The 455,751-nt window shown below is 55.7% G+C and carries 434 protein-coding genes, 6 tRNA genes, 1 other RNA gene, 2 pseudogenes, 1 riboswitch and 1 other annotated feature (2 of these 445 cut by a window edge); of the genes and pseudogenes, 188 read left to right on the top strand and 255 right to left on the bottom strand.

Features of this window, described 5'->3' with window-relative positions; translation table 11 throughout:
* Positions 1-576: the 5' portion of a DNA-binding transcriptional activator PunR gene (punR, locus tag VPX56_RS09895; protein ID WP_131634453.1), read on the bottom strand. It extends 336 nt beyond the left edge of the window; 576 of the gene's 912 nt are visible here — the first part of the coding sequence; it begins with the start codon at positions 574-576; the stop codon falls past the left edge of the window.
* Between the two features lie 114 nt (positions 577-690).
* Between punR and punC the strand changes: the two genes are divergently transcribed.
* On the top strand, positions 691-1,881 hold the full coding sequence (gene punC, locus VPX56_RS09890) for a purine nucleoside transporter PunC (RefSeq protein WP_326471424.1): 1,191 nt from the start codon (positions 691-693) through the stop codon (positions 1,879-1,881).
* Between the two features lie 299 nt (positions 1,882-2,180).
* Positions 2,181-3,329: a cyclopropane fatty acyl phospholipid synthase gene (gene cfa, locus VPX56_RS09885; protein ID WP_131634451.1), complete on the top strand. Its 1,149-nt coding sequence runs from the start codon at positions 2,181-2,183 to the stop codon at positions 3,327-3,329.
* A gap of 31 nt (positions 3,330-3,360) precedes the next feature.
* On the opposite strand, the gene VPX56_RS09880 is transcribed toward cfa, so the two are convergent.
* Positions 3,361-4,002: a riboflavin synthase subunit alpha gene (locus VPX56_RS09880; RefSeq protein ID WP_131634450.1), complete on the bottom strand. Its 642-nt coding sequence runs from the start codon at positions 4,000-4,002 to the stop codon at positions 3,361-3,363.
* 224 nt (positions 4,003-4,226) lie between these two features.
* Between VPX56_RS09880 and mdtK the strand changes: the two genes are divergently transcribed.
* The 4 genes from mdtK (at position 4,227) to VPX56_RS09860 (ending at position 7,625) form a co-directional block, all read left to right on the top strand.
* Positions 4,227-5,600 (top strand): MdtK family multidrug efflux MATE transporter, encoded by a 1,374-nt coding sequence (gene mdtK, locus VPX56_RS09875; RefSeq protein WP_263609363.1) that lies wholly within the window; start codon positions 4,227-4,229, stop codon positions 5,598-5,600.
* A 153-nt stretch (positions 5,601-5,753) separates the two neighbouring features.
* A tRNA-Val gene (locus VPX56_RS09870) sits at positions 5,754-5,830 on the top strand.
* Between the two features lie 4 nt (positions 5,831-5,834).
* Positions 5,835-5,911 (top strand) — tRNA-Val (locus tag VPX56_RS09865).
* 118 nt (positions 5,912-6,029) lie between these two features.
* Complete coding sequence (locus VPX56_RS09860; RefSeq protein WP_326471418.1) at positions 6,030-7,625, top strand: FAD-NAD(P)-binding protein; 1,596 nt, start codon at positions 6,030-6,032, stop codon at positions 7,623-7,625.
* Between the two features lie 28 nt (positions 7,626-7,653).
* Here VPX56_RS09860 and VPX56_RS09855 read toward each other — a convergent pair whose 3' ends face one another.
* Both VPX56_RS09855 and VPX56_RS09850 read right to left on the bottom strand, forming a co-directional pair.
* On the bottom strand, positions 7,654-8,289 hold the full coding sequence (locus tag VPX56_RS09855) for a carbonic anhydrase (RefSeq protein ID WP_131634447.1): 636 nt from the start codon (positions 8,287-8,289) through the stop codon (positions 7,654-7,656).
* Positions 8,290-8,361: 72 nt separating this feature from the next.
* Positions 8,362-9,144: an MBL fold metallo-hydrolase gene (locus tag VPX56_RS09850; protein WP_326471416.1), complete on the bottom strand. Its 783-nt coding sequence runs from the start codon at positions 9,142-9,144 to the stop codon at positions 8,362-8,364.
* Between the two features lie 125 nt (positions 9,145-9,269).
* On the opposite strand from VPX56_RS09850, the gene VPX56_RS09845 reads away from it, so the two are divergent.
* Entirely contained in the window at positions 9,270-9,410 is a 141-nt protein-coding gene (locus VPX56_RS09845; protein WP_008500607.1) for a hypothetical protein, read from the top strand.
* A gap of 38 nt (positions 9,411-9,448) precedes the next feature.
* Here VPX56_RS09845 and VPX56_RS09840 read toward each other — a convergent pair whose 3' ends face one another.
* The 5 genes from VPX56_RS09840 to VPX56_RS09820 form a co-directional block, all read right to left on the bottom strand.
* The gene (locus VPX56_RS09840; RefSeq protein WP_326472013.1) at positions 9,449-9,928 is read right to left on the bottom strand and encodes a GlcG/HbpS family heme-binding protein; all 480 of its coding nucleotides are present in this window, start codon (positions 9,926-9,928) and stop codon (positions 9,449-9,451) included.
* A gap of 89 nt (positions 9,929-10,017) precedes the next feature.
* A complete protein-coding gene (locus VPX56_RS09835) occupies positions 10,018-10,629 on the bottom strand; it encodes a response regulator transcription factor (protein ID WP_326471414.1) in 612 nt (203 codons plus the stop codon).
* Positions 10,622-11,935 (bottom strand): sensor histidine kinase, encoded by a 1,314-nt coding sequence (locus VPX56_RS09830; RefSeq protein WP_263609359.1) that lies wholly within the window; start codon positions 11,933-11,935, stop codon positions 10,622-10,624. Before VPX56_RS09830 ends, VPX56_RS09835 begins: the two co-directional genes overlap by 8 nt.
* Before the next feature lie 92 nt (positions 11,936-12,027).
* Positions 12,028-13,434, bottom strand: a complete 1,407-nt coding sequence (locus VPX56_RS09825; RefSeq protein WP_326472011.1) for a DUF1996 domain-containing protein — start codon at positions 13,432-13,434, stop codon at positions 12,028-12,030.
* Between the two features lie 144 nt (positions 13,435-13,578).
* A complete protein-coding gene (locus VPX56_RS09820) occupies positions 13,579-13,746 on the bottom strand; it encodes a hypothetical protein (RefSeq protein ID WP_165500716.1) in 168 nt (55 codons plus the stop codon).
* Positions 13,747-13,990: 244 nt separating this feature from the next.
* Between VPX56_RS09820 and VPX56_RS09815 the strand changes: the two genes are divergently transcribed.
* The 4 genes from VPX56_RS09815 to VPX56_RS09800 are packed head-to-tail and all read left to right on the top strand — an operon-like array spanning position 13,991 to position 17,052.
* Positions 13,991-14,821, top strand: a complete 831-nt coding sequence (locus VPX56_RS09815) for an ABC transporter substrate-binding protein (protein WP_326471411.1) — start codon at positions 13,991-13,993, stop codon at positions 14,819-14,821.
* Between the two features lies 1 nt (position 14,822).
* A complete protein-coding gene (locus VPX56_RS09810; RefSeq protein ID WP_326471409.1) occupies positions 14,823-15,638 on the top strand; it encodes an amino acid ABC transporter ATP-binding protein in 816 nt (271 codons plus the stop codon).
* Positions 15,638-16,369 (top strand): amino acid ABC transporter permease, encoded by a 732-nt coding sequence (locus tag VPX56_RS09805; RefSeq protein ID WP_263609357.1) that lies wholly within the window; start codon positions 15,638-15,640, stop codon positions 16,367-16,369. The genes VPX56_RS09810 and VPX56_RS09805 overlap by 1 nt, the downstream gene beginning before the upstream one ends.
* On the top strand, positions 16,366-17,052 hold the full coding sequence (locus VPX56_RS09800; protein WP_131634441.1) for an amino acid ABC transporter permease: 687 nt from the start codon (positions 16,366-16,368) through the stop codon (positions 17,050-17,052). Before VPX56_RS09805 ends, VPX56_RS09800 begins: the two co-directional genes overlap by 4 nt.
* Here the strand turns inward: VPX56_RS09800 and fumD are convergent.
* The 4 genes from fumD to VPX56_RS09780 all read right to left on the bottom strand — a co-directional run bounded on the left by fumD (position 17,033) and on the right by VPX56_RS09780 (position 19,871).
* Entirely contained in the window at positions 17,033-17,242 is a 210-nt protein-coding gene (gene fumD / locus VPX56_RS09795) for a fumarate hydratase FumD (RefSeq protein WP_008500615.1), read from the bottom strand. The genes VPX56_RS09800 and fumD overlap by 20 nt on opposite strands.
* A 109-nt stretch (positions 17,243-17,351) precedes the next feature.
* A complete protein-coding gene (locus tag VPX56_RS09790) occupies positions 17,352-18,164 on the bottom strand; it encodes a MetQ/NlpA family ABC transporter substrate-binding protein (protein ID WP_010430254.1) in 813 nt (270 codons plus the stop codon).
* 23 nt (positions 18,165-18,187) lie between these two features.
* Positions 18,188-18,856 carry a methionine ABC transporter permease gene (locus VPX56_RS09785; RefSeq protein WP_028017271.1) on the bottom strand — a complete coding sequence of 223 codons (669 nt, stop codon included), beginning with the start codon at positions 18,854-18,856 and terminating at the stop codon, positions 18,188-18,190.
* Complete coding sequence (locus VPX56_RS09780) at positions 18,849-19,871, bottom strand: methionine ABC transporter ATP-binding protein (RefSeq protein WP_326471404.1); 1,023 nt, start codon at positions 19,869-19,871, stop codon at positions 18,849-18,851. Before VPX56_RS09780 ends, VPX56_RS09785 begins: the two co-directional genes overlap by 8 nt.
* Before the next feature lie 400 nt (positions 19,872-20,271).
* On the opposite strand from VPX56_RS09780, the gene VPX56_RS09775 reads away from it, so the two are divergent.
* The 5 genes from VPX56_RS09775 to lpp all read left to right on the top strand — a co-directional run bounded on the left by VPX56_RS09775 (position 20,272) and on the right by lpp (position 25,146).
* Complete coding sequence (locus tag VPX56_RS09775; RefSeq protein ID WP_326471402.1) at positions 20,272-21,642, top strand: cystathionine beta-synthase; 1,371 nt, start codon at positions 20,272-20,274, stop codon at positions 21,640-21,642.
* 11 nt (positions 21,643-21,653) lie between these two features.
* Entirely contained in the window at positions 21,654-22,799 is a 1,146-nt protein-coding gene (locus tag VPX56_RS09770; protein WP_326471400.1) for a trans-sulfuration enzyme family protein, read from the top strand.
* Between the two features lie 73 nt (positions 22,800-22,872).
* Entirely contained in the window at positions 22,873-23,169 is a 297-nt protein-coding gene (ynhH, locus tag VPX56_RS23060; RefSeq protein WP_427854509.1) for a protein YnhH, read from the top strand.
* Between the two features lie 7 nt (positions 23,170-23,176).
* Positions 23,177-24,598: a pyruvate kinase PykF gene (gene pykF / locus VPX56_RS09765; RefSeq protein ID WP_326471398.1), complete on the top strand. Its 1,422-nt coding sequence runs from the start codon at positions 23,177-23,179 to the stop codon at positions 24,596-24,598.
* Positions 24,599-24,909: 311 nt separating this feature from the next.
* Positions 24,910-25,146 carry a murein lipoprotein Lpp gene (lpp, locus tag VPX56_RS09760; protein WP_001082307.1) on the top strand — a complete coding sequence of 79 codons (237 nt, stop codon included), beginning with the start codon at positions 24,910-24,912 and terminating at the stop codon, positions 25,144-25,146.
* Positions 25,147-25,206: 60 nt separating this feature from the next.
* On the opposite strand, the gene ldtE is transcribed toward lpp, so the two are convergent.
* The 11 genes from ldtE to VPX56_RS09705 form a co-directional block, all read right to left on the bottom strand.
* Positions 25,207-26,220: a L,D-transpeptidase LdtE gene (ldtE, locus tag VPX56_RS09755; RefSeq protein WP_326471396.1), complete on the bottom strand. Its 1,014-nt coding sequence runs from the start codon at positions 26,218-26,220 to the stop codon at positions 25,207-25,209.
* A gap of 97 nt (positions 26,221-26,317) precedes the next feature.
* Positions 26,318-26,734 (bottom strand): cysteine desulfuration protein SufE, encoded by a 417-nt coding sequence (gene sufE, locus VPX56_RS09750; protein WP_263609340.1) that lies wholly within the window; start codon positions 26,732-26,734, stop codon positions 26,318-26,320.
* A gap of 14 nt (positions 26,735-26,748) precedes the next feature.
* Positions 26,749-27,969 (bottom strand): cysteine desulfurase SufS, encoded by a 1,221-nt coding sequence (gene sufS / locus VPX56_RS09745; RefSeq protein ID WP_326471394.1) that lies wholly within the window; start codon positions 27,967-27,969, stop codon positions 26,749-26,751.
* Complete coding sequence (gene sufD, locus VPX56_RS09740) at positions 27,966-29,234, bottom strand: Fe-S cluster assembly protein SufD (RefSeq protein WP_131634433.1); 1,269 nt, start codon at positions 29,232-29,234, stop codon at positions 27,966-27,968. The genes sufS and sufD overlap by 4 nt, the downstream gene beginning before the upstream one ends.
* Positions 29,209-29,955, bottom strand: a complete 747-nt coding sequence (sufC, locus tag VPX56_RS09735) for a Fe-S cluster assembly ATPase SufC (protein ID WP_131634432.1) — start codon at positions 29,953-29,955, stop codon at positions 29,209-29,211. Before sufC ends, sufD begins: the two co-directional genes overlap by 26 nt.
* A gap of 9 nt (positions 29,956-29,964) precedes the next feature.
* A complete protein-coding gene (sufB, locus tag VPX56_RS09730; RefSeq protein WP_131634431.1) occupies positions 29,965-31,455 on the bottom strand; it encodes a Fe-S cluster assembly protein SufB in 1,491 nt (496 codons plus the stop codon).
* An 8-nt stretch (positions 31,456-31,463) separates the two neighbouring features.
* Positions 31,464-31,832, bottom strand: a complete 369-nt coding sequence (gene sufA / locus VPX56_RS09725; RefSeq protein ID WP_131634430.1) for a Fe-S cluster assembly scaffold SufA — start codon at positions 31,830-31,832, stop codon at positions 31,464-31,466.
* Between the two features lie 513 nt (positions 31,833-32,345).
* Complete coding sequence (locus VPX56_RS09720; protein ID WP_131634429.1) at positions 32,346-32,852, bottom strand: YqhG/Tai3 family protein; 507 nt, start codon at positions 32,850-32,852, stop codon at positions 32,346-32,348.
* Entirely contained in the window at positions 32,852-33,220 is a 369-nt protein-coding gene (locus VPX56_RS09715) for a hypothetical protein (RefSeq protein ID WP_326471389.1), read from the bottom strand. Before VPX56_RS09715 ends, VPX56_RS09720 begins: the two co-directional genes overlap by 1 nt.
* 147 nt (positions 33,221-33,367) lie before the next feature.
* Positions 33,368-34,096: a MerR family transcriptional regulator gene (locus VPX56_RS09710; protein WP_131634427.1), complete on the bottom strand. Its 729-nt coding sequence runs from the start codon at positions 34,094-34,096 to the stop codon at positions 33,368-33,370.
* Positions 34,097-34,285: 189 nt separating this feature from the next.
* Positions 34,286-35,506, bottom strand: coding sequence for a diguanylate phosphodiesterase (locus VPX56_RS09705; RefSeq protein WP_131634426.1), 1,221 nt, complete (start codon positions 35,504-35,506; stop codon positions 34,286-34,288).
* 340 nt (positions 35,507-35,846) lie between these two features.
* Here VPX56_RS09705 and ycgZ point away from each other — a divergent pair, with 340 nt between their 5' ends.
* The 4 genes from ycgZ (at position 35,847) to fdhF (ending at position 39,061) form a co-directional block, all read left to right on the top strand.
* Positions 35,847-36,086, top strand: a complete 240-nt coding sequence (ycgZ, locus tag VPX56_RS09700; RefSeq protein WP_148418990.1) for a regulatory protein YcgZ — start codon at positions 35,847-35,849, stop codon at positions 36,084-36,086.
* A 3-nt stretch (positions 36,087-36,089) separates the two neighbouring features.
* Entirely contained in the window at positions 36,090-36,410 is a 321-nt protein-coding gene (locus VPX56_RS09695) for a hypothetical protein (RefSeq protein WP_263609333.1), read from the top strand.
* Between the two features lie 29 nt (positions 36,411-36,439).
* Positions 36,440-36,718 (top strand): biofilm development regulator YmgB/AriR family protein, encoded by a 279-nt coding sequence (locus VPX56_RS09690; protein WP_131634423.1) that lies wholly within the window; start codon positions 36,440-36,442, stop codon positions 36,716-36,718.
* 192 nt (positions 36,719-36,910) lie between these two features.
* Positions 36,911-39,061, top strand: a complete 2,151-nt coding sequence (gene fdhF, locus VPX56_RS09685) for a formate dehydrogenase subunit alpha (protein WP_326471379.1) — start codon at positions 36,911-36,913, stop codon at positions 39,059-39,061.
* On the opposite strand, the gene VPX56_RS09680 is transcribed toward fdhF, so the two are convergent.
* The 6 genes from VPX56_RS09680 to VPX56_RS09655 all read right to left on the bottom strand — a co-directional run bounded on the left by VPX56_RS09680 (position 39,038) and on the right by VPX56_RS09655 (position 45,136).
* Positions 39,038-39,649, bottom strand: coding sequence for a helix-turn-helix transcriptional regulator (locus tag VPX56_RS09680; RefSeq protein WP_326471377.1), 612 nt, complete (start codon positions 39,647-39,649; stop codon positions 39,038-39,040). The two genes, fdhF and VPX56_RS09680, sit on opposite strands and share 24 nt — an antisense overlap.
* Before the next feature lie 69 nt (positions 39,650-39,718).
* Positions 39,719-40,204 (bottom strand): fimbrial protein, encoded by a 486-nt coding sequence (locus VPX56_RS09675; RefSeq protein ID WP_396127619.1) that lies wholly within the window; start codon positions 40,202-40,204, stop codon positions 39,719-39,721.
* A gap of 35 nt (positions 40,205-40,239) precedes the next feature.
* Positions 40,240-41,250, bottom strand: coding sequence for a fimbrial protein (locus VPX56_RS09670; protein ID WP_326471373.1), 1,011 nt, complete (start codon positions 41,248-41,250; stop codon positions 40,240-40,242).
* Between the two features lie 37 nt (positions 41,251-41,287).
* Positions 41,288-43,819, bottom strand: a complete 2,532-nt coding sequence (locus VPX56_RS09665; RefSeq protein ID WP_326472009.1) for a fimbria/pilus outer membrane usher protein — start codon at positions 43,817-43,819, stop codon at positions 41,288-41,290.
* A 40-nt stretch (positions 43,820-43,859) separates the two neighbouring features.
* Positions 43,860-44,537, bottom strand: a complete 678-nt coding sequence (locus tag VPX56_RS09660) for a fimbrial biogenesis chaperone (protein ID WP_326471371.1) — start codon at positions 44,535-44,537, stop codon at positions 43,860-43,862.
* Between the two features lie 68 nt (positions 44,538-44,605).
* Positions 44,606-45,136, bottom strand: coding sequence for a fimbrial protein (locus VPX56_RS09655; protein ID WP_263609327.1), 531 nt, complete (start codon positions 45,134-45,136; stop codon positions 44,606-44,608).
* A 404-nt stretch (positions 45,137-45,540) separates the two neighbouring features.
* Here VPX56_RS09655 and VPX56_RS09650 point away from each other — a divergent pair, with 404 nt between their 5' ends.
* Positions 45,541-46,200: a winged helix-turn-helix transcriptional regulator gene (locus VPX56_RS09650; protein ID WP_131634417.1), complete on the top strand. Its 660-nt coding sequence runs from the start codon at positions 45,541-45,543 to the stop codon at positions 46,198-46,200.
* A gap of 67 nt (positions 46,201-46,267) precedes the next feature.
* Entirely contained in the window at positions 46,268-46,897 is a 630-nt protein-coding gene (locus VPX56_RS09645) for a helix-turn-helix domain-containing protein (protein WP_263609325.1), read from the top strand.
* A 46-nt stretch (positions 46,898-46,943) separates the two neighbouring features.
* Here VPX56_RS09645 and VPX56_RS09640 read toward each other — a convergent pair whose 3' ends face one another.
* The 3 genes from VPX56_RS09640 to ydiJ all read right to left on the bottom strand — a co-directional run bounded on the left by VPX56_RS09640 (position 46,944) and on the right by ydiJ (position 50,687).
* On the bottom strand, positions 46,944-47,138 hold the full coding sequence (locus VPX56_RS09640) for a YdiH family protein (RefSeq protein ID WP_131634415.1): 195 nt from the start codon (positions 47,136-47,138) through the stop codon (positions 46,944-46,946).
* An 85-nt stretch (positions 47,139-47,223) separates the two neighbouring features.
* Positions 47,224-47,634, bottom strand: a complete 411-nt coding sequence (gene menI, locus VPX56_RS09635; protein WP_131634414.1) for a 1,4-dihydroxy-2-naphthoyl-CoA hydrolase — start codon at positions 47,632-47,634, stop codon at positions 47,224-47,226.
* A complete protein-coding gene (gene ydiJ / locus VPX56_RS09630) occupies positions 47,631-50,687 on the bottom strand; it encodes a D-2-hydroxyglutarate dehydrogenase YdiJ (RefSeq protein ID WP_326471364.1) in 3,057 nt (1,018 codons plus the stop codon). Before ydiJ ends, menI begins: the two co-directional genes overlap by 4 nt.
* A 199-nt stretch (positions 50,688-50,886) precedes the next feature.
* Here ydiJ and ydiK point away from each other — a divergent pair, with 199 nt between their 5' ends.
* Positions 50,887-52,002, top strand: a complete 1,116-nt coding sequence (gene ydiK / locus VPX56_RS09625) for an AI-2E family transporter YdiK (RefSeq protein ID WP_263609323.1) — start codon at positions 50,887-50,889, stop codon at positions 52,000-52,002.
* 207 nt (positions 52,003-52,209) lie between these two features.
* Positions 52,210-52,317, top strand: an RNA gene (gene rprA / locus VPX56_RS09620) — antisense sRNA RprA.
* A 4-nt stretch (positions 52,318-52,321) separates the two neighbouring features.
* Here the strand turns inward: rprA and VPX56_RS09615 are convergent.
* The 3 genes from VPX56_RS09615 to ppsA form a co-directional block, all read right to left on the bottom strand.
* The gene (locus tag VPX56_RS09615) at positions 52,322-54,697 is read right to left on the bottom strand and encodes a glycoside hydrolase family 3 N-terminal domain-containing protein (protein ID WP_326471362.1); all 2,376 of its coding nucleotides are present in this window, start codon (positions 54,695-54,697) and stop codon (positions 52,322-52,324) included.
* 3 nt (positions 54,698-54,700) lie between these two features.
* Positions 54,701-56,101, bottom strand: a complete 1,401-nt coding sequence (locus VPX56_RS09610; protein WP_326471360.1) for an MFS transporter — start codon at positions 56,099-56,101, stop codon at positions 54,701-54,703.
* A gap of 232 nt (positions 56,102-56,333) precedes the next feature.
* Positions 56,334-58,712, bottom strand: coding sequence for a phosphoenolpyruvate synthase (ppsA, locus tag VPX56_RS09605; protein ID WP_326471358.1), 2,379 nt, complete (start codon positions 58,710-58,712; stop codon positions 56,334-56,336).
* A gap of 335 nt (positions 58,713-59,047) precedes the next feature.
* On the opposite strand from ppsA, the gene ppsR reads away from it, so the two are divergent.
* From ppsR to VPX56_RS09565, 8 genes are all read left to right on the top strand, one after another.
* Positions 59,048-59,881, top strand: a complete 834-nt coding sequence (gene ppsR / locus VPX56_RS09600; protein WP_131634408.1) for a posphoenolpyruvate synthetase regulatory kinase/phosphorylase PpsR — start codon at positions 59,048-59,050, stop codon at positions 59,879-59,881.
* A 152-nt stretch (positions 59,882-60,033) separates the two neighbouring features.
* Positions 60,034-61,080 (top strand): 3-deoxy-7-phosphoheptulonate synthase AroH, encoded by a 1,047-nt coding sequence (aroH, locus tag VPX56_RS09595; RefSeq protein ID WP_131634407.1) that lies wholly within the window; start codon positions 60,034-60,036, stop codon positions 61,078-61,080.
* A gap of 242 nt (positions 61,081-61,322) precedes the next feature.
* Positions 61,323-61,511 (top strand): hemin uptake protein HemP, encoded by a 189-nt coding sequence (gene hemP, locus VPX56_RS09590; RefSeq protein WP_131634406.1) that lies wholly within the window; start codon positions 61,323-61,325, stop codon positions 61,509-61,511.
* Between the two features lie 72 nt (positions 61,512-61,583).
* Positions 61,584-63,569, top strand: a complete 1,986-nt coding sequence (locus tag VPX56_RS09585; RefSeq protein WP_326471356.1) for a TonB-dependent hemoglobin/transferrin/lactoferrin family receptor — start codon at positions 61,584-61,586, stop codon at positions 63,567-63,569.
* A gap of 35 nt (positions 63,570-63,604) precedes the next feature.
* The gene (locus VPX56_RS09580; RefSeq protein WP_326471354.1) at positions 63,605-64,633 is read left to right on the top strand and encodes a hemin-degrading factor; all 1,029 of its coding nucleotides are present in this window, start codon (positions 63,605-63,607) and stop codon (positions 64,631-64,633) included.
* Complete coding sequence (locus tag VPX56_RS09575; protein WP_326471352.1) at positions 64,630-65,451, top strand: heme/hemin ABC transporter substrate-binding protein; 822 nt, start codon at positions 64,630-64,632, stop codon at positions 65,449-65,451. Before VPX56_RS09580 ends, VPX56_RS09575 begins: the two co-directional genes overlap by 4 nt.
* On the top strand, positions 65,451-66,443 hold the full coding sequence (locus tag VPX56_RS09570) for a FecCD family ABC transporter permease (RefSeq protein WP_263609315.1): 993 nt from the start codon (positions 65,451-65,453) through the stop codon (positions 66,441-66,443). Before VPX56_RS09575 ends, VPX56_RS09570 begins: the two co-directional genes overlap by 1 nt.
* Positions 66,436-67,215 carry a heme ABC transporter ATP-binding protein gene (locus VPX56_RS09565; protein ID WP_326471349.1) on the top strand — a complete coding sequence of 260 codons (780 nt, stop codon included), beginning with the start codon at positions 66,436-66,438 and terminating at the stop codon, positions 67,213-67,215. Before VPX56_RS09570 ends, VPX56_RS09565 begins: the two co-directional genes overlap by 8 nt.
* Here the strand turns inward: VPX56_RS09565 and selO are convergent.
* From selO to thrS, 14 genes are all read right to left on the bottom strand, one after another.
* A complete protein-coding gene (gene selO / locus VPX56_RS09560) occupies positions 67,212-68,654 on the bottom strand; it encodes a protein adenylyltransferase SelO (protein WP_326471347.1) in 1,443 nt (480 codons plus the stop codon). The genes VPX56_RS09565 and selO overlap by 4 nt on opposite strands.
* A gap of 64 nt (positions 68,655-68,718) precedes the next feature.
* Positions 68,719-69,429: an EAL domain-containing protein gene (locus tag VPX56_RS09555; RefSeq protein WP_326471345.1), complete on the bottom strand. Its 711-nt coding sequence runs from the start codon at positions 69,427-69,429 to the stop codon at positions 68,719-68,721.
* A gap of 294 nt (positions 69,430-69,723) precedes the next feature.
* A complete protein-coding gene (locus VPX56_RS09550; protein ID WP_131634398.1) occupies positions 69,724-70,188 on the bottom strand; it encodes a C40 family peptidase in 465 nt (154 codons plus the stop codon).
* Positions 70,189-70,262: 74 nt separating this feature from the next.
* The gene (gene btuD / locus VPX56_RS09545) at positions 70,263-71,018 is read right to left on the bottom strand and encodes a vitamin B12 ABC transporter ATP-binding protein BtuD (RefSeq protein WP_326471343.1); all 756 of its coding nucleotides are present in this window, start codon (positions 71,016-71,018) and stop codon (positions 70,263-70,265) included.
* Positions 71,018-71,569: a glutathione peroxidase gene (locus VPX56_RS09540; protein WP_131634396.1), complete on the bottom strand. Its 552-nt coding sequence runs from the start codon at positions 71,567-71,569 to the stop codon at positions 71,018-71,020. The genes btuD and VPX56_RS09540 overlap by 1 nt, the downstream gene beginning before the upstream one ends.
* Before the next feature lie 33 nt (positions 71,570-71,602).
* Positions 71,603-72,583 carry a vitamin B12 ABC transporter permease BtuC gene (gene btuC, locus VPX56_RS09535; protein WP_326471341.1) on the bottom strand — a complete coding sequence of 327 codons (981 nt, stop codon included), beginning with the start codon at positions 72,581-72,583 and terminating at the stop codon, positions 71,603-71,605.
* A gap of 104 nt (positions 72,584-72,687) precedes the next feature.
* Positions 72,688-72,987: an integration host factor subunit alpha gene (gene ihfA / locus VPX56_RS09530; protein WP_003857805.1), complete on the bottom strand. Its 300-nt coding sequence runs from the start codon at positions 72,985-72,987 to the stop codon at positions 72,688-72,690.
* 4 nt (positions 72,988-72,991) lie between these two features.
* Entirely contained in the window at positions 72,992-75,379 is a 2,388-nt protein-coding gene (pheT, locus tag VPX56_RS09525) for a phenylalanine--tRNA ligase subunit beta (RefSeq protein ID WP_326471339.1), read from the bottom strand.
* A 15-nt stretch (positions 75,380-75,394) separates the two neighbouring features.
* Complete coding sequence (pheS, locus tag VPX56_RS09520; protein WP_263609307.1) at positions 75,395-76,378, bottom strand: phenylalanine--tRNA ligase subunit alpha; 984 nt, start codon at positions 76,376-76,378, stop codon at positions 75,395-75,397.
* A 62-nt stretch (positions 76,379-76,440) separates the two neighbouring features.
* Positions 76,441-76,565 (bottom strand) — a sequence feature (Phe leader region).
* Positions 76,516-76,560: a pheST operon leader peptide PheM gene (gene pheM / locus VPX56_RS09515; protein ID WP_165500720.1), complete on the bottom strand. Its 45-nt coding sequence runs from the start codon at positions 76,558-76,560 to the stop codon at positions 76,516-76,518. Its footprint overlaps the feature before it by 45 nt.
* 117 nt (positions 76,566-76,682) lie before the next feature.
* The gene (gene rplT / locus VPX56_RS09510; protein WP_000124850.1) at positions 76,683-77,039 is read right to left on the bottom strand and encodes a 50S ribosomal protein L20; all 357 of its coding nucleotides are present in this window, start codon (positions 77,037-77,039) and stop codon (positions 76,683-76,685) included.
* 51 nt (positions 77,040-77,090) lie between these two features.
* The gene (rpmI, locus tag VPX56_RS09505; protein WP_003030583.1) at positions 77,091-77,288 is read right to left on the bottom strand and encodes a 50S ribosomal protein L35; all 198 of its coding nucleotides are present in this window, start codon (positions 77,286-77,288) and stop codon (positions 77,091-77,093) included.
* Between the two features lie 97 nt (positions 77,289-77,385).
* Positions 77,386-77,928 carry a translation initiation factor IF-3 gene (infC, locus tag VPX56_RS09500; RefSeq protein ID WP_014069901.1) on the bottom strand — a complete coding sequence of 181 codons (543 nt, stop codon included), beginning with the start codon at positions 77,926-77,928 and terminating at the stop codon, positions 77,386-77,388.
* 3 nt (positions 77,929-77,931) lie between these two features.
* Positions 77,932-79,860, bottom strand: a complete 1,929-nt coding sequence (gene thrS, locus VPX56_RS09495) for a threonine--tRNA ligase (protein ID WP_326471336.1) — start codon at positions 79,858-79,860, stop codon at positions 77,932-77,934.
* 323 nt (positions 79,861-80,183) lie between these two features.
* Here thrS and yncL point away from each other — a divergent pair, with 323 nt between their 5' ends.
* Both yncL and yniD read left to right on the top strand, forming a co-directional pair.
* The gene (yncL, locus tag VPX56_RS09490; RefSeq protein ID WP_155962773.1) at positions 80,184-80,276 is read left to right on the top strand and encodes a stress response membrane protein YncL; all 93 of its coding nucleotides are present in this window, start codon (positions 80,184-80,186) and stop codon (positions 80,274-80,276) included.
* A gap of 96 nt (positions 80,277-80,372) precedes the next feature.
* The gene (gene yniD / locus VPX56_RS09485; protein ID WP_008500658.1) at positions 80,373-80,480 is read left to right on the top strand and encodes a small membrane protein YniD; all 108 of its coding nucleotides are present in this window, start codon (positions 80,373-80,375) and stop codon (positions 80,478-80,480) included.
* A 162-nt stretch (positions 80,481-80,642) separates the two neighbouring features.
* Here yniD and VPX56_RS09480 read toward each other — a convergent pair whose 3' ends face one another.
* Together VPX56_RS09480 and VPX56_RS09475 are read right to left on the bottom strand one after the other, a co-directional pair.
* A complete protein-coding gene (locus VPX56_RS09480) occupies positions 80,643-80,876 on the bottom strand; it encodes a YdgH/BhsA/McbA family protein (RefSeq protein WP_263609497.1) in 234 nt (77 codons plus the stop codon).
* 265 nt (positions 80,877-81,141) lie between these two features.
* Entirely contained in the window at positions 81,142-81,900 is a 759-nt protein-coding gene (locus VPX56_RS09475; RefSeq protein WP_263609306.1) for a DUF481 domain-containing protein, read from the bottom strand.
* A 295-nt stretch (positions 81,901-82,195) separates the two neighbouring features.
* Between VPX56_RS09475 and pfkB the strand changes: the two genes are divergently transcribed.
* The 3 genes from pfkB to VPX56_RS09460 all read left to right on the top strand — a co-directional run bounded on the left by pfkB (position 82,196) and on the right by VPX56_RS09460 (position 84,488).
* Positions 82,196-83,128: a 6-phosphofructokinase II gene (gene pfkB / locus VPX56_RS09470; protein ID WP_326472004.1), complete on the top strand. Its 933-nt coding sequence runs from the start codon at positions 82,196-82,198 to the stop codon at positions 83,126-83,128.
* Positions 83,129-83,231: 103 nt separating this feature from the next.
* Positions 83,232-83,522, top strand: coding sequence for a type V toxin-antitoxin system endoribonuclease antitoxin GhoS (gene ghoS / locus VPX56_RS09465; protein ID WP_326471332.1), 291 nt, complete (start codon positions 83,232-83,234; stop codon positions 83,520-83,522).
* 105 nt (positions 83,523-83,627) lie between these two features.
* Entirely contained in the window at positions 83,628-84,488 is an 861-nt protein-coding gene (locus tag VPX56_RS09460) for a fructosamine kinase family protein (RefSeq protein ID WP_131634389.1), read from the top strand.
* 36 nt (positions 84,489-84,524) lie between these two features.
* Here VPX56_RS09460 and VPX56_RS09455 read toward each other — a convergent pair whose 3' ends face one another.
* Positions 84,525-85,061 carry a YniB family protein gene (locus tag VPX56_RS09455; RefSeq protein ID WP_131634388.1) on the bottom strand — a complete coding sequence of 179 codons (537 nt, stop codon included), beginning with the start codon at positions 85,059-85,061 and terminating at the stop codon, positions 84,525-84,527.
* A 148-nt stretch (positions 85,062-85,209) separates the two neighbouring features.
* Here VPX56_RS09455 and hxpB point away from each other — a divergent pair, with 148 nt between their 5' ends.
* The 5 genes from hxpB (at position 85,210) to VPX56_RS09430 (ending at position 90,415) form a co-directional block, all read left to right on the top strand.
* Positions 85,210-85,881, top strand: coding sequence for a hexitol phosphatase HxpB (gene hxpB, locus VPX56_RS09450; protein WP_131634387.1), 672 nt, complete (start codon positions 85,210-85,212; stop codon positions 85,879-85,881).
* 129 nt (positions 85,882-86,010) lie between these two features.
* Complete coding sequence (gene kduD, locus VPX56_RS09445) at positions 86,011-86,772, top strand: 2-dehydro-3-deoxy-D-gluconate 5-dehydrogenase KduD (RefSeq protein WP_263609304.1); 762 nt, start codon at positions 86,011-86,013, stop codon at positions 86,770-86,772.
* Between the two features lie 94 nt (positions 86,773-86,866).
* A complete protein-coding gene (locus tag VPX56_RS09440; protein ID WP_131634385.1) occupies positions 86,867-87,457 on the top strand; it encodes a metal-dependent hydrolase in 591 nt (196 codons plus the stop codon).
* 127 nt (positions 87,458-87,584) lie between these two features.
* Positions 87,585-88,976, top strand: coding sequence for an L-cystine transporter (locus VPX56_RS09435; protein WP_131634384.1), 1,392 nt, complete (start codon positions 87,585-87,587; stop codon positions 88,974-88,976).
* Positions 88,977-89,057: 81 nt separating this feature from the next.
* Positions 89,058-90,415, top strand: a protein-coding gene (locus VPX56_RS09430; RefSeq protein WP_326471326.1) for an IS3 family transposase whose coding sequence is annotated in 2 segments (ribosomal slippage) — positions 89,058-89,520 and positions 89,520-90,415 — 1,359 coding nt in all. Because the reading frame shifts where the segments join, the coding sequence is not laid out codon by codon here.
* A 52-nt stretch (positions 90,416-90,467) separates the two neighbouring features.
* Here the strand turns inward: VPX56_RS09430 and cedA are convergent.
* Positions 90,468-90,707: a cell division activator CedA gene (cedA, locus tag VPX56_RS09425; protein WP_207389451.1), complete on the bottom strand. Its 240-nt coding sequence runs from the start codon at positions 90,705-90,707 to the stop codon at positions 90,468-90,470.
* Positions 90,708-90,910: 203 nt separating this feature from the next.
* On the opposite strand from cedA, the gene katE reads away from it, so the two are divergent.
* The gene (gene katE, locus VPX56_RS09420) at positions 90,911-93,160 is read left to right on the top strand and encodes a catalase HPII (RefSeq protein ID WP_326471324.1); all 2,250 of its coding nucleotides are present in this window, start codon (positions 90,911-90,913) and stop codon (positions 93,158-93,160) included.
* A 90-nt stretch (positions 93,161-93,250) separates the two neighbouring features.
* Here the strand turns inward: katE and chbG are convergent, their stop codons facing one another.
* From chbG to osmE, 7 genes are all read right to left on the bottom strand, one after another.
* Positions 93,251-94,000, bottom strand: a complete 750-nt coding sequence (gene chbG / locus VPX56_RS09415) for a chitin disaccharide deacetylase (RefSeq protein ID WP_326471322.1) — start codon at positions 93,998-94,000, stop codon at positions 93,251-93,253.
* A gap of 11 nt (positions 94,001-94,011) precedes the next feature.
* Positions 94,012-95,367 (bottom strand): 6-phospho-beta-glucosidase, encoded by a 1,356-nt coding sequence (locus VPX56_RS09410; protein WP_131634380.1) that lies wholly within the window; start codon positions 95,365-95,367, stop codon positions 94,012-94,014.
* Between the two features lie 110 nt (positions 95,368-95,477).
* Entirely contained in the window at positions 95,478-96,296 is an 819-nt protein-coding gene (gene chbR / locus VPX56_RS09405) for a transcriptional regulator ChbR (protein ID WP_326471319.1), read from the bottom strand.
* A gap of 29 nt (positions 96,297-96,325) precedes the next feature.
* Positions 96,326-96,673 (bottom strand): PTS N,N'-diacetylchitobiose transporter subunit IIA, encoded by a 348-nt coding sequence (chbA, locus tag VPX56_RS09400; RefSeq protein ID WP_131634378.1) that lies wholly within the window; start codon positions 96,671-96,673, stop codon positions 96,326-96,328.
* Between the two features lie 46 nt (positions 96,674-96,719).
* The gene (gene chbC, locus VPX56_RS09395; protein ID WP_010430146.1) at positions 96,720-98,078 is read right to left on the bottom strand and encodes a PTS N,N'-diacetylchitobiose transporter subunit IIC; all 1,359 of its coding nucleotides are present in this window, start codon (positions 98,076-98,078) and stop codon (positions 96,720-96,722) included.
* Between the two features lie 80 nt (positions 98,079-98,158).
* Entirely contained in the window at positions 98,159-98,476 is a 318-nt protein-coding gene (chbB, locus tag VPX56_RS09390) for a PTS N,N'-diacetylchitobiose transporter subunit IIB (protein ID WP_032677965.1), read from the bottom strand.
* A 281-nt stretch (positions 98,477-98,757) separates the two neighbouring features.
* Positions 98,758-99,102, bottom strand: a complete 345-nt coding sequence (gene osmE, locus VPX56_RS09385) for an osmotically-inducible lipoprotein OsmE (RefSeq protein ID WP_010430142.1) — start codon at positions 99,100-99,102, stop codon at positions 98,758-98,760.
* Positions 99,103-99,333: 231 nt separating this feature from the next.
* Between osmE and nadE the strand changes: the two genes are divergently transcribed.
* Both nadE and cho read left to right on the top strand, forming a co-directional pair.
* Positions 99,334-100,158 carry an ammonia-dependent NAD(+) synthetase gene (gene nadE / locus VPX56_RS09380; protein ID WP_131634377.1) on the top strand — a complete coding sequence of 275 codons (825 nt, stop codon included), beginning with the start codon at positions 99,334-99,336 and terminating at the stop codon, positions 100,156-100,158.
* Positions 100,159-100,306: 148 nt separating this feature from the next.
* Positions 100,307-101,185 carry an excinuclease Cho gene (gene cho, locus VPX56_RS09375; protein ID WP_263609297.1) on the top strand — a complete coding sequence of 293 codons (879 nt, stop codon included), beginning with the start codon at positions 100,307-100,309 and terminating at the stop codon, positions 101,183-101,185.
* Here the strand turns inward: cho and ves are convergent.
* From ves to astC, 7 genes are all read right to left on the bottom strand, one after another.
* Positions 101,163-101,720: an environmental stress-induced protein Ves gene (gene ves, locus VPX56_RS09370; RefSeq protein WP_131634516.1), complete on the bottom strand. Its 558-nt coding sequence runs from the start codon at positions 101,718-101,720 to the stop codon at positions 101,163-101,165. The two genes, cho and ves, sit on opposite strands and share 23 nt — an antisense overlap.
* Before the next feature lie 296 nt (positions 101,721-102,016).
* Entirely contained in the window at positions 102,017-102,508 is a 492-nt protein-coding gene (gene spy / locus VPX56_RS09365) for an ATP-independent periplasmic protein-refolding chaperone Spy (protein WP_326471311.1), read from the bottom strand.
* A gap of 342 nt (positions 102,509-102,850) precedes the next feature.
* Positions 102,851-103,813, bottom strand: coding sequence for a succinylglutamate desuccinylase (astE, locus tag VPX56_RS09360; protein WP_326471309.1), 963 nt, complete (start codon positions 103,811-103,813; stop codon positions 102,851-102,853).
* A 9-nt stretch (positions 103,814-103,822) separates the two neighbouring features.
* Positions 103,823-105,148 (bottom strand): N-succinylarginine dihydrolase, encoded by a 1,326-nt coding sequence (gene astB, locus VPX56_RS09355; RefSeq protein ID WP_326471307.1) that lies wholly within the window; start codon positions 105,146-105,148, stop codon positions 103,823-103,825.
* Complete coding sequence (astD, locus tag VPX56_RS09350) at positions 105,135-106,622, bottom strand: succinylglutamate-semialdehyde dehydrogenase (RefSeq protein ID WP_326471305.1); 1,488 nt, start codon at positions 106,620-106,622, stop codon at positions 105,135-105,137. The genes astB and astD overlap by 14 nt, the downstream gene beginning before the upstream one ends.
* Positions 106,619-107,653 (bottom strand): arginine N-succinyltransferase, encoded by a 1,035-nt coding sequence (gene astA, locus VPX56_RS09345; RefSeq protein WP_263609293.1) that lies wholly within the window; start codon positions 107,651-107,653, stop codon positions 106,619-106,621. The genes astD and astA overlap by 4 nt, the downstream gene beginning before the upstream one ends.
* Positions 107,650-108,870, bottom strand: coding sequence for a succinylornithine/acetylornithine transaminase (astC, locus tag VPX56_RS09340; RefSeq protein WP_326471302.1), 1,221 nt, complete (start codon positions 108,868-108,870; stop codon positions 107,650-107,652). The genes astA and astC overlap by 4 nt, the downstream gene beginning before the upstream one ends.
* 433 nt (positions 108,871-109,303) lie before the next feature.
* On the opposite strand from astC, the gene xthA reads away from it, so the two are divergent.
* From xthA to VPX56_RS09310, 6 genes are all read left to right on the top strand, one after another.
* Positions 109,304-110,110 carry an exodeoxyribonuclease III gene (gene xthA, locus VPX56_RS09335; RefSeq protein WP_131634369.1) on the top strand — a complete coding sequence of 269 codons (807 nt, stop codon included), beginning with the start codon at positions 109,304-109,306 and terminating at the stop codon, positions 110,108-110,110.
* A gap of 6 nt (positions 110,111-110,116) precedes the next feature.
* Complete coding sequence (locus tag VPX56_RS09330; RefSeq protein WP_326471299.1) at positions 110,117-110,800, top strand: TVP38/TMEM64 family protein; 684 nt, start codon at positions 110,117-110,119, stop codon at positions 110,798-110,800.
* A 27-nt stretch (positions 110,801-110,827) separates the two neighbouring features.
* Positions 110,828-111,976 (top strand): ABC transporter substrate-binding protein, encoded by a 1,149-nt coding sequence (locus tag VPX56_RS09325; protein WP_407655131.1) that lies wholly within the window; start codon positions 110,828-110,830, stop codon positions 111,974-111,976.
* Positions 111,949-113,484 carry an ABC transporter permease family protein gene (locus VPX56_RS09320; protein ID WP_326471297.1) on the top strand — a complete coding sequence of 512 codons (1,536 nt, stop codon included), beginning with the start codon at positions 111,949-111,951 and terminating at the stop codon, positions 113,482-113,484. Before VPX56_RS09325 ends, VPX56_RS09320 begins: the two co-directional genes overlap by 28 nt.
* On the top strand, positions 113,484-114,104 hold the full coding sequence (locus VPX56_RS09315; RefSeq protein WP_326471295.1) for an ATP-binding cassette domain-containing protein: 621 nt from the start codon (positions 113,484-113,486) through the stop codon (positions 114,102-114,104). The genes VPX56_RS09320 and VPX56_RS09315 overlap by 1 nt, the downstream gene beginning before the upstream one ends.
* A gap of 73 nt (positions 114,105-114,177) precedes the next feature.
* Complete coding sequence (locus VPX56_RS09310; protein ID WP_326471294.1) at positions 114,178-115,485, top strand: sulfurtransferase; 1,308 nt, start codon at positions 114,178-114,180, stop codon at positions 115,483-115,485.
* Here the strand turns inward: VPX56_RS09310 and VPX56_RS09305 are convergent.
* Complete coding sequence (locus tag VPX56_RS09305; protein WP_326471292.1) at positions 115,482-116,099, bottom strand: CDP-alcohol phosphatidyltransferase family protein; 618 nt, start codon at positions 116,097-116,099, stop codon at positions 115,482-115,484. The genes VPX56_RS09310 and VPX56_RS09305 overlap by 4 nt on opposite strands.
* Positions 116,092-116,661: a carboxymuconolactone decarboxylase family protein gene (locus VPX56_RS09300; protein WP_326471290.1), complete on the bottom strand. Its 570-nt coding sequence runs from the start codon at positions 116,659-116,661 to the stop codon at positions 116,092-116,094. The genes VPX56_RS09305 and VPX56_RS09300 overlap by 8 nt, the downstream gene beginning before the upstream one ends.
* A gap of 75 nt (positions 116,662-116,736) precedes the next feature.
* Between VPX56_RS09300 and VPX56_RS09295 the strand changes: the two genes are divergently transcribed.
* Positions 116,737-117,153, top strand: a complete 417-nt coding sequence (locus tag VPX56_RS09295; RefSeq protein ID WP_131634361.1) for a pyrimidine (deoxy)nucleoside triphosphate diphosphatase — start codon at positions 116,737-116,739, stop codon at positions 117,151-117,153.
* On the opposite strand, the gene VPX56_RS09290 is transcribed toward VPX56_RS09295, so the two are convergent.
* Entirely contained in the window at positions 117,113-117,385 is a 273-nt protein-coding gene (locus tag VPX56_RS09290) for a YnjH family protein (protein WP_326471287.1), read from the bottom strand. The two genes, VPX56_RS09295 and VPX56_RS09290, sit on opposite strands and share 41 nt — an antisense overlap.
* 214 nt (positions 117,386-117,599) lie before the next feature.
* On the opposite strand from VPX56_RS09290, the gene gdhA reads away from it, so the two are divergent.
* On the top strand, positions 117,600-118,943 hold the full coding sequence (gdhA, locus tag VPX56_RS09285) for an NADP-specific glutamate dehydrogenase (RefSeq protein ID WP_131634359.1): 1,344 nt from the start codon (positions 117,600-117,602) through the stop codon (positions 118,941-118,943).
* Between the two features lie 116 nt (positions 118,944-119,059).
* Here gdhA and VPX56_RS09280 read toward each other — a convergent pair whose 3' ends face one another.
* The 3 genes from VPX56_RS09280 to VPX56_RS09270 form a co-directional block, all read right to left on the bottom strand.
* Complete coding sequence (locus VPX56_RS09280) at positions 119,060-120,973, bottom strand: DNA topoisomerase III (protein WP_326471285.1); 1,914 nt, start codon at positions 120,971-120,973, stop codon at positions 119,060-119,062.
* A 4-nt stretch (positions 120,974-120,977) separates the two neighbouring features.
* Positions 120,978-122,021, bottom strand: a complete 1,044-nt coding sequence (selD, locus tag VPX56_RS09275; protein WP_131634357.1) for a selenide, water dikinase SelD — start codon at positions 122,019-122,021, stop codon at positions 120,978-120,980.
* A 116-nt stretch (positions 122,022-122,137) separates the two neighbouring features.
* A complete protein-coding gene (locus tag VPX56_RS09270) occupies positions 122,138-122,689 on the bottom strand; it encodes an NAD(P)H nitroreductase (protein WP_326471282.1) in 552 nt (183 codons plus the stop codon).
* A gap of 166 nt (positions 122,690-122,855) precedes the next feature.
* Between VPX56_RS09270 and sppA the strand changes: the two genes are divergently transcribed.
* From sppA to VPX56_RS09250, 4 genes are all read left to right on the top strand, one after another.
* Complete coding sequence (sppA, locus tag VPX56_RS09265; protein ID WP_131634355.1) at positions 122,856-124,712, top strand: signal peptide peptidase SppA; 1,857 nt, start codon at positions 122,856-122,858, stop codon at positions 124,710-124,712.
* A 61-nt stretch (positions 124,713-124,773) separates the two neighbouring features.
* Positions 124,774-125,790, top strand: a complete 1,017-nt coding sequence (ansA, locus tag VPX56_RS09260) for an asparaginase (RefSeq protein ID WP_263609284.1) — start codon at positions 124,774-124,776, stop codon at positions 125,788-125,790.
* 9 nt (positions 125,791-125,799) lie between these two features.
* Positions 125,800-126,441, top strand: coding sequence for a bifunctional nicotinamidase/pyrazinamidase (pncA, locus tag VPX56_RS09255; RefSeq protein ID WP_326471279.1), 642 nt, complete (start codon positions 125,800-125,802; stop codon positions 126,439-126,441).
* 219 nt (positions 126,442-126,660) lie between these two features.
* A complete protein-coding gene (locus VPX56_RS09250; protein ID WP_326471277.1) occupies positions 126,661-127,917 on the top strand; it encodes a chitinase ChiD in 1,257 nt (418 codons plus the stop codon).
* A 60-nt stretch (positions 127,918-127,977) separates the two neighbouring features.
* On the opposite strand, the gene VPX56_RS09245 is transcribed toward VPX56_RS09250, so the two are convergent.
* Together VPX56_RS09245 and msrB are read right to left on the bottom strand one after the other, a co-directional pair.
* On the bottom strand, positions 127,978-128,256 hold the full coding sequence (locus tag VPX56_RS09245) for a YeaC family protein (RefSeq protein ID WP_131634351.1): 279 nt from the start codon (positions 128,254-128,256) through the stop codon (positions 127,978-127,980).
* Between the two features lie 41 nt (positions 128,257-128,297).
* Complete coding sequence (gene msrB, locus VPX56_RS09240) at positions 128,298-128,711, bottom strand: peptide-methionine (R)-S-oxide reductase MsrB (protein ID WP_131634350.1); 414 nt, start codon at positions 128,709-128,711, stop codon at positions 128,298-128,300.
* Between the two features lie 341 nt (positions 128,712-129,052).
* Here msrB and gapA point away from each other — a divergent pair, with 341 nt between their 5' ends.
* Both gapA and VPX56_RS09230 read left to right on the top strand, forming a co-directional pair.
* Complete coding sequence (gene gapA / locus VPX56_RS09235) at positions 129,053-130,048, top strand: glyceraldehyde-3-phosphate dehydrogenase (RefSeq protein WP_006174810.1); 996 nt, start codon at positions 129,053-129,055, stop codon at positions 130,046-130,048.
* Between the two features lie 74 nt (positions 130,049-130,122).
* Entirely contained in the window at positions 130,123-131,007 is an 885-nt protein-coding gene (locus VPX56_RS09230; protein ID WP_131634349.1) for a D-hexose-6-phosphate mutarotase, read from the top strand.
* A gap of 62 nt (positions 131,008-131,069) precedes the next feature.
* Here VPX56_RS09230 and VPX56_RS09225 read toward each other — a convergent pair whose 3' ends face one another.
* A complete protein-coding gene (locus VPX56_RS09225) occupies positions 131,070-131,924 on the bottom strand; it encodes an aldo/keto reductase (RefSeq protein WP_326471273.1) in 855 nt (284 codons plus the stop codon).
* Positions 131,925-132,014: 90 nt separating this feature from the next.
* The gene (locus VPX56_RS09220) at positions 132,015-132,761 is read right to left on the bottom strand and encodes a MipA/OmpV family protein (RefSeq protein ID WP_131634347.1); all 747 of its coding nucleotides are present in this window, start codon (positions 132,759-132,761) and stop codon (positions 132,015-132,017) included.
* Between the two features lie 432 nt (positions 132,762-133,193).
* On the opposite strand from VPX56_RS09220, the gene yeaG reads away from it, so the two are divergent.
* The 3 genes from yeaG (at position 133,194) to VPX56_RS09205 (ending at position 137,106) form a co-directional block, all read left to right on the top strand.
* Entirely contained in the window at positions 133,194-135,128 is a 1,935-nt protein-coding gene (gene yeaG, locus VPX56_RS09215; RefSeq protein ID WP_131634346.1) for a protein kinase YeaG, read from the top strand.
* A gap of 93 nt (positions 135,129-135,221) precedes the next feature.
* Positions 135,222-136,505 carry a YeaH/YhbH family protein gene (locus tag VPX56_RS09210; RefSeq protein ID WP_131634345.1) on the top strand — a complete coding sequence of 428 codons (1,284 nt, stop codon included), beginning with the start codon at positions 135,222-135,224 and terminating at the stop codon, positions 136,503-136,505.
* Between the two features lie 100 nt (positions 136,506-136,605).
* Positions 136,606-137,106, top strand: a complete 501-nt coding sequence (locus tag VPX56_RS09205) for a YbaK/prolyl-tRNA synthetase associated domain-containing protein (protein WP_326471268.1) — start codon at positions 136,606-136,608, stop codon at positions 137,104-137,106.
* A 20-nt stretch (positions 137,107-137,126) separates the two neighbouring features.
* Here VPX56_RS09205 and yoaI read toward each other — a convergent pair whose 3' ends face one another.
* On the bottom strand, positions 137,127-137,231 hold the full coding sequence (gene yoaI, locus VPX56_RS09200) for a small membrane protein YoaI (protein ID WP_263609278.1): 105 nt from the start codon (positions 137,229-137,231) through the stop codon (positions 137,127-137,129).
* Positions 137,232-137,516: 285 nt separating this feature from the next.
* On the opposite strand from yoaI, the gene VPX56_RS09195 reads away from it, so the two are divergent.
* The 3 genes from VPX56_RS09195 to VPX56_RS09185 all read left to right on the top strand — a co-directional run bounded on the left by VPX56_RS09195 (position 137,517) and on the right by VPX56_RS09185 (position 141,455).
* Entirely contained in the window at positions 137,517-138,848 is a 1,332-nt protein-coding gene (locus VPX56_RS09195) for a glycoside-pentoside-hexuronide (GPH):cation symporter (RefSeq protein ID WP_131634343.1), read from the top strand.
* Positions 138,849-138,864: 16 nt separating this feature from the next.
* The gene (locus VPX56_RS09190) at positions 138,865-140,901 is read left to right on the top strand and encodes a glycoside hydrolase family 31 protein (protein ID WP_131634342.1); all 2,037 of its coding nucleotides are present in this window, start codon (positions 138,865-138,867) and stop codon (positions 140,899-140,901) included.
* 107 nt (positions 140,902-141,008) lie between these two features.
* Positions 141,009-141,455 (top strand): DUF441 domain-containing protein, encoded by a 447-nt coding sequence (locus tag VPX56_RS09185; protein WP_131634341.1) that lies wholly within the window; start codon positions 141,009-141,011, stop codon positions 141,453-141,455.
* Here the strand turns inward: VPX56_RS09185 and VPX56_RS09180 are convergent.
* On the bottom strand, positions 141,439-142,230 hold the full coding sequence (locus tag VPX56_RS09180) for an AraC family transcriptional regulator (protein ID WP_326471264.1): 792 nt from the start codon (positions 142,228-142,230) through the stop codon (positions 141,439-141,441). The genes VPX56_RS09185 and VPX56_RS09180 overlap by 17 nt on opposite strands.
* 99 nt (positions 142,231-142,329) lie before the next feature.
* On the opposite strand from VPX56_RS09180, the gene VPX56_RS09175 reads away from it, so the two are divergent.
* A complete protein-coding gene (locus tag VPX56_RS09175; protein ID WP_326471262.1) occupies positions 142,330-143,517 on the top strand; it encodes a CynX/NimT family MFS transporter in 1,188 nt (395 codons plus the stop codon).
* Positions 143,518-143,549: 32 nt separating this feature from the next.
* Here the strand turns inward: VPX56_RS09175 and VPX56_RS09170 are convergent, their stop codons facing one another.
* Positions 143,550-144,257, bottom strand: a complete 708-nt coding sequence (locus VPX56_RS09170) for a CTP synthase C-terminal region-related (seleno)protein (protein ID WP_131634338.1) — start codon at positions 144,255-144,257, stop codon at positions 143,550-143,552.
* A gap of 103 nt (positions 144,258-144,360) precedes the next feature.
* Between VPX56_RS09170 and VPX56_RS09165 the strand changes: the two genes are divergently transcribed.
* Positions 144,361-144,705: a DUF488 domain-containing protein gene (locus tag VPX56_RS09165; RefSeq protein WP_131634337.1), complete on the top strand. Its 345-nt coding sequence runs from the start codon at positions 144,361-144,363 to the stop codon at positions 144,703-144,705.
* Here the strand turns inward: VPX56_RS09165 and VPX56_RS09160 are convergent, their stop codons facing one another.
* The gene (locus tag VPX56_RS09160; protein ID WP_326471258.1) at positions 144,706-145,011 is read right to left on the bottom strand and encodes a hypothetical protein; all 306 of its coding nucleotides are present in this window, start codon (positions 145,009-145,011) and stop codon (positions 144,706-144,708) included. It lies immediately after the preceding gene.
* A gap of 80 nt (positions 145,012-145,091) precedes the next feature.
* Positions 145,092-145,346 (bottom strand): putative hemolysin, encoded by a 255-nt coding sequence (locus tag VPX56_RS09155; RefSeq protein WP_131634515.1) that lies wholly within the window; start codon positions 145,344-145,346, stop codon positions 145,092-145,094.
* Positions 145,347-145,654: 308 nt separating this feature from the next.
* Between VPX56_RS09155 and VPX56_RS09150 the strand changes: the two genes are divergently transcribed.
* The 3 genes from VPX56_RS09150 to VPX56_RS23015 are packed head-to-tail and all read left to right on the top strand — an operon-like array spanning position 145,655 to position 146,902.
* The gene (locus VPX56_RS09150; RefSeq protein ID WP_326471998.1) at positions 145,655-146,683 is read left to right on the top strand and encodes a sensor domain-containing diguanylate cyclase; all 1,029 of its coding nucleotides are present in this window, start codon (positions 145,655-145,657) and stop codon (positions 146,681-146,683) included.
* Between the two features lie 45 nt (positions 146,684-146,728).
* Positions 146,729-146,827 carry a YoaK family small membrane protein gene (locus VPX56_RS09145; RefSeq protein ID WP_049003319.1) on the top strand — a complete coding sequence of 33 codons (99 nt, stop codon included), beginning with the start codon at positions 146,729-146,731 and terminating at the stop codon, positions 146,825-146,827.
* Positions 146,828-146,848: 21 nt separating this feature from the next.
* On the top strand, positions 146,849-146,902 hold the full coding sequence (locus tag VPX56_RS23015; protein ID WP_071890698.1) for a hypothetical protein: 54 nt from the start codon (positions 146,849-146,851) through the stop codon (positions 146,900-146,902).
* A gap of 52 nt (positions 146,903-146,954) precedes the next feature.
* Here the strand turns inward: VPX56_RS23015 and VPX56_RS09140 are convergent, their stop codons facing one another.
* Both VPX56_RS09140 and VPX56_RS09135 read right to left on the bottom strand, forming a co-directional pair.
* Complete coding sequence (locus VPX56_RS09140; RefSeq protein WP_006174788.1) at positions 146,955-147,203, bottom strand: GlsB/YeaQ/YmgE family stress response membrane protein; 249 nt, start codon at positions 147,201-147,203, stop codon at positions 146,955-146,957.
* Between the two features lie 280 nt (positions 147,204-147,483).
* Positions 147,484-149,010, bottom strand: a complete 1,527-nt coding sequence (locus VPX56_RS09135) for an EAL domain-containing protein (protein ID WP_326471255.1) — start codon at positions 149,008-149,010, stop codon at positions 147,484-147,486.
* A 214-nt stretch (positions 149,011-149,224) separates the two neighbouring features.
* Between VPX56_RS09135 and VPX56_RS09130 the strand changes: the two genes are divergently transcribed.
* Positions 149,225-150,748 (top strand): EAL domain-containing protein, encoded by a 1,524-nt coding sequence (locus VPX56_RS09130; protein WP_326471253.1) that lies wholly within the window; start codon positions 149,225-149,227, stop codon positions 150,746-150,748.
* Here the strand turns inward: VPX56_RS09130 and VPX56_RS09125 are convergent.
* Positions 150,717-150,962, bottom strand: coding sequence for a YmjA family protein (locus tag VPX56_RS09125; protein ID WP_326471251.1), 246 nt, complete (start codon positions 150,960-150,962; stop codon positions 150,717-150,719). The two genes, VPX56_RS09130 and VPX56_RS09125, sit on opposite strands and share 32 nt — an antisense overlap.
* An 800-nt stretch (positions 150,963-151,762) precedes the next feature.
* On the opposite strand from VPX56_RS09125, the gene VPX56_RS09120 reads away from it, so the two are divergent.
* A complete protein-coding gene (locus VPX56_RS09120) occupies positions 151,763-152,875 on the top strand; it encodes a colicin-like pore-forming protein (protein WP_263609270.1) in 1,113 nt (370 codons plus the stop codon).
* A gap of 552 nt (positions 152,876-153,427) precedes the next feature.
* A pseudogene (locus VPX56_RS09115) lies at positions 153,428-153,526 on the top strand (SOS response-associated peptidase); the annotation flags it as partial.
* Between the two features lie 188 nt (positions 153,527-153,714).
* Here the strand turns inward: VPX56_RS09115 and icd are convergent.
* The gene (gene icd, locus VPX56_RS09110) at positions 153,715-154,965 is read right to left on the bottom strand and encodes an NADP-dependent isocitrate dehydrogenase (protein ID WP_131634330.1); all 1,251 of its coding nucleotides are present in this window, start codon (positions 154,963-154,965) and stop codon (positions 153,715-153,717) included.
* Positions 154,966-155,373: 408 nt separating this feature from the next.
* On the opposite strand from icd, the gene VPX56_RS09105 reads away from it, so the two are divergent.
* The gene (locus VPX56_RS09105; protein ID WP_326471248.1) at positions 155,374-155,724 is read left to right on the top strand and encodes a hypothetical protein; all 351 of its coding nucleotides are present in this window, start codon (positions 155,374-155,376) and stop codon (positions 155,722-155,724) included.
* Between the two features lie 811 nt (positions 155,725-156,535).
* Here the strand turns inward: VPX56_RS09105 and VPX56_RS09100 are convergent.
* Complete coding sequence (locus VPX56_RS09100; RefSeq protein ID WP_326471246.1) at positions 156,536-156,919, bottom strand: hypothetical protein; 384 nt, start codon at positions 156,917-156,919, stop codon at positions 156,536-156,538.
* A gap of 221 nt (positions 156,920-157,140) precedes the next feature.
* On the opposite strand from VPX56_RS09100, the gene VPX56_RS09095 reads away from it, so the two are divergent.
* On the top strand, positions 157,141-158,076 hold the full coding sequence (locus VPX56_RS09095; protein ID WP_326471244.1) for a hypothetical protein: 936 nt from the start codon (positions 157,141-157,143) through the stop codon (positions 158,074-158,076).
* A 38-nt stretch (positions 158,077-158,114) separates the two neighbouring features.
* Here VPX56_RS09095 and VPX56_RS09090 read toward each other — a convergent pair whose 3' ends face one another.
* Positions 158,115-159,782, bottom strand: a complete 1,668-nt coding sequence (locus tag VPX56_RS09090; protein ID WP_326471242.1) for a recombinase family protein — start codon at positions 159,780-159,782, stop codon at positions 158,115-158,117.
* Positions 159,783-159,821: 39 nt separating this feature from the next.
* On the opposite strand from VPX56_RS09090, the gene rluE reads away from it, so the two are divergent.
* The 8 genes from rluE to VPX56_RS09050 all read left to right on the top strand — a co-directional run bounded on the left by rluE (position 159,822) and on the right by VPX56_RS09050 (position 167,627).
* Positions 159,822-160,472, top strand: coding sequence for a 23S rRNA pseudouridine(2457) synthase RluE (gene rluE, locus VPX56_RS09085; protein ID WP_326471240.1), 651 nt, complete (start codon positions 159,822-159,824; stop codon positions 160,470-160,472).
* A 9-nt stretch (positions 160,473-160,481) separates the two neighbouring features.
* Positions 160,482-160,955: an NUDIX hydrolase gene (locus VPX56_RS09080; RefSeq protein WP_326471238.1), complete on the top strand. Its 474-nt coding sequence runs from the start codon at positions 160,482-160,484 to the stop codon at positions 160,953-160,955.
* A 40-nt stretch (positions 160,956-160,995) separates the two neighbouring features.
* Positions 160,996-162,108, top strand: coding sequence for a tRNA 2-thiouridine(34) synthase MnmA (gene mnmA / locus VPX56_RS09075; RefSeq protein WP_263609267.1), 1,113 nt, complete (start codon positions 160,996-160,998; stop codon positions 162,106-162,108).
* A 27-nt stretch (positions 162,109-162,135) separates the two neighbouring features.
* Positions 162,136-162,765, top strand: a complete 630-nt coding sequence (gene hflD / locus VPX56_RS09070; protein WP_119934635.1) for a high frequency lysogenization protein HflD — start codon at positions 162,136-162,138, stop codon at positions 162,763-162,765.
* Between the two features lie 19 nt (positions 162,766-162,784).
* Positions 162,785-164,155 carry an adenylosuccinate lyase gene (gene purB, locus VPX56_RS09065; RefSeq protein WP_326471236.1) on the top strand — a complete coding sequence of 457 codons (1,371 nt, stop codon included), beginning with the start codon at positions 162,785-162,787 and terminating at the stop codon, positions 164,153-164,155.
* Positions 164,156-164,278: 123 nt separating this feature from the next.
* The gene (gene phoP / locus VPX56_RS09060; RefSeq protein ID WP_131634512.1) at positions 164,279-164,950 is read left to right on the top strand and encodes a two-component system response regulator PhoP; all 672 of its coding nucleotides are present in this window, start codon (positions 164,279-164,281) and stop codon (positions 164,948-164,950) included.
* Positions 164,951-166,414, top strand: a complete 1,464-nt coding sequence (phoQ, locus tag VPX56_RS09055) for a two-component system sensor histidine kinase PhoQ (protein ID WP_131634325.1) — start codon at positions 164,951-164,953, stop codon at positions 166,412-166,414.
* A 91-nt stretch (positions 166,415-166,505) separates the two neighbouring features.
* Positions 166,506-167,627 carry a ribosomal protein uL16 3-hydroxylase gene (locus VPX56_RS09050; protein WP_326471233.1) on the top strand — a complete coding sequence of 374 codons (1,122 nt, stop codon included), beginning with the start codon at positions 166,506-166,508 and terminating at the stop codon, positions 167,625-167,627.
* A gap of 85 nt (positions 167,628-167,712) precedes the next feature.
* Here VPX56_RS09050 and VPX56_RS09045 read toward each other — a convergent pair whose 3' ends face one another.
* Both VPX56_RS09045 and pepT read right to left on the bottom strand, forming a co-directional pair.
* Positions 167,713-168,204, bottom strand: a complete 492-nt coding sequence (locus VPX56_RS09045) for an REP-associated tyrosine transposase (RefSeq protein WP_131634323.1) — start codon at positions 168,202-168,204, stop codon at positions 167,713-167,715.
* 98 nt (positions 168,205-168,302) lie between these two features.
* On the bottom strand, positions 168,303-169,526 hold the full coding sequence (gene pepT, locus VPX56_RS09040; RefSeq protein ID WP_326471229.1) for a peptidase T: 1,224 nt from the start codon (positions 169,524-169,526) through the stop codon (positions 168,303-168,305).
* A 237-nt stretch (positions 169,527-169,763) separates the two neighbouring features.
* Between pepT and potA the strand changes: the two genes are divergently transcribed.
* From potA to potD, 4 genes are read left to right on the top strand one after another with little or no spacing between them, the layout of a single operon-like run.
* Positions 169,764-170,912, top strand: a complete 1,149-nt coding sequence (gene potA / locus VPX56_RS09035; RefSeq protein WP_326471994.1) for a spermidine/putrescine ABC transporter ATP-binding protein PotA — start codon at positions 169,764-169,766, stop codon at positions 170,910-170,912.
* Positions 170,896-171,753: a spermidine/putrescine ABC transporter permease PotB gene (gene potB / locus VPX56_RS09030; RefSeq protein ID WP_263609263.1), complete on the top strand. Its 858-nt coding sequence runs from the start codon at positions 170,896-170,898 to the stop codon at positions 171,751-171,753. Before potA ends, potB begins: the two co-directional genes overlap by 17 nt.
* The gene (gene potC / locus VPX56_RS09025; RefSeq protein WP_263609262.1) at positions 171,750-172,541 is read left to right on the top strand and encodes a spermidine/putrescine ABC transporter permease PotC; all 792 of its coding nucleotides are present in this window, start codon (positions 171,750-171,752) and stop codon (positions 172,539-172,541) included. The genes potB and potC overlap by 4 nt, the downstream gene beginning before the upstream one ends.
* Positions 172,538-173,572 (top strand): spermidine/putrescine ABC transporter substrate-binding protein PotD, encoded by a 1,035-nt coding sequence (gene potD, locus VPX56_RS09020; RefSeq protein WP_263609261.1) that lies wholly within the window; start codon positions 172,538-172,540, stop codon positions 173,570-173,572. The genes potC and potD overlap by 4 nt, the downstream gene beginning before the upstream one ends.
* A 38-nt stretch (positions 173,573-173,610) precedes the next feature.
* Here the strand turns inward: potD and VPX56_RS09015 are convergent, their stop codons facing one another.
* The 6 genes from VPX56_RS09015 to lolC form a co-directional block, all read right to left on the bottom strand.
* Complete coding sequence (locus VPX56_RS09015; RefSeq protein WP_326471225.1) at positions 173,611-174,840, bottom strand: EAL and HDOD domain-containing protein; 1,230 nt, start codon at positions 174,838-174,840, stop codon at positions 173,611-173,613.
* 215 nt (positions 174,841-175,055) lie between these two features.
* On the bottom strand, positions 175,056-175,877 hold the full coding sequence (gene cobB / locus VPX56_RS09010; RefSeq protein WP_131634316.1) for a Sir2 family NAD+-dependent deacetylase: 822 nt from the start codon (positions 175,875-175,877) through the stop codon (positions 175,056-175,058).
* Between the two features lie 15 nt (positions 175,878-175,892).
* A complete protein-coding gene (gene nagK, locus VPX56_RS09005; protein ID WP_131634315.1) occupies positions 175,893-176,804 on the bottom strand; it encodes an N-acetylglucosamine kinase in 912 nt (303 codons plus the stop codon).
* A 54-nt stretch (positions 176,805-176,858) separates the two neighbouring features.
* Positions 176,859-178,103, bottom strand: coding sequence for a lipoprotein-releasing ABC transporter permease subunit LolE (gene lolE / locus VPX56_RS09000; RefSeq protein ID WP_131634314.1), 1,245 nt, complete (start codon positions 178,101-178,103; stop codon positions 176,859-176,861).
* Positions 178,103-178,804, bottom strand: a complete 702-nt coding sequence (gene lolD / locus VPX56_RS08995) for a lipoprotein-releasing ABC transporter ATP-binding protein LolD (RefSeq protein WP_131634313.1) — start codon at positions 178,802-178,804, stop codon at positions 178,103-178,105. The genes lolE and lolD overlap by 1 nt, the downstream gene beginning before the upstream one ends.
* Positions 178,797-179,996 (bottom strand): lipoprotein-releasing ABC transporter permease subunit LolC, encoded by a 1,200-nt coding sequence (lolC, locus tag VPX56_RS08990; RefSeq protein WP_326471219.1) that lies wholly within the window; start codon positions 179,994-179,996, stop codon positions 178,797-178,799. The genes lolD and lolC overlap by 8 nt, the downstream gene beginning before the upstream one ends.
* A gap of 257 nt (positions 179,997-180,253) precedes the next feature.
* Between lolC and VPX56_RS08985 the strand changes: the two genes are divergently transcribed.
* From VPX56_RS08985 to ldtC, 3 genes are all read left to right on the top strand, one after another.
* On the top strand, positions 180,254-181,327 hold the full coding sequence (locus tag VPX56_RS08985; RefSeq protein ID WP_131634311.1) for an acyltransferase family protein: 1,074 nt from the start codon (positions 180,254-180,256) through the stop codon (positions 181,325-181,327).
* 148 nt (positions 181,328-181,475) lie between these two features.
* On the top strand, positions 181,476-184,922 hold the full coding sequence (gene mfd, locus VPX56_RS08980; protein WP_326471216.1) for a transcription-repair coupling factor: 3,447 nt from the start codon (positions 181,476-181,478) through the stop codon (positions 184,920-184,922).
* Between the two features lie 151 nt (positions 184,923-185,073).
* Positions 185,074-186,039 (top strand): L,D-transpeptidase LdtC, encoded by a 966-nt coding sequence (ldtC, locus tag VPX56_RS08975; protein ID WP_326471214.1) that lies wholly within the window; start codon positions 185,074-185,076, stop codon positions 186,037-186,039.
* Between the two features lie 80 nt (positions 186,040-186,119).
* On the opposite strand, the gene bhsA is transcribed toward ldtC, so the two are convergent.
* A complete protein-coding gene (gene bhsA, locus VPX56_RS08970; RefSeq protein ID WP_119934653.1) occupies positions 186,120-186,377 on the bottom strand; it encodes a multiple stress resistance protein BhsA in 258 nt (85 codons plus the stop codon).
* 244 nt (positions 186,378-186,621) lie between these two features.
* Between bhsA and comR the strand changes: the two genes are divergently transcribed.
* Together comR and VPX56_RS08960 are read left to right on the top strand one after the other, a co-directional pair.
* The gene (gene comR, locus VPX56_RS08965) at positions 186,622-187,257 is read left to right on the top strand and encodes a TetR family copper-responsive transcriptional repressor ComR (RefSeq protein ID WP_131634308.1); all 636 of its coding nucleotides are present in this window, start codon (positions 186,622-186,624) and stop codon (positions 187,255-187,257) included.
* Positions 187,258-187,430: 173 nt separating this feature from the next.
* On the top strand, positions 187,431-189,629 hold the full coding sequence (locus VPX56_RS08960; protein WP_326471210.1) for a TonB-dependent siderophore receptor: 2,199 nt from the start codon (positions 187,431-187,433) through the stop codon (positions 189,627-189,629).
* A 62-nt stretch (positions 189,630-189,691) separates the two neighbouring features.
* On the opposite strand, the gene VPX56_RS08955 is transcribed toward VPX56_RS08960, so the two are convergent.
* From VPX56_RS08955 to hinT, 8 genes are all read right to left on the bottom strand, one after another.
* Entirely contained in the window at positions 189,692-190,231 is a 540-nt protein-coding gene (locus VPX56_RS08955; protein WP_131634306.1) for a glycine zipper 2TM domain-containing protein, read from the bottom strand.
* A gap of 179 nt (positions 190,232-190,410) precedes the next feature.
* Positions 190,411-191,715 carry an NAD(P)/FAD-dependent oxidoreductase gene (locus VPX56_RS08950; protein WP_131634305.1) on the bottom strand — a complete coding sequence of 435 codons (1,305 nt, stop codon included), beginning with the start codon at positions 191,713-191,715 and terminating at the stop codon, positions 190,411-190,413.
* A gap of 238 nt (positions 191,716-191,953) precedes the next feature.
* Entirely contained in the window at positions 191,954-192,496 is a 543-nt protein-coding gene (gene ycfP / locus VPX56_RS08945) for an alpha/beta hydrolase YcfP (RefSeq protein WP_326471207.1), read from the bottom strand.
* Positions 192,497-192,528: 32 nt separating this feature from the next.
* On the bottom strand, positions 192,529-193,554 hold the full coding sequence (gene nagZ / locus VPX56_RS08940) for a beta-N-acetylhexosaminidase (protein WP_326471205.1): 1,026 nt from the start codon (positions 193,552-193,554) through the stop codon (positions 192,529-192,531).
* A gap of 11 nt (positions 193,555-193,565) precedes the next feature.
* Positions 193,566-194,390 carry a thiamine kinase gene (gene thiK / locus VPX56_RS08935; RefSeq protein ID WP_326471203.1) on the bottom strand — a complete coding sequence of 275 codons (825 nt, stop codon included), beginning with the start codon at positions 194,388-194,390 and terminating at the stop codon, positions 193,566-193,568.
* The gene (lpoB, locus tag VPX56_RS08930; RefSeq protein ID WP_131634301.1) at positions 194,371-195,018 is read right to left on the bottom strand and encodes a penicillin-binding protein activator LpoB; all 648 of its coding nucleotides are present in this window, start codon (positions 195,016-195,018) and stop codon (positions 194,371-194,373) included. Before lpoB ends, thiK begins: the two co-directional genes overlap by 20 nt.
* Positions 195,019-195,028: 10 nt before the next feature.
* Positions 195,029-195,403: a YcfL family putative periplasmic lipoprotein gene (locus VPX56_RS08925; protein WP_263609250.1), complete on the bottom strand. Its 375-nt coding sequence runs from the start codon at positions 195,401-195,403 to the stop codon at positions 195,029-195,031.
* Position 195,404: 1 nt separating this feature from the next.
* Positions 195,405-195,764 (bottom strand): purine nucleoside phosphoramidase, encoded by a 360-nt coding sequence (gene hinT, locus VPX56_RS08920; RefSeq protein WP_006809243.1) that lies wholly within the window; start codon positions 195,762-195,764, stop codon positions 195,405-195,407.
* Between the two features lie 352 nt (positions 195,765-196,116).
* On the opposite strand from hinT, the gene fhuE reads away from it, so the two are divergent.
* A complete protein-coding gene (gene fhuE / locus VPX56_RS08915) occupies positions 196,117-198,333 on the top strand; it encodes a ferric-rhodotorulic acid/ferric-coprogen receptor FhuE (RefSeq protein ID WP_326471199.1) in 2,217 nt (738 codons plus the stop codon).
* Positions 198,334-198,499: 166 nt separating this feature from the next.
* On the opposite strand, the gene ptsG is transcribed toward fhuE, so the two are convergent.
* The 14 genes from ptsG to yceD form a co-directional block, all read right to left on the bottom strand.
* Complete coding sequence (ptsG, locus tag VPX56_RS08910; RefSeq protein ID WP_131634298.1) at positions 198,500-199,933, bottom strand: PTS glucose transporter subunit IIBC; 1,434 nt, start codon at positions 199,931-199,933, stop codon at positions 198,500-198,502.
* Positions 199,934-200,231: 298 nt separating this feature from the next.
* Complete coding sequence (locus VPX56_RS08905) at positions 200,232-201,026, bottom strand: metal-dependent hydrolase (protein ID WP_131634297.1); 795 nt, start codon at positions 201,024-201,026, stop codon at positions 200,232-200,234.
* 10 nt (positions 201,027-201,036) lie between these two features.
* Positions 201,037-202,041 (bottom strand): DNA polymerase III subunit delta', encoded by a 1,005-nt coding sequence (gene holB, locus VPX56_RS08900; RefSeq protein ID WP_326471196.1) that lies wholly within the window; start codon positions 202,039-202,041, stop codon positions 201,037-201,039.
* Positions 202,038-202,679, bottom strand: a complete 642-nt coding sequence (tmk, locus tag VPX56_RS08895; RefSeq protein ID WP_131634295.1) for a dTMP kinase — start codon at positions 202,677-202,679, stop codon at positions 202,038-202,040. Before tmk ends, holB begins: the two co-directional genes overlap by 4 nt.
* Positions 202,669-203,691 carry a cell division protein YceG gene (yceG, locus tag VPX56_RS08890; protein ID WP_131634294.1) on the bottom strand — a complete coding sequence of 341 codons (1,023 nt, stop codon included), beginning with the start codon at positions 203,689-203,691 and terminating at the stop codon, positions 202,669-202,671. The genes tmk and yceG overlap by 11 nt, the downstream gene beginning before the upstream one ends.
* Before the next feature lie 2 nt (positions 203,692-203,693).
* Positions 203,694-204,503 carry an aminodeoxychorismate lyase gene (pabC, locus tag VPX56_RS08885; protein ID WP_326471194.1) on the bottom strand — a complete coding sequence of 270 codons (810 nt, stop codon included), beginning with the start codon at positions 204,501-204,503 and terminating at the stop codon, positions 203,694-203,696.
* Positions 204,504-204,622: 119 nt separating this feature from the next.
* Entirely contained in the window at positions 204,623-205,864 is a 1,242-nt protein-coding gene (gene fabF / locus VPX56_RS08880; protein WP_326471192.1) for a beta-ketoacyl-ACP synthase II, read from the bottom strand.
* Between the two features lie 91 nt (positions 205,865-205,955).
* Positions 205,956-206,192: an acyl carrier protein gene (gene acpP / locus VPX56_RS08875; protein WP_003857954.1), complete on the bottom strand. Its 237-nt coding sequence runs from the start codon at positions 206,190-206,192 to the stop codon at positions 205,956-205,958.
* Positions 206,193-206,346: 154 nt separating this feature from the next.
* Positions 206,347-207,081 (bottom strand): 3-oxoacyl-ACP reductase FabG, encoded by a 735-nt coding sequence (gene fabG / locus VPX56_RS08870; RefSeq protein WP_010429699.1) that lies wholly within the window; start codon positions 207,079-207,081, stop codon positions 206,347-206,349.
* A gap of 12 nt (positions 207,082-207,093) precedes the next feature.
* The gene (gene fabD, locus VPX56_RS08865) at positions 207,094-208,023 is read right to left on the bottom strand and encodes an ACP S-malonyltransferase (RefSeq protein WP_326471190.1); all 930 of its coding nucleotides are present in this window, start codon (positions 208,021-208,023) and stop codon (positions 207,094-207,096) included.
* Between the two features lie 15 nt (positions 208,024-208,038).
* Positions 208,039-208,992, bottom strand: a complete 954-nt coding sequence (locus tag VPX56_RS08860) for a beta-ketoacyl-ACP synthase III (RefSeq protein WP_131634290.1) — start codon at positions 208,990-208,992, stop codon at positions 208,039-208,041.
* 6 nt (positions 208,993-208,998) lie between these two features.
* A complete protein-coding gene (gene plsX / locus VPX56_RS08855; protein ID WP_326471187.1) occupies positions 208,999-210,033 on the bottom strand; it encodes a phosphate acyltransferase PlsX in 1,035 nt (344 codons plus the stop codon).
* Positions 210,034-210,112: 79 nt separating this feature from the next.
* The gene (gene rpmF, locus VPX56_RS08850) at positions 210,113-210,286 is read right to left on the bottom strand and encodes a 50S ribosomal protein L32 (RefSeq protein WP_003857964.1); all 174 of its coding nucleotides are present in this window, start codon (positions 210,284-210,286) and stop codon (positions 210,113-210,115) included.
* A gap of 16 nt (positions 210,287-210,302) precedes the next feature.
* Positions 210,303-210,824 (bottom strand): 23S rRNA accumulation protein YceD, encoded by a 522-nt coding sequence (gene yceD / locus VPX56_RS08845; protein ID WP_006174678.1) that lies wholly within the window; start codon positions 210,822-210,824, stop codon positions 210,303-210,305.
* A gap of 140 nt (positions 210,825-210,964) precedes the next feature.
* Here yceD and VPX56_RS08840 point away from each other — a divergent pair, with 140 nt between their 5' ends.
* Positions 210,965-211,549 carry a Maf family protein gene (locus tag VPX56_RS08840; RefSeq protein WP_263609243.1) on the top strand — a complete coding sequence of 195 codons (585 nt, stop codon included), beginning with the start codon at positions 210,965-210,967 and terminating at the stop codon, positions 211,547-211,549.
* A 95-nt stretch (positions 211,550-211,644) separates the two neighbouring features.
* On the opposite strand, the gene rluC is transcribed toward VPX56_RS08840, so the two are convergent.
* Positions 211,645-212,592: a 23S rRNA pseudouridine(955/2504/2580) synthase RluC gene (rluC, locus tag VPX56_RS08835; RefSeq protein ID WP_131634287.1), complete on the bottom strand. Its 948-nt coding sequence runs from the start codon at positions 212,590-212,592 to the stop codon at positions 211,645-211,647.
* Positions 212,593-213,164: 572 nt separating this feature from the next.
* Here rluC and rne point away from each other — a divergent pair.
* Positions 213,165-216,287, top strand: a complete 3,123-nt coding sequence (gene rne / locus VPX56_RS08830) for a ribonuclease E (protein ID WP_326471184.1) — start codon at positions 213,165-213,167, stop codon at positions 216,285-216,287.
* A gap of 41 nt (positions 216,288-216,328) precedes the next feature.
* On the opposite strand, the gene VPX56_RS08825 is transcribed toward rne, so the two are convergent.
* Positions 216,329-217,267 carry a LysR family transcriptional regulator gene (locus VPX56_RS08825; RefSeq protein WP_326471182.1) on the bottom strand — a complete coding sequence of 313 codons (939 nt, stop codon included), beginning with the start codon at positions 217,265-217,267 and terminating at the stop codon, positions 216,329-216,331.
* Positions 217,268-217,375: 108 nt separating this feature from the next.
* Between VPX56_RS08825 and VPX56_RS08820 the strand changes: the two genes are divergently transcribed.
* On the top strand, positions 217,376-218,590 hold the full coding sequence (locus VPX56_RS08820) for an MFS transporter (RefSeq protein WP_326471180.1): 1,215 nt from the start codon (positions 217,376-217,378) through the stop codon (positions 218,588-218,590).
* Positions 218,591-218,665: 75 nt separating this feature from the next.
* Here VPX56_RS08820 and flgL read toward each other — a convergent pair whose 3' ends face one another.
* The 11 genes from flgL to flgB all read right to left on the bottom strand — a co-directional run bounded on the left by flgL (position 218,666) and on the right by flgB (position 228,564).
* Positions 218,666-219,619, bottom strand: a complete 954-nt coding sequence (flgL, locus tag VPX56_RS08815) for a flagellar hook-associated protein FlgL (RefSeq protein WP_131634283.1) — start codon at positions 219,617-219,619, stop codon at positions 218,666-218,668.
* 16 nt (positions 219,620-219,635) lie between these two features.
* Positions 219,636-221,279, bottom strand: a complete 1,644-nt coding sequence (gene flgK, locus VPX56_RS08810) for a flagellar hook-associated protein FlgK (protein ID WP_326471177.1) — start codon at positions 221,277-221,279, stop codon at positions 219,636-219,638.
* A 75-nt stretch (positions 221,280-221,354) separates the two neighbouring features.
* Positions 221,355-222,308, bottom strand: coding sequence for a flagellar assembly peptidoglycan hydrolase FlgJ (flgJ, locus tag VPX56_RS08805; protein ID WP_326471175.1), 954 nt, complete (start codon positions 222,306-222,308; stop codon positions 221,355-221,357).
* Positions 222,308-223,405: a flagellar basal body P-ring protein FlgI gene (locus tag VPX56_RS08800; RefSeq protein ID WP_263609236.1), complete on the bottom strand. Its 1,098-nt coding sequence runs from the start codon at positions 223,403-223,405 to the stop codon at positions 222,308-222,310. The genes flgJ and VPX56_RS08800 overlap by 1 nt, the downstream gene beginning before the upstream one ends.
* 12 nt (positions 223,406-223,417) lie before the next feature.
* Positions 223,418-224,116, bottom strand: coding sequence for a flagellar basal body L-ring protein FlgH (gene flgH / locus VPX56_RS08795; RefSeq protein WP_263609235.1), 699 nt, complete (start codon positions 224,114-224,116; stop codon positions 223,418-223,420).
* Positions 224,117-224,173: 57 nt separating this feature from the next.
* Positions 224,174-224,956, bottom strand: coding sequence for a flagellar basal-body rod protein FlgG (gene flgG / locus VPX56_RS08790; RefSeq protein ID WP_008500810.1), 783 nt, complete (start codon positions 224,954-224,956; stop codon positions 224,174-224,176).
* A gap of 11 nt (positions 224,957-224,967) precedes the next feature.
* Positions 224,968-225,723, bottom strand: a complete 756-nt coding sequence (locus VPX56_RS08785) for a flagellar basal body rod protein FlgF (RefSeq protein WP_131634279.1) — start codon at positions 225,721-225,723, stop codon at positions 224,968-224,970.
* 20 nt (positions 225,724-225,743) lie between these two features.
* Positions 225,744-226,994 carry a flagellar hook protein FlgE gene (gene flgE / locus VPX56_RS08780; RefSeq protein ID WP_326471168.1) on the bottom strand — a complete coding sequence of 417 codons (1,251 nt, stop codon included), beginning with the start codon at positions 226,992-226,994 and terminating at the stop codon, positions 225,744-225,746.
* Positions 226,995-227,020: 26 nt separating this feature from the next.
* Entirely contained in the window at positions 227,021-227,728 is a 708-nt protein-coding gene (gene flgD / locus VPX56_RS08775; protein WP_131634277.1) for a flagellar hook assembly protein FlgD, read from the bottom strand.
* An 11-nt stretch (positions 227,729-227,739) separates the two neighbouring features.
* Entirely contained in the window at positions 227,740-228,144 is a 405-nt protein-coding gene (gene flgC, locus VPX56_RS08770) for a flagellar basal body rod protein FlgC (RefSeq protein ID WP_014069769.1), read from the bottom strand.
* A 3-nt stretch (positions 228,145-228,147) separates the two neighbouring features.
* The gene (flgB, locus tag VPX56_RS08765) at positions 228,148-228,564 is read right to left on the bottom strand and encodes a flagellar basal body rod protein FlgB (RefSeq protein ID WP_131634276.1); all 417 of its coding nucleotides are present in this window, start codon (positions 228,562-228,564) and stop codon (positions 228,148-228,150) included.
* 157 nt (positions 228,565-228,721) lie between these two features.
* On the opposite strand from flgB, the gene flgA reads away from it, so the two are divergent.
* From flgA to flgN, 3 genes are all read left to right on the top strand, one after another.
* The gene (flgA, locus tag VPX56_RS08760; protein WP_326471163.1) at positions 228,722-229,381 is read left to right on the top strand and encodes a flagellar basal body P-ring formation chaperone FlgA; all 660 of its coding nucleotides are present in this window, start codon (positions 228,722-228,724) and stop codon (positions 229,379-229,381) included.
* Positions 229,382-229,474: 93 nt separating this feature from the next.
* On the top strand, positions 229,475-229,768 hold the full coding sequence (flgM, locus tag VPX56_RS08755; RefSeq protein WP_131634274.1) for a flagellar biosynthesis anti-sigma factor FlgM: 294 nt from the start codon (positions 229,475-229,477) through the stop codon (positions 229,766-229,768).
* Between the two features lie 4 nt (positions 229,769-229,772).
* Positions 229,773-230,198 (top strand): flagella biosynthesis chaperone FlgN, encoded by a 426-nt coding sequence (flgN, locus tag VPX56_RS08750; RefSeq protein WP_131634273.1) that lies wholly within the window; start codon positions 229,773-229,775, stop codon positions 230,196-230,198.
* Between the two features lie 58 nt (positions 230,199-230,256).
* Here the strand turns inward: flgN and murJ are convergent, their stop codons facing one another.
* The 4 genes from murJ to rimJ form a co-directional block, all read right to left on the bottom strand.
* Positions 230,257-231,792: a murein biosynthesis integral membrane protein MurJ gene (murJ, locus tag VPX56_RS08745; RefSeq protein ID WP_263609233.1), complete on the bottom strand. Its 1,536-nt coding sequence runs from the start codon at positions 231,790-231,792 to the stop codon at positions 230,257-230,259.
* 129 nt (positions 231,793-231,921) lie between these two features.
* Entirely contained in the window at positions 231,922-232,845 is a 924-nt protein-coding gene (locus tag VPX56_RS08740; RefSeq protein WP_326471157.1) for a Gfo/Idh/MocA family protein, read from the bottom strand.
* A 2-nt stretch (positions 232,846-232,847) separates the two neighbouring features.
* Positions 232,848-233,498 (bottom strand): YceH family protein, encoded by a 651-nt coding sequence (locus tag VPX56_RS08735; RefSeq protein WP_326471155.1) that lies wholly within the window; start codon positions 233,496-233,498, stop codon positions 232,848-232,850.
* A gap of 9 nt (positions 233,499-233,507) precedes the next feature.
* The gene (rimJ, locus tag VPX56_RS08730; RefSeq protein WP_131634269.1) at positions 233,508-234,092 is read right to left on the bottom strand and encodes a ribosomal protein S5-alanine N-acetyltransferase; all 585 of its coding nucleotides are present in this window, start codon (positions 234,090-234,092) and stop codon (positions 233,508-233,510) included.
* A 238-nt stretch (positions 234,093-234,330) separates the two neighbouring features.
* Here rimJ and mdtH point away from each other — a divergent pair, with 238 nt between their 5' ends.
* From mdtH to VPX56_RS08685, 9 genes are all read left to right on the top strand, one after another.
* Positions 234,331-235,539 (top strand): multidrug efflux MFS transporter MdtH, encoded by a 1,209-nt coding sequence (mdtH, locus tag VPX56_RS08725; protein ID WP_131634268.1) that lies wholly within the window; start codon positions 234,331-234,333, stop codon positions 235,537-235,539.
* A gap of 122 nt (positions 235,540-235,661) precedes the next feature.
* The gene (locus VPX56_RS08720; protein ID WP_131634267.1) at positions 235,662-236,222 is read left to right on the top strand and encodes a lipoprotein; all 561 of its coding nucleotides are present in this window, start codon (positions 235,662-235,664) and stop codon (positions 236,220-236,222) included.
* Positions 236,223-236,347: 125 nt separating this feature from the next.
* On the top strand, positions 236,348-237,394 hold the full coding sequence (gene pyrC, locus VPX56_RS08715) for a dihydroorotase (protein ID WP_131634266.1): 1,047 nt from the start codon (positions 236,348-236,350) through the stop codon (positions 237,392-237,394).
* Between the two features lie 74 nt (positions 237,395-237,468).
* A complete protein-coding gene (gene dinI / locus VPX56_RS08710; protein WP_131634265.1) occupies positions 237,469-237,714 on the top strand; it encodes a DNA damage-inducible protein I in 246 nt (81 codons plus the stop codon).
* A gap of 270 nt (positions 237,715-237,984) precedes the next feature.
* Positions 237,985-238,239 carry a biofilm formation regulator BssS gene (gene bssS / locus VPX56_RS08705; protein WP_008500827.1) on the top strand — a complete coding sequence of 85 codons (255 nt, stop codon included), beginning with the start codon at positions 237,985-237,987 and terminating at the stop codon, positions 238,237-238,239.
* 116 nt (positions 238,240-238,355) lie between these two features.
* Complete coding sequence (gene solA, locus VPX56_RS08700) at positions 238,356-239,474, top strand: N-methyl-L-tryptophan oxidase (protein ID WP_263609231.1); 1,119 nt, start codon at positions 238,356-238,358, stop codon at positions 239,472-239,474.
* A gap of 59 nt (positions 239,475-239,533) precedes the next feature.
* Positions 239,534-239,647: a YceO family protein gene (locus VPX56_RS08695; RefSeq protein WP_131634263.1), complete on the top strand. Its 114-nt coding sequence runs from the start codon at positions 239,534-239,536 to the stop codon at positions 239,645-239,647.
* Positions 239,648-239,863: 216 nt separating this feature from the next.
* Complete coding sequence (locus VPX56_RS08690) at positions 239,864-240,430, top strand: cytochrome b (RefSeq protein WP_326471144.1); 567 nt, start codon at positions 239,864-239,866, stop codon at positions 240,428-240,430.
* Between the two features lies 1 nt (position 240,431).
* Complete coding sequence (locus VPX56_RS08685) at positions 240,432-241,010, top strand: YceI family protein (protein WP_263609229.1); 579 nt, start codon at positions 240,432-240,434, stop codon at positions 241,008-241,010.
* Positions 241,011-241,048: 38 nt separating this feature from the next.
* Here the strand turns inward: VPX56_RS08685 and trhO are convergent, their stop codons facing one another.
* Positions 241,049-242,098 (bottom strand): oxygen-dependent tRNA uridine(34) hydroxylase TrhO, encoded by a 1,050-nt coding sequence (trhO, locus tag VPX56_RS08680; protein ID WP_326471141.1) that lies wholly within the window; start codon positions 242,096-242,098, stop codon positions 241,049-241,051.
* A 219-nt stretch (positions 242,099-242,317) separates the two neighbouring features.
* On the opposite strand from trhO, the gene VPX56_RS08675 reads away from it, so the two are divergent.
* The 3 genes from VPX56_RS08675 to VPX56_RS08665 all read left to right on the top strand — a co-directional run bounded on the left by VPX56_RS08675 (position 242,318) and on the right by VPX56_RS08665 (position 245,074).
* Positions 242,318-243,244, top strand: a complete 927-nt coding sequence (locus VPX56_RS08675) for a Kdo(2)-lipid IV(A) acyltransferase (protein WP_131634259.1) — start codon at positions 242,318-242,320, stop codon at positions 243,242-243,244.
* 140 nt (positions 243,245-243,384) lie between these two features.
* A complete protein-coding gene (gene mdtG / locus VPX56_RS08670; protein WP_263609227.1) occupies positions 243,385-244,602 on the top strand; it encodes a multidrug efflux MFS transporter MdtG in 1,218 nt (405 codons plus the stop codon).
* 97 nt (positions 244,603-244,699) lie between these two features.
* On the top strand, positions 244,700-245,074 hold the full coding sequence (locus VPX56_RS08665) for a MysB family protein (RefSeq protein ID WP_131634257.1): 375 nt from the start codon (positions 244,700-244,702) through the stop codon (positions 245,072-245,074).
* Here the strand turns inward: VPX56_RS08665 and VPX56_RS08660 are convergent, their stop codons facing one another.
* The 3 genes from VPX56_RS08660 to mdoG all read right to left on the bottom strand — a co-directional run bounded on the left by VPX56_RS08660 (position 245,075) and on the right by mdoG (position 249,461).
* The gene (locus tag VPX56_RS08660; protein WP_326471137.1) at positions 245,075-245,302 is read right to left on the bottom strand and encodes a YceK/YidQ family lipoprotein; all 228 of its coding nucleotides are present in this window, start codon (positions 245,300-245,302) and stop codon (positions 245,075-245,077) included.
* A gap of 84 nt (positions 245,303-245,386) precedes the next feature.
* Positions 245,387-247,915: a glucans biosynthesis glucosyltransferase MdoH gene (mdoH, locus tag VPX56_RS08655; protein ID WP_326471135.1), complete on the bottom strand. Its 2,529-nt coding sequence runs from the start codon at positions 247,913-247,915 to the stop codon at positions 245,387-245,389.
* Positions 247,908-249,461, bottom strand: coding sequence for a glucans biosynthesis protein MdoG (gene mdoG / locus VPX56_RS08650; RefSeq protein WP_326471133.1), 1,554 nt, complete (start codon positions 249,459-249,461; stop codon positions 247,908-247,910). Before mdoG ends, mdoH begins: the two co-directional genes overlap by 8 nt.
* Before the next feature lie 255 nt (positions 249,462-249,716).
* On the opposite strand from mdoG, the gene mdoC reads away from it, so the two are divergent.
* Positions 249,717-250,856 carry a glucans biosynthesis protein MdoC gene (gene mdoC / locus VPX56_RS08645; RefSeq protein ID WP_326471131.1) on the top strand — a complete coding sequence of 380 codons (1,140 nt, stop codon included), beginning with the start codon at positions 249,717-249,719 and terminating at the stop codon, positions 250,854-250,856.
* A gap of 35 nt (positions 250,857-250,891) precedes the next feature.
* Here mdoC and ymdB read toward each other — a convergent pair whose 3' ends face one another.
* From ymdB to csgB, 5 genes are all read right to left on the bottom strand, one after another.
* On the bottom strand, positions 250,892-251,434 hold the full coding sequence (gene ymdB, locus VPX56_RS08640; RefSeq protein ID WP_326471129.1) for an O-acetyl-ADP-ribose deacetylase: 543 nt from the start codon (positions 251,432-251,434) through the stop codon (positions 250,892-250,894).
* A gap of 105 nt (positions 251,435-251,539) precedes the next feature.
* Entirely contained in the window at positions 251,540-251,860 is a 321-nt protein-coding gene (locus VPX56_RS08635; RefSeq protein WP_263609222.1) for a type 1 fimbrial protein, read from the bottom strand.
* 163 nt (positions 251,861-252,023) lie between these two features.
* Positions 252,024-252,356: a curli assembly chaperone CsgC gene (gene csgC / locus VPX56_RS08630; RefSeq protein WP_131634250.1), complete on the bottom strand. Its 333-nt coding sequence runs from the start codon at positions 252,354-252,356 to the stop codon at positions 252,024-252,026.
* A gap of 59 nt (positions 252,357-252,415) precedes the next feature.
* Positions 252,416-252,862 (bottom strand): curli major subunit CsgA, encoded by a 447-nt coding sequence (gene csgA, locus VPX56_RS08625; protein WP_326471125.1) that lies wholly within the window; start codon positions 252,860-252,862, stop codon positions 252,416-252,418.
* Positions 252,863-252,903: 41 nt separating this feature from the next.
* On the bottom strand, positions 252,904-253,359 hold the full coding sequence (gene csgB, locus VPX56_RS08620) for a curli minor subunit CsgB (protein WP_326471123.1): 456 nt from the start codon (positions 253,357-253,359) through the stop codon (positions 252,904-252,906).
* A 765-nt stretch (positions 253,360-254,124) separates the two neighbouring features.
* Here csgB and csgD point away from each other — a divergent pair.
* From csgD to csgG, 4 genes are read left to right on the top strand one after another with little or no spacing between them, the layout of a single operon-like run.
* Positions 254,125-254,775, top strand: a complete 651-nt coding sequence (gene csgD / locus VPX56_RS08615; protein WP_131634247.1) for a biofilm master transcriptional regulator CsgD — start codon at positions 254,125-254,127, stop codon at positions 254,773-254,775.
* A gap of 4 nt (positions 254,776-254,779) precedes the next feature.
* Entirely contained in the window at positions 254,780-255,169 is a 390-nt protein-coding gene (gene csgE / locus VPX56_RS08610; protein ID WP_326471121.1) for a curli production assembly/transport protein CsgE, read from the top strand.
* Between the two features lie 23 nt (positions 255,170-255,192).
* Positions 255,193-255,606 (top strand): curli production assembly/transport protein CsgF, encoded by a 414-nt coding sequence (gene csgF, locus VPX56_RS08605; protein ID WP_131634245.1) that lies wholly within the window; start codon positions 255,193-255,195, stop codon positions 255,604-255,606.
* Between the two features lie 26 nt (positions 255,607-255,632).
* Positions 255,633-256,466 (top strand): curli production assembly/transport protein CsgG, encoded by an 834-nt coding sequence (gene csgG / locus VPX56_RS08600; RefSeq protein WP_131634244.1) that lies wholly within the window; start codon positions 255,633-255,635, stop codon positions 256,464-256,466.
* Between the two features lie 43 nt (positions 256,467-256,509).
* On the opposite strand, the gene VPX56_RS08595 is transcribed toward csgG, so the two are convergent.
* The 4 genes from VPX56_RS08595 to ghrA all read right to left on the bottom strand — a co-directional run bounded on the left by VPX56_RS08595 (position 256,510) and on the right by ghrA (position 259,424).
* Positions 256,510-256,992, bottom strand: coding sequence for a DUF1097 domain-containing protein (locus tag VPX56_RS08595; protein ID WP_326471116.1), 483 nt, complete (start codon positions 256,990-256,992; stop codon positions 256,510-256,512).
* Between the two features lie 96 nt (positions 256,993-257,088).
* A complete protein-coding gene (locus VPX56_RS08590; RefSeq protein WP_326471114.1) occupies positions 257,089-257,643 on the bottom strand; it encodes a TorD/DmsD family molecular chaperone in 555 nt (184 codons plus the stop codon).
* Between the two features lie 20 nt (positions 257,644-257,663).
* Positions 257,664-258,401 (bottom strand): phosphatase, encoded by a 738-nt coding sequence (locus VPX56_RS08585; RefSeq protein ID WP_131634241.1) that lies wholly within the window; start codon positions 258,399-258,401, stop codon positions 257,664-257,666.
* A gap of 84 nt (positions 258,402-258,485) precedes the next feature.
* A complete protein-coding gene (ghrA, locus tag VPX56_RS08580; protein WP_326471111.1) occupies positions 258,486-259,424 on the bottom strand; it encodes a glyoxylate/hydroxypyruvate reductase GhrA in 939 nt (312 codons plus the stop codon).
* Positions 259,425-259,656: 232 nt separating this feature from the next.
* Here ghrA and VPX56_RS08575 point away from each other — a divergent pair.
* A tRNA-Ser gene (locus tag VPX56_RS08575) sits at positions 259,657-259,744 on the top strand.
* Positions 259,745-259,849: 105 nt separating this feature from the next.
* Here VPX56_RS08575 and VPX56_RS08570 read toward each other — a convergent pair.
* Complete coding sequence (locus tag VPX56_RS08570) at positions 259,850-260,755, bottom strand: LysR family transcriptional regulator (RefSeq protein ID WP_131636021.1); 906 nt, start codon at positions 260,753-260,755, stop codon at positions 259,850-259,852.
* 109 nt (positions 260,756-260,864) lie between these two features.
* Here VPX56_RS08570 and VPX56_RS08565 point away from each other — a divergent pair, with 109 nt between their 5' ends.
* The 3 genes from VPX56_RS08565 to VPX56_RS08555 all read left to right on the top strand — a co-directional run bounded on the left by VPX56_RS08565 (position 260,865) and on the right by VPX56_RS08555 (position 262,649).
* Positions 260,865-261,725: a pirin family protein gene (locus VPX56_RS08565; protein ID WP_326471109.1), complete on the top strand. Its 861-nt coding sequence runs from the start codon at positions 260,865-260,867 to the stop codon at positions 261,723-261,725.
* Between the two features lie 21 nt (positions 261,726-261,746).
* Positions 261,747-262,424, top strand: coding sequence for an isochorismatase family protein (locus tag VPX56_RS08560; protein WP_326471107.1), 678 nt, complete (start codon positions 261,747-261,749; stop codon positions 262,422-262,424).
* Between the two features lie 137 nt (positions 262,425-262,561).
* Positions 262,562-262,649: transfer RNA gene (locus tag VPX56_RS08555), tRNA-Ser, on the top strand.
* A gap of 74 nt (positions 262,650-262,723) precedes the next feature.
* Here VPX56_RS08555 and VPX56_RS08550 read toward each other — a convergent pair.
* Positions 262,724-262,921 carry a hypothetical protein gene (locus VPX56_RS08550; protein ID WP_131635474.1) on the bottom strand — a complete coding sequence of 66 codons (198 nt, stop codon included), beginning with the start codon at positions 262,919-262,921 and terminating at the stop codon, positions 262,724-262,726.
* Positions 262,922-263,180: 259 nt separating this feature from the next.
* Here VPX56_RS08550 and VPX56_RS08545 point away from each other — a divergent pair, with 259 nt between their 5' ends.
* The gene (locus VPX56_RS08545) at positions 263,181-263,870 is read left to right on the top strand and encodes a helix-turn-helix domain-containing protein (RefSeq protein WP_242673424.1); all 690 of its coding nucleotides are present in this window, start codon (positions 263,181-263,183) and stop codon (positions 263,868-263,870) included.
* Positions 263,871-263,906: 36 nt separating this feature from the next.
* On the opposite strand, the gene VPX56_RS08540 is transcribed toward VPX56_RS08545, so the two are convergent.
* From VPX56_RS08540 to efeU, 13 genes are all read right to left on the bottom strand, one after another.
* Positions 263,907-265,622: an O-antigen ligase family protein gene (locus tag VPX56_RS08540; RefSeq protein WP_326471103.1), complete on the bottom strand. Its 1,716-nt coding sequence runs from the start codon at positions 265,620-265,622 to the stop codon at positions 263,907-263,909.
* Positions 265,612-266,295 (bottom strand): fimbrial biogenesis chaperone, encoded by a 684-nt coding sequence (locus VPX56_RS08535; protein WP_326471101.1) that lies wholly within the window; start codon positions 266,293-266,295, stop codon positions 265,612-265,614. The genes VPX56_RS08540 and VPX56_RS08535 overlap by 11 nt, the downstream gene beginning before the upstream one ends.
* 14 nt (positions 266,296-266,309) lie before the next feature.
* Complete coding sequence (locus VPX56_RS08530) at positions 266,310-266,828, bottom strand: fimbrial protein (RefSeq protein WP_326471099.1); 519 nt, start codon at positions 266,826-266,828, stop codon at positions 266,310-266,312.
* Positions 266,825-267,355 carry a fimbrial protein gene (locus VPX56_RS08525; protein ID WP_263609209.1) on the bottom strand — a complete coding sequence of 177 codons (531 nt, stop codon included), beginning with the start codon at positions 267,353-267,355 and terminating at the stop codon, positions 266,825-266,827. The genes VPX56_RS08530 and VPX56_RS08525 overlap by 4 nt, the downstream gene beginning before the upstream one ends.
* Before the next feature lie 5 nt (positions 267,356-267,360).
* Entirely contained in the window at positions 267,361-267,894 is a 534-nt protein-coding gene (locus VPX56_RS08520) for a fimbrial protein (RefSeq protein WP_263609208.1), read from the bottom strand.
* 12 nt (positions 267,895-267,906) lie between these two features.
* A complete protein-coding gene (locus VPX56_RS08515; RefSeq protein ID WP_326471096.1) occupies positions 267,907-268,929 on the bottom strand; it encodes a fimbrial protein in 1,023 nt (340 codons plus the stop codon).
* Positions 268,930-268,953: 24 nt separating this feature from the next.
* Complete coding sequence (locus VPX56_RS08510; RefSeq protein WP_326471094.1) at positions 268,954-271,587, bottom strand: fimbrial biogenesis usher protein; 2,634 nt, start codon at positions 271,585-271,587, stop codon at positions 268,954-268,956.
* A 24-nt stretch (positions 271,588-271,611) separates the two neighbouring features.
* The gene (locus VPX56_RS08505) at positions 271,612-272,307 is read right to left on the bottom strand and encodes a fimbria/pilus periplasmic chaperone (RefSeq protein WP_456077554.1); all 696 of its coding nucleotides are present in this window, start codon (positions 272,305-272,307) and stop codon (positions 271,612-271,614) included.
* A 152-nt stretch (positions 272,308-272,459) separates the two neighbouring features.
* Positions 272,460-273,029: a fimbrial protein gene (locus VPX56_RS08500; protein ID WP_131635482.1), complete on the bottom strand. Its 570-nt coding sequence runs from the start codon at positions 273,027-273,029 to the stop codon at positions 272,460-272,462.
* Between the two features lie 483 nt (positions 273,030-273,512).
* Complete coding sequence (gene phoH / locus VPX56_RS08495; RefSeq protein WP_024908976.1) at positions 273,513-274,301, bottom strand: phosphate starvation-inducible protein PhoH; 789 nt, start codon at positions 274,299-274,301, stop codon at positions 273,513-273,515.
* 498 nt (positions 274,302-274,799) lie between these two features.
* On the bottom strand, positions 274,800-276,083 hold the full coding sequence (gene efeB / locus VPX56_RS08490; RefSeq protein ID WP_326471089.1) for an iron uptake transporter deferrochelatase/peroxidase subunit: 1,284 nt from the start codon (positions 276,081-276,083) through the stop codon (positions 274,800-274,802).
* A 5-nt stretch (positions 276,084-276,088) separates the two neighbouring features.
* On the bottom strand, positions 276,089-277,216 hold the full coding sequence (gene efeO / locus VPX56_RS08485) for an iron uptake system protein EfeO (protein WP_131635485.1): 1,128 nt from the start codon (positions 277,214-277,216) through the stop codon (positions 276,089-276,091).
* Between the two features lie 42 nt (positions 277,217-277,258).
* The gene (efeU, locus tag VPX56_RS08480; RefSeq protein ID WP_263609204.1) at positions 277,259-278,092 is read right to left on the bottom strand and encodes an iron uptake transporter permease EfeU; all 834 of its coding nucleotides are present in this window, start codon (positions 278,090-278,092) and stop codon (positions 277,259-277,261) included.
* 251 nt (positions 278,093-278,343) lie between these two features.
* On the opposite strand from efeU, the gene VPX56_RS08475 reads away from it, so the two are divergent.
* Positions 278,344-279,528 carry a NupC/NupG family nucleoside CNT transporter gene (locus tag VPX56_RS08475; RefSeq protein ID WP_263609203.1) on the top strand — a complete coding sequence of 395 codons (1,185 nt, stop codon included), beginning with the start codon at positions 278,344-278,346 and terminating at the stop codon, positions 279,526-279,528.
* Positions 279,529-279,609: 81 nt separating this feature from the next.
* Here the strand turns inward: VPX56_RS08475 and VPX56_RS08470 are convergent, their stop codons facing one another.
* Both VPX56_RS08470 and putP read right to left on the bottom strand, forming a co-directional pair.
* Positions 279,610-280,029 carry a DUF3574 domain-containing protein gene (locus VPX56_RS08470; protein ID WP_326471086.1) on the bottom strand — a complete coding sequence of 140 codons (420 nt, stop codon included), beginning with the start codon at positions 280,027-280,029 and terminating at the stop codon, positions 279,610-279,612.
* A gap of 115 nt (positions 280,030-280,144) precedes the next feature.
* The gene (gene putP, locus VPX56_RS08465) at positions 280,145-281,653 is read right to left on the bottom strand and encodes a sodium/proline symporter PutP (protein WP_326471084.1); all 1,509 of its coding nucleotides are present in this window, start codon (positions 281,651-281,653) and stop codon (positions 280,145-280,147) included.
* Between the two features lie 423 nt (positions 281,654-282,076).
* On the opposite strand from putP, the gene putA reads away from it, so the two are divergent.
* Positions 282,077-286,039 (top strand): trifunctional transcriptional regulator/proline dehydrogenase/L-glutamate gamma-semialdehyde dehydrogenase, encoded by a 3,963-nt coding sequence (putA, locus tag VPX56_RS08460; protein WP_326471082.1) that lies wholly within the window; start codon positions 282,077-282,079, stop codon positions 286,037-286,039.
* A 101-nt stretch (positions 286,040-286,140) separates the two neighbouring features.
* Positions 286,141-286,530 carry a lysozyme inhibitor LprI family protein gene (locus tag VPX56_RS08455; protein ID WP_326471991.1) on the top strand — a complete coding sequence of 130 codons (390 nt, stop codon included), beginning with the start codon at positions 286,141-286,143 and terminating at the stop codon, positions 286,528-286,530.
* Positions 286,531-286,600: 70 nt separating this feature from the next.
* Here the strand turns inward: VPX56_RS08455 and rutR are convergent, their stop codons facing one another.
* From rutR to VPX56_RS08440, 3 genes are all read right to left on the bottom strand, one after another.
* Complete coding sequence (gene rutR, locus VPX56_RS08450; protein WP_131635492.1) at positions 286,601-287,239, bottom strand: HTH-type transcriptional regulator RutR; 639 nt, start codon at positions 287,237-287,239, stop codon at positions 286,601-286,603.
* Positions 287,236-288,162 carry a DMT family transporter gene (locus VPX56_RS08445; protein ID WP_326471078.1) on the bottom strand — a complete coding sequence of 309 codons (927 nt, stop codon included), beginning with the start codon at positions 288,160-288,162 and terminating at the stop codon, positions 287,236-287,238. The genes rutR and VPX56_RS08445 overlap by 4 nt, the downstream gene beginning before the upstream one ends.
* Before the next feature lie 116 nt (positions 288,163-288,278).
* Positions 288,279-288,452, bottom strand: coding sequence for a con-10 family general stress protein (locus tag VPX56_RS08440; RefSeq protein WP_131635494.1), 174 nt, complete (start codon positions 288,450-288,452; stop codon positions 288,279-288,281).
* A 391-nt stretch (positions 288,453-288,843) separates the two neighbouring features.
* Here VPX56_RS08440 and wrbA point away from each other — a divergent pair, with 391 nt between their 5' ends.
* Together wrbA and VPX56_RS08430 are read left to right on the top strand one after the other, a co-directional pair.
* Positions 288,844-289,440: an NAD(P)H:quinone oxidoreductase gene (gene wrbA, locus VPX56_RS08435; protein WP_131635495.1), complete on the top strand. Its 597-nt coding sequence runs from the start codon at positions 288,844-288,846 to the stop codon at positions 289,438-289,440.
* Positions 289,441-289,460: 20 nt separating this feature from the next.
* Entirely contained in the window at positions 289,461-289,688 is a 228-nt protein-coding gene (locus tag VPX56_RS08430) for a YccJ family protein (RefSeq protein WP_131635496.1), read from the top strand.
* Positions 289,689-289,720: 32 nt separating this feature from the next.
* On the opposite strand, the gene agp is transcribed toward VPX56_RS08430, so the two are convergent.
* Complete coding sequence (gene agp / locus VPX56_RS08425) at positions 289,721-290,962, bottom strand: bifunctional glucose-1-phosphatase/inositol phosphatase (RefSeq protein ID WP_326471074.1); 1,242 nt, start codon at positions 290,960-290,962, stop codon at positions 289,721-289,723.
* A gap of 154 nt (positions 290,963-291,116) precedes the next feature.
* Here agp and VPX56_RS08420 point away from each other — a divergent pair, with 154 nt between their 5' ends.
* Positions 291,117-291,560: a winged helix-turn-helix transcriptional regulator gene (locus VPX56_RS08420; protein ID WP_131635498.1), complete on the top strand. Its 444-nt coding sequence runs from the start codon at positions 291,117-291,119 to the stop codon at positions 291,558-291,560.
* A gap of 126 nt (positions 291,561-291,686) precedes the next feature.
* Positions 291,687-292,481, top strand: a complete 795-nt coding sequence (locus VPX56_RS08415; RefSeq protein WP_131635499.1) for an SDR family NAD(P)-dependent oxidoreductase — start codon at positions 291,687-291,689, stop codon at positions 292,479-292,481.
* Position 292,482: 1 nt separating this feature from the next.
* On the opposite strand, the gene VPX56_RS08410 is transcribed toward VPX56_RS08415, so the two are convergent.
* Positions 292,483-292,842 (bottom strand): winged helix-turn-helix transcriptional regulator, encoded by a 360-nt coding sequence (locus VPX56_RS08410; RefSeq protein WP_042718861.1) that lies wholly within the window; start codon positions 292,840-292,842, stop codon positions 292,483-292,485.
* 100 nt (positions 292,843-292,942) lie between these two features.
* On the opposite strand from VPX56_RS08410, the gene VPX56_RS08405 reads away from it, so the two are divergent.
* A complete protein-coding gene (locus VPX56_RS08405; RefSeq protein WP_131635500.1) occupies positions 292,943-293,692 on the top strand; it encodes an SDR family oxidoreductase in 750 nt (249 codons plus the stop codon).
* 1 nt (position 293,693) lies between these two features.
* On the opposite strand, the gene VPX56_RS08400 is transcribed toward VPX56_RS08405, so the two are convergent.
* Positions 293,694-294,197 (bottom strand): DedA family protein, encoded by a 504-nt coding sequence (locus tag VPX56_RS08400; protein ID WP_326471069.1) that lies wholly within the window; start codon positions 294,195-294,197, stop codon positions 293,694-293,696.
* A 159-nt stretch (positions 294,198-294,356) separates the two neighbouring features.
* A riboswitch (M-box (ykoK) riboswitch) is annotated at positions 294,357-294,526 on the top strand.
* A gap of 60 nt (positions 294,527-294,586) precedes the next feature.
* Between VPX56_RS08400 and VPX56_RS08395 the strand changes: the two genes are divergently transcribed.
* On the top strand, positions 294,587-295,588 hold the full coding sequence (locus tag VPX56_RS08395; RefSeq protein ID WP_326471067.1) for a magnesium transporter: 1,002 nt from the start codon (positions 294,587-294,589) through the stop codon (positions 295,586-295,588).
* Positions 295,589-295,650: 62 nt separating this feature from the next.
* Here the strand turns inward: VPX56_RS08395 and VPX56_RS08390 are convergent.
* A tRNA-Ser gene (locus tag VPX56_RS08390) sits at positions 295,651-295,738 on the bottom strand.
* A gap of 158 nt (positions 295,739-295,896) precedes the next feature.
* Here VPX56_RS08390 and VPX56_RS08385 point away from each other — a divergent pair.
* Genes VPX56_RS08385 through VPX56_RS08375 form a run of 3 tightly spaced genes read left to right on the top strand, consistent with a single transcriptional unit; the run spans position 295,897 to position 298,693 of the window.
* Positions 295,897-296,910, top strand: coding sequence for an ABC transporter substrate-binding protein (locus VPX56_RS08385; RefSeq protein ID WP_326471065.1), 1,014 nt, complete (start codon positions 295,897-295,899; stop codon positions 296,908-296,910).
* Positions 296,907-297,938, top strand: a complete 1,032-nt coding sequence (locus VPX56_RS08380; protein ID WP_131635504.1) for a FecCD family ABC transporter permease — start codon at positions 296,907-296,909, stop codon at positions 297,936-297,938. Before VPX56_RS08385 ends, VPX56_RS08380 begins: the two co-directional genes overlap by 4 nt.
* A complete protein-coding gene (locus VPX56_RS08375) occupies positions 297,935-298,693 on the top strand; it encodes an ABC transporter ATP-binding protein (RefSeq protein WP_326471062.1) in 759 nt (252 codons plus the stop codon). Before VPX56_RS08380 ends, VPX56_RS08375 begins: the two co-directional genes overlap by 4 nt.
* 43 nt (positions 298,694-298,736) lie before the next feature.
* On the opposite strand, the gene VPX56_RS08370 is transcribed toward VPX56_RS08375, so the two are convergent.
* Both VPX56_RS08370 and VPX56_RS08365 read right to left on the bottom strand, forming a co-directional pair.
* A tRNA-Ser gene (locus tag VPX56_RS08370) sits at positions 298,737-298,824 on the bottom strand.
* A gap of 144 nt (positions 298,825-298,968) precedes the next feature.
* Positions 298,969-300,597 (bottom strand): ABC transporter substrate-binding protein, encoded by a 1,629-nt coding sequence (locus tag VPX56_RS08365; protein WP_326471060.1) that lies wholly within the window; start codon positions 300,595-300,597, stop codon positions 298,969-298,971.
* Positions 300,598-300,866: 269 nt separating this feature from the next.
* On the opposite strand from VPX56_RS08365, the gene yccA reads away from it, so the two are divergent.
* Positions 300,867-301,526 (top strand): FtsH protease modulator YccA, encoded by a 660-nt coding sequence (gene yccA / locus VPX56_RS08360; protein ID WP_131635507.1) that lies wholly within the window; start codon positions 300,867-300,869, stop codon positions 301,524-301,526.
* Between the two features lie 55 nt (positions 301,527-301,581).
* Here yccA and VPX56_RS08355 read toward each other — a convergent pair whose 3' ends face one another.
* Positions 301,582-302,058: a hypothetical protein gene (locus VPX56_RS08355; RefSeq protein ID WP_263609191.1), complete on the bottom strand. Its 477-nt coding sequence runs from the start codon at positions 302,056-302,058 to the stop codon at positions 301,582-301,584.
* On the bottom strand, positions 302,055-302,807 hold the full coding sequence (locus tag VPX56_RS08350) for a winged helix-turn-helix domain-containing protein (protein WP_131635509.1): 753 nt from the start codon (positions 302,805-302,807) through the stop codon (positions 302,055-302,057). The genes VPX56_RS08355 and VPX56_RS08350 overlap by 4 nt, the downstream gene beginning before the upstream one ends.
* Positions 302,808-303,115: 308 nt before the next feature.
* Between VPX56_RS08350 and VPX56_RS08345 the strand changes: the two genes are divergently transcribed.
* From VPX56_RS08345 to tusE, 6 genes are all read left to right on the top strand, one after another.
* Complete coding sequence (locus VPX56_RS08345) at positions 303,116-303,859, top strand: fimbrial protein (protein ID WP_131635510.1); 744 nt, start codon at positions 303,116-303,118, stop codon at positions 303,857-303,859.
* 77 nt (positions 303,860-303,936) lie between these two features.
* Complete coding sequence (locus tag VPX56_RS08340; protein ID WP_131635511.1) at positions 303,937-304,443, top strand: CS1 type fimbrial major subunit; 507 nt, start codon at positions 303,937-303,939, stop codon at positions 304,441-304,443.
* 71 nt (positions 304,444-304,514) lie between these two features.
* On the top strand, positions 304,515-307,232 hold the full coding sequence (locus VPX56_RS08335; protein ID WP_326471054.1) for a TcfC E-set like domain-containing protein: 2,718 nt from the start codon (positions 304,515-304,517) through the stop codon (positions 307,230-307,232).
* 1 nt (position 307,233) lies between these two features.
* Positions 307,234-308,391 (top strand): CfaE/CblD family pilus tip adhesin, encoded by a 1,158-nt coding sequence (locus VPX56_RS08330; protein WP_326471052.1) that lies wholly within the window; start codon positions 307,234-307,236, stop codon positions 308,389-308,391.
* A gap of 10 nt (positions 308,392-308,401) precedes the next feature.
* On the top strand, positions 308,402-308,953 hold the full coding sequence (locus tag VPX56_RS08325) for a LuxR C-terminal-related transcriptional regulator (protein ID WP_263609188.1): 552 nt from the start codon (positions 308,402-308,404) through the stop codon (positions 308,951-308,953).
* A gap of 68 nt (positions 308,954-309,021) precedes the next feature.
* Complete coding sequence (gene tusE, locus VPX56_RS08320) at positions 309,022-309,351, top strand: sulfurtransferase TusE (RefSeq protein WP_008499913.1); 330 nt, start codon at positions 309,022-309,024, stop codon at positions 309,349-309,351.
* Here the strand turns inward: tusE and yccX are convergent.
* The gene (gene yccX, locus VPX56_RS08315; protein WP_131635515.1) at positions 309,348-309,629 is read right to left on the bottom strand and encodes an acylphosphatase; all 282 of its coding nucleotides are present in this window, start codon (positions 309,627-309,629) and stop codon (positions 309,348-309,350) included. The genes tusE and yccX overlap by 4 nt on opposite strands.
* Positions 309,630-309,722: 93 nt before the next feature.
* On the opposite strand from yccX, the gene rlmI reads away from it, so the two are divergent.
* Both rlmI and hspQ read left to right on the top strand, forming a co-directional pair.
* Complete coding sequence (rlmI, locus tag VPX56_RS08310; RefSeq protein WP_131635516.1) at positions 309,723-310,913, top strand: 23S rRNA (cytosine(1962)-C(5))-methyltransferase RlmI; 1,191 nt, start codon at positions 309,723-309,725, stop codon at positions 310,911-310,913.
* 60 nt (positions 310,914-310,973) lie between these two features.
* Positions 310,974-311,291, top strand: coding sequence for a heat shock protein HspQ (gene hspQ / locus VPX56_RS08305; protein ID WP_010429359.1), 318 nt, complete (start codon positions 310,974-310,976; stop codon positions 311,289-311,291).
* Positions 311,292-311,324: 33 nt separating this feature from the next.
* Here the strand turns inward: hspQ and VPX56_RS08300 are convergent, their stop codons facing one another.
* Positions 311,325-311,738 carry a CoA-binding protein gene (locus VPX56_RS08300; RefSeq protein WP_263609187.1) on the bottom strand — a complete coding sequence of 138 codons (414 nt, stop codon included), beginning with the start codon at positions 311,736-311,738 and terminating at the stop codon, positions 311,325-311,327.
* A gap of 173 nt (positions 311,739-311,911) precedes the next feature.
* Here VPX56_RS08300 and csgI point away from each other — a divergent pair, with 173 nt between their 5' ends.
* Both csgI and mgsA read left to right on the top strand, forming a co-directional pair.
* On the top strand, positions 311,912-312,574 hold the full coding sequence (csgI, locus tag VPX56_RS08295; RefSeq protein ID WP_263609186.1) for a curli synthesis inhibitor: 663 nt from the start codon (positions 311,912-311,914) through the stop codon (positions 312,572-312,574).
* A gap of 80 nt (positions 312,575-312,654) precedes the next feature.
* Positions 312,655-313,113, top strand: a complete 459-nt coding sequence (gene mgsA, locus VPX56_RS08290; protein WP_326471045.1) for a methylglyoxal synthase — start codon at positions 312,655-312,657, stop codon at positions 313,111-313,113.
* 57 nt (positions 313,114-313,170) lie between these two features.
* Here mgsA and helD read toward each other — a convergent pair whose 3' ends face one another.
* On the bottom strand, positions 313,171-315,225 hold the full coding sequence (helD, locus tag VPX56_RS08285) for a DNA helicase IV (RefSeq protein WP_326471043.1): 2,055 nt from the start codon (positions 315,223-315,225) through the stop codon (positions 313,171-313,173).
* 123 nt (positions 315,226-315,348) lie between these two features.
* On the opposite strand from helD, the gene VPX56_RS08280 reads away from it, so the two are divergent.
* A complete protein-coding gene (locus VPX56_RS08280; RefSeq protein ID WP_326471041.1) occupies positions 315,349-315,795 on the top strand; it encodes a YccF domain-containing protein in 447 nt (148 codons plus the stop codon).
* 19 nt (positions 315,796-315,814) lie between these two features.
* A complete protein-coding gene (gene yccS, locus VPX56_RS08275; protein WP_326471039.1) occupies positions 315,815-317,977 on the top strand; it encodes a YccS family putative transporter in 2,163 nt (720 codons plus the stop codon).
* Here the strand turns inward: yccS and VPX56_RS08270 are convergent.
* Positions 317,934-318,560, bottom strand: a complete 627-nt coding sequence (locus tag VPX56_RS08270; RefSeq protein ID WP_131635523.1) for a TfoX/Sxy family DNA transformation protein — start codon at positions 318,558-318,560, stop codon at positions 317,934-317,936. The two genes, yccS and VPX56_RS08270, sit on opposite strands and share 44 nt — an antisense overlap.
* Before the next feature lie 217 nt (positions 318,561-318,777).
* On the opposite strand from VPX56_RS08270, the gene sulA reads away from it, so the two are divergent.
* Both sulA and ompA read left to right on the top strand, forming a co-directional pair.
* Positions 318,778-319,287 (top strand): SOS-induced cell division inhibitor SulA, encoded by a 510-nt coding sequence (sulA, locus tag VPX56_RS08265; protein ID WP_326471989.1) that lies wholly within the window; start codon positions 318,778-318,780, stop codon positions 319,285-319,287.
* A 355-nt stretch (positions 319,288-319,642) separates the two neighbouring features.
* Complete coding sequence (gene ompA / locus VPX56_RS08260; RefSeq protein WP_131635524.1) at positions 319,643-320,698, top strand: porin OmpA; 1,056 nt, start codon at positions 319,643-319,645, stop codon at positions 320,696-320,698.
* A gap of 64 nt (positions 320,699-320,762) precedes the next feature.
* Here ompA and matP read toward each other — a convergent pair whose 3' ends face one another.
* Positions 320,763-321,215 (bottom strand): macrodomain Ter protein MatP, encoded by a 453-nt coding sequence (gene matP, locus VPX56_RS08255; protein WP_131635525.1) that lies wholly within the window; start codon positions 321,213-321,215, stop codon positions 320,763-320,765.
* A 185-nt stretch (positions 321,216-321,400) separates the two neighbouring features.
* Here matP and VPX56_RS08250 point away from each other — a divergent pair, with 185 nt between their 5' ends.
* Positions 321,401-323,161: a Lon protease family protein gene (locus VPX56_RS08250; RefSeq protein ID WP_326471034.1), complete on the top strand. Its 1,761-nt coding sequence runs from the start codon at positions 321,401-321,403 to the stop codon at positions 323,159-323,161.
* A 68-nt stretch (positions 323,162-323,229) separates the two neighbouring features.
* Positions 323,230-323,748 carry a bifunctional 3-hydroxydecanoyl-ACP dehydratase/trans-2-decenoyl-ACP isomerase gene (gene fabA, locus VPX56_RS08245; protein WP_131635527.1) on the top strand — a complete coding sequence of 173 codons (519 nt, stop codon included), beginning with the start codon at positions 323,230-323,232 and terminating at the stop codon, positions 323,746-323,748.
* A gap of 70 nt (positions 323,749-323,818) precedes the next feature.
* Here the strand turns inward: fabA and rmf are convergent, their stop codons facing one another.
* From rmf to rlmKL, 6 genes are all read right to left on the bottom strand, one after another.
* Positions 323,819-323,986 carry a ribosome modulation factor gene (gene rmf / locus VPX56_RS08240; RefSeq protein ID WP_010429337.1) on the bottom strand — a complete coding sequence of 56 codons (168 nt, stop codon included), beginning with the start codon at positions 323,984-323,986 and terminating at the stop codon, positions 323,819-323,821.
* A gap of 254 nt (positions 323,987-324,240) precedes the next feature.
* A complete protein-coding gene (pqiC, locus tag VPX56_RS08235; protein ID WP_131635528.1) occupies positions 324,241-324,807 on the bottom strand; it encodes a membrane integrity-associated transporter subunit PqiC in 567 nt (188 codons plus the stop codon).
* Positions 324,804-326,444 carry an intermembrane transport protein PqiB gene (gene pqiB, locus VPX56_RS08230; RefSeq protein WP_131635529.1) on the bottom strand — a complete coding sequence of 547 codons (1,641 nt, stop codon included), beginning with the start codon at positions 326,442-326,444 and terminating at the stop codon, positions 324,804-324,806. The genes pqiC and pqiB overlap by 4 nt, the downstream gene beginning before the upstream one ends.
* 4 nt (positions 326,445-326,448) lie before the next feature.
* Positions 326,449-327,702, bottom strand: a complete 1,254-nt coding sequence (gene pqiA, locus VPX56_RS08225) for a membrane integrity-associated transporter subunit PqiA (RefSeq protein WP_131635530.1) — start codon at positions 327,700-327,702, stop codon at positions 326,449-326,451.
* A gap of 13 nt (positions 327,703-327,715) precedes the next feature.
* A complete protein-coding gene (locus tag VPX56_RS08220; RefSeq protein ID WP_326471026.1) occupies positions 327,716-329,623 on the bottom strand; it encodes an ABC transporter ATP-binding protein in 1,908 nt (635 codons plus the stop codon).
* A gap of 12 nt (positions 329,624-329,635) precedes the next feature.
* Positions 329,636-331,744: a bifunctional 23S rRNA (guanine(2069)-N(7))-methyltransferase RlmK/23S rRNA (guanine(2445)-N(2))-methyltransferase RlmL gene (rlmKL, locus tag VPX56_RS08215; RefSeq protein WP_263609179.1), complete on the bottom strand. Its 2,109-nt coding sequence runs from the start codon at positions 331,742-331,744 to the stop codon at positions 329,636-329,638.
* 99 nt (positions 331,745-331,843) lie between these two features.
* On the opposite strand from rlmKL, the gene VPX56_RS08210 reads away from it, so the two are divergent.
* Positions 331,844-332,953 (top strand): YcbX family protein, encoded by a 1,110-nt coding sequence (locus VPX56_RS08210; protein ID WP_326471024.1) that lies wholly within the window; start codon positions 331,844-331,846, stop codon positions 332,951-332,953.
* On the opposite strand, the gene zapC is transcribed toward VPX56_RS08210, so the two are convergent.
* Both zapC and pyrD read right to left on the bottom strand, forming a co-directional pair.
* Entirely contained in the window at positions 332,950-333,492 is a 543-nt protein-coding gene (gene zapC / locus VPX56_RS08205; RefSeq protein ID WP_263609177.1) for a cell division protein ZapC, read from the bottom strand. The two genes, VPX56_RS08210 and zapC, sit on opposite strands and share 4 nt — an antisense overlap.
* 166 nt (positions 333,493-333,658) lie before the next feature.
* Positions 333,659-334,669 carry a quinone-dependent dihydroorotate dehydrogenase gene (gene pyrD / locus VPX56_RS08200; RefSeq protein WP_326471021.1) on the bottom strand — a complete coding sequence of 337 codons (1,011 nt, stop codon included), beginning with the start codon at positions 334,667-334,669 and terminating at the stop codon, positions 333,659-333,661.
* A 249-nt stretch (positions 334,670-334,918) separates the two neighbouring features.
* Between pyrD and ssuE the strand changes: the two genes are divergently transcribed.
* The 5 genes from ssuE to ssuB are packed head-to-tail and all read left to right on the top strand — an operon-like array spanning position 334,919 to position 339,159.
* Positions 334,919-335,494 carry an NADPH-dependent FMN reductase gene (ssuE, locus tag VPX56_RS08195; protein ID WP_131635536.1) on the top strand — a complete coding sequence of 192 codons (576 nt, stop codon included), beginning with the start codon at positions 334,919-334,921 and terminating at the stop codon, positions 335,492-335,494.
* A complete protein-coding gene (locus VPX56_RS08190; RefSeq protein ID WP_131635537.1) occupies positions 335,487-336,449 on the top strand; it encodes a sulfonate ABC transporter substrate-binding protein in 963 nt (320 codons plus the stop codon). The genes ssuE and VPX56_RS08190 overlap by 8 nt, the downstream gene beginning before the upstream one ends.
* Positions 336,446-337,591 (top strand): FMNH2-dependent alkanesulfonate monooxygenase, encoded by a 1,146-nt coding sequence (ssuD, locus tag VPX56_RS08185; RefSeq protein ID WP_326471018.1) that lies wholly within the window; start codon positions 336,446-336,448, stop codon positions 337,589-337,591. The genes VPX56_RS08190 and ssuD overlap by 4 nt, the downstream gene beginning before the upstream one ends.
* Positions 337,592-337,600: 9 nt before the next feature.
* Positions 337,601-338,392, top strand: coding sequence for an aliphatic sulfonate ABC transporter permease SsuC (gene ssuC, locus VPX56_RS08180; protein WP_326471016.1), 792 nt, complete (start codon positions 337,601-337,603; stop codon positions 338,390-338,392).
* Positions 338,389-339,159, top strand: coding sequence for an aliphatic sulfonates ABC transporter ATP-binding protein (ssuB, locus tag VPX56_RS08175; protein ID WP_263609173.1), 771 nt, complete (start codon positions 338,389-338,391; stop codon positions 339,157-339,159). Before ssuC ends, ssuB begins: the two co-directional genes overlap by 4 nt.
* A gap of 51 nt (positions 339,160-339,210) precedes the next feature.
* On the opposite strand, the gene pepN is transcribed toward ssuB, so the two are convergent.
* A complete protein-coding gene (gene pepN, locus VPX56_RS08170) occupies positions 339,211-341,823 on the bottom strand; it encodes an aminopeptidase N (RefSeq protein WP_131635541.1) in 2,613 nt (870 codons plus the stop codon).
* Between the two features lie 254 nt (positions 341,824-342,077).
* Between pepN and pncB the strand changes: the two genes are divergently transcribed.
* From pncB to VPX56_RS08150, 4 genes are all read left to right on the top strand, one after another.
* A complete protein-coding gene (gene pncB, locus VPX56_RS08165; RefSeq protein WP_326471012.1) occupies positions 342,078-343,280 on the top strand; it encodes a nicotinate phosphoribosyltransferase in 1,203 nt (400 codons plus the stop codon).
* Between the two features lie 168 nt (positions 343,281-343,448).
* Positions 343,449-344,849 (top strand): asparagine--tRNA ligase, encoded by a 1,401-nt coding sequence (gene asnS / locus VPX56_RS08160; RefSeq protein ID WP_326471010.1) that lies wholly within the window; start codon positions 343,449-343,451, stop codon positions 344,847-344,849.
* Between the two features lie 605 nt (positions 344,850-345,454).
* Positions 345,455-346,534, top strand: a complete 1,080-nt coding sequence (locus VPX56_RS08155) for a porin (RefSeq protein ID WP_131635543.1) — start codon at positions 345,455-345,457, stop codon at positions 346,532-346,534.
* A gap of 184 nt (positions 346,535-346,718) precedes the next feature.
* Positions 346,719-347,909 carry an amino acid aminotransferase gene (locus VPX56_RS08150; RefSeq protein WP_047648166.1) on the top strand — a complete coding sequence of 397 codons (1,191 nt, stop codon included), beginning with the start codon at positions 346,719-346,721 and terminating at the stop codon, positions 347,907-347,909.
* A gap of 53 nt (positions 347,910-347,962) precedes the next feature.
* Here the strand turns inward: VPX56_RS08150 and VPX56_RS08145 are convergent, their stop codons facing one another.
* The 7 genes from VPX56_RS08145 to cmoM all read right to left on the bottom strand — a co-directional run bounded on the left by VPX56_RS08145 (position 347,963) and on the right by cmoM (position 358,600).
* On the bottom strand, positions 347,963-348,610 hold the full coding sequence (locus VPX56_RS08145) for an MBL fold metallo-hydrolase (RefSeq protein WP_326471007.1): 648 nt from the start codon (positions 348,608-348,610) through the stop codon (positions 347,963-347,965).
* Positions 348,611-348,630: 20 nt separating this feature from the next.
* A complete protein-coding gene (locus VPX56_RS08140; RefSeq protein WP_100165162.1) occupies positions 348,631-349,182 on the bottom strand; it encodes a peptidoglycan L,D-endopeptidase MepK in 552 nt (183 codons plus the stop codon).
* A gap of 175 nt (positions 349,183-349,357) precedes the next feature.
* Positions 349,358-351,181: a L,D-transpeptidase gene (gene ldtD / locus VPX56_RS08135; RefSeq protein ID WP_326471004.1), complete on the bottom strand. Its 1,824-nt coding sequence runs from the start codon at positions 351,179-351,181 to the stop codon at positions 349,358-349,360.
* Between the two features lie 180 nt (positions 351,182-351,361).
* Positions 351,362-355,810, bottom strand: coding sequence for a chromosome partition protein MukB (gene mukB / locus VPX56_RS08130; protein WP_326471002.1), 4,449 nt, complete (start codon positions 355,808-355,810; stop codon positions 351,362-351,364).
* Positions 355,810-356,514 (bottom strand): chromosome partition protein MukE, encoded by a 705-nt coding sequence (gene mukE / locus VPX56_RS08125; protein WP_131635548.1) that lies wholly within the window; start codon positions 356,512-356,514, stop codon positions 355,810-355,812. Before mukE ends, mukB begins: the two co-directional genes overlap by 1 nt.
* Positions 356,495-357,817 carry a chromosome partition protein MukF gene (mukF, locus tag VPX56_RS08120; protein WP_131635549.1) on the bottom strand — a complete coding sequence of 441 codons (1,323 nt, stop codon included), beginning with the start codon at positions 357,815-357,817 and terminating at the stop codon, positions 356,495-356,497. Before mukF ends, mukE begins: the two co-directional genes overlap by 20 nt.
* A 3-nt stretch (positions 357,818-357,820) precedes the next feature.
* Positions 357,821-358,600 (bottom strand): tRNA uridine 5-oxyacetic acid(34) methyltransferase CmoM, encoded by a 780-nt coding sequence (cmoM, locus tag VPX56_RS08115; RefSeq protein ID WP_131635550.1) that lies wholly within the window; start codon positions 358,598-358,600, stop codon positions 357,821-357,823.
* Positions 358,601-358,724: 124 nt separating this feature from the next.
* On the opposite strand from cmoM, the gene elyC reads away from it, so the two are divergent.
* Entirely contained in the window at positions 358,725-359,504 is a 780-nt protein-coding gene (elyC, locus tag VPX56_RS08110) for an envelope biogenesis factor ElyC (protein WP_131635551.1), read from the top strand.
* Here the strand turns inward: elyC and VPX56_RS08105 are convergent.
* The 13 genes from VPX56_RS08105 to VPX56_RS08045 form a co-directional block, all read right to left on the bottom strand.
* Positions 359,481-360,374, bottom strand: coding sequence for a YcbJ family phosphotransferase (locus tag VPX56_RS08105; RefSeq protein ID WP_131635552.1), 894 nt, complete (start codon positions 360,372-360,374; stop codon positions 359,481-359,483). The genes elyC and VPX56_RS08105 overlap by 24 nt on opposite strands.
* 145 nt (positions 360,375-360,519) lie before the next feature.
* The gene (gene kdsB / locus VPX56_RS08100; RefSeq protein ID WP_131635553.1) at positions 360,520-361,266 is read right to left on the bottom strand and encodes a 3-deoxy-manno-octulosonate cytidylyltransferase; all 747 of its coding nucleotides are present in this window, start codon (positions 361,264-361,266) and stop codon (positions 360,520-360,522) included.
* On the bottom strand, positions 361,263-361,445 hold the full coding sequence (gene ycaR, locus VPX56_RS08095) for a protein YcaR (RefSeq protein ID WP_006174474.1): 183 nt from the start codon (positions 361,443-361,445) through the stop codon (positions 361,263-361,265). Before ycaR ends, kdsB begins: the two co-directional genes overlap by 4 nt.
* A 45-nt stretch (positions 361,446-361,490) precedes the next feature.
* On the bottom strand, positions 361,491-362,720 hold the full coding sequence (locus VPX56_RS08090; protein WP_326470992.1) for a winged helix-turn-helix domain-containing protein: 1,230 nt from the start codon (positions 362,718-362,720) through the stop codon (positions 361,491-361,493).
* Positions 362,721-362,764: 44 nt separating this feature from the next.
* Complete coding sequence (gene lpxK, locus VPX56_RS08085) at positions 362,765-363,742, bottom strand: tetraacyldisaccharide 4'-kinase (protein ID WP_263609166.1); 978 nt, start codon at positions 363,740-363,742, stop codon at positions 362,765-362,767.
* Positions 363,739-365,487 (bottom strand): lipid A ABC transporter ATP-binding protein/permease MsbA, encoded by a 1,749-nt coding sequence (gene msbA, locus VPX56_RS08080; protein ID WP_131635556.1) that lies wholly within the window; start codon positions 365,485-365,487, stop codon positions 363,739-363,741. The genes lpxK and msbA overlap by 4 nt, the downstream gene beginning before the upstream one ends.
* A gap of 36 nt (positions 365,488-365,523) precedes the next feature.
* Positions 365,524-367,788: a ComEC family protein gene (locus VPX56_RS08075; RefSeq protein WP_326470990.1), complete on the bottom strand. Its 2,265-nt coding sequence runs from the start codon at positions 367,786-367,788 to the stop codon at positions 365,524-365,526.
* Between the two features lie 211 nt (positions 367,789-367,999).
* Positions 368,000-368,287, bottom strand: a complete 288-nt coding sequence (gene ihfB, locus VPX56_RS08070) for an integration host factor subunit beta (protein WP_014069584.1) — start codon at positions 368,285-368,287, stop codon at positions 368,000-368,002.
* Between the two features lie 170 nt (positions 368,288-368,457).
* Complete coding sequence (gene rpsA / locus VPX56_RS08065; protein ID WP_010429251.1) at positions 368,458-370,131, bottom strand: 30S ribosomal protein S1; 1,674 nt, start codon at positions 370,129-370,131, stop codon at positions 368,458-368,460.
* A 111-nt stretch (positions 370,132-370,242) separates the two neighbouring features.
* The gene (gene cmk / locus VPX56_RS08060) at positions 370,243-370,926 is read right to left on the bottom strand and encodes a (d)CMP kinase (RefSeq protein ID WP_119934853.1); all 684 of its coding nucleotides are present in this window, start codon (positions 370,924-370,926) and stop codon (positions 370,243-370,245) included.
* 185 nt (positions 370,927-371,111) lie between these two features.
* Positions 371,112-372,395 carry a 3-phosphoshikimate 1-carboxyvinyltransferase gene (gene aroA / locus VPX56_RS08055; protein WP_131635558.1) on the bottom strand — a complete coding sequence of 428 codons (1,284 nt, stop codon included), beginning with the start codon at positions 372,393-372,395 and terminating at the stop codon, positions 371,112-371,114.
* Positions 372,396-372,465: 70 nt separating this feature from the next.
* Positions 372,466-373,554, bottom strand: coding sequence for a 3-phosphoserine/phosphohydroxythreonine transaminase (serC, locus tag VPX56_RS08050; RefSeq protein ID WP_326470986.1), 1,089 nt, complete (start codon positions 373,552-373,554; stop codon positions 372,466-372,468).
* Positions 373,555-373,716: 162 nt separating this feature from the next.
* A complete protein-coding gene (locus VPX56_RS08045; RefSeq protein WP_131635560.1) occupies positions 373,717-374,409 on the bottom strand; it encodes a DUF421 domain-containing protein in 693 nt (230 codons plus the stop codon).
* Positions 374,410-374,536: 127 nt separating this feature from the next.
* Here VPX56_RS08045 and ycaO point away from each other — a divergent pair, with 127 nt between their 5' ends.
* The 4 genes from ycaO (at position 374,537) to pflA (ending at position 380,838) form a co-directional block, all read left to right on the top strand.
* Positions 374,537-376,297, top strand: a complete 1,761-nt coding sequence (gene ycaO / locus VPX56_RS08040; RefSeq protein WP_207389461.1) for a 30S ribosomal protein S12 methylthiotransferase accessory factor YcaO — start codon at positions 374,537-374,539, stop codon at positions 376,295-376,297.
* Positions 376,298-376,702: 405 nt separating this feature from the next.
* Positions 376,703-377,560 (top strand): formate transporter FocA, encoded by an 858-nt coding sequence (gene focA / locus VPX56_RS08035; RefSeq protein ID WP_263609161.1) that lies wholly within the window; start codon positions 376,703-376,705, stop codon positions 377,558-377,560.
* A gap of 51 nt (positions 377,561-377,611) precedes the next feature.
* Complete coding sequence (pflB, locus tag VPX56_RS08030; RefSeq protein WP_131635563.1) at positions 377,612-379,894, top strand: formate C-acetyltransferase; 2,283 nt, start codon at positions 377,612-377,614, stop codon at positions 379,892-379,894.
* Between the two features lie 203 nt (positions 379,895-380,097).
* Positions 380,098-380,838, top strand: coding sequence for a pyruvate formate lyase 1-activating protein (gene pflA, locus VPX56_RS08025; RefSeq protein ID WP_131635564.1), 741 nt, complete (start codon positions 380,098-380,100; stop codon positions 380,836-380,838).
* Positions 380,839-380,871: 33 nt separating this feature from the next.
* On the opposite strand, the gene VPX56_RS08020 is transcribed toward pflA, so the two are convergent.
* The 10 genes from VPX56_RS08020 to lrp form a co-directional block, all read right to left on the bottom strand.
* Positions 380,872-381,393 carry an anti-virulence regulator CigR family protein gene (locus VPX56_RS08020; protein WP_131635565.1) on the bottom strand — a complete coding sequence of 174 codons (522 nt, stop codon included), beginning with the start codon at positions 381,391-381,393 and terminating at the stop codon, positions 380,872-380,874.
* A 123-nt stretch (positions 381,394-381,516) separates the two neighbouring features.
* Positions 381,517-382,665 (bottom strand): MFS transporter, encoded by a 1,149-nt coding sequence (locus VPX56_RS08015; RefSeq protein WP_131635566.1) that lies wholly within the window; start codon positions 382,663-382,665, stop codon positions 381,517-381,519.
* 274 nt (positions 382,666-382,939) lie between these two features.
* Positions 382,940-383,803: a dimethyl sulfoxide reductase anchor subunit family protein gene (locus VPX56_RS08010; RefSeq protein ID WP_326470979.1), complete on the bottom strand. Its 864-nt coding sequence runs from the start codon at positions 383,801-383,803 to the stop codon at positions 382,940-382,942.
* Position 383,804: 1 nt separating this feature from the next.
* Entirely contained in the window at positions 383,805-384,422 is a 618-nt protein-coding gene (gene dmsB / locus VPX56_RS08005; RefSeq protein WP_089597769.1) for a dimethylsulfoxide reductase iron-sulfur subunit DmsB, read from the bottom strand.
* Between the two features lie 10 nt (positions 384,423-384,432).
* Positions 384,433-386,877, bottom strand: a complete 2,445-nt coding sequence (gene dmsA / locus VPX56_RS08000; RefSeq protein WP_326470977.1) for a dimethylsulfoxide reductase subunit A — start codon at positions 386,875-386,877, stop codon at positions 384,433-384,435.
* 211 nt (positions 386,878-387,088) lie between these two features.
* Complete coding sequence (gene serS, locus VPX56_RS07995; protein WP_010429208.1) at positions 387,089-388,381, bottom strand: serine--tRNA ligase; 1,293 nt, start codon at positions 388,379-388,381, stop codon at positions 387,089-387,091.
* Between the two features lie 92 nt (positions 388,382-388,473).
* The gene (gene rarA / locus VPX56_RS07990) at positions 388,474-389,817 is read right to left on the bottom strand and encodes a replication-associated recombination protein RarA (protein ID WP_131632822.1); all 1,344 of its coding nucleotides are present in this window, start codon (positions 389,815-389,817) and stop codon (positions 388,474-388,476) included.
* Between the two features lie 9 nt (positions 389,818-389,826).
* Positions 389,827-390,438, bottom strand: a complete 612-nt coding sequence (gene lolA, locus VPX56_RS07985) for an outer membrane lipoprotein periplasmic chaperone LolA (protein ID WP_131632823.1) — start codon at positions 390,436-390,438, stop codon at positions 389,827-389,829.
* Positions 390,439-390,566: 128 nt separating this feature from the next.
* A complete protein-coding gene (locus tag VPX56_RS07980; RefSeq protein ID WP_326470973.1) occupies positions 390,567-394,259 on the bottom strand; it encodes a DNA translocase FtsK 4TM domain-containing protein in 3,693 nt (1,230 codons plus the stop codon).
* A gap of 135 nt (positions 394,260-394,394) precedes the next feature.
* Positions 394,395-394,889 carry a leucine-responsive transcriptional regulator Lrp gene (gene lrp, locus VPX56_RS07975; protein WP_002439523.1) on the bottom strand — a complete coding sequence of 165 codons (495 nt, stop codon included), beginning with the start codon at positions 394,887-394,889 and terminating at the stop codon, positions 394,395-394,397.
* A gap of 545 nt (positions 394,890-395,434) precedes the next feature.
* Here lrp and trxB point away from each other — a divergent pair.
* The 5 genes from trxB (at position 395,435) to infA (ending at position 401,259) form a co-directional block, all read left to right on the top strand.
* Positions 395,435-396,403, top strand: coding sequence for a thioredoxin-disulfide reductase (gene trxB / locus VPX56_RS07970; protein WP_131632828.1), 969 nt, complete (start codon positions 395,435-395,437; stop codon positions 396,401-396,403).
* Positions 396,404-396,517: 114 nt separating this feature from the next.
* Positions 396,518-398,284, top strand: a complete 1,767-nt coding sequence (cydD, locus tag VPX56_RS07965) for a heme ABC transporter permease/ATP-binding protein CydD (RefSeq protein ID WP_326470970.1) — start codon at positions 396,518-396,520, stop codon at positions 398,282-398,284.
* A complete protein-coding gene (gene cydC, locus VPX56_RS07960; protein ID WP_326470968.1) occupies positions 398,284-400,005 on the top strand; it encodes a heme ABC transporter ATP-binding protein/permease CydC in 1,722 nt (573 codons plus the stop codon). Before cydD ends, cydC begins: the two co-directional genes overlap by 1 nt.
* 46 nt (positions 400,006-400,051) lie before the next feature.
* Entirely contained in the window at positions 400,052-400,756 is a 705-nt protein-coding gene (aat, locus tag VPX56_RS07955; RefSeq protein WP_131632832.1) for a leucyl/phenylalanyl-tRNA--protein transferase, read from the top strand.
* Between the two features lie 284 nt (positions 400,757-401,040).
* Entirely contained in the window at positions 401,041-401,259 is a 219-nt protein-coding gene (gene infA, locus VPX56_RS07950; protein ID WP_002211347.1) for a translation initiation factor IF-1, read from the top strand.
* Positions 401,260-401,330: 71 nt separating this feature from the next.
* Here the strand turns inward: infA and VPX56_RS07945 are convergent, their stop codons facing one another.
* The 3 genes from VPX56_RS07945 to clpS all read right to left on the bottom strand — a co-directional run bounded on the left by VPX56_RS07945 (position 401,331) and on the right by clpS (position 404,910).
* The gene (locus VPX56_RS07945; protein ID WP_326470966.1) at positions 401,331-401,780 is read right to left on the bottom strand and encodes a hypothetical protein; all 450 of its coding nucleotides are present in this window, start codon (positions 401,778-401,780) and stop codon (positions 401,331-401,333) included.
* A 502-nt stretch (positions 401,781-402,282) separates the two neighbouring features.
* Positions 402,283-404,562 (bottom strand): ATP-dependent Clp protease ATP-binding subunit ClpA, encoded by a 2,280-nt coding sequence (clpA, locus tag VPX56_RS07940; RefSeq protein WP_041910639.1) that lies wholly within the window; start codon positions 404,560-404,562, stop codon positions 402,283-402,285.
* A gap of 27 nt (positions 404,563-404,589) precedes the next feature.
* On the bottom strand, positions 404,590-404,910 hold the full coding sequence (gene clpS, locus VPX56_RS07935; protein ID WP_006174393.1) for an ATP-dependent Clp protease adapter ClpS: 321 nt from the start codon (positions 404,908-404,910) through the stop codon (positions 404,590-404,592).
* Between the two features lie 267 nt (positions 404,911-405,177).
* Between clpS and cspD the strand changes: the two genes are divergently transcribed.
* Entirely contained in the window at positions 405,178-405,399 is a 222-nt protein-coding gene (gene cspD / locus VPX56_RS07930; protein ID WP_006174390.1) for a cold shock-like protein CspD, read from the top strand.
* Positions 405,400-405,469: 70 nt separating this feature from the next.
* On the opposite strand, the gene macB is transcribed toward cspD, so the two are convergent.
* Both macB and macA read right to left on the bottom strand, forming a co-directional pair.
* Positions 405,470-407,410, bottom strand: coding sequence for a macrolide ABC transporter ATP-binding protein/permease MacB (macB, locus tag VPX56_RS07925; RefSeq protein ID WP_326470963.1), 1,941 nt, complete (start codon positions 407,408-407,410; stop codon positions 405,470-405,472).
* A complete protein-coding gene (gene macA / locus VPX56_RS07920) occupies positions 407,407-408,522 on the bottom strand; it encodes a macrolide transporter subunit MacA (protein ID WP_263609144.1) in 1,116 nt (371 codons plus the stop codon). The genes macB and macA overlap by 4 nt, the downstream gene beginning before the upstream one ends.
* Positions 408,523-408,681: 159 nt before the next feature.
* Between macA and VPX56_RS07915 the strand changes: the two genes are divergently transcribed.
* Positions 408,682-409,638, top strand: a complete 957-nt coding sequence (locus tag VPX56_RS07915) for a VirK/YbjX family protein (RefSeq protein ID WP_131632838.1) — start codon at positions 408,682-408,684, stop codon at positions 409,636-409,638.
* On the opposite strand, the gene VPX56_RS07910 is transcribed toward VPX56_RS07915, so the two are convergent.
* Positions 409,635-411,293, bottom strand: coding sequence for an ATP-dependent endonuclease (locus VPX56_RS07910; RefSeq protein ID WP_131632839.1), 1,659 nt, complete (start codon positions 411,291-411,293; stop codon positions 409,635-409,637). The genes VPX56_RS07915 and VPX56_RS07910 overlap by 4 nt on opposite strands.
* A gap of 291 nt (positions 411,294-411,584) precedes the next feature.
* Here VPX56_RS07910 and aqpZ point away from each other — a divergent pair, with 291 nt between their 5' ends.
* The 4 genes from aqpZ to hcr all read left to right on the top strand — a co-directional run bounded on the left by aqpZ (position 411,585) and on the right by hcr (position 416,132).
* Entirely contained in the window at positions 411,585-412,280 is a 696-nt protein-coding gene (gene aqpZ, locus VPX56_RS07905; protein ID WP_131632840.1) for an aquaporin Z, read from the top strand.
* 176 nt (positions 412,281-412,456) lie between these two features.
* On the top strand, positions 412,457-413,356 hold the full coding sequence (locus VPX56_RS07900; protein ID WP_326470958.1) for a LysO family transporter: 900 nt from the start codon (positions 412,457-412,459) through the stop codon (positions 413,354-413,356).
* 144 nt (positions 413,357-413,500) lie between these two features.
* The gene (gene hcp, locus VPX56_RS07895) at positions 413,501-415,153 is read left to right on the top strand and encodes a hydroxylamine reductase (protein ID WP_326470956.1); all 1,653 of its coding nucleotides are present in this window, start codon (positions 413,501-413,503) and stop codon (positions 415,151-415,153) included.
* A gap of 10 nt (positions 415,154-415,163) precedes the next feature.
* Complete coding sequence (gene hcr / locus VPX56_RS07890; RefSeq protein ID WP_326470954.1) at positions 415,164-416,132, top strand: NADH oxidoreductase; 969 nt, start codon at positions 415,164-415,166, stop codon at positions 416,130-416,132.
* A 115-nt stretch (positions 416,133-416,247) separates the two neighbouring features.
* Here hcr and VPX56_RS07885 read toward each other — a convergent pair whose 3' ends face one another.
* Entirely contained in the window at positions 416,248-416,682 is a 435-nt protein-coding gene (locus tag VPX56_RS07885) for a DoxX family protein (RefSeq protein WP_119934886.1), read from the bottom strand.
* A 152-nt stretch (positions 416,683-416,834) separates the two neighbouring features.
* On the opposite strand from VPX56_RS07885, the gene poxB reads away from it, so the two are divergent.
* The 4 genes from poxB to VPX56_RS07865 all read left to right on the top strand — a co-directional run bounded on the left by poxB (position 416,835) and on the right by VPX56_RS07865 (position 422,268).
* Positions 416,835-418,553, top strand: coding sequence for a ubiquinone-dependent pyruvate dehydrogenase (gene poxB, locus VPX56_RS07880; protein WP_326470952.1), 1,719 nt, complete (start codon positions 416,835-416,837; stop codon positions 418,551-418,553).
* 160 nt (positions 418,554-418,713) lie between these two features.
* A complete protein-coding gene (ltaE, locus tag VPX56_RS07875; protein ID WP_326470951.1) occupies positions 418,714-419,715 on the top strand; it encodes a low-specificity L-threonine aldolase in 1,002 nt (333 codons plus the stop codon).
* A 10-nt stretch (positions 419,716-419,725) separates the two neighbouring features.
* Entirely contained in the window at positions 419,726-421,162 is a 1,437-nt protein-coding gene (locus tag VPX56_RS07870; protein ID WP_326470949.1) for an SDR family oxidoreductase, read from the top strand.
* 92 nt (positions 421,163-421,254) lie between these two features.
* Positions 421,255-422,268, top strand: coding sequence for an NAD-dependent epimerase/dehydratase family protein (locus VPX56_RS07865; protein ID WP_131632848.1), 1,014 nt, complete (start codon positions 421,255-421,257; stop codon positions 422,266-422,268).
* 120 nt (positions 422,269-422,388) lie between these two features.
* On the opposite strand, the gene VPX56_RS07860 is transcribed toward VPX56_RS07865, so the two are convergent.
* The 15 genes from VPX56_RS07860 to gspC all read right to left on the bottom strand — a co-directional run bounded on the left by VPX56_RS07860 (position 422,389) and on the right by gspC (position 438,585).
* Positions 422,389-424,203 carry a glycoside hydrolase family 19 protein gene (locus tag VPX56_RS07860; protein WP_326470947.1) on the bottom strand — a complete coding sequence of 605 codons (1,815 nt, stop codon included), beginning with the start codon at positions 424,201-424,203 and terminating at the stop codon, positions 422,389-422,391.
* 134 nt (positions 424,204-424,337) lie between these two features.
* Positions 424,338-424,778 carry a type III secretion system invasion protein IagB gene (iagB, locus tag VPX56_RS07855; RefSeq protein ID WP_263609136.1) on the bottom strand — a complete coding sequence of 147 codons (441 nt, stop codon included), beginning with the start codon at positions 424,776-424,778 and terminating at the stop codon, positions 424,338-424,340.
* 109 nt (positions 424,779-424,887) lie between these two features.
* Positions 424,888-427,593: a glycosyl hydrolase family 18 protein gene (locus VPX56_RS07850; RefSeq protein WP_326470945.1), complete on the bottom strand. Its 2,706-nt coding sequence runs from the start codon at positions 427,591-427,593 to the stop codon at positions 424,888-424,890.
* A 256-nt stretch (positions 427,594-427,849) separates the two neighbouring features.
* On the bottom strand, positions 427,850-428,647 hold the full coding sequence (locus VPX56_RS07845) for a prepilin peptidase (protein WP_326470943.1): 798 nt from the start codon (positions 428,645-428,647) through the stop codon (positions 427,850-427,852).
* Positions 428,644-429,129, bottom strand: coding sequence for a type II secretion system protein M (locus VPX56_RS07840; protein ID WP_263609133.1), 486 nt, complete (start codon positions 429,127-429,129; stop codon positions 428,644-428,646). The genes VPX56_RS07845 and VPX56_RS07840 overlap by 4 nt, the downstream gene beginning before the upstream one ends.
* The gene (gene gspL, locus VPX56_RS07835; RefSeq protein ID WP_326470941.1) at positions 429,126-430,259 is read right to left on the bottom strand and encodes a type II secretion system protein GspL; all 1,134 of its coding nucleotides are present in this window, start codon (positions 430,257-430,259) and stop codon (positions 429,126-429,128) included. The genes VPX56_RS07840 and gspL overlap by 4 nt, the downstream gene beginning before the upstream one ends.
* A 15-nt stretch (positions 430,260-430,274) precedes the next feature.
* Positions 430,275-431,285 (bottom strand): type II secretion system minor pseudopilin GspK, encoded by a 1,011-nt coding sequence (gspK, locus tag VPX56_RS07830; protein WP_326470939.1) that lies wholly within the window; start codon positions 431,283-431,285, stop codon positions 430,275-430,277.
* Positions 431,282-431,905, bottom strand: a complete 624-nt coding sequence (gene gspJ / locus VPX56_RS07825) for a type II secretion system minor pseudopilin GspJ (protein WP_326470937.1) — start codon at positions 431,903-431,905, stop codon at positions 431,282-431,284. Before gspJ ends, gspK begins: the two co-directional genes overlap by 4 nt.
* Positions 431,902-432,282 carry a type II secretion system minor pseudopilin GspI gene (gene gspI, locus VPX56_RS07820; RefSeq protein ID WP_326470935.1) on the bottom strand — a complete coding sequence of 127 codons (381 nt, stop codon included), beginning with the start codon at positions 432,280-432,282 and terminating at the stop codon, positions 431,902-431,904. Before gspI ends, gspJ begins: the two co-directional genes overlap by 4 nt.
* Positions 432,275-432,760 carry a type II secretion system minor pseudopilin GspH gene (gene gspH, locus VPX56_RS07815; protein WP_326470934.1) on the bottom strand — a complete coding sequence of 162 codons (486 nt, stop codon included), beginning with the start codon at positions 432,758-432,760 and terminating at the stop codon, positions 432,275-432,277. The genes gspI and gspH overlap by 8 nt, the downstream gene beginning before the upstream one ends.
* Positions 432,760-433,209: a type II secretion system major pseudopilin GspG gene (gene gspG / locus VPX56_RS07810; RefSeq protein WP_326470932.1), complete on the bottom strand. Its 450-nt coding sequence runs from the start codon at positions 433,207-433,209 to the stop codon at positions 432,760-432,762. The genes gspH and gspG overlap by 1 nt, the downstream gene beginning before the upstream one ends.
* A gap of 3 nt (positions 433,210-433,212) precedes the next feature.
* Positions 433,213-434,421 carry a type II secretion system inner membrane protein GspF gene (gene gspF, locus VPX56_RS07805; protein ID WP_326470930.1) on the bottom strand — a complete coding sequence of 403 codons (1,209 nt, stop codon included), beginning with the start codon at positions 434,419-434,421 and terminating at the stop codon, positions 433,213-433,215.
* Positions 434,421-435,899: a type II secretion system ATPase GspE gene (gene gspE, locus VPX56_RS07800; RefSeq protein ID WP_263609126.1), complete on the bottom strand. Its 1,479-nt coding sequence runs from the start codon at positions 435,897-435,899 to the stop codon at positions 434,421-434,423. The genes gspF and gspE overlap by 1 nt, the downstream gene beginning before the upstream one ends.
* A gap of 15 nt (positions 435,900-435,914) precedes the next feature.
* Positions 435,915-437,840, bottom strand: coding sequence for a type II secretion system secretin GspD (gene gspD / locus VPX56_RS07795; protein ID WP_263609125.1), 1,926 nt, complete (start codon positions 437,838-437,840; stop codon positions 435,915-435,917).
* A 13-nt stretch (positions 437,841-437,853) separates the two neighbouring features.
* A complete protein-coding gene (gene gspC / locus VPX56_RS07790; protein WP_131632863.1) occupies positions 437,854-438,585 on the bottom strand; it encodes a type II secretion system protein GspC in 732 nt (243 codons plus the stop codon).
* Between the two features lie 300 nt (positions 438,586-438,885).
* Here gspC and VPX56_RS07785 point away from each other — a divergent pair, with 300 nt between their 5' ends.
* Together VPX56_RS07785 and VPX56_RS07780 are read left to right on the top strand one after the other, a co-directional pair.
* Positions 438,886-440,451, top strand: coding sequence for an ExeA family protein (locus tag VPX56_RS07785; RefSeq protein ID WP_326470924.1), 1,566 nt, complete (start codon positions 438,886-438,888; stop codon positions 440,449-440,451).
* Positions 440,451-441,083, top strand: a complete 633-nt coding sequence (locus VPX56_RS07780; protein ID WP_326470922.1) for a hypothetical protein — start codon at positions 440,451-440,453, stop codon at positions 441,081-441,083. Before VPX56_RS07785 ends, VPX56_RS07780 begins: the two co-directional genes overlap by 1 nt.
* Here the strand turns inward: VPX56_RS07780 and VPX56_RS07775 are convergent, their stop codons facing one another.
* From VPX56_RS07775 to VPX56_RS07765, 3 genes and pseudogenes are all read right to left on the bottom strand, one after another.
* Positions 441,084-441,707 carry a helix-turn-helix domain-containing protein gene (locus VPX56_RS07775; protein ID WP_263609121.1) on the bottom strand — a complete coding sequence of 208 codons (624 nt, stop codon included), beginning with the start codon at positions 441,705-441,707 and terminating at the stop codon, positions 441,084-441,086.
* A 268-nt stretch (positions 441,708-441,975) separates the two neighbouring features.
* Entirely contained in the window at positions 441,976-442,806 is an 831-nt protein-coding gene (locus VPX56_RS07770; protein WP_326470919.1) for an N-acetylmuramoyl-L-alanine amidase, read from the bottom strand.
* Positions 442,803-443,125 (bottom strand): annotated as a pseudogene (locus VPX56_RS07765) (heavy metal-binding domain-containing protein). Before VPX56_RS07765 ends, VPX56_RS07770 begins: the two are co-directional and overlap by 4 nt.
* A gap of 97 nt (positions 443,126-443,222) precedes the next feature.
* On the opposite strand from VPX56_RS07765, the gene VPX56_RS07760 reads away from it, so the two are divergent.
* From VPX56_RS07760 to artJ, 6 genes are all read left to right on the top strand, one after another.
* Complete coding sequence (locus tag VPX56_RS07760; protein ID WP_326470917.1) at positions 443,223-443,741, top strand: lipoprotein; 519 nt, start codon at positions 443,223-443,225, stop codon at positions 443,739-443,741.
* Positions 443,742-443,967: 226 nt separating this feature from the next.
* A complete protein-coding gene (gene artP, locus VPX56_RS07755; protein ID WP_263609118.1) occupies positions 443,968-444,696 on the top strand; it encodes an arginine ABC transporter ATP-binding protein ArtP in 729 nt (242 codons plus the stop codon).
* Positions 444,697-444,715: 19 nt separating this feature from the next.
* Positions 444,716-445,447 carry an arginine ABC transporter substrate-binding protein ArtI gene (gene artI, locus VPX56_RS07750; RefSeq protein ID WP_125914173.1) on the top strand — a complete coding sequence of 244 codons (732 nt, stop codon included), beginning with the start codon at positions 444,716-444,718 and terminating at the stop codon, positions 445,445-445,447.
* Between the two features lie 6 nt (positions 445,448-445,453).
* The gene (gene artQ / locus VPX56_RS07745; RefSeq protein WP_326470910.1) at positions 445,454-446,170 is read left to right on the top strand and encodes an arginine ABC transporter permease ArtQ; all 717 of its coding nucleotides are present in this window, start codon (positions 445,454-445,456) and stop codon (positions 446,168-446,170) included.
* Entirely contained in the window at positions 446,170-446,838 is a 669-nt protein-coding gene (artM, locus tag VPX56_RS07740) for an arginine ABC transporter permease ArtM (RefSeq protein WP_006174318.1), read from the top strand. Before artQ ends, artM begins: the two co-directional genes overlap by 1 nt.
* A 177-nt stretch (positions 446,839-447,015) precedes the next feature.
* A complete protein-coding gene (artJ, locus tag VPX56_RS07735) occupies positions 447,016-447,747 on the top strand; it encodes an arginine ABC transporter substrate-binding protein ArtJ (protein ID WP_326470907.1) in 732 nt (243 codons plus the stop codon).
* 87 nt (positions 447,748-447,834) lie between these two features.
* Here artJ and VPX56_RS07730 read toward each other — a convergent pair whose 3' ends face one another.
* The 8 genes from VPX56_RS07730 to potF all read right to left on the bottom strand — a co-directional run.
* Positions 447,835-449,304: a sensor histidine kinase gene (locus tag VPX56_RS07730; protein WP_326470905.1), complete on the bottom strand. Its 1,470-nt coding sequence runs from the start codon at positions 449,302-449,304 to the stop codon at positions 447,835-447,837.
* A complete protein-coding gene (locus VPX56_RS07725) occupies positions 449,288-449,995 on the bottom strand; it encodes a response regulator transcription factor (protein WP_326470903.1) in 708 nt (235 codons plus the stop codon). Before VPX56_RS07725 ends, VPX56_RS07730 begins: the two co-directional genes overlap by 17 nt.
* 174 nt (positions 449,996-450,169) lie before the next feature.
* Positions 450,170-451,300, bottom strand: coding sequence for a 23S rRNA (uracil(747)-C(5))-methyltransferase RlmC (gene rlmC / locus VPX56_RS07720; RefSeq protein WP_326470901.1), 1,131 nt, complete (start codon positions 451,298-451,300; stop codon positions 450,170-450,172).
* A gap of 40 nt (positions 451,301-451,340) precedes the next feature.
* Complete coding sequence (locus tag VPX56_RS07715; RefSeq protein WP_326470899.1) at positions 451,341-451,814, bottom strand: YbjO family protein; 474 nt, start codon at positions 451,812-451,814, stop codon at positions 451,341-451,343.
* Between the two features lie 65 nt (positions 451,815-451,879).
* Positions 451,880-452,725, bottom strand: coding sequence for a putrescine ABC transporter permease PotI (gene potI / locus VPX56_RS07710; RefSeq protein WP_326470897.1), 846 nt, complete (start codon positions 452,723-452,725; stop codon positions 451,880-451,882).
* On the bottom strand, positions 452,722-453,675 hold the full coding sequence (gene potH / locus VPX56_RS07705; RefSeq protein WP_263611147.1) for a putrescine ABC transporter permease PotH: 954 nt from the start codon (positions 453,673-453,675) through the stop codon (positions 452,722-452,724). The genes potI and potH overlap by 4 nt, the downstream gene beginning before the upstream one ends.
* Before the next feature lie 9 nt (positions 453,676-453,684).
* A complete protein-coding gene (potG, locus tag VPX56_RS07700) occupies positions 453,685-454,818 on the bottom strand; it encodes a putrescine ABC transporter ATP-binding subunit PotG (protein WP_131632878.1) in 1,134 nt (377 codons plus the stop codon).
* 100 nt (positions 454,819-454,918) lie between these two features.
* Positions 454,919-455,751: the 3' portion of a spermidine/putrescine ABC transporter substrate-binding protein PotF gene (potF, locus tag VPX56_RS07695; RefSeq protein WP_131632879.1), read on the bottom strand. The gene runs 280 nt beyond the window's last position; 833 of the gene's 1,113 nt are visible here — the last part of the coding sequence; the start codon falls outside the window, past its right edge — the gene reads right to left on this strand; the stop codon is at positions 454,919-454,921.

Raw genomic sequence — 455,751 nt, 5'->3', positions numbered from 1 at the left:
GCTGCGCAGCGTGTCGTCGCTCAGCGGCCCTTCCATCGCCGCCAGCGGATGATGGCTCGCCACCACGCAGTTCCAGCTCAGCATGCCCATATCACGAAACGCATAGCGTCCGCCCACGGGGATCGCCTGCGTTGCGCCAATCGCCATCTCTGCCCTGCCGTCTGCCAGCGCGTCCCAGACGCCGTTGAACACCTCCTGCGACACGCGCAGCTCGACGTCCGAAAAATGGCGATAGAAATCAACAACCATCTGCCGCGTACGTTCGGGTTTGACGATGTTATCCACGGCGATTGAAAGATGCCCCCGCCAGCCATTGGCAATCTGCTGGCACTGTTCGCGGGTGATCTGCATTTTTTTGATAACAGACCGCCCTTCTTTCAAAAACCACGCGCCGGCTGGCGTTAACTCAACGTCCCGATGCCGTCGTTCAAACAGGGGAACCGCCAGCCACTCCTCCAGCTGACGCACGGTGTAGCTGATGGCCGAAGGGACGCGGTGTAGCTCCTGCGCCGCGCCGGTAAAGCTGCCGTTGCGCGCAACGGCATCCACCACTTCAAGAGAATAATCTGACCACATTTTCTGCCTGCAAAAAATTTGAATGCACTTTCCAAATATTAGCGTTTCACAAGCCGCTTTGCACTCCCTACACTCTGCGCCAACGTACACCTGCCTCCTCAGGAGAAAAAAAGAATGCAACCCAGGAAAGGATTTTTAGTCTGGCTCGGCGGCCTCAGCGTGCTGGGCTTTTTGGCGACCGATATGTATCTGCCCGCGTTCGCCGCGATGCAGGAAGATTTACAAACCCCTGCTGCCGCCATCAGTGCCAGCCTGAGCCTGTTCCTTGCCGGCTTTGCCTTCGCGCAGCTGCTGTGGGGCCCCCTCTCCGACCGCTTTGGTCGTAAACCGGTACTGCTGCTCGGCCTGGCTATTTTTGCTCTGGGCTGTGTAGGGATGCTGTGGGTACGCGATGCGACCTGGCTGCTGGTGCTGCGCTTCGTGCAGGCCGTCGGCGTGTGCGCCGCCGCCGTGACCTGGCAGGCGCTGGTGACCGATTACTATCCTGCATCGCGCACCAACCGGATCTTCGCCACCATCATGCCGCTGGTGGGCCTGTCGCCTGCCCTCGCCCCGCTGCTGGGCAGCTGGATACTGGCACACTTCGACTGGCAGGCGATTTTCGCCACCCTGTTTGCCATCACTCTGGTGTTGATGCTGCCTGCGTTCTTCCTTAAGCCTGCGCATAAGAAGGAGATGCACCCAGAAGCGAAGCCAATCACCTTTACCTCCCTACTGCGTACCCAGGCGTATCGCGGCAACGTGCTGATTTACGCCGCCTGCTCCGCAAGCTTCTTCGCCTGGCTGACCGGTTCGCCGTTCATACTGCACGATATGGGCTACAGCCCGGCGGCCATCGGCCTGAGCTATGTGCCGCAAACCATCGCGTTTCTGGTAGGCGGTTACGGCTGCCGCGCGGCGCTGCAGAAGTGGGAAGGCCAGCAGATGCTGCCGTGGTTGCTGGTCCTGTACGCGTTCAGCGTAATCGGAACCTGGGCGGTGGGCTTTATTCCGGGCGCAGGCCTGGCGGAAATTTTGATTCCATTCTGCGTAATGGCGATCGCTAACGGCGCTATTTATCCTGTCGTTGTGGCTCAGGCCCTGCGTCCGTTCCCTCAGGCAACGGGCCGTGCGGCTGCGCTGCAAAATACGCTCCAGCTGGGTCTGTGCTTCCTGGCAAGCCTCGTGGTATCCGCCCTCATTGCCACGCCGCTGCTGACCACAACCAGCGTGATGCTTGTGACGGTTGCCCTGGCAGGCCTGGGATACCGCATGCAATCCTCCGCCCCGAGCGCGGAGAGGCAGACGGAAACCTCGCACGCATAATCGCGCGGGGGATTATGTTGCATTTCAGTGATTAGGTTGCTAACAATTTTCTATTGAATCACCAAATTTTGAGGCCTATACTAAATTTGGTTCGATTAAATACGATAAATATTAAGTGTTAACGGGAGCCGGAGTGCTCCCGTTTTACCATGGAAGGCTTTTCGGCAAGGGTTATCTCCCTTCCTCTGTTCTACGTCGGATATTAGCCTCGCGGGCATTTACCGTGAGATTTCTCACAAACCAAAAAAAGCGTCTACGCTGTTTGAAGGTTCTGATCACAGCAAGGTGATGGAGAAGCTATGAGTTCATCGTGTATAGAAGAAGTCAGCGTTCCGGACGATAACTGGTCCCGGATCGTCAGTGAACTGTTAGGTCGAGCAGGCATCACTATTAACGGATCATCACCATCCGATCCGCAGGTCAAACATCCCGACTTTTTTAAACGCGTGTTGCAGGAGGGATCTTTAGGGCTGGGCGAAAGCTATATGGATGGCTGGTGGGACTGCGAACGGCTGGATATCTTTTTCGCCAGCGTTTTGCGTGCGGGTCTCGAAAATCAACTTCCTCGTCATTTCAAAGATACGCTGCGCGTGGCCTCCGCCCGCCTGTTCAACCTGCAAAGTAAGAAGCGGGCATGGATTGTCGGCAAAGAGCACTACGACCTTGGCAACGATCTGTTCAGCCGCATGCTGGACCCCTTCATGCAATATTCCTGCGGCTACTGGAAAAAAGCCACCACCCTTGAAGAGGCACAGCAGGATAAACTGCGCCTGATCTGCGAGAAACTCCAGCTACAGCCGGGCATGCGCGTGCTGGACATTGGCTGCGGCTGGGGCGGCCTGGCCTATTTTATGGCGAAACACTACGGCGCCAGCGTTGTGGGCGTAACCATTTCAGCCGAACAGCAAAAAATGGCGCAGGCGCGCTGCGAGGGTCTGGACGTCGACATTCGTCTGCAGGATTACCGCGACCTGAACGAGCAGTTCGATCGCATCGTGTCGGTGGGGATGTTTGAGCACGTGGGGCCGAAGAATTACAAGACTTACTTCCAGGTGGCCGATCGTAACCTGAAGCCTGACGGCATTTTCCTGCTGCACACCATTGGTTCCAAACGTACCGACAACAACGTAGACCCGTGGATCAACAAATACATCTTTCCGAATGGCTGTTTACCGTCCGTTCGCCAGATTGCCAACGCCAGTGAACCTCACTTCATCGTGGAAGACTGGCATAACTTTGGGGCGGATTACGACACCACGCTCATGGCATGGCACTCACGTTTTCAGGAGGCCTGGCCCGAGATTGCGGACAACTATTCCGAACGATTCAAACGGATGTTTAGCTACTATCTGAATGCCTGCGCGGGCGCGTTCCGCGCGCGCGATATTCAGCTCTGGCAGGTTGTTTTTAGCCGCGGGATTGAACATGGCCTGCGGGTTGCTCGCTAAAAAACTAACCCCGGATATCCGGGGTTAGTTATTATTCTTCCTCAACCGCTTTTATTATTGCAGCCTCTTTCGCTGCCAGCACGCGCTCGACGGTATCCACCACCGCCTGTGTTTGCGGATCAATTTCAATATTTACGCGATGCCCCAGTTTTTTCGCCCCCAGCGTGGTGCGCTGAAGCGTCTCCGGAATTAAATGCACGCAGAAACGCGTTGGCGTAACTTCCCCAACGGTCAGGCTAATCCCATCAATACCAATAAATCCTTTATACAGGATGTATTTCATTAATGCCGGATCCTGAACCTTAAACCAGATTTGACGGTTATTTTCAGAGGTCACGATTTTCGCAACTTCAGCGGTGGTCATAATGTGGCCCGACATCAGATGTCCGCCGATCTCATCGCTGAATTTGGCCGCGCGCTCAACGTTGACGGTGTCTCCGACCGCCAGCTCGCCCAGGTTCGTGATGCGCAACGTTTCCTTCATTAAATCAAAGCCGATCTGATTGCCGTTAATCTCTGTCACCGTCAGGCAGCAGCCGTTATGCGCAATCGAGGCCCCGGTTTCGATACCGTCGAGCATATAGTCGGGCAGCTCAACCACATGGGTGCGGAAATTGGGTTTTTCATCAATTGACACCACCTTGGCGGTGCCTTGCACAATACCAGTGAACATGCTTACAACTCCTGTTTTTTCCGGACGGTGGCGACACCGTTTAATCCCATCACAATAACAGTTGGAAAAACAGGTTGCCAGCGGAGCGCATTTTCTGGCGATTTTTTCACTAGATAATTAGTTAAACCCCGCTACAATAGCTGGCACCCCTCTGCTTTTTCTTCTTGCTGCCAGTTTGGCGGCTTTTTTAGTCTCTCAAATAACAACAAAATATAGGTGTTCACGTGCAGAAGTACATGAATGAAGCGCGCCAGCTATTGGCACTGGCTATACCAGTGATCGTCGCGCAGGTGGCCCAAACCGCAATGGGATTTGTGGATACGGTCATGGCGGGTGGCTACAGCGCCACCGACATGGCAGCCGTCGCCATCGGAACCTCCATCTGGCTGCCAGCTATTCTCTTCGGGCACGGCCTGCTGCTGGCGCTGACGCCGGTTATTGCACAGCTAAACGGTTCAGGACGACGCGAGCGTATCGCGCACCAGGTCCGTCAGGGCTTCTGGCTTGCAGGCTTTGTCTCTTTGCTGATTATGGTCGTGCTCTGGAACGCCGGGCATATCATCCGCGCCATGCATAACATCGATCCCGCGCTGGCGGACAAGGCCGTGGGCTATCTGCGCGCCCTGCTTTGGGGAGCGCCTGGCTATCTTTTCTTCCAGGTTGCGCGTAACCAGTGCGAAGGTCTGGCCAAAACCAAGCCCGGCATGGTGATGGGGTTTATCGGTCTGTTGGTCAATATTCCGGTGAACTACATCTTTATCTATGGTCACTTTGGGATGCCGGAGCTGGGCGGCGTAGGCTGCGGCGTGGCAACGGCGGCGGTTTACTGGGTGATGTTCTTCAGCATGATCACCTTCGTTAAGCGCGCCCGCTCAATGCGCGATATTCGGAACGAAAACCGGTTCAGCACGCCGGACTGGAGCATCATGAAGCGTCTGGTGCAGCTAGGGCTGCCTATCGCACTGGCGCTGTTCTTTGAGGTGACGCTGTTTGCCGTTGTGGCCCTGCTGGTTTCGCCGCTCGGGATTATCGACGTGGCAGGCCACCAGATTGCGCTAAACTTCAGCTCCCTGATGTTCGTTCTGCCGATGTCGCTGGCAGCAGCCGTGACGATCCGCGTGGGCTTCCGCCTGGGGCAGGGATCTACGCTTGATGCGCAAACGGCTGCGCGCACGGGTTTAGGCGTTGGCGTGTGCATGGCCGCCTGCACCGCGCTCTTTACCGTCGCGCTGCGCGAGCAAATTGCCCTCCTTTATAATGACAATCCGGAGGTGGTTATCCTGGCGTCGCACCTGATGCTGCTGGCCGCCATTTATCAGATCTCTGACTCCATCCAGGTGATCGGCAGCGGCGTGCTGCGCGGGTATAAAGATACGCGTTCGATCTTCTTTATCACCTTCATCGCCTACTGGGTGCTGGGCCTGCCGACGGGTTACGTGCTGGCGCTCACCGACCTGGTGGTCGATCGTATGGGGCCAGCCGGATTCTGGATGGGCTTTATCATCGGCCTGACCTCGGCGGCCATTATGATGATGCTGCGCATGCGCTACCTGCAGCGCCAGCCATCGACGGTGATTTTGCAGCGCGCCGCACGTTAAATATGCAGTAGCCGCCAGCTGGCGGCTACTTTCTCTTCACTTTGCGCGGTAATGAAGCAATCGCGTGAAATCAGAGAGAAAAATGCATTTTGCCTCTTGCCTGTTCGAGGCTCTGCCGCTAATATTCGTCCCCGTTGTCACCGACAACACGTTGCGTTCATAGCTCAGTTGGTTAGAGCACCACCTTGACATGGTGGGGGTCGTTGGTTCGAGTCCAATTGAACGCACCATTCTGCGTCCGTAGCTCAGTTGGTTAGAGCACCACCTTGACATGGTGGGGGTCGGTGGTTCGAGTCCACTCGGACGCACCATTTCAGTCCTGAAATGGTGCAAATCCTCTCTCAGTATCCTGAATAATCTCAATATCCTGATTTCCTGGCGTTTCACCTGCTACGCTTTTCTCATGGAAAAAAAACAGGAAGTCTGTCGATGAAGAAGATAGCGATTATCGGCTCCGGCCCCACAGGGATTTACACCTTTTATTCACTACTGAAAAACCGCACCCCTCTCGCCGTCTCGGTATTTGAAAAAGCAGAAGACGCCGGCGTGGGTATGCCCTATAGCGACGATGATAACTCTCGTCTGATGCTGGCGAATATCGCCAGTATTGAAATTCCGCCTTTATTCATGACCTACCTCGACTGGCTGAAAGGCCGGAGTGACGCCCATCTGGCGCGCTTCAAGGTGGATAAAGCCAGCCTGCACGACCGACAATTTTTACCACGAATTTTGCTGGGCGAATACTTTCGCGACAGCTTTCTGACCGTTGTCAAAGAGGCCAAAAAGCGGGGGTTTCAGGTCACAACCCACGAGTCTGCGGAAGTCACCGATATTGATGCCGCCGAAAACGGCGTAACGCTTTCCGTTAACGGTGCCCCGCACCCCGAGCGGTTTGATCTTGCCATTGTCGCCACGGGGCACGTCTGGCCGGACGAAGAGGAAGCCACGCGAACCTTCTTCCCAAGCCCCTGGTCCGGGCTGATGAGTGCCCGCATTCCCGCCTGTCGCGTTGGAATAATGGGAACCTCCCTAAGCGGGCTGGACGCCGCAATGGCGGTGGTTATGCAGCATGGGGATTTTACAGACGGCAAGTTCATTCTCGATAAAGGCAGCGAAGGCTTAAGCATTGTGCTGATGTCCCGGACGGGCATTCTGCCGGAGGCCGATTTCTACTGCCCCATTCCTTACGAGCCGCTCTCGGTTTTGACCGAGACCGTGGTTGAAAACGAGATAGCAAAAGGCGCTGATGGCCTGCTTGACCGCATATTTGCCCTGATCGTTAAGGAGCTGGAGCTGTCCGACCCGGCCTGGTGCAAGAAGGTATCGCTACATACGCTGACCGCAGACAGCATCCGCGACGCATGGTTTGAGGAGCGCAAACAGCACGGGCCCTTTACCTGGGCCGAAGAGAACCTCAGGGAGGTTGAGCGTAACAAGCGCGAGCGCCGCACCGTGGCCTGGCGCTATACCGTCCTTCGGCTCCATGAGGTGATTTCCGGGATCGTTCCTGTTCTCAACGAACGCGACAGGGAGCGGTTCAAAACGGGGCTGGAGCGCGTGTTTATTGATAACTATGCCGCCATTCCGCCGCAGTCTATACGCCGATTACTTGCGCTTCGCGAAGCCGGTATCATCAGCGTGGCGGCACTCGGCGACGACTACGATCTGGATATCGGCAGCGCTCAAACCGTGATTACCAGCAATGAGCAAACCTGGCGCTTCGACGTGTTCATTGATGCGCGCGGACAAAAACCGCTCAAAACGAAGGATCTGCCCTTCCCTACGCTGCGCAGGCAGCTGATGGAAACGGGAGAGGATTTACCCGATCTGGGAGAGGATTACACCTTAAAGGCCCCCGATGAACTGCGTGGGCGCGTCGCGTTCGGCGCGATACCCTGGCTGATGCACGATCAACCCTTCGTTCAGGGGCTGGAAGAGTGCGCCGTAAGGGGGGAAGCGATGGCCAAAGCGGCGGAGAAACCCGCCTCCCGGTCGCGCAGAAAACTGCCCTTCGTGGAGGACTGACGGGGCCTCCGTGCCCCGCCGGGTCTGATTATTCGAAGAATACGTCAGGATTTTCAGACAGTGAAATGAAGGTTTTCGTCTCTTTATCCAGCGCGCGAATGTCGCCGCTTTCAATGTCATACACCCAACCGTGCAGGCGGATCGCGTTGTTGCGCAGGCCAACCGCAACGGACGGATGGGTTTTGATGTTGCTCAGCTGCGCAAACACGTTTTCCTGGACCATCGCGTTCACTTTGTCGATTGGCCGATCCCAGGTTTTCTTCTCAACCACGGCCTTCGCCGCATCGGAGTAGCGCAGCCAGTGGGAAACCGCGGGCATCGGCTCAAGGTTGGCGTTGTCGGCAATTGCCTTCATCGCGCCGCAGTTGGAGTGGCCGCAGATGACGATGTCGGTCACGCCCAGCGCCACCACCGCGTACTCAATCGTCGCCGAAACGCCGCCGGGCTCTGGCCCGAACGGTGGCACAATGTTACCAGCATTTCGAATGACAAAGAGCTGTCCCGGCTCTTGCTGGGTTACCAGCTCTGGCACGAGACGGCTGTCGGAGCAGGAGATGAACAACGCTTTGGGATTCTGGCTGGACGCTAAACTGCGGAAGAGCTCTTTACGTTGCGGGAAAATCTCTTTTTGAAAGCTGAGAAAACCTTCAATGATATGTTGCATAGCAATTTCTCTTTTATCTGTTTTAGTTTAGGCATGATCAAGATCACGCTCCTGAAGTTTACCCACCGTACTTTACCCGAGACAAGCAATATATTTCTGGCCCGACCGCTGCACAACGTCATCGGCGTTGCTCAGGATGTTCTGCCCTTCAAATGCGCCGTACAGGCGTGAAAATCTCATGCCCCGCAGGCAGCCGGTCATCCGTTCAATTTCACTGGCCGGCAGCGGAAGCATATTAGGATAGCTCCACATAAACGAAACGGCATTTTTACCCGGCGTGACCTGCAGGATATCGCCCGCCAGCAGCGCGCCCTCCCCCTCCTGCCAGTGTAGTACCGTTCCACCCGCAAAGTGTCCGCCAAGACGCAGGAGCGTCACCGCCGGCGCGAGCTCCAGCGAATCTCCCTCCCAGAAGCGTATTGCCGGGCTGTCGCGCATCACCCACTCCCGATCGCTGGCATGAAGGTAAACCGGCGCGTCAAACGCCTTCGCCCAGTCCTGCATCGTGCTGTAGTAGTGCGGGTGAGAAATCGCGATCGCGCGAATGCCGCCCAGCGCAGCCACCAGCGACTGGGTTGCCGGATCGAGATTGGGAATGCAGTCCCACAGGATATTGCCCTGCGGGGTTCGCAGGAGTAGCGTACGCTGGTTAATGGCAAACGAGGGAACCGTTTTGATGCTCAGCAGCTGCGGCTCAAGCTGTTGCCATTTATTGACGTGCGTGGCGGTGAGGGCGTCAAAATCAATCCACGCCTGGCCGGTGATAGGCACATACTGACGATCGTCTTCACAAACCGGGCACGCTTCTGGCCGCTTCGCATACGAGGTACCGCAGGTTTTACAGAGTGTAATCATGAGCTCTCCTCAGCAATTAAGCACTGAGTATGGCAGGGATTATCCTTATGTGCTGCGAGGTGCATTGCGCGGTTTTTTTGGCTTATACTGTCCCAGTATCACAAACTGAATAACGCAGGTAACACATGGAAATTGATCTCGATAACCTGGTCTTTAACGGACTGGATGAAGCGGAAGAGCGTAACGCGGAACGTCTGGACGATGCGGACAAAAAAGCGCAGGCGATTATCGCCGATGACGACTGCGGCGATGCCTGCAAGATCTGATTACGAAGCACCGGGCATCCCGGTGCTTTTTTTATGACCTATTTTTTCAACCCGTCAATGGCCGCCCGAGCGCAGGCTTCATCAAGATTGCCGCCCGGCGCTCCGCCAATACCAATCGCCCCGATAACCTCGTCGCCCTCTTTCACCGGCAGGCCACCGGCCAGCAGCAGGAAGCCCGGCACGTCACGCATATTCTGCGCCCCCGCGTTGCCCTGCGCCGCTTCCATCACCTTGCCTGATGCATTTTTTGTACTGAGCGCGGTATATGCCTTCATTTCACTGGCTTTTACCGTATGCGGACCGGCGTTATCCGTTCGCTGCACCGCTTTAACGACGCCCGCCCGGTCAACCACCGTCACCGTGACCTGATAATGTTTAGCCATGCATGACTGAATGGCGGAGGTAGCCAGGGCATTTGCCTGCGCCAGAGAGAGCGTTTTCTGGCTCAGCGCGTCGGCCTGCGCATTCAGCGTTACGCCGCCTGCGACCAGCGCCGCAGCCATCATTAATTTTTTCATCATATATCCTCGAGAAGGGGGAGACATCCCGAGGTTACCGTGATGCGCAACGACAGGTAATTCGGTTGACTACGCAATCGTCCAGGTAGTTATACGGATTGCAATTTATCGTATTCGCGTATCGCCTGAACCAGGCTGCTGACGCCAAGCTTTGAAAATGCCGCAGCGCGATGGGCTTCCACCGTTCTCGGCGACAGGTTGAGCTTCGCCGCCACCTCTTTGTTGCTCAAGCCTTCCATCAGCACGGTCAGCACCTCGTGCTCCCGGGCGGTGAGCTGTTCAAAACGCGCCGTTACTCGCGACGTTTCCTGCCAGGCAACGAACCGTCGCTGGCTCTCCTCAAAGGCCAGCCCCACCGTTTCGATCAGTTTGTCAGCATCCAGCGGCTTGGTGAAAAACTCGAACACGCCGCTACGAAATGCCCGGCGGCAGGCGTCGACGGTACCGTGCCCGGTCATGATGATGACGGGGAGCATCGGCCACCGCCATTTCCCCTCTTCGAGCCACGTCAGCCCGCCCTTGCCCGGCATACGCATATCCAGCAGCAGGCAGCCGACTATCCCCGTGCTCTCACCCTTCGCGGTTACGAAGGCCTCAATGCTTTCAAACGCCTTCACCTCCCAGCCCATCCCCGAGAGTAAAAAAATCATCGATTCTCTGATAGATTCATCGTCATCAATCAGCCAGATCGTATTAACCATGCGGCGCCTCCCTTCCGTTTGCCAGTTGAAGAACAATTTGCGCCCCGCCCTCCGGAGCATTCCCCAGGGTTATCGACCCGTTCATGCGCGTCATCAGCGACTCGATTAAGGTCATGCCGAGGCCAATCCCCGCCTTACGTCCGCTGTAAAACGGCATAAACGCGTGCTGGAGCGCCTCCTGGCTAAAACCGGGGCCGCCGTCGGTAACCGTAATGCTGACGCCATCGTCACTCTTTTGGCTTTCAATCCGAATCCAGCCCTTAGCGCACGTCTGCTGCGACTGAATCGCGTTGCTGAGCAGGTTATGCAGCACCTGCTCAAGCCATAGCCTGTCGGCCAGTACGGTGCTCGCCCCGGCGGCAAAAGCATGGCTAACAGCAATATGTTCGGCTTTGCGCTCATGCTCCAGCAAATTCACCACGTGCTGCCAGCACTGCGCCAGATCGGTTTCGCGCAGCGTCACTTTCTCCTGCACGACGTGTTCGCGGAAACGGGTGAGTAACGCGCCGATACGCTGCGTTTGCGTCAGCGCTGCCGCCAAAGCCTGCGATACCGCCTGCGGATTGTCCTGCTGAAGCTGGCGCTGTGCCCCCTGCACCCAGGTCTGTGCGGCGGTGAGCGGCTGGTTGATTTCGTGCACAATCCCTGCCGTGATTTCGCCGAGCGTGTTGAGCCGGGCGTGCTGATAATAAAGGGCGCGCTGTTCCGCCTCTTTGCGCGCTTGACGCTGCCACAGCGCCGCGCTGGCCACGGCGATTGCCACCGCCCATCCCAGAAAGAGTAGCGGGAAGCTAAGCCAGGCAACGCCGAGCCAATCGGGTTTTGCATCCGCCGTCAGCGTGAAGGGTTGAGTATGCTGGGGGAAGGAACGCTGCCAGTACCAGAAGTCTGCTGCGGATTTCTCCTCGCGGCTGCCCGTCAGCAGAAGGCTCAAGTGCGCGAAACGATGAGGAGGCGCGAGCAGCGGCGTCAGGTCGATAAGGACGCGGATTTGCCGCCAGGGGTTATACAGCCAGTACTGCAGGTCGCGGTAGGGTTCAACCCGCGCGGCATCCAGCGCGCGCCCGCTCGTTTTCTCAAGCATCAGAATATGCGGGAATTTTTTGCGCAGGGCAGAGAGATCTTCGTCGCCGTTCAGCAAAGGAAGCACGGACTCATTTTGCGTCAGAACGGCGCTAATACCCGAGTAAAGCGCCGAAAATTCGCGGTCGCGCTCCCAAAACTGGCGACGAATATTCTCGGCGTACAGCAATGCACCGCTCGCCAGGCAGACCATCGCCCAGATCGCGACGCTGCGCCTAATCATTTTTTTGATGCTCATGTCGTTAACGGGGGCAGTCATTCGGGCTGTCGACATTACCAGCTAACGACGATGAGGACAAAATAACGCGCGTGTTATCAGATCTCTGGCGTCTTTTTAAATCCGGTCAGCATCAGGATCAGGCTTTGAGGCGAAGCTGAGGTCTCAAATTGATAATGGTTTCCCTGACGATCGCCGCCGATATACCATGAAATCTCGGTTTTACCTTCCGCCAGCGCCCTGCGAACGGCTTTGTCCACGTCCACCATGCGGTACTCCCGGGAGTGGTTCAGATACAGCACGGCATCCGATTTATAATTGCACGCCGGGCGGGTAGCCCAGCTGACCGTCGCGGGGTTCCAGTCGCTGCGGGCCGGATAGAAGAAGATTTGATCGGCACCGTTAGTTTCTACCTTACCGCCGTAGAGGCGTACGCGATATTTAAACAGAGAAGGATCCTGCCCTGCCGGTAACGGCGGGATTTTAAACTTCACCAGCGAGAGGGTTTCACTGTTTTTGCTACGGCCTCCGTTCTGCCAGTTATCCTGCACCAGCAACACCTGCGGCTGCGGCTGAGCGTGGTCAGGCTCCAGGCTGCTTAGCCAGACGTTCGCCTGCGCTTTCGAGTAACCGTAAGGCACGGTCGTGCCGCAGTCTATCCCCCGGTTCATGCACAGGTCGGTCATAAAGCGCGCCGCATCGTCGGTCCAGCCGTTCATAAAGTCAGCATGCGCGGTGTAGAGGCTTCCCCAGCGCTCTTCGCGTTCGTCCCCATGCATAATGGGATCGAGCGAAAGCTGGGCTTTGGCGGTATCCAGCGACGAGACCGTCGGGAGCACGTAGGCGATATTCATGTTCACCGTTGGGATTTTCACCGGAAACGCCGTCGGGCATTGCCCATGGGTATCGTATGCCGCGTTGGTCATGCCGTGAGCGGGCTTGAGGTTCACGCCGTCCCAGCAGTTGGGGAACTGGATCCCGATATTAAACTGCACGGCATCTCCCGCCTTACGTAACCTGCAAATTTCACCCGTTTTGGTGGTGTAACCTTTGCCGTTGGCACATAAGAAGGAGATGTGCGGGTTAGGCGCGGTGCCGTGGTGATCGCCCGCCAGCAGCGATAGCCCCGCCGGGAACGGCTGCAGCGGCCAGGTTTCCACGTTCGAAGCCTGATAATAGGTTTTTTGATACGCCGGTTTTACGACGGTGCCGTCAGGCAGCCGCAGCGAAGGCGCCCAGTATGCCGAGCTGTCCGCTTTGTTATCACAGGTGGTGTCTTCAAGCTTGCGCAGGCTTTCACGGCCTGAACCCGCATCGGTGTGCGCGTTGCCGAAGAAGTCATGCAGCATGGCCTCGTTGGGCATGCCGAACATCATAATGGCGTCATCGCCAAGGGTGTGGGAATAGCCGCAGACAACATGCGCCTGAGGCGCGGCATAGGCCGCATGCAGTACAAAAAATAGCGCGGGGGTCGAAAGTGCCGTTGCTAACGTGGTCCGTTTCATCATTTTCTCCATGAGTGAAAGGACACATTGGTAACAAAAGCAGGTTGGTTAACCGAATGAATTGCAGCGTACTTTTCCGTTTATCGTCACTTTACATACGTAACGCACAGCTCATTCCAGTAAATTTTGCGCGTGAGGCGCAGCTCAGCGTGACGTTTTATCATGGAACCACTCCGGGTCGATGTTGGCAACGTCCACGCCGTAAAGGCTGGCGACAGGCAGGACAGACTCAAGAACACGTTGCGCGCTGTTCTCCGCGTTGACCTGCCGGGTCGCAAAAAACCGCCGTAACGTGCTGATCCATTTTTTCATCGTCTTTACCCTCTTCGCTTCACCTGTCCTCAGTAAAGCACCCAACGTATCCGTCTGGAAATATCAATATCGACTGTTGATGTGCAGGATCTGCAAATAGCTGCCCCTGTCATTAACCTGTTGGTAACACCTTGTTCACTAATGCTTTTTCTCTCATAGCAAAGAACGATTTGGTATTTGTCGATAGGGTTTGCTTATGGGAGCGTAACGGGACACAACAAAAATGACGGGATGACCTATTACTATGGCAGCAGACAAAAAATCGTATCAAAAGCTGGCGCTGGCGCTGGGCTTACTGGCAGCAGGCGGCATGCTTTCGACGATGGTCCAGGCGGACCAGCTGGCGGATATTAAGGCCGCGGGCGTGGTTAAAGTCGCCACCTTCGACGCCAACCCGCCGTTTGGCTCCGTTGACGCAAAAACGCATGACATTGTGGGCTATGACGTCGACTTTGCCAGGGCGCTGGCAAAAGCGCTCGGCGTGAAGCTGGAGCTGGTTGCGACCAATCCGGCCAACCGCATCCCGCTGCTGCAGTCCGGCAAAGCGGATCTGATCGTGGCCGATATCACCATTACGCCGGAGCGTGCCCAGGTGATTGATTTTTCCACTCCCTATTTCGTGACCGGGCAGCAGTTTCTGGTACCGGCGAAATCCCCCGACAGGCTGGATGAGTACAGCCGTGCGCGCATAGGCGCGGTAAAAGGAACAACGGGCGAACAGGCGCTGCACCAGCGTTTCCCGCAGTCTCGCGTGCTCTCCTATGACGACATCCCGCTGGCGCTGACGGCGCTGCGCAACGGCAACGTCCAGGCCATCACCCAGGACAGCACCATTCTGGCCGGCCTGCTGGCGCAGGCCCCGGATAAGGCGAACTTTAAAATCCTGCCCGATCTGCTCAGCAAGGAAGAGATCGGCGTTGGGGTGAAAAAAGGCGAAACGGCGCTGCTGAAGGTCGTGAACGATGAGCTGGTTAATCTCGAGAAGAACGGCCAGGCGGCAAAAATCTACGATGTCTGGTTCGGCCCAAACACGCCCGCTCCACAGCCTCGCGCCTTTACAATAGAAGCCCAGTAATATGCTCTCAGGTTTATTTTCACACTCCGCGGCCGGTGCCGCGGATTTTTCACATCTGGAACAGGCCAGCGTCGCGTTTCGTGACGTCGTAAAACGCTACGGCGACCATGAGGTATTAAAAGGCATTAACCTCAGCATTGCGCCTGGCGAAGTGGTGGCGATCCTCGGCCCGTCCGGTTCAGGGAAATCAACGTTGATCCGCCTGATCAACCAGCTTGAAACCCTCAGTGACGGCGACATTCTGATCGATAACAAACCCACCGCCCGGCTTGCCACTGCGGCACTGCGCCAGCTCCGCAGCCGCGTCGGCTTTGTGTTCCAGCAGTTCAACCTTTACGCCCACCTCACCGCCAGCCAGAACATCACCCTGGCGCTGGAGCATGTGCACGGCTGGAAGCCGCTGCCCGCGCAGGAGCGCGCGCTGGCGCTGCTGGAGAAGGTCGGGATGCTGGAAAAAGCCCATCATTTTCCCGCGCAGCTTTCCGGCGGCCAGCAGCAGCGCGTGGCGATTGCCCGCGCGCTGGCCTCGTCGCCGCAGATCATTCTCTTCGATGAGCCAACGTCAGCCCTCGACCCTGAGATGATTGGTGAAGTACTGTTTGTGATGAAGGCCCTCGCCCACAGCGGGATCACCATGATTGTGGTGACGCACGAGATGCAGTTTGCCCGGGAGATTGCTGACCGGATCGTCTTTATCGACGGCGGGCACATTCTCGAAACCGCCCCGCCTGCGCAATTTTTCAATCAACCGTCGCATCCGCGCGCGCAGCGATTCCTGCAAAAAGTGCTCGACCCGCTTCACCAGGAGCAGCCGTAATGCCCGCGCTCGACTGGCAGGGGGTGCTGACCGGGCAGCCCCTGCAGTGGATAGTATCCGGCTTCATCACCACCCTGTGGGTTACGCTCGCGGGGATAATGCTCGCCAGCCTGCTGGCGCTGCTGTTTCTGCTCCTGCGCCTCTCCGCAGGACGGTTCGGGCATGCCGTCGTCAGCGGCTGGGTTTCGCTGTTTCGCAATACGCCGCTGCTGGTACAGCTCCTGTTCTGGTACTTCGCCGCCTGGAACGGGCTGCCGCTCGGGTTTCGGGACGTCGTGAATGCCGATCACGCATGGTCGATTTTGCCCGGCGACGTCTGGTGGTTCACGCCGGAATTTTTATGTTCTGCCTGGGGTTTAGGGGTGTTCACTTCGGCCTTTTTGATTGAAGAGGTGGCGTCCGGGCTACGCTCGGTGCCCGCCGGACAGCAGGAAGCGGCGCTGGCTCAGGGGTTTTCCACATGGCGACGCTTTCGCTACATCCTTCTGCCGCAAGGGCTGGCCAATGCCTGGCAGCCCGTCGTCGGGCAGTACCTTAACCTGATGAAGCTCTCCTCGCTCGCCAGCGGCATTGGTTTTGCCGAACTCACCTATCAGGTGCGGCAGATCGAAAGCTACAACGCGCACGCGCTCGAGGCCTTTACCGTAGGCACCGCCCTGTACCTGCTTACCGGCGTGGTGCTTGGAATGCTATTGGCGCGCTTCGGCCCCCACGCAGGGAAGAACATATGATTGCCGGACTGCATGTGATTACTGAAAACCTGGACTACCTGCTGTGGGGACGCATGGCAAGCGGTGAGCCTGGCGGGGTATTGCTCTCGTTGATGATGGCGGCAGGTGCGGCGCTGCTGGCCCTGCCCGGCGGGTTTGCCCTTGCCTGCCTGGCATGGCGATATCCAGGACTCGTGCGCAGAGCGCTGTTTCTGTGGGCAGAGTTGATACGCGGCATTCCGCTCATCTTCGTGATTTTCTGGATGTGGTATCTGCTGCCGCTGATAACGGGCGGCGATCTGCCGGGTGCCCTTACCGTGACGCTGGCGCTGGCCTGGTTTACGGCGGCGTCGGTGATGCACACCGTGCTCGCCGGGCTAAACGCCTTGCCCAGAGGCCAGTACGAAGCGGCACTGACGCAAGGGTTCAGCACCGGGCAAACCCTGTGGCGCGTGCTGCTGCCGCAGGTGATGCGCAATATTCTGCCGTCACTGGTGGGGATTTTTATTAGCCTGCTGAAGGATACGTCGCTGGCGTTTATCGTGAACGTGCCGGAACTGACGACGGTGGCGGGTCAGGTGAACAACCGGGTGCAAATTTACCCGGCGGCCATTTTTATCTTTACGGGCGTGGTCTACTACCTGCTCTGCTGCTCGCTGGAGCAGCTGGCGAAACGCCTGCGGTTCAGCCAGCCAGCGCCTTAACCACCGTTTCCATCGCTTCGGTTGTCAACTCACTGCGCTTAACGCGCTGGTTCGCCAGCGCGGTACGCAGCACGCCGGCAATCACAATATGCTTTGGCTCCTGCCCTAAATCACGCATTTCGAGTACGACCTTGCCGACGACCCGGCACATCTCCTGGTACAGCGCCTCGTCTTTCGTCACATTGCCCATTGCCTTCACTCCATTGCCCTAAAGCATTCAGCTTAAATGATTCATCGGCCGGATACAAAAAAGAAGCCCGGCGAGAGACTCACCGGGCTTCGTCTGTTAAATCAATTAATTAGTTGTTTACAGGGATCACCGCGCCTTTGTATTTGGTGCGGATCCAGTCCTGAATCTCTTTAGAATGCAGCACGTTCACCAGCGCAACGATATCTTTTTTCTTCTCGTCACCGCGGTGCACGGTAATGATGTTGGCGTACGGGTTGTTTTCACCGCTTTCTACCGCAATCGGATCGTGAACCGGGTCCAGACCGGCATCAATCGCGTAGTTGGCGTTGATCACCACCGCAGCGCCTTCGTCGTTGTTGTACATCTGCGGCAGCAGAGAGGCCTCCACATTAGGCGTGAACTGCAGCTTTTTCGGGTTTTCAACGATATCGCTGATGCGCGCGGTCACTTTGTCGATGCCCGGCTTCAGCTTGATGACGCCCTCTTTTTCAAAGATGGAGAGAATACGGCCCTCTTCGGAAACGGCGTCACGCATGATGATCTTGCCGCCTTCCGGCAGATCCTTCAGCGACTTGTATTTTTTGGAGTAGATGCCGATAGGCTCAATGTGGATCGCACCGGCGCTGACAAAATCGTAGTCCTTGTCGCCCGCATGATCTTTCAGCACGCTGTTCAGGTAAGGGATGTGCTGGAAGTAGTTGGCGTCAATGTCACGGCCTGCCAGCGCGGTGTTGGGCAGAATGTAGTCCTGGAACGGTTTGATCTCCAGATCGATACCCTGCTTCGCCAGAATCGGCTTCGCCTGCTCCAGAATTTCGGCATGAGGCGTGTTGGACGCGCCTACGGTCAGCGTGTCGGCCCAGGAGGCAAAGCTCAGGGCGCTCAGGGTTGCGGCGGCGATCAGCGTCAGTGTCTTTTTCATGATGTGGTTCCTGTGTGTATTTATTAGCGTTTATCTAACAGTGAAGTAATGACATCGCCGCAGAACTGGATAATGAAAACGATGATTAAAATGGTCACCGTTGCCACCAGCGTGACGTCACCATGGTTGCGCTGGAATCCTTCCAGATAAGCCAGATTTCCCAAACCGCCGGCGCCAATCACCCCCGCCATTGCGCTGTAGCTCACCAGCGCAATCAGCGTCACCGTAATACCTGAAACCAGTGCAGGTGATGATTCCGGCAGTAAAACCCGAAACACGAGCGTGCTCAGTCGTGCGCCCATCGAGCGCGTTGCCTCAATAACCCCTTTGTCCACTTCACGCAGGGCGATTTCCACCAGGCGTGCGTAGAACGGTGCTGCGCCCACAATCAGCGCTGGCAGAGCCGCGTTTGCCCCGAGGATGGTCCCCACGATGGTTTTCGTGAACGGGATCAGCAATACGATCAAGATGATGAACGGAATGGAGCGGAACACGTTCACCACAATCGAAATGACGCTGTAGACCGTTCGGTTGTGGAACAGGCCGCCGCGCGCGGTCAAAAACAGCGCCAGGCCGAGCACAATCCCAAGAACGAACGTCGCTACGCCGGAGAGCGCGGTCATGTACAGCGTCTCGAGCGTCGCCGCCCAGAGCTGATCCCACTTGAGATGCGGAAAGAGATTCTCAGCCATGTTTAATCACCTCGCCTTCAATATCGCTTTGCTGCAGGTCGGCGAGGATATTGTTCAGTTGTTCATCGGATGCCACGACGTGCACCCAGAGCTGCCCAAAAACGCCGTGGGCGGTTTGCGTCATCTTCCCGTGCAGGATGTTAAACGGCAGGCCGTAGCGCAGCGTTAGCTCTCCGACAATCGGCCTGTGCGTGCTGTGTCCGGTAAAGGTCAGCTTGATCACCGCGCCTTCCAGCTCGGTTGCCAGCTCGGTATTAAAGGTTTCGTCTTCGGCGTACTGGCTCACCTGACGAACAAACTGTTGCGTAATGGGCTGCTGCGGATGGGTAAAGACGCTCAGCACGTCGCCCTCTTCCACCACTTTGCCATTTTCCATCACCGCCACGCGGTCGCAGATTTTGCGCACCACGTGCATCTCGTGGGTGATCAGCACGATGGTGAGCTTGAACCGGCGGTTAATGTCCAGGAGCAGATCGAGGATCTGATCGGTGGTCTGCGGGTCAAGCGCGGACGTGGCTTCGTCGCAGAGCAGCACGTCCGGGTTATTCGCCAGCGCGCGCGCAATGCCGACGCGCTGTTTTTGCCCGCCGCTCAACTGGGACGGGTAGGCATTCTCACGCCCCGTCAGGCCAACCAGCTCCACCAGCTCGGCGACGCGGGCCTGAATTTTGGCCTTTGGCACGCCCGCGATCTGCATCGAGAACGCGATGTTCTCGTTGACCGTGCGCGACCACAGCAGGTTGAAGTGTTGAAACACCATGCTGATTTTCAGGCGCGCCTGACGTAAGGCTTCGCCCTTAGCGGCAGAAATATTCTGCCCGTTGATGGTTACGCTGCCGGTACTCGGTTTTTCCAGACCGTTCAGCAGGCGGATAAGCGTACTTTTCCCGGCGCCGCTGTAACCGATAATCCCGTAAATCTGTCCCTGTGCTATCGTCAAATTGACGTTATCAACGGCTGTGAGCGCCACCTTTCCGTTGTCAAAAACCTTAGAAATATTGCTCAGTACAATCATTCTTATTCGTTATCCGTTCCGCACATGGCGGTTTAGCAGTATGGATGTCCAAATGAGTGTAAACAGGCGTTATCAGGTTTTAAATGAACAAAAAAGAATTTGTTATAACTTTCGGAAATAAACAGCGGATTGAGCGGGTGGGGAGCATTTAGACCAATTTCAGCAATGATTATCTGCCGGATGCATATCTTCCGGTAGATGGCCGCGAAAAACGGTCATTTTTGCAGCATTTCATGCCGATATAGCCATCCTCACATCCAGACAACTTTACGTCTCGCTGTCCTTACATCTGAAAACAGGCTGAATATTCCATTCTGTTCTAAAAGGCAGTGAAACGTTCTTTATTGAGAAATTTTCATGGTCCTATCATCCGGTCATGACCTCACCAAAGGAAATGACCATGACGATCTATCACTCCGTCACCGAACTGATTGGCCGCACGCCGCTTATCCAGCTGCATAAACTGAATACCGGCCCCTGCTCCTTGTTTCTGAAGCTGGAAAACCAAAATCCCGGCGGCTCGATTAAGGATCGCGTTGCGCTGTCGATGATTAATGAAGCCGAGCGCAAGGGCCTGTTGCAGCCGGGCGGCACGATTATTGAGGCAACCGCGGGGAATACCGGTCTCGGCCTGGCGCTGATCGCCGCCCAGAAAGGCTACTCGCTGATCCTGGTGGTGCCGGACAAAATGAGCCGCGAGAAAATTTTCCACCTGCGCGCGCTGGGTGCCCAGGTGGTGCTGACCCGCTCCGACGTGAATAAGGGGCATCCGGCCTATTACCAGGACTACGCTCAGCGCCTGGCCAACGAGCTGCCCGGCGCGTTTTACATCGACCAGTTCAATAATGAGGCCAACCCGCTGGCGCACAGCACCACGACGGCACCGGAACTGTACGAGCAGCTTGACGGCCATATCGACGCCATCGTGGTGGGGGTGGGTTCAGGCGGTACGCTGGGCGGCCTGCAGGCGTGGTTCGCCGAGCACTCACCGCATACCGAATTCGTCCTTGCCGATCCGGCGGGCTCCGTGCTGGCCGATCAGGTTGAGACCGGGCAGTACCGGGAGGCCGGTTCCTGGCTGGTGGAAGGGATTGGCGAAGACTTCATTCCGCCGCTGGCGCACATCGAAGGGGTGAATCGCGCCTGGCGTATCACCGACCGCGAAGCCTTCACCACCGCGCGCGATCTGCTAAAAACGGAAGGCATTCTGGCGGGCTCCTCCAGCGGTACGCTGCTGGCGGCGGCGCTGAAGTACTGCCAGGCGCAGACCACGCCGAAACGCGTTGTCACCTTTGCCTGCGACAGCGGTAACAAGTATCTCTCAAAGATGTTTAACGACGACTGGATGCGCCAGCAGGGGCTGATTACGCGCCCGCAGGCGGGCGATCTCTCCGACTACATTGCCCTGCGCCACGATGAAGGCGCCACCGTCACCGCCGCCCCGGACGACACGCTTTCCACCGTGCTGGCGCGCATGCGCCTGTACGACATTTCCCAGCTGCCGGTGCTGGATAACGGCAAGGTCGTTGGCATCGTTGACGAATGGGATCTGCTGCGCCACATCGGCGGCGACGGCGATCGCTTCTCGCGTCCGGTAACGGCGGCCATGACGCGTCAGGTGGAGTTCCTTGATAAACGGGCACCGGAAAGCGCCCTGAACGCCATCTTCGACCGCGGCCTGGTGGCCGTGATTAATGACAATGACCGTTTTCTCGGTCTGATTACGCGCAGCGACATCCTCACCGCCTGGCGCAACCGTCTACAGCAATAAAGGAATAGATGATGAAAAACCTGGCTACCCTGAGCGTACACAGCGGCGAGTTCAACGACCAGCACGGCGCGGTGATGCCGCCGATATACGCCACCTCGACGTTTGCGCAACCCTCGCCGGGGGAACTTACCGGCTACGAGTATTCCCGCAGCGGCAACCCCACCCGCCACGCGTTGGAAACGGCGATTGCCGAGCTGGAGGGCGGCACGCGCGGCTACGCCTTTGCCTCCGGCCTGGCGGCCATCTCCACCGTGCTCGAGCTGCTGGATAAAGACAGCCATATTGTCGCCATTGATGACGTTTACGGCGGGACGTACCGCCTGATTGAAAACGTGCGCAAGCGCAGCACCGGCCTGCAGGTAAGCTGGGTTAAACCGGACGATTTAGCCGGGCTGGAGGCCGCCATACGCCCGGATACGCGTATGGTCTGGGTGGAAACGCCAACCAACCCGCTGCTGAAGCTGGCGGATCTGGCGGCAATTGCCGACATTGCCCGTCGTCATCACGTCATCAGCGTGGCGGACAATACCTTCGCCTCGCCGGTCATTCACCGTCCTCTGGCGTCGGGATTTGATATCGTCGTGCACTCCGCCACCAAATACCTGAACGGCCATTCCGACGTGGTGGCCGGGCTGGCGGTTGTCGGGGATAACAAGGAACTGGCGGATAAGCTGGGCTATCTGCAAAACGCCGTCGGCGGCGTGCTCGATCCCTTCAGCAGCTTCCTGACCCTGCGCGGGATCCGCACCCTTGCCCTGCGCATGGAAAAGCACAGCGCTAACGCGCTGGAGATTGCGCAATGGCTTGAACAGCATCCTCTGGTCGAAAAGGTTTTCTATCCCGGCCTGGAATCGCATCCGCAATATCAGCTTGCCCGCACGCAGATGGCGCTGCCCGGCGGCATGATTTCTGTCGTGGTCAAGGGTGATGCGCAACGCGCCACCGAGGTGATCCGCAACCTCAAGCTGTTCACCCTCGCAGAAAGCCTGGGCGGCGTGGAGAGCCTGGTGAGCCAGCCCTACAGCATGACCCACGCATCTATTCCGCTTGAGCAACGGCTGGCAAACGGCATTGTACCGCAGCTGATCCGCCTGTCCGTGGGCATCGAAGACGCAAAAGACCTGATCGCCGACCTTAGCCAGGCGCTGCAAAAATAGGCAAAACGCGGCAGGTCACTCCCCTGCCGCCATAAGTTGTCATTATGCCTTAACGCCTTGATAACAATATTATGTGAAACTGCACAGATTATTTCTGAAACACCGTTTCCATTTTCCTTTTATCTTAAAATCAGCGTATAATGCGCGCCAAATCCCTGGTGAATGGTTTCAGCGCTTGGAATACAAAAAACAACGTACAACTTCTCCACTCCTTCGTTGGGCTGTCACTCAGGCACACTTTCTTCTGCACGCTCATTTGATGTCTCCTATCCTTAGTGCGTGTCATATACTCTTTTGCAACACAGGTTTGACTCCGCGGCACTGCGCCCCTGGAGCGAGATTTCCATATCCTTCCCAACTTAAAGACTAAGACTGTCATGAAAAAGACGAAAATTGTTTGTACTATCGGCCCGAAAACCGAATCTGAAGAGATGCTGACCAAAATGCTGGACGCTGGCATGAACGTGATGCGTCTGAACTTCTCCCACGGCGACTATGCTGAGCACGGTCAACGTATCCAGAACTTGCGCAACGTGATGAGCAAGACCGGTAAGAAAGCAGCGATCCTGCTGGACACCAAAGGTCCTGAAATCCGCACCATCAAGCTGGAAGGCGGCAACGACGTTTCCCTGAAAGCGGGTCAGACCTTTACCTTCACCACCGACAAGTCTGTTGTGGGCAACAACGAAATCGTTGCCGTGACTTACGAAGGCTTCACCAGCGATCTCGCCGTTGGCAACACCGTTCTGGTGGATGACGGCCTGATCGGTATGGAAGTTACCGCTATCGAAGGCAAAAATGTTATTTGTAAAGTGCTGAACAACGGCGACCTGGGCGAGAACAAAGGCGTTAACCTGCCGGGCGTTTCCATCGCACTGCCGGCGCTGGCTGAAAAAGACAAACAAGACCTGATCTTCGGCTGCGAGCAGGGTGTTGATTTCGTTGCGGCATCCTTCATCCGTAAACGTTCTGACGTCGTTGAAATCCGTGAGCACCTGAAAGCACACGGCGGCGAAAACATCCAGATCATCTCCAAAATTGAAAACCAGGAAGGCCTGAACAACTTCGACGAAATCCTCGAAGCGTCTGACGGCATCATGGTTGCGCGTGGCGACCTGGGCGTTGAAATCCCGGTTGAAGAAGTGATCTTCGCGCAGAAGATGATGATCGAGAAATGCGTTCGCGCGCGTAAAGTGGTTATCACTGCAACGCAGATGCTGGACTCCATGATCAAAAACCCACGCCCGACCCGCGCAGAAGCAGGCGACGTGGCTAACGCCATCCTCGACGGTACCGATGCCGTGATGCTGTCCGGCGAATCCGCAAAAGGTAAATACCCGCTGGAAGCCGTTTCTATCATGGCGACCATCTGTGAGCGTACCGACCGCGTGATGACCAGCCGTCTGGACTACAACAACGACAGCCGCAAGCTGCGCATCACCGAAGCCGTGTGCCGCGGTGCGGTAGAAACTGCTGAGAAACTGGAAGCACCGCTGATCGTGGTTGCCACTCAGGGCGGTAAATCTGCGCGCGCTATCCGTAAATACTTCCCGGATGCCACCATCCTGGCGCTGACCACCAACGAAACCACTGCCCGTCAGCTGGTGCTGAGCAAAGGCGTGGTTCCACACCTGGTGAAAGAGATCGCGTCTACCGATGATTTCTACCGTCTGGGTAAAGAAGTTGCCCTGCAGCTCGTTGACCAGGGTCTGGCACAGAAAGGTGACGTTGTGGTGATGGTTTCAGGTGCACTGGTACCAGCCGGTACAACCAATACCGCATCTGTTCACGTGCTGTAATAATTCCCGAACGAATTAATTTTTGATAAAAAGCGTCCTGCGGGGCGCTTTTTTTATTCCCGGCATTAGCCAAATCTATTCAAAAAGCAAATCGGGTTTTTCTATTTAATCGCGATTTATCTAAGATGAATCCGATGAAAAATGCCTTTTTTAACATAGCTTTTTCGACAAAAATGCCGAATTCGTTGTTTCTTTGAGCGAACGATCAAAAATAGGCGTATTCCCATCAAAAAAATATTCTCAACCTAAAAAAGTTTGTGTAATACTTGTAACGCTACATGGAGATTAACTCAATCTAGAGGGTATTAATAATGAATCGTACTAAACTGGTACTGGGCGCGGTAATCCTGGGTTCTACTCTGCTGGCAGGTTGCTCCAGCAACGCTAAAATCGATCAGCTGTCTTCTGACGTTCAGACTCTGAACGCTAAAGTTGACCAGCTGAGCAACGACGTGAACGCAATGCGTTCCGACGTTCAGGCTGCTAAAGACGACGCAGCTCGCGCTAACCAGCGTCTGGACAACCAGGCTACTAAATACCGTAAGTAATAGTACCTGTTAATAAAATGGCGCACATTGTGCGCCATTTTTTTTGCCTGTCGTAAACCGCTACTGCGTCACCTTCTCCCCTTCATCTTCAGCTACCGCGGCTGACGCCCTACTGTTCTGTACCGACAACACGCTATTGCTGGCTGATGGGCCGCTACCGGCCGATACCGCAACCGGGATCCCCGCGCGACGCGATAAGGCTTTTTCAATGAGCGCTTTATCGCTGCCCGCCTGAGACACAAAGGTCGCAAAGTCAGCGGAATGGGTTATTGGCGAGATTTGCGGGTTTTCGCCTTCAACCTGCGCCAGCGGACGATGGACTTCGATATAACGTTTACCGTCCGGCTCGGTGGCGTATTTCACCGGCTCGTTGATAATCTGCACCCGCGTCCCCACGCGCACCTGTTCAAACAGGGCTTTGATATCCGGCGCGTTCATGCGCATACAGCCCGAGCTGACCCGCAGGCCCACGCTGTCCGGTGCACTCGTCCCGTGAATAAGATATTCCCCATTACCGATGCCTAAACGCAGTGCAAAGCGCCCTAACGGGTTATTGGGCCCTGCGGGTACTACTGGCGGTAATTTTATTCCCTGCTCCAGCGAGCGGGCTCTGATGCCCGCTGTCGGCGTCCAGGTAGGATTGGGGATTTTCTGACTCACGCGCGTGGTGCTGACCGGCGTTTCCAGCCCAAGCTGCCCGATACCGAGCGGGAACACCTGAACGATATTCTCCCCGGGCGGGAAATAGTACAGCCGTAGCTCCGCCAGATTGACCACGATGCCTTCACGCGGCGTGTCCGGCAGCAGCATTTGTGAAGGGATGGTAATGACGGTACCCGGCGCAGGGTTGACCGGTGCAATAGTATTATTGGTTTCAAGGATAAGCTGCGCTGCAGTATTAAACCGCCGGGCGATGGCCTGCAGCTTATTGTCGCCTTCCTGGATCGTGTAGGTCTGATTTTGCCCAATCAGGCGGCTGCCTGCGGGCGGCAAGGGATAATCTACCGCTCTGGCCGAATTAAGAGCACCGAGCGAACCAAGGAGTAATAGAGTTATTAGAGACGCGCGCTTCATGCTGAGATTCCTTATTCACTGACAGAACGCCAGAAAGCTGAAAAACCAGCGAGGCGGGAACCACCTCGCGAAACAGAATGAATGCTGTCCTGTAAGTCTAGCTAATGATTGCGGCTTTAGCGCGAATGCCGCGAATCATCGCTTCCAGCCCCTGCGACCGGGAGGGAGTGAGGTGTTGGGTCAGCGCCATTTTTTCAAACCACGGGCGAACGTCAAACGCGACGATATCCTGCGCCGACATCTGGTGATAGAGAATAAACACGACAGCGATAAGCCCTTTTACAATGGCGGCATCGCTGTCGCCCTGCAGCTCAATCACGCCGTCTTGTCCCTGCTCCATCACAATCCACACCTGGCTCTGGCAGCCCTGAATAATATTCTCCGGGCTGTGCGCCTCTTCGCTGAGAGGCGGCAGGCGTTGCCCCAGCTCAATAATGTAGAGGTATTTTTCTTCCCAGTTTGCGCAACGCCCAAAGTTGCGCAGCAGTTTGTCTCTGTCCGGCAGTTCTGCCATCGTGTGCCTCTCCGTTAGCCCAGCAGCTGGTGAATACGCTTCAGTCCCGCCACCAGCCGATCGACCTCTTCCGTTGTGTTGTACATCACCAGCGACGCGCGGCACATTGCCGGCACCTGGTAAAACGCCATTAGCGGCATCGCGCAATGGTGGCCCGTACGCACGGCGACGCCGTAGTTATCCAGGAAACTGCCCACGTCATAGGCGTGGTGTTTGCCCAGATTGAAGGCAATAACGCCCTGCCTCTCGGCCGGACCGTAGAGCGTCAGATCCGGCACGCCGGCAAGCGCCTGCAGCGCATAGCGCATCAGCTGCTGCTCGTACGCCTGAATGGCATCCAGCCCAATGGACGTGACATATGAAATTGCCGCGCCCAGCCCGATGATACCGCCGGTATTGGGCGTGCCAGCTTCGAAGCGCCACGGCGCGCGCGCGTAGGTTGTCCCTTCCGACAGGCTGACGGTGGCAATCATCGAACCGCCCCCTTCCCACGGCGGCATTGCCTGCAGGATATCTTCCTTCACATACAGAACGCCAATCCCGGTCGGCCCGTACAGCTTGTGGCCAGAGAAAACGTAAAAATCACAGTCCAGCGCCTGGACGTCAACCGCGTGGTGCATCACCGCCTGAGCGCCATCAATCAGCACCTTCGCGCCCGCCCGGTGCGCCTTCTCGATAATCTCCGCTACCGGGTTTTTCGTGCCCAGCACGTTAGAGACGTGCGTCACCGCCACCAGGCGCGTCTGCGCATCCAGCAGGGCGTCCAGCTGCTCGAGCTGCAGGGTTCCGTCTACATTTAGCGGGATCACCCGCAGCTGGGCACCCACGCGCTCACAGAGCATCTGCCACGGCACGATATTGGCATGGTGCTCCATCTGGGTGATGACGATGTTATCGCCCGCGCGAACCTGCGCGTTGCCCCAGCTGTTCGCGACCAGGTTGATCCCTTCGGTGGTACCGCGCACGAACACCAGCTCTTCCGGCGAGCGAGCATTCAGGAAAGCGGCCACCTGCGTGCGCACGTTCTCCATACGCTGGGTCGCCTCGGCGCTCAATGTATGAATACCGCGATGCACGGCGGCGTAGCCGTGGCGATAGAATTCTGCCTCGGCGTCCACCACCTGATTCGGTTTCTGAGCGCTGGCAGCGCTGTCGAGATAGGCCAGCGGCAGACCGTTCACCTCACGGGTCAGAACCGGAAAATCTGCCCGTACGTTCTCTACGGGAAAACTCATGCTTCGCCTCCAAGACGCTGGCCTATGCGCGCCAGCACCTGCTGTTTTAATACGCCATCGTGCAGCGCTTCCGTCAGCTCGGCGGCAAACGCGTAGATAATCATCTTCTGCGCCGCCTGCCGATCGATGCCGCGGGAGCGCAGGTAGAACATCTGTTCGTCATCGATCCGCCCAACCGTTGCGCCGTGGCTGCACTTCACGTCATCGGCATAGATTTCCAGCTGCGGTTTTGTGTCCACCTCAGCCAGACGCCCTAACAAAAGATTGTTGTTGGTCATCTGCCCGTCGGTTTTGATCGCGTGCTGGGCCACGTTTATCAGGCCGTTAAACACCGCACGGCCTTTATCGCTGACGATGGTTTTGTGCAGCTGACGGCTGTTGCAGTAGCCTTTGTTGTGTTCAAGCCAGGTGCGGGTATCGCACACTTCCGATTTCACCGGCATCGCCAGGCTGTTGATGCGAAGCGTGGTGTTTTCGCCGTTAAGCTGGGTGCTGGTGTTGTGACGCAGCACCGCGCCGCCGAGCAGGAAGCTGTGGCTAAAGGCCGCCGCATCCTGCCCAAGCAAAATATCGTTATGGGCGAAGTGGTGGCTGACCGGATTCTCAAACGCCAGCTTGATATGGTGAAGCTGGGCATTGGCGGCCACGTTCATCGTCAGGCGCGCCCCGGTAAAGTGACGGGTCTCGTTGAGGCTGACGTAATGCTCCAGCACCGTCGCTTCCGCGCCTTCTGCCAGCTCAAGGTGATGACGATAGTGCGCCGTGTTGATCTCATCCCCGTCCAGCCCCTGGGTGATGTGCATCAGCAGCAGCGGTTTTGCGGGGCGCTGATTACGCTTCACGCGGATATGGGTCACGGACCGCGCCAGGCTTTCGGTAAGGTGAAGAAACACGTCTGGCTGGACTGCCGTAGTCAACCCCTGGCGCTCGTCGTTAACGGCGATCTCAAACCCGCTCTCCTGAGCGTCGTCGCTCAGCTCCGGGCGGTACGCACCGTCAACGAACACCAGACGCACTGCGTCGACGGTCAGCGCCAGGGCGTCACGCTGGCTTTGGCCAATCATCGCCGTGCGGGTAACAAATTCGCCGTTCAGCAGGCCGTCAAGCGGCGTATATTTCCAGTTCTCGTGCTTGCGCGTTGGCAACCCCAGGCGCAGCACCTGCTGAAGATGCTGCTGAGCCTGTTCAGACCGGTTTTCACCCTGCGCTTCAAACAGACGATGCCACTGCTGGAGCGCATTACTGCTGTTCGGTAAGCCAGCCATAACCCTGCTCCTCCAGTTGTTTAACCAGCGTAAAATCGCCGGATTTCACAATACGCCCCTGGTAAAGCACGTGGACGTAGTCCGGCTTGATGTAGTCCAGAATACGCTGGTAGTGCGTCACGATAATGAACGAGCGCTTGCCGTCGCGCAGGGCGTTCACCCCGTCGGCGACAATTTTCAGGGCGTCGATATCCAGCCCGGAGTCAGTCTCATCGAGAATGCACAGCTCGGGCTCAAGCACCGCCATCTGCAGAATATCGTTACGCTTTTTCTCGCCGCCAGAGAAGCCGACGTTAACGGAGCGGGTCAGCAGATCTTCCGGCATTTTCAGCAGCTTGATCTTCTCTTCCATCAGGTCCTGGAAGTCGAAGCGGTCCAGCGCGTCCAGGCCGCGGTACTTCCGCACCGCGTTCAGCGCCGTCTGCAGGAAGAACTGGTTGCTGACGCCCGGGATTTCCACCGGATACTGGAAGGCCATGAAGATGCCCTCTCCGGCGCGATCTTCCGGCGACATGTCCAGCAGGTCTTTGCCGTTAAACTCGACCGTGCCGCTCGTCACTTCATAATCTTCACGTCCTGCCAGCGTCGCCGAAAGCGTACTTTTCCCGGAGCCGTTTGGCCCCATGATGGCGTGAACTTCACCCGGCTTGACCTCAAAATTGAGACCGCGCAGGATCTCTTTGTCTTCCACGCTAACCTGTAAATCTTTAATACTTAACATGTACTTTCCTTAACCGACGCTGTGTTCAAGACTAATGGCGAGGAGTTTTTGTGCTTCAACGGCGAATTCCAGCGGCAGCTCAGAGAACACGTCCTTACAGAAGCCGTTCACAATCATTGAAATGGCATCTTCTTCGCTGATCCCGCGCTGCAGGCAGTAGAAGAGCTGGTCTTCACCGATGCGCGACGTGGTCGCCTCGTGCTCAAGCTGGGCGCTGTTGTTGCGGCATTCCACATACGGGAAGGTGTGCGCGCCGCAGTCAGCGCCTATCAGCATGGAGTCACACTGGGTGAAGTTACGCGCGTTGGTCGCCGTCGGCATGATTTTCACCAGCCCGCGGTAGCTGTTCTGGCTATGCCCGGCTGAGATCCCTTTCGAGATGATGGTCGATTTGGTGTTTTTACCGATGTGGATCATCTTGGTGCCGGTATCGGCCTGCTGATGTCCGCTGGTCAGCGCCACCGAGTAAAACTCGCCGATGGAGTTATCCCCGCGCAGAATGCAGCTCGGGTATTTCCAGGTGATGGCGGAGCCGGTCTCGGACTGCGTCCAGGACATCTTGCTGTTTTCGCCTTCGCACAGCGCGCGCTTGGTGACGAAGTTCAGGATGCCGCCGGTATTACCATCGCCCGGGAACCAGTTCTGCACGGTGGAGTATTTTACTTCAGCATCCTTGTGAATGATGACCTCCACCACCGCCGCGTGCAGCTGATAGCTGTCGCGTACCGGAGCGGAACAGCCCTCGATATAGCTGACGTAGCTGCCTTCATCGGCCACCAGAATGGTGCGTTCAAACTGGCCGGTTTTTTCCGCGTTGATGCGGAAATAGGTCGACAGCTCCATTGGACAGCGCACGCCTTTGGGCACGTAGATAAAGGTTCCGTCGGACGCCACCGCCGCGTTGAGCGCCGCAAAGAAGTTATCGTTGCTCGGTACGACGGTGCCGATGTACTTTTTCACCAGTTCCGGGTGGTCGTGGATGGCTTCACCGAAGGAGCAGAAAATGATCCCCTGCTCCGCCAGCTTCTCGCGGTACGTTGTTGCCACCGAGACGGAGTCAAAAATGGCGTCAACCGCCACCTCTTTCCCCTCTCGTACGGGCACGCCAAGCTGGTTAAAGGCCTCTTCAACCTCTTTGCTCAGGAAGCTGTTGTCGGCTCCGGTTTGCTGCACCGCGCCGGGCTGCGAGGCGCAGGTGTCGTCACAGCTGCCGCAGGACGGCGCGGAGTAGTAGCTGTAATCCTGATAGTTCAGCTTGTCATAGTGCGCCTTCAGCCAGTGCGGCTCGTCCATTTCGAGCCAGGCGCGGAAAGCGCTCAGGCGAAATTCGAGCATCCACTCTGGCTCGTTGCGTTTAGCCGAGATGGCGCGCACGACATCTTCGTTGATGCCTTTGGCCAGCTCGTCGGTCTGCAGCTGCGTGAAGAACCCTTCTTTGTAATTAAGGTGTCCGCCGCCCCAGGTATTTACATCACTCGTTGCTTCAGTATTACGAGACATAGTACCGCCTATACCCCAAAGCTTTCGCCGCAGCCGCATTCGTTCTGGGCTTTCGGGTTATGAAATTTGAATAATTGATTTAAGCCTTCACGCACGTAGTCCACTTCAGTGCCGTCGATGAAGGGCATCGCCTGAAGCGCGACGTACAGCTTTGCGCCGTCGGTTTCAAAGACCAGATCGTCTTTTGCGGGCTCTGTAACCGTATCCAGCACGTAGCCAAAACCCGCACAGCCGGTTTGCTTCACGCCCAGACGCACGCCAAGGAGATCGGGGTTTTTCGCTACCAGCTCGTGGATATGCGCCGCAGCCGATGGCGTGAGCGTGAGGCCGCGCCAGGCGAAATCGGCCGGATTGAAGGTTTCTGAATGTAATTCCATAGGTCCACCTCGTGTAATAAGCCTCAGGGGCATAACACCATGTTAGTGATAACGATTATCACTTCAACCCCTTGCGAGCAGGGGCTTTAGGCTAAACCGCCCTTTTTGGCTGCTTTTACTAAGCATAGACCCTGTCAGAAGATGCGGGCGGGATGGACGTAATTGTTCAATGCATTGATAAATAATGGATTTTGTTAACTTAATCGGCGTGATAAGTAGAAAGGTAAAATATGCATCGGAAATGCCTATTTTTGAGATAGATTTTTGACTTTCTGCGAAATCAGGCAAGTACTGTTAAATCAGCAGGTTAGTTTTTACGGGTGCGGATAATACCGGACAAAAGCACCACCAGCCATGATTGCAATAATGAGGAATGCTTCTGACGGGTTCGCGTATAGCATCGCCAGCACTTCAGGCAGTCAGCGTTTGTTCAGAAAAAAGCCTGCGGGATGGCGGACACAGAGAGAATGAAAAACCCCGGTATGTAAAACCGGGGTTGATGCTGACTACGATTTAAAGTCCGCTTTCTGCTGCGGCCTTTGCCTGGGCAACTGCCCCGGCACTAAATATTGGATGCTCGTGATTGTTCGTGACGTCACGAACGCGATAGATTTTCCATGCATCATCTTCCCGACGAAGAAATACTTCAAGGTGTATGCTTCTCCCGCCGCCAGTTCCCTCAGTTACCTGGACGACTTCACCGTTTAAAAATGGCCTTCCGTCTTCCACGCGTAATGCAGGTATCCATTGGCGAGAGTAATCCTGGGTATACGTAAAATAGTCAGACTCAATTAACTCTTGTTCAGAGATTTCCTGTATGGCGCAGATGCGAGCAACAGTATCAGCAGAAACATATTTACGCAGTTCGTCGGCAGGATAAATCCTGGCTTCATCGCTGCCGAATGCGGAAAGATAGGATCTATAAAATGATTCGGTAACGTCTTGCGCACTCCGATCTCGATTGGCAGCCGAACTACATCCCACCAACAAAATAACGAATGATAAAAATACTCTTTTCATCAATGCATCCTGTAAATTTTAAAGGATGGTTGCATTTTGCGGTACCCAGGCCCCGGATACATGCTTTTTTGAACAAAGTCGGAAATCCAACGCGTGCCGTCATACATGGTCATGTGACCTATGCCATTTCCACCGGGGTAAGGCTGTATCACAGCCACATCGCCAGAAATTAACGTTGAACCGGGCGGCAGTTCACTGAATCCTGCACGCAATAACTCCGCCCCATAATCTTTTGCGTAATCTGTGTTAGATACTTTAACCCCCCCAGCCAGGATGGCCAGGCGGGTAAACTTAGCGCATTCACTATGCGAGTGCCCCAGGGCGTGCGATCTGAGATACGAAATAGCAACGTCTTTATTCCAACTCATTCTTAGTTCCTTTAAGTAAGTAAGAATGAAATTATCACGTTAACCCTTTATTTATTGTGGATAAAAAATGCCTATTCTTTAGAGAGATTTTGCGCAGGTTAATCGAGGAGGAGTAAAAACAAAAAAGGCCCTCACGGACCCCTTAAATCAATGGTGGAATGAAACCGAGAACCCCTGTTCGCGCCAGTGGTCAAGCTGTTCCTGCTGACGAGGCGAAGGCGGCTGTCCCGTCCAGACAAAGATATTTTGCCCAGGGAAGAGTTCTGGTCGAGGTGAATCGATAGGTTCAGCCAAAACGTCAATATGCCAGCCTTTATGGGCAAGGCGCGCAGCCTCGAGCCACAGATGGGTGCGGTCATCACACTCCCAGCCAATCAGCAGCGCATCTTTGCCGGCCTTTTTGCGTGATTCCGCAAGGCTGGCAATGGCAAACTCAATCAGCACGCCGTCAAGCAGGCTCGCCATATGACGCACCGTGTTTTGGTCCTGATTCATTCGCTGACGAACGGGAGTGATAATATTATCGATAAGCGCATCCATCGAATGATCGCGACGAAACTCACCTATTTTGGCACGCAGCCTCGCCGGGCTGGCGTAACGCAGAACCGTTAACATCTCTTCCTGGAACGTTGCCCAGTTGCCCTGGGTCATCACTTCCTTGTTTTCCAGCAAGGCTTTTACTTTTCCGACCGAGACGCCGCTTTTCATCAGGCGCTTGATCTCTTCAATCCGCAGGATATCCTCGTCGTCAAACTGACGATGACCCCCTTCGCTGCGTTGCGGCTTCAACAATCCATAACGGCGCTGCCAGGCACGCAGCGTAACGGGGTTGATACCGCATCGTTCGGCCACTTCGCCGATACTGTAATAGGCCATTAACTCCCTCACGCTCAATACTTCCATACCCAACCAAACCAACCTTATCAGATTGTACAAACCATTTGTATAACTAACGCCTCGTTCTGAGACAAGGGGATGGTGGATAAAACCATCCACTCGTTAATACATTGTTGTATAAATTTGACCGTTCGTACAGATACCCCGGAAGGATAACGTACAACTTAGTCAAAATCCGAACTTTTTCTCAGGCCAGGCAATGGCAGGAATACCGCCCAGCCGAGGGCTGGCAAATAGGTTGCCCTGAAACTGCGAAATACCCGCCGACTCGAGCCACATCCACTCTTCAGGCTTCTCTACGCCCACGGCGCAGAACTGAATTTCAAGCGACGCGCAGCATTTGATGATCGCCTGAACGATCGCCTGCCGTGGGCCGCTCTTGTGGACATCGGCAATCAGATCGCGATTAATCTTAATTCTGTCCGGCTGGAACTGCGCCAGCAGCTGCAGCCCGGCAAAACCCGCCCCGAAGTGGTCGATCGTCACGCTGATGCCCGCGCTTTTTAACTGTCGTACGGAGTGGGTGAACTCGTCGAAGCGCGAAATGGCTTCGCTTTCCGTAAACTCCACCACGATCTGCTCCGGCACAAAGCCATTCGCTTCGATGGCGGTCAGCAAAAAGTCCGCTGCATTTGGCACGTTTACGATCGTCATCGGCAGCAGGTTGAGCGAGAGCGTTTGCTCCTGCAGGCCAAGCGCGCTGGCCATCGAGAGCGCAATCTGTTTGCTTTTCAAATCCGCTGTATACACATCTTCACGCGGCAGAGCGTCAAAATAGGCGGCAGGCGATTCGCCGGAACGGGTGCGAATAAGCGCTTCCCAGGAGACAACCTGCTGCATGAAGGGATCGACAATAGGCTGGAAAGCAAAACTGCAGTCCGCCCCTTTCGCAACCACTTCCGGCTGTAAGGACAGCGGCGTCTCCTCAGGGATAAAGTCCCAGGAATTTGCCTCAGGCAGCTCAAAATAGTTCGCTTTTTCTGTCGCTTCGACAAAGGTACGGAAAAACTGCAAAGCCCGATCGTTATAGGTCAGCTGATACTTTGTCGTGCCCTTATCCAGCACCTGCTGCAGCACTTCGTCTCTGTCGTACTTACGCAGATCGAACAGCTCCATTCCCACGTTGCCGAAGCGGCGGTTAGGACCATGATCGCTCAATAATTCCACCACATTGTGATGGCGCGTATCGCGGCAAATATTCTGATAGATTGCCGTTACGTCTTCCAGCGGTCCTTCGAGCAGTTGAAAGAAATGTGTGCCGTTAAAAAGCAGGATCCCCGTGACATTGGAATGCCGATTTTTACTGTTTGCAGCAGCTACCATTTCTTCCAGCGCTTTCACTGGAACGTCCTCGCAGATATGACTGCGGTAAATGATGGTCGTTAGCATGCTATTCCTGGGGGTTAATAGGATAAGCCACGATTTTTCGTGGGTAGACTTCTTTTATAGCACATTAATTACCTAACAAATAATTTACATCTCAACAAGTTACCGCAGGTTGGTATGTTTAGGACTGGCGTGTACAACTCTTTATCGCAACCCACTGTTGTACAATATATCCTGTAACGATACCGTAAAACAATACAACTTTAACGCAATGAAAAATAACAATATTATAAAATATATCCAAATAATTCTAAAAATCTGTACATTTTGCATGTACAGATTTAAAAAAAGTGTATACCTTAAATGTAACGTTACTGATTACGGATTTTTACAGGAGCGAAACATGCACCAGAACGGTTATGTCGCAGATTCAGCAGCAGCTATCGCGCAGTACTTCGAAAAAGCCGCGCTTCCTACTCAGCAGGAGACGCTGGGCCAGGTGGTTGTTGAAATTCTTAGCGACGGGCGAAACCTCAATCGCAAATCGCTCTGCACCAAACTCTTAAGTCGACTCGAAAAGGCCGATGGCCCCGAAGAGGAACAGCATTATCACATGCTGCTTGGCCTGCTCTTTGAACGGTAACGTATGAACAGCAGTGACGCAGACCGACTGATCGACCAGCTAATCGGTGAAGCCGTTCTTTCATTACTGAAAGAGCGCGGGCCTGTTACTACCGATGGTCTTGTTCAGCGTCTGCGTAGCATGAAAGCGCATGAAACGGATCCCCTGCGGCGGGAGACACTTGCGATGGTGATTGCCGAAATTGGATCAAGCACCATCGACTTTAAACGTCACAGAACCGCACAAGGACGAAACGTAAGAGAGGGATCTCTTAAACATAACAGAGACAATGTAGTGCCTTTATTTGGAAATGGAAAACCGTCCGACCCCAAGAAAATACATTGACTACAACCTTACAGCTACGGTGAGAACAAATGAGACAAAATATTCAGCTTCAACCCGAATACCATTCCGCTTTCCTGGATAGTGCGTTATCGGAATATTTTCGCCATGCTGGCGAGCGATTTGCTGAAGAGTCCGCTGTTTTTTCTACTGCAGTACGCTGTGTCCTTGCCTCGGAAGGACATTTAACCAATAAGGCCATCATTCTGTGGCTGATCCAGACGCTGGAAGTGACGGACGATGTGGTAAAGGCCGACGTTATCCGCAAAACCTTAGAGATTGTCGTGGGCTATACGATGGACGATCTTTAACGTTTCGTCTTTCACCGTCTGCTACGTGTCATCGTCACTTCTGACGACCCTTCTGACGATGACACGCTCTCCCCTCCTGTTACGCCCCGCGAAACCTGAAAAGTCAATGTGGCATAGATCCTGCTTAGTACCGTTTACGGGACTGGGCTATCCAGTTATTTATTGCTTCATTTCTTAACAGGTCTGTTATTGATGAAAAAAATCGCCACCGTCTGCCCCTACTGTGGAGCGGGCTGCAAACTTAATCTCATCGTGGAAAATAACCGTATTATCCGTGCCGAAGCGGCAAACGGCGTGACCAATCAGGGTACGTTATGTCTGAAAGGATTTTACGGTTGGGACTTCCTTAACGATACTCGCCTGCTGACTCCCCGCCTGACGCAACCGATGATCCGCTACAGCAAAGGAGAGGCATTGACTCCCGTCACCTGGGAAGAGGCTATCCGCTATACCGCCCAGAAACTTAAAAGCATTAAGGAACAGTTTGGCCCGCGGTCAATCATGACGACGGGCTCCTCCAGGGGCACGGGGAATGAAACTAACTTTGTGATGCAGAAGTTTGCCCGCGCGGTGCTCAACACCAACAACGTCGACTGCTGCGCCCGCGTCTGTCATGGCCCTTCCGTGGCGGGTTTACAGGAAACGCTGGGCAACGGTGCGATGAGCAATTCAATCAACGACATCGAAAACTCAAAATGCCTGCTGGTGTTCGGCTATAACTGCGCCGATTCGCACCCTATCGTCGCCCGCCGCGTGCTGAAAGCCCGTGAAAACGGCGCAAAGATCATCGTCTGCGATCCGCGCCGCATTGAGACGGCACGCATTGCCGACCAGCATCTGCAGCTCAACAACGGCAGCAATATGGCGCTGGTGAACGCGTTTGGCTACGTGTTGCTTGACGAGGAGTTGTACGACAAAAATTATGTTGCTCGCTTTACGGAAGGGCTTGAAGCCTATCGCCAGACGGTTAAAGACTACGCCCCTGAAAACGTCGAACATCTGACGGGTATTCCGGCGCGCGACGTGCGCCAGGCGATGCGTACCTTTGCTGCCGCACCGTCCGCCACGGTGATGTGGGGCATGGGCGTCACGCAGTTTGGTCAGGCGGTGGATGTAGTGAAAGGCTTGTCCAGCCTGGCCTTACTGACCGGCAACCTCGGCCGCCCGGCGGTGGGCGTTGGCCCGGTCCGCGGCCAGAACAACGTTCAGGGCGCGTGCGACATGGGCGTGTTGCCAAACATGTTTCCCGGCTATCAGGAAGTTACCGACCTGGCGGTCAGGCAAAAATTTGCCGATGCCTGGAAGATAGACGTTAGCAAAATGGACGATCGCGTCGGCACGCGCATCACCGAGGTCCCGCACCTCGCGCTTGAGGGTAAAATTAAAGCGTATTACATCATGGGGGAAGATCCGCTGCAGACGGAGGCCGATCTGGGCCTGGTTCGTCGCGGGTTTGAGGCGCTCGATTTCGTGGTGGTTCAGGACATCTTTATGACCAAAACGGCAGAGGTGGCGGACGTTCTGCTCCCCGCCACGTCATGGGGGGAACACGGCGGCGTCTTTACCTGCGCCGATCGCGGCTTCCAGCGTTTTGGCAAGGCTATCGAAGCCAGCGGCAACGTGAAGCGCGACTGGGAAATCATTTGCCTGCTGGCTGCCGAAATGGGCTATCCGATGCATTACGATTCTGACCAGCAGATCTGGGATGAGATGCGCGAGCTGTGTCCGCTTTTTTACGGCGTGACCTACGAAAAGATGGGCGAGATGGGCCACGTTCAGTGGCCGTGTCCGACGCTCGATCACCCCGGCACGCCGTACCTGTACAAAGACAATCAGTTCGACACCCCGACGGGCAAAGGCCAGCTGTTTGCCGCCGCCTGGCGCGCGCCGGCTGAAACGCCGGATGAGGAATATCCGCTGGTGCTGTGTACCGTCCGCGAGGTCGGCCACTACTCCTGTCGTTCAATGACCGGCAACTGTGCCGCGCTGCAAAGCCTGGCCGACGAGCCGGGACGCGTTCAGATGAACCCTGCCGACGCGGATAAGCTGGCCATTGCCGACGGTCAGCTGGTGTGGGTGCGGTCACGCAGGGGCAAGGTCATTACCCGGGCCAGCATCAGCGAGCGTATTAACGCTGGGGCCGTCTATATGACCTATCAATGGTGGATCGGCGCCTGCAACGAGCTGACGCAGGATAACCTTGACCCTGTATCCAAAACGCCGGAAACGAAGTACTGCGCGGTGCAGCTGGAGGCGATTGAGGATCAGCGCTGGGCGGAGGATTTTGCGGCGTCAGCCTATCAGACGATGAAGACGCGGTTAATCAGCGCGGTAAACGTTTAAGGCAGAGGCTCGCAGTGCGAGCCTCTTTGCATTGGCTACCTTGTTAAGCAGCGATACCAGTTCATAGTCGCTGCGCAGCCTGAACTTATTCATAATTATATATTTATGCGTAAATACGGTTTTATCACTGACGCTTAATTCATCGGCTATTTTGGCGACCGACAGCCCTCGATAAAAACCAAGGATAATGCGGGCCTGCTGAGGCGATAATTTATTCTGCTGGCAGTCGATGCACGACATCAGCGATCCTGAGTCACTCTGAACAATGCCTCTCTGCCAGGCGTGCGTAAGAGCCTCGGTAAACTCAGAAAGCGTCGCTCGACGCGAAATGAAAATAACGTCCTGAAAGCAATCCGGCAGCGCATTCACCAGGGTAAGGTCTTCAACAAGCCCAATCACGAACCCTTTTTTTCGTTCCTGTAGCTCAGGAAAACAGGTCAGATACTCTCCCGCACAGAGGGAGAGAACGATAACGTCAGCCGCTCTTACGCCTTTGGCGGTAAAACAAGAGTCAAAACACAGGTCTTGTTTTGTTAATTGTGACAACGTATCCGTAAACAGTTTCGTAAGCCCAAACTGTAAAAACATATTGGACTCATTGATAAGTATATTCACCATTCATCGCGCCCTTACGCTGGCAAAGTAACGCCGGAACGTTCAGTTGTACTGTAGAGTAAGAACCACGACGGCACGAATAGTGCCCGGCGTTGCGCCGCCGGTAACCGATTTAACCCAGGCCTCCATCGCCATGGTTGCCGTTCTGTCTGCAGCAATATTTTGTGTGATGCGGGTTCCCGTTCCCTTAAGTGCACCGCTTCCTGCCTCCTTCATGGCAATCGCCACGTTTGTCGCAGTGCCGCTATTCATGTAGTAATCCGCCCCGGCGACCGGATCGGGTGTGCCAGCGAATGACGCCGTTACGCTCCGGGTGCCTGACGGGCAACGGGTAAATAACAGGTTGAAAGACACCGGATCGGACGCCGATCCCGGCGTCGCCATATTAGTGGACTGAATGTTGCCGAGATCAATATTGAGGTTTGAATTTCCGCCATTGAAAATACAGGGTGATGCCACAACGCGCCCTGTAATATTAACATCAACATTATCACTCGCGGCTCCGGATAATGAGAATATGATGGTCATCAAGAAAATAAATATTTTTATATTCATCGTCGCCCCTATTGATAGGTTAAGTTAAGCGTTGCGGAAGCGTTCGCGATGCCGGTAGATACAGAGGTATTCGTCTGATAATAACGTGCGGTCAGAGGAAACATTTCGACGCCACCGGATGACTGTTTCAGCACAATATTCGTGTTTAAACTGAGAGGCGCATTATTATAAAGTAGCTGAACGCCTAACCCGCTTGCCACCCCCACGCTCCCCCGATCGGTTAAGGCCAATACGCTGGTATCACTGACGTCGGGATCTTGCACTCCCGTTAATGTCAGATTGATATTTGCACCCGCGTCACAGTCCAGAATAAGGCTCTGCGTCTTTTGGGGCACCTGAGTAGCGGGTCCAACATTGCTTCCGAATGCACTCTCAGCAATATCTCCCATTTGAAATAAAATATTTGACGTTTTAACCGCACAGGCAACCTGGGTAACGGAGCCCGTTCCCGCATTGATCGGAATTTCTCCTGCCAGTTCCCCGCCGCGATACTGTTCGGTGTAGGCAATAAAAGAGGCTAACTGTCCAGTCAGTGAACCCGACGTAATATTTCCGGTTTTCCAAAGCTGGATAACGGGCTGGAAATTACTGATATCAAGATCGTCTGGGTTGGAGCTCCAGCTGAACGTGAGCAAATTACCGCCGTCCATATAGCTCACGCCGGAGAAGCTGGAACTACCTGCCGTGCTGTTTTCATTATATCCAAATGAAATACCTACTCCCGCCAGGTTGGTATTATAGACTCTGCGCCCACTTGATGACGTAAACGCATAGGTCAGAACGGCGCTTTTCATCCCGGCGGTTGAGCCTTCATTGCCCGTCGCCTTACACGTAAAGGCATGCGCCATCGCCCCATAGATTTCGTTACTGATCGCCTGGCCGACGGCTACATCGCGCTGAACAACTATATCGCCATAGTTAACGGTAAAGGGTGAACCGATAAAACTAAAGGTACAGGCATAACTCAACTTAGGGAATAAACACAAAAACACCCACAGTTTATTTTTAATAAATAACATATTCTTACCCGTATTCATAATGCATCGATAATTTTCATCAGCGGCACTGTAGATTTGAGAGAACAATATCCTGCTGTTGCTCTTCCTTGCTGACTAAATACCTTACGCGACAAGTTTGTTCTGTCTTATCTTTCCACTGCACGCTGACCTCTACATTAGGGTCTAATCCCGTTAAGTAGACCTGACCATTATCTCCAACAATTGATTCGCTATTATTCACACCTGTGGCATTGGCTATCGCGCCAAAAGGAACACGTTTACCGTTCTGCTGTGTCAGGGTAATTAGCATACGGATCCCCATACTTGTCTTGTAATCTGCCCGAACGATAGCCCCTCGCGTAGGGATAACCGTTTTTATGGTCTGGTTCAGCTCAACATGTGTTGGTACCGTCTCGGTCATCAATGAAACATCATTTTTTCGATAAGGCATAAGATTTTGGCCAACGGCATAGCCACGGTAATCGGTCGTCACCCCACTCATATTCGTCACTCCAACGTCAGGCGCGCCGCGGGTATTAATGAGCACATTCGTTTCACCCAGAGGTTGTGCCAACGTGACGCCTTCTGAATGCGCAACGATTCCTCCCTGAAATCCATAATTTAGGCGTTCACTGTTTCGGTCGTAGCCGTAACCGGCCGTCATTTCGCCATACTTGCCTTTGTAGGTTCCGTTTATATTACCGGTATCCCCGGCGGAATTTGTGCCATATCCCTGTTGGATATTCCAGCTCAATGCGTTATTCGCTAGCGCCATGCCATTCAGACCAACATTGTGCGTGGTTCCGTTATTCTTGCTGGCATTCATGCCGTAGTTAGCCCACGTCTGCGGCAAAAATCTGTCCAGGGGGATGCTGACGGTAAAGGCCAGAAGCCGATCTTCGTCGTACCGTTTCTGGCTGTCATGTGAACCGGCGCTGGCGTTTTTACCGTATGTCCAGGTCAGCCCGTAGCTGATATTTCGCCAGTAATTGTTATACCCAAGGCTGTATGACGACATCGACCGGCCGGAATTCCAGTAGTCTTCCCGTGCTGCACTCAGCGTTAGCGATCCAAAACCGCTGCCCAGCGCCTGGCTCATCGTCAGCTCTGCCCGATTTCGACGCCGGTCCTGAAGCGCGCTGCTGTCACCGTATGAATCCAGCACCTCCTGCATGCCGTAATAACCGCTGGTGGAGTAGCGATAGCCGGCAATCGCAAAGTGGGTGCCTGTTTCGACAACGTTTTTACTGTACCGGGCACGCCACGACTGCCCGCTGGATTTCTCAACTCCTTGCGGCGTTGACCAGCCCTGCGTCACGTCTGCGGACAGGGCGCCCAAACCGCCCATATTTTTGCCGACACCCATTGCGAACGACTGGTATTTACTGAATCCCTGCAGGCCGCCGTAAAGGGTTATACCGTACGGCAAGCCGTAAATTCCCGCGATCTGCCCAAAAGGCGTCTTTTCAACACGGTGGTTATAGGACCGGTATTGCCCGCCGGTAAAGGCATACTTGACCCGTCCTTCCCGCTGCAAAACCGGTAACGATGCATAGGGTATCGTGAAGCGCTGTTCGCTCCCGTCGGCTTCCTTAACGGTGACATCCAGATCGCCTGCCCCTCCCGTGGGGTACATATCCGTAATCTCGAAAGCACCAGGCGCCACATAGGTCTGGTAGATCTGATATCCGTTTTGTCGGACAACCACCTGAGCATTGGTTCGGGCAATACCGCGCACCACCGGGGCATAGCCTTTCAAGGAGTCAGGCAGCATGTCGTCATCGGAAGCGAGCTGTCCGCCGCGAAAGGGCATACTGTCGAACACGTCGGCAGGCGCCGAGCTGTCGCCTAAGGTGAGCTGTGCTTTCAGGGGGATAACGGCGCGTTGCGCATAGGTATAAACCGTATCCCACGCGTTCTGACCGGCATCATCACGCGACCAGGTGGTGTAGTTGCGCAGCCGCCACGGTCCGATATTGATCCCGGGCCGCAGGTTGGCATACCGGCTGTCGCTGTTAGCGGCTTGCCCCCCTTTGCTCCACGCGTTCGCGCCGCTCAGGCTGTAGTTCAGCATCGCGGCGGCGATCCCCTCATCCCATAACTCGGGTGAAACATATCCCCGGGCAGGAAGATCAATTGCCGCCTGTGGAATGCCGATCAGCAGTCGCTGCGCGCCAAACTGAAATTCAGTGCTGGCCTGCGGGATGGCCTGCAGGTTTGCGCAGGGAGGATCTCCACGCGCCAGGTCGGGAAAAAGCGCGGTTTTGACTCCCCATTTTTTGAGCTGCGCTACGCTCAGGCAGGGCTGCAGGCTTCCCGCCTCGTCTTCCCCTTTTGCGGAGGTAAACTCGATATCAGTTGTCTCCATGAGCTGGTCGTCAAGGATGATGTCAACGTGGTATTTCCCCGGTGCCTGAGATCCCATTTCGAACGCAGATAAATCAGCTTTACCTGCGCCAGGATTGTCCAGCTCAACCAGTTCGGCATTAAACACATCACGCGCATTCACTGCATGCGTTGTGTTCACCAGCGCCAGGGCGATATATATCCCCAGACGCGCGGGCTGCATCTTATTATTTATCGTTGCCATCATCGTAAACCTGACTCAATAAAAGAGGCCGCTTGCAAAATTACAGGCTGGCCTGATGCGCGACGCCGGGGCTGCCATAGTCGTTAATCACCTTGAACGTGATCTGATTGCTATTAACTCCTGCGGGCAGTGCGAATACCGCTACCGCGCCGGGTGCGACCCAGGTAACATTCTCCAGCTGTTTAGCCCCCACGCTTATTTCATTAAAGTTAATGACGTAAGGCGATGGATTGGTGACCTGGAGTTTATTCCCGCTACGCGACCAGGTTAATTTATCCGCCTGCTCTTCAGGCGTAGAGCCTTTCAGGCTGTCTGGCCGGTAGATGAGCTTAATGCGGGTTTTAACGGCAATTTGTAGTGCGTTAGCCTGCTTTGATGCTGAGGGTATGGCTTTAATATTCAGCCAGAAAAGGCTTTCCTTACTCTGCGGCAAAGCACCCATAATCAAAATACGCTCGATATTTTGCTGACCGGCATCCAGACGGTATAAAGGTGGCGTAACAATAAATGGGGCTTTATTAGCATTACCCTCCGGCATATCAACCCATGACTGGATTAAATATGGGGTCGCATCTGCGTTATTGACGCCGATAGACGCCTCTTTTTTGGCACCATCGAAGATGACGCGCGTGCCGCCAATAATGACGCCGGCGCAGGCATTCGTCAGCGACGCTGTGAGAGCCGCGGCAATCAGCAAGGTTTTGCTAATAAAATTCATTTCATACCTCAAAAACAGGGGGCAGCGAATGCCCCCCTTCAGCGCGGGCAGGCGCGAGCGCTGATTACTTAGTTATAAACAACGGAGAAGTTAGCAACAGAGTTAGCAGGACCGGCAGTCACCGATGACGCCGTTGAAATATACTGAGCATAAAAATTCAGCGTATTGTCAGCCGTGCTGCTCAAGGCATAGCTGTAGCTGTTACTTCCGTGCAGCGGCAGGTCTGCCTTATCTGCGGTCATCAGGTTGATGGCAACGCCGGTAGCCGCACCTGCGACGGACGTATCGATAGCCAGCAGGCTGGCGTTGGTGAGGTCAGGCGTACCGTCAAAGCGTACTTTGGCATTCGTCACCGTCACCGGGCAGTTTTTCAGCACGATGTCGAACTTCGTTGCCGCCGTTCTTGCGCCTGTTGTTGGAAATTCTGTTTTATTGTAATCGCCCAATACCACAACCTGGTTCTGGGAGGCCACGTCCACGTCACAGGCAGTATCCAGAATATTGCCGTTAAAATTAACGGTTCCTGCCGCGGCAAAAGCATTGCCCGTCATTAGCGCAGAAGCGGTTGCGACCAAAGCAACGATAATGTTCTTTTTCATTTTCCTGTTTCCTCTATCACTTTATTTATTATTGAAATTCACGTAGCAGATAAACCATAAAAGAATGCGCGATGATTCTTTTATTCACGGTTCACTAAATTAAAGGTCCTACTGGCTGATTAAAATTTATATAATCATTTTATTGAACACAACCTGTTTCATGGTCTAGCTGTAGACTCAAATTTAACGTAGATGCAACAAACCGCACCCTTCTTTTTATTCACGACCTCCATGAGTCTATTTTTAGACCTGAATACCAACAACCCTTAATTCAATGAGTTATATAAAAAAAGAGGATAAGTCTACTTTTAGACCTGCCCGGAACATTCCCTGAGTCATTCATTTTCAAGATAATTCAGCCAGAAGATCAAAAAATGATCATGTACGCAGGAGTGAGGTATCACATGAATACGCGTCTAACCGCCCCCCTTAACAATAATGACTCTTCGGTGCTTGAATTAAAGCCTTTTCCGCATATTGAAGCACTGATGAAAGACGTACTCCCTGCTGCAGACAGAATGATTATCAGTCGCGGGGAAGCCGTGCATTATTATAAGGATGATATACGCCAGTGTTTTTTACTTTTACAAGGTAGCGTGGCGTTACATCGCCGTGGCGATGGTATTGTATTAAACTCAGAATCAGCTCCTTTTATTCTTGGCGTTAGCAGTCAATTTTCTACGGAGCATCTGTATGTCCGGGCGCTGGAAACCTCAGAAATCGCCAGGGTTTCACTGGATCGTTTCAATCAGATTGTCTCGCAACAGGATCTCTGGGAGCATTTTTCAAAGCTGCTGATTTACACCGCTTCCCGGGTATATGAGCATTGTGCGCAGATATCGCAGATGTCAGCCTACGACATCATCCGTTTTCAACTGGTTGAGCTAATGCAGGAGCCGGAGGCGATTCGGCAAAATATTACGGCGGCGGCCTATATCAAAAGCCGAACCTATCTTTCACGCAGCGGCATTATGCGGATTCTGGCCGAACTGCGGACCGGAAAGTACATCACCATGGAACGTGGCGTCCTGCTTGATATCCACCATCTGCCACGAAAGTACTGACAGCAAACGTGCCTGCGGCGAGGAGTAACGCTATAATTAGACAGGTCATTATCAATGGTTAGCGGCTATGTCCCCTTCAGAAAAAACTCACCGTGGTTCTCCCTACGCACAAGAGCTAATTCAACACCTACAGCCTTATTGCACAACGCGCAAAATGGGCCGTGGCGAACAGCTGGATCTCCAGGTTAACGGTCAGGGTTTCTGCTATTTGATCCTGGAAGGGACCATCGCTGTTTATCGCCGCAGCGACAATATGATGCTTTCAACGGCGCGCAGCCCCGCCCTGTTTGGCCTGGCGAACCTGACGGATATTTACTTTAACGACTACCTGAAGACGGTAAGCCCATGCGTGATCGGCGTGCTTACCACCGCGCAGGTGGGGGAAATTATTAAAGAGAAAGCGCTGTGGGGCCTTCTCTCGAACCAGCTGATGTTTGTTTATAATCGGCTCTACCACAACGTGATGCCTCAGGGTGCCCCCACGGCGTATGAGATGATCCGCCAGCAGCTTATAAAGCTAATGGAGGAAGACAACGCTTACAGAGAGAGCGTGACGGCGGAACGTTACATCCGTGATAAAACCCAGCTTTCCCGCAGCGGCGTCATGCGCATTCTGGCTGATTTAAAAACGGGGGGATTTATTGAAATGGAAGAAGGTCGGCTAATGAAGATCCACAAACTCCCTGCCAAATACTGAATTCGAAAGACAAAAAAGGCCGCAGTCGCGGCCTTTTTACCCACACTCAATGGACGTGAACGCCCAACCGCCAGGCAAAGTAGATCTCTTCTTTTAGTTCGTTGGAAGAGAGCGCCAGCAAATCTGCAAATTCCAGCTCAAGCTGTTTCAGCTTTTTCAGGTACTGCGCCGGAGACAGGTTGCTCTTATCGCGACGTATATATTCAATTGCCAGCTGCGTTGGGGTTATTTCAGTATCCATGATGTCCTCGCTTATGTACAAAACCTGACCAGTATATCACAGAAGACTGGCTAGATTTTGACCAAAGGCAAAACTTCTGGAAACTTTACACCACCGCTGTCGTCAGCCTGGACGAACAGCATAGGCGATCCTGCTCGTCGAGAATATCGATCTGCCACACCTGATGGCGGCTTCCGGCGTGAAGCGCGCGGCAAATGCCGCGCACGCGCCCGCTGCGCACCGAGCGAATGTGGTTGGCGTTAACTTCCAGGCCCACTACCTTGTGCTCTCCTTCGGTGCATAAATAGCCCGCCACCGAACCCAGCGTTTCAGCCAGCACGACGGAGGCCCCGCCGTGCAGTAAACCAAACGGCTGATGGGTACGGCCATCGACGGGCATTGTCGCTTCCAGCTCGTTCTCGCCAATGCGGGTAAATTGAATATCCAGCAGACCTACCATGTTCCCTTCGCCCATGGCATTTAGCGCCTGAAGCGTCACTGCACGTTTCCAGATCATCCGATAATCTCCAGTAAAGCCTGTAATGGGTGGCGTACGCCGTTACCTTCCACGCGCTTCACCTGGCTGCGGCAGGAATAGCCGGTTGCCAGACAGCGGCTGCGCGGCAGGCGCTGCATCGCCTGGTGCCACGACAGCTCGTATATGCCAAGCGAGCTGGCGTGGTTTTTGACCTCATGTCCGTAGGTTCCCGCCATACCGCAGCAGCCCACGCTGACGCTCTCAAGCTTCGCGCCGAAGCGAGCGAAAATCGCCGCCCACTGCGCAGGCGCGCCCGGCAGCGCCGTCACCTCGGTACAATGGCCAAACAGATACCACGGCTCGCCGCTGACGTCCCGGGAGGCCGTGTCCTGCAGCGCAGCAGGCAGCCACTCGTGCACCAGCATGACGTGGAAATCGCCGCGTTTGTCGCCCAGCGTTTGCTTGTACTCATCGCGATAGCACAGCACCAGCGCCGGATCGACGCCGACCATCGGTATCCCAAGCTGCGCCACGCGATTCAGGAAGTCAGACGTTTTCTGCGCGGTTTTCGCAAAGCGGTTCAGGAACCCTTTAATGTGCTGGGCCTTACCATTGGGTGAAAACGGCAGCACCACCGGCTGATAATCCAGCTTTTCCGCCAGACGGACAAAATCGGCCACCACCTGCGCGTCGTAGTAGCTGGTGAACGGGTCCTGTACCACCAGCACCACCTTCGCCTTTTGCTCAGGGCTTAACGCCTCAAGCTGCTCCAGCGTCATGTTCGCAGAGCGATGCCCCACCAGCTGGCGCTGCAGAGACGGCACCGACAGCAGCGGAAGGTCCACCATGCCGATATGTTTTTCGGAAAGTTTGCGCACCAGCGGCTGGTTGATAAAGAAGTTAAAAGTCTTCGGCGCGCGCGCCATCAGCGGGGCGTAGCTTTCCACCGTCGCCACCAGATGGTCGCGCATCGGGCGCAGATAGCGCGTGTGGTAGAGCTGCAGGAAGCGCGAGCGGAATTCCGGCACGTCGATTTTGATCGGACACTGCGTCGAACAGGCCTTGCAGGCCAGGCAGCCGGACATCGCCTCCTTCACTTCGTGCGAGAAATCGTATTCGCCTTTGTTCGCGTGCCAGCTGTTGCGGGTGCGTTCGATAAGCGAGCGCAGGCTGGCGCGTTTTTCCGGCAGTTCCTGCTCGAGCTTCAGCGGATCGACTCCGCGATCGGCGAGCAGGCGCAGCCATTCGCGCACCAGCGTGGCGCGCCCTTTTGGCGAGTGGATACGGTTGCTGGTGATTTTCATCGACGGGCACATCGGGCTTTTCACGTCGAAGTTGAAGCACAGGCCGTTGCCGTTACACTCCATCGCGCCGCGCCAGGAGGAGCGTACCGCGATCGGGATTTGCCTGTCGTAGGTGCCGCGCTTGACGGCGTCGACCTGCAGCATCGGCGCATCGACGCCCTCAGGCGGGCAAATTTTACCCGGGTTGAGGCGGTTGTCCGGGTCGAAGGCCGCTTTAATCTTGCGCAACTCGCCGAAAAGCTGCTCGCCGAAGAACGCCGGGCTGTACTCCGCGCGGAACCCTTTCCCGTGCTCTCCCCACAGCAGGCCGCCATATTTCGCCGTCAGGGCCACCACGTCGTCGGAGATCTCCTTCATCAGGATCTCCTGCTGCGGGTCGCACATGTCCAGCGCGGGGCGCACGTGCAGCACCCCGGCATCGACGTGCCCAAACATGCCGTAGCTCAGGCCGTGGCCGTCCAGCAGCGCGCGAAACTCAACGATGTAGTCGGCAAGGTGTTCCGGCGGCACGCAGGTATCCTCGGCAAACGGAATCGGCTTCGCCGCCCCCTTCGCGTTGCCGAGCAGTCCTACCGCTTTTTTACGCATCGCGTAGATACGCTCAATGCCGGATAGATCGTTACACAGCTGCCAGCCAATGACGCCGCCCTCGCTCTGCGCGATGAGTTCGTCCAGGCGCTGGCAGAGCGCGGTCACCTGGCTTTCGATCAGCGCCTCATCATCCCCGGCAAATTCCACGATGTTGAGGCCAAGCATCTCTTTATCCGGCACGTCGGTAATCAGCTCGCTCACGGAGTGCCAGACGATATCTTCCCGCGCCAGATTGAGCACCTTAGAGTCGACGGTTTCCACCGACAGCGCCCGCGCCTCCACCATAAACGGGGCATTGCGAAGCGCGGAATCGAAGGAGTTGTACTTTACGTTCACCAGACGGCGCACTTTCGGCAGCCGGGTGATATCCAGACGGGCTTCGGTGATAAACGCCAGCGTCCCTTCAGAGCCGGTCAGCACGCGGGTTAAATCAAATCGAGAAAGATCGTCGTTAAAGACGTGGCGCAGATCGTAGCCGGTCAGGAAGCGGTTTAGCTTAGGGAATTTGTCCAGGATCAGCTGGCGGTTGTCGCGACAGCGTTCCAGCACCGTGCGGTAAATTCTCCCGCTTGTCGTGCTCTCTTTGCCCAGCGTTTCGGCCAGCTCGACCGGCATCGGCTGGGTATCCAGAATATCGCCCCCCAGCAGTACGGCACGCACGCCCATGACGTGATCGGAGGTTTTGCCGTAGACCAGCGACCCCTGCCCGGAGGCATCGGTGTTGATCATTCCACCAATCGTGGCGCGGTTGCTGGTGGACAGCTCCGGGGCAAAGAAATAGCCGTAAGGCTTTAGGTATTGGTTAAGCTGATCCTTAATCACGCCCGCTTCAACCCGCACCCACCCCTCTTCAGGGTTAATCTCAATGATGCGGTTCATGTAGCGAGACATATCGATGATGATGCCCTGGTTCAGCGCCTGCCCGTTGGTTCCGGTGCCGCCGCCGCGCGGGGTAAAGATCAGTGAAGCAAAGCGCTCCTGCGAGGCCAGACGGGCAATCAGCGCCACGTCCGCCGTTGAGCGAGGGAAAACGACGGCATCGGGAAGAAGCTGGTAGATACTGTTATCGGTCGCCATCGTCAGCCTGTCGGCATAGTTCGTGGCGGTATCACCTGTAAAACCCTGTTGCTCCAGTGCTTGCAAAAAATTAAGCACCAGCTGGACGACGCCGGGTGCCTGAGAAATCTGTGGGATCATTACTGTCGACCCTAATTAGAGTAATGTGAAATCGTTTGCGTTGTGTCTGGAAAGTTTTATCACATTTTTTTCTTATGTGCTTCGTAGAATTACGGGCAAAATCCGCCTGTCAAAAATCGCTGAAATCACCAATGATTAGAGGAAAGCGGTTTACGTTATCGTCGGCCATGCTGGCGTTCATTTAAGGAAAGTTTCATTTATGGTCAATCTTCGTCAGCCCAGGGATGTTGCGCAAATTTTGCTGTCGGTGCTGTTTTTAGCACTGATGATTATTGCGTGTCTGTGGATTGTTCAACCTTTCGTGCTCGGCTTTGCGTGGGCCGCTACCGTGGTCGTTGCAACCTGGCCTCTGTTATTACGCCTGCAGAAATTGCTGTTTGGCCGTCGCGGCCTGGCCGTGCTGGTCATGACGCTGCTGCTGTTCCTGCTGTTTATCATTCCGATTGCCCTGCTGGTGAACAGCCTTGTCGACTCCAGCGGCCCGGTGATCCGCGCCGTGACCAGCGGGGAAATGACGCTGCCTGATCTCGCTTGGCTGAACAGCATTCCGCTGGTTGGTGAAAAACTCTACAGCGGCTGGCATAGCCTGCTGGAGATGGGCGGCAGCGCATTGATGGCGAAAGTGCGTCCGTATATCGGCACCACCACCACCTGGTTTGTCGGACAGGCGGCGCATATTGGCCGCTTTATGATGCACTGCGCGCTGATGCTGGTCTTTAGCGCCCTGCTGTACTGGCGCGGTGAGCAGGTCGCTTTAGGGGTTCGTCATTTTGCGACCCGTCTGGCGGGCAAGCGCGGCGACGCGGCGGTGCTGCTGGCTGCGCAAGCGGTGCGCGCGGTTGCGCTTGGCGTAGTGGTTACCGCGCTTGTGCAGGCGGTGCTGGGCGGTATCGGTCTGGCGATTTCCGGCGTGCCTTATGCGACCGTCTTTACCGTGGTGATGCTGATGACCTGTCTTGCCCAGCTGGGGCCGCTGCTGGTGCTGGTTCCCTGCATCATCTGGCTCTATTGGACGGGCGATACCACCTGGGGCACCGTGCTGCTGGTGTGGAGCTGCGTGGTCGGCACGATGGATAACGTGATTCGCCCCATCCTCATCCGCATGGGCGCCGATCTGCCGCTGATTCTGATTTTATCCGGCGTTATCGGCGGGCTGATTGCCTTTGGGATGATCGGCCTGTTTATTGGCCCGGTCCTGCTCGCGGTGACATGGCGTCTCTTCTCGGCCTGGGTGCATGAAGTGCCGCCGCCGGGAACCGATCCGGACGTAATTCTGAGCGAGCTTGAAGAGCTGGAAGACAAGAACAAGCAGTGATGTCTGTGCCGGGTGGCGCTGCGCTTACCCGGCCTACATGATTTCGCACAATACTTAAATGTTGCTAACGTATTTATTCATTACTCACTGGTCAGACCCGCCATTTCAGCAGTAAGTCCGCTGCTAACCTCAATCAATCTTTACGTCTCTTTAACTATTGAGACGAATCTGATCGACGCTAAAAGCCGACATGCCTACTATTAGGACACGGTTATAAATCAACACCTTGATTTATAAGCATGGAAATCCCCTGAGTGAAACAACGAATTGCTGTGTGTAGTCTTTGCCCATCTCCCACGATGGGCTTTTTTTTGTGCTTTTATCCGCGCGTCACGTCACAGCGACTCATCATCTTCCACTCACCCGGTAATACCCGCGTTTCCCCGGCCACCGTCACCGTCAGCACGTCGCGTATATCCGCCGACGATGCGCCAACCTGCAGCTCAAACTCGCCCGGCTCCACAATGCGTTTCCCGTCGCGACGGGTAAAGTTGAGCATATCCACCGGCAGCGTAAAGGTGAGCGTTGCGGTTTCACCCGGCGAGAGCGTGACGCGCTGGAAGGCCTTCAGCTCCTGAAGCGGCCGCACCTGCGTGGCGACCTTATCCCTGACGTAAACCTGCACCACCTCGCTGCCGCTGCGTTCACCGGTATTGGTGATATTCACACTCAGCGTCACCTCGCCGTCGATCGGCACGCTGGATGCCACCACTTTCGCCGCCCCCCAGCTAAACGTCGTCCAGCCGAGACCAAAACCGAACGGATAGCGCGCGCCGAAATGGAACGCAAACGGCGTGCCGCCGCTTTTGAGCTTGTGGTTATAGTAGAACGGCATTGCGCCCGCGCTCTTGGGCACGCTGACCACCAGCCTGCCCTGCGGCTCGGCGCGTCCGGTGAGCACATCGGCAATCGCCCAGCCTCCTTCCTGCCCCGGCGCCCAGGCCATCATCAGCGCGGCGACTTTATCTTCCAGACCCTGAAGGTTATAAGGGCGCCCGCCCGTCATCACCACGATTACCGGCTTGCCGGTTGCCACCAGCGCCTCCAGCAGCTGCTGCTGCACGCCCGGCAGGTTCAGGGAATCGGTATCGGACCCCTCCCCTACGGTACCGCTCTGGAACAGCCCGGCAAGATCGCCCACGCAGGCGACGACCACGTCACTCTCCTGCGCCGCGTTTACGGCCTCGGGTATGAGCGCGGTGCTTTGTGAAACCGGCGACTGCTGCATGGGCTTACCGCCGCTGTCGCCCGGGAAGACCGGCGCACCGGCCATCCGCTTTTCGATAATGTGGCAGCCTTTGGCGTAACGCACCTGCGATGCGCCAAGATAGTGCTCCAGCGCCGCGCGCGGGGTCGTCACCTGCGAGGTCTCCTCCACCATATCGCTGATGATCAGGTGCACCGGGAAGCTGTAGCCGCTCAGCAAGGCAAGCGGATCGTCAGCCGTCGGGCCGACCACCGCCACGCGCGGTTTGCCGCCCAGGGGTAAAATGCCGTTGTTTTCCAGCAGAGTGAGGGATTTCGTCGCTACCTCCCGCGCGACCTGGCGGGTCATGGCGTTTTGCAGATCGATACCGTTTTCATCCGCGTACGGCTTTTCAAACAGCCCCAGACGGAATTTTTCGGTCAGCACGCGCGCCACGATCTCATCCACTTTCGCCATCGACATCAGCCCGCGATCTACCGCTTCCGCCAGATGTCGCGCGCAGTCATCTTTCGGCAGCTCAACGTCCAGCCCGGCGTTGAAGGCCAGCGCGGCAGATTCCGCCGCATCGTGAGATATGCCATGGTGCTGATGCAGCAGGCTGACGCCGCCGTAATCCGCCACGACGATCCCGTCGAAGCCCCACTGCTCGCGCAGGACGGTGGTCAGCAGGAAGCTGTCGCTGTGCCCCGGCTGATTATCAATATCGTGGTAGGCCGGCATCACCGAACCGGCGTTGGCCAGCTTCACCGCCATCTCGAACGGCAGCAGGAAGGTGTCGTTCAGTTCGCTAAACCCGAGGTGCACCGGCGCGTGGTTGCGCGCCCCTTCGCTGAACGAGTGCCCCACGTAATGCTTGAGGGTCGCCAGCAGATCGCGTTTCTCGCCCTGTAAGCCTTTCACGTAGGCGGTCGCCATCACGCCAACCAGCCAGGGATCTTCCCCGAAGGTCTCTTCGGTACGCCCCCAGCGCACGTCGCGGGAAACGTCCAGCACCGGCGCCAGCCCCTGCTGGCAGCCCACGGATCGCGCCTCTGTGCCGATCTGCTCTGCCGCGCGCTGCACCAGTTCCGGGTCCCAGGTCGAGCCGTAGTTGAGCGATGACGGGAACAGCGTGGCGTCTTTGCACAGCAGCCCCACCAGGCACTCCTCATGGAACAGCGCCGGAATGCCGAGCCGCGTCTCTTCCATCATCATGCGCTGCAGGCGGTTGGCCGCGCGCACGCCGGTTCTGGCATCGACAATATGGGTGCCCAGCGGACGGGTGATTTGCCCGACGCCCAGCCTCAGCCGCTCGCTGAGCGCCGCCTGCTCGCTCACGCCCGCAAATTCATCGCTCAAATCGCTGCGCTCGCGATGGTTGCCGTTTTCATCGAGGATCAGCCAGTAGGCGTGCATCTGGGCAAACTTCTCTTCCGGGGTCATACGCGCCAGCAGATCGGCGACGCGCTCGTGTACCGGACGTCCCGCGTCCTTATAGATAGCCGTCATGTTTTACTCCTGTATTGCGGAAGGGGTTGCCGGGCTGAGCTGCCCCGCCTCGGGGCGCACGTCGCGCTTGCCCGCGAGTTCCCGGGCGATGGCATCCACCAGCCGACTGTTGAGTTTGTAGATGGAAAGCAGCGCCACCATGCAGAGGAAAAGCGCACAGGGGATAAGCGTAAAGAGCGCATTGATGGTCGAGAGCACGTGCGGTGCCTGCGCTGCCTGCCCGGGCGCGTAATCCACCGTTCCCAGCACCCAGCCGACAACGGCCCCGCCCAGCGCCAGGCCAAACTTGATGGCAAACAGGGCGGTCGAGAAGACCAGACCGTCAAGACGGCGGCCGCTGCGATGCTCTTCATAATCGACCACATCGGAGAACATGGTCCACTGGAGCGGCGTAGTGAGGTTTTGAATAAAGCTAAAAACGATGTTGAGGCCGAATATCAGCCACACCTGCGAAGGAGGAATGAAAAATATCAGCGCGCCGAAAATAACAAAGGAAATAATCGTCCACTGATAGGCGCGCACGCGGTCAAATTTGCCGAGCAGGCGTTCTGATAATAATGCCCCACTCAGGGATGCCACCATGCCTGAAACAATAAAGGCAAAAACCAGCTCCGGGCGCAGCAGCACATAGTTGACGTAATACATGGTTGCAGAGCCACGCGTCACCACGGCGGTTAACAGCAAAATATTAAACAGGAACACAATTCGCCACTGGCTGTTTCCGGCCAGCAGTTTTAAATCGGTGAGCATGGAGCCGGAGGTGTCATTACGCGGAGAATAACGCTCGCGGGTCATAAAGAAGCAGCAGAAGAATAAAACAATGCCCAGCAGCCCCATCAGGCTCATGGCATAGAAGTAGCCTTTCTGCACGTTTCCCTGCCCCAGATGCGACACCAGCGGCAGGGCAATCACCGTCACGATCAATCCGCCGATGAACGACAGGCCAAAGCGCCAGGACTGCAGCGAGTGGCGCTCGCGCGGGTCCAGGGTCAGCGCGCCAGGCATGGCGCAGTAAGGCACGTTAATTGCGGAGTAAATCAGGCTTAAGATGGCGTAGGTCACGCAGGCATAGACGATTTTCGCCGTCGGCCCGACGTCCGGTACGTAGAAGGTAATCAGGCAGCTTACGCCAAACGGAATGGCGAACCACAGCAGCCAGGGGCGGAAACGGCCGTGACGCGTCTGGGTGCGATCCACCAGCGCGCCGATACAGGGATCAACAAAGGCATCCACCACGCGCACCACTAAAAACATGGTGCCCATGATCGCTGCCGGTAAGCCAAACACGTCCGTATAGAAATAGGCGAGAAATAACGTTGCCGTTTGCCAGACCAGCGCGCTGGCCATATCGCCTAAGCCATAGCCTATTTTATCTTTGGTACGCAAAACAGAGGAGAGTGTCATTTGTTATTTGCCTTTTTATCAGGTTAAAACGTATTTCAACCAGTCGCACATCATGTAGGGTAATGCGCGGTAAGGCTCAAGTATTAGCAACGGTTTGCGCGCTAACAATTGTCTAAATTAACAGACAAATTATGATATTTGGTTTTTTGCTTTATTTGTGATGAGGAGCATATTCGCAGGGAAATAAAAAAGGCGAGGAATAATTCCTCGCCTTTTTACTGAGTATTCGCGGTTACTTATTCAGTTCCGCCAGGCTCAGCCAGGTTTGCACCACGGTGTCCGGGTTCAGGGAGAGGCTGTCAATTCCCTCCTCCATCAGCCAGGCCGCAAAGTCCTCATGGTCGGATGGACCCTGACCGCAGATCCCGACGTATTTGCCCTGCTTTTTCGCCGCGCGGATGGACATCGACAGCAGCGCTTTTACCGCCTCGTTGCGCTCATCGAACAGCTCAGAGACCACGCCGGAGTCGCGGTCCAGGCCCAGCGCCAGCTGCGTCATGTCGTTAGAGCCGATGGAGAAGCCGTCGAAGTGTTCCAGGAACTGGTCGGCAAGCAGTGCGTTGGATGGGATCTCACACATCATGATGATCTTCAGCCCGTTCTCGCCGCGCTTAAGCCCCTGACGCGCCAGCTCGTCTACCACCGCTTTTGCCTGGTCCACGGTACGGACAAACGGGATCATGATCTCCACGTTGGTCAGCCCCATGTCGTTGCGCACGCGTTTCACCGCGTCGCACTCCAGCGCGAAGCAGTCGCGGAAGCTTTCAGACACGTAGCGTCCCGCCCCGCGGAAGCCCAGCATCGGGTTCTCTTCCTCCGGCTCGTAGCGCTCGCCGCCCACCAGGTTGGCGTATTCGTTGGACTTAAAGTCCGACAGACGCACAATGACGCGTTTCGGGTAGAAGGCTGCGCCGAGGGTGGCGATCCCTTCGGTCAGGCGGCCCACGTAGAACTCTCTTGGCGAGTCGTAGCCCTTCATCATCTCGCGGATTTCGTTTTGCAGCTTCGCGTCCTGGTCGTCAAACTCCAGCAGCGCGCGCGGGTGAACGCCAATCATGCGGTTGATGATGAATTCCAGACGCGCCAGGCCAACGCCCTCGTTCGGCAGGCAGGCGAAGTCAAACGCGCGGTCCGGGTTACCGACGTTCATCATGATCTTCAGCGGCAGGTCCGGCATGGTGTCCACGCTGGAGCTTTTCACGCTGAAGTCGAGGATATCGGCATACACGTAGCCGGTATCGCCTTCCGCACAGGAGACGGTCACGTTCTGTCCGTCCTTCATGCGCTCGGTGGCGTCGCCGCAGCCGACTACCGCCGGGATCCCCAGCTCGCGGGCAATGATCGCCGCGTGACAGGTACGGCCGCCGCGGTTGGTGACGATGGCCGCCGCTTTCTTCATGATCGGCTCCCAGTCCGGGTCGGTCATGTCGGTCACCAGCACGTCGCCGGGCTCAATGCGGTTCATCTCGCTGATGTCGTGGATCACTTTCACCGGACCGGCACCGATGCGGTGGCCGATGGCGCGGCCTTCCGCCACGATTTTGCCCTGCGCGTGCAGCGTATAGCGCTCCATCACCTGACCGCGAGAGCGCACGGTTTCCGGGCGCGCCTGCACGATAAACAGCTTGCCGGTGTTCCCGTCTTTCGCCCATTCGATATCCATCGGACGGCCGTAGTGTTTTTCAATCTGCACCGCCTGCTTCGCCAGCTCTTCGACCTCGGCGTCGGTCAGGGAGAAGCGGTCGCGCTGCTCCTGCGGCACATCTTCAATCTTAACCTGCTTGCCATGCTCCTGGGTCGGGGCATAGATCATGCGGATTTTTTTCGAGCCCATGGTGCGGCGCACCACCGACGGACGGCCAGCGGCCAGCGTCGGCTTGTGGACGTAGAATTCGTCAGGGTTTACCGCACCCTGCACCACCATCTCACCCAGGCCCCACGCGGAGGTGATAAACACCACCTGGTCGAAGCCGGATTCGGTATCAATGGAGAACATCACGCCGGATGAGCCCACGTCCGAGCGCACCATGCGCTGCACGCCCGCCGACAGCGCCACGCCGCGATGGTCGTAGGCCTGGTGCACGCGATAGGAGATGGCGCGGTCGTTAAACAGGGAAGCAAACACGTGCTTCACCGCCACCAGCACGGCATCGTAGCCCTGAACGTTCAGGAAGGTTTCCTGCTGCCCGGCAAACGAGGCGTCCGGCATGTCCTCTGCGGTCGCAGAGGAACGCACGGCAAAGGAGGCCTGCGCGTCGTCAGCGGAGAGCTGGTTGTACGCGTCGTGAATGGCTTTTTCCAGTTCCGGCTGGAAAGGTGTGTCGATAATCCACTGGCGGATTTGCGACCCGGCTTTGGCAAGCTCGGTAACGTCATCAATATCCGTTTTATCCAGCAGGTCGTAAATGCGCTGGTTCACGCCGCTCTGGTCTAAAAACAGGTTAAAAGCATCGGCGGTGGTGGCAAACCCGTTCGGTACGGAGACACCCATACCGGACAGATTTGTAATCATTTCACCCAGGGAGGCATTTTTGCCCCCAACTCTGTCTACATCATTCATGCCGAGTTGGTTATACCAAAGCACCAGCGGTGACGAGCCATTGTTGGACATCGAAACAATCCTTTTGTGATATTTGATCGGAGTAAGAAACACCTGACTACGTATTTATACTGGCATATTTACTTCCGCTAAAAAAACGGTGAATCGTGTAAGCAATTTAAATTTTCAACTTTTCGGACACTTTCCCTACAATCGCTAACCCGATGATTCCTATAGATTCCATCAAAAACCACAGAAATAAAGCCGCTATTTGAAAAATGAAATCCACTTTTCAGTAAAATTAAAAACAGCATTTCATTTTAAATTAGGACAAGTTCTTTGCTGTGGTTTTTACTTTTTTAATTTATGCTTTCAGACAATTAGGTATGATATTCAGGATGGTTAAAATGGATAATGCTGTCGATCGCCACGTTTTTTATATTTCTGATGGGACGGCGATTACCGCCGAGGTGCTGGGCCACGCGGTGATGTCGCAATTCCCCGTGTCGATTAACAGCATCACGCTTCCGTTTGTCGAAAACGAGAGCCGTGCCAAAGCGGTGAAGGACCAGATTGACGCCATTTACCAGCAGACCGGCATTCGTCCACTCGTGTTCTACTCCATCGTTATTCCCGAAATTCGCAACATTATTCTGCAAAGTGAAGGCTTCTGTCAGGATATCGTGCAGGCGCTGGTGGCCCCGCTGCAGAGCGAACTGAAGCTGGACCCGACCCCGATCGCCCACCGTACCCACGGGCTGAATCCCGGTAACCTGATCAAATACGATGCGCGGATCGCCGCCATTGATTACACACTCGCCCACGATGACGGTATCTCGATGCGCAACCTTGACCAGGCGCAGGTCATTTTGCTCGGCGTGTCGCGCTGCGGTAAAACCCCGACCAGCCTCTACCTGGCGATGCAGTTTGGCATCCGGGCGGCAAACTACCCCTTCATTGCCGACGATATGGATAACCTGGTTCTGCCCGCTGCCCTTAAGCCGCTGCAGCATAAGCTTTTCGGCCTGACCATCAACCCTGAACGCCTGGCCGCGATCCGCGAAGAACGCCGCGAGAACAGCCGCTACGCCTCCATGCGCCAGTGCCGAATGGAAGTTTCAGAAGTCGAGGCCCTGTACCGTAAAAACCAGATCCCCTGGCTGAACAGCACTAACTATTCGGTAGAAGAAATCGCCACCAAAATCCTCGACATTATGGGACTGAATCGTCGCATGTACTAATATGCTAGTACATTAATTCAGTTTCGGTTATCATCAGCAGCATCATCGGGGCAACGTTGCCCCGAACTTGAAATCAGCAGGGATTGGTTTAAGGTGATGCCCATCACTTCCCGGTAGTCTGCCGATGAAGCAAAAAATTTCTGAGACATTCCATGAATAAAACCGACGAACTCCGCACAGCCCGCATTGACAGCCTGGTGACCCCGGCTGAACTGGCGCAGCGGCATCCCGTTTCCGCAGGCGTTGCGGAACACGTGACGGCCTCCCGCCGTCGTATTGAAAAAATCCTTAACGGTGAAGACAAGCGTCTTCTTGTGGTGATTGGCCCGTGCTCTATCCACGATCTGGATGCGGCAATGGACTATGCAAAACGCCTCCAGGGGATGCGTGAAAAGTATCAGGATCGCCTTGAGATCGTGATGCGTACCTACTTTGAGAAGCCGCGCACCGTGGTGGGCTGGAAGGGGCTGATTTCCGATCCTGACCTCAACGGCAGCTATCGGGTGAACCACGGTATTGAGCTGGCGCGCAAGCTGCTGCTGCAGGTGAACGAGCTGGGCGTGCCGACCGCGACCGAGTTTCTCGATATGGTGACCGGACAGTTTATCGCCGACCTGATCGGCTGGGGCGCGATTGGCGCACGTACCACGGAAAGCCAGATCCACCGCGAGATGGCCTCCGCCCTCTCCTGCCCGGTTGGATTCAAAAACGGCACCGACGGCAACACCCGCATCGCGGTTGACGCGATCCGCGCGTCCCGCGCCAGCCATATGTTCCTCTCCCCGGATAAAACCGGCCAGATGACCATCTACCAGACCAGCGGCAACCCGTACGGACATATCATTATGCGCGGCGGCAAAAAGCCGAACTATCATGCGGATGATATTGCCGCAGCCTGCGAAACGCTGGCCGAGTTCGACCTGCCGGAACATCTGGTGGTGGATTTCAGCCACGGCAACTGCCAGAAACAGCATCGCCGCCAGCTGGACGTGTGCGATGAAATCTGCCAGCAGATCCGCAGCGGATCGACCGCCGTCGCGGGGATTATGGCGGAAAGCTTTATCAAGGAAGGCACGCAGAAAATCGTTGCCGGCCAGCCGTTGGTGTACGGCCAGTCGATCACCGACCCGTGCCTGAGCTGGGAAGACAGCGAGCTGCTGCTGGAGAAGCTGGCCGCTGCGGTTGATACGCGATTCTGATGTTATTGTCGGGTGGCGCTGCGCTTACCCGACCTACGATTCATGCCCTTCTCCCCTCCCCGTGAGGGAGAGTCGTGCCCTTCTCCCTCTCCCTGTGGGAGAGGGTCGGGGTGAGGGCAGCAGGCCGCACTTCCCCCACAAATTTGATCCCGTCACCCTTTTTTCACAAAAGTGCTTGCCGTCAATTTGCAGTTTATTGATAATGATTATCATTGTTACATTGATTGTTATTTATAAACATTATGTCACCGACGGATAACAGCGCGGCAACGCCAGCAAAAACACACACAGCGCCTTCCCCTGCTCACACCGATCGCCGCATCGACAGCAAGAGCCTGCTGGGCGACGAGGGGCGGGTCATTATCGAGCATGACGGCCAGCACTATCTGCTGCGCCAGACAAATGCCGGAAAACTGATCCTCACAAAATAAACCTAAACATTCGCCAGCCACCCAGGTGTTCCCCAGGCAGCCAGCGCTTTCGATTCTTAATGGAGAGTTGCTATGCCACACCCGCATTCCGCGTCTTTACGCCCGTCACTTCTGGCGCTGGCGATTGTCAGTACGCTACCCGGCGTCGCGTTTGCTTCCGCAGATGATATTACCGTGACCGCCACGGGCAACGCCCGCAGCGCCTTTGAAGCCCCGATGATGGTGAGCGTTATCGATGCCACCGCCCCGGAAAACCAGACCGCCAGCTCGGCCGCCGACCTGCTGCGTAAAGTGCCGGGCCTGACGCTGGATGGAACAGGCCGCACCAACGGTCAGGACGTTAACCTGCGCGGTTACGACCGCCGCGGCGTGCTGGTACTGGTCGACGGCGTACGTCAGGGAACCGACACCGGGCACCTCAACAGCACCTTCCTCGACCCGGCGCTGATCAAACGTATCGAAGTGGTGCGCGGGCCGTCCGCCCTGCTCTACGGCAGCGGCGCGCTCGGCGGCGTGATCGCTTACGACACTGCCGATGCAAAAGACCTGCTGGAGCCGGGCAAAAACAACGGCTACCGGGTATTTGGTACCGGCGCAACGGGCGATCGCAGCATCGGTATGGGCGCCAGCGCCTTTGGCCGTACCGATACCCTGGACGGCGTTGTCTCCTGGTCCAGCCGGGATCGCGGGGATATCCGCCAGAGCGACGGAGCCAGCGCGCCTAACGACGAATCCATCAACAATATGCTGGCAAAGGGCAGCTGGAAGCTCGATCCGGCCCAGACGCTGAGCGGCTCCCTGCGCTACTACAATAACGACGCGCAGGAACCGAAAAATCCGCAAACCACGGACGCGTCCGACAGCAGCAACCCGATGACCGACCGCTCCACCATTCAGCGCGACGCGCAGCTCGGCTATAAAATTGCGCCCGAGGGGAACGACTGGCTGAACGCCGATGCGAAAGTCTACTGGTCCGAAGCGCGCATTAACGCCCAGAACGTTGGCGGCAGCGGTGAGTTTCGCAAGCAGACGACCAAAGGCGGCAAGGTTGAGAACCGCACCCGCCTGTTTAGCGACTCCTTTGCGTCACACCTTCTGACCTACGGCGGCGAATACTACCGTCAGGAACAAAGCCCGAGCGGTATGACCACCGGCTTCCCGGACGCAAAAATCGACTTCAGCTCCGGCTGGCTGCAGGATGAAATCACCCTGCGCGATCTGCCCGTCACGCTCCTCGGCGGCACGCGCTACGATAACTATCGCGGCAGCAGCGACGGCTACGACGATGTGGATGCCGATAAATGGTCCTCTCGCGCCGGATTAACCGTCAGCCCAACCGACTGGCTGATGCTGTTCGGCTCCTACGCGCAGGCCTTCCGCGCGCCGACGATGGGCGAAATGTACAACGACGCGAAACACTTCTCCATCGGCAGCTTCTACACTAACTACTGGGTACCAAACCCGAACCTGCGTCCGGAAACCAACGAAACCCAGGAGTACGGCTTTGGCCTGCGCTTTGACGATCTGATGCTCGCCAACGACGCGCTGGAATTCAAGGCCAGCTACTTTGATACCAAAGCCAAAGACTACATCTCTACCACCGTCGATTTTGCGGCGGCAACCACCATGTCCTATAACGTCCCGAACGCCAAAATCTGGGGCTGGGACGTGATGGCGAAATACTCTGCCGACCTCTTCAACCTTGACGTGGCCTATAACCGCACGCGTGGAAAAGATACGGACACCGGCGAGTATATCTCGAGCATTAACCCGGACACCGTGACCAGCAAGCTGGACATTCCGGTAGCGCAAAGCGGCTTCTCCGTGGGCTGGATCGGCACCTTTGCCGATCGTTCAACGCACATTAGCAGCAGCTACAGCAAGCAGCCGGGCTACGCGGTCAATGACTTCTACGTCAGCTATAAAGGCCAGGAGCAGCTCAAGGGAGTGACCACCACGCTGGTGCTGGGCAACGCCTTCGATAAAGAGTACTGGTCACCGCAGGGCATTCCGCAGGATGGCCGTAACGGTAAGATTTTTGTGAGTTATCAATGGTAATTCCCTACGGGGCAACTATTCAAAAGGATCGGACAATGAATCACTACACACGCTGGCTTGAGCTAAAAGAAGAAAACCCGGGTAAGTACGCGCGTGACATAGCAGGCGTAATGAACATCAGCGAAGCGGAATTGACCTTTGCGCGCGTGGGTCACGACGCGTGGCGTCTGCACGGCGAAATTCGCGACATCCTGAGCGCGCTGGAAGCCGTAGGTGAAACCAAATGCATCTGTCGGAACGAATACGCCGTTCACGAACAGGTAGGCACCTTTGCCAATCAGCACCTCAACGGCCACGCGGGGCTGGTGCTGAACCCGCGCGGGCTGGATCTGCGCCTGTTCCTTAACCAGTGGGCGAGCGTGTTCCACATCAGCGAAACTACCGCACGCGGCGAGCGCCAGAGCATTCAGTTCTTCGACCGCCAGGGCGATGCGATCCTGAAAGTTTACACGACCGACAATACCGACGTGTCCGCCTGGGGCGATGTCCTGACGCGCTTTATCTTTGCCGATAACCCGCCGCTGGCACTGCAGGCAGCAGAAGCGCCGGCTCACGCCGAACATGCCGATGCAGGTACCGTGGATAAAGAGTGGCGCGCCATGACCGACGTGCATCAGTTCTTTAGCCTGTTGAAGCGCCACAGCCTGAGCCGCCAGCAGGCGTTCCGTCTGGTGGGTGACGACCTCGCCTGCAAAGTTGAGAACGGCGCGCTGGGGCAGCTGCTGGAAACGGCGCGCCGGGACGGCAACGAAATCATGGTCTTCGTGGGCAACCGCGGCTGCGTGCAGATCTTCACCGGCGCGGTGGAAAAACTGGTGCCGATGAAAGGCTGGCTGAACATCTTCAACACACACTTCACCCTGCACCTGCTTGAAGAAACTATCGCCGAAAGCTGGGTGACGCGTAAGCCGACCGCAGACGGTCACGTCACCAGCCTGGAGCTGTTTGCCGCCGACGGTACGCAAATCGCCCAGCTGTATGGTCAACGTACCGAAGGTGAACCGGAACAGGCCCGGTGGCGCAGCCAGATCGACGCGCTCACCGCAAAAGGGCTGGCCGCATGAAAAGATGGATTGCCCTGCTAAGCGCCCTGCCGCTGGTGGCATTTGCCGCCGCGCAGGAGAAGATAGTCGCCCTCGGCGGTGACGTCACGGAGATTGTTTACGCCCTCGGCGCGCAGTCTTCTCTGGTGGCACGGGACAGCACCAGCACGTGGCCGCAGGCGGCGAACGCGCTGCCCGACGTGGGGTATTTGCGCCAGCTGAATGCGGAAGGCATTTTATCCGTACGCCCCACGCTGGTGCTGGCGAGCGCTCAGGCGCAGCCTTCTCTGGCGCTCAGGCAGGTTGAGCAAAGCCATGTCAGGGTGGTTACCGTACCCGGCAGTAACGACCTGAACGTGATTGACGAGAAGGTCCGGGCGATAGCCGAAGCAACGCACCGCCAGGCGCAGGGGGAACGCCTGCGCAAAACGCTGCGTGAGGAGCTGGCCGCACTGCCCGCTTCGACGCTGAACAAGCGGGTGCTGTTTATCCTTAACCACGGCGGGATGACCGCGATGGCCGCCGGACAGCAGACCGGCGCGGATGCCGCTATCCGTGCGGCAGGGCTACAGAACGCCATGCAGGGCTTTACCCGCTATCAGCCGCTTTCGCAGGAAGGCGTGATTGCCAGCCAGCCCAACCTGGTGGTGATTTCGCAGGACGGCGTGAAGGCGCTGGGTGGCGAGGATAATCTCTGGAAGCTGCCAGGTCTGGCGCAAACCCCGGCCGGGCGGAACAGGCAGGTGCTGGAGATTGACGATATGGCGCTGCTGGGCTTTAGCGTGCGAACGCCGAAGGCCATCCAGCAGCTGCGCGCCAAAGCGGAGCTGCTGCCCTGATGACCCGGCGCGTCACCCTTTCCCTGTGGGTGCTGGCCGCCCTGCTCACCGTGATGACGTTAACAGCGACCGGTTTTGGCGCGCTGCGCCTGCCGGTCAGCCTGCTCTGGCGCCACGACGATGAGGCGCTGCGCCAGATCTGGTTGACTATTCGCCTGCCCCGCGTGCTGCTGGCGCTGGTTATCGGCGGTTCCCTGGCGCTGGCCGGGTGCGTGATGCAGGGGCTGTTTCGCAACCCGCTTGCCGACCCGGGCCTGCTCGGGATCAGCAGCGGTGCGGCGCTGGCCGTTGCCTTCTGGGTCGTCATCCCGCTCTCTCTCCCTGCCCTGGTCATGCTCTACGCGCCCATGCTTGCGGCGTTTCTCGGCGCGCTGGCGGCTACCGTGGTCATTTTCCTGCTCAGCCAGCAGCGTGACGGTTCGCTGTCGCGCCTGCTGCTGGTGGGGATAGCCATTAACGCCCTCTGCGGTGCGGCGGTGGGCGTGCTTTCCTGGGTCAGTAACGACGCCCAGCTGCGTCAGCTTTCCCTCTGGGGTATGGGGAGCCTCGGACAGGCGCAGTGGTCTACGCTGCTGGCCGTCGCCTCGCTGATGGTGCCAACCGTCCTGGTTATCTGGCGTCTTGCCAGCACGCTGAATTTGCTGCAGCTGGGCGAGGAGGAGGCGCACTACCTCGGCGTGAACGTGGGGGCCGTGCAGCGTATCTTGCTGTTGTGCAGTGCTTTGCTGGTCGCCGCTGCGGTGGCCGTCAGCGGCGTTATCGGGTTCGTTGGCCTCGTGGTGCCGCACCTGATGCGCATGTGGCTGGGCGCCGATCATCGCGCCACGATCCCCGGCTCCGTTCTGGCCGGTGCCTTCCTGCTGCTGGTGGCCGATACGGTGGCGCGTACGCTGGTTGCGCCTGCGGAAATGCCCGTGGGCCTGCTGACCAGCATTCTCGGCGCGCCGTGGTTCCTGTGGCTTATCTTTCGTCGTGGAGGGCAGCATGGCTGAAGGCTATAGTGCGGAAAATATCGTTTTTCATGCGGGCCAGCGCGCCATTATCCGCGACGTCTCCCTGTCGCTGTCTCAGGGTGAGCTGGTGGCGCTGATTGGTCCCAACGGTGCCGGAAAATCCACCTTACTGCGGCTGCTCACCGGCTATCTCAAGCCCGTTCGCGGACGATGCCTCCTGGGGCAGATGCCCCTTGATGCATGGGACCCGGTAACGCTCTCGCGCACGCGCGCGGTGATGCGCCAGAGCACGCAGCTTGGGTTTGACTGGCCGGTGGAGGCGGTTATCGGTATGGGACGGGCCCCCTGGACGCGTAGCCCGGAAGCGTCCGTGATTAAGGACGTGATGCACATCACCGGCTGCCTGCCGCTGGCCGGCAGATCCTTTGCGGCGCTTTCCGGTGGCGAACAGCAGCGCGTCCAGCTTGCCCGCGCGCTGGCGCAGCTCTGGTTTGAGGGTGCGCCTCGCGGGTGGCTGTTTTTGGACGAACCGACCTCCGCGCTGGATCTTTACCACCAGCAGCACCTGCTGCGGCTGTTAAAAACGCTGACCGGGCAGGGAAAACTGCACGTCTGCGCGGTGCTCCACGACCTCAACCTGGCGGCGCTGTGGGCAGATCGTATCTTGCTCTTGCACGACGGCAGGATGGTATCCCAGGGTACGCCGGAGCAGGTTCTGCAGGCCGACGCGCTGGCGCGCTGGTATGGCGCTCAGGTGCACGTCGGCAGCCATCCGGTACACGCTGCGCCGCAGGTTTTTCTTGCCCCCTAGCTTGAACAGCTCACCTCCAGCCGCTTGCCCCAGTCAGGCGGGCGGCTGACATAGTCATCGTCCCGATCGGCAAACGGCGTGCGTAATGCCGCGTGCAGCCGGTGCAGTTCGTCATACTCGCCCCGTTCAGCCTGCTCAATCGCACGCTGTGCCAGCCAGTTGCGTAATACCATTGCGGGGTTTGCCGCCTTCATTTTCGCCTGGCGAATGGCGTCATCGACCTGCTCGTGCTGCAGTCGCGTGCGATAGGCCGCAAACCACTCGTCAAAGCCCTGTCGATCGATAAACTCGTCGCGCAGCGGCGACGCGGCGCTGTGCTGCTCGGCCAGGCTCAGCATCCGGAAGGTGCGCGTGTAGTCGCTGCCTTCCCGCGCCATCAGCGAGAACAGCGCGTTAAGCAGCTCATTATCGCCCTTCTCCTGGGTCAGCAGCCCAAGTTTATTACGCATCAGCGCGCCATACTCGCGCAGCAGGACCTCCTGATAGCCGTCGAGCGCGTCGTTAAGGCCCTCTACGTCAATAAAAGGTGACAGGCTTTGCGCAAGGCGCTGAAGGTTCCACAGGCCAACGGCAGGCTGGTTATCGAAGCTGTATCGCCCCTGGTAATCCGAATGGTTACAGATATAGCCCGGCTGGTAATCGTCCAGGAAGCCGTACGGGCCGTAGTCGAAGGTCAGACCCAGAATAGACATGTTGTCGGTGTTCATGACGCCGTGGGCGAATCCGACGGTCTGCCAGCGGGCAATGGTGGCGGCGGTTCTGGCGACAACGTCGCGGAACCAGAGAATGTACCTATCGCCCTCATCCTGCAGGTGCGGCCAGTGGCGGCGTATCGCATAGTCAGCAAGCTGACGCACCCTCTCCGGCTCGCGGCGATAGTAAAAGTGCTCAAAATGCCCGAAGCGCAGATGGCTTTGCGCAACGCGTATCAGCATCGCGCCCGTTTCCATCGTTTCGCGGGCAACCGGCGTATCGCTGGTCACAATCGACAGCGCGCGCGTGGTGGGGATCCCCAGGGCGTGCATCGCTTCAGACGCCAGGCATTCGCGGATCGTTGAACGGAGCACCGCGCGACCATCGCCCATGCGTGAATACGGCGTCAGACCAGCCCCTTTAAGATGCCAGTCACGCGTTTCGCCGTTGGGGAGCTGCTGCTCGCCGAGCAGGATACCGCGGCCATCGCCCAACTGCCCTGCCCAGACGCCAAACTGGTGTCCGCTGTAGACCTGCGCAAGAGGCTGCATGCCTGGAAGGAGGGTTTCGCCTCCCCAGACGCCCGCGCCCTCCGAAGGATGGAACAACGCGTCAGGGATCGCCAGCTCGTCCGCCAGCGGTGCGTTGTGCCAGATGAGACGGGAATTTTGTAGTGGTGTTGGCTTGAGTGCAGTGTAAAAACCAGGCAACTCGTCGTGCCAGTGAGCGGTAAAAGACAGGGTCATAGGTCCTCCTGCTTTTAGTGTAGAGGGTTTACCCGATCTTAAACACGGGCGAAGACAAGGGTTATCACTGAACCAGGGTAGTGACCTGCTCGGCCGAGACAACCGGCCAGAGCGTTCCCTGCATGGCGCCAAAGTTAAAAGGCAGCACGTGCTGCAATATGCCGTGGTCATCGATTCCGGAAACCATCACCGACTGGCAGTGCGGCGTTATTTGCCACAGGATTGCCCGCATGAAGGGTTCGAAAGAAAGTTCAGCGGCCCGCTGCTGGATAAAGCCTCTATCAAGTATGACGCGTTTAAATAAACCGTCATAAATCGCTTTCAACGATGCAGCACCCGCGCCAAAGTTGGCCAGCACCAGCGGGAAATGGATTGCCATTCTCGCCAGCTGCAAATCGTCCTTTCCGTTATTTAAACCTGGATAGTTCTCATTAACAGTAAACTCAAGGAACGGGTAGCGGTCGAGTAATGAAACAGCTTTCTCGTCTGATAATAAAAACTCAACAATGACAGGTGAAATATTGATCCACGCAATTAACTGATGCTGAATAAAGAACAGTTTGCAGGAATCAAGCAATTGCAGTTTTTCGTTAAACAGCGCCAGCTCTTCAGCCGGTGTCATTCGCGGGATAACCAGTTCAGTGGGGATCCTTACAGCCGTGCCAACGCCAGAAAAATTCGCTATAACTTCCAAACCTTTAAGCTCACCAGCACTATTACGTGCAGGCTGAAGCATAAGTTCAGACTGGTAAGCATTATCTAGCGTTATAATCATTGCACTCGGCTCGCTTTAAAGATGAGAGAGAACATCCTGGAGCAATTGCAGGCACAATTCCACTGTATTGATTTTAATAAGATTAATTTCATTCTTTCCGTATTAATTTTCAGATTTATCCCTGAATCTAAATTAATCTTATCCTGGTTATTGAATAATAGCCAGTTTTAGATAAATCAGACACATATAGACATAACTCATTCGCCAAAAATTTAACTTTAATCATCTTTATTCCGAAAAAACGGCATGGTTTATTCGTCACCATGCCGTCGCAAGAGATTTTTCAGAGGCGAACTATATACGTCGGGCCTGCCAGAAATTTTTACGCCAGTAAACATTATCCAGCGAAGATCGCATCACCCCACGGCTGGTCGAGGCATGTATAAACTGGTTATCCGTATCATAAATGCCGACGTGGAGACCGCTTTCGCCGGAGCCCGTTTTGAAAAAGACCAGGTCACCGGGCAGTAAATCATCTTTGTCGATCTCGGTGCCAATTTCTGCCTGCCTGCGCGTCTCGCGAGGAAGCTGTAAATCAAACTTATCGCGAAACGTCATGAGGACAAAACCGGAGCAATCCACACCGCCGCGGCTCATGCCGCCATAGCGATACGGCGTTCCGCGCCAGTTGCTGAGCTGATCGTTCAGGCTCGCAATGACGGTTATCGAATCCGAAAGCCGCGCGTTAGGCGGCGGCGCACGATGGCTACTGCATCCCGCAAGAAATAGCGTTGCCGCCAGGAGAAACCAGAATCGCATTTTCAGACGAATCCTCTGCTTTTATTGTTCTTTTCGTAATTTAGCGTGCAATTGTGCTCGCAGGCAAGAAACGCTTAGTCCACTAGCGTAGAGATCAGCATCTTATGCCCCTCAATATCCAGCCTGCGGAAGGACATTTTGTAGGCGCGGGCCAGATTTTGCGGCGTGAGGACATCGTCGCGCGCGCCGCTGGCAATCAGCTTTCCGCGCGCCAGAAGCCAGACCTCGTGCGCATGGCGCAGCGTATGATTCAGGTCGTGGCTGCTCATCACCACCGCAATCCCGCGATGCGCCAGCGAGCTTAACAAGGCATCAAGTGCCGCCTGCTGGGCGACATCCAGACCGCTCATCGGTTCATCCAGAAGCAGCAGGCGCCCGTGCGGATTGCCTGCCGGATGGATCTGAAGAATGACCGCCGCCAGGCGCACGCGCTGCCATTCACCGCCGGAGAGCTGGCCGGCGGGTCGGGAGAGCTTGTCTTCCAGACCCAACGCGGCGGCCACGTCCTTAAGCAGCACCGCGTCTTTTTTATCGTGAAGATGCAGCGTCAGGTAGTGCCAGACGGGCATCGCAAAAGGCGGCACCTGCTGTTGCACCAAATAACCGCGCCGGTGTGCCAGCGATACGGGTGACCAGTCGGTAAGGGCGTGATCCAACAAAACAACCTCCCCCTGCCCGGCTGTCAGCCCCGCCATGCGGGCAAGCAGCGTACTTTTCCCCGCACCATTTGGCCCTACAAGATGCACTATTTCGCCGGGGCCAATCGCACCCGTTACCGGCTCAAGACGCCCCTTCTCGGCGACGTCCGTGAGCTGCATCAGCACGGTCATTATTTCGCCAGCGCCAGCTTGATTGACTCCATAACGATTGGATCTTCAGGAGTCATATCCGGCGAAAAACGCTGGACGACCTGCCCGTCACGCCCAATCAGGAATTTTTCAAAGTTCCACAAAATATCGTCCGGATAGAGCGGAGCACGTCCTTTGCTCGCCATGCGCTCGTAGAAGCCGCTCCCTTCTGGCGCAACGGCGGTAGGCGCGGCGGCAACGAGTTTCGCATACAGCGGATGGCGATCGTCGCCATTAACGTCGATTTTGCTGAACATCGGGAACGTCACGCCGTAGGTGGTGCTGCAGAACGTTTTGATCTCTTCGTCACTGCCCGGCTCCTGGCCCAGGAACTGGTTGCACGGGAAGCCCAGCACGGTAAAACCGTCTTTTTCCCACGCCTTCTGGATGTTCTCCAGCTGCTCGTACTGCGGCGTCAGGCCACATTTCGACGCCACGTTCACGATGAGCAGCACGTTGCCCTTATAGCCTTCCAGCGTGGTCTTCTCGCCGTCAATGGTGGTCACTTCGGTATTCAGAATATCGGTCTGCATAGCATTCCCTCAGGTTGTCTTACGGGTAGTGAGTTAACGTCCAGCTTTTAAGAGTAGCCAGATAAATACCGGTGCGCCCAGCGTAGCGGTTACTACACCGATGGGCAATTCGGCCGCCGTCAGGGCCAGCCTGGCGATGATATCGGCAACCAGCAGCGTTGCCGCCCCGGCAACCGCCGAGGCAGGAAGTAAGAATCGATGGTCGGTGATGCCGCACAAGCGCAGCATATGGGGAATAACCAGCCCGATAAAGCCAATTGCCCCCGCCAGCGCGACGCTCACGCCGACCATCCAGCCGATGGCGACCACCAGCAGATTGCGCCAGAAGCCTATCGGCATACCGAGCTGACGGGCGGACATTTCGCCGAGCGCGAGAATGTTTAGCGGATGTGACTGGCAGGACGCCCACAGGATAACGGGTATCAGGAGCAGCATCAGCCAACCCTGCCGCCAGTCAACGCCGCCAAAGCCGCCCATCATCCAGTACATGAGCTGGCGCAAATCGAACGACGTGGAAAAATACACCGCCCAGGTCATGAGCGCGCTACAGATGATCCCCAGCGCGACCCCGGCAAGCAACAGCCGGCTGGTCGATAGATGTCGTCTGGCGAAGCGGAGTAAAATCACGGTTATCAGCAGCGCGCCGACGATGGCGCTGAGGCTTATACCCCAGGCAGAAAGCTCGCCGCCACCCAGCATGACCGCCGCGATTAACCCCACGCCAGCGCCGTTCGATACGCCCAGCAGCCCAGGCTCCGCCAGCGGGTTTTCGAACAGCGCCTGCATAATCGTTCCGCACAGCGCCAGTGCGGCACCGACCAGGATCACCGCCAGCGTGCGCGGCAGACGAATTTGCCAGACGAAAAGCTGACCTTCTGGGCCAAACCAGCTTTCCGGCCCCAGCCATCTGTCCCCTGCGCACAGGCTGAGGGCCGTGGCGACAATGAGCAGCAGCACCAGCAGAAGCAGGCGGCGACTATCGGACTGACGTTGGCGATGGGCGAAATCAAGCATGGACAGGATTTTAATTATCGGGAGATGTAATTGATTTTACGGTGGGTTTGGCGATTAGCGCAAAGAAAAAAGGCCGCGTTAGCGGCCTTTTTGGTTAGTTCGTATTACTCTGCTTTGGGCGTTGCGTTTTCGACACGGCTTTTTAACTTCTGGCCGGGTCTGAAGGTCACCACGCGGCGGGCTGTAATGGGAATATCTTCCCCCGTCTTCGGGTTACGGCCCGGACGTTGGTTTTTGTCTCGCAAATCAAAATTGCCAAAGCCGGAGAGTTTTACCTGCTCACCATTTTCCAGAGCACGACGGATCTCTTCGAAAAATAGCTCTACCAGCTCTTTGGCATCCCGTTTGCTAAGCCCAAGCTTATCAAACAGATATTCTGACATTTCAGCTTTTGTAAGCGCCATAGGTTCAATCCCTCAATGATGCCTGGAATCGCTCTTTTAATGCCTCTACACATTTGGCGACGGTAGCGGCAATCTCCTCTTCTTCGAGTGTACGGCTGGTATCCTGAAGGATAAGGCTAATAGCGAGGCTCTTGAAACCTTCTGCTACGCCCTTGCCGCGGTACACGTCAAATAAGTTTACGCCAACTACCTGATTTACGCCAACTTTCTTACATTCGGCCAAAATATCTGCTGCGGGAACGTTTTCTGCGACCACAACTGCGATATCGCGGCGGTTCGCCGGGAAGCGCGATACATCCTGCGCCTGAGGAATGACGCGGTCTGCAACGGAATTCCACTCCAGCTCGAACACAATGGTACGACCATTCAGATCCAGCTTACGCTCCAGTTCCGGGTGTACAACACCAATGAAACCAACGCGTTTGCCGTCTAAATAAATGGCCGCACTCTGGCCCGGATGCAGGGCTGGAATAGCTTCAGCGCAGAATTCAATTTCAGACAGTTTACCGGTCAGATCCAGAATCGCTTCCAGATCGCCCTTCATATCGTAGAAATCAACCGTGCCTTTTGCCAGATCCCAGTGCTCTTCGTAGCGGTTGCCGCTGATAGCACCGGCCAGCATGAGATCCTGACGGATGCCTAAATTCGCCTGAGTATCCGGTACAAAGCGCAAACCGCTTTCGAAAATGCGCACGCGGTTCTGCTGACGGTTCTGGTTGTAGACGATGGTGCCCAGCAGGCCCGTCCACAGAGACAGACGCATCGCAGACATTTCGCTGGAGATTGGGCTTGGCAGGATCAACGCCTCCTGGCCCGGGTGGATCAGCTGCTGCAGCTTAGGATCGACGAAGCTATAGGTGATCACTTCCTGATAGCCTTTGTCGTTGAGCATGGTTTTCACGCGCTTAAGGGACAGGTCGGCTTCACGGTGGGTGCCCATCACCAGACCTGCCTGCACAGGCTCGTCTGGAATGTTGTTGTAGCCGTACACGCGTGCCACTTCTTCCACCAGATCTTCTTCGATCTCCATGTCGAAACGCCAGGATGGCGCAACGGCCTTCCACTCGTCCTGGCCTTCGGTCACTTCGCAGCCCAGACGGCGCAGAATGTCTGTCACTTGTGCATCGGCAACGTGATGACCAATCAGGCGATCCAGCTTGCTGCGGCGCAGGGTAATGGTAGCGCGCTTAGGCAGCGTGGCTTCGTTGGTCACGTCGATAACCGGGCCGGCTTCGCCGCCGCAGATGTCGATCAGCAGGCGCGTTGCGCGCTCCATTGCCTTGTACTGCAGCGCCGGGTCAACGCCGCGCTCGTAGCGGTGGGATGCGTCGGTGTGCAGGCCGTGACGACGCGCGCGGCCGGTGATGGAGAGCGGGCTGAAGAACGCGCATTCCAGCAGGACGTTTTGCGTTTCATCGTTCACGCCAGAGTGTTCGCCACCGAAGATGCCGCCCATTGCCAACGCTTTGCCGTGGTCGGCGATCACCAGCGTGTCGGCGTTCAGCTTCGCTTCGCTGCCGTCCAGCAGAACCAGGGTTTCGCCCTCTTTCGCCATGCGCACAACGATGCCGCCGTCGATACGATCTTTATCGAACGCGTGCATTGGCTGGCCCAGCTCGAGAAGGACGTAGTTGGTCACGTCAACCACGGCATCGATAGAGCGGATACCGCAGCGGCGCAGCTTCTCTTTCATCCACAGCGGCGTTGGCGCCTTAACGTTAATACCTTTCACCACGCGGCCCAGGTAGCGCGGGCAAGCGTCAGCGGCGTCCACCTGGATTGGCAGCGTGTCGCTGATGGTAGCGGCAACCGGGGCAATCTCCGGCGCGTTCAGTTCGGTCTGGTTCAGCACGGCCACGTCGCGCGCCACGCCGATGATACCCAGGCAGTCGGCGCGGTTTGGCGTCACGCTGATTTCGATGGTGTTGTCATCAAGCTTCAGGTATTCGCGAATATCGGTCCCGATTGGTGCATCCAGCGGCAGCTCAATGATGCCGTTGTGGTCGTCGGAAATACCCAGCTCGGAGAAGGAGCACAGCATGCCCTCAGACGGCTCGCCGCGCAGCTTCGCCGCTTTAATTTTGAAATCGCCCGGCAGCACTGCACCGACGGTCGCCACGGCTACCTTCAGCCCCTGACGGCAGTTTGGCGCGCCGCAGACGATGTCCAGCAGGCGGTCGCCGCCCACGTTCACTTTTGTTACGCGCAGTTTGTCGGCGTTCGGGTGCTGACCGCACTCAACCACTTCGCCTACAACTACGCCGGTGAAAGCACCGGAAACCGGCTCAACGCCATCAACTTCCAGACCCGCCATGGTGATCTGGTTGGAAAGCGCGTCGCTGTCCAGCGTGGTGTTCACCCATTCGCGTAACCACAGTTCACTGAATTTCATTGTTCTGTCCTGCCCTTATTTAAACTGTTTGAGGAAACGCAGATCGTTTTCGAAGAAAGCGCGTAAATCGGTGACGCCGTAGCGCAGCATGGTCAGACGCTCCATGCCCATACCGAAGGCAAAGCCGGAGTAAACTTCCGGATCGATACCCACGTTGCGCAGCACGTTTGGATGCACCATGCCGCAGCCCAGCACTTCCAGCCATTTGCCGTTTTTACCCATCACGTCAACTTCTGCAGACGGTTCGGTGAACGGGAAGTAGGATGGACGGAAACGAACCTGCAGATCTTCCTCAAAGAAGTTGTTCAGGAAGTCGTGCAGCGTGCCCTTCAGGTTGGTAAAGCTGATGTTTTTGTCAACAATCAGGCCTTCCATCTGGTGGAACATTGGGGTGTGCGTCTGGTCGTAGTCGTTACGATACACGCGGCCCGGTGCGATAATGCGGATTGGCGGTTCCTGATCCTTCATCGTGCGGATCTGAACGCCGGAGGTCTGGGTACGCAGCAGACGCGTAGCGTCGAACCAGAAAGTGTCGTGGTCAGCGCGTGCCGGGTGATGGCCAGGAATGTTCAGGGCATCGAAGTTATGATAGTCATCTTCGATTTCCGGGCCGGTCGCCACGGTAAAGCCGAGCTCACCGAAGAAACTTTCGATGCGGTCAATGGTGCGGGTAACCGGGTGCAGGCCGCCGTTCTCAATACGACGACCCGGCAGAGAAACGTCAATCGTTTCCTGTGCCAGACGGGCATTCAGCACCGCGCTTTCGAGCTCGGCCTTACGCGCGTTCAGCGCCTGCTGTACCTGCTCTTTGGCTTCGTTAATTACCGCGCCCGCTGCCGGGCGTTCTTCTGGCGGCAGCTCACGCAGGGTAGTCATTTGAAGGGTCAGGTGCCCTTTCTTGCCCAGATATTCGACGCGGACATTGTCTAACGCGGCAACATCTGAGGCCTGGTTAATGGCGGCCGTTGCACTGGCAACCAGCTCTGCGAGATGTGACATGGTTTTCCTCATTATGTCGGTGCAGACACCGATTTGGTGGACTTATTCTCTCGAATTTAGACACAAAAAAAGCCTCCATCGGGAGGCTTAATTGGCGCTGTTTTTCGTTTCATCTTTCACGCGCTAGCCTCCTGAATTCAGGTGCTAAAGTAAAAGAAGAAGCGGAAAATAGCAGCAGTCATGCTTGCGTTACCTTGTGTGGTAAAAACCGTTAAGACCTTATTGAAAAGCCTGGACGGGTAAATGTCAATCTTATGATAGCGTTAAATGAAAAGAGGAGGCAAAGCCCCCTCTTTCAACTGGCTTATGCCAGTGCTGCTTTCGCTTTTTCGACCAGAGCGGTGAACGCTACTTTGTCGAATACTGCGATGTCAGCCAGGATCTTACGGTCGATTTCAACAGAGGCTTTTTTCAGGCCGTTGATGAATTTGCTGTAAGAAATACCGTTCTGACGTGCTGCTGCGTTGATACGCGCAATCCACAGTTGACGGAACTGACGCTTACGTTGACGACGGTCACGGTAAGCATACTGACCTGCTTTGATAACAGCCTGGAAGGCAACGCGGTAAACGCGTGAACGCGCACCGTAGTAGCCTTTAGCTTGTTTCAAAATTTTCTTGTGACGTGCACGTGCAATTACACCACGTTTTACGCGAGCCATATGTGCTCTCCTGTATCTATATTCTTAGTAAAAAAATTAAACGTTAACGGCTTATGCGTACGGCAGGCACGCGATAACCAGACCCAGATCGCCTTTAGAAACGAGGCCTTTTGGACGCAGGTGACGTTTACGCTTAGTAGATTTTTTGGTCAGAATATGACGCAGGTTTGCGTGCTTACGCTTAAATCCACCACCACCGGTTTTTTTGAAGCGCTTAGCAGCACCGCGTACGGTCTTAATTTTTGGCATCTTAATAACTTCCACTTCGCATTGTTAAATAAACGAAACATAGGCGAACAAAACCTATGAAACCCGAAGGCTCCACAGATTTTGCTGCTTGAAGGCCTTACTGTTTCTTCTTAGGAGCGAGCACCATGATCATCTGGCGGCCTTCGATCTTCGTAGGGAAGGATTCGACTACTGCCAGTTCACTCAGATCGTCACGGACGCGGTTAAGCACTTCCATACCGATCTGTTGGTGGGCCATCTCACGACCGCGGAAACGCAGTGTGATCTTGGCCTTATCGCCATCTTCCAGAAAGCGAATCAGGCTGCGGAGTTTTACCTGATAATCGCCATCGTCGGTACCAGGACGGAATTTGATTTCCTTAACCTGGATAACTTTTTGCTTCTTCTTCTGTTCCTTAGAAGACTTACTCTTTTCATAAAGGAACTTGCCGTAGTCCATGATACGACAAACTGGCGGTTCGGCGTTAGGGCTGATTTCAACTAAATCTACTCCAGCTTCTTCAGCTTTTTCGATCGCTTCTCTCAGACTCACAATCCCCAGTGGTTCGCCTTCCAGATCTGTTAAGCGAACTTCCTGGGCGCGAATCTCGCCATTGATACGATTCGGACGTGCCGTTTGAACTCGTTTTCCGCCTTTAATACCTTATTCCTCCAGTTGTTGAAGACTGCGGCTGCGAATCTCTTGTTGCAGCTTCTCAATCACTTCACTTACGTCCAGGCTCCCCAGGTCTTTACCACGGCGGGTGCGAACGGCAACTTTGCCTGCTTCCACCTCTTTATCACCACAGACCAACATATACGGGACACGACGTAAAGTGTGCTCGCGGATTTTAAAGCCAATCTTCTCATTTCTCAAGTCTGCTTTTACGCGAATGCCCGCATTTTGTAGTTTCTGCGTCAATTCTTTAACGTAATCCGCCTGAGAATCGGTAATGTTCATCACCACGACCTGCACTGGCGCAAGCCAGCTTGGGAAGAAGCCAGCGAACTCTTCGGTCAGGATGCCGATGAAGCGCTCCAGAGAACCGAGAATCGCACGGTGAATCATAACCGGTACCTGACGCTCGTTGTCTTCGCCAACATAAGAGGCGCTTAAACGCTGCGGCAGGGAGAAGTCCAGCTGTACAGTACCGCACTGCCATGCGCGATCGAGGCAGTCATACAGGGTAAATTCAATTTTCGGACCGTAGAATGCGCCCTCGCCCAGCTGATATTCGAACGGAATGCCGTTCTCTTCCAGCGCCACGGCGAGATCCGCTTCTGCGCGATCCCAGGTCTCATCGCTACCGATACGTTTTTCCGGACGCGTTGAGAGTTTGACAACGATCTTCTCGAAGCCAAAGGTGCTGTACATATCGTAGACCATACGAATACAGGCGTTAACTTCATCACGTACCTGATCTTCAGTACAGAAGATATGCGCATCATCCTGAGTAAAGCCACGAACGCGCATCAGACCGTGCAGCGCACCTGATGGCTCGTTACGGTGGCAGCTACCGAACTCCGCCATACGCAGCGGCAGGTCGCGGTAGGATTTCAGACCCTGGTTGAAGATCTGAACGTGGCCCGGGCAGTTCATTGGCTTGATGCAGTATTCACGGTTCTCGGACGAGGTGGTGAACATCGCATCTTTGTAGTTGTCCCAGTGGCCGGTTTTTTCCCACAGCACACGGTCCATCATGAACGGGCCTTTCACTTCCTGATACTGGTACTCTTTCAGCTTGGAGCGTACGAAGGTTTCCAGTTCACGGAAGATGGTCCAGCCGTCGTTATGCCAGAACACCATACCCGGCGCTTCTTCCTGCATGTGGTACAGGTCAAGCTGTTTACCGATTTTACGGTGGTCACGCTTCGCCGCCTCTTCCAGGCGCTGCAGGTAAGCATTCAGGGCTTTCTTATCAGCCCATGCGGTACCATAGATACGCTGCAACATCTTGTTGTTGCTGTCGCCACGCCAGTAGGCGCCCGCGATCTTCATCAGCTTGAAGTGATGACAGAAGCGCATGTTCGGCACGTGCGGCCCACGGCACATGTCGACGTATTCTTCATGATGGTACAAGCCTGGCTTGTCATCATGGGAAATGTTTTCGTCAAGAATAGAGACTTTATAGCTCTCGCCGCGCTTCACGAAGGTTTCACGCGCTTCGTGCCAGCTGACTTTCTTCTTGATGACGTCATAGTTGGTTTCGGCGAGCTCGTGCATACGTTTTTCGAGCGCGTCGATATCTTCCTGGGTCAGGGTATGGTCGAGATCGACGTCGTAGTAGAAACCGTTGTCGATAACCGGGCCGATCGCCATTTTGGTGTTTGGCCACAGCTGCTTGATAGCATGACCTAACAGGTGCGCACAGGAGTGACGAATGATCTCAAGACCGTCTTCGTCCTTCGCGGTGACGATCGCGAGCGTTGCGTCGCTTTCAATCAGATCGGACGCATCAACCAGTTCGCCGTTTACACGGCCAGCGATGGTCGCTTTCGCGAGTCCAGGACCGATATCCAGGGCAACATCCATTGGGCTTACAGCGTGGTCGAAATGGCGCTGGCTGCCATCAGGAAGAGTAATAACAGGCATTTTATATCCTTATTTGCAGTGATGCCCCACACATAAGAGCATATACAAAGAAAATAATCGTGATTAAACAGTAGATTACGACACCATCTGACCAACAATCGTCAAATTGGCTCGTCATCCTTCACCCACCGAAATCAGACAAAGGCGCATTTACGGCAAGCCTTGCAATGTTAACACTAACAAAAGGGAGAATGCACCCTCTGCGACCAGAATGATGTATTGGCACTTTTGTATGAATTTTCAGAGACGCAACTCCCCTGTGCTCGCATTCATCCGATGCTGGGCTACCCTTGAACAGGTCCTTAAACCCAAAGGTGCATACCATGAACGTATCCAGCCGCACGGTCGTGATCTTGAACATATTTTCAGCCACCGGTTTATTGCTGATCCTTGCCGAAAGGTTCCACTGGTTCTGACCTGAACCGCATTGTGGCATAACCCGATCTTTCTGAGAGGGGCATAACATCGCCCTTTTTGATAAACTGTCTGTATCAACTGACAAGGATTAGGTTATGCCAACAAAACGATTTGCCGTTAAACACTGGAAAATGGTATTGGTGCTGATTGCTATCTGTGGCGCAATGCTGCTGTTGCGGTGGGCTGCAATGATTTGGGGTTAAACGGCGAGATGTATTAAACCATGACCTTTTGCCTGTAAATAATATACGGGCTAAAAAACGTTAAATATCTTTGCATCCCTACGACCGAAAAAACCGGTACATCAAAATCCGGTTTTATGACGGTTGGTTGAGTGACTCAATCACAACGCGATAATAAACCTGTCAGGACCATTCCCCAGCCACCAGCTTATGGACATCGAAGGCATCATTCATTGACTGTCCGGTTGACTGCGAGCCCGGCGCAATATTTGATCCAGCCTCAACGTCTGAGGCGTGGGTAATGCCGGTTTGAGCGGTAGTGTTACTGGCAGGTTGTGTCGCTTCGTCAGCAGCAAAAACGCCAAAAGAAAGTGCGGAAAGCACCATTGCTGCTGCAGCTGTTTTGATTGTTTTCATCATCGTTATTCTCTTACTGAATTAATGCAGAACGACTTAAGGCGAAATTATGCCTGTGTTAAGAGTGTAGATCCAGATCACATTTTTGCCCAGCCGGTTTATTTATCAATTTGTGTGAAATAACGTATTTGTGTATCGCGAAGGGGAATTATGAAGAAATTAAGGAGATAGGATTGGACCATTTAATTTAAAACAGTGTTCACTTAAAAATAGCACAGTTCCGGAAAATAAAAAACGGGCCGATATTATTATCGGCCCGCCAGCATTACATTTTATACCCTAAGGAAATCGTGGTTCTGCGGTCGGTATGATCCGGCGCAGTCTCTGGCGGTGAGGAGTTCCAGGTCACGTTATACGCCACTTTCAAACCAAAGTGTTCATTGATAGCCACGTTAAGCGCCGTTTCGGAGTTAAGCGTTGTATCGTCGGCGCCAAACACGGAAACGCCCTGCGTGAATTTGGTGTTATCGGTCATCTGCCAGGCGTAAGTACCGGAGGCATAGCCGAGCGCCTGCGTTTTAGTGTCGCCGTTGGTGAACTCGTCATAACGAACGCCCGGACCGAATTCAAAACGGAAGCTGTGAACAGGTCCGTTCAGGAATTGACGACCGTAACCGGCGGTGAAGACATCGCGCTCACGATAGCCGTTGTAACGATCGGTAAGCCAGCTGGCCTGACCAAACAGGTAGTCATAATCCGTCATGTTGTAACGGCTACGTCCGCCTACTGCATATTTCTCTGAAGAACGTTCGTCGTTAGCGGAGGTGTTGCTGGCATTCCCCCACAGTGACCAGGCGGTAGTGTTTCCGTACCAGGTCAGCGTGGTGTCTGCGGTCAGGGAAGAGCTTTTCGTATTACCGGATTGTGCCAGGTAGCCTGCGTTAAGGTTACCTTCAAACGGTTTTTGCGCGGCGCTTGGATCGTCCATGACAGTAAAAACGGAATCATCGGCGGTTGCGTTCAGTGACGCAAACACACCACCCGCCAGCATCAGTGCAGCAGGAACTGTCTTCAAAAGCTTCATTTTATTAAGGAGTCCATACAACAAAAAAAGAGACCATCACGGTCTCGGAAACTTTCTTGAGGATCAATGACAAGGCGTCCAGAGAAAGGTAACAAATTATAAAAAGGCGCTAATAACATAGCAATGATTTCTTATTTCATTTTTTGAATAAGAACGATCCCAAAACGACTTTTATTTTATATGAAGCACATCGATTCTTTGTCAGTATTCATATTTAAAATCATACTGTTATTTACATTGCCTTCCTGCCAATCGGTGCCAGACTTAAAGCAACCCATGCTAAAAGGAGGTAATGATGGTTCCTATCTATACCCTAACGCTCTCTCCTTCACTCGATTCCGCGACCCAGACGCCCCAGATTTACCCGGAAGGTAAACTGCGGTGCAGCGCCCCGGTGTTTGAACCCGGCGGCGGGGGTATCAACGTAGCGCGAGCCATTACCCACCTGGGTGGCAAAGCGACGGCCATCTTCCCGGCAGGCGGCGCAACCGGTGAGCACCTGGTGTCTCTTCTGATTGACGAGCAGGTCGCGGTGCAGACGGTCGATGCCCAGGACTGGACGCGACAAAACCTGCACGTCCACGTAGGGTCCAGCGGCGAGCAGTACCGCTTTGTCATGCCCGGGGCAAAACTGAGCGACGATGAATTTCGCCAGCTGGAAGAGAAAGTCCTGACAATCGAAAGCGGTGCAATTCTTGTGATAAGCGGCAGCCTGCCGCCCGGCGTAAGCACGGAAAAATTGACCGCGCTGATACGGGCAGTGCAGCAGCGCGGCATCCGCTGCATTATCGACAGCTCCGGCGAAGCGCTCCATGCCGCCCTGGCACCGGGCAATCTTGAGCTGGTAAAACCTAACCAGAAAGAGCTGAGCGCGTTAGTCAACCGGGAACTCACCCAGCCTGATGACGTGCGTACCGCCGCCCAGGAGCTGGTGCGCAGCGGCAAGGCGCATCGCGTGGTGGTCTCTCTTGGTCCGCAGGGGGCGCTGGCGGTGGATGCCACCGATTCGGTTCAGGTGGTTCCCCCACCGATGAAAAGCCAAAGTACCGTGGGTGCAGGTGACAGTATGGTTGGCGCAATGGCGCTTAAGCTGGCGCAGGGCGCGTCGCTGCTTGAAATGGCGCGCTACGGCGTAGCGGCAGGCAGCGCGGCAACCATCAATCAGGGAACTCGACTGTGTTCACTCGCAGACACGCGTAAAATTGTCGATTATCTCTCCCGCAGCTAATGCCCTCTCCCCTTCTCAAGGAAGGGGAATTACCCTTCATGGTCGCCAAACGCAAACTATCGACTATGCTAAGAAAACTTTCATGATAACAACGAGGTGAATTATGAGCAGTGGTGACCTCACCCGCTACGTCGTAACCGTCAGCATTCATGAAGCGTCGTTGACCGAGCTCAATGAGCTGAATAACGCCTTTACCCGGGCAAATTTCCTGCTCACGCTCACTGACGATGACGGCCATATCCACGATCTGGGAACCATGACCTTTGGCCTGATTAGCGCCATCAGTAAAGAAGAAGTTCGCGCTCTTGCAGCCAGCCTGGTTGAAGGCGTGACCGACAAGCGTAGTGAAATCGATATAGACACCTGGGAAAGCTGGCAGAAAAAAGAACAATAAGTGCCCTGCATGAATTAAAACCGCTCAGGTGTGCGTTAGTTCGTATTTTTTTACCGCAATTATGCGCTAACTTTATGATCTGGCAGACAACATGGGAGAGATATCATGTGGCAGGCTATCAGTCATCTTTTAAGTGAGCAGCTGGGCGAAGGTGAAATTGAACTGCGTAACGAACTGCCAGGCGGAGAAATCCACGCCGCGTGGCATTTACGCTACGCTGGTCGCGATCTTTTCGTTAAATGCGATGAACGGGAATTACTACCCATCTTCACCGCCGAAGCCGACCAGCTGGAATTGCTGTCACGCAGCAAAACGGTCACCGTGCCCGAGGTTTGGGCAGTGGGTACCGATCGGGACTACAGCTTTCTGGTCATGGAATACCTACCCGCCCGTCCTCTGGATGCCCATAACGCGTTTATTCTCGGGCAGCAGCTCGCGCATTTGCACCAGTGGAGCGATCAGCCACAGTTTGGTTTAGATTTCGATAACGATCTGTCGACTACTCCGCAGCCCAATACCTGGCAGCGCCGCTGGTCGACGTTTTTCTCTGAACAACGTATTGGCTGGCAGCTGGAGCTGGCTGCCGAGAAAGGCCTGCAGTTTGGCAATATCGATGCGATTGTTGAACATGTTCAGCGGCGTCTAAGCTCGCATCAGCCTCAGCCTTCGCTGCTGCACGGCGACCTATGGTCCGACAACTGCGCGCTGGGGCCAAACGGCCCTTACATCTTTGACCCGGCCTGTTACTGGGGCGACAGAGAATGCGATCTTGCGATGCTGCCCCTGCACCCTGAACAGCTGCCGCAGATTTACGACGGCTATCAGTCGGTCTCACCCCTGCCGGCGGATTTCCTTGAACGCCAGCCGTTGTATCAGCTCTACACGCTGATTAACCGGGCCATCCTGTTTGGCGGCAATCATCTGGTCCAGGCTCAACGCGCGCTCGATCGCATTCTTGCGGCGTAACGGCGAAACGGGTGGCGGCTTGTCACCCGTTTCTCATCACAGAAAACCCAGCAGTGAAAAGAAGAAATATCCGGCGACAATGATGATAATCGGCAGGATATACAGCGGGAATATCTGCAGGAAAATGGTATGGCGAGGAACCACAATGCGGGATTCAATCTGCTCCCGGGTCAACCCTTCCGCCCCTTTGGCCTTCTCAAGAATCAGCTGATCCTCAACCCCCTCGCGCAGGAAGCGCGTCTGGCGGCTCATGCGCGCCCCGGACGCCTGCAGCGCCATCGCAATAAAGATCAGCGCATAAATCACCCAAAAGCCAATATTCATCTGCTGATGGAAGTCCGGCGTGGGTGAGTTGAACCAGAAAAAATTCAGGAAGGGTGTGTTAAAACGCATCATCTCGATCATGACATGTGCAAAATCAAGCATTACCGCATTGATACCCGGCTGCTTTTCGCTGTGATCGTACATAAATTTGAGCACAGAAATCAGCGTAGAAATGATGGCTGGAATAAAAATCACCCAACCGGCAATACGTTTCAAGACTGCAATGCGTCCAGCTTGTTGATACGTCATCAGTTCCCCTTCGAATAGACGCGTTATTTGTGCCTAAGTCTACCTGCTGCTCATGATTTTCGCCCGATCTTTGAAGACAATATGCTAAATTGCAGTCAGTGCTTAGCACTTATCGTCTGTCGTACACCTTAGATAAGGAGACGTTGTGATGTCGACACCGCGCCAGATACTTGCCGCTATTTTTGACATGGATGGATTGCTGATCGATTCCGAACCGCTATGGGATCGCGCCGAACTGGACGTCATGGCCAGCCTGGGCGTGGATATCAGCCGCCGTAATGAGCTTCCGGATACGCTTGGCCTGCGTATCGATATGGTCGTAGAGCTGTGGTATGCCCACCAGCCCTGGGTCGGCCCGGACCGCGATGAAGTGACCGCGCGTATTATCAACCGCGCCATTTCACTGGTTGAAGAGAACAAGCCGCTGCTGCCCGGCGTACGCGAGGCTATCGCCCTGTGTAAAGCGCAAGGCTTAAAAGTCGGGCTCGCCTCCGCCTCACCGCTGCATATGCTGGAAAAAGTGCTGACCATGTTCGATCTGCGCGAGAGCTTCGACGCGCTGGCCTCGGCGGAAAAGCTGCCGTACAGCAAGCCGCACCCGCAGGTTTATATGGACTGCGCGGCCAGGCTGGGTCTCGATCCGCTCACCTGCGTGGCGCTGGAAGATTCCGTTAACGGCATGGTGGCCTCTAAGGCCGCACGCATGCGCTCCATTGTTGTCCCTGCCGAAGAGGGTCGTGACGATCCCCGTTTCGCGCTGGCGGACGTGAAGCTGACGTCACTGTCTGCCCTGACGGCAGAGCATCTTCGCGGCGAATAATCTTCCCCTCAGGCAGCCTCCCGCTGCCTGGCTTTAAAAATAAAACATCATTTCAATTTATTTGCTTTTATGAAGTTCGCCTCCTATCCTTAGCGTCAGAATGACAATAACCCTACTTCTGAGGCGCGTATGATACTGGATGCTTTCACTCTTTCAGGAAAAGTGGCCGTCGTTACCGGCTGTGATACCGGACTGGGGCAAGGAATGGCCGTGGCGCTGGCACAGGCCGGGTGCGATATCGTTGGCGTAAACCGCAAGGTGCCTGAAGAAACGGCGCGCCGCGTCACCGCGCTCGGAAGGCGATTTATGGCGATTCGCGCCGATCTCGGTCTGCAGGATAGCCTTCAGAGCGTCGTGGACAGCGCTGTTGCCGAAATGGGCCGTATTGATATTCTGGTGAATAACGCCGGAACCATCCGTCGGGAGGATGCTCTGACGTTCAGCGAAAAAGACTGGGATGACGTCGTTAACCTGAACCTCAAGTCGGTCTTTTTTCTTTCGCAGGCGGTAGCGAAACAGTTTATTCGTCAGGGTCGGGGCGGCAAAATTATCAATATTGCCTCAATGCTCTCTTTTCAGGGCGGCATCCGCGTGCCCTCTTACACGGCGTCCAAAAGCGGCGTTTTGGGCATCACCCGCCTGCTGGCAAACGAGTGGGCGACGCACGGCATCAACGTCAATGCCATCGCGCCGGGTTACATGGCGACAAATAATACCCAGCAGCTGCGCGATGACGAGCAGCGCAGCCAGGAGATCCTTGACCGTATTCCCGCCGGGCGCTGGGGTCTGCCGGAAGATTTGCAGGGTCCGATTGTATTTTTGGCCTCTCAGGCGTCGGACTATGTCAATGGTCATACGCTCGCCGTAGACGGCGGCTGGCTGGCGCGCTAGCGCCGCGCTGTGACAAAGAGTTACACCGTCACCTCTTCCGTGCACTGTATAAAAACCCTATACTGTATGAATCGACAGTTTTGTGGGTTTAATCATGACGGCGGAAGGTCACCTGCTTTTTTCCATTGCCTGTGCAGTGTTTGCTAAAAACGCTGAGCTGACCCCTGTGCTGGCGCAGGGGGATTGGTGGCATATTGTCCCCTCCGCCGTACTGACCTGCCTGCTTCCCGATATCGATCACCCCAAGTCGTTTCTGGGGCAGCGGCTGAAGTGGATATCTAAACCTATCGCACGGGCGTTTGGGCATCGCGGATTTACCCATAGCCTGCTGGCCGTCTTTGGCCTGCTCACGCTTTTCTATTTGAAAGTGCCTGAAAGCTGGATAGTCCCGGCCGATGCCATTCAGGGAATGGTGCTCGGCTATTTGAGCCATATCCTGGCCGATATGCTGACGCCTGCGGGCGTGCCGCTGCTGTGGCCCTGCCGCTGGCGCTTTCGCTTCCCTATTCTTGCCCCGCAAAAAGGCAACCAGCTGGAGCGCGTATTGTGTATGGCGCTTTTCGCCTATGCCGTCTGGATGCCGCAGACATTGCCCGAAAACAGTGCAGTGCGCTGGTCATCGCAGATGATAAATTCGCTGCAGTTTCAGTTTAATCGTTTTATTAATCACCAGATTGAGCAGTAAACCGACAAAATCATTCCGTTTGTCATAAACCATTCCATTTGGATATAAGCGCGACATCACACTTCTGCTAATCTTGCGCCAACAGGATCGGTAAAAACCGACCGTATAATAAATCAGGAGAACGGGGATGAATTTTCCACTCATCGCGAACATTGTCGTGTTCGTCGTATTGCTATTGCTTCTCGCGCAGGCGCGCCACAAACAGTGGAGCCTGGCGAAAAAAGTACTCGTCGGTCTGGGAATGGGTGTTGTATTTGGTCTGGCATTGCAGGCTATTTACGGCTCAGATAACCCGGTCCTGAAAGACTCTATTCAGTGGTTTAATATCGTCGGTAACGGCTATGTTCAGCTTCTGCAGATGATCGTTATGCCGCTGGTGTTTGCCTCTATTCTGAGCGCCGTCGCCCGTCTGCATAATGCGACCCAGCTGGGTAAAATCAGCTTCCTGACCATCGGGACCCTGCTGTTCACCACGCTGATTGCGGCGCTGGTGGGCGTGCTGGTAACCAACCTGTTTGGCCTGACCGCCGAAGGTCTGGTTCAGGGGACCGCTGAAACGGCGCGTCTCACCGCGATTCAGACCAACTACGTGGGTAAACTTGCTGACCTGACCGTTCCGCAGATGGTTCTGTCCTTCATTCCGAAGAATCCGTTTGCTGACCTGACCGGTGCAAGCCCAACCTCCATCATCAGCGTAGTGATCTTCGCGGCCTTCCTGGGCGTAGCCGCGCTGAAGCTGCTGAAAGACGACGCGCCGAAAGGTGAACGCGTTCTCACCGCTATCGATACCCTGCAGAGCTGGGTAATGAAGCTGGTCCGTCTGGTGATGCAGCTGACGCCATACGGCGTGCTGGCGCTGATGACCAAAGTGGTTGCCGGTTCTAACCTGCAGGACATCATTAAGCTGGGTAGCTTCGTGATTGCCTCTTACCTGGGCCTGGGCATTATGTTTGTGGTGCACGGTATCCTGCTGGGCGTGAACGGCGTGAGCCCGCTGAAATACTTCCGCAAGGTATGGCCGGTGCTGACCTTCGCGTTCACCAGCCGTTCCAGCGCAGCCTCCATTCCGCTGAACGTGGAAGCGCAGACCCGCCGCCTGGGCGTGCCGGAGTCTATCGCCAGCTTCTCTGCCTCCTTTGGTGCCACCATTGGTCAGAACGGCTGTGCGGGCCTCTATCCGGCGATGCTGGCGGTGATGGTTGCGCCAACCGTGGGGATTAACCCGCTCGATCCGGTCTGGATTGCAACGCTGGTGGGCATTGTGACCATCAGTTCCGCAGGCGTTGCGGGTGTTGGCGGTGGCGCGACCTTCGCTGCGCTGATTGTCCTGCCCGCTCTGGGCCTGCCGGTAACGCTGGTTGCGCTGCTGATCTCCGTTGAGCCGCTGATCGACATGGGGCGTACCGCGCTGAACGTGAGCGGTTCCATGACGGCCGGTACGCTGACCAGCCAGTGGCTGAAGCAGACCGACAAAGCCATTCTGGAAGGTGAAGACGATGCCGAGCTGGCGCATCGTTAATCACTGTTGAAATAAAAAAACCGCCTGAGTGAAGTGAACCCCGAAAGTTGGACATCCAACGATTAGGGGTTTTGCGTTTCAATGGGCAGAAAAAAATATTCATCTGAATTCAAGCAACAAGTTGTTCTCCACTATCTGAACAGTGGTGACGGTGCAAAGAAAACGGCCAGGCTGTTCGGCGTCGATCACGGAGCGGTCAGACGCTGGACTGAACACTGGAAAGTGAACGGGGTGAACGGTTTTTCCATTCCTACCAGAGCTTACTCTGCTGAGTTCAAAGAGTCTGTTGTGCTCTGGATGCAGCAACACAACAAGTCATCCCGGAAAGCTGCGGCGGAGTTTTGCATCGCAACCGCTTATACTGTCAGCAAGTGGGAGCGCCTTTACCGTGAAGGCGGTGTTATTGCCTTACAAGATAAACCCAGAGGGCGTCCGGTGAAGTCTGGTAAGAACGAAACGTCAGATAAAAAACTTAAAAATTCCCCTCCAGCGTTTCAGAGCGTTGAAGAAGAGCTTGAATACTTGAGGGCGGAAAATGCCTACCTAAAAAAGCTTCAGGCCTTGATTCGGGAAAAGCAGAAGACAAAGCAAAAATAATTACCGAATTGAGGCAAAACCATAACCTGAGGATGCTGCTTCATATAGCAGGATTGCCTCGCAGCACTTACTACTGGCACGTTAGGGCGGAGGACAGTGGAGAGCGCTATGAGGGCGAACAGCAAAGAATAGCCGCACTGTTTCATTATCATAAAGGACGATATGGTTACCGCCGCATTACCCTGGCGTTGCGCAATGAAGGCTACGGCATAAATCATAAAACAGTACGAAAACTGATGCGTAAGATGGGGCTGGCCTCATGCCTGAGAAGCAAGAAGTATCAGTCATACAAAGGTACCTACGGTAAAATCGCACCAAACATCCTGTCTCGTAATTTTAAGGCCAGCAGTCCAAACCAGAAATGGGTTACAGACGTGACCGAGTTCAACGTAAAAGGAACAAAGCTATATTTGTCACCAGTACTGGATCTGTATAACAGCGAGATAATAGCCTGGCATATGACGACGCATCCGGGAATGAACCTGGTCGACAACATGCTCAGCAAGGCCATACAGCGGCTAAAGCCAGATGAAAGACCGATACTGCACTCTGATCAGGGCTGGCAATATCAGATGGCACGGTATCAGGAAAAGCTTAAGGTTAAAGGTATAGAGCAAAGCATGTCGCGCAAAGGAAACTGTCAGGACAATGCAGTGATAGAAAACTTTTTTGGTCTGTTGAAGACAGAATGTTGGTACCACGAAGAGTATGAAAATACGGACCATCTACGAAAAGTAGTGGAAGAGTACATCCATTATTACAACAACGAACGAATCAAGCTAAAACTAAACGGCCTGAGTCCAGTACAATACCGAACTCAGGCTATGTCAGCCGCCAGTTAAGAAAGTGTCCAATATATGGGGTTCACTTCATGAGGCGGTTTTTTTATGGCTGTTATTCTTCGACTTCTTCATCCTGGCGGATCTGCGCCGCCCACCGCTGCGCGGATTCCGGCACCGTAAAGGTAGGCGAGCGGCGGAAGTGTTCGCCCATCAGTACAAAAGCCACGTATTTACCCCGTAGCTGCCAGACGTCGCGAAAACCATCCACTTTCAGGGCATGGTCAGGCGGCGCGGGCTCAACGCGGGGCACATAGCTAATAACCTGGCGGTTTTGTTGACGAAGAGGTTTCATAAGCGACTGGTTCACTAAAGCAAATTCTTGAAGCAGGAAAATTCTATGATAGCCGATCCTGCCCTCAAACGTCGCGCTCTGCATGCGTCGGATAGCTCCATTCGTTAAGCGTGTTATGTGAAAACTCTTAGTTAACGAGCCATCTCCCGACATTGTTCTATCCTTAATAGGGTTTTTAGCAATGAATCAAGGAGAATCGTGCAATGTCGAACAAAGATAAAACACATCAATCACCCATTCATGGCACTGAAGAATCGCAACCGGGAATGGACTCACTCGCTCCTGCTGACGGGTCTCATCAGCCATCACCGGGCCCATCCGCTCCTGGGGAACAACCTACCGCGCCGGGGAGCGTTAAATCACCCGATGCGGGGAACGAAAAGTTAAAATCTCTCGACCCTCACCGTAAAGGCGGAGAAGGCCATGCGCTGACCACCAATCAGGGGGTACGCATTGCCGATGACCAGAATTCACTGCGCGCCGGCACGCGCGGCCCCACCCTGCTGGAAGACTTTATCCTGCGGGAGAAAATCACCCATTTTGACCATGAGCGCATTCCGGAGCGTATCGTGCACGCCCGCGGTTCCGCCGCGCACGGCTACTTCCAGCCCTACAAAAGCCTGAAAGCGATCACCAAAGCCGATTTCCTTTCCGATCCGGATAAGGTCACGCCGGTATTCGTGCGCTTCTCTACCGTACAGGGCGGCGCGGGTTCCGCCGACACGGTGCGCGATATCCGTGGCTTCGCGACCAAGTTTTACACCGACGAGGGGATTTTCGATCTGGTGGGGAATAACACCCCGGTCTTCTTTATTCAGGATGCGCATAAATTCCCTGACTTTGTCCATGCGGTAAAACCGGAGCCTCACTGGGCCGTACCGCAGGGCCAAAGCGCGCACGACACCTTCTGGGACTACGTGTCGCTCCAGCCGGAAACGCTGCACAACGTGATGTGGGCGATGTCCGACCGCGGCATTCCGCGCAGCTACCGCACCATGGAGGGCTTTGGTATTCACACCTTCCGCCTGATTAACGCCGAGGGCAAAGCAACCTTCGTGCGCTTCCACTGGAAGCCGGTGGCGGGTAAAGCCTCGCTGGTATGGGATGAAGCCCAGAAGCTAACCGGGCGCGATCCGGACTTCCACCGCCGCGAGCTGTGGGAATCCATCGAAGCCGGGGATTTTCCTGAGTACGAGCTTGGGCTACAGCTGATCCCGGAGGAGGACGAGTTCAAGTTCGACTTCGATCTGCTCGATCCGACCAAACTCATTCCTGAGGAGCTGGTGCCGGTTCAGCTGGTCGGCAAAATGGTGCTCAACCGCAACCCGGATAACTTCTTTGCCGAGAACGAACAGGTCGCGTTCCATCCAGGCCACATCGTTCCCGGTCTGGACTTCACCAACGATCCGCTTTTGCAGGGCCGTCTGTTCTCCTACACCGATACGCAGATCAGCCGCCTCGGTGGACCAAACTTCCACGAAATCCCGATTAACCGCCCTACCTGCCCGTACCACAACTTCCAGCGCGACGGGATGCATCGTCAGGATATCGACACCAACCCGGCAAACTACGAGCCCAACTCAATCAATGACAACTGGCCTCGCGAGACGCCGCCTTCGCCGAAGCGCGGCGGATTTGAATCGTATCAGGAACGCGTTGAAGGCACCAAAATTCGCGAGCGCAGCCCGTCGTTTGATGAATATTACGCCCATCCTCGCCTCTTCTGGAACAGCCAGACCCCGATTGAACAACAGCACATCATCGGCGGCTTTAGCTTCGAGCTAAGCAAAGTGGTGCGGACCTATATCCGTGAGCGCGTTGTCGACCAGCTGGCGTATATCGATATCCAGCTTGCGCAGAGCGTTGCTGATAACCTCGGCATCACGCTGACCGACGAACAGCGCAATGCGGCCCCGCCGAAGGATGTTAACGGGCTGAAGAAGGACCCATCCCTGAGCCTGTACGCGGTTCCGGGCGGCTCAATTAAGGGCCGCGTGGTCGCGATCCTGCTGAACGATAAAACCCGCGCCAGCGACGTGCTGGGCATTATGCAGGCGCTGAAAACCCAGGGCGTGCACGCGAAGCTCCTTTATTCTCGCATGGGCGAAGTCACAGCTGACGATGGTTCGGTACTGCCTGTTGCCGCCACCTTTGCCGGAGCGCCATCGCTGACCGTGGATGCGGTGATTGTGCCGTGCGGGGATATCGACAGCCTGCTGAACAACGGTGACGCCGTCTATTATCTGCTGGAAGCCTATAAGCACCTGAAGCCTATTGCCCTGGCAGGCGACGCGCGACAGTTTAAGGCGCAGCTGAAGGTAGCCGATCAGGGTGAGGACGGTATTGTTGAAGGTGACAACGTTGACGATGCCTTTATGACGAAGCTGTTTGATTTACTCGCCGCGCACCGCGTGTGGTCGCGCAGCAGTAAGATCGATCGGATACCGGCGTAAAATAATGCCCGGTGGCGGCTTCGCCTTACCGGGCCTACAAAATCTGCGGAAACGTAGGCCGGGTAAGGCGAAGCCGCCACCCGGCACCTCTTACAGATCCCCAAACGTCCCCAACCGATACCCGCGCTCGGCAATCGCATACTTGAGCGACGCCGACGTCAGCACCTCCAGCTCGGCCAGACGCGGCCAGCAGTAGGCACTTTTCCGCACGATGTTATCGACAAACGCCGGGTGCGCCATCACTTCGAGTGACGTTTCACCACGCGCGGCGGAATCATCAAGCACCTTCAGGAACAGCGCTTCGTCGATTTCGTCGCCGTAAAACGCGCTGCTGAACCCTTCGGTTGACTTCACCGCGCAGTCCGGCAGTCCGCGCACCTCAGGATCCACTCGCATCGCCACCCCTTTACGCTTTGCAAATTCCGCGACAATCGGGAAAATCGCCGGGATCATATGCACATGGTGATGGCTGTCGATATGCGTAGGCTCACGACCAAAAACATCCACGAAGCGGTTGAACTGACAGTCCAGCTCGCGGGCAATCTCGTCGAGCGGCAGCGCGTCCTGCTCTGCCTGTTCCCAAATCCATTTTCCCAGCTGGCCGTCGCGCGTCAGGCCGGGCATTGAGGAAAGCGGTGCACCAAGCGTGAGCACAAAGTGCATCCCCACGCCCAGCGCAGGCACTTCCTGGCTCAATTGCGCGGCATGTTCAATGGCTTCACCGTTAATCAGTGCCGTTGTTGACGTCACCACGCCCCGACGGCAGGCTTCAATGATGCCGTAGTTCTGCCCCTTCGACAGGCCAAAATCATCGGCATTTACGATCAGCAGGTTTTCCATCGCGCGTCCTCTTAATGCTGTTTGAACTTCAGCGTCTCAACCGTTGCGGCAAAATTCGGCAGCCACTTTTCGTGCGCCAGAATCATCTCGCTCGCCAGCCGTTCTGCATCACGATCGGAATGCACCAGCGGGCTGAGGTTCAGGGCGAGAAGCACGTCATTCAGCTCGCCGCTCAGCGCCGCGTTGCTTGCCGCCACTTCAAAGCCTTTGATGGTGTGGATCAGGCCCATCACTTTGTCATCAAAGTGCGTAATGCGCGGGTGCGGTTTTGCGCCATCGCGGCCCAGAATGCAGGTCATCTCAACGGCCCAGTCCGCCGGAATATTGTCGATGTGCCCGTGATGCGGCACGTTGACGTAGTGCTCGGCCTGCTTGTCGTTGTAAATAGCGTTAATCACTTCGCACGCCGCGTCCGAATAGTACGCCCCGCCGCGCTGCTCCAGCTCTTTTGGTTTGACGTTCAGGTTTGGATCTTTATACAAATCAAAGAGCTGTTTTTCAACCTTCTGCACCACCTGCGCGCGCGCGCCGCCCTTATAGTACTCGCCCATTTCAATCGCCAGCATCTCTTTCTGCTTGAAGTAGTAGAGCAGATACGAGCATGGCAGCAGGTTCAGGGAGCGGATCAGCCCTTCACTGAACGGCAGGTCAAAGATATTTTTCACCGACGCAGCGGTCAGGCGGCCAGACGCAACGCCGTCGAGCAGCTCGTCAAAGCGCGATTTACCGTTCACAATCACATCTTTGATAAATACCATGTGGTTGAGGCCGAACAGGTCGATGGAGAGTTCGTCGTTATCCTTCAGCTCCAGCACGTCGCGGATAAACATCTTCATGCCGATCGGAATATTGCATACCCCGATGAAGCGTTTAAAACCGGTATGACGGTAAACCGCCTCGGTGACCATCCCCGCCGGGTTGGTGAAGTTAATCACCCACGCGTTCGGGCAAATCTCCTCCACGTCCTTGATGATGTCAAAAATGACCGGAATGGTACGCAGACCTTTAAACAGGCCGCCCGCGCCGTTGGTTTCCTGGCCCAGATAGCCGTGGCTCAGCGGAATACGCTCGTCGAGTTCACGCGCCTTCAGCTGGCCAACGCGCAGCTGCGTGGTGACGAAATCGGCATCCTTCAGCGCCAGGCGGCGATCCAGCGTTTTGTGCACGGTTAACGGCACGCCGGCTTTTGCAACCATACGCTGGCAAAGATCGAAGATAATATTCAGCTTCTCCTGGCCTTCCTCCACGTCCACCAGCCATAGTTCGCTGACCGGCAATTCATGATAACGTTTCAGAAAACCTTCCAGTAATTCCGGGGTATAGCTGCTGCCGCCGCCAATGGTTACGACTTTTAATTTCTGTTGCATAAATATCTCCCTTAGCGTATCAGGTTAACCGCCTGCAAAGTGTAGCGTTCTCTTCCCGCTATTTGGGCAAGCAATTACGTCAATATTTGTGGCGGGTCATCCGCCGAAAGTTAATTAATTACCGTTAAATTCTTCCGGTAACTGCTCGGTGTGAATGAGGTAAATTTCTTAAAGGTCTTAATAAACAGGCTGGGGCTGCTGTAACCCGACTCGTAAGCAATATCCGTTACAGAGTAGTTCGTAATTTCCAGCTGTTTTTTAGCAAAGTTAATGCGGATCTCATTAATAATTTGCACAGGCGTTTTACGGTAATAGCGTTGAGTCGCGCGGGTGAGATATTCCTGTGATTTACCGGAGAGTGCCACCATATTTTCCAGCGCATTATCGCTGAACTGGCATTTGTCATGCATCATTTCAACGGTACCGCGCAGCCATTGAGGAATATCGTCGCTCACCTGCTGCTCTTCGCGATGATGGCGAAGGCGGTTCATCACGTAGAACGTCACGGTTTCAATAAATTCATCGAATTCATTATCGCGAAAGTTAAGCGAGGCAATCACCGTTTCGATCCAGGTCATAAACTCGTTTTTGACGCGATACACCTGAGACGCCACAAAGCAGAACGGTACCAGCGGCAGGTAGTGCTTCTCAAAGAAGCGTTTACTGACGCCAACGTTAAGAATGCGCGTGGCGCCAAATTCGTAAAAGCTCTGGTGATAGGACCCCATCGGCAGGAAGACAAAATCACCGCGCTCCAGCAGGACGCGCTTGCCGTTAATCTCCTGGTAGTAGCGGCCGGTCAGAACAATCGTGAACTCGTAGTAGTCATGCTGGTGCAGACCGCTGGCGCTCTCCGTCTTGTTGTAAATAACCACGTGAAAATTTTTGCCATTAAACAGCTGCTGCTCAAGTGCGGTTTTAATTTCCATCGTGCTGACCTCCTGCTGCTGAATCTGAGTTACTGCATTTTCTCGTGAAGCTCGATAAGCTCTGCCACCAGCTCGCGTGCCAGCATCGAGGTCATCAGGTGATCCTGGGCATGCACCAGCACCAGGCTAACCTTCATCTTCCCTTCCCCCTGGTCACCTTCAATCAGCTTAGTCTGTACCAGGTGCGCTTCGTTCAGCGCGGTGCGGGACTGATCCATCATGGTTTTCGCAGCGGCGAAATCGCCCTGCTTGGCCTGCTTCAGCGCGGCATAGGCCAAGCTGCGGGCCTGTCCGGAGTTGATGATAAGCCCCATCACCACCTCTTCCAGGTCGTTCTCTTCCGTCTCTTCTGCGACGATACTGTCCAAATCTAACATCTTTACGCTCCTTTTGGCCGGCGCGGGCTGCCCCGCGCCGTGCAATTTAGAATTTCAGTGCGAGGGCGATATCCTCTTCGCTCTCTTCTTCATCGATAACCGTTGCCGCTTTGTTCGCAATCGCCACGAACGGCATGTAGAGCAGCGTTGCAATCCCGAGGTTGAATATCGCCAGCAGGAAGGCGGCTACGCTACCGTTGGTGTTAAAGAACGCCCCCAGACCGGCCGGCATTGTCCAGGGTGCAATGTTAGTCACCGGCGGAATAATGCCCAGGTAGTACGCGGTCAGGGTAATCGCCGCCAGCAGCGGCTGAACCAGGATGAATGGAATGAACATGACCGGGTTCATGATGATTGGCAGACCAAACAGAATCGGTTCGTTAATCTGGAAGATACCCGACGGCAGCGCCAGCTTCGCCACCTGACGGTGGTCAGCGCGACGAGAAACAATAAAGACCGCGATGATCAGACCCAGCGTCGCCCCGGTACCGCCCAGGAAGATATAGGAGTCAAGCATCGGCTTCGCCCACACATGGAAGGTTTTACCGGCTGCCAGCGCCGCATCAACGGAGCCATACTGCTGGTAGAGCGCAACGTTTTCCAGTGCCCACGGGGTCATGATACCGCTGTCCAGCGCCGCCAGTGCCAGTGAACCATGCACGCCGAAGAACCACAGCAGGGAGGTAAAGATGACATACGCCCACCCGACCACGCCACCCATCGACGCCAGCGGCGTAGAGATGGAGTCCATGATGATCTGGTGGAAGTTAGTACCCCAGTGAGAGAGCGCCCAGGCAATAATCCCCATGATGGAAAGAATTATGAAGCCTGGAATCAACGCGGAAAATGAACGAGAAACGGACGCCGGTACGCTATCCGGCAGGCGGATAACCCAGTTGCGACGAATAATAAAGGTAAACATTTCAGCAACCACTAACCCGATAACAATACCAGAAATAATGTTTGCTCCACCCAACCAGTTGGCGCCGACAGCATACGCTTCACCGACGCTATAAGGCGTCACGGTCATAAAAGCGGCCACGGATAATAATCCCGCAGCCAGCGGGTCCACTTTACGTTCTTCTGCCAGCGCCATCCCGATAAAGAAAGGCGCCATCAGCGACATAATACCCAACGTTCCGTTGTATACATTGCCGCCGATGGCTTTAAGACCGTTAAGAGTTTCAATAGTGGAAGCGTCTAACCGAATTCCTAATGAATAAAAGAAGGAACCTTCACCAAAGCTCAGAAAAACGTTGTTAATTAAAACGAACATTGCCCCGGCCAGCGTTAACGGCATTAATTTAATAAAGCCGTTTTTGATGGCATTAACGTGAGGCTGCTTTCCTATTTTAACAGCAAAAGGAAGGAGTACCTTTTCAAGTGAAGCGATGACTTTACTCATAGGAAAATACCCTTAAAAGCCGCAACTCAGGTTACGGCGTATTGTGTGTGAAATAACTCTTTGACGGGAAAAATAAAAAATTAATTAGCAGCTTTTTTAATTGCTGCGACAGCAGCTTTCAATACACCTAAACCATCGATCTTGCCGTACAGCGCCGAGTCGATCACTTCGACCGGTTTATTCGGTAACAGACGTTGAATTTCTGGCAACATGTAAGCGATCTGCGGCCCCAACAATACGACATCGGCCGTCTGGCCCTTTTCGCCCGCCAGCGTCTCAGGAAACGCTTCAATCACCACAGGGACTTCATACTTTTCGGCCTGCGCACGCATCTTGGAAACCAACAGTGAGGTTGACATGCCCGCAGAACAGAACAGATAAATATGTTTCTTTTCCATAGTAACTTCCCTCTTGTATGACCACCCGCCGTCGCGCTATCACTCGACTTGCTATCCCGGCTGACGGGCAGTTTGCTTAACATTGTTTGTCGTTGAAGTGAGTATACGCAATGGTACAAGGAGGGGATAATTCTGAACAGACACAAATTGTCTCTCATTGACCTGGCTTGTTGACTACCTTCACATTTCGGGCAAATAATTCGCGCAAAGAAATAAGATTCAGGCAGGCATAAAAAAACCGGCGCTCGGGCCGGTTTTTTCATCTGCTCAGGCAAGCACGGTTACTGTGCCTTAGGTGCCTGTGGATCGGTATCGTACTCGGCACAGGTCTGGTAGCCGGAGTTGATCACGTGTCCCGTGTCATCCAGTGCCACAAAGTAAGTCTCTGCCTTACCATCACGTTGACCCAGGATATAGGTCTGGCAGGTGCCTTTGGCATGAATCATGGTCACTTCGGAAGAAGGTTTACCGGCAATCGCAGCAACCTGCGAACGGGTCATGCCTTTCTTGACGTCTTTAACCACTGGCTGTGTGAACTGATCCTTGGTGCGATCGTAAGCCGTACACCCTGCCAGCATAGTCAGTACCGCCGCTGCGCTTAAAATTCCTGCTACGTTCTTGTTCATATTCCGTCCTCTTGTTTATCAGCGTGTTATCTAAGCATGGGATAAAAAATACTATTGTTCAACTTTGCGAGTTCCGCCAGACGAATTTCGGAAAATTCTAATAAAACAACGATAAGCTGCTTTATTGGCGTAAATAAGCGCACACGAAACTGTGATCCTTGTCGTTTTCCCCCCAACGGGTTAGTTTTAAGAGATGACACGTTTTGTTTGATTCTGCATATGGAGGGCGTAATGGCTCTGCAACACGAGATTATTCAGGCGCTGGGCGCGAAGCCCGCGATAGACGCAAATGAAGAGATCCGCCGAAGCGTTGATTTTCTAAAATCCTACCTAAAAACAAATCCTTTCCTTAAGACGCTGGTGCTGGGCATCAGCGGCGGTCAGGATTCCACGCTGGCCGGCAAGCTTAGCCAGATGGCTATTACCGAATTACGTGACGAGACCGGCGACGCCGCGCTGCAGTTTATCGCCGTGCGCCTACCTTACGGCGTGCAGGCGGATGAACAGGATTGCCAGGACGCCATCGCCTTTATCCAGCCTGACCGCGTGCTTACCGTCAATATTAAAGGTGCGGTTCTGGCGAGCGAACAGGCCCTGCGCGAAGCCGGTATTGAACTGAGCGATTTCGTCCGTGGCAATGAAAAAGCGCGCGAGCGCATGAAGGCGCAGTACAGCATTGCCGGGATGACCAAGGGCGTGGTGGTGGGTACCGATCATGCAGCTGAGGCCCTCACCGGATTTTTCACCAAATATGGCGACGGTGGCACCGACATTAACCCCCTGTTCCGCCTGAATAAGCGCCAGGGGAAACAGCTTCTGGCGGCGCTGGGTTGCCCGGAGCATCTCTATAAGAAAGCGCCGACCGCCGATCTTGAAGACGATCGCCCTTCCCTGCCGGATGAAGCCGCGCTGGGCGTCACCTACGAGAATATCGATGATTATCTGGAAGGCAAACAGCTGGATGAGGGTACCGCCAAAATTATCGAAGGCTGGTATCTGAAAACCGAGCACAAGCGCCACACGCCCATTACGGTGTTTGACGATTTTTGGAAATAAACGCATCTCCACAAATTTATGCGAGCAGTGGACAATCCCCTCTCCCCTATGGGGAGAGGGTTAGGGTGAGGGGCAGCCGCCACCCGGCTCTTTTTTAACCAACGCACACCTGCTACACTGTATGCCTGAACAGTACATGGAGCACTATGTGAGCAGGCGTCAATCCGCCCCGCGTCTGGAGTTTGAAGCGGCGGCCATTTATGAATATCCCGAACATCTTCGCCCCTGGCTTGAAGCTCTGCCTAAGCAGCCTGGCGTCTACTTCTTTCACGGCGAGAGCGACACCATGCCGCTCTATATTGGCAAAAGCGTCAATATCCGCAGCCGGGTGTTATCCCACCTGCGAACCCCTGACGAAGCGGCCATGCTGCGCCAGTCCCGGCGAATCACCTGGATTCAGACCGCGGGCGAGCTGGGCGCGCTGCTGCTGGAAGCCCGGCTGATCAAAGAACAGCAGCCGCTGTTCAATAAGCGCTTACGCCGTAACCGCCAGCTCTGCTCGCTGCAGATTAACGCCGGTAAGCCTCAGGTGGTCTACGCGCGCGAAGTCGATTTTTCTCGTGAACCCAATCTGTACGGCCTGTTTGCCAACAAGCGCGCCGCGCTGCAGACGTTACAAACGCTGGCTGACGAATTACAGCTTTGCTATACCCTGCTGGGGCTTGAGGCCACAACGCGCGGACGCGCCTGTTTCCGCTCGGCGCTGAAGCGCTGCGCCGGAGCATGCTGCGGGAAAGAGAGTATCGACGCGCACCATGCGCGACTTCTGGCCGGGCTTGCCTCCATCAGCGTTAACTGCTGGCCGTGGGAAAGCGCCGTGGCGCTGAAAGAGAGCAGAGAGGGTATGACGCACTATCATATTATTCATAACTGGCTCTGGCTGGGGGCAGTTGATCGCATAGACGATGCCGCCAGCCTGCTTCGCGCACCCGCCGGATTCGATCAGGACGGCTATAAAATACTCTGTAAGCCTCTGTTGACCGGCGAGTACGAAATCATTCCACTCAGTGACCCGGCAGCCACTTAATTTCGCCAAATAGCAGGGTACCCACGCTTTCCAGCAAGCGAAGGGTGTGGGTTCCCTCTTCCCAGCAGGCTCCCTGATCGGCCGTCAGCAGTTTTTCACCGAGCTGCCACGCGCCGCTCAGGACGTAAACCACGCCGCCGCGCGAGCCAAAGGTGGTAAAGGTTCGATCCGCCACCCGAACCTTTGCCTGACAGTGCTCGCGTCGGGTCATCACGTTGAAATCCATCGACATTTTTCCATCGGTAAGCAGCGCTTTTACCGGCACTTCGCCAGTAAAACTGTAAGGCTGATGGTGCTTCAGGGTATGGCAAAACGTTTTACCCGCATCCAGCGTCACCTCGCCCCCTTCCAGCAGCGTAATCACCCGGTCTACGCCCGGGAAAGACGAGAATTCACCGTTGCTGGCGATGGAAGCAATACTGGCGCGCCAGGAAAAATCGCGCGTCGCCGGAGGAAAACAACAAATTTCGCGCGTCTCGCCAGCGCCGTTGCGCCAGAGGCTGACCGGCATTTTACGGATATCAAAGAACTCCATCATCACTCCTGAAGGGCGCAACAGGCGCCAGAGCAACGGGATCGCACCGCTGCAGTCTCGATTGTTATGGTTAGGTAATCTCAGACGTATTATCGGCAGCAGAACGGGCAGGCCTTAGCAGGGCGTTGAAAAAAATATAACCGCCTGACTCTGCTAAACATTCTCTGAAGCGACCACAGGAGAATACCGCGCTGGCGGCGGCATACAAGGGGGGATGAAAGAAAAACCGCCGGTCCTGTCCACAGCGTTTTCGCTTATGTGAACAGGATCCCGGCGGTCTTAAGAGCGTGAACCGATTATTCGGCTGGTGCTGGCATTTTACCTTCCGGCGCCGGACGTTCTGTCAGACGCTTCTCAAAATTGGCATTAAACTGTTTTTTCTGTTCAGGGGTCAGAATGTTGTAGATCTTATTCTGGGTTTCCATGCGGGCCAGCATACCGGCTTTGTGCTGCTCGGCCATTTTGTCGATCTGCGCTTCAGCCTTCGCTTTATCGAAGCTGTCGCTGGCGATGATGTCATGCATCGCGCGGCGTTCTTCCAGCGGTGGACGCTTCATCTGGTCGCGTTGGCTTTTCATGATGTCGCGAACCTGCTGCTTCTGCGCGTCGGTGAGGTTCAGGTCTTTGAACATCATGTCGTGATGCATACCCGGCTTGCCTTTATGATGCATCATCATTTTGCCTTCAGCAGGTGCGGCAGTCGTGGTTGCGGTATCTGCGGCGAACGCCATGCCGGTAGCGCCCAGAGCCAGGGTAGAAGCAACAAACAGTGCAGTTAATTTACGCATAATGTATTTCCTTACTTTCAGTTATTCTTCGGCGCTATGCCGTGTTGACGATATTAACTTTACGGGGTTTATCGTCAATTAGTCAGAGCAACGGTAAAACAATGAAAGTGTAAAAAACACATTTTCGCCAAATGTGAAGAAATTAAGGAAAAAACGTGGAGAGTTGAAACAAGAATATACAACAAGATGATTTTAAAGAGATTATGAAGAAGTATAACCAGGTGGCGTTTAATAATAAAGCAGTTAACCAGGAATATTCTGCAAAAGAAGCGTAACCGCGCTAATCGCTAAGAAAATAATTTACCGGCATCCCCTCTCAGGTGTCGAAAGGGGATGCTGTCATCACATTTTTTCCAGCATCAGCCCCGCCCGCAGGCCAAATGCCACCGTCGGGTTAGGGAAAAGAACATATTCCGTGGTTTTCTGCACCTCGTAACGCTCCTCCCCATCTTCCGCCAGCAATACCCCCTGACGAAACGGCGTGAAGTTTAGCGTGTGCGCTGCCATGTGTAGGCGAAACGCATCGCTGCGTCGCGTGATCTGCTGCACAACCCGATAACGCTCGACGGCCCCATGGGCGTAGTCTGGGGTCGTGCCCGCCAGCAGGGCTCGAAGCGCAGCGTGCGTCGGCGCAAAGCGCGCGAGATCGTTCTGTCCGAACGGCAGCGCTTTTCCCAGCTCCAGCGTGCAGGCTAATGCCCCAAAATATTCACAGGTAAAATGGGTAAACGTGCCGCCGGGCGCCTGATGAAATACCAGCGCCTCCAGCCCCGCATCGCCGAGCCAGGTCAGAAAATCTTCGTCCCACGGCTGATTACGCTGCGGCAGCACGCCGAAGCGCACGTGGTAAGAGGCGCGGATCGCCGTATGCAGATCCAGATGCCAGCGGCTTTTACCCGCGGCATCAAAAAACGTTTCCACCGCGCTTTCCAGCCACCGCGCCCGCGCCGTTTCCTCACATTCCGGGAACTGCGCCCAGCGACCGCCGAACATTCGGTTAATGTCGCTCGTCAGGTAGCGTTTGTTCTGCGCCAGCGCGGGCGGATTCCCCAGCACCACCAGCACCCTGCAACGCAGTGCAATATCCCCGTGATACAGCGCCCGCAGCAGCAGGTCGACAATTTCCACGGGGGCCGTTTCGTTGCCGTGAATGCCGGTAGAGAGCAGGAGCGACATCCCGGTTGCCGTAAACGGCGTCAGCTCCAGTACGCCGCGCCCCAGCCACCGCCAGTGGAACGAGGGGCCGTCGCCCTCGCGCTGTTCAGGGGCGTTATCCGCCAGCGTCAGCGCCAGTAAATTTTCCATTTTCTCTCCTTAGCGCTGGAACGGATAAACCGATCCCAGCTGCAGGATCGTGCTTAACGCATCCAGCGCCTCACGGCCTTCACGCAGCAGCAGCGGGTCAACCAGATCGGCCTGGGTTAACCGGTCGCGATAGTAGCGCTCTACCCAGTCGTTCAGGGCGTTAAACAGCGCGTCGTTCATCATCACCGCAGGGTTCACCGCCTGCATTTCGTCCTGCGTCAATACCACCCGCAAACGCAAGCACGCCGGGCCGCCGCCGTTCGCCATGCTTTCGCGCAGGTCGAAGACGCGCAGCTCATCAATCGGGTTATCGGCCTGCACCAGCTCGCTCAGATAGCGCCATACGCCCTCATGATTGCGCGACTCCTGAGGCAACACCAGCATCATGCTGCCGTCGTCGCGGCTCAGCAGCTGGCTGTTAAACAGATACGTTTCTACCGCATCCTGCACGCTCACCGCCTGCGTGGGGACCTGAATCGGCATAAAGCCGGGTACGCGTTCGTGGAGCGTGGCGAGCAACCTCTCCTGATGGGCAAACGCCTGCTCATGGCAGAAAAGCACCTGACGATTAGACACCGCAATGACGTCGTTATGAAACACGCCCTGGTCGATCACCTGCGGATTCTGCTGGGCAAATATCAGCTGCGACGGGTTGACCTGGTTCAGACGCGCCACGGCCTGGCTGGCGGCCAGCGTCTGACGCGCAGGGTAGCGCGCGGGCGCAGATTGGCCGCCCTCTTCGCGCCCGTAGATGAACAGCTGCACGGCGGGATCGCCGTAGTCGCCGCCCAGGCGGTTATGGTTAGCCGCGCCTTCATCGCCAAACATCGCCACCTGCGGCAGCGCCTGATGCACGTCGAAGTGCGCGTCATTTTTAAAAATGGCGCGCAGGACGCGCTCCGTGGTTTCGGCTTCGGTGGCGCGGTGGAATTTGTTGTTCAGGTTCGCGACGGTCAGATGGACCTTGCCATCCAGCGTATCCGCTGACGGCGCGACGGTTGCCGCGTTTGCTACCCACATCGAGGAGGCGGAACTGGACGCCGAAAGCAGGTGCGGCGTCTGCGTACCCGCTTTTTCCACCACCTGCTCATCCGTACCGCTAAAACCGAGCTGGCGCAGCACGGCGACGTTCGGGCGCTCCTGCGGCGGGATCACCGCCTGCGGGAAGCCGGCATCCGACAGCGCCTTCATTTTCAGCAGCCCCTGCTTTGCCGCCAGCTTCGGGTTCGAGACCTGAAAGCGGTGCTTCGTCGAGGCTTCATTACCAAACGACAGACCGGCGTAGTGGTGCGTCAGCCCCACCAGCCCGTCAAAGTTAACCTCACGCGCTTTCATGGGCGTCTCCCCTGGTAAAATCCAGCCCCGGATTGAGCGTTTCCGGCAGCGTCAGCGCCGGGGTTTCCAGGCTCGCCATCGGCCACGCGCAGTAATCTGCCGCATACCACGCGCTGGCGCGGTGGTTCCCCGATGCGCCCACGCCGCCGAACGGCGCGGTGCTCGCCGCGCCGGTCAGCGGTTTATTCCAGTTCACAATCCCGGCGCGCGCTTCCAGCAGGAGTTGCTCAAACTTCTCGCGATGAGGCGAAATCAGCCCGCTCGACAGGCCGTAGCGGGTGTTATTCGCCATCGCAATAGCCGCATCAAAATCGTCGTAGCGCCAGACGCACAGCAGCGGGCCGAAGACCTCTTCATCCGGCACGTTGCCTGCCGCGCTCATTTCAATAATGCCCGGCGTCAACAGCGACGTACCCGCCTGCACCTGCTTTGGCTCCAGCAGGGTTTTCGCCCCGCGCGCAACGTGCTCCTGCCAGGCCTTCAGCACGTTCAGCGCCGCCTGCTCGGAGATCAGTCCGCCGATAAACGGCTGCGGATCGGCATCCCATTTTGCCGGTACCAGCCGCGCGCTCACCTCTAACAGACGCTTCAGGAACGCATCCCCCTGTGCGCCGCGCTTCACCAGCAGGCGGCGGGCGCAGGTGCAGCGCTGTCCGGCGGTAATAAAGGCCGACTGAATGGTCAGATGCACGGCGGCGTCGATATCATCAGGATCTTCCACAATCAGCGGATTGTTGCCGCCCATTTCGAGCGCCAGGATTTTTTCCGGCTGCCCCGCCAGCTGGCGATGCAGCTGGTAGCCCGTACCGGCGCTGCCGGTAAACAGCAGGCCGTCGATATCGTTCAGCGCGCTCAGCGCCTGCCCGGTTTCACGACCGCCTTGCACCAGGTTCAGCACGCCCGGCGGCAGGCCCGCCTGCTCCCAGAGTTTTACCACCGCTTCACCCGTGAGAGGCGTTAGCTCGCTCGGTTTGAAAATAACGGTATTCCCCGCCAGCAGCGCGGGCACAATGTGCCCATTCGGCAGGTGGCCGGGGAAGTTATACGGGCCAAACACCGCCAGCACGCCGTGCGGACGGTGGCGCAGCGTCGCCGCGCCGTCCGGCATCTCGGTCAGCTGTTCCCCGGTGCGGGTATGGTAGGCCTTCACCGAAATGGCGATTTTATTGATCATCGCCGTGACTTCGGTGGTGGCTTCCCAGCGCGGCTTGCTGGTTTCGGAGGCAATGATGCGCGTGAGCTCAGCTTTATTCGCCTCCAGCAGTCCGGCAAATTTTTCGACAATCGCCTGGCGAGCGGAGAACGGCTGTTTCGCCCAGGCAGGAAACGCGCGGCGAGCGGCATGGCAGGCCTGCTCGACCTGTCCGGCGCTGGCGTCACTTCCCTTCCAGAGCACCTCTTTACCCACCGGATTGGTTTTTACCCGCGGCTCGCCTTCGCCCGTAACCCAGTCACCGTTAATCCATAAAGTCATGCTGTTTTCTCCTCGGGGCAGAGTCGCACCAGGCGAACCGTGTCGCCGGCGTTACATTTCAGGGCATCCAGCTGCGCCGCGGTCAGGACCAGGCGCTCGCATTTTGGGTTGGTCCGCACCAGCATGGCGCGGAAATTGTCATAATGTTCGTTAGAGACCAGGCACGCTGGCCACTCGCCCGGCGCGGGCTGTCCTTCAGACACGCTCACCAGACGGCTCTTGCGGATGGCGCGCACGCGGTCAATGTCACACTCAAGCGTTGGGCCGCCGTCAAAAATGTCGACGTAGTTACGGTAGCGGAAACCTTCTTTCTCCAGCACCGCGCGGGCGGGCGCAGTTTGTGGATGGACTTCGCCAATTACCGCCTGCGCTTCCGGGGTGAGGAAATGGGTATAGATAGGATGTTTCGGCATCAGCTCGGCGATAAAGGCTTTTTGTCCGGTACCGCAGAGATAGTCCGCCCGGCTGAACTCCATGGAGAAGAAGCGCTCGCCCAGGCTTTCCCAGAACGGGGAGTAACCCGTCTCATCGATCACGCCGCGCATCTCGGCAACGACTTTTTCATTAAAGCGGTCGCGGAAGGCGGCCATAAACATAAAGCGCGATTTGGAGAGCAGATAGCCGTTGCCCTCCTTGCGCCACGCCGGGTCGAGGAACAGCGTGCACAGCTCGCTGGCGCCGGTATGGTCGTTACAGAGAAAAAGGGTTGGCAGCGCGTTATAGACGTTTAGCTCTTTCGAGGCGTGAACCATGGTGCCGACGCGGTAGTTGTACCACGGGTCGTTCAGCCCTACGGCCACTTCAATGGCGCAGATCCCGGCCACGGTGCCGGTATCAGTCTCTTCCAGCACGAACACGTATCCCTGCTCGCTTTTTGGCAACGTCCCCTGCCAGGTCTGCAGGGCGCGCTCAATGCGCGCCGACAGCGTGGTTTCATCGGCAGGAAGCGAGGTCAGCCCGCCTCCCGTCTTTCCGGCAAGCTGCATGAGCCCGGCGAGATCGCCGCGCTCAACGGGACGGATAACCATCATGATGACACCCCGGACTTCACCTGTTCGCAGGCCAGCGCAAAACGGTCTAATCCGGTTCTGACCTCTTCTTCGCTCACGATCAGCGCAGGGGCAAAACGCACCACGTTGGCACCGGCAATCAGCACCATCACGCCCATTTTTGCGGCTTCCTGTGAAATAAGTTTAGCTTTTCCGGCAAACTCAGGCGCCAGCTCGCAGCCAATTAACAGCCCAAGACCGCGGATCTCTTTGAACAGCCCCGTCTTGCCGTTAATGGCGTTCAGGCGCTCAACAAACCAGTCGTGGCGCTGCTTCACGCCGTTCAGGACTTCCGGCGTATTGATGATGTCGAGCACCTGCCCGGCCACGGCGGAGGCCAGCGGGTTGCCGCCGTAGGTGGTGCCGTGGGTGCCCACGGTCATCACGCTGGCGAATTTATCCGTGGTCAGCATCGCCCCAATCGGGAAGCCGCCGCCCAGCGCTTTAGCGGTCGACAGCACGTCCGGCGTCACGCCGTAGTGCATGTAGGCGTACAGCTCGCCGGTGCGGCCCACGCCGGTCTGCACTTCATCGAAAATCAGCACCGCATCATGGCGATCGCACAGATCGCGCAGCCCCTGCAGGAAGGCTTTTTGTGCCGGAAGCACGCCGCCCTCGCCCTGCATCGGCTCAACGATCACCGCGCAGGTGGTGTCATTAATCAGCTCGCTGGCGGACTGCAAATCGTTATAGATGGCATGGCGGATATCCGGCGGCAGCGGGGCGAAATCCTGCGAGTAGGAAGGCTGACCGCCCGCGCTCACGGTAAACAGCGTGCGCCCGTGGAAGGCGTTTTTGAACGCCACGATGCCGCTCTTGTGCGTGCCAAATTTATCGTGCGCATATTTGCGCGCCAGCTTCAGCGCCGCTTCGTTGGCTTCCGCCCCCGAGTTACAGAAAAAGACCTTTTCGGCAAACGTCGCGTCGATCAGTTTTTTGGCCAGACGCAGCGCCGGTTCGTTGGTATAGCCGTTGCCGGTATGCCAGAACTTCGCCGCCTGGTCATTCAGCGCCTGACGCAGCGCCGGGTTAGCGTGCCCCAGCGCGTTAACCGCAATCCCGCCCGCAAAGTCGATATACTCTTTGCCCTGCTGATCCCACAGGCGCGAGCCTTCACCACGAACCGGAATAAAAGCCGCAGGTGCGTAAACCGGCATCATCCATTCATCGAAATTTTCACGCGTAATTGACAGAGACATAGCGACCTCATCCGGTAAATAAAAGGTTGTTTAAATGTTAAATAATTGAGTGTTTGCACTGTGAATGTAGATTGCACGCTTCGTGCCAGCCAGCGATAAAAATGCATAAAAGGGGATGGGCGACAGAATATCAACAGGTTACGATATGGAGTTATTCACTTTTATTGCATAAAAAGTGAATATTTTTACGGTAAGCGGCGCTTTGCCGCATGAAAATCAGAAAGACTATGCACAGGCCAAATATAATTCTGGAATTGTGATCGCTCGCGAAATTTATCGGTCGTTTACGCCCCATCCGGGGGCGATGCGCGTCAGAATGGTGCAAATATTGCACCAACGGCATTATCTGTCGCAGTAATTGGATGAAGCGGATAACAGACGGGATAATTTCTGCTACCATCCTTGCACTATTCACCTTGCATTGGCAGCGACTATGAAATTTGTCTCTTTTAATATCAACGGCCTGCGTGCCCGCCCTCACCAGCTTGAAGCGATTGTTGAGCAACATCAGCCCGATGTGATTGGCCTGCAGGAGACAAAGGTTCACGACGACATGTTCCCTCTCGAAGAGGTGGCAAAGCTCGGTTACAACGTCTTTTACCACGGTCAGAAAGGTCACTATGGCGTTGCGCTGCTGACCAAAGAGACGCCGGTGTCGGTTCGTCGCGGTTTTCCGGGCGATGATGAAGAGGCCCAGCGCCGCATCATCATGGCCGAGATCCCTTCTCCGCTGGGCAATATCACCGTGATCAACGGGTATTTTCCACAGGGTGAAAGCCGCGACCATCCAACCAAATTCCCGGCTAAAGCGAAGTTTTATCAGGATCTGCAGAACTACCTGACAACGGAATTGAAGAAAGAGAACCCGGTGCTGATCATGGGCGACGTGAACATCAGCCCGACCGATCTGGATATCGGCATTGGTGAAGACAGCCGCAAACGCTGGCTGCGCACCGGGAAATGTTCCTTCCTGCCGGAAGAGCGCGAGTGGATGCAGCGCCTGCTGGACTGGGGCCTGGTGGATACCTTCCGTAGCGCGAACCCTGAAACGCAGGATCGCTTCTCGTGGTTTGACTACCGTTCAAAAGGCTTTGACGACAACCGCGGCCTGCGCATCGACCTGCTGCTGGCAAGCGCGCCGCTGGCAGAACGCTGCGTCGAAACCGGGATCGACTACGCTATTCGCAGTATGGAAAAGCCGTCCGACCACGCGCCGGTGTGGGCTAAATTCAAGCTGTAATTCCGCGTGAACATAAAAAAAATACTCTTCCTGTGCGCCCTTCTGGGCGCATTTTTACTGGCATTCACGCTATTGCCACCGGGCACGCTCTCGCTGGAGGCGGTAAAAACGCATCATCTGGCGTTAATGACGCATGTCGAACAACATCCACTGCAAAGCCTGATTCTCTATTTTGCGCTCTACGTCGTGGTTTCTGCGCTCTCAATCCCCGGGGCCGCGATCCTCACCCTGCTCGGCGGCGCGCTCTTCAGCCTGTGGCAGGGCATAATCGTTGTCTCTTTCGCCTCTACGCTTGGCGCGACGCTGGCGATGCTCGCCAGCCGTTATCTGCTGCGCGACTGGGTACAGCAGCGCTTTTTATCGCAGATGAATACCGTTAACGTCGGCATGGCGCGCGACGGTGCAGGCTATCTTTTTGCCCTTCGCCTGATGCCCGCGTTTCCGTTTTTCCTGGTGAATCTCCTGATGGGGCTGACGCGCATTCGGGTCCGCCGCTACTGGTGGGTGAGCCAGATCGCCATGTTACCCGCAACGGTTATCTTTCTGAACGCCGGGCGGGAGCTGGGAAACCTGACGTCGCTGCGTGATATTTTGTCGCCGGGAATGCTATTCGCCTTTACACTGTTGGGGTTATTACCTCTGGTCATTCGCTGGCTGCTTTCCCGTTTTATCCCTTCTTCCTATAAGTGAGGCATTATGCGCCGTGTGCGTTTTTGCATGTTTCTGACAGCTTTGCTGGTGGCAACTCCGGCATTTTCAGCAGACAGCTGGCAATCCATTCAGCAAGAGGCCAAAGGCCAGACCGTGTGGTTTAACGCCTGGGGCGGCGATCGGGCCGTCAATAGCTACCTCGACTGGGTTAGCGGCGAGGTGAAAACGCACTACGCCATCAATCTCAGGATCGTTCACCTGGCGGATGCCGCAGATGCCGTTAAGCGCATCCAGACAGAACATGCTGCCGGGAAAACCCAGAACGGTTCGGTCGATCTTTTATGGGTGAATGGCGAAAATTTCCGTACCCTGAAGGCGTCGAACCTGCTGCAAACCGGCTGGGCGCAGGCGCTGCCCAACTGGCGATACGTCGATACGCGTAAGCCGGTCACGGAAGATTTCGCTATCCCGACCGAGGGTGCAGAATCCCCGTGGGGCGGCGCTCAGCTGACCTTCATCGCCCGCGAAACCAGCATGCCGACGCCGCCTGCCGATCCGCAGGCGCTGTTGGCTTACGCCCGGCAGCATCCCGGCAAGGTGAGCTACCCGCGTCCGCCTGATTTTACCGGGACAGCATTCCTGGAGCAGCTGCTTATCACGCTCACTATTCAGCCGGCTGCGCTAAAAAAAGCGCCCGATGAAAGCTTCGGGCAGGTGACCGGGCCGCTGTGGGCCTATCTGGACGCGCTGCATCCCCTGCTGTGGCGAGAAGGCAAAGACTTTCCACCGTCACCCGCCCGGATGGATGCCCTGCTTACCGGCGGAAGCCTGAACCTGTCCCTGACGTTTAACCCCTCCCACACGCGGCAGAAGGTCGCCAGCGGTGAGCTGCCCGCCGATAGCTACAGCTTTGGCTTTCAGGACGGGATGATAGGCAACGTGCATTTCGTCGCCATTCCGGCCAATGCCAGCGCCAGCGCGGGGGCGAAGGTGGTCGCCAATTTCCTGCTTTCGCCGCAGGCGCAGATCCGCAAGGCCGACCCTGCCGTCTGGGGCGATCCGAGCGTCATCGACGCCCGCCCCCTGCCCGCAGATGAGGCGAAAGCGCTACTCGCCCATACGCCCGCCGGGCTACCGGCCATTCTTCCTGAACCCCACGCCGCATGGGTTAACGCACTGGAGCAGGAATGGCTTCGCCGCTACGGCACCCGCTGAGCTGGCTCATAGCCATAGCGATAGCGGCCATCTATCTGCCGCTTTTCCCTGCGGGCGTCATGCTGGTGGCGCCGGCGTTTTCGCTGGCGAACTGGCAGTCCCTGTTTGACGATCCGCAGCTGCCGCAGGCGCTCGCCGCTACGCTGGTCTCCACGCTGATTGCAACGCTGGGCGCGCTGGTGATTGCCCTGGGCTGCGTCGCCGCGCTCTGGCCAGGCGAACGGTGGCGTCGCCTGCATACCCATCTCCCCTGGCTGCTGGCCGTTCCCCACGTCGCGTTTGCCACCAGCGCGCTGCTGATGTTTGCCGAGGGCGGCGTGCTTTATCAGATCTGCTCTTTCTGCTCGCCCCAGCTCGATCGCTACGGCATCGGGCTCGGGTTGACGCTTGCCGTCAAGGAGAGCGCCTTCGTGCTGTGGGCCATTTACGCCGCGCTGCCCGAAACGCGGCTGGGGCAACAGAACGTGGTATTACAAACCCTGGGCTACGGTCGCCTGCAGCGGCTGTGCTGGCTGATGCTGCCTACCGTTGCCCCTGCACTGGGCGCGGTGATGCTGGCGGTACTCGCCTGGTCACTGTCGGTTGTGGATGTATCCCTCATTCTTGGGCCGGGAAATCCCCCGACGCTGGCGGTGCTGGCGTGGCAATGGCTCAGCCAGGGCGATGCGCAGCAGCAGGCAAAGGGGATGTTGCTGTGCCTTCTCTTGCTTCTGCTGCTGGCCCTGCTCGCCGCGCTGGGCTACGGCGCGTGGCGCCTCTGGCGGCGCACGTTACCCAATCTTTCCGGCATCCGTCGTTGCTCAACCGTCGCGATCCCGGAAAAGTCGCTCTCCTGGCTGCTGCCCGGATGCGGGATAATGTGTGCAGTCATTCTGCTTTTCCTGGCGCGACGGGCGTCTTTCGCGTACGACCTTGTGACCACCAGCCTCGCGCTGGGCCTGCTTTCCAGCCTGCTGGCGCTTGGGCTGATCTTCGTCTGGCTGGAGTGGGGGCCACCGCGCGGCGCGCTGTGGGTCTGGCTGCCGCTCGCCCTTCCCGCGCTGCCGCTGGTCTCCGGGCAATATACCGTCGCCTTAGCGCTTGGCATTGACGGGCAGTTTATCGCCGTCCTCTGGAGCCACCTGCTGTGGGTGTTTCCCTGGATGCTGCTGATCGTGCAGCCGGCCTGGCGCAGGCTCGATCCGCGCCTTATCCTTACCGCCAGAACGCTCGGGTGGCGACGCGCTAAGCGGTTCTGGCTGCTGAAATGCCCCCTGCTTGTGCGCCCGGCCCTGCTGGCCTTTGCCACCGGTTTTTCGGTGAGCATGGCGCAGTACATGCCCACGCTCTGGCTCGGCGCAGGACGTTTCGCCACCCTCACGACGGAGGCCGTTGCATTGAGCAGCGGCGGCAGCGTTCCCGTACTCGCTAACCGGGCGCTGGGGCTGCTGCTGATCGCCGGGTTCATATATGCCGTCGCCGCGCTGCTCTCCCGGCTCGCGGGCCGTTATCGACGAGGATTACGTTAATGCTGGAAGTGAAAAACCTGACCATTACGCCACTCTTTCACGGGGTGAACTTTAGCGTTCAGGAAGGGCAGATCGTTACCCTGACGGGCCCCTCCGGCAGCGGAAAATCAACGCTTTTCACCTGGATGGTGGGGGCACTTTCCGCAGACTTTCAGGCACAGGGCGAACTGTGGCTGGACAACCGGCGCTGCGATACGCTCCCGGTAGAAAAGCGCGGGATCGGCATCCTCTTTCAGGACGCCCTGCTGTTCGATCACTTCAGCGTCGGGCAAAACCTGATGCTCGCGCTCCCTTCGCGCGTAAGCGGGCGCGCCCGCCGGGAAACCGTTGAGCAGGCGCTACGCTCTGCCGGGCTTGAAAACCACTATGGCGGCGATCCTGCTACGCTTTCGGGGGGAGAACGCGCCAGGGTAAGCCTGCTGCGCGCCCTGCTTGCCGAACCGCAGGCGCTACTGCTTGATGAACCGTTCAGCCGTCTCGATAAAACGCTTCGCGCCTCGTTTCGGACGTGGGTGTTTGACGTCATCCGTGCACGCAATATTCCAGCAGTGTTGGTCACGCATGACGAGGAGGATATTCCGCCCGGCGGCGAGGTGATTGCGGTTTCTCGCTGGCAATAATGTGCTAACGCAATGTTTTCCGTTCCAGGAGAGACGACAATGCCCCCCTCTTTAACTGACGTCAGGTTTTTCGATGAAACGTGTTTCTCAACTGACCGCGCTGGCCCTGCTTTGCGGCCTCGCCTCATTTTCCTCTCTGGCGGCTGATATGCCCCATACCCTTACGCTGGCTCAGCTGCAAGCGCAACAGGGCGCTGCGATCGACACCCGTATCAGCGCCTATTACAACGGCTGGCCGCTAGCGCCCGGCGGAACCTCCGGGCATGAACCTGCCGCGCTGAACCTCTACGCCAGCTGGCTTAGCGCAATGAGCGACGAACAGATCTCTGGCTGGGCGAAGCAGCACCGGCTGACGCCGTCCTCAGCGCTCGCCCTGTATGGTAACGATGCAGACAACCGGGCGGTAAAAAACCGTCTGGAGAAAGCCGGATTCTCTCGTGTCTCGCTTCTCAGCGATGCCCTGCAGGCTCCGGACCGTTTGCAGCGGCTGGCGCATTTTGAACAGCTGGTCTATCCGCAGTGGATCTCCCGGCTGCAGCAGGGCAAGCCGGTAACCGCCGCGCCTGTGGGCGACTGGAAGGTCATTGAAGCCGCCTGGGGCGCGCCGAAGTTTTACCTGCTCAGCCATATTCCGGGCGCAGGCTATATCGACACCAACGAGGTCGAGAGCGAGCCGCTGTGGAACAAAGTTTCTGACAACAAGCTGAAGGCGCTGATGGCGAAGCACGGTATCCGCCACGATACCACCGTCATTCTGTACGGTCGCGACGTCTACGCCGCAGCGCGCGTGGCGCAGATTATGCTCTACGCGGGCGTGAAGGATGTCCGCATTCTCGACGGCGGCTGGAAAGCATGGTCCGACGCAAACCTGCCGGTCGAGCGCGGGATGCCAGCAGACGTGAAGCCTGCGCCTGATTTCGGCGCACCGATCCCCGGACAGCCGCAGCTGATGGTCGATATGGAGCAGGCGCGCGGCATGCTTCACCGCAAGGATGCTTCGCTGGTCAGCATCCGCTCGTGGCCGGAGTTTATCGGTGAAACCAGCGGCTACAGCTACATCAAGCCGAAAGGCGAAATTGCCGGAGCGCGCTGGGGCCACGCGGGCAGCGACGCCACGCACATGGAAGATTTCCATAACCCGGACGGCACCATGCGCAGCGCCGACGATATTGCCGCCATGTGGAAGACCTGGCACATTCTGCCGGAGCAGCACGTGGCGTTTTACTGCGGGACCGGCTGGCGCGCGTCAGAAACCTTTATGTACGCACGCGCCATGGGCTGGCAGAACGTCGCGGTCTATGACGGCGGCTGGTACGAATGGAGCAGCCACCCGCAGAACCCGGTATCCACCGGCGAACGCGGGCCCGAAAGTTCTCTCTAAGGGGTGAGCGACCTCAGCGTCACGTAACCGCTCCATATGCGCGTTGTGGTGGTCAGCCAGCACAGCGCGCCAAACGCCCACGCAAGCAGCGCGAAGTGCGCCGGAAACAGGCAGCACAGCACAAACAGCGCGATGGTCTCCGTTCCCTCCGTTAACCCGCCGATGTAGTAAAAGGACTTGTGCGCATAGCCGGGGTTATCGATGTTATGCTTCGCCGCCAGCGCCGCAAAGGCCAGAAAGCTGCTGCCGGTGCCGATAAACGCAAACAGCAGCCAGGCCGCGGCCAGCGCATTCTCTGCGGGTGCCGCCAGGGCAAAGCCAAACGGCACCAGGGCGTAGAACAGAAAGTCGAGCGCGATATCGAGAAAGCCCCCCGCGTCAGTCAGGCCTCTGCGCCGTGCGAGCGCGCCGTCCAGACCATCCAGCAGGCGGTTCAGGACAATCGCAATCAGCGCCGCCGGATACCAGCCCAGCGCCAGAAACGGCAGCGCAAGCACGCCGATAGCAAACCCGGTGAGGGTCAGTCCATCCGGCGAAATGCCGGGTTTATCCAGCACGGATGCCAGGCGGTTAAGGGCGGGCTTTAGGCGCGGGTGCAGGTGACGATCAAGCATGGGGTTTCTCTTTAAACGTGGCGCAAAGCCCCTGCGCGGGAATATCGAGCGCGGCGTTAAAGCGCGCGGAGAGATTCTGAAACGCAATCAGGGCCGTCATTTCGGTAATGGCGTTATCGGTAAAGTGGCGTTTGAGCCGTGCTTTTATGTCGTCATCCACCTGCGGCGGCGTGGCGGTGACCGCCTCGGCAAACGCCAGCGCGGCGCGTTCTTCATCGCTGAACAGCGTGCTCTGGTGCCAGCCGCTGACGGCCTGGACCTTATCCAGCGTTCCCGAGCGCTCGGCCAGCCGCAGGCTGTTGGCATCGATACAGAATGCGCAGTGGCACAGCTGCGAGACACGCGTCATCAGCAGCGAGCGCAACGCGGGGCTGAGGCGCGCCTGACGACGCTCCAGAAAGCCCACAAACAGCGCCACCAGCCAGAACAGACGCGGCATGCGCCCCCACCAGCGCGTAGGGTTAAGCACCGCGCCGAAGCGTTTTTTCTGCATAGCGGCAATCGGTTTTAGGCTGGACGGAAGGGTTTCGATGGGGTTAACCCAGGTGGATGTCTCTTTCACCTGATTCTCCTGATGGCTGGACTCTTTGAAAGGGCACGATACTATGTCTTTTTTTGCTATCAAGTATTGACGACCATGCTGAAAACACTCGATGTCGTTGCCGCCATCATCGAAAAAGACGACAACATCTTACTGGCACAGCGCCCTGCCCATGCCGATCAGCCCGGCATGTGGGAATTTGCGGGCGGGAAAGTCGAAGCCGGAGAAACCCAGCCCGAGGCCCTTATCCGCGAACTGCGTGAAGAGTTGGGTATTGAGGCGCAGCCCGCGCAATACGTCGCGAGCCACCAGCGCGAGGTGTCGCAGCGGTTAATCAACCTGCACGCCTGGCACGTTCCCGCGTTTAGCGGAAAACTGACGGCGCACTACCACAGCGCGCTGGTATGGTGTACGCCGGAAGAGGCGTTCGCCTACGACCTGGCCCCGGCGGATATTCCGCTGCTTGAAGCCTTTATTCTTTTACGCGACGCCAGACCAGCGGGTTCGTGCTGATGGTGCGTTCATCGCGCTGGCACTGGAGTAACACGCCGTCCGCTTTTACCACGGTCCCCTCCGAATAGTTCTGATCCTGATAGATGCAGCACTGGTTACAGGGCTGCGCGCGCTGGCCGCTGGAGCTAAACACCTCCGGCGGCACGTTCACTTCCACGTCCGGACGAATGCGATCGGCCTGAGCGCCTGCGGTAAACATCAAACATAACGCGGTCATCACGTAGCGGTTCATAGACTTATCTTCCTGTTGTGTCCTGATACTGACTATAACGGTAATCCAGGCCAGAACCTTTAATTTATCTCGTCATCGTTTTTTGTTATGACGCAACCCGGCTCATTAATTTCCCTTTCGCCCTGCATTTCTGCTTGCCTCGCAAAGCGGTGCGGGTGGTATAGTCAAAAAAACAACACAAAACATCTACGCATGATAAGAGGTTCTTACATCTATGGATCAGACACGCTCTCTGGAAAGTTTCCTTGCCCACGTTCAGCAGCGCGACCCGCACCAAAGCGAGTTTGCCCAGGCCGTACGTGAAGTCATGACCACCCTGTGGCCTTTCCTTGAAGAAAATCCGCGCTATCGTCAAATGTCCCTGCTTGAGCGTCTGGTTGAACCCGAGCGCGTCATCCAGTTCCGCGTGGCGTGGGTAGACGATCGCAACCAGGTGCAGGTCAACCGCGCGTGGCGCGTGCAGTTCAACTCTGCCATCGGCCCGTTTAAGGGCGGGATGCGTTTCCACCCCTCCGTAAACCTGTCGATCCTGAAATTCCTCGGCTTTGAGCAGACGTTCAAAAACGCCCTCACCACGCTGCCAATGGGCGGTGGCAAAGGCGGCAGCGATTTCGATCCAAAAGGCAAAAGCGAAGGCGAAGTGATGCGTTTCTGCCAGGCGCTGGTCACCGAACTGTATCGCCACCTCGGTCCGGACACCGATGTGCCTGCCGGTGATATCGGCGTGGGCGGTCGCGAAGTGGGCTTTATGGCCGGGATGATGAAAAAGCTCTCCAACAACAGCGCCTGCGTCTTTACCGGCAAAGGGCTGTCGTTTGGCGGGAGCCTGATCCGTCCGGAAGCCACCGGATACGGCCTGGTCTACTTTACCGAAGCGATGCTCAAGCGCCATGGTCTGAGCTTTGAGGGGATGCGCGTGGCGGTTTCCGGCTCCGGCAACGTGGCGCAGTACGCCATCGAAAAAGCGATGCAGTTTGGCGCCCGCGTGGTCACCGCCTCTGACTCCAGCGGCACCGTGGTGGATGAAGCCGGCTTTACGGCAGAAAAACTGGCGCGCCTGTGCGAAATCAAAGCCAGCCGCGACGGCCGCGTGGCGGATTACGCCCGCGAGTTTGGCCTGACCTATCTGGAAGGCAAACAGCCGTGGGCGGTGCCGGTGGACATTGCCCTGCCGTGTGCGACCCAGAACGAACTGGACGTGGAAGCCGCCCGCACGCTTATTGCCAACGGCGTGAAGGCGGTGGCGGAAGGGGCAAACATGCCAACCACCATTGAAGCGACCGACCTCTTCCTGGAGGCGGGCGTGCTGTTTGCGCCGGGTAAAGCGGCAAACGCAGGCGGCGTGGCAACCTCAGGCCTTGAGATGGCGCAAAACGCCGCGCGTATGGGCTGGAAGGCCGAGAAGGTGGATGCGCGTCTGCACCACATCATGCTGGATATTCATCATGCCTGCGTGGAGTACGGCGGTGAAGCGTCGCAGACCAACTACGTGCGCGGCGCGAATATCGCCGGGTTCGTGAAGGTAGCGGATGCGATGATTGGGCAGGGTGTGATTTAAGGTTTCGCTGCATTCTCGCCCCTGTAGGCCCGGTAAGCGTTAGCGCCACCGGGCTTTTTTCAGGCCGCAGCGCTGCTTTTCGCCGGGTGGCGGCTGCGCCTTACCCGGCCTACGGTTTAAGAGGCTGCCGCGCTCTTTCTCTTTTTAAAGGGTTTCTTCGCACCGCCACCGGGTGCAACCATCCCTCTGAACGTTTTCACCGGCGTGCTGCGCGCCTGATCGATCAGCTGGTAAAGCGTCCCGACCAGCGGCTGCATAAAGTCCTGGTAACGGCACTGCTTCTCGCTTATCTGCGTCAGTATCGACTCCCAGTGCGCGGTCATGTCAGGCCTGGCGGCCAGCTCCGGCAAGGAGTGAATTAACGCGCGCCCCGGATCGGTTGAGTGAATATAGCGCCCTTTTTTCTCCAGGAAACCGCGCTTGAACAGCAGCTCGATAATGCCTGCACGCGTCGCCTCGGTGCCCAGACCGTCGGTTGCACGGAGGATCTTCTTCAGATCTTTATCCTGCACAAAGCGGGCGATCCCGGTCATCGCCGAGAGCAGCGTCGCGTCGGTAAAGTGCCGCGGCGGCTGGGTCTGACGTTCCACCACCTCGCCCTTTTCGCACAGCAGCTCGTCGTCTTTGGCGACGACGGGCAGCGGCGTGCCGTCGTTCTCCTCGTCGCGCTCTTTATTGCCCAGCAGCGTGCGCCAGCCCGCTTCCGCAAGAAAACGCGCTTTGGCGACAAACTTGCCCTTGGCTATCTCAAGCTCAATGACGCATTTACGGAACACCGCATCGGGGCAGAACTGCATCAGGTACTGGCGGGCAACCAGGTTATAGACCTTCGCTTCGTTGTCGGTCAGGTTGACGCTGCTGGCGCGCGCCGTCGGGATAATCGCATGGTGGGCATCCACCTTTTTATCGTCCCAGCAGCGGTTATGGGTATCGGGATTAATCACCGACTGCGGCAGCAGATCCGGCGCGTGTACGCCGATGGCGTTCATCACCGAGTGGCGTCCGGCAAAGTGCTCTTCCGGCAGATAGCGGCTGTCAGAGCGCGGATAGGTGATGAGCTTATGGGTTTCATACAGCTTCTGGCAGATGTCCAGCACGTTCTGCGCGCTTAATCCAAACTTTTTGGCCGCCTCAATCTGCAGAGCAGAAAGCGAAAACGGCAGCGGCGCGGGTTCTGATTCCCGCTTATCGTTATAGCTGGTGACGATCGCGGGCTGGCCGGTAATGCGGTTCACGACGTGATCGGCAAGCGGACGATGAAGCAGCCGCCCCTCTTCATCCTGATAGGATTCACAGGCGTCGCTCGGCTGCCAGACGGCGGTAAAGCGCTCGTCTTTTGGCGTGACGATGTGCGCCTTCACTTCGAAGAAATCTTTGGCAACGAAGTTTTCAATCTCTTCGTCGCGACGCACCACCAGCCCCAGCACCGGCGTCTGCACGCGCCCCACTGAAAGTACGCCCTGATAGCCCGCGTTGCGCCCAAGAATGGTGTAGGCGCGGGTCATGTTGATGCCGTACAGCCAGTCGGCGCGGGCGCGGGCTAAAGCCGAGACGCACAGCGGAATAAACTCGCTGTTGGCGCGCAGGCGCGAAATCGCCCGCTCGACGGCCTGCGGGTTGAGGTCGTTGATCAGGCAGCGCTGCACCTGCTGGCGCTTTTCCGGCGCCAGCTCAAGATAGTCCAGCACCTCGTCCACCAGCAGCTGTCCTTCCCTGTCCGGGTCACCCGCGTGAACGATTTCGGCAGCCTCATGGAGGAAGCGCTTGATCACGTTGAGCTGTTTGGTAACCGAAGGACGGGGCTGCAGGCGCCATTTTTCCGGCACGATGGGCAGATCGTTCAGGTTCCAGCGGGCGTAGCGGCTGTCGTAGACGTCCGGCTGCGCCTGCTCAAGCAGATGACCTATGCACCAGGTGACCACCTGCCCGTTGCCGCATTCGATAAAGCCGTCGCCTTTGCGGTGCGGCTTAGGCAGCACGTCGGCGATGGCACGGGCCAGGCTCGGCTTTTCGGCAATAAACAACCGCATCGAATTAACGGATCTCAATCATCGGTCGGCCGCCGCGCGCGGTCACCAGCTCGCCGATGGCCGTCAGGGTAATACCAAACTCGGCGGCGGTCGCCTGAACCTCGGCTTCGGATTCCGGCGTGACCGCCAGCAGCAGGCCGCCGGACGTTTGCGGATCGCACAGCAGGTTGCGCCACTCCTCAGGCATTTCGCCCATCAGGTGACCGTAGCTGGCAAAGTTGCGCTGGGTGCCGCCCGGCACCGCGCCCTGGGCAATGTAGTCCTCAACGCCCGGCAGCTTCGGCACGTCCTGATACCAGACCTGCGCCTGCACGCCCGCGCCCTGACACACTTCACTCAGGTGGCCCAGCAGACCAAAACCGGTGACGTCGGTCATTGCCTTCACGCCGTCGATATTGGCGAATGCCGCACCGGCGAGGTTCATCTGGCACATCACTTCCGTTGCCAGGCCTTTGTGCTCAGGTTTCAGCAGGGATTTTTTCTCGGCGGTTGTCAGCACGCCAATACCCAGCGGCTTGGTAAGGAACAATTTGCAGCCGGCCTGCGCGGTGCTGTTGCGCTTCACGCGCTCGGTAGGCACCACGCCCGTCACCGCCAGGCCAAAAATAGGCTCTGGCGCATCAATGGAGTGACCGCCGGCCAGGGCAATACCCGCCTGCTGGCAGGCAAAGCGCCCGCCTTCAATGACGTCGCGGGCAATTTCCGGCGGGATGGTGTTGATCGGCCAGCCCAGAATCGCGATCGCCATGATCGGCTTACCGCCCATCGCGAAGATATCGCTGATGGCGTTAGTGGCCGCAATGCGCCCAAAGTCGAACGGGTTGTCGACAATCGGCATAAAGAAGTCGGTGGTGCTGATAATGCTGGTGCCGTTACCTAAGTCATAAACCGCCGCATCGTCACGCGTTTCGTTACCGACAAGCAGGTTCGGGTCGACAAACTTCGCCTGTTCGCTGTGCAGGATGGTTTCCAGCACCTTCGGGGAAATTTTACAACCGCAACCGGCTCCGTGGCTGTACTGCGTTAAACGAATGGTTTGCTCGCTCATGGACGTCTCCTGTCATCTCAATCGCGCTATGGTAGCGCTCATTCCATAAAGAGGTAAGTATGACTGTCTGAATTCTGCGGCGGATGCTCAGAATCCAGACAGTTTAGCGTGCGTTATCAGAAACGGCTGACGAAAGGCGTGGTATCCGGCACGCTGATGGTGCTGGAAGCTTTGAGCTGCGGCGTGCCGAGATAGAGGAACCCAACGATTTTATCGTGCTCGCCGCAGGATAAACCGTCGCGTACCGCCGGGCTGTCGGTCAGCGGGCCGGTGCGCCAGATGCCGTTGAATCCCTGCGCGACGGCGGCCATCTGCATCGCCATTACCGCGCAGCCTGCGGACATCTCCTGCTCCCAGACCGGCACTTTATGGTCGGGCTGGCATTTTGCGACGACGGCGATAATCATCGGCGCGCGGAACGGCGCGTTACGCGCTTTCTCAATGCCTTTCTCATCCTGACCGGCCGCAACGGAGCCCTGCTCCAGCAGCGCGCTAAAGCGCTCGCGGCCTTCCCCTTCAATAATAAAGAAGTGCCACGGCTGAAGCGTGCCGTGATCCGGCGCACGCAGACCGGCACGCAGAATGTTTTCCAGCTGCTCGCCCGCAGGTGCCGGTTCAGCCAGACGTGAAGCGCTACGACGGTTAACAAGCAGTTCGAGTGCGTCCATTGATTAACTCCAGTCTTGAAATTTACTCACAAAATTAACACGACAGCAGATTTTGTTACAGCGCGGCAGGCGATTCCTGCTGACAAGTGGCGGTTGGGTCATTACGATAAGCCAACATTACCGTCCGTGGCGGCGGAAACAGTCATTTTCTGGTTAGGGAGAATACATGCGAACCCTTTGGCGAATCTTTGCCGGTTTCTTTAAATGGACGTGGCGACTGCTCAACTTCGTCCGCAACCTGGTGATGAACATCTTCTTCATCTTCCTGGTGCTGGTATGCGTTGGCGTATGGATGCACATCAGCAACGCCAATCAGTCTCAGCATTCGACCCGCGGGGCGCTGCTGCTCGACATCACCGGCGTCATTGTTGATAAGCCCTCCACCAGCAATCGTCTGGGCGTGATTGGCCGCCAGCTGTTTGGCGCAACGTCCGATCGCCTGCAGGAAAACTCCCTGTTCGATATTGTCGATAGCATTCGTCAGGCGAAAGACGATCGCAACATTACCGGTATCGTGTTGGATCTGAAAGACTTTGCCGGCGGCGATCAGCCGTCAATGCAGTACATCGGTAAAGCGCTGCGCGAGTTCCGCGACAGCGGCAAGCCGGTAATTGCCGTGGGCGACAGCTACAGCCAGGGGCAATATTATCTGGCGAGCTTCGCGAATAAGATCTGGCTTTCACCGCAGGGCACCGTCGATTTACATGGCTTTGCGACGAACGGCCTGTACTACAAATCTCTGCTCGACAAGCTGAAGGTGAGCACCCACGTCTTCCGCGTCGGCACCTATAAATCCGCCGTTGAGCCGTTTATCCGTGACGATATGTCCCCTGCCGCCCGTGAGGCGGACAGCCGCTGGATTGGCGAACTGTGGCAGAACTATCTGGGCACCGTTGCGGCCAATCGTCAAATTACGGCTGAACAGGTCTTCCCGGGCGCGCGCGGCGTGCTGGACGGCCTGCGTAAGGTTGACGGCGACACGGCGAAATATGCCCTTGATAACAAGCTGGTCGATGCCCTGGGCACCAGCGCGGATATCGAGAAATCGCTGACCAAACAGTTTGGCTGGAGCAAAGAGGATAAAAACTACAGCGCCATCAGCATGTACGACTACACGACGAAAAAACCGGACGACAGCGGAAATAGCGTAGCGGTGGTCTTTGCCAACGGCGCCATCATGGACGGCCAGGAAACGCCGGGTAACGTGGGCGGCGATACGACCGCATCGCAGATCCGCGATGCGCGCCTGGATCCAAAAGTGAAAGCCATTGTTCTGCGCGTAAACAGCCCTGGCGGAAGCGTTAGCGCCTCCGAAGTGATCCGCGCTGAACTGGCAGCAGCCCGCGCCGCCGGCAAGCCGGTTGTGGTGTCGATGGGCGGTATGGCCGCATCGGGCGGGTATTGGATCTCCACGCCAGCGAACTACATTGTGGCCAGCCCAAGCACGCTCACCGGCTCGATTGGCATCTTTGGCGTCATCAACACCGTCGAAAACAGCCTGGACTCCCTGGGCGTGCATACTGACGGCGTGGCCACCTCGCCGCTGGCAGACGTGTCGATCACCAAATCACTGCCGCCGGAAGTGTCGGAGATGATGCAGCTCAGCATTGAGAACGGCTACAAGCGCTTTATCAACCTGGTTGCTGACTCGCGTAAAAAGACGCCTCAGCAAATCGATGAGATTGCTCAGGGCCACGTCTGGACCGGGCAGGATGCGAAAAGCAATGGCCTGGTGGACAGCCTGGGTGACTTTGACGACGCGGTGAAGAAGGCGGCCGAGCTGGCTAAGCTTAAGCAGTGGCACGTTGAGTATTATCAGGACGAGCCGTCGTTCTTTGATATGGTCATGGACAGCATGTCCGGCTCCGTCCGCGCGATGCTGCCGGAGGCGATGCAGGCTTATCTACCTGCACCGGTCGCTACCGCCGCAAAAGCAATGAAAGCCGAGAGCGACAAGCTGGCCACCTTTAACGATCCGCAAAGCCGTTACGCATTTTGCCTGACCTGCGCTAACGTCCGTTAAAAACCGTCCCCTCTTCCCGCAAGAGGGGATTTTTTCTTTTGAAGAACAAGAACTCACTACCATGCAGAAGAAATCGATTTATGTAGCCTACACCGGCGGTACTATCGGTATGCAGCGCTCTGAGAATGGCTATATTCCCGTCTCCGGCCACCTGCAGCGTCAGCTGGCGCTGATGCCTGAATTCCACCGTCCGGAAATGCCCGACTTTACGATCCACGAGTACGACCCGCTGATGGACTCCTCCGACATGACGCCGGAAGACTGGCAGCATATTGCGGATGACATCAAAGCCAATTACGACAAATACGACGGTTTCGTGATCCTGCACGGTACCGACACCATGGCGTTTACCGCCTCGGCCCTCTCCTTCATGCTGGAGAATTTGAGCAAGCCCGTTATCGTCACCGGCTCGCAGATCCCGCTGGCGGAGCTGCGCTCCGACGGGCAAATCAACCTGCTCAACTCCCTGTACGTGGCGGCCAACTACCCGATCAGCGAAGTGTCGCTGTTCTTCAACAACCGTCTGTATCGCGGCAACCGCACCACTAAAGCCCATGCCGACGGTTTTGACGCCTTCGCGTCCCCTAACCTGCAGCCGCTGCTGGAGGCCGGTATTCACATCCGTCGTCTGGGCACGCCGCCTGCGCCGAACACCGCCGGCGAGCTGATTGTGCATCCGATCACCCCGCAGCCGATTGGCGTGGTCACGATTTATCCAGGCATCTCCGCCGACGTGGTGCGCAACTTCCTGCGCCAGCCGGTGAAGGCGCTGATTTTACGCTCCTACGGCGTCGGCAATGCGCCGCAGAACGGCGAGTTCCTGAAGGAGCTTCAGGAAGCGAGCGACCGCGGGATCGTCGTGGTTAACCTGACGCAGTGTATGTCCGGCAAGGTTAATATGGGCGGCTATGCTACCGGCAATGCCCTGGCGCACGCGGGAGTGATCAGCGGCTTTGATATGACCGTTGAAGCGACGCTGACTAAACTTCACTATTTACTGAGTCAGGATCTGGACATTCAGTCCATTCGCCGCGCGATGATGCAAAACCTGCGCGGCGAACTGACCCCGGACGAATAAGGAGCTCTCATGAAGCAACGCGCCCTGTTATTGGTCGATTTGCAAAATGATTTCTGCGCGGGCGGCGCGCTGGCCGTCGCGGAAGGCGACAGTACCGTAGACGTGGCGAATACGCTGATCGACTGGTGTAAAGCCCGCGGCGAGGCGGTTGTCGCCAGCCAGGACTGGCATCCGGCCAACCACGGCAGCTTTGCCAGCCAGCACAACGTCGACCCTTTCACTCAGGGGGATCTCGACGGGCTGGCGCAAACCTTCTGGCCCGATCACTGCGTCCAGCAGACGGAAGGCGCGGAGCTGCATCCGCTGCTGAACCAAAAGGCTATCGACGCGGTGTTTCACAAGGGTGAAAACCCGGCAATAGACAGCTATAGCGCGTTTTTCGATAACGGGCATCGGCAGAAAACAGCGCTGGACGAATGGTTACGCCACCATGAAATTACCGAGCTGCTTGTGCTGGGCCTGGCGACGGATTACTGCGTGAAGTTTACCGTACTCGATGCCCTCCAGTTGGGTTACGCCGTGAGCGTCATTACCGACGGGTGTCGCGGCGTGAACATTCAGCCGCAGGACAGCGCGCAGGCGTTTATGGACATGGCCGCCGAGGGTGCGACGCTGTATACCCTCGAAGACTGGCTTGAGACGCAGGCGTAAGCCTTTTTAGCCGGGTGGCGGCTGCGCCTTACCCGGCGTACCCTTCCCCGTAGGCCGGGTAAGGCGCAGCCGCCACCCGGCAATCCTCCCCTCGGATCACCCATAAAGTGAACTCCTTCGCATCTCAAGCGAAGCGGCAATGCTATTCTCTTCAGGCTGTTTTTTCGCCACGCTTTTTCTGTGGCGTGGTCACTTTTATTAAGTCAAAGAGGAACGTGTATGAAACGTTTGCCATTACTGGCAGCATTGCCGCTGCTTTGCGCTTCACTTGCCTCCGCCAGTACCCTGATGTCCGTGGGCTACTTCAACGGGGGTGGCGATGTCACCGCCGGTCCGGGCGGAGACATTAACAAACTCGACGTCCGCCAGATCACCCACCTGAACTACTCGTTTGGCCTTGTCTATAACGATGAGAAAGACGAAACCAACGCCGCGCTGAAAGATCCGGCAAAGCTGCATCAAATCTGGCTGTCGCCAAAAGTCGCGTCCGACCTCGCGTTAATTCCTGTCCTGCGTAAACAGAACCCGAACCTCAAGGTGCTGCTTTCCGTTGGCGGCTGGGGAGCGCGCGGTTTCTCTGGCGCAGCAGCAACGAAGGAGTCGCGTGCGGTGTTTATCCGCTCAGCGCAGGAAATTGTCGATAAATATGGCCTGGACGGAATCGACCTCGACTGGGAGTTCCCGGTGAACGGCGCGTGGGGGCTGGTCGCCAGCACGCATGCCGATCGGGATAACTTCACCGCCCTGCTCAAAGAGCTGCGCGACGCCTTCGGACATAAGAAGCTGGTCACCATTGCCGTGGGCGCGAATGCGGAAAGTCCGAAAAGCTGGGTAGACGTGAAGGCGATCGCCCCGCTGCTCGACTATATCAACCTGATGACCTACGACATGGCGTACGGAACGCAGTACTTCAACGCCAACCTGTATGACTCCAGCGCCTGGCCAACGGTGGCCGTTGCCGATAAATACAGCGTCGATTTTGTGGTGAATAACTATCTTGCTGCCGGCCTGAAGCCAGAGCAGATGAACCTCGGGATGGGTTTCTATGGCCGCGTGCCGAAGCGTTCCGTGGAGCCGGGCATTGACTGGACAAAACCGGATGCGCAGAAAAACCCGGTAACGCAACCCTACTTCGGCCCGCAGGAGATCGGTTTGTTCAAGTCGCTCGGGTATGACCTGACCAAAGATACGTACGTGAAGTACAACGATATCGTCAAAAAGCTGCTGAACGATCCGCAGAAGCGCTTTACCGAGCACTGGGACGACCAGGCGAAAGTGCCGTGGCTTTCGGTGAAGTCCGCCGACGGCAAAGCGCTGTTCGCCATTTCGTATGAGAATCCACGCTCAATCGCGATTAAGGCGGATTACATCAAGGAGAAAGGACTTGCTGGCGCGATGTTCTGGGAGTACGGGGCTGATGACAACAATAAGTTAGCGAAACAGCTGGCGGAGTCACTCGGGATCCCGCATAAGTAGTAAGATAATCAAGCCCTCTCCCCCTGGGAGAGGGTTGGGTGAGGGCATCAACCCGCACCGTTATTGCATTTTCATCGTCGCAATCGGCTTTGGCGTAATGCCAAACTCTTCCTTCAGCTCGCGCTTGCTCTTCATCACCATCTGCCCCTGGGTGTCGATCGTCATGTGCTGTGCGTCAGTGTTGTTGCGCGCCTGCCATAACATGACCAGCTGCAGGCTGTTCTCTTTTTGCTCGGGCGTCAACGCAACGCCATCGGGCCATTTTCCCAGCTCAACGGCCGTCACCAGACGCTGGTAAACCTCCGGCGTCATGCCCGCAATCATGTCATCAATATTCATGATATCTCCCTTTCAAAGGAATAATTTGCTGAATCGTTTTTTCAACCTTTGGTCTGGTCGCCGTTTTCATCGTCGGTGAAGCTCATGGAGGCTGAATTTACGCAGAAACGCTCGCCGGTAGGCTGCGGGCCGTCCGGGAACACGTGGCCGAGGTGTGCATCACAGTTTCCGCAACGGATTTCGGTACGCACCATGCCGTGCGACGAGTCGGTCAGATAACGGATCGCGTCATCGCTAACCGGCTCATAAAAGCTCGGCCAGCCGCAGCCAGAATCGTATTTTGTCTGCGAATTAAACAGTGGCGCATCGCACACCAGGCAATGGTAGACACCGTCTCGCTTGTTATGCAGCAAACGCCCGGTAAATGGCGGTTCCGTACCGTGATTCTGCGTCACGTAAAACTGCATTTCTGAAAGGTTTTTTTTCAAATCATCGGGGTTACGTTGGTTCGACATATGCTTACATCTCGCTGTAGAAACAGACATCTTTTAACCCGGATTCTAACAAAACATTAACACCCTTGCGTACACTTTTGTTCTAAACTTATGTGTCGCGAAAAGGCGGTCAGGCAATTGTGATCTATTTCACACTTTTATCCTGAGAGGCCTTTAAAATTCCGGGCGCAGCCCCCATGTGGTTGCTAGCTCAAAGGGAAAGTGAGGCGAGTCAGTCGCACAAACGTTAGTCACAGGATTGATTTGTCGCAATGATTGACACGATTCCGCTTGACGCTGCGTAAGGTTTTTGTAATTTTACAGGCAACCTTTTATTCACTAACAAATAGCTGGTGGAATATATGACTATCAAAGTAGGTATCAACGGTTTTGGCCGTATCGGCCGTATTGTTTTCCGTGCTGCTCAGGAACGTTCTGACATCGAAATCGTTGGTATCAACGATCTCCTGGACGCTGAATACATGGCGTACATGCTGAAGTACGACTCAACTCACGGTCGTTTCAACGGCACCGTTGAAGTGAAAGACGGCCACCTGGTTGTTAACGGCAAAACCATCCGCGTTACTGCTGAAAAAGACCCAGCTAACCTGAAATGGAACGAAATCGGTGTTGACGTTGTTGCTGAAGCAACCGGTATCTTCCTGACCGACGAAACCGCGCGTAAACACATCACCGCGGGTGCGAAAAAAGTTGTTCTGACTGGTCCATCCAAAGACAACACCCCAATGTTCGTTCGTGGTGCTAACTTCGAAACTTACGCTGGCCAGGATATCGTTTCTAACGCATCCTGCACCACCAACTGCCTGGCACCACTGGCTAAAGTTATCAACGACAACTTCGGTATCGTTGAAGGCCTGATGACCACCGTTCACGCAACTACCGCTACTCAGAAAACCGTTGATGGCCCGTCTCACAAAGACTGGCGCGGCGGCCGTGGCGCAGCTCAGAACATCATCCCATCTTCTACCGGTGCTGCTAAAGCTGTAGGTAAAGTACTGCCAGAACTGAATGGCAAACTGACGGGTATGGCGTTCCGCGTTCCAACTCCTAACGTGTCCGTTGTTGACCTGACCGTTCGTCTGGAAAAAGCTGCTTCTTATGAAGAAATTAAGAAAGCAATCAAAGCTGCTTCCGAAGGCGCAATGAAAGGCGTTCTGGGCTACACCGAAGACGACGTTGTTTCTACCGACTTCAACGGCGAAGTGTGCACTTCCGTGTTCGATGCTAAAGCTGGTATCGCGCTGAACGACAACTTCGTTAAACTGGTTTCCTGGTACGACAACGAAACCGGCTACTCTAACAAAGTACTGGACCTGATCGCTCACATCTCCAAATAAGTTGAGATGAGAACCTGATCCAAAAAGGCGACTTCGGTCGCCTTTTTTATTGCTTCAAGACAGAGGATTGCTTAATGATTAATAAAATTTTTGCACTTCCGGTAGTCGAACAACTTACCCCTGTGCTCTCCCGCCGCCAGATTGATGGCGCTGACGTTATTGTCGTTGACCACCCGCGCGTAAAAGCCTCCGTGGCCCTGAACGGTGCCCATCTGCTCTCCTGGAAACCAGAAGGCGAAGAAGAAGGCCTGTGGCTGAGCAATGCGACCTCGTTCAAAAAAGGGGCCGCGATTCGTGGGGGCGTACCGATCTGCTGGCCATGGTTCGGCCCGGCAGCACAGCAGGGTCTGCCCGCGCACGGTTTTGCCCGTAACCAGCAGTGGACGCTGAAAGCCCATAACGAAGATGAAAGCGGCGCAGTGCTGACCTTTGAGCTGCAGGCGAACGATGAAACCCGCGCCCTGTGGCCGCACGATTTCACGCTGTACGCCCGCTTCAAGCTGGGCAAAACCTGCGAGATCGAACTGGAAGCACACGGTGATTTTGAAACCTCTTCCGCCCTGCACACCTATTTCAACGTCGGTGACATTAACGCAGTTAAAGTGAGCGGCCTTGGCGATACCTTTATCGACAAAGTGGATAACGCCAAAGAAGGAAAACTGAGCGACGGCGTTCAGACGTTCCCTGACCGTACCGACCGCGTGTATCTGCATCCGGAAGCCTGCAGCGTGATCCACGACGGCGCCCTGAACCGCGGCATTGAGGTGGTTCATCACCATCACAGCAACGTTGTGGGATGGAACCCAGGCCCGGCGCTTTCTGTCAGCATGGCAGACGTCCCTGACGACGGTTATAAAACGTTTGTCTGCGTGGAAACCGCGTGCGTGACTGAACTACAGAAAACGAGTGAAGAGAAACCGTCTCGCCTGGGGCAGACGATTAAGATTGTGAAGCGCTAAGAGAAAAGCGCCCCTCACTCTGGCCCTCTCCCCACAGGGGAGAGGGGATAGTCGGTGCAGGCTTAAACAACGTCTAAAGGCGTTTTAACGGCGGGTACTGGGAAGGCATTATCTAAAAGGCGTAACTCTTCGCCGGTCAGCGTGATATCTAGCGCTCCCGCATTCGCTTTGACGTGTTCAATGGATGCCGCCTTCGGGATGGCCATCACGCCCTGATGACGTATCACCCACGCCAGCAGGATTTGCGCGGCGGTTGCGTTATGGTTACGGGCAATCTCGTTGACGACCGGGTGATTCATCAACCCTGTTCGCAAGCGTCCGGCCTGGGCCAGCGGGCAGTATGCCATCACCGGAACATCGTGCTGCTGACACCAGGGCAGCAGATCGTATTCAATGCCGCGCGATGCAAGGTGATACAGCACCTGATTGGTCGCACAGGCAGAGCCGCCCTCCTCACGCCACAGCGCCTGCATGTCGTCGACGTCAAGATTCGACACGCCCCAGCGGCCAATTTTGCCCTGCTGCTGAAGTTTGTTCATCAGGTCGATGGTTTCATCGAGCGCAAAATTGCCCCGCCAGTGCAGCAGGTAGAGGTCGATACGATCGGTCCCCAGACGTCGCAGGCTGGCTTCACACGCGGCCTGTCCTTTCTGGCCGCCCGCATTCCACGGGTACACTTTGGACACCAGAAACACCTTGTCGCGCTGGCCTTTTATCGCCTCACCGACCACCTCTTCCGCCCCGCCTTCAGCATACATTTCAGCGGTATCAATCAGCGTCAGCCCAAGATCGATGCCCGCCCGCAGTGCATCGACCTCTGTTTTACGCAGGCTCGCCTTTTCGCCCATATACCAGGTGCCCTGCCCAATCGCGGGGATTGAACGGCTGCCGGAAAATGCCACGGTTTTTACGCTCATATCACTCTCCTGTTTAGTTGCACCACGCTAAAGCAAACGGGGCGCAAGCGCCCCGTTATCATGCACAGATTGCACTGTAATAATGCACAATCAGAATTTGTAGGTGACACCCACTGAGAAGATCCCAGCCCAGGACTTATCGACCATCGGGCTATCTTTAACTTCATCGCTCAGACGGGAGTAACGGCCGGTGCCGTAAACGTTCCAGTCACCGAGGAAGTTATAGCTTGCGGTCAGCTCCAGGTACGGGTCCCAGCCATCGTCTGCGCTATAGCTTTTCAGACCACTGCGGCGAGACTCATTTTTAGACACGCCATAGTAGTAGTCGTTGTAATTTTCGCTGCTGTACTGCACGCCAATACCCGGCGTCAGGGTCAGCGCGCCGTTGGTGTAACGGTAGAGCCAGGCCAGATCCCAGATGAAGCCGTTGCTGTTATCCAGCGTATCGCCCGCCAGCGCGGTGCGCAGGAAGCCGTACTGCGTGTTATGAACGTAAGAGAGACCCGCCATCATCGAGCTCTTACGTTTGTCGAGCTGGCGCAGCGCGTGGCTGTCGCTGTCACCCGGCTTGAAGTGCGTCGGATCGTAATACGCCATGATCGAAAGCTTGTCAGCCGTGTCGTTCCACAGATAGTAGCCGCCGCCTAAACCGCGGAACCAGAAGTTATCGCCTTCATAGGTGACAACGGGAACGGGATACACATCGCGGTCATACTGCTTATACGGGCTGTTAATGACACCCGCGCCCGCGCCAACAGTCCACTGACCTTCCGCCTGCGCGGTGCTTACTGCGGTAGCGGCAAGGATGCCCAATGCCAGAAGTTTGAGTTTGGTCACAATCCATTCTTTCCTGTAGTCAAATAATCAGCGGGTGAAGTGTAACCGCCATTCCCGAACATCCCAAAACTTTTTGCCCACTAATGAGTTTGATTAACCCGTTATTTTTCACTTTTCAGATGACAACCCGCTTTCATTTATGTGACCAGAGAATGAAAACTCCGGTTTGGCCTTATAACAAGGGTGGAAATTTTTGGATGAGTTATTGATATGTCATTGAAATTGGATTTTATCGACATGCAAGTTTTGCAAATGCCATCTACGCTTTAATTTAAGAAGAGGTTTTGCTGAACACCCTGCGGTTCTTAGCCTTCGACCTGGCACACAGGTTGCTGCTCTGGCAGTGAGGTGCGAGAAATTCTCTTCCGGGAGCCTCCACTACTCATACGAACGGCTCTTATCCTGTGCTAAAAAACGAAAGGACGGCATGCCATGAATATATTCGATCACTATCGCCAGCGCTATGAAGCTGCCAAGGACGAAGAGTTCACACTGCAGGAGTTTCTTACCATTTGTCGGCAAGATCGCAGTGCCTATGCCAATGCGGCAGAACGGCTATTGATGGCTATCGGTGAACCAAACATGGTTGACACTGCCCTGGAGCCTCGGCTTTCCCGTCTCTTTTCGAATCGGGTAGTTGCCCGATATCCGGCGTTTGAAGAGTTTTATGGCATGGAAGATGCCATCGAACAGATTGTCTCGTATCTGAAACACGCTGCCCAGGGTCTGGAAGAGAAGAAGCAGATCCTCTATTTACTGGGCCCCGTCGGCGGCGGTAAATCGTCGCTTGCCGAACGCCTGAAAGCATTGATGCAGCGCGTGCCTATTTACGTGCTGAGCGCCAACGGCGAGCGCAGCCCGGTGAACGACCACCCGCTGTGCCTGTTTAATCCGCAAGAGGATGCGCAGATTCTGGATAAAGAGTTTGGCATTCCGCACCGCTACCTCGGCACCATTATGTCGCCGTGGGCGGCAAAACGACTGCACGAGTTCGGCGGGGATATCACCAAATTCCGCGTCGTTAAAGTGTGGCCGTCGATTCTGGAGCAGATCGCCATCGCCAAAACGGAACCGGGCGACGAGAACAACCAGGATATTTCGGCCCTGGTCGGTAAGGTCGATATCCGCAAGCTGGAACACCACGCGCAAAACGACCCGGATGCCTACGGCTATTCCGGTGCGCTGTGCCGCGCAAACCAGGGGGTGATGGAATTCGTGGAGATGTTCAAAGCACCGATCAAAGTGCTGCATCCCCTGCTAACCGCCACCCAGGAAGGAAACTACAACGGCACGGAAGGCATTTCTGCCCTGCCGTTTAACGGCATTATCCTTGCCCACTCTAACGAATCAGAATGGGTGACCTTCCGCAATAACAAGAACAATGAGGCGTTCCTTGACCGCGTATACATCGTCAAAGTGCCTTATTGCCTGCGGATCTCCGAAGAGATCAAAATCTACGAGAAGCTGCTTAACCACAGCGAGCTGGTGCATGCCCCTTGCGCCCCCGGCACCCTGGAAACGCTGTCACGCTTCTCCATTCTGTCGCGCCTGAAAGAGCCGGAAAACTCCAGCATCTACTCAAAAATGCGCGTCTATGATGGCGAAAGCCTGAAGGATACCGACCCGAAAGCCAAGTCATACCAGGAATACCGCGACTACGCCGGCGTCGACGAAGGGATGAACGGTCTTTCAACGCGCTTCGCGTTCAAGATCCTCTCCCGCGTCTTTAACTTCGACCATGCGGAAGTGGCGGCCAACCCGGTTCATCTGTTCTACGTGCTGGAGCAGCAAATCGAACGTGAGCAGTTCCCGCAGGAGCTGGCCGAGCGCTACCTGGAGTTCCTCAAAGGCTACCTGATCCCGAAATACGCCGAATTCATTGGCAAAGAGATCCAGACCGCCTATCTGGAATCCTATTCCGAATACGGGCAGAACATCTTCGACCGCTACGTGACCTATGCCGACTTCTGGATCCAGGATCAGGAGTACCGCGACCCGGATACCGGCCAGCTGTTTGACCGTGAATCCCTGAACGCGGAGCTGGAGAAAATTGAGAAGCCTGCCGGGATCAGCAACCCGAAAGACTTCCGTAATGAGATTGTGAACTTCGTCCTGCGCGCCCGCGCGCACAACAACGGACGCAATCCAAACTGGACCAGCTACGAAAAACTGCGCACCGTTATTGAGAAGAAAATGTTCTCCAATACCGAAGAGCTGTTGCCGGTGATTTCGTTTAACGCCAAAACCTCAACCGACGAGCAGAAAAAGCACGACGATTTTGTCGACCGTATGATGGAGAAAGGCTATACCCGCAAGCAGGTTCGCCTGCTCTGCGAATGGTATCTGCGCGTGCGTAAATCGTCTTAAAACAAGTGCCCGGTGGCGCTTGCGCTTACCGGGCCTACAAAATGTCCGGCACTTTCGGACGCTGCAAGTTGGCAAATGCAGTACGGGGGATATATGACCTGGTTTATTGACCGGCGTCTTAACGGCAAAAACAAGAGCACGGTAAACCGCCAGCGCTTCTTGCGCCGTTATAAATCGCAAATTAAACAGTCGATCTCCGAGGCCATCAACAAACGCTCGGTGACCGACGTCGACAGCGGCGAGTCTGTCTCCATCCCTACCGATGACATCAGCGAACCGATGTTCCATCAGGGGCGAGGCGGCCTGCGCCATCGCGTTCATCCAGGCAATGACCACTTTGTGCAGAACGACAGAATCGAGCGCCCGCAGGGTGGCGGCGGCGGTTCGGGAAGCGGTCAGGGCCAGGCCAGCCAGGACGGCGAAGGCCAGGATGAGTTTGTCTTCCAGATTTCCAAAGATGAATATCTCGATCTGCTCTTCGAGGATTTGGCCCTGCCGAATCTGAAAAAGAACCAGCATCGGCAGCTCAACGAATATAAAACCCATCGCGCGGGCTATACCGCCAACGGCGTGCCCGCCAACATCAGCGTCGTGCGTTCGCTGCAGAATTCCCTGGCGCGGCGCACGGCGATGACGGCAGGTAAACGGCGCGAGCTTCGCGAGCTGGAAACCAGCCTCAAGGTTGTGGAAAACAGCGAACCGGCGCAGCTGCTTGAAGAGGAGCGCCTGCGTAAAGAGATCGCTGAGCTACGGGCGAAGATCGACCGGGTGCCGTTTATCGACACCTTCGACCTGCGCTACAAGAACTATGAAAAACGCCCGGAACCTTCCAGCCAGGCGGTCATGTTCTGCCTGATGGACGTCTCCGGCTCGATGGATCAGGCCACCAAGGATATGGCGAAGCGTTTTTATATCCTGCTTTATCTGTTCCTGAGCAGAACCTATAAGAACGTCGAGGTGGTGTATATCCGCCACCACACCCAGGCCAAGGAGGTCGATGAACATGAGTTCTTCTACTCGCAGGAAACCGGTGGGACCATCGTCTCCAGCGCCCTCAAGCTGATGGATGAAGTGGTGAAAGAGCGTTACGACCCCGCGCAGTGGAACATCTATGCCGCGCAGGCGTCGGACGGTGATAACTGGGCAGACGACTCCCCGCTGTGTCACGAAATCCTGGCGAAGAAAATTCTGCCGGTGGTGCGTTACTACAGCTATATCGAAATTACCCGCCGGGCGCACCAGACGCTATGGCGCGAATATGAGCATCTGCAGTCCATGTTCGATAACTTTGCGATGCAGCATATCCGCGATCAGGACGATATCTATCCGGTATTCCGGGAGCTGTTCCACAAGCAGTCCAGCACCAGCAGCGCATAACCCAACGGCCAGCGGATTCGCTGGCCGTTTTCTTTCTGCCCTTCTCTCCCCGTGATAATGTAGAGCGTTATGTACTGGCATTTAACAGGGGAAAAACGCGATGTCTGAACAGGTTAGTGGGACAGCTACGCACGCTCGGCTGATTACGTTACTCACCGAACAGGGCGCCCGGTTTCGCGTGATGGAGCATGACGCAGTGGGGAAATGCGAAGCGGTAAGCGAAATTCGCGGCACCGCTCTGGGGCAAGGGGCGAAAGCGCTGGTCTGCAAAGTGAAGGGAAACGGAGTAAAAAAACATGTTCTGGCGATCCTCGCCGCCGACCTTCAGGCCGACCTGAGCCGGCTGGCCAGCCACTTCGGTGGGTTAAAAGCCTCTCTCGCCAGCCCGGCTGAAGTCGACGCCCTCACGGCCTGCGTGTTTGGCGCTATCCCGCCCTTTAGCTTCCACCCTGATTTAGCGCTGGTCGCCGACCCGCTGCTGTTCGAGCGTTTCGACGAGATCGCATTCAACGCCGGCCTGCTTGAGAAATCCGTCATTATGGATACTCAGGATTACCTGCGTATCGCCCGGCCTGAGCTGTTGACGTTTCACAGAGCGTAACCGAGACGGCTGGCGTTCTGTCAGCCGTTTCTTTCAAGTAAGAGAACCGACGCGACCAGAATAATTGCGATGGTCAAAAACGTTGAGGAGATAATCAGCGTTTCAACAAACATGTGATCGTTCATGATATCGCTCCTTGTGCCTCGTATATCCCTTTTTATCCCTTAATAATGACGGTGAGATGACAGCAGCGGGTCAGCCAAATGAATATTAGCGCGCTGAAACGATTCGCGACAAATAACCCCGCGAGTGCAAGATAATTAGCATTCTCAGTAAATTGTTACCGGTATCACGAAAAGCAGTTTCCATAAGCCTGTTGGCAGATCTCGTAATTGTGAACGCCCGTGAGGTGGTTAAACATGTTTAACAGAGCATCTCAACAACACACCTTAACGGGCAAGGCGATAACAATGACCGAGACGATTACCCGCAAAGAAAAAATCAGCTACGGATTAGGGGATATGGCCAGCCATATTGGGCTGGATAACGTGATCATTTTCCTGACATTTTATTATACGGACGTCGTTGGGCTACCGGCAGCCTTTGTGGGAACCATGTTCCTGCTGGCGCGCACGGCGGATGCTATTATCGACCCGGCAATGGGCTATATTGCAGACCGAACCCGCACCCGCTGGGGGAAGTTCCGCCCGTGGATGCTGTGGCTGGCGCTGCCCTTTGGGGCAAGCTGCCTGCTTACCTATGCCGTGCCGGAATCTCTGGATCTGCACGGTAAAATGATCTTCGCTACCGTTAGCTATACCCTGATGATGCTGATGTACACGGCCATTAATATTCCCTATTGCTCAATGGGCGCGGTGATCACGCCTGACAATGACGCACGCATTTCCCTGCAGTCATATCGTTTTTTCCTCGCCACCTTAGGAGGCGCACTCTCGACCTTCTTTATGATGCCGCTGGCGGAATTTTTAGGGGGCGACGATAAATTAATGGGTTACCGCTGGGCAATGGCCATTATGGCAACCGTTGCGGTGATTATGTTCTGGATCTGTTTTGCCAATACCCGCGAGCGAATTAATGCTCCTGCTACCCATAATAATTACCTTTCAGAACTGAAGGATTTATTGCGAAACGATCAGTGGCGCGTTGTCGCCGTGCTGGTATTAACCAATATCGGCTTTGGGGTTATTCGCCTCGGCGCGATGATGTATTTCGTCACCTATTATCTCGGCAGCGCAAGCTATTTTATGTGGATGCTGGGGGCGCATATTTTGGGGAAAGCGGCTGGCAGCGCCCTGGCAAAACGTCTAACCCAGAATTACAGCAAAGTGCAGATGTTTGGCTACTGCTCCGTCATTGCGGGCGTGCTGAGCATCGCGCTGTTCTTTGCGCCTAAATCGGTATTCATCCTCGTCCCGCTAACCTTTATCGTCTCAACGCTCTACCAGGCGACCACCACGCTCATGTGGGTAATGATGGCGGACGTTGCCGACTACGGAGAATACAAGCAGGGCAAACGCATGGACGGCGTGATTTTCTCTACCTTCCTCGCCGTACTGAAGCTGGGAATGGCCATCAGCGGCGCGATCGTGGGCTGGACGCTGGGCTTTAGCGGCTATGTCCCCAACGCGCCAGAACAGACCTCCACGGCGATGTACTGCATTATCGCCCTCTTTACCATCGTGCCCGGCGTGCTGTCGCTTTGCGCTTTCGCCACGCTGCGCTGGTACAAGCTTGACGACAGCACGATGAAATCGATCCAACTCGCCAAACACACGGTTTAAAAAGGACGCGTTATCCATGAGTGAACTGATTCAACATTCCAACAGTATCGAATGGCGTTTTGAACGTCAGATCCTGCGCATCGAACCCTGGGGAGAAAACAGTCTGCGCGTCCGGGCGACCTGCTCCCCGGAATTCAGCGATGCGGAGCATGCGCTACTCCCTGCCGACCCCTGCCACGCCGAAATTACGGCAGAAGCGGAAAGCCTGACGCTGCGTAACGGCAACATCACCGCGACGCTGAACCTCAAAGGACAGCTGGCCTTCTATAACCAGCGCGGCGAACTGCTGCTGGAAGAGATGTGGCGACAGCGCTCTACCGTCGGGATCGGCGCCAGCGAAAAGAGCCAGGATAAATACGTCAGCGCTCTCAAGCTGGATGGTCGCGAATTTAAGCCGCTGGCAGGGGGTAAATATCAGCTCACCGTCCGGTTTGAATCTCGCCCGGATGAACGTATCTACGGCATGGGGCAATACCAGCAGCCCTGGCTGGATTTGAAAGGCTGTACGCTTGAGCTGGCGCAGCGCAACTCTCAGGCCAGCGTCCCCTTTATGCAGTCCAGCCTTGGCTATGGTTTGCTGTGGAATAATCCGGCCATTGGCGAAGCCAGCTTTGCCAAAAACCAGACGGAATGGCGCGCCCGCGTGACGGGTGAGATGGACTACTGGATCACCGCAGCCGATAGCGTGGTGGACATCACCCGCCAGTACGTGAAAGCCACCGGCACCCCGCCGCAGGCGCCGGACTTTATCAGCGGGCTGTGGCAGTGCAAGCTGCGCTATCGCACGCAGGAAGAGGTGTTAGAGGTCGCGCGTGAATACCGCCGCCGCAATCTGCCGCTCTCGGTGATGGTCATCGACTTCTTCCACTGGCCGAATCAGGGCACCTGGTGCTTTGACCCCGTCGACTGGCCCGATCCGAAAGCGATGGTCGACGAGCTGCGCGAGCTGGGCATCGCGCTGATGGTCTCCGTCTGGCCTACGGTGGAAGCGCGCAGCCCGCTCTACCCGCTGATGAAGGCCAAAGGCTGGCTGGTCAGCAGCGAACGCGGCGTACAGGTGAACCTCGACTTTATGGGCAACACCACCTTCTTCGACGCCACCCACCCGCAGGCGCGGCAGTTCGTCTGGGACACGGTGAAGAAAAACTATTATGACCTGGGGATAAAGCTGTTCTGGCTCGACGAGGCGGAGCCCGAATACCGCGCCTATGATTTCGATAACTATCGCTATCACGCTGGCCCGGTGCTGGAGGTCGGCAACCGCTACCCGCGCGATTTTGCACAGGGGTTTTACGATGGCCTCCAGGCCAACGGTGAGACGGACATCGTAAACCTGGTGCGCTGCGCCTGGGCGGGCAGCCAGCGCTACGGCGTGCTGGCCTGGTCAGGCGACGTTCACTCCTCGTTCCACGCGTTTCGTAACCAGCTCGCCGCCGGGCTGAATATGGGGCTGGCGGGTATTCCGTGGTGGACCACCGATATCGGCGGTTTCCAGGGCGGCAACGTTGAGGATCCGGCATTCCACGAGCTGCTGATCCGCTGGTTCCAGTGGGCGGTGTTTACCCCCGTACTGCGCATGCACGGCTACCGCGAACCGCAGATCCAGCCGCCGGAGCGCTACCGGGACGGTATTCCGCAGTGCAACAGCGGCTCGCCGAATGAGCTGTGGAGCTACGGGGAAGAGAACTTTGCCATCATGCAGCGCTGGCTCGCCGTGCGCGAAACGCTGCGTCCCTATATTGATGCCCTGTACGAAAACGCCCATCGGAACGGCGATCCGCTAATGCGTCCGCTGTTCTGGCACTACCCGAATGAAGCGCAAAGCTGGGAAACGGAGGATCAGTATCTGTTCGGCCAGGACCTGCTGGTTGCGCCGGTAATGCATGCAGGCCAGCGTGAACGTCAGGTTTGGCTGCCAGCCGGAAATCGCTGGGTTGCCCTGAACGGTGAACGCTATGCGGGCGGCGAGCGGATCGCGGTGCAGGCAGCGCTTGATACCATTCCGGTATTCATTCGTGAAGGCAGTCCGCTGGTGCAGCAGCTGGTAAGCTAAATTCAGGCAAGCGCCCAAAAAATAGAGGAATTTTTGATAAAAGCCTGTTTGCTCTCGCGTTTGCGCGTAAAGTAAGCAGGCTTACTATTTTTGGCAAGGATCTCCTCATGTTCGACCCGACTCTGCTTATCCTTCTGGCGCTGGCCGCGCTCGGCTTTGTGAGCCACAACACCACCGTTGCTATTTCAATTCTGGTGTTGATCATCGTGCGTGTGACCCCGCTCAACGCCTTCTTCCCGTGGATAGAAAAACAGGGCCTCACCATCGGGATTATCATCCTGACCATCGGCGTGATGGCCCCCATCGCCAGCGGGACGCTACCCGCCTCGACCCTCCTGCACTCCTTCGTGAACTGGAAATCACTGATCGCTATCGCGGTAGGCGTATTTGTATCGTGGCTGGGCGGCCGGGGCGTCACGCTGATGAGCAGCCAGCCCTCGCTGGTGGCCGGCCTGCTGGTAGGAACCGTGCTCGGCGTAGCGCTGTTTCGCGGAGTGCCGGTTGGCCCGCTTATCGCTGCCGGGCTGGTGTCGCTGTTTATTGGGAAGTCGTAGTCAGGCTGGCGATATAGCGCGCTGGCGTTTGCCCCAAGCCCTTCTTAAACATGGTGATAAATGCGGTGGTCGAGTCATAACCCAGTGACTGCGCCACCTGCTGCACCGACTTCCCGCTAATCAATAGCTGCAGGGCCACAATAAGCTGCAGCTGATGCCGCCAGCGGCGAAAATTTAATCCGGTCTCTTTCACCACCAGCCGCGCCAGGTTGCGCTCGCTCATGGCAAAATGGCTCGCCCACTGCGCCAGGGTCTGCCAGGCGGCGGGCTCCTTCGCCATGGTCTCGCTCATCAGCCGAATTTTGGGATGAGGTGAAACGGGTAGCTGCAGATGTTCCTGAGGCTGTAAAGGCAGCTCGTCAAACAGCACGCCGACAAGCCGCGCGGTGGCGGGTTCATTCAGCTGCATGCGCGATTTTTCTGCCAGAGATAAAATCAGCTCGCGTACCAGCGGCGATATTTTCAGCGTGCAGCAGCGTTCGGGCAAACCCAGCGCGCCAGGTTCAATAAACAAAAAGCACAGCTGCGCGCCCGGCGTGGCCTTGTTGCTGTGCGGCATCTGCCCCGGGATCCACACCGCATACTGCGGTGGCACCATCAGCATGGCGTTTTCCACTTCGCAGGTGATTGCCCCGCCCAGCGCCAGGATCAGCTGGCCCTTGCGGTGCTGATGCTCCGGAATATGCTGCTCTTCCGCCACCACGCGGATGCGGAATGCCACCGCCGCATCGCGCTGGCTGTCGGGATCGTAACCTTCCAGCCCTAGACCAATCATTAAGTTGTCCGATATTAGCGATAAACTGTCATTTTAGCTTGATTTCAACGGCCGTGAAAATCGGTATGGTGTGCGCTCGCTTGAACGTAAGAGAAAATAATGACTACTGCTATTCGACCTTCAGGGAAACAGGGTGCATTGCTGATCGCGGGCATCCTGATGATTGCCACGACGCTTCGCGTGACCTTTACCGGTGCCGCCCCGCTGCTCGACACGATCCGACATGACTATGGGTTAACGACCGCGCAAACCGGCATGCTCACCACGCTGCCGCTGCTGGCCTTCGCGCTCATCTCACCGCTTGCCGCCGGGGTTGCCCGGCGCATTGGCATGGAGCGCAGCCTGCTTATTGCCCTGCTGCTGATCTGCGCCGGCATCGGCGTGCGCTCCCTCCCCTCAGCAACGTGGCTGTTTATCGGTACTGCGGTAATCGGGTGCGGAATTGCGCTGGGTAACGTGCTGTTGCCCGGGCTTATCAAACGGGATTTTCCGGGCCAGGTCGCCAGGCTCACCGGCGCGTATTCCCTGACGATGGGCGCGTCCGCCGCGCTAGGGTCGGCGATGATTGTTCCTCTGGCGCTGGGGGATGCCGGCTGGCACGGCGCGCTGCTGATGCTGATGGTCTTTCCGCTGGCGGCATTGCTGCTGTGGCTGCCACAGTGGCGTCAGGCGCCTGCCGCGACGGTGACGGGCGCCGGTGCGTTACACAATCGTGCCATCTGGCGCTCTGCGCTTGCCTGGCAGGTCACGCTCTTTCTGGGCATTAACTCCCTGATTTACTATGTCGTTATCGGCTGGCTTCCCGCCATACTGCTCAGTCACGGCTACAGCGAAACGCAGGCGGGTTCGATGCACGGGCTCCTTCAGCTTGCCACGGCCGTCCCCGGGCTTGCCGTTCCGCTGATCCTGCATCGACTGAAAGATCAGCGCGGCATCGCCGGGTTTGTGGCACTGATGTGTGCGGTAAGTGCGGCTGGCTTCTGGTTTGCACCTGATATGGCTGTGGTATGGACGTTGGTGTTTGGCTTCGGTTCCGGCGCAACGATGATCCTCGGCCTGACGTTTATCGGCCTGCGCGCCAGCTCAGCCCATCAGGCTGCCGCCCTGTCCGGCATGGCACAATCGATTGGCTATCTGCTTGCCGCCTGTGGGCCCCCGCTGATGGGCAAAATTCACGACGTGGTGGGAGACTGGCGGATTCCACTCTTAGCCTGCGCGCTGGCGTCGATGTTCATGGCCGTCTGCGGCGTACTTGCCGGGCGTGACCGGGAGATCGCGCCCCGCTAACCACCATGGCAGACCCGCAGGTCTGCCTTTTTTTATTCGCGCGCCGCGCGCAGCATCGCCTGCACCAGCACCACCGGACGCCCCTGCAGCGCAGCACGCTCATGCTGGAACAGCGTGATCACAAAGAAAGGATGCGTGATCAGCTCGGCGGCACGGATTTCTCCCCCATCGTCCCAGCCCGTCACGCGCAAATCGCCCGCTTCAAGCTCCAGGGCAAATTCTGGCGATACGCCATAATTGCAGTGATAGCCCTCCTCAATTTCCAGCCTGCCATAGGCTTTGGCAATGAGGGTATTATTGCGCAGCTCGATCGCGTCGGTTTTTTCCACCAGCGAGCAGCTCAGCGGAGCAATGACCATCGTCCCTTCGGTATCGGTTTCAGCATGCGCGGCATCCCGCCAGCCCAGCACATTTCGCGCGTACTCAATTAATGCATGCTGGAACCCGCCGCAGGTTCCCAGGAAGGGAACGCTGTTTTCACGCGCATAGCGTGCGGCGATAAAGGCCGCTTCACTGTTTTTATAGGGACTGGCAGGAACCAGCCAGATGGCATCGTAACCCACCAGGTCTTCGGGACTGGTCAGTTCCGTGGTGGCAAGCCAGTCGTAGTCTGCGGTGAGATCCAGTACGGCTGCGGCGTCGTCGATAGCCAAAGGGATCGCCTGATGCGCAATCACATCGGGATTGTAATCGCCAACCAGGGCAATGCGCAGCGTCGTTTTAGCCGGGAGGTGTTCCATGAAGGGTTCCTTATGCCAGAATATTATCAGGTAACATAAGGAACCTCAGACTACCGATCTTTTGTAATTATCACAATACTTTAAATTGGGGGGTAAAAAGCGAATGATTCAGTGTAAACGAGTCTACGAAGAGGCAGAAAAGGAGGACGGCTATCGGGTGCTGGTGGACAGACTCTGGCCTCGCGGCGTAAAAAAAACCGACCTCGCCTGTGATGAATGGTGCAAAACGCTTACACCGTCGAACGCGCTGCGCAAGGCCTTTCATAGCGACACGCTCGACTTTGAACATTTCGGCAAGGCGTATCGGGAAGAGCTGGCACAACATCAGGACGAAGGTTTGCGGCTTGCGGCACTGGCAAAAAAACAGACCGTCACGCTACTCTATGGCGCGAAAAACACGGAGCAAAACCACGCCCTGGTGTTAGCTAACTGGCTGCGCGATCTGTAATCAGCCGAGCATCAGTTCATCGAGCGTCTGGGATGCTTCATCTGGCGTCAGCGGCAGCAGATGTTCCGGACGGACAAAGGCAAAGCCGTGCTGATTATCGACGGCGTAAACGTCCCCGGTCACCAGCCATAGCGCACGATCGGCGGTTGCCGGTAGCTGCGTGACGACCCCATTAACCGGGTTAACAAACTGCATCCCAGGCTGGCACAGGCCAAACAGCTCGACAGATTTTCCGATGTTACGACGGCCGGCCGTCGTACGGGCACCCACGATAATGGCCAGGCTGCCCGGTTTTAACTGAAACATACTTCTCTCGCGGTAAAAGGTGCCAGAAACTGGCTAAGAATAATCCTAAAGAGAAGTGTATCGCAGTCAACCTCCCGTTGTCACCTGGCAGGTTGAGGGTGGTCGCGACGGTAGAGTTCCCATTCGTCGATCGTTTCCCCGCCCGGTAATTTGCACTCGGTGCGTACGCCCTGCGGGCTTTGAATCGGGATCTGCTGCCCCCCTTTTTCCAGGCAGTACACGGAAGCGGGGTTAGCCATGCCGATGGCGTGAGGCGGCTTAGGCGCATCCGGCGGTGTCGTCTTTGCGGTACAGGCGGCGAGGGGTAACGCCAGCGCCAGAAGTAAATATCTCATCATGTTGATCCTTTTGAACTCTTCAAAATCATAAGGGTAACGACTCGTCGTGGTTTTCTCCATGATTTCTCCATCTTAACTGCACTTTTCAACACTATAGTTCGGCTGTTCTCGATATGACCAGAGAACATCATTCCGTAATCAAGATGTCTTTGCCCCGCGCTCAACAACGGGGCTTTTTTTCTCCCCTGCATTCCTCTGCAGAATATATTAAATTTTTTATATTCATGTTTTACTATGGCTGAAGCCGAAAATTTCAGCACAACATACAGATGCAGACGTCTTCTGTATGGGAGTCCACCTACGTCATGTCGGATATTATCCTTGCCCGAGTTTCAGAAACTCTCGCCACCGAGCAATCTCTCGAAAGCCTCGTTCGTCAACTCCTGGAAATGCTGGAGATAGTGACCGAGATGGAGTCGACCTACCTCACGAAGGTCGATATTAATGCGCGATTGCAGCATATCCTCTATGCGCGCAACAGCAAGCAGATGCAGATCCCTGAAGGGCTGAGCGTGCCCTGGGGAGACACGCTCTGTAAGCGCGCTATTGATAGCAATACCTTTTACAGTAGCGAGGCCTCAGAGCGCTGGGCGGATTGCGACGCGGCAAAAGCGCTTGGCATCACCACGTACATGAGTATTCCGATTCATCTTGCAGATGGCTCCCTTTACGGCACCCTGTGCGCCACCAGCACGGAAAAGAAGCAGCTTAGCGAACGCGGTGAGCAGGTCCTTAAACTGTTTGCCGGGCTGATCGCCCAGTACATTCAGAAAGAGTCCTTGGTCGCCCAGCTTCGGGAAGCGAACGCCGCGCTCATCTCGCACTCTTATACCGATGCGCTTACGGGCTTGCCTAACCGCCGGGCGATTTTCGAGGATCTCACCACCCTCTTTTCGCTTGCACGCCACCTCAAACGCAACGCGATGATTGCCTTTATCGACCTTGATGATTTTAAACTTATCAATGACCGCTACGGACATGAGGCTGGCGACCAGTTTCTGATTCAAGTCGGTCAACGGTTGAGCGTTGAAAAGACGCAGGACGATATTATTGGCCGCCTGGGTGGGGACGAGTTTATGGTCGCCTGCCTGAGTAAAAGCGGCGACGAGGGTAAAGAGGCGCAGTTAAACCTGCTGAAAACACGGCTCAGCGCCTGTATCGCCGGCGACTACTGGCTGGGTGACGTCCATATTGTTTACCCGGGCGCAAGCCTCGGCGTGATCGAAGTTGACCCTTCCACCACCGATGCGGACGGCGCGCTACGCTCTGCTGACGTTGCGATGTATCAGGATAAAAAGGGAAAAAGCAAAACACGCTTTGTCACGATGGATTAACCCCGTACACTCTACGGCATAAAGTGAACCGAAACAGGTGATGGCATGAGAATAGGAATCCTCTTTCCGGTCGTTATTTTTATAACGGCGGTGGTATTTTTGACATGGTTTTTTGTCGGCGGTTACGCAGCGCCGGGGGCATAAGTGAGAAAAACAACCATTATTATGCTGATTGTCGCCATCGTAGCCGTTGCCGGTACACAGTTCGGCTGGTGGTAAACGGGCAGTAAAAAGGCCGCCATCCGGCAGCCTTTTTCAACACTTATCAGTTTTAGCTTTTGATTTTTCTGTAGATAAACAGAACAACCAGCGCACCGATGACCGCGACGGCAAAGCTGCCAAAGTTGAAACCATCAACTTTGCCAAAGCCGAACAGCGTACTGATCCAACCACCGACGACCGCGCCGATAATCCCCAGTATAACGGTGACGATAAACCCACCGCCATCTTTGCCCGGCATAATCCACTTCGCCAGGATACCCGCAATCAGCCCAAAGATAATCCAGGATAAAATTCCCATAACTTTCCTCTCTGTATGGTTTTTGTCATTAAATCAACGACACAGAAAAGGATAGCACAGGTTCCAGAAAAGGAAATTTGTGATAAGCATCACACTGCCCGTCTGATGATTTATTAATCACAAAAAAATCACGGCCCACATGAAACGTGGGGTTGCATATTTTGTTGAGAAAGATTATCTTTCTCAACACTGAATAGTTGAGCAAAACACTCAGGTATTCAGTACGACATTGCTCACATTGCTTCCAGTATTTCTTGCCCACTTTTCAGTGGGCTTTTTTTTACCCCTGCACCACCCTCATCTCCCGGGGTTTGGACAACAGCACCTTGATGAAATCGACGTAAGAGACGGGTTTGCCAAAATAGTAGCCCTGCAGCAGGGTTATCTCATTGCGGTTGAGGTAATCCAGCTGCTCTTTCGTTTCAACGCCCTCAGCGACAATGCGTAACGAGAGTTTCTTAGCCAGCTCAATGACGCAGTCCAGCAGGATCGTTGAGTCTTTTTCCCCTGAAACCCTGTTCACAAAGCTTTTATCGATTTTGATGTAATCGATAGCGAGCGCATTCAGGCAGGATAGTCCGGAATAGCCGGTACCAAAATCATCCAGCGCAATCACAAAGCCGGCCTTATGTAACGCATTAAGATTTTCCACCAGATGAGGATTATCAATCAACGGCTCGCGCTCGGTGACTTCCAGAACCAGCTTGACCTTTTTGCCCCCGAAACCTTCCTCAAACACGCTGCAGTCCGCGATAAAAGACGGCGCATTGATATGCCTGGCGCTTATGTTTACCCCAATGTGGAATCCCTCCGGCAGCTTGGGCAAAAGCGGTTGAAGCTGGTTAACCACTTTTGCCATGAGTCCGGTAGTTAATGGAATAATTAAGCCACTGCGTTCTGCAATCGGGATAAACACGTCCGGTGGAATGAAGCCAGATTTGGGGTGCTTCCACCTCGCCAGCACTTCGACACCGTACAGCCCACCGGTATCCCCATTCACTATCGGCTGATAATACGGAACGATTTGCCCGTTCATAATGGCCTTGCGCAGGTCGTCTTCAAAAGAGGTGTTTTTCCCCCGGTAACGGCGGATGAGCACCCCGACCGCCACTGACAGAACAAGGATAAGGAGCATCAGGCTCCACCCTTGCTGCAGCAGGCGCGGCAGGCTGAAAAAGGCGGGAGGCTGCCAGGCCATGCTGAACGGAAAGTAGCGTGACGGCATCATCAACAGTGAGGATTGAGCAGCAGGAGCCCCGGTAATCAGCCCGTTGCGCTGAATCATCCGCCCGCCGACAGCCAAAGCCAGGGCAGTTTCATCCGGCACGCCGGCGAGAACATCGTGAAGATGCGCATCGCTAATGCTGACAATGACCCGTCCTTCCGGGATCGGCATCTGAAAAATCAACACCGGCAGACCGTTCACCGTCAGGCTTCCCGGTAAAAGCATCAGCCGTTCATGGGGGAGACGTTCAGGGTGGACGAGCAGCAGTCCATTCCCCGGCAGAGAAGTGCACACAATTGAATCGTTCTGCTGGATCATGATGGCGCGCAAATGCGGTTTTAATGCAGCTTCGGTGCCTAAATCCAGCTGTCCGGCACGGGTACACCCTAGCGCCGCAACCTCCTGCGCCGTTTTTGCTGCGCTCACCGCTTCAACGAGCATGTTATCAATTTTTCGACTGCTGATGCTGGCAGCATCTGCGCTACTCCGGGTCGCCATATGCCACAGCTGCCAGTTGAGAATAAGCATGCCGGCTAAAAAAAGAATAATGGCGCTTGCCAGGGGAATTATTACGTTGCGCACGATTTTTCCTTAAGAGAAAAAACAAGCGGTTATGACTTGTTGAATTAGACGTTAAAGCTAATTCAGCGCCGCACACTTTACTCTTAAGAGCGTAGTTAAGGTTAATCTTAAATCACTGATACTTTTGTATTAGGCAGCGTTATTGTCAGGCTTGTTCCCTGCCCTGCCTGTGTTAAGATTCTTGAAAACAGGGACCTGACGGGACAACAGGAAAATGAAAAAGATCATTACCGTTGCGATCATTTCAACGCTTCTGGTCATCCTGTCTCTGTTTGCGGTCAATGCGGTGATTACCGGGCAGCAAAAGAATAAGCAGCGTGAGATATCCCATACGCTGCTGCATTACTCGGAGGACTTATCTCAGAGCGTGGCGCTGGCCCTGAAAAGCATTACTACTCAGGGATGCGACAAACGCAGCCTGGATAACTACAGAAAAAGTAAGCTGGAAAGCGCCTATTTTGGCGATGTTGGCTATATCGAAAAAGGAAAAATCGCCTGTACGGCGTTTTGGGGAAAGCTGGCAACTCCCGTCGCTTTGCCTTCCGGGCTGCATCAAACCGAGAATGGTTTTACCCTCGCACAGTTTTCTCAAAGGGATTTTTTTACAGGCAACGCCGCAATTTACAATAGCGTGATTATTTTCACCTCTCGCAATGCCTATGACAAATTCACGCCGGTCACGGCCAGTTACTCGCTCACTTCGACAACAAAAGACTTCGGCAGAACATTTTTCTCCGTCTCACCAGACTTAGAGCAGCGGAGCTGGCTGCAGTCGTCCTTATTCACGCTTACCGTGACGCAGTGCAGCACCCGATGGGATTTGTGCGTTACGGTGAAACATCACGATTCGGGACTGGCATCATTATCTGCCGTCGTATTTATTCTTCTTTGTGCGTTCTTATATTTTATCTGGATTTCCCTGTCGCTCTTTTCCGTTCGGCTCTATGAAGATCGTTTTTCTCTGGAGAGAAAGCTGGTCAGCGCGGTGAAGCACAATACCATAAGCGCGAACTACCAGCCCATTATTCGGGTGCAGGATAAAAAAATCGTGGGTATAGAAGTGCTGTCGCGCTGGCGCGACAATAATCATATGAATGTCTCCCCTGAGCTTTTTATTCCGCTGATAAAAAAAATTGGGCTCTACACTATTTACTATTCCAATATGATTCACAAAGCCCTTTCAGAAATAGGCTCGCTTGCCAGCCAATATCAGCTGGTCATTTCCATCAATGTTGGCAGAACAGAGATTGAAGATGGCCGTTTCATGAGCGTGCTGCGCCGCGCGTGTACGCTCAATAACCTACCCTTATCGCTGATTAAGATCGAGCTGTCGGAAAATGCCGTCTCCAGTGCGGGCATACTCGAAGGGTTCTGCGAAGAGTTAAAAATGGCAGGCGTCAAAATATCCATCGATGATTTTGGCGTGCAAAACTCCAACCTCGCCAGGCTGTCACACCTTCAGTACGACGAGATCAAAATCGACAAGTCGCTGGTGGATGGGATCAGCGAAGATTATAAGCAGAATATCTTTGCTATCTTTAGCGACGCCCTCTCCCGTCTGAACAAAACGCTCGTGTTTGAGGGCGTGGAGAGTGCGGCGCAGTTCAACTTTATTGCTGAACGCTATCCAGACGCGCTGATCCAGGGCTGGTTCTTTTCAAAATCGTTGACCCGAAGCGAACTGGCGGAAGTCCTCGCGGACAACGTTACTCGTTGCCCCACTGATTCAGGAAGTTAGCAACATCGTCAACGCGGTGCGCCTGGATACCCGCTTCCTTAGCCATCTCCAGCTGTGCCTCCTCACTGATTTCCTCATTGTTGCTCAAGCGGGTAATCAGCAGCTGAAAATAGTGCGCCAGCGGATCGCGCTCTGGCTCGCCTACCGGCCGTTCGGTTTCAGAAGCATACTCATCAACGATGTCATAAAATTTTAGCGGGATGGCGTTATTCATGGTGTGTCTCTCGTCTGACGTTCTAATAATGAAGCACGTAGTATATAGAATGGCATAAAAAAACGGGAACCCTTCGGCTCCTGTTCTCGTCTTACACAGCAGGTGGATGACCTATTCGCAATAATCGCGTCGTCAAACTCTCAGCATCTCAGCAACTTAGCTGCCTTCCATACCTTTGACGTCCAGTTCTGCGACTTCAAACCATTCCAGATGGCGCAGCGGTATTTCCTGGTACAGCCATTACTCGCTGATTTTTGTGTAAAAAAATACAAATCTTGCGTTCAATTTTCACCTCATCGCATTATCACTACCACATTGATTAAGTTGAGATATCTTTTGGATTTTGATCACCATTTTCCGCTATAAGCATAAACATTCCTATTGTAAAATAGGCTAGTTCACAGGGGATGAAATCATGGGTATTATCTATATATCATTCACTTAGCATTTTCACGCCATCAATCTTTTTTTTATTTATCGTCAATAGAATCATTTAGGAATTTAGACATTTTGTAATAGCGAAAGGTTATCTTCAATAAAATTGAATTAGAGACTGAAGTTTTTATTACCAATGAATCCCACTATCCCTAAGGGATTTTCACAAGGAAAATAATATCCCCCCGCAGACAAGCACCTATTAATTTTAGTAGTTAGTTAATAATAGACGTTGACTAAAAAAATAGGCGAGTGTAAATTCAACACAGCTGTATATACATACAGCATCATTGCAATTTTTATTCTTCCCCAAAAAGACAATTAAATTTATTTTTAAAATTTCAAATAATTAGAGGGATATAGTTATGGCGTGGACGGGTTTTGGTGGTTCCTGGAATGATGGTGTTCATTCAGGTGGAGATGACTCCGGCAGCATTGGCGGTGGTGGTATCAAATTAGACGGAAAAGGTAACCCGACAGGCACCCGGGCACCTTCAGCATCCGATATTGCGGCTCAATTTAATAGTTTTGGCGGTACTCAGATTAGTCCCTCACAAGTATCTAACATTCGCAGTGATGGCGACGGAGGCTTTCAGGCAAATATCGCTGGTGAGAATCATGGCGTGAGTGTAAACGGATCTAATCTTAATTCGAATGTATCAAGTGGTTTCACCGGCGTTTCGACACCTGCCAGCAATGGTGGGAAAGGTGTAGATGGAGGTGTCAGTAACTGGAATGATGCTGCAAGTTTGGTTAGGAAAGGAACCATTCCATCAAACTTCAAACTGCAAGACGGTAAAATTGGTATCATGACGCCAGTTTACCGTGAAAGCGGTGTAGGCCACGGAACACAAATTGAGGTGTTCACTGGAAAGTATAAATTTGTTGAAGTGCCATCACTGACCAAGGCTTATAACGAAGGCGTAAAAGAGCGTGGTGAGTATGCCGCCGCTGTCAAAATGACGGCTGATTTTTATAAGGAAGTTGGGGCGAAGTATGGTGCACAGCAAGCTGCTATAGCCAAAGAATTGGCGGCGGCAGCTAAAGGGAATGCAATGATGGATGTAAACAAAGCTATTGCTGCGTTTACAAAAAACCAAGCTATCCTGGATGCTAATTTAACAGTGTCCAACCGGACAGCTATTGCTAATGCTTTGGCAGCGACCAACCGAGCTCAAGTTGCAAGTAATTTGAAAATGTTTGGTAAGACATTTGGAATTGTCGGTATTACGATGGATGTTTATGACCTGACTAACTCTCTTGTAAATGCAATCAAAACTGGCGATTGGCGTTCATTTTTCGTAAAAGCAGGTTCAATGATCCTGGCTCATGATGCAGGGATTGTGGCAGCCTGGGCGTTTAGTATTATCCTTGGCACTCCACTCGGTATTTTAGGTTACATCGTAGTTATGACTGCAGTTTCTGCTTTAGTAAATGAAAGCCTGGTAAATAAAACTATAGCTTTACTTTCTAAGTAATATTACACGGCCACTATTTTGTGGCCATTCTTTTTAAAACAAGAATTATAAACATAATTATGCATATGGGTATTGACATAAAGAAAACAAACATATAATACATTGCATATATGCCATTCTTCATGGGCGTTTCTGTATAAAAACCTTTCGTCCAATACTCTTTACTATAATATCTACGAGAAAAATTTTCTAAAAAACCCTTAGCCACTGGGAAAGTAAAGACACTTATAAAACCTATTACAAGAAACAATCTTGCCAATGGATTATCAAAATCGCCCCGTAATACAAATACAAGAACGAGGTACACTAAAAGGCCCCAGTGAATATTTTTCGCGTAATACTTCATGCTCACATCCCATCTCAAAATTCATATTATCCGTTAGTAATAGCCTATCTCGTAACGCGGATATTGCGAAAAATAGTTTGATGTATTATCAGCCATTATACGCGATTTTACTAGTGATAGTAAAATCGCGTGCTGAGTCTTAATTAATGCGCACGGCATCTCACCCTGCCCGATACTTTCTGTCATGGCTTTGACTGGAGGTTTATCTGTGTGGACGTTTTGCACAAGCCCAAACCCGTGAAGAGTATCTAACATACCTAGCCAGTGAAGCCGAGCGCGAAATAGCATATGACCCGGAATCAATTTGTGTTTTTGAACCTGATTATTGAAATAATCAGCTGCATGAGTTTAGTTCTTAAGCAAAGCTTGAAGAGAGAAACATCGTAACCCTCTGTTATTAAAAATTTTTGATAAATTTTTAATAACCATTCAGGAGGTAATAATAAAAACGGGAACCCACTGGCTCCCGTTCTTGTTTAACCCAACTCGTGGATTACATATTCGCGATAATCGCGTCGCCAAACTCTGAGCATTTCAGCAGCTTAGCGCCTTCCATCAGACGTTCGAAGTCATAGGTGACGGTTTTCGCGTTAATCGCGCCTTCCATACCTTTAACGATCAGGTCTGCGGCTTCGAACCATTCCATATGACGCAGCATCATCTCTGCGGACAGGATGATAGAGCCCGGGTTCACTTTGTCCTGGCCCGCATATTTAGGCGCAGTGCCGTGGGTCGCTTCGAACAGGGCGCACTCGTCACCGATGTTCGCGCCCGGAGCGATACCGATACCGCCAACCTGCGCTGCCAGGGCGTCAGAGATGTAGTCACCGTTCAGGTTCATACAGGCGATCACGTCATATTCAGCAGGACGCAGCAGGATCTGCTGCAGGAACGCATCGGCGATCACATCTTTAATGACGATCTCTTTGCCGGTGTTCGGGTTCTTAATCTTCTGCCACGGGCCGCCGTCGATCAGCTCGCCGCCGAACTCTTCGGTCGCCAGCTGGTAGCCCCAGTCTTTGAACGCGCCTTCGGTGAACTTCATGATGTTGCCTTTGTGAACCAGGGTCACAGAGTCGCGATCGTTGGTGATAGCGTATTCGATGGCCGCACGCACCAGACGCTTGGTTCCGTCTTCGGAGCATGGCTTAATGCCGATACCACAATGCTCAGGGAAGCGAATCTTCTTCACGCCCATCTCTTCGCGCAGGAATTTAATCACTTTTTCTGCGTCAGCAGAGTCCGCTTTCCATTCGATACCCGCGTAGATGTCTTCTGAGTTTTCGCGGAAGATAACCATGTCGGTCAGTTCAGGGTGCTTAACCGGGCTTGGAGTACCCTGGTAGTAACGCACCGGGCGCAGGCACACGTACAGATCCAGTTCCTGACGAAGGGCTACGTTCAGGGAACGAATGCCGCCGCCAACTGGCGTGGTCAGCGGGCCTTTAATAGCTACGCGGTAATCGCGGATCAGGTCCAGCGTTTCAGCTGGCAGCCAAACGTCCTGGCCATAAACTTGAGTAGATTTTTCACCGGTGTAAATTTCCATCCAGGAAATTTTACGCTCGCCTTTGTAGGCTTTCTCAACAGCGGCATCAACCACTTTCAGCATTGCCGGGGTAACGTCTACACCGATACCGTCGCCTTCAATGAACGGGATAATCGGGTTGTGAGGAACGTTAATCTTGCCGTTTTGCAGGGTGATCTTTTTACCTTCCGCCGGAACAACTACTTTGCTTTCCATTAACCTCTCCTTCGAGCGCTTCTGGTTGTTACTGATCTTATGTTAATAAATTGTAATGAGCCTTTCGATACTACCTGATTGTCTGCCGCCATGAAAGGTCTTCGTTATTAGGCTATAATGCGGCAATTGATAACGCCTGAAAATACCATGAAGAAAACTTCTTTTAGATGAATCATAGTATTTTGTGCATTTTTCAAGAATCCAATCTGACATCAATTAGTTATACCAGATTCCACACAACAAAAAACCCTGCCAGAGTTAACTAACAGGGTAAATTTTGGTCAAAGTTTGACATCCCTCGATTCAGCAACTAACCATTCTCTCGCACGTTTGGGAAAGTTATCAAAAGTCATGGATGCGCTACGCTGCAACGAGTAATTTATGTCATCGCTTCCTTCTGAGGTTCACATGAAACGCTTTTCCCTGATTGCTCTGGTTCTACTTACTGGTACTGCTTCTGCTGCAACAGAAGGAATCAACTTCAAGTATCAGAAACACTATTCATGTACGTGGCTGTTCACAGGCACACCACAGCAAGCCCCTGACCTTTACACAGCGGTAAATGCTAACTCTGGTGCAATGTCACTACAGCGTCAAGGAGCAGAGGTGTACTACGCTAAGAAAATCACTGAGGATATTTGGGAAGAAATCAATCCTACGCCTGGTCAGGATGCAGAAGATATACGTATCAGAACTGATGGCGTGTTAGATACCTATCAAGGCAATATGAAAATCAGTTCCTGTATCGAAGTGGAGTGACATCAAATGGTGAGTATCATCAAGACTACTGGCAACACCTCTACTGGTTTGCACATGGTTCAGAGAAGCGGGAACAAGTTTAAATTTCGGTGTTGCGTAGACTCCATCAAGCGCCTTGTGTCTGTACCCGTTAAACCTGAACACATGCACTTCTTTACCACCCGTAAAGATGGAGTGTTTCACTCAGACCTGTACGATAGACCGGAACAGTGTGCAGACGAGTTGATTCAGTTCATCTTCAAATGTACTGGAATTAAATGCAGTAGCGAATGAAATGAAAAAAACCTGTCACCAGTATCTCTACCAGTGGGACAGGGTTACGTTTAGCTGAAAAACATTATGAAGTGTGCTCTGACTATCAACCATACCTGATTGCACAGCATCTGGAAAATTACCCAATCCAGAGCGCTCGTCTGTAGAAACATGTTCCAGAGGTTGTGGAAGGTCAACAATAGAAAAGCTAAGTATTCTGCATTCATTGCTATCCAAGATGCGCCTCCAGAATGTAACGCTTGTCAAACGGGTCATAGTGAATCGTCATGGTCTGGAGTTTGTCAGGCATACTGTCAGCAGCTTCAATGAACTTGCACAGAACACCCTTCCCCCTTCCCTGTAGTGACCATTTCAGACTGTGCTTATGCAGCACGTAGCAGGTCACTGGATGTTGCTTGATGAAGTAACTCAACATATGTGCAAAGTAACTTTTCTCAGTGTCATTAAGGGAGTTGTCTTTATCGTCAATTAACAGTTTTACTGTTGCTTGAGTTTCTGGAGAGCAGTATGAATTGTGTCATCCAGAGTAATACAGCAATTATCCATTCAGTTTGTCTCTCCTGATTACCAGATATTCACCGTGGGATGTATGAGGCAACTGGTCACGATAATCAAACTCGGAGAATACTTCGTACTCCTGACAGTCAATTTCCACAATGCCAGCCTCAGACCATGTACGGTCATCCCCTGTGATTAGTTTCGCGTCTGTAAAAAGGATTCTCGTATCAGCCAGCGTTACACCATTTGGTAAAACCTGCTGAGCGTTATTCTTCACAGAACCCTTGATATACGGTTGAGCGTTACCCTTGATTTTGACCGTAACAACGTTGGTATCAGATACCCAATCGCCGTCTTCGTTGTAGTGACCAGCCTTTGCAGATTTACGCTTCACCGTCAGTGTTTGTTTTTTGAGTAGTCGCATTAGTTACACCGCCACACACTCAAGTTCAGTTGTCCAATCGCCTTGACGGTAGCTCAACTGATTTCTGATGGAATTGATACGGTAATCCCCTGCAAGGTCTCCAATGTCGTTCAGGCGCACAAAGTCACCTAACATCAAGCGATCATCGAGCAACACCGTTACAGCCAAACGGGGAAAGGTGAGGTATCATTTCGGCAAATGACATTGTAGAGGTTCGTTCCATGAGTCCTGATGCAATACTACTCGCTAAAGCAATTGTTTCACTCCAGCCGTCACCCGATTATTTGAAGGATTATGTCTTCCCAATAGCATTGGCTTTCTTCTCTGCCCTGCTTGGTGGCATGTCTGCTATCTACATCAACCACAAGCAGGAATTGAAGAACATTACGAAAAGCAATTTTGTTGCAGCCAATGAGACATTCGTTAAGGCGCATGAATGCCTGAACAACCTGGTGGCGATAAAAGCCAATTATAATCACATTGATTTTGACGAACCTCTTTATCGTGCCTTTGCCTATCCAACAATGCTTGTCAAAAAGGATGAGGTGGCATTCAATGCCAGTACGCTTTATTTCATCAGAACGATTCCAACAGCCAATAAACCATTCTTTGTTAAGTTAATATGGGATATAAAACACCGACTGTTCAAAATTAAAGTACAGTCACCACCAACTGATGAACTTATGTATTCATGGCGTAATGTTGTGAGAGTAAGTTCTATGTTCAACAACTACAATCAGATTATGGAATTTCTGGTAGTGAGAAATGGATTGAGTGAAATTGCTAAAGAAAAGGTAAGAACACTTGACCTGTCTGACTTTCAAACCTTTGCAGAATTACCAAAGATACTTGGTCAACAATTATGTGGTGGATTTGTAGACGTAACTGAGCAAGCTATTGCATTGACTGACCATGTGATTATTGAGTTGCATAACTTCTTACTTGAGTTTCCTGCTATTGCCACAAGTAATATCGAGTTAAGTCGAATTAGAGAATGGGGTGGATTACCAACTTATAGTAATAATCAACCGAAATTTCTTAAAACTATACAACCCCTAGCAAAACCAAACTTTGAAAGACTAGCGGTATATGTTGGTATTCCTGTGGATGAAGCCATTCAAAGATATACATACAAAGACTGGAAAAAACCTGAATAATAAAATGTCTGGAGCAATCACTCTCCAGACTTTCATTATTACTCGTCAGTGTTCGGATAATCTGGTTCTACTTCGGGGAACTCCCTGTCATCCATAAATTCCCCACTGGACGGAGCAAGGTTGTAAACTGTAGGCATTGCATCATCTAAACCAAGTATTCTCTCAACATCAGTAATACCTGTGTTTTCTTTGGCAGTGATAACTAACCTCGAACCATCCACATCACCGTAAAGGGGGAAGTTCATCAGTGCATTTCCATTGACCAGTTTGATATGAACTTTATCGAAGAGTGAATCCAGTACGATACGCTCAATATTACGACTGATGACCAGTTGCATTTTCAACCTGTCGCTATAGTCATCATAATTCAAATCTGGAAGTGTATTCTCAGTTCGAACTTCCATCTTGCGACGAACTACCACGAGTTGTCTCTCGTACTCTTCCTTTTCGTTGGCACGTTTGGAGATACGCTCGTTGATACTCTTACGACGAGGTTTATCTTCACGAGGGATTTCTTCTAGGTCATCATAGTAACCTTCGAGGATATTCGTCAGATGGTCAATTTTCGCCTGTAACACTGCAACGGGGTTTTCCTCTGTCCTGACATCCATAGATTTCAGCAGCGGGAACATTCTTGTAATCAGACTCTGTTCAAAGTCGTAGCGTGGTAACGATGGAGCATCACAGTCTTTATCATGATGACCGATACACCGTATTCTTCCCCAATATCCAGGTTTCGCACCATTTAGAAAAACATTACCTTTGCAGTAGCGACACTTTACGAGACCTTTAAACAGGAATACTGTCTCAGGATATTGCTTCTTCTCACGACTACGTACAGCAGGAACATTCAGGTCATTGACGGCATAGAACAGGTCTTTGGTAATCGCTGAGGGGAAGTAGTCTTCTATCTCTTTGTATTTGTCGTTCACTTTGGATGCAGGGAGCACACCGATAACTGAACGACTGTGTAGCAGAGTCCTGATTGAATTTGGTAGCCAACGTTGAGCACCTTTACGCTCATTGAGAACGGGTTCACCTCTGTTAGTCATAGTCTCTGCAATACCCTGATATGTGCGACCAGCAAGGCGCATTTCGAAGATTTCCTTCACCAGTTTCTGCTTTGCGGGGTCAATCTGCATCTTCCCTTTTTGGTCAAGGTAAATCCAGCCTGGTAGATTTCTTGTCACCAACTTCTTACCAAGTTTGGCAAGTTCATAGTTGCGCTCCTTGGAACTGGAGACACGTTCAGATTTGATGTCTGACTCTTCCCTACCACGTTCAGCTACTGCGATGATTTGCATAGCACCAATAAATGTTTTCAAGTCTGAACGCTGGATAACCTGACGGTCAAGAATGCTGTGTACAACACAACCAGTAGAGGTCAATCGACGTAGGATTGCTGTTGCTTCCTCATGCCCTTGTCTGGAAAGTCTGTCTATGGATTCGAGGATAATTGGTGTCCCTTCTGGATAACCACCAGCTTCAACTTCCTCAATCAATCGACCTAACGCACCTGCAAGTAAGTTTTCACCCGTCCAACCTGACAACCCCTTATCCGTGTAGAATTTGACCTCATACACTTTACCGTGATGAGTTTTCTGGTCTTCTACCCATTTATTAATTAGGCTTTTCTGACGATGAATGGTGGAACCTGCACCTTGAAGTTTTGACGAGTAACGCATGTACCCGATAGCAACACACATAGCTTTGAATCTCTCGAATCGCCTTATTGAGGGCATTATATGAGCAATGCCCGTAAATACTATAATGATTCTAAGACACCTTTTAGAAAACACCGGGTTGAGCGATTCAGCTCGCGACAAGCCGCCAAAAAGCCGCAAGAAACCCAGCCAACGCGGGTGATTCTGTTCAATAAACCCTACGATGTTTTGCCGCAGTTCACCGACGAGGCCGGGCGCAGCACGCTGAAGGACTACATCCCCGTTCAGGGCGTCTACGCCGCCGGGCGACTGGACCGCGACAGCGAAGGGCTGCTGGTCTTAACCAACGATGGTGCGTTACAGGCAAAACTCACCCAGCCGGGCAAACGCACCGGGAAAATCTATTTCGTGCAGGTGGAAGGCGAGCCGGACGACGAAACCCTGGCAAAACTCCGCGCCGGGGTCACCTTAAACGACGGTCCAACCCTGCCGGCAGGTATTGAACGCGTGAATGAGCCGGAGTGGCTGTGGCCGCGCAATCCGCCGATTCGCGAACGCAAATCCATTCCGACAAGCTGGCTTAAAATCACCCTTTATGAAGGCCGTAACCGCCAGGTTCGCCGCATGACCGCCCACGTGGGCTTCCCTACCCTGCGCCTGATCCGCTATGCCATGGGCAACTACACGCTGGATTTGCTGGCAAACGGCGAATGGCGCGACGTTGCCCCTTAAGGAGAGAGTATGTTTAAACCTCACGTCACCGTCGCCTGCGTGGTTCACGCGCAGGGCAAATTTCTGGTTGTTGAAGAGAGCATCAACGGTAAGGCGCTGTGGAACCAGCCCGCCGGACATCTTGAAGCCAACGAAACGCTGCTGCAGGCCGCAAAGCGCGAGCTCTGGGAAGAGACGGGGATCCACGCTGAACCGCAGCAATTTATTCGCATGCACCAGTGGATTGCCCCTGACCAGACCCCTTTCCTGCGCTTCCTTTTTGCCGTTGAGCTTAGCGATACGTGCGCCACTGAGCCCCATGATGACGATATCGACCGCTGTCTGTGGGTCACTGCAGACGAGATCCTGAACGCGCCAAACCTGCGCTCGCCGCTGGTTGCGGAAAGCATTCGCTGCTGGCAGTCAGGCACACGCCTGCCGCTTGACGTCATCGGCGAATTTAACTGGCCTTTTACAGAGGGTGCCAATGGTGGGGGGGCGTGATAGAATACGCCGCCTTGAAGTTCAATGTCGTGAGTATTCCATGTCAGATAACAGCCAGAAAAAAGTGATCGTCGGCATGTCCGGCGGTGTCGATTCCTCCGTTTCCGCCTACCTGTTGCAACAGCAGGGCTATAAGGTGGAGGGCCTGTTCATGAAGAACTGGGAGGAAGACGATGGCGAGGAATACTGCACTGCCGCTGCGGATCTCGCCGATGCGCAGGCCGTGTGCGACAAGCTCGGCATTGAACTGCACACCGTTAACTTTGCCGCAGAATACTGGGACAACGTCTTTGAACTCTTCCTCGAAGAGTACAAAGCGGGCCGCACGCCAAACCCGGATATCCTGTGCAACAAAGAGATTAAATTCAAAGCCTTCCTGGAATTCGCTGCGGAAGATTTGGGCGCAGACTACATTGCGACCGGTCACTACGTGCGTCGCGCAGACGTGAATGGCAAAAGCCAGCTGCTGCGCGGTCTGGACGGCAACAAAGATCAGAGCTATTTCCTCTATACGCTGAGCCACGAACAGATTGCCCAAAGCCTGTTCCCGGTCGGCGAGCTGGAAAAACCGGAAGTGCGAAAAATCGCCGAAGAGCTGGACCTGATCACCGCGAAGAAAAAAGACTCTACCGGCATCTGCTTCATCGGCGAGCGTAAATTCCGCGAATTCCTCGGACGCTACCTGCCTGCGCAGCCGGGCAAAATTGTGACCGTCGATGGTGAAGAGATTGGCCAGCATCAGGGCCTGATGTACCACACCCTCGGCCAGCGTAAAGGTCTGGGTATCGGCGGTACGAAAGAAGGTAGCGAAGATCCATGGTACGTTGTCGACAAAGATGTCGAAAACAATATCCTGATTGTCGCGCAGGGCCACGACCACCCGCGTCTGATGTCCATTGGGCTTATCGCACAGCAGCTGCACTGGGTCGACCGCGAACCGTTGAAGGGCACGCTGCGCTGCACGGTTAAAACGCGCTATCGTCAGACCGACATCCCCTGCACCGTCACCGCGCTGGATGACGACCGCATTGACGTGCGTTTTGACGAGCCGGTTTCTGCCGTCACGCCAGGCCAGTCTGCCGTCTTCTACAGCGGCGAAATCTGCCTGGGCGGTGGGATCATTGAACAGCGCCTGCCGCTGCCCGCTGTTTAACCCGATTGCACACATAAAGGAGACCGTGTGGCGAAGAACTATTACGACATCACCCTGGCACTGGCCGGAATTTGCCAGTCTGCCCGTCTGGTGCAACAGCTTGCGCATCAGGGTCATTGCGACGCTGACGCCCTGCACGTTTCGCTCAACAGCGTGATCGATCTTAACCCAGGCTCCACGCTGGGCGTTTTCGGCGGCAGTGAAACCAATCTTCGCCTCGGTCTTGAAACCTTACTCGGCGTCCTCAACGCCAGCAACCGTCAGGGGTTGAATGCGGAACTGACCCGCTACACCCTCAGCCTGATGGTGCTGGAACGTAAGCTGAACGGCGCGAAAGGCGCGATGGACACGCTCGGGGATCGCATTGCCGGCCTGCAGCGCCAGCTGGATCACTTCGATCTGCAGTCCGAAACGCTGCTGAGCGCGATGGCCGGTATTTATGTCGACGTGATTAGCCCGTTAGGGCCACGCATTCAGGTCACCGGTTCCCCTGCCGTATTGCAAAGCCCGCAGGTTCAGGCGAAGGTTCGCGCCTCGCTGCTGGCGGGCATTCGCGCCGCCGTGCTGTGGCACCAGGTTGGCGGTGGCCGCCTGCAGTTAATGTTTTCTCGTAATCGCCTGACGACTCAGGCAAAACAAATTCTTGCTCATTGTTAACCTCCCGGAGTTGCCAATTATGGAATTATCCTCACTGACCGCCGTATCCCCTGTCGATGGACGCTACGGCGATAAAGTCAGCGCGCTGCGCGTGATCTTCAGCGAATATGGTCTGCTGAAGTTCCGTGTTCAGGTTGAAGTACGCTGGCTGCAAAAGCTGGCTGCCCAGACAGCAATCAAGGAAGTTCCTGCTTTGGATGCAAAAGCAAACGATTACCTTGATAAAATCGTTGCTGACTTTAACGAAGAAGATGCCGCCCGCATCAAGACCATTGAACGCACCACCAACCACGACGTGAAGGCGGTTGAATACTTCCTTAAAGAGAAAGTGGAAAGCGTTCCTGCCCTGCACGCGGTGTCTGAATTCATTCACTTTGCCTGCACGTCTGAGGACATCAACAACCTGTCTCACGCCCTGATGCTCTCCACCGCGCGTAAAGACGTTGTTCTGCCTTACTGGCGTAAAATCATTGATGCGGTGAAAGCCCTGTCAGTGGAATACCGCGACATTCCGCTGCTGTCCCGTACCCACGGCCAGCCGGCCACCCCGTCCACCATGGGTAAAGAGATGGCGAACGTGGCGTACCGTATGGAGCGCCAGTTCCGTCAGTTAGAGCAGGTTGAGATCCTCGGCAAAATCAACGGTGCCGTGGGTAACTACAACGCCCACATTGCCGCCTACCCGGAAGTGGACTGGCACCAGTTCAGCGAAGAGTTCGTGACCTCGCTGGGCATTCAGTGGAACCCGTACACCACTCAGATCGAGCCGCACGACTACATCGCAGAGCTGTTTGATTGCATCGCGCGCTTTAACACCATCCTGATCGACTTCGACCGTGACGTGTGGGGTTACATCGCCCTGAACCATTTCAAGCAGAAAACCATCGCCGGTGAGATTGGTTCTTCTACTATGCCGCACAAGGTAAACCCAATCGACTTCGAAAACTCCGAAGGCAACCTGGGCCTGGCGAACGCCCTGCTGCAGCATATGGCGAGCAAACTGCCGGTTTCCCGCTGGCAGCGCGACCTGACGGACTCCACCGTGCTGCGCAACCTTGGCGTGGGCATTGGCTATGCGCTGATCGCGTATCAATCGACCCTGAAAGGCGTGAGCAAGCTGGAAGTAAACCGCGACCGTCTGCTGGACGAGCTGGATCACAACTGGGAAGTGCTGGCCGAGCCTATTCAGACCGTCATGCGTCGTTACGGCATCGAAAAGCCGTACGAGAAACTGAAGGAGCTGACTCGCGGCAAGCGCGTTGACGCCGAAGGCATGAAGCAGTTTATCGACAGCCTGGAACTGCCAGAAGATGAGAAAACGCGCCTGAAGGCCATGACGCCCGCCAACTACATTGGCCGTGCCGTTACCATGGTCGACGAGCTGAAGTAACGCCCCTCCCCCCTTTCCGCCCGGAAAGGGGGCTGCTTTTCCCCCGGTTTACTCAATGTTTATCCCCACAACAACATAATCAGCGTTAAACTATTCATACAATTATTTCTGGGAGAAAAGATGATGCGCGTTTTGGTTGTTGAGGATAACGCATTGCTACGCCATCACCTGAAGGTTCAGCTTCAGGAGATGGGACATCAGGTGGACGATGCTGAAGACGCAAAAGAAGCCGATTATTATCTCAATGAACACTTACCTGATATCGCCATCGTTGATTTAGGATTACCTGATGAAGACGGTCTGTCGCTGATTCGCCGCTGGCGCAGCCATGACGTCTCGCTCCCGGTACTGGTGTTAACCGCCCGTGAAGGCTGGCAGGATAAGGTGGAAGTCCTCAGCGCGGGTGCGGATGATTACGTCACCAAGCCGTTTCATATTGAAGAGGTCGCCGCGCGCATGCAGGCATTGCTGCGCCGCAACAGCGGTCTTGCCTCCCAGGTTATCTCCATCCCGCCTTTCCAGGTGGACCTCTCGCGCCGTGAATTCTCCATCAATGATGAGGTGATCAAGCTGACCGCCTTCGAATACACCATCATGGAAACCCTGATCCGTAATAACGGCAAAGTGGTGAGTAAAGACTCCCTGATGCTCCAGCTCTATCCGGATGCTGAACTGCGGGAGAGCCACACCATTGACGTGCTGATGGGGCGTTTACGTAAAAAAATCCAGGCGCAGTACCCGCAGGATGTGATCACGACCGTGCGTGGTCAGGGCTACCTGTTCGAACTGCGCTAAATGAAAGGGATTTTGCGCCATATCCTGCCCCTGTCTCTGCGGGTTCGTTTTTTACTGGCGACAGCTGCCGTCGTGCTGGTGCTGTCGCTTTCTTACGGCATGGTGGCGCTGGTCGGCTATAGCGTCAGTTTTGACAAAACGACCTTTCGCCTGCTGCGCGGTGAAAGCAACCTGTTTTACACCCTGGCGAAATGGGAAAATAACCATATCACCGTCGATTTGCCGGACAATCTGAACCAGCAAAGCCCGACGCTGGCGCTCATTTACGATGAAAAAGGGAAACTGCTCTGGGCACAACGTGACGTTCCGTGGCTGGTTAAGAGCATTCGTCCTGAATGGCTAAAGACCAACGGTTTCCATGAAATTGAGGCCGATCTTAATACCACCAGCTCGCTGCTGCGTGAGGATCGCTCCCTGCAGCAAAAGCTGAATGAAATCCGCGCCGATGATGCCGAAACGGAGATGACGCACTCCGTTGCGATCAACCTCTACCCGGCGACGATGGGTATGCCGCAGCTGACCATCGTGGTGGTCGATACCATTCCGGTAGAGCTTAAACGCTCTTATATGGTCTGGAGCTGGTTCGTTTACGTTCTGGCCGCCAATTTGCTGCTGGTGATCCCGCTGCTGTGGATCGCGGCATGGTGGAGCTTGCGCCCGATTGAATCTCTGGCAAAAGAGGTTCGCGAGCTGGAAGAACATCACCGGGAAAAACTCAATCCGGACACGACGCGTGAACTGACCAGCCTGGTACGTAACCTCAACCGCCTGCTAAAAAGCGAACGCGAGCGTTACGATAAATATCGCACCACCCTTACCGATCTCACCCATAGTCTTAAAACGCCGCTCGCCGTGATGCAAAGTACCCTGCGCTCAATGCGCAGCTCAAAACTTAGCGTCGACGATGCCGAGCCTGTAATGCTCGAGCAGATCAGCCGTATCTCGCAGCAAATTGGCTACTATCTGCACCGGGCCAGCATGCGTAGCGGCAGCGCGCTCATGAGCAGGGAACTGCATCCTGTCGCGCCCTTGCTGGATAACCTGACCTCCGCGCTCAACAAGGTCTATCAGCGCAAAGGGGTCAACATCAGCCTTGATATCTCGCCTGAAATCAGCTTTGTAGGCGAGAAAAATGATTTCATGGAAGTGATGGGCAACCTGCTCGATAACGCCTGTAAATACTGCCTGGAATTCGTGGAGGTTTCCGCGCGGGTGACGGATAACGAGCTGCATATTATCGTCGAGGACGATGGACCCGGCATTCCACGCAATAAGCGTGAGGTTGTATTTGACCGCGGCCAGCGTGCCGATACGCTGCGCCCCGGTCAGGGCGTTGGCTTATCGGTGGCACTTGAAATTGTCGAGCAGTACGACGGCAAAATTGAGACGGAAGAAAGCCTGCTGGGCGGTGCCAGAATGGAGGTGATTTTTGGTCGACAGCAGCCCACATCGAACGAGAGTTAACCCGATATGTGAAAAATGCGCGGATCTCGCACCCAGGCTCCTGCGCTTCCGTTATAATCCGACTCAATAAGAGCCTGCGGAATAATATAATATGGAATATCACTTAGCACTTAACTGGCCCGAGTTTATTGAACGTTACTGGCAGAAACGCCCGGTGGTTCTTAAACGCGGGTTCAGCAATTTTGTCGACCCTATCTCACCTGACGAACTGGCCGGTCTGGCCATGGAAAACGAAGTGGACAGCCGCCTGGTAAGCCACCAGGACGGGAAATGGCAGGTCAGCCACGGTCCATTCGAAAGCTACGATCACCTGGGCGAAAACAACTGGTCGTTACTGGTGCAGGCGGTCAATAACTGGCATGAACCCACTGCCGCCCTGATGCGTCCTTTCCGCGCCCTGCCGGACTGGCGCATGGACGATCTGATGATCTCCTTCTCCGTGCCGGGCGGAGGCGTTGGCCCCCATCTCGATCAGTACGACGTGTTTATCATTCAGGGGACGGGCCGCCGTCGCTGGCGCGTCGGTGAGAAAGTGCCGATGAAGCAGCACTGCCCGCATCCCGATCTGCTTCAGGTCGATCCGTTTGAAGGCATTATCGACGAGGAGCTGGAGCCGGGCGATATTCTCTATATCCCGCCAGGATTCCCGCACGAAGGTTACTCCCTGGAAAATTCCCTGAACTATTCGGTCGGATTCCGCGCGCCGAGCGGGCGCGAGATGATCAGCGGCTTCGCAGACTACGTTCTGCAGCGCGAGCTGGGCAGCTACCGCTATAGCGATCCGGATGTGCCATCGCGCGAACATCCCGCCGACATTCTGCCGGAGGAGCTGGATAAGCTGCGCGGCATGATGCTGGACCTGATCAACGAGCCTGGGCACTTTAAACAGTGGTTTGGTGAGTTTGTCAGCCAGTCACGTCACGAGCTGGACGTTGCGCCGCCGGAGCCGCCGTACCAGGCAGACGAGATTTACGATGCGCTGCAGCAGGGTGACAAACTGGTTCGCCTCGGCGGCCTGCGCGTACTGCGCATTGGTGAAGACGTTTTCGTTAACGGCGAGAAGCTGGACTCACCGCACCGCCCTGCGCTCGACGCCATCGCCGGTCATATGGTATTGACTGCCGATATCTTTGGCGACGCGCTGGAAGACCCGTCTTTCCTTGCGATGCTGGCCGCGCTGGTGAACAGCGGGTATTGGTTCTTTGAGGACTGAGTCGCCTTAACGCCCGGTGGCGCTACGCTTACCGGGCCTACGATCCGTATGTAGGCCCGGTAAGGCGTAGCCGCCACCCGGCTTTTTACTTCCGCTCCCCCGCCGCAAAATCCTCGATCTCTCCGGCCCAATCCTCCGGATATAACCCTTCCCGTACGTCCCGATGAAACGTTGAATACGGCCAGTCGCTAACCTTACTGACGTAGCCATGCTTTAGCGGATTGATGTAGACGTAATCCATATGGCGACGGTAGTCCTCTTCGTTACGGATGGTGTGTTCCCAGAATCGCGGCTGCCATATGTAGCGCATGTCGATGTTACGACTAAACGTTTTTTTGATATCCCGCCAGCGGGCCGAAAAATCACTGTCGCCGTCCGGTAGGGTCCAGATGCAGTGCATATGTTCGGGCAGGATAACCCAGGCATTAATGGTAAAAGGTTTTGAGCGTTTAACCATTGAGGTGGCAGCACGCAGGCTATCAATGTGACGGGTAAGCAAATCGCTTTGGCGGTTTTGCAGATTAACGGTGAAAAACCAGGTTCCACCCGGGACGTAATGGCGACGGTAGTTTGACATAGCGCTCCTTGCCTTTCTGCCCGGTGGCGCTTCGCTTACCGGGCCTACAATCCGAACGTAGGCCGGGTAAGGCGCAGCCGCCACCCGGCTTAAAGCGGCTACCGCTTCGCGGTCAACTCCGCTATCCGCACAATCACCTTCACCGCTTTTTCCATCCCTTCCAGGGTCACGAACTCATGCTTGCCGTGGTAGTTGTAACCGCCGGTAAACAGGTTTGGGCAAGGTAAGCCCATGAACGACAGCTGCGAACCGTCGGTACCGCCGCGAATCGGTTTCATCAGCGGTTCGATATCGCAGTCGCGCATCGCCTGCTGGGCGATGTCGAGGATATGCGGATGCGCCATCACCTTGTCGCGCATGTTGTAGTAGCTGTCTTCGATGATCAGCTCAATGTAGCAATCCGGGTGCAGCCCCTTGCCGACCTTCTTGGCAATCTCCATCATCTTGCGTTTGCGCGCTTCAAAGTTTTTGCGGTCAAAATCGCGGACGATGTAGTGCATCTGCGCGCTGTCAACGGTGCCCTTAATGCTGGTCAGGTGATAGAAACCTTCATAGCCTTCCGTCTGCTCCGGGCTCTCTTCAGCCGGTACTTCGGCGTGAATGCGCGAAGCCAGCGAAAGGGCGTTGACCATCACGCCCTTTGCAGAGCCGGGATGAACGTTATTGCCGACGATTTTGATCGTGACAGAGGCTGCGTTAAAGTTTTCAAACTCCAGCTCCCCCACGCCGCCGCCGTCGACGGTGTAGGCCCACTGCGCGTTAAAGGCCTCAACGTCAAAGTGCTTCGCACCTTTGCCCACCTCTTCATCCGGCGTGAAGGCGACGCGAATATCACCGTGCGGAATGTTTTTGCCTCTGAGCACCGCCAGCGCCGTCATGATCTCCGCGACGCCCGCCTTGTCATCCGCACCCAGCAGCGTTTTACCGTCGGTGGTGATCAGCGTCTGCCCCAGCAGCTGGTGCAGCACCGGGAACATCACCGGCGACAGCACTTCATCGCCAATCCCCAGCGCAATGTCGCCGCCGCGGTAGTTTTCCACAATCTGCGGATTCACATGTTTTCCGCTAAAATCCGGAGAGGTGTCAACATGGGAGATGAAGCCAATCGCCGGGATATCCCCGCTAACGTTGGCTGGCAGCGTTCCCATCACAGTGCCTTTATCGCTTAACGTGACGTTGACCAGCCCCATGGCCTCAAGCTGCTCTTTGAGCAGATTTAATAACTTCCACTGGCCTTCAGTGCTTGGCACCTGTCGGACACCCGGCTTAGATTGGGTATCCAGCGAAACGTACTGTAAAAAACGCTCAAGTAATTTATCCATGCAGTCACCCTCACTTTTTGTGACAACATTATCAATAAGCATCAAAACGCAAATATTGCGTCAGGTCACTTTTATCCCGCAAACGAGAACTTTTTTCGTTTATGTCATCGTGTGTTTATAAATGTAGCTTATGAATCAGTGACAAGGATTGGCGATTGAAAGGTATTGCCGTAGAATGTCCGCCCTCATTACGAGTCACCAAGGTGGTTACACACAAACCCCGCTTCAGTCTGCTGCCTGAGGCGTCTATATGGGACAGCGCGAAAATTGAATACACAACCCCGTTCACGTTCACCGCTGGTGCAACTGGAACGAATTCGTAAAAGTTTTGATGGTAAAGACGTTATTTCCGACCTCAGTCTGACCATCAATGACGGTGAGTTCCTCACGCTGCTTGGCCCTTCTGGCTGCGGCAAGACAACCGTACTGCGCCTTATCGCCGGGCTTGAGAGCGTCGATAACGGCCACATCCACCTTGAACATCAGGACATAACTCAGGTTCCTGCCGAAGATCGTCACGTTAATACCGTTTTCCAGAGCTATGCCCTCTTCCCGCACATGACCGTGTTTGAGAACGTGGCGTTTGGGCTGCGGATGCAAAAAACGCCTGCGGCCGAAATTCCGTCGCGCGTCACCGAAGCCCTGCGCATGGTGCAGCTGGAAGAGTTTGCCCAGCGCAAGCCGCACCAGCTCTCCGGCGGCCAGCAGCAGCGCGTCGCCATTGCGCGCGCCGTCGTGAACAAGCCGCGGTTACTTTTGCTGGACGAATCCCTCTCCGCGCTGGACTACAAGCTGCGCAAGCAGATGCAGAACGAGCTTAAGGCGCTGCAGCGTAAGCTCGGCATTACCTTTGTCTTTGTGACCCACGATCAGGAAGAGGCGCTGACCATGTCCGATCGGATCGTTGTGATGCGCGACGGTAAAATCGAGCAGGACGGCACTCCGCGCGAAATCTATGAAGAGCCGAAGAACCTGTTTGTCGCCAGCTTCATCGGCGAGATCAATATCTTCAACGCCACGGTCATCGAGCGTTTGGACGAGCAGCGCGTGCTCGCTAACGTTGAGGGCCGGGAATGCCCTATTACCGTTAACTTCCCGGCTGAAAAGGGACAGCGGCTTAACGTCCTGCTGCGCCCGGAAGATCTGCGCGTCGATGAAATCCACGGCAGCGCCGAGGCTGAAGGGCTTATCGGCTATATCCGCGAACGTAACTATAAAGGCATGACGCTGGAATCGGTGGTTGAGCTGGAAAACGGCAAAATGGTAATGGTCAGCGAGTTCTTCAACGAGGACGACCCGGACTTTGACCACTCCCTCGACCAGAAAATGGTTATCAACTGGGTAGAAAGCTGGGAGGTTGTGCTGGCTGATGAAGAACACAAGTAAATTCCAGAATGTGGTGATCGCCACGATCGTCGGTTGGCTTGTGCTGTTCGTCTTTCTCCCCAACCTGATGATCGTTGCCACCAGCTTCCTGACCCGCGACGACGCTAGCTTTGTTTCGCTGGTCTTTACGCTGGACAACTACGCGCGCCTGCTCGATCCGCTCTATTTCGACGTGCTGATGCACTCGCTCAATATGGCGCTGATCGCCACCGTCGCCTGCCTGGTGCTGGGGTATCCCTTCGCATGGTTTCTGGCGCGTCTCCCGAAAAAGGTGCGCCCGCTGCTGCTGTTTTTGCTGATTGTTCCCTTCTGGACGAACTCATTAATCCGCATCTACGGGCTAAAGATTTTCCTCAGCACCAAAGGGTATTTGAACGAGTTTCTGCTGTGGCTTGGCGTGATTGATACGCCGATCCGCATCATGTTCACCCCGAGCGCGGTAATTATTGGTCTGGTCTATATCCTGCTGCCGTTTATGGTGATGCCGCTCTACTCCAGCATCGAGAAGCTCGATAAACCGCTGCTCGAAGCAGCAAAAGATCTGGGTGCCAGCAAGCTGCAGACCTTTATCCGCATCATTATTCCGCTGACCATGCCCGGTATTATCGCCGGCTGTCTGCTGGTGATGCTGCCAGCGATGGGGCTGTTCTACGTAGCGGACCTGATGGGCGGCGCGAAAAACCTGCTGATCGGTAACGTGATCAAAAGCCAGTTCCTCAACATCCGCGACTGGCCGTTTGGCTCGGCCACCAGCATTACGCTCACGGTGGTGATGGGGCTCATGCTGCTGGTCTACTGGCGCGCTTCTCGCCTGCTCAACAAGAAGGTGGAACTCGAATGATCGGTCGACTGCTTCGCGGCGGTTTCATGACCGCCATTTACGCCTATCTCTATATCCCGATCGTTATCTTGATCGTGAACTCGTTTAACAGCTCGCGCTTTGGGATCGGCTGGCAAGGGTTTACCACCAACTGGTACAGCCTGCTGATGAACAACGACAGCCTGCTGCAGGCCGCCCAGCACTCGCTGACGATGGCGATCTTCTCCGCCACCTTCGCCACGCTGATTGGCTCACTCACCGCCGTCGCGCTGTACCGCTATCGGTTTCGCGGTAAGCCGTTCGTCAGCGGAATGCTGTTTGTGGTGATGATGTCGCCGGATATCGTCATGGCGATTTCGCTGCTGGTGCTGTTTATGCTGCTGGGCGTCCAGCTTGGCTTTTGGTCGCTGCTGTTTTCCCATATCACCTTTTGCCTGCCGTTTGTGGTGGTGACCGTCTTCGCGCGTCTGAAAGGGTTTGACGTGCGCATGCTCGAGGCGGCAAAAGATCTGGGTGCCAGCGAAATGACCATCCTGCGTAAAATCATCCTGCCGCTGGCGATGCCTGCCGTCGCCGCCGGATGGCTGCTCAGCTTTACGCTGTCGATGGATGACGTGGTGGTCTCTTCCTTCGTGACCGGCCCAAGCTATGAAATTCTGCCGTTGAAAATCTATTCGATGGTAAAAGTCGGCGTGTCGCCCGAGGTGAACGCGCTGGCGACCATTCTGCTGGTGTTTTCGCTGATTCTGGTGATCGCCAGCCAGGTTATTGCTCGTGATAAAACAAAATCTCAGGGGACAATGAAATGAAAAAAATGCTCGCCGCTGCGGCACTGGTGCTCGGCATGGGTGCCGCGCACGCTGATGACGGTAAAACGCTCTACTTCTACAACTGGACCGAGTACGTGCCGCCGGGCCTGCTGGAACAGTTCACCAAAGAGACGGGCATCAAGGTTATCTATTCCACCTACGAGTCGAATGAAACCATGTACGCCAAGCTTAAAACCTACAAAGACGGCGCGTACGATCTGGTGGTCCCCTCAACCTATTTCGTCGACAAGATGCGTAAAGAGGGCATGATCCAGAAGATCGATAAAACGAAGCTCACCAACTTCGGCAACCTCGACCCGGAAATGCTCAACAAGCCGTTCGATCCGAACAACGACTACTCCATCCCGTATATCTGGGGGGCGACGGCGATTGGCGTCAACAGCGATGCGCTTGATCCTAAAACGGTGACCAGCTGGGCCGATTTGTGGAAACCAGAATACAAAAGCAGCCTGCTGATGACCGACGACGCGCGCGAAGTGTTCCAGGTCGCGCTGCGCAAGCTGGGCTATTCCGGCAACACCACCGACCCGAAAGAGATTGAAGCGGCCTACAGCGAGCTGAAAAAGCTGATGCCTAACGTGGCGGCGTTCAATTCCGATAACCCGGCAAATCCTTATATGGAAGGTGAAGTCAATCTGGGGATGGTGTGGAACGGTTCGGCGTACGTTGCGCGTCAGGCCGGTACGCCGCTTGAGGTGGTATGGCCGAAAGAAGGCGGTATCTTCTGGATGGACAGCCTCGCGATCCCGGCCAATGCGAAGAACGTTGAGGGCGCGATGAAGCTGATTAACTTCCTGCTGCGCCCTGACGTGGCGAAGCAGGTAGCAGAAACCATCGGCTACCCCACGCCAAACCTCGCGGCGCGTAAGCTGCTGAGCCCGGAAGTCGCGAACGATAAATCGCTCTATCCCGATGCCGAAACCATCAGCAAAGGCGAATGGCAGAACGACGTCGGCGACGCGAGCCGCCTCTATGAAGAGTATTATCAGAAGCTAAAAGCGGGCCGCTAAGCCCCCGCGTCCTCACGCCGCTTTGGCGTGAGGACGCGTCAACTCACCGCATTCTCTCCTGCCCAGATCGTTGCCATTCGCATCGCTTCGACAACGTCCTCCTCGGACAGGTGTAGAGCCTGACCCATTCTGAGCGCCTCATCCCAGTTCTGCTGTTCATAGTAGCGGCACAGCGTAACGATATCGGCTAACACTCCCTCCTGGTGACACAGCGCATTACTCACGCTCTGCGGTACCGCAATTTGCTTCATCAGCTCAACCATCGGCAAATCCAGGAGAGTATCAAGCAGCGAGAACAAACCGCAGATAAAAGCATTTTCAGCCAGCAGCGGCTTATCCATCTTCTGCGCAATCAGCTCGCAGAATTTACCCCGCATCATGCTCAAGGGATACAGCTCGTTCACGGTATCATTGCCCGCGCAGGCCAGAACCACCACCGCCACAAATCTGCGGATCTGATTCTCACCGAGATACATAAGCACTTCGCTCAGGGTTAGCTTACTGAAGTTGATGCTGCCGCCATATTTAAACGCGGTATGCTTCATATAGCGCATGATTTTATAGGACAAGGTGAGATCGGTTTTTATCAACGACTCGATGATCCTGAAATCGGGTTTATTGCGCCCCACCTCCATCTGCAGGCGGAAAATCGCAAGCTGGTTCTGCGACAGCCGTTTATATTTTATTACCTCGGGCCGACAAAAGAAGTAACCCTGAAAAAGAGTAAAACCTGCATCGCGATATATTTTAAATTCCTCTTTAGTCTCAACTTTTTCAGCGAGATACTGAACGTGAGCGGTCTGAGCTTTACGCGATTGCAGATAACCTTGAATTTGCGCCAGGGTATTATTTTGTACATCGAATTTCAGTATCGAAATATAGGGTAAAAAAACATCCCACTCCGGTGCAAGGGTAAAATCATCCAGCGCGAAGCGATATCCGCGAGCGCTCATCTCTTTAACCGCCTGCAGAAGCTCGGCGCCGGGAACCGCATCCTCAAGGATCTCAATCACGACGCTGTCTTTGTCCAGCGCTTCACCGCTCCCGTCGATTACCATTCGTGAAGGAAAGTTGATAAACGAGGTGTGTGTTCCCGCAATACGCTGAGACGGAACGCATAAAAACTGGTCCGATATCATCCGGGAGGTGGCGTATTCTGCCGACACATCGGGAAAGCGGTTCGTCATTCCATCTCTGAAAAGCAGCTCATATGCAACCGTATTCATGTCCGTGTTAAAAATGGGCTGTCGCGCGATAAATGCATACATTCCCCATCCTCCTTATCGATTCTTTATGGCGTAGCATCCTCTTTTTTCTGAGTGATAACGAGCATTATTGAAATCTATTTTGAATTCATCCACAAAACAAAAAGTATCCACACTAATTAACCGGATTCCGGTCAGGGAAATTTAATTTAAATAAACGATTTGCGTGTGGAAATAAAAAAGCACTCCGTAAGAGTGCTTTTTTTAAGGGAAAGCCGCTATAGTCCTTTCAACAGCTTATCAACGAATTCGGGTACCACCGTACTTGCCAGACCATAGTGCTTTTCTTCGAACTCGCTGCCCACCTGGCTCGGCTCAAGGTTAAGCTCCACGGTGTGCGCACCCTGCAGTTTGGCCTCGTGGACAAATCCCGCCGCCGGATAGACGTGTCCTGACGTGCCGATGGCGATAAACACGTCCGCCATTGCCAGCGCGCTGTAGATCTCATCCATGCCCAGCGGCATTTCGCCGAACCACACCACGTGCGGGCGTAAACGCGCAGGAAACTGGCAGCAGTGGCATTTGTCTTCCGGCAGCACGTCCTCTTTCCAGTCCAGCACCTGACCGCTCCAGGCGCAGCGCACCTTGAGCAGTTCACCGTGCATGTGGATGATGTTCTTGTTGCCGGCCCGCTCGTGCAGGTTGTCGATATTCTGCGTGACCAGAAGGAAACGATCGCCCAGCGCCTCTTCCAGCTTTGCCAGCGCCAGATGCGCCGCGTTAGGCGCAATCTCAGGCTGCTGAAGCTGGCGACGGCGGGCATTATAGAATTCCTGCACCAGGTCCGGGTCACGGGCGAAACCTTCCGGCGTCGCCACATCCTCAACGCGGTGCTCCTCCCAAAGCCCGTCCGCCGCGCGGAAGGTTCGAATTCCTGACTCGGCGGAGATCCCCGCCCCGGTCAACACCACGACTCTGGGTTTATCCATCGCTTCTGGCATCATTCTGTCTCTGAAAAAGATCCGCTGGCGCAAGCGCTCACGCAGGCGGCGTTTATTTTTGCGAAAACGGCTGAGTCGACCCTGGCGACGCGACAGCATAGTAACCTCGTAAGACTAATCGGTAAGATGAAGGAATGCGGCTCCGCGCATGCCTCCCGCGTCCCCGTGCCGCGCGCGTTCGATACGCGGCACGCGGGCGACCGGCAGTAAATGTCGGGGCAATCGCCCGGACAACCGTTCCGTAATCGCGGTAAAGTTTGACAGCCCGCCGCCAAGCACCAGCAGATCCGGATCGACGATGGTCAGGATAGTGCCCAGACACACCGCCAGCAGATCCAGATAGCGCTCAACGTGCTCGCGCGCCTGTTCATCCCCTTGTTCCCACAGGGTGATGATCTGGGGGGCCTCAAGTTTCTGATGATAGAAGTGTTCGTAAAGCCATGCAAACCCACGTCCTGAGAGATAATTCTCGATGCAGCCGTGTTGGCCGCAGCCGCAGCGGGTAAGCGGGAAATCACGCCCCACCACCTCCAGCGCATCCACCGGCAGGCGGATATGCCCGAATTCCCCGGTGATATAGCTGCGACCGGTTATCGGTTTACCGTTAATGACAATCCCTCCGCCGACTCCCGTGCCGAGGATCAGCCCCATGACCAGCGGGTACTGGCGAAACTCATCGTCCCAGGCCTCGGAGAGAGCGAAACAGTTGGCATCGTTATCTAAACGCACGTCGCGTTCAAGGAGGGCAGAGAGATCGGCGCGCAGCGGTTTGCCGCTGGCGGCAGGCACGTTGGCAGCGTACAGCGTGCCGTCATCGGTTTCGGGCATACCCGGGATCCCAATGCCGACGCTGCCTTTGACACCAAAGCGTTCATCCGCCTGCGCCACCAGCGCGGCGATAGTGGTTAAAAACGCGTCGTAGCTTTCGCGCGGCGTGGGAACGCGGGTTTCCCACTGCAGTTTGAGATCGTTATCAAACGCGCCGAGCGCAATTTTGGTGCCGCCAATATCAAATCCGTAATACATAACGCATTCCTCTTTCTGACATAGCGGCCCCGGGACCGCTACGCCATGACGTAATTACTGGCCACTTAGTACCCTCGCCGGATCAATTCGGCTTGCGCGACGCGCCGGATACCAGCTTGCCAGCAGACTCAGTAAAAGTGCTGTAACCAGCACGTAAAAGACGTCCAGCCAGTGCAGTTCAGACGGCAGGAAGTCAATAAAATAGATATCGCCCGACAGGAACTGATGGCCGATAAGCTTTTCAATCCCGTTGATAATTGGCGTCAGCTGGAGTGAAACCACCACGCCGATCGCCACGCCGCAGAGGCTGCCGAACAGCCCCGCCAGCAGACCGTACCAGACGAAAATGGCGCGAATAAGACCGTCTTTCGCCCCGAGGGTACGCAGCACGGCGATATCGCCGCTCTTGTCCTTGACCGCCATCACCAGCGTTGAAACGATATTAAAGCACGCGACACCAATCACCAGCACCATCGCCAGGTACATAATGGCGCGGATCATCTGGATATCACGGTACATATACCCGTAAGTGCCGATCCAGCTTTTGATGTAGACATAGTTATTGGTCACGCCGCCCGCATCGCGCACCAGCTTATTGGCGTTAAAGACGTCGTTCACCTTAATGGCAATACCCGTCACGCTATCGCCCATGTCGAGGTACTGTCGCGCATCTTCCATCGGCACCATCGCAAAGCTGTGGTCAAGCTGGCCGCTCAGCTGCAGGATGCCGGTGACGTGCAGGCGCACGCGCTTAGGCTGCTGCAGCTTGTGGTCGGCGCTGGCGTTCGGGATCATGATCGACACCCAGTCGCCCTGCTTCACCTTAAGGGCATCGGCAACGCCTTTACCCATGATGATCTGCTGCTCGCCGGCCTTAAAGTTGGCCCATGCGCCGTTCTGCACATAGTTTGGCAGCGCGCTAAGACGCGCCTCCTGAGCGGGATTGACCCCTTTCACCTGAATGGCACGCAGGTTAACGCCGCTCTCCACCAGCCCGGTAAAGTTGATGTAGGGTGCAGCGGCTACAATGCCCGGCACTTTTTCCATTTTGGACAGGGCATCGCTCCAGTTGGCCCACGGCTGGTTAACCGGTTCGATTTCACCGTGCGGCACTACCGCAAGAATGCGGTTGTTCAGCTCACGCTCAAAGCCGTTCATGGCGCTAAGGCCCACGATCAGCACCGCCACGCCCAGCGCGATACCCACGGTGGAGATCACGGAGATAAGCGAGACCATGCCGCCGCGACGTCGACCGCGGCTAAAGCGTAACCCGATGAGTAACGATAACGGTGAAGCCATTACTCTGCCCCCATCAGGGTCAGTTCCGCGTTCAAATGACCGTCGCGCATCTCAAGCTGGCGACCCATCCGTTTTGCCAGCTGCAGATCGTGGGTCACCACCAGAAACGCGGTGCCCTGCGAGGCGTTCAGTTCACCTAAAAGCTGGAAAATACTGTCCGCATTGCGCGCGTCCAGGTTACCGGTAGGTTCATCCGCCAGCACCAGACGCGGATTATTCACCAGCGCACGGGCAATCGCCACACGCTGGCGCTCGCCGCCGGAAAGCTCTGAGGGACGGTGGTTCCCACGGTGGCCCAGCCCAACCGCCTTCAGCATGTCGGTCGCGCGGGCGTTAATTTCAGCCGGTTTCTTTTTGCCGATCAGCAGCGGCATCGCCACGTTTTCCAGCGCCGTGAAGTCCGGCAGCAGATGGTGGAACTGGTAGATAAAGCCCAGCTCGCGGTTACGCAGTTCGGCTTTTGCCGCAGAGGACATCTTGCTCATCGGCTGACCGGAGAAAATCACGTCACCTTCGGTCGGCGTATCAAGGCCGCCCAGCAGGTGCAGCAGCGTGCTTTTACCGGAGCCCGAGCTGCCGACAATCGCCATCATCTCGCCTTCACCCACGCTAAAGCTCACATTGTGCAGCACGTCGGTCTGCACATTGCCTTCCTGATAGCGTTTGGACAGGTTGTCGCATTGCAACAGGATCTTATTCATAACGTAAAGCCTCTGCGGGTTGAGTGGCGGCGGCGCGCCAGGAAGGATAAAGCGTAGACAGCAGCGCAATGGCCATCGCGGCCAGCGCAATCCCGACCACCTGCAGCGGCTCAATGGCGACCGGCAGCGCCGCGCCGTCAAGCAGTGCACCGATAATCGGCATTAAGTTGTTGAGCTGGCTGGCAAGCAGCGCCCCCAGCACGGCGCCGAGCAGCGCCCCGATGATCCCGGCGCTGGCGCCCTGAACCATAAACACCGCCATAATCTGGCGCGGCGTCAGCCCCTGGGTTTGCAGAATGGCGACTTCGCCCTGCTTTTCCATCACCATCAGGCCAAGGGAGGTAATGATGTTAAACGCGGCAACCGCCACGATCAGGCTCAGCAGCAGCCCCATCATGTTCTTTTCCATGCGCACGGCCTGGAAAAGCTCGCCTTTGCGGTCGCGCCAGTCCTGCCATTTAGTGCCGTCCGGCAGTTTTTGCTGGCTGAGGGTATCGACCTTCAGCGGCGCGTCGAGCCACAGTCGCCAGCCGGTGATGTTCCCCGCCGGGTAGCGCATCAGGCGCGAGGCGTCCTGAATGTTGACCAGCATCTGGTAGCCATCGACTTCGCTGTTGGCGGCAAAGGTGCCAATCACGTTAAACAGACGCTGGCTCGGCAGACGGCCCATCGGCGTAAACTGGCTGGCAGACGGCACCATTACACGCAGCTGGTCGCCACGGTTGACGCCAAGCTGCCCGGCAAGCTGCTCGCCGAGGATCACGTTGTATTTGCCAGGCTCGAGGTCCGTCTGTTTGACGTTCACCAGGTACGGCGTCAGCGGGTCATTTTGCGCCGGGTCAATCCCCAGCATCACGCCGACCGCCACGCTCCGCGCGCTTTGCAGCACCACGTCACCCGTGGTTAACGGCGCAACGCGCGTGATGCCCTGCAACTTCGCCGCGCTTTCCGGCAGCTGTTGCGGGTTAACGGAACCGTTGTTCGATGAGAGAACGGCCTGCGGCATCAGCCCCAGGATGTTGTTTTGCAGCTCGCGTTCGAAGCCGTTCATGACGGAAAGCACCGTCACCAGTGCCATCACGCCAAGCGTAATGCCAATAGTCGAAAGCCAGGAGACAAAGCGACCGAAGCGGTCCGCGGCGCGCCCACGCATGTAACGTAAGCCTATGAAAAGTGCGACAGGTTGGTACATGAAATCCGTCTGGTTGCTGATAGCAGACCCACGAGTATATAAGCGAATCCGCTAAGCGTAAATGACTGAAACCGTAAGCTTTGGTAATCATTTTTCCGAAAAAATCAGATAAATCAGGATACTACTCGTCAATCGCCACTCAATCAGCCTCCACCTTTTCCGAAAAGCGTCCTGATACAGACTGTTACCCGTTACATCGGGGCTGGGTTTTACAACAATTGCTCCTTCGTTTATGGCAAAACAGGTCTTCGTAACCGATGAAACAAAAAGCATTATGGATTAACCAGATAAAAGGGCTGTGCATCTGCCTGGTGGTGATTTACCACTCGGTGATCACCTTTTATCCTCATCTGGACGGGCTGCAGCACCCGCTGTCCGGGCTGCTCGCCAAATGCTGGGTCTATTTTAATCTCTATCTCGCCCCGTTCCGCATGCCGGTATTCTTCTTTATCTCTGGCTATCTTATCCGTCGTTACATTGACGAGGTGGACTGGCGCACCAGCCTCGACAAACGGATCTGGAGCATCGTCTGGGTGCTGGCGCTGTGGGGCATCTTACAGTGGCAGGCCCTGAGCCACCTGAACGCCTGGCTTGCGCCGGAGCGTGAACTGGCAACCTCGTCAAATGCCGCCTATGCCGATTCAATAACCGGCTTTCTCCGCGGCATGCTTACCGCCAGCACCAGCCTGTGGTATCTCTACGCGCTGGTGGTCTATTTCACGCTGTGTAAACTGCTGAGCCGCTGGAAGCTGCCGATGCTGGGTATTCTGGCGTTAGCCAGCGTGGCGATTAACTTCCTTCCGCTGCCGTGGTGGGGCATGAACAGCGTGGTGCGCAATATGATCTACTACAGCATGGGCGCCTGGTACGGGGCACAGCTGATGACGTGGATGAAGGGGCTGGTCATGCGCCGCGTCTGGCTGCCGACGCTCGCGTTTGGCGCGGTGTCCGTGGTGCTGTGGTTTGCGAATGTTCCTCTCCTGCTCTCCCTGCTGTCGATAGTGCTGATCATGAAGCTCTTCTACAGCCTCGAGCAGCGTTATGCCGTGCATCCCAGCAACCTGCTCAACGTGGTGGGGTCAAATACGATTGCGATTTATACCACCCACCGCATCTTAATCGAGGCGTTTAGCCTGATCCTGATCGGTGAAATGAACGCCGCGTACTGGCCGGTCTGGGCAGAGTTAACGCTGATTCTGGTCTATCCATTTGTCAGCCTGCTTGTCTGCACGCTGGTGGGCCTGGGCGCGCGTAAGCTCTCTACCGCGCTGTTTGGCGATCTCTTTTTCTCGCCGCCAACGCGCCTCTCCGCGGCTCCGGCTACCCGCTAATCCCCTCCCTGCCCCCTTTCGGGGGCAAAATCTCTCCCCGTGCGGTTACGATTTGCTAATGCAAAACGATCGCGGATAATAAAGGCATTGCGTATCAGAGATATGCCCCAATACTGTAGGTATATCCATAAGAGAATCTGACATAGCCATGCCTGAACACTATCGTTATTCCTTGCCTGTGAAAGCGGGCGATCAGCGCCAGCTGGGCGAACTCACGGGCGCAGCCTGCGCCACGCTGGTGGCAGAAATTGCCGAGCGCCATCCGGGCCCGGTCGTACTGGTTGCGCCGGACATGCAAAATGCCCTGCGCCTGCACGATGAAATTCGCCAGTTCACCGATAGCCTGGTGTTCAGCCTGGCCGACTGGGAAACGCTGCCGTACGACAGCTTCTCCCCGCATCAGGAGATTATCTCCTCGCGCCTGTCGACGCTGTATCAGCTTCCAACCATGCAGCGCGGCGTGCTGATTGTGCCGGTCAACACGCTGATGCAGCGCGTGTGTCCGCACAGCTATCTGCACGGCCATGCCCTGGTGATGAAAAAAGGCCAGCGTTTGTCCCGTGACGCCCTGCGCGCGCAGCTGGACAGCGCCGGCTATCGTCACGTCGATCAGGTTATGGAGCACGGCGAATACGCCACGCGCGGCGCGCTTCTCGATCTCTATCCGATGGGCAGCGACCAGCCGTATCGCCTGGATTTCTTCGATGATGAAATCGACAGCCTGCGGGTGTTTGACGCCGACACCCAGCGCACGCTGGAGGAAGTTGACTCCATCAATTTACTGCCCGCGCATGAATTCCCGACGGACAAAACCGCCATTGAGCTGTTCCGCAGCCAGTGGCGCGATAAATTCGACGTCAAGCGCGATGCTGAACATATCTATCAGCAGGTCAGCAAAGGCACGCTTCCTGCCGGGATCGAATACTGGCAGCCGCTGTTCTTTAACGAGCCGCTGCCCGCCCTGTTTAGCTACTTCCCGGCCAATACGCTGATTGTGAATACGGGGGATATCGACGCCAGCGCCAGCCGCTTTGAAAGCGAAACACGCGCCCGCTTTGAGAACCGGGGCGTTGACCCGATGCGCCCGCTGCTGCCGCCGGAAACGCTGTGGCTGCGCACCGACGAGCTGAACGCGGAGCTGAAGCGCTGGCCGCGCATGCAGCTCAAAACCGACTCGCTGGCCGATAAAGCCGCCAATACCAACCTGGCCTTCCAGACGCTGCCCGACCTGGCCGTACAGGCGCAGCAAAAATCCCCGCTGGATAATTTGCGCAAGTTCCTGGAGTCCTTTACCGGACCGGTTGTGTTCTCCGTCGAGAGCGAAGGCCGCCGTGAAGCGTTGGGTGAACTGCTGGGGCGCATCAAAATCGCGCCGAAGCGTATTCTGCGCCTGAGCGAGGCCAGCGGTAACGGCCGCTATCTGATGATCGGTGCCGCCGAGCACGGGTTTATCGATACGATCAATAACATCGCCCTGATCTGCGAGAGCGACCTGCTGGGCGAGCGCGTCGCGCGCCGTCGTCAGGACAGCCGCCGCACCATTAACCCGGACACGCTGATCCGCAACCTGGCCGAACTGCACCCGGGCCAGCCGATCGTACACCTCGAGCACGGCGTCGGGCGCTATCAGGGGATGACCACTCTGGAAGCGGGCGGCATCAAAGGCGAATACCTGATGCTCACCTACGCCAACGACGCGAAACTCTACGTGCCGGTGTCATCCCTGCACCTGATCAGCCGGTATGCGGGCGGTGCAGAAGATAATGCCCCGCTGCACAAGCTGGGCGGCGACGCCTGGGCGCGCGCGCGTCAGAAGGCGGCGGAAAAAGTGCGCGACGTGGCGGCGGAACTGCTGGACATCTACGCCCAGCGCGCGGCGAAAGAGGGCTTCGCCTTTAAGCACGACAAAGAACAGTATCAGCTGTTCTGCGATAGCTTCCCGTTTGAAACCACGCCGGATCAGGCTCAGGCCATCAATGCCGTCCTGAGCGACATGTGCCAGCCGCTGGCGATGGACCGATTAGTGTGCGGTGACGTGGGCTTCGGTAAAACCGAAGTGGCGATGCGCGCCGCCTTCCTGGCTGTGGAGAATAACAAGCAGGTGGCAGTGCTGGTCCCGACCACCCTGCTTGCCCAGCAGCACTTCGACAACTTCCGCGACCGCTTCGCCAACTGGCCGGTGCGCATCGAGATGCTCTCGCGTTTCCGCAGCGCCAAAGAGCAGACGCAGATTCTGGAGCAGGCCACTGACGGCAAAATCGACATTCTGATCGGCACCCACAAGCTGCTGCAAAGCGACGTGAAGTGGAAGGATCTGGGGCTGCTGATCGTCGACGAAGAGCACCGCTTCGGCGTGCGCCATAAAGAGCGTATCAAAGCCATGCGCGCCGACGTCGATATCCTTACCCTGACCGCTACGCCAATTCCGCGTACGCTGAACATGGCGATGAGCGGCATGCGCGATCTGTCGATTATCGCCACGCCGCCTGCCCGCCGTCTGGCGGTGAAAACCTTCGTCCGCGAGTATGACAATCTGGTGGTGCGCGAGGCGATCCTGCGCGAAGTGCTGCGCGGTGGCCAGGTGTATTACCTCTACAACGACGTAGAAAATATCCAGAAAGCAGCAGACAGGCTGGCGGAGCTGGTGCCGGAAGCGCGGATCGCCATCGGTCACGGACAGATGCGCGAGCGCGAGCTGGAGCGGGTGATGAACGACTTCCACCACCAGCGCTTTAACGTGCTGGTGTGTACCACCATCATCGAAACCGGTATCGACATTCCGACCGCGAACACCATCATTATCGAACGCGCGGATCATTTTGGTCTGGCGCAGCTTCATCAGCTTCGCGGCCGCGTCGGACGTTCGCACCATCAGGCCTACGCCTGGCTGCTGACCCCGCATCCGAAAGCGATGACCACCGACGCACAAAAGCGTCTGGAAGCGATCGCCTCGCTGGAAGATCTCGGTGCGGGCTTTGCGTTAGCGACCCACGATCTCGAGATCCGCGGCGCCGGAGAGCTGCTGGGCGAAGACCAGAGCGGCTCGATGGAAACCATCGGCTTCTCGCTGTACATGGAGCTTTTGGAAAACGCCGTCGATGCCCTGAAAGCGGGGCGCGAGCCGTCGCTGGAAGATCTCACCAGCCAGCAGACGGAGGTGGAGCTGCGCATGCCTTCCCTGCTGCCGGATGATTTCATTCCTGACGTGAATACTCGCCTGTCGTTCTACAAGCGTATCGCCAGTGCGAAAAAGGAAAATGAGCTGGAAGAGATCAAGGTGGAGCTGATCGACCGCTTCGGGCTGCTGCCGGATGCGGCGAGAAATCTGCTGGATATCGCCCGGCTGCGGCAACAGGCGCAGAAGCTGGGTATTCGCAAGCTTGAGGGGAACGAAAAAGGCGGCACGATCGAGTTTGCAGAGAAAAACCACGTCGACCCGATGTGGCTGATTGGCCTGCTGCAAAAACAACCTCAGCATTTCCGCCTGGACGGCCCAACGCGCCTGAAGTTCACTCAGGAGCTGGCGGAGCGCAAGACCCGTATGGACTGGGTGCGGAACTTTATGCGCCAGCTTGAAGAAAACGCGATCGCGTAATCCTCCTTCACCCCCGCTAGCGTCATGCTACCGGGGGTGACAATTTACAAAGTCTTTGCATTTCACCCGATCTTCCCGACACGTACATTCACCATAATTATCATTAACGCCTTATAAAACAATAACCTTAATATTTATATGGATTATGGTGATGATGACCTCTTCGCGTTTTACTCGCTGGATAACCCTCTTTGCGCTGGCTGCCACCGTCGCGATGGCGCTTCCGGCTCATGCAAATACCTGGCCGCTTCCGCCTGCCGGCAGCAACGTCGTCGGACAAAATCGTTTTCATGTGGTTGAAAACAACGGTGGTTCACTGGAAGCGATTGCAAAGAAATATAACGTTGGGTTCCTGGCCTTGCTGCAGGCCAATCCCGGCGTTGATCCGTATGTCCCGCGCGCGGGTAGCGTACTGACCATTCCGCTGCAGACCATTTTGCCCGCCGCGCCGCGCGAAGGGATCGTCATTAACCTCGCAGAACTGCGCCTTTATTACTATCCGCCAGGCAAGAACGAAGTCACCGTCTACCCTATCGGTATTGGTCAACTGGGCGGCGACACGCTCACGCCGACGATGGTAACGACGGTATCCGATAAGCGTGCCAACCCAACATGGACACCAACGGCCAACATACGCGCGCGTTATAAAGCGCAGGGTATTGACCTCCCGGCAGTGGTGCCGGCAGGGCCCGATAACCCGATGGGGCACCACGCGATCCGCCTTGCCGCTTACGGTGGCGTTTATCTTCTGCACGGAACCAATGCGGATTTCGGGATCGGGATGCGCGTCAGCTCTGGCTGTATTCGCCTGCGCGATGACGATATTAAAACGCTCTACAAGGTGATTACCCCGGGCACGAAGGTGAATATCATCAACACGCCAATCAAGGTATCTGAAGAGCCGGGCGGCGTACGCCTGGTCGAGATCCATCAGCCGTTATCGAAAAACATCGGTGACGATCCGCAAACCCTGCCGATTAACCTGAATGCGGCCATGGTGAACTTCAAAACGCACGCCGCAACCGATGGCGCGGTGATGGAACGCGCGATGGAAGCGCGCTCCGGTATGCCGACGGATGTCACCAGGCACCACGATATTGCCCAACAGTCGATGTAAGAGACAACGAAAAACGCCCTGCATGTGCAGGGCGTTTTTTATTGCAGTGGCATTAAACGTAGCGGAGGGTTTCGTTACGTTTATTTGTAGATGACGGCAGTACCGTGCAGGGTGTTCGGACCGGTCACTGAGGTGATGCGGAACGATTTGGCACCCATAGCTTCAGCTTTCTGAGCCAGCTGGTCTTCCAGTGAGCCCAGGTTAGTGCCTGCGCTTGCAGAGATGGTACCCACTTTATGCTGGTCAACCGGCGTAGATTGCACTTCTACAGCGGCAAAGCTTGCGAATGACATTGAACTCAGTACAGCGGCAGCGATCAGGGTTTTTACGTTTTTCATGATTTTTACCTTTAGGCAGATGAATTTGGGGTCGCAAGTTATTTACTTAACGATCGATAGGTAAATGATAGATGTGATCCAGGTCACACGTCAACATATTTTTATAACGACCGTTAATTTAATTTTAATTTCGTTAATTTTCATAACCATAGGATTAATTTATTTTTAAGAAAACAGCGCTGGTTACGAATGTGGTTTATTTTTATAATGGTCATTCACTAAACCAACAGAGGACCAACGGCAAATGACAACCGACGTCACGAGTTGCGCGAAGAAAAGCCGTGGCCGACCAAAAGTGTTCGACAGGGATGCAGCGCTTGATAAGGCCATGACACTCTTCTGGCAACATGGGTATGAAGCGACCTCGCTCTCCGATCTGGTGGAAGCCACCGGAGCCAAAGCGCCGACGCTGTATGCAGAATTTACGAATAAAGAGGGGCTGTTCAGGGCAGTACTGGACCGGTACATTTCGCGCTTTGCGGCGAAACACGAAGCCCAGCTCTTCTGTGAAGAAAAAAGCGTCGAGCAGGCGCTGCAGGATTATTTCTGCGCCGTCGCCACCTGCTTTACCAGCAAAGATACACCCGCGGGCTGTTTTATGATTAACACCTCCGCCACCCTTGCGGCCTCCTCTAAAGAGATCGCTAATACGGTGAAATCACGCCACGCCATGCAGGAAGAGACGCTGAGCACGTTCCTGGCGCAGCGCCAGCAGCGCGGCGAAATTCCGGCGCACTGCCGTCCGCAGGAGCTGGCGCAATACCTGAGCTGTATTTTGCAGGGTATGTCGATCAGCGCTCGTGAAGGCGCATCGCTGGAGAAATTGCAAAGCATTACCCGGACCACGCTGCGCCTGTGGCCCGAGCTTCTCAAAATCTAATCCTCAGGGCGGCTTGCCGCCCTTTTTGCTTCTTCCCTACTGAGTTTTCGCAACCCCTAATTTCTCTCAGGTTGATAATGCTTTTTATTATCGGCAGTATTCGCATTTGCATATTTTTGTTTGCTTTTCTACGACCTGCCAATAAAAGAGCGAATGCTCAATAAGGAATGATGATGAAAAAGAGCCTCTGGGTGCTCAATCCGGTATTGCTGGCTATGGCAATGCCGCTTTACGCTGAACAAACCACTGAAGAAAACCTGGTCGTCAGCGCTAACCGCAGCCACCGCACCGTGGCGGAGATGGCGCAAACCACGTGGGTGATTGAACGTCAGGAAATTGAACAACAGGTTCAGGGCGGCAAAGAGTTCAAGGACATTCTTGGGCAATTGATCCCGGGGATGGACGTCAGCAGCCAGGGGCGAACTAACTACGGCATGAATATGCGCGGCCGCGCGATCGTCGTGCTGGTGGATGGCGTACGCCTTAACTCCTCGAGAACCGACAGCCGCCAGCTCGATTCCATCGATCCCTTTAACATCGATCATATTGAAGTCATTTCCGGTTCAACAGCCCTCTACGGCGGCGGCAGTACGGGCGGGCTGATCAATATCGTGACTAAAAAAGGGCAGCCAGAGACGCAGGTCGATCTGGAGCTGGGGGGCAAAACCGGCTTTAACAACGGTAACGATCGTGACGAACGCGTTGCCGCAGCCGTCAGCGGCGGAAATGACCACGCCTCGGGACGCCTGTCCGTGGCCTATCAGCGTTTTGGCGGATGGTACGACGGTAACGGCGATGCCCTCACCTTCGACAATACCCAGACAGGGTTACAGCACTCCGATCGTCTGGACGTGATGGGAACCGGTACGATCGAGATCGACGAGACGCGCCAGCTTCAGGTCGTGACCCAATACTATAAAAGCCAGGGCGACGATGATTACGGGCTTTACCTGGATAAAAACATGAGCGCGGTGCTTGGGAACGGAACGGCGCGCACCCGCAGCGGGTTCAGCTCCGACCGCATTCCGGGCACCGAGCGCCACCTGATCAGCCTGCAGTATTCAGACTCTGATTTCTGGGGGCAGGAGCTGGTCGGGCAAATTTACTATCGCGACGAATCCCTGCGCTTTTACCCCTTCCCGACCGTCGATCAAAAGAAAAAAACCATCACCAGCTTCTCGGCCTCGGAGCAAAACACCGATCAGTACGGCGCAAAGCTGACGCTGAACAGCACGCCGCTGGACGGCTGGCAGATGACCTGGGGGCTTGATGCCGACCACGAAACCTTTAATTCCAACCAGATGTTCTTTGACCTGGCGAACTCAGTGCCGTCAGGCGGGATGAACAACGCGTCCAAATACACAACGGGCCGTTACCCGGGCTACAGCATCACCAACGTTGCGCCATTCCTGCAAAACAGCTACGACATCAATGATGTTTTCACCCTGAGCGGCGGCGTTCGCTATCAGTGGACCGAAAATCGGGTTGATGATTTTGTTGCTTATTCACAGCAGCAGGCAATCGCTAACGGAACGGCCAGGTCGGCAGACGCCATCCCGGGTGGCAAAACCGATTACGACAACCTGCTGTTTAACGCCGGGATCCTTGCGCATATCACGGAGCAGCAGCAGGTCTGGTTTAATTTCTCACAGGGCGTTGAGCTGCCGGACCCGGGCAAATACTACGGCAACGGTTCCTATGCAAAACCGGATGCCCAGGGTCACTTGGCGTTAATCAAGAGCGTGAATCCTGGCGACGCGCAGCTCGAAGGTATCAAGGTGGATTCCTACGAGCTGGGCTGGCGCTTTACCGGGAATAACCTGCGCACCCAGATTGCGGCCTACTACTCCCTCTCTGACAAGTCTATCGACATCAACCGCGCCGATATGACTATCGACGTTAACCCGCAGGAACGGCGGATCTATGGCGTGGAAGGCGCGGTGGATTACTTTATTCCTGATAGCGTATGGAGCGTTGGCGGTAACGTTAACGTGCTGAAATCGGAGATTAAGACCAACGGCTCGTGGGAAAAATGGGACGTGACGCAGGCGTCGCCGTCGAAGGCGACGGCCTACGTCGGCTGGGCGCCCGAGCCGTGGACCCTGCGTCTGCAAACTCAGCAGACCTTCGATCTGAGCGACGCGGCAGGAAACAAAATTGACGGTTACAACACCGTTGATTTCCTGAGCAGCTATCAGCTGCCGCTGGGCAAACTGTCGTTCAGCATCGAAAACCTGCTGGATAAACAGTACACCACCGTGTGGGGGCAGCGCGCGCCGCTGTTGTATAGCCCAAACTACGGCAACGCAGCGTTATATGAGTATAAAGGCCGGGGCCGCACCTTTGGTCTGAACTACGCGCTGACGTTCTAAGCGGCAAAAAAAAAGCTCCTCAGCCTGAGCGCTTGAGGAGCTAAGTTCAGAGAACCGCTTTTTTACACTTTATTGTTCAGTATCAGCTGACCGTTGCTGTCCAGCGGGATCTGGGTGCCCGGGTCTTTGTCCATGCGGATTTTGCCCTGCTGGTCGCCAATTTTGTAGGTTACGTCGTAACCCAGCATTTTTTCCGACTTGTCATAGACGGTTTTGCAGCGCTGCTGAGTGGTAGTGTAGGTGTCGTTATCCTGCATCGCGCCCTGCACCTGGTTACCGGCATAGCCGCCGCCCAGCGCGCCGACCACGGTCGCAACGTCTTTACCCCGGCCGCCCCCAAACTGATGGCCAATGACGCCACCGGCTACCGCACCCAGTACAGAACCGGCAATGCGGTTTTCATCCTGAACCGGACGACGGTGCGTCACCGCAACGTTGCGGCACTCCTGACGCGGCGTTTTAACACTTTCTTTAATCGGGGTTGCGGACACAACCTGCGCATACTGCGGGCCACGATCAAGTACGTTGAGACTGGCAACGGCAGCCACACCTAACGCAGCAGCGACGCCAATCCCTATACCCGCCAACATTGATTTATTCACGGGACTTCCTCCTTTGTTGCTATTGGTAACAATTTTGCAATGAAGGACGGTGTTCGCCAATCAGATAAAGGATCAAAACGGAGGGGGGATTTGTATTTAAGAGAACTCTTAAGCACTCAATGGGCGATGTGCAGCACGATATGCTAAAAACCCCTCCGGAAGCCCGGAGGGGGAGAGGATTAATGCAGCTTCAGGCGCGGGCGGATAACGCGGTTGATGCGGCCAACCAGCATCATCAGGCCGGTTTTAAAGTAGCCGTGCAGCGCAATCTGGTGCATACGGTATAGTGAGATGTACACGAAGCGAGCGATGCGCCCTTCCACCATCATCGATCCGCGCATCAGGTTGCCCATCAGGCTACCGACGGTGGAGAAGTTAGAGAGCGACACCAGCGAGCCGTGATCTTTATAGACGTACGCCTTCATCGGTTTGCCTTTGCTCTGCGCCAGAATGTTGTGCAGCACGAGGCTTGCCATCTGGTGCGCCGCCTGCGCTCGCGGAGGCACAAATCCGCCTTCCGGACGCGCGCAGGACGCGCAGTCGCCGATGGCGTAAATGTCCGGATCGCGCGTGGTTTGCAGCGTCGGCTCGGTCACCAGCTGGTTGATACGGTTCGTTTCCAGGCCACCGATATCCTTCATGAAGTCAGGTGCCTTAATACCCGCCGCCCAGACCATCAGGTCTGCTTCGATGTACTCACCATCTTTGGTATGCAGGCCACCGGCATCCGCGCTGGTCACCATGGTTTGCGTCAGAACACGTACGCCCAGTTTGGTCAGCTCGCTGTGGGCTGCGCCAGAGATACGCGGCGGCAGTGCAGGCAGAATACGCTCGCCCGCTTCCACCAGCGTCACGTTCAGCGCGTCGTTGGTTAAGCCCTTGTAACCGTAGCTGTGCAGCTGTTTTACCGCGTTGTGCAGCTCGGCAGACAGCTCCACGCCCGTCGCGCCACCGCCGACAATGGCAATGTTCACCTTGCCGTTCGCGCCCATGTTACTGGTGTACTTCAGGAACAGGTTCAGCATTTCCTGATGGAAACGACGCGCCTGGTGCGGGTTATCCAGGAAGATGCAATGCTCTTTCACACCCGGCGTGTTGAAGTCGTTAGAGGTACTGCCCAGCGCCATCACCAGCGTGTCATACGGCAGCTTGCGTTCAGGCACCAGCAGCTCGCCTTTTTCGTCACGCAGCTCGGCCAGGGTAATGGTTTTGCTTTCACGGTTGATGTCCACCACGGAACCCAGCTGGAACTGGAAATGGTGATTGCGCGCGTGCGCCAGATAGCTCAGCGCATCCACGCCTTCATCCAGAGATCCGGTCGCCACTTCGTGCAGCAGCGGCTTCCACAGGTGGCTGTGGTTACGATCCACCAGCGTAATTTTGGCTTTCTTACCGCGACCGAGCTTCTTGCCCAGCTGTGTCGCCAGCTCCAGCCCGCCAGCACCACCGCCTACAATCACTATCTTTTTCAATGGCGTAGTCAACGTGACCCCCTCAAATTATTAACCAATTGTTAATTAAAAGTTATAAAAATAACCCTTAATTAACAACAGGTTACAGCACTGAAACCATTCAGGTGAATTGAGAATAACACGTCAGGCGCATTGGTCATACCAAAATTGATATGCATCAAGTTTTGATGGCTTAAAAGTAGACAATTCTGGACAAAAAGAAAGCCCGGCTCGCTTACGCGGCCGGGCTTGTACATTTTCAGTGCGGATCTTAGCCCAGCGTTTTAAAGGCCTTAATGCGCTGCAGATGCGGGGAGATGTTCTTGAACTTGTGGCTCTGCTCTTCGTCCCAGACAATTTCATAATAGTGGTGCAACAGTTCCGCGGCGCGGGTGCTGCTGAGCGCTTCGTCATTGCGGGAAAGGATCACCAGACAACGGTCGCGGTTCTTTTCCCGGAAGTTGCTCACGCATTTTGTGGCAATATCGGCATACTCTTCCGGGCGGTCGATTTTGCCCTCCATGTTCTCATTCGGGAACAGGTTCGGGTTGAAAATCACCTGGCGCATATCGCATAAAAAACCGATACGCTCAGCCCAGTATCCCCCCAGACCGACGCCGCAAATCAGCGGACGATCGTCGACGTTGAGCTGCAGCATCTTGTCCACTTCTTTGAGCAAATGCTGCATATCATGCTTCGGATGGCGCGTGCTGTAGCTTATCAGCCGTACATCCGGATCGATGAACTGCAGCTTTAACACCTTCTCATGATTACCTGGGCTGTTTGAGTCAAAACCGTGTAAATAGATGATCATTGTCTTCTCACCACGCTACGCCTTCCGGGGGTTTACAGGCTGGCCTTGTATGCCTGCCAGCGCTCATTCAGTGCTTCAAGCTGGGCGTTGATCGTCTTCCAGCGCGCCGAGTCCATCAGCTCCTGACGGCTAAATGAACCTTTATGATACAATTGTGTAACACGCTCTGCATTGATCGGCGACAGGTTATCCAGCACGCTGACCGCACCTTTACGATTATTGCAGACGAGGATCATATCGCAACCCGCATCCAGCGACGCCTGGCCGCGCTCCGCGTAGCTGCCCATAATCGCCGCCCCTTCCATCGACAGATCGTCAGAGAAAATAACGCCGTTGAACCCAAGCTCCTGGCGCAGCACCGTCTTCAGCCAGTGCGGAGAGCCGCTGGCCGGACGCGGGTCCACGTCGCTATAGATGACGTGCGCCGGCATGATGGCATCCAGCTTGTTATCGGTTATCAGCGAGCGGAACACGGACATATCTTTAGCGCGGATCTCTGCCTCAGGGCGCGGGTCGCGCGGCGTCTCTTTGTGCGAATCGGCCGTTACGGCGCCATGTCCCGGGAAGTGTTTGCCGGTGGTTTTCATGCCTGCATCGTGCATACCGTCAATAAAGCGGGTCGCCATCGCCAGCGCAATGCGCGGATCGTCGTGGTAAGAGCGCTCGCCAATCGCGGCGCTGATATGCCCCACGTCCAGAACCGGCGCAAAGCTGATGTCGATATCCATGGCGATCATCTCGCTCGCCATCAGCCAGCCGGCATCCTGCGCCAGCCTGCCGCCCTCTTCCGTACCCAGCAGCGCCGCAAAGGATTGTGCTGCTGGCAGCCGCGTAAAGCCTTCGCGGAAGCGCTGAACGCGTCCGCCTTCCTGATCGACGGCAACCACCAGACGGTTGCGCGACGCTGCGCGGATCTGGCGAACCAGTTCGCGCAGCTGCTCCGGATCGTGATAGTTGCGGGTAAACAGAATCAGTCCGCCTACCAGCGGGTGCGCCAGAATGTCACGCTCCTCCGCATCCAGCTCAAACCCTTCGACATCCAACATGACTGGACCCACACGAACCTCTCTTATCCTTTGATGTGTAACTGACGCCAGGCGTTATCTGCCAGCGCAATAAAGTGTTTGTCTTTAGACTGCGCAAAGCGCATTTCAAACCAGCCCGCCATCAGCATCAGCACCCACGGCTGCCAGCGTCTGACCTGACGCGCCAGCATGGCGGGATCCATCTGCGATCGGCGGGCATAGTCCACAACCAGCTGCTCGCGCGAGGCTTCATCCGGTACCCAGACCGCAGCCAGCTCCAATGCCGCATCGCCATCGCCGGCATATTCCCAGTCGATCAGCCTGACGCCCGTTGGCGTATGAACAATATTCCCGGCATGAACATCCATATGCAGCGGCAAGAGCCGCAACGGCTGCGGCTCTCCCCGTTTGCGCAGCCGCTTAAGCTGAGCAAGCCAGAGGGGCGTTCGCCTGTCCGGTGAGGCATGCTGCCAGTACTGTTCCAGAAGTGGAAGGAGCCTAACTCGCCATCCCAGGCGCGGCTGGCGGTGCAGATGATACAGGATTGTCGCGAGGGTTGGCGTGTCCGGCAGCGCGCTTTTGACCTCGCCCGCAAGATACTCCACGGCCATCCAGCCCTTCATAAAGAAGCGCGGTTTCGGCACGACATCCGACGGCAGACGTTTGAGAGCGCGATACTGACGGCGGAAGTGGGAAGCGGGCGCGCTGAGATCGTGATTCTGGCGCAGCACCAGACGGCGCTCGCCCTGCGCGATAATGCAGCTCGCGCCGCCAAGCCCGACGTGGGCTTGGGGCGCGAAAAGGCGATACTGAGGAAAATAGCGCGTCAGGATCTCGTCGCGCGTGCAGTTATTGTTGCGTAACGGCACCTTTACCCGACCAGATAATTTCGCCCGTCTGAACCAGCATCAGCTGCATCTGCAGCGCTGGCGTATTTACGTTCCCGGTGGCGTTAGAGTACAGCACGTACTGTGCGCCAACGTTACGGGCGATACCGATCGCCTTGCTGCGCGAACCGAGGCTGTCCTGCGGGGACAGGCCGAGCTGCTGTTTGGCGACCGCCAGCTGCTGGGTCGAAACCAGCGTGAATTTACCGTTGTTTGCCAGCGCATTGCGCAGCGTATCCGTCGCTTCACCGGCGTTCAGGGAGCCGTTAGTGCGGTTATTAACGCTGTCCACCAGCAGGACGCTACCCGCCGTTACGCCCTGCGCCTGCAGCATTTTGCCCACCATCGGCTGCATTGCGCCGTTCCAGTCGTAATGACGCACGCGTGGTGCTGGCTGAGACGTCTGGTCCGGATGTTCAATCGGGCCAGGCTGTGCCGGAATGGACGGTACGGACGGCACGGTTGGCTGCGGCTGCGTTGGCTGCGTCGGCTGTTCCGTCCCCGGCTTAGCCTGATCCACAGGTGCAGGTTCTTCCGTGCGCGTCACGCACCCAGCAAGGAACAGTGCAAAAGCTGTCACGAGCGCATAGCGGCTCATATTTTTAATCAAGGTTCACCCCTTAGAGATAAAGATAAAGTCTTACCTTATGCGCACCCAGATAGTTGGCGCTGCCATAGAGCGTTACCGATTTTCCAGCCGGAACGGTGACGCTGCGCGGCGCTTCAAGCGGGTGCATTTCAAGACCTCTTACGTCGTACCAGTAGAAACGATAGTGCACCGTCACGGGTTCGTGTCTTTCGTTAAAGAGCGTAGAGGAGGCAGAAGACTCGATTTCACTGATGGTCAATGCGGGTTGTTCCGCCGTAATACCCGCAGCCAGCACGGAGGATTCCATTACCAGCGTTTGTTCATCACTGACCGGGATCGCCGGACGTGCGCTGCACCCAACGATCGTCATTGTTACTATCAGCGCCGCAATACGCCCTTTAAGCATGTTAAAGACCTTTATGTGCCAGCATCGGTCCCAGAGGACGTCCGCCCAGCAGATGCATGTGAATATGATAAACTTCCTGGCCGCCGTGGCGATTGCAGTTCATGATCAGCCGGTAACCGTCTTCAGCAATGCCTTCCTGCTCGGCAATTTTCGCGGCCACTGTCAGCATACGGCCTAACGCCACTTCATGCTCAGTTTTTACGTCATTCACGGTCGGAATCAGAATATTGGGGATAATAAGGATATGCGTCGGTGCCTGCGGGGAAATGTCCCGGAAGGCCGTCACCAGTTCATCCTGATAAACAATATCCGACGGGATTTCGCGGCGAATAATTTTACTGAAAATGGTTTCTTCAGCCATGACCTTTTCCTTTTTTGATTAATCTGGCGTGGTGCGTCCGCTATTAGCACACATTGTCTTTATTACCGTGTGACATAACTCAAGAGTATGAGCGAGATTCTCCTGTCCTTTCAACCTTCTCCCACGATTTCTTTCCTGTTTGCCCAGTAGCTGGCTGGAGAGTGACCGCTCCCGCAACAGATTTCCCTGAAACAATATTTCAGTTCCGCCTGACACATCTGTTTACAGCGATAATCACAATGCGTATATTTCGCATTTGCATTTTCATGCGCATTTTTAACATAGAAAACGACCTCAGCCCGTGCTAGCGGGACTGATGCATATAACCTTCACCATTATTAAGGGTTTGATGATGTCTTTCATTAATCACACCAGGGATGGGCAACGTCAGCCTGTCGCAACGCCTTCGTTGCTGGCAGCCTGTATTGCTATGGCATTGACGCCAACCGTAAGTTTCGCCGCCACCGCTGACGAAGATACCGTGGTGGTTGATGGCGGTTTTGATAACGCTCAGGATCCTTCCACTGGACAGGATCAAGACTACAGCGTCAAAACCACCACCACCGGGACCAAGCTGTTACTCGTTCCACGCGATATCCCGCAGTCTGTTAGTGTGATTAGCCAGCAACGTATGCAGGACCAGGAGCTGAACACCATTGGGCAGGTTCTGGATAACACGACTGGCGTGAGCGCATCCCGCATCGATACCAGCCGTACAAACTATTATGCACGCGGCTTCTTCATCAGTAACTTTGCCTATGAGGATATGCCGACGTTCCTGGATAACCGCTGGAACTTTGGTGATACGGCGGGCGATACCGCAATCTTCGATAAGATCGAAGTGGTTCGAGGCGCTGCAGGCTTAATGAGCGGTACGGGGAACCCTTCTGCTTACGTCAACATGGTGCGCAAACACGCCGACAGCAAAGCATTCAAGGGCTCGGTATCCGCCACCTACGGCAGCTGGGATAAACAGCGCTATGTGCTGGATCTCCAGGCTCCGCTCACCGAATCAGGCAACGTGCGCGGTCGCGTCATCACGGGCTATGAGGATAAAGACTCCTGGGTTGAGCGTAATCACTACCGTAAGAAGTTTGTGTACGGCGTTGTCGATGCCGATCTGACTGACTCTACAACGCTTTCTGTGGGCTATGACTATCAGGAAAGCGAAGAGGATAGCCCTACCTGGGGCGGTTTCCCTTCGATGTTTAGCGACGGCAGTAAAACAGATTTCCGCCGCGGCTTTAACACCGCCGCCGACTGGACGTACTCGAACCAGGACTCCACTAAGGTCTTTGCCAACCTGACGCAGCGTTTTGACAACGGCTGGGAGGCAAAGGTTAACGCCATGCATGCCGAAACCAATTTCGACAGCAAGCTGATGTACATTGATGGTTATCCGGACAAAGCAACCGGCCTGTACGATGCTTCCCTCTTCCAGGGCGCATGGGGCGGATGGAACCGCGGCGAACGCAAGCAGGACTCCGTAGACGCATTCGTTCGTGGTGGATACGATCTGCTGGGTCGCCAGCATGAGCTGATGTTGGGCGGGAGCTACAGCCGTCAGCGTAATAGCTATGACAACTCCTATCCTGTCAATGATAACTACGGTTTGATGGATGTCGGCAGCATTTACGACTACAACGGTAAGCTGGCGAATCCAACCTGGTCGGATTTTGCGCTTTACCAGCGCGACGTTATTCGTCAAAAATCCGCGTATGCCGCAACCCGCCTCTCTCTTGCTGACCCACTGCATTTGATTCTGGGCGCGCGTTACACCGAATGGAGCGCAAAATACAACCTTGAGCGCAAGCCGGATGAGATCCGTAACGCGAAATTCCACGACGTCACCCCTTATGCGGGGCTGATTTATGATATCGACGATACCTGGTCCGTCTACACCAGCTACACCTCCATCTTCCAGCCTAGCGGCCAGCGGGATGTGAACAGCAAGTTCATCGATCCCACGACCGGCAAAAGCTACGAAGCGGGTGTGAAAGGCGACTGGTTTAACACCCGCCTCACCGCAACAGTGTCGGTATTCCGTATCGAACAAGACAACGTGGCTGTTTCAACAGGCACGACTATTCCTGGCTCCGGCGGTCAAACGGCGTATAAATCCATTGATGGTACCGTGAGTAAAGGTATTGAGTTCGAGCTGAACGGCGCGCTGACCGACAACTGGCAGTTAACCTTCGGCGGGAGCCGCTACATTGCTGAAGATGAAGACGGTAACGCGGTGAACCCACAGCAGGCGCGTACTTCACTTAAACTGTTTACGCGCTATCAGCTGCCGATGCTGCCGGAACTGGCGGTTGGCGGCGGCGCTCGCTGGCAGAATAAAACCTGGTATGATTTTGAAACGCCGGGGCCTCAGGGCGTTAAGCAGATCGCTCAGGATGGGTATACCGTTGTCGACCTGTTTGCGCGTTACCAGGTTACCAAAAACTTTTCGGTGCAGGGCAACCTGAACAACGTCTTCGACAAAGAGTACTATGACTATCTGGGAACCTACGGCGTTTATGGCGCACCGCGTAACTTCTCCGTGAGCGGAACCTATAGTTTCTAAGCTGTCCGTTGTAACAAAAGGAGCCGAAGGGCTCCTTTTTTTTGTGCGCGCTTTTTGCCGGGTGGCGGCTACGCCTGACCCGGCCTACAAATGTCGTCCGGATCTCTGAACCGCACCCAATAAAAAAGGCAGCCATTCGGCTGCCTCAGTCTCCCCACATCACAACTTAGTTGTTGCGGATGTACTCATCCATTTCGGTTTTCAGGTTATCGGATTTAGTCCCGAAGATTGCCTGAACACCAGAACCTGCAACAACGACGCCCGCTGCGCCCAGCTTTTTCAGCCCAGGCTGGTCAACTTTTGCGACGTCAGCAACGCTCACACGCAGACGAGTGATACACGCGTCCAGGTTAGTGATGTTGTCTTTACCGCCGAAGGCTGCGATCAGCGCTGGAGCCATTTCGCTGGTTGCGCCAGCTTTGCTGTCTTCAGACGCATCTTCACGACCTGGGGTTTTCAGGTCCAATGCTTTGATCAGCACGCGGAAGATGGTGTAGTACGCAACCGCGTAGCACGCACCCACGATTGGGAACAGCCACAGCTTGCTGCTGTTACCAGACAGCACGATAAAGTCGATCAGGCCGTGAGAGAAGGACGTACCGTCACGCATACCCAGCAGGATACAGATTGGGAACGCCAGGCCAGCCAGTACCGCGTGAATGATGTACAGGATCGGCGCAACGAACATGAAGGAGAACTCGATCGGCTCGGTGATACCGGTCAGGAACGAGGTCAGCGCTGCGGAGATCATGATACCGCCCACTTTTGCACGGTTCTCTGGTTTAGCAGAGTGCCAGATTGCAATCGCAGCGGCTGGCAGACCGTACATTTTGAACAGGAAGCCACCAGACAGTTTGCCTGCAGTTGGGTCGCCTGCCATGTAACGTGGGATATCGCCGTGGAATACCTGACCTGCTGCGTTGGTGAATTCACCAATCTGCATCTGGAAAGGAACGTTCCAGATGTGGTGCAGACCAAATGGTACCAGGCAACGCTCGATGAAGCCGTAGATACCGAACGCCACAACCGGGTTCTGGTAAGCAGCCCACTGAGAGAAGGTCTGGATGGCGGAACCGATTGGTGGCCAGATGAAGGACAGGATCACGCCAGTGAAAATCGCTGCCAGACCAGAGATGATCGGAACGAAACGCTTGCCCGCGAAGAAGCCCAGATACTCAGGCAGCTTGATGCGATAGAAGCGGTTAAACATATACGCGGCAATCGCACCGGAGATAATACCGCCGAGAACACCGGTATCGGCCAGGTGTTTTGCAGCGATCTCTTCAGCCGGTAAATGCAGAACCAGCGGCGCAACCACAGCCATGGTTTTCACCATAATGCCGTAGGCAACAACAGCGGCCAGTGCAGATACACCGTCGTTATTGGTGAAGCCCAGAGCAACACCGATAGCGAAGATCAGCGGCATGTTAGCAAAAACAGAACCGCCTGCTTCGGCCATCACGTGGGAAACTACGGCTGGCAGCCAGCTGAAGTTAGCAGAACCGACGCCCAGCAGGATACCTGCGATAGGCAGTACGGATACTGGCAGCATCAGCGATTTACCGACCTTTTGCAGGTTAGCAAATGCATTCTTAAACATAATTGAGAGTGCTCCTGAGTATTTGTGCTTTTTTTACGCTTTTCACGCATTGGCTCGGGGGGAGTACCGCGCCGTGGACAGGACATCTAAGCGCCCTTTATTTATTACACAGAGTAAAATAAATCACTCCAGGTTTGTTTGACGGCTATCACGTTTCAGCTTAAGACGGCCGAAAAACTTTCAGTAATTTACAAAAAGGATGTCTGGATGTGTCTAAAAACACCATCACCGCCCCAAATGAGGCGGTGAACTTTACTCGCTTTGCTTATTAATTACGAGCCTAAAAAAAACAGGTGTATCAGACAGATTGCAGGCGGGCGGGGTCGATGTGGAACAGATTTGCGAAGTTTTCCGTCGTGATGTGGGCCAGCTCATCGATGCTGACGCCTTTCAGAACGGCCATATACTCTGCAACATCTCTCGTCATGGCTGGCTGGTTCTCTTTACCGCGATGCGGTACCGGCGCCAGGTACGGCGAGTCGGTTTCCACCAGGATACGATCGAGCGGAACATAGCGCGCTGCATCACGCAGCTGTTCTGCATTACGAAACGTCACGATCCCCGAAAACGAGATATAAAAGCCCAAATCAAGCAGCTTGCCCGCGGTTTCTCTGTCTTCTGTGAAACAGTGTAGTACGCCACCGCAATCCGTCACCTTTTCTTCCTGCAGGATCGCCAGCGTATCCGCGCGGGCGTCACGGGTATGCACGATAACCGGCTTGTTCAGCTCGCGGCCAATACGGATATGGTTGCGGAAGGACTCCTGCTGGCGGGGTTTCGTTTCCGGCGTGTAAAAATAGTCCAGCCCGGTTTCACCCATTGCGACCACGCCCTCTTCCGCCGCCAGGCGGCGTAAGTCTTCAACGTCGTAGGCTTCATCCTGATTCAGCGGATGGACGCCGCAGGAGAACGCCACGTTATCGCGCTCGCCCACCAGGTCACGCATGGCACGATAGCCCGGCAGCGTGGTCGCCACGGCCAGGCAAAATTTCACATCGCGGGCGGCGGCTTTCGCCAGCACATCGTCCACGTTTTTATGCAGGGATTGATAATCCAGGCCATCAAGATGGCAGTGTGAGTCGACTAAAAACATAATGTCTCTCTCAGAGGTGGGAAACGGGCGGTATTACGCCGGGTTGCAGATAGTGTTCAATACTCAGCAGCCGATCGGTCAGCACAAGCTCGCGGTTAAGCCCCGTCACGCTCAAGAGCTGTTCGCGGCTATGGCAAACCTCATGAAGGATTGCGCGCAGGGAAGTACCTGACAGGCGGTTCGCCAGCGTATTCACCAGGGGCCAAACGTCAGGGTTGCTCAGCAGCGTGGCTCCCTGCTGCAACTTAAGCGAATCCAGCAAAAGTGCGGCCAGCCAGTGCAGACGCTCTGCGGCCTGGTCGCTGTTCAGCGCAGGCAGCACACTCAGCCAGTCACCGCTGTCCAGTGCAGTTTCAACAGCCCGACAGAGCGCCTCGCGCTGCGACCAGACGTCTTTCTGCAGCAAAGCCAGCGCCGCAGCCGGTGCACCGCTGCTCAGGCGCAGCGCAGCCAGCATGGCTTCTTGTGACGCCGTCACTTCACGTGAAAGCCAGGTCAGGGACCAGGCTTCCTGAGGTGCGGCAAGGTGGTGAAGACGGCAGCGACTGCGCAGCGTCGCGAGTAATCGTCCGGGCTCACGGCATGACAGGAAGAACCACGTCTTTTCCGGCGGCTCCTCCAGCGTTTTCAGCAGCGCGTTGGCCGCCGCCTCGGTCAGTATGGCCGCATCTTTCAGCCACACCACTTTTGCACCGCCCAGCCGCGCGTGTTCATATAATTTCTCGCTGACTTCACGCACGGCGTCAATCCCGAGCGTGCTTTTACCCTTTTCAGGCTCCAGCGTGTAGTAGTCAGGATGCGTACCCGCCTGCATCAGCTGGCAGCCGCGACATTTACCGCAGCTTTTGTGCCCTTCCGGCTGCTGGCACATCAGGAAGCGGGTGATGGCGTAAATCAACGCATCATCACCCATTCCCGGCAGCGTCTGAATCAGTAACGCATGATGCCCCCGCCCGGCCTGATAGCTGCCGATCAGCTGTTCAAAATGCGGGCGCAACCATGGATACCATTTCATGCCTGCTGCTCCTCTACCCACTGCATGACGGTACGCTGAATATCCCGCGTAACGTCTTCCAGGGATTGCGTCGCATCGATGGTGCGAATGGAGCGGTCCTTACCGGCAAGTTCAAGATAGCGTGCTCGTGTACGATTGAAGAAGTCGAAAGACTCTTGCTCAATGCGGTCCAGCTCGCCGCGCGCGCGGGCGCGTTTCAAACCGACTTCTGGCGTCACGTCCAGATAGAGCGTCAGATCGGGACGAAAATCGCCGAGAACGGCATCACGCAGCGTGGCCAGCATGGTCTGGTCAATACCACGGCCCCCACCCTGATAGGCCTGGGTCGACAAATCATGACGATCGCCAATCACCCATTTGCCTTCCGCCAGGGCCGGTTTGATAACCGTCTCAACCAGCTGCACGCGCGCCGCGTAAAACATCAGCACTTCTGCCTTGTCAGTGATAACTTCGTCGCCAACGGATTTAATATCCAGCACCAGGCTGCGCAGCTTTTCCGCCAGCTGAGTACCGCCCGGCTCGCGGGTGAAAACCATCTCCGCGACGCCAAGCGTTTTAAGGGTATCGACCACCACGTTGCGGGCGGTGGTCTTACCCGCCCCTTCAAGTCCCTCAATGACAATGTATTTACTGCGCATTTTTTTCCTTAAGTGCCTTCAGATAGTCCTGAACAGAGCGATTGTGGCTGGCAAGGTTGGTGTTAAAGGTATGTCCCCCTTTTCCATCCGCCACAAAATAGAGATACGGTGTTTTAGCCGGATGCGCGGCGGCGTTGAGCGACGCTTCGCTCGGCGTGGCGATCGGGCCCGGCGGTAAACCGCTAATCACGTAGGTATTATACGCCGTTGGCGTCTCCAGATCTTTTCTGGATATCTTGCCGCTGTAGCTCTCGCCCATGCCGTAGATAACGGTCGGGTCGGTCTGCAGCCGCATACCGATGCGCAGGCGGTTGATAAACACCGAGGCGACCCGATCGCGCTCTGCCGCAACCGCCGTCTCTTTTTCGATGATGGAAGCCATCGTCACAAACTGGTTTTGATCGTTATACGGCAGGCCGTCAGCGCGCCCTTTCCATGCAGACTCCACCGCCGCAACCATCTTTTTGTGCGCACGCTTCAGGATAGCGACATCCGTTGTGCCTGCGGTGTACATCCAGGTATCCGGCCAGAACCAGCCCTCCACCCACTCGGGATGCTCGAACTTCAGCACCTCAGCCACCGTCTGATAGCTATCATCTTTCAGCGTGTGCTTGATATACGGCGCGTCGCGCAGCTGTTTGAGGTAATCGCTCAGGCGCATGCCTTCAACAAAGCGCAGCGGAAACTGTGCTTCTTTACCGCTTTCCAGCAGCTGCAGCATCTCCCTCACCGTCATACCCGGGGTGAAGCGATACGTACCGGCTTTGAAGTGAGAAAGCTCGGGTTCAATGCGCAGTAGCCACTGGAATACGCGTGGACGATTGATAATCTTGTCCCCGTAAAGCTGCTCGCCCAGCGCCATCCGCCCGGTGCCGGCTTTAAGGGTAAAAATCGTCTCGTCTTTAATCAGGATTTTACTGTCCGCCAGCTGGCGAACCTTCCACATTCCTGCTCCGCCAGCAATAACCAGCACGACGATGAGAAGGAGGACAAAGCGCAACATTTTCTTCATGACTATAGAGTGTGCTCACATATCGGGGCCAAAAACTGAAACAGCTCACGCGAAGACCAGCAGCATTGGCCATACGCACGAACGGGAACAACGGGCATCAGCGCGTTGCAGATGATAACTTCATCAGCGGCCAGCAGCGCGTCTTCCCCTGCGCTAACTTCGACAACGCGAAAACCAGAGTGTGCCAGATGCCGTAAACAAAACTGGCGCATAATACCGTCCACCCCAGCCTGCTTCAGGGAAGGCGTGAATACGTCACGGCCCTTCCGCCAGAGTAAATTAGCCGCACAGCATTCCGTAATGCACCCTTCGCTGTCAAGAACCAGCGCCTCATCGGCGTCCGTCTGTTCAAGATGAGTACGGATCAGTATCTGTTCCAGCCGGTTAAGGTGCTTTATGCCGGCAAGCATCGGATTACGCCCCAGACGGACGGGACTGAGGGTCAGGACCGTGCCCTCTTCACGCCAGCGCTCATAGTGGGCAGGATACGCGGACACGGTCAGTATGCGCGTAGGATGCACGCAGCTGGCCCCGCTGTAGCCGCGACCACCGCTGCCGCGGCTGATAATCGCCTTGAGAACACCGCTGCGCTTTCCTGAAGCCAGCTGTCTCATTTCGCGCCGCAGCGCGTCCCAGTCCGTATAGGGGATCATTAACCTTTCACAGGCCGTTTGCAGGCGAAGGATATGCGCGTCGAGCAGACAGATATCGCCGTTAAGAATGCGTGCCGTCGTAAAGCAACCATCACCAAACTGAGTCGCCCTGTCGCTGGCAGGAAGAGAATCTTGCTCACGACCATTGATCAAAAACATGGTGGCTCCTTCTACGTGGAGGATCAGTCTGGCAGGATGTCCTGAACCGGACAAGAAGATTACACTTAATAAAAAAGGCCCGACAAGCGGACCTTTTTTTCGTCAGGGGCTAACCGGACTCAGACCTTTTTGAAGATCAGCGAGCCGTTAGTGCCACCAAAGCCGAAGGAGTTACACAGGGTGTACTCCATAACGCTAACCTGACGCGCTTCGTGCGGTACGAAGTCCAGATCGCAACCTTCATCCGGGTTATCCAGGTTGATGGTTGGCGGAACGGCCTGATCGCGCAGCGCAAGGATGGAGTAGATTGACTCTACAGCCCCCGCCGCACCTAACAGGTGACCGGTCATGGATTTCGTTGAGCTGACCATCACGCGGCTGGCAGATTCGCCGAAGATAGACTTAACAGCCTGAGCTTCTGCTTTATCGCCCGCAGGGGTAGAAGTACCGTGCGCGTTAACGTAGCCAATCTGTGCAGGGGTAATACCCGCATCACGAATCGCGTTTTCCATTGCCAGCGCAGCGCCTGCGCCGTTCTCTGGAGGTGACGTCATGTGGTAAGCATCGCTGCTCATACCGAAACCAACGATTTCAGCATAAATTTTCGCACCGCGCTTTTTCGCATGTTCGTACTCTTCAAGTACGATCATACCCGCACCGTCGCCGAGCACGAAGCCATCACGATCTTTATCCCACGGACGGCTTGCCGCCTGAGGGTTATCGTTACGGGTAGACAGCGCACGCGCCGCACCAAAACCGCCCACACCCAGCGGGGTACTGGCTTTTTCAGCACCGCCAGCAACCATAGCATCTGCATCGCCGTACGCAATGATACGCGCGGCCTGGCCGATGTTATGCACGCCAGACGTACATGCGGTAGCGATAGAAATGCTTGGCCCACGCAGACCGAACATAATGGTCAGGTGTCCTGCCACCATGTTCACAATCGTGGACGGAACGAAGAACGGGCTGATCTTACGCGGGCCACCATTCATCAGAGACGTATGGTTTTCCTCGATCAGGCCAAGACCGCCAATCCCGGAGCCGATAGCGGCACCGATACGGGTTGCGTTCTCTTCCGTAATGACAAGGCCAGAATCCTGCATGGCCTGTACGCCAGCGACAATTCCATATTGAATGAAGGCATCCATCTTGCGCTGTTCTTTGCGCGAGATGATCTCTTCACAGTTAAAATCCTTTACTAAGCCAGCAAATTTCGTTGCATAGGCGCTAGTATCGAAATGGTCGATTAGGCTGATGCCGCTCTGACCGGCAAGGAGAGCTTTCCAGGTGGACTCTACGGTATTGCCGACAGGAGACAACATGCCAAGTCCGGTCACAACTACACGACGCTTAGACACGCTTGTCCTCCAGGGAGGGATAAAAAAAGAGATTCGTGGGACTAAAAAAGATAAAACTCAGGCGGTCGAATGACCGCCTGGAGATGTTCACTTACGCCTGGTGACCGTTGATGTAATCAATGGCAGCCTGAACGGTGGTGATTTTCTCAGCTTCTTCGTCCGGAATCTCAGTATCAAACTCTTCTTCCAGAGCCATTACCAGCTCAACGGTGTCAAGAGAATCTGCGCCCAGGTCTTCAACGAAGGAAGCGGAGTTCACAACTTCTTCCTGCTTAACGCCCAGCTGTTCGCCGATAATTTTCTTAACGCGTTCTTCGATAGTGCTCATACTCTTAAATTTCCTATCAAAACTCGCTTTCGCGATGGTTTTCGTAGTGTATAAAATGTTGAAAAATTTGCAACTAAATCCCGGCAGGTCTTACCACGATTTTACGTTATTTTGAGGCCATTTGCCCTAATAACGCAAATATTTTCGATCGTGATTAAACCATGTACATCCCGCCGTTGACGTGGAGGGTTTCACCAGTGATGTAACCCGCTTCGTCAGAGGCTAAAAATGCAACCGCACTGGCGATTTCTTTAGGGTCGCCAAGACGACCCGCTGGAACTGCCGCCAGTGTACCCGCACGCTGATCATCAGTCAGCGCACGCGTCATGTCCGTTTCAATAAAGCCCGGAGCAACAACGTTTACAGTAATACCGCGAGACGCAACTTCACGCGCCAGCGACTTACTGAAACCGATCAGACCTGCTTTCGCCGCAGCGTAGTTAGCCTGACCAGCATTTCCCATGGTACCAACCACAGAACCAACAGTGATAATACGACCATGACGCTTTTTCATCATAGCGCGCATTACCGCTTTTGACAGACGGAATACAGATGACAGGTTGGTTTCGATAATATCGTTCCACTCATCATCTTTCATTCGCATCAGCAGGTTGTCGCGTGTGATACCGGCATTATTTACCAGAATATCCACTTCGCCAAACTCTGCGCGAATATTTTCCAGAACAGATTCGATAGATGCAGGTTCGGTCACATTCAGCACCAGACCTTTACCGTTCGCACCCAGATACTCGCTAATGGCCTGAGCGCCATTCTCGCTGGTTGCTGTACCAATCACCTTCGCGCCGCGCGCAACCAGTGTTTCAGCAATGGCACGCCCGATACCGCGGCTTGCGCCAGTGACCAGCGCGATTTTTCCTTCAAAACTCATGGTATTCCTCTTTTATTGCGCGAGTGCCGCTGACAGTGCTTCCGGCTCGTTAATCGCCGAGGCAGTCAGGGTGTCAACAATACGTTTTGTCAGACCGGTGAGGACCTTACCAGGACCGACTTCATACAGATGCTCTACGCCCTGTGACGCCATAAACTCAACGGTTTTGGTCCACTGTACCGGGCTGTAAAGCTGGCGAACCAGCGCATTACGGATAGCTTCCGGCGCGGTTTCGCATTTCACATCGACGTTATTCACAACGGAAATCGTCGGTGCGTTAAACGTAATTTTTTCCAGCTCAGCCGCCAGTTTGTCGGCAGCAGGCTTCATCAGCGCACAGTGAGAAGGTACGCTCACCGGCAGCGGCAGCGCGCGTTTGGCGCCCGCGGCTTTACAGGCTGCGCCTGCACGTTCAACCGCCTCTTTATGACCAGCAATAACCACCTGGCCCGGGGAGTTGAAGTTTACCGGCGAAACCACCTGCCCTTCAGCAGATTCTTCACACGCTTTTGCAATGGCGGCATCATCCAGGCCGATAATGGCCGACATGCCACCGGTGCCTTCCGGTACCGCTTCCTGCATGAATTTACCGCGCAGTTCAACCAGACGTACGGCATCAGCAAAGGCAATGACGCCTGCACAGACCAGGGCAGAGTATTCGCCCAGGCTGTGACCGGCGAGCAGGGCTGGAGCTTTACCGCCCTGCTGCTGCCATGCGCGCCACAGCGCAACGGATGCGGTCAGCAGCGCTGGCTGAGTCTGCCAGGTTTTATTCAGCTCTTCTGCCGGACCCTGTTGCGTTAACGCCCACAGATCATAACCCAGCGCATCGGAAGCTTCACGGAAAGTCTCTTCAATTACCGGATAGTTTGCTGCCATTTCAGACAACATCCCAACGGTTTGAGAGCCCTGTCCCGGGAACACAAAAGCAAATTGCGTCATCTTTTAATCCTTATCCTAGAAACGAACCAGCGCGGAACCCCAGGTGAAACCGCCACCGAAGGCTTCAAGCAGGACCAGCTGGCCCCGTTTGATTCGTCCATCGCGTACCGCTTCATCAAACGCGCACGGTACCGACGCCGCAGAGGTGTTGCCATGACGATCCAGCGTCACCACAACGTTATCCATCGACATGCCCAGCTTTTTGGCCGTTGCGCTGATAATGCGCAGGTTCGCCTGATGCGGCACCAGCCAGTCAAGCGCGGTGCGCTCAAGATTATTCGCGGCCAGCGTCTCGTCGACAATGTGGGCAAGCTCAGTCACCGCCACCTTGAACACCTCGTTCCCTGCCATGGTCAGGTAAATCGAGTTATCCGGATTCACGCGATCGGCGTTAGGCAGCGTCAGCAGTTCGCCATAGCTACCGTCGGCATGCAGATGCGTGGAGATGATGCCCGGCTCTTCGGACTGCCCCAGCAGTACCGCACCCGCACCATCACCAAAAATAATGATCGTCCCACGATCGGTTGGATCGCAGGTACGCGCCAGCACGTCGGCACCGATCACCAGGGCATACTTCACGGCACCTGATTTAACATACTGATCGGCAACGCTCAGTGCATAGGTGAAACCGGCACACGCTGCAGCCACGTCAAACGCCGGGCAGCCTTTAATACCGAGCATGTTTTGCACCTGGCACGCCGCGCTTGGGAAAGCGTGCGTAGCAGACGTCGTGGCAACCACGATCAGACCGATGTCTTCTTTATTAATGCCCGCCATGTCGATAGCACGCTGTGCGGCTTCGTAACCCATGGTGGACACGGTTTCGTCTGGCGCGGCGATACGACGTTCACGGATACCTGTGCGCGTGACAATCCACTCGTCAGACGTATCTACCATTTTTTCCAGATCGGCGTTGGTTCGCACTTGTTTTGGCAGGTAGCTGCCGGTACCTAAAATCTTCGTATACATGTACGCTCAGTCACTTTTAGCTAATACAGATCCCAGGCGAGCGGCAATCCGCTGAGGGACTTGTCGCTGCACCGCCTGCACTGCCTGTTCTATCGCGACGGAAAAGGCTCGCTGATTGGCGGCACCATGACTCTTAATCACGATGCCGCGCAATCCTAACAGACAGGCGCCATTATACTGGTCGGGGTTGAGGTGACTGAATCGCCGCGTCAGGCTTTTTTGTAACCAACGCTTCAATAAAATCAGCCACCAGGCACTTTTTTTGCCCTCTCCCTGCGATTTAAGCAAAGAAAGGAACATACGCACGACCCCTTCCATGGTCTTCAACGTTACGTTTCCGGTGAAGCCATCACACACTAATACATCCGTTTTGCCCGTCAGCAACTCATTGGCTTCGAGATAACCAATATAGTTGATGGAGGGAACCTGTTTGAGCAATTCGGCAGCGTTACGAATGCTGTCCAGGCCTTTTGTCTCTTCTTCACCAATGTTCAGTAACGCAACGCGCGGATTAGGTATCCCGACCACGTCTTCTGCCAGCACCGAGCCCATCACGGCAAACTGAGCCAGCATTGTACTATCACAATCAACGTTAGCACCGAGATCCAGCACCACCGTTTTGCCTTTCTGCTGATGCGGTAATACCGTCACCAGCGCCGGGCGCTCAATGCCATCGATTGGCTTGAGCAATAATTTCGACAGCCCCATCAGCGCGCCGGTATTCCCCGCGCTAACGCAAGCCTGCGCTCGCCCTTCTTTCACCAGCTCCAGCGCGATTCGCATAGAGCTGCCGCGGCTATTGCGTATAGCCTGCGATGGCCGGGCATCACTGGCAATAACTGACTGCGCAGGAATAATCTGCAGACGTGAACGTTGTTCGAAGTCAGCTTTTGCAAGTAATGGCGTGATTGTGTCGGGATTGCCGACTAAAAGAAGTGTGAGTTGCGAATTAGAATTCAGTGCCTGCAATGCTGCAGGCACTGTCACGGAAGGGCCAAAATCTCCCCCCATGACATCTAACGCCAGGGTTAGACGTGTCAAGGTATCGTCACTGCCTGGTTTGGTGTTTCCCCAGTTGCCTGGGGAAATCCTCACTAAGCTTCATCACGCTTGCGCGTGATTACTTAGTGATTACCTTGCGGCCACGGTAGAAACCGTCAGCAGTGATGTGGTGACGCAGGTGTTTCTCACCAGAAGTCTTGTCTACAGACAGGCTGGTAACTGCGGTCAGCGCGTCATGGGAACGACGCATGCCACGTTTGGAACGGGTTGGTTTATTCTGTTGTACGGCCATGGACCTTACTCCTCAATTACTTACGCTTTAAGCTGGCTAATACGGCAAATGGGTTTGGTTTTTGCGCTTCATCAGGCAATTCCCCAAAGACCATGTCCGCCTCGGACACTTCACAGTGTTCAGAATCATGCACCGGAACCACTGGCAAGGTGAGGATGATTTCATCTTCAACCAGAGCCAGAAGATCGATTTCACCGAATTCGTTAACCTCAATCGGCTCATACGCTTCCGGGAGTGCTTCAGCCTGTTCGTCAGAACGAACCGGACTGAAACAATACGTTGTGTGAACATGCTGTACAAACGGTTTCCCGCAACGCTGACACTCGAGCGTTACCGTCACCTTTGCATCACCGGTTAAAACGGCGAGGCGCTGGTTGTCGATAGCGAACGACATGGAGCATTCTACATCACTGTCCACACTGACTACGGATTCGGCAATACGCTCGGCCTGATCGGAAGAATAGATTCCTTCATAATCGAGGCGTTTTTGAGCCGTACGAACCGGATCAAGAGTCAGGGGTAATTTTACCTTTTGCATAGGGCGCGCATATTAACTTTGTAACGTCATAGAGTCAAAGAAAAAGGCAACCAGAGCTGCCTTTTGCCAATTATTCGCACACATTGCGGCCTGTAGTTTAAAATGGCTGGCATCGATACGCTATATCTGGTGATAAAAATATGCCAAATCTTGTTCTCGCCTCCACGTCACCCTACCGCCGAATGCTGCTGGAAAAACTTGGGTTCCCGTTTGAGTGCGCCGCTCCTGACGTAGATGAGACGCCTCAGCCCGGTGAATCACCGCGCCATCTGGTGACCCGCCTTGCGCAGGAGAAAGCGCAGTCGCTGGCCGCACGTTATCCTGCCCATTTGATTATAGGCTCCGATCAGGTTTGCGTACTCGACGGCGAAATTACCGGCAAGCCTCATACAGAGGAGAACGCCTGCCAACAGCTTTTGCGGGCGCGAGGCACTATCGTAACCTTCTATACTGGCCTGGCGCTCTATAACTCCGCCACCGGCCATCTGCAAACCGAATGCGAGCCGTTCGACGTACACTTCCGCCACCTCAGCGAGCAAGAGATTATGGACTACGTGCGCCGGGAGCGCCCGCTGAACTGTGCGGGGAGCTTTAAAAGTGAAGGATTGGGGATTGCGCTGTTCGACAAGCTGGACGGTCGCGATCCGAATACGCTGGTCGGATTGCCGCTGATTGCGCTTTGTCAGATGTTGAGGCGTGAGGAGTGTAATCCGCTGACGATGTGATCCCTGCGGCCTGATGCCCTCACCCCGGCCCTCTCCCACAGGGAGAGGGAGCAAACATTAAAAACGGCAACATTCGTTGCCGTTTTACGTTTACCCTAGCCGCGCAGAACCTTCAGGCAGCGTTTCAGTTGCTCATCCAGCGGCGCTTCGATACGGATAGTTTCGCCCGTATTTGGATGGGTAAACTTCAGCGCAGCCGCATGCAGGAACAGACGCGACAGCCCCGTGCCCGCTAATTGTTTATCAAACTCGCGATCGCCGTAGCGGTCATCAAACGCAATAGGATGGCCCGCAAACTGCGTATGCACGCGGATCTGGTGGGTTCGGCCTGTGACGGGACTGCAGCGCACCAGCGTGGCAAACTCATACCGCTCTTCAACTTTAAAGCGCGTCTCGGACGGCTTCCCTTCCTGATTGACGCGCACGATGCGCTCGCCGCTTTGCAAAATATTTTTCAGCAAGGGTGCCTGCACCACCTTAACGTGGGACTGCCACTGACCGCGAACCAGCGCCAGGTAATCTTTCTGCATCCCTTTTTCGCGCAGCTGCTCGTGCAGCGAACGCAGCGCGGAACGTTTCTTCGCCACCAGCAGCACGCCGGACGTGTCGCGGTCAAGACGATGCACCAGCTCAAGGAAACGCGCTTCCGGGCGCAGCGCCCGCAGCCCTTCAATCACCCCAAAGCTCAGTCCGCTTCCGCCGTGGACTGCCGTACCGGACGGTTTGTTAAGCACGAGGATGTAATCATCCTCATAAAGGATAACGTCACTCAGCGCTGCCACTTTTTGCAGCTTAGGCGAAACCACTTCTTCTTCACGCTCGGCCACGCGAACCGGCGGGATACGCACTTCATCACCGGCTTCGAGTTTATACTCTGGCTTCACGCGTTTTTTGTTAACCCGCACCTCGCCCTTGCGCAGGATGCGATAAATCATACTCTTCGGCACGCCCTTCAGTTGGGTGCGCAAGAAGTTATCGATACGTTGCCCCGCGTAGTCATCCGCGATAGCAACCATTTTTACGGCTGGAGTCTCTGTTTTCATGGTTGGCGATTCTAAATATCGTCAGGCATTAGCGCCACTCATTTTTCTATGCTTATATTTACTTTTATCCGGCCTGTCCCCCCGTTTCGCGCAATCGATTTGGTGGTTATTAAACCAATCGCCACGTTGAAGTGAAGAAACTGTGAGTAACCGGGTGATAATTGGTAAAAGTCATCTTGCTATAACCCGGCTAGCAATGGAATAATGAATCCGTTTTCCGCGCTAAATCCGGGTTTTGTAAGGATGTCGACGGAATGACCAATTTTGTCTGACCGATCATCCACGCAGCAATGGCGTAAGACGTATTGATCTTTCAGGCAGTTAGCGGGCTGCGGGTTGCAGTACTTCCCGGTATAAGGATTGTTCTCTGGAGAGTTTTCCCAGGCAATTCCCCTGATAATTGCGCTGTGTTTCCGTATGAAATACAGGCAACCGACACTCTGCGCCTCTTAAGCGGGCGACAACCGTGAGGTTGGCGACGTGAATAGACACGAGGCCATCGGTTCATACCCCGGAAAGCGTCACCTTGCCCGCAGCTTTGTCGTCAATGTAAGAATAACGAGTAAGTTACGATGAAAAGAATGTTAATCAACGCAACTCAGCAAGAAGAGTTGCGTGTCGCCCTTGTGGATGGGCAGCGCCTGTACGATCTGGATATCGAAAGTCCTGGACACGAACAGAAAAAAGCGAACATTTACAAAGGCAAAATCACCCGCATTGAACCAAGCCTTGAAGCTGCATTTGTCGATTACGGTGCTGAGCGTCACGGTTTCCTCCCTCTGAAAGAAATCGCCCGCGAATATTTCCCTGCAAACTACAACGCTCATGGCCGTCCGAACATCAAAGATGTTCTGCGCGAAGGTCAGGAAGTTATTGTTCAGATTGATAAAGAAGAGCGTGGCAACAAAGGTGCCGCACTGACCACCTTTATCAGCCTGGCGGGGAGCTATCTGGTTCTGATGCCAAACAACCCGCGTGCGGGTGGTATTTCTCGCCGCATCGAAGGTGATGACCGTACCGAGCTGAAAGAAGCGCTGGCAAGCCTTGAGCTGCCGGACGGCATGGGGCTTATCGTTCGTACCGCAGGCGTAGGCAAATCTGCCGAAGCGCTGCAGTGGGATCTGAGCTTCCGCCTGAAGCACTGGGAAGCCATCCAAAAAGCAGCCGAGAGCCGCCCTGCACCGTTCCTGATCCACCAGGAAAGCAACGTTATCGTGCGTGCCTTCCGCGACTATCTGCGTCAGGACATCGGTGAAATTTTGATTGATAACCCGAAAGTGCTTGAGCTGGCTCGCCAGCACATCGCCGCGCTGGGTCGTCCGGATTTCACCAGCAAAATTAAACTGTACACCGGTGAAATCCCGCTGTTCAGCCACTATCAGATCGAATCCCAGATTGAGTCCGCCTTCCAGCGTGAAGTGCGCCTGCCGTCCGGCGGTTCTATCGTTATCGATACTACCGAAGCGCTGACCGCTATCGACATCAACTCCGCGCGTGCAACTCGCGGTGGCGATATCGAAGAGACGGCCTTCAACACCAACCTCGAAGCCGCTGATGAAATCGCCCGCCAGCTCCGCCTGCGCGACCTGGGTGGTCTGATCGTTATCGACTTCATCGACATGACCCCTGTTCGCCACCAGCGTGCGGTTGAAAACCGCCTGCGCGAAGCGGTGCGTCAGGACCGTGCGCGTATCCAGATCAGCCACATTTCACGTTTTGGCCTGCTGGAGATGTCCCGTCAGCGTCTGAGTCCGTCACTGGGCGAGTCCAGCCACCACGTCTGCCCGCGCTGTTCCGGTACGGGTACCGTGCGTGATAACGAATCGCTGTCCCTCTCCATTCTGCGCCTGATTGAAGAAGAAGCGCTGAAAGAGAACACCAAAGAAGTACACGCGATCGTTCCTGTGCCCGTGGCCTCTTACCTGCTGAACGAAAAACGTGCAGCGGTCAGTGCAATCGAAGCGCGTCAGGGCGGCGTTCGCTGCATCATCGTGCCAAACGACCAGATGCAAACGCCGCACTACCACGTGCTCCGCGTGCGTAAGGGTGAAGAGACCTCTACGCTCAGCTATCTGCTGCCGAAGCTGCATGAAGAAGAGATGGCCCTGCCGTCCGATGAAGAGCCTGCCGAGCGTAAACTGCCTGAGCAGCCTGCACTAGCGACCTTCATCATGCCGGAAGCGCCGCCTGAAGCCGTACTGGAAAAACCAGCCGCTAAGCCTGCTGCACAAAAAGCTGCACCGGAAGCAGCCAAAGCGCAGCCAGAACAGCCGGGCCTGCTGAGCCGTCTCTTCGGCGCGCTGAAGAAGATGTTTGCAGGTGCAGAGGTTCAGCCGGAGCAACCTAAAGAAGCACCGAAAGAAGCGAAGCCTGAGCGTCAGCAGGATCGTCGTAAACGTCAAAACAACCGTCGCGATCGCAATGACCGCAACGATCGCAGCGACCGTAACGAGCGCCGCGATAACCGTTCTGACAACAACGAAGGCCGCGAGCAGCGCGAAGACAACCGTCGCAACCGTCGCGAGAAACAGCAGCAGAATGTTGAAGATCGTGAAATTCGCCAACCGGCGGGCGACGAGTCCGAGAAGAGCAAACAGCGCGACGAGCAGCAGCCGCGCCGCGAGCGCAATCGCCGTCGCAACGACGATAAGCGTCAGGCGCAGCAGGAAGTTAAAAACCTGAACCGCGAAGCGCCTGTTGAACAGCAGGAAGCTGAGCAGGAAGAACGTACTCAGGTTATGCCGCGTCGTAAGCCGCGCCAGCTGGCTCAGAAAGTGCGCTTTGCCTCCGAGTCAACGGAAGAAACCGCAGTTGTTGCTGAACAAGCAGCGGAAACCGCGCCGAACACCCAGCTGGCTAAAGTGGACCTGCCGGCCGTGGTAGAAAGCAACGTTGAGCAGGATGAAAACGGTGAAGGCCGTGATAACGCAGGAATGCCGCGTCGTTCACGCCGCTCTCCACGTCATCTGCGCGTCAGCGGACAGCGTCGTCGTCGTTACCGTGACGAGCGTTACCCGACCCAGTCGCCAATGCCATTAGCCATCGCGTGCGCGTCGCCTGAAATGGCATCCGGTAAAGTCTGGATCCGTTATCCTGTTGCGCGTCCGGAGCAGATTGTTGAAGAACAGGCTGTCACCGAAGAGTTGATTGCACCAGCCGCACCGGTTGAAGAAGCGATCGCTGCAACCGCCACCGTGGTTGAACCTCAGGCTGTTGAAGCTGAAGCACCGCAGGCTGTTGAAGTGGAAACCACCCATCCGGAAGTGATTGCCGCGCCGGTTGATGCCGCACCGCAGCTTATCGCCGAAGAAGATGCCGCGGTAGCCAAAGAGGTCGCAGAGGAAGTGGAGCCTGCAGCTCCGGTGGAAGAAACCGCTGAAGCCGTGGTCGAAACCGTTGCTGAAGAAGTGATTCCGGACGTTGCCATCGAGGTTGAACCTGTTCGCGAAGCCGAAGAGGTGAAGGCGCCAGAGGTTAAACCTGAGCCGGTTGTTGCTGCACCAGCATCTGAACCTGCACACGTTGCGACTGCGCCAATGACTCGCGCACCTGCGCCTGAATATGTGCCAGAAGCGCCGCGTCACAGCGACTGGGTTCGCCCTGAGTTCAACTTTGACGGCAAAGGCTCTGCCGGTGGCCACAGTGCAACGCACCAGGCTACCGCGCCAGCCACCCGTCCTCAGTCCGTTGAGTAACGCTCACTGAGACGTACAAGCCGACCTTCGGGTCGGCTTTTTTATGCCTGCTGCACGGGTTTTCGCATCCCGGTCAACTCCGGCATGATCTGGCGCATCATATCCAGAAAGCGACGCAGGCGCGCCGGGTAGTAGCGAGACCAGGGATAAACCAGATGCACCGGCAGCGCCGCGGGCTGCCACTCCGGCAGTAAATGCACCAGGCGCCCTTCCCGAATATCGTCCTGTACCGTCCAGCTGGATACCACCGCCACGCCCAGCCCGGTGAGTGCGGTATTTCGTGCGACATACAAGCTGTCCGTGCTGAGGCGCGGCGTGATGGCAATACGCGCGGTTGAGGCCGTACCGTCGTGAGAAAGCTCGACATGGTGCTGGTAGAAGGAGCTGATGGCCACCCAGGGAAGCAGCTGTAAATCCTCCGGCATCATAACAGGCGGAAAGCGGGCCAGCAGCGCCGGGGAGGCCACCACGGAGCGCGGGACTTCGGCCAACAACACCGACACGGTTGCCGGATCGACTTCCGCCCCCACCCTTATTGCGCAGTCAAGGTTGTCGCCAAGAAAGTCAGCCGAACGATCGTTGAGCATCCACTCCACGGATAGCAGCGGATAGCGCTGCAAAAATTCGGTTAAGGGTTTCAGGAGCTGATCCTGACCAAACGCGTGCGGCGCACGCACGCGCAGCACCCCAACCGGCTCATCCTCCGCGTGCCCGACCTCATCCTCAAGCGCCAGCCAGCTGTCAATTACCCGCCGGGCATGCTGGTAGCATCGCTCCCCGTCGTCCGTCAGCCGGGTCGTGTGGGTGGTACGCAGCAGCAAACGCACCCCCAGCAGGGTTTCCAGCGACTGCAGGCGCCGGCTCACCGTCGCCTGGGTCGTCGAAAGCTGTCGCGCAGCCGCAGAGAGCGATCCCGCCTCAACGATGCGAACGAAGGTTCGCATGAGTTCAACTCTGTCTATACGTTCAGTTCGCTTCATTATTTTTTTGCTTATACGTTCAACGTATAAGCGTTTTACCACCAGGCCTTCTACCGCCGCAAGCTGTACTGATAAAAAATAGCGCTACACAACGAATGAGGAATCTCTATGAACACAACATCTGCTCACCGCGCCGTAAGCCGCTGGGTGATTTTTATGCTGGCAATGGGGGCTGGTTTTAGCGTGGCCTCAATCTACTATGCGCAACCGCTGTTGCCGCTGATGGGCGCAGACCTTCATCTGAGTATTGAAGGCATGGGGCTGGTTCCCACCCTCACTCAGGCAGGCTATGCGTTAGGTATTCTCTTCCTGCTTCCGCTTGGCGACCGCCACGACCGCAGAACGCTGATCCTGATAAAAAGCGCGGCGCTGGCGCTGTTCCTGCTGGGCTGCAGCCTGACCGGGCAGCTACATTCGCTGCTGTTAACCAGCCTGCTGATCGGGATGGCGGCCACCATGGCACAGGATATCGTGCCCGCCGCCGCCATCCTTGCTCCTGAAGGCAAACAGGGAAAAACCGTGGGCACGGTGATGACGGGTCTGCTGCTCGGGATACTGCTGTCGAGAACCGTCAGCGGCGTGGTCGGCGAAGCCTTTGGCTGGCGCGTTATGTATCAGCTGGCCGCCGCGAGCATTGCGTTTGTCGGCGTGGTGATGTGGGCCGTTCTTCCCCGCTTTGCCGTTCATTCCGCGCTAGGCTATCCGGCGCTGATGCGCTCAATGGAGCACCTGTGGCGTCGTTACCCGGCACTGCGTCGCGCCGCGATGGCACAGGGCTTTCTCTCGATTGCCTTTAGCGCCTTCTGGTCTACGCTTGCGGTCATGCTGCTGGAGCGCTATCACCTTGGCAGTGCCGTCGCGGGCGGTTTTGGTATCGCGGGTGCCGCAGGCGCGCTGGCTGCCCCGCTGGCAGGGGGTCTTGCCGACAAGCTGGGCGCAGGGAAAGTCACCCAGCTTGGCGCACTGCTTGTCACAATCTCGTTTGCGCTAATGTTCCTGATGCCTGCGCTGGGTATCCACGGACAGCTTATTCTGATTGCAATATCCGCCGTCGGTTTCGACCTTGGCCTGCAGTCAAGCCTGGTGGCACATCAGAATCTGGTCTATAGCCTTGAACCGCAGGCGCGCGGTCGTCTGAACGCCCTGCTGTTTACGGTTGTATTTATCGGCATGGCACTGGGCTCGGCCCTGGGAAGCAAGATATACACCCTGGCGGGCTGGCCTGGCGTGGTCGCGCTGGCGACGGCATGCGGTGCGATTGCGCTTGCGATCCGTCTGGTTGAAAGCGCCCGCGTCAGCGCGGCATCCGCAAACGCCGCCTAAAAAAATGCCCAATCCATCAGGATTGGGCAGGCAAAACACGCCCAGTTTCAGAACGTGTTCTAAGAGGTCAGGATGTTACTTATTCATCTGGAACAGAGACATGCCCTGCATATCGCTGAACGCTTTATAAGACGCCTGCAGGGCCGCCTGCTGCATGGAGTAAGAAGAGATAACCGAGTTCCAGTCAACGTCCACCAGGTCACTCATCTGCTGAGTCTGCCCCAGCGCGCGGTCATCACCCAGCGAATCCAGCTTGCCCAGCTCATCCAGCTTGATACCCAGATCGGCGCGTACGGTCAGCACGTTGTTCAGCGAGTTGCTCAGGCCACGGTTGGCTTTATCGATCGCAGCGGTAAACTCATCGGCTTTGGTCTGGTCACCTTCTACGGGCGTGTTCAGCGCAGCAATCGCGCTGTCCAGAATCTTAAACAGGTTCGTTTCCGGCGCACTGCCGTCCGGCTCTGGTTTTGCATTGCTGGTAAAGGTATCGAAAACCTGGGTGCCCGTATGGCTGATTTGCATGGTACGCGCGGCGTCAACCTGCTGGCTGATTGCCTTATCCCCGCCGTTATAGGCCCCGGTAGTCTGGTCAAAGGCCGCGGCCTCGGTTTTGTAACCCGCAAAGATATAACGACCATTACCATCGGTACTGTTCGCAAGGTTCATCAGCTGATCGCGAATACCCTGCAGGTTAGTAGCCAGCGAGGCGCGGTCATCGTCACTCAGGGTGCCGTTGCCCGCATTCACAATCTTTTCCTGAGCGGACTGAATCGCGGTTGTCACCTGGGACAGCACGTTCTCTTCCAGCGACACCTTGGTCGTGGCGAAGGAACGCGCCAGCGCATACTGGCTGTTTTGGGTCTGCGCCTGCGACAGCACAACGGCCTGCGAGGCGGCAATCGGGTCATCAGATGGACGGTTTACGCGCTTACCGGTAGACATCTGCTCGCCATAGCTGAGCCAGAGGCTTTGGGAGTTTGTCACTCCGCGCATGCTCTGCTCATACATCATTTGAGTACTAATACGCATTTTCTATGCCTCAGCCTTAGCGAATGTTGATCAATGCATCAAACAGCGTGCTCGCCGTTTGCAGCACCTGCGCGTTTGCCAGGTAATACTGCTGATAACGCTGCAGGTTGCCGTACTCTTCGTCCAGGTTAACCCCGGAAATCGACTGCTGCTGTTTGGTCAGCTGCGTCACCACGTTGTCTTTGGTTTCGCTGCTGGTTTTCAGCGACGCCGTGGTGCTCCCCACCGTACTGACCAGCGCAGCATAGGCGTCGTTAACGGTTTTATTGCCGCCCACCAGCTTGGCGTTCTGCAGATCCAACAGCTTTTGACCGTTGGTATTATCGCTTTCGCCGCTGTCGCTGGCGGAAGCCATTGCCAGCTTAGACTCATCGCTGATCGCAACGTCCATATTCATGATGACGTCGTTCACCGGCTTCACGATGAAGCTGTCTTTTTTGTCTGCATTACCGCTGATGTTAACGTTCAGGCCGTCAAACGACAGGTTACCCGTTGTGGCATCCGGCGTGGCCGTAAAGCTGGTGTTGTCAGACAGGCGGGTGATCGTCCAGTCGGTACCGTTGTACTCAACCTTATAGTTTGTCGCCTGTACCTTGGTGCTGTCCGTCATGGTCGCCGTCACGGAGGCAGTGCCGGTATTTTTGGTGTTGCTCAGCACCGACGGAGAACCAAAATCAAACAGTTTGCCGCCCTTGACGCCGTTCGCATCAAAGCCGGCCTGATGCTGGGTATTCATGGCATCAGCGAACGCCAGCGCCATCTGGTTAAGGGAGTTGCGCGCCTGATCCAGGTCCTTCGCGCGGAAGGTTAACAGCCCACCCAGCGAACCGGTGGTAATCAGCTTTTCCGGGATCTCGACGTTGCCGGACGCCGTATCAACATAGGCAATCGTCGTACGCGAAGGGTCTGCGCTGGACTTCACCGCCGCCAGCTGGCTGGCAGTGCTGCCCTGCACCAGGGAGTATCCGTTGGCGATAGAGATGTTATAGGTGCCGCTGTCCTGGACGGTCACGTCCACGCCGACAATCTTGTTCAGCTCGCTCACCAGCTGGTCGCGCTGGTCGAGCAGTTCGTTTGGTGATGAGCCCGCGCCCACGCCGGTCAGACGGGAAATCTGATCGTTGAGGTTAGCAATCTGCTTCGCGTAGTTATTGATCTGATCGACGCTGGTGGAAATCGCCGTATTGACCTGCACATCCTGATCGCGAAGGTATTGATCGTTAGTTTTAAACTGGTTTACCAGCCCATCCGCTTTGCCGATCACCGTCTGACGCGCAGCCGGATCTTCCGCGTTGCTCACCAGCGTTTGCAGACTTTTAAAGAAATCCTGCAGGTTGGTCGCGAGCGAGTTGGTGGTGTCAGAAAGCACATCGTCAATCTTTGACATCTGCTGATAGCGCGTGGTCAGCCCGCTGCTCTGCGTCTGCGCCGCGCGCAGCTGATTGGTAATGAATGCATCGTATTCACGCTGCACGCCGGAGACATACACCCCGTTACCCACCCAGCCACCGCCGGTCAGCGTGCTGTTAGCGGCGCCAAGAACGGTGTTTTGACGGGTATAACCTGCCACGTTATAGCTTGAAATATTATTACTTACGGTATTGAGTGCCGCCTGTGCAGCACTGAGGCCACTCATGGCGCTGTTAATCAAACTGGACATGGGGGTTCCTTTTATACTTTCAGACACGAGTCCTGATGAAGGTTATCGGCAGCCTCCACCGGGACTTGAGAACTTTCAGAACAGATTTTCGATATCTGTGCTATAGGCTTTGCTGACCTTCTCACCCATCGATTTCAGCTGCTGGATCATGCTGGTGAGCTTGCGCGCATAGTTCGGATCGGTGGCGTAGCCGGCATTCTGCAGCGCCTGAGCGCCCTGCTCCGGCGTGGCCGCCTGGGTCACGGCGGTATAGCGCGGATTGCGGCTCAACAGCCCGACATAGTCCGACAGCGCTTCAAGATACGAGCTGTAGACGCGGAACCTGGCTTTGACCTTCACCGCCGCACCGTTTTCATATTCGGTGGTGGTGATCTCCGTCGTCGGCCCTTTCCAGCTGGCGCTGGCCTTCACGCCAAAGATGTTAAAGCTCGGGTCGCCGTTTTCCCTGCGGATCTGCCGCTGGCCCCAGCCCGATTCAAGCGCGGCCTGCGCCAGGATCAGGTGATGCGGCACGCCGCTCTGCTCGCTGGCGAGACGCGCGGGCAGAGAGAGCTGCGCCAGGAAGTCTTTGCTGTCGCCAGAGAGCGGTTCGTCGCTGGTCGCTGCCGGTTTTGGCATCGCCTTACGCACCATCTGCGTCAGCGCCTGGTTCTGATAGCTGGTCACCGTTTCCAGGTCAAACTTCATCGGCACCTGCTGCTGCGCGTCCTCAGGTGGGATCCCCTGCGCGGCTTCGGTCTGTTTAACAATCATGTCAGCCAGACCAAGTCCTTTACCGGCGGTCATCTGCTGCGCAATCTGCTGGTCGTACATGCTGGTGTAAAGACGCGTAGAATCGCTGCTGAACATCCCGTCCTTCGGCAGGGTTTCGCGCATGCTTTTCAACATCATCTGCACAAACATCCCTTCCACCTGGCGGGCGACCGGGCGGATGTTCGCCGCCGGATCTTTTCCCGCTTTGGTTTTCAGCTCGTTCAGCGACTGGGCGTCCCACGCCGCGCCGGTCAGCAGCTTGCTATCGGTCAGCATTAGATAATTTCCAGTTTGGCGCGCAGGCATCCGGCGCTTTGCATCGATTGCAGGATGGACATCAGATCCATCGGCGTTGCGCCCAGCGCATTCAGGGCACGCACCACGCTGTTCAGGTTGGCGCTGGAGCGAACGCTTTGCAGCGAGCCACCGCTCTGGCGTAGATCAATCTGCGTTTGCGGCGTCACCACCGTCTGGCCGCCGCCAAACGGCGTGTCCGGCTGGCTAACGTTGGCGGAGCGGTTGACCGTAACGGAGAGGTTACCCTGCGCCACGGCGCAGCTGTCCAGCGACACTTCGCGGTTCATCACCACCGAGCCGGTGCGCGAGTTGATGATCACTTTGGCATCCTGAAGCGGAACGTTGACTTCCATGTTCTGGATATCCGCCAGCATGCGCACCTGGTTGCTGCTGCCCGTGGAGGTTCTGATCTGCACCGTGCGCGCATCCAGCGCGGTTGCGCTGCCGTAGCCGCGGCTGCGGTTGATGGTGTCGGCAATCTGCTGCGCCATCGTGAAGTCTTCGTTATTCAGCTGCAGGTTAATGGTGTTACCCGAGCCGAACTGGGTTGGCAGTTCCCGCTCGATAATTGCCCCGTTGGTGATACGCCCGCCGTTCAGCTGGTTCACCTGCACGCTGCTTCCGCCTGCAGATGCGCCCGCGCCGCCGACCAGGATGTTGCCCTGCGCCAGGGCGTAAACCTGGCTGTCGACGCCTTTCAGCGGGGTCATCAGCAGCGTACCGCCGCGCAGGCTTTTGGCGTTACCCATGGAGGAAACCACCACGTCGATGGTTTGCCCCTGGCGCGCAAATGCCGGGAAGGAGGCCGTAACCATCACCGCCGCCACGTTTTTCAGCTGCATGTTGGTGCCCGTTGGGACGGTAATGCCGAGCTGGGAGAGCATGTTGTTCAGGCTCTGGGTGGTAAATGGCGTCTGGGTCGTCTGGTCGCCCGTGCCGTCCAGCCCCACCACCAGGCCGTAGCCAATCAGGGAGTTTTCACGTACGCCCTGTACGCTGGTGAGATCGCGGATGCGGTCAGCCTGGGCAACGGTTGCCACTAGGGACAACGCCACGGCGAAGAGAAATTTAAGCATGGGTCACCTCGCTTACATCGGCGATAGGTTAAGGAAGAAGCGCTGCAGCCAGCCCATATTTTGCGCCTCATTGATGTAGCCGTTACCGACGTACTCGATGCGCGCATCCGCCACCTGGGTGGACGGTACGGTGTTGGTGCCGCTGATGGTGCGAGGGTTAACCACACCGGAGAAGCGAATGAACTCAGTGCCTTGGTTAATGGCGATCTGCTTTTCACCCACCACGTGCAGGTTGCCGTTAACCAGAACCTGGTCAACCGTGACCGTCAGCGTACCGCTGAAGGTGTTGCTGGCGTTCGCGCCGCCTTTACCGTTAAAGGTGTTGCCGCCAGAGGCATCCACATCCGCACGCGCATTGCCGAACAGGCCCTGCAGATAGCGTGGAACGGTGTCGAAGCCGAAATTGGTTTTGCCGTCGCGGCTGGCGTTCGCCGACGAGCTCTTGCTCGCACTGACGTTTTCCTGCAGCACAATGGTCAGCGTATCGCCGACGTTACGCGGGCGGCGGTCTTCAAACAGCGGCTGATAACCGTAGTTAATCGGCTGTGCGGTCTGGAAAATGGAGCCGTTCACCACGGGCGCGGGGCCGGGAACGGGCTGGGCGGTAGTCGCACCCTCGACCAATGGTTTAGACGGGATCCAGGCACATCCGCTGAGGGTGACGGCCAGAACAGTCAGTACTGGATAACGAAACGCCGCGTTTTTTTGCATTGCCTTCATCTTCGAAAACAGGGAGCCGGTGCGGGGGTTACCGCACCGGGCTACACCTTAGAGTTGCGTCAGTTTCTGCAGCATCTGGTCGGTCGTCGACACTGCTTTACTGTTAATTTCATACGCGCGCTGAACCTGGATCATGTTTACCAGCTCTTCCGCCACGTTAACGTTAGAGGTTTCGACATAACCCTGATAGAGCAGACCCGCACCGTTGAGGCCCGGCGTACTCTCATTTGGCGTACCGGAGGATTGCGTTTCGGTGTACAGGTTCTCACCAATGCTTTCCAGACCGGTATCGTTCATGAAGGTGGTCAGGTTCAGCTGCCCAACCTGAACGGGCGCGGCCTGCCCCTGCTGGGTCACGCTGACTACACCGTCACGGCCAATGGTAATGCTCAGGGCATTGGCAGGAATGGTGATCGCAGGCTGAACCTGGAAGCCGCCCGCCGTCACCAGCTGGCCGTTCTGATCCACCTGGAAAGAGCCATCGCGAGTATAGGCAGAGGTGCCGTCAGGCAGCTGCACCTGGAAGAAGCCCTGCCCTTTGATGGCGACGTCTTTGCTGTTGTTGGTCTGAGACAGGTTGCCCTGGCTGTGCAGACGTTCAGTTGCCACCGGACGTACGCCGGTACCAATCTGCAGGCCGGACGGCAGCGTCGTTTGCTCGGAAGACTGAGCGCCCGGCTGGCGAATGGTTTGATAAAGCAAATCTTCGAAAACGGCACGCTGACGCTTGAAACCATTGGTGCTGACGTTTGCCAGGTTGTTGGCAATAACGTCCATATTGGTTTGCTGCGCGTCCAGGCCGGTTTTCGCGATCCATAAAGAACTGATCATAAGGAGTCCTGTTAACTCATAGCCAGAAGTTGGTTAGCCTTGCTCGCGTTTTCATCCACGCTGCTGATAATCTTCATCTGCATTTCAAAACGGCGGGCGCTGGCAATCATGTCGGTCATGGCTTCCACCGGCTTGACGTTACTGCCTTCAAGAACGCCCGACATTACGCGAATGCTCGGATCGGCCTGCAGCGTGGCGCCACGGGTGGCCTGCGCCGCCTGGGTCAGACGGAACATGCCGTCGTCGCCGCGCTGCACCTCTTTGCCTTCCGCTTTAACCAGCTTCAGACGCCCGACGGGTGCGACGGTATTGGCCGGATCGCCGGGGTTCAATGCCGAGATCGTTCCGTCCGCCGCGATGGTCAGCTCAGATCCTTCAGGCACCGTGAGCGGGCCCGCTTCGCCCATCACCGGATGCCCCTGAATCGTCAGCTGTCCGGTCGCGCTCACCTGGATGCTGCCGTTACGGGTATAGCCTTCGCTACCGTCTGCCGTTTGCACCGCCAGCCAGCCGTCCTGCTGCAGGGCAACGTCCAGCGGGCGAGAGGTGTAATCCATCTGGCCTGGCGTCATGTCTGCACCCGGCGTAGAGGCCGTCACCAGCGTACGCGTTGGCAGCGAAAGCCCTTCTACCGGCACCGCACGCAGCGCGTTAAGCTGCGCGCGGAAGCCCGGCGTAGAGGCGTTTGCCAGGTTGCTGGCCGTAACCGCCTGCTGATTGAGCGTCTGACTTGCGGCGCCCATCGCTGTATATATTGCGTGATCCATTGCGCTTTCCCGTCAGCCGCTTAACGCAGGTTAACCAGCGTGTTGAGGATCTGATCCTGGGTTTTGATGGTCTGCGCGTTCGACTGGTAGTTACGTTGCGCGACGATCATGTTCACCAGCTCTTTACTCAGATCAACGTTGGACGCTTCCAGCGCGCCGTTGGTCAGCGTGCCGAAGTTACCGGTGCCCGCCGTGCCCAGCAGCGCAACGCCTGAGGACTGCGTGGCAGACCAGACGTTATTGCCTTCTGACTGCAGGCCTTCGTTGTTGGCGAAGTTCGCCATGACGATCTGGCCCAGCACCTGAGTCTGTTCGTTGGAGTAGTTACCCACAACCGTACCGTCGTCGTTGATCTGGTAGCTCACCAGGTCACCCGGCTTGTAGCCGTTCTGGGTAGTACCGACCACGTTATTGGTGCCGGTGTTCTGCTGCATGGAGTTCTGGAAGTTCAGGTTGAAAGTCGCCGGATCTGCACCGCTGACGGAACCCGTGGTGATATCAATAGACGGCGTGGTGTTCGGCGTCGAGCTCAGCGCACCGCCAGCACCGTAGTTGTACACGCCTTCCAGGTTACCGTTGCTGTCAAAGCTCATCTGCGCAGCTTTGGTTGCCGCAGAGCCCGCCACGCTGCCATCCTGGGTGTAGAGATCCCACTTGTTGTCCGCTGTTTTCACGTAGTAGACGTACATGTTATGGGCGTTACCCTGGGTGTCGAAGACGGTCACGGTCCCTTTTTTATTATAGGTATCCGGGTTGGTCGCATCGAACGCACCGGTCTGCTTATCATCCGTCGAGTTGAGGTTGATCTGCTGCGTTGCCGTGGTGGTTGCTTTCGCGCCCATCAGGGTGTTCGGGATGGTGATCGCCTGAGGGTTCGCGCCGGTCTGTACCGTTGGCGGCGTGCCCGCCACCGGATAACCGGTCAGCTGCAGGCCCTGCATGTTCACCAGGGTACGGTTTTCATCCAGCTTGAATTGGCCGTTACGGCTGTAGAACACGGAGCCGTTGGAATCGACCATGCGGAAGAAACCGTTCTGGCTGATGGCAACGTCCAGACCACGACCGGTGTTGGTGGTGGTACCGTCGGTAAAGTCCTGAGTGATGCCCGCAACCTTAACGCCCAGGCCCACTTTGGAACCGGCAAACATGTCTGCAAAAGACGCAGAGCCGGATTTAAAACCATAGGTCGCGGAGTTGGCGATGTTGTTGCCAATGACGTCCAGGTTGGTGGCCGCAGCATTCAGGCCGCTGACCGCTTGAGAAAAGGCCATGACTTACTCCTGATAAGTGTAAAGGCTTAGATAATCTGCCGAACTTCGTCGAGTGTGGTGGTACCGGAAGTACCCAAATCCAGTTTGCTGCCGTCGCTGCTTTTAATCACGCCCTGCACCAGGCCAAACTGCAGCGGTTGCGCCACCAGCTGCGTGGTGCCGTTGCTGGCGCTGATCGCAACCTTGTAGGAACCGTTCGGCGCCGTGGTGCCGTCGGTCATGCTGCCATCCCAGGTAAAGGTATGAACGCCCGCGCTCAGCCCACCGATATCGATGGTGCGCACGACCGCACCGGTGGAATCGGTGATCGTCGCGGTCACTTTATCCGCCGCCTGCTGCAGCTCAACGCCAAACGGCGTTGTTGAGGTGGTGGTCGTGCCGTCGGTGGTACTGCTGCCGGCAAGAACGGTGGTACCTGGGATCATCACGCCGTGACCAATCAGGTTGGCGGCCTGCAGAGACTGGCTGCTGTCGATTTGGCCGGAGACGGAGCCCAGGGTGGTATTGAGCTTCTCGATGCCGCTCACGGTGCTGATCTGCGCAAGCTGCGTGGTCAGCTCGTTGTTTTGCATCGGGTTGGTGGGGTCCTGGTTCTTCAACTGCGCCACCAGCAGTGTGAGGAAGCTGCTTTGCAGGTCGTTAGCGCTGCTGCCCGTCAGGGAGCTGGAGCCCGTCGAACTTGTGCCGGATACGCCCGAGCTGGTCGTATCATTCATATTCACGGCGATGGACATGCGTGTCTCCTTTACTGGCCGAGAGTGAGGGTTTTGAGCATCATGCTCTTCACGGTATTAAGCACTTCGACGTTGGCCTGGTAGCTCCGTGAAGCCGACATGGAGTTCACCATCTCGCCCACCACGTCCACGTTAGGCATCTTGACGTAACCACTGGCATCCGCGAGGGGGTTACCGGGTTCATACACCAGCTTGTCTGGCGCCTGGCTCTCTACCACGTCAGAGACTTTCACGCCGCCCGTCGCCGCGCCCGGCGCAGCATCGACCTGAAAGACCACCTGTTTCGCGCGATACGGCTGTCCGTCTGGCCCGGTCACGCTGTCGGCGTTGGCCAGGTTACTGGCGGCCACGTTCAGACGTTTGGACTGTGCGGTTAGCGCCGAACCGGCAATATCAAAAATATTCAGCAAAGCCATCGATTAGTTGCCCCCCTGAAGGACGCTCATCATGCCTTTAATTTGTCCACCCAGCAGGGTCAGCCCCGTCTGGTACTGCAGGCTGTTATCGGCAAATTGTGTACGCTCCCGATCCATGTCAACGGTGTTACCGTCAAGCGATGGCTGGTCGGGAATGCGGTAAAGCAGGTCGGTCGTTGGGGCGGTCATCGCCTGTGCGGGAATATGGCGTGAGGACGTCAGTGCAAGTGCGACACCCGTTCCTTCGGCACGTCCACGCTCCATCACTTTTTTAAGTTCACTGGAAAAATCAATATCGCGCGCCTGAAACCCGGGGGTATCCGCGTTAGCGATATTGGCAGCTAAAATCTCCTGCCGCTGGGCGCGCAAATTGAGCGCTTCCTGCTGAAAACGTAGCGCGGCGTCGAGTTTATCGAGCATGTCTCCTCCGCTGATGGGAAAATTTCAGTTCACAGCTTAAATCTCATGCCGTCTCCCTTATCGACGGAATAAGCGCAAAATGCGTCGCTATTTATTCCGTTGATGCAAAACCACTGCAGGTAAAATCCTCTCAATTCTGAAAACGGTGGAACCTGCGATGCGGACGTTGAAAAGTGGCCTGGCGGCAACCCTCTTACTGTTAAGTCCCCTGGTTGAGGCGGAAAATTTACAGGATCGGCTAACGACCTTTTTTGCTCAGCAGCTGGCAGGATTTAGCGATGACGTCAGCGTGACCGTGCGCACGCCGCCTAACCTGTATCCGTCCTGCGAGCAGCCATCGTTCAACGTGACGGGCACGACAAAGCTATGGGGCAACGTGAACGTGCTCGCGCGCTGCGCCAATGAAAAACGCTATTTGCAGGTTGTGGTTCAGGCGACGGGCAATTATGTTGTCGCGGCCGTCCCTATCGCGCGCGGCACCCTGCTGCAGGCCAACAGCGTCACGCTGAAGCGTGGACGTCTTGACCAGCTTCCGCCGAGGACAATGCTTGATATTAATCAGGCGCAGGAGGCCGTAAGCCTGCGCGATGTGGCGCCAGGCCAGCCGATACAGCTCACGATGCTTCGTCAGGCATGGCGCGTAAAAGCAGGACAGCAGGTGATGGTGGTGGCCAACGGTGACGGCTTTAGTATTAACAGTGAAGGGAAGGCGTTAAATAACGCCGCCGTGGCGCAAAATGCCCGAGTCAGAATGTCCTCAGGCCAGGTGGTGAGCGGGACGGTCGATTCTGATGGGAATATTCTGATTAACCTATAATCTTTTTAAAGATTTCGTGACGGCTGCCGATAAATATTCAACTAATGATGATGTCAGGCGCAAACGCCGCGAACCCTCGATGAGGACAATAATATGAGCATTGATCGTACATCAGCCCTGAAGCCGGTAAGCACTGTACAACCTCGCGAAACGAATGACGCTACGCCGCAGAAAACGCGTCTGGAAAAACCGACCACCGCGAACAGCACCAGCGTCACCCTGAGCGATGCCCAGGCAAAACTGATGCAGCCGGGAAGCGGCGATATCAACATGGAACGTGTTGAACAGCTGAAGACGGCTATTCGTAACGGTGAGCTGAAAATGGATACCAGCAAAATCGCTGACGCGCTGATTCAGGACGCGCAGAGTTTCTTACAGAGTAACTAACGGTATGAGTCGACTGTCAGAAATACTGGATCAAATGACGGTTGTTCTGAACGACCTGAAAACCGTAATGGATGCGGAACAGCAGCACCTGTCTTCCGGTCAGGTTAACGGCAGCGCGCTGCAACGCATTACTGAAGACAAAAGTTCGCTTCTGGCAACGCTGGACTATCTGGAGCAGCAGCGTCGCGCTGAGCAAGATCCCAAGCGCAGCGCAAATGATGAGATTGTTGAACGCTGGCAGACGATTACAGAAAAAACCCAGCACCTGCGCGATCTCAACCAGCACAACGGCTGGCTTCTTGAAGGTCAGATAGTGCGTAACCAGCAGGCGCTTGAGGTTTTAAAACCGCATAAAGAAACGGGACTGTACGGGGCGGATGGTCAGACCGCCACGGCGCGCGTGACCGGCGGGAAAAAGATTTCGATTTGACGCCTCTGCGTCACATCATGCAGCGGGGAGCACCTCAGGGTGGACTCCCCTTTTGTGTTTATGCCGTGCGGCGGGCAAACTCTTTCACCTTAAAGCCCAGCACCGCGAGCGTCGCAAAGTAAGCGACGATCCCAACCACGACCACGGCCATCAGGCGCATCAGGCGGTAAGGCATCGTGCCCTGCGACCACTCTGGCATTACGTGCATCATCCCGAGCAGTGCCGCCGACATCACCAGCACGGCAACAATCAGTCGCAGCAGAAAACGCGCCCAGCCCGGCTGCGGGGTGAAGATATCCTGCTTGCGCAGCTGCCAGTACAGCAGGCCGGCGTTCAGGCAGGCCGCCAGACCAATCGATAGCGACAGACCGGCATGCTTGAGCGGGCCAATAAACGCGAGGTTCATCAGCTGCGTCATGATCAGGGTCACAATGGCGATCTTAACCGGCGTCTTGATATCCTGGCGGGAGTAAAAGCCCGGAGCCAGCACTTTAACCACAATCAATCCCATCAGGCCGACAGAATAGGCGACAAGCGCGCGCTGGGTCATCGCTGCGTCAAAGGCGGTGAATTTACCATACTGGAACAGGGATACCGTCAGCGGCTTCGCCAGAATGCCCAGGGCAACCGCGCTTGGCAGCGCCAGCAGAAAGCACAGGCGTAATCCCCAGTCCATCAGGCGGCAATATTCATCATGATTCCCGCTGGCGAAGCTTTTCGACAGCGACGGCAAAAGAATGGTGCCCAGCGCCACGCCCAGCACTCCAGACGGGAACTCCATCAGGCGATCGGCATAGTACATCCAGGAAACCGATCCGGAGACCAGGAAGGAGGCGAAAATGGTATTAATAATCAGTGAAATCTGGCTCACGGAGACGCCGAGGATCGCCGGCCCCATCTGCTTGATCACCCGCATCGCCCCCGCATCGCGGAAGTTGATCCGCGGCAGCACCAGCATGCCGATTTTCTTCAGGTGCGGCAGCTGGTAGGCGAGCTGCAGAACGCCGCCCACGGTTACCGCCCACGCCAGGGCCAGAATCGGCGGATTAAAATACGGCGCGGCAAACAACGCAAAACCGAGCATGCTGACGTTAAGAAACGTCGGCGCAAACGCCGGCACGGAGAAGCGGTTCCAGGTATTCAGGATCGCGCCCACCAGCGAGGCGAGCGAGATCAGCAGAATATAAGGAAAGGTAATGCGCAGCAGCTGCGAGGTGAGCGCAAATTTGTCTGCCGTATCGGCAAATCCGGGCGCCGTCACCATAATCACCCACGGCGCGGCCAGCATCCCAATCACGGTGACCACCGCCAGGGCCAGCGTCAGCAGGCCGGAGACATAAGCGACAAATACGCGCGTCGCATCCTCGCCCTGCTTGCTTTTATATTCCGCCAGAATCGGCACAAACGCCTGAGAAAATGCGCCTTCCGCAAATATGCGGCGCAGCAGGTTCGGCAGTTTGAATGCCACGAAAAAGGCGTCCGTTGCCATCCCTGCGCCAAAGACCCTTGCCACCACCGCATCGCGCGCAAAGCCCAGCACGCGGGAAAACATGGTCATCGAGCTGACGGCTGCCAGCGATTTTAATAAGTTCATTAACGTGAATTTCCACAACCCTACGGATATGTAGGCCGGATAAGCGCAAGCGCCACCCGGCATAGCCAACAAGCGGCGCTTAGTCTAACCGGATTTCAACGAATTACTATCCGCAGATGTTACAGCGGGTTATTCGCTCATGGCATCGCGCCAGAGTTTTTCCACAATGCGCTGCGCCATAATCGCCTGTTCGCCGGCGGTTTCAGGAACCGTCTGATTTTGTACGCAGTCAATAAAATGACGGGCGCAACCGGCAAAACCGCGCTGCTCCAGCGTGCTCTGCCAGCCGGGCACCGGCAGCGCAACCACGCCGTTACCCTTCTCCTCCCGCCATTCGCGCATATCGATGATGTCATAAAGCGCACCGTCGGTAACGGCCTGGACAGATTCGCGCTGACTGCCCGCGCGGCGATGCATGCTGGTAGTCACCTGCAGATGCTCGACGGCAAAGTGATGTTCGGCATAGACCATCTCACCTTCGTCATTCGTCCGCAGGATACCGCTTTGCAGCTGAGCGTTTCCGTTGGTCAGCCACAGCGCGGTGTCCACCACGTGCAGGTAATCGTCCAGCAGCGTAAAGCGCAAATCGTTTGGCCCAATGCTGTCCGTACGGTGTTTATCCATACGCAGCGAAGCAATGTTGGCGGACTGCGCTTTGAGCTGCTGATAAAGCGGGGCAAATCGTCGGTTGAAGCCCACCATCAGCGTCAGGTTTTTACGTGCCGCCAGCTCAATCAGGCGCTCGGCGTCCTGAAGGTTTTCGGCAAGGGGTTTATCCACGCAGACGTGAACGCCCGCGTTCAACAGCTCGCTCACGACCTGGTAGTGCGTTGCGGTTGAGGTATGAACAAACACCGCATCGCAGTCGCGCGCTAGATCCAACAGCGAGCTGGCATAGGGTATCCGCCAGCTTTCGCAGATGCGCTCGGCTTTTTCGCGCGAGGGTGACCATGCGCCCCGCAGGGTCCAGTCCGTCGCAGCCCCTAATACGGGCAGCCAGGCCTTCTGCGCAATGCCGCCCAGCCCCACCACGCCTACACGTAATTTTTTCAACGTTACTCTCCCAGATGTGCCAGCAATGCATCCAGGCGCTGCTTCAGCCCGGCCACCTCTTCCTCCAGCGCCTCCACGCGCGCCGCCAGGCCTTCATTGTTCGCGGAGGAATCGGATTCGATCGCGACGGGTGACGTATCAACGTCACCGCTAAACAGGTGCATATAGCGGCTTTCCCGCTTGCCCGGCTCGCGCGCCAGCCGCACCACGTACGGGCCATCCTCACGCGTAGCCAGCCCGTCAAGCGTCTGCTCAACCTCCTGCATATCGCTAAATTCATGCATGCGGGACGCGCGCGTCCGCAGCTCGCCCGGGGTTTGCGCCCCGCGCAGCAGCAGCGTGGTAATCAACGCCACTTCCGCACCGCTCAGCTTGAGGTCGCCAAACTCGGAGTTACAAAAGCGCTGTTCGTATTTGGTGACGCGATTGCCGAAGCCGCTGACGGTGCGCAGATAGTGGCGCTTGACCAGCGCATCCAGCACGTCCTGAACCTCATGCTCGCTAAGGTTCATCACCGGCTCGCGGTTGGTCTTTTGGTTACAGGCCATCGTCACCGCGTTGACAGAGAGCGGGTACTGCTCTGGCGTCGTGACCTGTTTTTCCAGCAAGCACCCGATAACGCGCGCTTCCGTACCGTCTAACTGATATTTCATCTTTGCTCCTTAACGACCAGCGGTCCAGTCCGGGGTGGTTAATGCCGTGAGGACGTGATCGCGCCACTCGCCGTCAATTAACAGGTAGTCTTTGGCATATCCCTCTTTCTCGAACCCTAATCGTGCCAGCAGATCCCCGCTGCGATTATTATGCGGCATGTAGTTCGCCATAATGCGATGGATATGCTGCGTGCGCTGCATATAGCGGATGGCCGCCGTCAGCGCCTCAAACATCAGCCCCTGCCCTTGCCATTTTTGGCCGATGGAGTAGCCGAGGTAGCAGGCGTGGAACGATCCGCGCACCACGTTAGAAAAATTGGCGATGCCGACAATCTCTTTTTCGTCCGGGTCCAGGAGCGCAAAATAGAATGCGCTGCCTTGTTTATGAAATTCCGCGATCATCCCCAGGCGCGCCTGCCAGCCTGACGGGTAGCAATGGCTCTCGTCACGAACGGGTTCCCAGGGTTTTAAAAACTGGCGATTCTCGGCGTAATAATCCGCCAGACGCCAGGCATCACGCTCGTGCACCAGACGAACGACCAGCCTGTCCGTTATCAGACGCACTTTTGGCACGTTACTGCGATAGCCAAACATCGATACCACTCCTTCCCGTTACTTCTGTTCTACCCGATTAGCTTTACTATACCTGCGCCCGTGCCGTCTGTGAAAACAGTGACATACCATTTTGACCTCATTTCACATTTTTCGATGAGAACTCTCAATCAAAGCCCTCTTTTGATAAAAAAATATTGTCACGGGGAGGGGTGGGAAAACGCGCGGCGACACCGCAGAATGTTAGCGTGCTCACCTTCTTATTTTCCCTGGAGGGAAAATGTCCCGCGTATCACAGGCCAGGAGCCTGGGTAAATATTTCCTGCTAGTCGATAACATGCTGGTCGTGCTCGGCTTCTTTGTCGTGTTTCCGCTTATCTCGATTCGCTTTGTCGATCAGATGGGCTGGGCTGCCCTGATGGTGGGTATTGCGCTGGGGCTACGCCAGTTTGTCCAGCAGGGGCTGGGCGTCTTTGGCGGGGCCATTGCTGACCGGTTTGGCGCTAAGCCGATGATCGTCACCGGCATGCTGTTGCGTGCGGCAGGGTTTGCCACGATGGCGGTCGCCCATGAGCCCTGGCTGCTCTGGTTCTCCTGTTTCCTCTCCGGGATTGGCGGCACGCTCTTCGATCCACCGCGCACCGCGCTGGTGGTGAAATTAATTCGCCCCCAGCACCGGGGTCGCTTCTTCTCAATTCTGATGATGCAGGACAGCGCCGGCGCGGTGATTGGCGCCCTGCTGGGAAGCTGGCTGCTGCAGTATGACTTCCGCCTGGTCTGCGCGACCGGCGCCGTGCTCTTTATGCTGTGCGCGCTGTTTAACGGCCTGTATCTGCCAGCCTGGAAACTGTCGACGGTCAAAGCGCCGGTGCGCGAAGGTCTGGGCCGCGTGCTGCGCGACAGGCGATTTGTCACCTATGTGCTGACCCTGACGGGCTACTACATGCTGGCCGTCCAGGTCATGCTGATGCTGCCCATCATGGTTAACGACATCGCGGGCACGCCTGCCGCCGTTAAATGGATGTACGCCATCGAAGCCTCTCTTTCCCTGACGCTGCTCTATCCGATTGCCCGCTGGAGCGAACGGCGCTTTCGCCTGGAGCATCGCCTGATGGCCGGACTTCTGCTGATGACGCTGAGCATGATGCCTATCGGCCTGGTCAATTCGCTGCAGCAGCTGTTCATGCTGATTTGCACCTTCTATATCGGTTCAATTATTGCCGAGCCGGCACGTGAAACGCTGAGTGCCTCGCTGGCGGACGCCCGCGCTCGCGGCAGCTACATGGGCTTCAGCCGGCTGGGGCTGGCCCTGGGCGGCGCGCTGGGCTATACCGGCGGCGGCTGGCTGTTCGATGCCGGTAAAGCGCTAAGCCAGCCGGAACTCCCGTGGATGATGCTCGGCGCGGTGGGCTTTATCACGCTCGTCGCCCTGTGGTGGCAGTTCAGTTCGAAACGCCTGTCGAGCGGTATGCTCGAACCCGGCGCGTAGCCCTTCCCTCTGGCGGAACGCTTTTCCGCCTTCAATATCAGTTTTTTCTGCTGGTTTATGCGAATTCACGCTGACATACTGGCGCATCAGGACAGATGCGCCGATTTTCGTTGAGGAACACTATGAAAAAGATTGTCATTGCCGCGGCATTTATTGTCAGCGGCCTGCTGGTTGGCTGTAATCAGCTTACGCAATACACCGTCAGTGAACAGGAAATTAATCAGGCGCTGGAAAAACATAACAACTTTTCTAAAGACATCGGCGTGCCGGGCCTTGCCGACGCGCACATCGTCCTCAGCAATCTTGCCAGCCAGATTGGTCGCGAAGAGCCAAATAAAGTGACCCTTTCCGGGGATGCCCGTCTGGATATGACGTCGTTGTTCGGCAACCAAAAAGCGGACATTAAGCTTAAGCTGAAAGCGCTGCCCGTCTTCAACAAAGAGAAAGGGGCTATTTTCCTCCAGGAAATGGAGATCGTCGATGCGGTCGTGACGCCGGATAAAATGAAGCCGGTACTGCAGACCCTGATGCCCTACCTGAATCAGTCCCTGCGCAATTACTTCAACCAGCAGCCTGCCTACGTCCTGAGCGAGGACAAGAGCAAGGGTGAAGCGCTCGCGAAGAAATATGCAAAAGGGATAGAGGTGAAGCCGGGAGAAATTATCATTCCCTTCACCGAGTAACCTCAAGGGCGCACGGGCGCCCTTTTTTTTACAGAAATGTGTGCAAACGAAAACGTTTCCGCTTATGATTTGTGTCCGGCAAAAACAGCCATCTTATGACTGATCTCTCTCAAGCCGGAGCTTCCATGACTGCACAATCCCAGGTTCTTAAAATCCGCCGCCCCGACGACTGGCATATCCATCTGCGTGATGGCGATATGCTCAAAACCGTCGTGCCCTACACCAGCGAAATTTATGGCCGCGCGATTGTTATGCCAAACCTGGTTCCGCCAGTCACCACCGTCGATGCGGCTATCGCCTACCGCCAGCGTATCCTTGATGCCGTTCCGGCCGGGCATGATTTTACCCCGCTGATGACCTGCTATCTGACCGACTCGCTCGACCCGAACGAGGTGGAGCGCGGATTTAACGAAGGCGTGTTTACCGCAGCCAAGCTCTATCCGGCCAATGCCACCACAAACTCCAGCCACGGCGTCACCAGCATTGATGCCATCATGCCGGTTCTGGAACGCATGCAAAAGCTGGGTATGCCGCTGCTGGTTCACGGCGAAGTCACGCACGCCGAGATTGACATCTTCGATCGTGAGGCCCGTTTTATCGAAACCGTGATGGAGCCTTTACGCCAGCGCCTGCCCGCGCTGAAGGTGGTGTTTGAACATATCACCACCAAAGATGCCGCTGAATACGTCCGCGACGGTAACGAGCTGATCGCCGCGACCATCACGCCTCAGCACCTGATGTTTAACCGCAACCACATGCTGGTGGGCGGCGTTCGCCCTCACCTGTATTGCCTGCCAATCCTCAAGCGCAATATACACCAGCAGGCCCTTCGCGAGCTGGTTGCCAGCGGTTTCTCTCGCGCGTTCCTGGGCACCGACTCCGCCCCGCACGCGCGTCATCGTAAAGAAGCAAGCTGCGGCTGCGCAGGGTGCTTCAACGCCCCGACCGCGCTTGCCAGCTACGCGACCGTGTTTGAAGAGATGGATGCGCTGCAGCACTTCGAGGGCTTCTGCTCCCTTAACGGCCCGCGCTTCTATGGGCTGCCGGTGAATGACGGCTTCATTGAGCTGGAGCGTAAAGAGAGTCAGGTCGTGGAATCCATTCCGCTGACCGATGATACGCTGATCCCCTTCCTGGCTGGTGAAACCGTACGCTGGACGGTAAAACGCTAAATAATCAACGCCCCTTGTTGCCAATTTGACAGATTGCCTGTATATATAAACAGTATATTACACAGGGGGCATTTATGCGTATTGAAGTCACCGTAGCCAAAACAACCGTATTACCTGCCGGCGCACTCGATGCGCTGGCGGGTGAGTTATCCCGTCGTATCCATAATACCTTTCCGCAGAACGACAGCGCCGTCACCGTGCGCTACGCCACGGCAAACAACCTCTCCGTCATCGGCGGAGCGAAAGAAGACAAAGACCGCATCAGCGAAATCCTGCAGGAAACCTGGGAAAGCGCCGACGACTGGTTCATAACAGATTAAATTTGCTCCCTCATTGTGTTTTTTGCCGGGTCGCCCCGGCTTTTTTTGATCCCGCCAGCCATAAGTTCAAATTATTTCAGCATCTTCTTAGAAAATCGTGAACAAGACGGTGTTTTATTGTTCTAATTATCCTAAAAGACAGAAAAATGTGTTGCTAGCTGTTTATTTTTCCCTTAGGAACCCTTATTACTTGTATACTGAAGATGCTTTCAGAAAAACATGCATTGAACCTCAAGCCGTTGTCTTCTAACACGCATTAAGGGGGTTATAATGGAAAAGAATAGCGAAGTCATCCAGACCCACCCGCTGGTCGGCTGGGATATCAGTACCGTAGATAGCTACGATGCGCTGATGCTGCGTTTGCACTACCAGACCCCAAATCAACTCAACCGTGAGGAAGCGGAAGTTGGACAGACGCTGTGGCTTACGACAGACGTCGCTCGTCAGTTTATTTCTATTTTAGAAGCAGGCATCGCAAAAATAGAATCTGGCGACTATCAGGAAAATGAGTATAAACGGCATTAATCTCATGCCCATTTTTCACTCAACAGGCACCCCCGGGGTGCCTTATTTATTTCTCCCTTGTATCTCCCCCGGTTGTTAATTACTCTGCTAACAAAGCGTGAGTGTGAGAGATACAGATGAAATACGATTTAATCATTATTGGCAGCGGCTCAGTAGGTTCTGCCGCCGGTTATTATGCGACACAAGCAGGTCTGAAGGTCCTGATGATTGATGCCCACCTGCCACCGCATTCGGAAGGCAGTCACCACGGTGATACCAGACTGATTCGTCATGCCTACGGTGAGGGTGAACGCTATGTTCCGCTGGTACTGCGCGCGCAGACGCTATGGGATGAACTGGCGAAACTGACCGAAGAGCGTATTTTCGAGCGTACGGGCGTTATCAACCTTGGCCCGTCCACCTCTGAGTTCCTCGCCAACGTCGAACATAGCGCAAAAGCGTTTAACCTCGACGTGGAGCGCCTTGACGCTTCGGCCATCATGAAACGCTGGCCGGAAATTACCGTTCCGCAGGATTATATCGGCCTGTTTGAAGCCAACTCCGGCGTGCTCCACTGCGAAACCGCCATCAAAACCTGGATCGATCTTGCCGCAAAAGCGGGCTGCGCGCAGCTTTTTAACTGCGCGGTGGACGCCATTACGCATGATGCTGACGGCGTGACGGTCACTACGCAGGACGGGGACTACTCTGCATCTCGTCTCCTGATTAGCGCGGGAACCTGGGTCACCCGACTCGTGCCTAACCTGCCCGTGCAGCCCGTACGTAAGGTATTCTCCTGGTTTCAGTCAGACGGCCGTTACAGCAGCCAAAACAAATTCCCGGCGTTTACCGGCGAACTGCCCAACGGCGACCAATTTTACGGTTTCCCTTCCGAGAAGGACGCGCTGAAGATCGGCAAACACAACGGCGGGCAGATCGTCTCTTCACCTGAAGAGCGCAAACCCTTCGGCGACTACCCTCAGGATGGTTCCGAAGCATTCTCTTTCCTGCGCAATATTCTGCCAGGCGTAGGGGGCTTGCTCTACGGCGCGGCCTGTACGTATGACAATACGCCGGATGAAGACTTTATTATCGATACCCTGCCCGGGCATGACAATACGCTGCTCATCACCGGCCTGAGCGGTCACGGCTTCAAGTTTGCCTCCGTTCTGGGTGAAATTGCCGCACAGTTTGCTCAGGGTGTTGAACCGCAGTTTGATCTGACTCCCTTCTCCCTCGCCCGTTTTAACGGATAATCCTTTCCTGGCTCCGGACGGTCCGGGGCCATTTTCTTCGCACATGATAATGGAGCGTTATGCGCAGGATCGTTGGCTTTCTCATCAATAATATTCGTGAGCATTTTATGCTCTATATTTTATTGTGGGCGCTACTGGCAATCATTGACTTTATATACATTGTATTTTATTGAAAGCGAAAGCTGACAGTTTTTGACATTACTTTAATTTGATTTAATCGCGCCAACGTCTGAATTTACCTCTTCCTCGAAGCTGCTGAATTACCTGCCCGGATCCTTTTCAAATTCGCTGAAATAAATAAAATAAAAATCATTATCTATTTATTTCAGTTGCAATATTGTTTCTCCCCGTTCATTTTGACTGTTCTAATATTGAGAATGGTAATCTTTATGCAATTGCGAAACTCTCCCCATCGATACGGAATAATATCCATAGGCTTGCACTGGATATTTGCGCTTGCCGTATATGGAATGTTCGGGCTTGGGCTTTGGATGGTGACGCTCAGCTATTATGATGGCTGGTATCATCAGGCACCCGAGTTGCATAAAAGCATTGGCGTCCTGCTAATGATGGGCCTGGTTTTCCGCGTATTGTGGCGACGAATTTCCCCGCCGCCTGGCGCGCCACGCAATCACGGCAAACTTACGCGCCTGAGTGCCGTTGCCGCCCATGTCGTGCTCTATGTTCTTCTCTTCGCCATTCTGATTAGCGGCTACCTTATTTCAACCGCAGACGGCAAGCCCGTAAGCGTCTTTGGCCTTTTCGACGTTCCGGCAACCTTCGCCGATGCAGGTTCCCAGGCAGACGCTGCGGGCGTTGTTCATCTCTGGCTGGCATGGTGCGTTGTGATCCTGTCAGTGCTGCACGGCCTCGCCGCCCTCAAACACCATTTCATCGATAAAGACGATACGCTAAAGCGCATGCTTGGCCGTTCGTCAGTTGACTCTGGAGCATAAAATGAAAAAACACCTGTTAGGGATCGCATTAGGTTCACTGCTTTTCACCGCCGGTTCAGCCGTGGCTGCTGATTATAAAATTGATAAAGAAGGACAGCATGCCTTCGTCAATTTCCGTATTCAGCATCTGGGATATAGCTGGTTGTACGGTACCTTTAAAGACTTCGACGGGACATTCAGCTTCGACGAGAAAGACCCGGCAGCCGATAAGGTGAACGTGACCATTAATACCAACAGCGTTGACACCAATCACGCAGAACGCGATAAACATTTGCGCAGCGCAGAGTTCCTGAATGTGGCGAAATTCCCGCAGGCTACATTTACGTCCACCGGCGTGAAAAAAGAGGGCGACAAGCTGGATATTACCGGCAACCTGACCCTTAACGGCGTCACGAAACCCGTCACCCTTGACGCTAAATTAATCGGTCAGGGTGACGATCCGTGGGGAGGCAAGCGGGCTGGCTTTGAAGCCACGGGTAAAATTCATCTGAAAGATTTTAATATCACGACGGATTTAGGTCCGGCATCCCAGGATGTCGAGTTGGTTATTTCCGTGGAAGGGGTTCAGCAGAAGTCGTAATTAACACGCCCGGCAGAATTAACTGCCGGGCGTTGTCTTTACTCGGGGTCAGGAATGCCCAGTTTGGTATTCAGTCGGCCACGGGATTTATTAAAAATCTTATTCCCGTTTTCACGCCCCGCGCGGCGGCGGCGCTGCTCTTCTTCAGGCAGTACGCTCTCCTCGCTGCACAACTCGCTGCAGCAGCCGTTAAACTTCTCAGCGCACGCCGGGCACTGGATAAAGAGCAGATGGCAACCGTCATTCTTGCAGTTGGTATGGGTATCGCACAGCGCACCGCACTGGTGGCAATGCGAGATGATGTCGTCTGAAATACGCTCGCCCATGCGCTCATCAAAGACAAAGTTTTTACCGATAAAGCGCACCGGTAAACCTTGCTCACGCGCACGTCGCGCGTACTCGATAATGCCGCCTTCGATGTGCCAAACCTTGTTGAAACCGTTATGTTTCATCCACGCGCTGGCCTTCTCGCAGCGGATACCGCCGGTGCAGTACATAACGATTTTTTTATCTTTATGTTCCTGCATCATCTCAACGGCTTTTGGCAACTGCTCGCGGAAGGTATCGGCCGGGATTTCCATCGCGTTCTCAAAATGCCCCACTTCATACTCGTAGTGGTTGCGCATGTCGATGAACACGGCGTCCGGATCGTCCAGCATCGCGTTCACCTCAGCGGCTTTCAGATACTCACCGACATCGGCAGCGTTAAAGCTCGGGTCGTCAATACCATCCGCCACGATGCGCTCGCGCACTTTCATGCGCAGTACCCAGAACGATTTCCCGTCATCATCCAGGGCAACGTTCAGCCGCACGCCGTTCAGCGCCGGATCGAAGCCGTAAAGGGTATCGCGGAAGTCGCTGACTTTGCTTTCAGGAACGCTAATCTGCGCATTGATGCCTTCATGCGCCAGGTAGACGCGCCCGAAAACATTCAGCGAGGTGAATGCCTGGTAGAGGGCATCGCGGGTCGCCTGCGGATCGTGGATAGTAAAATATTTGTAGAACGAGATGGTCGTGCGCGGTTCGGTTTCGGCCAACATGCGCGCCTTCAACATCTCATTCGATACGCGGTTGTGTAACACTGGCATGGTGTACAAGTCCTGCAATCGTGAGAGAAATAAAATCGGTCGGCATCATATAGCAAACAAAGTTAATTTACATCCACACAATTTACGCTACATTTCACACGGTCTGATTTATCAGGATTAACATGTGCTGCATTCGTGCACATTTCGAAGTGAGACATTTTGGCTCTGCCTCAAAAAATGAGACAATGCCCAAACAGGACGTCAGAACACAGGAAAGACATGACCCAGTTACCGAAATTTACTGCCTCTCTCTTGCATCCCCGCTATTGGATAACCTGGACAGGCATTGGATTCTTATGGCTTCTTGTACAACTCCCTTACCCTGTCATATTCCGCCTGGGTAAAGGTTTAGGCCATATCGCGCAAAAGTTGATGAAACGTCGCGCCAGAATTTCTTACCGCAACCTTGAGCTGTGCTTCCCGCAGATGAGCGAAGCGGAACGTCATGAAATGGTCACGAAGAATTTCGAATCCGTAGGCATGGGGCTGATGGAAACCGGGATGGCCTGGTTCTGGTCAGACAAACGCATGGCGCGCTGGACCGAAGTAGCCGGAACCGGCATGGAGCCCGTGCATACGCTTCAGGCGAATCAAACCGGCGTATTGCTGATTGGCGTACACTTTCTGACCCTGGAGATTGGCGCACGCATGTTTGGCATGCAGGCGCCGGGTATTGGCGTCTACAGGCCGAATGACAATCCCGTGATCGACTTAATCCAGACCAACGGCCGCATGCGCTCGAACAAAAGCATGATCGACCGTAAGGACCTGAAGGGCATGATCCGCGCCCTCAAATCCGGTGAAGTGGTATGGTATGCCCCCGATCACGACTACGGCCCGCAGGCGAGCGTGTTTGTTCCCTTCTTTGCGGTTGACGAGGCGGCAACCACCTCCGGTACCTGGATGCTGGCGCGAATGTCCAAAGCCGCCATTGTTCCGTTCGTCCCGCGCCGCAAGCCGGATGGTTCAGGCTATCAGCTGATCATGCTTGAACCGGAGCTTACCCCGCCGCTGGATGATGCTGAAACCACCGCGCGCTGGATGAACGGCATTGTCGAAAAGTGCATTATGCTCGCCCCTGAGCAGTACATGTGGCTGCACCGTCGTTTTAAGACCCGCCCTGAAGGCGTGCCGTCTCGTTACTGATCCCCATGCGGCCTGCTGGCCGCATGCTCTTTTAGCTTTAAAAGCTCCCCCTCATTGCGGCAATCATAACCCAGGCGCATAATTAGCAGGCTTATTACTCCATCATTCATGGTGCCCTGCACCTCGTTATGCGGATAGTTATGTCACCCTCAGATGCCCCCATAAACTGGAAACGCAACCTCGCGGTTGCCTGGCTCGGCTGTTTTCTCACGGGCGCGGCGTTTAGCCTGGTCATGCCTTTTCTGCCTCTCTACGTTGAACAGCTGGGCGTGACGGGCCACAGCTCGCTTAACATGTGGTCTGGCCTGGTGTTCAGCATCACCTTTTTGTTCTCGGCGATTGCTTCCCCCTTCTGGGGCGGCCTTGCCGACCGAAAAGGACGCAAAATTATGCTGCTGCGCTCGGCGCTGGGGATGGCCATCATTATGGCGTTGATGGGGGTGGCGCAGAACGTCTGGCAGTTCCTGATATTACGCGCGCTGCTGGGTCTGCTGGGTGGATTTATCCCCAACGCCAATGCCCTGATCGCCACGCAAATCCCGCGACATAAAAGCGGCTGGGCGCTCGGTACCTTATCAACCGGCGGCGTGAGCGGCGCGCTGCTGGGGCCGCTGGCCGGCGGATTACTGGCTGATACCTATGGCTTACGGCCTGTCTTTTTCATCACTGCCAGCGTCTTATTTCTTTGCTTTATCGTCACGCTGCTTTGTATCCGTGAAAACTTTATCCCGGTGCCTAAGAAAGAGATGCTTCACGCCCGGGACGTGCTGAGCTCGCTGAAGAACCCCAGGCTGGTGCTGAGCCTGTTTATCACGACGATGATCATTCAGGTTGCGACCGGTTCCATCGCGCCAATTTTGACGCTGTACGTGCGCGATCTGGCTGGCAACGTCAGCAATATCGCGTTTATCAGCGGGCTCATTGCCTCCGTGCCCGGCGTGGCGGCGCTCCTCAGCGCACCACGGCTGGGGAAACTGGGCGACCGCGTTGGCCCGGAAAAAATCCTGATTTGCGCCCTGGTGATTTCCGTTATCCTGCTTGTTCCGATGTCGATGGTGCAAACGCCGTGGCAGCTTGGGCTGCTGCGCTTCTTGCTCGGGGCGGCTGACGGCGCGTTATTACCGGCTGTCCAGACGCTGCTGGTTTATAATTCAACCAACCAAATCGCCGGACGTATCTTTAGCTACAACCAGTCATTCCGTGATATCGGCAACGTTACCGGGCCGTTGGTTGGGGCGGCCGTTTCCGCCAGCTTCGGTTTCCGCGCCGTATTTATCGTCACCGCTGGCGTCGTCCTGTTTAATGCCCTCTATTCGTGGTTCAGCTTATCCCGGGCGTTACGTCCCGTACCTGAATAAGACAAATCTACCATCGCTTATTTTCATCTTCATACTTGCAGAATCTGATATTCAGCTATTCTTTCCCTGAAACCATCAGGAAAACAGGGAGACACCAATGACCATGTACGCCACGCTGGAAGAAGCGATTGACGCTGCTCGCGAAGAGTTCCTTGCCAATAATCCCGGCATTGAGGAAGAAGACGCAAACGTACAGCAGCTGAATATCCAAAAATACGTCCTGCAGGACGGGGATATCATGTGGCAGGCCGAATTCTTTGCTGACGATGGTGAAGAAGGCGAATGTTTGCCGATGGTGAGCGGTGAAGGCGCGCAGGCCGTCTTCGACGGCGACTATGACGAAATTGAGCTTCGCCAGGAGTGGATGGAGGAAAATACCCTCCATGAATGGGATGAGGGTGAATTTCAGCTCGAGCCGCCGCTGGACACGGAAGAAGGCCAAACCGCGGCGGATGAGTGGGATGAGCGTTAATTACTCATAGGGTCCGTGCCTGGCATCGATGGGAAGCAGTAACGTATCGAATATGAGCGAGAACGGCAGATCGAGCACGGTAAGGTAGCGCCATGCCGAGTCGCGTACGTCCCATTTCACGCCCGGGTAATACTGATTGCCGTGCCCCTGCCCCGGTATCGTGCGGCTGATAATACTGCCGCAGCCGCTGAGCAGGCATGCCATCAGGACAACGATGACTATTCTCATCTGTAACCTCTAAAAAAATACCGGCCTCACAGCCGGTATTTTATTTGGCGGGCGGCGCTTCGCACGCGCGCCCTGCTTAACAACTTACTTCGCCTTCAGCGCCAGCGGATTGAGCTTCAGCTCTTTGTAGTAGTTCACCCAGGAAGAATACCTCTCCGGCGCGGACCACACGCGATAGTGAAGACGCGCCATCGTTACCGGGTCGCTCAACAGCACCAGTCGACGGTCGCGGTTCAGTTTTTCCGGCGTCTCGTTCAGCGCCTGCTCAACGTGACGGTCGCGGGCAATCTCCAGCACATGGCTGGCGCGGTGACGCGCGGTCGCCATTGCCGTTGCCAGGGCGTTGAACGACGGGTTAAACACCGCGTGCATGAAACCGTCGGCCAGAGAACGCTCGCGGTTCTGCTGCAGGTAGTTGTCGGTATCGACCAGAACCTGCGGCGGTGAATACTCTTCCGGGATCAGGAACAGCTTCCAGCGCTTGGTACGCAGACCCACCGTTGAACGGCTGGAGATCACCGAGACAAACGGTGACAGGATCAGCGAGAAGACAATCGGCGCAAGCCAGAACAGGAAGCGCAGATCCAGCCAGGCCATCCCTGCAGCCCACACCAGACCCAGCAGCAGCTGCGAGCCATGGCGCATAAAGGCTTCTCCCCACGGCGTGGAGTCATCGTCACGCTGCGGCGAGTTCCAGACCACTTCCCAGCCCAGGAATGCGCTGACCACAAACACCGTGTGGAACAGCATACGCACGGGCGCCAGCAGGACCGAGAACAGCACTTCCAGCAGGAGGGAGATCGTCACGCGGAAGAATCCACCGTACTCTTTCGAACCTTTGCACCAGATCAGAATGATGCTGAGCAGCTTAGGCAGGAAAAGCAGCACCATCGTCGAGGCAAACAGCATAATCGCCAGCTCAGGACGCCACTGCGGCCACACCGGGAACAGCTGACGCGGCTGCAGGAAGTACTGCGGTTCCGTCAGGGCGTGTACCACCTGCAATGCGGTAGACAGCGCAAGGAACATAAACCACAGCGGTGCAGAGAGATAGGACATCACGCCCGTCAGGAATACCGCCCGGTGAACCGGGTGCATCCCTTTAACCAGGAACAGGCGGAAGTTCATCAGGTTACCGTGGCACCAGCGGCGGTCACGCTTAAGCTCGTCCAGCAGGTTCGGCGGCAGTTCTTCGTATGAGCCAGGCAGGTCGTAAGCAATCCAGACGCCCCAACCCGCACGACGCATCAGCGCCGCTTCCACGAAGTCATGCGACAGAATCGAACCGGCAAAGGACCCTTCGCCCGGCAGCGGCGCCAGCGCACAGTGCTCAATGAACGGCTTCACGCGGATAATCGCGTTGTGGCCCCAGTAGTGAGACTCACCCAGCTGCCAGAAGTGCAGGCCCGCTGTGAACAGCGGCCCGTAAACGCGAGTCGCAAACTGCTGGCAGCGTGCGTACAGCGTGTCCATACCGGACGCTTTTGGCGAGGACTGAATGATACCCGCATTCGGGTTTGCTTCCATCAGGCGGACCAGGCCGCTCAGACAGTCACCGCTCATGACGGAGTCGGCGTCCAGCACCACCATGTAGCTGTACTGGTTGCCCCAGCGACGGCAGAAGTCATCGATGTTGCCGCTTTTACGCTTCACACGACGGCGGCGACGGCGATAGAAAATCTGCCCTTCGCCCTGCACTTCCGCAATCAGCTCCATCCAGGCCTTTTGCTCGGCAACGCAGATATCCGGATTGTAGCTGTCGCTCAGGATGTAGACGTCGAAATGCGCTGCGTTCCCGGTGGCCTTTACGGACTCCCAGGTGGCGCGCAGCCCCGCAAATACGCGGTCAACGTCTTCGTTACAGATAGGCATGATCAGCGCGGTACGATGCTCAGGATTCAGGGGTTCATCCCCGACCGTTGACGCTGAAATGCTGTATTTGTCACGGCCCATTAACAGCTGCAGGAAGCCCATCAGCGCGGTCCAGAAACCGGCGGAAACCCAGCAGAAGAGAACGGCGAACAGCAGAAGAATGCCGCTTTGCAGAATGTAGGGCAGAAGCTGCATGAAGGAGACCCAGATATCCTGGCCAATCATGTCAGCAGGGTTGATCAGCGCCCAGCCCTGGTAGGGAAGAATGCTCTTCATGTACCAGGTGGCGACCACCGTTTGCGCCAGCGTCAGCAGCAACAGGATATAGCGACGGATGGTCCCAACGGTACGCCATTTCTGTTCGGAGGCCTGCTCTTCTTTGGTCAGGCGCGACAGGTAGCGCGGGGTAACATCACGCCCGCGCAGGCGATCCCAGAAGCGACCCACCGGGTTGGTGCGCCACGGATCGGGGAACATTGAGGAACGCGTCGCCTTCGGCATCGCCTGCAGCTGGTCGCGTCCTTCGTCGTCTTTAATCAACTGTCCTTCCGCAAGCGAATCCGGCCAGGCACGCTCCAGACGAGTCTTAACCGACCCCAGCGGCGTGTCATCATCACGGGTAAACTGACGATGCTCACCATCCAGCGCGGTTTGCACCGCGCGGATGTCGCTCTTTGGCAGTGCCGCTTTCTCAATATCCGTCAGCGGCATGGCATCAATATATTCAGATATATTATTCATTGGCAGGTAGCTGATAGCTCCAGGTTTCGCTCAGCGGCTGATCGTTGCTGACCAGCGCGGCGCGCATTTCAGTGGTCTGTTTTGGATCTTTCACCTTCACGCGCAGGGTCAAACGCCACCCTTTCGTTACCGGGTTATAACGCACGGCATTCTCAACGATCTCACCGTTATCACCAATGCTGGCCTGCGCGGTCACTGCGGTATCCGGAGACAGTTTTTTCATGTCCTGACCCGCAAAGTCCACCACAAATGCCACCGTACCGTCAGGCTGACGGATAAGGTTTGACTGCTTCACATCGCCCGTAGAGCGGCGAGTCTGCATAACGTACGCGTTATCCGGCGCATGCAGTTTGTCTTCGTCGCGGCTGAAGGTAATGGCATATTTGAAGTTCATCTCTTTACCGGCTTCCGGAAGCTGATCCGGGGTCCAGTAAGCGACGATGTTATCGTTGGTTTCGTCATTGGTTGGAATTTCAACCAGCTCGACTTTCCCTTTACCCCAGTCACCTTTCGGGGTTACCCAGGCGCTTGGACGCTGATCGTAACGGTCGTCCAGGTCTTCAAAGCGAGAGAACTGACGGCCACGCTGCAGCAGACCAAAGCCCTGCGGATTTTCCATCGCGAAGCTGCTCACCGCGAGGTGTTTCGGGTTATTCAGCGGACGCCAGATCCACTCGCCGTTACCGGCATGGATAGAGAGACCGTTAGAGTCATGCAGCTCCGGGCGGAAGTTGGTCGCCGGAGACGGCTGGTTCGGCCCGAACAGGAACATACTGGTCAGCGGTGCAACGCCCAGCTTGCCCACTTTATCGCGCAGGTAAACTTTGGACTGCACGTCAACGACGGTGTCGCGTCCCGGCATGATCACGAAGCGGTATGCGCCCGTTGCACGAGGGGAGTCCAGCAGCGCATAGATTGTCAGACGTTTATCCGTTGGTTTTGGACGCTCGATCCAGAACTCGCGGAAACGTGGGAATTCTTCACCTGATGGCAGCGCGGTATCAATAGCCAGACCACGCGCCGAAAGCCCGTATACCTGCCCCGCACCGATCACGCGGAAGTAGCTGGCACCGAGCATGCTGACGATTTCGTCGTTTTTATCTTTGCTGTTGATTGGGTAAAGCACCTTGAAGCCGGCGAAGCCCAGGTCTTTAACCGTATCTTTGTCGTGCTGCACATCGCCAAAATTGAAATAATCCGGGCTGTACTTAATCTTACGTACCGCGGTTGCCGTCACTTCGTTGATGGCAACAGGCGTATCGAAGTACATCCCCTGATGGTAAAATTCAAGCTTGAACGGGGTTTTAATAGTGTTCCAGTACGCTTTATCGTGATTGAACTGGATCTGCTGATAGTCCGCATACTTCATGTCGCGGAAAACGGAGGGCAGGTTACTTTTTGGCGCTTCATAGCTCTTGCCAGCCATCGATTTTGCCTTTTTTGCGACATCGTCGATGTTAAAGGCCAGTGCCGATGAGGTATACAGTGACAACACAACTGCAACACCCAACCAACGCATTTTCATCATCTGTGGTTTATGTTTCATAATAAGTAAGCACTTCCCCCTTTGTGTGCTTATATCGATCCGATCCATTTTAATGGAAACTCAGGCAATCCGACAACATTATCACTGCTTTGTTCAGCTCGCTGGCTCATGGATTAAGCAAATGAAAGAAACCGCTTTTCACTTTGCGTGCTTATCCTGGAGACAGGGTGTCGGTCTTGGTGTAGGGTTGGCGTCGAATGTAACCATTATGAGTCTTAGGGATAAGACGAAAAGTCTGAGAATGCACAACGTTATATGAGCACAACACCTACCGAACGTGAATATTTCCTCGACTCGATCCGGGCATGGCTGATGCTGTTGGGGATCCCCTTCCACATTTCCTTGATCTACTCCAGCCACACCTGGCATGTAAACAGTCCTGAACCTTCATGGTGGCTTACGCTGTTTAATGACTTTATCCACGCCTTCCGTATGCAGGTGTTTTTTGTCATTTCAGGATATTTCTCCTACATGCTGTTTTTGCGCTACCCGATCAAGCGCTGGTGGAAGGTGCGCGTCGAGCGCGTCGGCATTCCGATGCTGACCGCTATTCCTCTGTTAACGCTGCCGCAGTTCATCATGCTGCAGTACGTTAAGGGCAAAGCGGAAAACTGGCCGAACCTCTCGCTCTATGAAAAGTACAACACCCTGGTGTGGGAGCTGGTGTCGCACCTCTGGTTCCTGCTGGTTCTGGTTGTGCTTACGACGGTAAGCCTGGTCATCTTCAGCCGACTGCGCCGCCACCTGAGCAGCAAGGCCGACGCCTTCTTTGCCAACATTACGCTGGGCAAACTGTCCGTACTCTTTTTGCTGTTGGGCATCCTGTATGCGGCCGTAAGACGCACCTTATTTATCGTGTATCCGCCGATTTTAAGCGACGGTCTGTTTAACTTTGTCGTGATGCAGTCGCTGTTCTACATCCCCTTCTTCTTAATTGGGGCGCTGGCGTTTGTTTATCCTAAGCTGAAGTCCCTGTTTACCACGCCGTCACCGTGGTGCACCGCGGGTGCCGCCGCTGCCTTTGCGGCCTATCTCCTGAATCAACGCTATGGCAGCGGCGACGCCTGGATGTACGAGACGGAGAGCGTTATCACGATGCTGCTCGGCCTGTGGATGGTCAATGTGGTGTTTGCGCTGGGCCATCGCCTGCTGAACTTTAAATCCAGCCGGGTGACCTATTTTGTCAACGCCTCGCTGTTTATTTATCTGGTGCATCACCCGCTGACGCTGTTCTTCGGGGCCTACATTACGCCGCACATCGCGTCCAATACGCTGGGCTTCTTCACCGGGCTGGTGTTTGTGATTGGGATTGCCGTTGTGCTCTATGAGATCCATCTGCGGGTCCCGCTGCTGCGCTTCCTCTTCTCCGGGAAACCGCAGGCCAAAGCCTCATAACGAAAACGGCGCACCGGGTGCGCCGTTTTTGCCTCTCAGAACTCTAGCTCCTGCCTGCGCGTTGCCAGCAGCTGCTGATAAATATGCGTGGTTTCCTCATCGAAACAGACGAAGAAAACCTTCTCAGGCATCGGCTTAAGGGATAAATAGCGGTAAACGGTGTCAATAGCGATCGCTGCCGCCGCCGCTTTGGGATAACCGTAAACCCCTGTGCTGATGGCCGGAAAAGCCATCGTTTTATAGCCGTTGTCGGCGGCAAGGCGCAGACAGTTACGGTAGGCGTCTTCCAGAATTCTCGCCTCGTGCCGATCGCCACCGTGCCATACCGGCCCGACGGCATGTATCACCGCTTTTGCAGGAAGATCGCCTGCGAGGGTAATAACGGCATGCCCGGGTGGACATTCCCCCTGCTGCTGGCGCACCGTTTTACAGGCCTCCAGCAGCTGCGGCCCTGCAGCGCGGTGAATAGCGCCGTCCACTCCGCCCCCGCCCATCAGCGAAGAATTTGCAGCATTGACGATCACGTCGACGCGCTGCGTCGTTATATCGCCGTGAACAACCTCAATTTGCGGTATCATACTACCCCTCTCCTGCCCGCCATTTTCTTAAGTGTATCGCAGAGGAGAGGATGAAAAAAAACTATCGGATGAAAACCTCTCCCGCCGGGCGGCGGAAGAGACGGGTTATCGATACTGAATTTGTACAACGGCGAGCGTTTTTTCTGGATTAAGATATTTCATGCTGAGGCTGGCGATATTGTCGCTGGTCGTTTTACCGTTCAGCGCCTCCTCATAGCTGACCGTCCGTGTTTGCATCCGGTTATTCTGTGGGCATGACACGGAAAACTGTTGCTGCTGCGGCGTAATTTCACACGGGTCTGCAACGATAGCGCCGCGGAAATGAATCACGCCGCCGTTAACAACGGTGGCAGAAAACGCGGGGGTAATAAAAGCAGATACGATCAGGCCGAGGCCTGAAACAAGTTGAGCGGTATATTTGGTCATCTGGCGTACTCCTCAATAAGGATCGTCCTTGAGGGGTGAAGCGCTTTATTATCACAAACGTCATACCAGGCGGCTGAAAGCAGATTTTTTCAGTTCCTGATACCAGCTTAGTAACAACCCTTCACTCTCGCCATATCCATCAACATATTGATTTTATGAATGTTTAAAGCGCAGAATCGGGTGGTGACCATTGCTGAGATAAATGAAGCGATTTTCCATCAGATACGGTGACGGTAATTTTCACCCTATCCCCTGCGCCAATATTTAAACTCAACCTCGTCAAATCAATCGTCTGATTAGCGGGTATAGAAAAGCTATTTTGCTGTTGCGACGTACTTTGCCCGCCCTGCCCCTGCCGGACAGAAAGGATCTGAACCTGGCACTCGCACGATTCCGTTAATATCACCTGAGGAATAATGGTGGTCATATTGCCCTGGTGCGATGTCTGAAAGGTTATCTGGCTTGAGAGCGCAGCAAGCAGTAATAGCGTGTTCATGATTCCCCCGAAAAAAAACAGGGCATAGGCCCTGTTTTTTATGCAGCGTAGATGTGGAATTAGTACTGGTGCGCCTGAGCGTGGTTACCAAAACCAATCTGCTGAACGTTAACGGTCGAGCCGGATGCGGTCTGGTCAACAGCGGCACCGTTGCCACCGCCGTACTGGCTGACGTTCATGGTGGAGTGATTACCGTTCCACTGATCGAGTGTAGCACTGTTACCAAAGCCGTTTTGGGTCAGGGAAATGGTGCTGTCGTCAGAACCTTGTCCAACATCTGCCCCGTTAACGCCACCCGTCTGGCTAATTGACAGCGTTGAATTTCTTGCATCCGACTGCAAGGCGACAGCTGAGTTACCGCCACCATTCTGGTAAATATCCAGCGTTGATTTTGGACCGCCGCTATTACCCGGGCCATGACCCCAGCCACCTTGGTTAATAAGACCCGCCATAGCACTACCAGAAACTACGATTGCTGCAAGCGCTGCCACTTTGATAAATTTCATGGTAAACCCCCATCGGATTGATTAACGTCGCCGCGAAATAGCTAGCGTTGAATAACGCGAATGGCCATTTGCGACTGTTTTTGCACTACAACTGCGGTTTTCTGCGTACCGTACTGCGTAATATTTGCTCTATTACCCGACCCGTGCTGGATAATTTTCGCACTATTACCATATCCATCCTGCGTGATACTCGCATCGTTCGCGACGCCGCTCTGAGCGATATACGCATAGTTATAAGTCCCTGATTGATCAACTCTCGCTCTGTTGCCACCCCCATCCTGGGTAACAATGGACAGTAATTTTGCCCCGCCCTGACGAACCTGAGCGTCATTATTTACGCCCTGCTGACCAATAATGGCTGCCTGATTTAACGAGGAGCGACTTAATTCATTAACCGCGAAGTTATATTCAGCATTGGCTAAATCTGAATTCGCCGCGGCTACAAACCCAGGCACACCCAGTAATGTAAACATCATAAATAACGATGTGTTTTTCATGTTGTCACCCTGGACCTGGCTATATATCACCAACATACCTTTGCTACTGTGACTTCGTGTTAAAACGACTCATTTGTTGTTAATGCGTCGTTACGGTGAAGAGTATGTCTGGCGAAACATTTTTAATATCTCACCCGCGCGGGTTATTTTTGTTTTTAATATCACCTCAAAGTATTAATTCCTGCCAAAAACCACTGTGATCAGTTCAGCTTAGTTTTTTAAACAATATTTATTCTTGCCCTATTGTTCAAATGCGGAGCGGCGTGCACAGCCTGATTTACGCACTTACCAGGGCGACGCCTGGGTGACATTTCTCTCAGGCCGTGACATCAACCGTGTTTTCTTAAGATGGCTTGACGCGCGGTCGCGTACTTAGTCATTTCCAGCGACTCATACCACATCATCAATTAAATAAAATTAAATATATCGTTAGCTATCAATCTTCTATAATTATTTGTATGATTTTTAAAATCTGTGCAGGGTTATTAACCTGTACAACTTTCCTATCAAAACACAGCATTTCAAATCTCTGTTTTTAACAAATTAATATTGATTTTTACATTTGGTTACATGATTAACACTTGCTTTAAAATTCGTAATAGCTAGATTGAAATCAGATGTACGAAATTTGTTTTATATTTACCTCCCTGTGGAGGTTATGGTCTGATTCTACACACAGCAGTGCAACATCTGTCAGTACTTCTGGTGCCCTCTTTCTTATTCAGAGGGCAGCTGTCAGGTGTTAAAAAAAAGTGGGGTTTCATCATGTTTAATGAAGTCCATAGTTTACATGGTCATACATTACTGTTGATCACAAAGCCTTCTTTACAAGCGACCGCTTTATTACAGCATTTAAAGCAAACGTTATCCTTGAACGGGAAATTGCATAATATTCAACGTTCTTTTGATGATATTGCTGCTGGCAGCATTATTTTGCTGGATATGATGGAAGCGGATAAAAAGCTCATCCATTACTGGCAAGACAATTTAAGCAGGAAAAACAATAATATCCGCGTGCTATTATTGAACACACCTGATGAGTATCCTTTCAGAGACATCGAAAGCTGGCCGCATATCAATGGCGTATTTTACGTCACTGAAGAAGAAGATCGGGTGGTAGAAGGCCTGCAGGGCATATTGCGTGGAGAGTGCTATTTCTCGCAAAAGCTTGCCAGCTATCTCATCACGCACTCCGGAAATTATCGCTACAACAGCTCTGAGTCCGCGCTGCTGACGCATCGTGAGAAAGAGATCCTGAACAAGTTGCGCATTGGCGCCTCAAATATTGAAATCGCCCGTTCGTTATTTATCAGCGAAAATACCGTTAAGACGCATCTCTATAATCTTTTCAAGAAGATAGCTGTTAAAAACCGAACTCAGGCAGTTTCATGGGCAAACGATAACCTCAGGCGTTAATCACATGAAACGCACGTTGAGTTGGATTGCCGCAGCGGGCATTCTGCTCGCCGCAGGGAATGTTCAGGCCGTCGAGGTCGAAGTTCCCGGATTGTTAACAGACCATACCGTTTCATCTATCGGGCACAGTTTTTATCGCGCCTTCAGTGATAAATGGGACAGTACATATACTGGAAATTTAACAATCAACGAACGGCCCAGTGCACGATGGGGAAGTTGGATAACAATAACGGCAAATTCAGACGTTATATATCAAACGTTTTTATTCCCTACAAAATTGGACTTCGAAAAAAATGTGGACCAGGCACTGGCACTAACTGAAGACGCTATTAATCGCCTGCAAATAGATAAAGCGCTATTAAGCACCAGCGATTTAGCAAAAGACGAGTTCTAGCGACCCTATATCCGGAGGCTGTCATGCGTATTGCATATGCAGTTGTTTCGTTAATGCTTATAACACCCATAAGCTGGGCCGGAAATATGACGTTCCAGTTCCGCAACCCTAACTTTGGTGGCAATCCCAACAACGGCGCGTTCATGCTGAACGAAGCCCAGGCCCAAAACTCCTATAAAGACCCCAGCTATAAGGACTTTAGCGTCGACACCCCATCAGCGCTGGACAACTTCACCCAGGCCATCCAGTCGCAGATTTTGGGCGGACTGCTGACCAATATAAATACCGGCAAACCTGGCCGAATGGTGACCAACGACTTTATTGTCGATATCGCCAATAAGGATGGGCAGCTCCAGCTGAATGTTACCGATCGTAAAACCGGAAAAACATCGACGATTCAGGTTTCCGGCCTACAAAGTAACTCGACAGATTTCTAAACAACCTCGAAATAAGGACAACGATCATGCAGCGCTTCCTGATATTAGTTGCAGTGTGCTTATTGAGCGGTTGTTTAACTGCTCCACCTAAAGAAGCTGCAAAACCAACCTTAATGCCTCGGGCCCAAAGCTACCGTGATTTAACGCATTTACCTGCGCCTACGGGTAAAATATTTGTCTCGGTTTATAATATTCAGGATGAAACGGGGCAATTTAAACCGTATCCGGCGAGTAACTTCTCAACGGCTGTGCCGCAAAGCGCTACCGCTATGTTGGTTACCGCACTCAAGGATTCACGGTGGTTTATCCCTCTCGAGCGTCAGGGACTTCAAAACCTGTTGAATGAACGTAAAATTATTCGTGCCGCCCAGGAAAATGGTACCGTCGCGAACAATAACCGAATGCCATTGCAATCCCTTGCCGCCGCCAACGTGATGATTGAAGGCTCGATCATCGGTTACGAAAGCAATGTGAAATCAGGGGGCGTCGGGGCGCGTTATTTCGGTATCGGGGCCGATACGCAGTACCAGCTTGACCAAATTGCCGTTAACCTGCGCGTTGTTAACGTCAGCACGGGGGAAGTCCTCTCTTCCGTTAACACCAGCAAAACCATTCTGTCTTATGAAGTACAGGCCGGGGTTTTCCGCTTTATCGACTATCAGCGTTTACTGGAAGGCGAAATTGGGTATACCTCTAATGAACCGGTCATGATGTGCCTGATGTCCGCCATCGAGACCGGCGTTATCTTCCTGATTAACGACGGTATTGACCGTGGGCTTTGGGATCTGCAGAACAAATCTGAATCACAAAACCCGGTACTGGTGAAATACCGCGATATGTCAGTTCCTCCGGAATCCTGATTGGACGCGCATAAAAAAGGCGAGATAACAATCTCGCCTTTTTTTATTCACTCACCGCAGGAATGTTTTGCGCCTTCTCCCGCCGCGCCGCCAGCCAGAGGCCGCTGTTCTTCATGGCATAGCCGAACAGTAAGCCGAGCATCAGGGAAGGGATCACCAGCCGCCAGTCCCCCTGCCCTGCAAAGGTTGCGCACGCCCCCATGAAGGTTCCCGGCACAAACGAGAGCAGCAGGTGCTTCGCCTGGATGCACATTAAAAAGGCGACCACGCCCGTCATGACGTAACTCAGAATCTCAAGGTGCGGCGCCAGCGCGCTGCCCTTCACGATCACCAGCGCCCAGATAACGCCGCTCATCAGCGTACAGCCGGAGATAAACAGCCCTTTCACCCCACCCTGCGGGCAGGCAAAGTAGGCCGTGCAGCCGAGGAACCCGGCCCAGCTCAGTAAGCCAAGAGACACCGCCACCCATCCCCAAAGTCCGGAGAGGATGCCCGTGGTGAGTGCAATGCAAAGTAATATGTTCATGGTGCGCATCTTAGCAGATGCGCATCCCATAAATGCGATCGGAAGCACACTATATGCAAGTTGAAATGTATCGTTGCAGAAGATTTGTGATCTAAATCACTCTTCATTCTCTTCTTCAAGCTCATCCCACATTGCAGCTACGGCATCGCGGGTAAGAGGCGCCAGCGTTCTCCAGAACGGCGAGGCCGCATGGGCTTCCACTTTACCAAGGAAGGTGCCGACCCACGGCAGCAGATAGGTTTCGAACAGGGTTTCGATGGCTTCGTTTTCATCGTCCCCTGCGTTATCTTCAATCCAGGACGCCGCCAGCAGCAGCTTGCCGATATGATCGGCAGGCGTATCGGTCAACGGCATACCGCGCTCGGAAAGGAAGGCGCGCACTTCTGCTTCCGTTGCGCCTTCCTGCCAGGCAGAGCGGAATGGCGAGACACGGCACTCTTCACCCACGAAAAGCGCGTTGTAATCCGTTGAAATTTGCTGCATATCGCAGCTTTTTTGCAAGCGTTCCAGCAAATCATCCTGTTCCAGCGGCCAGTTCTGCGCCAGCTTCCCTTCACGAATTAACGTAAAGAGCGGAACCAGCAGCGGGTCTTGCGGCTGGCGGTAATACAGCGTACCCAGCACGCGACAAAGGATGGAGAATTCATTCATTTTTTTATTCCATTACACAATTAGAGATCGGCAAATTCGTCAATCGGTTCCATTCCGCGCGATTCCAGGAAATCGAGCATGCGACGCGGCGTAACGTTCAGGATCTTATCTTCCGGGAACCCTACATCGTTCAGTACCTTCAGGCACTCGGTAAAATCACCCAGCGTAAACGCGGTATGCGAATCGGAGCCCAGGGCCACCATGCCCCCGGCATCACGCACGGCCGCGGCCACTTCGCGACAGTTGGCTTCACTGCCCTTGCGCGAGTGTACAAATGAGGAGTTGTTAATTTCCAGCGCCACGCGATGTTTCGCTGCCGCCCGGGCAACGGCCTGAATATCAATCGGATACTTAGGATTACCCGGATGGCTGATAATATGTACGTTACCGCTGGCAATGGTCGCAATCATCGCCGCGGTGTTGGTTTCTTTATCCTGCGGCGCAAAGACCGGCTCATGGAAACCTGCCAGGATGAGGTCTAACGAGGTCAGCATCGGACCGGTGCAGTCGATTTCACCGTCGATATTTTTGATATTCGCTTCGATGCCGCGCAGTATCCCGATGCCGTCCACCAGACGTGGCCAGATACGCATATTCACAAAATGCCAGTAGTGCGGCGCATCCGCCATATCGGGGCCATGATCGGTAATCGCAAACAGCTTGATGCCTTTGATCTTAGCCTGGGCGATATAATCATGGAGGTTGCTATACGCGTGGGTACTGGCGACGGTGTGCATATGCAGGTCTACGGGATACATCTTTCTCTCCTCTGCTGTTTTTCCCAAGGATAGCAGTTATCGGTCGCTATTATTAGCAAAAACCCGGCTAACGCCGGGTTTGACTCAGTATCCTCGCTGTCTGTCGACCTGCCCGGTGACCGGGTTGCCCTTTTCCATTTCGCTAATGGTGTGGGTTATATAGGCCACCGCTTCCGCCGGACGGGTCACGGCTGCCACATGGGGCGTCATCGCCACGCGCGGGTGTGCCCAGAGCGGGCTTTCCGTCGGCAACGGCTCGCGGCTATAGACATCCAGCATCGCCCCTTTGAGCTTGCCGCTGTTCAGAGCGGCCAGTAGATCCGCCTCTACCAGATGCACGCCGCGCGCCAGGTTCATGACGTAGCTCTGGTCGGCAAGCTGATTCAGGAGCGCACCGTTTATGATCCCCACCGTTTCCGCCGTATTGGGCAGCAGGTTGATGAGCACGCGCGTGCCTTTCAGGAACGCAGGCAGCTCGTCTGCACCGGCAAAACTCTCGACGCCGGGGTAATCCTTGCGGGTGCGGCTCCAGCAGCGCAGCGGGAATCCCCACGGCGCAAGCGCTTCTGCCACTTTTGAGCCGAGCACGCCAGCGCCGAGGATCCCGATGGTAAACGCTTCGCGAGGATAATCCGGCAGAGGCTCCCAGCGTGACTGCTGCTTGAGCGCCTGGTAATCGTCAAAGCGGCGGAACCAGTGCAGCACCTGACTGACGGCGTACTCCTGCATCTGCTGCCCCATGCCGGTATCTTCCAGGCGAAACAGGGGAATATCCTCTGGCAGCATTTCAGGGTGCGCTTTCAGTTTGCTCAGAATCGAATCCACGCCGGCACCAAGGGCAAACACGGCCTTCAGCTTACGGCCCTGGAGCATGTCAACCGGAGGATGCCAGACCAGCGCATAGTCTGCATGTTCATTATCGCCGTGCTTCCACTCGCGAACGCGAGCGTCGGGCAGCGCAGCCGAAAGTGCGTTGATCCAGTAAGCGGTATCGAATGTAGGGTGATAGAAGATAATATCCATGGTCATTCCTGCCTTTTATTGCGCTGTTTTATTTTCATTTTCAACTGGATTGCCAGCATAACAAATTTATCGGCAAACCGCGTTGTTGATAAAAAAGGCGCTTTCAGCACATTTAGGAATCAGGTTGGCTGAAGTTTGTCTAAATGCGCTAATTTACTGAAAAAGTGGGTTGACGGCAGTTCGGCTTTTCCTTACATTAGCGCCCGTCCCGGCAACACCGGGATGACAATATGGTGAGGTGTCCGAGTGGCTGAAGGAGCACGCCTGGAAAGTGTGTATACGGCAACGTATCGGGGGTTCGAATCCCCCCCTCACCGCCATATTTAAGAAAGAGCTCGTACGCAAGTACGGGCTTTTTTTTCGCATATTGCATTGTGCATCATTCACGTCGGGTGGCGCTGCGCTTACCCGACCTACAAAACGTATTACTCTTCGACCATTCGCGCATATTCATCGGTGAGAAAATCCACCAGCGTTCTGACGGACGGCAATAGCCCCCGCCGTGATGGATAGACCGCATGGATCACCTCTCGTCGTGGCTCCCACGCGTCAAGTACCCGAACCAGCTCTCCTGACGCCAGCTGATCCTTCACCATCAGAATCGGCAACTGCACCACGCCCACGCCCGCCATCGCCGCCTCCCGCAGCGCCAGCATGTCGGTGGTGATAAAGCGCGGTGCGAAATGGATCTCCGCCTTTGCCCCTCCCGGCCCGCTGAGTTCCCACTTATGCACCTGCTTCCCGGCCCCCATGCTCAAACCGGGCCATTCGCTGAGTTCAGAAGGCATGGCCGGATTGCCCAGCCGTTCAATAAGCTGCGGTCCGGCGACCAGACAGTGCCCCCGGTCTGCCAGCACCCTTAACACCAGGTCGCTGTCATCAAACGGACGCGGGCGCACCCGGATCGCCACGTCTACGCCCTCGCCGACCAGGTCGACCCGCCGGTTGGTCGCTTCCAGCTGAAGATTGATCCCAGGATAACGCGCCATAAAACGCGCCAGCATAGGCCCAACATGCACGTGCAGCAGCGTTACCGGACAGGTGATCCTGACGACGCCGCGCGGTTCAGCCTGCAGCGCCGCCACGGCCTCCTCTGCCGCTTCGGCTTCTACCAGCATGGCCTTACAGTGCTGATAGAACGTCTGCCCGACCTCCGTCACCGTAAACTGCCGCGTGGTCCGCTGTATCAACCGAACGCCCAGCCGCTCCTCCAGCTGTGCAATCCTGCGGCTCAGCTTCGACTTAGGCTGGTCGAGCGCCCGGCCCGCCGCGGCAAACCCGCCATGATCCACTACCTTCACAAACCACACGAAATCATTGAGATCCTGCATACGCCCCCATTGTTCCATTTTAAGAACAGTGAATGTCATTTTCACTATCTACCGGGATATTAACTCTGAATATAAGCTAATTACATCAACGGAACATCAGGAGTTAATCATGAAAAACGTAACAGGCGTGTATACCGCTCCCCGCCAGCACTGGGTTGGCGATGGTTTCCCGGTACGTTCGATGTTTTCTTACCAGACGCACGGCGAACCGCTTAGCCCGTTCCTGCTGCTGGATTATGCAGGTCCGTACACCTTTCCGGCAGATGGGGCGAAACGTGGCGTAGGTGAACATCCTCACCGTGGATTTGAAACGGTCACCGTCGTCTATTCCGGCGAAGTAGAGCATCGTGATTCCACCGGCAGAGGCGGCGTTATTGGTCCCGGCGATGTGCAGTGGATGACGGCTGGCGCTGGCATTCTGCATGAAGAGTTTCACTCCAGCGCCTTCTCGCAAAAAGGGGGCGAGCTCAAAATGCTGCAGCTGTGGGTCAACCTGCCGGCAAAAGACAAGATGGCGACCCCCGGGTATCAGAGCATCACCAGCAGCGACATCCCGGTTGTGACGTTACCGGACAATAGCGGAACGCTGCGGGTTATCGCGGGTCGCTACAACGACGTAACAGGCCCGGCGCATACGTTCTCGCCGCTGAATGTCTGGGATGTTTTCCTGAGGCAGGGGCACCATCTAACACTCGCTCAGCCCGACGGCTGGAGCACCGCGCTGGTCATTCTTGAAGGTAACGTCACGGTGAACGGCACGGCCCAGGCGGGAGAAGCGCAGCTCGTGGTGCTGAGTCAGGAAGGCGACAAACTGCATCTGGAAGCCAGCAGCGATGCCAAAATTCTGCTGATGGCCGGGGAACCGCTTAATGAGCCAGTGGTGGGTTACGGCCCGTTTGTGATGAACAGTAAAACGGAAATCGCGGAAGCCATTCGTGATTTCAACTCCGGCCGCTTCGGCCAGATCTGAACGTAATAAAGGAGAGAAAAAATGTCTACCCCTGCTAATTTTAACGGCGCTCGTCCGGCCATTGACGTGAACGACGCGGTGATGCTGCTCATTGACCACCAGAGCGGTCTGTTCCAGACCGTCGGTGACATGCCCATGCCGGAACTGCGCGCCCGTGCGGCAGCGCTGGCGAAAATCGCCACCCTGGCGAAGATCCCGGTGATCACCACGGCGTCCGTTCCGCAAGGGCCGAATGGACCGCTCATCCCGGAGATCCATGCCAACGCGCCCCACGCGCAGTACATTGCGCGCAAAGGCGAGATTAACGCCTGGGATAACCCGGAATTTGTGGCGGCGGTAAACGCCACCGGGCGTAAAACGCTGATTATTGCGGGAACGATCACCAGCGTCTGCATGGCGTTCCCGTCAATCAGCGCCGTGGCGGATGGCTATAAAGTGTTTGCGGTGATTGATGCTTCGGGCACCTACAGCAAAATGGCGCAGGAGATCACCCTGGCGCGCGTGGTGCAGGCTGGCGTAGTGCCGATGGATACGGCGGCGGTAGCCTCTGAGATCCAGCGGACATGGAACCGGGAAGATGCTGCAGAATGGGCTGAAGTCTACACCCATATCTTCCCTGCCTATCAGTTACTGATCGAAAGCTACGGCAAGGCGCAGGAAGTGGTGAAAAACAGCGAAGTGCTCGATTCGCAGCGTTGATTACAGGCTTTGCGGTAAAAGCTGATTAAGGCTTAACCGAACGCGCATTAAAGCTGAAAATCTGCTTGACCGTTTTAGCGCAACTCCCTATAGTAGCGCCCCGTTGCCCCCCAAGCGGTCAGGCAGCAAAACAATATGGTGAGGTGTCCGAGTGGCTGAAGGAGCACGCCTGGAAAGTGTGTATACGGCAACGTATCGGGGGTTCGAATCCCCCCCTCACCGCCATATTTAAGAAAGAGCTCGTACGAAAGTACGGGCTTTTTTTTCGCATATTGCACGCCTTTGGGCGTTCGACAACGCTATTCCCCGCAGCATTTGCAGCACACCACGCAATCATATCCCATGATATTAGCTGCATTCACGGCGCTCTCAACGTCGAAATACACGCCCAGCTCGCGAGGTTGTACCGTCGTTGATAATTCCTCGCATTCAGCAACATGCAGTTCATGCTCACCGGTATCGAGAGTGGTTGTATTTAAATAGTATGTTTTCAGCATCGAAACCTCCTGAACATCAGCAGAATTATTAGTGCGTAACGTATTAAATTCAATGTAAAAAAAATCAATTAGCCTGTCGCCGGTTATATTTTTGAAATTCACATTCAAAAAAAGAATACAACAAGACGTAAATAAATATTAATGAGCAAGGGGAAAAATAGAATCCCATCACAAAATAAGATCATAGCACCGGTTATTTCTGGGATCATCCCGCAATACTGTTATAGTACAAAATAAATATTACATAACCGAGAGCAATATGCTATTACCTTCAGACGCTGCTTCCGAGCAGGAGAGCGCATTTAGATTCAGCATCGAAACCAAGCCCATAGAAGCCATTATTAGAATCCATAATGAACTAATATCCTATGGTCGGCCCTTCATTCTACCCGCGAACAAAAAGCTGTTACTCTCCAGTTCAAAAGATAACTTCTTCATTGTTCTGGTAGAAAAAGGCTGTTTTTCCTTCTGCCACCGACGTACCAACCTTCACATTGGAACATCGTTTGCACCTGCCATATTCGGCCTTATTGACGGATACAGTTACTTTCACAACGTAAAAGGAAGGCCGCAGCATTACATTCAGGCCGAAACCTTGTGTACCGGATGGCTTGTCCCCGTTGATATCTTTTTACAAAAATCTGATGAACTCAATCTCTGGCGCGATATCGCTAAAATTCTCGCGCAACGTCTTATGATTATGTGCTCCCGAGATACTGAGCTCACGGGTAATGATATATATTGCAAGATAAAAACGCTGTTAGCCGAAATATGGACCTACCCCGAAGAAATAAGGAAGCAAATCACCGTCGCATCATTTATTCACCACAGAACCCGGGCCTCAAAAAGCCGAATTTTGGGCATCCTTGCTGAACTCAAAAAAGGCGACTACATACAAATAGAATCCGGCATACTTATGTCACTGTCAAAATTACCGGAAGCCTTCTGAGTCAATTACATATATCACTGGAAACCATGACCGATTTTAATGCTTAAAACGGTCATCCTGCATAAATAATCGACTGGCTTCTCTCTTAAAACTGTCGCCGGTTTGCTTGTTTCCCAGAAAATAGTTAACCTCAATAAGATTATCGTACATGTCTGCATCCCCCCAGGTTTCCAACCATCGTGACGCTGCCGCGCTGAACTGCCGCAACGCTCTCACATCATTGTTATGCTTATAATCAATTATCAGCGCTTCAGCGTTGAGACGTCTTAACCTCTCGGTGCCTACGCCGGTTTCAGGCAGGGATAATACCTCATGATAGAAATCATCCGGTTGCGATTCAAACCTGGTCAGAATTAACTCATTTCGCAGCGAAATAATGACAATCATGGCCATGAAAAGCAAAAAAGCAGATAGGTAAATCGTACTGATATTCAGGCTCATCGCGCCACCGGCAGCAGCGTCCTTATCGTCATCCCGTCGGTCAATCAGGCTGAGCAGCAGTATAAAACTGAGCCAGTGTACCGCCGATTGATAAAACGGATATTCGACCTGGGTATGCAGCAGGAGCGGCAGGAGACAGATAAAAAATGCCAGTTTGTTTTTTTCGGTCGAACGAAACAGCAATCGCATACCCGCAAAGCAGACCACGAACAGGCCGGATAGCGCGACTATCCCCCCTTCTATCCACCAGTAAAGGAACTCGTTGTGAGGATAAGAGACGACAGAGGCGCCATTATCAATGGGCTGTGCCCTGTCGGCGATAAAGTGCGAAAAGCTCCAGATGTAGCTCCCGTATCCCCACCCCTTTAAGGGATGAAGGAGGATCATCCGCCATGTCTCATGCAGTATCATCAACCGCTGCAGGTTAGAGCCATCATGCTGGTGCAACGCCTCAAGCAGCGTTCCGTTCATCACCAGCACGCACCAGGTCACGCCGGTAACGGGAGCAAGTAAAAGCAAAAATCTCGTGGCAAGCGGTGTTTCTTGACGCCCGTAAAGCAACAGCATTCCCATAAAAACACAACAGCCGCTCAGCCATCCAATCCGCGACTGTAGGTTCGTCAGGGCGTAATAGATAATGACAATCCCTGAAAAGACAACTGCTTTTCGCATCAATTCGCGCTGCCGGGACCTGCAGATAAAGAAAGACGATCCCAGGATAAAAAGCAGGCTCCCCCCGCCCACGGCAAGAAACGAAGCCGTGACGTTACGCTGCTGGAAAACCCCTACGTTCGTTGGAACAACCTGCAATACCCGCTGTTCAAAATCAGGCAGAAGCGCAGGATAAGAGAGTCCGGCCAGGCCGTAGAGGGCCTGAATCACGGCCGCCAGCGCAATCATGTAGAGTAGCCATTTGATCTGCACATCGCCAAAACGACAGTTTATGAGCATCGCGTAGAGCAATACCCCGGCCCACAGCCCACCAAACTGCGCAAGGGAGTCGAAGATCCAGTCGCGATGGGAACTCCATGCCAGCGGTAACGTCATTAAGGAGGCCGCAAGGATAATGCACTTCAGCGTCGAGCTGAGGTAAACCGGTTTTCGGAGAAAAAACAGGAATCCGATGGCCGTCATCAGCAGCATCAGGCTCCAGACTAGCAGCGACTCGGGCAGATCGGCCCCGCTTCCGCCGTTGTTGGGTAAAATGACATGCATTGCCAGAAGGTAGATCCCTCCCAGCGCGGTGACGACAAAGTTGGGTAAGACTTTGGGATGTAGGCTCATTATCGACCGGACCGGATTATTTGACATGGCTCAGCCGGGCAGGCATTACCCGGCCATAATCATTAATGCTCTGCCACCGTACCGCACTCAACGCGTCACTCTGATAACCCGCGATTTCACGAGAGGAAAAGGGCGACAGCATTCCGGCCCGTTCGATGCTGTGGCCATCGACCCGCAAATTAAAGAGCGTGACATAATAAGGCGTCGGGTTTGCTGCACGTAAATGGTTGCCTTGCTTTGACCAGGAGACTCTTTTATAAGCATCCTCTTCTTTGCCTTGTAATCCCGAGGGGCGATAAAATAATTTCATCCGGCTGCGAATGGCGACCTGTAGCGTGTTTTCGGGCTGTTTTCCCTGCGTTCCTGGAATGCTCGCCACGCTGAGCCAGAACAAACTTTCCCGATCGTCTGGAAGATCCCCGCCCGTTCGCAGGATACGGATTAGGTTGCTACGCCCGTGGCTGAGCGTAAACAGTGGCGGAGTGATAATAAAAGGCACCTTATCTGATGCGATTCCATTCTCATCAAGCACTTTTGACATCACCAGGAAACGCGTCTGCGACGTATTTTTCACCTCAAAGGTAATGCTCGATTTCTTTTGATCGAAAATAAAGCGCGTTCCGCCGATGACAACGCCAGCATGCGCGGCCATGGAGGTTAATATTAACCCTACCCCAGCCAGGACATATTTTTTAAACATTACTCACTCTCGTTTTACTGCCAGGTTAACGTAAATACCGTTGTTGCCGTCGCTTTACCACTTGTGACGCGATCTGTCGTTGCAATGTAGCGAGCGTAAAAAATATATTTATTATCCACCAGCGTAGGATTAATTGGATAATCTGGCGTTGGCTGGTTTAACGGCAGCCTGTCATGGTTTTCATTCTGGATTTCAATACCAATGCCTTTAGCGCGATTAAGCAGATCCAGCGCAAGCAGCGAATTATCATGCATGTCTCCTTCCCCGATAAAGGTAAAGCTCACCCCGGATGCCGCCGCCCCACATTTTTGCAGGTCAACCGTAAAAGAAACCGGCGATGACCCCGTCCCCTTTGCCGTAAAGGCTTTGGAGGCAATATCCCCTAAAGGAACGGATAATGACAACGAACTCAGCGCGACCGTGCAGGTATTGTCCTTGATAGCCCCGCTCACATTAATGCTGCCATCATGTGCAGAAGTCACGGCACAATACAGAAGCGGGACCGCAGCAAGCCATATAAATCTGGTCATCATTGATAGCTCAAATCAAAATACATAACAGAAGAGGCATTACCTGCGGTTACCGGGATTTTTGTCGCCATGTAACTCAGGTAAAAATCAAGCTCGTTATTGCCCGCCGCTATCGCGTATTGTTTGCTGAGGGTATTAATGGCCAGCTGAGCCGAATCTTTATCGAGGATCTCAATCCCTACTCCGCTGGCCATTCCGCCACCGCCGCTGGTATCGCTCAGAGCCAATAACGCGGTGTTCGTACTGTCGCTATCACCCGTAAACGTAATTGTCGCCCCCTCTATGCCGGTGGTGCAGTTTGACAAATTGATACTCAATTTTTTCTTTCCCTGAACATCGCCTACCGCGCTAAAGCCGCTGGACGAAAAATCCCCCATATCGACAGGCAGAGACTGGCTGCTGCTGTCAACATCGCAGCTGCTGGCGTAAATTGACCCGGTGATATTAACCGTGCCGTCATGGGCAATCCCCACGTCAGGAAGAATGCTAAGCAAACCAACAATCATCCAGGCATAGTGTATTTTCATCATCGCGCTCACTGATATACCAGGTCAAAATACATAATCGATGAGGCATTTCCCGGGCTAACCGGTATTTGGGTGGCCTTGTAACGCAGATAGAACGTCAGCGCATTATCGCCCGCGGTTAAGGGAATTTCGTCACTGAGCGAATTTAACGCCACAGGCTTTTTATTGGGATCCAGAATTTCGATACCCACCCCGGACGCCATCCCCCCGGCGCCAGAGGTGTCGGACAGCGCCAGCAAATCCGCATTGTCGGCATCCGCCGTGCCAGAAAATGTCACCGCAGCGCCGGAAATGTCGCTACTACAGTTGGTTAATGTTATCGGTAAGTCCTTTTCAGCAGAGGTATCATTTACCGATTTAAACGTAGCGCTGCTGAAATCGCCAACGGGAACGGATTGTGATGTACTGCTTACATCACACCCGCTTGCAACAACGGTTCCACTGACGTCAATTTCAACACCATTACCCGATGAACAGGCAGTGCCGCTTATGAGCATATATAATCCCCCCGCAACTATTCTCAAAAGAGTTCGATAATTCATCCAGAACGCCTTTTAATAAAAATCCACAACAACGTAAGCCTGAGAATGGAATACCCCAGGCGTGGGTTCTTTACCTGTCGTACTGACCGGATAAACCATAAAGGAGACGGTTGCCTCATCATTATTTAGCTGGAACGGAAGCGTACCCGTATTCGGGGTGATGACATTTCCCTGAGTATCAGCAAACTGGACGCCTATATCAGCGTTGTCGCTGGCAACAGCGGTGGGCTCATTCGCATCAGCCGTTGCCTGAAAACGAAAGCTTAAATTAGCCGTTGCAGACACGCCGCCAGAACATTTAACGGGCACTGATTTGGTCACAGGGTTTACGCCCGCAGCGATTTGCCCCTTGTTGATAAATGCGCTGCTGTTAATATTGCCAAAATCTACGGATATAACCTGATCGCTGTTCACCGTGCAGGTTTGAGGCACGGTAATTACACCGCTAAATGACAATGCGTAGACTGGCTCCGTCAGGGGCGTCGTATTGTCGCGCGTAACATATACGTCATCCATAAGCGTTTGCGGAATAGTTAACGAACCAATGAACGGCTGAATAACTTTTAATTGAAGAGTCACGTCGCTGTCATCGACAGGAAAATTACGCCCCTTGGATACGTTTGAATCCACCCCCATGTGAACGTAGTTTACCGGCGGATAGATATCGCCCGCGGTACTGTCGACCACTTTCACCGCCCCGTCTAAATAGGGGTTCAGCTTAACGTACTGCCAGCTGCCATCTTTTTCATCGACGGGAAATCGTGTGACATAAGATCGGTAGGTTGAATTATCATCATTCGAGCTGTCCTTCGGACATACGGCCTCGACCCCGACTCCGCCCGACAGCACCAGCTGAACCGTCTTTCCGGCGACGTTTTGATCGCTGGTCAACGTTGACGTGAAATCAAAGTTTTCAATCCCCGCCGTTCCCGTACTGTTGGTACAGGTCGTCAACGAGGAGTCGGCATAACTGCATCCAGAAAAAAGCAGCGTAAATAAGACGATGCCAACGGCGTTGTTTATCGGTAAATTCATTTTGTCACCCGTGAGGTTATTTTCTTAGCTACAGGTAAGGTTCATTTTTATAATTGAATGTGGATCGGTATCCTGTAGCCGATACGGTGCCGCACAATGCTGATCGGCATCCTTGCCCCATTGAACGCGTAATTGGCCTTCTGGCGATAATCCTGACAAATAGGCTTGTCCGTCATCACCGACCAGACTCTCTTCATTGCTTTTATTAAGAGAAACCGTCGCCCCAAACGGCACGGGCTTACCGTTATGGAATAAGGTCATTAGCGAGCGCAGACCGACATGGGCATCGAATTTCGCGCGAACCATTGCCCCCTGCGTGGGGACAACATTGGTGACCGCATCTTCAATATCGACATCCTCTCCCAAAGAGTTGGTATTTAATGCCACGCGGTTTTCTCGATAGGTGGTGGCATAGGGAATAACCGCGTAGCCGCGCCAGTCCGTTTTAATTCCGGTGCTGTTCTCCAGCGCTACGCCCGCCGCTCCCGGCGCCTCCACCAGAATATTGGTGTCCCCTAGCGGCTGGCTGAGGGTGACGCCATCACCGTGTACGACAATGCCTCCGCTCAGGCCATAGTTCGTCTGATGGTATCCGTCACTGTAGTTATACCCGGCTTTTACATTGCCGTAGGTTCCCTGATAATTCAGGCTGGTATTACCGCTGTCGCCCACTCCATGATTGCCGTAACTTTCCTGAACGTTGTAACTCAAATTATTATCGTCAAGCAGGGTGCCATTTAAGCCGGTGGTTTGTGACGTTTGTCCGTGGCGATCGTTGTTCATGCTGTACGACGCATTCATCGTATTGGCGGCATGATAAATATCCGAATTATCATGGCCTGCCAGCCACTGGCCAACGGGCAGAGAAACGGTAAAGGCGAGCGTTTCATCCGCCTCATCTTCACCGGGAGAACGGTCGTAATTCCACGTCAGGCTGTAGGAAATATCGTGCCAGTTTCCGTTGTAACCAATTTGCAGCAGCTTATCCGTTTCGTCCGTATGCCAGTAGCTTTGCTCTGACGCGGTAATGAATAGCGAATTTTTGTCTCCCAGCGTCTGCGAGACGTTGGCCTGTATTTTGCCCTTCTTCGTATAGTAGAGATTATAAAAGTCGCTCCAGACAGGCTCATCCGGCTTCCCGTCATGGTCGTCGTCCTTCGAGCGATCGTCGCCAATATAGCCGTCCATATGCTTATACGTCGTTTCATCCAGGGTATAAAACCCCTGTGTGGAATAGCGGTAGCCCAGCAGCTGGAAGTTGGTGCCGAGTTCATTCAGGGCCTTGGCATACAAAAAGCGAACGGATTGACCATCGTGCTGGCTGCCGTCCACCAGCGTGCTGTTTGCCTGGGTAACATCCAGGGATATCGCACCGAAGTCCCCCATATTCAGCCCCATGCCGACGGCAAATGCATGATAGGCATCGGAAACCTGCGTGCCGCCATAGGCGGTCATGCCGTGCGCCAGCCCCCGGATCAGCGTCGCTTGTCCGAAACCGACGTCATCCTGCTGATCGTTGCTGCTGCGATACCGGCCTACCGTCGCCGCATATTTCAACCGTCCTTCACGCTGCAGCAGAGGAACGGCGGAATAAGGCACGACGTAGGTATTTTCGCTGCCGTCAGTTTCCTTCACCACAACCTGCAGATCGCCGCTGGATGACGTCGGGTACAGATCGCTAATAACAAATGCGCCCGGCGATACATAGGTTTGATAGATGACGTAGCCGTTCTGCTTAATGGTGACTTTTGCATTACTTTTCGCAATTCCACGCACCGTCGGCGCAAACCCCTTCAGGCTATCGGGCAGCATATTGTCATCGGAGGCGATCTGTACGCCCCGAAAGCTTAGAGAATCAAAAACGTCGGCTGGGGTATAACTCTCCCCTGCCGTCAGCTCCGCCCTGAGCGGGGCAATCGTCCTTTCGGCGTAGGTGCTAATATGCTCCCATTCGCTCTGCGAACTCCCCTCACCGCGGGTGTAGTTCCACGTCGAATAGTCGCGCAGGCGCCAGGCGCCCAGGTTCAGACCACTTTGCAAATTCAGGTAATAACTGTCTTCATGCGTTTCACCGCCGCTGTTGCTGCCGGAGAAATCGTAGCTGGTCATCAGGGCATTCACCCCCTGATCCCACTGCTCAGGGGGAATATAGCCCCTGGCGCTTTGTTGCAGACCCGCCTGAGGAATACTGAGGTTCAGCTGCTGATGTTCAAAATCAAACTCAGTGCCAGACTCCGGTATCGCCTGAAAGGGAACGCACTGCTCAGGGGCAAGCTTAGCCAGCGCGGGGAAGGCTTTAGCATTCAGCCCCATCGCTTCCATGCGCGCAAGCGTGAAGCACGGCGCTAAGCCGGAATCGTCCTTGCTATTCTTCGCGGCCTTAAAATTGACGTCCTCCGTCGACACAAAGCGGTTATTCAGATAAATATCGACCCTGTATTTTCCCGGTATCTGCCCGTTGTTATTTTCGAAGCGGGATAGATCCGCTACCGCAGAGGCATCGCCTGACAAAAACGCGGGGTTAAAGTAATTTTCTGCATGACCGCTGAAGGGTGAAAAACCCATCACTGTCGGCAAAATAATTGTGAATATTTTGTGCGGGTTATTCGCTATCACCCTGTTTACTGCCAGGGCAATATTTTTAATTCGAATAGTCATTACGCTGCCGACACCTTATCAATATCAATCCATTACGGCATTCTGTGATGGCGTATCCGCTCCGTAGTCACTCACCGTCTGGAACATAATTTTCCCCTGCGCGCCTTTCGGTAACGCGACATGGGCTTGATCCATTGGAGGAACCATAACTGCAGGCAGATCGGTGCTCCCCTCATGGAGCTTCACCAGAGTGATAAAATAAGGCGTCGGATTTTTAACGATCAGCGTATTACCATTTTGGTGGAACCGCAGCTGGGCTGGCGCATCAACGGACTGCATGGATAAATTCTTCGGGCGGACGAATAATTTAATTCTGTTTAATACCGCGATCTGCAGCGTATTTTTATTCTGAATATCTTTGCTGGCCGCAGGGATGGCTTTGACATTCATCCAGTACAGGCTCTCCCTGTCTTTTGGCAGAGTATTATCACCGGCATAGATAATTCTTAGGGTATTCTCTTTTTCAGGCTTAATAACGAAAAGCGGTGGCGTGACCACAAAGTCGTTGCTTTTCTGCCCGGCTGCATTCTCTACCCACGACTGGATGAGAAATACAGAAGCACGATCGGTGTTATTGACCGGCAAAGAAATCTGATTGCTGCCCTGAGGATAGATAACGCGCGTTGCGCCAAGCGCAATACCACCATAGCCGGCGGCCTGGGCTGCAGAAGAAAATAATCCCAGCCCGGCAAGGGCCATGGCTCCGCATAATGAGCCCATACGGGTAAGAGTAAACATGATTTGCCTTATTAAAATTGTGCCACCAGAACAACCGGCAGCGGCGAGCATCGCCATGCTGAACGCTATGCTTTTCAGTTTCATCTCTGCCCCCGTTAAGCGCACCTTCCCTGGCACAGCGTTATCCTGATAACTTACTGATAGGTCACGTTGAAGGTTGCGGTTGCGTCAACTGTCCCGGCCGTTGGCGCAGTATCCGAGGTGGTAATATAGTCGGCGGTAAAATTGAGGTTGTTCGTGCCATCAATCAGCGTTGTCGCTTTGGACTCCTGGCCTAACGGTAATGCGCTGCCATCAGCATCATAGATCTGGATACCGATACCCTGCGCGCCACCCGCCCCGGCAGTGTTATCCAGCGCGCCCGGAAGACCCTGCGGTTCAGTCCCGTTAAAAGTTACTGCAGCCTGAGAGCTTACGGTGCTGTCACAGTCGGCCAGAGTAATCGAAAATGCCTTTTTCTGACCCGCAGCCACACCCGCACCAGGGGTAGTACCAAATGCGGCAAGGCGCACCTGATCCAGTGGAACTTCTTTATTCACTGAATCCTGCGACACGGCGCATGCTGCATCCACGACAGAGCCCGTAAAATGAACAGATCCGCCAGAAACCGTCGTGCCCGTTGCACCGCTAGGGAGAGCGGCCATCGCAGAGCCTCCAGCCATCATTAATGCCAGCGTTAACCCCTTAACTGCGAACTTATTCATTACTCGTACCTTTATATTAGAAATTTAATATCATCCCTGCTCCGCCTATAAACAAAATATACATTTGTATCTACCTCGACTTATCGAAATAAATCATCCCTGTCAGGCTGCGGCAATTATCCAAAATACGAATGGTGGGCGATAGCTAAATATTATTCCAACATTAGATACTTGAAACAGGAACACAAACGTGTTAACCAGCAAATTATTTAATAACGCAATGTTTTTACGACTATTTTTACTTTAACGATATTTGTGAAAATGAAACAAAAATTCATTCAATGTTAAAAATTATTAATTCTGAACATGATAACAGCAACTAATAAACCACGTGAATACAGTTTTGAGACATTAATGCTTTTTCGATTCCGACTCTTCTAAAAATAATAAAAAGCGCGGGGGTATTCCGCCGTGCTTGTCACAAGATTTAAACCCTGTAAATAACAAAGCCCGGTTTCCCGGGCCTTGAACACCACAGCAAACTCAGTAGTACGCCTGCAGCGTGCGCTGACAGAGCGCCGAACGCACGCAGTCCTCTTTGGTGAAGCGGACCACCCCGATCATTTCATCTTCCTCAAAACGTGACATGGCGTCGCTGAGTCCGGATTTCACGCCGGACGGCAGGTCGCACTGGGTAATATCGCCGTTAACGATGACCGTCACGTTCTCCCCGAGGCGCGTCAAAAACATCTTCATTTGCGCAGCGGTCACGTTCTGAGCCTCGTCAAGAATGACGACCGCATTTTCAAATGTACGTCCGCGCATATAGGCGAACGGCGCGATTTCCACCTTGCCAATCTCTGGCCGCAGGCAGTACTGCATAAAGGATGCACCCAGTCGCTTCACCAGCACGTCATAAACGGGCCTGAAGTACGGGGCAAACTTCTCCGAAATATCTCCGGGCAAGAAGCCAAGATCTTCATCAGCTTGCAGTACCGGACGGGTGACGATAATTCTCTCCACGTCCTTATGGATCAATGCTTCCGCCGCTTTGGCTGCACTGATCCAGGTTTTCCCGCATCCGGCTTCACCGGTTGCAAAGATGAGCTGTTTACTCTCGATAGCATTCAGGTAGTGCGCCTGAGCCTCATTGCGCGCCACAATTGGAGAATTATCACGGCTGTCTCGGGCCATGCCAATTGCTTCTACGCCACTCATCTGCACAAGCGAGGTGACCGATTCTTCTTCACGCTGTTTATGGCTACGTGAATCCCGTCTCAGCACACGTTTTGCTTCGCGACGAGCTTTGATCACTGCTTTTTGTCTTCCCATGGATAGCACCTTGAGTTGTTGGTATTCATCACACGCGCCGGCTTCGGCACGATTATGCGCACGAACATCAGAGGGTTGGCTTCCTTGTAAGCCATTGCTTGCTTTATCGGATGACGATACGGAACAGCTACGCGCACCGTTCTGCACGTCGGTCGAATCAGATTCTTGAGGAAGGGGGGAGAATTTAGTGGTGAGGAAATCGCTGCCGGAGTCTGGGCCTCCGCGCCGGGTGCTGCGGTTTTTGTGTTTACCTTGTCCAGTACAGGACGCAACCATTCGCGATCTCCATAGTGACGAGCATCACTGCCGGGAACTACCGCTGTCTTATCTTAAGTACATCAGGGTTTATCATAAATGCAACATTTATTTTACCTGGATGCAACTTTTCAGACTGCACCTGCAGTGAATTCAGTCTTATATAGAAATATTACAGAAATATAACAACAGGATAGTCATATGAAAAAATAATGTCCCCGCGAACGGTCGCAGGGACGATTATCAGGCTTCGATCAGCCCCTGAGCGAGGTACGCGTTCCGATCGCGCGGGCCCGGCAGGGCGAAGAAGTAGCCGCCGCCGATGGGCTTAATGTACTCTTCCAGCGCTTCGCCGTTGAGCCGCTTCTGCACGGTCAGGAAGCCCTTCTCCAGATCGTGCTGATAGCAGACAAACAGCAGCCCCATATCAAGCTGGCCGGAGTTGGTCACGCCCAGCGAATAGCTGTAGCCACGACGCATCATCAGGCTCGACTGCGTCTCTTTGGTGCGCGGGTTGGCAAGGCGAATGTGGCTGTCGAGCGCGATGGTGTTCCCGTCAGGATCGTTCGCGTAGTCCGGCACATCGTGCTCGTGCTTCATGCCCAGCGGTGCCCCGCTCTGCTTGTCGCGGCCGAATATGGTCTGCTGCTCTTTCAGCGGCGTGCGGTCCCAGAACTCGACGTGGAACTGAATAATCCGTACCGCCTGGTAGCTGCCGCCTACCGCCCATGCCGGTTCGCCCTGGTTCGCCGTCACCCACACCACGTCTTTCATCAGGGCCGCGTCGCTGCTGTCCGGGTTGGCCGTGCCGTCCTTAAAGCCCAGCAGGTTAACTGGCGTCTCTTTCCCTTTGCTGCGGGCCGCGTGGTCAGAGATAAACCCTTCCCGCTTCCAGCGCACGCTGAGCAGATCCGGCGTGTGCTTGATGATATCGCGCAGGGCGTGGATCACCGTGTCCTGCGTGTTGGCGCATATCTGCAGGAGCAGATCGCCGTGACACAGCGCCGCGTCCAGAGAATCATTCGGGAAGCGCGTCATTTTTTGCAGCGCTTTCGGCTTGTGCTGTGCCAGGCCGTAGCGCGCGTCAAACAGCGATTCTCCGAGTGAGACGGTAATGGTCAGATTATCCGGCGCGATAAACGCGCCCAGGATACCGGAATCCATCGGCGGCAGGCGCGGGTTCGGCGTATCCGGCGCCGGGCCGCCCGCCGTCAGAAACGCAATACGCGCCGTCAGCAGGCGGAAGAGGCGCTCCAGATCGGCCTTATCGCTCGCGAGCGAATCAAACGCCACCAGCATCATAGCGGCCTGCTGCGGGGTCAGAATGCCCGACTGGTGCTCGCCATAAAACGGCTGCGTCTCCATGCGGGCATCCGGCGACAACGTGCCGGGCGCGCTCTGCGGCTTAGCCGCATGCGCCACCGGACAGCCACCGGCCAGGGCAAGCGCGCCCCCCAGCGCCCCTACCCCTTTTAACAAACGACGTCGGGATGGTTCCGCCACGTCGTGCTCGTCATGCTTGTTCATTGTGCTTAGTCCAGACCCAGAACGCCGCGCAGCTGAGCCAGATCTTCCGCCAGCGTGGTAATCGGCCCTTTCAGCGCGTTACGGTCGGCATCGGTCAGCTTGTCGTAGGTTTCGAAGCCGTCTTTGGTGCGGTACTTCGCCAGAATGGTGTCAACTTTCTTGAAGTTGGCATCGACTTTCGCCAGCAGTTCACCGTTCTCTTTTTGCAGCTGAGGGCGCAGCAGGTCGACAATTTTCTGCGCGCCGTCGACGTTGGCCTGGAAATCCCACAGGTCGGTGTGGCTGTAGCGATCTTCTTCACCGCTGATTTTGCTCGCGGCCACTTCTTCAATCAGGCCTGCCGCGCCGCCCACCACTTTTGACGGCGGGAACGCCAGCTCGCTGATGCGCTTCTGCAGCTCCAGCACGTCGCCGTTCAGCTGCTCGGCGTACTTCTCCATCCCTTTGGTGGAGTTGTCGCCAAACAGGGCTTTTTCAAGACGGTGGAAGCCGGTGAATTTCGGATCGGCGGCCTTCTGCTCGTAATCGTCCTCACGGGCGTCGATGCTGCCATCAAGGTCAGAGAACAGCTCGGCAATCGGCTCGATGCGCTCGTAGTGCTGACGGGTTGGCGCGTACAGGGATTTCGCCTTTTCGAGATCTCCCGCTTTCACCGCGTCGGTAAAGGCTTTGGTGCCCGCGACCAGGTCCGCCGTCTCTTTGGTGACGTAGGCTTTATAGGCGGTGATGGCCTCGCCCAGGCTGAGCAGCGCTTCGCCCTTCGCGGCATCCTTCGTGGCTTCGCCTTTCACAATCAGCTTGCCTTTCGGGTTGGTCAGCAGGCCGCAGGTCATCTCATATTCACCCGGCTGCAGGTTGGCGGTCATCTTCTGGCTGAAGCCGGGGGCGATGTTTTCACGCTCTTCCACCACCATCACGCCTTTGAGGATTTCCCACTCCAGCGCCTTCTGGCTGTGGTTCTGGATAATGAACTGGGTTTTACCGCTGTTAACCGTGAGGGTCATCGGTTCACACTGTTTATCATTGACGGTGACTTTCACCTGAGGAACATCGGCTGCCTGAGCGGCGAAGGCAGATGCAATCAGCGCTGCCACGCCAGCCTGTAACGCACTACGACGGAATTGAATTGTCATGACCCTTCCCTTTAAAAGTATGTTGTAACTACAATGAGCACTTCAGGGCGCAGTACGCGACGGCTGAGCGCTGGGGCGCGATGGCATAAAGAACAGCACCAGCGCCGGAATCAGATAAATAAAGTACATCGCCACTTCGCTAACGCTCGGCGTTTCCTGATAGCCGAAGATACCTTCGAGCAGGGTGCCGGTCAGTGAATGGGTGGTGAGAACGTTGCTGAGATCGAACGCCACGTCCTGGAAGTGGTTCCACAGGCCCGCTTCATGGAAGGCGCGGATTGCGCCCGCCGCCAGCCCGGCCGCCACCAGCAGAATGAACAGGCTGGTCCACTTGAAGAACGCCCCGAGGTTAAGACGAATGCCGCCCCAGTAGAGGAGGAAGCCCAGAACAACGGCAGTTGCCAGCCCCAGCATTGCGCCGATTGGCGGCCAGATGCCCACGTCCTGCTGGAACGCGGCCAGCAGGAAGAAGACCGATTCCAGCCCCTCGCGCGCCACGGCAAAAAACACCATCAGGATCAGCGCCCAGCCGTGGTTATTGCCTTTCTGCAGGGCATTATCGACCGCCTGCTCCAGCTGCACCTTCACGTTGCGGGAGACTTTGCGCATCCAGAACACCATCCAGGTGAGTATCACCACCGCAATCACGGCGACGATGCCCTCAAACAGCTCTTGCTCCTTCTGCGGGAATTCGCCGGTAGTTTCATTGATGAGGATACCCAGGCCCAGGCAGAGCGCCGCGGCAAGGAACACCCCAATCCACATCACCCCAATCCAGCGCCCGCGCTGGGTTCGCTTCAGATAGCTGGCAATAAGGCTGACAATCAGGGCCGCTTCGAGGCCTTCACGTAACATAATGAGAAATGGAACAAACATGCCGACACCTTAAATGTTTAACGCGGTCAAGTGATGCAAAGAAAGGTAAATTCTTGTGATAGTGATTATCATTACGGCAGTAAGAAAAACAAGCGAAATGTGTGGTGTTTTAATGACGAGATGTAAACGCATCGCGAGGTAATAGTTGCGATCGTAACCGTTAAGTTTATAAGTTATAACGAAAATGCCCGTTTACGGTTAAGCGGCGCTGTGGCTAAATATCCGCCTCGAAAACCAACCGAAAATAAACCATGTTCAAGATTGTCCATTTCCTGCTGGCGCTGGTGATCATCCTCGCGCTCGCCTGGCTGGTGAGTTTCGACCGCCGAAAAATTCGCATTCGCTTTATTCTCCAGCTGATTGTTATTGAAATTGCGCTGGCGTTCTTTTTCCTGCACGCCGAAAGCGGCCTGTTCATTATTAAATATGTTTCCGGCTTCTTTGAGTCGCTGCTTAAATTTGCCGCCGAAGGGACCAATTTTGTCTTTGGCGGAATGGGTGAAAAAGGGCTGGCGTTCATTTTCCTTGGCGTACTGTGTCCGATTATTTTTATTTCCGCACTGATCGGTATTCTTCAGCACTGGCGAATTTTGCCGATCTTTATTCGGGTAATTGGCACGCTGCTGTCAAAACTGAACGGCATGGGCAAGCTGGAATCCTTCAATGCGGTAAGCTCGCTGATCCTCGGCCAGTCGGAAAACTTCATTGCCTACAAGGGCGTGCTGGGGGATCTCTCCTCGCGCCGTCTGTTCACCATGGCCGCTACGGCGATGTCGACCGTCTCCCTGTCGATTGTCGGTGCCTATATGACCATGCTTGACGCCAAATTTGTCGTGGCGGCGCTGATCCTGAACATGTTCAGCACCTTTATTATTCTCTCCGTCATTAACCCTGTGCGCCCGGAGGCGGAGCCGGATATCAAGCTGGAAAAACTGCACGAGTCCCAGAGCTTCTTTGAAATGCTGGGCGAGTATATTCTGGCCGGCTTCAAGGTGGCGATGATTATTCTGGCAATGCTGATCGGCTTTATCGCCCTTATTAGCGCCGTGAACGCCCTTTTCTCCAGCCTGTTCGGCATGAGCTTCCAGCAGATTTTGGGCTATGTGTTTTATCCACTGGCGTGGCTGGTGGGTATTCCGCTGAGCGATGCCCTGAACGCGGGCAGCATTATGGCGACCAAGCTGGTGGCGAATGAATTTGTGGCGATGATCGAGCTGCAAAAAATTGCCCATCAGATGTCACCGCGCGGGCTGGGGATTTTATCCATCTTCCTGGTGTCGTTCGCTAACTTTGCCTCCATCGGCATTGTGGCCGGGGCGATTAAGGGCCTGAACGAACAGCAGGGCAACGTGGTGTCGCGGTTTGGCCTGCGTCTGGTGTACGGCGCGACGCTGGTGAGCCTACTGTCGGCGAGCTTTGCGGGGTTGGTGTTGTAAGTTTTGTGCCGTTTGTGCCCGGCGGCGCTTCGCTTGCACGGGCCTACGATACAATAACGGCGGGTTATCCCGCCGTTTTTATTAAAACTGCACGCACACTGGCTGGTCGACCCGCATCACCGACTCCTGCGCGAAGCGTGACTTATAGATCCCGCGCAACGCTTCGATGTTCTTCTCGCTCTGGGCATCTTTACCGTGGATCAGCATCAGCGCTTTGCTGGGTTCGCGCGCCACTTTCCCGTCGTTCCCCAGCCACTGCCCGCGCGCGTCAAACACCGTTAAGCCATCGCGGAAGCGCGGCGTCACGTCCTGGTCAACAAACTGCTGCCATTCGTTGCCTGTGATTTGTGCCCCGGCCGGACGATTTAATCCGAAATAGAGCGTGGTCTGCTGCATCTGGTTATCTGCCCTGCAGGTCTCTACCGCCGCGTGCTGTGATGGCGCGTTGCAGCCAGCCAGCATCAATAGTGCCGCCGCCATCAACCCTGTTTTGATTGTCATGCTTCGCTATCCTCATTGTTATAAGTGCAGCGATATCAACGTAATTCTGGAAAATTTGCAAGAAAAAGCCGGGTGGCGCTAACGCTTACCCGGCCTACGGTGTTACGTGAGAAAATTATTCCGGCTGCAGCTTAGACGGAGGCGCGGAGTGGTAATGCGCGTCCGCTTCCGCAAAGCGTTTCTGCATGGAGGCAGAAGGCGCTTTGCCCAGCAGGCTGAACACCACGATACCGATGCTGCCGAAGATGAAGCCCGGGATGATTTCGTACAGGCCCAGCCACGCGAACTGCTTCCAGACGATGACGGTCACCGCACCGATGATCATGCCCGCCAGCGCGCCGTTGCGGGTCATACGTGACCACATGACGGAGAACAGAACGACCGGACCAAATGCCGCACCAAAGCCCGCCCACGCGTAGCTAACCAGGCCCAGCACGCGGTTTTCCGGGTTGGCCGCCAGCGCGATGGCAATCAGCGCCACCACCAGCACCATAAAGCGCCCTACCCATACCAGCTCTTTCTGGCTCGCGTCTTTACGCAGGAAGGCTTTGTAGAGGTCTTCGGTGATCGCACTGGAGCAAACCAGCAGCTGGCAGCTCAGGGTGGACATGACCGCCGCCAGGATCGCGGAGAGCAGGATACCGGCAATCCACGGGTTGAACAGGATCTGCGCCAGCTCGATGAACACGCGCTCGGCGTTCTGGTTCACCGCGCCCGCCTGCGCCGGGTTGTTGTTGAAGTAGGCGATGCCGAAGAAGCCGACCGCACACGCGCCCGCCAGGCACAGGATCATCCACGTCATGCTGATGCGACGGGCGTGAACGATGGTGTGGTGAGAATCTGCCGCCATAAAGCGCGCCAGAATGTGCGGCTGGCCGAAGTAGCCCAGCCCCCAGCCCATCAGGGAGACGATGGCAACGAAGTTCAGCCCCTTCAGCATGTCGACGTTTTCAATGCTCTTCTGCTTGATCACTTCCAGCGAATCGCCAAAGCCGCCGACGGTGAAAATCACAATCACCGGCGTCAGGATCAGGGCGAAAATCATCAGGCTCGCCTGCACGGTGTCGGTCCAGCTTACGGCCAGGAAACCGCCCACGAAGGTATACAGAATGGTTGCCGCCGCACCGGCCCACAGCGCCGTTTCATAGCTCATGCCGAAGGTGCTTTCGAACAGGCGCGCCCCCGCCACGATGCCGGAGGCACAGTAGATGGTGAAGAACAGAAGAATAACGACCGCAGAGATAATGCGCAGAACGCGGCTGTTATCTTCGAAGCGACCGGTGAAGTAGTCCGGCAGCGTCAGGGCGTTGTTGTTGGCTTCGGTGTGCACGCGCAGACGGCCTGCCACCAGCTTCCAGTTGACCCACGCGCCCACGGTCAGGCCGATGGCAATCCAGCTTTCGGAAATACCAGAGATGAAAATCGCGCCCGGCAGCCCCATCAGCAGCCAGCCGCTCATGTCGGATGCGCCCGCAGAGAGTGCCGTCACCATTGGGCCCAGGCTGCGGCCGCCCAGGATGTAGTCGTCAAAGTTCTTCGTTGAACGCCATGCCAAAAACCCTATCAGGATCATGCCAAATATATAAACGAGAAATGTCACCAGCATCGGTGTGCTAATAGCCATTTAAATTCTCCAAATGTGTCGAGCGACAACCGTCCGGGCTGCCTTGTTATATGATCACCGGAACGAGGTGAATGTATCTTGTGTTTCTGTTGGGCGCGCTATCCTGCCGTATGCGCATCCCGCTGACAAACGATTTAACACTGCATTTACATCAAATTCATCCCTGGTTTTATACGTCTTTCCTATAGGTTGCACTCGCTCACGCTTTTACGGGTTGCACCTTTTAAAAGTGTTAAGTTCCGCATAAAAACAGGCCTCACATGCAGAAGCCCGCTATTTTTTCCAGCTAACCATTCGTTAACAATCCATTCATTTCCCAGCTTGCAGACCAGGTCACATTTAACACGGTTGCACAAAGTTGCAACATGGTGGATATTTCACGCTAACGACCAAACGTAATTAAAGAACAACAGGAGTTTTGGCATGGGGATGACCACCATGGGGGTTAAGCTGGATGACGCAACGCGCGAACGGATTAAATCCGCAGCCACCCGAATTGACCGCACGCCGCACTGGCTAATCAAACAGGCGATTTTTAACTATCTGGAAAGACTGGAGAGCGACGAAGGTCTGCCGGAGCTGCCTGCCCTGCTGGCGGGTGCCGCCAATGAGAGCGAAGAAGCGACAGCCGCTGCCGAAGAGAACCACCAGCCGTTCCTCGACTTCGCCGAGCAGATCCTGCCCCAGTCCGTCAGCCGTGCCGCCATTACCGGCGCCTACCGCCGTGCCGAAACCGACGCCGTGCCGATGCTGCTGGAGCAGGCCCGCCTGCCGGAAGCCATTGCCGCACAGGCGCATAGCCTGGCCTATCAGCTCGCCGACAAGCTGCGCAACCAGAAAACCGCCACCGGCCGCGCCGGGATGGTGCAGGGGCTGCTGCAGGAGTTTTCCCTCTCCTCACAGGAAGGCGTGGCGCTGATGTGCCTCGCGGAAGCGCTGCTGCGCATTCCCGACAAAGCCACCCGCGACGCGCTGATCCGCGACAAGATCAGCAACGGCAACTGGCATTCCCACATTGGCCGCAGCCCGTCGCTGTTTGTGAACGCCGCAACCTGGGGCCTGCTGTTTACCGGCAAGCTGGTCTCTACCCACAACGAAGCCAATCTGTCGCGCTCCCTGAACCGCATCATCGGCAAGAGCGGCGAACCGCTGATCCGCAAGGGCGTGGACATGGCGATGCGCCTGATGGGCGAGCAGTTCGTCACCGGCGAAACCATTGCCGAAGCGCTGGCGAACGCCCGCAAGCTGGAAGACAAAGGCTTCCGCTACTCGTACGACATGCTGGGCGAAGCGGCGCTGACCGCCGCCGACGCGCAGGCCTACATGGTCTCTTACCAGCAGGCGATCCACGCCATCGGCAAAGCCTCCAACGGCCGCGGGATTTATGAAGGCCCGGGCATCTCCATTAAGCTCTCCGCCCTGCACCCGCGCTACAGCCGCGCGCAGTACGACCGGGTGATGGAAGAACTCTACCCGCGCCTGAAGTCCCTGACCCTGCTGGCGCGCCAGTACGACATCGGCATTAACATCGACGCAGAAGAGGCCGACCGCCTGGAGATCTCCCTCGATCTGCTGGAAAAGCTGTGCTTCGAGCCGGAGCTGGCGGGCTGGAACGGGATTGGCTTCGTTATCCAGGCCTACCAGAAGCGCTGCCCGTTCGTCATCGACTACCTGATTGACCTGGCAAGCCGCAGCCGCCGTCGCCTGATGATCCGCCTGGTGAAGGGCGCCTACTGGGACAGCGAAATCAAACGCGCCCAGATGGAAGGTCTGGAAGGCTATCCGGTCTACACCCGCAAGGTTTACACCGACGTCTCCTACCTCGCCTGTGCGAAAAAGCTGCTCGGCGTGCCGAACCTGATCTATCCGCAGTTTGCGACCCACAACGCCCACACTCTGGCGGCGATCTACAGCCTGGCGGGTCAGAACTACTATCCGGGCCAGTACGAGTTCCAGTGCCTGCACGGCATGGGTGAACCGCTGTACGAGCAGGTGACCGGGAAAGTGGCGGACGGCAAGCTGAACCGCCCGTGCCGTATCTATGCTCCGGTGGGCACTCACGAAACCCTGCTGGCGTATCTGGTGCGTCGTCTGCTGGAAAACGGGGCGAACACCTCCTTCGTTAACCGCATTGCCGACACCACGCTGCCGCTGGACGAGCTGGTGGCCGATCCGGTGCAGGCCGTTGAGAAGATGGCGGCGCAGGAAGGTCAGATCGGCCTGCCGCATCCGAAGATTGCCCTGCCGCGCGAGCTGTACGGCGCAGGCCGCGTCAACTCTGCAGGGCTGGACCTGTCGAACGAGCACCGTCTGGCCTCCCTCTCCTCTGCCCTGCTCAACAGCGCACTGCAGAAGTGGCAGGCCAAACCGATTCTTGAGCAGCCCGTCGAGGACGGCGAGATGCAGCCGGTGATCAACCCGGCGGAGCCGAAGGATATCGTCGGCTACGTGCGTGAAGCCACGGAAGCGGAAGTGGACCAGGCGCTGGACAACGCGGTGAACAACGCGCCAATCTGGTTCGCCACCCCGCCGCAGGAGCGTGCCGCCATTCTGGAGCGCGCGGCGGTGCTGATGGAAGATCAGATGCAGCAGCTTATCGGCATCCTGGTGCGCGAAGCGGGTAAAACCTTCAGCAACGCCATTGCCGAAGTGCGCGAGGCCGTTGACTTCCTGCACTACTACGCCGGCCAGGTTCGCGATGATTTCGATAATGAAACGCACCGTCCGCTCGGCCCTGTCGTCTGTATCAGCCCGTGGAACTTCCCGCTGGCGATCTTCTCCGGCCAGATTGCCGCCGCCCTTGCCGCAGGCAACAGCGTGCTGGCAAAACCAGCCGAACAGACCCCGCTGATTGCCGCACAGGGCATCAACATTCTGCTGGAAGCCGGCGTGCCGGCGGGCGTTATTCAGCTGCTGCCGGGCCGCGGTGAAACGGTCGGTGCCAAACTGACCTCCGATAACCGCGTGCGCGGCGTGATGTTTACCGGCTCAACCGAGGTAGCCTCCCTCCTGCAGCGCAACATCGCTACCCGCCTGGATGCCCAGGGACGCCCAACCCCGCTCATCGCGGAAACCGGCGGCATGAACGCCATGATCGTGGACTCCTCCGCGCTCACCGAGCAGGTAGTGGTTGACGTGCTGGCCTCGGCGTTCGACAGCGCCGGCCAGCGCTGCTCCGCCCTGCGCGTGCTGTGCCTGCAGGACGACGTGGCGGATCACACCCTGAAAATGCTGCGCGGCGCGATGGGCGAATGCCGCATGGGCAACCCGGGCCGTCTCACCACCGACATCGGGCCGGTGATCGACGCGGAAGCTAAAGCGAATATTGAAAACCACATTCAGACCATGCGCGCCAAGGGCCGTCCGGTGTTCCAGGCGGTGCGTGAGAACGGCGAAGATGCCCGCGAGTGGCCGACCGGCACCTTCGTGCCGCCAACGCTGATTGAGCTGGCAAACTTCGACGAGCTGAAAAAAGAGGTCTTCGGCCCGGTGCTGCACGTGGTGCGCTACAACCGTAACAACCTCAACGAGCTTATCGATCAGATTAACGCCTCCGGCTACGGTCTGACCCTCGGCGTGCATACCCGTATCGACGAAACCATCGCGCACGTAACCGGCAGCGCCAAGGTGGGCAACCTGTACGTTAACCGCAACATGGTCGGCGCGGTCGTCGGCGTGCAGCCGTTCGGCGGCGAAGGCCTCTCCGGCACCGGTCCGAAAGCGGGCGGTCCACTCTACCTGTACCGCCTGCTGGCGAACCGTCCGGAAAACGCGCTGGGCGTGACGCTGGCGCGTCAGGACGCGGATTATCCGGTGGATACGCAGGTGAAAGCCGTGCTGACCCAGCCGCTGGACGCACTCATCAAGTGGGCAGATAAGCGCCCGGAACTTCGCACCGTTGCAGAGCAGTACGGCGAGCTGGCGCAGGCCGGTACGCAGCGTCTGCTGCCGGGGCCAACCGGCGAGCGCAACACCTGGACGCTGATGCCGCGCGAGCGCGTACTGTGCGTGGCGGATAACGAACAGGACGCGCTGGTGCAGCTGGCCGCCGCCGCCGCCACAGGCTGTGAGGTGCTGTGGCCGGAAGACGGTCTGCATCGTGACCTGGCAAAACAGCTGCCGAAAGCCGTTTCTGCCCGCATTCACTTTGCGAAGGCCGATGCCCTCATGGATCAGCCGTTCGACGCGGCGATCTATCACGGTGATTCCGACCAGCTGCGCGAACTGTGCGAGCAGGTGGCGGCCCGCAGCGGCGCGATCGTTTCGGTGCAGGGCTTTGCGCGCGGGGAGACTAACCTGTTGCTGGAGCGTCTGTACGTGGAGCGCTCGCTCAGCGTCAACACCGCGGCGGCGGGCGGTAACGCCAGCCTGATGACCATCGGCTAATCGTGTAAATTCTCCCCGGTGGCGCTACGCTTATCGGGGCTACACAACAACCGTAGGCCGGATATGCGCAGCGCATCCGGCTTTTTTACATGGAGGGGATGATGAAATACTGTCTGATCGCAGGTGCAGCCCTGCTTATGAGCGTAAACGCGCTGGCCGATGGATGCGCTAACGCCAGCACCCAGTCGGAACTCAACGCCTGCGCGGCCGGGCAGTACCAGGCTGCGGATAAAAAGCTTAACCAGACCTACCAGGCGGCTATGAAGCGCGCGGCTGCCCCGCAGCGCGACCTGCTGAAAAAGGCGCAGCAGTCGTGGATCGCCCTGCGTGATGCGGACTGTAAGTTGATGGGTTCAGGAACCGAAGGCGGCACCGTTCAGCCGATGATTATCAACCAGTGCCTGGCAGAGAAAACGGTGGAGCGCGAAGCCTTTCTGGCCTCCCTGATGCAGTGTGAAGAGGGCAATTTAAGCTGTCCCCTCTCCCCATAGGGGCGAGGGAGAAAAGACAGCACAGAACAGTCCCCTCTCCCCTTTGGGGAGAGGGTTAGGGTGAGGGAAACTAACGCACGCGGATCCCTTCGATAATCATCCGCTGCACGTTGTCCAGCGTACTCTGGAAAAACGCTTCATCCTGCAAGGTTTTACCGGTCACCGCTTCAACCTGGGCCGCAAAGTCAGCGTAATGCTGCGTTGCGGCCCAAATCATAAAGATCAGATGATGCGGGTCGACGGGAGCCAATTTTCCGCTGGCGACCCATCCGGCAATAATGGCCGACTTATCTTCCACCAGCTGTTTTAGATCGCCGGTCAGCGCTTCCTGCAGCAGCGGCGCGCCCTGCAGCATCTCCAGACAGAACAGCCGCGACGCCTGCGGGTAATCGCGCGATACCTCGAGCTTCAGACGGATGTACTCCTCGATTGCCACCAGCGGAGCCAGCTCTTCGCGGAACGCTTTTAACGGCGCCAGCCAGATATCGAGGATCTGCTGCATCACCGCCACATACAGCGCCTCTTTTGAGGGATAGTAATAGAGGAGATTGGTTTTCGACACGCCGGCCTGCTCCGCAACCTGCTCAAGGCGCGTGCCGTGAATGCCAAACTGCGAAAAGGTCTCCAGCGCCGCGCTGAGGATCGCCTGCTTTTTGGCGCTTACCGCCCGCGAACGTTTGCCGGGTACTTTCACCGCGCCTTGCGTCATTCCTGCTCTCCATAGGCCACCGCGCCGTCATTCTCCGACAGCGTTTTTTTCTTCCGCTTGAGCTTTAGCTCGCTCACCAGCACCCCGGCAACGATAAACGCCGCCCCAACCAGCGCCAGCAGCGGCAAGCGCTCCCCGGCAATGCGTCCGAAGATACCGGCCCACACCGGCTCGCCGGTGTAGATGACCGTTGCCCGGGTCGGGGATACGCTGCGCTGCGCCCAGTTCATGGTGACCTGAATAATGGCGCTGAAGATCCCAAGCCCGAGAGCCACCACCACCAGGCCGGTGGACATCGGGGGCACTGATTCCCCTGCGGGAACCATAGCGGCAAAGGCTACCAGCGACGCCGTCGCCAGCTGCACGACCGTGACGCGCTTGACGTCAACTTTTCCCGCCCAGGCGCTGATCAGAATAATTTCCGCCGCAATGGCGATCGCCCCCACCAGGGTGATCATTTCGCCAGGCCCCAGCGCCAGCAGGTTGTTTTCCGGCCCGGCCAGTAAAATCAGCCCGATAAACGCCAGCACGATACCGATACAGGACATCAAACCCGGCATTCTTCCCAGACACAGCCACTGCAGGAGCGGCACCAGCGGCACATACATGGCGGTGATAAACGCCGATTTGCTGCTGGAGATGGTCTGTAGTCCCCACGTCTGCAGGCTGTAGCCCATCGCAATCGCAACGCCAATCGCCACCCCGGCCTTCAGCTCCCTGAGGGTTAATCCGCGCAGGGTTTTTAGCGAGATTAAGGCCACGGCAATCGCCGCCGTCGCAAAGCGCAGGCCGACAAAGAAGAAGGGATCGCTCAGCGTAACCGCATACTGGACGGCAAGGAAGGTTCCGCCCCAGAACATGGTGATCAGAATAAGGATCGCTTCCTGAGGTTTGACGGAGAATTTGAAACGGGAGAGAGACATGAGACACCAGCACTAAGAAACAATCCTGTAGTGTGCGATGCCTTTGGTTACAGTTCAATGTTGCAGAAATAAAAAAACCGCCGGGAGACCCGGCGGCAGGGAGTTAGCCCGGCGTATTACTTGCTATTGCTGCCATGGCTGTTTTTACCCCCTTTTTTGCCAGCTTCTGATGCACGTTGCGGATCATTCTTGAAGTTACCTCCGCTATGCTGGCCACCTTTACGACCTGCTTCTGATGCTCTGTCACGGTCTTCAGCGAAATTACCGGAACCACCACGATGGTTTGCCATCTCTAACCTCCAGAATGTGAAACATTAGACATCATACTGCATTCAGTAAAAGAGGATTCTTTCACCTCGCGACAAAAGTTCAGTACCTTTAACTGCGCCGCGTGAAACTAAGCTTAGTGGAATGAGGCCATCCGGCAAGCCGAAGGTAATATTCTGCAATAACATCCGCGTGATTTGGAGACACGCAGCAAGAGATTATCCATAAGTCTTTCTTATCATTCTGAAAAATTCACCCGGTGAATATGTTTCATATTGCTACAAGGCACAATCGTTAACATATTGTTATAAATCAAAGAAGTGGCGTTAAAATTTGCAGTCTGGCTATCACGACTTATCTTTAAATGAACGCAGCGATTCGCTGCCAGAAAAAACAAACGAGGAGTGATGCAAAATGGCAAAAGTTCTGGTGCTCTATTATTCCATGTATGGACACATTGAAACCATGGCTCACGCCGTTGCCGAAGGCGCAAACCGGGTGGACGGCGTTGAGGTGGTGGTGAAACGCGTACCGGAAACCATGAATGCCGAGGCGTTCTTAAAAGCGGGCGGTAAAACGCAAAACGCACCTCAGGCAACTCCGCAGGAACTGGCTGACTACGATGCCATCATCTTCGGCACCCCTACCCGCTTTGGCAATATGTCCGGCCAGATGCGAACCTTCCTCGACCAGACGGGCGGACTCTGGGCCTCTGGCGCGCTGTACGGCAAGGTCGCCAGCGTATTCAGCTCTACCGGCACCGGCGGCGGCCAGGAGCAGACGATCACCTCAACCTGGACTACCCTTGCACATCATGGGATGGTCATTGTGCCGATTGGCTACGGCGCACAGGAACTGTTTGATGTTTCTCAGGTGCGCGGCGGTACGCCGTACGGTGCAACCACCATTGCCGGTGGCGACGGCTCGCGCCAGCCAAGTGAAGAAGAACTGGCTATCGCCCGCTATCAGGGTGAACACGTCGCGGGTATTGCCAAAAAACTGCACGGCTAAACCCCAACAGGAGGACAAGTATGCCAACGCAAGAATCTAAAGCTCACCACGTGGGCGAATGGGCAAGCTTACGTAATACTTCACCGGAAATTGCCGAGGCTATCTTTGAAGTCGCGAAATATGACGAAAAGCTGGCAGAGCAGATTTGGGAAGAAGGCAGCGATGAGGTGCTGATCCGCGCCTTTGAAAAAACGGACAAAGACTCGCTCTTCTGGGGTGAGCAAACCATCGAACGTAAAAACGTCTAACGTTCCCCCCCGCCGCAGCGGGGGGTTTTCTTCTATTTCGCCGCGTCGTTCATCACCGCATTGAATTTATCGATTGGGCAGAAGCCGTTTGCATCAATCGGGCACCCTTTTAGCTCCAGCGTCACGCGCTGTGCCGGGGATTCCAGCGACAGCACGCTGGCGTTTCGCAGCTGTTCCGAGCTTTGGTAAACATACTCAATCTTCATCAGCTCGCGGTTGGCGTTTTTGTCATGCCAGCGCTGGAAGACAATTTTGCCCCCAATCGGCGTGCGCTCCTGCTGGTCATGCAGCTGGTAAGTTTTGAAGTCCAGCGCGGTGAGCAGCGAGGCGATGTTCGAATCATGCCCGGCCAGAAGAGTGATTTTTGGCGCTTTAGCCTGCTCGGTCACCAGCGCTTTGTCGATATACTTCACCAGCGGTTTGGCGACGTTTTGCGCCACGTCGGTGGAGGTGAACAGCGAATCCTGATAGCCGTTTTTCAGCTTAGACAGCACGCGCCACTGCTGGTCGGTTTTGATTTCGCCCCAGGCCACCTGGTCCGTAGGGAAGCCTTCGTAATACTGCAGGGTGAAGGCATCCACCAGCGAGTTCCCCACCTTGAGCGGCCCGGAAACGCCGGGCTCTTTTTCATAGTCAGCGCTGAAGGTATCTTTCGCCTCCGTCAGGGAGCAGACTTTTTTCTCCTTGCAGGACGGCGAGTCGGCGTAATTCGTCAGCTGTTCCAGCAGCCTGTAGCTCTCATCAAGCTGCATTTTCTGCCGCTCGGACTCCATCGCCTTGAGCGCTTTTTCGCGGAATTCCGGCGAATTGTCGGTGATCACCGGATTGAAGGTTGGGTCCATGGTGCCCATTTTTTCCTGGTGATGGACGGGAATGTCGCACCCCGGGAACGCGCCGGTGATAAAGAACTGCGCGGTGGCGACGGTGCGCTGCAGGCTGTTGGCGTAGGCATAAACGCTATCCGCTGGCGGGCATTCGCCGCTGGTCACCATTCCCTGCTGCGCCAGCCACTCGCGCATATAGTGCCCCATATAGACCTCCAGCACGCCGCCTTTGGTCGTGAGCTGACCACCCGGCACCTCCCACTCCGGCCACTGCTTCGGCGTGGACTGCTCCAGCACGCTGCCGTTATTGGCGAGCGGCGCGCGCAGGTTATGGCGACTCATGATCAGGACCTGTTCTAACTGATACCCGTCCGGCGTGTCCTGCGCCTGTACGGCAAACGTCAGTGAAAGGCTGCCAGCCACTGCAACAGCAAGTAGTGCTTTTCTCATCCCTTTTTCCTCATGCGTTTTTTTAATGTCGCACTGAGTGTGACAGATCCGTGACAATTTTCCGGGAAGCATTTCTCAAACTGATGATTAACTCGCTTACGGATGGCGTAAAACAGTTTTATAATAAAACCATACCCCCGCTGGAGACCGTATTGTGAAACGTACCCGCCTTGAAGAGAGCACCTGCCCTGTCGCCCGTTCGCTGGATATCGTGGGGGACTGGTGGTCATTGCTGATTGTTCGCGACGCGCTGCGCGGCATCAAACGCTTCGGCGAGTTTCAAAAAAGCCTCGGTATCGCCAAGAACATGCTGACCACGCGCCTGAAGCTGCTGGTGGAGGAAGGCATTCTCACGCTCCAGCCCGCGTCCGACGGCAGCGCCTGGCAGGAGTATGTCCTGACCGACAAAGGCCGCGCCCTGCAAACGGTGCTGGTCGCCCTGTCGCAGTGGGGCAATGAATTTTTGTTTGCCGACAACGAATGCGGCACCGTGCTGGTTGATACCCAACAGCGTAAACCCCTGCGTAAACTGGCGCTTATCGCCGACGACGGCCGCCAGCTTTCCCCAGAAGAGATCGTGCCTAAGCTCCCCTCCTGATCGCCCCCGCCCGGCAAAAGTAAAAAATTGCGCGCAATATGGTTGCATTATAAAACCAAATGACAGAGAGTTAATTCAGTTTCATATTGAAACCAAATAACCCACTTTGCTTTGAGGTAACGCACGATGACTACGCAAATCACCACCGCCCTGATCACGGGTGCCTCCTCCGGAATCGGTGCCGTTTATGCCGATCGTCTTGCCGCGCGCGGTGCTAACCTGGTGCTGGTCGCCCGCCGCGAGGATCGCCTGAAAACCCTCGCTGCCGACCTGCGCACGCGCTACGGTGTGGCCGTCGATATTCTGGTGGCCGATCTCACCGACGAGACCGGGATCCGCGCCGTGGAAGAGGAGCTGCGCAGCAATACCGCGATTGATACGCTTATCAACAACGCGGGCACGGCGCAAATGGCCCCGTTCCTCTCGGGCGAGGTGGCGCAGCATCAGGCCATTAACACCCTGAACACCACGGCGCTGATGCGCTTAACCTACGCTATCCTGCCCCGCCTTGCGCAGAAAAACCGCGGGACGCTGATCAATATCGCCTCGGTGTTAGCGCTACACGTCCGCGCCGGTAGCGCCCTCTACAGCGCCACCAAGGCGTGGGTACTGAGCTTTACCCGTGGGTTACAGGAAGAATTTGCCGACAGCAGCGTGCGCATTCAGGCCGTGCTGCCCGCCGCCACGGCGACGGAAATCTGGAGCCATTCAGGCGTCACGGTGAACGATCTGCCGGAAGGGTCGGTGATGACCACCGACGATATGGTCGACGCGTCGCTGGCGGGTCTGGATCAGGGCGAGCTCATCACCATCCCGCCGATGCACGACGCCGGCCTGTGGGATCGCTACGAAGCGGCGCGCCTTGAGCTGTTTGGCAGCGCGCGCACCGGCATTCCGGCACCGCGCTACGTCAAACGCTAGCCTAACGCTCCAGCTGGTCGCCGTACTCGCTTACCCAGGCGGCCAGCGGGGAGAGCGCTCCCTGAAGGGTTAGCCCCAGGTCGGTTATCTGATACTCCACGCGCGGCGGGATCTCCGGATAGACCGTCCGCGTTACCAGCCCGCGCTGTTCAAACAGGCGAAGCTGTTTGGTCAACTCTTTTTGGGTGATGGGCGCGGCCGCCCTGAGCAGCTCGCCAAACCGCACGGGCGTATTGAGGATAATCAGGCGATAGAGGATCGGGATCGCCCATTTACCGGAAATCAGGTTCACAAACTGCGTCATGGGGCAGGTGTAAACCTCAGATTTTTTTTCGCATGACACGTCCAGCATTTCTGCCATAGCACACCTCTTGCCGCTTTAGTATCCATTTGGTACCTGGTTCCCTTTCGATACTAACGTTTCTATAGTGCTTTCTCCAGTGACATTTCAGGAGAACAACATGGGTCGTTTAACAGAGAAATATACGCTGATTACCGGCGGCACCAGCGGCATCGGCCTCGCCACCGCGCAGGCGTTTATCGCCGAAGGCGCGCACGTTGCCGTTACCGGACGTAATCCGGATACCCTTGCCGAAGCAGAGCGCATTCTGGGCGATAAGGCCTGGGTGATCCCGACCGATGCGGGAGATATCACCTCGCAAAAAGCGCTGGCGGAAACTCTCGCCGCCCGCTGGCCGCGCCTGGACGCGGTGTTTCTCAACGCGGGCGACGTGACGCACGCGCCGCTGGAAGCCTGGCAGGAGGATGCCTGGGACCGCCTGATGAACATCAACCTGAAGGGACCGTTCTTTCTCATTCAGGCTTTGCTGCCGCTGCTGAATAACCCGTCCTCGGTGATCCTCTGCGGCTCCGTGAGCGCCCGCATTGGCCTGCCCACCAGCAGCGTGTATGCCGCGAGCAAGGCCGCCCTGCTGTCGCTGGCGCGCACGCTGTCGGCGGAGCTGCTACCGCGCGGGATCCGCGTCAACGGCCTGAGCCCCGGCCCGGTAGAAACCCCGGCGTTTACGAAGACGGGCCTGAGCGACGAGGCGCTTAACGCGATGATGGCTGAGGTCATCAAGCTGGTCCCGCTCGGCAGAATGGGTTCGACGACGGAGCTGGCAAAAGCCGCGCTCTATCTGGCGTCCGACGAGTCGAGCTACACGTTAGGAACGGAGCTGCTGGTGGACGGCGGAATGGGGAGTCTGTAACTCAAAAGGCGCTGATGCCGGTGACGATGCCGACATACAGCGCCGCCCATACGCAGGCGGAAAGCAGGCTGACGGCGTAGGCCTTTGCTGCATTCAGCCTGAGCATCCCCGCCGCCAGCGGGACGATGTAACGCAACACCGCCAGAAAGCGCGACGTAAACAGCACGATGACACCGTTCTTTTGCAGCTGATGCTGTACCCGCAAGAACTTGTCGGCATGCTTTGAGGTGAAACGCGTGACCAGCCGGGAGTGCCCCATCAGCTGGCCGATATGGTAGTTCAGCACCGAACCCGCCGCTGCGCCCAACACCACGGCCAGCCACGCCAGCGCAGGATGCATGCTCGCCTGGCTGACGGTTATGCCCGCCAGTAGCATCACCGAGGCGGGCGGCAGCACGGAGGAGATCAGCACCGTCGATTTACTCAGCGCCATCACAAATAACAGCGCGAAAAGATGTGCCGGGTAGAGCGCAAAATGATTCAGCAAATTATCAAGCCACGTCATTTTCCTCTCCTCCATTGATTATTTAATTCTTCATTAGAAATGAATCACCTTAAATAAATCCTCAACGCTTTATTAATAAGATTCTTCTAAACCGTTCTTAAACATTATTTAATTTCCCGAGCGGCAATATTAAATAAGCGTATTATCCCTCTCGTTTTACAACGATCTCGTTATGGCGAGGCTCCTGTACAAATACACGTTATCGCTCTGGTGGGTTCGAGAGAACCGGCACAGGGTAAAACAGGCACTGTCGAATCAAGGCTTTGTCAGTATAACTTCCCTTGCGGGATACGGTGTACAGTGCTGAACCCAGGACGTGGGGATCTCCTCTTCGACATGCCCTGTCTTGCTCGCCCCTGAGAGATGTTATTATTCAAAGGGAATTCACTATGTCTTACGCTATTCACAACCAAAATCTGGCATTCAACGACAGCGCGGTCGCGCAATATATGAATACCGATTTTATCGTCCTCGATATTTCATTATGCGTGGCGCTGGCGCGCGAGCAGTTTTTCGAAAAATTAAAAGACGATGATATTCCGTCGCATATTTTTATTGAAGATAACGGACGCCTGGCGGGCATGATTGCGGTGCGCAAATTATTGCAGACCGCGGATACGCTACAGCCGGTGAAGGCACTGATGATATCGGAATTTATCCAGGTTAAACCCGACGATGAACGTGCCGATGTTGCCGGACTGCTGGCTCACGGCAGCGCGGATGTGGTGCCAGTGGTGACGCACGGCAAGCTGGTCGGCTGCCTGACCGAGCGCGAAATTGCCCACCTGCTGGAAGACGACGTCACCGAAGACGCCCAGCTTCAGGGCGCAACGCTGCCGCTCGAAAAGCCGTATCTGGAAACCAGCGCCTTTAACCTGTGGAAGAAACGCTCCGTCTGGCTGCTGCTGCTGTTTGTCGCGGAAGCCTACACCAGCTCGGTGATCCAGCATTTCGAAGAGGCGCTTGAATCCGCCATTGCGCTGGCGTTTTTCATTCCGCTGCTGATTGGCACGGGCGGGAACAGCGGCACGCAGATCACCTCGACGCTGGTGCGCGCGATGGCGCTGGGCGAAGTCCATCTGCGCGACGTCGGGCGCGTGCTGCGTAAAGAGATGACCACCTCGCTGATGATTGCCGTTACGCTGGGCATTGCCGGCTGTATTCGCGCCTGGATGATGGGCATAGGGCTGGAAATCACGCTCATCGTCAGCCTGACGCTGGTGTGCATTACGCTGTGGAGCGCGATTGTGTCATCCATTATCCCGATGGTCCTCAAACGCTGCCGTATCGATCCTGCCGTGGTCTCCGCGCCGTTCATCGCCACGCTGATTGACGGCACCGGGCTGATTATCTACTTCAAAATTGCCCAGTACACGCTGGGGCTGGAATAACCCACCGCACCGCCCCAAAGCAAAAACCCCTGCGATATTGCTATCGCAGGGGTTTTCTAATTTGGCGGAAGCGTAGAGATTCGAACTCTAGAACCCTTTCGGGTCGCCGGTTTTCAAGACCGGTGCCTTCAACCGCTCGGCCACGCTTCCAAAGTGAGGCGCACTATAAACATCTCTCGGCGCTATGTAAAGCGGGAAATGAAGGAATTTGAATGTCTTCCGCCAGAAATCCCCCTTTACTGCTCTCTGTTGCTCTGAACATAAAACTATGTATTATGTTATAACATAACAATTTGGAGTTCAGGATCGTGTCTATCAATAAAGCGCTGCTGCTGGCTACACTGCTGACGTTTACGCATATCACATTTGCATCAACAAGTTATCCGTTAACGATGGAAAACTGCGGGCTCAAGGAGACGTTTACGCAGCCGCCTCAGCGGGTCGTAACCGTCGGCCAACACGAAACTGAACTGCTGCTGGCGTTAGGCCTGGAAAGCAACATCAGCGCCACGTCGGTTTGGTTTGGCAGGCTGCCGGACGCGCTGGCTGAGAAAGGCAAAAACCTTCATAAGCTTGCCGATAATTCGCCGTCATTTGAAGCCGTCGTGGCGCAGAAACCCGACCTCGTCCTCGCGCAGTATCACTGGCATATCGGCCCGCAGGGTGAAGTGGGCACCCGCGAACAGTTTTCGTCGCTGGGTGTAAAGACGTGGATCTCCCCTGCCGACTGCATGAACAAAGGGGTTACGGAGAATTCGAACGCTGACGGGGCGCGCACCGCACCCTTTACGCTGACGGAAATCAAACGCGAAGTTACGGAGCTGGCGGCCATTTTTAATGTTTCAGCGCGGGGCGAGCAGCTCAACCGCGAGCTGACGGCGCGCATTGATAAGGCAAAAGCCAGAGCGCGCGCCTCCTCCACGCCGCTGAAGGTCGTCTTTTGGTTCTCCAGCAGCCGCCTGAACGGCGATCCCTGGGTTGCGGGTAATTACGGCGCGCCCGGCTGGATCGCCAGCACGCTCGGTTTACAGAACGTCATCGATTCCCACGATGAGTGGCCCGCCGTGACCTGGGAACATATCGCCCGGTCGCAGCCGGACGTCATCGTGATTGCGGATATGTCCCGCCGACTCTATCCGGCCGACGACGTGGCGATAAAAGAAGCGTTTCTGCGAAGCGATCCGGTGACAAAGAACATTCCAGCCGTTCAGAAAGGCCGCATTATCGTGGTCCCGGCGATGTCGCTAAATCCCTCGCTGCGCAACGTCGATGCGGTTGAACACATCAGCCAGCGGCTGGCAGCGTTTCAGCGCGAACAATGAGAAAATTGTCATCCACTTCCCGGCAGCACGGGCTGCTGGCGGCTGGCGTCCTGGCATTGCCCCTGATGCTGATTTTCGCCGCCAGCATTGGCGATATCACCATCTCTTTCACGAGTACGGGTAAAGCCATACTCAACGGGCTGGGACTCACCTCGTTCGACCTGCCGCAGATAGAGGAAGGCATTATCTGGCAATACCGCATGAGTCGGGCCCTGATGGCGGCGTGCAGCGGCGGCGGCCTGGCGCTCTGCGGTCTGGTTCTGCAGTCGATACTGCGCAACCCGCTGGCGGAACCCTATCTGCTGGGCATTTCCGCCGGCGCCTCGCTGGGCGCGGTGTGCGTTATGCTCCTGGGGCTCGGCGGCAGCACGCTGGGCGTCAGCAGCGGTGCCTTTATCGGCTCCTGCGCCGCTTTTGCGCTTATCATGGTGATTACCAACGGCATGACCGCCAGTCCGCCACGGATTTTGCTGGCGGGGATAGCCGGTACGCAGCTTTTCAACGCCCTGACGGCGTATGTCGTCAGTACGTCCGCCAATGCCGAACAGTCCCGCAGCGTAATGTTCTGGCTTTTGGGAAGCCTGAGCGGCGTTCGATGGCCCGACGCGCTGCTGGCGCTGGCCGTCACGCTTTCCGGCTTGCTCGCCGTGTTCATCTTTTCCCGGGCGCTGGATACCTTCACCTTTGGGGATGAGGTTTCAACGACGCTGGGTATTCCGGTGACCCTGGTGCGCATCGCGCTGCTGCTGGTCTGCGCATTGGTCACGGCAACGCTGGTAAGCGCTATCGGAGCCGTAGGATTTGTCGGGCTGGTTATCCCGCACGCGACGCGCATGCTGAGCGGATCGGGCCATCGCCATTCCATCCCGCTGACGTTTCTCACTGGCGCCCACTTTATGATCCTGGCCGATATTGTGTCGCGAACCCTTATCGCGAACCAGGTGCTCCCCATCGGCGTGGTGACGGCCCTGGTGGGCGCTCCTGCGTTCGTCATACTTCTCTATCGCAACAGGGAGGATAAAAAATGAATATTTCTGTTTCCGGACTGACGATGACCCGGCAGGCCCAGACCGTGCTGAACAATATCACCCTCGAGTTTTCATCCGGGCAAATCACCGGCCTTCTGGGCCCTAACGGCTCGGGAAAATCCACGCTGCTGCGCTGCCTTGCCGGCCTTTTCCCCCGCCACGCCCATCACGTTGCGATCGGGGACGTGGCGCTGGGGAAAATGCCGCTAAAAGCGCGTGCCCGCTGCATGGCGTTTGTCCCTCAACACGTGGAGGTCGACGGCGATCTGTCCGTCGAGGAGATTGTGCGCCTGGGGCGCACGCCTTACAAAAGGGCGTTTCAGGGCGCCAGCCGCGAGGATGAAGCGGCGGTGAATGCATCCTTAATCCAGATGCAGCTGTGCGAACTGCGTAAGAAAAGGTGGCGGCAATTATCGGGAGGCGAGCGCCAGCGAACCCAGATCGCCCGCGCGCTGGCCCAGCAGCCGCGCGTGCTGTTGCTTGATGAACCGACAAACCACCTGGACATTCAGCACCAGCTGGAGCTGATGCGGCTCATTTCTCGCCTCCCGCTCACGGTGGTCGTCGCACTGCACGACCTTAACCTGGCGGCAAATTTTTGCCAGAGACTGGTGCTTCTTAAATCCGGGCGGGTTTCCGCCGCAGGCGAACCGGACGAAGTCCTGACCCCGGAAAAAATTGAAATGACCTGGAACGTCAAAGCCCTGGTCAGGCGGGAAGCGGCACGGATCGCGATTGGGTATCAGATGGCGTAAACGAAAAAACCCTGCGATATTGCTATCGCAGGGTTTTCGAATTTGGCGGAAGCGTAGAGATTCGAACTCTAGAACCCTTTCGGGTCGCCGGTTTTCAAGACCGGTGCCTTCAACCGCTCGGCCACGCTTCCTAAGTGAGGCGCACTATAAACACCTCACCGCGTGCTGTAAAGAGCACGCCCATTCGTTCGCTTTAAAAATAGCCAAAATGCGTTTAATCGGTTGAATAGACAACATATTGGCCATTTTCTCAGCATAAAATACACCGTCCAGCCTTAGTGCTTTTTGATGTACATATCTTTAGTGAAATAGTACCCGAGCTTGTCCGGCGTGAATCCCCCCACCCACGGCTTCACCAGGTGCGTGCGAACATAGTGATAAACCGGGATCGCGGGAACATCTCGCCCGAGCAGATCTTCTGCCTGCTGGTAGAACTTACCGCGCTCTTGCGGAGTTTTCGCTTTGGCAGCATCCATCAACGCCTTGTCGTAGTCAGGGTTGCTGTACTGGCTGGTGTTTTCGCTGTCGCCGGTGCGGAAGTTATTCAGGAAGGTTGCCGCGTCGTCGTAATCGGCGATCCAGGCATAGCGCACCGCGTCAAAGTTGTGGGTGTGCATAGTGTCCAGCATGGTTTTCCACTCCTGATTTTGCAGCTTCGCGTCCACGCCGAGATTTTTCTTCCACATCGAGCTGGCGGCAATGGCGATACGCTGGTGCGATTCAGAGGTGTTATAGAGCAGGTTGAAGCTGAGCGGATGATCGGCGTTAAATCCGGCCTCGGCCAGCAGCTTTTTCGCCTCGGCGATGCGTTTGTCCATCGGCCAGCTGGCGTAGTCCGGGTTCTGTAACTTCACGCCACCGATATCCGGCTGGCTAATTAGCCACGCCGGGCGCTGCCCCTGTCCCAGGACTTTCTCTGCTATGATGTCCTTATCCAGCGCCATGTTCAGCGCCTTACGCACGCGAACGTCGTTGAACGGCGGTCGGGTGGTGTTGAACTCGTAATAATAAGTGGCAAGCTGCGGAGAAACGTCCAGTTCGCTGCCCAGCGTTTTCTTCAACTGGGCAAACTGGTTGATCGGCACCGTATAAACGATGTCGATTTCACCCGCCTTATAGCGGTTGACGTCCGACGCTTCGGACGTAATGGGCAGATAGGTCACTTTGTTGATAACGGTATGTTCGTTATCCCAGTAGCGCGGATTACGCTCGGCCACGATGCGCTCGTTAACCACCCACTGCGACAGTTTATACGCGCCGCTGCTGACAAAATGGTCTGGTTTGGTCCACTTATCACCGTAGCGACCAATCAGGACCTTATCCACCGGGACCAGCGACGGGTGCGCTAGCATCGCCAGGAAGGCCGCGTTGGGCTGCGTGAGCGTCACTTCCAGCGTGGTGTCGTTGACCGCCTTCACGCCGAGCGTGTCGGGGGCTTTTTTGCCCTGGGCAATATCCGCCCCGTTCACAATGTGCATATTGCCCGGATAGCTGGCGTACGGTGAGGCCGTTTTAGGATCGACCAGACGCTGCCAGCTCCAGACGATGTCCTCGGCGGTAATCGCGGTGCCGTCGCTCCAGGTGATGCCCGGGCGCAGATGGAACGTCCAGACGGTGTTGTCCTTGTTCTCCCATTTCTCCGCCAGGCGCGGCTGTATCTCGCCCTGCGGGGATACGCTCACCAGCCCGTCGAATAAATCGCTGATAATATTGAATTCGACATCGCTTTCGACTTTATGCGGGTCCAGCGATGAGGGCTCACTGCCGTTATTCCTGACCAGTTCCTGCCTGTCCGCCAGCGGGGTTCCTGCCGGCACGTTAGCCGCCCGGCCTGCCGTGCTGGCGCACAGTATGGCGGCGGTTAACAAAGAGAGTGTAAAGTTAGTGCGTGTTTGTGGTTTCATTTCCTTCGCCTTATTGTCTATTTTATGACGATCCGGAAATAACTCTTAGCGCTCGGGCTTAAATAAGGCAATATATTTCAGTAACCTATAAGAGGTTGATCTGAATAAAGCCGTCAAACCGCTGTTCATACCGTTGAAAAGGATTTCTTTAGAATAAATCACCAGCTTCAGCGCTAACGTGCTGAGTAAAGATGGGTAAAACCATTTTGAGTCTGGCGTCCCGTTTCCTATTCTTGCCGTTAATTACATCTGTCATAAGAGAGTGACTCATGGATCGTATTATTACGTCTTCACGCGACCGCACATCGCTACTCAGCACCCACAAGGTGCTGCGCAATACCTATTTTATGCTCAGCCTGACGCTGGCGTTTTCCGCAATCACCGCAACCGCCAGCACCGTGCTGATGCTGCCGTCTCCGGGGCTTATCCTGACGCTGGTCGGCATGTATGGCCTGATGTTCCTGACCTACAAAACCGCTGACAAACCGGTCGGTATTTTGTCTGCATTCGCCTTCACCGGCTTCCTGGGCTATATCCTGGGGCCAATCCTTAACGCTTACCTGTCTGCCGGAATGGGTGACCTGATCGGTATGGCGCTGGGCGGCACCGCGCTGGTGTTCTTCTGCTGCTCGGCCTACGTGCTGACCACGCGTAAGGATATGTCCTTCCTCGGCGGGATGCTGATGGCGGGTATCGTGGTGGTGCTGGTCGGTATGGTGGCGAACATCTTCCTGCAGCTGCCTGCTCTGCATCTGGCGATCAGCGCCGTGTTTATCCTGATTTCATCGGGTGCCATCCTGTTTGAAACCAGCAACATTATTCGCGGCGGCGAGACGAACTACATTCGCGCAACCGTGAGCCTGTACGTGTCGCTGTACAACATCTTCGTCAGCCTGCTGAGCATCCTGGGCTTCGCAAGCCGCGATTAAGCAGAACGTGAATTATAAAAAGGAGAATGCCCCGGCATTCTCCTTTTTTTATGCCTTAATCACCCCGGCAAATATAGGTGGGGTAACGCCGGTCCTGAATCAGCCACACCGAGGGCGAAAGCTCGGAGATCGTGAGATAGTAGCGGGCGGTCGGCCAGGCGAAGCTTCCCCACTGGGCATCGGGGGTATTGTCATTGTGTCGACGCCAGGTTTTGGTGTAGCTCAGGACAATCACCTTATCATCGTCCCGTCGCTCCCACGTAAAATCCACGTCCCTGTCAACGATCAGGCTCCGGCCCTCAGCCTTTGCCGCGCCTTTGTAGGTGGTCAGGCCGGTGCCGTTACGATGAAAATAGAACTGGGCAACGGCGTTGACCTTCACTTCATTTGCCTTTCCTTCATTGCGCGTAAAATTAAACTCGGTGCTGCAGGCCAGCGCATCGCGCTTATAGGCCCCGCCCGTGTAGATAAAGAGCGCAAACGCTCCGCCAATAACCGCGCCACCCAGCCCGAACAGAAGTTTGTTTTTCATTCTTCCGCCCCGCTTTTATAGCGAATAGTTTTACACAGGCTGGCTTCACTTACCGGGCAGGCACCGATGAACACCTCATCGGCGGCGGCAAGCGAAAAGCGGGCGCTGAAATAATAAATGTTGTACTCCTCACGCTCGCACGCGACGTTATTTTTCTTCAGCAGCTCGGTCAGTTTCGATAACACCAGCGGTCGGCCATGATCGTTAACCACCCAAAGCCGACAGCCGGCTATTTTTTCCTTAACGGGTTTTAGGGTCGCGGGCACGGTTATCTCAAGCTGTCGGCTAAAAAACAGGCTAAGCCCCACGGCTGACGTCGTTAATACCGCTAAAACCAGCCACCACTTTTTGGATAAACGCTTATATCCTGACGGCTGTTCGACGGATGGCTGAGGCACTTCGGGCGTAACGCTCTCTACGGGCTTAAAAATAACGTCGGCGTCAAAGCGGAATCCAAACCGGGGCACGGTCACGATAAACTCGTGGCTGTCGCCCAGGGCGTGGAAACTTTTGCGTAATTCGCTTACCGCCTTATTGAGGTTATTTCCCGATGGCGTAAAGCCGAACTCCTCCCACACGCGAGTGATCAATTCCTCCCGGCTCAGGTCGCGCCCTTTATGGCGAATAAATTCCTGTAAAAGACGAACGGCCGGAGCCGAAAGCGTTAATACAGACTCGGGTTGCCCAACAATACTTATTGCATGTGCTTCAGGATCGAATAACAACGAATTATTGCATATAAAAAACATCTTTCATTCTCGGCTGTTACCGCATGCTTTTTAATCCCTGATACAACGACAAGAAAATCGCCTCCTGAACTGATTATTTTTTCATCAGAAGGAGTTTTCTCCCCATCCCGGGTCGCGGTATTTTCGCTTAACTATACAACCTTAAAGCCAGGAAAGCAGGATAAAAAACTGTATATAACGAGTTAATTAATACAAATTTTCACAAACCGCTGTTCTGGTTAAAGTTTCCCTGCCCTGAAGCAATACGTTAGCAGAGGGTGTCCCGTTGTGAATGCGCCGGGAAAGAACTCAACGCAGGCGGACCGAAAGTGAAACAGAAAAATAGTGTGAATAAGAAAACTGCCTTTTATATCGCCGCGCTGTCAGCGTCATTTTTCTCGGAAATGACAATGGCCAATATGAGCGTGTATCCCATGGAACTCAACGTGGACAGTTCCGGTGCGGCGCAAATAAAAGTGGCATCTAAAACGGATGATATTCAGTTCATTCGAGTGAGGCAAAAGAAAATTCTTAATCCGGGAACGCCGCAGGAAAAAGAGATTGACGTGGCTTCGTGGAAAGAAGGCGGCGTAGTGGTCACGCCCGAAAAATTCGCCCTCTCGGCAGGCGCAATGCGCGTGGTTCGTCTGGTATCACTCACGCCGCCGGCGAAGGAGAGTACCTGGCGGGTCTATTTTGAAGGCGTGAAGCAGCCTGACAGCATTATTCCAGGGCATTCAGAAGAATCTGGCGCAACGGCAAAATTGGGGGTCAACGTTATATGGGGCGCGCTCGTCCATCTCGCGCCGGAAAAAAGCCTCGTTTCGCTGTCAATCGACCCGGCTCGCGGGACGTTAAAGAACAGCGGCACGCTGCGCGTCCCGCTCAGGGAGATCGGTATTTGTCAGTCGGATGAAACCTGCAAATGGGTGAAAGAAGACGCCACGATTTACCCGGATACCGAGCGGAAATTAAAAACGCTCGCGCAGGTTAAAGGCCAAAAATATAAATTCCGCTACTTCAACTGGGTGAAAAAAACCGCTGAGGAAGCTGATTTACCCGTCGTGCAATAACACGACGTCACTGTAAAAAAACCACGTGTGGTTTGTTTAAAGAGCCAAGGTGCTCATTTGTAAATATGGAGATATCAATGCGTAAATTAATTAAACCTCTGATGATTGCTGCCGCGATGACCACGTCCGTTAGCGTCCTGGCGATCCAGAAAGATATTACCGTCAACGCCAGCGTTGATTCGCAGCTGGACCTGACCCAGGCCGATAATACGCCTCTGCCGGCCAGCATCGATATGCAGTATCTGCCTGGCCGCGGGCTGGAAAGCTACCGCGTGAATACCAAGGTATGGTCAAACTCCGCCACCAGCAACGTCAAGGTTCGCCTGGTAAGCGCTGCACAGCTGAGCAATACGGAAGGCGATCAGGCCGTACCGATGACCGTGAAGCTGGGTGATAAAACCCTAACCACCGCCGATGCCGAATTTACCGGAACTGAACTGTTCCCGGGCAGCATTGAAAACGGTTCTGCGGTACTGCCTCTGACCATTTCTCAGACCACCAAAGGCATTCTGAAAACCGGCCAGTACAGCGGCGTTGTTAGCCTGATGCTGACTCAGGCGACCACCACGGAAGGCGGTGCGTAACACCCAGCACCTAAGGAATAACGTCAGAGGGTATTCACCCTCTGACGTCAGGATGATGTCGAGGCTCGTTCATGGCGTTTCACAGAAATACTCTCCTCTTTGTTGCTTTGTTACCCGCATCTATCCAACTCGCCTGCGCCGAGATGGCCGTTCCGGCAGGGTTTGAAGATCTCGCAAAAACGCAGCGCCTGTGGACGGAAGTCAGCCTGTACGGCGAATCGCTTGGCCTTTTTGAAACGGATATTAATCTTGAAACGGTGAGCTTTGTCGCGCCGGATACCGTAGTCGCGGCCATCAAGCGCCAGTTTAATGACGACCCTGCCCTGATCGCCACCGTCTCTGCCGCACTGGCCGTTCCGCTTGCCCGTAACGGCAACCTGGCCTGCAGCAGCAACGGCTCGGCGACGGGATGCGATTATATCGACACCCGGCGCGCGGCCATTATTTATGACGAAAACAACGCCCGTATTAGCCTGTTTTTGGACAAAAAATTCCTGCCAAAACCGACGGCGGAGAATCAGTGGTATCAGCCCACGCAGGGCACCGAAAATGCGCTGATACATCAGCAAAACATCAACTTTGTCGCCGACCGGGATTACCAGTCAGCGACGGTTCAGGGCAACGGCGCGCTTGCCGTCACGCAGGATGGCTACCTCAATCTGGACTGGACCTGGCTGGGCCAGCGTTCCCGTCACGAGCAACAGCAGGAAATGACCGTCAATAACGCCTGGTTCCGCCAGGATTTACTGCGTCAATATTATGTGCAGATGGGCGCGATGGATACGCGAGACCTGTTCAGCAACGCCGGGGGGAATATCACGCTCAGCCAGCTTCCGCTGGGTAAAATTCGCGGCCTGCGCACGGGCTCAACTAGAGCATGGATCAACCCGGTTCAACAGTCGAAGGGAACGCCCATCACCGTGCTGCTTTCCCACGATGCCCGCATTGACGCACGCCGGGGCAACCAGCTGCTGGCGAGCTTTTATCTCAACGCCGGTGCGCAAAACCTGGATACCCGCGCGTTCCCGGACGGAAGCTATACCGTGACGCTGTCCATCTACGAAAATAACCGGCTGACGCGCACCGAGCAGGTGCCGTTTACCCGAACGGGCATTACGCCGTTTGACCGCGTCGAGTGGTTCCTGCAGGCGGGCGAAACGGACAATAGCGACGCAGACGAACAGCGCCGCGCCGTCGCGCAGGCGGGCGTGCGCCTGCCCGTCACGCCGACGCTGGCACTGACCAGCGGCGCAACGGTGATGAGAAACCAGCGCTTTATCGAAAACGCCCTCGACTGGAGCCGCGGCTTCAATGCGGGCCCCGTCGACGGCGTGTTAAGCACCCGGTTTAGCTACCTCTACGGCAGCGAAGGACAACGCGGCAATATTCAGCAAATCAGCTACAGCGATGGATTTTCCCTGAGCGTCTATCGCAACGCGCTGTCGGCGGACAATTGCAATACCCGCAGCGCGGGATTCGACGCGGTGAACGGCTGTTATCGCAGCCTGTCGGTGATGTTCTCCGTCCCCGTCGGTTCCTGGTATGCCAGCCTGGGGTATTCGGACAACCGCAACGAAGGGCGGTACGTCTCCCGGCGAGAGCTGCCGGACAATGACGATCGCCACGACGCGGGCCTGCCGTGGGAGTCGGTCTATATGACCCGCTCCCGCACGCGGGCCTGGCAGGGCGGTCTGAGCAACGCGTTTAGCGCCCGCGGCCTGAACGTCAACAGCAGCATCAACCTGTTCATGCGTCGGGATGATTCCCGCGAGGGCAAGGACAAAGGCGGCTACCTGAGCGTGAGCGTGTCGCTGGCGCATAACCGCCAGGGTGATGCCTCAAGCTATACCTCCGTGGGCGCGACCTGGCAGCACCAGCAGCGGGAAAAGAATCAGCTGAGCTATAACGTGGCGCATAACTGGTATGCCGACGCGCGCGGCGAGAATGAGTATGGCCTGAGCGCCTCGGGCATTAATGGCGATTCGCTCAATACCTCGGCCTACACGCGCCAGGGCGGGCGATACGGCAACGGAAGCCTGACGGTGAGCGACGCCTGGGATCGTCAGGAGCAGCGGCATACGCTAAGCAGCAGCGGCAACTACAGCTCTACCCTCGCCCTCTCGCGCTCGGGGCTGTGGATGGGCCGCTGGAGCGACGGGCGCCCTGCGTCTGCTGTCGCCGTGCAGGTCGCTACGCCTGAGGATTCGCAGGACCCTCGCGTCGCCGTGTCGCTGGACAACGGCGGCAGCGCGGATATTCCGGCAAACAGCCGCGCCCTGTTCGCCGTGCCGGGCTATCAGCAAACCACGCTGACGGTGAACGAATCGCTGAATGTTTCCCACGGCGTCAGCAGTGAAATTACGCAGGGTTCGGGCAGCAGAACGCTGTTTATGGTGCCGGGCAAAATGCTGCGTCGGGACGTGCAAACCACCGCGAGCTACACCTGGCTCGGCCAGCTCACCGACGAACGCCATACGCCGTTTATCGGCGGCGTGCCGCTGAACGTGAACGGCTGGAGCGATCTCGGCAACGGTGGGTTTAGTGCCCACAGCGATGCGCTGCTGCATAACCTCTACCTGGTGCGTCAGCAGCAGTTTTATCAGTGCGCGCTGAACGTGAAAAGCATGCGCGACGTGGTGCGTTACGTGGGTTCGATCCCCTGTCGGGAATTGACCTTCTCTGCCCTGCCGGATGCCGTCCAGCAGCAGGCGCAGCTGATGCTTGCCGGACGTTCGGTGCCGACTGGCCCAACCGCAATGAATGCAGAGAACCTTACCAAAGGGAAATGATGTGAATAAGTCTCTCTTAATTTTAACGATCTTTATCCTGTGGGCAGGCCAGGCGCAGGCGGGCGCCCCTGCCGGGCGTAATACCAGCGTGGGAATTAGCTACGATCGCTCCGCGCCCCCGGCACGCTTTGACATCTGGGTGCATGAGCCGAGCGGCTACGATACCGCCGATCCGCAAAAATGGGGGCGAAATACCCTGACCTGTCGTTCCCGCACCGACCCCACCTACGGGGCCTGCATGACTGCCCCGGTCTGGTTTTCGGCAAACCCGGCTGCGCCTTATCCCATCTCGCTCCGTTTTACCCATGCCCTCACCAAAAAAACGGTGGATATCAAGGTGTACGGCGAACACCACATGTTTATCAACAGTAAAGTCTTTACCTTCGCCAGCTTTGTTACCGGCGGGACGGGCGATATCACCGCCTGGAACAGAGAGCCCTATTTCGATTACTACATTGTGAGAAGCGAACTGGACAAGCTCGCCCAGCCGGGCATCTGGACCGCCACGCTGAGGCAGGACCTGCGTCAATGGGGAAGCGCCGACTGCGGCGGGAACTTCAACGATGTGAACGTGGGATGCCCCGGCTATCTCAGCATCGCCACCTGGCAGGCGACGGTGCGTATCGAGGTGGTCGACCCGGGCAATCAGCAGATTTACCTGCCCGCATTTCCGCACTCGACGCCTATTGTAAACCTCAACCTGACCAACTTCCCGGGACGGCCCGGCGGGAGTGAGATCCAGGGTGAAAGCACGGTGGACATGTGCCTGTACGACGGCAATAACAGCGCCAGCACCCGCGCGTACCTCCGGTTTGAGGATGACGGGCTCGCCGCGGCTGGCCGGACCGAGGGGGCCTTTTCAATCCGCCGTCGCGGTGGAAGCCAGACCGACGCGCGGGATCGTCTTGATTATCAGGTTCTTGTGACCAATCCGATCACCGGCGCAACGGAAACCGCTGCCAACGGTAAAACGCTGGTGTGGCAAGGCACGAACGATCCGCAGCATCTGCGCCAGGTCATTCTGCCCGGCGGCCGCGAAAGCGTGCTTTGCATTCCCGCGCCGATCGTCCTGAAGACGCCTTCGTTTGCCGCCAGCAGCAAAAATGCGGGCGATTACACCGGCACGCTGCGCGTTATCTATACCCCCAGTACGCTATAACGAGGTCCCCGTGAGCTACGCTATTCTCGACAATAACCGTTTTTACGCCGAAGGATTGCGCTATGCGCTGCTGCGCCGTGGCGTTCCGCGTCAGGTGCAGAGCGACACCGTAAGGTGGCAGCCGTCGCTGCTCGCCAGGCGCGTTTTGGTCATCCGCTGTCGTTTCTCGGTTGCGGCCACGCATCAGGCGCTGATTAACATCTTGCTCAGGCTGGAAGCCGCCCGCTGGCAGGGCAGCCTTTATCTGGTCTGTAACGAAAAAGGCTGGGCGCTGGCCACGCATTTGCGTAAACGCTTCGCCACGCTACCGATTTACATCATCGATGACCGGATCTCCGTTGCGGATGCGGCATATTTGCTGGCTAAAGAGCCTCGCCGCGTCCGCAGTCTTGACTGCTGCCTGACCGGGATTGAATTCAACGTGCTTGATCTGATGCTTACCGGGCTGCCCGTGCGCCATATAGCCATCGTGACCCACATGTCGGAAAAACAGGTTTCAACGCACAAATGCAATGCCCTGAAAAAACTCAACGCCAACAACCTGCTGCAGCTGCTCCTGTAGGTCGCGGTTTATCCCCCCGGCCCTTTTTTGCTACACTGGGGCCGATATTTTTCACACGACAGAAGATTATGTTCATTTTTGCAGGCCAGGAAATTGAGACCGATAGCGAAGGCTATCTGAAAGATACGACGCTCTGGAGCGAACCGCTGGCGGAGAAAATTGCGGAAAACGAAGGCATCACCCTCTCCCCTGAACATTGGGAAGTGGTGCGCTTCGTGCGCGAATTCTATCTTGAATTCAATACCTCTCCCGCCATCCGCATGCTGGTCAAGGCGATGGCGAATAAGTTCGGCGAAGAGAAAGGCAACAGCCGCTATCTGTATCGCCTCTTCCCGAAAGGCCCGGCAAAACAGGCGACCAAAATCGCCGGACTGCCTAAGCCGGTGAAGTGCATTTAATAGCGAATACCGAAGTTTACGTATTCCTTGCCGGGTTGATGAGGTTCCGTTAAGACCTTGTCAACCCGCGCGCTACGCGGCCCGCCCGCCTTCAGCCACGCCACCAGCTTGTCAACCTGCTCCGCTTCACCACACGCCAGCACCTCAACGCTGCCGTCATCCATGTTACGCGCGTATCCCGTCAGGCCAAGCTGAACGGCTTCACGCTGCGTGCTGTAACGAAATCCCACGCCCTGTACGACGCCGTGAACCCAGGCAATGGTGCAGACTTTTGACATCTTCCTTCTCCTTATCCGTCTGGCGCGTTGCAATTCCCCACCGAACTCGGGAAAATGGCGGCCATTTCATTGGAATCGACAGAATAGCAAATTATGAGTGTACGTTTAGTGTTAGCCAAAGGGCGCGAGAAGTCACTGTTGCGCCGCCATCCCTGGGTGTTCTCCGGCGCCGTTGCCCGTATGGAAGGCAAAGCCAGCCTCGGTGAAACCATTGATATCGTTGACCATCAGGGGAAATGGTTAGCGCGCGGCGCATACTCGCCAGCGTCTCAGATCCGCGCCCGCGTCTGGACCTTCGATAAAGACGAAACCATCGACATCGATTTCTTCGTTCGCCGCCTGCAGCAGGCCCGCCAGTGGCGTGACTGGCTGGCAAAGCGTGACGGGCTGGACAGCTACCGCCTGATCGCCGGTGAGTCAGACGGTATGCCTGGCGTGACGATTGACCGCTTCGGCAACTTCCTGGTGCTGCAACTCCTGAGCGCCGGGGCAGAATATCAGCGCGCCGCGCTGATTAGCGCCCTTCAGTCCGTTTTCCCGGAATGCGCCATTTACGACCGCAGCGACGTGGCGGTACGTAAAAAAGAGGGGCTGGAGCTGACGCAGGGGCCGGTCACCGGCGAACTGCCGCCTGCCCTGCTGCCTATCGAAGAGCACGGCATGAAGCTGCTGGTCGACATTCAGGGCGGCCATAAAACCGGTTATTACCTCGATCAGCGCGACAGCCGTCTGGCAACCCGTCAGTACGTTGCCGACAAGCGCGTGCTGAACTGCTTCTCCTACACCGGCGGTTTTGCGGTGTCTGCCCTGATGGGCGGCTGCGCTCAGGTTGTCAGCGTGGACACCTCCCAGGAAGCGCTGGACGTGGCGAAACAGAACGTCGAGCTGAACAGGCTGGATCTGAGCAAAGCGGAGTTCGTGCGCGATGACGTGTTCAAGCTGCTGCGCAAATACCGCGACCAGGGTGAGAAATTCGACGTTATCGTCATGGACCCGCCAAAGTTCGTGGAAAACAAAAGCCAGCTGATGGGCGCCTGCCGCGGCTATAAGGACATCAACATGCTGGCGATCCAGCTGCTGAACCCGGGCGGCGTGCTGCTGACCTTCTCCTGCTCCGGCCTCATGACGACCGATTTATTCCAAAAAATCATCGCCGATGCCGCAATAGATGCCGGTCGTGATGTACAATTTATAGAGCAGTTCCGTCAGGCCGCCGACCACCCGGTGATCGCTACCTACCCGGAAGGGCTGTATCTGAAAGGGTTTGCCTGTCGCGTCATGTAACTTGAAATGAGAAATATTGCCCGCACATAAGGTGTATGTAATGTTTCCCGGGAGGTGACTATGATTGCCAGCAAATTCGGTATCGGCCAGCAGGTCCGCCACACCTTGCTTGGGTATTTGGGTGTGGTCGTGGATATCGACCCGGAGTATTCCCTTGATGAACCGTCAGCAGACGAGCTGGCGGTTGACGCAGAGCTTCGCGCCGCGCCCTGGTATCATGTGGTAATGGAAGGTGACGACGGTCAGCCCGTCCATACCTATCTTGCCGAAGCGCAGCTGAGTAGTGAACTGCAGGATGAACATCCGGAGCAACCCACGATGGATGAACTTGCTCAGACTATCCGCAAACAGCTACAGGCGCCTCGCCTGCGGAACTAAGCGTGAAAAAAAAGCCCGACGACCGGGCTTTTTTTATTTCGCCAGCCCCAGTCGGGGGATATCAATCGCCGGACAGCGATCCATCACCACGTTCAACCCCGCGTCGCGCGCCAGCACGGCGGCCTGCTCGTTAATAACGCCCAGCTGCATCCACAGCGTTTTTGCCCCAATGGCGATGGCTTCCTGCGCCACTTCCCATGCGGCCTCAGAATTTCGGAACACATCCACCATATCCACTTTTTCCGGCACGTCATTCAGCGTGGCGTATCCCTGCTGGCCCAGCAGCGTTTTGCCCGCCACCTTGGGTGAAACAGGGATAACGTGGTAGCCCTGATCGAGAAGGTACTTCATTACCCTGTAGCTTGGGCGATCCGGCTTATCGCTCGCCCCCACCAGCGCAATGGTGCGCGTGGACGTCAAAATCTCGGCAATATCGTTCTCTTTCATGGTCTTCCTCCTGGCTTTTTTAAAAGTGTACGCCAAAGCGCGCATCTCAACCATTCATCCCATACGGATGTATGAGGGCAAAACGGCAAAATATGTCTATATGTTAGTAAACATGATTTTCGAAAAATTTAGATACATTATTGCGAAGAAGGTTTTCCTGACAGGAGCACCCTATGAAAGCCGGCCTTGCCTCTGCTGTGATTGCGTTAGTGATGCCGATTTGCGTCTTTGCCACGACGCTTCGACTGTCGACCGATATCGATCTGCTGGTGCTGGACGGAAAAAAAGTCTCCAGTTCGTTACTGCGCGGCGCGGACAGCATCGAGCTGGACAACGGGCCGCATCAGGTCGTGTTTCGCATCGAAAAACCCATCCGCCTGGCTAACCATGAGCAGCGGATGTATATTTCCCCGCCGCTGATCCTCAGCTTTAACACCCAGCGCATCAGCAAGGTCAATTTTAACCTGCCGCGCCTGGAAACGGACAAAGAGGCCGTCGCGTTTGACGCCGCTCCTCGCATTGAATTGCTGGACGGCGATTCAATGCCGATCCCGGTGAAACTGGATATTCTGGCGATAACCCAATCACCGAAAGGAACAAATTACGAAGCCGATACGGAAAACTATAACAAGGCGAATAAGCGCGCCTCGCTGCCGCAATTTGCCACCATGATGGCGGACGACAGCACGCTGTTATCCGGCGTATCCGAGCTGGATGTTATACCGCCTCAGTCACAAACGTTAACCGAGCAGCGCCTGAAATTCTGGTTCCAGCAGGCCGATCCTGATACGCGAGCCCGTTTTTTACAGTGGGTAAAGCAACAACCTTCGTCGTAAGCCACATTTTTTTCTCCTTTCTCTTGCAGCATCAGGCAGTTCCCGTCATCGTGTGATGGGTTAATCTTACGGACACGCTTATGGAACTGACAACACGCACCCTCCCGGAACGCAAACACATTGCGCTGGTCGCGCACGATCACTGTAAACAGATGCTGCTGAACTGGGTTCGCCGCCATCAGTCGCTGCTGGAAAAACATAACCTCTCAGCGACCGGCACAACCGGCAACCTGATCCACCGCGAAACGGGCCTGGAGGTTAACGCCATGCTGAGCGGCCCGATGGGTGGCGACCAGCAGGTAGGCGCGAAAATTTCGGAAGGGAAGATTGATGTACTGATTTTCTTCTGGGACCCGCTGAATGCAGTTCCGCACGATCCGGATGTGAAAGCGCTGCTGCGTCTTGCTACGGTCTGGAACATTCCGGTGGCGACGAACCTGTCGACGGCGGATTTCATCATTGAATCACCGCAGTTTAACTCCCCGGTTGAGATCCTTATTCCGGATTATCAGCGTTATCTTTCCGAGAGACTGAATTAGCTTTTTGCCGGGTGGCGGCTTCGCCTTACCCGGCCTACAAAATCTTGCCTGACATCCTTATGGTTTACGCGCTACCGGCACATCAATACTCTTCAGGATATCGACAAACACGGATGGCTCCTCTTTATTGAACAGCAGCCAGACGCGATGGCGCGCGCGGGTCATCGCCACGTACAGCAGGCGTCGCTCTTCCGCATCCGGGAAATCCTCGGGCGCCGGCAACAGCGCCTGCTCCATTATTGATTCGCGCGCCGGAGCCGGGAAACCGTCGCTCCCCTCCTTGAGTCCCAGCACAATGACGTAATGCGCCTGCTGGCCTTTGCTGGCGTGGATGGTCATAAAATCAAGCTGCAGCTTCGGCCAACGGGTGGCGGCCTTTTCCAGCGCGGCCGGTTTGAGATGATGATAGCGCGCCAGCACCAGAATGCGTTCATCGGGCTTTGCGTAGCCGCTGAGCTTGTCCAGCAGCGGCTCGAGCTGATCTTCTGCCAGCAGGGTAACCGCCTTTTTATCCCCCGGCGTCAGGCTGTTGAGCGGCTTAGCCAGCTGATGCGGATTCTGCTGAATAAAGCGGTTGGCAATTTCGCCAATCCGGGAATTGAAACGGTAGGTGGTATCCAGATCGCTGCGATCGCCCTCACCAAAATAGTGATGAAACGCGGTGGTCAGGGAGAGCTGCGCCCCGCTAAACCGGTAGATGGCCTGCCAGTCGTCGCCCACGGCAAACAGCGACGTGTGCTTATTTTGCGCCCGTAGTGCCGAAAGCAGCGCGGCGCGCTGGGGGGAAATATCCTGGAATTCATCCACCAGAATGTGTTTCCACGGGCTGACGAAGCGGCCTTTTTCGAGAATGATTATGGCCTGATGGATCAGGCCAGAGAAATCGACGGCATTTTCATCCTTCAGGGCCGTTTTCCAGGCTTTCAGCATTGGGGCCATCAGCTTAATGCGCTTTGAAAACAGATCGCGGATCGCCTCCGGCGCGTTTTCGATCATTTCTGCCTGGGAACCCCCGTGCATACGCATCAGGCTGACCCAGCGGTCAAGGCGCGATCCCAGACGACGCGCCAGCTTCTCATCCTGCCAGAAGCTGCCCTCCGGTACCGCCCAGCCAAGCTCCTCCTCGAGCCACTGACGCCACCCTTTTGCCTGCGCCTTTTTTTCACTGCACTGCTGCTGCCACGTTTTAATGAACAGCGCCTGCCGCGCCTGGGTGTCGTTTTCCAGTTTGCTTATGGAAGGAACTTTCTTGCTGCCCTGCTGAATGATATGCAGCGCAAGGGAATGGAAGGTTCTGGCGGCAATATCCTGGGTGTGCAGGCGTTCCTGAATACGTTCGTCCATCTCCTGTGCCGCCTTGCGCCCAAAAGCCAGGAGCAAAATCTGGTCGGCAACGGCCTCGCCGGTGGTCAGTAACCAGCCCGCGCGCGCGACCAGCACCGACGTTTTGCCGCTTCCGGCACCCGCGAGCACCAGCAGCGACTGCTCGCCATTGACCACCGCGCGCGCCTGCGCAGGGTTGAGCGGCGATGATTCGACAGTGCTGAAGAAATCGGCATATTCGGTGAGCATGGCGTCGGTCCACGCCTGATTGTGCGCCAGACGGCTCTTATCGATGTCGGTCAGCCAGGCCTGACACCGCTGCCAGGCGTCACGACAATTATCAAACTCGTTGAGACGCGTTGCAGGTAATGGCAACGCCGTAAGCGCCTGGCGGATCTTGTGCTGCAGCCCGGCGGTCTGTTGACGGGTCAGCCATTTTTGTTGCGCATTGCTCTGCGCAATATCGTCCAGCACCTGCTGCAGTACCTGCGCGGCAATCACGCTCATATCATGGCTCCACTGCTGCCAGAGCGTATTCAGATGATGATGGAAGCGCTGCGTTTCCGCCCACTCGGTACCATGGAGGCGCACAACTTTATCGGCGGGTAACACAAACTCCAGCTCGCCCCACACCAGCCCGCGCTTGCAGTGAATGGCGAGAAGCTGGTTAAACGGAATGAGGTATTCGTGGCGTTCACCCGAGACCTTCACCCCCGCGTTCAGGAGGACGACCTTGTCGTAAGGGTGCTGCGCCAGGCGTTTGCCCATAGAAGTTGCTTTCAGTTCCATATCCAGCCGGATCCATGAAGAGATAATTTGTCTGATAGTTTAACTGCCAGTTTTAAGGTGCTCCAGCCTAAAAAAACGTTACAATCACCAAGCGTTAATCATATCGAAAGGAACTGAGGGTTTATGCGTACCGTTCTGAATATTTTGAATTTTGTCCTGGGCGGTTTTGCCACCACCCTTTCCTGGCTCTTTGCAACCCTGGTGAGCGTCGTACTTATTTTTACGCTTCCGCTGACCCGCTCCTGCTGGGAAATCACCAAACTCTCGCTTATCCCCTTTGGGAATGAGGCTGTCCACGTTGACGAGCTGGAGCCAGAGAGAAAAAATGCGCTGATGAATACGGGCGGCACCCTGCTGAACGTGCTGTGGCTGATTTTCTTTGGCTGGTGGCTGTGCCTGATGCATATTCTGGCCGGTATTGCGCAGTGCATCACCATTATTGGTATTCCGGTGGGGATCGCGAACTTCAAGATTGCCGCCATTGCGCTGTGGCCCGTCGGACGCAGGGTTGTTCCGGTTGAAGTGGCACAGGCGGCGCGAGAAGCGAACGCTCGCCGTCGTTTTCAGTAAATAAGGACTGGCCGCGCTTATGCTAAGCCCACTGCTACGCCGCTATACCTGGAACAGCTCCTGGCTTTATAACGTCAGAATTTTTATTGCACTATGCGGTACCGTCGCCCTGCCATGGTGGCTGAATGACGTGAAGCTCACCATACCGCTTACTCTGGGCGTGGTGGCGGGGGCGCTTGCGGATCTGGACGATCGTTTAGCGGGGCGACTTCGCAACCTTGTTATTACCCTCATCTGTTTCTTTATTGCTTCCGCTTCTGTCGAACTGCTTTTCCCCTGGCCCTGGCTGTTCGCGTTAGGCCTGACGCTTTCCACCAGCGGATTTATCCTGCTCGGTGGCCTTGGGCAGCGCTATGCCACCATCGCGTTTGGGGCCCTGCTGATAGCCATTTACACGATGCTGGGGGTTTCACTTTACGATCAGTGGTATCAGCAGCCCGTTCTGCTGCTGCTGGGCGCTATCTGGTATAACCTGCTGACGCTAACCGGCCATCTCATCTTTCCGGTGCGTCCCCTGCAGGATAATCTCGCACGCAGCTATGAGCAGCTAGCCCGCTACCTTGAACTCAAATCCAGGCTATTTGACCCGGATATCGAAGAGGAGAGTCAGGCGCCGCTTTACGATCTGGCCCTGGCAAACGGTCAGCTGGTCGCAACCCTAAACCAGACGAAGGCCTCGTTGCTCACCCGCCTTCGGGGCGATCGCGGCCAGCGCGGCACGCGAAGAACGCTGCATTATTACTTTGCCGCACAGGACATTCATGAACGTGCCAGCTCTTCGCATGTACAGTATGCCTCTCTGCGCGAAAAGTTTCGCTATAGCGACGTCATGTTCCGCTTCCAGCGCTTGCTGTCCATGCAGTCCCAGGCCTGCCAGCAGCTGGCGCGTTCGATACTGCTGCGCACCCCCTACCAGCACGATCCGCTTTTTGAACGCGCCTTTAGCCACCTCGATGCAGCGCTCGACCGCGTACAGGCCAGCGGAACGTCGCCGGAACAGATCAAAGCGCTGGGTTTTCTGCTCAATAACCTACGGGCGATAGACGCTCAGCTGGCTACCATTGAGTCAGAGCAGGCAATGGCACTTCCGCGTAATGATGCGGAAAATCAGCTTGCCGATGACAGCGTGCACAGCGCTAGCGATATGTGGTTACGCTTGAGCCGCAACTTTACGCCGGAATCGGCCCTCTTCCGCCACGCGGTAAGAATGTCCCTGGTGCTCTGCGTGGGGTACGCCTTTATCCAGATTACCGGGTTGCATCACGGCTACTGGATCTTGCTGACCAGCCTGTTTGTCTGCCAGCCAAACTATAACGCCACCCGACACCGCCTTGCGCTGCGTATTATCGGTACGCTGGTGGGGGTTGCGATCGGGCTACCGGTACTCTATTTCGTGCCGTCCATCGAAGGACAGCTTATCCTGATCGTGATTACCGGCGTGCTGTTCTTCGCCTTTCGCAACGTCCAGTATGCGCATGCAACGATGTTCATCACGCTTCTGGTTTTGCTCTGTTTTAATCTGCTAGGTGAGGGTTTTGAAGTCGCTCTTCCCCGAGTGATCGATACGCTGATCGGCTGCGCGATCGCATGGGCGGCGGTAAGCTTTATCTGGCCAGACTGGCGTTTTCGCAATCTACCGCGCGTGCTGGACCGGGCAATGAATGCCAACTGCAGATACCTTGATGCCATCCTGGAACAGTATCATCAGGGGCGCGATAACCGCCTGGCGTACCGCATTGCCCGCCGGGATGCCCATAACAGTGATGCTGAACTGGCGTCGGTTGTCTCTAACATGTCTACGGAACCTCGTGCTACAGCAGACATTCGAGAGACGGCCTTCCGCCTGCTCTGCCTGAATCATACGTTTACAAGCTATATCTCCACGCTTGGGGCACACCGGGAAAAACTCACCAACCCGGGCATTCTCGCCTTGTTGGATGACGCCGTCTGTTACGTCGATGATGCGCTTCATCATCTGCCAGCCGACGAGCCGCGCGTTCAGCATGCTCTTGATGAACTGGCACAACGCATTGCGCATCTTGATCCGGGTAACGACAGCAAAGCGCCACTGGTTCTTCAGCAGATTGGCCTGCTTATCGCTCTGCTGCCAGAAATTTGCCGACTGCAGCAGCAAATCGCTACCTGGAGGAGTGATTTTCCTGCAGATCGGGCAGCGCATTAAGCCACTCGGTTAGCTCCTGGCGAATCAGCGCCGGGAGCGCCGCCTCATGCAGCCCTTCTATTGCCCCCTCAAGCGCAAAGAGAATTTTCATACTTAGCGCTTTGTTTTTTGCCCGCATTTTCAGCCAGCTCTCTCTCGCACCCAGCTGCCGCAACGTCTCTTCGTTGGTGATCCCGGCCTCACAGAGCAAAACCTCCAGTTGAAACGTCAGGTTGGGCAGATCTTTGAGCCGATTGCGCTGATGCCGCTGATAGCGCTCTTTTCTTGCCGCATCGAGTGCAAATGACGAAAGCTGAAGCAGTCTTTGTCTGTCCTGCCAGAGGCCGTCATCGACGCGATAATAATTAAGCAGCACCGGGCGCCCCCGCTTCATGAGGGTCAGGAAAGAGGAAGCATGCTTTACACAGTATTTTGCGCTTTCTTCGCAGGCTCGCAGGTAGAGTTCGCCATCTGACACCATTGCGAAAACCGCATCATCCACGGCCAAGGTATAGCCGCCGAAAAGCGCACGATGGTGGATTTCACCCAACGGGGACAGGTATTCTTGCGACTTATAAATCCGTTCATAAGATATCTTTTTCATAATAATTCCTTTAAAAATCATACAATAACAGCAGAATTTCTTACTAGCGGATCCGTTAGCAGGAAAATAGGCAACTTATTGCCAATGAGCAAGATGATTTTTTCAGGGAAGCCAATAATGAACGAATTTTGCGAGTCGCTTTCCGAAAATGAAGTTGATCTTTGGGCATACAGGGGTTACTGTATATTCATACAGTAACTACAGGGCTGGAATGAATATGTACACTTCAGGCTATGCAAATCGCTCAACATCTTTCTCTACTACCGCTGACGGTGTTGCGCAGAAATCCGTCGGGCGCCTCTCGACAGGTCTTATCAGTGAAGTGGTTTATCGTGAAGACCAGCCTTTGTTAACCCAACTTCTGTTACTGCCGTTATTACAACAGCTTGGCCAGCAGTCACGCTGGCAGCTTTGGCTGACGCCGCAGCAAAAATTGAGCCGGGAATGGGTTCAGTCTGCGGGCCTGCCGCTAACAAAAGTTATGCAAATTAACCAACTCTCGCCGTGCGATACGGTTGAATCAATGATCCGCGCCTTGCGCACCGGAAATTACAGCGTCGTGATTGGATGGTTGTCTGAGGAGTTAACGGAAGAGGAACATTTTCGTCTGACTGAAGCAGCGGAAGAAGGACATGCGATCGGGTTCATCATGCGTCCGGTTCACCCAGATTCATATCGCAAAGGACAACGTTCTGGCCTAAAAATTCACTCAAATTTGTATCATTGAGCAAATTTAAGAGTTTTCCTGGAATTTTTTTTGACCACAGGAAGTGGAATTAGTTCCCGTCGCCAAAACTGCGGAAAGGCTTGTCTGGTGCGGTTCCTCTTAATTTTACTGCACAAATTCTGTTCGAAAAATGTTAAATAATAGGTATACGGAACTTTTTTTTTCATATGCCTGACGGAGTTCACACTTGTAAGTTTTCAGCTACGTTGTAGACTTTACATCGCCAGGGGTGCTCGGCCTAAGCCGAAGATATCGGTAGATTTATATTTGACCACGCCCCCCGGTGAAGGATTTAACCGTGATTTCTCGAAAGAGATCTTCATGGCAAATTTTGGATGATAACGAGGCGCAAAAAATGAAAAAGACAGCTATCGCGATTGCAGTGGCACTGGCTGGCTTCGCTACCGTAGCGCAGGCCGCTCCGAAAGATAATACCTGGTATGCAGGTGGTAAACTGGGCTGGTCTCAGTTCCATGACACCGGCTGGTACAACAGCGAACTGAACAACGATGGCCCTACTCATGAGAGCCAGCTTGGTGCAGGTGCGTTCGGTGGCTATCAGGTTAACCCGTATGTTGGCTTTGAAATGGGTTACGACTGGTTAGGTCGTATGCCATACAAAGGCAACAACACCAATGGCGCTTTCAAAGCTCAGGGTGTTCAGCTGACCGCTAAACTGGGTTACCCAGTAACTGACGATCTGGACGTGTACACCCGTCTGGGCGGCATGGTATGGCGTGCAGACTCTAGCAACAATGTTGCTGGCGACAACCACGACACCGGTGTTTCCCCAGTATTCGCTGGTGGCGTTGAGTGGGCTATGACCCGTGACATCGCTACCCGTCTGGAATACCAGTGGGTTAACAACATCGGCGACGGCAACACCGTTGGTGTTCGTCCAGACAACGGCATGCTGAGCGTAGGTGTTTCCTACCGCTTCGGCCAGCAGGAAGATGCAGCGCCAATCGTTGCTCCAGCGCCGGCTCCAGCTCCAGAAGTACAGACCAAGCACTTCACTCTGAAGTCTGACGTTCTGTTCAACTTCAACAAAGCTACCCTGAAACCAGAAGGTCAGCAGGCACTGGATCAGCTGTACACCCAGCTGAGCAACCTGGATCCTAAAGATGGTTCTGTAGTGGTTCTGGGCTTCACCGACCGTATCGGTTCTGACGCTTACAACCAGAAACTGTCTGAGAAACGTGCTCAGTCCGTTGTTGATTACCTGGTATCTAAAGGTATCCCAGCTAACAAGATCTCCCCACGCGGTATGGGCGAATCTAACCCAGTTACTGGCAACACCTGTGACAACGTGAAAGCTCGCGCTGCACTGATCGACTGCCTGGCTCCAGATCGTCGCGTAGAGATCGAAGTTAAAGGCATCAAAGACGTTGTAACTCAGCCAGCGGCATAAGTTATCGTCTTATAAAAAAACCCCGCTACGCGGGGTTTTTTATTGTCTGAAAAAGCGTAAAAGCTTATTTTTTACCCAGCAAAGCCTGAAGGTCATTCTTCAACGTCGACATCTGGCTGGCATATTTCTCTTTATGTTCGGCATCTTCTATCAGCTGTACGACCGTTTCCGACAGTGTTTTTCCACGCCGTTGCGCCAGACCGGCAAGGCGTTGCCAGACAATAAACTCCAGATCGATAGACTTTTTGCGGGTATGCTGATGCTCGGCATTAAAATGCCGTTTCCTGCGCGCGCGGATAGTTTGCTTCATCCGGTTAAGCAGTGCCGGATTAATGTGTTTCTCTATCCAGCTATTAACCTGTACCGGTTCATTTTCGAGCGTCAGCAAAATATCCACGGCGTCTTGCGCTGCGCTGGCTTCGATGTAGCAGGTGATCAGCTCCCCTTCACGGTGCTTTTTGACCAGGTACTTCCATTTCCAGCCGCTTTCGAGATTTTCCAGTTGTTGATATTTCATTGCGATCTCAGTGTTACCTCGTAACTCTGTTCAGAATATCAGTTTTTTGGCAATCTGCTGAAAAGAAATCATATCCTGTGAAACATCGCAGAGGATTCCCTCGCCAAATTCCCCAATCCTGTTGGGAAGAGACCCCGGCTTACGGTATACTCCACGGTTTTACATCTGACTAAAAAACATCAACTTTGACCATTACGAAACTTGCATGGCGTGACCTGGTTCCGGATACCGAGAGCTATCAGGAGCTGTTTACACAGCCAGACCTCACAAAAGAACACGAATTTATACTTAGCGATACACAACCGCGTCTGCATTACGCGCTGGAGCAGGTGTTAAGCCCGTGGGCAACATCCCCCTTCATGCTGCTCAAAGCCCCGGAAGAAGCCGAGTATTTGACGCTTCTGGGTGATGCCGTGCGCCAGCTACAGCCACAGGCGGATACCGTTTATGGCGGCCAGTATCGTATTTCCGGACATGATGTCACTTTTGAACCTGCGCAGAAGGCCGATGGGCGTTTTGCTGCTGCTGGCGAAGTGGTTACCGCTAGCTGGACAGAGGCAGAACAACTCTTTGGCTGTCTTCGCCAGTTTAACGGCGAGCTGTCCCTGACGCCGGGCTTAGTGCATCGCGCGAATGGCGGCGTGCTGATCATTTCCCTGCGAACCCTTCTTTCCCAGCCGCTGCTGTGGATGCGCCTGAAAACGATTGTGAGTCAGCAACGTTTTGACTGGGTTGGCTATGATGAGTCACGCCCTCTGCCGGTTTCTGTCCCGTCTATGCCGCTGTCGCTTACCGTCGTGCTGACGGGCGATCGCGAATCACTGGCTGATTTCCAGGAAATGGAGCCGGAGCTGGCAGAACAGGCGGTCTATAGCGAGTATGAAGACAACATTCAGATTGCCGACGCTGATGACATGGCACAGTGGTGTCAGTGGGTGATGGCCGTCGCTGAACGGTTTGCCCTTCCTACCCCTGCTGCAGATGCCTGGCCTGGTTTAATCCGTGAGGCGGTACGCTACACCGGCGACCAGGAGACTCTGCCGCTCTGCCCTCTCTGGATCGGTAAACAGCTGCGTGAAGTCGGCGTGGTCAGCGGTAACGGTAGCTTCACCGGTGAACAACTCGTTCAGATGCTGGCCCAGCGAGAGTGGCGCGAAGGCTATCTTGCCGACCGCATGCAGGATGAAATTCTGCTGGAACAAATCCTGGTCGAGACTGAAGGCGAACGCATTGGTCAAATCAACGCCCTGTCGGTGATTGAATTCCCTGGCCACCCGCGCGCGTTCGGAGAGCCATCCCGAATCAGCTGCGTTGTGCACATTGGTGACGGCGAATTTACTGACATTGAACGCAAAGCCGAGCTTGGCGGCAATATTCACGCCAAGGGCATGATGATCATGCAGGCATTTCTGATGTCCGAACTCCAGCTTGAGCAACAGATCCCCTTCTCCGCCTCGCTGACGTTTGAGCAGTCCTACAGCGAAGTGGATGGCGATAGCGCCTCTATGGCCGAGCTGTGCGCCCTCATTAGCGCCCTGGCAGAAGTGCCCGTCAACCAAAACATCGCAATCACCGGCTCGGTTGATCAGTTTGGTCGTGCTCAGCCCGTTGGGGGTCTGAACGAGAAAATCGAAGGATTCTTCTCTATCTGCCAGCAGCGTGGATTGAACGGCAAACAGGGTGTGATCATCCCGGCCCCCAACGTACGTCATTTAAGCCTCAGCCAGTCGCTCCTGGATGCCGTCGAACAGGAACAATTCTTCATCTGGGCCATCGAAGGTATTGAGGATGCACTACCCTTACTGACAAACCTTGTGTGGGACGGTGAGGGGCAAACGACCCTGATGCAGACTATCCAGGAACGTATTGCTCAGGCGACACAGCAGGATGCTCGTCATCGTTATCCATGGCCGTTGCGCTGGCTGAGTTGGTTTAGTCCGAACTGATCGGACTTGTTCAGCGTACACGTGTTAGCTATCCTGCGTCCTTCAATAAAATAAGGCTTACTGAGAACATGGTAGATAAACGCGAATCCTATACAAAAGAAGACCTTCTTGCCTCTGGTCGCGGTGAACTGTTTGGCGCAAACGGCCCGCAGTTACCGGCCCCTAGCATGCTGATGATGGACCGTGTCGTAAAAATGACCGAAACCGGCGGCAACTTTGATAAGGGCTACGTAGAAGCGGAACTCGATATCAACCCGGACCTGTGGTTCTTCGGTTGCCACTTTATTGGCGATCCGGTAATGCCTGGCTGTCTGGGCCTGGATGCCATGTGGCAGCTGGTTGGTTTCTATCTCGGCTGGCTGGGTGGCGAAGGCAAAGGCCGTGCGCTGGGCGTAGGCGAGGTCAAATTTACCGGTCAGGTTCTGCCTACCGCGAAGAAAGTCACCTACCGTATCCACTTCAAGCGCATCGTTAACCGTCGTCTGATTATGGGCCTGGCGGATGGAGAAGTGCTGGTTGACGGTCGTCTGATCTATACCGCTAACGATCTGAAAGTGGGCCTGTTCCAGGATACCTCTGCTTTCTAACCTCTGCTTTAAGCGGCGTCAGAAAGGCGAAACCTCCGCAGTGCGGAGGTTTCTTTTTAAAGAGACGCTATCAAGCAAGTACTGCCCTGTCTCCGATGGCTTCTCGCCAGCCCCCTAACCATTGCGACCTCTGATTCAGAGTCTGATAGGGACACATTTCTTTCGAACGTCCGGCGATGCCAGCCTGATAACCACGTTGATGAGCCCTTTCCAGGCGATCTCGTTTCTGTCTCTTCATGCCTCGTTTCCCTCATTCTTTTGTCTGGTGGAAAGAAAACAGTGATTGCAAAGTGTGCAAGCACAGATAACGAATACCCCGAATCTGTCTCAGCGTCAACGTTCAAAATTCATACGGGTGTCATATTTGTGAGCTAGCCAAAAGTTCATTTGTACAAAAAGTGTGACGTGGCACAAGTAACAGCCTGAACTCAAAACGAAAAAAAAGCCGCAATCAGCGAGTCGCTGAAGGCGGCTTTTTACCATGAATTTTACTTATGGAAGACGGGAAATCTCCCTGGCGATGCTGGTCGACTCTTGCGCCCAGCCTTGTGCCAGAACTTTCACCATTTCATCGTAACCATCTTTCTGCTGCTTCATTTCAAGATGGAAAGGACGCTTAATGAGCTGTCCCTGATGATTAAGCAGCCACTCGCCGCTGACCACGACCACGCCGTCGTAGCGGCCATGGAAGCCTGTCACGGTGACGTTAAGCGTGTCCTGATCGCTCCCCAGCGGTTGTGAAGCGACGACCCAGCCCGGAAGCTGGCTGCTCAGGTTAGCCACCAGCGTATTGCGCAGCTGCTGATCCAGCGGGCTGGCCCACAGGTTGTTGTTGGCAATTACGTACTGAACGTCGCTGGTTTGATACACCACGCCGTTTCCAGCGAGGTAATCGGGCACTGAAACCTGCTCAACCCATAACAGGCGGTTACCCTGCGACGCGCTGGTTTGCGTACCGGCCTGCACGGTCAACGGCAGCTGGTAGTAGCTTTTGTTTTCACTGCCCGAGCTACAGGCCGTTAATACCATCGCTCCGACAATCGCTAGCCATTTTTTCATTGTTTCGCCCTCTTCGGCTCAGGATCCTTTTTATCTTTCGCTTCAAACACCAGCGCGTTGCTCTTCTCGTTTAGCGTTTTCAGTACCGGCTGCAGCTCACGCAGGACCTGATCCAGGCGCTGCATATCTGCCACCATCTTGTTATACGCCGCCGAGCCAGGCTGGAAGCCCTGCATGCTGCGGTTGAGTTCACGCAATGTTTTCTGCATATCCTGCGGCAGCTGCTGCATGGACTGGCTTGCGGTGATCTTATTGACATTATCCAGCGTGGTTTGCAGACGGCGCATTGTCGCCTGGCTTTCGCTCAGCGAACGGGTCGCGGATTCAATCATTGGATTCAGCGGCAGGTTGTTAATCTTATCCAGCGTTTCCATCAGACGCTGCTGGATCTGCGCCAGACCGCTGCTGACCGTTGGAATAATCTGGTAGCCACCAAATTCACGGATACCGGTAATAGCCGGCGCTTTTGGATAGAAGTCCATATCCACATACAGCGCGCCTGTCACCAGGTTGCCGGTTTTCAGCGAGCCGCGCAAACCACGATTCATCAGATCGGAAATATGTTCGCCGATATCCTGATCTTTGCCAATCTGATTGATCAAACGTTCTGGCTCAATGCGGATCAGCACCGGAATACGGTAGTCGTCATCCAGCATCTGCTTAAGGCCAGGCACGAAGTAAGGGACCTGCCCTACGGTACCGAGACGGATGCCGCGGAATTCAACCGGTGCGCCCGGCTGCAGGCCACGGACGGAATCTTTGAAGAACATCAGATAGTCGATGTGATCGGTATAGAGCGCGTCCTGAATGCTTTTTTGATCGTCAAAAAGTCGGAACGCCGATTTCTCAGCCACCGGCTGACCCAAATCCTGCCCTTCAGGCACGTCGAAACTAACACCGCCGCCAAACAGGGTGGTCAGGGAGCCCATTTCCACACGCATGCCCGCAGAAGTCAGATCCACGGCGATCCCACTGTCTTTCCAGAAACGTACGTTGCTGGTCACCAGACGATCGTTTGGTGCGTTAATAAAGAGCTGGTAGCTGATGGTACGCTTTTGCGGATCGAACGTACTGGTTTCCACCGACCCCACGCGATAGCCACGGAACAGCACAGGATCGCCAGGTGAAAGCTGGCCCGCCTTTTTACTGTCGAGAATAACGCGGATACCTTTTGCATCAGGCGGCGCAAGCGGTGGAGAATCAAGGAGCTGATATTGTCCCGGCTGAACGCCTTTCGTACCCGGCTGAAGCTCAATGTAGGCACCGGACAGCAGGGTGCCTAAGCCACTGATCCCTTCGCGGCCAACCTGCGGTTTCACCACCCAGAATACGGAGTCACCGTGAAGGAGCTTTTCCATCCCGGCATTCAGACGCGCCTTGATTTCTACATGCGTCAGATCGTCGGTCAGGGTTGCGCTTTCCACTACACCCACATCCACGCTACGGCTTTTGATGGTGGTTTTGCCGCCTTCAATACCCTCAGCGTTGGTGGTGATCAGCGTGACTTCCGGTCCCTGATGGCTGTAATGGTAAAACAGGATCCATGCACCGATCAGCGCCGTCACAATGGGGAAAATCCACACCGGCGACCAGTTCCTGACCTTCTGAACTTTCGCCTCTCCACTCTTATTTTCCATGCTCTTACTCTTCCTCATGGCTTGACTCGGGCTCACGATCCCACGATAAACGAGGGTCGAAGGTCATGGCCGCAAACATGGTCATAATGACGACCAACGCAAACATTAGCGCTCCCATTGCGGGATAAATACTCATCAGCCCTCCCATGCGCACCAGCGCAGAGAGAACCGCAATCACAAACACGTCAATCATTGACCAGCGACCAACAAACTCAACAACCTCATAAATCAGGTGCATGCGTTCGCTGTCGCGTTTGCCATGCCCCTTGGCATCCCAACAGAGCCAGGCAATCGCAATCATCTTTAACGTCGGCACCATAATACTGGCGATAAAAATGACGCCCGCCACCGGATACGACCCTTCCCCCCACAGCAAAACCACCCCGGCAAGGATTGTCGAGGGCATTTTGTCGCCGAGCAAATCGGTGATCATAATTGGCAGGATGTTGGCGGGAAGGTAAAGCATGATCGACGTCACCAGCAGCGCCATGGTCCACTGCAGGCTATTTTTACGCCGTACATATCCTTTGGTTTCGCAACGCGGGCACACGTCCAGATCCGCAGGCAGCACGGCGGTGCAGCAGGAGCAGGAACGTAAACCCTGTCTGATCCCCGTAACACCCACCTTCACCCTTTGATTCAGCGTGGGCGCAGGCGCGATATCGTCCCATGCCCAGCGCCGGTCAACGCACTGGAAGGCGCGCAGCTGGAGTACGCAGTAGAGGCACCAGGGAATAAAGCTGCTGCCTATCCCCACGTCGCCGTAGGCCATCAGCTTGACGAAGCTGACCAGTATACCCGCCAGAAATATTTCGGCCATTCCCCAGCTTTTAAGCTGGAACAGAACGCGCGCGAGTTTAATTTTGAGGGAGGTGGGCATCCGGACACGGTTGACCAGCAGCAGGATCACCACCAGGCACAACGCCGGAACAATTTGTACGAACAGAAGGAAAAAGGTGCCAAGGCTGGCGTAATCTTCGGAGAACATTACGCCCGGGATCTCAAGCAAATCCACCTGGCTGGTCATCCCTCCCACCTTCATATAGATGAAGGGGAAGAGATTGGAGAGCAGCAGCATGAAGAGGGCTGCCAGCGCATAAGCGGTGGGACGTTGCCTTGGCGCATCCCACTCGGTTGTCAACGTTGCGCCGCAGCGCGGACAGGTTGCCTTATGTCCGTGACCAAGCTCTGGCAACGCCACGAGCATATCGCATTGCGAGCATAATATATGCCTGTCGGCATGGTGCTGGTCACACATATGTTATCCCTGTTTATGCGCCGTTTTTCAGAGACTCAAGGTACTCCCAGCGCTCAAATGCTTCTTCCAGGGCTTTTTCAGCCGCGGACAGTTCAGCCAATATTTTCTGAGTATAGTCGTGCGACTGCGTAAAGAATGAGGCATCAGCGACCTGAACCTGCAGCGCTTCAAGCGCCGCCTCCAGTTCTTCCAGACGCTGAGGCAGCCCTTCCAGTTCGCGCTGCAGGTTATAGCTCATTTTAGCAGGCGTTTTTTTGACAGTTTCTGCTTTTGCGGCAACAGGTTCCGGTGCAATTTTGGATTTAGCCTGTTTTTGCGCCAAAGACTGCGATTGCTGGCCTCGCGCATCGTGATAGCCGCCGACATATTGATCAATCCTGCCTTCACCTTCGAAAATCCAGCATTCGGTCACGGTGTTATCAACAAACTGACGATCGTGGCTCACCAGCATCACGGTGCCCTGGTATCCGTCGATCAGCTCTTCCAGCAGCTCCAGCGTTTCGACATCCAGGTCGTTGGTTGGTTCATCGAGAATCAACAGGTTACTTGGTTTCAGGAACAGACGCGCCAGCAGCAGACGGTTACGCTCTCCGCCCGAAAGCGCGCGCACCGGCGTCATGGCGCGCTTAGGATGGAACAGGAAGTCCTGCAGGTAGCCCAGAACGTGACGCGGCTTACCGTTAACCATCACCTCCTGCTTACCTTCAGCGAGGTTATCCATCACCGTTCTGTCCGGGTCCAGCTCGGCACGGTGCTGGTCGAAGTAGGCCACTTCCAGCTTTGTCCCGCAGTGAACGCGGCCACTGTCCGCCTGCAGCTGGCCCAGCATCAGCTTAAGCAGCGTGGTTTTACCGCAGCCGTTCGGGCCAATCAGGGCAATTTTGTCGCCACGCTGCACCTGAGCGGAGAAGTCTTTCACCAGCACTTTGCCGTCGACCTGGTAATTCACGTCTTCCATCTCAAACACAATTTTGCCCGAGCGGGACGCCTCTTCAACCTGCATCTTCGCGCTGCCCATCACTTCGCGGCGGGCGCTGCGTTCGTTACGCATTGCCTTCAGGGCGCGCACGCGGCCTTCGTTACGGGTACGACGCGCTTTGATGCCCTGACGGATCCAGACCTCTTCCTGTGCCAGCTTGCGGTCAAACTCCGCGTTTTGCAGCTCTTCCACGCGCAGGTTTTCTTCTTTTTCCAGCAGATAGGTATCGTAATCGCCGGGATAGGTCACCAGCTTGCCGCGATCGAGGTCAACAATGCGGGTCGCCATGTTGCGGATAAACGAACGGTCATGCGAGATGAAGATAATGGTGCCGTTAAAGGTCTTCAGGAACCCTTCCAGCCAGTCAATCGCTTCGATATCCAGGTGGTTGGTCGGTTCGTCCAGAAGCAGCACTTTCGGCCCGCTGACCAGCGCACGCCCCAGCGCGGCTTTACGCAGCCAGCCGCCGGAGAGCGACGCCAGCTCCGTATCCGCGTCCAGACCAAGCTGGTCCAGCACTTCGGTGATGCGGCTTTCGAGCTGCCACAGGCCGTGGTGATCCAGCAGCTCCTGCAGGCGCGCCATTTCATTAAGGTTTTTTTCGCTCGGATCGGTCATCACCAGATGTGAAATCTCGTGATAGCCCTTCAGGTATTCAGCCTGTTCAGAAATCCCTTCCGCGACGAAATCGTAAACCGTGCCCGCCACTTTACGCGGAGGGTCCTGCTGCAGGCGGGAGACGATCAGATCCTGCTCGTAAACGATACGACCGTCATCCAGACCCTGCTCGCGGTTGAGGATTTTCATCAGCGTGGATTTACCCGCGCCGTTACGGCCTACCAGACAGACGCGTTCGTTGTCTTCAATATGCAGTTCAGTATCATCGAGAAGTGGCGCATCGCTAAAAGAGAGCCACGCGCCGTGCATGCTAATTAATGACATTTATTTTTCCTTTCAGACCGCGGTAATCAACCAGCAGTTATGGATTTGACGGTTACGGGCGAAGTCCTGAGACAGCGTTTTTTGGCTGATTTCTTGTGCTTTCAGTCCCAGTTCAGCAAGACCGTCGTGATCCATGCGGAAGCCGCGTTTGTTATTCGAGAACATAATGGTGCCGCCTTTACGCAGCAGGCGCTTCAGGTCGGTCATCAGGCGCAGGTGATCGCGTTGAACGTCAAAGCTATCCTCCATGCGCTTGGAGTTGGAGAAGGTTGGCGGATCGATGAAGATCAGGTCGAACTGCTCGTCGGTATCGCGCAGCCAGCCCAGCACGTCGGCCTGCATCAGACGATGCTGGCGACCGGTCAGGCCGTTCAGGCGCAGGTTGCGCTCTGCCCACTCCAGGTAGGTGCGGGACATATCCACGGTAGTGGTGCTGCGCGCGCCGCCGAGACCGGCGTGAACGCTCGCGCTGCCGGTGTAGGAGAACAGGTTGAGGAAGTCTTTACCCTTACTCATCTGGCCCAGCATGCGGCGGGCGATACGGTGGTCCAGGAACAGGCCGGTATCCAGATAGTCGGTCAGGTTAACCCACAGGCGAGCGTTGTACTCGCCCACCTCAATAAAGTCGCCCTTCTCATTCATCTTCTGATACTGGTTTTTGCCCTTCTGGCGTTCACGGGTTTTCAGCACCAGCTTGTTCGGCGTGATGCCGAGCACGGCGATGGTGGCAGCAATCACATCCAGCATACGCTGACGCGCTTTTTGCGCATCGATGGTTTTCGGTGGGGCATATTCCTGAATCACAACCCAGTCGGCGTAGCGGTCAACCGCTACGTTGTACTCCGGCAGGTCGGCGTCATACAGGCGATAACACTCAATGCCTTCCTGCTTCGCCCACTTTTCATATTTCTTCAGGTTCTTGCGCAGGCGGTTGGCGTAATCTTCCGCCACGCCGGACGGCTTGCTGTCCGCCGCTTTTTCTGCAAGATGGTAGTTTTTCTGCACGCAGTCCAGCGGGCCGTTCTTCGCCTTAAACTGGCGATCGGCGCGCAGCTGCAGGCAGCTCAGCAGCTCCGGCGAGGCGCTAAACAGGGAGAGATTCCAGCCGCCGAAGTAGTCCTTCATATTGCGGCCCAGCAGGCTGTGCAGGGCAATCAGCGCAGGCTCGCTGTCCAGACGCTCGCCGTACGGCGGGTTGCTGATCACCGTGCCGTACGGGCCTTTTGGCAGCGGATTGGTCAGGTTCGCTACGTCTTTCACCTCGAAGGTGACCAGCTCCCCGATACCTGCGCGACGGGCGTTGCTGCGCGCGCGTTCAATCACGCGTGCATCGCTGTCCGAACCGTAGAAATGGGACGTGTACTCCGCCAGGCCTTTACGGGCGCGGGTCTGAGCCTCGTCTTTGACTTCTTTCCAGAGCGCTTCATCATGCTGCGCCCAGCCTTTAAAGCCCCAGTGGCCGCGGTGCAGCCCCGGCGCGCGGTCGGTTGCCAGCATCGCGGCTTCAATCAGCAGCGTACCGGAACCGCACATTGGGTCGAGCAGCGGGGTGCCCGGCTGCCAGCCTGAGCGCATGACGATGGCGGCGGCCAGGGTTTCTTTAATGGGCGCCATACCGGTACGATCGCGGTAGCCGCGAAGGTGCAGGCCCGCACCGCTCAGATCGAGAGAGATACTCGCCGTGTCGCCGTTCAGCCAGACGTTAATACGCAGATCCGGATTTTCGCGATCGACGTTCGGGCGTTCCTTATTTTTACGCGTGAAGCAGTCCACGATGGCATCTTTTACGCGCAGCGCGCCGTACTGGCTGTTGCGGATCTCATCGTTCACGCCGTTGAAGTGCACGGCAAAGGTCGCGTTCGGGGTGAAGATCTCTGTCCAGTCGATCATCTGTACGCCGGTATAGAGATCAAGATCGCTATAGACCTTACACTCTTTCATCGGCAGCATGATGCGCGACGCCAGACGGCTCCACATCAGGCTCTGGTAAATAAGCCGCGTGTCGCCCTCAAAATGGACACCACCCTGAACTACCTGGCACTCTTGCGCGCCCAGGCCTTCCAGTTCAGTTTTTAACAGCTCTTCCAGCCCACGGGCCGTACTGGCAAACAGAGAATTCATATCGTCACTTTTAACTCTTAGAAAATTGTCGCGCATTATAGCTAATATGGCGTGTATGTCATAAAGTTGAAGGCTTATTTTCATTTGTGGGAGTGTGCAGTGGCGACCTTATCCAGGCTTTTTATCCATCCGGTGAAATCAATGCGCGGTATTGGCGTTTCGCACGCGCTGGCCGACATGAGCGGATTTGCCTTCGATCGTATCTTTATGGTCACCGAGCCCGACGGTACGTTTATTACGGCCCGTCAGTTTCCACAGATGGTGCGCTTCACCCCTTCCCCGCTTCATGACGGTTTGCACCTTACCGCGCCGGACGGTTCCAGCGCGGTGATTCGCTTTGCTGATTTTGCGCCTGTCGATGCGCCAACGGAAGTCTGGGGCAATCATTTTACCGCGCGCATCGCCCCGGAGGATATTAACCGCTGGCTGAGCGGTTTCTTCTCCCGCGACGTACAGCTGCGCTGGGTTGGCCCCGAACTGACGCGTCGCGTGAAGCGTCATGACGCCGTGCCCCTCTCCTTTGCCGATGGCTTCCCGTTTCTGCTTACCAACGAAGCCTCGCTGCGCGATCTGCAAAACCGCTGTAAGGCCAGCGTCCAGATGGAGCAGTTTCGCCCAAACCTGGTCGTGACGGGCGTTGACGCCTGGGAAGAAGATACCTGGAAAGTGATCCGCATTGGCAGCGTCATTTTCGACGTCGTGAAGCCGTGCAGCCGCTGCATTTTCACCACGGTAAGCCCCGAGAAGGGACAAAAACATCCGTCTGGCGAACCTCTGAAAACCCTGCAGTCATTCCGCACCGCGCAGGACAATGGGGATGTGGATTTCGGTCAGAACCTCATTCCGCGCTCAAGCGGAGCGATCCGCGTCGGGGACGAGGTGGAAATACTCGCCCGCGGGCCCGCGCGCGTTTATGGCGCAGGTCAGGAAGAAGAGTCCGTAGACGTTGTGACTGAGGTCAGCTCGGCAGTGGACATTCACTGGCAGGGTCAGCTCATCCGAGGGAACAATCAGCAGGTTTTACTTGAGCAGCTGGAGCAGGCGGGGATCCGCGTGCCGTATTCCTGTCGTGCGGGTATCTGCGGTTGCTGTCGTATTACGCTGGTCGAAGGCGAAGTCAGCGCGCTGAAGAAATCAGCTATTGGCGAGGATGGTACAATCCTGTGCTGCAGCTGCGTTCCGAAAACCTCCGTGCAGCTGAAAGCTTAAACGGCCTGCTCCAGGCTGAATGCATCAACGCGAAGCTGCGGTTTCAGCCTGTCGTTCATGACCTTAATGGCATCACCAAGCTGCATCATGCGCCCGGCAATGGTCACGCCGGGCTGCGCCAGCAGACAGAGCGCCGCATTTTCGCCAGGCTCAACCACCAGCAAATTCACCTCTTCTGCGGTATCACTCAGGTTAACGCTGGCTGCATCACCCGTGACAGGCGACCAGCTGAGGCCGTGTGCCTGAAAGTGCCAGCTTTTTGGCATCTGCGGCTTCAGGAAACGGATCGCCACCAGCGCATTTAATACCAGCTCGGCGCGCTGCTCTTTGGAAAGCATCAGGTCGCGGCATTTTTCTTCAAAGGAGAAATAAAGGGCAGCGTCTTCAACGCAAAAACCCGAAGGCGAGAAGGCATCCGGGGTCAACATTCGGCGCGCAAAACGAGAACGGAACAACATGCCATTGGCTAAATCGAGCATCATTCGATCGTGCTCGTCGCAAAAATACCAGCGCCAGTTATCGTCAGGTTTAATTCGCATGTGTCTCTCCCGTCCCCCAAACACCCTGTTCTAAAAATGTCCTGTTTGCCGCCTCGTTTATATCAACATTAATAAAAGACCATAATGTCTAAATAAGCAACAATGACGGAATATAAAACAACCAGGGCCGGAAATAAAGCCCTGGTTGTCTGATTAAGGTAAAAGTTTAGATATGCGTGACGATTTCTTTAATGAGCGGCGGGCCTTTGAAAATAAAACCAGAATAAATTTGCACCAGCGAGGCGCCAGCCGCCATCTTCTCACGCGCAGCTATCACGGAGTCGATTCCGCCCACGCCAATAATCGGCAGGCGATCATTTAATTCGGCAGACAGGGCACGAATAATTTCAGTGCTTTTTAATTGTACCGGACGTCCGCTTAAGCCACCCGCTTCATCGCAATTTTTCATTCCCTGAACCAGGGAGCGATCGAGAGTCGTATTGGTTGCGATGACGCCATCAATATTATGGCGTACTAAACTATCGGCGACCTGGATCAATTCTTCTAAAGAAAGATCCGGCGCGATCTTAACCGCCACGGGAACATATTTATGGTGGATCGCCTGCAGCGCATTTTGTTTATTTTTAATGGCGCTCAGAAGATCGTCCAGCGCATCACCATATTGCAAAGAGCGCAGACCCGGGGTATTGGGTGAAGAAATATTCACCGCAATATAGCCGGCGTAGGCATAGACTTTTTCCATACAAATCAGATAGTCATCTTTACCCTGCTCGACGGGCGTGTCTTTATTTTTGCCAATATTGATACCCAAGACACCGTCAAAATGAGATTTTTTGACGTTCTCAACCAGATGATCCACGCCGAGGTTGTTGAAGCCCATGCGGTTGATCAGCCCTTCCGCCTCCACCAGGCGGAACAGGCGCGGCTTATCATTTCCCGGCTGCGGGCGCGGCGTGACGGTGCCGATTTCAATAGATCCAAAGCCCATCGCGCCCAGGGCATCAATGCACGCGCCATTTTTATCCAGACCGGCCGCCAGACCCAGTGGATTCTTAAACGTCAGGCCCATGCAGTGGACGGGTTTTTCCGGCACGTTTTGGCGCACCAGCGCGGCCAGAGGCGTGCCTGTAATACGACGTAATTGCTGGAATGTAAATTCATGAGCGCGCTCAGGATCGAGCTGGAAAAGGGCTTTACGAACGAAGGGGTAGTACATGAACTCTCCTGGATTCCCGGTGTGCAGACCGGGAGGGGATTATGTGCGATCCTGCCCGGAAAGGGAATTGACCTGTGGCAAAAAAACCAGCGTAAAACGCAATCGTTTACCTCGCCGCCCATTTCTTATGCACTTTTTCGCATTTTAATTGCAGATAAATCATTTAGTGGAATAACTCTGCAATGTCACACTCCTGAAAATTGTTATGAATGTTAGATAAAAGCAAACAATTGGTTATAAGGAGCAAACATGCGCGTCATTACTCTGGCCGGAAGTCCACGGTTTCCCTCTCGTTCCAGCGCGCTGCTGGAATACGCCCGCGAAAAGCTCAACGCCCTGGATGTCGAGGTGTGCCACTGGAATCTGCATAACTTCGAACCCGAAGATTTGCTCTACGCCCGTTTTGATAGCCCTGCGCTCAAGGCGCTGATTGAGCAGCTCAACGACGCTGACGGGCTTATTGTGGCAACGCCCATATATAAAGCCTCCTTTTCAGGCGCGCTAAAAACGCTGCTGGATCTGCTTCCCGAGCGAGCCCTGGACGGCAAGGTTGTACTGCCCCTGGCAACCGGCGGTACGGTAGCCCATCTGCTGGCGGTGGATTATGCCCTGAAGCCCGTGCTCAATGCGTTAAAGGCGCAGGAAATCCTCCACGGCGTCTTTGCTGATGACTCGCAGGTCATCGACTACCAGCATAAACCCCACTTTACGCCGAATCTGCAAACTCGCCTCGATAACGCGCTGGAAACCTTCTGGCAGGCGCTGCACCGCAAAGACATTCAGGCACCGGCATACGGTCAACCGCAAGGAATCGCCCATGTTTAAGACATTAACCCGTATCGGCCTGGTCGGGCTGATGGCCCTCTCGTCCCTGGCTCAGGCGGCAGAAACCGCGCCAGAAAGCCTGCGCATCGGCTATCAAAAAGGCAGCGTCAGCATGGTGCTGGCGAAAAGCCATCAGCTGCTGGAGAAGCGCTACCCGGACACCAAATTCTCCTGGGTGGAGTTTCCCGCAGGCCCACAGATGCTGGAGGCATTAAACGTCGGCAGTATTGATTTGGGCAGCACGGGCGACATACCGCCTATCTTTGCGCAGGCTGCCGGGGCGGACCTGGTTTACGTGGGCGTCGAACCCGCAAAGCCAAAAGCCGAAGTCATTCTGGTGCCTGAAAACAGTGAGATCAAAACCGTCGCCGATCTTAAAGGGCATAAAGTTGCTTTCCAGAAAGGTTCCAGCTCACACAACCTGCTGCTGCGTGCCCTGCAAGAAGCCGGGCTCAAGTTCACCGACATTCAGCCTGTTTACCTGACGCCTGCCGACGCGCGCGCCGCATTCCAGCAGAAGAATGTTGATGCCTGGGCCATCTGGGATCCGTACTACTCCGCCGCATTACTGCAGGGCGGCGTTCGCGTGCTGAAAGACGGTACCACGCTGAAGCAGACCGGCTCGTTCTACCTGGCCGCACGTCCTTATGCGGAAAAGAACGGCGCGTTTATTCAGGGCGTACTGGATACCTTTACCCAGGCCGATGCGCTGACCCAAAGCCAGCGTCAGGAGAGTATTGCCCTGCTGGCGAAAACCATGGGCTTGCCTGAGCCGGTGATTGCGAGCTATCTCAACCACCGTCCGCCGACCACCATTACCCCCGTGGATGCGCACGTCGCCGCGCTTCAGCAGCAAACCGCCGATCTCTTTTATCAAAATCATCTGGTGCCAAAGCAGGTCGATATTCGCGACCGCATCTGGCAGCCCGCAGGCAAAGAAGGAGCCAAATCATGAGTCTGAATCTATTCTGGTTTTTACCCACCCACGGTGATGGGCACTACCTTGGCACTGAAGAGGGCTCACGTCCGGTTGACCACGGCTATCTCCAGCAGATTGCGCAGGCCGCAGACCGAATCGGCTTTACCGGAGTGCTGATCCCAACGGGCCGCTCCTGTGAAGATGCCTGGCTGGTTGCCGCTTCAATGATCCCCGTCACCCAGCGCCTGAAGTTCCTGGTTGCCCTTCGCCCGAGCGTTGTCTCCCCCACCGTGGCGGCGCGTCAGGCGGCAACGCTGGACAGGCTGTCAAACGGACGCGCGCTGTTCAACCTGGTTACCGGCAGCGATCCGCAGGAGCTGGCGGGCGACGGCGTGTTCCTCGATCACACCGAGCGCTATGAAGCCTCAGCCGAGTTCACCCGCGTCTGGCGGCGTCTGCTGGAAGGTGAAACCGTCACCTTTGAAGGCAAACATATTCACGTTCGCGACGCGAAGCTCTACTTCCCGCCGGTACAGCAGCCGCGCCCTCCCCTCTATTTCGGCGGGTCATCGGATGTGGCGCAAGATCTGGCAGCAGAGCAGGTTGACCTCTATCTCACCTGGGGCGAGCCGCCGGAGCTTGTCAAAGAGAAAATTGAGCAGGTGCGCGCCAAAGCCGCCGCGCACGGCCGTAAGGTACGCTTCGGCATTCGTCTGCACGTGATTGTGCGCGAAACCAACGAGGAAGCCTGGCGGGCAGCCGACCGTTTAATCTCCCATCTTGACGATGAGACCATTTCTAAAGCGCAGGCCGCGTTTGCCAAAACCGACTCCGTTGGACAGCACCGGATGGCGTCGCTGCATAACGGCAAGCGCGAAAACCTGGAGATCGCCCCGAATCTGTGGGCGGGCGTCGGCCTCGTTCGCGGCGGCGCGGGAACTGCACTCGTAGGCGATGGCCCTACCGTCGCAGCGCGTATTAATGAATACGCTGACCTGGGCATCGACAGCTTTATTCTCTCCGGTTATCCGCATCTCGAAGAGGCGTACAAGGTGGGTGAACTGCTGTTCCCGCATCTGGATGTCGCCATCCCGGACGTTCCGCAGCCCCAGCCGCTTCAGTCTCAGGGCGAAGCGGTAGCTAACGAATTTATTCCGCGAAAAGCCGCGCAAAGCTAAGGAGTCACCATGTCTGCCACCTCACAAAAATGGCTGCTGCGCGCCGCCCCCTGGTTTTTGCCCGTCGGCATTATTGCTGTCTGGCAGCTTGCGTCGTCCACCGGCTGGCTGTCGAGCCGCATTCTGCCCTCTCCTGAGGGCGTTGTAGAGGCGTTCTGGTCGCTAAGCGTGAGCGGTGAGCTGTGGCAGCATCTGGCGATCAGCTCGTGGCGCGCGCTGATTGGCTTTTCCATCGGCGGCAGCATAGGCCTGGTGCTGGGCCTGATCAGCGGGCTTTCCCGCTGGGGCGAGCGGCTGCTGGATACCTCCATTCAGATGCTGCGCAACGTGCCGCATCTGGCGCTGATCCCGCTGGTTATCCTGTGGTTTGGTATTGATGAAAGCGCCAAGATCTTCCTCGTGGCGCTGGGCACGCTGTTCCCGATTTATATCAACACCTGGCACGGCATCCGCAATATCGATCGCGGTCTGGTCGAGATGGCGCGCAGCTACGGCTTATCGGGTTTTTCCCTCTTTATACACGTGATCCTGCCGGGTGCCCTGCCCTCCATCATGGTTGGGGTGCGTTTTGCGCTCGGCCTGATGTGGCTAACGCTGATTGTGGCGGAGACCATCTCGGCCAACTCGGGCATCGGCTATCTGGCGATGAACGCCCGGGAATTCCTGCAAACCGACGTGGTGGTGGTTGCCATTATTCTTTATGCCCTGCTCGGCAAACTTGCCGACGTTAGCGCCCAGTGGCTGGAGCGCAGCTGGCTGCGCTGGAACCCGGCCTACACTCTTCAGGAGGCGAAAGCATGAATACAGCACGACTGAACCAGGGGACGCCGCTGCTGCTGAACGGCGTCACCAAACGCTACGGCGAAAACACCATTCTGAACGGGCTGGATCTGCATATTCCCGCCGGGCAGTTTGTGGCCGTAGTCGGCCGCAGCGGTGGCGGCAAAAGCACCCTGCTGCGTCTTTTGGCCGGGCTTGAGGCGCCTAACGGCGGTGAAATCCTGGCAGGAACAACGCCGCTGGCGAAGATTCAGGATGACACGCGCATGATGTTCCAGGACGCGCGACTCCTGCCGTGGAAAACGGTTATCGACAACGTTGGCCTGGGGCTGAAAGGAAGCTGGCGGGATAGCGCACGTCAGGCGCTGGCCGCCGTCGGGCTGGAAAACCGTGCCGGGGAGTGGCCTGCGGCGCTGTCGGGCGGACAAAAACAGCGCGTGGCGCTGGCGCGGGCGCTGATACACCGTCCGGGCCTGCTGCTACTCGATGAACCGCTCGGTGCGCTCGATGCCCTGACGCGAATCGAGATGCAGGATTTGATTGAGTCCCTCTGGCAAGACCATGGGTTTACCGTGCTTTTAGTGACGCACGACGTCAGCGAAGCGGTGGCGATGGCGGACAGGGTGCTGCTCATAGAAGAAGGGAAAATCGGGTTGGATCTGACGGTAGATATCCCGCGGCCTCGTCGCGTAGGCTCGGCAAGGCTGGCGGAACTGGAAGCGGAGGTATTGGATCGGGTGATGAAGCGCGGGGTGAGCGAGCGCGCGTTGATTACGGCTAATGCCTGATGCCCTCACCCCGGCCCTCTCCCACAGGGAGAGGGAGGGTTAAGCTTTCTATCAGGCCAGCGCCTTAGCAATCTTCTCGTACAGATCGCCAGACAGGTTTTCCAGCCCTTTCAACTGCTCAAGCGCGGCGCGCATCTTCGCCTGACGCTGCGCGTCGTAGCGTTTCAGGCGGATCAGCGGCTCAATCAGACGAGACGCCACCTGCGGGTTACGGCTGTTCAGCTCGGTCAGCATTTCCACCATGAACTGATATCCGCTGCCGTCTTCCGCGTGGAAAGCGGCCGGGTTGCTGCTGGCAAACGCGCCAATCAGGGAGCGGACGCGGTTCGGGTTGCTCATGGTGAACGAGCGGTGCTTCAGCAGGCCGCGGACGGTGCTCAGCACATCGGCTGACGGGCTGGTGGACTGCAGAATAAACCACTTATCCATCACCAGACCATCCTGATGCCACTTATCATCGTACTCCTGCATCAGCGCATCGCGGCACGGCAGCTCGGCGGCAACGCTTGCGGCCAGGGCAGCCAGCGCATCGGTCATGTTGTCTGCGTCGTGATACTGCTTGCTCACCAGGGCGTTTGCCAGCTCAACGTCACCGAAGGCAAGATAGCGCAGGCAGGTATTGCGCAGGGAACGTTTGCCGATATCCGCATGTTCCACGCGGTACGCATCCAGCCTGTTAGCGTTGTAAATGGCCAGGAACTCGTCCGCCAGCTCGGTGGCCAGCGTGCGGGTCAGCGCTTCACGCACCGCTACGATCGCAATCGGGTCGATGATGTCAAACAGCTCGGCAATTTCCGTCGCGGACGGCAACGTCAGAATTTCAGCCGCCAGCGCCGGATCGATGTTTTCGTCCAGCAGGATCGCGCGGAACGCATCGGCCACATGCACCGGCAGCGTCAGCGGCTGGCCCTGCTGGAAACGGTTCACGTTCAGCTTGATGTAGGTCGCCAGCAGGCTTTGCGCGGCGTCCCAGCGGGAGAAATCGTTGCGCGCGTGGCGCATCAGGAACGTCAGCTGTTGATCGCTCCACTTATACTCCAGCTTCACCGGCGCGGAGAACTCGCACAGCAGCGCTGGGACCGGCTGGAAGTAGACGTTATCAAAGATGAAGGTCTGCTCTGCCTGGGTCACGTTCAGCACCTGATGCACCGGGTGGCCGCCCTTCTGCAGAGGGATAACTTTACCCTCGTTATCGTACAGCTCAATGCTGAACGGAATGTGCAGCGGATGTTTCTCTTCCTGCTCGGCCGTTGGCGGCGTGCGCTGGCTGATGGTCAGGGTGTACTGCTCGGTTTCCGGATTGTAGTCGTCTTTGACGGTCACGATCGGCGTGCCGGCCTGGCTGTACCAGCGGCGGAAGTGAGAGAGGTCGACATTGGACGCGTCTTCCATCGCCTGCACAAAGTCGTCGCAGGTGGCGGCGCTGCCGTCGTGACGTTCGAAGTACAGCTGCATCCCTTTCTGGAAGTTCTCTTCGCCCAGCAGGGTGTGGATCATGCGGATAATTTCAGCGCCCTTCTCGTACACCGTCAGGGTATAGAAGTTGTTCATCTCGATGACTTTATCCGGGCGAATCGGGTGCGCCATCGGGCTGGCATCCTCTGCAAACTGCAGCCCGCGCATGGTGCGCACGTTGTTGATGCGGTTTACCGCGCGCGAACCCAGATCGGAGCTGAACTCCTGGTCGCGGAAGACGGTCAGGCCCTCTTTCAGGCTCAGCTGGAACCAGTCGCGGCAGGTCACGCGGTTACCGGTCCAGTTGTGGAAATACTCGTGGCCAATCACGCGTTCGATATCGAGGTAGTCTTTATCGGTTGCTGTGTCGGTGCGCGCCAGCACGTATTTGGAGTTAAAGACGTTAAGGCCTTTATTTTCCATCGCGCCCATGTTGAAGAAGTCGACGGCGACGATCATATAGATGTCGAGATCGTACTCGAGGCCGAAACGCTCCTCGTCCCACTTCATGGAGTTAATAAGGGACGTCATTGCCCACGGCGCACGGTCGAGATTACCGCGATCAACGAACAGCTCCAGCGCCACGTCGCGGCCTGAACGGGTTTTAAAGGTGTCGCGCAGCACGTCGAAGTCACCCGCCACCAGCGCAAACAGGTAGCACGGTTTCGGGAACGGATCCTGCCACTGCACCCAGTGACGGCCATTCTCCAGCTCGCCTTCGCCCACGCGGTTGCCGTTGGAGAGCAGGAACGGATACAAGGTTTTGTCGGCGATGATTTTGGTGGTGAAGCGCGCCAGCACGTCCGGGCGATCCAGATACCAGGTAATGTGGCGGAAGCCCTCGGCCTCACACTGCGTACACAGCGCCACGCCAGACTGGTAAAGCCCTTCCAGCGCGGTGTTAGCGGCCGGGCTAATTTCATTCACGATGCGCAGCGTAAAGCGTTCCGGCAGGCCGTTAATCACCAGCTGGTTGCCTTCTTCTTTATAGTCGGTCCAGGCTTCATCATTAACATGCAGGGAGACCAGCGTCAGGTCTTCACCATCCAGACGCAGCGGCACCGCAGTCGCGCTCTGGCGCGCTACCTGGCTGACCGCCGTCACAACGGTTTTGGTGGCATCCAGGTCAAAAGTCAGATCGATATCGCTAATCAGGTATTCCGGCGCACGGTAGTCGTGGCGGTATTTAGCTTGTGGCTGTTGTGTCATAGAAAACCTTATGCATCGTTTGTCGAGTAACGTTTCAATATATTCCTGTTGTGTAAAACGCGCTACGCAGAATGTTCATCTTTTCAGTTACAAACCCCTTTTTCGCTACATTTATATAACACGAGGCACGAAATGCTCTCGACCCTAAAGGCAGCTTATGTTGTGATCGGGGTTCAATAAATCACTAAAACAGGTATACTCCGGAGTTGTTTATTGTACTAAACGCTCCCGTGAGAGGATGCTACTGCGCACCTATGACTCAATTCGCTTCTCCTGTTCTGCATACGTTGCTGGATACCGACGCGTATAAACTGCATATGCAGCAAGCCGTTTTTCACCATTACCATGACGTCCACGTTGCGGCTGAATTTCGCTGCCGGGGCGACGACTTGCTGGGTATCTACGCAGACTCCATTCGTGAACAGGTCGATGCTATGCAGCATCTGACGCTGCAGGACGACGAATACCAGTGGCTTTCGGGCCTGCCCTTCTTCAAAGCCGACTATCTGAACTGGCTGCGCGATTTCCGCTATAAGCCGGAACAGGTCACCATTACCAATGACAACGGCAAGCTGGATATTCGCCTTCAGGGGCCGTGGCGTGAAGTGATCATGTGGGAAGTTCCGCTTCTGGCGGTGATCAGCGAGCTGGCGCATCGCTATCGCTCACCTGAGACCGGCGTGACGCAGGCGGTCGCCTCTCTGGAAAACAAGCTCGTTGAGTTTTCCCGGTTGACCGAAGGGCTGGATATGTCCCGCTTCCGCCTGATGGATTTTGGCACGCGCCGCCGCTTCTCCCGCGAGGTTCAGGAGGCGATCGTCAGACGCCTGCAACAGGAGCCGTGGTTTGTTGGCACCAGTAACTACGATCTGGCGCGTCGTCTCGATCTCACCCCGATGGGCACACAGGCGCACGAGTGGTTCCAGGCGCACCAGCAGATCAGCCCCGATCTCGCCAACAGCCAGCGCGCCGCGCTGGCCGCGTGGCTGGACGAATACCCGGATAAGCTGGGCATCGCCCTCACCGACTGCATTACGATGGATGCCTTCCTGCGCGACTTCGGCCCTGAGTTCGCCGAGCGCTATCAGGGATTACGTCATGACTCCGGGGACCCGGTGGAATGGGGTGAAAAAGCCATCGCCCATTACCAAAAATTGGGTATCGACCCGATGAGCAAGGTGCTGGTCTTCTCCGATAACCTCGATCTGTCGAAAGCCGTCGACCTTTACCGCCACTTCTCATCGCGGGTGAACCTGAGCTTCGGGATCGGTACGCGCCTGAGCTGCGACATCCCTCAGGTAAAACCGCTGAATATCGTCATTAAGCTGGTGGAATGTAACGGCAAGCCGGTGGCAAAACTCTCCGACAGCCCGGGCAAAACCATCTGCCATGACAAAGCGTTTGTACGCGCGTTACGCAAAGCCTTCGATCTGCCTCAGGTTAAAAAAGCCAGTTAACCGCCTCAGGGAGCCTTTATGGCTCCCCTTCCCTTATTTATTTCTTATTTCTTCTCTTAAGACTGCGAAATCTGCTTGTCTGATGCCAGATGCCAGGTAACATAGATATCCCCCCTACGTGGGCGGACAAGTGGTTATTTTTTCCGACTATTAACAGAGAGAATATTTATGAGCGTTGTGCCTGTAGCCGACGTACTCCAGGGCCGCGTCGCCGTTGACCAAGAAGTCACCGTGCGCGGATGGGTGCGTACTCGTCGAGATTCTAAAGCTGGTATCTCCTTCCTCGCCGTCTATGACGGTTCCTGCTTTGATCCTGTACAGGCCGTCATTAATAATTCTCTGCCCAATTACAATGATGACGTTCTGCACCTGACAACGGGCTGTTCCGTTATCGTTACCGGCGTTGTCGTGGCTTCACCGGGCCAGGGCCAGAGTTTCGAAATTCAGGCATCAGCCATTGAAGTGACCGGCTGGGTGGAAGATCCGGATACCTATCCGATGGCGGCTAAACGCCACAGCATCGAGTATCTGCGTGAAGTTGCGCACCTGCGTCCGCGTACCAACCTGATTGGTGCGGTTGCCCGCGTGCGCCACACTCTGGCCCAGGCGCTGCATCGCTTCTTCGATGAGCAGGGTTACTTCTGGGTGTCCACCCCGCTGATCACGGCTTCCGATACCGAAGGTGCCGGTGAAATGTTCCGCGTTTCTACGCTGGATATGGAAAACCTGCCGCGCACGCCGGAAGGCAAAGTGGACTATGACAAAGACTTCTTTGGTAAAGAGGCCTTCCTGACGGTTTCCGGCCAGCTCAACGGCGAAACTTACGCCTGCGCGCTGTCTAAGATCTACACCTTCGGCCCAACCTTCCGTGCTGAAAACTCGAACACCAGCCGTCACCTGGCGGAATTCTGGATGCTGGAGCCGGAAGTAGCATTTGCCGATCTGAACGATGTTGCCGGTCTGGCAGAAGCGATGCTGAAGTACGTGTTCAAAGCCGTTCTTGAAGAACGTGCTGACGACATGAAATTCTTCGCCGAGCGCGTCGACAACGATGCGATCGCTCGTCTGGAGCGCTTCGTCTCCGCTGACTTCGCGCAGGTAGACTATACCGACGCGGTCGCTATTCTCGAAAAATGCGGCGAGAAGTTTGAGAACCCGGTTTACTGGGGCGTGGATCTCTCTTCCGAGCACGAACGTTATCTGGCAGAGAAATACTTCAAAGCACCGGTTGTGGTCAAAAACTACCCGAAAGACATTAAGGCCTTCTATATGCGCCTTAACGAAGACGGTAAAACCGTTGCCGCGATGGACGTACTGGCTCCGGGCATTGGTGAAATCATCGGTGGCTCTCAGCGTGAAGAGCGTCTGGACGTGCTGGATGCCCGCATGGAAGAGATGGGGCTGAATCCGGCTGACTACGGCTGGTATCGCGATCTCCGCCGTTACGGCACCGTGCCGCACTCTGGTTTTGGTCTGGGCTTTGAACGCCTGATTGCCTATGTAACCGGCGTTCAGAACGTACGCGACGTGATTCCTTTCCCACGTACCCCGCGTAACGCCAGCTTCTAATCGACACAATTAATAATGGCCAGCAGACGCTGGCCATTATTTTATTCTGCTGTGTCAGTTTTCGTCAGCGAAAAGTCAGCATTTTTAAACCACAACCCCGTTACAACCACTACCTGTTACGTTTTATTTCCACGAAACACCTGTGAACAAAAAATAAACCGCACTCTCATTGCGTTTATTACATCCTCAAGCAATAGCACAAATTTCAGCCAATCTCTTAGCCATCCAGAAGTCTTTTTACGGTCATAAGAAAAAACCTGTCGTTTAACTTCTGTTGATATGAATTGCCTTTATCCAAATTAAACATAAGCAATTCATATATATAGGAATGATTTAGTCGTTTAATTAGCCAATCAGTTCTGAAATTTGAGGTGGTTCACAAAGTTCCCAAAAATACACATTTGGTTACACATAATTTCTTTTTATTACCGAATCTTGAGGATTGTAGCACTTTCAGGCTAGCGAAACGGTTCTATGAATGGAAAGATGCCTGTCAGATACATAAAGACACCAAACTCTCATCAATAGTTCCGGAAATATTTATTGACAGAATTTATTGACGGCAGTGGCGAGTGTCATAAAAAAACCAATGAGGGTAATAAATAATGATGAAGCGCAATATCCTGGCAGTGGTTATCCCTGCCCTGCTGGTAGCCGGTGCAGCAAACGCTGCAGAAATCTATAACAAAAACGGCAACAAACTGGACTTCTACGGTAAAGTTGTTGGTGAGCACGGCTTCACCACTTCTGGCGAACACAAAAACGCTGACTCCTCTTACGGCCAGATCGGCTTCAAAGGCGAAACTCAGATTAACGATGACCTGATCGGTTACGGTCAGTGGGAATACCGTGCGCGCGCTGGCGCTGCAGAAGGCGACCAGACCAACGTAACTCGTCTGGCATTCGCGGGTATCAAGGTTTCTGAAGCAGGTTCTCTGGACTACGGTCGTAACTACGGTATCGTTTACGACGTAGAATCTTACACCGATATGGCTCCGTCGTTCTCTGGCGAAACCTGGGGTGGCGGCTATGTTGATAACTACATGACCAGCCGTTCTACTGGCCTGCTGACCTACCGCAACAACAACTTCTTCGGTCTGGTTGATGGTCTGAACTTTGGCGTTCAGTATCAGGGTAAAAACGACCGTAGCGACCTGCGTAAAGCGAACGGTGACGGCGTTGGTCTGTCCCTGGGCTACGAGTTCGGCGAAGGCTTCGGTCTGATCGGTGCATACAGCACTGCAAACCGTACCCTGGACCAGAAAGAAGATGGTAAAGGCGATAAAGCTGAGTCCTGGGCAGTTGGCGCGAAATATGACGCGAACAACATCTACCTGGCGACCGTTTATGCTGAAACCCGCAACATGAGCATCCTGGGCGATAGCACTGCGACTGTGTACGATGTTGCTAACAAAACTCAGAACTTCGAAGTTATCGCACAGTACCAGTTCGACTTCGGCCTGCGTCCTTCCGTTTCTTACGTTCAGTCCAAAGGTAAAGACCTGAACGGCATCGGCGACCGTGACCTGGCGAAATACATCACCACCGGTGCGACTTACTACTTCAACAAGAACTTCAACGTGTACGGTGACTACCGCTTCAACCTGCTGGACGACAAAGATGCGTCCACCAGTTGGGTTGGCTCTGACAACCAGGCTACCGTTGGCGTAACCTACCAGTTCTAATCAGTACACCACGTTGTTATATGCTTAATGAACAGGGCTTCGGCCCTGTTTTTTTATGCCTGACAGAAAATAATGGCGACTTTTGAAAAGCCGCACGCTTTTCGTCGCAAACGGTTGGCATTTTGTAAATCTACCGTTAACCTGATAGCGGATTTCACTTCTGTAATCACAATGGAACTTCGTCATGTTTGAGAACATTACCGCCGCTCCTGCCGACCCTATTCTGGGCCTGGCCGATCTGTTTCGTGCCGACGACCGCCCTGGCAAAATCAACCTGGGTATTGGTGTATATAAAGATGAAACCGGCAAAACTCCGGTACTGACCAGCGTTAAGAAAGCCGAGCAGTATCTGCTGGAAAATGAAACCACCAAGAACTACCTCGGTATCGATGGTATCCCTGAGTTTGGTCGCTGCACCCAGGAACTGCTGTTCGGTAAAGGCAGCGAAATCGTGAGCAGCAAGCGCGCTCGCACAGCACAAACCCCTGGCGGTACCGGCGCGCTGCGCGTGGCGGCGGATTTCCTTGCAAAAAATACCTCTGTTAAGCGCGTATGGGTCAGCAACCCAAGCTGGCCGAACCACAAGAGCGTGTTTAACTCTGCGGGTCTGGAAGTGCGCGAATATGCTTACTACGATGCGGCAAACCACTCTCTCGACTTTGACGGCCTGTTGGCCAGCCTGAGCGAAGCGCAGGCGGGTGACGTGGTGCTGTTCCACGGCTGCTGCCATAACCCAACCGGTATTGATCCAACGCTTGAGCAGTGGGAACACCTGGCTAAACTTTCCGTAGAAAAAGGCTGGCTGCCGCTGTTCGACTTTGCGTACCAGGGCTTTGCTCGTGGTCTGGAAGAAGATGCTGAAGGCCTGCGCGCATTCGCTGCAGTGCATCAGGAACTGATTGTTGCGAGTTCTTATTCCAAGAACTTTGGCCTGTACAACGAGCGTGTAGGTGCCTGTACGCTGGTTGCGGCAAACGAAGAGACCGTCGATCGTGCGTTCAGCCAGATGAAGTCCGTGATCCGCGCTAACTACTCTAACCCACCGGCACACGGTGCGTCCGTTGTTGCTACTATTCTGAGCAACGATGCCCTGCGCGCGATCTGGGAGCAAGAGCTGAACGATATGCGCCAGCGCATTCAGCGCATGCGCCTGCTGTTTGTGAACACTCTGGCAGAGAAAGGCGCTGACCGCGACTTCAGCTTCATCATCAAGCAGAACGGCATGTTCTCCTTCAGCGGCCTGACCAAAGAGCAGGTTCTGCGTCTGCGCGAAGAGTTTGGCGTGTACGCCGTAGCGTCTGGCCGCGTGAACGTTGCAGGCATGACCCCTGATAACATGGCGCCGCTGTGCGAAGCGATTGTCGCCGTACTGTAATTTACGCTCATAAAAAAAGCCTGCGTTATGCAGGCTTTTTTATTTCATCCGATTTACCAGACAGGCATCTCATCCTGAAGGAAGGGGTTATGCAACCGCTCGTAGCCCAGCGTTGACATTGGCCCATGACCCGGGATAAACGTCACGTCATCGCCCAGCGGCAATAGCTTCTGTTTAATCGACTGGATCAGCTGACCGTGATCGCCGCGTGGGAAATCGCTGCGTCCTACGCCGCCTTTGAAAATCACATCGCCGGAAATCAGCAGACGCGACTGGTCGTCAAAGAAGACGATATGGCCTGGCGTATGCCCAGGACAATGCAACACCTGTAAAGTCACATTCCCTACGTTAACGCGCTCTCCTTCGTTCAGCCAACGATCGGGCGTCAATGGCAGACACTCATCAAGGCCAAACATGCGGCTTTGGGCAGGTAAACCCTGCAGCCAGAACTCATCTTCTTTTTCCGGGCCGATCGTCGGCACGCCGTAGTATTCAGCCAGTTCAGCCGCTGCGCCCACATGATCGAGATGACCATGAGTGAGAAGGATCTGCATCAGCGTAACGCCGCTTGCAGCAACCTCCTGCTTGATTTTCTCGGCGTCACCACCGGGATCGACAAGCGCGGCCAGTTTGGTTTGCTCGCACCAGATTAATGAACAATTCTGGGAGAACGCGGTAACCGGAATAATACGATAGTTCATACTGCTCCTGTGTTTCGTTATTACCAGTGCCTTACCGGACCGGTATCAATATGCACAAAGTTGCTACGTGGGTAATATCCTACACCACCTGCACGCATAGATAACGCAGCTTTGCGAATATTGGCTAACGAAACGCCTTCAATATGGAAATCCATTGCCTGCCCCTTGGTGTGATAGCTTTTTTTCGCTACCCCACGGCTGTGGGCACGCAGTTCATTATTGGTATCCAGAGAACGGTATCCAGAAATGAGCTGCACAGGCTTGCTGGTTCCCAGCAGGCCCTGAAGGCGGAATAACTGATCGAATAATCCTGGGTCGATGGCCTTAATTTTATTCGCGCGGAAGTCGCGGAAAAAATGATTTAACCTTGCTAATTCATCCTGAATATAGCCTCTGCCATCGAAGAACTCCGCTTTAAGCGACTCACCGGTGTGAAGATTGTTGAGCGTCAAAATACGCGGACGTGGTGTCGAGAGGGTGGCAAATGCTGGCGTCGGAAGGATGGCGGCTGCGCCCAGCGCAACGCCACCTAACGCCAGCAGTTTGCGGCGATTAGCGTCAAATTTGTCCATGATAATCAGGTCTACAGGTCAATGAAATCGTCAATATGCTTAGCGCACGAAGGGCACCTTAACTGGCAAAGCCTGGTACGTCAAGGCGCCCAACCCCAGCAAATACGCGGCCTACAGCCATATTGCCCCGTATTCACCATAACTTACGACAATACATTTTCCCGAACTGCTTCATTTACCTGATTAATTGTTCAGCTTTTGGCAAAATTTGTGCGCCGGATCGCGCCGTGAGATCATAATTGTAAATATCTGTACGATACTGGGTTCGCCCGTCTTCGCCTACAAACGCGGTCAGATAGTAAAGATTGACCGGAATATTGTGTCGGATGTTGACGTAACGGGTATCCCCCTGCTTCAGCGCATCTGAGATACGCGTGTCGTTCCAGCCCGCATCCTGCAATAGCATATTCGCCAGCTCAGAGGCTTTATTCACGCGCACGCAGCCGGAACTGAGCGCTCGCGTATCTTTCTGGAACAGGTTGTGGTTCGGCGTGTCGTGCAGATAAATCGCATCTGAACTTGGCATATTGAACTTGTAACGTCCCAGCGAGTTATGCGCACCAGGCGCCTGCTGGAAGCGGAAAGGCAGGTTCGATGCGGTAATCGTCGACCAGTCGACCATATACGGGTCGATCGCCTCTTTGCTGTTCCAGCCGCGCATCACCGTGTAGCCGTGACGTTCCAGATACCCCGGATCGTTCCAGACCTTAGGCAGAATATCCTTGCGGGCCAGCGTAGGCGGAACGTTCCACGGCGGGTTCACCACCACGTTATTCAGCGCGCTGCTCATCATCGGCGTTTTACGATCCGGCCGCCCGACAATCACGCGAGAGGCCAGCGCTTCGCTACCGTTCAGATAATAGACCAGAGAATAGGCCGGAATATTCACCATGATGCCGGTGGATACTGTGCCCGGCAGCAGGCGTAGACGCTGAATATTGAGGGCCAGCACCCCGGCCCGCTGCGCAGGGGAAACGTTCAACCAGTCGCGCGTTGACTGACCAATCACCCCATCGGCTCCCAGCCCCTGAGCGGCCTGAAACTGCTTGACCGCCGCGACCAGCTCGCGGTCGTAGGCCGCCGGCTTATTGTTCAACACAACGGCTCGCTTCTCTTTCACCGGCGCGGACGGGCTAACCACCACATCCTGCGCGTCGTCTCCGGGAAGGGCAATCTTTGGCCCGTTGTCGAGAATGCCAGAACGTTTAAGGATTTCACGCAGCGCAGGCACATCGCTGCTCCACTGCCCCGGACGAAGCGTCGCGGTTCCCCGCATTTGCGGCCACGGGCGAGAATCAGCCACCAGCGCGAGTAGCGATTGATGCATTGTGGCGTACTGTGAATGCGAAGGCGCCAGGCTTGCGACAAAGCGCGTCAGATCGCCATTATCCAGCGACAGCTGCCATTGGTTAATAACCGACAGCGCCGGGGTCGCCAGCTTGTAGGGTTTCTCACTGTACAACCAGCGGTTGCCATTCACCGGAATGCCGGCCACAAACTGGAGGTAGCCCATCATGGCATCAGAAAGGACCACATCGCGCGCCTGCCCCGTCACCGTCGGGTCGGTCAGAAGCTCGACCCAGGTCGTAAACTGCGGCTGAATGCCGGCTATCGCCACTTCTGCCAGCTGCTGCTGGAAGGCGCGTACCGCATCGCGATTTTCCCACATAGGTTTCATATCGCGCGCGGCATAGAGCAGCGTAAGCTGATTGATATACGCAGGCGTATAGCCAGACGGCAGTCCGGACTGGAGCTGCTGGCTGAGCGCCCCGATGTCGATACCTTCTGGCAACGGCTTAATACCGGCCATAATGGCCGTCGCTGGCGACTGATCCAGCGGCTGCGACAACGACGTAGGCTGCGCGCCCGTCGTTGCGGAACTGTCGGTCGGAACAACTTCAGGCTCATCAGCCTGCGCGGTGAACAGTGGAGCAAATATCACTGCCAGGCAAAAACTCAGTGCTGACAGCCGACGACCACGATCTTTCATTAGCAACATCCCTTGCCCCCTGTTTTCTCACGACATGCCCATCACATTGGGGCTTTCTTTCATTATAGGTAGGCAGAAAATCTGTTGCCTTACCTTATGTAAAGAAGTTTAAAGATAACGCAGCCGTAAGCACAAGCGAAGTGTAAAAAAAAAGCGGCGCTACTGCGCCGCTCTTTGTAACAAAACGCCTCAGGAAGCGTCAGCCGTACCCGGCAACGACTCCGGCGGCTGCGGCGCAAAGCCGCGTAAACCCACCACGTGAACGTGTTCGCTATTCTGGAACACTTTACGCACCAGCTTATAGGTGGTTCCTTTTTCCGGGCTGATATTCTCTGGTGCCGCGATGATGAGCTGCATATCAAGGCGATCGCACAGTTCGAACAGCGTGGCGATGGAGCGGGCATCAAGACGAGCCGCCTCATCCAGGAACAGCAAACGGCATGGGGAGATATCTTTTCCGCGCAGGCGACGCGCTTCATCTTCCCAGCTCTGAACAACCATCACCAGAATCGACATACCGGTACCGATCGCTTCACCGGTAGAAAGTGCGCCAGACTCAGCGCGCAGCCAGCCGTCGGAACCACGGTTAACCTCAACTTCCATTTCCAGGTAGTTACGGTAATCCAGCAGCTCCTCACCGATGGTCTGCGGAGTACGCTGACCCATGTCGATTTGCGGATTCAGGCGTTGATACAGCTTCGCCAGCGCTTCGGAGAAGGTCAGGCGATTGCTGTTAAACAGATCCTGGTGCTGTTCATGCTGCTCAGACAGTACGTCCAGCAAGGTTGAATGCGCTTCGCGCACGTTCACGTTCAGACGTACGCTGTTTACCTGCCCAAACGACACGCTCTGTAGGCCCTGGTTCAGCTGGCGGATACGGTTCTGCTCGCGCTGAATGGTTTTGCGGATGATGTTCGCCACGCTGCGGGAGCTGATCGCCAGCTTCTGCTCGCGGGAGGTCAGCTCTTCCGTCAGGCGGCCCAGCTCGATCTCCATCTGTTCGATGGCTTCGACCGGATCGTCCGTACGGATGATGTCCTGACGAATACGCTCGCGCAGATGCTGGTAAACGGCCACGAAGAACTGAATTTTCCGCTCCGGGCGCTTCGGATCTTCGGACATGCGCAGCACGTCGCGCAGGTGCTCGTTATCCGCAACCGCCAGACGCAGTGCACCCAGCGCCTTATCCGACATGGAACGCAGTTCATCGGCGGAAAGGTACGCCAGCTCGCGGCGGTGCAGACGACGCTCAACGTTATTGTCTTTCACCATGCGCATCACCGCGCACCACCCCGCCTTCGCGGTCACGACCTGCTCGCGCATTTCGTGATAGTCGCGCTCCAGCTTGCGCAGGCGACGCGTCAGGTTGTCCATCTCCGCTTCGCAGAAGGTCAGCGCTTTTTCCAGCTGATTGCGGCGGGCGCGGTTGTTGCTGAGCTGGCTGTGCAGTTCATCGCGACGAATGCGCGCGCGTTCTTCCGCACCGCTGTCGGCACGCACCCCGATATCCTGCAGCTCTTTGTGCAGATCGTTTAACAGCTCTTTTTTGGTGTCGAAGGAGCTTTTCAGCGAGGCCATGACCTGGCTGTACTGGCTCAGCTGTGCAGCGTGTGTACGCATGGCTTCACGAGCGCGGGTACGCTCGGCCTCAGCCTGCTCAAGGCGCTGGCGCAGCTTTTCATTCAGATCGCTGTTACCGCTCAGCATTTCTGCCGAATCGGAGTAACCAAAGTGGGCGCGACGCTGCACTACCTCCGTCAGGGCAAACGCCTGCTGGCGCGCTTCACGCTGCACCTGCTGCGACCAGGCGTAGTCTTCTTTAAGCTGCTCAAACTGCTCCGGGTCGCTCTGAAGCACGGAGACGACCGGTTCAAGCTTCGCCAGCTGGTTGCCGTGCTGCTGCACGAAACGCGCGGCTTCCTGTGCTTCATCCAGGCGCTCCTGGATCTCATCCACGCGATCGGCCAGCGTCTCATCCGCCAGCAGGTTCAGGCGCGGCAGGATGCGGTTAAGCGCAGCAACGCCCTCTTTCGCCTGTTCAAACTGGACGCGGCTCTGCTGGTTATCATTTTCATGATTAGCAATGGCACGCTCAAGCTCGCCGCGGCGGGTATTGAGCTTGCGAATTTCAGCTTCCGGATCGGCTTCAAAAGCGACCGCAAGATGGCTACCAATAAAGCGGCTAAAGGCCTGGTGCAGGCGCTGGGTTTTCTGTACGTCAAACGACAGCGTCGCAAAACGTTCAGACAGCATTTCACGCTCGGCGTGCAGGCTTTCAATACGGTTTTCACGCGCGGCGCGGCCAAACAGGGGCAGTTCCGGGAAGCGAGAGTAACGCCATTGACGATCGGCGATTTTCACCACCACCGCTTTTTCCAGCTCGTCGACGCTGAACACGCTGTCATCGAACGACTGCGGATCGCCTTCGATCAGATAGAGATCTTCCGGGCAATCTTCCAGTCCGGCAAGCTGCTCGGAAATCAGCGACAGGTCCGGAACCACAATCGCGTTACGCGACGGGCCGTACAGCGCGGAAAAGTACGGCGCATCATCCAGACCTACGTCATCGTAAATTTCGGACAGCAGGACGCCGCCGAAACGCTCGGCCAGGGTGTTCAGGCGCGCATCTTCCGCACCGCCCGGCTGGCTCAAGCGCTCAATTTCATCGTCGACGTCACGTTTACGCGCGCCCACTTCGTCGCGTTCAACAATCGCTTCGCGCTCGCGCTCAAGCAGCTGCTGCAGATACTCGGTGACGTCCTGGCTGGACTCGAACTCTTCGCCGCACTGCTCGCTAAGCTGGTTCAGGCTACTTTGCGCCGCAAGCCAGACCGGGGCACGCTGCAGCAGCCTTTGCGAACGGGACTGAAGCTGCTCCATCTCCTGGCGCAGCGTCATACGCTGTTCGCTGGCGTTGGATACGGAGTCAGACAGCGCGGCAATTCGGGCCTCCAGCTCCTGGTGCAGGGCCTCAAGCTCGTCAAAATCGTACTGTTTACCCTGACGCTTGCAGAATTCTGCCAGCAGACGCTCGGCTTCCTGCTGCTCGCGCAGGCGCTGTTCCAGCTCGTTCAGACGCATGCGCAGCGGCTGAACCTGCTCGGCCAGATGACGCTGGTTGACGCCGTCGCGCAGCAGCTCGCGGGCCACGTCCCATGCTTCATTACGCGCCAGCGGGCCGTTAATCGCCACCACCAGCTGGTAGGCCTGTTCAAACTGGCTGTGCGCCGTTTGTGCCACGCTCATTTTCTGTTCAAGGGAAAGCAGCTTTTCGGTCGCTTCCTGCTCTTTGGCCTGGAAAGTATCCAGCCATTCGTCCGCGCTCTCAGGCGTTAAATCCGGCAGATGGCACAGCTCTTTCGCACGCTGTAAGGCCTGCAGTGCCTGAGTATACTGAATGGCGCGCGTCTGCTGCACGTCCAGCGCCTGCTGGTAATCGGCAAGCTGGCTTTTCAGCTCGTCCACTTCCAGCTCGGCGGCTTCGGCGCGGGCTTCGTTCTCTTCCTGCATGTCGGCGGCTTCGGCCACCACTTCATTTTGTTCTTCAAGACGAATTTGCAGCTCATCGAGATCCGCTTCGTAGCGCTCGATTTTTTCCTGCTGACGCAGCGCGGTCTGCACCAGGTTCAGGTGATCGCTGGCGGCCTGGTAATCGGCTTCCAGATCCCCTTCTGCACCGTTCTGCTCGCCCAGCTCGCGGGCCATTTCGACGTGCTTGTACTGCTCTGCCACCAGCTGCTTGCGGGAGGTAAACAGCTCGCGACGGTACTCCAAGGCCTGGTCAAGGTGCACGCGACGCTCGTTGGCGTGGCGCATATAGTCCGCGGCCACGTAGTTGGTGGCTTCGCTGATCAGGTGCTTAAAGAGGTCACGGTCGGACTGGGTCACGCGAATCGCTTCCAGCGTCATGCGGTTTTCACGCAGCGCGGCTTCCATGTCCTGGAAGGCCTTACGCACGCCGCTGTTTTCTGGCAACAAATAGTCGCGCAGGGAGCGGGTAATGGCGCTGGAGATACCGCCGTACAGGGAGGCTTCGATCAGACGGTAGTATTTGCTACGGTCCGAGGCGGTACGCAGACGACGCGCCACCACGCCCAGGTCGAACATCAGGGAGTGGTAGTCGGTAATGGAGTTGAACTGCTTGAACTGCACGCCTTCGATGGCTTCAAGCTTATCCTTCAGCTCCTGCAGCGTCAGCACGCGCGCCTGACGTTCGTTCAGGGTTTCCGTCAGCAGCGCCGTGGGCTGCATGGAGGTCGGCAGCCCCTGAATGGCAAAGGGTTTGATATCCACTTTACGATCGCGACCGGCAACCTGCTGCAGACGCACGCCCACCACCACGCGCTGGTGACGCGAGTTGATCACGTCCAGCACCGAATAGCAGACGCCGGCTTTGAGCTTACCGTGCAGGCCCTTATCGCGAGAGCCGCTTGTCGCGCCCGCTTCGGTGGTGTTACGGAAGTGCAGCAGCGTCAAATCGGGGATTAACGCCGTAACAAATGCTGCCATGGTGGTGGATTTACCCGCACCGTTACCGCCGGAGAGCGTCGTCACCAGCTCATCCAGATCGAAGGTTCGGGCAAAGAAACCGTTCCAGTTAATCAGCGTTAGTGAGCGAAATTTACCGCGTTCAATCATTACTCTTCCTCCCCGCTATCCGGCTGATTCTCTTCATGCTCGTCATTGAGCTGCAAATGGTTTTCCACCGGCATCGCTTCGCCGTCGCGGATCATGCGCAGCTGCGCTTCTCGCGCATCGTCGCCCGCACGCACGTCGGCGCCGAAGCGGAAGACAGATTCCGTGATGCGGAATTTGCTGCTGTCGTGGCCCATAAACCAGACCATGCCCAGACGACGCAGACGGTTCAGGGAAGAGCGAACCTTTTCCTGTAATTTCTGACGGTCAAGATCCGACCCCGTAGAGCGGTTGTTCACCAGCTTGAGCAGTTTGCCCTCATCCGCGAGCGCAAGCAGTTCATCGTAAAGCTCCTGCTGAGTGAAGATCCCTTCATTCGCCAGGCGTTCCGGGCTGAGATACAGGTAGCAGAGAATTTTGCCGACCATCATATCCAGCTCGGAGAGTACGGAACGCGGAATCAGCGTCGTGGAGCGCGGGCGAAGATAGAAGAATCCTTCCGGCGCGCGAATAAGCTCGACGTTATAGCGCGCATAAAACTCTTCCAGATACTCCTGGAAGTCCATCAAAAAGGCGTGATTATCCAGCTCGTCAAGACCAATGTGACGACCGGCACGCAGCTGGCTGTCCAGCGCCGGAAATAACGGATTCGCCAGCGCCTGTGCCAGCTTAAGTGGCATCACTTGTTCAATATTTGTCAATGACATGCGCCTGTACCTTGGCTCCGTAATCGTTAATCGGCTGCCACTTCGGCGGCAGGCCGGTGAAATCTGCTTGCGCGATACCCAGGCGCACGGCCTGGTCTACAACAATGCGGGCGATATCGAAATGGCGCGCACGCGGATATTGCGCCAGATAGTCGCGCACCACGAGGCCAAGATCCAGCGGCACTTGTCTGGTTTTGTAGACAGCGAGCTGTTCTTCGATCATCGCCGCAAGCTGCTCGCGAATTTCGTTGAATTCTTCGAATTCCAGATCCGGCGGCAGTTCACCGGTGACCTCTTCATCGCGCAGCGCCATCTCTTCGTCGCGCATATCCAGCAGACGATCGGCGTTGGCGTAGGTCAGCGCCCACGGCGCATCGAAATAGGTCTGTACCGACTGGCGCAAACGCTGCGCAAAGACGCGGTTTTTATCCATATCGATCGCGGTACGGATGAATTTGTGCACGTGACGGTCGTAGCCAATCCACAGGTCGATAGACTGCTGGCCCCAGCTGATAATGCGATCGAGCTTGCTCTGCAGGTCAAAGACCAGACGGTCGACAAAATGGAGATCGTCATGCGCCAGCGTGGCATCCTGGATGCGCAGCAGGTTAGCCTGCAGCTTGTCCCCCGCCGCCTCCAGCGTATCCTGCAGCTCGCGCAGCGTACCGGAGGTTTCTGACAGCAAGAGTTCACAGCTGGAGATGGCCGCTCGCCAGTCTTTGTTTAGCAGCTGCGCAATATCGTCTTTCACCTGCTGCTGCTGTTCGTCCATCAGGCGCTGGGTCAGATCGATACTGTCGAAAATCTCGGCAACCGAATATTTCAGCGGCGCATAAACGTTGCGGTGCCAGTGGAACTCGTCCCCGTTTTCATCCGCCGCGTCGGCAGCGCGCTTAAGCTCGCCCGCCACAATAGACAGCTGCATGGAAAGACGCAGCGTCGAAAATTCGCGCTGGCGAATGTAGTAATCGGTAATGCCGATGCCCAGAGGCGTCAAACGATAGATGGCGTTTCCTTCCGCCTGCTCGCTGGTAAAGCGGTTCAGCAGACGTTGACGCACCATATCGTTGATTGCGTTGTTGGCACGCACGCTAATGGTTTCGCTGGTTTGCTCAAACGCATCACTGACGTGGCGGAACGCATCCACCAGTTCACCCTCACTCATTTCGCCATCGAGCCGTTCGCCGTTCAGCGTGGCAACCGCCAGCAGGAAAGAGAGTCTGTCTACCGGCAGCGAGATGGAGAAATCGTTTTTCCTGGCCCAGGCAACCAGTTCGGGGACTGTCTGGGAAAATTCACTCATAGATTATCCTTGCATCTGCGGCTTGCGCGCGGTGACGTGTATATAGCGGCCAAGGCTCAGATAAGGCTCCTGGCGGCAATACCGCGTTTCTATTTCTGTTAAGGCGTCTAAACAGTCATCCTGTTTTTGTTTATCACGCAGATAATCATGAAACACCCTCACGCCTGTTTTACCGGTGATCTCCCAGCCGATCTCCTCCAGCCAGCCATAGACCTGCTGCGGTTCTCGCGGGAAATCCGGTGAAAGCGTGCGTCGTTTCTTTTTATACATACCCTGCTGCACATAGCCAAAATTGCCCACCAGCACGTTTCGCATCAGCAGGCCGTTGGCATTGTAGAACATCAGCGATAGCGCACCGCCCGGGCACAGCATCGACCACAGCGTTTTTAACATGGCTTGCGGTTCAGCGACCCATTCGAGCACAGCATGAAACAATATCAGATCAACCTGCGTTTCCAAATGCTGGGGAATGTCCTGAGCGGCGCAATGTATAAAATGCATGTTGTCGCTCACACCTTTCTCTTCTGCTGCTCGCTCGGCGCGCGCAACCATCTCGGCAGAGAGATCGCAAAGTGTGACGTGATGGCCCCGCTGCGCCATCAGAATTGCCGTCTGACCTTCCCCGCCACCGGCATCAAGCACGCGCAACCTGCGGTCACCAAATTCGGCAAGCAGCTTGTCCAGATCCTGCCAGAGGATCGTCTGACGAAGCTGGCCTTTGGTGGTGCCATAAATGTTGCGCGAAAACTTTTCCGCGATGTCATCAAAATTGCGATCCCGCATTGGGAGGGTTCCACTCATTCACTGCAAAACCGCTATTTTGTCACACCCGCGCGGAGAATGAACCTCTCTGGTGTAATATCACGACTAATAGCCTGCTGTATGGTTAAAAAAGGAACCAAAAAGGATGCTTTTCACTCTGAAAAAATACGTGGGCGGGATGCTACTCCCCCTTCCGCTGCTGCTACTGCTCATCGCGCTGGGCCTGGTGCTGGTTTGGTTCAGCCGTTTTCAGAAAAGTGGCAAATCGATCGTAACGCTGGGTTGGCTTGTACTTTTGTTATTAAGCCTGCAACCGGTCGCCGATGGCTTACTGCGCCCGATCGAAAAGACCTACCCGACCTGGCAGGGAAATCAGAAAGTGGACTACATCGTGGTGCTGGGCGGTGGCTACACCTGGGACCCAAACTGGGCGCCCAGTTCGAACCTTATTAACAATAGTCTTCCACGGTTAAACGAGGGTATTCGTCTGTGGCTCGCCAACCCCGGGGCGAAAATGATCTTCACCGGTGCTGCGGCCAAAACGAACCCGGTCAGTACGGCTGAAGCCGGTGCAAGGGTCGCGGAGTCGCTTGGCGTGCCGCGCGCCTCAATCATCACGCTGGATAGCCCTAAAGATACGGAAGAGGAGGCCGCGGCGGTGAAGCAGGCTATCGGCGATGCGCCGTTTTTACTGGTCACCTCCGCCTCACACCTGCCGAGAGCGATGATCTTCTTCGAAAAGCAAGGCTTGCACCCGCTGCCCGCACCAGCAAATCAGATAGCCATCGATGCGCCGCTCAACCCGTGGGAACGGGCGATCCCGTCCCCCATATGGTTGATGCATAGCGATCGCGTCGGTTACGAAACGCTCGGGAGAGTCTGGCAGTGGCTTAAGGGAGCGTCAGGCGAGCCAGGGCAAGAGTGATTTTGTGGCGAGATCGAAGTTGGCGCGATTGAACCGTCCGGTATTCACCAGCTGCGCCACTTCATCCCAGAGCAGGTAGAGCCAGCGCCGCCACAGAAATGCTTCCGCGACGGGGGCGCGCTGCAGATAGTGCCACAGCAGCCCTTCCGCAAAGCCGCTGTCGCTAAGCCTGAATAACTCATACTCGCGCGGCGCCCAAAGCATGATGCCCGGGCCGACCATCGCCAGCAGCTGGTCGCTTCGGGGATCCTTCAACATGCTGCGTAGGGTAAAATTGCCGTGTATTAGCACGCAGTTGTCGTTAAAACCTTCAAACAGGGCGGGTAGGCATTCCCGGGTGCGGAATAAAATACGTTTATCCTGCATGGTTAAACCGGTGTTGTTGAACTGGTTCAACGTTCCCCACAGGACTTCAACGCGCTGGCGATACCAGAGCGGCCACAGGTTTTCCTGCGTGCTGTCAACCGGGCCAACGAGCCCGCGACTATCCTGCCGATGCCAGGCCAGCAGCGCTTCAACAATCTGGTCTTTAAGCTGCTCCCACCGTTCGGGCGATCGCGCAGGAGCCTCCACAGAGACGCCGCGCAGGCGTTCAATCAGCAGCACATCCGGACCGGGGTGTTCTTCATGCGTCATCACGCCGTAGACCGTTGGCATACGGACTGTCCCTTCCCGCGCCAGCAAAGACATTTTCCACGCGAGCTGTCTGGCGACGCCCGGCGAGGTAAAGCTTCTTGCCATGAGCGGCATTGGGTTTCCCTGACTGTCGTATAACGACCAGAGTGCGGTATCTGCCTTTTCACTCACGCACTCAACCCGGCTTAACTTCTCGCCGAGCAGGTGGCTAAGTTCGGCACGCAGCTGTTCCATATGAGATTACCCCCATTAAGACTACTGCTTTTATAATGAGCGTGCAGAGAGCAGATGTCACCCGGAAGAGATCAATTATGGAAAAGAAACAGGAAAAATACGCCGGCGGGAGAACATCCCCCCGAATGGAGGGATGTGGATAGCGTTAACGCAGCTCTGCGCGAACGCGCTCAAGATCTTCGGGGGTGTCAACACCCGTGCCGGGTACTTCCTCGGCAACGGCAACGTGGATCTTTTCGCCATACCAAAGCACGCGGAGCTGCTCCAGCATTTCGATATGCTCGAGCGGGCTCGGTGCCCAGGTAACGTAGCGGCGAATAAAGCCCGCGCGGTAGCCATAGATGCCGAGGTGACGCAAAATGGTATCACCAATCGTCTCTTTTGACGCCGCAAAGCGATCGCGGTCCCATGGAATGGTGGCCCGAGAGAAGTACAGCGCGTAGCCTTCTGCGTCCATCACCACCTTCACGGCATTGGGATTGAAAGCCTCTTCCGCATGATGAACAGGCACCGCAAGCGTGGCCATTCCCACCTGACGCTGCGCGAGATTTTCTGCAACCTGGCGAATAATGACCGCCGGGATCATCGGCTCATCGCCCTGCACGTTAACGATGACCGTATCGTCGCTGAATCCGCATTTTTCAACCACCTCTGCCAGACGCTCGGTGCCGGACTGATGGTCGGCGCGGGTCATGCAGACTTCCCCCCCCGCGGCTTCAACCGCTTTCGCCACGTCAGGGTGATCGGTTGCCACAATCACGCGATCTGCACCGGATTCACGCGCTCGCTCAAGCACGTGGACGATCATTGGCTTGCCGTTGATGTCCACCAGTGGTTTACCCGGCAGGCGCGTTGACGCATAGCGCGCCGGGATAATGACGACAAAACTCATGGTTTGCTCTCTTCTGCCACCAGGGAACGGGCTTCGTTTTCCAGCAGAACCGGAATACCGTCACGCAGCGGGAAAGCCAGGCTGTCCAGCTTGCAAATCAGCTCTTGTTTGTCCTGGCTATAGTAGAGTTTGCCGTTGCACACCGGGCAGGCAATAATTTCAAGTAAACGGTGATCCATAGTTCCTCCGTATGGGTAATCGCTAAAGCTTAACACATTCCTTTTTCAGGGAGTGCCTGTTTCCCAGCCACTTCGACAGGATGTAAACAGCCCATCGGGTATACGGCCCAGCGTCACGCCGTGTGCTCCCTGCCAGCGTGCAAATTCGCTAATTGCGGAGGTTATTCCTTTCTCCAGGGTCGCCGTCACCTTAACGCCCGCTTCAAGATAGAGCGCAATGACTTCAAGCGTGCCGATTTTACGGTGCATTTTTGCGTCCATGCGCCCGACCAGCTGCCCTTTATGCAGCAGTGGTAAAACGAAATAGCCAAACTGACGCTTCGGCGCGGGGGTATAGCATTCCAGCCGGTAGCTAAAATTAAACAGCTGTTCGGCCCGTTTTCTGTCCCAGACAACCGGATCAAACGGTGACAGCACTGCGCTGTGGGTCGCCTGAAGTTTCCCTTCCAGAGCCTGAGGTAGTAGCGGGTGTAAATCCGCGTGAAGCCACATTTCACCCAGAGTATCGACCGTCACGGGAGCGATGCGCTTTTCGTCTTGCCACTTCTCAAGCAGGGGCTTTAAGGCGGGCTGGCGCAGCCGATAATAATCCGCCAGCCACTGGGGGCGGAAAATCCCCAGGCTGCGGGCGCTATTTTCCAGCATGATGGCTTCTGCTGCGTCCTGGGTGAGCAGATCGCGCTGGTCATCCCAGTGAGGCATCACGCGGTGCGTCAGGTCATAGACGCGCTGAAAATTACGCCGCTCTATCACCATGACTTTGCCCGACGTAAACAGCCCTTCGAGATGACGTTTGTGCGGCTTCCACTCCCACCAGCCGCTTGCCCCTTTTCGCGGGTGCTCAAAATCGGCGGAGCGTACCGGACCGTTTTCCTGAATGTGCGCAATAAGCCGTTCGATTTCCGCAGCGTGCTCCTGCATCCATTCCTGGCGATACTTCCAGCCCATCTTGTCCGGGGAAAGCATACGGTGACGCACCAGTGCAAAATCACTGCGCGGCAGGAAGCAGGCCTCGTGCGCCCAGTACTCCATGAGTTCGCCCCTGCTCAGGGCATTATCCAGCCACTGCGGCTGATAGTTCCCCAGGCGGCTGAACAGCACCAGGTAAGGACTGCGCGCAACAATATTGATAGTGTCGATTTGCAACAACGACATGCGTTGCACGGTAGAAAGGATATCGGCGGGCTGCGCGCGGCGGCGGGGCTTTTTGAGCAGCCCCTGCGCGGCAAGGTGGAGATTTCGTGCAGCTGAAAGCGAGAGTTGCGGTAAAGACATGCGTTTTCCTGTCAGTCAAAGCGCCGCCAGAACCGCGTGTGCCGTTATCGCACTAACGCAATAAGTTCCTTGAGCAATTGTTCCGGCTGCTCGCCGCTGAGCTCAGCGTCAACCGGCAGGTACCACCAGTTTTCCTTCGCAAAGGCACGGCATTTCACCGCATCTTTTTCCGTCATGATCAAGGTCTGGCCTGGCGCGGTGAGCGCATCAACCTGCTCCGCCAGTAACGCCTGATGATCGGCCAGCGGAACGCGTTTTTCCAGCCGCGCACCGCATTGTTCGAGCGTCGCAAAGAAACGCGGAGGATGGCCAATGCCCGCCATCGCCACCAGAGCTGGCAGTTGATCAACGGCCTTGCGTTCGCCGGTCAGCAGGTTGACCGCGTTGCCAGGCTGCAGATGCATAGGAATTTCACCCGCTTTTGCCGCACCGCCGTTAACAATCACCGCATCAACGGATTTAAGGCGCGATGCGCGTTCACGCATCGGCCCTGCGGGAAGCCACCAGCCGTTACCAAAACGACGAACCCCGTCAACGACCACAATCTCTTTATCGCGCGCAAGGGCATAATGCTGCAGGCCATCATCGGTGATGATAATTTGCACACCGTGCCCGGATAGAAGCGCTTTAACGGCGTCGCTGCGCACCGGGGATACGGCAACCGGGGCGCCCGTGCGCTGATAAATTAAAACCGGTTCATCACCGGCTTCGGCGGTCGTTGTATCCGCTTTCAATAACAGCGGGTACTGCGCGGCTTTACCGCCATAACCTCGCGACACAACGCCCGGGCGAATACCGCGTTTTTGGAGTTGCTCTACCAGCCAGATAACGACCGGCGTTTTGCCATTCCCCCCCGCAGTGAGGTTCCCCACAACCACAACCGGAACCGGTGCGCGCCAGGCCTGCTTCAACCCCAGTCGATACAGCAGACGAATGGCACCGCTCACCAGGCCATAGAGCCAGGAGAGCGGGAGAAGCAGCAGCCACAGCAGTGACTCACCGGACCAGATGCGTGCGATCATGCGCCGAACTGCATCTTGTGAAGCTGAGCATACACACCGCGATGCGCCAGCAAATCAGCGTGGCTTCCGCGCTCCACGATCACGCCATCTTCAACAACGACAATTTCATCGGCTTGTTCAATGGTCGACAGGCGGTGAGCAATCACCAGTGACGTACGGTTTTTCTGCAGTTCATCCAGTGCGGACTGAATAGCGCGTTCAGACTCCGTATCCAGCGCGGAAGTCGCTTCATCCAGAATCAGAATCGGGCTATCACGCAGCAGCGCACGGGCGATGGCGATACGCTGACGCTGACCGCCGGAGAGCAGAACCCCGTTTTCACCGATAATCGTATCCAGGCCGTTATCCATCTTGTTGATGAAGTCCATTGCATACGCCATGCGGGCAGCGTTCTCAATCTGCTCGCGGCTGTACTCTTCCGTACGCGCATAGGCAATATTGTTCGCGACCGTATCGTTAAACAGATGCACGTTCTGAGAAACCAGCGCCACCTGATTACGCAGCGACTGCAGGGTATATTCCCGCAGGTCGTGACCGTCCAGCAGGATTTCACCTTCGTTAATGTCATAGAAGCGGGTAATCAGGCTGGCAATAGTGGATTTACCCGAACCTGAACGCCCAACCAGCGCAACGGTTTTGCCCGCCGGAATGGTCAGGTTGATATTGCGCAGCGCCGGCGTTTCACGGCCAGGATAGGTAAAGGTGACATTGCGGAACTCAACGTCACCCTTAGCACGCTCAATCGCGCGCGTCCCTTCATCTTTTTCCTGCTCTGAGTCCAGAATGCTGAACAGCGTCTGGCAAGCGGCCATCCCGCGCTGGAACTGGGCGTTAACGTTCGTCAGCGATTTCAGCGGACGCATCAGCGCAATCATGGAGGAGAAGACGACGGTGATAGTACCCGCCGTCAGTGTTTCCATAACGCTTGGGAAGCTTGCGGCATACAGCACAAATGCCAGCGCCAGGGAAGCAATCAGCTGAATCACCGGGTCGGAGATGGAAGAGGCCGAAACCATTTTCATCCCCTGCAGGCGCATTTTGTTGCTGACCTTATCAAAGCGTTTGGTTTCGACTTTCTGACCGCCGAAGATCAACACTTCCTTATGCCCTTTCAGCATCTGTTCTGCGCTGGTCGTCACCTGCCCCATCGTATTCTGCATGTTCTTGCTGATATTGCGGAAGCGCTTAGACACCACGCGAATAGCAATAGACACAATCGGTGCCAGAACGATAAGGATGATCGACAGCTGCCAGCTGTAGTAGAACATCATCGCGAACAGGCCGATGATGGACGCGCCTTCACGCACGACCGTAATGAGCGCGCTGGAGGATGAGGAAGCCACCTGCTCTGAGTCATAGGTAATACGAGACAGCAGCGTGCCAGTAGATTGCTTGTCAAAGAACGAGACCGGCATCCCCATCATGTGACTAAACAGACGGCGGCGCATGGTCATCACCACTTTCCCTGAAACCCAGGAAATGCAGTAGCTGGAAATATAGCTGGTGATACCGCGTAAGACCATCAGTCCGATAACCACCAGAGGCATCCATAGCAACACTGAGCGATCCGTTTTACCAAAACCGTCGTCCAGTAACGGTTTGAGAAGCGATAGCATAAAAGTATCGCTGGCTGCGTTGAGGATTAACGCTATGCCCGCCACGATCAAGCCTGGTTTAAAGGGCGCAATCATCGGCCATAGTCGGCGGAATGTTTGCCACGTGGAGAGATCTTTGTCGTTATGCATTCAAAAAACCAGCATTTGTTGAAATAGCCGCATATTCTACCCGTTATCTACTGGCGCGCCAAACCACTGATGATACCAACGAGGTAAATATTGATCTCGCAGACGTCGGATTTGCCAGTTATGGCGTGAAAACGTCACCGATATTTGTCCAGAGCGGGGGGTATCATGCCAGATATAGCCCTCTTTTCTGTAACGTCTGACCACTTTAACTGACGGGAATCGCCACGCGTTGTAACGCGCAGCTGAAGCTAACGCAATTTTTCCTTCCACGCGCTGCACCAGCGGCGTTGACGATGACGTATTGCTCCCATGATGGGGAACCTGAATAAGCGTGGAGGCCAGAAATCGCCAGTAATGGCTAAGCATAGCGTGTTCGGCATGGGCTTCAATGTCCCCTGTGAGTAAAACACTCTGCTCACCATCATCAATTTTCACCACGCAGGAATGATTATTGCCCTTTGCAGCATAGCCTTCCGGTGGCCAGTGGGCGGTAAAGGTTAATCCTTGCCATTGCCACGTCTGCCCTCGAAAGCAGGGAAGATGGCCTGCCCAGCGCAGCGGGCTTCTTATCCACATTTCTGGCCAGGCCCTCTGAAGTGACGTCAATCCCCCCGCGTGATCGAGGTGTTCGTGACTCAGAATGACGCCCTCTGGCTGGAGATGATGCCAGCGAAGCCAGGGGATAATGAGTTGCTGTGCACTGTCTCCCCCAGGCCACGCCAGGCCGGTGTCATATAAAATTGCCTTGCCGTGGCGTTCAATAACCATCGCCAGCCCCTGCCCCACATCCAGCATGTGCAACGTCCAGCTATCGTTTTTTGCCGTATTCCAGACAGGGAATGCCAGAACAACGCTACCGGCAATGCACGCTGCCGGTAGCATTTTCCATGCGCGAAAGCGCCAACCGATAATTGCAAACCAGGGCAGCAGCGTCAGATATTGCCAGCGTTCATCAACGCTCTGCCAGCCATCCGGCAAACGCATCAGCAGCCAGAACAGTGCGGCAAGGGATCTGTCTGCCATAAACCAGATGGACGTTTCCAGAGATACCACCGGTAACAGATGTAACAGCATGCCGGACAATATCAGCGGTACGGAGATGAACGTGACAAGGGGAACGGCAAAGAGATTCGCTACCAGTGAAGAGAGGCTAAATCCATGGAAAATCAGGACCTGAAGGGGCATCAGCAGCAGCAACATTCCGATCTGCAGATAGACAAGGTTCACCAGCGGCCGCAGTCGACGAGCCCATTGCCTGTTTGGGAAAGGCAGCCACTGAAACCAGAAAATCAACGCGGCCACGGCAAACGCCGACAAAGCCAGGCTCTGAGAAAGCACAGAGAGAGGATCGCATATCAGGATCGCCGCCACACAGCATAGCCAGACCTGCCATGGAGACCACTGTCGAGCACTCATTCGCAGCGCAGCCAGCGCGGCAAGGGAGATTACCGTGCGCAAGGCGGGAGGCTGTAGTCCGGTTAGCCACGCGTAGAAAACAGCAAAGAGTAGCCCGGCGAGGACCGGCATCTGCCAGCCGATCCAGCGGCATGGCATTAAAAACTGGACCCCGCGGGCAATTAGCCAGACCAGGGATGCCGCGAGCGCGATATGCAAACCCGAAATCGCCATCAGGTGCAGCGTACCGGTTTCACGCATCAGGTTTTTTATTTCCCGCGGTACATCCAGACGCTCCCCCATTCCAAGCCCCAGGATCACGCCTCCCCACGGGTATGCAGAGAGCGTATTCTGCAGCGACAGCAGATATTGGGCGCGCACGCTACAGCGACCGTCAATCACCTCCGCCTCGGTAAATCGTCCGCTAAGCGTTTGATGGCGTGCAAAAGCGCTTTGCTGGGGATCGTAACCACCGTCATTCAGTTCGCCATGCGCAGCCCTGAGCCGAAGCGTCATGGCCCAGCGCTGCCCGGCGCACACTTTTTGCGGCAGATAATTGCCGTAGAGCGTCACCCCCGTAGACGCCCACCAGCGCTTGCCATTGAGTGCAACAATTTTTGCCTGATGCGTCGTTGCGCCATCGGTGGCGGTAATTATCACCTCGGCTTTCTGCGGCCCGGCCGTTAGGTGTTGCATCGGCCAGACGCCTTCATGTGCAGCCAGCATACCCCAGCAAAAAAAGAGTATTCCAACGCCTGCACAACGCAGCGCTCTTTTTTTGTGAATGGCAAAGACTACCCCAGCAGCCATCATCGTCCACACAGTCTGCAGACTCGGCAAAACGGGTAACCAATACAACGGAATAATTGCCAGAATGGCACAAGCGCTAATGACGGGTATCCCCATGTTTACCTCCCATTTTTGGGAAGTATGCGGATAGCAAAGCGGGTCGTCAGACAGAAAAACGAAAGGTTACGATAAAGGCCGAGCGCTATTTCATCGCTTGCAGAAAAACAACACAAGAAGTGCGGCACAGATTCAGAAAGCGCCGGGAGAAAAACAAAAAAAGCACCCGCAGGTGCTTTCTTTTAAACCCAGTTTAACCTAATGGCTAAACTCAGTTGCCGTAAATGTTGGCGCGATCGCGCAGTTCTTTACCCGGCTTAAAGTGTGGAACGTACTTGCCTTCCAGCTCGACTTTATCGCCAGTTTTCGGGTTACGCCCGGTACGTGGAGCACGATAGTGCAGAGAAAAACTTCCGAAACCGCGGATTTCAATGCGCTCGCCCTGGGCAAGAGTGGTGGCCATATGCTCCAGCATCTCTTTAACAGCATCTTCCACAGCCTTCGCTGGGACATGCGGCTGCTGACTGGCAAGTCTTTCAATCAATTCTGACTTGGTCATGATTCCTCCGGTTCCTTTCAAACCAATTAGCTGAACAGCTCATTAAACAAGGGCGGCCGTAGCCGCCCTTTGTTATTGATTACAGGACGAATCCTGTAATCTGTCAAGTCTGCTCCTCATCCTTATCGCTGTAAATGCGTTACAGCTCAAATGATGCTGAGAACTTGATCTTACTCGCCTTTAGCTGCTTTGAAAGCTTCAGCCATTGCGTTGTTAGAGAAGTTTGCATCTTCCTGTTTGTTAACAGTTGCGATTGCATCTTTCTCATCAGCTTCGTCTTTAGCACGAACAGACAGGCTGATTGCACGGTTCTTACGGTCAACACCGGTGAACTTAGCTTCAACGTCGTCGCCAACGCTCAGAACCAGAGTTGCATCTTCAACGCGGTCACGTGAAGCTTCGGAAGCGCGCAGGTAACCTTCAACGCCGTCAGCCAGTTCTACGGTTGCGCCTTTAGCGTCAACTGCAGTCACTTTACCGTTTACGATTGCGCCTTTCTTGTTCAGTGCAACCCAGTTGTTGAACGGATCTTCTGCGAGCTGCTTAACGCCCAGGGAGATACGCTCACGCTCTGCGTCAACCTGCAGAACAACTGCAGCGATTTCGTCGCCTTTTTTGTATTCTCGTACTGCTTCTTCGCCTGCAACGTTCCAGGAGATGTCAGACAGGTGAACCAGGCCATCGATGCCGCCGTCCAGGCCGATGAAGATACCGAAGTCAGTGATAGACTTGATTTTACCTTCAACACGGTCGCCCTTGTTGTGGGTTTCCGCGAACTGCTGCCATGGGTTGTTTTTGCACTGTTTCAGGCCCAGGGAGATACGACGACGTTCTTCGTCGATATCCAGAACCATCACTTCCACTACATCACCAACGTTAACAACTTTGGATGGGTGGATGTTTTTGTTGGTCCAGTCCATTTCGGAAACGTGCACCAGGCCTTCAACGCCTTCTTCGATTTCAACGAAGCAGCCGTAGTCGGTCAGGTTGGTAACGCGACCAGTCAGTTTAGTACCTTCTGGGTAACGCTTAGCGATAGCTACCCATGGATCTTCGCCCAGCTGTTTCAGGCCGAGGGATACACGAGTACGTTCGCGGTCGAACTTCAGCACTTTAACAGTGATTTCGTCGCCAACGTTCACGATTTCGCTTGGGTGCTTAACGCGTTTCCACGCCATGTCGGTGATGTGCAGCAGGCCATCAACGCCGCCCAGGTCAACGAATGCGCCGTAGTCAGTGAGGTTCTTAACGATACCTTTGACTTCCATGCCTTCCTGCAGGTTTTCCAGCAGCTGATCGCGTTCTGCGCTGTTTTCGGATTCGATAACGGCACGACGGGATACAACAACGTTGTTACGCTTCTGGTCCAGCTTGATTACTTTGAACTCAAGCTCTTTGCCTTCGAGGTGCAGGGTGTCACGGACTGGACGAACGTCTACCAGTGAACCTGGCAGGAACGCACGAATACCATTCAGCTCAACAGTGAAGCCGCCTTTAACTTTGCCGTTGATAACACCGACCACAGTTTCAGCTTCTTCGTAAGCTTTTTCCAGCGTGATCCAAGCTTCGTGACGTTTAGCTTTCTCACGGGACAGCAGGGTTTCACCGAAGCCGTCTTCTACTGCATCCAGAGCAACGTCAACTTCGTCACCAACCTGGATTTCCAGCTCGCCCTGGGCGTTTTTGAACTGCTCTGCCGGAATGGCGGACTCAGATTTCAGACCGGCGTCAACCAGTACTACGTCTTTGTCGATAGCAACAACAACACCACGAACGATGGAACCCGGACGGGTTTCGATTGTTTTTAAGGATTCTTCAAATAGTTGAGCAAAAGATTCAGTCATGTTTAATCTTCAGGTTAATATTAACGTCCACCTGGCTCCGTGCCGGATGGGGTTGTTTCACATACCCGCCGTCAATCCATTGCAGCGGGGGTACTGCTAAATCGGTCGCGATTACGCGAGTGCCAGTTTTTGGCGCGCATATTGTAGCGCTTTTTCAATCACTTGCTCAATAGTTAAACTGGTTGAATCCAGAACTAATGCATCTTCTGCAGGAACAAGTGGGGCGACGGCGCGGTTACGATCGCGGTCATCGCGCTCTTTTATCTCGGATAAAAGGCGATCAAAGTTAACACTAAACCCTTTCTCCTGCAACTGAAGCATGCGGCGTTGAGCACGTTCTTCCGAGGAAGCGTCAAGGAAAATTTTTACTGGCGCATCAGGGAAAACGACGGTTCCCATATCGCGCCCATCGGCAATCAGACCCGGGGCCTCACGGAAGCCACGCTGGCGACGCAGCAGCGCTTCGCGAACGCGTGGGAATGCGGCAACCTGGGAGGCCGCGTTAGCGACGTCCTGAGTACGGATTTCACCGCTAACGTCTTCCCCTTCAAGGATCACTTCGAGGTTGCCGTCGGTGGAGACAAAACGCACATCAAGATGCGCAGCCAGCGGTACCAGCGCCTCTTCTGACGCAACATCCACGTGGTGGTGCAGCGCAGCCAGAGCCAGCACGCGATAGATTGCTCCCGAATCTAAAAGATGCCATTGCAATGCTTCCGCCATCGCTTTACACAGAGTACCTTTCCCTGCGCCACTAGGCCCATCAATGGTGATTACCGGGGCAACTGCCGTCATCGTTTTCTCCTTAATTAAGGCATACCGTTAACATGAACGCCGCGCATTATACGCGCCAACGTGCGCAACTGTTACCTTTGCGTGCAAATTACGGAATGATTGAAGCTGAGTGTAGAAGAAATGGGCAGGAATGAACGTCAGGAAGCGTAAGGAAATGCCGCACCCGATGATGCGGCATGATGTTATCAGGCCAGCGTACTGATGCGCGCCAGCTGCTCGAAGTAGTCCGGGAAAGTCTTGGCGGTACACTTTGGATCGAGGATAGTGACAGGCGTATCGGACAGCGCCACCAGCGAGAAGCACATTGCCATACGGTGATCGTTATAAGTGCCGATTTCGGCAAACTGCAGTTTTGCCGGCGGGGTCACGCGAATATAATCTTCACCCTCTTCTACCTCTGCCCCGACCTTACGCAGCTCGGTCGCCATTGCGAACAGACGGTCAGTTTCCTTCACGCGCCAGTTGTAGATGTTACGCAGCGTCGTCGTGCCTTTGGCAAACAGCGCCGCCGTGGCAATGGTCATCGCCGCATCAGGGATATGGTTCATGTCCATATCGATGGCGTTCAGCTCGCCGTGGGTGCAGGAGATGAAGTCATCGCCCCAGGTGACAACCGCGCCCATTTTTTCCAGCACGTCAGCAAAGCGGATATCACCCTGCACGCTGTTACGACCGATACCGGTCACTTTTACCGTGCCGCCTTTAATGGCGCCCGCGGCGAGGAAGTAGGATGCCGAGGAGGCATCGCCCTCAACCAGGTAGTTGCCCGGAGACTGGTACCGCTGCGCGCCGCGAACCACGAAGCGTTGGTAAGACTGGTTTTCAACCTCAACGCCGAAGGTTTTCATCAGGTGCAGCGTGATATCGATATACGGTTTAGAAACCAGATCGCCCTTGATGCTGATAACCGTATCCTGCGGGGCCAGCGGTGCGGTCATCAGCAGCGCGGTCAGGAACTGGCTGGAGACGCTACCGTCAACCTCAACGCTACCGCCGGTAAAACCGCCGCGCAGGCGAAGTGGCGGATAGTTTTCCTGCTCCAGGTACTCAATCTGCGCGCCGCCCTGACGCAGGGCGTCAACCAGATGGCCAATCGGGCGCTCTTTCATACGCGGTTCGCCGGTCAGCACGATGTTATTGCTTCCCAGACACAGGGCCGCCGCCAGCGGACGCATCGCGGTCCCCGCGTTGCCCAGGAACAGCTCAAGCGCTTCCGTACACTGCAATGCCCCCCCGTTGCCGATCACTTCACAACGGGTACGGTCAGCAGACAGCGTGTAGTGAACTCCCAACGCTTTCAGCGCATTGAGCATATGGCGAACGTCATCACTGTCCAGCAGGTTTGTCAGGACGGTGGTGCCGTGTGCCAGAGCTGCCAGCAGCAGAGCGCGGTTCGAGACACTTTTTGAACCAGGCAGATTGATGGTGCCATCTACCCGCGCGATAGGTTGTAACGTCAGGGATTCCATGAAAACTAAACTCTCAACTCAACATAATAAAAACCCCGCAGCAGCGGCTGTGGGGGTGAAAACAGCGCGATTAACCGTGACGACGTTCAAAGTCGATCATGAAATCGGTCAGGGCCTTAACGCCTTCCAGCGGCATCGCGTTGTAGATTGAAGCACGCATGCCCCCCACCACGCGGTGGCCTTTCAGCGCGTGCAGGCCCGCAGCGAACGACTCTTCCAGGAATACGCTATCCAGGCTGCTGTCTGCCAGCTGGAACGGCACGTTCATGCGGGAACGGTTGGCTTTCGCCACGTCGTTGCGGTAGAAATCGCTTTTATCAATCACGCCATACAGCAGTTCAGCCTTCTGCTGGTTAATCTTGTCCATCTGCGCAACGCCGCCCTTTTGCTTCAGCCATTTGAAGACCAGGCCAGAGAGATACCAGGCAAAGGTTGGTGGGGTGTTGAACATCGAATCATTGTCGTTCAGCACGGTATAATCGAGAATCGACGGACAAGACTTATGCGCTTTGCCCAGCAGATCTTCACGTACGATAACGATGGTCAGGCCCGCCGGGCCGATGTTTTTCTGTGCGCCGGCGTAGATAACGCCGTAACGGCTGACGTCCAGAGGCGTGGACAGAATGGTCGATGAGAGATCTGCCGTTACCACCACATTCTCGCCAAAGTTTGGCTCTTCATGAATAGCGATACCGTCGATGGTTTCGTTCGGACAGTAATGCAGATATGCCGCGTCACCGGAAAGCTGCCACTCGCTCATTGGCTTAACGCCACGCAGGCCGTCAACGGTCACTTTGGCATCGATAACGTTCGGTGTGCAGTACTTGTGCGCTTCTTTAATCGCACTGGCCGCCCAGTAGCCCGCGTCAACGTAGTCAGCCGTCGTTTTATTGCCCAGAATGTTCAGCGGGATCCCGGCAAACTGGCCGCGTCCGCCGCCGTGGCAGAACAATACTTTGTAGTTCGAGGGAATGTTCAGCAGATCGCGAAAATCCTTTTCTGCCTCTTCCGCCACCTGAATAAACTCTTTACCACGGTGGCTGATTTCCATCACCGACGTACCCAGACCGTTCCAGTCACACAGCTCCTGCTGAGCCTGTTTAAGTACATCCGCCGGTAACATTGCCGGACCTGAACTGAAATTAAAGACTTGAGCCATTTCCCCTCACCACGCTAAAAGCCATAAGTTATAACTGTGGATATCGGTTTTATCATTCAGTGACACGCGCCGCAATGTCTAAAACTTATGACCCGTAAAATGTGGCGCACGTCACACAAAACAATCTGCCATCTCGGTGTCACAAAACCGACAAATTGGCTGTCAGGTAAGACGTTTAGCCCGGCTAACCTTCGTCCATTCGGGATTTGCACAGCGAGGGCATAATTGATGATCGCCCGCATGCATCCCCACGACATGGCTGCATTTTATACAGGCATACTCCCCGGTTTCAGGTACGACCCTGAACCGCTCAATCAGCATATCCGGCAGGATACACAGGCCGGGCTTAACGTCGTCGTCAGCATAGTAATAGACGCTGATTTGCCCATTGGTTTCCATTATCGCCAGCCGCACCTGTCCCAGCTGTTCCACGCTGCTCAGGCGCAGCTCCATAAAGAACTCAAACTCGGTCATGTTGGCACTTTTAACATTCTGCCAGGCCAGCTGCCCGTCTTCTACAATCACCACCGGTTTGCCTTCGAGAAGATCTTCCAGTTTTTCGCTTTTCGACATTAGCCACATCACCAGCCGGTACAGCAATGCCAGCGAGACGAAGACGATAAACACCGGCACCATCGGCACATCGTCATAAAACGCCACGTCCCCCGCCGCCGAGCCCAGCGTCAGGATGATGAGCACTTCAAACAGTGACATCTGCCGAACGCCGCGCCGCCCGGTGATTTTGAGAAACAGGAAGACGAGAACAAAGGTATACAGGCTGCGCAGCGCCACTTCCCACAGAAACTCGGGGGGAACTTTGTCAAACGCCATCCGCTGGAGATCGAAAGCTTTCATTTTTCTATGCCTTAACAGTAGGTTACTGTCACTAAGCATAGCCCAGCCATTTATTTTCGCCGAAGATAGCACCCGTCACGCAAAACCCGTATCATTGCGCGCTTTACGTACGATAAAAGTGAACGCCATGACCCAAACGTTTATCCCCGGCAAAGACGCCGCTCTGGAAGATTCCATCGCTCGCTTCCAGCAGAAACTGACCGACCTCGGCTTTAATATCGAAGAGGCCTCCTGGCTGAATCCGGTGCCTCACGTCTGGTCCGTGCATATTCGCGACAAAGACTGTGCGCTGTGCTTCACCAACGGTAAAGGCGCGACGAAAAAAGCGGCGCTGGCCTCTGCGCTGGGTGAGTATTTTGAACGTCTGTCGACCAACTATTTCTTCGCCGACTTCTGGCTGGGTGAAACCATCGCCAACGGCCCCTTCGTTCACTACCCGAATGAAAAATGGTTCCCGCTGACCGAAGACGATGAACTGCCGGAAGGCATTCTCGATGGACGTCTGCGCGCGTTCTACGATCCGGAAAACGAACTGACCGCCAGCATGCTGATTGACCTGCAGTCTGGTAACGAAGACCGCGGTATTTGCGCCCTGCCGTTCACCCGTCAGTCTGATGAGCAGACCGTGTATATCCCGATGAACATCGTTGGCAACCTGTATGTGTCCAACGGCATGTCTGCCGGTAACACCCGCAACGAAGCGCGCGTGCAGGGTCTGTCCGAAGTCTTCGAACGCCACATCAAAAACCGCATCATCGCCGAATCAATCAGCCTGCCTGAAATTCCGGCCGACGTGCTGGCGCGCTACCCTGGCGTGGTAGAATCCATCGCCAAACTGGAAGCGGAAGGTTTTCCAATCTTTGCCTACGACGGCTCGCTGGGCGGTAAATATCCGGTTATCTGCGTCGTGCTGTTCAACCCGGCTAACGGCACCTGCTTCGCCTCCTTCGGCGCACACCCGGACTTCGGCGTGGCGCTGGAACGTACCGTGACCGAACTGCTGCAGGGTCGTAGCCTGAAGGATCTGGACGTGTTCACCCCGCCAACCTTCGACGACGAAGAAGTGGCCGAGCACACCAACCTGGAAACCCACTTCATCGACTCCAGCGGCTCGATCTCCTGGGATATGTTCAAGCAGGACGCGGACTATCCGTTCGTTGACTGGAGCTTTGCAGGCACCACCGAAGAAGAGTTCGCCACGCTGATGGCTATCTTCAACGCGGAAGATCGGGAAGTCTATATTGCTGACTACGAACACCTGGGCGTCTACGCGTGCCGTATTATTGTGCCGGGCATGTCCGACATCTATCCGGCGGAAGATCTGTGGCTGGCGAACAACAGCATGGGCGCACACCTGCGTGAAACCCTGCTGGCCTTACCGGGCAGCGAGTGGGAAAAAGAAGATTACCTGAACCTCATCGCCCAGCTGGACGAAGAGGGCCACGATGACTTCACCCGCGTGCGTGAGCTGCTGGGCCTGGCAACCGGTAAAGACAACGGCTGGTACACGCTGCGTATCGGTGAGCTGAAAGCGATGCTGGCCCTTGCGGGTGGCGATCTGGATCAGGCTCTGGCCTGGACCGAGTGGACGATGGAATTCAACCAGTCCGTCTTCTCCGCCGAGCGCACCAACTACTACCGCTGTCTGCAAACCCTGCTACTGCTCGCACAGGAAGACGACCGCGAGCCGCTGCAGTATCTGAATGCGTTTGTTCGTATGTATGGCGCAGACGCAGTCGAAGCCGCCAGCGCGGCGCTGAGCGGTGAAGAGCCGTTCTATGGCCTGCAGGCTGTTGATAGCGATCTGAAGGCCTTCCCGGCACATCAGTCGCTGCTGAACGCGTATGAAAAACTTCAGAAAGCGAAAGCGGCTTACTGGTCAAAATAACCGCATATAACATTATCAGCTGTAGGCGTATTCAATCGCCTGAGCTATATTACGGGGCAATTTCATTGCCCCTTTTTTATTTTTTTCGGCAATGATTGTTGATTGTAATATTTAAGTTAAATACGGGTAAATATAATAATACTTACCTGAGCTTTACTGTTACTTATTATGGTAAATACTCCATTTTAATTAACTGTTGTACGGGAGGTCGCCCGAAAAAATTCAACTCTTTTCATAACTTTTAAAATTTATTTTTATATGGATAATCAAATACTTACTCCGCATTTGCTGTAAAACCATACACACTGCGGGCCTATAAGCCAGGCGAGATATGATCTATATCAATTTCTCTTCTATAATGCTTTGTTAGTATCTCGTCGCCGACTTAATAAAGAGAGAGTTAGTGTGAAAGCTGACAACCCTTTTGATCTTTTACTCCCAGCTGCGATGGCCAAAGTGGCCGAAGAAGCGGGTGTCTATAAAGCAACGAAACACCCGATGACGACGTTCTTTCTGGCCATCACGGCCGGGGTGTTCATCTCCATCGCTTTCGTCTTCTACATCACTGCCACTACCGGCACTGCCGCGATGCCTTTCGGCATAGCGAAACTGATTGGTGGTATTTGCTTCTCACTGGGTCTGATTCTTTGCGTCATCTGCGGTGCCGACCTCTTCACCTCGACGGTGTTGATTGTTGTGGCAAAAGCCAGCGGAAGAATTACCTGGGGCCAACTGGCGCGCAACTGGCTTAACGTCTACGTTGGTAACCTGATTGGCTGTCTGCTCTTTGTTCTGTTGATGTGGCTCTCTGGCGAGTACATGACCGCTAACGGCGGCTGGGGACTTAACGTCCTGCAAACCGCTGACCACAAAATGCACCATACATTTATCGAAGCCGTAGCGCTTGGCATCCTCGCAAACCTGATGGTCTGCCTGGCGGTCTGGATGAGCTACTCCGGTCGCAGCCTGATGGACAAAGCCATGATTATGGTTCTGCCGGTTGCGATGTTTGTTGCCAGCGGCTTCGAGCACAGTATTGCGAATATGTTCATGATCCCAATGGGGATTGTTATCCGCAACTTTGCGAGCCCAGAGTTCTGGACCGCAGTTGGTTCAACTCCGGAAAGTTTCTCTCACCTGACTATCATGAATTTCATTACTGATAACCTGATCCCCGTCACTATCGGGAACATTATCGGTGGGGGTCTGTTAGTTGGGTTGACATACTGGGTCATTTACCTGCGTGGCGACAACCATCATTAATGGTCGTCTCAGGCAGTAAATAAAAAATCCACTTAAGAAGGTAGGTGTTACATGTCCGAGCTTAATGAAAAGTTAGCCACAGCCTGGGAAGGTTTTGCGAAAGGTGACTGGCAGAATGAAGTAAACGTCCGTGACTTCATTCAGAAAAACTATACCCCGTATGAAGGTGACGAATCCTTCCTGGCTGGCGCAACTGACGCGACCACCAAGCTGTGGGACAGCGTAATGGAAGGCGTTAAACTGGAAAACCGCACTCACGCGCCAGTTGATTTTGACACCTCCGTTGCTTCCACCATCACTTCTCATGATGCTGGCTACATCAACAAAGCCCTTGAGAAAATCGTTGGTCTGCAGACTGAAGCACCACTGAAACGCGCAATCATCCCGTTCGGTGGCATCAAAATGGTAGAAGGTTCATGCAAAGCGTATAACCGCGAGCTGGACCCAATGCTGAAAAAAATCTTCACCGAATACCGCAAAACCCACAACCAGGGCGTATTCGATGTTTACACCAAAGACATTCTGAACTGCCGTAAGTCTGGCGTTCTGACGGGTCTGCCGGATGCGTATGGCCGTGGCCGTATCATCGGTGACTACCGTCGCGTCGCACTGTACGGTATCGACTTCCTGCTGAAAGACAAATACGCGCAGTTCGTTTCCCTGCAGTCTGACCTGGAAAACGGCGTAAACCTGGAAGCGACTATCCGTCTGCGTGAAGAAATTGCTGAACAGCACCGTGCGCTGGGTCAGATCAAAGAGATGGCGGCTAAATACGGCTGCGATATCTCTGGTCCTGCAACCAATGCTCAGGAAGCTATCCAGTGGACCTACTTCGGCTACCTGGCCGCTGTTAAGTCTCAGAACGGCGCAGCAATGTCCTTCGGTCGCGTATCCACCTTCCTGGATGCGTACATCGAACGTGATATCAAAGCAGGCAAAATCACCGAGCAAGACGCTCAGGAAATGATTGACCACCTGGTCATGAAACTGCGTATGGTTCGCTTCCTGCGTACCCCTGAATACGATGAGCTGTTCTCTGGTGACCCAATCTGGGCAACAGAATCTATCGGTGGTATGGGCGTTGACGGCCGTACTCTGGTAACCAAAAACAGCTTCCGCTTCCTGAACACCCTGTACACCATGGGTCCTTCTCCGGAGCCGAACATCACCGTTCTGTGGTCTGAAAAACTGCCTCTGAACTTCAAGAAATTCGCCGCTAAAGTGTCCATCGACACCTCTTCTCTGCAGTACGAGAACGATGACCTGATGCGTCCGGACTTCAACAACGACGATTACGCTATCGCATGCTGCGTAAGCCCAATGGTTGTTGGTAAACAAATGCAGTTCTTCGGTGCGCGTGCAAACCTGGCGAAAACCATGCTGTACGCCATCAACGGCGGCGTTGATGAAAAACTGAAAATGCAGGTTGGTCCTAAGTCTGAACCGATCAAAGGCGACGTTCTGAACTTCGACGAAGTGATGGATCGCATGGATCACTTCATGGACTGGCTGGCTAAACAGTACGTGACTGCACTGAACGTCATTCACTACATGCACGACAAGTACAGCTACGAAGCTTCTCTGATGGCACTGCACGACCGTGACGTAGTTCGCACCATGGCATGTGGTATCGCAGGTCTGTCCGTTGCTGCTGACTCCCTGTCTGCAATCAAATATGCGAAAGTTAAACCAATCCGTGATGAAGACGGCCTGGCCGTAGACTTCGAAATCGAAGGCGAATATCCGCAGTTTGGTAACAACGACGCTCGCGTTGATGACATGGCGGTTGACCTGGTAGAACGTTTCATGAAGAAAATTCAGAAACTCACTACCTACCGTAACGCTATCCCGACTCAGTCTGTTCTGACCATCACCTCTAACGTTGTGTATGGTAAGAAAACCGGTAACACCCCAGACGGTCGTCGTGCTGGCGCGCCATTCGGCCCAGGTGCGAACCCAATGCACGGTCGTGACCAGAAAGGTGCGGTTGCCTCTCTGACCTCTGTTGCTAAACTGCCGTTTGCTTACGCGAAAGATGGTATCTCTTATACCTTCTCTATCGTGCCAAACGCGCTGGGTAAAGACGACGAAGTGCGTAAAACTAACCTCGCGGGTCTGATGGACGGTTACTTCCACCACGAAGCGTCCATCGAAGGTGGTCAGCACCTGAACGTGAACGTCATGAACCGTGAAATGCTGCTCGACGCGATGGAACACCCTGAGAAATATCCTCAGCTGACCATCCGCGTATCTGGCTACGCAGTACGTTTTAACTCCCTGACTAAAGAACAGCAGCAGGACGTTATCACCCGTACTTTCACTCAGTCCATGTAAGTGGAATTGACTGAAATCACGCGTTAAAAGGCGTACAATAAAGGCTCCACGCAAGTGGGGCCTTTTTAACACCCTCTCCGCCTCAGTCTCTTTTGTCCGCTATCTATACTTAATGGATAACAGCCAAAACAGACTCGACATAGCCTTTGAGCTGTGCACCTACATAGGCCCCTGGATGGGCCAAATTCGGAGATATCACCGCAATGTCAACTATTGGTCGCATTCACTCCTTTGAATCCTGTGGTACCGTCGATGGCCCGGGGATCCGCTTTATCACCTTCTTCCAGGGCTGCCTGATGCGCTGCCTGTACTGCCACAACCGTGACACCTGGGATACGCACGGCGGTAAAGAAGTGACCGTTGAAGAATTGATGAAAGAAGTGGTGACCTACCGCCACTTTATGAACGCGTCCGGCGGCGGCGTCACCGCGTCCGGCGGCGAGGCCATCCTCCAGGCGGAGTTTGTCCGCGACTGGTTCCGCGCCTGCCGCAAAGAAGGGATCCATACCTGTCTGGACACCAACGGCTTTGTTCGCCGCTACGATCCGGTCATTGACGAACTGCTCGACGTAACCGATCTGGTCATGCTCGATCTCAAGCAGATGAACGACGAGATCCACCAGAACCTGGTTGGCGTCTCTAACCACCGCACGCTGGAATTTGCCAAATACATTGCCGATAAAGGCATTAAAACCTGGATCCGCTACGTGGTGGTCCCTGGCTGGTCAGACGACGACGACTCCGCGCACCGCCTCGGGGAATTTACCCGCGACATGGGCAACGTCGAGAAAATTGAGCTTCTGCCCTATCACGAGCTGGGTAAACACAAATGGGTGGCAATGGGCGAAGAGTACAAACTGGATGGCGTGAAGCCGCCGAAAAAAGAGACGATGGAACGCGTCAAAGGTATTCTTGAACAGTACGGCCACAAGGTGATGTATTAAAAAAGGCCCGGTTTAACCGGGCCTTTTTATATTCTATTTAAAGACGCCGTTAATAACGGACGTCACAATCGCAGTGCTCAGCGCAATTAAGACCAGGTCGTCTCCGACCACGCGCCATTCATAACCTGGATAGGAAGGAAGCTGACCCAGCATTGAGGCCGGTACGGTTTTCTTCGCAATGCCCGGAGGCAACGGCTTGCCGCGCGCCAGGTTTTTCGCGATACCCGGAGGCAGAGAGTCATAGCCCGTTAAGCCATAATTCAGCGCCAGATGGCGGGCATGATCGAAGCTCACGCGCGCGTCGACATCGTTACCGACATCCTTACTGTTTTTAAAGCTCTTGTCCGATTTTCCTGGGTTATCCTGACCGTTATTTTGCTTATTGCCATGGTTACCAGAATTCCCGTTACCATGACTGCCGCCATTACCCTGTCCGCCACCGTTTCCGTGGCCACCGCCATTCCCGTTTCCAGGATTAGCCATGACCGGAGCCGTTGCAAACGTTAAAGACAACACTACGGCAAGTGCGGTAGTGGAAAAACGACGTGTAGACATGATTGCTGCCTTTTAGTGGTAGAACTCATGTGAATTATCGTCTGCCGCGATAAACAAACAATGAGTAAAAGTCTGAGATGTGATGGGGACAAAAAAGCCTGTCATCGACAGGCTTTTATTTAATCAGGCGTGAGCCACTGGCGTTGGATGCTCGCCCACTTTTCGCAGCAGCATTAGCAGGTAGATAAACGACACGCTGGCGATCATGATAAACAGCAGGTTGTCGGAATAGTTTTGCATCAACACCGAGGTGAAGGTTGGCCCCAACAAGCTGCCGATGGTGTAGCTCAACAGCAGCGCCTGGTTCATCGCCACCAGCTGATGGTGCTCAACTTTCTCGCAGGCCCAGGCCATCGCGACGGGATAGAGCGTAAAGCCCGCAGCCCCCAGAATAAACAGGGCGGGTGCCATTGCGGCATTGCTGAGCATGGCAAGACATCCCATGATCACCACGAACACCTGAACGCGCAGCACCAGCAGGCGACCGAAGCGGTCAGCCAGACGACCAATAGGCCACTGCCCTACGATCCCGGCGCTGACCATCACCGCCATCCAGAACCCGATACCGGAATCGCTCACGCCCTGGTGGTTCAGGTAGAGCGGCATCAGGCCATACAGCGAGCCGAGAACAATCCCGGAGATGATGCAGCCGTTAACGCCCAGGCGCGCCTGACGCAGTCGCAGCATCGGCCAGACGTGCGTCGCTTCCTGATGTTCGCTGTTTTGATTCACAATGCGCGTAAAGAGCAGCGGCAGGATTGCGGCCAACACCATACCCGTCACCCACGGCAGCACGCTCATCAGATCCGTCGGCAACTTACTGACCATCAGCTGGCCGAGCACGGTTCCCACGTAATACACCATCATATACGCCGCCAGCAGGCGTCCGCGATTGCGGGAGGTGCCGCTGCACATCAGCGCGCTTTCCACGACAACCCAGATCATCGCGCAGCCTACGCCAGCGATAAAGCGCCAGACCATCCAGCTCCAGAAGCCGACCATCAGGCCAAGCCCTGCACATCCAACGGCAAAAATCAGCGACGCCAGATAATAGCTGCGGTTAAAGCCAAAGCGTTTAATAAGGCTGCCCGTTAATAACGTCCCCAGAAGATTGCCCGTAAAAAAGGATGAGCTAACCATACCCACCTGCCAGGTCGGTAAGTTTTCATGGGCGAGCCACAGCGGGACGAGCGTATTCAACACTGCGATCGCCAGGGTCAACAGAAGCAGGCCACAGAGCAACAGGAGCACTGGCCGGGTATAGGTGGTCATGGATTAAAAACCGTGAGGAAGTTCAGATTTCGTGCGCATCATGCCACCGGCAAAAACAAAGTCAATCCACCGTTTCAGGCGGCTCGCACGATATGCCGCCTGTCGATTTAAAAAACTCATCCTGCTAATGCAAAGCCTGCTAGCAATATTAATTATCTATTTGTTTTTATTTATATCCGGGAAATTTAAAAGCGAAACATCAGTCGAAAAATTTCATGAATGAAAAAAGAAAAGCCGGGCGCTATGTCCCGGCTTTTTATAACAAAAAAAGAAATTAGCTGGCGATAGCCATACCGACCGTCATATGCAGGCCGTAAAACACGCCGCGTCCAATCAGCTCACCTGCCAGTATCAGCACAAAGGCCAGTGAAAGCACCGGCAGCGCAGGCTGATAGCCTTTTAGCTGAGGAGCAATCCAGCACGCCAGCGCGACCGCCAGCAGTACAATGCGCCACGCCATCAGTGAACCGTAATCCGGTACCAGGGCAGAAGCCTGCTGGATTGAGCTGTGGATCGTTGCCAGCTCGGCCCCCTGCATCAAGGCGACAATGGCACTCACCACCAGCGCCAGCAGCGAAACGACAGGCAACAAGCGCATTGCCCAGCCATCAACACCCGCCACGCGCAGCAGCAGATAGCCCAGCAGCGGCCCGCCGATAAACATCGTCAGGAAGAAGCTCATCGGCGTCCAGACGCTGTACCAGGTTGGAACGGTATCGATGGTGTTATAGACGCGCACCATCATCCACACGAACACCACGCCCAGCACCATGGTCACGATCAGCCACAGGCTGCGCACGCCCGCAGGCAATTTCTTCAGCGCCGCCAGCAGCCATCCCAGCCCACCGATCGCAAAGAAGATTGCCCCGCTGGCAATCTCATTACTGAGTGAGGATGCGCCCACGCGGTTCAGAGAGTTAAACGCGCGCATCGGCGACCCCAGGTGCAGCGTAGAGGCTATAAAGCCAATGCCCATCAGCACCCACAGGCCAAACATGCTTAACACGACGCGCTGCTGCTGCTCGGCGTTCAGATTGCCTTTTAATAACGCCAGGGCGAGCACAATAAAACCACCCGCAACGCACTGCCCAAAGACCGTGAAGATCATCAGCGGCCATTCATGCCATCCACTTCCCATCTCACACCTCCTTCGGGTTTGCCAGATAGCCGGTGGTATCCCCTGTCGGGCGGCTGTTGGCGTTAGGTTTAATCACAATGCTCGGCTTGGTGAAGTGTGCAGACGGCAGCGGCGCGACGGCCGCAAGCTGGCCGTGCTTTTTACGCAGCTCCTCAATCGGGCCAAAGTCCAGCGCGCGCAGCGGGCAGGACTCCACGCAGATCGGCTTTTTACCGTCGGCCACGCGGGAGTGGCAGCCGTCGCACTTGGTCATGTGTCCTTTGGCTTCGTTATACTGCGGCGCACCGTACGGGCAGGCCATATGGCAGTAGCGGCAGCCGATGCAGACGTCTTCGTCCACCACCACAAAACCGTCCTCGCGCTTGTGCATCGCGCCGCTCGGGCAGACCTTGGTACAGGCCGGATCTTCGCAGTGGTTACAGGCGATCGACAGGTAATAGGCAAAGACGTTCTGATGCCAGACGCCGTTATCCTCCTGCCAGTCGCCGCCCGCGTATTCGTAGATACGACGGAAGCTGACGTCCGGGGTTAAGTCTTTATAATCTTTGCAGGCCAGCTCGCAGGTTTTGCACCCGGTGCAACGGCTGGAATCAATAAAAAATCCATACTGGGTTGTCATCGGTTACTCCTTACACCTTTTCAACCTGAACGAGGTTCGTGTGGGACGGGTTGCCCTTCGCCAGAGGCGACGGACGCTGCGTGGTCAGTACGTTAATACTGCCTGCCTGGTCGATGCGGTTTGCATCCGGGCTGTACCAGGCCCCTTCCCCCAGCGCGACTACGCCAGGCATCATGCGCGGTGTAACTTTGGCTTCGATGTGCACCTCACCACGACCGTTGAAGATACGTACGCGGTCACCGTTGCTGATGCCACGCGCTTTTGCATCCATCGGGTTGATCCACATCTCCTGACGGCACGCTGCTTTCAGCACGTCAACGTTGCCATAGGTCGAGTGCACGCGCGCTTTATAGTGGAAACCTGTCAGCTGCAGCGGGAATTTGTCCGCCAGCGGATCGTTATAGTTTTCGAAGCCAGGCGTGTAGATTGGCAGTGGATCGATAACGTCCCCTTCCGGCAGCTCCCAGGTAGAGGCGATTTTCGCCAGCTCTTCGGAGTAGATCTCAATCTTGCCCGACGGCGTGGTGAGCGGATTCGCCTGCGGATCTTCACGGAACGCCTTGTACGCCACGTGATGGCCTTCCGGATCGCGCTGTTTGTACATGCCCTGCTTGCGGAAGGTGTCGAAGTCCGGCAGATCCGGAACGGCCTTGCGGGAGAGTTCATGCAGATGACGCATCCACCCTTCCTGAGTCCGCCCCTCGGTAAACTGCTGCTCGACGCCAAGGCGTTTCGCCAGCTCAGAGGTCATCTCATAGATGGTTTTACACTCGAAGCGCGGCTTAATGGCCTGGTCGGTAAAGATCACGTAGGACATATTCCCGCAGGAAGCATCCAGGGCGAAATCCATCTGCTCGGAGGCGGTGCAGTCCGGCAGCAGAATATCGGCATATTTCGCCGAGGAGGTCATGTGGCAGTCAATCACCACTATCATTTCGCACTTCTTGTCATCCTGGAGGATGTCATGGGTGCGGTTGATTTCGGAGTGCTGGTTGATAAGACAGTTACCGGCATAGTTCCAGATCATCTTGATCGGCACGTCCAGCTTGTCTTTGCCGCGCACGCCGTCGCGCAGCGCGGTCATTTCCGGGCCGCGTTCAATCGCATCCGTCCACATAAACATGGAGATGCTGGTCTGAACCGGGTTGTCCAGCGTCGGCATACGTTCAAACGGCACTTCATACGAGCCTTCGCGCGCGCCGGAGTTACCGCCGTGTACACCGACGTTGCCGGTCAGAATGGAAAGCATCGAAATGGCGCGGGTCGCAATCTCGCCGTTTGCATGACGCTGCGGTCCCCAGCCCTGGCTGATATAGGCGGGTTTCGCCGAGCCGATTTCGCGCGCCAGCTGGACAATACGCTCGACCGGAATGCCGGTGATAGTAGAAGCCCACTCCGGCGTTTTTGCCACGCCGTCGCTGCCCTGACCGAGAATATACGCTTTGTAATGGCCGTTAGCCGGCGCGCTGGCCGGCAGGGTCTTCTCGTCATAGCCGACGCAGTACTTATCGAGGAACGGCTGATCGACAAGGTTCTCGGTGATCATCACCCACGCCAGAGCGCTGACGAGCGCGGCGTCCGTCCCGGGACGGATTGGGATCCACTCGTCTTCACGCCCTGCACCGGTGTCGGTGTAGCGCGGATCGACGATAATCATGCGTGCGTTCGATTTAGCGCGCGCCTGTTCGAGGTAGTAGGTTACTCCGCCGCCGCTCATGCGCGTTTCGCCCGGGTTGTTGCCGAACAGTACCACCAGCTTACTGTTTTCGATATCAGACGGGCTGTTGCCGTCCGCCCAGCCGCCGTAGGTGTAGTTCAGGCCAGCGGCAATCTGCGCAGACGAATAGTCGCCGTAGTGATTGAGATAGCCGCCGCAGCAGTTCATCAGGCGCGCAACGAGCGTTTTTCCCGGCGGCCAGGAGCGGGTCAGCGTGCCGCCAAGCGTTCCGGTACCGTAGTTCAGGTAGATGGACTCGTTGCCGTACTCTTTGATCAGGCGCTGCATATTGGTCGCGATGATATCGTAGGCTTCATCCCAGCTGATACGCTCGAACTTCCCTTCCCCGCGCTTACCCACGCGTTTCATCGGATACTTCAGGCGGTCGGGGTTATAAACGCGGCGGCGCATTGAGCGCCCGCGCAGGCAGGCGCGAACCTGATGTAACCCTTCGTAGTTATCGTCGCCGGTGTTATCGGTTTCGACATATTTGATCTCACCATCCACCACGTGCATACGCAGCGGACAACGGCTGCCGCAGTTTACGGTGCAGGCGCTCCACACCACTTTTTCCGCTGCCGCAGCCGGGGACAGTGCATCCGCAGCCGACGCCAGACGAGAAAAAGGGAGCGTGAAGGCGCTGCTGGCAACAGCCAGACCGCCAATAGCCGTGGTTTTCATCAACCCACGGCGAGTGACCTCGGCAGCCATTAACGCATCAGGCGCTTTGATTTTCATAAAGACTCACTTTGGTTGCTCACAAAGAAAAGAGAGGCGGCACAGACCGCTATGTAGTTTTATATATAACGAATGAGTTCGTTATCAGATTTTTATGCTAACTTTCGTGGGAGGAAGTATTACTACTTTGGAGGGATGGGTTATTGCTTCGCATCAATTCACAGGCATAAAAAAAGCGCCCTGAGGCGCTTTTTTGTTTTAAGGCAAATAATTAACCGATGAACTGCTGGCCTTTCATGTACGGGCGCAGGACTTCCGGGATCTCAATACGGCCGTCAGCCTGCTGGTAGTTTTCCAGCACGGCAACCAGCGTACGACCCACCGCCAGACCAGAGCCGTTCAGGGTATGCACCAGACGGGTTTTCTTGTCCGATTTGCTGCGGCAGCGTGCCTGCATGCGGCGCGCCTGGAAATCCCAGACGTTAGAGCAGGAGGAGATTTCACGGTAGGTGTTCTGCGCAGGCACCCACACTTCCAGGTCGAAGGTTTTGCAGGCGCCAAAGCCCATGTCGCCGGTGCAGAGCGCCATACGGCGGTACGGCAGGCCCAGCAGCTCCAGCACTTTCTCAGCGTGACCGGTCATCTCTTCCAGCGCGTCCATAGACTCTTCAGGACGAACGATCTGCACCATCTCAACCTTGTCGAACTGGTGCATACGGATCAGGCCACGGGTGTCGCGACCGTAAGAACCGGCTTCAGAACGGAAGCACGGAGAGTGTGCCGTCAGCTTGATTGGCAGATCGTCTTCGTCGATGATCTCATCGCGCACGAGGTTGGTCAGCGGCACTTCCGCGGTTGGGATCAGCGCGTAGTTGCTGCTGTCTGCTTCCTCGTCCAGCGGACGAGTGTGGAACAGATCGCCGGCAAATTTTGGCAGCTGGCCGGTGCCGTACAGCGTATCGTGATTCACCAGATACGGAACGTAGGTTTCGCTGTAGCCGTGCTGCTCGGTGTGCAGATCCAGCATGAACTGCGCCAGCGCACGGTGCAGATGGGCAATCTGGCCTTTCATCACCACGAAGCGAGAACCGGTCAGCTTAACCGCAGCGGCAAAGTCCAGGCCCGCGTGCATTTCGCCCAGCGTCACGTGATCGCGCACTTCGAAGTCGAACTCGCGAGGCGTGCCCCAGCGTTTCACTTCAACGTTGTCGTTTTCATCTTTGCCGACGGGTACGCTGTCGTCAGGAATGTTCGGGATAGCCAGGGCGATATCGCGAATTTCGGTCTGAAGAACGTCCAGTTCAGCTTTTGCCTGATCCAGCTCTTCACCCAGCTTGTTCACTTCCAGGCGTAATGGCTCAATATCTTCCCCGCGCGCTTTCGCCTGGCCGATGGATTTCGATCGAGAGTTACGCTCTGCCTGCAGATTTTCAGTTTGTACCTGCAGAACTTTACGACGCTCTTCAAGAGCGCGTAGCTTATCTACGTCCAGCTTAAAGCCCCGGCGTGCCAGTTTTTCAGCGACTGCGTCTGGCTCATTACGCAGCAGATTGGGATCGAGCATGCTTATCCTGTGCTTATCGAATTTAAATAGGGAAATGTGACCACAGCCTGCGGCCACAAGGATACATTGCCAACATTACCGCAACGATAGCGCTAACGGTAGCGTTTTATAGGGCTATTTTGATCCTGTCCGGCGAGCCAGGCGAGCTTTTCGCCAATCTTGCCCTCAAGACCTCTGTTTGTGGGGTGATAATAGCGGGTTTGTGCCATCTCCTGCGGGAAATAGTCCTCCCCGGCGGCGTAGGCATTGGGCTCGTCGTGGGCGTAGCGGTACTCCTGCCCGTAGCCCATCTCTTTCATCAGCTTGGTCGGCGCATTGCGCAGGTGAACCGGCACGTCATAGTCCGGCCGGTCGCGCGCGTCTGACATCGCCGCTTTGAAGGCGGTATACACCGCATTACTTTTCGGCGCACAGGCCAGATAGACAATCGCCTGTGCAATGGCGCGCTCGCCTTCCGCAGGCCCGACGCGGGTAAAGCAGTCCCAGGCAGAGATAGCCACCTGCATGGCGCGCGGGTCGGCGTTACCCACATCTTCGGAGGCAATCGCCAGACAGCGACGCGCGACGTACAGCGGATCGCCGCCCGCAGTGATAATGCGCGCGTACCAGTAAAGCGCGGCATCCGGCGCGCTGCCGCGCACGGACTTATGCAGCGCCGAAATCAGGTCGTAAAAACGATCGCCTTTGTTATCAAAACGCGCGCTGCGCTCCCCGGCAATTTCGGTGAGCAGTTCCGGTTTCAGTACCCGCTTGCCGGAAGCATCTATTTCGGCCATGTCGGCCATCATTTCCAGCGTGTTCAGCGCCCGGCGGGCGTCGCCGTTGACCAGCTGGGCAATCGCGAGGCGCGTTTCGTCAGGCAAAACGATATCCTGCCCACCGTAGCCGCGTGCTTTATCGTCCATCGCCTGAGTCAGTACCTTTTCGATATCCTCGGTGGTTAGCGATTTGAGCAGGTAAACGCGCGCGCGAGAGAGCAGTGCCGAATTGAGTTCGAAAGACGGGTTTTCAGTGGTGGCGCCGATGAAGAAAATCGTGCCGTCTTCGATGTGCGGCAGGAAGGCATCCTGCTGGCTCTTGTTGAAGCGGTGAACTTCATCTACAAACAGGATCGTGCGGCGCCCGGCGTTACGGTTCTGCCGCGCACGCTCGATGGCTTCGCGGATCTCTTTTACACCGGACGTGACTGCAGAAATACGTTCAACATCAGCGTTTGCATAGCGGGCGATCACTTCAGCCAGGGTGGTTTTGCCGGTCCCGGGTGGTCCCCAGAGGATCATCGAGTGCAGGTGTCCGGCCTCAATGGCGCGCGGCAACGGTTTTCCCGCAGCCAGCAGGTGCTGCTGGCCGATGTACTGGGCTAAATTTTCTGGCCGCATACGCGCGGCCAGAGGTTGAAATGCATTATCAGAAAAATCGAGCGACAGGTTGCCCACTCAGGCCTCTTACTTACGTTGGTCGTCCACCGTTACGCCCTGCGGCGGGGTAAAGGTAAATTTAGATGCATCAACAGCGCCGTTTTGCTGCGTTTTCAGCTGGTAGCTGCTGCGCTGATCGTCCTGCTCAACCGCACCGAACTGATTGATCGTGCCGTTGCTGCTCACGTTAATGGTGAACTGCTTCAGGTTGCCGTTGCTGCCTTTCGGCGTCAGGACAAACTCATCACCGTTCTGCTTGATGTTGTACTGCTGCCAGTCACTGGACTGGTTACGGGCAATCAGCATAAACGGCGTATTGCTTGTGGCATCTTTCAGCCAGGTCGCGGTTGCCTGCTCAACAAACGGGTTGAAGAACCACAGGGTTTTACCGTCGGACACCAGAATGCTTTCGTCCGGCTGGGTCATGTGCCAGTTGAACAGATTGGGGCGTTTTACCCACAAATCACCCTGACCTTCCTGGACCGCGTTACCGCTGCCGTCAGTCACTTTTTGCGTGAAGCTGGCGTGGAAGCTGCTCACTTTGTCCAGTCGGCTTTTAAGGTCGCTGGCCGCATCAGCCCAGACGCTGCTGGCAACAAAACTGGAAAGTAATGCACAGGCGATGGCGATTTTTTTCATTGTTATTCCTTAAAATACGTCTTCCCGATATGGGGTTTCCGTTTCTATTCTGGACCTGCCCGGAGGCAGGCGACAGAAGAATATGCTTAATTTTGGCTGATTTACCCTTCTTTGCAATCGCTGAAAGGTTATTCGAACGGCGGGGGTGCCAACACCTCGCGGTTACCGTTGTGCCCCTGCTCGCTGACGATGCCCTGGGCTTCCATCTGCTCGATGATACGCGCCGCACGGTTATAGCCGATACGGAACTGACGCTGCACGCCGGAGATGGAGGCTTTACGTTTTTCAGTGACGAAATTAACCGCCTGGTCAAATAACGGATCAAGCTCTTCCCCGCCGTCAAAGCCACCGCCACCCCCTTCGCTTTCGGTGTCATTGGTAATGCCGTCAACGTATTGCGGGCGTCCGCGCGCCTTCCAGTCCTGCACGACAGCATGAACTTCCTCATCGCGCACGAACGCACCGTGGACGCGCACCGGCGAGGTGGAGTTCGGGCCGGAGTAGAGCATATCGCCCATCCCCAGCAGCGACTCCGCGCCGCCCTGGTCGAGAATAGTACGCGAGTCAATTTTGCTCGATACGGTAAACGCAATACGGGTCGGGATGTTGGCTTTAATCAGGCCGGTAATCACATCAACGGAAGGACGCTGAGTCGCCAGTACAAGGTGAATACCCGCCGCACGCGCTTTCTGCGCCAAACGCGCAATCAGCTCTTCGACTTTTTTACCGACGGTCATCATCAGGTCGGCGAATTCATCCACCAGAACGACGATGTAAGGCAGTTTTTCCAGCACCGGATGCTGGGCATCCATGCTGTCACCCGGCTTCCAGTATGGGTCAGGAATAGGACGTCCCATACGCATCGCTTCGGCGATTTTTTCGTTATAACCGGCGAGGTTACGCACGCCCAGCGCTGACATCAGCTTGTAGCGGCGTTCCATTTCGTTGACGCTCCAGCGCAGGGCGTTGGCGGCATCTTTCATGTCGGTCACAACTTCGGTCAGCAGATGCGGAATGCCTTCGTACACCGACAGCTCCAGCATTTTCGGGTCGATCATGATGAAGCGCACGTCTTCCGGCTGCGCTTTATAGAGCATGCTGAGGATCATGGCGTTTACGCCGACCGATTTACCGGAACCGGTCGTACCCGCTACCAGCAGGTGAGGCATTTTCGCCAGGTCTGCGACTACCGGATCGCCGGCGATATCTTTACCCAACACCACGGTGAGTGGAGAAGGGTTATCGCGGAACTTGGTGTTATCCAGCACTTCGCGCAGGTAGACGGTCTGCCGCTTCTTGTTCGGCAGCTCAAGGCCAACGTAAGGTTTGCCTGGAATAACTTCCACCACGCGCACCGCAACGGTCGACAGCGATCGCGCCAGGTCACGGGACAGGTTAGAGATACGCGCGGCTTTTACGCCCGGCGCCAGGTTCAGCTCGAAGCGGGTGATCACCGGACCCGGAGAGTAGTTCACTACGTCTGCCTTGATGCGGAAATCTGCCAGACGGGCCTCAACCAGACGCGCCATCTGCTCAAGCGCAAAGGTATCGACCGGCTCCACTTCTGACGGCGGCGGCGTTAACAGATCCAGCGACGGCAGCGGCGTGCTCGGGCGCTGCAGCGGGCGGCTGTCACCGTTACGCATTAGCAGCGGGTGAATGAGGCTCTCCTGCGGCTTAGGTGCGGGCTGCTGGAACTGCGGCGGCTGCTGTGCCTGCTGCGGTTGCGCATAGCTTTGCGCAGAAGGCGGTTGCTGCGGCTGGGCATACTGCTGTGGCGCTGGCTGCTGCTGGCGCACCGGTTCAGCTTCCGGCATGACGCTCGGGGTGAATAACGGTTCACTCGGGCCATCGTCCACCAGATCTTTCATCGGCGAGAATTCAAAATCCGACAGTGAGAACGGGTTCGCGCCCGAAGGCTGTTCGCCGGAATAGCGCTGCTGCTGCGTCGCGGCGAACTGGCGTGCCAGTTCCGCTTCTGCTGCATCATCTTCATCTTCCTGAACGCGTTCGTCGTGCTGATATTCCTCACCGTAGCGCTGATGCTGCGTCGCGGCAAACTGGCGCGCCAGCTCATCCTGCTGCAGTTCATCGGCATCATCTTCGTAATCAGTTCCGCGCGTCTTTTCCTCAGCCATACGCTGAGAAGGCAGCTTGATACCGTAGGAGGCCAGCTCGCGACGGGTGGGTACGCGAACGCGATTAGGGCGAGGCAGCTGTGGGCCAATGCCCTCTTTCACCTGCGGACGCGGTGCACCGCCCGTAGCAAGGCTAAACACAGGTGCAGCGGCGGCGGCTGCCGCAGTGGCCTGCTTCACGCTTTCTGCCACCGGGGCCACAGCAGGCGTTGGATCGACTGGCGGTACGGAAACAGAAGGCGTTCTCACCGCAGGCTCTTGCGCGGGCTCAGGCACCGGTTGATACCAGGCGGCCAGCTGCTCGCGCTCGCGGGCACGGCGCTCTTCTACTTCTTCAAAATAATACATTGGCGGGCGAGACGGTTTCGTCTCTTCTACCACTTCAGGTTCAGGCTCGACATACGGCTGAGCCTGTTCGACCGGCTCAGGCACATACTCCTGATAAGGCTGCGCAACCGGCTGCTGGTATTCCTGATACCCCTGCGGCTCATACACTGGCTCAGGCTGGTAAGGCTGCTGCCAGTGCTCCTGTTGTACAGGCACGTAGCTTTCGGGCTCAGGCGCGATCGCAGGCTCCGGCGTGTGGACGCCTGGCGCAGTTTGCCATTCAACAACCGGCTGCTGGATAGCGGATTCCGGCGCGGGAACCTGCGCAGACGGCATCACGGCCTCAACGGGCGCAGCATAAGCCTGTGCCGCCGTGGTAGCAGCCGCAGCAACGGCGACGGGCTCTGCGACGGAATGACCGTTTAACAGCGGATCGTATTCGTCATAATCGCCGGGCATCGCGCGATTACCGGAGAACAGCACATCGTCAGGATCGACGGCGGCACCCGCCGCGCGGTACTCAACCTGTTCGTCTTCATCCATGCGCTTGCCGGAGAAGAGCGCCGCATCGGTTTTACGCCCGAGCGGATTGGCAAATTTTTCAGCCACGCGCTGCCGACGCGCCAGCGCGCCACGCAGAATACGCGCGCGACGAGACTCACGACGCTGCACGGGCGCATCGTCTTCCTCGTCGTACTCATCTTCATATTCGTCTTCATCGACCCACGTATCGTCGCGCCGGGTACGATTGCTGGCAAAGGTCAGGAGAGTGAGGATAAAGCTGCCAATTTTCTCGGCGATACTCACCCAGGACCAGCCGGTAAACAGGGTCAATCCGGCAGCCCAGATGCAGAGCAGCGTCAAGGTGCCGCCGCTGCTGTGAAGCATCGGCTGGAGGGCAGAACTTAACAGGCTGCCGATGACGCCACCGGAGGCAAAGTACCAGATATCGTCGGCGTTAATCGCCGCCAGCCCGCAGGAGGTCAGGATCAGCGCCAGCGCACCTATCAGGCGCAGCGACACCGCGAAGTAATCGATATAGTCATCGTTTTGGCGATGGCGCCAGGCAAACCAGCATCCGCCAATGATAATGACGGGAATGGTGTAGGCCATCACGCCAAAAATGAAAAACAGGGTGTCCGCAAGCCAGGCGCCGGGAACGCCACCGACATTATGGATAGGCTCATGCCATGCGGTTTGTGACCAGCTAGGATCTGAGGGGTTGAAACTGAGTAAAGCGGCCATCAGCCAGACGGCAAAAAGGGCAATAACAATCAGCAACGCCTCAAGGAGACGACGTCCGCTGCTTAGCTTCGATAATGTGACTTCTTTGTCTTCAGTGTATTCCTGGCTCAAGAAAGGCTCTCCAGGTATCAGGCATATCCTGCCTGTTTGCTAAAACGGACAACAGCGCCGGGGCTCCCCGGCACTGTTGCTGTATGGATTAACAGGAGTGTAATCAAACTACACTGATTTTGCACCTGTTCCGTGTTAGCGCGTCTTAATTACCAGACGATTGCTCTGTTTAACCTCTTCCATCACCACATAGGTACGGGTGTCGTTCACGCCCGGCAGACGCAGCAAGGTTTCACCCAGCAGCTTACGGTAGGCAGACATGTCTGGTACGCGCGTTTTCAACAGGTAGTCGAAATCACCGGAAACCAGATGACACTCTTGAATTTCTTCAAGTTTTTGTACAGCGGAGTTGAATTGTTCAAACACATCCGGCGCACCACGATTCAGAGTAATCTCAACAAATACCAGAAGTGAGGCATCCAGATAATGCGGGTTAAGCAGAGCCGTGTAGCCCTGAATAAAACCCTGTCTTTCCAGTCGGCGCACACGCTCAAGGCACGGCGTCGGGGAAAGTCCCACACGTTTTGAAAGCTCGACGTTGGAAATACGCCCATCCTTTTGCAGTTCATTAAGAATGTTACGATCGATACGGTCGAGATCTTTGCCAGGGCGCTTCTTGCTATCTACCATTATTATTGTCTCTCTGTATTCCTTCCCTACTCCTGCCTGGACCCTGTGCACATCACTGTTCAGAGCCTGTACCCGTTATTCATCACATCGCCTGGTTATGTATTAGACGCGATGCGGATTCGGGTTCTGTTTGTTAAGAAGACCGTTGCCCGAAGGCAGTCACCGACATCACGTATGGCGTCTGTCCACGCCATGCGTAGATTTCATTGACCCGGTAAAAATGGCATTTCTCTGCATGCCTATGCGGCACACGAGTCATGCGGTTTTTTTTCTTCCTTGAATGTTTTCGCAAAAGCGCAGGGGATTGTCAAAGCAAAACATCGATTTTTAGTACAACATGCCGGATATTCATTACGGTAGGGTATTAATCATCATTTTATTGCCTTATAAACGACCGGATTGCAGTAGAAAGAGTTATGTTATAGCGATTGATTTATCGACAGCGCCTATCGCACATATCGATATCAAAATTGCTGTGCTCTTTTTTTACGGCAACAAATTCCCTACAATCCAGCCAAATGTCTGCCAACAACAATGGGGATCTCATGGGCACGGCTAAACACAGTAAGCTGCTAATTCTTGGTTCTGGACCTGCGGGATATACCGCAGCGGTCTATGCTGCACGCGCTAACCTGCATCCGGTACTGATCACCGGCATGGAAAAAGGCGGTCAGCTGACCACCACAACCGAAGTAGAAAACTGGCCAGGCGATCCGAATGACCTGACCGGGCCGCTGCTGATGGAGCGTATGCATGAGCATGCTGCCAAATTCGAAACCGAAATTCTGTTCGACCACATTAACAAGGTCGATCTGCAGAACCGTCCGTTCCGTCTGACCGGTGACAGCGGCGAGTACACCTGTGACGCGTTGATTATCGCTACCGGCGCATCGGCCCGTTACCTTGGCCTGCCGTCTGAAGAAGCGTTTAAAGGCCGCGGCGTCTCTGCCTGCGCCACCTGCGACGGTTTCTTCTATCGCAACCAGAAAGTGGCGGTTATCGGCGGCGGCAACACCGCAGTAGAAGAAGCGCTCTACCTGGCGAACATCGCCTCTGAAGTGCACCTGATCCACCGCCGCGACACCTTCCGCGCCGAGAAGATCCTGATCAAACGCCTGATGGACAAAGTGGCGAGCGGCAACATCGTGCTGCACACCCACCGTACGCTGGAAGAAGTCACCGGCGACCAGATGGGCGTTGCCGGTCTGCGCCTGCGCGACACGCAGAACACCGACAACGTGGAATCACTGGAAGTGGCTGGCCTGTTCGTGGCAATCGGTCACAGCCCGAACACCGCAATCTTCGACGGTCAGCTTGAGCTGGAAAACGGCTACATCAAGGTGCAGTCCGGCATTCACGGCAACGCAACCCAGACCAGCATCCCGGGCGTGTTCGCTGCGGGCGACGTAATGGACCATATTTACCGCCAGGCCATCACCTCTGCGGGCACCGGCTGCATGGCCGCGCTGGACGCCGAGCGCTACCTCGACGGGCTGGCTGAACAAGGTAAATAATCTTTACAAGTCAGTAACAAACGTAAATAAAGGCGGCCACAGGTCGCCTTTATTTTTCCCCGCGTGTAACATGCAGTTGTCTAATTTCTTATAACGTCACCTGCAAAGTACGCAATGGAAAAAACCCGTCAACAAGAGTTAACACGCTGGCTAAAACAGCAAAGCGTTATTTCCCGCCGCTGGCTTATGATCTCCCGTCTTCTGGGGCTCATCAGCGGTCTGTTGATTGTTGCCCAGGCATGGCTGCTGGCCCGCATTCTTAATCATATGATCGTGGAGAACATCCCGCGCGAGGCGCTACTTCTGCCGTTTGTCGTTTTGATCCTGATCTTTGTCCTGCGCGCCTGGGTCGTCTGGCTGCGTGAACGCGTCGGTTTTCACGCGGGACAACATATCCGCTATGAGATCCGCCGACAGGTGCTTGACCGTCTACAGGAAGCCGGGCCAGCCTGGATTCAGGGGAAACCCGCCGGGAGCTGGGCAACGCTGATCCTCGAGCAAATTGACGATATGCACGACTACTACGCCCGCTACCTGCCGCAGATGGCGCTGGCCGTTTTTGTACCGCTGCTGATCGTGATCGTCATTTTCCCGATTAACTGGGTCGCCGCGCTGATTCTGCTGGGTACGGCTCCGCTGATCCCGCTGTTTATGGCGATGGTCGGGATGGGCGCGGCGGATGCTAACCGTCGTAACTTCCTGGCGCTGGGTCGCCTGAGCGGCCATTTCCTTGACCGTCTGCGCGGGATGGAAACCCTGCGTATCTTTGGCCGCGGTGAAGCAGAGACCGAAAACATTCGCCATGCGTCGCAGGATTTCCGCCAGCGCACCATGGAAGTGCTGCGTCTCGCATTCCTGTCATCCGGCGTACTCGAATTCTTTACCTCGCTGTCGATTGCGCTGGTGGCTGTTTACTTCGGCTTCTCTTACCTTGGCGCGCTGGATTTCGGCCACTACGGCACGGCGGTTACCCTTTCCGCCGGATTCCTGGCGCTGATCCTGGCTCCGGAATTCTTCCAGCCGCTTCGCGATCTGGGTACCTTTTATCATGCCAAAGCGCAGGCGGTTGGCGCAGCCGATAGCCTGAAAACGTTCCTGGAAACGCCGCTGGCACACCCGGAGCGGGGTGACGTGACGCTGAATACTAAAGACCCCGTGACCATTGAAGCGCAGGACTTTTCCATTCTGTCGCCCGAAGGCAAAGTGCTCGCGGGTCCGCTGAACTTTACCCTGCCAGCCGGACAACGCGTGGTGCTGGTCGGCACCAGCGGTTCAGGGAAAAGCTCCCTGCTGAATGCGCTTTCCGGCTTTATGGCCTATACCGGTTCGCTGCGGGTTAATAAAACCGAACTGCGCGATCTTGACCCTGATGCCTGGCGTAAACAGCTGAGCTGGGTAGGTCAAAACCCGCAGCTTCCGGCCTCCACGCTGCGTGAAAACGTGCTTCTGGCGCGCCCGGATGCGCGTGAAGATGAGCTCCAGTCCGTGCTCGATCGCGCCTGGGTCAGCGAGTTTCTGCCGCTGCTTCAACAGGGCGTCGATACGGTCGTCGGTGACCAGTCTGCCGGGCTCTCCGTCGGGCAGGCTCAGCGCGTTGCCGTTGCGCGCGCGCTGCTTAATCCGTGCCAGCTAATGCTGCTTGACGAGCCTGCTGCGAGCCTGGACTCACACAGCGAACAGCGCGTGATGCAGGCATTGAATGAGGCTTCGCTGCAGCAAACCACGCTGATGGTCACCCACCAGCTGGAAGGCATTGCCGACTGGGATGGGATCTGGGTAATGGAAAACGGCCAAATCGTTGAGCAAGGCGATTACGCCTCTCTTGTTGCCGCGCAGGGGCCGTTCGCCACCCTGCTGGCGAACCGTCAGGAGGACATCTGATGCGCGCCCTGCTTCCTTATCTTGCGCTCTATAAACGCCACAAATGGATGCTGACGCTGGGCATCGTGCTGGCAATTATTACCCTGCTGGCGAGCATCGGCCTGCTTACGCTCTCTGGCTGGTTCTTGTCCGCTTCTGCCGTCGCGGGCTTTGCCGGCTTATACAGCTTTAACTATATGCTGCCTGCAGCGGGCGTACGCGGGACGGCCATCACCCGAACGGCCGGGCGGTACTTTGAGCGTCTGGTCAGCCACGACGCGACCTTCCGCGTGCTGCAGCACCTGCGTATTTACACCTTTAGCAAGCTGCTGCCCCTATCCCCTGCCGGGCTGGCACGTTTTCGTCAGGGCGAATTGCTCAACCGCGTGGTGGCGGATGTCGATACACTGGATCACCTCTACCTGCGCGTGATATCGCCGATTGTCGGCGCCTTCGTGGTGATAGTGGTCGTGACGCTGGGGCTGTGCGTACTGGACGTCCCAATCGCGCTGACGCTTGGCGGCATCATGCTGCTGACGCTCATTGTTCTGCCGCCGCTGTTCTATCGAGCGGGTAAATCCACCGGCGAAAACCTGACGCGTCTGCGCGGGGAATATCGGCAGCAGCTGACCTCCTGGCTGCAGGGACAGGCAGAACTGACCATTTTCGGTGCCACCAGGCGTTACCGCGCGCGTATGGAAAGCACGGAGTTGAACTGGCACGAAGCCCAGCGCCGACAGTCTGAGCTGACGGCCTTTTCCCAGGCGCTGATGATGCTTATCGGCGGCGTCGCGGTCATCGCGATGCTGTGGATGGCCTCCGGCGGCGTGGGCGGCAATATGCAGCCAGGCCCGCTGATCGCGCTCTTCGTCTTCTGTGCGCTGGCGGCGTTCGAAGCGCTTGCGCCCGTGACGGGAGCCTTCCAGCATCTTGGGCAGGTTATCGCCTCTGCCCTGCGCATTACGGACATTGCCGAGCAGGAACCCGAGGTGAAATTCGCTGCCGATCAGACTCCGGTTCCCGCTCAGGTTGCGCTGACGCTGAATAACGTCACGTTTGCCTACGACAAGCAGGGGCAGAACGCGCTGGAAGGGATCAATCTTTCAGTTAGCGCGGGCCAGCGCATTGCGATCCTGGGCCGTACCGGCTGCGGTAAGTCAACGCTTTTGCAGCTGTTGACGCGCGCATGGGACCCGCAGCAGGGACAGATCCTGTTTAACGAGATGCCGCTGGCTGATTTCAGCGAGCAGGCCTTACGCAAGACCGTCAGCGTAGTTCCGCAGCGCGTGCATCTCTTTAGCGCGACCCTGCGCGACAACCTGCTGCTTGCCGCGCCGAAAGCATCTGATGATGAACTAAGCGCGATGCTGGAACAGGTTGGGCTGCATAAGCTGCTTGAGGACGAAGGACTGAATAGCTGGCTGGGTGAAGGCGGTCGTCAGCTCTCCGGGGGCGAACTGCGTCGTCTGGCCATTGCCCGTGCGCTTTTGCACGATGCGCCGCTGATGCTGCTCGACGAACCCACCGAAGGGCTGGACGCGACTACCGAAAGCCAAATCCTTGATTTACTGGCTAAGGTTATGGTCGGTAAGACGGTATTAATGGTCACGCACCGCCTGCGCGGGCTGGCGAGTTTCGATCGGATAATTGTGATGGACAACGGACACATTATTGAGCAAGGTAATCACGCAGAACTGTTGGCAAAACAGGGTCGCTACTACCAGTTTAAACAGCGTCTGTAGACTATATTTGTACCGATCCTTACTCGCGTATTGGAGTTCCGCTGTCATGCGCCTGGTCCAGCTTTCTCGTCATAATATTGCGTTCCCCTCTCCGGAAGGGGCGCTGCGTGAACCTAATGGGTTGCTGGCACTGGGCGGCGATCTCAGTCCTGCGCGTCTGTTGATGGCCTACCAGCGAGGAATATTTCCGTGGTTCTCGCCCGGCGATCCGATTTTATGGTGGTCGCCCGATCCCCGTGCCGTACTGTGGCCAGCGCAGTTTCACCTGAGCCGCAGCATGAAGCGCTTCCATGCAAAGTCACCCTACCGTGTCACCCTGAATCACGCCTTTGGTCAGGTTATTGAAGGCTGTGCTGAAGATCGTCACGAAGGGACGTGGATCACCCGCGATATCATCACCGCCTATCATCAGCTGCATGAGCTTGGCTACGCGCATTCTATCGAGGTATGGGAAGGTGAAGCGCTTGTCGGCGGTATGTACGGCGTAGCGCAGGGGACCTTGTTCTGCGGCGAATCGATGTTTTCCCGCGCGGTAAACGCTTCAAAAACCGCGCTGCTGGTTTTTTGCCAGGCCTTTGCACATCGCGGGGGACAGCTGTTAGATTGCCAGGTGCTCAATGAGCACACGGCTTCACTCGGCGCCGTTGAAATCTCCCGTCGGGATTACATTGAGCGCCTCGATAATTGCCGCCAGGAGAAGCTCCCGCGCGACTTCTGGGTGCCGCGTACACTCTTTCTGCCCAATGCCTAAATGTTTTCCGCATATTTTTTATGAGGGTGTTATAATTACGCCGCAGAGTAGCTTCTGCCTGTTGCCCCGCCGCCGTTTGGGACCCTCGCTTCAGATAACGTCCTGACGTTTATCCTGTTGTCTCCCCTTTACGAATGCGCTTCCTGTTCGGTTGTACCGTGACGCTTGGGCAATGCGCTGAAACTGTTTTGCTGCGTTTTAATCGCGCAATTCTTTACTTAATTGATGAATTTCGGCATTATCTTGCCGGTTCAAAACTTGGTAGTGATACCCCAGAGGATTAGATGGCCAAAGAAGACAATATTGAAATGCAGGGTACCGTACTTGATACGTTGCCTAATACCATGTTTCGCGTAGAGCTGGAAAACGGTCACGTGGTAACTGCGCACATCTCCGGTAAAATGCGCAAAAACTACATCCGCATTTTAACGGGCGACAAAGTGACTGTTGAACTGACCCCGTACGACCTGAGCAAAGGCCGCATTGTCTTCCGTAGTCGCTAATTGTTTTCGCCTGTAATGGCAGATGAATATTTAAAAGGTCGGGATAATCCCGGCCTTTTTTATTTATGGCTTTAGTGCTGCTGCGTTGGAAGATGTATTGTCATCCAGGGTTGTACAGGAGCGATTAAATCCCCCGCCATAGAATGAGCCATTTCGTGGAGTAATCCCGTCAGGTGCGGCAACATATCGCGGTCAAAATGCGACACCAGCAGCACATGGTTTAACGCCCGGCAGTAGTCGCATTTCGTATCTGTATCTTCAAGCAACCACTCTTTTTGTCGCGGCTGTACCGCTTCGTCCTCAAATTCCACCACCTGAAAATCACGCATGGATTCTGTGAGGCCGGATTTCACCTCTTCCAGGTAAGCTCCGAGACAACGGCAAACAGGCTGCGTTTGCGGGAGTGATTTGCAGTCGAGGAGGATTTCGGTGAGCAGCTTGCAGCGCTCGGCCAGAGTTGGGAGATCGGGGTTGTGGGAGAGTTCGGTGTATAAATGGGCGAAATTGTTTTCTGTATTCATTGGGTAATTCCTTCACACACTTTGAATTTACCACCGCAGGAAACGCCAATTTGCTGGCGGCGGACGAAAAGGAATTGGCGTACCAGTGTGTGTGCTACTGGCGCTTCAAAAGAAGCTTCCGATTCGCCCGCCAGATGCAGAATTATACCCTTTTCCTTAGGGCGAACGAAGCCTGCAGCATTACTGCTGCTCACACACTTTCAGGACGCCAATCCCGGCACCTGATTTTGCAAGTGCGCCGCCATTTTATTACTGTGGATTTATCCAGCAACTGACTTCGAAAGAAACTGGAAAGCGCCTCGCAAAATTCCTGTGCGGCCTGATGCCCTCACCCCAACCCTCTCCCACAGGGAGAGGGAGAAAACACTAAAAAACGACAACACTGTTGTCGTTTTGCTTTTACCTTGGCCTGATGCCCTCACCCCGGCCCTCTCCCACGAGGAGAGGGAGAAAACAAAAAAAAACGGCAACCGAAGTTGCCGTTTTGCTTTTACCTTACAACTCAGTGAGCCGCTTCCGGCTTGTGCTTCGCCGCACTCTGGAAATCGTACGTCAGCTCGTTCTTCGCCTGGTCCAGCGCCACGGTCACCTGGCCGCCGTCCACCAGCGAGCCAAACAGCAGCTCGTTCGCCAGCGGTTTCTTCAGGTTGTCCTGAATCACGCGCGCCATAGGACGGGCACCCATCGCACGGTCGTAGCCTTTCTCGGCCAGCCAGTTGCGGGCCTCCTGGCTCACTTCCAGCGACACGCCTTTCTGATCCAGCTGAACCTGCAGCTCGACGATGAACTTGTCCACCACCTGATGGATCACCTCGGTAGACAGGTGATCGAACCAGATAATGTTGTCCAGACGGTTACGGAACTCCGGCGTGAAGATCTTCTTGATCTCCTCCATCGCATCGGTGCTGTTATCCTGGTGGATCAGGCCGATGGATTTACGCTCGGTTTCACGCACACCGGCGTTGGTGGTCATCACCAGCACCACGTTGCGGAAGTCCGCCTTGCGCCCGTTGTTGTCGGTCAGCGTCCCGTTGTCCATCACCTGCAGCAGGATGTTGAACACGTCCGGGTGCGCCTTCTCGATTTCATCGAGCAGCAGGACCGCGTGCGGATGCTTGATCACCGCGTCGGTGAGCAGGCCGCCCTGGTCAAAGCCCACGTAGCCAGGAGGCGCACCAATCAAACGGCTGACGGTGTGACGCTCCATATACTCGGACATATCAAAGCGCAGCAGCTCAATGCCCAGCGCTTTGGAGAGCTGAACCGTCACCTCGGTTTTCCCCACGCCGGTCGGGCCAGCGAACAGGAAGGAACCGACAGGCTTGTGGTCATGCCCCAGTCCGGCGCGGGCCATCTTGATCGCTTCGGTTAAGGCCTCAATGGCTTTATCCTGACCAAAGACCAGCATTTTCAGGCGATTGCCGAGGGTGCGCAGCGTGTCGCGGTCGCTCTGAGAAACGCTCTTCTCAGGGATACGCGCGATGCGGGCCACCACGGACTCAATGTCCGCCACGTTAACGGTTTTCTTACGCTTGCTGGCCGGCATCAGGCGCGCACGCGCACCCGCTTCATCAATCACGTCAATCGCCTTATCCGGCAGATGACGATCATTAATGTATTTAACCGCCAGCTCCACCGCCGCACGTACCGCTTTCGCGGTGTAACGCACGTCGTGGTGCGCTTCGTACTTGGTTTTCAGGCCGTTGATGATCTGCACCGTTTCGTCCACGGACGGCTCGGTGACGTCGATTTTCTGGAAGCGGCGCGCCAGGGCACGGTCTTTCTCAAAGATGTTGCTGAACTCCTGATAGGTCGTGGAGCCCATCACGCGGATCTTACCGCTGGAGAGCAGCGGTTTGATCAGGTTCGCCGCATCCACCTGGCCACCGGAGGCCGCACCTGCGCCGATGATGGTGTGGATCTCATCGATAAACAGGATGCTGTTGGTGTCCTGCTCCAGCTGTTTCAACAGCGCCTTGAAGCGTTTTTCAAAATCACCGCGGTATTTGGTGCCCGCCAGCAGCGAGCCGATATCCAGCGAGTAGATGGTGCAGTCGGCAATCACTTCCGGCACGTCGCCCTGCACAATGCGCCAGGCAAGCCCTTCGGCAATCGCGGTTTTACCCACGCCGGACTCGCCCACCAGCAGCGGGTTGTTCTTGCGGCGACGGCACAGCACCTGGATCGCGCGCTCCAGCTCTTTATCGCGGCCAATCAGCGGATCGATACCGCCAACGCGAGCAAGCTGGTTAAGGTTGGTGGTGAAGTTTTCCATACGATCCTCCCCGCCTGCTTGCTCTTCATTGTTATTGACCTGATTGCTGGGATCCGATGCCTGGTTAGGCTCGTCTTTGCGCGTTCCGTGAGAGATAAAGTTAACCACGTCAAGGCGGCTGACTTCGTGTTTACGCAGCAGGTAGGCAGCCTGTGACTCCTGCTCGCTGAAGATGGCGACAAGGACGTTTGCGCCAGTCACTTCGCTACGTCCGGAAGACTGGACGTGGAATACCGCGCGCTGCAGCACGCGCTGGAAGCTGAGCGTCGGCTGCGTGTCGCGCTCTTCTTCACTGGCTGGCAGCACCGGTGTGGTTTGTTCGATGAAGGCTTCGAGTTCCTGACGTAGCGCCACCAGATCCACGGAGCAGGCTTCCAGCGCTTCGCGGGCAGATGGGTTGCTAAGCAGTGCGAGCAGTAAATGCTCGACGGTCATAAACTCATGTCGGTGCTCACGCGCTCTGGCGAAAGCCATGTTTAAACTGAGTTCCAGTTCTTGATTGAGCATAGGCACCTCCCCCAATTTTATGCCTTATCAGGCCTTTTCCAGCGTACACAGCAACGGATGCTCGTTCTCCCTTGCATAGTCGTTCACCATCGCCACTTTGGTTTCCGCGACTTCGGCAGTAAAGATGCCGCAGATCGCTTTGCCTCGATAATGAACGGTAAGCATCAGTTGCGTTGCACGTTCTACATCATAAGAAAAGAACTTTTGTAGCACGTCAATAACAAATTCCATCGGCGTGTAATCATCGTTCATTAACATAACTTTATACATAGATGGCGGTTTTAGCGCGTCGCGCACTTTATCTTCCGCCAGCTGGTCAAAATCCAGCCAGTCGTTGGTCTTACCCATTATGCATAACCACTTTGAATCTACCTCAGATGTTAGATAACAATCATCTATTACTGTCATCCGCGATGTCTGTCACAAACTGTTGCAATAGCGTTAACTGCTTCAAATTTTGGTTGATTATTGTCCCAACTCCAGCGCCAAATGCTTGACGGCATCTTTCGTTTATCTAAATTGTACAAGCGTGAGTTGGCGAGGTTTTGAACAGCCCCCACTCCACCACCGGTTCATTCCATCTTAATTTATAAGATTTACGAAGGATGTCGAAGCATGGAAATGGGTACTGTTAAGTGGTTCAACAACGCCAAGGGGTTTGGCTTCATCTGCCCCGAAGGCGGCGGCGAGGATATCTTCGCTCACTATTCCACCATTCAAATGGATGGTTACAGGACGCTCAAAGCCGGGCAGTCCGTTCGGTTCGATGTACACCAGGGGCCAAAAGGCAATCATGCCAGTCTGATCGTCCCCGTTGAAGCAGAAGCAGTCGCATAGCTCTCTGATTCATTGTGTACACCCCGCAGGCAAAATGCCAGCCCGATCGGCTGGCATTTTTATTTTCGGGTTATTCCCGCGCCAGCGCATCCACCGGGTCCAGCCGCGCCGCGTTGCGTGCAGGTAGCCAGCCAAACAAAATCCCGGTGAAGGTCGAACACAGAAACGCCGTGAGGATCGCCACCGGCGAGAAGCCGATCTCCCAACCCGGTAGAAAGATCTGCAGCGCAAAGGCGATCATCATCGAAAGCGCAATGCCCATCGCCCCGCCCACCAGGCATACCAGCACCGCCTCAATCAGAAACTGCTGCAGCACGTCGCTGGCTCTGGCCCCGACCGCCATGCGGATACCGATCTCCCGCGTGCGCTCCGTCACCGACACCAGCATGATATTCATCACCCCGATACCGCCAACGACCAGCGAAATCACCGCCACCAGCGTCAGGAACATCTGAAGAGTACGTGTGGTCTTTTCCGCCGTTTTCAAGAGACCGTCCATGTTCCAGGTGAAGAAATCCTTCTTCCCGTGGCGCAGGGTGAGCAGCCGCTCAAGCTGCTGTTCGGCCATGGCGCTGTCGTAGCCCTCCTTCACGCGAACGGTGATGGAGTTGAGCCAGGACTGGCCCATAATCCGCCCTGAGATGGTGGTATAGGGCAGCCAGACGCGCAGGATCTTGCTGCTGCCAAACATCGACTGCTTCTCTTCCGCCACGCCGATCACCGTCGCAGGCATGTTGCCGACGAGGATCACCTCGCCCACCACGTTCGTTTTATTCGGGAAGAGCTGCCTGCGCGAGTTGTCATCTAACACCACGACCTGCGCCCTGCCCGCCAGCTGTTCGGCATTGAACGTCGCGCCCTGGCTAAAGGTCATGCCGTACACGTTAAAATAATCGCCGCTCACGCCGTTCGCGCTAGCCGCCACGTCAATGTTGCCGTAGCGCAGGCGCAGGTTTTGCGAAACCGCAGGCGTGGCGGAGTTCACCCACGGCTGCTTCTGGATCGCCGCCAGATCGTCGTATTTTAGCGCCTGCTGATTCTGCGGCTCATCGTCGCCAAAGTCTTTGCCGGGATAGACGTCGATAGTGTTGGTGCCGATGGCGCGGATATCCGCCAGCACCAGCTGTTTCGCCGCGTCGCCCACCACCACAATCGACACCACCGAAGCGATGCCGATGATGATGCCGAGCATCGTTAACAGGGTGCGCATTTTGTTGGCCGCCATCGCCAGCCAGGCCATGGTGAGCGCTTCACGAAAGCCGCTGGAGAACTGTCCCCAGCCGGTCGATGCCGGGAGCGCCTCTTTCGGCGCCGCCGCTCTGGACTCACGCGGCGGCGGGTTGCTGACCAGCTCGCCGTCGTGGATCTCAATAATCCGTTCGGCCTGCGCCGCTACCTGCGGATCGTGGGTGACGATAATCACCGTATGCCCCTGATCGCGCAGCTGATGGAGGATCGCCATGACCTCTTCACCGGAGTGGCTGTCGAGCGCTCCCGTTGGTTCATCCGCGAGGATCACCTGCCCGCCGTTCATCAGGGCGCGGGCAATACTCACGCGCTGCTGCTGGCCGCCGGACAGCTGCGACGGCTGATAGTCCACCCGCTCCGCCAGCCCAAGGCGCGTGAGCAGCGCCTTCGCGCGCTCAAGCCGCTTTTTCCGCTCCACGCCCGCATAGACCGCGGGCACTTCCACGTTTTGCGCCGCGCTCAGGTGCGAGAGCAGATGGTAGCGCTGAAAGATAAAGCCGAAATGTTCCCGGCGCAGCTTCGCCAGCGCGTCGCTGTCCAGCGTGGAGATATCCGTTCCCGCCACGCGATAGGTGCCGCTGGTCGGCTTATCCAGGCAGCCGAGAATGTTCATCAGCGTCGATTTACCGGAGCCCGACGCCCCGACAATCGCCACCATCTCGCCGGCCTCCACGCGCAGGGAGATCCCTTTCAACACCTCCACCGGGCCGTCGCCGGACGGATAGCTGCGACGAATATCATTCAGCTCAAGCAGCGCCGTCATTTGGCGGCTCCGGGCAGGCTTTCGCTGGTGACAACCTCCTCACCCTCTTCCAGCCCTTTCACCACCACCACGTCGGTGTCGTTCCGTGCGCCTATCACCACTTCACGCTCGCGCGTTTCGCCGCTGCGGAGCACTTTCACCTTGTAGCGATTGTCGCCGGCGGATTCGCCCAGCGCAGAGAGCGGAATGGTCAGCACGTTCTTCACGCCGGTCAGCTGAATGTGCACCTGCGCGGTCATATCCAGACGCAGCACGCCCTGCGGGTTCGGCACTTCAAAACGCGCATAGTAGAAGATGGCATCGTTCACTTTTTCCGGCGTCGGCAGAATGTCCTTCAGCACGCCCTCATAGCGGGTCTGCGGATCGCCGAGCACGGTAAACCACGCGTTCTGCCCCGGCTTGAGGTGAATGACATCCGCCTCTGAGACCTGGGCTTTCACCAGCATGGTGCTCATGTCCGCCAGCGTCAGGATATTCGGCGCCTGCTGCGCGGCGATCACCGTCTGCCCCTGCAGCGTGGTGATTTGCGTCACCTCACCGGCCATCGGCGCAACGATTTTGGTGTAGTCGAGGTTGGTTTTTGCCGTATCCAGCGAGGCCTGATTACGCTTGATCTGCGCGTCGATGGTGCCAATCTGCGCCTGCTTCACCGCCAGCTCCGTTGCGGCAGTATCCAGATCCTGCTTCGAAATCGCCTGCGTTTTGGCCAGCGCCTGCTGGCGCGTCAGCGTCACCTGCGCGAGGTTTCTCTCCGCCTGCGCCTGCGCGCGCTGGGCGCGCAGCTCCATCAGCGTCGCTTCCACTTCGCGGATCTGGTTTTCGGCCTGTTCGGGGTCGATAACGCCAAGCAGCTGGCCTTTTTTGACTTTATCGCCAATTTCGACCGACAGCGTTTTCAGCTGGCCGCTGACCTGCGCGCCCACGTCGACCTTGCGCAGCGCGTCCAGCTTGCCCGTCGCCAGCACGTTTTGCTGCAGCTCGCCCGGGCGCACGATTAACGTTTGATACTGCGGCACAGGAGCGTTGAGCACCTGCCATACCCAGTAACCACCGACCAGCACGACTACCGCCAGCAGCAGAAACAGCTTTCTGCGTTTTCCCTTCAGGTTCATATAAATTCCAATTAATTATTCTGGCTATCATCACGGCTGATTTTATCTAAACGACTCTTCAACGAAACCCCTGTTTCCCTAAATCGTCACAATTTGTTTACGAGACGTTGATAGTTCGCCTGCTGAAATAGAGAAATTCCACAAGAAGCAGGATCTATCATGTCTTCCATCGTCGATACACCTTATTCACACCTGCCACAACCTAAATCCGGCTGGCAACTGTTCAAAAACCTGGCATTCGGGAAAATCACCCCCGGGCTTGCGTGGCAAAACCCGGCCTATCGACGCAAGTTTATCCTGCGCTCGCTGGCGACACCGTTCAGTACGGCGCGCCTGCTGGCAAACCTGGCAAAACAGCCCCGCCTGATGCAAATGCTCCAGGTGCAGCCAGGGCTTCCCTGCCGCCTGCATCGCCCGTGGCTGACCGTGAATATGGATCGCCAGCACGCGCTGGAATCGCTTAACTGGCACTATCAGACGATGAACCGCACGCTTCCGGCGACCTTGCTAAACGGCTATCTGTCCAAACAGGGGATCGCCCTGCTTACGTTAACCGGTAAAGATGAACGGCAGTTTACCGTTCGCCTGTGCGCAGACGCGTTCCTGGATAAAGAAGGTGAAGCCACCCTCTCCTTCTGCGACGAACAGAACACGGTGCTGGCGGAAATGACCTTCACGCTGTGCCAGTTTGAAGGGAAAACCACGCTCTTTATCGGCGGCTTGCAGGGCGCGAAAGCGCATGTTCCCCATGAGCTGATCCAGGGCGCGACCAAAGCGTGCCACGGCCTGTTCCCGAAACGCCTGCTGGTTGAAGCCGCCATGACGCTCGGCGCTGCGTTCCCGGTTGAGCAGATTGTCGCGGTGAGCAACGCCACGCACATCTACCGCAGCTGGCGTTACCGCAAGAAAAAAGAGGGCAAACTGCTGGCAGATTACGACAGCTTCTGGCTCTCTATCGGCGGTGAAAAGCAGGACAACGGTAACTTCGCGCTGCCGCTCACCATGCCGCGCAAACCGATGGAAGAGATTGCGAGCAAAAAACGCTCTGAATATCGCCGTCGCTATGAGCTGCTGGATAGCCTGATTGCTCAGGCAGCCCGGGCAGCCCGCGGCTAATCGGCTCTCCCGCGTGCCAGCCAGAGCACGCGGGAGAACATTTTACGCAGCAGCGTGGGCACGGACTCCACGCCCCGCCTTCCCGCTTCCGTCGCCACTTCTATCGCTAAATCCGGTTTTGACGAACGATGAATGGCCTTGGCGATGACCCGCCGCATATTCATCGGCACATCCACGGGGATCATCGCCACGCGATGAAAGACGTCGTCGAATCCCTGGCGGTACATGAAGTGCTCCATGTCCATCGCGGGCAGAATGGTCAGATGCTCACGTTCCTCTTCCCGATCGTTGTTGAGCAAGCCGCGCACGGTCGCGGCATACTTTTTACCGGCCTCATCACCGTCTACCAGCACGTGCCACTCAATGCCCATCCTGCGGGCGAACTTGATCAGCGGCTTTAAGCCCGACTGCGCAAACTCGATAACCTTAATCCCTTCCGCATCAAAGTGGTGTCCGCACTGGCGCGCCAGCTCGTTGATCACCCAGGTTTCGGTCTCTCCCTCCACCAGCAGCCAGCAGCGGGCAAACAGCGACGACGCCCGGTTAAAGCGAATATGAAACGCGATGCGGCGTCCGTCTTCCGCGCTCAGGCCCCCCGGCCCGAGCCGGAAAGCAGAGACGCGGGACGACTCGCGCACCAGACGACAAACATATTCCACCGGCGTGAGCGATAGCAATTCACCTGAATTGGTGGTCGTGATGCGCTGGAGCGGGAGCAAATTAAGCAGATGCCAGGCCACGGAAAGCATAATCGGGTGCAGGCGCGTTTCCGGGTCCTCCACCAGCAGCAGCGGGCGCGCATCGCGATCCAGCCGAACGGTGCCCTTAGCCTGCAGCAGCGTGGAGAAGAGCCCAAGCAATATCACCCGATGGGTGCGCCCTCCTGGCCGGTCGATCATCCGGTTAATGATGTCGAGATAGCGCCAGCTTCGCTGTTCATCGTGAGAGCGGCGGCGCATCAGGCGATGGCGTGACTGCCCCGTTCCCTGCTCGGAAAAGTAATGTTCCAGCAGCTGTACCATCGCGGAAAGCCCCTGACGGATCTGGCCGTCAGTCAGATTCTGCGGGCGCGACACCAGTTCCCGTGCAAGAAAATCCAGCTCGCGGGCGGTAACCTCAACATCCGGCATATTGGGCACCGTACCGTTACGAATACGACGCATAAAGCGCGCATCACGCAGGCGCAGTACGGGCGACAGGCGAATTAAATGCCGGGCCAGGTCGTCAATATCATCCAGCGGGATGGGATTGCCTTTCTCATCAAGGAATTCGCGCAGGGTGAGTACGCCTTCGTTTTCGGCCATCTCCCCTTCGAGACGATAGAAAATGCGATGATAATCATCATCGCACGGCACCCAGCACGGCGACATTGGCCGGAAGCGGCGCACGCGGTGACGCCCCGGCTCAGACTCCCGGAAGGTCAGAATGATGTGCAGGTGCTTCTCGCGCCCGTTAACGTCGCCCGGCGGAAACCAGAAGTCATCATGGACGAAGTGGTACAAATCTTCTTCGGGGGAAAGCAGGAGCGTCAGCGCGTCGAGCAGGCTGGATTTCCCCCACGCGTTTTCCCCGATCAGGACGTTGTTCTGCTCCAGCTGCAGCGACAGGCGGTTGATACCGCGAAACCCGACAATTTCCACACGTTCGAGAAGCATATATCCCCCGCGAGATGAGCACTTTTTCCTTTAAGTTATCAGCAGTATAGCGGCAGGATGTAGGGTACGACAGTAGAATATACAACCACCTTATATTTGGACTATGCTCTATTTACCTCCTGGTTGAACAAGGAATAACATCACATTGCCTTAAATCAAATTAAACGAATTTATTTAAGTGGCGAAGGGATGTTGTTGGTTTCAAAATAATGGCTCTTTGAGTCGTCATCCCTTTATGGCGATATAGCCCGTGCGCGGGGAAGCGTGCGGAAGTTTATTATTGAGGTGGTTATGTTTAGAAAATTAGCGGCAGAATGTTTTGGTACATTCTGGCTGGTGTTTGGCGGCTGCGGTAGCGCAGTACTGGCAGCAGCGTTTCCGGAATTAGGCATTGGTTTCGTCGGCGTCGCGCTGGCGTTCGGGTTAACGGTCTTAACCATGGCATTCGCGGTAGGACATATTTCCGGCGGTCATTTTAACCCTGCTGTGACGCTGGGCTTATGGGCGGGCGGTCGTTTCCCGCTGAAAGACGTATTAGGCTATATTATTGCCCAGGTTATTGGCGGCATTATTGCTGCGGCGGTTCTGTACGTGATTGCCAGCGGCAAAGCAGGCTTTGACGCCGCGGCCAGCGGCTTCGCCTCTAACGGCTTCGGCGAACACTCTCCTGGCGGCTACTCCATGCTGTCTGCCATCGTGATTGAAATTGTGTTGACCGCAGGCTTCCTGCTGGTGATCCACGGCGCAACCGACCGGCACGCTCCGGCGGGCTTTGCGCCAATCGCGATTGGTCTGGCGCTGACGCTGATCCACCTGATCTCCATTCCGGTGACCAATACCTCCGTCAACCCGGCGCGCAGCACCGCGGTTGCTATCTTCCAGGGCGGCTGGGCGCTTCAGCAGCTGTGGCTGTTCTGGGTGATGCCCATCATCGGCGGTATTCTGGGCGGCGTGCTCTATCGCACCCTGCTGGAAAAACGCGATTAATTAAGTGCGGCCTGTAATGTCGGGTGGCGCTAACGCTTACCCGACCTACGTGAGAGTGCACTTGTAGGCCGGGTAAGGCGTAGCCGCCACCCGGCTTTTTTTTGCCGCTTTACTGAACAGCCTTTATTGGGTAGTGTCTCTGGCGCTTAACAGATACTCACAAGGACCGGCTGTTCATGTTTTCAGGACTCCTCATTATTCTGCTGCCCCTGATCGTGGGCTACATTATCCCGCTGCACCGTGAATCCGCATTGAGGCTCATCAACCGTTTTCTAAGCTGGATTGTCTACGTCATTCTTTTTTTCATGGGGATAAGCCTGGCCTTCCTGGATAACCTGGCCGCAAATTTATTGTCCATCCTGCATTATTCTGCCGTCACCGTGGCGGTTATTTTGCTCTGCAATATTGCCGCGCTGTTTTGGCTGGAACGTACTATTCCGTGGAAAAATACGCACCATCAGGAAAAACTGCCTTCGCGTATTGCGATGGCGCTGGAATCCTTAAAACTGTGCGGCGTTGTGGTACTCGGCTTTCTTCTTGGACTTACCGGATGGGCATTTTTGCAGCACGCCACGGAAGCCAGCGAATATACCCTGATCTTCCTGCTGTTCTTGATTGGTATTCAGCTGCGAAATAATGGCATGACGCTAAAACAGATTGTCCTTAATCGTCGGGGAATGATGGTAGCCGTTGTCGTGATCGCCAGTTCGATGGTCGCCGGGATAATAAACGCCTTTATTCTCGATTTGCCGTTGAAAACAGGCCTGGCGATGGCGTCCGGGTTTGGCTGGTACTCGCTTTCCGGTATTCTGCTGACCGAATCCTTTGGCCCGGTGATTGGCAGCGCCGCCTTCTTTAACGATCTGGCGCGCGAGCTGATTGCCATCATGCTGATCCCGGGGCTGGTGCGCCGCAGCCGCTCTACCGCACTGGGCCTGTGCGGCGCGACGTCCATGGACTTTACCCTGCCGGTACTGCAACGCTCCGGCGGCCTGGAGATGGTGCCTGCCGCCATCGTACACGGCTTTATTCTGAGCCTGCTGGTTCCCGTTCTGATGGCGTTCTTCTCCGCCTGATACCCCTCTGGCGGTAGGTTTCCTGCCGCCAAAATTGCGCTAAATCAATATCCCTCTATTTTGTAGAAGAAAGGTCTTTTCACCGTTCTGGCACAGGCATAACCTTAAACATGTATATCAAATATAACTTTAACAGGTGTGATTATGTTTTGTGTGCAATGTGAACAAACCATCCGTACCCCGGCAGGCAACGGCTGCTCTTACGCACAGGGTATGTGCGGTAAAACCGCAGAAACGTCAGACCTGCAGGATCTGCTGATTGCCTCCCTGCAGGGTCTCTCCGCATGGGCATTCAAGGCCCGCGAATACGGTATTGTTGACCACTACGTCGACAGCTTCGCCCCGCGCGCATTTTTCTCGACGCTGACCAACGTTAACTTCGATTCTCCGCGTATTGTCGGCTACGCCCGCGAGGCCATTGCCCTGCGTGAAGCGCTGAAAGCCCAGTGCCTGAACGCCGATCCGAACGCACGCGTAGAAAACCCAATGTCAGAGCTGCAGCTGGTGAGCGACGACCTGGGCGATCTGCAGCGTCAGGCGGCAGAATTTACCCCAAACAAAGACAAAGCGGCGATTGGCGAGAACATTCTCGGCCTGCGCCTGCTGTGCCTGTACGGCCTGAAGGGTGCAGCGGCCTATATGGAACACGCGCACGTGCTCGGTCAGTACGACAACGACATCTACGCCCAGTACCACAAAATCATGGCGTGGCTGGGCACATGGCCTTCCGATATGAACGCGCTGCTGGAGTGTTCAATGGAGATCGGCCAGATGAACTTCCGCGTGATGAGCATTCTGGATGCCGGTGAAACCAGCACCTACGGCCACCCGACACCGACTCAGGTGAACGTGAAAGCGACCGAGGGCAAGTGCATCCTGATTTCCGGTCACGACCTGAAAGATCTCTACAACCTGCTGAAGCAGACCGAAGGCACCGGCGTTAACGTCTATACCCACGGTGAGATGCTGCCCGCGCACGGCTACCCGGAGCTGCGTAAATTTAAGCATCTGGTCGGTAACTACGGCAGCGGCTGGCAGAACCAGCAGGTTGAATTCGCCCGCTTCCCTGGCCCAATCGTGATGACCTCCAACTGCATCATCGACCCAACCGTAGGCGCGTACGATGACCGCATCTGGACCCGTAGCATCGTCGGCTGGCCGGGCGTGAGCCACCTCGAAGGCGACGATTTCGGTCCGGTTATCGCTCAGGCGCAGCAGATGGCCGGCTTCCCGTACAGCGAAATCGAACACCTGATCACCGTCGGCTTCGGTCGCGAAACCCTGCTGGGCGCTGCCGATTCCCTGATTGACCTGGTGAGCCGTGAAAAACTGCGCCACATCTTCCTGATTGGCGGCTGCGACGGCGCGCGCGGCGAGCGTAACTACTTCACCGACTTCGCCACCAGCGTACCGGACGATTGCCTGATCCTGACCCTGGCCTGCGGCAAATACCGTTTCAACAAGCTGGACTTCGGCAACATCGAAGGGCTGCCGCGTCTGGTGGATGCCGGTCAGTGTAACGACGCTTACTCTGCCATCATTCTGGCCGTCACCCTGGCAGAGAAGCTGGGCTGCGGCGTGAACGATCTGCCGCTGTCGCTGGTGCTGTCATGGTTCGAGCAGAAAGCAATTGTCATCCTGCTGACCCTGCTCTCCCTGGGCGTGACCAACATCGTCACCGGCCCGACCGCGCCAGGCTTCCTGACGCCGGACCTGCTGGCGGTGCTGAACGAGAAATTTGGTCTGCGTTCCGTGACCAACGTTGAAGACGATATGAAGCAGCTGCTGAGCGCGTAAGGAGAGAGTCATGACCATGCCAACCTCACAATGTCCGTGGCGGATGCAGGTTCATCACATCCATCAGGAGACGCCGGATGTGTGGACGCTGTCGCTGCTGTGTCACGACTACTATCCGTACCGTGCAGGTCAGTATGCGCTGGTCAGCGTCCGCAACGCTGCGGACACCCTGCGCGCCTACACGATCTCCTCCACGCCGGGCGTGAGCGAGTACATTACGCTGACCATTCGCCGCATTGATGACGGTGCAGGCTCTCAGTGGCTGACCCGCGACGTGAAGCGTGGAGACTATATCTGGCTGTCCGACGCGCAGGGTGATTTCACCTGTGACGATAAAGCAGAGGATAAATTCCTGCTGCTGGCGGCGGGCTGCGGCGTGACGCCGGTGATGTCGATGCGCCGCTGGCTGGCGAAGAACCGTCCGCAGGCTGACGTGCAGGTGATCTTCAGCGTACGCTCGCCGGAAGATGTTATTTTTGCGGAAGAATGGCGCAATTATCCGGTGACGCTGGTGGCGGAAAACAATGCGACGCACGGTTTTGTGCCCGGCCGCCTTAGCCGCGAGCTGCTGCAGAGCGTGCCGGATATTGCGAACCGCACCGTGATGACCTGCGGCCCGGCGCCGTACATGGATATCGTCGAGAAAGAAGTGAAGGCGCTTGGCGTGACCCGCTTCTTCAAAGAGCAGTTCTTCACGCCCGTGGCGGAAGCGGCAACCAGCGGGATTCAGTTCACCAAGCTGCAGCCTGCCCAGACCTTCTTTGGCCGCGTGGGCACCACGCTGCTGGAGGCGCTGGAAAGCAATAAGGTTCCGGTGGTGGCAGCCTGTCGCGCCGGCGTGTGCGGCTGCTGTAAGACGAAGGTGGTTTCCGGTGAGTATACGGTCACCAGCACCATGACGCTGACCGAGGCTGACATCGCCGAGGGTTATGTGCTGGCGTGTTCGTGCCATCCGCAGGGCGATCTGGTGCTGGCGTAATGTGATGCGGTGCCACCATTTTTGCCGGGTGGCACTGCGTTTACCCGGCCTACTTTGTACATGCTGGCTCTTCGTAGGCCCGGTAAGCGCTAGCGCCACCGGGCTTTTGTTATCCTCACCGCCACGCCGGATCTTTCCCTACCGCAAACCGCCCTGCCCCTAAAAACGCCACTGCCAGCGCGCCGATAAAGAAGTACACCAGGCTTTCAATGGCCCATGCGCCTACCGCATCCAGCGCAAAGGTTTTGCCCGTTCCGACCATCAGCCACGCGACAATCATCGTAAACGCCAGCACCAGCGCGGCCGGACGCGTAAAGAGCCCGATAACAATCAGGATCGGCGCGACCACTTCGCCAATCAATACGCCATAGGCGATAAACCCCGGCAGTCCCTTTTCCACCAGCATGCCGCTGATAAATCCCACCCCGCCAAATAACTTATGCAAACCGTGAAAAAGCATCAGCCCACCGACGGCAAGTCGTAACAAGAGTTTGCCAAGATCGTCGCACGTTAGCTTTTCATTAACAGCGATTAACAATGATTTAACCATTTGAAATGATTCCTGTTTTCACCCGAGGTATCACCAGATTATGCCGAATAATTGCGCGTGAAAAGCACCTTTTAATTGGGGGTATTTGGCGGGCAATACGCAGACTTTCTTCTAAGCTTGTAAGCGATATCACAAAAAGGAGAAGGACACCCATGAAACAAACCGTGGCTGCATACATAGCAAAAACCCTCGAACAGGCTGGCGTTAAGCGTATCTGGGGCGTAACCGGCGACTCGCTGAATGGACTGAGCGATAGCCTCAATAAGATGAAAACCATCGAGTGGATGCCCACCCGCCATGAAGAGGTGGCCGCGTTCGCCGCGGGTGCCGAAGCGCAGCTTACGGGCGAGCTGGCCGTTTGCGCCGGCTCCTGCGGGCCGGGAAACCTGCATTTAATTAACGGCCTTTTCGACTGCCATCGTAACCACGTGCCGGTGCTGGCCATTGCCGCCCACATTCCCTCATCCGAAATCGGCAGCGGCTATTTTCAGGAGACGCATCCGCAGGAGCTGTTCCGCGAGTGTAGCCACTACTGCGAGCTGGTTTCATCGCCGGAGCAGATCCCGCAGGTGCTGGCGATTGCCATGCGCAAAGCCGTGCTGAACCGCGGCGTTTCGGTCGTCGTTATCCCCGGCGACGTCGCGCTCAAGGCCGCACCTGAAGGGGCCAGCAGCCACTGGTATCACGCCCCGCAGCCCGTCGTGACGCCTGCGGAAGAGGAGCTGAAAAAGCTGGCGCAGCTGCTGCGCTACTCCAGCAATATCGCCCTGATGTGCGGCAGCGGCTGCGCGGGGGCACACAAAGAGCTGGTGGAATTTGCGGGCAAGCTAAAAGCGCCGATCGTCCACGCCCTGCGCGGCAAGGAGCACGTGGAGTACGACAACCCGTACGACGTGGGCATGACCGGCCTGATCGGGTTCTCCAGCGGTTTTCACACCATGATGAATGCCGACACGCTGATCCTGCTCGGCACCCAGTTCCCGTACCGTGCCTTCTATCCGTCGGATGCCAAAATCATCCAGATCGACATTAATCCCGGGAGCATCGGCGCGCACAGTAAAGTGGATATGGCGCTGATCGGCGACATCAAATCCACCCTCGCCGCCCTGCTGCCGCTGCTGGAAGAAAAAACGGACCGCAAGTTCCTTGATAAGGCGCTGAGCGACTATCGCGACGCGCGCAAGGGGCTGGACGACCTCGCCAAACCGAGCGACAAAGCCATTCACCCGCAGTATCTGGCGCAGCAAATCAGCCACTTTGCCGACGACGACGCCATCTTCACCTGCGACGTCGGCACGCCAACCGTCTGGGCGGCGCGCTACCTGAAGATGAACGGCAAACGCCGCCTGCTCGGCTCGTTCAACCACGGCTCGATGGCGAACGCCATGCCGCAGGCGCTGGGCGCGAAAGCCACCGCACCGGAGCGTCAGGTGGTAGCAATGTGCGGCGACGGCGGCTTCAGCATGCTGATGGGGGATTTCCTCTCGGTGGTGCAGATGAAGCTCCCGCTGAAAATCGTGGTCTTTAACAACAGCGTGCTGGGCTTCGTGGCGATGGAGATGAAGGCCGGCGGCTACCTGACGGACGGCACCGAGCTGCACGACACCAACTTCGCGCGCATCGCCGAGGCCTGCGGCATCACCGGCATTCGCGTCGAGAAAGCCTCCGAGGTGGATGAAGCCCTGCAGCGCGCCTTCTCCATTAACGGTCCGGTGCTGGTGGATGTCGTCGTCGCCAAAGAAGAGCTGGCAATCCCGCCGCAGATCAAGCTCGAGCAGGCTAAAGGCTTTAGCCTGTATATGCTGCGCGCCATCATCAGCGGGCGCGGTGACGAAGTGATCGAACTGGCAAAAACCAACTGGCTCAGGTAAAAATATCCTTTTAAAGTCATACGCAAAACCATTCATGTCGCATCAAGGCGGCAAGCCCGAAAATCCCCAGGAGCATAGATAACTATGTGACTGGGGTTTGAGGGCGAAGCCAACGCCAACGCCGAGGCGGCGTGAAGGGTGAAGCGTATAAGGATATGACATGATTGATTTACGTAGTGATACCGTAACCCGCCCGAGCCGCGCCATGCTCGAAGAGATGATGGCCGCCCCGGTCGGGGACGACGTCTACGGCGATGACCCGACGGTCAACGAGCTGCAGCGCTATGCGGCAGAGCTGAGCGGCAAGGAGGCGGCCCTGTTCCTGCCGACCGGTACGCAGGCTAACCTGGTGGCGCTGCTCAGCCACTGCGAGCGCGGCGAAGAGTACATTGTCGGCCAGGGCGCGCATAACTACCTGTATGAAGCAGGCGGCGCAGCGGTGCTCGGCAGCATTCAGCCGCAGCCAATCGATGCCGCGCCGGACGGCTCCCTGCCGCTGGATAAAGTCGCGGCCAAAATCAAAGCCGACGATATTCATTTCGCCCGCACAAAGCTGCTCAGCCTCGAAAACACCCACAACGGCAAAGTGCTGCCGCGCGAGTACCTGAAAGCAGCGTGGGACTTTACCCGCGAGCGCAGGCTCGGCCTGCACGTTGACGGCGCGCGTATTTTTAACGCCGTGGTGGCGTACGGCTGCGAGCTGAAAGAGATTACGCAATATTGCGACTCGTTCACCATTTGCCTCTCTAAAGGTCTGGGCACGCCAGTCGGCTCCCTGCTGGTCGGTAACGCAGACTACATCAAGCGCGCCAACCGCTGGCGTAAGATGACCGGCGGCGGCATGCGTCAGGCCGGTATTCTGGCGGCTGCCGGGCTGTATGCCCTGAAAAATAACGTGGCGCGCCTGAAGGACGATCACGACAACGCCGCGTGGATGGCTGCGCAGCTGCGCGAAAGTGGTGCCGACGTGATGCGTCACGACACCAACATGCTTTTCGTGCGCGTCGGTGACGAGCACGCCGCCGCGCTGGGCGAATTTATGAAAGCACGCGGCGTGCTGATCAACGCCTCACCTGTCGTGCGCCTGGTCATGCATCTCGACGTGAGCCGCGAGCAGCTGGCGGACGTGGTGAAACACTGGCAGGCGTTTTTACAGCGATAAGGAGCATCACGTGCCGCAACGCATTCTGGTGCTCGGCGCCAGCGGGTATATCGGTCAGCATCTCACCGCAGCGTTAAGCCAGCAGGGTCATCAGGTGCTGGCAGCGGCACGCAGCACGGAGCGCCTGCAAAAGCATCGTTTGCCGGGCGTGACGTGCCACAACGTCGATCTCAACTGGCCGAAGGCGCTACCCGCCCTGCTGGAAGGGGTCGACACACTTTACTACCTGGTGCACAGCATGGGCGAAGGCGGGGATTTTATCGCCCACGAGCGTCAGGTGGCGATGAACGTCCGCGATGCCCTGCTGCAAACGCCGGTGAAGCAGGTGATTTTTTTAAGCTCGCTACAGGCCCCCGAAAGCGAGCAGTCCGATCACCTGCGCGCCCGTCAGCTCACGGCAGATACCCTGCGCGGCGCGAACATTCCCGTCACCGAACTGCGCGCCGGGATCATCGTCGGGGCCGGTTCCGCCGCCTTCGAAGTGATGCGCGATATGGTTTATAACCTGCCGGTGCTTACGCCGCCGCGCTGGGTGCGCTCACGCACCACGCCGATTGCGCTGGAGAACTTGCTCCACTATCTGGTGGCGCTGCTGGAGCACCCGGCGGAGCAGCACCGCGTGCTGGAAGCCGCTGGCCCGGAAGTGCTGAGCTACCAGGAGCAGTTTGAGCATTTTATGCGCGTCAGCGGCCGCCGACGGTGGCTGGTTCCCGTCCCCTTCCCGACCCGCTGGATCTCGGTGTGGTTTTTAAACGTCATTACGTCGGTACCGCCGACCACGGCAAAAGCGCTGATTCAGGGGCTAAAACACGACCTGCTGGCCGACGATCGCGAACTGCGTGCGCTGATCCCGCAAGATTTGATCCGTTTCGACGACGCCGTACGCAATACGCTGAAAGAAGAGGAGAAGCTGGTGAACTCCAGCGACTGGGGCTACGACGCGCAGGCCTTTGCCCGCTGGCGGCCGGAATATGGCTACTACCCAAAACAGGCGGGCTGCACGGTGAAAACGTCCGCAAGCCTTGCAGACCTGTGGGAGGTCGTCAACCAGATAGGCGGAAAAGAGCGCTACTTCTTTGGCAATATTCTCTGGCAGACGCGCGGCGCGCTCGATCTGCTGGTAGGCCATCGTCTGGCGAAAGGTCGCCCGGCCGCCCCGTATCTGAACGTGGGCGATACGGTAGACAGCTGGAAGGTGATTATCGTTGAGCCAGAGAAACAGCTGGCGCTGCTGTTCGGCATGAAAGCGCCGGGGCTGGGCCGGCTCTGCTTCACGCTGAAAGACAAAGGCGACCACCGGGAACTCGACGTCCGCGCCTGGTGGCATCCCCACGGAATGCCCGGCCTGTTCTACTGGCTGTTGATGATCCCCGCCCACCTGTTTATCTTCCGCGGAATGGCAAAACGTATCGCGCAGCTGGCAGAACAAAAGACGGAAAAGAAGTAAATAAAACTCTTATTCTTTCACCTTTCCCATTGCAACACGTCGTAATTCACGAAAGAATGCGCACGAAATTCTTTTCAACACAGTGGATTGATATGAAGGTACTGGTTACCGGGGCGACCAGCGGCTTAGGCCGAAATGCGGTCGAGTTTCTGCGCAACAAAGGCATCAGCGTCAGGGCCACCGGTCGCAACGAAGCGATGGGTAAGCTGCTGCAAAAAATGGGCGCAGAATTTGTCCATGCCGACCTGACGGAGCTGGTCTCCTCTCAGGCCAAGGTGATGCTCGCCGGTATCGATACGCTGTGGCACTGTTCCAGCTTTACCTCTCCGTGGGGAACCCAGGAAGCCTTTGACCTCGCCAACGTGCGCGCCACGCGCCGTCTGGGCGAATGGGCGGTTGCCTGGGGCGTGCGTAACTTTATTCACATCTCCTCCCCGTCGCTCTATTTTGACTATCACCACCACCGCGACGTTAAGGAAGATTTCCGTCCCGCGCGGTTTGCCTGCGAATTTGCCCGCAGCAAAGCCGCCAGCGAGGAGGTTATCGACCTGCTGGCACAGTCGAACCCGCATACGCGTTTTACCATACTGCGCCCGCAGAGCCTGTTTGGGCCGCACGACAAAGTATTTATCCCGCGCCTGGCGCAGATGATGCACCACTACGGCAGCGTGCTGCTGCCGCGCGGGGGCGATGCGCTGGTGGATATGACCTACTACGAAAACGCCGTGCACGCGATGTGGTTGGCGAGCCAGCCGGACAGCGACAGGCTGGTGTCAGGCCGTGCCTATAACATCACCAACGGCGAACCCTGCACCCTGCGCAGCATTGTGCAGCGCTTAATTGACGAGCTGCAGATCGACTGCCGCATCCGTTCCGTCCCTTACCCAATGCTGGATATGATCGCCCGCAGCATGGAGCGCTTTGGCAGTAAGTCCGCCAGGGAGCCCGCGCTGACGCACTACGGCGTGTCGAAGCTGAATTTTGATTTCACGCTGGATATTTCGCGCGCGGAGGCTGAGCTGGGATATAAACCGATTGTGACGCTGGATGACGGGATTGTGCGCACGGCGGCGTGGCTGCGGGATCACGGGAAGCTTCATCGCTAGCCTTTTTGCCCGGTGGCGGCTTCGCCTTACCGGGCCTACAACTGCACCGTGCTGTCCCCTCGCCCCTTTGGGGAGAGGGTGCAAACACTAAAACGGCAACCCGAGGGTTGCCGTTTGCTTTTACAGAGCCGTCCAGGCATCAGCCCATGCCAGGCCTGCGCCCGGTTCATAGTATGCCGGGGCGCTGTTACACCAGCCGCTGTACGGGAACGGTTTGCACTGGAACAGCTTACCGTGGTTGTTCACAATATCCCCCGCGTTATATTTGCTATTCGCGCTCCACGCCGCATAAGACGAGTCGTCCTGAGATGGCGTAGCCGCTTTGGCCTTCACGTTCAGGAGATAGGACGTGGTGCTGCTCAGCTCGCCGTCGCTGACGGTCAGGCTAACTTCATACTGCTGAGCCGTTGCAGACTCTGGCGCCGTAAAGGTCACAACCGCTTTGTCTTCACCGGACACCGTCTGGCCATCCTGTGAACGCCAGGTGTAGGTCAGCTTGTTGCCGTCTGCGTCAGTGGAGCCTTCCGCGCTCAGGGAGACCTGCGCACCTGCGTCAACGGCACCGATTGGGCCTGCAATCTGCGCCACCGGAGCGTGGTTTGCAATCACTGGCTCTGCCGGGGTTTCATCCGGCGTTGGGGCCGGCGTTTCATCTTCGGCTGGGGTTGGCGCTGGCGTTACCGGGGTTTCATCCGGCGTGGTGGCAGAACCGTCGTCGTTCACGATGTTAACCTTGAAGAACTTCTGCACGCACTTGCTGTAATCACCCTCTTTGAACGCGCTGAATGGCGTCTGGTAGCCCACCAGCTGGCAAGAGTAGGTTTCACCGCTCGGCGTATCCGCGCTCCATCCCCAGTCCTGTTCCCAGTAAATCTTCAGGGCACCGGCGCCGCCTTCGTCGAACTGCTTCATGTTCGCACAGCCCAGCACTTCGTTTGCCGGAACAGGCACCTTCAGATAGTTCGCGAACTCTTTGTAGTATTTGATACGGTTCTGAGACTGCGCGATTTCAGTCGGGCCGCCGCACTCTACGCCGCCGTTGATGATCTGGGTGGTCACGCCAAAGCCCGGCACCAGACCGTTGGCCTTATCGTGATCGTTCGGCTGCCACGTGCCGTCGATAACCTGGAGCATGCTAGGTTTTGGCGGCTGCGGGTAGGCGAAGAAGAAGATCGCGCTCGCCAGGTTCAGCCAGGTGTCCGCCACCAGCTCAGGTTTGTCGAGCAGGGTACGCACGTCGCCGTACATCGCTTCAGAGAACGGACCGTAGTTGTAGTTGTAGGACAGCTGCTTCGCGCCGCGGCCGAAGTAGCTCAGGAAGTCACCGTCTTTGTCTTTACCGCACGGCCAGGTCTGCCCCTGCCAGACGCTCGGGTTACATTCGCCGTTATAGCCGCCCTTCTGGCCTTCGCTCCAGCCCATTTCACGCACGTGAACCAGCGCCTGACGCCATTCGCCTTCCGGACGCCAGCTTTCGTGGCCGCCGGTTTCCTGCGCAAAGTGAGCAAACATGGTTGCCAGCTCTTTACGGCAGATGGCGTCGCTGTCGCGACCGTCGTTGTAGGTCTTACACAGCGCCGGGAATTTACCCACCGCTTTCAGGAAGTTGCTATAGGTGTACGCCTGCGCGCGCAGCGGGAACAGGTATTCCCAGTCGCTGGCCTTCACGATCCCTTCAACGCGCTTCACGTTGTCCGGGTTCGCCGCACGGCCTGGCTCAATCATTTCTACCTGCGCATTGTCCAGCGTCTGGATGGTCTCTTTTACCGAGGCCATCAGCGGGAAGCTGGTCAGTTCCTTCTCTTTTTTCGCCAGATCGCTGGCTTTCATGGTGTACGGCTCGCTGGTGGTTGCCTGCAGCGAGGCGGCCTGCGCCATAAACGGTGCAACGCACGCACCCGCAACCAGTACACTCAGTAACGTCCTTTTGTTCATTTCAGTATTCCTGTTAATAGAAGTTTAAATATAGAATCCCGGCTTATGTATTAATCCATTAATAAATAAACCACAGACAGCGGTTTTCACTTTTCGAAGAACACCCTTGAGGAATTCTTCAAAAATAAAAAACCTTAATATTGCGCCGCTAATTTCAACTGCTGATATTTTTTCCAGACCTTGTGGGCATACACCATTCGCTGCGGATAATTCTCTTTTTTTAATCCGGCGTTATACGCGCCGACTGCCTCCCAGTTATAGCCATACACCTTTATCATCCCGGAGAGGATGGATGCCCCGACCATGATGGAGGTACAGGGTTCAGTCATCAGCCGATATTCATCGATGCCTCTGCTTTCAAGTTCGGTAAAGTGCGAGCTATTGATCTGCATTAACCCGACATCACGCGTGCCATCGTGGTTTTGCCCCACCGCATACGGATTCATTCCCGATTCAACATTGGCGATCGCGTACAATAAATAGGGATCGACATGATAATAGTGCGCGGCGTTATCCCAACAGTTTGCCAGTGCGCTTTGGCTTATTATCAACAACATCAAAATTAATTTTTTCATTTATACCCTCTGGCAGTTTCGGTTATTTCTCCTTACCCACATCCTGTAAAATGAATTTTGAATTGCTCACCACTCCCAGACGGGAATGGTGAGCGTTTATCGGGTTAGATTATTTGCAGTCTGTTGCTGCGCCTTCTTTCACCCATACGTCGCTGCTAGCCGGGTTATCACCACGGGTCCACCATTTGGCACGGTAAACGTTGCCCTGGTAGGTGGTGGTTTCGCCGCCGTTGTAAACCAGGTCAGAACGCCAGTTCATCTTCACGTTGCTCACCAGTTCCCATGCTTCGGCACCGAAGCCAGGCTGGTTACCCTGCGTCCAGTACTTCGCTTTCCACACCAGATGGTCGAAGCTCACGGTATCGCCATTGTTGTAGATTTTGCTGGAATCCCACGCGGCATATTTGCTGGCGTTAGCATCCACAGGCGCGTCGCAGCTGCCGGTTGCCGTGCCTTCGTCAGACGGCGGAGTGACGTCATCAGAGGGTGGCGTCACGTCGTCAGCAGGAGGGGTTACGTCATCAGCAGGCGGCGTGACGTCTGCTGGCTTCGGATTCACCGTTACCTGCACGTTAGACTGCACGCTGGTTTTGCCGTCGGTCACAATCACGCTCAGGGTGTAGGAAGAGGCATTGTTGACCTCTGGCGCAGTGATGCGAACGTTGGCGGTATCGGTACCCGTTGCGTTCATATCAGCCGGTACGCTCCAGCTGTAGGTCAGCGCGTCACCATCGGGATCGGAGGCCTGCGCATGCAGGGAGATCGATTCACCGGATTCAACGGTCACGGCTTCCATGGCATTGATCACCGGCGCCTGGTTGGCTTTCGGCGCTTTGTTCACAACCTGGACGTCGATAGCGTTGCTCAGCCCTTTAGCGTCGGTCACGGTCAGACGGAAGACCAGGTTCTGGTCGCTTGTCACAGCCGGAACGCTAAAGCTGGCTTTCGCTTTGGTGCTATTCGCGAGGGCGACGGTAGAGCCGGAAACCTGCGTCCATTTGTACGTCAGCGCATCGCCGTCCTGGTCACTGGAAGCAGAGCCGTCCAGCGTCACGGTTGCCGGGCCGGTCACGTTCTGATCGGCTGCGGTGGCCACTGGCGCATGGTTAGTTACAACCGGTTCAACCGGCGTTGAGCTACCGCCCAGCAGGCCTTCGTTCATGGCGTTCAGGATATCGCCGTTATCAGACTCGATAGACCATGCGAACAGACCACCGAGGTTTTTGTTCAGCACGTATTTGCCTTTCGCCAGCACCGAGCGGGCGTTGTCATACGTCACCAGCTCGCCGGTGGACTTGTTAAAGACGTACGGCGCTTCGGCCGCTTCGTCATATTTGTATTCCCAGCCTGGTTTGCCCAGCATCTGGTTCACAATCTGACGGTAGTCAACGATGCCATTTTCCCAGGTACCCGGGATTGGGCCCGTTGCGGTGCCGGTGAACGGATTATCGCCGGTGTAACCGTGAACGCCGGTCCAGCCGCGGCCGTACATGCCTGCACCCACCACGATCTTGCCAGGCTTAACGCCCTGCTCCAGCATCGCTTTCACCGCGTTGTCGGTGGTGTAGTTGGTGTCCGGTTTCCAGGACGCACCGTACAGCGCCGTCTGGTGGCCCAGGTCGGTATTGCTCCACGCGCCGTAGAAGTCATAGCCCATCAGGAAGATATGGTCGATGTACTGCTGCGCGGTGTTGTAGTCCACGTCCTCGATCTTATCTTTGCCCGCGCCGATGGCGGTGGTCAGCTCGTAGGTGCGGCCCGTTTCTGCAGAGAGTTCGTTCAGCATCTGGCGCAGGTCGTGCATCAGGGCGGTGTAGGTCGCTTTATCGGTCTGCGGGTTGCCCAGCTTGGCGTTTTCACCGCCGCCGCCCGGGAATTCCCAGTCGATATCCACGCCGTCGAACACTTTCCAGGTGGTCAGGAAGTCCTTCACGGACGCAACGAAGCGGTCGCGCAGCACTTTGTTATCCATCTGATAGAACGGATCCGACAGGGTCCAGCCGCCTACGGATGGCAGAATTTTCAGGTCAGGATGGGCTTTTTTCATCGCCATCAGCTGGCCGTAGTTGCCTTTGTACGGGTCGTCCCAGTTGCTGACGCCCTGCTGTGGTTTCTGCAGCGCAGCCCACGGGTCATGGATCGCCACGGTGTAGTCCTGACGGCCCTGGCAGGCGCGCTTCAGGGATTCCAGCGCGCCGGAAGATTTGGCGCTGTCGTTAATGCCGTCGCCGCCGCAGATTGGAATGAAGCCGTACAGCAGGTGGTTAATGTTGGCGACGGGAATTTTGTCCGCAGAGAAGTTACGGTCATACACGCCCCACTCCGGGAAGTAAGCGCCAACGACTTTGTCAGTGTGCTGCGCGAAAGTTTTGTTGTTCTCCAGCAGCGGCGTGCTCAGCGGCAGCAGGTGGCTACCGTCGGTATCCGCAACGATAATCAGCTTGCTGGCGCTTTTGGTGCAGCCGCTGTCGTTGCAAAGCTCAACCTGCTCCTGGTAACGGCCGCCCTTTTTCACCTTAAAGGTCGCAGAGCCTGCTGCGCTGCCTGCCCCGGTCCAGACGGTCTGGCCATCGAGCAGCACTTTTGCAGACGTCGGCGCGTCGCCGCTCCAGACGTTCCACTCAACCTTCACATCAACGCCGTCTTTATGGACTTTGATAAGGTTGTTATAGTCCTGCGCCGCCTGATCAACTTCCACCAGCGCAAATTTGTCATTGCCCGATGTAATAGAAGGCGTACCCGGTGCCGCTGCAAATACTGAGCTTGTTGCGGCTGCAACAAAAAGCGCCAGATATTTAGGCTTCATAAATTTCATTTTTATTTCCTGATAATTTTATTCGTAACGTTAATAACCCATGTCTTCCATGAGAACATGGCGTCTTTTCGCGTAATGCGTATTTAACCAACCTGAAAGCCGTGACCAAATAACTTCTTGCTGCGTTGTATTCCTCCATAAAAAGATACAAGCCTAAAATCCGTGTAGCTTATATCCCTTACGATACACAGGGCGCAAAGAGACGTCCTTCTCTTCCACCGTCGAAAAAATTTATAAAAAAACTTGACCGAAATATTTAAAATGTGAAAGCAAACTGCTGACCAATAAACACCACTATTCCAGCAAATGAGAGGTAAGGTCCGAAAGAAATAGTGAGGTTATTTTTATTTAAATTATTTAACGCGAAATAGCCGATAATACCGCCTAGCGCAGCGATTAATTCCAGCGAGGGTAATGCCTGCCAGCCGCACCAGGCGCCTAACGCCGCCAGCAGCTTAAAATCACCGTATCCCAGCCCTTCGCGTCCGGTGCACAGGCGAAACGCCCAGTAGAGCAGCCAAAGCGACAGATAGCCGGCCACCGCGCCAAACAGGGCGTCGCGTAAGGGCAACGACGTTCCCATAGCATGGATTAATAACCCCGCCCACAGCAGCGGCTGCGTCAGGCAGTCCGGCAGCAGCTGGTGCTGCCAGTCGATCATCGCCAGAGGCAGTAAAAATGCGGCCAACAGCCACAGGGCGAGCAGCGTCTCGAGGTTGGGCATACACCAGGCGGTGACGCCAAAAAACAGCCCGCTAAAAAGTTCGACCAACCATACGCTGAGAGGAATAGCGCTGCCGCACCGGCTGCAGCGACCGCGCAGGCAAAGCCAGCTGACCAGCGGGATATTCTCCCAGACGGCAAGCCTGTGCTGGCACGCCGGGCAGTGCGAGGCCGGAAAGAGCAAATTACCGCTCCCCTCCTCCTCCATCACCATGCCCGGAACGCGATCCGCAACCACGCCCAGGAAACTGCCGATGATTGCCCCGAAGACGCCGCTCATGACGGCGAACCCGGCGGGATAGCTCTCCCTGACAAGCATCAGGGCGTTCATACCACTTTTTTCCAGGTCAGCTGGATCTCCGCTTTCACGTCGCTAAGGTGGTCCACCGGCGTGAGGTTCATCTTCTCCAGCCTGACCCCGGATGCCAGGTTCATCTCCCGCAGCCAGTTTTTTAATTCATAAACGTTGACCCGATTCACCACGAACGCCAGCGTCTGACCATCCTGACGCACGTCGGTCAGCGTTAAATTAATCTCATGTGCGCTATTTTCAACGACGCTGCGGGGATTATCGGTTTTCACCTGCATTACCGGGAGGTGGTTTTTATCAATTTCCGCCTCCATCCAGCTTAATGTTTCCGTTTGTCGCTTAAGGGTCATTTGGCTATTTTTAATCATATTATCCAGGGGAAGCATCCCACCGTAATAAATTGCGGCACAGCACAGCGCCGCAGCACACGCTTTTAATATGGTTTTTTCTCGCGCACTGTAATTCTGATAACGCGCCTTGAGCTGCAACACTTTCTCTTTCATTTATATTTCCCTGCGATCATAGCGGTATAAGGCGCGTCCTTCGAAATTGGCTGCAACGATAATTCAAAGTTCGGACTGGCCTGGCGAATAAATTCCTGTAATGCCTGCGCGTTTTGGGCACTCACGCTCAGGGTTAACGCGCCCTCGGCGCTATCAAATTCAAACAGATTAATTTCCATTGCCGGAACCGACTGTCTGGCCTTTTCAAGCTCATCAAGCTGGAGGAACACGCCTTTAGCCTGTTTCTTCATGTTCTGGCCAAAGTGATATTTGATGTTGGTCTGATGGCGCATGCTGGGGAAATGGTGCTGGTAAACCTGCACGATTTCCTGCTGGACCTGATTTTCCTGTTGAACCAGCATCCAGGCCATCGCAATGCGCGGCCCCAGCAGCAGGCCGAGAGACAACAGACCCGCCGTCACCATCGCCGCCTTCAGGCCTTTGGCTGCCCGACCGTTCCCCGCCTTCGGGCTAAATTCACCGTGCAGCACGTTGACGCGACAGCCCTGCCACCGGGGCTGGATGAGTACCAGCGGATGCTGCCAGGGGTGCAGGACGTCCACGCTGACGCCGTCCGGCGCATCGCCATAGCAGCACACTTCACCTCCACCCGCTTTGTGCATCAGCAGCGGCAGCAGGCTCGCCTCCATTTCCCCGGCGGTATGCGGGGATAAACGCAGCCAGTAGCTCTCATCCTGCGCGACAAGCGTGCTGCCGCCAGCCGTCACCGGCAGCAGCCAGGCATCCGGTAGCGCCTGAATGACTTTTAGCCCGGCCTCCTGAAGACGGTTTAACCAGCCGCGTAGGACGCTGGCGTCGATCGCGACGGCATCGACCTCGGCGCCCTTTTTGTTGAGCACCGTCCAGTGAAGGTTATCAACGTCGCCAATCAGCGTCTCCTCGGCCATCCACGAGAACGCCATCGCCTGCGAGGCCACTTTTTTCGGCAGCGTAAAGTGGCGAAAGATCATATTGCTGGCGGGCAGCAGTAAACAGACGCGGGCGGCAAGCGGGTGGTCCGCCAGCGCGTCGAGGTTCTCAAGCACGCCAACCTGCTGGCTGCCGGACTCACACCACATTATTTTCCCGCCCTCGCGGCTGTCGGGACGAACAAAAAGGACCTGTTTCATAGCGTTCTACTTTTCTTATTCACTCATTCGGTAACGACGTTGCCACGTCACGATCTCACCCGCTTCGTTACTGACCTGAAGCTGGCTCACCACGCGAAGCGTTAATTCATCGGTATTGCCGGTGTAGTTCACGCGGAAGTAGCGGCTATTGATCGATAACAGCTCGGCCACCTGCGGAAGTTCATCTTTTAACTGCGGGAAGGTCTGCTCCAGCACCTTGCTGAAGGTTTCCATATCCTCCCAGCCCCCTTCCGGACGCGCATCAATCAGGCGAACGGCATCATCTTCGGTGAGTTTTCCCGGGAACAGGGCGGCCAGTAAGGCGGCCTGCTCCGGTTTCAGGGTATTCACATCCACCTTGCTGGCGGTGTCCGGTAATGCACATAACAGCTTGCTCACCTTCGGGTAAGCGGCAGCCGGAAACGCAGGCAGCTGCCTGATCTCGGCAAGCGTTCGCATCATCTGATTCGCCGGCTGCCGGGCGGGCACCACGCCTGCCCAGGCATCCGTCTCCGCGCCCTCTTTCGCCGTCGTGGTATCGCCGTCGAGATAATCCACCAGCTGGAGATAGACCTCTTCTGCCGCGGCATGGCTTACGCCGCTGTCGGTCAGAAGCTGTTCAACAATCTGCTGCTTGCGCGGTTTTTCCACGACGGCAGGCGCATCAGGCGCCTTCGCTGTTTTCTCAGCGGCCAGCAGGTTGTTGACGTTAAAGCAGTTCTGCGCGTCCTCAACCTGGCTCACCACCGTATAATCCTCGCCCTGGGTTTCCAGCGGCTGGTGCCAGTCGCCATCGGGCGCGAGCGCTTTGCTTTCGCCGCTGGCGTCGTTTTGCAGCCGATCCTTGACCACCTTCTCCTGCGCCTGCATCGCCCAGCGAAGCTGCTGCTGGCTGACCTGATAATAGGTTTTCTGCAGGTTGCGGCAGAACTGCTGGCTGATTTTGGCGGCCAGCGCCGACATCATGACCAGCAGGATCAGCACCACCAGCAGGGCAACGCCTTTCTGTTTCTTTAACTGGCTCATGGCTTCACTTCCGGCGTCAGCGGCGGCGCGGGCGTGGCCTCCGGCGCTGGCGCAGCGGCCTCAGGCAGATCGCCCGGTGTGGTAAACACCCAGCGCCAGGTATCGCCGTTTTTCATGGTCAACGTCATCTCTACGCCGTCCGGCAGATGGGCCGGATCGCTCCAGCTTTTCTGCCAGCCCTGGCGGTAAAAGCGCCACTCCAGCGATTTCACGTCGCTGACAATCGGCACGTCGTCGGGTCTGGCGTCCGCCGGGCCGTCAATCATCGGCCAGACGTCGCGAAACAGCCGCCCCTCTTCAAGCCGCCAGCGCACGCGCTCCAGCTGCACCGTGCCGCTCACGCCGTTCAGCGTGGTTAACTCAACGGCATCGTCGCTCTCGCGAAACAGATCCGGCTCGTTGCGCGGCGCGCGCGCCTGCAGCTGGTAGAAATCACGCTCCATCAGGCTCCAGGCGCGCTGCAGCTGGTTAAGCTTTGCCGCGCTGGCATCGGTGGCTGAACTGGTGCGCATCGCGCCGTCCAGAATTTGCCAGGCCAGGGTGCTGATCACCGCAAAGATGGTCAGCGCAATCATGATCTCCAGCAGGGTAAATCCGCGCTGGCGTCGGGTGTTCTTCACTTGCTTTCTCCCGGCGGAATGATCTCCAGCGAAATAACCGGCTGGCTTTCATCGCCTTCCGCATACACGCGGATCGCATTCGCCCAGCCGTTGTGAGCGGTTTTAACCCGCTGCTTGCGCCAGTCCCAGCTGCGCCCGCCCATGATTTCGGTTCCCTGCTGCTCTGCATCCGGGAAATCGGTTTTCGTGAGCTGCGCTTCTGCCAGCTGGTTCTCGGCTACCCAGCTCGCCTGCAGCGTATCTGCCAGACCGTGGGTAAACCGCACGTTCAGGGAGACCGAGTTCATCAGCGCCAGCGCGGCGGTGGAGAAGATCACCAGCGCGACCATCACCTCCAGCAGGGTCATGCCCGTTTGCTTAGCCTTGCCTTTAGCCATCGTTCTCTACCGATACCGGGGCCGCGCCCTGCGACACCACGCGGAAATGGTGCTGTTTGTCGTAGCTTTGCAGCGTGAGCGTAAAGCGGCTGATTTCACCGTCCGGCAAAAAGAGCACCTGCGGCTCGGACGCCACCGTGGCGGCAAGACGCTGGGGCGAGAGCGAAACGTGCATCTCCTCCGGGAAATCACCTTTAGTGGTAATGCGGCCCGCGGATAACGGCGCCCAGCGGCGCTCGCCGTTTTTATCCTCGAGCGTCACCAACTGATAGCTATTCGTTGTGATGACCAGCCCCACGATATTCCCGTCCATTACCGCACGGTCTGAACCATAATCAACGAGGGCTTTCAATTGCTGGCCAAATATATCCGCACCGCTGCGCGAGGGTATTGTTGACACCACCATCATGGCGCAGCTGGCAAATATCACCAGCGCCAGAATAATTTCCAGCAACGTAAAGCCGCGTTGATGTTTCATTATTTCTCGTTCTTATCTAAAGACCAGTTCGTAATATCGTCGGCGGTATTAGCTTCACCGTCCGGACCGGCAGAGAATACGTCTACGGCACCGTGTTCACCCGGACTGACCAGAATGTAATCCCCGCCCCACGGGTCCTGCGGCAGGCGGCGGATATAGCCGTCGGCGCGGTAGCCGTTCGGAATAGGCGCGATCTCAGGCTTGGTCACCAGCGCCTGCATCCCCTGTTCGGTGGTCGGGTAGCGGTGGTTATCCAGCTTGTACATATCCAGCGAGCCTTCGAGCGCGACAATATCGCTGGTCGCTTTTTGCGTATCCGCTTTTTCTTTATTGCCCATTAAGTTTGGCACCACCATACTCGCTAAAACGCCGAGAATAACGATCACCACCATTAATTCGAGCAGCGTGAAGCCCGCCTGGCGAGCCAGGTGTTTTCTTTTTATAGCCATGATTTAACCTACCATATTATTAAGTTGCAGAAGCGGTTGTAATATTGACAGCACGATGAATAAAACAATCGTCGCCATGGAGACCACCAGCGCCGGTTCAAATACTGACAGCGTTAACGTAATGCGATGTTGTAATGCCGATTCCTGGTTTTCCGCCGCGCGGTCCATTAAATTGCCTAATTCCCCGCTCTCTTCGCCAGAGGCAATCATGTACAGCATGGTCGGCGGGAATAACTTCGCCTGCTCCAGCGCCGCGTAAAGCGATGCCCCCTGGCGCACGGTATCCGCGGCCTGCTCCAGCACCTGCCGGGCGTAGAGGTTTTCGATACCGTCCATCGCGATATACATCCCCTCCAGCAGCGGCACGCTGCTAGCCTGCAGAATGCTCAGGGTGCGGATGTAGCGGGCGCTGTTGATGGCGCACCCCAGCTTTTTAATCGGCGAACCGTTTACCAGCCAGCGGTTCCAGCGAAAACGGTTTTTGGCATTTCTGAGCCAGGTTTTGAAACCGACAAACCCACCGCCAAGGATGCCCACAATATAAATGCCGTACGCCTGCAGGAAATCGCTCACCGCAATCAGCGTGCGGGTGGTGATCGGCAGCTGCTGCTTCATGTGGGTGAACTGCTCGATCACCTGCGGCACCACCGCCACCAGCAGAATGCTGATCACCGCGATAGCGACCACGGTTAACGTAATCGGGTAGACCATCGCCTGCGTCAGCTTGCTTTTCATCTTCTGGCGCTGCTCGTTGTACTCCGCCAGCTTCTCCAGCACATCGCCGAGATGGCCGGTCTTTTCCCCGGCCATTACCAGCGTGCAGTAGAGCTTGTCGAAGGTACGCGGAAACTGGCTGAAGGCGTCAAAGAGCGTGTGCCCTTCCACCACCTTCTCGCGGATTTCCACGACCATTGCCGCCAGCTTTTTGTCTTCGGTCTGCTTTGAGATCGCCTTCAGCGCGCTCTCCAGCGGCAGCGCGGCGTTGACCAGCGTCGAGAGCTGGCGGGTAAACATCGACAGCACCGGCGTGGAGAGCTTTGCCCCGGTCTTTGCCTTACCGGACGCCGCCGCCTCGCGGGTTTCGGTGATGCTGACGGGCATTAGCTTTTGCTCGCGAAGCATCTGGCGAACCTGCTTTTGCCCCTCGGCCTGCAGGGTGCCGCGCTGGGTTTTGCCCGCCGCGTCCGTCGCCGTCCAGGCGTAGAAGGCCATTACGCATCCCCCCCGCGCTCGGCGGTAACGCGCATCACCTCTTCCAGAGAGGTTACGCCGCTAATCACCTTCAGCAGCCCGTTTTCACGCAGGCTGTAGGCCTGCTTAAAGAGCTGCGTTTCGATGGACATTTCGTCCTTATCTTCATGAATGGCGCGGCGCATGGTGCTGTCCACCACCAGGAATTCATGGATACCGGCGCGGCCCTGATAGCCGCTCTGGCGGCAGTGCTCGCAGCCCACCGCGCGATAGATCGCTTTGGGCGGTGCGTCCATAAAGCTGAACAGCGCTTTTTCATTGGCGTCCAGCGGACTGGTGGTACGGCAGTGGCTACACAGCCGACGCACCAGACGCTGGGCAATGACACCGAGCAACGATGAACCGATTAAAAAGGACTCCAGCCCCATATCCCGCAGGCGGGTTATCGCCCCTGCGGCGCTGTTGGTGTGCAGCGTAGACATGACCAGGTGACCGGTGAGCGACGCCTGCACCGCAATTTGCGCGGTTTCACCGTCACGGATTTCCCCGATCATCACCACGTCCGGGTCCTGACGCAGAATGGCGCGCAGCCCGCGGGCAAAGGTCATGTCCACGCGCGGGTTAACCTGCGTCTGCCCCACCCCTTCCAGCTCGTATTCAATCGGGTCTTCAACGGTCAGGATGTTGCGCTCGTGGCCGTTCAGCGCCGAAAGAATGGCGTACAGGGTGGTACTTTTACCGGAACCTGTCGGCCCGGTGACCAGGATGATGCCGTGCGGGCGGTCAATCAGCCCTTTTAACTTCTCCAGCTCTTCATCAATCAGGCCCAGCTTGTTGATGTCGGGCTTCAGGTTGCTTTTGTCGAGCAGGCGCATGACCACGCGCTCGCCGTACTGGGACGGAATGGTCGACACGCGAACGTCGATCGCCTTGCGGCCAATGCGCAGGGAGATGCGGCCATCCTGCGGCAGACGCTTTTCGGCGATGTCGAGTTTTGACATCACCTTGATGCGCGACACCAGCAGCGGCGCGAGCTTACGCGCCGGCTGCAGCACCGGGCGCAGCACGCCGTCAACGCGAAAACGGATGCTCAGCGTGCGCTCGAAGGTTTCAATATGGATATCCGACGCGCCGTCTTTCACCGCTTCGCCGAGAATGGCGTTGATCAGGCGGATCACCGGGGAGTTTTCGTCGTTATCGAGCAGATCCTCGTTGTCCGGGATCTCCTCGGTTAACGCCATCAGATCGATATCCGCGTCCATGTCGTCCACCAGCTGCTGCGACACGCCGCTGCTCTGCTGCCAGATTTTGGCCAGCAGCTCGTCAAAGGCTTCCGGCGCCAGGGTGACCGGGACGAACGCGCGTCCCAGCACCCGGCGCACCTCCAGCAGTGCAGATGCCGGGGTATCTTCACGGATATAGACGTCATTGTTGTAAAACAGAACGCCGTTATCTTTTGCGTAGCTGCTGCTGCACAGCGCTTTACTCAGTTCGTCCACGTTTGCCCCTCCGCCTTACTGTTTGAACGGATTGCGTGACGCGCTGGCGCTGGTTTTCACCGGTGCGGCGCTGGCGTCGACGGGGAACGCGGGCAGAACGGCGTTATCCGCTGGCTCAATAATGCCGAGCTTTTTCTCTTCCACGCGCTGCTGCTGGCGGGCGCGGATCTGATCGTATTTCTCTTTCGACGCCGCGCTGTAGTTGTCGTCGTCGCGCAGGACGGTGGTATGGATAAACACCATCAGGTTACGCTTGGACGAATCCTGCGAGGTGTAGCGGAACAGCTGGCCGACCAGCGGGATATCGCCGAGCAGAGGCACTTTGGAAACCGACTGCTTGGTCACGTTTTCCATCAGGCCGCCGAGCACCACCGTCTGCCCGCTGTGCACCATCACTTCGTTATTGATGGTGCGCGTGTTGAAGGTTGGGCCGAGGCTGGCGTCTTCCGTGGCGCTGTTGTCAACGCTGGAGACTTCCTGCTCAATCTTCAGGTGGATCATGTCGCCGTCGTTAATCTGCGGCACAATTTTCAGCTTGGTACCGACGGTCTTACGCTCCACGGAGTTAAAGACGTTGTCGCCGCTGGTGGTCTGGGAGCCGGACAGTACCGGCACGTCCTGCCCAACGTTAAACGACGCCTCTTTGTTATCCAGCGTCACGACGCTCGGCGTAGAAAGAATGTCGTTTTTGCCGTCGGTGGAGAGCGCGGTCATCAGCGCGCCAAAGTCGCCGTTGAAGAAACCGGTCGCCAGGCCGGTGAAGCTGGCCCCTTTCATTGTGCCGTTCTTAATCTGGCTGATAGGCAGGCCGGTTGAGCCGAACTGCACGCCGCCGTGCTTGCCGGTCCACTGCACGCCGAGATCCAGGCCGTTACCGTCCTGCACTTCAGCAATGATCGCTTCCACCAGCACCTGCGGACGACGGATGTCGAGCTTGTCGATCACCTTCTCAAGCGAGTTCATCACGTTAGGCTGGGCGGTGATCACCAGCGAGTTGGTCGACTCGTCGGCGGTAATGTTCAGATCCGTCGAGGCGCTCGCGGTTTTCGCCTTTGCGGTACCCGGCTTGTCCTTCAGCTGTTCGCCAATCCCGGTCAGTACCGGCACCACCTTCGTGGCGCTGGCGTATTTGAGGTAGAAGACGCGGGTATTCCCCTCGTTGTTCTGCTCGCGATCCAGCTGATGGATCAGGGAGCGGGTACGCATGCGCGCATCCTCCGAGCCGCTGATCACCAGGCTATTGGTTTCGTCATCCGCCACCACTTTGGTCGCCAGCTGCGGCGCGTTCTGCCCCTTCTGCTCTTCGTTGTTGAGGTTGTTCAACATGTCAGAGAGATCTTTGGCCGATGCAAAGCGCAGCGGCACGATTTCGCGGCGCTGGATGCCGTCTTTATCCACGCGCTGCACCAGATCCACCAGGCGGTTCACCACCGAGGCTTTACCGGTCAACAGCAGCACGTTGGAAGGCTCGAAGTGCACCACGTTACCGATGCCGGTGGCGTCGTTGAGCTGGCGCAGCAGCGGGGCCAGTTCGCGCACCGGCACGTTCTCCATGCGCACGACGCGGGTGATGATCTCATCGCCCTTGCCCGGATTTTTGCTGTCGGCCAGCGGCGCGCCCGCGGTGCGGGCCACGCTTGAGCGCACCACTTTGACCATGCCGTTATCCATCGGGATCACCGACAGGCCGTACAGGTCCAGCACGCTCAGGAAGAACTGGTAGTACTCATCTTCCGTCAGCACGTTGTAGGTTCGCACCGACACCGAGCCCTGAACGGACGGGTCGACGAGAATGGTTTTGTTAAGGTTGCGGCCTACCGTATCGATAAACTCGCGAATATCGGTATTTTTAAAGCTCGCGCTAAAGTTGGCTGCAAGCAGCGAACTGGAATATAACGACAATGCGGTCAGCGCCACGCACGCCCAGGGAAATTTCTTCATGTCTGTACACTTGTTAATTGTTTAGAACATTAACCCGAATATTTTCCAGGTGAGCGTGGCGCCTGACGACGACCTCCGCTTCTTTCATTTTTGACCAGCTGGCAATAACGCTTTTTGCATCGCCCTCATTGGTCATATCGACAGAGTTCACTTTTACAGCCACGTCACCTTTTTGCAGCCCTGAATGGCTAAAGAAGGAGGAGGCATTCCTTGGATTAATGTTGTAGCCTTCCAGCTGGCCTTTTTCGATTAGCGGTTTTAACACCAGATAATCATCCAGATGCAAACTGTCCGCGCCTGCATCTTTCGTCGATTTGGCTACCGGGCCGCTATCAACGCCGCCCTTAAAATAGTCGGGTTTATTTAACGCCAGCACCTGCGTAGCGCCTTCGTAATTAACCACCACGTTGTCTTTGTTAATTTCCTGAATAAAGGCGTCGTTAAAACCGGTCAGCGCCTCGCCCTCGCGATAGCTTTTTTGACCGCCCGGCGTTTTGATGACCGCAAAGGACAACCACGCGTCATCGCTGCTCACGATCCCTTCGATTTCCGCCGCCAGCGGGGCTTTTACCGCCGTCGGAACGTTGTCCTGGCGAACTGCTGCGGTAAAAAGCGTGAATGTCTTTTCATCACGGCGGTTTTTAAGCGGCTGCTCATCTGAATTAGCCAACTTATTCGTAACTTTTTTATACTCTTTAAACGTCAGATACCCTTGCTGGCCGCAAAAAATTAACAGCACAAACATAATGCAAGGCGTTATCCACCGTGACAGAAATGAGAACCTCATTTTTCATCTGGCCTTTAGCAAAGCGAAAATAAGCAGCGTCGTACTGCGCCAATAGGTGTGAAAATAGTAATTATCTGGCGCAAATACGACCACTGACTTTGCCACTAACTTTAATAAAGAAAAATATTGACCGTATAAAATCCAGATGTTAGACCCTGAGAGCAGGATATTTTTACCCTGTACGTAAATTGACCCTTAAGTAGCGTTGCCTTACTTTCTCGTCCTGTTGCTATTCCTAATCAGAGACGGTAAGTCGTTATGTATCAGAGCCACTTCAATTTTAAAAACCCGCCCTTTCGGAAGATAACCCGCCTGTCCGGGGATTTTCTGGTGCCTTATCATCAGGACGTGTTCAACCTGCTGAAAGAGAAAACGCAGCAGGCGGGAATTATGGGGCTCTTTAGCGACGACGCCCAGCTGCTGGCCCAGCTCAGCGAGGGGCTGAAGTCCGGCACCGGTTCCGTGCTCGCCATCAATGCGTTTCCAAAACTGAGCGCCAGTAGCCTGCTGTACAAGCTCAGCCCGGGAACGAAAGAGAGCAAGAACCGTATGCAGGCGGTTGATGCCGTGCTGCGTCAGTGGCAGGAAGGGAAAGCAAAAGCCAAAGTGTTGGCGATCGCCCATACCGAAGCGATGAAAGACAGCTGCCGGGAAGTGCTGGCGATGCTGCTCACCCGCGCTCAGGAGCTGGACTTCCGCCTGTCCGTCGTGCTGATGGGCGCGGCGGCTCAGGATGCGGTGCTGATGCAGCAGCCTGAACTGCGCGAATACATTCATACGCATCACGTTATACGCCCCCTGACCTGTCGCGAAACGCTCGACTACGTGCAGGCGCAGTGCGAAGAGCATGGGTGCGAGACGTCGCCCTTAACGCCGGCCCGCGTGCGTAAAATGCATGCCCTGACAAAAGGGAATATCGGCAGGCTGAACGAACTGGCGCACCTGTCACTGCTGGCGGCATGGACAGAGCGCGCCGCTCAGGTTAGCCCTCGTCATTTGCGCCTGGCGGCAGGTGAGATCCTGCCGGCGAAAAAACACGGTAAGCGCCTGGCAGCCGTGGGATTGTTCGCATCGGTGCTGTTCGCCGCCTGCGGCTGGTATTTGACCGCCTCTGTTAATGCACGCCTTCCGGTTCAACTCCCGGTTCCCGTCAGCTGGAAGCAGCAGACGCCAAAAGTTCAGGCACCTGCTGTGCCGGTTATCGATAATGAGATGGTGAATCAGCCGGACGCCATGCACCAGCTGTATCTGATGTGGGGCTATGACGCGTCGGCGGAAGATGCCCTGTGCCAGAACGCCGCTAAGGTCAACCTGATGTGTAAACAGGGCAACGCCGCACCGGATGCCCTGGCGCATGAGGGCTATCCGTGGGTCAGCGAGCTGAGAACCGGCAATCACCTTAACTACGCCGTGGTCGCCCGCGTGGGGGATACGTCTCTCGATCTGCTGATGAACAACCGCACCTGGCAGGTGAGCCGCAGCTGGTTCAACCAGCATGCCACCGGAAACTACACGCAATTGCACCGGCTGACGCCGGAAGGCAAAGACGCCATTAGCGCCGCCAGCAACGCAAAAGATCTGGGCTGGCTCGACCAGCAGTTAAGCCAGGCGCTGGCCGAGCCTGAAACGCATTCACAAACCTGGACCGCAGAGATGATGAAACGCACGCGTGAGTTCCAGCAAAAAATGAATCTGCACGTGGACGGAATTCCGGGCGAGGATACGCTGATGCAGCTGATGCGTGAAACCAACACCACGCCGAGCGTATTGATCCAGGCCTCCCGTGCGACTCCGGACGTGAAAAAGCAGGAGAAGCATTCCTAATGTCTACCATCTGTCTTGCGGCCCAGCGCAGCTACACTTCCGGGGAGGCGGTCTGGTTTTCGTACCGCGTCCCGCGCCTGAAAAACGTTCTCGGCAAAAGCCTTTTATGGATGCTGGGGCTCTGCGCCATGCTGATGGCGGGGCTGTATGCGCATATTTACTGGAACCTGCGCCACCCTGCCCCCGTGCCGGTAAAAGTGAGCGTGGCCAAACCGGACACGCAGCTGTCGGATATGCATTATGTGTACGTGAGTAAACCGTTCCCGCATCCGCACCCGAAACCCGCCCCGGTGCAGATGCCCGCTGACGTGCCGGCCATGCAGGATCTGCCGATTAACAGCGACGATTCCGACTGGCAGCAGGCCCCCGATAGCGCAGTTCCGCACGATACGTCGCGGGATACCTTGCCCGGCACCGAGGCGCATGAAGATGCCCGCGACGGGGCAGGCAATGACGATTCATCGCTAACCGCGTTATTTAAGCAGGCGTTAAAGGAACAAGAGCAGGATTATTCTCAAGGCAAAATTCCCGCGCCGCCCGTAGACGAAACGCAGGATAATTCGCAAAACAGTGTTCTACATAAAGATAATGTGCGGTCTCCGTTATCGATAAAAGGAGACCGGCTGGAGTAATCAATATTTTTCTGGCAGCGCGGTGAGATTAAGAAGTCGACCTTTTTCCACCACAATATATTGCCCTTTCTTTAGATCGGAGAGGATTTTAATAATGGTGCTGCGAGCCAGGTTAGTGTATTCCTGAATATAATCATAGATGTTGATATCACGCTGATGATGAACAATCAGATCGTTAATTTCGTACAGGAATTCGCGCACGACGGCGTAGGCGCTGCGGGCAACCAGGACATCATCACGCTTGCTCAGCATGCAAACATACCAGGAAAGCACTTTGGTCAGTTCAGGCCACAGATTATGCTCGGTCAACATCTGGACGAAGGTCTCTTTTTTGATGGAGCGAACAACCGTGTTAGCGCGCACGAGGCCGTACATATGCGTTGAGCTGTAATACATAGAAGAGAGGCCAAAGACGCACGACCCTTGCGTGGTGAACATGCAGAGTTCGTCCGATTCACGGCGGAACTCAACTTCACCGCTGACAATAATATGGATATATTGTGAATCACTGGTCGAAATTTTTTGCCATTTTTTTAACGTCTTCTCTTCAAAACCTGACGTTGCAGCAATAATCGCGTTCATTTCATTTTGCGGACGTAATTTTTTTGCATAGATGCTTAACATTGTTATACCCGATTTAAGATGTGAAATTTAAAAGACAGAATTTAGGCGAGCGGGCCTGAATCCCTGAATATTTTCCTGATGAAAACATTAAAGAGAAAAATAAAATCAGCGTTTTTTAAATTTGTTTGCTTCATTACTTAGCAAGCTATGTGTCCATCTTAAATCCGGATAATTTTAAGTCAATTAACTAAAAATGAATTGAGTTTTTACTTAAGATTAATCTTAACGAAAATAGCCTAAAAATACTCATTCGGGGGTAACCGAAGGATTACCCCTGCCCGTATTTTTCTAACAGCGCTTCTGCAATCGCCAGGGTTTCAACATCCGCGACGCCGCTCCACACCGCGGGCCGGAAGTGCATCTGGAATGCGGTTATCACCCTCTTCTGCTGCTGCTCCGTCGCGTTGTCGGGCACCTCGTAGCCATAGCGCATCAGCAGATCGAGCAATGCTGCGCGGTCTACCTCCTGATAGCGTGGGCGTCCGTTGATATAGAAATTCACGCGATCGGCATCAGGCCAGGCCCCGATCCCCTGCTGGGCCAGCGCCTGCCAGGGAAACAGCGGGCCGGGATCGTCCTTACGCTGCGGGGCGATATCGGAATGCGCCACCACGTTCTGCGGCTTAATGTCGTAGCGGGCAATAATGTCCTTCGCCAGCGGAACCAGCGCCGCAATCTGCTCTCCCTCGAAAGGGGTAAATGTTTTCACGCCATCGCGCTTTTGCCAGCCGCGGTTTTCCAGCTCAATGCCCACAGAGGTATCGTTGATGCGGTTGGTGCCGCGCCAGAAGCTGATGCCCGCGTGCCAGGCCAGTTCGCTCTCCGGCACCAGCTGCCAGATGCGCGGTTTTCCATCCGGCGCGGGGGGAATGGCGGGGATTAAATAGTGGGAACTGACGTTTTTGTCCGTCAGGGTTGCCAGCGAGCTGTCGAAATCATCGGCGGTGTAGTGGATCACCAGCACCTTTATACGCGGGTACGCCGCCTGCGCCTGATGCCGGGTATCCAGCTCGTAGGCACCTTTATCAACGACGCCTTTTTCCGAGGCGCACCCTGCCAGCAGCAACGCCAGCAGGAGTGTGGAAAGCGGACGCTTCATCGACGGGTTTTCACCGCCGTACCGCTAACGCTTACCATCAGCATGCTGGCATCTTTGCCCACGGTTTCGTAGTCGATATCGATCCCGACAACGGCATCGGCGCCCAGGGCTTGGCCTGCTCGCCCAGCTCCTTAAAAGCAATTTCTCGTGCTTTGCGCAGCTCTTTCTCGTACGCGCCAGAGCGACCGCCGACGATGTCGCGGATGCCGGCAAAAAAGTCGCGGAAGATGTTAGCACCCAGAATCGCTTCACCGGTGACCACGCCGCAGTATTCGGTAATCGGCTGCCCTTCCAGGGTCGGGGTAGTTGAAAATTGCATACTTTATCTCCTTCTTTAGCGTTCAATGCCTTAGCAACAGCATTATCGGTTCGTTACGCTATGATTGAAAGGATAGTTAACAAATAAGGAAATCAACATGCGCTACTCTGCTTTAACGCTTTTAGTGCCCTGTGCGCTGGTGCTCAGCGCCTGCACCACCCCGGTCACGCCAGCCTTTAAGGATATCGGCACCCGCAGCGGCCCCTGCATTGAGGGCGGCCCGGATACCGTGGCGCAGCAGTTCTATGATTATCGCATTCAGCACCGCGGCAACGATCTCACCGGCCTGCGTCCGTACCTGAGCGACGGGCTGGCAAAGCTGCTGAACGATGCCTCGCGCGATCCGCAGCATAACGCGCTGCTGAAGTCCGATCCGTTCTCCAGTCGCACCACGCTGCCAGACACCGCAGACGTTGCCAGCGCGTCCACTATCCCGAACACCGACGCGCGGAACATTCCCCTGCGCGTGAAGCTGACCCAGGGCAGCCAGTCCTGGCAGGATGAAGTGCTGATGATCCGCGAAGGCAAGTGCTGGGCCGTCGACGACGTACGCTACATCGGTGGCAGCGTACATGCCCCGGCAGGCACGCTTCGCCAGTCGATTGAGAATCGCTAAAACAGCCGTTTAAAAAGCGTAAACCCCGTAAAATGTGCGGCATTTCATGCGGAATGCCGACATTTATACTCGCCGCCTTTGGCCTTCGCTATTTTGTGCTATGTTTAGTGAGTATGACGGGTTATATTTAACTTTTAACGCAGAAATATTGCATAACTATTCTGTCAACGGTACTATCTGCGGCCTCAATTGCTATAGATTGCCTGGATGAGTAAAGACTGCCCCGATGAGTATTAAACTAAACGGCATTAACTGCTTCTACGGCGCACACCAGGCGCTGTTCGACATCACGCTGAGCTGCCCGGAGGGCGAAACGCTGGTTTTGCTCGGCCCAAGCGGCGCGGGCAAAAGCTCCCTTCTGCGTGTCCTTAATCTGCTTGAAATGCCCCGCTCGGGCACGCTGGCGATTGCCGGTAACCATTTTGATTTTGCGAAAACGCCGTCTGATAAAGCGATTCGTGAACTGCGTCAAAACGTCGGCATGGTTTTTCAGCAATACAATCTTTGGCCGCACCTGACCGTCCTGCAAAACCTGATTGAAGCGCCCTGCCGCGTGCTCGGTTTAAGCAAGGACCAGGCGATGGCGCGCGCCGAAAAGCTGCTGGAACGTCTGCGCCTGAAGCCCTACAGCGATCGCTATCCTTTACACCTCTCCGGCGGCCAGCAGCAGCGCGTGGCGATTGCCCGTGCGCTGATGATGGAGCCTGCGGTGCTGCTGTTTGATGAGCCAACCGCGGCGCTGGACCCGGAAATCACCGCCCAGATCGTGAGCATCATTCGCGAGCTGGCGGAAACCAACATTACTCAGGTCATCGTAACCCACGAAGTGGAAGTGGCGCGTAAAACCGCCAGCCGCGTGGTTTACATGGAAAACGGGTATATCGTCGAGCAAGGTGACGCGAGCTGCTTCACCAGCCCGCAAACCGATGCGTTTAAAAATTACTTATCTCACTGATGTGTTAGGGAAAATGATAATGAAAAAAGTATTGATTGCCGCGCTGCTTGCTAGCGTCAGCCTTTCCGCTACCGCAGCCCAGACCATTCGTTTCGCCACCGAAGCGTCTTATCCTCCGTTTGAATCCATCGATGCGAACAACAAGATTGTTGGCTTCGACGTAGACCTGGCTAACGCCCTGTGTAAAGAGATCGACGCGACCTGTACCTTCAGCAACCAGGCGTTCGACAGCCTGATCCCGAGCCTGAAGTTCCGCCGCATCGACGCCGTCATGGCCGGTATGGACATCACCCCCGAGCGTGAAAAGCAGGTGCTGTTCTCTACCCCTTACTACGACAACTCCGCCCTGTTCATCGGTCAGAAAGGCAAGTTCACTTCCATCGACCAGCTGAAAGGCAAGAAAGTGGGCGTGCAGAACGGCACCACGCATCAGAAATTCATCATGGATAAACACCCGGAAATCACCACCGTTCCGTACGACAGCTACCAGAATGCGAAGCTGGACCTGCAGAACGGCCGTATCGACGGCGTGTTTGGTGATACCGCGGTGGTCACTGAATGGCTGAAAGCCAACGACAAGCTGGCGCCAGTCGGCGATAAAGTGACCGATAAAGCCTACTTCGGCACCGGCCTGGGCATCGCCGTGCGTCAGGGCAACACCGAGCTGCAGCAGAAATTCAACGCTGCGCTGGAAAAAGTGAAGAAAGACGGCACCTACGAAACCATCTACCAAAAATGGTTCCAGAAGTAATTCCTGATGAATGAAATTTTTCCTTTAGCAAGCGCCGCCGGTATGACCGTCGGCCTTGCCGTTTGTGCACTGATCATCGGCCTCGTGCTGGCGATGTTCTTTGCGGTGTGGGAATCGGCTAAATGGTTCCCCGTCGCATGGACGGGCTCCGCGCTGGTGGCCGTGCTGCGTGGGCTGCCGGAAATTCTGGTGGTCCTGTTTATCTATTTCGGTTCCTCTCAGCTGCTGTTAACGCTGTCGGACGGCTTTACCATTAATCTTGGGTTTGCGCAGATCCCGGTGCAGATGCAGATTGAAAACTTCGACGTCAGCCCGTTCCTGTGCGGCGTGATTGCCCTCTCCCTGCTCTACTCTGCCTATGCGTCACAAACGCTGCGCGGCGCGCTAAAGGCGGTTCCGCAGGGGCAGTGGGAGTCCGGCCAGGCGCTCGGCATGTCGAAAGCGGCGATCTTTTTCCGCCTGGTGATGCCGCAGATGTGGCGTCACGCCCTGCCGGGGCTGGGCAACCAGTGGCTGGTGCTGCTGAAGGACACCGCGCTGGTGAGCCTCATCAGCGTGAACGATTTAATGCTGCAGACCAAAAGTATCGCCACCCGTACCCAGGAGCCGTTTACCTGGTACATCGTGGCGGCGGCTATCTACCTGGTGATCACGTTGCTGAGTCAGTACATCCTCAAACGCATCGACCTGCGCGCAACGCGTTTTGAACGGAGACCGGGCTGATGCTTGACTACTTACCCGAGCTGATGAAGGGGCTGCACACCAGCCTGACGCTGACCGTGGCGTCTATCGTGGTGGCGCTGATCCTGGCCCTGATTTTCACCATCATCCTGACGCTGAAAACGCCGGTGCTGGTGTGGATCGTGCGCGCCTATATCACCCTGTTTACCGGCACGCCGCTGCTGGTACAGATCTTCCTGATTTACTACGGCCCGGGCCAGTTCCCGTCGCTGCAGGAGTATCCGGTTATCTGGCACCTGCTCTCCGAGCCGTGGCTCTGCGCCCTGATTGCGCTCTCATTGAACAGTGCGGCCTATACCACCCAGCTGTTCTATGGTGCGATCCGCGCCATCCCTGAAGGCCAGTGGCAGTCCTGCGGGGCGCTCGGCATGAGCAAGAAAGACACGCTGGCGATTCTGCTGCCGTACGCCTTTAAGCGCGCGCTCTCCTCGTATTCCAACGAGGTGGTGCTGGTGTTCAAGAGTACCTCTCTGGCCTACACCATCACCCTGATGGAAGTGATGGGCCACGGGCAGCTGCTCTATGGACGCACTTACGACGTGATGGTGTTCGGTGCGGCGGGTCTGGTGTATCTGGTGGTCAACGGTCTGCTGACGCTGATGATGCGTCTGATCGAGCGCAGAGCGTTAGCGTTTGAGCGCAGATCGTAGGCCGGGTAAGCGCAGCGCCACCCGGCAAGAACTGCATAAATGTGATTAATCAATGCGGGTAACCTTTTGGTTATCCGTTTTTTTTTGCAATTAAAATAATATTTAATCATTTATATTGCATATAAATTCAATTACTGGCATTGTTTTTCCATAAGACTTACAGACGGGAGTATGACAATGAAAAAGTTAGTTCTGGCCGCATTACTGGCAACCTTCGCCGCTGGCGCATCCGCAGCAGACAAAATCAACTTCGGCGTTTCCGCCACCTATCCGCCGTTTGAATCGCTGGATGCCAGCAACCAGATCGTCGGTTTCGATATCGATCTGGCGAAAGCGCTATGTACGCAGATGCAGGCCGACTGCACCTTTACCAACCATGCCTTTGACAGCCTGATCCCGTCGCTCAAATTCAAAAAATACGACGCGGTGATTTCCGGTATGGACATCACGCCTGAGCGCAGCAAGCAGGTTTCCTTTACCGACCCGTACTACGCCAACTCTGCGGTGGTGATTGCGAAAAAAGGGGCTTATACCTCTTTCGATCAGCTGAAAGGCAAACGCATCGGGATGGAAAACGGTACCACGCACCAGAAATACCTGCAGGACAAGCATCCTGAAGTGAAAACCGTGGCCTATGACAGCTACCAGAACGCGATTATTGACCTGAAAAATGGCCGTATCGACGGCGTATTCGGCGACACCGCCGTGGTGAACGAGTGGCTGAAAACCAATCCGCAGCTGGGGACCGCAACCGAGAAGGTGACCGATCCGCAGTACTTTGGCACGGGCCTCGGCATCGCGGTGCGTCCGGATAACAAGGCCCTGCTGGAAAAACTGAACGGCGCGCTGAAGGCGATTAAAGCCGACGGTACGTATCAGAAAATCAGCGACCAGTGGTTCCCGCAGTAAATCTCTTTTGCCGGGTGACGGCTTCGCCTTACCCGGCCTACGCGGGGGGTTGTAGGCCGGGTAAGCGCAGCGCCACCCGGCAATCTCTCAAAGTGGCACGAAAAATCTGAACCTCGCCCCGCTCACCGATTCCATCAGCCCGATCCCACCGCCGTGTAGCTCCAGCATTCGCTTAACGATTAACAGCCCCAGCCCGCCGCGATTCTCACGCGATGCCTGGGTATTCAACGCCGAAGGCCGCTGGAACAGATCGTCGCGCAGCGAAGCCTCCACGCCCGTTCCGCTGTCTGCCACCTCGACCTGCAGCCGTTCATTCTCCTGCCAGACCGCCAGACGTATTTCCCCGCCCGCTGGCGTGTGGCGCATCGCGTTATCGAGCAGGTTGGTCACTACGCGTTCGATCATCGACACATCGGCGTTCACCAGCGGCAGCGGTCCCGGCACGTCAATATGCAGATTTACTTCACGCGTGCGGGCGGTTAATTCAAACTTTTGCGCCACGTCGGAGATCAGTTCCCCCATCGCGAAGCGCTCGCGCTGCGGTTTAATACCGCCGTGCTCAAGGCGCGCCAGCTCAAACAGCTGCTGGGACAGGTGCCGCACCTTCTGCCCCTGACGCAGCGCGGTGGCGAGATACTGCTGATGCTCCTGCGGCGTGAGGGTGGCGGATTTCAGCGACAAGGTTTCCAGATAGCCCAGCAGCGAGGTCAGCGGCGTGCGCAGGTCGTGCGAAATATTGGCAATAAACTCCCGGCGCTGGCGGTCGCTGTCGGCCAGCCGATCCCACTGGGAGGTGATTTTGCGCGCCAGCTCGATGAAACTGTTCCGCAGCATCGCCACTTCGTCGTTGACGGCAGGCTCCAGCGGCTCGGCTGCCAGCCGTTTAATGGCGCTCATGCTGTCCTGCTCCAGCCCGGCGACCTCCATCGTCAGGTGCTTCACCGGACGCGTCACCCAGTACCAAATCAGCATTCCTGCGAGCAGTCCAAACAGGGCGACCCACAGCAGTGACCACAGCACCGTACTCCAGAGCGCCTTGTGCCAGGCCATCTCCGCCAGCGCGTTCGACTCTTCGCCCTGCAAAATAATGTACAGGTAGCCTTTTAGCTCGCCGTCCTGCCGCAGCGGCGTGGCGCTGAAGACCTTTTTATTCTGACTGCGGGGATCGTCGCCCAGTATCGGTATGGCAGTGCCGCTCAGGAAGGTCTGAATCGGCGCAAGGTCGATCCTTTGCCGCTGAATATGGCCCGGCGGCGCGGCATCGGCCAGGATCTCGCCGTCGGGGGAAACGACGTACAGCTCGACGCTCGGATTGAAGGTCATCAGCCGATCGAACAGGGGCTTCAGCGCGCGGCGATCGACCCTGCCCTGCGCGTCCAGAATAGGTTCCCGCTGCACGATCTGCTGCGCCAGCCCGCCCGACAGCCGCTGCACCATCGCGTTGCCGTACTGCATGCTGGTGTAAAGCTGCACCGCGCAGGCCACGGTGGCGCAGAGCATCATCAGCAGAATAAACAGCAGCGTCAGCCGCTGGCTGAGGCTAAAGCGGCGCATCATGATTCTGCTCCGCAAATTTATAGCCCTTGCCCCAGACGGTGCGAATGATTTCCGGCTCGGCGGCATCCTTCTCAATCTTGATGCGCAGGCGGTTAATGTGGGTGTTGACGGTGTGCTCATAGCCTTCGTGCTGATATCCCCAGACCTGCTCCAGCAGCGCAAGCCGCGAGAAAACGTCGCCGGGATGACGAGCGAAGAAGTACAGCAGCTCGAACTCGCGCGGCGTGAGATCGATGTCCTGACCGTTAAGGCGTACCACGCGGGCCAGCGGGTCGATCGTCAGGCCGTGCGCCTGAATCAGCCCCGAGGTTTGCGCCTGCCCCATCGCCTGCTGGCGGCGAAACAGCGCTTTGATGCGGGCGATCAGCTCCTGCACCGAGAACGGCTTGGCGAGGTAGTCATCGGCACCGGTTTCCAGCCCGGTTATGCGGTCGGTTTCGCTGCTGCGGGCGCTGATGATGATCACCGGCAGATAGCGGGTCATCTGGCGGATGCGGCGACAAATCTCCAGCCCGTCAACGTTAGGCAGCATCAGGTCGAGGATCGCCGCATCCCACGGCTGGGACTCCAGACGCTGTAACGCCTTAGCCCCGTCGGGTTCGTGGGTAATGCTGTAGCCTTCATCTTCTAAATTAAGACGCAGAAGCGCCGCGATATCGTGGTCGTCTTCCACCAGCAGGATCTGCTTCATGGGTAAGCCTTTATTCAGTTCTTATGACGTAAGCTTACCCGATTTTGCAGGGATGAAGAGTTCACATTTTGTTGAACATTGTGCCGGGTTCATGCCGGGTGGCGGCTACGCCTTACCCGGCCTACTCCAGATTGTAGGCCCGGTAAGCGCAGCGCCACCGGGCGATGTTAAGGATTAGCGCGTTTTCACCAACAGCGTCAGCACTTCATAATGCGCGGTATGCGGGAACATATCGAACAGCTGAACGCGCTCAATGCGGTAGCCCGGCAGGTGGGCGATGTCTTTCGCCATGGTTTGCGCGTTGCAGCTGGAGTAGACGATAAAATCGGGCGCCATCTGGCTGAGGTAGTCGCACAGGGCGTTGCCAATTCCCCGGCGCGGCGGGTTGACCAGCACCAGTTCCGGCACGTTGCCCTGCCCGGTGGCGAACTGCGTCGAGTCCAGCGCCTGGAAGTGCAGATTCGTTAGCCCCAGCTCGGCGGCGGACTGCTTCGCGCAGGCGATAGCCTCGGCGGAAATCTCGATGCCGGTCAGCTGCATTTCTGGCGTGGCGCAGTGCAGGCCGAAGCCGCCCACGCCGCAGAAGAGATCCCACATGTGGCTGATGTTCAGTGCGCGGACCCAGTCCCGCGCGGTGGCGTACAGCGCACTGGCAACTACCGGGTTAGTCTGGAAGAAGCTCTGCGGGCGTATCCACAGCGGGACGTTATTGAAGTTTTCTGCCAGCGCGTGCTGCTCGGTGAAGAAAATCTCTTTCTCCCCTTCCATGATCGCCATATGCACCGGCTGGATGTTTGCGGTGATGACCTTGAGCTGCGGATGCTGTTCCTGCAGCCACGGCAGCGCCGCGCGCAGCTGCTCCAGCTTAGTTTCCGAGCGCAGCACAACGCGCAGCATCATGCCGCCGTCAGTCTGGCTTTCGGTCAGCAGAAGGTATTTCAGCTCGCCGCGCTTGCGGGCGACGTTATAGGGCGTTAGCCCCGCGCGGGCGATAAACGGCTTAAGCGCGGCAAAGATCGGCTCAAACGAGACGGGATAGAGCGGACAGGCGGTGAGATCTTCCGGCGTGCCGTCGCGGTGCAGCATTCCCAGCAGCGGTTTTTCGACGCTGCCGCTGACGACCATTTTGGCTTTATTACGAAAGCCCTGCTCCGGGCCGCTGACGGGTGCGCACCACTCGCCCACCGCGTGTTCAGCCAGCAGCTGTTGCAGGTCGGTCATTTTGGCGGTGAGTTGTTGAGGGACCGGCTGCTCTATCCACTGACAGGAGCGGCAGCGACCGGCGTCATAGAGTGCGCACTGCATATGAAAACCTTAAGGATTACGAGGGCTGCGATTATACACATTATTGCAGGCGGAAGAATCTCCGACTGGAAGCCGGAAGGTAAAGCAGGCAGAGCACCAGAATATCCGGTAGCTTTTGCATCACCAGCGAATGGAAAATCTCGCGTTTCGATCCGCCGGCAATGCTGAACAGTTCCGGATAGCCGTAACCCAGCGAGGCGGCCCACAGATAGCTGGCCGCCGTCACCTGCGTCAGCAGGTAGACCCAGCGCGCCCAGTTTCGCCCTTTCACCAGCGAGAACGCGCAGTAAATCTCGATAAACACCAGCACCAGGCTGCTCAAAAAGACCAGCGTCAGATTCCACGTCTGCACGCTGCGGTGAATGAATTCGCCGATGCCGCGCGCGCCCAGGGTGTTGAGGATCATCAGCACATCAAGACAGCGGATCATAATAATGGCGAGCGCCGCCACCTGCACCAGCGCAGGAACGTTCGGACGAGCGTGCGTATGACGTGTTTTTTGAAAGAATCCCAATGTTTTACTTCCCTGAAAAACAGTGCCGCGTCATGCGCGGCACTTCACTGGAAATTTTAAATGCTTCAGCCGCGTCTTGCACGCTGGATATCACGCACGCGCTGTTTTTCCGCGCGCGCCATCAAATACCAGGCGATAAATCCGACAATTCCGACCACGCCGAGGATAATTGACGCCAGGGCGTTAATCTCCGGGTTCACCCCCATGCGCACGCTGGAGAAGACCAGCATCGGCAGCGTCGTCGCGCCCGGCCCGGAGACAAAGCTGGCGATAACCAGATCGTCCAGCGAAAGCGTAAACGCCAGCAGCCAGCCGGATATCACCGCCGGCATAATCATCGGCAGCGTGATGATGAAGAAGACCTTCAGCGGCGTCGCGCCGAGATCCATCGCCGCCTCCTCAATCGAGCGGTCCAGCTCGCGCAAGCGCGAGGAGATCACCACCGCCACGTAGGCGGTACAGAACGTGACGTGCGCCAGCCAGATGGTCAACATGCCGCGATCCGCAGGCCAGCCGATGGCGTGCGCCAGGGCCACAAACAGCAGCAGCAGCGATAGGCCGGTGATCACGTCCGGCATCACCAGCGGGGCGGTGATCATAAAGGCAAAGCCGTTCGCGCCGCGAAAACGCCCGAAGCGCACCATCACCAGCGCGGCGATAGTGCCCAGCACGCAGGCCATCGTCGCCGCCAGCGCGGCAATCGTCAGGCTCAAGCCCACCGCGCTCATCATCGCGTCGTCGTGGAACAGCTCGCTGTACCAGCGCGTCGACCAGCCCACCCAGACCGTCACCAGCTTAGAGCTGTTGAACGAATAGATCACCAGCATCAGCATGGGCGCATACAGAAAGGTAAAGCCAATCACCAGGATCAGAATTCGCCACGGGGAGCGCACTACCGGTAGGTTGTTCATCCGCGATCTCCCATCTGTTTCTGCTGATGCTTGTGGAACCACATGATCGGCACGATCAGCAGCAGTAACATCACGATCGCCACCGCCGAGGCCACCGGCCAGTCGCGGTTGTTGAAGAACTCCTGCCACAGCACGCGGCCAATCATGATGCTGTCCGGGCCGCCGAGCAGTTCCGGGATCACGAACTCCCCCACCGCCGGAATAAAGACCAGCATTGATCCGGCGATAATGCCGCCTTTGGTCAGCGGGACAATGACGCTGAAGAAGGTTTTTAGCGGTCGGGCGCCGAGATCGAGCGACGCTTCCACCAGCGAGTAATCAATGCGGGTCAGCGCCGTATAGATCGGCAGCACCATAAACGGCAGATAGGCGTACACAATGCCGATATAAACCGCGAGGTTGGTATGCAGGATCGTCAGCGGCTGGTCGATCACCCCGAGCCACATGAGAAAGTTATTCAGCACGCCGTTGTTTTTCAGGATCCCCATCCACGCATACACGCGGATCAGGAACGAGGTCCACGACGGCAGGATCACCAGCAGCAGCAGAATGTTGCGCGTCGACGGCTTGCTGTGCGCCACCGCCCACGCCAGCGGGTAGCCCATCAGCAGACAGCAGATCGTCGAGATCGCCGCCACCTGCAGCGACTGCAAATAGGCTTCGAAATAGAGCGGATCGTCGGTGAGCTGCAGGAAATTGCCGAGATTAAGCGTCAGCGTCAGCTGCCCGTCGGCCCAGTCCAGCAGGTTGGTATACGGCGGGATCGCCCGCGCCATCTCCGCCAGGCTGATCTTAAAGACGATCAGGAACGGCAGCAGGAACAGCAGGATCAGCCAGACGTACGGCATGGCGATGACCAGCTTGCGGCCGTGGTTCATCTGCATACGCGCCAGCCAGTGCCCAAAGCCGCCCGGCTTTTTGACGCGGGCTGGAGGTTCAAGTGTGCTCATGATCGCTCCTTATACCGTCAGTACGACGCAGCTGTCCGCGTCCCAGCACAGGCGCACTTCGTCGCCCCAGGTTGGCTGTCCCTTGCGATACCGGTGCTCGTTTTGCAGCTGGGCGCTGAGCATTTGTCCGCTTTTCAGGCGCACGTGATAGATGGAGAGATCGCCCAGATAGGCAATATGCACCACTTCCCCGACGGCGAAGTTATAGCCGTCGGCGGGCGGCTCATCGCAGAGCATGATTTTTTCCGGGCGCAGGGCCACGTAGACCGGCACGTTGTCCACCACGGAGTTATCAGGGTCAACTTTCAGCGGATGAACCAGCCCCGGCGATTCAATCACCAGCCCGTCCTCCTGGCGGTCTTTCAGCAGCCCCTCGAAGACGTTCACCGACCCGATAAACTCCGCGCTGTAGCGGGTGGTCGGGTGCTCATAAATCTCTTCCGGCTCGCCAATCTGCACGAACTTCCCGCGGTTCATGATCGCAATACGTCCGGCCATGGTCATCGCCTCTTCCTGGTCGTGGGTCACCATCACGCAGGTCACCCCCACGCGTTCAAGGATGTCCACCACTTCCAGCTGCATGCGGTCGCGCAGTTTTTTATCCAGCGCCCCCATCGGCTCGTCAAGCAGCAGCAGCTTCGGGCGTTTCGCCAGGCTGCGCGCCAGCGCCACGCGCTGACGCTGGCCGCCGGAGAGCTGGTGCGGCTTACGCTTCGCGAACTCCTGCATGTGTACGAGGCTCAGCATCTCGGCCACGCGCGCGGTGATTTCGGCCTTCGGCAGCTTGTCCTGCTTCAGGCCAAAGGCGATGTTCTGCTCCACCGTCATGTGCGGAAACAGCGCGTAAGACTGGAACATCATGTTAATCGGGCGCTGATACGGCGGCACGCTGGAGAGATCGACCCCATCGAGCACGATCTGCCCGGCGGTCGGCTGCTCAAACCCGGCCAGCATACGCAGCAGGGTGGATTTACCGCAGCCCGATGCGCCAAGCAGCGCGAAGATTTCGCCTTTGTAGATCGTCAGGCTGACGTCGTCCACGGCGTGCTGGCCGTCGAAAGATTTGGTGAGGTTACGAATTTCAAGCAGCGGGGTCAGCGCTTTACGGACTTTCGCCTGCGGGCGGGGGATCGCGTCATTCACGGGGTGTTCTCCGGTAGAGATCAAAACGGGTGCAAACGCACCGTCATGGTGCGCATCGCCGGGCGGCGCTAGCGCTTGCCCGGCCTACATCTGACAAACGCTATTTGCCGCTTTTCACCTTGGTCCACGCGCGGGTGCGCACGCGATCAATTTTCGGGTCCTGGACCTTCAGGGTGAACAGCTTGGCGAATACGTCCGCAGGCGGGTAGATAGCCGGGTTATTGCGGATCGCTTCGCTCACCAGCGGCACGGACGCCTTATTGCCGTTAGCGTAGTAGACGTGGTCGCTGATGTGGGCAATCACGTCCGGACGCATCAGGTAGTTGAGGAACTGATAGGCTTCGTCTTTGTTTTTCGCATCAGCAGGCATCGCGAAAACGTCGAAGAAGGCCAGCGCCCCCTCTTTCGGAATGAAGTAGGAAACGTTCACGCCGTTTTTGGCTTCTTTAGCACGGTTTGCCGCCTGCCAGACGTCGCCCGCCCAGCCGATAGCCACGCAGATGTCGCCGTTTGCCAGGTCGTTGATGTACTGCGACGAGTGGAAGTAGCGAATGTTTGGACGCAGCTTCAGCAGCAGATCGGTTGCCGGGCCGGTGTAGTCGTCGGCCTTGCTGCTGTTCGGATCTTTGCCGAGATAGTTAAGCACGGTGGCGAAGATCTCTTCCGGCGCATCGAGGAAGGAGACGCCGCAGCTTTTCAGCTTCGCGAGGTTTTCCGGCTTCAGCACCACGTCCCAGCTGTCCAGCTTCACGTCAGGCCCCAGCGCCGCTTTCACTTTATCGACGTTAAAGCCGATGCCGGTGGTCGCCCAGAGATAAGGCATGGCATATTTGTTGTCCGGGTCGTGTTTCGAAACGAGCTTCAACACCTCCGGATCTAGGTTTTTCCAGTTCGGTAACTTGCTCTTATCCAGCGGCTGGAACACGCCCGCGG

Origin of the sequence: Enterobacter wuhouensis (assembly GCF_035835995.1) — a bacterium.
In the GTDB taxonomy this organism is placed as follows: Bacteria; Pseudomonadota; Gammaproteobacteria; order Enterobacterales; family Enterobacteriaceae; genus Enterobacter; species Enterobacter wuhouensis.
The sequence above is the reverse complement of the archived record's forward strand: the minus strand, read 5'-3'. Positions and strand labels throughout refer to the sequence as shown.

What these genes read in the sequence shown, in the direction of transcription:
- punC (WP_326471424.1), top strand. Translation starts at nt 691, where the DNA reads ATGCAACCCAGGAAAGGATTTTTAGTCTGGCTCGGCGGCCTCAGCGTG.
- cfa (WP_131634451.1), top strand. Translation starts at nt 2,181, where the DNA reads ATGAGTTCATCGTGTATAGAAGAAGTCAGCGTTCCGGACGATAACTGG.
- VPX56_RS09880 (WP_131634450.1), bottom strand. Translation starts at nt 4,002, where the DNA reads ATGTTCACTGGTATTGTGCAAGGCACCGCCAAGGTGGTGTCAATTGAT.
- VPX56_RS09860 (WP_326471418.1), top strand. Translation starts at nt 6,030, where the DNA reads ATGAAGAAGATAGCGATTATCGGCTCCGGCCCCACAGGGATTTACACC.
- VPX56_RS09855 (WP_131634447.1), bottom strand. Translation starts at nt 8,289, where the DNA reads ATGCAACATATCATTGAAGGTTTTCTCAGCTTTCAAAAAGAGATTTTC.
- VPX56_RS09850 (WP_326471416.1), bottom strand. Translation starts at nt 9,144, where the DNA reads ATGATTACACTCTGTAAAACCTGCGGTACCTCGTATGCGAAGCGGCCA.
- VPX56_RS09845 (WP_008500607.1), top strand. Translation starts at nt 9,270, where the DNA reads ATGGAAATTGATCTCGATAACCTGGTCTTTAACGGACTGGATGAAGCG.
- VPX56_RS09840 (WP_326472013.1), bottom strand. Translation starts at nt 9,928, where the DNA reads ATGAAAAAATTAATGATGGCTGCGGCGCTGGTCGCAGGCGGCGTAACG.
- VPX56_RS09835 (WP_326471414.1), bottom strand. Translation starts at nt 10,629, where the DNA reads ATGGTTAATACGATCTGGCTGATTGATGACGATGAATCTATCAGAGAA.
- VPX56_RS09830 (WP_263609359.1), bottom strand. Translation starts at nt 11,935, where the DNA reads ATGATTAGGCGCAGCGTCGCGATCTGGGCGATGGTCTGCCTGGCGAGC.
- VPX56_RS09825 (WP_326472011.1), bottom strand. Translation starts at nt 13,434, where the DNA reads ATGAAACGGACCACGTTAGCAACGGCACTTTCGACCCCCGCGCTATTT.
- VPX56_RS09820 (WP_165500716.1), bottom strand. Translation starts at nt 13,746, where the DNA reads ATGAAAAAATGGATCAGCACGTTACGGCGGTTTTTTGCGACCCGGCAG.
- VPX56_RS09815 (WP_326471411.1), top strand. Translation starts at nt 13,991, where the DNA reads ATGGCAGCAGACAAAAAATCGTATCAAAAGCTGGCGCTGGCGCTGGGC.
- VPX56_RS09810 (WP_326471409.1), top strand. Translation starts at nt 14,823, where the DNA reads ATGCTCTCAGGTTTATTTTCACACTCCGCGGCCGGTGCCGCGGATTTT.
- VPX56_RS09805 (WP_263609357.1), top strand. Translation starts at nt 15,638, where the DNA reads ATGCCCGCGCTCGACTGGCAGGGGGTGCTGACCGGGCAGCCCCTGCAG.
- VPX56_RS09800 (WP_131634441.1), top strand. Translation starts at nt 16,366, where the DNA reads ATGATTGCCGGACTGCATGTGATTACTGAAAACCTGGACTACCTGCTG.
- fumD (WP_008500615.1), bottom strand. Translation starts at nt 17,242, where the DNA reads ATGGGCAATGTGACGAAAGACGAGGCGCTGTACCAGGAGATGTGCCGG.
- VPX56_RS09790 (WP_010430254.1), bottom strand. Translation starts at nt 18,164, where the DNA reads ATGAAAAAGACACTGACGCTGATCGCCGCCGCAACCCTGAGCGCCCTG.
- VPX56_RS09785 (WP_028017271.1), bottom strand. Translation starts at nt 18,856, where the DNA reads ATGGCTGAGAATCTCTTTCCGCATCTCAAGTGGGATCAGCTCTGGGCG.
- VPX56_RS09780 (WP_326471404.1), bottom strand. Translation starts at nt 19,871, where the DNA reads ATGATTGTACTGAGCAATATTTCTAAGGTTTTTGACAACGGAAAGGTG.
- VPX56_RS09775 (WP_326471402.1), top strand. Translation starts at nt 20,272, where the DNA reads ATGACGATCTATCACTCCGTCACCGAACTGATTGGCCGCACGCCGCTT.
- VPX56_RS09770 (WP_326471400.1), top strand. Translation starts at nt 21,654, where the DNA reads ATGAAAAACCTGGCTACCCTGAGCGTACACAGCGGCGAGTTCAACGAC.
- pykF (WP_326471398.1), top strand. Translation starts at nt 23,177, where the DNA reads ATGAAAAAGACGAAAATTGTTTGTACTATCGGCCCGAAAACCGAATCT.
- lpp (WP_001082307.1), top strand. Translation starts at nt 24,910, where the DNA reads ATGAATCGTACTAAACTGGTACTGGGCGCGGTAATCCTGGGTTCTACT.
- ldtE (WP_326471396.1), bottom strand. Translation starts at nt 26,220, where the DNA reads ATGAAGCGCGCGTCTCTAATAACTCTATTACTCCTTGGTTCGCTCGGT.
- sufE (WP_263609340.1), bottom strand. Translation starts at nt 26,734, where the DNA reads ATGGCAGAACTGCCGGACAGAGACAAACTGCTGCGCAACTTTGGGCGT.
- sufS (WP_326471394.1), bottom strand. Translation starts at nt 27,969, where the DNA reads ATGAGTTTTCCCGTAGAGAACGTACGGGCAGATTTTCCGGTTCTGACC.
- sufD (WP_131634433.1), bottom strand. Translation starts at nt 29,234, where the DNA reads ATGGCTGGCTTACCGAACAGCAGTAATGCGCTCCAGCAGTGGCATCGT.
- sufC (WP_131634432.1), bottom strand. Translation starts at nt 29,955, where the DNA reads ATGTTAAGTATTAAAGATTTACAGGTTAGCGTGGAAGACAAAGAGATC.
- sufB (WP_131634431.1), bottom strand. Translation starts at nt 31,455, where the DNA reads ATGTCTCGTAATACTGAAGCAACGAGTGATGTAAATACCTGGGGCGGC.
- sufA (WP_131634430.1), bottom strand. Translation starts at nt 31,832, where the DNA reads ATGGAATTACATTCAGAAACCTTCAATCCGGCCGATTTCGCCTGGCGC.
- VPX56_RS09720 (WP_131634429.1), bottom strand. Translation starts at nt 32,852, where the DNA reads ATGAAAAGAGTATTTTTATCATTCGTTATTTTGTTGGTGGGATGTAGT.
- VPX56_RS09715 (WP_326471389.1), bottom strand. Translation starts at nt 33,220, where the DNA reads ATGAGTTGGAATAAAGACGTTGCTATTTCGTATCTCAGATCGCACGCC.
- VPX56_RS09710 (WP_131634427.1), bottom strand. Translation starts at nt 34,096, where the DNA reads ATGGCCTATTACAGTATCGGCGAAGTGGCCGAACGATGCGGTATCAAC.
- VPX56_RS09705 (WP_131634426.1), bottom strand. Translation starts at nt 35,506, where the DNA reads ATGCTAACGACCATCATTTACCGCAGTCATATCTGCGAGGACGTTCCA.
- ycgZ (WP_148418990.1), top strand. Translation starts at nt 35,847, where the DNA reads ATGCACCAGAACGGTTATGTCGCAGATTCAGCAGCAGCTATCGCGCAG.
- VPX56_RS09695 (WP_263609333.1), top strand. Translation starts at nt 36,090, where the DNA reads ATGAACAGCAGTGACGCAGACCGACTGATCGACCAGCTAATCGGTGAA.
- VPX56_RS09690 (WP_131634423.1), top strand. Translation starts at nt 36,440, where the DNA reads ATGAGACAAAATATTCAGCTTCAACCCGAATACCATTCCGCTTTCCTG.
- fdhF (WP_326471379.1), top strand. Translation starts at nt 36,911, where the DNA reads ATGAAAAAAATCGCCACCGTCTGCCCCTACTGTGGAGCGGGCTGCAAA.
- VPX56_RS09680 (WP_326471377.1), bottom strand. Translation starts at nt 39,649, where the DNA reads ATGTTTTTACAGTTTGGGCTTACGAAACTGTTTACGGATACGTTGTCA.
- VPX56_RS09675 (WP_396127619.1), bottom strand. Translation starts at nt 40,204, where the DNA reads ATGACCATCATATTCTCATTATCCGGAGCCGCGAGTGATAATGTTGAT.
- VPX56_RS09670 (WP_326471373.1), bottom strand. Translation starts at nt 41,250, where the DNA reads ATGTTATTTATTAAAAATAAACTGTGGGTGTTTTTGTGTTTATTCCCT.
- VPX56_RS09665 (WP_326472009.1), bottom strand. Translation starts at nt 43,819, where the DNA reads ATGGCAACGATAAATAATAAGATGCAGCCCGCGCGTCTGGGGATATAT.
- VPX56_RS09660 (WP_326471371.1), bottom strand. Translation starts at nt 44,537, where the DNA reads ATGAATTTTATTAGCAAAACCTTGCTGATTGCCGCGGCTCTCACAGCG.
- VPX56_RS09655 (WP_263609327.1), bottom strand. Translation starts at nt 45,136, where the DNA reads ATGAAAAAGAACATTATCGTTGCTTTGGTCGCAACCGCTTCTGCGCTA.
- VPX56_RS09650 (WP_131634417.1), top strand. Translation starts at nt 45,541, where the DNA reads ATGAATACGCGTCTAACCGCCCCCCTTAACAATAATGACTCTTCGGTG.
- VPX56_RS09645 (WP_263609325.1), top strand. Translation starts at nt 46,268, where the DNA reads ATGTCCCCTTCAGAAAAAACTCACCGTGGTTCTCCCTACGCACAAGAG.
- VPX56_RS09640 (WP_131634415.1), bottom strand. Translation starts at nt 47,138, where the DNA reads ATGGATACTGAAATAACCCCAACGCAGCTGGCAATTGAATATATACGT.
- menI (WP_131634414.1), bottom strand. Translation starts at nt 47,634, where the DNA reads ATGATCTGGAAACGTGCAGTGACGCTTCAGGCGCTAAATGCCATGGGC.
- ydiJ (WP_326471364.1), bottom strand. Translation starts at nt 50,687, where the DNA reads ATGATCCCACAGATTTCTCAGGCACCCGGCGTCGTCCAGCTGGTGCTT.
- ydiK (WP_263609323.1), top strand. Translation starts at nt 50,887, where the DNA reads ATGGTCAATCTTCGTCAGCCCAGGGATGTTGCGCAAATTTTGCTGTCG.
- VPX56_RS09615 (WP_326471362.1), bottom strand. Translation starts at nt 54,697, where the DNA reads ATGACGGCTATCTATAAGGACGCGGGACGTCCGGTACACGAGCGCGTC.
- VPX56_RS09610 (WP_326471360.1), bottom strand. Translation starts at nt 56,101, where the DNA reads ATGACACTCTCCTCTGTTTTGCGTACCAAAGATAAAATAGGCTATGGC.
- ppsA (WP_326471358.1), bottom strand. Translation starts at nt 58,712, where the DNA reads ATGTCCAACAATGGCTCGTCACCGCTGGTGCTTTGGTATAACCAACTC.
- ppsR (WP_131634408.1), top strand. Translation starts at nt 59,048, where the DNA reads ATGGATAATGCTGTCGATCGCCACGTTTTTTATATTTCTGATGGGACG.
- aroH (WP_131634407.1), top strand. Translation starts at nt 60,034, where the DNA reads ATGAATAAAACCGACGAACTCCGCACAGCCCGCATTGACAGCCTGGTG.
- hemP (WP_131634406.1), top strand. Translation starts at nt 61,323, where the DNA reads ATGTCACCGACGGATAACAGCGCGGCAACGCCAGCAAAAACACACACA.
- VPX56_RS09585 (WP_326471356.1), top strand. Translation starts at nt 61,584, where the DNA reads ATGCCACACCCGCATTCCGCGTCTTTACGCCCGTCACTTCTGGCGCTG.
- VPX56_RS09580 (WP_326471354.1), top strand. Translation starts at nt 63,605, where the DNA reads ATGAATCACTACACACGCTGGCTTGAGCTAAAAGAAGAAAACCCGGGT.
- VPX56_RS09575 (WP_326471352.1), top strand. Translation starts at nt 64,630, where the DNA reads ATGAAAAGATGGATTGCCCTGCTAAGCGCCCTGCCGCTGGTGGCATTT.
- VPX56_RS09570 (WP_263609315.1), top strand. Translation starts at nt 65,451, where the DNA reads ATGACCCGGCGCGTCACCCTTTCCCTGTGGGTGCTGGCCGCCCTGCTC.
- VPX56_RS09565 (WP_326471349.1), top strand. Translation starts at nt 66,436, where the DNA reads ATGGCTGAAGGCTATAGTGCGGAAAATATCGTTTTTCATGCGGGCCAG.
- selO (WP_326471347.1), bottom strand. Translation starts at nt 68,654, where the DNA reads ATGACCCTGTCTTTTACCGCTCACTGGCACGACGAGTTGCCTGGTTTT.
- VPX56_RS09555 (WP_326471345.1), bottom strand. Translation starts at nt 69,429, where the DNA reads ATGATTATAACGCTAGATAATGCTTACCAGTCTGAACTTATGCTTCAG.
- VPX56_RS09550 (WP_131634398.1), bottom strand. Translation starts at nt 70,188, where the DNA reads ATGCGATTCTGGTTTCTCCTGGCGGCAACGCTATTTCTTGCGGGATGC.
- btuD (WP_326471343.1), bottom strand. Translation starts at nt 71,018, where the DNA reads ATGACCGTGCTGATGCAGCTCACGGACGTCGCCGAGAAGGGGCGTCTT.
- VPX56_RS09540 (WP_131634396.1), bottom strand. Translation starts at nt 71,569, where the DNA reads ATGCAGACCGATATTCTGAATACCGAAGTGACCACCATTGACGGCGAG.
- btuC (WP_326471341.1), bottom strand. Translation starts at nt 72,583, where the DNA reads ATGCTTGATTTCGCCCATCGCCAACGTCAGTCCGATAGTCGCCGCCTG.
- ihfA (WP_003857805.1), bottom strand. Translation starts at nt 72,987, where the DNA reads ATGGCGCTTACAAAAGCTGAAATGTCAGAATATCTGTTTGATAAGCTT.
- pheT (WP_326471339.1), bottom strand. Translation starts at nt 75,379, where the DNA reads ATGAAATTCAGTGAACTGTGGTTACGCGAATGGGTGAACACCACGCTG.
- pheS (WP_263609307.1), bottom strand. Translation starts at nt 76,378, where the DNA reads ATGTCACATCTCGCAGAGCTGGTTGCCAGTGCAACGGCCGCCATTAAC.
- rplT (WP_000124850.1), bottom strand. Translation starts at nt 77,039, where the DNA reads ATGGCTCGCGTAAAACGTGGTGTAATTGCACGTGCACGTCACAAGAAA.
- rpmI (WP_003030583.1), bottom strand. Translation starts at nt 77,288, where the DNA reads ATGCCAAAAATTAAGACCGTACGCGGTGCTGCTAAGCGCTTCAAAAAA.
- thrS (WP_326471336.1), bottom strand. Translation starts at nt 79,860, where the DNA reads ATGCCTGTTATTACTCTTCCTGATGGCAGCCAGCGCCATTTCGACCAC.
- yncL (WP_155962773.1), top strand. Translation starts at nt 80,184, where the DNA reads ATGAACGTATCCAGCCGCACGGTCGTGATCTTGAACATATTTTCAGCC.
- yniD (WP_008500658.1), top strand. Translation starts at nt 80,373, where the DNA reads ATGCCAACAAAACGATTTGCCGTTAAACACTGGAAAATGGTATTGGTG.
- VPX56_RS09480 (WP_263609497.1), bottom strand. Translation starts at nt 80,876, where the DNA reads ATGAAAACAATCAAAACAGCTGCAGCAGCAATGGTGCTTTCCGCACTT.
- VPX56_RS09475 (WP_263609306.1), bottom strand. Translation starts at nt 81,900, where the DNA reads ATGAAGCTTTTGAAGACAGTTCCTGCTGCACTGATGCTGGCGGGTGGT.
- pfkB (WP_326472004.1), top strand. Translation starts at nt 82,196, where the DNA reads ATGGTTCCTATCTATACCCTAACGCTCTCTCCTTCACTCGATTCCGCG.
- ghoS (WP_326471332.1), top strand. Translation starts at nt 83,232, where the DNA reads ATGAGCAGTGGTGACCTCACCCGCTACGTCGTAACCGTCAGCATTCAT.
- VPX56_RS09460 (WP_131634389.1), top strand. Translation starts at nt 83,628, where the DNA reads ATGTGGCAGGCTATCAGTCATCTTTTAAGTGAGCAGCTGGGCGAAGGT.
- VPX56_RS09455 (WP_131634388.1), bottom strand. Translation starts at nt 85,061, where the DNA reads ATGACGTATCAACAAGCTGGACGCATTGCAGTCTTGAAACGTATTGCC.
- hxpB (WP_131634387.1), top strand. Translation starts at nt 85,210, where the DNA reads ATGTCGACACCGCGCCAGATACTTGCCGCTATTTTTGACATGGATGGA.
- kduD (WP_263609304.1), top strand. Translation starts at nt 86,011, where the DNA reads ATGATACTGGATGCTTTCACTCTTTCAGGAAAAGTGGCCGTCGTTACC.
- VPX56_RS09440 (WP_131634385.1), top strand. Translation starts at nt 86,867, where the DNA reads ATGACGGCGGAAGGTCACCTGCTTTTTTCCATTGCCTGTGCAGTGTTT.
- VPX56_RS09435 (WP_131634384.1), top strand. Translation starts at nt 87,585, where the DNA reads ATGAATTTTCCACTCATCGCGAACATTGTCGTGTTCGTCGTATTGCTA.
- cedA (WP_207389451.1), bottom strand. Translation starts at nt 90,707, where the DNA reads ATGAAACCTCTTCGTCAACAAAACCGCCAGGTTATTAGCTATGTGCCC.
- katE (WP_326471324.1), top strand. Translation starts at nt 90,911, where the DNA reads ATGTCGAACAAAGATAAAACACATCAATCACCCATTCATGGCACTGAA.
- chbG (WP_326471322.1), bottom strand. Translation starts at nt 94,000, where the DNA reads ATGGAAAACCTGCTGATCGTAAATGCCGATGATTTTGGCCTGTCGAAG.
- VPX56_RS09410 (WP_131634380.1), bottom strand. Translation starts at nt 95,367, where the DNA reads ATGCAACAGAAATTAAAAGTCGTAACCATTGGCGGCGGCAGCAGCTAT.
- chbR (WP_326471319.1), bottom strand. Translation starts at nt 96,296, where the DNA reads ATGGAAATTAAAACCGCACTTGAGCAGCAGCTGTTTAATGGCAAAAAT.
- chbA (WP_131634378.1), bottom strand. Translation starts at nt 96,673, where the DNA reads ATGTTAGATTTGGACAGTATCGTCGCAGAAGAGACGGAAGAGAACGAC.
- chbC (WP_010430146.1), bottom strand. Translation starts at nt 98,078, where the DNA reads ATGAGTAAAGTCATCGCTTCACTTGAAAAGGTACTCCTTCCTTTTGCT.
- chbB (WP_032677965.1), bottom strand. Translation starts at nt 98,476, where the DNA reads ATGGAAAAGAAACATATTTATCTGTTCTGTTCTGCGGGCATGTCAACC.
- osmE (WP_010430142.1), bottom strand. Translation starts at nt 99,102, where the DNA reads ATGAACAAGAACGTAGCAGGAATTTTAAGCGCAGCGGCGGTACTGACT.
- nadE (WP_131634377.1), top strand. Translation starts at nt 99,334, where the DNA reads ATGGCTCTGCAACACGAGATTATTCAGGCGCTGGGCGCGAAGCCCGCG.
- ves (WP_131634516.1), bottom strand. Translation starts at nt 101,720, where the DNA reads ATGGAGTTCTTTGATATCCGTAAAATGCCGGTCAGCCTCTGGCGCAAC.
- spy (WP_326471311.1), bottom strand. Translation starts at nt 102,508, where the DNA reads ATGCGTAAATTAACTGCACTGTTTGTTGCTTCTACCCTGGCTCTGGGC.
- astE (WP_326471309.1), bottom strand. Translation starts at nt 103,813, where the DNA reads ATGGAAAATTTACTGGCGCTGACGCTGGCGGATAACGCCCCTGAACAG.
- astB (WP_326471307.1), bottom strand. Translation starts at nt 105,148, where the DNA reads ATGAAAGCGCGTGAGGTTAACTTTGACGGGCTGGTGGGGCTGACGCAC.
- astD (WP_326471305.1), bottom strand. Translation starts at nt 106,622, where the DNA reads ATGACTTTATGGATTAACGGTGACTGGGTTACGGGCGAAGGCGAGCCG.
- astA (WP_263609293.1), bottom strand. Translation starts at nt 107,653, where the DNA reads ATGATGGTTATCCGTCCCGTTGAGCGCGGCGATCTCGCCGGGCTCATG.
- astC (WP_326471302.1), bottom strand. Translation starts at nt 108,870, where the DNA reads ATGTCTCTGTCAATTACGCGTGAAAATTTCGATGAATGGATGATGCCG.
- xthA (WP_131634369.1), top strand. Translation starts at nt 109,304, where the DNA reads ATGAAATTTGTCTCTTTTAATATCAACGGCCTGCGTGCCCGCCCTCAC.
- VPX56_RS09325 (WP_407655131.1), top strand. Translation starts at nt 110,828, where the DNA reads ATGTTTCTGACAGCTTTGCTGGTGGCAACTCCGGCATTTTCAGCAGAC.
- VPX56_RS09320 (WP_326471297.1), top strand. Translation starts at nt 111,949, where the DNA reads ATGGCTTCGCCGCTACGGCACCCGCTGAGCTGGCTCATAGCCATAGCG.
- VPX56_RS09315 (WP_326471295.1), top strand. Translation starts at nt 113,484, where the DNA reads ATGCTGGAAGTGAAAAACCTGACCATTACGCCACTCTTTCACGGGGTG.
- VPX56_RS09310 (WP_326471294.1), top strand. Translation starts at nt 114,178, where the DNA reads ATGAAACGTGTTTCTCAACTGACCGCGCTGGCCCTGCTTTGCGGCCTC.
- VPX56_RS09305 (WP_326471292.1), bottom strand. Translation starts at nt 116,099, where the DNA reads ATGCTTGATCGTCACCTGCACCCGCGCCTAAAGCCCGCCCTTAACCGC.
- VPX56_RS09295 (WP_131634361.1), top strand. Translation starts at nt 116,737, where the DNA reads ATGCTGAAAACACTCGATGTCGTTGCCGCCATCATCGAAAAAGACGAC.
- VPX56_RS09290 (WP_326471287.1), bottom strand. Translation starts at nt 117,385, where the DNA reads ATGAACCGCTACGTGATGACCGCGTTATGTTTGATGTTTACCGCAGGC.
- gdhA (WP_131634359.1), top strand. Translation starts at nt 117,600, where the DNA reads ATGGATCAGACACGCTCTCTGGAAAGTTTCCTTGCCCACGTTCAGCAG.
- VPX56_RS09280 (WP_326471285.1), bottom strand. Translation starts at nt 120,973, where the DNA reads ATGCGGTTGTTTATTGCCGAAAAGCCGAGCCTGGCCCGTGCCATCGCC.
- selD (WP_131634357.1), bottom strand. Translation starts at nt 122,021, where the DNA reads ATGAGCGAGCAAACCATTCGTTTAACGCAGTACAGCCACGGAGCCGGT.
- VPX56_RS09270 (WP_326471282.1), bottom strand. Translation starts at nt 122,689, where the DNA reads ATGGACGCACTCGAACTGCTTGTTAACCGTCGTAGCGCTTCACGTCTG.
- sppA (WP_131634355.1), top strand. Translation starts at nt 122,856, where the DNA reads ATGCGAACCCTTTGGCGAATCTTTGCCGGTTTCTTTAAATGGACGTGG.
- ansA (WP_263609284.1), top strand. Translation starts at nt 124,774, where the DNA reads ATGCAGAAGAAATCGATTTATGTAGCCTACACCGGCGGTACTATCGGT.
- pncA (WP_326471279.1), top strand. Translation starts at nt 125,800, where the DNA reads ATGAAGCAACGCGCCCTGTTATTGGTCGATTTGCAAAATGATTTCTGC.
- VPX56_RS09250 (WP_326471277.1), top strand. Translation starts at nt 126,661, where the DNA reads ATGAAACGTTTGCCATTACTGGCAGCATTGCCGCTGCTTTGCGCTTCA.
- VPX56_RS09245 (WP_131634351.1), bottom strand. Translation starts at nt 128,256, where the DNA reads ATGAATATTGATGACATGATTGCGGGCATGACGCCGGAGGTTTACCAG.
- msrB (WP_131634350.1), bottom strand. Translation starts at nt 128,711, where the DNA reads ATGTCGAACCAACGTAACCCCGATGATTTGAAAAAAAACCTTTCAGAA.
- gapA (WP_006174810.1), top strand. Translation starts at nt 129,053, where the DNA reads ATGACTATCAAAGTAGGTATCAACGGTTTTGGCCGTATCGGCCGTATT.
- VPX56_RS09230 (WP_131634349.1), top strand. Translation starts at nt 130,123, where the DNA reads ATGATTAATAAAATTTTTGCACTTCCGGTAGTCGAACAACTTACCCCT.
- VPX56_RS09225 (WP_326471273.1), bottom strand. Translation starts at nt 131,924, where the DNA reads ATGAGCGTAAAAACCGTGGCATTTTCCGGCAGCCGTTCAATCCCCGCG.
- yeaG (WP_131634346.1), top strand. Translation starts at nt 133,194, where the DNA reads ATGAATATATTCGATCACTATCGCCAGCGCTATGAAGCTGCCAAGGAC.
- VPX56_RS09210 (WP_131634345.1), top strand. Translation starts at nt 135,222, where the DNA reads ATGACCTGGTTTATTGACCGGCGTCTTAACGGCAAAAACAAGAGCACG.
- VPX56_RS09205 (WP_326471268.1), top strand. Translation starts at nt 136,606, where the DNA reads ATGTCTGAACAGGTTAGTGGGACAGCTACGCACGCTCGGCTGATTACG.
- yoaI (WP_263609278.1), bottom strand. Translation starts at nt 137,231, where the DNA reads ATGAACGATCACATGTTTGTTGAAACGCTGATTATCTCCTCAACGTTT.
- VPX56_RS09195 (WP_131634343.1), top strand. Translation starts at nt 137,517, where the DNA reads ATGACCGAGACGATTACCCGCAAAGAAAAAATCAGCTACGGATTAGGG.
- VPX56_RS09190 (WP_131634342.1), top strand. Translation starts at nt 138,865, where the DNA reads ATGAGTGAACTGATTCAACATTCCAACAGTATCGAATGGCGTTTTGAA.
- VPX56_RS09185 (WP_131634341.1), top strand. Translation starts at nt 141,009, where the DNA reads ATGTTCGACCCGACTCTGCTTATCCTTCTGGCGCTGGCCGCGCTCGGC.
- VPX56_RS09180 (WP_326471264.1), bottom strand. Translation starts at nt 142,230, where the DNA reads ATGATTGGTCTAGGGCTGGAAGGTTACGATCCCGACAGCCAGCGCGAT.
- VPX56_RS09175 (WP_326471262.1), top strand. Translation starts at nt 142,330, where the DNA reads ATGACTACTGCTATTCGACCTTCAGGGAAACAGGGTGCATTGCTGATC.
- VPX56_RS09170 (WP_131634338.1), bottom strand. Translation starts at nt 144,257, where the DNA reads ATGGAACACCTCCCGGCTAAAACGACGCTGCGCATTGCCCTGGTTGGC.
- VPX56_RS09165 (WP_131634337.1), top strand. Translation starts at nt 144,361, where the DNA reads ATGATTCAGTGTAAACGAGTCTACGAAGAGGCAGAAAAGGAGGACGGC.
- VPX56_RS09160 (WP_326471258.1), bottom strand. Translation starts at nt 145,011, where the DNA reads ATGTTTCAGTTAAAACCGGGCAGCCTGGCCATTATCGTGGGTGCCCGT.
- VPX56_RS09155 (WP_131634515.1), bottom strand. Translation starts at nt 145,346, where the DNA reads ATGAGATATTTACTTCTGGCGCTGGCGTTACCCCTCGCCGCCTGTACC.
- VPX56_RS09150 (WP_326471998.1), top strand. Translation starts at nt 145,655, where the DNA reads ATGTCGGATATTATCCTTGCCCGAGTTTCAGAAACTCTCGCCACCGAG.
- VPX56_RS09145 (WP_049003319.1), top strand. Translation starts at nt 146,729, where the DNA reads ATGAGAATAGGAATCCTCTTTCCGGTCGTTATTTTTATAACGGCGGTG.
- VPX56_RS09140 (WP_006174788.1), bottom strand. Translation starts at nt 147,203, where the DNA reads ATGGGAATTTTATCCTGGATTATCTTTGGGCTGATTGCGGGTATCCTG.
- VPX56_RS09130 (WP_326471253.1), top strand. Translation starts at nt 149,225, where the DNA reads ATGAAAAAGATCATTACCGTTGCGATCATTTCAACGCTTCTGGTCATC.
- VPX56_RS09125 (WP_326471251.1), bottom strand. Translation starts at nt 150,962, where the DNA reads ATGAATAACGCCATCCCGCTAAAATTTTATGACATCGTTGATGAGTAT.
- VPX56_RS09120 (WP_263609270.1), top strand. Translation starts at nt 151,763, where the DNA reads ATGGCGTGGACGGGTTTTGGTGGTTCCTGGAATGATGGTGTTCATTCA.
- icd (WP_131634330.1), bottom strand. Translation starts at nt 154,965, where the DNA reads ATGGAAAGCAAAGTAGTTGTTCCGGCGGAAGGTAAAAAGATCACCCTG.
- VPX56_RS09105 (WP_326471248.1), top strand. Translation starts at nt 155,374, where the DNA reads ATGAAACGCTTTTCCCTGATTGCTCTGGTTCTACTTACTGGTACTGCT.
- VPX56_RS09100 (WP_326471246.1), bottom strand. Translation starts at nt 156,919, where the DNA reads ATGCGACTACTCAAAAAACAAACACTGACGGTGAAGCGTAAATCTGCA.
- VPX56_RS09095 (WP_326471244.1), top strand. Translation starts at nt 157,141, where the DNA reads ATGAGTCCTGATGCAATACTACTCGCTAAAGCAATTGTTTCACTCCAG.
- VPX56_RS09090 (WP_326471242.1), bottom strand. Translation starts at nt 159,782, where the DNA reads ATGTGTGTTGCTATCGGGTACATGCGTTACTCGTCAAAACTTCAAGGT.
- rluE (WP_326471240.1), top strand. Translation starts at nt 159,822, where the DNA reads ATGAGCAATGCCCGTAAATACTATAATGATTCTAAGACACCTTTTAGA.
- VPX56_RS09080 (WP_326471238.1), top strand. Translation starts at nt 160,482, where the DNA reads ATGTTTAAACCTCACGTCACCGTCGCCTGCGTGGTTCACGCGCAGGGC.
- mnmA (WP_263609267.1), top strand. Translation starts at nt 160,996, where the DNA reads ATGTCAGATAACAGCCAGAAAAAAGTGATCGTCGGCATGTCCGGCGGT.
- purB (WP_326471236.1), top strand. Translation starts at nt 162,785, where the DNA reads ATGGAATTATCCTCACTGACCGCCGTATCCCCTGTCGATGGACGCTAC.
- phoP (WP_131634512.1), top strand. Translation starts at nt 164,279, where the DNA reads ATGCGCGTTTTGGTTGTTGAGGATAACGCATTGCTACGCCATCACCTG.
- phoQ (WP_131634325.1), top strand. Translation starts at nt 164,951, where the DNA reads ATGAAAGGGATTTTGCGCCATATCCTGCCCCTGTCTCTGCGGGTTCGT.
- VPX56_RS09050 (WP_326471233.1), top strand. Translation starts at nt 166,506, where the DNA reads ATGGAATATCACTTAGCACTTAACTGGCCCGAGTTTATTGAACGTTAC.
- VPX56_RS09045 (WP_131634323.1), bottom strand. Translation starts at nt 168,204, where the DNA reads ATGTCAAACTACCGTCGCCATTACGTCCCGGGTGGAACCTGGTTTTTC.
- pepT (WP_326471229.1), bottom strand. Translation starts at nt 169,526, where the DNA reads ATGGATAAATTACTTGAGCGTTTTTTACAGTACGTTTCGCTGGATACC.
- potB (WP_263609263.1), top strand. Translation starts at nt 170,896, where the DNA reads ATGAAGAACACAAGTAAATTCCAGAATGTGGTGATCGCCACGATCGTC.
- potC (WP_263609262.1), top strand. Translation starts at nt 171,750, where the DNA reads ATGATCGGTCGACTGCTTCGCGGCGGTTTCATGACCGCCATTTACGCC.
- potD (WP_263609261.1), top strand. Translation starts at nt 172,538, where the DNA reads ATGAAAAAAATGCTCGCCGCTGCGGCACTGGTGCTCGGCATGGGTGCC.
- VPX56_RS09015 (WP_326471225.1), bottom strand. Translation starts at nt 174,840, where the DNA reads ATGTATGCATTTATCGCGCGACAGCCCATTTTTAACACGGACATGAAT.
- cobB (WP_131634316.1), bottom strand. Translation starts at nt 175,877, where the DNA reads ATGCTGTCGCGTCGCCAGGGTCGACTCAGCCGTTTTCGCAAAAATAAA.
- nagK (WP_131634315.1), bottom strand. Translation starts at nt 176,804, where the DNA reads ATGTATTACGGATTTGATATTGGCGGCACCAAAATTGCGCTCGGCGCG.
- lolE (WP_131634314.1), bottom strand. Translation starts at nt 178,103, where the DNA reads ATGGCTTCACCGTTATCGTTACTCATCGGGTTACGCTTTAGCCGCGGT.
- lolD (WP_131634313.1), bottom strand. Translation starts at nt 178,804, where the DNA reads ATGAATAAGATCCTGTTGCAATGCGACAACCTGTCCAAACGCTATCAG.
- lolC (WP_326471219.1), bottom strand. Translation starts at nt 179,996, where the DNA reads ATGTACCAACCTGTCGCACTTTTCATAGGCTTACGTTACATGCGTGGG.
- VPX56_RS08985 (WP_131634311.1), top strand. Translation starts at nt 180,254, where the DNA reads ATGAAACAAAAAGCATTATGGATTAACCAGATAAAAGGGCTGTGCATC.
- mfd (WP_326471216.1), top strand. Translation starts at nt 181,476, where the DNA reads ATGCCTGAACACTATCGTTATTCCTTGCCTGTGAAAGCGGGCGATCAG.
- ldtC (WP_326471214.1), top strand. Translation starts at nt 185,074, where the DNA reads ATGATGACCTCTTCGCGTTTTACTCGCTGGATAACCCTCTTTGCGCTG.
- bhsA (WP_119934653.1), bottom strand. Translation starts at nt 186,377, where the DNA reads ATGAAAAACGTAAAAACCCTGATCGCTGCCGCTGTACTGAGTTCAATG.
- comR (WP_131634308.1), top strand. Translation starts at nt 186,622, where the DNA reads ATGACAACCGACGTCACGAGTTGCGCGAAGAAAAGCCGTGGCCGACCA.
- VPX56_RS08960 (WP_326471210.1), top strand. Translation starts at nt 187,431, where the DNA reads ATGAAAAAGAGCCTCTGGGTGCTCAATCCGGTATTGCTGGCTATGGCA.
- ycfP (WP_326471207.1), bottom strand. Translation starts at nt 192,496, where the DNA reads ATGATCATCTATTTACACGGTTTTGACTCAAACAGCCCAGGTAATCAT.
- VPX56_RS08925 (WP_263609250.1), bottom strand. Translation starts at nt 195,403, where the DNA reads ATGCTTAAAGGGCGTATTGCGGCGCTGATAGTAACAATGACGATCGTT.
- hinT (WP_006809243.1), bottom strand. Translation starts at nt 195,764, where the DNA reads ATGGCTGAAGAAACCATTTTCAGTAAAATTATTCGCCGCGAAATCCCG.
- fhuE (WP_326471199.1), top strand. Translation starts at nt 196,117, where the DNA reads ATGTCTTTCATTAATCACACCAGGGATGGGCAACGTCAGCCTGTCGCA.
- ptsG (WP_131634298.1), bottom strand. Translation starts at nt 199,933, where the DNA reads ATGTTTAAGAATGCATTTGCTAACCTGCAAAAGGTCGGTAAATCGCTG.
- VPX56_RS08905 (WP_131634297.1), bottom strand. Translation starts at nt 201,026, where the DNA reads ATGTTTTTAGTCGACTCACACTGCCATCTTGATGGCCTGGATTATCAA.
- holB (WP_326471196.1), bottom strand. Translation starts at nt 202,041, where the DNA reads ATGAAATGGTATCCATGGTTGCGCCCGCATTTTGAACAGCTGATCGGC.
- tmk (WP_131634295.1), bottom strand. Translation starts at nt 202,679, where the DNA reads ATGCGCAGTAAATACATTGTCATTGAGGGACTTGAAGGGGCGGGTAAG.
- yceG (WP_131634294.1), bottom strand. Translation starts at nt 203,691, where the DNA reads ATGAAGAAAATGTTGCGCTTTGTCCTCCTTCTCATCGTCGTGCTGGTT.
- pabC (WP_326471194.1), bottom strand. Translation starts at nt 204,503, where the DNA reads ATGTTTTTGATCAATGGTCGTGAGCAAGATTCTCTTCCTGCCAGCGAC.
- acpP (WP_003857954.1), bottom strand. Translation starts at nt 206,192, where the DNA reads ATGAGCACTATCGAAGAACGCGTTAAGAAAATTATCGGCGAACAGCTG.
- fabG (WP_010429699.1), bottom strand. Translation starts at nt 207,081, where the DNA reads ATGAGTTTTGAAGGAAAAATCGCGCTGGTCACTGGCGCAAGCCGCGGT.
- fabD (WP_326471190.1), bottom strand. Translation starts at nt 208,023, where the DNA reads ATGACGCAATTTGCTTTTGTGTTCCCGGGACAGGGCTCTCAAACCGTT.
- VPX56_RS08860 (WP_131634290.1), bottom strand. Translation starts at nt 208,992, where the DNA reads ATGTATACGAAGATTTTAGGTACCGGCAGCTACCTGCCAAAACAAGTG.
- rpmF (WP_003857964.1), bottom strand. Translation starts at nt 210,286, where the DNA reads ATGGCCGTACAACAGAATAAACCAACCCGTTCCAAACGTGGCATGCGT.
- yceD (WP_006174678.1), bottom strand. Translation starts at nt 210,824, where the DNA reads ATGCAAAAGGTAAAATTACCCCTGACTCTTGATCCGGTTCGTACGGCT.
- VPX56_RS08840 (WP_263609243.1), top strand. Translation starts at nt 210,965, where the DNA reads ATGCCAAATCTTGTTCTCGCCTCCACGTCACCCTACCGCCGAATGCTG.
- rluC (WP_131634287.1), bottom strand. Translation starts at nt 212,592, where the DNA reads ATGAAAACAGAGACTCCAGCCGTAAAAATGGTTGCTATCGCGGATGAC.
- rne (WP_326471184.1), top strand. Translation starts at nt 213,165, where the DNA reads ATGAAAAGAATGTTAATCAACGCAACTCAGCAAGAAGAGTTGCGTGTC.
- VPX56_RS08825 (WP_326471182.1), bottom strand. Translation starts at nt 217,267, where the DNA reads ATGAAGCGAACTGAACGTATAGACAGAGTTGAACTCATGCGAACCTTC.
- VPX56_RS08820 (WP_326471180.1), top strand. Translation starts at nt 217,376, where the DNA reads ATGAACACAACATCTGCTCACCGCGCCGTAAGCCGCTGGGTGATTTTT.
- flgL (WP_131634283.1), bottom strand. Translation starts at nt 219,619, where the DNA reads ATGCGTATTAGTACTCAAATGATGTATGAGCAGAGCATGCGCGGAGTG.
- flgK (WP_326471177.1), bottom strand. Translation starts at nt 221,279, where the DNA reads ATGTCCAGTTTGATTAACAGCGCCATGAGTGGCCTCAGTGCTGCACAG.
- flgJ (WP_326471175.1), bottom strand. Translation starts at nt 222,308, where the DNA reads ATGCTGACCGATAGCAAGCTGCTGACCGGCGCGGCGTGGGACGCCCAG.
- VPX56_RS08800 (WP_263609236.1), bottom strand. Translation starts at nt 223,405, where the DNA reads ATGCTTAAATTTCTCTTCGCCGTGGCGTTGTCCCTAGTGGCAACCGTT.
- flgH (WP_263609235.1), bottom strand. Translation starts at nt 224,116, where the DNA reads ATGCAAAAAAACGCGGCGTTTCGTTATCCAGTACTGACTGTTCTGGCC.
- flgG (WP_008500810.1), bottom strand. Translation starts at nt 224,956, where the DNA reads ATGATCAGTTCTTTATGGATCGCGAAAACCGGCCTGGACGCGCAGCAA.
- VPX56_RS08785 (WP_131634279.1), bottom strand. Translation starts at nt 225,723, where the DNA reads ATGGATCACGCAATATATACAGCGATGGGCGCCGCAAGTCAGACGCTC.
- flgE (WP_326471168.1), bottom strand. Translation starts at nt 226,994, where the DNA reads ATGGCCTTTTCTCAAGCGGTCAGCGGCCTGAATGCTGCGGCCACCAAC.
- flgD (WP_131634277.1), bottom strand. Translation starts at nt 227,728, where the DNA reads ATGTCCATCGCCGTGAATATGAATGATACGACCAGCTCGGGCGTATCC.
- flgC (WP_014069769.1), bottom strand. Translation starts at nt 228,144, where the DNA reads ATGGCTTTGCTGAATATTTTTGATATTGCCGGTTCGGCGCTAACCGCA.
- flgB (WP_131634276.1), bottom strand. Translation starts at nt 228,564, where the DNA reads ATGCTCGATAAACTCGACGCCGCGCTACGTTTTCAGCAGGAAGCGCTC.
- flgA (WP_326471163.1), top strand. Translation starts at nt 228,722, where the DNA reads ATGCGGACGTTGAAAAGTGGCCTGGCGGCAACCCTCTTACTGTTAAGT.
- flgM (WP_131634274.1), top strand. Translation starts at nt 229,475, where the DNA reads ATGAGCATTGATCGTACATCAGCCCTGAAGCCGGTAAGCACTGTACAA.
- flgN (WP_131634273.1), top strand. Translation starts at nt 229,773, where the DNA reads ATGAGTCGACTGTCAGAAATACTGGATCAAATGACGGTTGTTCTGAAC.
- murJ (WP_263609233.1), bottom strand. Translation starts at nt 231,792, where the DNA reads ATGAACTTATTAAAATCGCTGGCAGCCGTCAGCTCGATGACCATGTTT.
- VPX56_RS08735 (WP_326471155.1), bottom strand. Translation starts at nt 233,498, where the DNA reads ATGAAATATCAGTTAGACGGTACGGAAGCGCGCGTTATCGGGTGCTTG.
- rimJ (WP_131634269.1), bottom strand. Translation starts at nt 234,092, where the DNA reads ATGTTTGGCTATCGCAGTAACGTGCCAAAAGTGCGTCTGATAACGGAC.
- mdtH (WP_131634268.1), top strand. Translation starts at nt 234,331, where the DNA reads ATGTCCCGCGTATCACAGGCCAGGAGCCTGGGTAAATATTTCCTGCTA.
- VPX56_RS08720 (WP_131634267.1), top strand. Translation starts at nt 235,662, where the DNA reads ATGAAAAAGATTGTCATTGCCGCGGCATTTATTGTCAGCGGCCTGCTG.
- pyrC (WP_131634266.1), top strand. Translation starts at nt 236,348, where the DNA reads ATGACTGCACAATCCCAGGTTCTTAAAATCCGCCGCCCCGACGACTGG.
- dinI (WP_131634265.1), top strand. Translation starts at nt 237,469, where the DNA reads ATGCGTATTGAAGTCACCGTAGCCAAAACAACCGTATTACCTGCCGGC.
- bssS (WP_008500827.1), top strand. Translation starts at nt 237,985, where the DNA reads ATGGAAAAGAATAGCGAAGTCATCCAGACCCACCCGCTGGTCGGCTGG.
- solA (WP_263609231.1), top strand. Translation starts at nt 238,356, where the DNA reads ATGAAATACGATTTAATCATTATTGGCAGCGGCTCAGTAGGTTCTGCC.
- VPX56_RS08695 (WP_131634263.1), top strand. Translation starts at nt 239,534, where the DNA reads ATGCGCAGGATCGTTGGCTTTCTCATCAATAATATTCGTGAGCATTTT.
- VPX56_RS08690 (WP_326471144.1), top strand. Translation starts at nt 239,864, where the DNA reads ATGCAATTGCGAAACTCTCCCCATCGATACGGAATAATATCCATAGGC.
- VPX56_RS08685 (WP_263609229.1), top strand. Translation starts at nt 240,432, where the DNA reads ATGAAAAAACACCTGTTAGGGATCGCATTAGGTTCACTGCTTTTCACC.
- trhO (WP_326471141.1), bottom strand. Translation starts at nt 242,098, where the DNA reads ATGCCAGTGTTACACAACCGCGTATCGAATGAGATGTTGAAGGCGCGC.
- VPX56_RS08675 (WP_131634259.1), top strand. Translation starts at nt 242,318, where the DNA reads ATGACCCAGTTACCGAAATTTACTGCCTCTCTCTTGCATCCCCGCTAT.
- mdtG (WP_263609227.1), top strand. Translation starts at nt 243,385, where the DNA reads ATGTCACCCTCAGATGCCCCCATAAACTGGAAACGCAACCTCGCGGTT.
- VPX56_RS08665 (WP_131634257.1), top strand. Translation starts at nt 244,700, where the DNA reads ATGACCATGTACGCCACGCTGGAAGAAGCGATTGACGCTGCTCGCGAA.
- VPX56_RS08660 (WP_326471137.1), bottom strand. Translation starts at nt 245,302, where the DNA reads ATGAGAATAGTCATCGTTGTCCTGATGGCATGCCTGCTCAGCGGCTGC.
- mdoH (WP_326471135.1), bottom strand. Translation starts at nt 247,915, where the DNA reads ATGAATAATATATCTGAATATATTGATGCCATGCCGCTGACGGATATT.
- mdoG (WP_326471133.1), bottom strand. Translation starts at nt 249,461, where the DNA reads ATGAAACATAAACCACAGATGATGAAAATGCGTTGGTTGGGTGTTGCA.
- mdoC (WP_326471131.1), top strand. Translation starts at nt 249,717, where the DNA reads ATGAGCACAACACCTACCGAACGTGAATATTTCCTCGACTCGATCCGG.
- ymdB (WP_326471129.1), bottom strand. Translation starts at nt 251,434, where the DNA reads ATGATACCGCAAATTGAGGTTGTTCACGGCGATATAACGACGCAGCGC.
- VPX56_RS08635 (WP_263609222.1), bottom strand. Translation starts at nt 251,860, where the DNA reads ATGACCAAATATACCGCTCAACTTGTTTCAGGCCTCGGCCTGATCGTA.
- csgC (WP_131634250.1), bottom strand. Translation starts at nt 252,356, where the DNA reads ATGAACACGCTATTACTGCTTGCTGCGCTCTCAAGCCAGATAACCTTT.
- csgA (WP_326471125.1), bottom strand. Translation starts at nt 252,862, where the DNA reads ATGAAATTTATCAAAGTGGCAGCGCTTGCAGCAATCGTAGTTTCTGGT.
- csgB (WP_326471123.1), bottom strand. Translation starts at nt 253,359, where the DNA reads ATGAAAAACACATCGTTATTTATGATGTTTACATTACTGGGTGTGCCT.
- csgD (WP_131634247.1), top strand. Translation starts at nt 254,125, where the DNA reads ATGTTTAATGAAGTCCATAGTTTACATGGTCATACATTACTGTTGATC.
- csgE (WP_326471121.1), top strand. Translation starts at nt 254,780, where the DNA reads ATGAAACGCACGTTGAGTTGGATTGCCGCAGCGGGCATTCTGCTCGCC.
- csgF (WP_131634245.1), top strand. Translation starts at nt 255,193, where the DNA reads ATGCGTATTGCATATGCAGTTGTTTCGTTAATGCTTATAACACCCATA.
- csgG (WP_131634244.1), top strand. Translation starts at nt 255,633, where the DNA reads ATGCAGCGCTTCCTGATATTAGTTGCAGTGTGCTTATTGAGCGGTTGT.
- VPX56_RS08595 (WP_326471116.1), bottom strand. Translation starts at nt 256,992, where the DNA reads ATGAACATATTACTTTGCATTGCACTCACCACGGGCATCCTCTCCGGA.
- VPX56_RS08590 (WP_326471114.1), bottom strand. Translation starts at nt 257,643, where the DNA reads ATGAATGAATTCTCCATCCTTTGTCGCGTGCTGGGTACGCTGTATTAC.
- VPX56_RS08585 (WP_131634241.1), bottom strand. Translation starts at nt 258,401, where the DNA reads ATGTATCCCGTAGACCTGCATATGCACACCGTCGCCAGTACCCACGCG.
- ghrA (WP_326471111.1), bottom strand. Translation starts at nt 259,424, where the DNA reads ATGGATATTATCTTCTATCACCCTACATTCGATACCGCTTACTGGATC.
- VPX56_RS08570 (WP_131636021.1), bottom strand. Translation starts at nt 260,755, where the DNA reads ATGCAGGATCTCAATGATTTCGTGTGGTTTGTGAAGGTAGTGGATCAT.
- VPX56_RS08565 (WP_326471109.1), top strand. Translation starts at nt 260,865, where the DNA reads ATGAAAAACGTAACAGGCGTGTATACCGCTCCCCGCCAGCACTGGGTT.
- VPX56_RS08560 (WP_326471107.1), top strand. Translation starts at nt 261,747, where the DNA reads ATGTCTACCCCTGCTAATTTTAACGGCGCTCGTCCGGCCATTGACGTG.
- VPX56_RS08550 (WP_131635474.1), bottom strand. Translation starts at nt 262,921, where the DNA reads ATGCTGAAAACATACTATTTAAATACAACCACTCTCGATACCGGTGAG.
- VPX56_RS08545 (WP_242673424.1), top strand. Translation starts at nt 263,181, where the DNA reads ATGCTATTACCTTCAGACGCTGCTTCCGAGCAGGAGAGCGCATTTAGA.
- VPX56_RS08540 (WP_326471103.1), bottom strand. Translation starts at nt 265,622, where the DNA reads ATGTCAAATAATCCGGTCCGGTCGATAATGAGCCTACATCCCAAAGTC.
- VPX56_RS08535 (WP_326471101.1), bottom strand. Translation starts at nt 266,295, where the DNA reads ATGTTTAAAAAATATGTCCTGGCTGGGGTAGGGTTAATATTAACCTCC.
- VPX56_RS08530 (WP_326471099.1), bottom strand. Translation starts at nt 266,828, where the DNA reads ATGATGACCAGATTTATATGGCTTGCTGCGGTCCCGCTTCTGTATTGT.
- VPX56_RS08525 (WP_263609209.1), bottom strand. Translation starts at nt 267,355, where the DNA reads ATGATGAAAATACACTATGCCTGGATGATTGTTGGTTTGCTTAGCATT.
- VPX56_RS08520 (WP_263609208.1), bottom strand. Translation starts at nt 267,894, where the DNA reads ATGAATTATCGAACTCTTTTGAGAATAGTTGCGGGGGGATTATATATG.
- VPX56_RS08515 (WP_326471096.1), bottom strand. Translation starts at nt 268,929, where the DNA reads ATGAATTTACCGATAAACAACGCCGTTGGCATCGTCTTATTTACGCTG.
- VPX56_RS08510 (WP_326471094.1), bottom strand. Translation starts at nt 271,587, where the DNA reads ATGACTATTCGAATTAAAAATATTGCCCTGGCAGTAAACAGGGTGATA.
- VPX56_RS08505 (WP_456077554.1), bottom strand. Translation starts at nt 272,307, where the DNA reads ATGGGCTCATTATGCGGAGCCATGGCCCTTGCCGGGCTGGGATTATTT.
- VPX56_RS08500 (WP_131635482.1), bottom strand. Translation starts at nt 273,029, where the DNA reads ATGAATAAGTTCGCAGTTAAGGGGTTAACGCTGGCATTAATGATGGCT.
- phoH (WP_024908976.1), bottom strand. Translation starts at nt 274,301, where the DNA reads ATGGGAAGACAAAAAGCAGTGATCAAAGCTCGTCGCGAAGCAAAACGT.
- efeB (WP_326471089.1), bottom strand. Translation starts at nt 276,083, where the DNA reads ATGAACAAGCATGACGAGCACGACGTGGCGGAACCATCCCGACGTCGT.
- efeO (WP_131635485.1), bottom strand. Translation starts at nt 277,216, where the DNA reads ATGACAATTCAATTCCGTCGTAGTGCGTTACAGGCTGGCGTGGCAGCG.
- efeU (WP_263609204.1), bottom strand. Translation starts at nt 278,092, where the DNA reads ATGTTTGTTCCATTTCTCATTATGTTACGTGAAGGCCTCGAAGCGGCC.
- VPX56_RS08475 (WP_263609203.1), top strand. Translation starts at nt 278,344, where the DNA reads ATGTTCAAGATTGTCCATTTCCTGCTGGCGCTGGTGATCATCCTCGCG.
- VPX56_RS08470 (WP_326471086.1), bottom strand. Translation starts at nt 280,029, where the DNA reads ATGACAATCAAAACAGGGTTGATGGCGGCGGCACTATTGATGCTGGCT.
- putP (WP_326471084.1), bottom strand. Translation starts at nt 281,653, where the DNA reads ATGGCTATTAGCACACCGATGCTGGTGACATTTCTCGTTTATATATTT.
- putA (WP_326471082.1), top strand. Translation starts at nt 282,077, where the DNA reads ATGGGGATGACCACCATGGGGGTTAAGCTGGATGACGCAACGCGCGAA.
- VPX56_RS08455 (WP_326471991.1), top strand. Translation starts at nt 286,141, where the DNA reads ATGAAATACTGTCTGATCGCAGGTGCAGCCCTGCTTATGAGCGTAAAC.
- rutR (WP_131635492.1), bottom strand. Translation starts at nt 287,239, where the DNA reads ATGACGCAAGGCGCGGTGAAAGTACCCGGCAAACGTTCGCGGGCGGTA.
- VPX56_RS08445 (WP_326471078.1), bottom strand. Translation starts at nt 288,162, where the DNA reads ATGTCTCTCTCCCGTTTCAAATTCTCCGTCAAACCTCAGGAAGCGATC.
- VPX56_RS08440 (WP_131635494.1), bottom strand. Translation starts at nt 288,452, where the DNA reads ATGGCAAACCATCGTGGTGGTTCCGGTAATTTCGCTGAAGACCGTGAC.
- wrbA (WP_131635495.1), top strand. Translation starts at nt 288,844, where the DNA reads ATGGCAAAAGTTCTGGTGCTCTATTATTCCATGTATGGACACATTGAA.
- VPX56_RS08430 (WP_131635496.1), top strand. Translation starts at nt 289,461, where the DNA reads ATGCCAACGCAAGAATCTAAAGCTCACCACGTGGGCGAATGGGCAAGC.
- agp (WP_326471074.1), bottom strand. Translation starts at nt 290,962, where the DNA reads ATGAGAAAAGCACTACTTGCTGTTGCAGTGGCTGGCAGCCTTTCACTG.
- VPX56_RS08415 (WP_131635499.1), top strand. Translation starts at nt 291,687, where the DNA reads ATGACTACGCAAATCACCACCGCCCTGATCACGGGTGCCTCCTCCGGA.
- VPX56_RS08410 (WP_042718861.1), bottom strand. Translation starts at nt 292,842, where the DNA reads ATGGCAGAAATGCTGGACGTGTCATGCGAAAAAAAATCTGAGGTTTAC.
- VPX56_RS08405 (WP_131635500.1), top strand. Translation starts at nt 292,943, where the DNA reads ATGGGTCGTTTAACAGAGAAATATACGCTGATTACCGGCGGCACCAGC.
- VPX56_RS08400 (WP_326471069.1), bottom strand. Translation starts at nt 294,197, where the DNA reads ATGACGTGGCTTGATAATTTGCTGAATCATTTTGCGCTCTACCCGGCA.
- VPX56_RS08395 (WP_326471067.1), top strand. Translation starts at nt 294,587, where the DNA reads ATGTCTTACGCTATTCACAACCAAAATCTGGCATTCAACGACAGCGCG.
- VPX56_RS08380 (WP_131635504.1), top strand. Translation starts at nt 296,907, where the DNA reads ATGAGAAAATTGTCATCCACTTCCCGGCAGCACGGGCTGCTGGCGGCT.
- VPX56_RS08375 (WP_326471062.1), top strand. Translation starts at nt 297,935, where the DNA reads ATGAATATTTCTGTTTCCGGACTGACGATGACCCGGCAGGCCCAGACC.
- VPX56_RS08365 (WP_326471060.1), bottom strand. Translation starts at nt 300,597, where the DNA reads ATGAAACCACAAACACGCACTAACTTTACACTCTCTTTGTTAACCGCC.
- yccA (WP_131635507.1), top strand. Translation starts at nt 300,867, where the DNA reads ATGGATCGTATTATTACGTCTTCACGCGACCGCACATCGCTACTCAGC.
- VPX56_RS08355 (WP_263609191.1), bottom strand. Translation starts at nt 302,058, where the DNA reads ATGAAAAACAAACTTCTGTTCGGGCTGGGTGGCGCGGTTATTGGCGGA.
- VPX56_RS08350 (WP_131635509.1), bottom strand. Translation starts at nt 302,807, where the DNA reads ATGTTTTTTATATGCAATAATTCGTTGTTATTCGATCCTGAAGCACAT.
- VPX56_RS08340 (WP_131635511.1), top strand. Translation starts at nt 303,937, where the DNA reads ATGCGTAAATTAATTAAACCTCTGATGATTGCTGCCGCGATGACCACG.
- VPX56_RS08335 (WP_326471054.1), top strand. Translation starts at nt 304,515, where the DNA reads ATGGCGTTTCACAGAAATACTCTCCTCTTTGTTGCTTTGTTACCCGCA.
- tusE (WP_008499913.1), top strand. Translation starts at nt 309,022, where the DNA reads ATGTTCATTTTTGCAGGCCAGGAAATTGAGACCGATAGCGAAGGCTAT.
- yccX (WP_131635515.1), bottom strand. Translation starts at nt 309,629, where the DNA reads ATGTCAAAAGTCTGCACCATTGCCTGGGTTCACGGCGTCGTACAGGGC.
- rlmI (WP_131635516.1), top strand. Translation starts at nt 309,723, where the DNA reads ATGAGTGTACGTTTAGTGTTAGCCAAAGGGCGCGAGAAGTCACTGTTG.
- hspQ (WP_010429359.1), top strand. Translation starts at nt 310,974, where the DNA reads ATGATTGCCAGCAAATTCGGTATCGGCCAGCAGGTCCGCCACACCTTG.
- VPX56_RS08300 (WP_263609187.1), bottom strand. Translation starts at nt 311,738, where the DNA reads ATGAAAGAGAACGATATTGCCGAGATTTTGACGTCCACGCGCACCATT.
- csgI (WP_263609186.1), top strand. Translation starts at nt 311,912, where the DNA reads ATGAAAGCCGGCCTTGCCTCTGCTGTGATTGCGTTAGTGATGCCGATT.
- mgsA (WP_326471045.1), top strand. Translation starts at nt 312,655, where the DNA reads ATGGAACTGACAACACGCACCCTCCCGGAACGCAAACACATTGCGCTG.
- helD (WP_326471043.1), bottom strand. Translation starts at nt 315,225, where the DNA reads ATGGAACTGAAAGCAACTTCTATGGGCAAACGCCTGGCGCAGCACCCT.
- VPX56_RS08280 (WP_326471041.1), top strand. Translation starts at nt 315,349, where the DNA reads ATGCGTACCGTTCTGAATATTTTGAATTTTGTCCTGGGCGGTTTTGCC.
- yccS (WP_326471039.1), top strand. Translation starts at nt 315,815, where the DNA reads ATGCTAAGCCCACTGCTACGCCGCTATACCTGGAACAGCTCCTGGCTT.
- VPX56_RS08270 (WP_131635523.1), bottom strand. Translation starts at nt 318,560, where the DNA reads ATGAAAAAGATATCTTATGAACGGATTTATAAGTCGCAAGAATACCTG.
- sulA (WP_326471989.1), top strand. Translation starts at nt 318,778, where the DNA reads ATGTACACTTCAGGCTATGCAAATCGCTCAACATCTTTCTCTACTACC.
- ompA (WP_131635524.1), top strand. Translation starts at nt 319,643, where the DNA reads ATGAAAAAGACAGCTATCGCGATTGCAGTGGCACTGGCTGGCTTCGCT.
- matP (WP_131635525.1), bottom strand. Translation starts at nt 321,215, where the DNA reads ATGAAATATCAACAACTGGAAAATCTCGAAAGCGGCTGGAAATGGAAG.
- fabA (WP_131635527.1), top strand. Translation starts at nt 323,230, where the DNA reads ATGGTAGATAAACGCGAATCCTATACAAAAGAAGACCTTCTTGCCTCT.
- rmf (WP_010429337.1), bottom strand. Translation starts at nt 323,986, where the DNA reads ATGAAGAGACAGAAACGAGATCGCCTGGAAAGGGCTCATCAACGTGGT.
- pqiC (WP_131635528.1), bottom strand. Translation starts at nt 324,807, where the DNA reads ATGAAAAAATGGCTAGCGATTGTCGGAGCGATGGTATTAACGGCCTGT.
- pqiB (WP_131635529.1), bottom strand. Translation starts at nt 326,444, where the DNA reads ATGGAAAATAAGAGTGGAGAGGCGAAAGTTCAGAAGGTCAGGAACTGG.
- pqiA (WP_131635530.1), bottom strand. Translation starts at nt 327,702, where the DNA reads ATGTGTGACCAGCACCATGCCGACAGGCATATATTATGCTCGCAATGC.
- VPX56_RS08220 (WP_326471026.1), bottom strand. Translation starts at nt 329,623, where the DNA reads ATGTCATTAATTAGCATGCACGGCGCGTGGCTCTCTTTTAGCGATGCG.
- rlmKL (WP_263609179.1), bottom strand. Translation starts at nt 331,744, where the DNA reads ATGAATTCTCTGTTTGCCAGTACGGCCCGTGGGCTGGAAGAGCTGTTA.
- zapC (WP_263609177.1), bottom strand. Translation starts at nt 333,492, where the DNA reads ATGCGAATTAAACCTGACGATAACTGGCGCTGGTATTTTTGCGACGAG.
- pyrD (WP_326471021.1), bottom strand. Translation starts at nt 334,669, where the DNA reads ATGTACTACCCCTTCGTTCGTAAAGCCCTTTTCCAGCTCGATCCTGAG.
- ssuE (WP_131635536.1), top strand. Translation starts at nt 334,919, where the DNA reads ATGCGCGTCATTACTCTGGCCGGAAGTCCACGGTTTCCCTCTCGTTCC.
- VPX56_RS08190 (WP_131635537.1), top strand. Translation starts at nt 335,487, where the DNA reads ATGTTTAAGACATTAACCCGTATCGGCCTGGTCGGGCTGATGGCCCTC.
- ssuD (WP_326471018.1), top strand. Translation starts at nt 336,446, where the DNA reads ATGAGTCTGAATCTATTCTGGTTTTTACCCACCCACGGTGATGGGCAC.
- ssuC (WP_326471016.1), top strand. Translation starts at nt 337,601, where the DNA reads ATGTCTGCCACCTCACAAAAATGGCTGCTGCGCGCCGCCCCCTGGTTT.
- ssuB (WP_263609173.1), top strand. Translation starts at nt 338,389, where the DNA reads ATGAATACAGCACGACTGAACCAGGGGACGCCGCTGCTGCTGAACGGC.
- pepN (WP_131635541.1), bottom strand. Translation starts at nt 341,823, where the DNA reads ATGACACAACAGCCACAAGCTAAATACCGCCACGACTACCGTGCGCCG.
- pncB (WP_326471012.1), top strand. Translation starts at nt 342,078, where the DNA reads ATGACTCAATTCGCTTCTCCTGTTCTGCATACGTTGCTGGATACCGAC.
- asnS (WP_326471010.1), top strand. Translation starts at nt 343,449, where the DNA reads ATGAGCGTTGTGCCTGTAGCCGACGTACTCCAGGGCCGCGTCGCCGTT.
- VPX56_RS08155 (WP_131635543.1), top strand. Translation starts at nt 345,455, where the DNA reads ATGATGAAGCGCAATATCCTGGCAGTGGTTATCCCTGCCCTGCTGGTA.
- VPX56_RS08150 (WP_047648166.1), top strand. Translation starts at nt 346,719, where the DNA reads ATGTTTGAGAACATTACCGCCGCTCCTGCCGACCCTATTCTGGGCCTG.
- VPX56_RS08145 (WP_326471007.1), bottom strand. Translation starts at nt 348,610, where the DNA reads ATGAACTATCGTATTATTCCGGTTACCGCGTTCTCCCAGAATTGTTCA.
- VPX56_RS08140 (WP_100165162.1), bottom strand. Translation starts at nt 349,182, where the DNA reads ATGGACAAATTTGACGCTAATCGCCGCAAACTGCTGGCGTTAGGTGGC.
- ldtD (WP_326471004.1), bottom strand. Translation starts at nt 351,181, where the DNA reads ATGTTGCTAATGAAAGATCGTGGTCGTCGGCTGTCAGCACTGAGTTTT.
- mukB (WP_326471002.1), bottom strand. Translation starts at nt 355,810, where the DNA reads ATGATTGAACGCGGTAAATTTCGCTCACTAACGCTGATTAACTGGAAC.
- mukE (WP_131635548.1), bottom strand. Translation starts at nt 356,514, where the DNA reads ATGTCATTGACAAATATTGAACAAGTGATGCCACTTAAGCTGGCACAG.
- mukF (WP_131635549.1), bottom strand. Translation starts at nt 357,817, where the DNA reads ATGAGTGAATTTTCCCAGACAGTCCCCGAACTGGTTGCCTGGGCCAGG.
- cmoM (WP_131635550.1), bottom strand. Translation starts at nt 358,600, where the DNA reads ATGCGGGATCGCAATTTTGATGACATCGCGGAAAAGTTTTCGCGCAAC.
- elyC (WP_131635551.1), top strand. Translation starts at nt 358,725, where the DNA reads ATGCTTTTCACTCTGAAAAAATACGTGGGCGGGATGCTACTCCCCCTT.
- VPX56_RS08105 (WP_131635552.1), bottom strand. Translation starts at nt 360,374, where the DNA reads ATGGAACAGCTGCGTGCCGAACTTAGCCACCTGCTCGGCGAGAAGTTA.
- kdsB (WP_131635553.1), bottom strand. Translation starts at nt 361,266, where the DNA reads ATGAGTTTTGTCGTCATTATCCCGGCGCGCTATGCGTCAACGCGCCTG.
- ycaR (WP_006174474.1), bottom strand. Translation starts at nt 361,445, where the DNA reads ATGGATCACCGTTTACTTGAAATTATTGCCTGCCCGGTGTGCAACGGC.
- VPX56_RS08090 (WP_326470992.1), bottom strand. Translation starts at nt 362,720, where the DNA reads ATGTCTTTACCGCAACTCTCGCTTTCAGCTGCACGAAATCTCCACCTT.
- lpxK (WP_263609166.1), bottom strand. Translation starts at nt 363,742, where the DNA reads ATGATCGCACGCATCTGGTCCGGTGAGTCACTGCTGTGGCTGCTGCTT.
- msbA (WP_131635556.1), bottom strand. Translation starts at nt 365,487, where the DNA reads ATGCATAACGACAAAGATCTCTCCACGTGGCAAACATTCCGCCGACTA.
- VPX56_RS08075 (WP_326470990.1), bottom strand. Translation starts at nt 367,788, where the DNA reads ATGGGGATACCCGTCATTAGCGCTTGTGCCATTCTGGCAATTATTCCG.
- ihfB (WP_014069584.1), bottom strand. Translation starts at nt 368,287, where the DNA reads ATGACCAAGTCAGAATTGATTGAAAGACTTGCCAGTCAGCAGCCGCAT.
- rpsA (WP_010429251.1), bottom strand. Translation starts at nt 370,131, where the DNA reads ATGACTGAATCTTTTGCTCAACTATTTGAAGAATCCTTAAAAACAATC.
- cmk (WP_119934853.1), bottom strand. Translation starts at nt 370,926, where the DNA reads ATGACGGCAGTTGCCCCGGTAATCACCATTGATGGGCCTAGTGGCGCA.
- aroA (WP_131635558.1), bottom strand. Translation starts at nt 372,395, where the DNA reads ATGGAATCCCTGACGTTACAACCTATCGCGCGGGTAGATGGCACCATC.
- serC (WP_326470986.1), bottom strand. Translation starts at nt 373,554, where the DNA reads ATGGCTCAAGTCTTTAATTTCAGTTCAGGTCCGGCAATGTTACCGGCG.
- VPX56_RS08045 (WP_131635560.1), bottom strand. Translation starts at nt 374,409, where the DNA reads ATGAAAGCTTTCGATCTCCAGCGGATGGCGTTTGACAAAGTTCCCCCC.
- ycaO (WP_207389461.1), top strand. Translation starts at nt 374,537, where the DNA reads ATGACCCAAACGTTTATCCCCGGCAAAGACGCCGCTCTGGAAGATTCC.
- pflB (WP_131635563.1), top strand. Translation starts at nt 377,612, where the DNA reads ATGTCCGAGCTTAATGAAAAGTTAGCCACAGCCTGGGAAGGTTTTGCG.
- pflA (WP_131635564.1), top strand. Translation starts at nt 380,098, where the DNA reads ATGTCAACTATTGGTCGCATTCACTCCTTTGAATCCTGTGGTACCGTC.
- VPX56_RS08020 (WP_131635565.1), bottom strand. Translation starts at nt 381,393, where the DNA reads ATGTCTACACGTCGTTTTTCCACTACCGCACTTGCCGTAGTGTTGTCT.
- VPX56_RS08015 (WP_131635566.1), bottom strand. Translation starts at nt 382,665, where the DNA reads ATGACCACCTATACCCGGCCAGTGCTCCTGTTGCTCTGTGGCCTGCTT.
- VPX56_RS08010 (WP_326470979.1), bottom strand. Translation starts at nt 383,803, where the DNA reads ATGGGAAGTGGATGGCATGAATGGCCGCTGATGATCTTCACGGTCTTT.
- dmsB (WP_089597769.1), bottom strand. Translation starts at nt 384,422, where the DNA reads ATGACAACCCAGTATGGATTTTTTATTGATTCCAGCCGTTGCACCGGG.
- dmsA (WP_326470977.1), bottom strand. Translation starts at nt 386,877, where the DNA reads ATGAAAATCAAAGCGCCTGATGCGTTAATGGCTGCCGAGGTCACTCGC.
- serS (WP_010429208.1), bottom strand. Translation starts at nt 388,381, where the DNA reads ATGCTCGATCCCAATCTGCTGCGTAATGAGCCAGACGCAGTCGCTGAA.
- lolA (WP_131632823.1), bottom strand. Translation starts at nt 390,438, where the DNA reads ATGAAAAAAATCGCCATCGCCTGTGCATTACTTTCCAGTTTTGTTGCC.
- lrp (WP_002439523.1), bottom strand. Translation starts at nt 394,889, where the DNA reads ATGGTAGATAGCAAGAAGCGCCCTGGCAAAGATCTCGACCGTATCGAT.
- trxB (WP_131632828.1), top strand. Translation starts at nt 395,435, where the DNA reads ATGGGCACGGCTAAACACAGTAAGCTGCTAATTCTTGGTTCTGGACCT.
- cydD (WP_326470970.1), top strand. Translation starts at nt 396,518, where the DNA reads ATGGAAAAAACCCGTCAACAAGAGTTAACACGCTGGCTAAAACAGCAA.
- cydC (WP_326470968.1), top strand. Translation starts at nt 398,284, where the DNA reads ATGCGCGCCCTGCTTCCTTATCTTGCGCTCTATAAACGCCACAAATGG.
- aat (WP_131632832.1), top strand. Translation starts at nt 400,052, where the DNA reads ATGCGCCTGGTCCAGCTTTCTCGTCATAATATTGCGTTCCCCTCTCCG.
- infA (WP_002211347.1), top strand. Translation starts at nt 401,041, where the DNA reads ATGGCCAAAGAAGACAATATTGAAATGCAGGGTACCGTACTTGATACG.
- VPX56_RS07945 (WP_326470966.1), bottom strand. Translation starts at nt 401,780, where the DNA reads ATGAATACAGAAAACAATTTCGCCCATTTATACACCGAACTCTCCCAC.
- clpA (WP_041910639.1), bottom strand. Translation starts at nt 404,562, where the DNA reads ATGCTCAATCAAGAACTGGAACTCAGTTTAAACATGGCTTTCGCCAGA.
- clpS (WP_006174393.1), bottom strand. Translation starts at nt 404,910, where the DNA reads ATGGGTAAGACCAACGACTGGCTGGATTTTGACCAGCTGGCGGAAGAT.
- cspD (WP_006174390.1), top strand. Translation starts at nt 405,178, where the DNA reads ATGGAAATGGGTACTGTTAAGTGGTTCAACAACGCCAAGGGGTTTGGC.
- macB (WP_326470963.1), bottom strand. Translation starts at nt 407,410, where the DNA reads ATGACGGCGCTGCTTGAGCTGAATGATATTCGTCGCAGCTATCCGTCC.
- macA (WP_263609144.1), bottom strand. Translation starts at nt 408,522, where the DNA reads ATGAACCTGAAGGGAAAACGCAGAAAGCTGTTTCTGCTGCTGGCGGTA.
- VPX56_RS07915 (WP_131632838.1), top strand. Translation starts at nt 408,682, where the DNA reads ATGTCTTCCATCGTCGATACACCTTATTCACACCTGCCACAACCTAAA.
- VPX56_RS07910 (WP_131632839.1), bottom strand. Translation starts at nt 411,293, where the DNA reads ATGCTTCTCGAACGTGTGGAAATTGTCGGGTTTCGCGGTATCAACCGC.
- aqpZ (WP_131632840.1), top strand. Translation starts at nt 411,585, where the DNA reads ATGTTTAGAAAATTAGCGGCAGAATGTTTTGGTACATTCTGGCTGGTG.
- VPX56_RS07900 (WP_326470958.1), top strand. Translation starts at nt 412,457, where the DNA reads ATGTTTTCAGGACTCCTCATTATTCTGCTGCCCCTGATCGTGGGCTAC.
- hcp (WP_326470956.1), top strand. Translation starts at nt 413,501, where the DNA reads ATGTTTTGTGTGCAATGTGAACAAACCATCCGTACCCCGGCAGGCAAC.
- hcr (WP_326470954.1), top strand. Translation starts at nt 415,164, where the DNA reads ATGACCATGCCAACCTCACAATGTCCGTGGCGGATGCAGGTTCATCAC.
- VPX56_RS07885 (WP_119934886.1), bottom strand. Translation starts at nt 416,682, where the DNA reads ATGGTTAAATCATTGTTAATCGCTGTTAATGAAAAGCTAACGTGCGAC.
- poxB (WP_326470952.1), top strand. Translation starts at nt 416,835, where the DNA reads ATGAAACAAACCGTGGCTGCATACATAGCAAAAACCCTCGAACAGGCT.
- ltaE (WP_326470951.1), top strand. Translation starts at nt 418,714, where the DNA reads ATGATTGATTTACGTAGTGATACCGTAACCCGCCCGAGCCGCGCCATG.
- VPX56_RS07865 (WP_131632848.1), top strand. Translation starts at nt 421,255, where the DNA reads ATGAAGGTACTGGTTACCGGGGCGACCAGCGGCTTAGGCCGAAATGCG.
- VPX56_RS07860 (WP_326470947.1), bottom strand. Translation starts at nt 424,203, where the DNA reads ATGAACAAAAGGACGTTACTGAGTGTACTGGTTGCGGGTGCGTGCGTT.
- iagB (WP_263609136.1), bottom strand. Translation starts at nt 424,778, where the DNA reads ATGAAAAAATTAATTTTGATGTTGTTGATAATAAGCCAAAGCGCACTG.
- VPX56_RS07850 (WP_326470945.1), bottom strand. Translation starts at nt 427,593, where the DNA reads ATGAAATTTATGAAGCCTAAATATCTGGCGCTTTTTGTTGCAGCCGCA.
- VPX56_RS07845 (WP_326470943.1), bottom strand. Translation starts at nt 428,647, where the DNA reads ATGAACGCCCTGATGCTTGTCAGGGAGAGCTATCCCGCCGGGTTCGCC.
- VPX56_RS07840 (WP_263609133.1), bottom strand. Translation starts at nt 429,129, where the DNA reads ATGAAAGAGAAAGTGTTGCAGCTCAAGGCGCGTTATCAGAATTACAGT.
- gspL (WP_326470941.1), bottom strand. Translation starts at nt 430,259, where the DNA reads ATGAAACAGGTCCTTTTTGTTCGTCCCGACAGCCGCGAGGGCGGGAAA.
- gspK (WP_326470939.1), bottom strand. Translation starts at nt 431,285, where the DNA reads ATGAGCCAGTTAAAGAAACAGAAAGGCGTTGCCCTGCTGGTGGTGCTG.
- gspI (WP_326470935.1), bottom strand. Translation starts at nt 432,282, where the DNA reads ATGGCTAAAGGCAAGGCTAAGCAAACGGGCATGACCCTGCTGGAGGTG.
- gspH (WP_326470934.1), bottom strand. Translation starts at nt 432,760, where the DNA reads ATGAAACATCAACGCGGCTTTACGTTGCTGGAAATTATTCTGGCGCTG.
- gspG (WP_326470932.1), bottom strand. Translation starts at nt 433,209, where the DNA reads ATGGCTATAAAAAGAAAACACCTGGCTCGCCAGGCGGGCTTCACGCTG.
- gspF (WP_326470930.1), bottom strand. Translation starts at nt 434,421, where the DNA reads ATGGCCTTCTACGCCTGGACGGCGACGGACGCGGCGGGCAAAACCCAG.
- gspD (WP_263609125.1), bottom strand. Translation starts at nt 437,840, where the DNA reads ATGAAGAAATTTCCCTGGGCGTGCGTGGCGCTGACCGCATTGTCGTTA.
- gspC (WP_131632863.1), bottom strand. Translation starts at nt 438,585, where the DNA reads ATGTTTGTGCTGTTAATTTTTTGCGGCCAGCAAGGGTATCTGACGTTT.
- VPX56_RS07785 (WP_326470924.1), top strand. Translation starts at nt 438,886, where the DNA reads ATGTATCAGAGCCACTTCAATTTTAAAAACCCGCCCTTTCGGAAGATA.
- VPX56_RS07780 (WP_326470922.1), top strand. Translation starts at nt 440,451, where the DNA reads ATGTCTACCATCTGTCTTGCGGCCCAGCGCAGCTACACTTCCGGGGAG.
- VPX56_RS07775 (WP_263609121.1), bottom strand. Translation starts at nt 441,707, where the DNA reads ATGTTAAGCATCTATGCAAAAAAATTACGTCCGCAAAATGAAATGAAC.
- VPX56_RS07770 (WP_326470919.1), bottom strand. Translation starts at nt 442,806, where the DNA reads ATGAAGCGTCCGCTTTCCACACTCCTGCTGGCGTTGCTGCTGGCAGGG.
- VPX56_RS07760 (WP_326470917.1), top strand. Translation starts at nt 443,223, where the DNA reads ATGCGCTACTCTGCTTTAACGCTTTTAGTGCCCTGTGCGCTGGTGCTC.
- artP (WP_263609118.1), top strand. Translation starts at nt 443,968, where the DNA reads ATGAGTATTAAACTAAACGGCATTAACTGCTTCTACGGCGCACACCAG.
- artI (WP_125914173.1), top strand. Translation starts at nt 444,716, where the DNA reads ATGAAAAAAGTATTGATTGCCGCGCTGCTTGCTAGCGTCAGCCTTTCC.
- artQ (WP_326470910.1), top strand. Translation starts at nt 445,454, where the DNA reads ATGAATGAAATTTTTCCTTTAGCAAGCGCCGCCGGTATGACCGTCGGC.
- artM (WP_006174318.1), top strand. Translation starts at nt 446,170, where the DNA reads ATGCTTGACTACTTACCCGAGCTGATGAAGGGGCTGCACACCAGCCTG.
- artJ (WP_326470907.1), top strand. Translation starts at nt 447,016, where the DNA reads ATGAAAAAGTTAGTTCTGGCCGCATTACTGGCAACCTTCGCCGCTGGC.
- VPX56_RS07730 (WP_326470905.1), bottom strand. Translation starts at nt 449,304, where the DNA reads ATGATGCGCCGCTTTAGCCTCAGCCAGCGGCTGACGCTGCTGTTTATT.
- VPX56_RS07725 (WP_326470903.1), bottom strand. Translation starts at nt 449,995, where the DNA reads ATGAAGCAGATCCTGCTGGTGGAAGACGACCACGATATCGCGGCGCTT.
- rlmC (WP_326470901.1), bottom strand. Translation starts at nt 451,300, where the DNA reads ATGCAGTGCGCACTCTATGACGCCGGTCGCTGCCGCTCCTGTCAGTGG.
- potI (WP_326470897.1), bottom strand. Translation starts at nt 452,725, where the DNA reads ATGAACAACCTACCGGTAGTGCGCTCCCCGTGGCGAATTCTGATCCTG.
- potH (WP_263611147.1), bottom strand. Translation starts at nt 453,675, where the DNA reads ATGAGCACACTTGAACCTCCAGCCCGCGTCAAAAAGCCGGGCGGCTTT.